440 protein-coding genes, 2 tRNA genes, 2 other RNA genes, 9 pseudogenes and 2 riboswitches (2 of these 455 cut by a window edge) are annotated in these 446329 nt (G+C 61.3%); of the genes and pseudogenes, 258 read left to right on the top strand and 195 right to left on the bottom strand.

The genetic code is table 11. The features are described from left to right. A protein-coding gene (locus AC2444_RS15375; protein ID WP_012758455.1) for a cytochrome c1 crosses the window boundary here: on the top strand, window positions 1-573 show its 3' portion. The gene continues 312 nt to the left of window position 1, outside the view; the window shows 573 of its 885 coding nt (coding positions 313-885); its start codon lies off the left edge, out of view; the stop codon is at window positions 571-573. A 115-nt stretch (window positions 574-688) separates the two neighbouring features. Further along, the gene (locus AC2444_RS15370) at window positions 689-1231 is read left to right on the top strand and encodes an adenine phosphoribosyltransferase (RefSeq protein WP_003561340.1); all 543 of its coding nucleotides are present in this window, start codon (window positions 689-691) and stop codon (window positions 1229-1231) included. Window positions 1232-1255: 24 nt separating this feature from the next. Here AC2444_RS15370 and AC2444_RS15365 read toward each other — a convergent pair whose 3' ends face one another. Next, a complete protein-coding gene (locus tag AC2444_RS15365) occupies window positions 1256-1723 on the bottom strand; it encodes a MaoC family dehydratase (protein WP_012758454.1) in 468 nt (155 codons plus the stop codon). Then, window positions 1720-2211: a MaoC family dehydratase gene (locus tag AC2444_RS15360; RefSeq protein ID WP_012758453.1), complete on the bottom strand. Its 492-nt coding sequence runs from the start codon at window positions 2209-2211 to the stop codon at window positions 1720-1722. Before AC2444_RS15360 ends, AC2444_RS15365 begins: the two co-directional genes overlap by 4 nt. An 81-nt stretch (window positions 2212-2292) precedes the next feature. Between AC2444_RS15360 and AC2444_RS15355 the strand changes: the two genes are divergently transcribed. Further along, complete coding sequence (locus AC2444_RS15355; protein ID WP_012758452.1) at window positions 2293-3405, top strand: hypothetical protein; 1113 nt, start codon at window positions 2293-2295, stop codon at window positions 3403-3405. 72 nt (window positions 3406-3477) lie between these two features. On the opposite strand, the gene ychF is transcribed toward AC2444_RS15355, so the two are convergent. Beyond that, complete coding sequence (gene ychF / locus AC2444_RS15350; RefSeq protein ID WP_012758451.1) at window positions 3478-4581, bottom strand: redox-regulated ATPase YchF; 1104 nt, start codon at window positions 4579-4581, stop codon at window positions 3478-3480. A 342-nt stretch (window positions 4582-4923) separates the two neighbouring features. Between ychF and clpS the strand changes: the two genes are divergently transcribed. After that, complete coding sequence (gene clpS / locus AC2444_RS15345) at window positions 4924-5235, top strand: ATP-dependent Clp protease adapter ClpS (protein WP_012758450.1); 312 nt, start codon at window positions 4924-4926, stop codon at window positions 5233-5235. Between the two features lie 11 nt (window positions 5236-5246). Here the strand turns inward: clpS and AC2444_RS15340 are convergent, their stop codons facing one another. The 5 genes from AC2444_RS15340 to AC2444_RS15320 form a co-directional block, all read right to left on the bottom strand. Beyond that, window positions 5247-5708: a GNAT family N-acetyltransferase gene (locus AC2444_RS15340; protein ID WP_012758449.1), complete on the bottom strand. Its 462-nt coding sequence runs from the start codon at window positions 5706-5708 to the stop codon at window positions 5247-5249. Next, on the bottom strand, window positions 5705-6436 hold the full coding sequence (pth, locus tag AC2444_RS15335; protein WP_012758448.1) for an aminoacyl-tRNA hydrolase: 732 nt from the start codon (window positions 6434-6436) through the stop codon (window positions 5705-5707). Before pth ends, AC2444_RS15340 begins: the two co-directional genes overlap by 4 nt. A 191-nt stretch (window positions 6437-6627) precedes the next feature. Further along, on the bottom strand, window positions 6628-7341 hold the full coding sequence (locus tag AC2444_RS15330) for a substrate-binding periplasmic protein (protein WP_012758447.1): 714 nt from the start codon (window positions 7339-7341) through the stop codon (window positions 6628-6630). A gap of 25 nt (window positions 7342-7366) precedes the next feature. Next, window positions 7367-9718: an EAL domain-containing protein gene (locus tag AC2444_RS15325; protein WP_012758446.1), complete on the bottom strand. Its 2352-nt coding sequence runs from the start codon at window positions 9716-9718 to the stop codon at window positions 7367-7369. Window positions 9719-9903: 185 nt separating this feature from the next. Beyond that, window positions 9904-10512, bottom strand: coding sequence for a 50S ribosomal protein L25/general stress protein Ctc (locus tag AC2444_RS15320; protein WP_012758445.1), 609 nt, complete (start codon window positions 10510-10512; stop codon window positions 9904-9906). A gap of 296 nt (window positions 10513-10808) precedes the next feature. On the opposite strand from AC2444_RS15320, the gene AC2444_RS15315 reads away from it, so the two are divergent. Together AC2444_RS15315 and AC2444_RS15310 are read left to right on the top strand one after the other, a co-directional pair. After that, the gene (locus AC2444_RS15315) at window positions 10809-12893 is read left to right on the top strand and encodes a putative bifunctional diguanylate cyclase/phosphodiesterase (protein ID WP_012758444.1); all 2085 of its coding nucleotides are present in this window, start codon (window positions 10809-10811) and stop codon (window positions 12891-12893) included. A gap of 102 nt (window positions 12894-12995) precedes the next feature. After that, complete coding sequence (locus AC2444_RS15310; protein WP_012758443.1) at window positions 12996-14546, top strand: hypothetical protein; 1551 nt, start codon at window positions 12996-12998, stop codon at window positions 14544-14546. A 222-nt stretch (window positions 14547-14768) separates the two neighbouring features. Here AC2444_RS15310 and AC2444_RS15305 read toward each other — a convergent pair whose 3' ends face one another. From AC2444_RS15305 to lgt, 6 genes are all read right to left on the bottom strand, one after another. Continuing rightward, window positions 14769-15701 (bottom strand): ribose-phosphate pyrophosphokinase, encoded by a 933-nt coding sequence (locus tag AC2444_RS15305; protein ID WP_011652946.1) that lies wholly within the window; start codon window positions 15699-15701, stop codon window positions 14769-14771. Between the two features lie 105 nt (window positions 15702-15806). Further along, the gene (locus AC2444_RS15300) at window positions 15807-16628 is read right to left on the bottom strand and encodes a hypothetical protein (RefSeq protein WP_012758442.1); all 822 of its coding nucleotides are present in this window, start codon (window positions 16626-16628) and stop codon (window positions 15807-15809) included. Window positions 16629-16719: 91 nt separating this feature from the next. Next, window positions 16720-17871, bottom strand: coding sequence for a M24 family metallopeptidase (locus tag AC2444_RS15295; RefSeq protein ID WP_128405960.1), 1152 nt, complete (start codon window positions 17869-17871; stop codon window positions 16720-16722). 5 nt (window positions 17872-17876) lie between these two features. Next, entirely contained in the window at window positions 17877-18671 is a 795-nt protein-coding gene (gene pgeF, locus AC2444_RS15290; protein WP_012758440.1) for a peptidoglycan editing factor PgeF, read from the bottom strand. 111 nt (window positions 18672-18782) lie between these two features. Then, the gene (locus AC2444_RS15285) at window positions 18783-19883 is read right to left on the bottom strand and encodes a class I SAM-dependent methyltransferase (protein ID WP_012758439.1); all 1101 of its coding nucleotides are present in this window, start codon (window positions 19881-19883) and stop codon (window positions 18783-18785) included. A gap of 16 nt (window positions 19884-19899) precedes the next feature. Beyond that, window positions 19900-20748, bottom strand: coding sequence for a prolipoprotein diacylglyceryl transferase (lgt, locus tag AC2444_RS15280; RefSeq protein ID WP_012758438.1), 849 nt, complete (start codon window positions 20746-20748; stop codon window positions 19900-19902). Between the two features lie 201 nt (window positions 20749-20949). On the opposite strand from lgt, the gene AC2444_RS15275 reads away from it, so the two are divergent. From AC2444_RS15275 to AC2444_RS15260, 4 genes are all read left to right on the top strand, one after another. Then, window positions 20950-21210, top strand: coding sequence for an accessory factor UbiK family protein (locus tag AC2444_RS15275; protein WP_012758437.1), 261 nt, complete (start codon window positions 20950-20952; stop codon window positions 21208-21210). A gap of 389 nt (window positions 21211-21599) precedes the next feature. Continuing rightward, on the top strand, window positions 21600-22100 hold the full coding sequence (locus AC2444_RS15270; protein WP_003541709.1) for a type III secretion system chaperone family protein: 501 nt from the start codon (window positions 21600-21602) through the stop codon (window positions 22098-22100). 1 nt (window position 22101) lies between these two features. After that, window positions 22102-22929, top strand: a complete 828-nt coding sequence (gene proC / locus AC2444_RS15265; RefSeq protein WP_012758436.1) for a pyrroline-5-carboxylate reductase — start codon at window positions 22102-22104, stop codon at window positions 22927-22929. Between the two features lie 10 nt (window positions 22930-22939). Next, a complete protein-coding gene (locus tag AC2444_RS15260) occupies window positions 22940-23281 on the top strand; it encodes a tRNA-binding protein (protein ID WP_012758435.1) in 342 nt (113 codons plus the stop codon). Window positions 23282-23294: 13 nt separating this feature from the next. On the opposite strand, the gene AC2444_RS15255 is transcribed toward AC2444_RS15260, so the two are convergent. After that, window positions 23295-23954 carry an MBL fold metallo-hydrolase gene (locus AC2444_RS15255; protein WP_012758434.1) on the bottom strand — a complete coding sequence of 220 codons (660 nt, stop codon included), beginning with the start codon at window positions 23952-23954 and terminating at the stop codon, window positions 23295-23297. A 286-nt stretch (window positions 23955-24240) separates the two neighbouring features. Between AC2444_RS15255 and AC2444_RS15250 the strand changes: the two genes are divergently transcribed. Continuing rightward, a complete protein-coding gene (locus AC2444_RS15250) occupies window positions 24241-24858 on the top strand; it encodes a DUF1236 domain-containing protein (protein ID WP_012758433.1) in 618 nt (205 codons plus the stop codon). A 183-nt stretch (window positions 24859-25041) separates the two neighbouring features. Next, window positions 25042-25316 (top strand): annotated as a pseudogene (locus AC2444_RS15245) (hypothetical protein). A 223-nt stretch (window positions 25317-25539) separates the two neighbouring features. Here AC2444_RS15245 and AC2444_RS15240 read toward each other — a convergent pair. Further along, window positions 25540-25755, bottom strand: a pseudogene (locus AC2444_RS15240) (branched-chain amino acid aminotransferase); the annotation flags it as partial. A 282-nt stretch (window positions 25756-26037) separates the two neighbouring features. On the opposite strand from AC2444_RS15240, the gene AC2444_RS15235 reads away from it, so the two are divergent. The 3 genes from AC2444_RS15235 to AC2444_RS15225 are packed head-to-tail and all read left to right on the top strand — an operon-like array spanning window position 26038 to window position 28632. Further along, on the top strand, window positions 26038-26529 hold the full coding sequence (locus AC2444_RS15235) for a MarR family winged helix-turn-helix transcriptional regulator (RefSeq protein WP_012758431.1): 492 nt from the start codon (window positions 26038-26040) through the stop codon (window positions 26527-26529). After that, window positions 26530-27231 (top strand): response regulator, encoded by a 702-nt coding sequence (locus AC2444_RS15230; RefSeq protein WP_003581129.1) that lies wholly within the window; start codon window positions 26530-26532, stop codon window positions 27229-27231. Between the two features lie 24 nt (window positions 27232-27255). Continuing rightward, window positions 27256-28632: an ATP-binding protein gene (locus AC2444_RS15225; protein ID WP_017994806.1), complete on the top strand. Its 1377-nt coding sequence runs from the start codon at window positions 27256-27258 to the stop codon at window positions 28630-28632. A gap of 28 nt (window positions 28633-28660) precedes the next feature. Here AC2444_RS15225 and AC2444_RS15220 read toward each other — a convergent pair whose 3' ends face one another. The 3 genes from AC2444_RS15220 to AC2444_RS15210 are packed head-to-tail and all read right to left on the bottom strand — an operon-like array spanning window position 28661 to window position 31233. Next, window positions 28661-29398: an ABC transporter ATP-binding protein gene (locus AC2444_RS15220; RefSeq protein ID WP_012758429.1), complete on the bottom strand. Its 738-nt coding sequence runs from the start codon at window positions 29396-29398 to the stop codon at window positions 28661-28663. A gap of 4 nt (window positions 29399-29402) precedes the next feature. After that, window positions 29403-30245: an ABC transporter permease gene (locus tag AC2444_RS15215; protein ID WP_012758428.1), complete on the bottom strand. Its 843-nt coding sequence runs from the start codon at window positions 30243-30245 to the stop codon at window positions 29403-29405. Window positions 30246-30264: 19 nt separating this feature from the next. Then, window positions 30265-31233, bottom strand: coding sequence for an aliphatic sulfonate ABC transporter substrate-binding protein (locus AC2444_RS15210; protein ID WP_012758427.1), 969 nt, complete (start codon window positions 31231-31233; stop codon window positions 30265-30267). Between the two features lie 293 nt (window positions 31234-31526). On the opposite strand from AC2444_RS15210, the gene AC2444_RS15205 reads away from it, so the two are divergent. The 3 genes from AC2444_RS15205 (at window position 31527) to AC2444_RS15195 (ending at window position 34983) form a co-directional block, all read left to right on the top strand. Further along, the gene (locus AC2444_RS15205) at window positions 31527-31817 is read left to right on the top strand and encodes a cupin domain-containing protein (RefSeq protein ID WP_050786633.1); all 291 of its coding nucleotides are present in this window, start codon (window positions 31527-31529) and stop codon (window positions 31815-31817) included. 15 nt (window positions 31818-31832) lie between these two features. Next, window positions 31833-32498, top strand: coding sequence for a helix-turn-helix transcriptional regulator (locus tag AC2444_RS15200; protein WP_050786629.1), 666 nt, complete (start codon window positions 31833-31835; stop codon window positions 32496-32498). A 514-nt stretch (window positions 32499-33012) separates the two neighbouring features. After that, the gene (locus tag AC2444_RS15195) at window positions 33013-34983 is read left to right on the top strand and encodes a HAMP domain-containing methyl-accepting chemotaxis protein (protein ID WP_245461225.1); all 1971 of its coding nucleotides are present in this window, start codon (window positions 33013-33015) and stop codon (window positions 34981-34983) included. A gap of 225 nt (window positions 34984-35208) precedes the next feature. On the opposite strand, the gene AC2444_RS15190 is transcribed toward AC2444_RS15195, so the two are convergent. The 3 genes and pseudogenes from AC2444_RS15190 to AC2444_RS15180 all read right to left on the bottom strand — a co-directional run bounded on the left by AC2444_RS15190 (window position 35209) and on the right by AC2444_RS15180 (window position 37395). Beyond that, complete coding sequence (locus AC2444_RS15190; RefSeq protein ID WP_017994798.1) at window positions 35209-35664, bottom strand: BA14K family protein; 456 nt, start codon at window positions 35662-35664, stop codon at window positions 35209-35211. Between the two features lie 140 nt (window positions 35665-35804). Beyond that, complete coding sequence (locus AC2444_RS15185) at window positions 35805-36020, bottom strand: cold-shock protein (protein ID WP_003561293.1); 216 nt, start codon at window positions 36018-36020, stop codon at window positions 35805-35807. 485 nt (window positions 36021-36505) lie between these two features. After that, a pseudogene (locus AC2444_RS15180) lies at window positions 36506-37395 on the bottom strand (DMT family transporter). 99 nt (window positions 37396-37494) lie between these two features. On the opposite strand from AC2444_RS15180, the gene AC2444_RS15175 reads away from it, so the two are divergent. After that, entirely contained in the window at window positions 37495-37965 is a 471-nt protein-coding gene (locus AC2444_RS15175) for a hypothetical protein (protein ID WP_012758423.1), read from the top strand. Between the two features lie 4 nt (window positions 37966-37969). On the opposite strand, the gene AC2444_RS15170 is transcribed toward AC2444_RS15175, so the two are convergent. The 3 genes from AC2444_RS15170 to AC2444_RS15160 are packed head-to-tail and all read right to left on the bottom strand — an operon-like array spanning window position 37970 to window position 42310. Then, window positions 37970-39112: a PQQ-dependent sugar dehydrogenase gene (locus AC2444_RS15170; RefSeq protein ID WP_012758422.1), complete on the bottom strand. Its 1143-nt coding sequence runs from the start codon at window positions 39110-39112 to the stop codon at window positions 37970-37972. Between the two features lie 59 nt (window positions 39113-39171). After that, window positions 39172-39945: a class GN sortase gene (locus AC2444_RS15165; protein WP_012758421.1), complete on the bottom strand. Its 774-nt coding sequence runs from the start codon at window positions 39943-39945 to the stop codon at window positions 39172-39174. After that, window positions 39935-42310, bottom strand: coding sequence for a marine proteobacterial sortase target protein (locus tag AC2444_RS15160; protein ID WP_012758420.1), 2376 nt, complete (start codon window positions 42308-42310; stop codon window positions 39935-39937). Before AC2444_RS15160 ends, AC2444_RS15165 begins: the two co-directional genes overlap by 11 nt. Before the next feature lie 384 nt (window positions 42311-42694). Between AC2444_RS15160 and AC2444_RS15155 the strand changes: the two genes are divergently transcribed. From AC2444_RS15155 to AC2444_RS15135, 5 genes are all read left to right on the top strand, one after another. Continuing rightward, window positions 42695-43897, top strand: coding sequence for a pyridoxal phosphate-dependent aminotransferase (locus AC2444_RS15155; RefSeq protein WP_012758419.1), 1203 nt, complete (start codon window positions 42695-42697; stop codon window positions 43895-43897). 100 nt (window positions 43898-43997) lie between these two features. Next, the gene (locus AC2444_RS15150) at window positions 43998-44258 is read left to right on the top strand and encodes a type II toxin-antitoxin system Phd/YefM family antitoxin (protein ID WP_011652922.1); all 261 of its coding nucleotides are present in this window, start codon (window positions 43998-44000) and stop codon (window positions 44256-44258) included. A 4-nt stretch (window positions 44259-44262) separates the two neighbouring features. Further along, on the top strand, window positions 44263-44649 hold the full coding sequence (locus AC2444_RS15145) for a type II toxin-antitoxin system VapC family toxin (protein WP_012758417.1): 387 nt from the start codon (window positions 44263-44265) through the stop codon (window positions 44647-44649). Window positions 44650-44830: 181 nt separating this feature from the next. After that, window positions 44831-45733: a glycosyltransferase family 8 protein gene (locus tag AC2444_RS15140; RefSeq protein WP_012758416.1), complete on the top strand. Its 903-nt coding sequence runs from the start codon at window positions 44831-44833 to the stop codon at window positions 45731-45733. A 46-nt stretch (window positions 45734-45779) separates the two neighbouring features. Further along, a complete protein-coding gene (locus tag AC2444_RS15135; RefSeq protein WP_012758415.1) occupies window positions 45780-46649 on the top strand; it encodes a hypothetical protein in 870 nt (289 codons plus the stop codon). A 104-nt stretch (window positions 46650-46753) separates the two neighbouring features. Here the strand turns inward: AC2444_RS15135 and AC2444_RS15130 are convergent, their stop codons facing one another. After that, complete coding sequence (locus AC2444_RS15130) at window positions 46754-47851, bottom strand: calcium:cation antiporter (RefSeq protein WP_012758414.1); 1098 nt, start codon at window positions 47849-47851, stop codon at window positions 46754-46756. A 231-nt stretch (window positions 47852-48082) separates the two neighbouring features. On the opposite strand from AC2444_RS15130, the gene AC2444_RS15125 reads away from it, so the two are divergent. Continuing rightward, window positions 48083-48370, top strand: a complete 288-nt coding sequence (locus tag AC2444_RS15125; RefSeq protein ID WP_012758413.1) for a DUF2188 domain-containing protein — start codon at window positions 48083-48085, stop codon at window positions 48368-48370. Here the strand turns inward: AC2444_RS15125 and AC2444_RS15120 are convergent. Then, window positions 48367-48882, bottom strand: a complete 516-nt coding sequence (locus AC2444_RS15120; protein ID WP_012758412.1) for a GrpB family protein — start codon at window positions 48880-48882, stop codon at window positions 48367-48369. The genes AC2444_RS15125 and AC2444_RS15120 overlap by 4 nt on opposite strands. 108 nt (window positions 48883-48990) lie before the next feature. Beyond that, the gene (locus AC2444_RS15115) at window positions 48991-49890 is read right to left on the bottom strand and encodes a LysR family transcriptional regulator (protein WP_012758411.1); all 900 of its coding nucleotides are present in this window, start codon (window positions 49888-49890) and stop codon (window positions 48991-48993) included. A gap of 94 nt (window positions 49891-49984) precedes the next feature. On the opposite strand from AC2444_RS15115, the gene AC2444_RS15110 reads away from it, so the two are divergent. Further along, window positions 49985-51007: an NAD(P)H-binding protein gene (locus AC2444_RS15110; RefSeq protein WP_012758410.1), complete on the top strand. Its 1023-nt coding sequence runs from the start codon at window positions 49985-49987 to the stop codon at window positions 51005-51007. Here the strand turns inward: AC2444_RS15110 and AC2444_RS15105 are convergent. The 6 genes and pseudogenes from AC2444_RS15105 to trxB form a co-directional block, all read right to left on the bottom strand. Next, a pseudogene (locus AC2444_RS15105) lies at window positions 51004-51804 on the bottom strand (aminoglycoside phosphotransferase family protein). The gene AC2444_RS15110 and the pseudogene AC2444_RS15105 sit on opposite strands and share 4 nt — an antisense overlap. A 71-nt stretch (window positions 51805-51875) precedes the next feature. Then, window positions 51876-53000, bottom strand: coding sequence for an alkene reductase (locus AC2444_RS15100; RefSeq protein WP_012758408.1), 1125 nt, complete (start codon window positions 52998-53000; stop codon window positions 51876-51878). A 25-nt stretch (window positions 53001-53025) separates the two neighbouring features. Next, window positions 53026-54192, bottom strand: a complete 1167-nt coding sequence (locus AC2444_RS15095; protein ID WP_128448850.1) for an MFS transporter — start codon at window positions 54190-54192, stop codon at window positions 53026-53028. Window position 54193: 1 nt separating this feature from the next. Further along, window positions 54194-54487 (bottom strand): ArsR/SmtB family transcription factor, encoded by a 294-nt coding sequence (locus AC2444_RS15090; protein WP_012758406.1) that lies wholly within the window; start codon window positions 54485-54487, stop codon window positions 54194-54196. Window positions 54488-55040: 553 nt separating this feature from the next. Then, the gene (locus AC2444_RS15085) at window positions 55041-55937 is read right to left on the bottom strand and encodes a LysR family transcriptional regulator VtlR (RefSeq protein WP_003561253.1); all 897 of its coding nucleotides are present in this window, start codon (window positions 55935-55937) and stop codon (window positions 55041-55043) included. Between the two features lie 22 nt (window positions 55938-55959). Then, entirely contained in the window at window positions 55960-56934 is a 975-nt protein-coding gene (gene trxB, locus AC2444_RS15080) for a thioredoxin-disulfide reductase (RefSeq protein WP_012758404.1), read from the bottom strand. 230 nt (window positions 56935-57164) lie between these two features. Here trxB and AC2444_RS15075 point away from each other — a divergent pair, with 230 nt between their 5' ends. Continuing rightward, entirely contained in the window at window positions 57165-57632 is a 468-nt protein-coding gene (locus AC2444_RS15075; protein ID WP_017994786.1) for an Lrp/AsnC family transcriptional regulator, read from the top strand. A gap of 32 nt (window positions 57633-57664) precedes the next feature. On the opposite strand, the gene AC2444_RS15070 is transcribed toward AC2444_RS15075, so the two are convergent. Together AC2444_RS15070 and AC2444_RS15065 are read right to left on the bottom strand one after the other, a co-directional pair. Further along, the gene (locus tag AC2444_RS15070; protein ID WP_012758402.1) at window positions 57665-59011 is read right to left on the bottom strand and encodes a sigma-54-dependent transcriptional regulator; all 1347 of its coding nucleotides are present in this window, start codon (window positions 59009-59011) and stop codon (window positions 57665-57667) included. 4 nt (window positions 59012-59015) lie between these two features. Continuing rightward, window positions 59016-60884 carry a sensor histidine kinase gene (locus AC2444_RS15065; protein WP_128448853.1) on the bottom strand — a complete coding sequence of 623 codons (1869 nt, stop codon included), beginning with the start codon at window positions 60882-60884 and terminating at the stop codon, window positions 59016-59018. A 224-nt stretch (window positions 60885-61108) separates the two neighbouring features. Between AC2444_RS15065 and AC2444_RS15060 the strand changes: the two genes are divergently transcribed. Further along, the gene (locus AC2444_RS15060) at window positions 61109-62443 is read left to right on the top strand and encodes a dicarboxylate/amino acid:cation symporter (RefSeq protein ID WP_012758400.1); all 1335 of its coding nucleotides are present in this window, start codon (window positions 61109-61111) and stop codon (window positions 62441-62443) included. A gap of 73 nt (window positions 62444-62516) precedes the next feature. Here AC2444_RS15060 and AC2444_RS15055 read toward each other — a convergent pair whose 3' ends face one another. Then, the gene (locus AC2444_RS15055) at window positions 62517-63575 is read right to left on the bottom strand and encodes a glycosyltransferase family 4 protein (RefSeq protein ID WP_012758399.1); all 1059 of its coding nucleotides are present in this window, start codon (window positions 63573-63575) and stop codon (window positions 62517-62519) included. Window positions 63576-63602: 27 nt separating this feature from the next. Further along, window positions 63603-64079, bottom strand: coding sequence for a transcription elongation factor GreA (greA, locus tag AC2444_RS15050; protein WP_012758398.1), 477 nt, complete (start codon window positions 64077-64079; stop codon window positions 63603-63605). 253 nt (window positions 64080-64332) lie between these two features. Here greA and AC2444_RS15045 point away from each other — a divergent pair, with 253 nt between their 5' ends. Further along, window positions 64333-65565, top strand: a complete 1233-nt coding sequence (locus AC2444_RS15045) for a putative DNA modification/repair radical SAM protein (protein ID WP_017994782.1) — start codon at window positions 64333-64335, stop codon at window positions 65563-65565. After that, the gene (locus AC2444_RS15040) at window positions 65565-67019 is read left to right on the top strand and encodes a UdgX family uracil-DNA binding protein (RefSeq protein ID WP_012758396.1); all 1455 of its coding nucleotides are present in this window, start codon (window positions 65565-65567) and stop codon (window positions 67017-67019) included. Before AC2444_RS15045 ends, AC2444_RS15040 begins: the two co-directional genes overlap by 1 nt. 76 nt (window positions 67020-67095) lie before the next feature. Here the strand turns inward: AC2444_RS15040 and carB are convergent, their stop codons facing one another. Continuing rightward, the gene (carB, locus tag AC2444_RS15035) at window positions 67096-70584 is read right to left on the bottom strand and encodes a carbamoyl-phosphate synthase large subunit (protein WP_012758395.1); all 3489 of its coding nucleotides are present in this window, start codon (window positions 70582-70584) and stop codon (window positions 67096-67098) included. Window positions 70585-70853: 269 nt separating this feature from the next. Then, window positions 70854-71630 (bottom strand): LytTR family DNA-binding domain-containing protein, encoded by a 777-nt coding sequence (locus AC2444_RS15030; RefSeq protein ID WP_012758394.1) that lies wholly within the window; start codon window positions 71628-71630, stop codon window positions 70854-70856. 47 nt (window positions 71631-71677) lie between these two features. On the opposite strand from AC2444_RS15030, the gene AC2444_RS15025 reads away from it, so the two are divergent. Further along, entirely contained in the window at window positions 71678-72208 is a 531-nt protein-coding gene (locus AC2444_RS15025) for a DUF2306 domain-containing protein (protein ID WP_041935560.1), read from the top strand. A gap of 76 nt (window positions 72209-72284) precedes the next feature. After that, a complete protein-coding gene (gene ypfJ / locus AC2444_RS15020; RefSeq protein ID WP_012758392.1) occupies window positions 72285-73205 on the top strand; it encodes a KPN_02809 family neutral zinc metallopeptidase in 921 nt (306 codons plus the stop codon). A 57-nt stretch (window positions 73206-73262) separates the two neighbouring features. Here the strand turns inward: ypfJ and AC2444_RS15015 are convergent, their stop codons facing one another. Further along, a complete protein-coding gene (locus AC2444_RS15015) occupies window positions 73263-74258 on the bottom strand; it encodes an aldo/keto reductase (RefSeq protein WP_012758391.1) in 996 nt (331 codons plus the stop codon). 399 nt (window positions 74259-74657) lie between these two features. On the opposite strand from AC2444_RS15015, the gene AC2444_RS15010 reads away from it, so the two are divergent. Both AC2444_RS15010 and AC2444_RS15005 read left to right on the top strand, forming a co-directional pair. Beyond that, entirely contained in the window at window positions 74658-75902 is a 1245-nt protein-coding gene (locus AC2444_RS15010; protein WP_128448856.1) for a TCR/Tet family MFS transporter, read from the top strand. Window positions 75903-76044: 142 nt separating this feature from the next. After that, window positions 76045-77448 carry an MATE family efflux transporter gene (locus AC2444_RS15005; RefSeq protein ID WP_012758389.1) on the top strand — a complete coding sequence of 468 codons (1404 nt, stop codon included), beginning with the start codon at window positions 76045-76047 and terminating at the stop codon, window positions 77446-77448. Window positions 77449-77465: 17 nt separating this feature from the next. On the opposite strand, the gene AC2444_RS15000 is transcribed toward AC2444_RS15005, so the two are convergent. Both AC2444_RS15000 and carA read right to left on the bottom strand, forming a co-directional pair. Then, entirely contained in the window at window positions 77466-77786 is a 321-nt protein-coding gene (locus tag AC2444_RS15000; protein WP_012758388.1) for an antibiotic biosynthesis monooxygenase family protein, read from the bottom strand. A gap of 273 nt (window positions 77787-78059) precedes the next feature. After that, on the bottom strand, window positions 78060-79265 hold the full coding sequence (carA, locus tag AC2444_RS14995; protein WP_128448884.1) for a glutamine-hydrolyzing carbamoyl-phosphate synthase small subunit: 1206 nt from the start codon (window positions 79263-79265) through the stop codon (window positions 78060-78062). 269 nt (window positions 79266-79534) lie between these two features. Between carA and AC2444_RS14990 the strand changes: the two genes are divergently transcribed. Then, a complete protein-coding gene (locus AC2444_RS14990; RefSeq protein WP_012758386.1) occupies window positions 79535-79990 on the top strand; it encodes a GatB/YqeY domain-containing protein in 456 nt (151 codons plus the stop codon). Between the two features lie 3 nt (window positions 79991-79993). Here AC2444_RS14990 and AC2444_RS14985 read toward each other — a convergent pair whose 3' ends face one another. Beyond that, window positions 79994-80884 carry a hypothetical protein gene (locus AC2444_RS14985; protein WP_012758385.1) on the bottom strand — a complete coding sequence of 297 codons (891 nt, stop codon included), beginning with the start codon at window positions 80882-80884 and terminating at the stop codon, window positions 79994-79996. A 670-nt stretch (window positions 80885-81554) separates the two neighbouring features. On the opposite strand from AC2444_RS14985, the gene dnaG reads away from it, so the two are divergent. The 17 genes from dnaG to AC2444_RS14900 all read left to right on the top strand — a co-directional run bounded on the left by dnaG (window position 81555) and on the right by AC2444_RS14900 (window position 98831). Further along, on the top strand, window positions 81555-83564 hold the full coding sequence (gene dnaG, locus AC2444_RS14980; RefSeq protein WP_012758384.1) for a DNA primase: 2010 nt from the start codon (window positions 81555-81557) through the stop codon (window positions 83562-83564). Continuing rightward, entirely contained in the window at window positions 83564-85432 is a 1869-nt protein-coding gene (recQ, locus tag AC2444_RS14975) for a DNA helicase RecQ (protein ID WP_012758383.1), read from the top strand. Before dnaG ends, recQ begins: the two co-directional genes overlap by 1 nt. A 71-nt stretch (window positions 85433-85503) precedes the next feature. Continuing rightward, a complete protein-coding gene (locus AC2444_RS14970) occupies window positions 85504-86232 on the top strand; it encodes a class I SAM-dependent methyltransferase (RefSeq protein WP_012758382.1) in 729 nt (242 codons plus the stop codon). Window positions 86233-86397: 165 nt separating this feature from the next. Continuing rightward, window positions 86398-87585: a glycine C-acetyltransferase gene (locus AC2444_RS14965; protein WP_012758381.1), complete on the top strand. Its 1188-nt coding sequence runs from the start codon at window positions 86398-86400 to the stop codon at window positions 87583-87585. Between the two features lie 110 nt (window positions 87586-87695). Further along, on the top strand, window positions 87696-88733 hold the full coding sequence (gene tdh / locus AC2444_RS14960; protein WP_012758380.1) for an L-threonine 3-dehydrogenase: 1038 nt from the start codon (window positions 87696-87698) through the stop codon (window positions 88731-88733). 9 nt (window positions 88734-88742) lie between these two features. Continuing rightward, window positions 88743-89090, top strand: coding sequence for a GFA family protein (locus AC2444_RS14955; protein ID WP_003561203.1), 348 nt, complete (start codon window positions 88743-88745; stop codon window positions 89088-89090). 467 nt (window positions 89091-89557) lie between these two features. Continuing rightward, window positions 89558-91615 (top strand): RNA polymerase sigma factor RpoD, encoded by a 2058-nt coding sequence (gene rpoD, locus AC2444_RS14950; RefSeq protein WP_003561200.1) that lies wholly within the window; start codon window positions 89558-89560, stop codon window positions 91613-91615. Window positions 91616-91937: 322 nt separating this feature from the next. Further along, window positions 91938-92231: a GYD domain-containing protein gene (locus tag AC2444_RS14945; protein ID WP_012758379.1), complete on the top strand. Its 294-nt coding sequence runs from the start codon at window positions 91938-91940 to the stop codon at window positions 92229-92231. A 175-nt stretch (window positions 92232-92406) separates the two neighbouring features. After that, the gene (locus tag AC2444_RS14940) at window positions 92407-93144 is read left to right on the top strand and encodes a DUF930 domain-containing protein (RefSeq protein WP_012758378.1); all 738 of its coding nucleotides are present in this window, start codon (window positions 92407-92409) and stop codon (window positions 93142-93144) included. A gap of 35 nt (window positions 93145-93179) precedes the next feature. Further along, a complete protein-coding gene (locus AC2444_RS14935; protein ID WP_041935559.1) occupies window positions 93180-94289 on the top strand; it encodes a DUF930 domain-containing protein in 1110 nt (369 codons plus the stop codon). A 106-nt stretch (window positions 94290-94395) separates the two neighbouring features. Continuing rightward, on the top strand, window positions 94396-94557 hold the full coding sequence (locus AC2444_RS14930; protein WP_012758376.1) for a hypothetical protein: 162 nt from the start codon (window positions 94396-94398) through the stop codon (window positions 94555-94557). Between the two features lie 102 nt (window positions 94558-94659). Beyond that, a complete protein-coding gene (locus AC2444_RS14925) occupies window positions 94660-95457 on the top strand; it encodes an APH(3')-II family aminoglycoside O-phosphotransferase (RefSeq protein ID WP_012758375.1) in 798 nt (265 codons plus the stop codon). Between the two features lie 79 nt (window positions 95458-95536). Further along, the gene (locus tag AC2444_RS14920) at window positions 95537-96343 is read left to right on the top strand and encodes an AraC family transcriptional regulator (protein WP_012758374.1); all 807 of its coding nucleotides are present in this window, start codon (window positions 95537-95539) and stop codon (window positions 96341-96343) included. A gap of 83 nt (window positions 96344-96426) precedes the next feature. After that, window positions 96427-97323 carry a DMT family transporter gene (locus AC2444_RS14915; RefSeq protein WP_012758373.1) on the top strand — a complete coding sequence of 299 codons (897 nt, stop codon included), beginning with the start codon at window positions 96427-96429 and terminating at the stop codon, window positions 97321-97323. 3 nt (window positions 97324-97326) lie between these two features. Further along, the gene (locus AC2444_RS14910) at window positions 97327-98019 is read left to right on the top strand and encodes a B3/B4 domain-containing protein (RefSeq protein WP_012758372.1); all 693 of its coding nucleotides are present in this window, start codon (window positions 97327-97329) and stop codon (window positions 98017-98019) included. Window positions 98020-98118: 99 nt separating this feature from the next. Then, complete coding sequence (locus AC2444_RS14905; protein ID WP_012758371.1) at window positions 98119-98517, top strand: DUF427 domain-containing protein; 399 nt, start codon at window positions 98119-98121, stop codon at window positions 98515-98517. An 80-nt stretch (window positions 98518-98597) separates the two neighbouring features. Then, complete coding sequence (locus AC2444_RS14900) at window positions 98598-98831, top strand: DUF6894 family protein (protein ID WP_012758370.1); 234 nt, start codon at window positions 98598-98600, stop codon at window positions 98829-98831. 169 nt (window positions 98832-99000) lie between these two features. On the opposite strand, the gene AC2444_RS14895 is transcribed toward AC2444_RS14900, so the two are convergent. Then, entirely contained in the window at window positions 99001-99246 is a 246-nt protein-coding gene (locus AC2444_RS14895) for a DUF6894 family protein (protein ID WP_012758369.1), read from the bottom strand. A 133-nt stretch (window positions 99247-99379) separates the two neighbouring features. Between AC2444_RS14895 and AC2444_RS14890 the strand changes: the two genes are divergently transcribed. From AC2444_RS14890 to AC2444_RS14860, 7 genes are all read left to right on the top strand, one after another. Further along, entirely contained in the window at window positions 99380-100099 is a 720-nt protein-coding gene (locus AC2444_RS14890; RefSeq protein ID WP_041935684.1) for a Crp/Fnr family transcriptional regulator, read from the top strand. Window positions 100100-100236: 137 nt separating this feature from the next. Further along, on the top strand, window positions 100237-101457 hold the full coding sequence (locus AC2444_RS14885) for an MFS transporter (RefSeq protein WP_012758367.1): 1221 nt from the start codon (window positions 100237-100239) through the stop codon (window positions 101455-101457). A gap of 3 nt (window positions 101458-101460) precedes the next feature. Then, window positions 101461-102132 (top strand): DUF922 domain-containing Zn-dependent protease, encoded by a 672-nt coding sequence (locus tag AC2444_RS14880; protein WP_012758366.1) that lies wholly within the window; start codon window positions 101461-101463, stop codon window positions 102130-102132. Window positions 102133-102248: 116 nt separating this feature from the next. After that, complete coding sequence (locus tag AC2444_RS14875) at window positions 102249-102602, top strand: DUF1428 domain-containing protein (RefSeq protein ID WP_012758365.1); 354 nt, start codon at window positions 102249-102251, stop codon at window positions 102600-102602. Window positions 102603-102736: 134 nt separating this feature from the next. Then, window positions 102737-103159: a secondary thiamine-phosphate synthase enzyme YjbQ gene (locus AC2444_RS14870; RefSeq protein WP_012758364.1), complete on the top strand. Its 423-nt coding sequence runs from the start codon at window positions 102737-102739 to the stop codon at window positions 103157-103159. Window positions 103160-103281: 122 nt separating this feature from the next. Continuing rightward, the gene (locus AC2444_RS14865; protein WP_012758363.1) at window positions 103282-103587 is read left to right on the top strand and encodes a hypothetical protein; all 306 of its coding nucleotides are present in this window, start codon (window positions 103282-103284) and stop codon (window positions 103585-103587) included. Window positions 103588-103764: 177 nt separating this feature from the next. Next, window positions 103765-104124 carry a hypothetical protein gene (locus AC2444_RS14860; RefSeq protein ID WP_026157429.1) on the top strand — a complete coding sequence of 120 codons (360 nt, stop codon included), beginning with the start codon at window positions 103765-103767 and terminating at the stop codon, window positions 104122-104124. Between the two features lie 502 nt (window positions 104125-104626). On the opposite strand, the gene AC2444_RS14855 is transcribed toward AC2444_RS14860, so the two are convergent. Further along, window positions 104627-105367 carry an SIMPL domain-containing protein gene (locus AC2444_RS14855; protein WP_012758361.1) on the bottom strand — a complete coding sequence of 247 codons (741 nt, stop codon included), beginning with the start codon at window positions 105365-105367 and terminating at the stop codon, window positions 104627-104629. Window positions 105368-105564: 197 nt separating this feature from the next. On the opposite strand from AC2444_RS14855, the pseudogene AC2444_RS14850 reads away from it, so the two are divergent. After that, window positions 105565-106012, top strand: a pseudogene (locus AC2444_RS14850) (GNAT family N-acetyltransferase). Window positions 106013-106112: 100 nt separating this feature from the next. On the opposite strand, the gene AC2444_RS14845 reads toward AC2444_RS14850, so the two are convergent. Continuing rightward, complete coding sequence (locus AC2444_RS14845) at window positions 106113-106259, bottom strand: hypothetical protein (protein ID WP_003561157.1); 147 nt, start codon at window positions 106257-106259, stop codon at window positions 106113-106115. A 254-nt stretch (window positions 106260-106513) separates the two neighbouring features. Here AC2444_RS14845 and AC2444_RS14840 point away from each other — a divergent pair, with 254 nt between their 5' ends. Continuing rightward, the gene (locus AC2444_RS14840; RefSeq protein ID WP_012758360.1) at window positions 106514-106705 is read left to right on the top strand and encodes a hypothetical protein; all 192 of its coding nucleotides are present in this window, start codon (window positions 106514-106516) and stop codon (window positions 106703-106705) included. 101 nt (window positions 106706-106806) lie between these two features. On the opposite strand, the gene AC2444_RS14835 is transcribed toward AC2444_RS14840, so the two are convergent. Next, a complete protein-coding gene (locus AC2444_RS14835; protein WP_012758359.1) occupies window positions 106807-107001 on the bottom strand; it encodes a hypothetical protein in 195 nt (64 codons plus the stop codon). A 677-nt stretch (window positions 107002-107678) separates the two neighbouring features. Here AC2444_RS14835 and AC2444_RS14830 point away from each other — a divergent pair. Then, on the top strand, window positions 107679-108416 hold the full coding sequence (locus AC2444_RS14830; RefSeq protein WP_012758358.1) for a hypothetical protein: 738 nt from the start codon (window positions 107679-107681) through the stop codon (window positions 108414-108416). Window positions 108417-108474: 58 nt separating this feature from the next. Here the strand turns inward: AC2444_RS14830 and AC2444_RS14825 are convergent. After that, a tRNA-Ile gene (locus tag AC2444_RS14825) sits at window positions 108475-108550 on the bottom strand. Window positions 108551-108751: 201 nt separating this feature from the next. On the opposite strand from AC2444_RS14825, the gene AC2444_RS14820 reads away from it, so the two are divergent. Then, window positions 108752-109120, top strand: coding sequence for a response regulator (locus tag AC2444_RS14820; RefSeq protein ID WP_012758357.1), 369 nt, complete (start codon window positions 108752-108754; stop codon window positions 109118-109120). 119 nt (window positions 109121-109239) lie between these two features. Here AC2444_RS14820 and AC2444_RS14815 read toward each other — a convergent pair whose 3' ends face one another. From AC2444_RS14815 to AC2444_RS14805, 3 genes are all read right to left on the bottom strand, one after another. Further along, a complete protein-coding gene (locus AC2444_RS14815) occupies window positions 109240-109443 on the bottom strand; it encodes a hypothetical protein (protein ID WP_012758356.1) in 204 nt (67 codons plus the stop codon). After that, window positions 109440-110105 carry an acyl-homoserine-lactone synthase gene (locus AC2444_RS14810; protein ID WP_003541559.1) on the bottom strand — a complete coding sequence of 222 codons (666 nt, stop codon included), beginning with the start codon at window positions 110103-110105 and terminating at the stop codon, window positions 109440-109442. Before AC2444_RS14810 ends, AC2444_RS14815 begins: the two co-directional genes overlap by 4 nt. Window positions 110106-110243: 138 nt before the next feature. Next, entirely contained in the window at window positions 110244-110969 is a 726-nt protein-coding gene (locus tag AC2444_RS14805; protein ID WP_012758355.1) for a LuxR family transcriptional regulator, read from the bottom strand. A gap of 123 nt (window positions 110970-111092) precedes the next feature. On the opposite strand from AC2444_RS14805, the gene AC2444_RS14800 reads away from it, so the two are divergent. Next, window positions 111093-111287, top strand: a complete 195-nt coding sequence (locus AC2444_RS14800) for a hypothetical protein (protein ID WP_012758354.1) — start codon at window positions 111093-111095, stop codon at window positions 111285-111287. A 329-nt stretch (window positions 111288-111616) separates the two neighbouring features. Continuing rightward, window positions 111617-113542: a DUF5054 domain-containing protein gene (locus AC2444_RS14795; protein ID WP_012758353.1), complete on the top strand. Its 1926-nt coding sequence runs from the start codon at window positions 111617-111619 to the stop codon at window positions 113540-113542. Window positions 113543-113661: 119 nt separating this feature from the next. Here the strand turns inward: AC2444_RS14795 and AC2444_RS14790 are convergent, their stop codons facing one another. Next, complete coding sequence (locus AC2444_RS14790; protein ID WP_012758352.1) at window positions 113662-113901, bottom strand: DUF2934 domain-containing protein; 240 nt, start codon at window positions 113899-113901, stop codon at window positions 113662-113664. 25 nt (window positions 113902-113926) lie between these two features. Next, a complete protein-coding gene (locus AC2444_RS14785) occupies window positions 113927-114133 on the bottom strand; it encodes a hypothetical protein (RefSeq protein ID WP_012758351.1) in 207 nt (68 codons plus the stop codon). A 362-nt stretch (window positions 114134-114495) separates the two neighbouring features. On the opposite strand from AC2444_RS14785, the gene AC2444_RS14780 reads away from it, so the two are divergent. Continuing rightward, a complete protein-coding gene (locus tag AC2444_RS14780) occupies window positions 114496-114879 on the top strand; it encodes a BRA0787 family protein (protein WP_012758350.1) in 384 nt (127 codons plus the stop codon). A gap of 121 nt (window positions 114880-115000) precedes the next feature. Continuing rightward, the gene (locus AC2444_RS14775; protein WP_017994755.1) at window positions 115001-115414 is read left to right on the top strand and encodes a DUF4174 domain-containing protein; all 414 of its coding nucleotides are present in this window, start codon (window positions 115001-115003) and stop codon (window positions 115412-115414) included. 62 nt (window positions 115415-115476) lie between these two features. Here the strand turns inward: AC2444_RS14775 and AC2444_RS14770 are convergent, their stop codons facing one another. Beyond that, window positions 115477-116187, bottom strand: coding sequence for a GntR family transcriptional regulator (locus AC2444_RS14770; RefSeq protein ID WP_012758348.1), 711 nt, complete (start codon window positions 116185-116187; stop codon window positions 115477-115479). Between the two features lie 266 nt (window positions 116188-116453). Here AC2444_RS14770 and AC2444_RS14765 point away from each other — a divergent pair, with 266 nt between their 5' ends. The 8 genes from AC2444_RS14765 to AC2444_RS14730 all read left to right on the top strand — a co-directional run bounded on the left by AC2444_RS14765 (window position 116454) and on the right by AC2444_RS14730 (window position 123744). Then, the gene (locus AC2444_RS14765) at window positions 116454-117542 is read left to right on the top strand and encodes an ABC transporter ATP-binding protein (protein ID WP_041935557.1); all 1089 of its coding nucleotides are present in this window, start codon (window positions 116454-116456) and stop codon (window positions 117540-117542) included. Window positions 117543-117594: 52 nt separating this feature from the next. Beyond that, complete coding sequence (locus AC2444_RS14760; RefSeq protein ID WP_012758346.1) at window positions 117595-118893, top strand: ABC transporter substrate-binding protein; 1299 nt, start codon at window positions 117595-117597, stop codon at window positions 118891-118893. A gap of 309 nt (window positions 118894-119202) precedes the next feature. Next, the gene (locus AC2444_RS14755; RefSeq protein ID WP_012758345.1) at window positions 119203-120117 is read left to right on the top strand and encodes an ABC transporter permease; all 915 of its coding nucleotides are present in this window, start codon (window positions 119203-119205) and stop codon (window positions 120115-120117) included. A 1-nt stretch (window position 120118) separates the two neighbouring features. Beyond that, on the top strand, window positions 120119-120940 hold the full coding sequence (locus AC2444_RS14750) for an ABC transporter permease (RefSeq protein WP_012758344.1): 822 nt from the start codon (window positions 120119-120121) through the stop codon (window positions 120938-120940). Between the two features lies 1 nt (window position 120941). Beyond that, complete coding sequence (locus AC2444_RS14745) at window positions 120942-121685, top strand: aspartate/glutamate racemase family protein (protein ID WP_012758343.1); 744 nt, start codon at window positions 120942-120944, stop codon at window positions 121683-121685. A 3-nt stretch (window positions 121686-121688) separates the two neighbouring features. After that, window positions 121689-122300, top strand: a complete 612-nt coding sequence (locus tag AC2444_RS14740) for a flavin reductase family protein (protein ID WP_012758342.1) — start codon at window positions 121689-121691, stop codon at window positions 122298-122300. 190 nt (window positions 122301-122490) lie between these two features. Then, entirely contained in the window at window positions 122491-122988 is a 498-nt protein-coding gene (locus AC2444_RS14735) for a heme-degrading domain-containing protein (RefSeq protein WP_012758341.1), read from the top strand. Between the two features lie 132 nt (window positions 122989-123120). Beyond that, window positions 123121-123744, top strand: a complete 624-nt coding sequence (locus tag AC2444_RS14730) for a DUF2799 domain-containing protein (protein WP_012758340.1) — start codon at window positions 123121-123123, stop codon at window positions 123742-123744. Between the two features lie 9 nt (window positions 123745-123753). On the opposite strand, the gene AC2444_RS14725 is transcribed toward AC2444_RS14730, so the two are convergent. Continuing rightward, window positions 123754-125013, bottom strand: coding sequence for an AGE family epimerase/isomerase (locus AC2444_RS14725; RefSeq protein ID WP_012758339.1), 1260 nt, complete (start codon window positions 125011-125013; stop codon window positions 123754-123756). Between the two features lie 272 nt (window positions 125014-125285). On the opposite strand from AC2444_RS14725, the gene metH reads away from it, so the two are divergent. From metH to AC2444_RS14710, 3 genes are all read left to right on the top strand, one after another. Next, the gene (gene metH / locus AC2444_RS14720; protein ID WP_017994753.1) at window positions 125286-129059 is read left to right on the top strand and encodes a methionine synthase; all 3774 of its coding nucleotides are present in this window, start codon (window positions 125286-125288) and stop codon (window positions 129057-129059) included. 195 nt (window positions 129060-129254) lie between these two features. After that, entirely contained in the window at window positions 129255-129488 is a 234-nt protein-coding gene (locus tag AC2444_RS14715) for a type II toxin-antitoxin system Phd/YefM family antitoxin (protein WP_003541516.1), read from the top strand. Beyond that, complete coding sequence (locus tag AC2444_RS14710) at window positions 129485-129886, top strand: type II toxin-antitoxin system VapC family toxin (protein ID WP_012758337.1); 402 nt, start codon at window positions 129485-129487, stop codon at window positions 129884-129886. The genes AC2444_RS14715 and AC2444_RS14710 overlap by 4 nt, the downstream gene beginning before the upstream one ends. A 3-nt stretch (window positions 129887-129889) precedes the next feature. On the opposite strand, the gene AC2444_RS14705 is transcribed toward AC2444_RS14710, so the two are convergent. Further along, window positions 129890-130654: a GntR family transcriptional regulator gene (locus tag AC2444_RS14705; RefSeq protein ID WP_012758336.1), complete on the bottom strand. Its 765-nt coding sequence runs from the start codon at window positions 130652-130654 to the stop codon at window positions 129890-129892. Further along, the gene (locus AC2444_RS14700; protein WP_012758335.1) at window positions 130651-131535 is read right to left on the bottom strand and encodes a glucosamine kinase nucleotide-binding domain-containing protein; all 885 of its coding nucleotides are present in this window, start codon (window positions 131533-131535) and stop codon (window positions 130651-130653) included. The genes AC2444_RS14705 and AC2444_RS14700 overlap by 4 nt, the downstream gene beginning before the upstream one ends. A 522-nt stretch (window positions 131536-132057) precedes the next feature. Here AC2444_RS14700 and AC2444_RS14695 point away from each other — a divergent pair. The 5 genes from AC2444_RS14695 to AC2444_RS14675 all read left to right on the top strand — a co-directional run bounded on the left by AC2444_RS14695 (window position 132058) and on the right by AC2444_RS14675 (window position 137397). Next, window positions 132058-133317 carry an ABC transporter substrate-binding protein gene (locus AC2444_RS14695; RefSeq protein ID WP_012758334.1) on the top strand — a complete coding sequence of 420 codons (1260 nt, stop codon included), beginning with the start codon at window positions 132058-132060 and terminating at the stop codon, window positions 133315-133317. 216 nt (window positions 133318-133533) lie between these two features. Further along, entirely contained in the window at window positions 133534-134481 is a 948-nt protein-coding gene (locus AC2444_RS14690; protein ID WP_012758333.1) for a carbohydrate ABC transporter permease, read from the top strand. Between the two features lie 9 nt (window positions 134482-134490). Next, complete coding sequence (locus AC2444_RS14685) at window positions 134491-135330, top strand: carbohydrate ABC transporter permease (protein WP_012758332.1); 840 nt, start codon at window positions 134491-134493, stop codon at window positions 135328-135330. A 41-nt stretch (window positions 135331-135371) separates the two neighbouring features. Next, complete coding sequence (locus tag AC2444_RS14680; RefSeq protein ID WP_050786645.1) at window positions 135372-136385, top strand: Gfo/Idh/MocA family protein; 1014 nt, start codon at window positions 135372-135374, stop codon at window positions 136383-136385. 10 nt (window positions 136386-136395) lie between these two features. After that, a complete protein-coding gene (locus AC2444_RS14675) occupies window positions 136396-137397 on the top strand; it encodes an ABC transporter ATP-binding protein (protein ID WP_012758330.1) in 1002 nt (333 codons plus the stop codon). Between the two features lie 73 nt (window positions 137398-137470). On the opposite strand, the gene AC2444_RS14670 is transcribed toward AC2444_RS14675, so the two are convergent. From AC2444_RS14670 to AC2444_RS14645, 6 genes are all read right to left on the bottom strand, one after another. Next, window positions 137471-137776: an NIPSNAP family protein gene (locus tag AC2444_RS14670; protein WP_012758329.1), complete on the bottom strand. Its 306-nt coding sequence runs from the start codon at window positions 137774-137776 to the stop codon at window positions 137471-137473. A gap of 195 nt (window positions 137777-137971) precedes the next feature. Further along, window positions 137972-139033 carry an ABC transporter ATP-binding protein gene (locus AC2444_RS14665; protein WP_012758328.1) on the bottom strand — a complete coding sequence of 354 codons (1062 nt, stop codon included), beginning with the start codon at window positions 139031-139033 and terminating at the stop codon, window positions 137972-137974. A gap of 12 nt (window positions 139034-139045) precedes the next feature. Then, entirely contained in the window at window positions 139046-139834 is a 789-nt protein-coding gene (locus tag AC2444_RS14660; protein WP_012758327.1) for an ABC transporter permease, read from the bottom strand. Then, complete coding sequence (locus tag AC2444_RS14655) at window positions 139831-140724, bottom strand: ABC transporter permease (protein ID WP_003561109.1); 894 nt, start codon at window positions 140722-140724, stop codon at window positions 139831-139833. The genes AC2444_RS14660 and AC2444_RS14655 overlap by 4 nt, the downstream gene beginning before the upstream one ends. Window positions 140725-140795: 71 nt before the next feature. Next, window positions 140796-141899, bottom strand: a complete 1104-nt coding sequence (locus AC2444_RS14650) for an ABC transporter substrate-binding protein (protein ID WP_012758326.1) — start codon at window positions 141897-141899, stop codon at window positions 140796-140798. Window positions 141900-142090: 191 nt separating this feature from the next. Beyond that, on the bottom strand, window positions 142091-142963 hold the full coding sequence (locus tag AC2444_RS14645) for a MurR/RpiR family transcriptional regulator (protein ID WP_012758325.1): 873 nt from the start codon (window positions 142961-142963) through the stop codon (window positions 142091-142093). Between the two features lie 179 nt (window positions 142964-143142). Between AC2444_RS14645 and AC2444_RS14640 the strand changes: the two genes are divergently transcribed. The 6 genes from AC2444_RS14640 to AC2444_RS14615 all read left to right on the top strand — a co-directional run bounded on the left by AC2444_RS14640 (window position 143143) and on the right by AC2444_RS14615 (window position 150825). Further along, the gene (locus AC2444_RS14640) at window positions 143143-143913 is read left to right on the top strand and encodes an N-formylglutamate amidohydrolase (RefSeq protein ID WP_012758324.1); all 771 of its coding nucleotides are present in this window, start codon (window positions 143143-143145) and stop codon (window positions 143911-143913) included. Window positions 143914-144033: 120 nt separating this feature from the next. Beyond that, the gene (locus AC2444_RS14635) at window positions 144034-145590 is read left to right on the top strand and encodes an amino acid permease (RefSeq protein ID WP_026157428.1); all 1557 of its coding nucleotides are present in this window, start codon (window positions 144034-144036) and stop codon (window positions 145588-145590) included. 147 nt (window positions 145591-145737) lie between these two features. Further along, window positions 145738-147105 (top strand): glutamine synthetase family protein, encoded by a 1368-nt coding sequence (locus AC2444_RS14630; RefSeq protein WP_012758322.1) that lies wholly within the window; start codon window positions 145738-145740, stop codon window positions 147103-147105. A gap of 243 nt (window positions 147106-147348) precedes the next feature. Further along, window positions 147349-148734, top strand: coding sequence for an aldehyde dehydrogenase family protein (locus AC2444_RS14625; protein ID WP_012758321.1), 1386 nt, complete (start codon window positions 147349-147351; stop codon window positions 148732-148734). Beyond that, entirely contained in the window at window positions 148731-149882 is a 1152-nt protein-coding gene (locus tag AC2444_RS14620) for an iron-containing alcohol dehydrogenase (protein ID WP_012758320.1), read from the top strand. The genes AC2444_RS14625 and AC2444_RS14620 overlap by 4 nt, the downstream gene beginning before the upstream one ends. Before the next feature lie 229 nt (window positions 149883-150111). Next, a complete protein-coding gene (locus AC2444_RS14615; RefSeq protein ID WP_012758319.1) occupies window positions 150112-150825 on the top strand; it encodes a ParA family protein in 714 nt (237 codons plus the stop codon). A 75-nt stretch (window positions 150826-150900) separates the two neighbouring features. Here the strand turns inward: AC2444_RS14615 and AC2444_RS14610 are convergent, their stop codons facing one another. Beyond that, window positions 150901-152301: a L,D-transpeptidase gene (locus tag AC2444_RS14610; RefSeq protein ID WP_012758318.1), complete on the bottom strand. Its 1401-nt coding sequence runs from the start codon at window positions 152299-152301 to the stop codon at window positions 150901-150903. Window positions 152302-152663: 362 nt separating this feature from the next. Here AC2444_RS14610 and AC2444_RS14605 point away from each other — a divergent pair, with 362 nt between their 5' ends. From AC2444_RS14605 to AC2444_RS14595, 3 genes are all read left to right on the top strand, one after another. Beyond that, window positions 152664-153503 (top strand): aldose 1-epimerase family protein, encoded by an 840-nt coding sequence (locus AC2444_RS14605; RefSeq protein WP_012758317.1) that lies wholly within the window; start codon window positions 152664-152666, stop codon window positions 153501-153503. 71 nt (window positions 153504-153574) lie between these two features. Further along, complete coding sequence (locus AC2444_RS14600; protein WP_003541467.1) at window positions 153575-153913, top strand: protein tyrosine phosphatase family protein; 339 nt, start codon at window positions 153575-153577, stop codon at window positions 153911-153913. Window positions 153914-153986: 73 nt separating this feature from the next. Beyond that, window positions 153987-154331 carry a RidA family protein gene (locus AC2444_RS14595; protein ID WP_003541466.1) on the top strand — a complete coding sequence of 115 codons (345 nt, stop codon included), beginning with the start codon at window positions 153987-153989 and terminating at the stop codon, window positions 154329-154331. Window positions 154332-154376: 45 nt separating this feature from the next. Here the strand turns inward: AC2444_RS14595 and AC2444_RS14590 are convergent. The 4 genes and pseudogenes from AC2444_RS14590 to AC2444_RS14575 all read right to left on the bottom strand — a co-directional run bounded on the left by AC2444_RS14590 (window position 154377) and on the right by AC2444_RS14575 (window position 159188). Beyond that, window positions 154377-156034 (bottom strand): annotated as a pseudogene (locus tag AC2444_RS14590) (thiamine pyrophosphate-binding protein). Between the two features lie 13 nt (window positions 156035-156047). Beyond that, window positions 156048-157250 carry a succinate--glutarate CoA-transferase gene (caiB, locus tag AC2444_RS14585; RefSeq protein WP_012758315.1) on the bottom strand — a complete coding sequence of 401 codons (1203 nt, stop codon included), beginning with the start codon at window positions 157248-157250 and terminating at the stop codon, window positions 156048-156050. Between the two features lie 18 nt (window positions 157251-157268). Then, entirely contained in the window at window positions 157269-158225 is a 957-nt protein-coding gene (locus tag AC2444_RS14580; protein ID WP_012758314.1) for a DMT family transporter, read from the bottom strand. A gap of 33 nt (window positions 158226-158258) precedes the next feature. Beyond that, entirely contained in the window at window positions 158259-159188 is a 930-nt protein-coding gene (locus tag AC2444_RS14575; protein ID WP_012758313.1) for an alpha/beta fold hydrolase, read from the bottom strand. A gap of 158 nt (window positions 159189-159346) precedes the next feature. On the opposite strand from AC2444_RS14575, the gene AC2444_RS14570 reads away from it, so the two are divergent. From AC2444_RS14570 to metF, 4 genes are all read left to right on the top strand, one after another. Beyond that, window positions 159347-160087 (top strand): ribonuclease T2 family protein, encoded by a 741-nt coding sequence (locus tag AC2444_RS14570; protein WP_012758312.1) that lies wholly within the window; start codon window positions 159347-159349, stop codon window positions 160085-160087. A gap of 98 nt (window positions 160088-160185) precedes the next feature. After that, a complete protein-coding gene (gene ettA / locus AC2444_RS14565; protein ID WP_012758311.1) occupies window positions 160186-161835 on the top strand; it encodes an energy-dependent translational throttle protein EttA in 1650 nt (549 codons plus the stop codon). A gap of 162 nt (window positions 161836-161997) precedes the next feature. Next, window positions 161998-163023 carry an ArsR/SmtB family transcription factor gene (locus AC2444_RS14560; protein WP_012758310.1) on the top strand — a complete coding sequence of 342 codons (1026 nt, stop codon included), beginning with the start codon at window positions 161998-162000 and terminating at the stop codon, window positions 163021-163023. Window position 163024: 1 nt separating this feature from the next. Continuing rightward, window positions 163025-163966 (top strand): methylenetetrahydrofolate reductase [NAD(P)H], encoded by a 942-nt coding sequence (metF, locus tag AC2444_RS14555; RefSeq protein ID WP_012758309.1) that lies wholly within the window; start codon window positions 163025-163027, stop codon window positions 163964-163966. A 446-nt stretch (window positions 163967-164412) separates the two neighbouring features. Here the strand turns inward: metF and AC2444_RS14550 are convergent, their stop codons facing one another. From AC2444_RS14550 to AC2444_RS14530, 5 genes are all read right to left on the bottom strand, one after another. Next, entirely contained in the window at window positions 164413-165318 is a 906-nt protein-coding gene (locus AC2444_RS14550; RefSeq protein WP_012758308.1) for a DMT family transporter, read from the bottom strand. Between the two features lie 104 nt (window positions 165319-165422). Next, entirely contained in the window at window positions 165423-166640 is a 1218-nt protein-coding gene (locus AC2444_RS14545; RefSeq protein ID WP_012758307.1) for a lytic murein transglycosylase, read from the bottom strand. A gap of 82 nt (window positions 166641-166722) precedes the next feature. After that, on the bottom strand, window positions 166723-167520 hold the full coding sequence (locus AC2444_RS14540; RefSeq protein ID WP_012758306.1) for a glycoside hydrolase family 25 protein: 798 nt from the start codon (window positions 167518-167520) through the stop codon (window positions 166723-166725). A 125-nt stretch (window positions 167521-167645) separates the two neighbouring features. Further along, complete coding sequence (locus AC2444_RS14535) at window positions 167646-168320, bottom strand: class I SAM-dependent methyltransferase (protein ID WP_012758305.1); 675 nt, start codon at window positions 168318-168320, stop codon at window positions 167646-167648. Next, window positions 168317-169561 (bottom strand): BtaA family protein, encoded by a 1245-nt coding sequence (locus AC2444_RS14530; protein WP_012758304.1) that lies wholly within the window; start codon window positions 169559-169561, stop codon window positions 168317-168319. The genes AC2444_RS14535 and AC2444_RS14530 overlap by 4 nt, the downstream gene beginning before the upstream one ends. Window positions 169562-169780: 219 nt before the next feature. Here AC2444_RS14530 and AC2444_RS14525 point away from each other — a divergent pair, with 219 nt between their 5' ends. Continuing rightward, window positions 169781-171208, top strand: a complete 1428-nt coding sequence (locus AC2444_RS14525; protein ID WP_012758303.1) for a serine hydrolase domain-containing protein — start codon at window positions 169781-169783, stop codon at window positions 171206-171208. 65 nt (window positions 171209-171273) lie between these two features. On the opposite strand, the gene AC2444_RS14520 is transcribed toward AC2444_RS14525, so the two are convergent. The 3 genes from AC2444_RS14520 to AC2444_RS14510 all read right to left on the bottom strand — a co-directional run bounded on the left by AC2444_RS14520 (window position 171274) and on the right by AC2444_RS14510 (window position 174211). Then, on the bottom strand, window positions 171274-172191 hold the full coding sequence (locus tag AC2444_RS14520) for a lytic transglycosylase domain-containing protein (protein ID WP_128448859.1): 918 nt from the start codon (window positions 172189-172191) through the stop codon (window positions 171274-171276). A gap of 115 nt (window positions 172192-172306) precedes the next feature. Next, entirely contained in the window at window positions 172307-172942 is a 636-nt protein-coding gene (locus AC2444_RS14515) for a LysE family translocator (protein ID WP_128438190.1), read from the bottom strand. A 57-nt stretch (window positions 172943-172999) separates the two neighbouring features. Continuing rightward, window positions 173000-174211, bottom strand: coding sequence for a pyrophosphate--fructose-6-phosphate 1-phosphotransferase (locus tag AC2444_RS14510; protein WP_012758300.1), 1212 nt, complete (start codon window positions 174209-174211; stop codon window positions 173000-173002). Between the two features lie 410 nt (window positions 174212-174621). Here AC2444_RS14510 and AC2444_RS14505 point away from each other — a divergent pair, with 410 nt between their 5' ends. From AC2444_RS14505 to murB, 18 genes are all read left to right on the top strand, one after another. Next, on the top strand, window positions 174622-175329 hold the full coding sequence (locus tag AC2444_RS14505) for a J domain-containing protein (RefSeq protein ID WP_003561040.1): 708 nt from the start codon (window positions 174622-174624) through the stop codon (window positions 175327-175329). Then, window positions 175326-176087 (top strand): N-acetylmuramoyl-L-alanine amidase, encoded by a 762-nt coding sequence (locus tag AC2444_RS14500; protein ID WP_012758299.1) that lies wholly within the window; start codon window positions 175326-175328, stop codon window positions 176085-176087. The genes AC2444_RS14505 and AC2444_RS14500 overlap by 4 nt, the downstream gene beginning before the upstream one ends. 262 nt (window positions 176088-176349) lie before the next feature. Continuing rightward, window positions 176350-176970 carry a lytic transglycosylase domain-containing protein gene (locus AC2444_RS14495; protein ID WP_012758298.1) on the top strand — a complete coding sequence of 207 codons (621 nt, stop codon included), beginning with the start codon at window positions 176350-176352 and terminating at the stop codon, window positions 176968-176970. Window positions 176971-177049: 79 nt separating this feature from the next. After that, window positions 177050-178243, top strand: coding sequence for an NAD(P)/FAD-dependent oxidoreductase (locus AC2444_RS14490; protein WP_012758297.1), 1194 nt, complete (start codon window positions 177050-177052; stop codon window positions 178241-178243). Window positions 178244-178346: 103 nt separating this feature from the next. Next, on the top strand, window positions 178347-179522 hold the full coding sequence (locus AC2444_RS14485) for an NAD(P)/FAD-dependent oxidoreductase (RefSeq protein ID WP_012758296.1): 1176 nt from the start codon (window positions 178347-178349) through the stop codon (window positions 179520-179522). Between the two features lie 157 nt (window positions 179523-179679). Then, an RNA gene (rnpB, locus tag AC2444_RS14480) (RNase P RNA component class A) lies at window positions 179680-180077 on the top strand. A gap of 426 nt (window positions 180078-180503) precedes the next feature. Beyond that, window positions 180504-180941, top strand: coding sequence for a division/cell wall cluster transcriptional repressor MraZ (mraZ, locus tag AC2444_RS14475; RefSeq protein ID WP_041935681.1), 438 nt, complete (start codon window positions 180504-180506; stop codon window positions 180939-180941). Window positions 180942-180958: 17 nt separating this feature from the next. Then, entirely contained in the window at window positions 180959-181984 is a 1026-nt protein-coding gene (rsmH, locus tag AC2444_RS14470; RefSeq protein ID WP_012758294.1) for a 16S rRNA (cytosine(1402)-N(4))-methyltransferase RsmH, read from the top strand. A gap of 1 nt (window position 181985) precedes the next feature. After that, the gene (gene ftsL / locus AC2444_RS14465; protein ID WP_012758293.1) at window positions 181986-182486 is read left to right on the top strand and encodes a cell division protein FtsL; all 501 of its coding nucleotides are present in this window, start codon (window positions 181986-181988) and stop codon (window positions 182484-182486) included. After that, the gene (locus tag AC2444_RS14460; protein WP_012758292.1) at window positions 182486-184246 is read left to right on the top strand and encodes a peptidoglycan D,D-transpeptidase FtsI family protein; all 1761 of its coding nucleotides are present in this window, start codon (window positions 182486-182488) and stop codon (window positions 184244-184246) included. The genes ftsL and AC2444_RS14460 overlap by 1 nt, the downstream gene beginning before the upstream one ends. 6 nt (window positions 184247-184252) lie before the next feature. Next, window positions 184253-185773, top strand: coding sequence for a UDP-N-acetylmuramoyl-L-alanyl-D-glutamate--2,6-diaminopimelate ligase (locus AC2444_RS14455; RefSeq protein WP_017994721.1), 1521 nt, complete (start codon window positions 184253-184255; stop codon window positions 185771-185773). Further along, entirely contained in the window at window positions 185770-187203 is a 1434-nt protein-coding gene (locus AC2444_RS14450) for a UDP-N-acetylmuramoylalanyl-D-glutamyl-2,6-diaminopimelate--D-alanyl-D-alanine ligase (protein ID WP_012758290.1), read from the top strand. Before AC2444_RS14455 ends, AC2444_RS14450 begins: the two co-directional genes overlap by 4 nt. A 22-nt stretch (window positions 187204-187225) precedes the next feature. After that, window positions 187226-188326 (top strand): phospho-N-acetylmuramoyl-pentapeptide-transferase, encoded by a 1101-nt coding sequence (gene mraY, locus AC2444_RS14445; protein WP_003541415.1) that lies wholly within the window; start codon window positions 187226-187228, stop codon window positions 188324-188326. Window positions 188327-188333: 7 nt separating this feature from the next. Further along, window positions 188334-189746 (top strand): UDP-N-acetylmuramoyl-L-alanine--D-glutamate ligase, encoded by a 1413-nt coding sequence (gene murD / locus AC2444_RS14440; RefSeq protein WP_012758289.1) that lies wholly within the window; start codon window positions 188334-188336, stop codon window positions 189744-189746. A 1-nt stretch (window position 189747) separates the two neighbouring features. After that, on the top strand, window positions 189748-190902 hold the full coding sequence (ftsW, locus tag AC2444_RS14435; RefSeq protein WP_012758288.1) for a putative lipid II flippase FtsW: 1155 nt from the start codon (window positions 189748-189750) through the stop codon (window positions 190900-190902). Window positions 190903-190908: 6 nt separating this feature from the next. Then, window positions 190909-192033: an undecaprenyldiphospho-muramoylpentapeptide beta-N-acetylglucosaminyltransferase gene (murG, locus tag AC2444_RS14430; RefSeq protein ID WP_012758287.1), complete on the top strand. Its 1125-nt coding sequence runs from the start codon at window positions 190909-190911 to the stop codon at window positions 192031-192033. Next, on the top strand, window positions 192030-193445 hold the full coding sequence (gene murC / locus AC2444_RS14425) for a UDP-N-acetylmuramate--L-alanine ligase (protein ID WP_012758286.1): 1416 nt from the start codon (window positions 192030-192032) through the stop codon (window positions 193443-193445). The genes murG and murC overlap by 4 nt, the downstream gene beginning before the upstream one ends. Next, a complete protein-coding gene (murB, locus tag AC2444_RS14420) occupies window positions 193442-194416 on the top strand; it encodes a UDP-N-acetylmuramate dehydrogenase (protein ID WP_012758285.1) in 975 nt (324 codons plus the stop codon). Before murC ends, murB begins: the two co-directional genes overlap by 4 nt. Window positions 194417-194419: 3 nt before the next feature. On the opposite strand, the gene AC2444_RS14415 is transcribed toward murB, so the two are convergent. Beyond that, window positions 194420-195349 (bottom strand): UDP-glucose 4-epimerase family protein, encoded by a 930-nt coding sequence (locus tag AC2444_RS14415; RefSeq protein ID WP_012758284.1) that lies wholly within the window; start codon window positions 195347-195349, stop codon window positions 194420-194422. 114 nt (window positions 195350-195463) lie between these two features. After that, on the bottom strand, window positions 195464-196777 hold the full coding sequence (locus tag AC2444_RS14410; RefSeq protein ID WP_128448862.1) for an MFS transporter: 1314 nt from the start codon (window positions 196775-196777) through the stop codon (window positions 195464-195466). A 269-nt stretch (window positions 196778-197046) separates the two neighbouring features. Here AC2444_RS14410 and aqpZ point away from each other — a divergent pair, with 269 nt between their 5' ends. From aqpZ to ligA, 10 genes are all read left to right on the top strand, one after another. Then, window positions 197047-197733, top strand: a complete 687-nt coding sequence (gene aqpZ / locus AC2444_RS14405) for an aquaporin Z (RefSeq protein WP_012758282.1) — start codon at window positions 197047-197049, stop codon at window positions 197731-197733. 273 nt (window positions 197734-198006) lie between these two features. Then, window positions 198007-198933, top strand: a complete 927-nt coding sequence (locus AC2444_RS14400; protein ID WP_012758281.1) for a D-alanine--D-alanine ligase — start codon at window positions 198007-198009, stop codon at window positions 198931-198933. After that, window positions 198921-199853, top strand: coding sequence for a cell division protein FtsQ/DivIB (locus AC2444_RS14395; protein ID WP_012758280.1), 933 nt, complete (start codon window positions 198921-198923; stop codon window positions 199851-199853). Before AC2444_RS14400 ends, AC2444_RS14395 begins: the two co-directional genes overlap by 13 nt. After that, on the top strand, window positions 199850-201181 hold the full coding sequence (gene ftsA, locus AC2444_RS14390) for a cell division protein FtsA (protein WP_012758279.1): 1332 nt from the start codon (window positions 199850-199852) through the stop codon (window positions 201179-201181). The genes AC2444_RS14395 and ftsA overlap by 4 nt, the downstream gene beginning before the upstream one ends. Window positions 201182-201236: 55 nt before the next feature. Next, a complete protein-coding gene (gene ftsZ / locus AC2444_RS14385; protein WP_012758278.1) occupies window positions 201237-202955 on the top strand; it encodes a cell division protein FtsZ in 1719 nt (572 codons plus the stop codon). A 263-nt stretch (window positions 202956-203218) separates the two neighbouring features. Next, on the top strand, window positions 203219-204175 hold the full coding sequence (gene lpxC / locus AC2444_RS14380; protein ID WP_128448865.1) for a UDP-3-O-acyl-N-acetylglucosamine deacetylase: 957 nt from the start codon (window positions 203219-203221) through the stop codon (window positions 204173-204175). 257 nt (window positions 204176-204432) lie between these two features. Next, window positions 204433-205302 carry an outer membrane protein assembly factor BamD gene (locus AC2444_RS14375; RefSeq protein ID WP_171815694.1) on the top strand — a complete coding sequence of 290 codons (870 nt, stop codon included), beginning with the start codon at window positions 204433-204435 and terminating at the stop codon, window positions 205300-205302. Between the two features lie 5 nt (window positions 205303-205307). Further along, complete coding sequence (recN, locus tag AC2444_RS14370) at window positions 205308-206981, top strand: DNA repair protein RecN (protein ID WP_012758275.1); 1674 nt, start codon at window positions 205308-205310, stop codon at window positions 206979-206981. A 99-nt stretch (window positions 206982-207080) separates the two neighbouring features. Continuing rightward, on the top strand, window positions 207081-207608 hold the full coding sequence (locus tag AC2444_RS14365; protein ID WP_012758274.1) for a DUF6886 family protein: 528 nt from the start codon (window positions 207081-207083) through the stop codon (window positions 207606-207608). Window positions 207609-207915: 307 nt separating this feature from the next. Further along, window positions 207916-210072, top strand: a complete 2157-nt coding sequence (gene ligA / locus AC2444_RS14360; RefSeq protein WP_012758273.1) for an NAD-dependent DNA ligase LigA — start codon at window positions 207916-207918, stop codon at window positions 210070-210072. A gap of 31 nt (window positions 210073-210103) precedes the next feature. On the opposite strand, the gene AC2444_RS14355 is transcribed toward ligA, so the two are convergent. Further along, window positions 210104-210640: a GNAT family N-acetyltransferase gene (locus AC2444_RS14355; RefSeq protein ID WP_012758272.1), complete on the bottom strand. Its 537-nt coding sequence runs from the start codon at window positions 210638-210640 to the stop codon at window positions 210104-210106. Window positions 210641-210924: 284 nt separating this feature from the next. Here AC2444_RS14355 and AC2444_RS14350 point away from each other — a divergent pair, with 284 nt between their 5' ends. Both AC2444_RS14350 and AC2444_RS14345 read left to right on the top strand, forming a co-directional pair. After that, window positions 210925-211515, top strand: a complete 591-nt coding sequence (locus AC2444_RS14350) for a 3'-5' exonuclease (RefSeq protein WP_041935680.1) — start codon at window positions 210925-210927, stop codon at window positions 211513-211515. 79 nt (window positions 211516-211594) lie between these two features. Next, window positions 211595-212089 (top strand): CreA family protein, encoded by a 495-nt coding sequence (locus AC2444_RS14345; protein ID WP_012758270.1) that lies wholly within the window; start codon window positions 211595-211597, stop codon window positions 212087-212089. Window positions 212090-212198: 109 nt separating this feature from the next. Here the strand turns inward: AC2444_RS14345 and AC2444_RS14340 are convergent, their stop codons facing one another. Continuing rightward, entirely contained in the window at window positions 212199-212669 is a 471-nt protein-coding gene (locus AC2444_RS14340; protein WP_003541378.1) for a chemotaxis protein CheW, read from the bottom strand. 319 nt (window positions 212670-212988) lie between these two features. Here AC2444_RS14340 and AC2444_RS14335 point away from each other — a divergent pair, with 319 nt between their 5' ends. Next, window positions 212989-213591, top strand: coding sequence for an SCO family protein (locus AC2444_RS14335; RefSeq protein WP_012758269.1), 603 nt, complete (start codon window positions 212989-212991; stop codon window positions 213589-213591). A 68-nt stretch (window positions 213592-213659) separates the two neighbouring features. Then, window positions 213660-214538, top strand: coding sequence for a 50S ribosomal protein L11 methyltransferase (locus AC2444_RS14330; protein ID WP_012758268.1), 879 nt, complete (start codon window positions 213660-213662; stop codon window positions 214536-214538). A 417-nt stretch (window positions 214539-214955) separates the two neighbouring features. Here the strand turns inward: AC2444_RS14330 and AC2444_RS14325 are convergent, their stop codons facing one another. Continuing rightward, window positions 214956-215129, bottom strand: coding sequence for a hypothetical protein (locus AC2444_RS14325; protein ID WP_012758267.1), 174 nt, complete (start codon window positions 215127-215129; stop codon window positions 214956-214958). A 279-nt stretch (window positions 215130-215408) separates the two neighbouring features. Between AC2444_RS14325 and AC2444_RS14320 the strand changes: the two genes are divergently transcribed. Further along, window positions 215409-217244, top strand: a complete 1836-nt coding sequence (locus AC2444_RS14320) for an aminopeptidase P family protein (RefSeq protein ID WP_032996676.1) — start codon at window positions 215409-215411, stop codon at window positions 217242-217244. A gap of 69 nt (window positions 217245-217313) precedes the next feature. On the opposite strand, the gene AC2444_RS14315 is transcribed toward AC2444_RS14320, so the two are convergent. Then, a complete protein-coding gene (locus tag AC2444_RS14315) occupies window positions 217314-217622 on the bottom strand; it encodes an AzlD family protein (RefSeq protein ID WP_012758265.1) in 309 nt (102 codons plus the stop codon). 3 nt (window positions 217623-217625) lie between these two features. After that, the gene (locus AC2444_RS14310) at window positions 217626-218357 is read right to left on the bottom strand and encodes an AzlC family ABC transporter permease (RefSeq protein ID WP_012758264.1); all 732 of its coding nucleotides are present in this window, start codon (window positions 218355-218357) and stop codon (window positions 217626-217628) included. Window positions 218358-218489: 132 nt separating this feature from the next. Between AC2444_RS14310 and AC2444_RS14305 the strand changes: the two genes are divergently transcribed. Further along, window positions 218490-218735, top strand: a complete 246-nt coding sequence (locus AC2444_RS14305) for a DUF2164 domain-containing protein (RefSeq protein ID WP_012758263.1) — start codon at window positions 218490-218492, stop codon at window positions 218733-218735. A 164-nt stretch (window positions 218736-218899) separates the two neighbouring features. Continuing rightward, window positions 218900-220492: a hypothetical protein gene (locus AC2444_RS14300; RefSeq protein ID WP_041935556.1), complete on the top strand. Its 1593-nt coding sequence runs from the start codon at window positions 218900-218902 to the stop codon at window positions 220490-220492. Between the two features lie 197 nt (window positions 220493-220689). On the opposite strand, the gene AC2444_RS14295 is transcribed toward AC2444_RS14300, so the two are convergent. The 3 genes from AC2444_RS14295 to AC2444_RS14285 all read right to left on the bottom strand — a co-directional run bounded on the left by AC2444_RS14295 (window position 220690) and on the right by AC2444_RS14285 (window position 222893). Then, window positions 220690-221355: a dihydrofolate reductase family protein gene (locus AC2444_RS14295; protein WP_012758261.1), complete on the bottom strand. Its 666-nt coding sequence runs from the start codon at window positions 221353-221355 to the stop codon at window positions 220690-220692. Between the two features lie 99 nt (window positions 221356-221454). Further along, window positions 221455-222081 (bottom strand): bifunctional nicotinamidase/pyrazinamidase, encoded by a 627-nt coding sequence (gene pncA / locus AC2444_RS14290; protein ID WP_012758260.1) that lies wholly within the window; start codon window positions 222079-222081, stop codon window positions 221455-221457. A 314-nt stretch (window positions 222082-222395) separates the two neighbouring features. Further along, window positions 222396-222893, bottom strand: coding sequence for an EF-hand domain-containing protein (locus AC2444_RS14285; RefSeq protein ID WP_012758259.1), 498 nt, complete (start codon window positions 222891-222893; stop codon window positions 222396-222398). 402 nt (window positions 222894-223295) lie between these two features. Between AC2444_RS14285 and AC2444_RS14280 the strand changes: the two genes are divergently transcribed. Continuing rightward, the gene (locus AC2444_RS14280) at window positions 223296-223643 is read left to right on the top strand and encodes a hypothetical protein (RefSeq protein ID WP_128448868.1); all 348 of its coding nucleotides are present in this window, start codon (window positions 223296-223298) and stop codon (window positions 223641-223643) included. A 24-nt stretch (window positions 223644-223667) separates the two neighbouring features. On the opposite strand, the gene AC2444_RS14275 is transcribed toward AC2444_RS14280, so the two are convergent. Then, entirely contained in the window at window positions 223668-226148 is a 2481-nt protein-coding gene (locus AC2444_RS14275) for an ATP-dependent helicase (RefSeq protein WP_012758257.1), read from the bottom strand. 247 nt (window positions 226149-226395) lie between these two features. On the opposite strand from AC2444_RS14275, the gene AC2444_RS14270 reads away from it, so the two are divergent. The 9 genes from AC2444_RS14270 (at window position 226396) to AC2444_RS14230 (ending at window position 239936) form a co-directional block, all read left to right on the top strand. Beyond that, the gene (locus AC2444_RS14270; RefSeq protein WP_012758256.1) at window positions 226396-226872 is read left to right on the top strand and encodes a VOC family protein; all 477 of its coding nucleotides are present in this window, start codon (window positions 226396-226398) and stop codon (window positions 226870-226872) included. A gap of 431 nt (window positions 226873-227303) precedes the next feature. Beyond that, window positions 227304-229247 carry a PrkA family serine protein kinase gene (locus AC2444_RS14265; RefSeq protein ID WP_012758255.1) on the top strand — a complete coding sequence of 648 codons (1944 nt, stop codon included), beginning with the start codon at window positions 227304-227306 and terminating at the stop codon, window positions 229245-229247. 12 nt (window positions 229248-229259) lie between these two features. Further along, entirely contained in the window at window positions 229260-230531 is a 1272-nt protein-coding gene (locus tag AC2444_RS14260; protein ID WP_012758254.1) for a YeaH/YhbH family protein, read from the top strand. Continuing rightward, window positions 230528-232078 carry a SpoVR family protein gene (locus AC2444_RS14255; protein WP_012758253.1) on the top strand — a complete coding sequence of 517 codons (1551 nt, stop codon included), beginning with the start codon at window positions 230528-230530 and terminating at the stop codon, window positions 232076-232078. The genes AC2444_RS14260 and AC2444_RS14255 overlap by 4 nt, the downstream gene beginning before the upstream one ends. A gap of 156 nt (window positions 232079-232234) precedes the next feature. Next, window positions 232235-233155, top strand: coding sequence for an adenylate/guanylate cyclase domain-containing protein (locus AC2444_RS14250; protein ID WP_012758252.1), 921 nt, complete (start codon window positions 232235-232237; stop codon window positions 233153-233155). A gap of 267 nt (window positions 233156-233422) precedes the next feature. After that, entirely contained in the window at window positions 233423-234634 is a 1212-nt protein-coding gene (locus AC2444_RS14245; protein WP_012758251.1) for an efflux RND transporter periplasmic adaptor subunit, read from the top strand. After that, window positions 234631-237786 carry an efflux RND transporter permease subunit gene (locus AC2444_RS14240; RefSeq protein WP_012758250.1) on the top strand — a complete coding sequence of 1052 codons (3156 nt, stop codon included), beginning with the start codon at window positions 234631-234633 and terminating at the stop codon, window positions 237784-237786. Before AC2444_RS14245 ends, AC2444_RS14240 begins: the two co-directional genes overlap by 4 nt. A 272-nt stretch (window positions 237787-238058) precedes the next feature. Continuing rightward, window positions 238059-239057: a flagellin N-terminal helical domain-containing protein gene (locus tag AC2444_RS14235; RefSeq protein ID WP_128448872.1), complete on the top strand. Its 999-nt coding sequence runs from the start codon at window positions 238059-238061 to the stop codon at window positions 239055-239057. 213 nt (window positions 239058-239270) lie between these two features. Then, a complete protein-coding gene (locus AC2444_RS14230; protein ID WP_012758248.1) occupies window positions 239271-239936 on the top strand; it encodes a YiaD family glycine zipper/OmpA-like lipoprotein in 666 nt (221 codons plus the stop codon). Window positions 239937-239985: 49 nt separating this feature from the next. Here the strand turns inward: AC2444_RS14230 and AC2444_RS14225 are convergent, their stop codons facing one another. Continuing rightward, window positions 239986-240393: a DUF2000 family protein gene (locus AC2444_RS14225; protein ID WP_012758247.1), complete on the bottom strand. Its 408-nt coding sequence runs from the start codon at window positions 240391-240393 to the stop codon at window positions 239986-239988. Window positions 240394-240438: 45 nt separating this feature from the next. Between AC2444_RS14225 and AC2444_RS14220 the strand changes: the two genes are divergently transcribed. Next, window positions 240439-241350: an AraC family transcriptional regulator gene (locus tag AC2444_RS14220; RefSeq protein ID WP_012758246.1), complete on the top strand. Its 912-nt coding sequence runs from the start codon at window positions 240439-240441 to the stop codon at window positions 241348-241350. On the opposite strand, the gene AC2444_RS14215 is transcribed toward AC2444_RS14220, so the two are convergent. Further along, window positions 241310-242404 carry an AbrB family transcriptional regulator gene (locus tag AC2444_RS14215; RefSeq protein ID WP_012758245.1) on the bottom strand — a complete coding sequence of 365 codons (1095 nt, stop codon included), beginning with the start codon at window positions 242402-242404 and terminating at the stop codon, window positions 241310-241312. The two genes, AC2444_RS14220 and AC2444_RS14215, sit on opposite strands and share 41 nt — an antisense overlap. 247 nt (window positions 242405-242651) lie before the next feature. Next, the gene (locus tag AC2444_RS14210) at window positions 242652-243554 is read right to left on the bottom strand and encodes a LysR family transcriptional regulator (protein ID WP_012758244.1); all 903 of its coding nucleotides are present in this window, start codon (window positions 243552-243554) and stop codon (window positions 242652-242654) included. A gap of 92 nt (window positions 243555-243646) precedes the next feature. On the opposite strand from AC2444_RS14210, the gene AC2444_RS14205 reads away from it, so the two are divergent. From AC2444_RS14205 to AC2444_RS14195, 3 genes are all read left to right on the top strand, one after another. Beyond that, a complete protein-coding gene (locus AC2444_RS14205; protein WP_012758243.1) occupies window positions 243647-244681 on the top strand; it encodes an aldo/keto reductase in 1035 nt (344 codons plus the stop codon). A gap of 162 nt (window positions 244682-244843) precedes the next feature. Next, window positions 244844-246256: an FAD-binding oxidoreductase gene (locus tag AC2444_RS14200; RefSeq protein WP_012758242.1), complete on the top strand. Its 1413-nt coding sequence runs from the start codon at window positions 244844-244846 to the stop codon at window positions 246254-246256. A gap of 201 nt (window positions 246257-246457) precedes the next feature. Next, window positions 246458-250174, top strand: coding sequence for an AsmA family protein (locus AC2444_RS14195; RefSeq protein ID WP_012758241.1), 3717 nt, complete (start codon window positions 246458-246460; stop codon window positions 250172-250174). Between the two features lie 92 nt (window positions 250175-250266). Here the strand turns inward: AC2444_RS14195 and AC2444_RS14190 are convergent, their stop codons facing one another. The 4 genes from AC2444_RS14190 to ssrA form a co-directional block, all read right to left on the bottom strand. Then, window positions 250267-250491, bottom strand: coding sequence for a ribbon-helix-helix domain-containing protein (locus tag AC2444_RS14190; protein WP_012758240.1), 225 nt, complete (start codon window positions 250489-250491; stop codon window positions 250267-250269). Between the two features lie 159 nt (window positions 250492-250650). Next, window positions 250651-250845: a DUF4169 family protein gene (locus AC2444_RS14185; protein WP_012758239.1), complete on the bottom strand. Its 195-nt coding sequence runs from the start codon at window positions 250843-250845 to the stop codon at window positions 250651-250653. Between the two features lie 50 nt (window positions 250846-250895). Beyond that, a complete protein-coding gene (locus tag AC2444_RS14180) occupies window positions 250896-251411 on the bottom strand; it encodes an SspB family protein (protein WP_012758238.1) in 516 nt (171 codons plus the stop codon). A gap of 127 nt (window positions 251412-251538) precedes the next feature. Next, window positions 251539-251901: a transfer-messenger RNA gene (gene ssrA / locus AC2444_RS14175) on the bottom strand. A gap of 111 nt (window positions 251902-252012) precedes the next feature. Here ssrA and AC2444_RS14170 point away from each other — a divergent pair. From AC2444_RS14170 to AC2444_RS14150, 5 genes are all read left to right on the top strand, one after another. Continuing rightward, window positions 252013-252807 (top strand): thymidylate synthase, encoded by a 795-nt coding sequence (locus tag AC2444_RS14170; protein ID WP_012758237.1) that lies wholly within the window; start codon window positions 252013-252015, stop codon window positions 252805-252807. Between the two features lie 13 nt (window positions 252808-252820). After that, window positions 252821-253339 (top strand): dihydrofolate reductase, encoded by a 519-nt coding sequence (locus AC2444_RS14165; RefSeq protein WP_012758236.1) that lies wholly within the window; start codon window positions 252821-252823, stop codon window positions 253337-253339. A 148-nt stretch (window positions 253340-253487) separates the two neighbouring features. After that, entirely contained in the window at window positions 253488-254570 is a 1083-nt protein-coding gene (gene hflK / locus AC2444_RS14160) for an FtsH protease activity modulator HflK (protein WP_012758235.1), read from the top strand. A 3-nt stretch (window positions 254571-254573) separates the two neighbouring features. Beyond that, on the top strand, window positions 254574-255539 hold the full coding sequence (gene hflC, locus AC2444_RS14155) for a protease modulator HflC (protein ID WP_012758234.1): 966 nt from the start codon (window positions 254574-254576) through the stop codon (window positions 255537-255539). Window positions 255540-255740: 201 nt separating this feature from the next. Further along, window positions 255741-257507: a Do family serine endopeptidase gene (locus tag AC2444_RS14150; protein WP_012758233.1), complete on the top strand. Its 1767-nt coding sequence runs from the start codon at window positions 255741-255743 to the stop codon at window positions 257505-257507. Window positions 257508-257841: 334 nt separating this feature from the next. On the opposite strand, the gene serB is transcribed toward AC2444_RS14150, so the two are convergent. Then, window positions 257842-258732 carry a phosphoserine phosphatase SerB gene (gene serB, locus AC2444_RS14145; RefSeq protein WP_012758232.1) on the bottom strand — a complete coding sequence of 297 codons (891 nt, stop codon included), beginning with the start codon at window positions 258730-258732 and terminating at the stop codon, window positions 257842-257844. Between serB and miaA the strand changes: the two genes are divergently transcribed. After that, window positions 258731-259627, top strand: coding sequence for a tRNA (adenosine(37)-N6)-dimethylallyltransferase MiaA (miaA, locus tag AC2444_RS14140; protein ID WP_080518556.1), 897 nt, complete (start codon window positions 258731-258733; stop codon window positions 259625-259627). The two genes, serB and miaA, sit on opposite strands and share 2 nt — an antisense overlap. Window positions 259628-259630: 3 nt before the next feature. Here the strand turns inward: miaA and pdxR (AC2444_RS14135) are convergent, their stop codons facing one another. Then, on the bottom strand, window positions 259631-261133 hold the full coding sequence (pdxR, locus tag AC2444_RS14135; protein ID WP_012758230.1) for a MocR-like pyridoxine biosynthesis transcription factor PdxR: 1503 nt from the start codon (window positions 261131-261133) through the stop codon (window positions 259631-259633). Window positions 261134-261284: 151 nt separating this feature from the next. Here pdxR (AC2444_RS14135) and AC2444_RS14130 point away from each other — a divergent pair, with 151 nt between their 5' ends. Further along, window positions 261285-261899: a LysE family translocator gene (locus tag AC2444_RS14130; RefSeq protein ID WP_012758229.1), complete on the top strand. Its 615-nt coding sequence runs from the start codon at window positions 261285-261287 to the stop codon at window positions 261897-261899. A 21-nt stretch (window positions 261900-261920) separates the two neighbouring features. Then, window positions 261921-262847 carry a dihydrodipicolinate synthase family protein gene (locus AC2444_RS14125; protein ID WP_012758228.1) on the top strand — a complete coding sequence of 309 codons (927 nt, stop codon included), beginning with the start codon at window positions 261921-261923 and terminating at the stop codon, window positions 262845-262847. Here the strand turns inward: AC2444_RS14125 and AC2444_RS14120 are convergent. Then, window positions 262832-264871, bottom strand: coding sequence for an ATP-binding protein (locus AC2444_RS14120; protein WP_012758227.1), 2040 nt, complete (start codon window positions 264869-264871; stop codon window positions 262832-262834). The genes AC2444_RS14125 and AC2444_RS14120 overlap by 16 nt on opposite strands. Window positions 264872-265194: 323 nt before the next feature. Here AC2444_RS14120 and AC2444_RS14115 point away from each other — a divergent pair, with 323 nt between their 5' ends. Both AC2444_RS14115 and ilvN read left to right on the top strand, forming a co-directional pair. Beyond that, the gene (locus AC2444_RS14115) at window positions 265195-266985 is read left to right on the top strand and encodes an acetolactate synthase 3 large subunit (RefSeq protein ID WP_012758226.1); all 1791 of its coding nucleotides are present in this window, start codon (window positions 265195-265197) and stop codon (window positions 266983-266985) included. Between the two features lie 83 nt (window positions 266986-267068). After that, window positions 267069-267641 (top strand): acetolactate synthase small subunit, encoded by a 573-nt coding sequence (gene ilvN, locus AC2444_RS14110; RefSeq protein WP_003560902.1) that lies wholly within the window; start codon window positions 267069-267071, stop codon window positions 267639-267641. A gap of 80 nt (window positions 267642-267721) precedes the next feature. On the opposite strand, the gene AC2444_RS14105 is transcribed toward ilvN, so the two are convergent. Then, window positions 267722-268570: an aldo/keto reductase gene (locus AC2444_RS14105; RefSeq protein ID WP_012758225.1), complete on the bottom strand. Its 849-nt coding sequence runs from the start codon at window positions 268568-268570 to the stop codon at window positions 267722-267724. 151 nt (window positions 268571-268721) lie between these two features. Between AC2444_RS14105 and AC2444_RS14100 the strand changes: the two genes are divergently transcribed. Next, the gene (locus AC2444_RS14100) at window positions 268722-269315 is read left to right on the top strand and encodes a LysE family translocator (protein ID WP_012758224.1); all 594 of its coding nucleotides are present in this window, start codon (window positions 268722-268724) and stop codon (window positions 269313-269315) included. On the opposite strand, the gene AC2444_RS14095 is transcribed toward AC2444_RS14100, so the two are convergent. Both AC2444_RS14095 and AC2444_RS14090 read right to left on the bottom strand, forming a co-directional pair. Beyond that, window positions 269307-269783 carry a DUF2269 family protein gene (locus AC2444_RS14095; protein WP_012758223.1) on the bottom strand — a complete coding sequence of 159 codons (477 nt, stop codon included), beginning with the start codon at window positions 269781-269783 and terminating at the stop codon, window positions 269307-269309. The genes AC2444_RS14100 and AC2444_RS14095 overlap by 9 nt on opposite strands. Continuing rightward, the gene (locus tag AC2444_RS14090; RefSeq protein ID WP_012758222.1) at window positions 269783-271057 is read right to left on the bottom strand and encodes an SDR family oxidoreductase; all 1275 of its coding nucleotides are present in this window, start codon (window positions 271055-271057) and stop codon (window positions 269783-269785) included. The genes AC2444_RS14095 and AC2444_RS14090 overlap by 1 nt, the downstream gene beginning before the upstream one ends. Window positions 271058-271154: 97 nt before the next feature. On the opposite strand from AC2444_RS14090, the gene nthA reads away from it, so the two are divergent. From nthA to AC2444_RS14075, 3 genes are read left to right on the top strand one after another with little or no spacing between them, the layout of a single operon-like run. Continuing rightward, on the top strand, window positions 271155-271808 hold the full coding sequence (gene nthA / locus AC2444_RS14085) for a nitrile hydratase subunit alpha (RefSeq protein ID WP_012758221.1): 654 nt from the start codon (window positions 271155-271157) through the stop codon (window positions 271806-271808). Continuing rightward, on the top strand, window positions 271805-272464 hold the full coding sequence (nthB, locus tag AC2444_RS14080) for a nitrile hydratase subunit beta (RefSeq protein ID WP_012758220.1): 660 nt from the start codon (window positions 271805-271807) through the stop codon (window positions 272462-272464). Before nthA ends, nthB begins: the two co-directional genes overlap by 4 nt. Beyond that, window positions 272451-272819, top strand: coding sequence for a nitrile hydratase accessory protein (locus tag AC2444_RS14075; RefSeq protein WP_041935555.1), 369 nt, complete (start codon window positions 272451-272453; stop codon window positions 272817-272819). Before nthB ends, AC2444_RS14075 begins: the two co-directional genes overlap by 14 nt. Window positions 272820-272950: 131 nt before the next feature. Here AC2444_RS14075 and AC2444_RS14070 read toward each other — a convergent pair whose 3' ends face one another. From AC2444_RS14070 to AC2444_RS14050, 5 genes are all read right to left on the bottom strand, one after another. Beyond that, window positions 272951-273733, bottom strand: coding sequence for an anti-sigma factor family protein (locus tag AC2444_RS14070; protein ID WP_012758218.1), 783 nt, complete (start codon window positions 273731-273733; stop codon window positions 272951-272953). Then, window positions 273730-274245: an RNA polymerase sigma factor gene (locus AC2444_RS14065; RefSeq protein ID WP_012758217.1), complete on the bottom strand. Its 516-nt coding sequence runs from the start codon at window positions 274243-274245 to the stop codon at window positions 273730-273732. The genes AC2444_RS14070 and AC2444_RS14065 overlap by 4 nt, the downstream gene beginning before the upstream one ends. A 34-nt stretch (window positions 274246-274279) precedes the next feature. Then, window positions 274280-274660 (bottom strand): COG4315 family predicted lipoprotein, encoded by a 381-nt coding sequence (locus AC2444_RS14060; RefSeq protein WP_012758216.1) that lies wholly within the window; start codon window positions 274658-274660, stop codon window positions 274280-274282. 156 nt (window positions 274661-274816) lie between these two features. Further along, the gene (locus AC2444_RS14055; RefSeq protein WP_012758215.1) at window positions 274817-275233 is read right to left on the bottom strand and encodes a VOC family protein; all 417 of its coding nucleotides are present in this window, start codon (window positions 275231-275233) and stop codon (window positions 274817-274819) included. 55 nt (window positions 275234-275288) lie between these two features. Then, entirely contained in the window at window positions 275289-275624 is a 336-nt protein-coding gene (locus AC2444_RS14050) for a cupin domain-containing protein (protein WP_012758214.1), read from the bottom strand. A gap of 145 nt (window positions 275625-275769) precedes the next feature. Between AC2444_RS14050 and AC2444_RS14045 the strand changes: the two genes are divergently transcribed. Both AC2444_RS14045 and AC2444_RS14040 read left to right on the top strand, forming a co-directional pair. Then, window positions 275770-276321, top strand: a complete 552-nt coding sequence (locus AC2444_RS14045) for a MarR family winged helix-turn-helix transcriptional regulator (RefSeq protein ID WP_012758213.1) — start codon at window positions 275770-275772, stop codon at window positions 276319-276321. Window positions 276322-276453: 132 nt separating this feature from the next. Next, entirely contained in the window at window positions 276454-276942 is a 489-nt protein-coding gene (locus tag AC2444_RS14040) for an RrF2 family transcriptional regulator (RefSeq protein WP_012758212.1), read from the top strand. Between the two features lie 15 nt (window positions 276943-276957). Here AC2444_RS14040 and AC2444_RS14035 read toward each other — a convergent pair whose 3' ends face one another. The 4 genes from AC2444_RS14035 to AC2444_RS14020 form a co-directional block, all read right to left on the bottom strand. Further along, window positions 276958-278439, bottom strand: a complete 1482-nt coding sequence (locus AC2444_RS14035; RefSeq protein ID WP_012758211.1) for a cyclic nucleotide-binding domain-containing protein — start codon at window positions 278437-278439, stop codon at window positions 276958-276960. Window positions 278440-278631: 192 nt separating this feature from the next. Further along, window positions 278632-279048, bottom strand: a complete 417-nt coding sequence (locus tag AC2444_RS14030) for a cupin domain-containing protein (RefSeq protein WP_012758210.1) — start codon at window positions 279046-279048, stop codon at window positions 278632-278634. Between the two features lie 68 nt (window positions 279049-279116). Continuing rightward, window positions 279117-279872 carry an SDR family oxidoreductase gene (locus tag AC2444_RS14025; protein WP_012758209.1) on the bottom strand — a complete coding sequence of 252 codons (756 nt, stop codon included), beginning with the start codon at window positions 279870-279872 and terminating at the stop codon, window positions 279117-279119. Between the two features lie 68 nt (window positions 279873-279940). Continuing rightward, window positions 279941-280420, bottom strand: coding sequence for a carboxymuconolactone decarboxylase family protein (locus tag AC2444_RS14020; protein ID WP_012758208.1), 480 nt, complete (start codon window positions 280418-280420; stop codon window positions 279941-279943). Between the two features lie 131 nt (window positions 280421-280551). Between AC2444_RS14020 and AC2444_RS14015 the strand changes: the two genes are divergently transcribed. Continuing rightward, complete coding sequence (locus AC2444_RS14015) at window positions 280552-281475, top strand: LysR family transcriptional regulator (protein ID WP_012758207.1); 924 nt, start codon at window positions 280552-280554, stop codon at window positions 281473-281475. A 73-nt stretch (window positions 281476-281548) separates the two neighbouring features. Beyond that, the gene (locus tag AC2444_RS14010; protein ID WP_003560862.1) at window positions 281549-282676 is read left to right on the top strand and encodes an ATP-dependent DNA helicase; all 1128 of its coding nucleotides are present in this window, start codon (window positions 281549-281551) and stop codon (window positions 282674-282676) included. Window positions 282677-282763: 87 nt separating this feature from the next. Here AC2444_RS14010 and AC2444_RS14005 read toward each other — a convergent pair whose 3' ends face one another. After that, complete coding sequence (locus AC2444_RS14005; RefSeq protein WP_012758206.1) at window positions 282764-283456, bottom strand: MerR family transcriptional regulator; 693 nt, start codon at window positions 283454-283456, stop codon at window positions 282764-282766. A 450-nt stretch (window positions 283457-283906) separates the two neighbouring features. Between AC2444_RS14005 and AC2444_RS14000 the strand changes: the two genes are divergently transcribed. Continuing rightward, window positions 283907-284659: a pyridoxine 5'-phosphate synthase gene (locus tag AC2444_RS14000; RefSeq protein WP_012758205.1), complete on the top strand. Its 753-nt coding sequence runs from the start codon at window positions 283907-283909 to the stop codon at window positions 284657-284659. Window positions 284660-285016: 357 nt separating this feature from the next. Here AC2444_RS14000 and AC2444_RS13995 read toward each other — a convergent pair whose 3' ends face one another. Beyond that, a complete protein-coding gene (locus AC2444_RS13995; RefSeq protein ID WP_012758204.1) occupies window positions 285017-285922 on the bottom strand; it encodes an SDR family oxidoreductase in 906 nt (301 codons plus the stop codon). Between the two features lie 123 nt (window positions 285923-286045). Here AC2444_RS13995 and AC2444_RS13990 point away from each other — a divergent pair, with 123 nt between their 5' ends. Continuing rightward, complete coding sequence (locus AC2444_RS13990) at window positions 286046-286462, top strand: winged helix-turn-helix transcriptional regulator (RefSeq protein ID WP_012758203.1); 417 nt, start codon at window positions 286046-286048, stop codon at window positions 286460-286462. 29 nt (window positions 286463-286491) lie between these two features. On the opposite strand, the gene AC2444_RS13985 is transcribed toward AC2444_RS13990, so the two are convergent. The 5 genes from AC2444_RS13985 to AC2444_RS13965 form a co-directional block, all read right to left on the bottom strand. After that, a complete protein-coding gene (locus AC2444_RS13985; protein ID WP_012758202.1) occupies window positions 286492-286722 on the bottom strand; it encodes a DUF6429 family protein in 231 nt (76 codons plus the stop codon). A 133-nt stretch (window positions 286723-286855) separates the two neighbouring features. Then, on the bottom strand, window positions 286856-288064 hold the full coding sequence (locus tag AC2444_RS13980; protein WP_012758201.1) for an MFS transporter: 1209 nt from the start codon (window positions 288062-288064) through the stop codon (window positions 286856-286858). 110 nt (window positions 288065-288174) lie between these two features. After that, window positions 288175-288798, bottom strand: a complete 624-nt coding sequence (locus tag AC2444_RS13975; protein ID WP_012758200.1) for a TetR/AcrR family transcriptional regulator — start codon at window positions 288796-288798, stop codon at window positions 288175-288177. Between the two features lie 61 nt (window positions 288799-288859). Beyond that, window positions 288860-289777: a bifunctional helix-turn-helix transcriptional regulator/GNAT family N-acetyltransferase gene (locus AC2444_RS13970; RefSeq protein WP_012758199.1), complete on the bottom strand. Its 918-nt coding sequence runs from the start codon at window positions 289775-289777 to the stop codon at window positions 288860-288862. A 232-nt stretch (window positions 289778-290009) separates the two neighbouring features. Next, entirely contained in the window at window positions 290010-290729 is a 720-nt protein-coding gene (locus tag AC2444_RS13965) for an aspartate/glutamate racemase family protein (RefSeq protein ID WP_012758198.1), read from the bottom strand. 157 nt (window positions 290730-290886) lie between these two features. On the opposite strand from AC2444_RS13965, the gene AC2444_RS13960 reads away from it, so the two are divergent. The 3 genes from AC2444_RS13960 (at window position 290887) to AC2444_RS13950 (ending at window position 294891) form a co-directional block, all read left to right on the top strand. Next, the gene (locus tag AC2444_RS13960) at window positions 290887-291351 is read left to right on the top strand and encodes an Lrp/AsnC family transcriptional regulator (RefSeq protein WP_128448878.1); all 465 of its coding nucleotides are present in this window, start codon (window positions 290887-290889) and stop codon (window positions 291349-291351) included. Between the two features lie 109 nt (window positions 291352-291460). Further along, complete coding sequence (locus AC2444_RS13955) at window positions 291461-292726, top strand: NAD(P)/FAD-dependent oxidoreductase (RefSeq protein WP_012758196.1); 1266 nt, start codon at window positions 291461-291463, stop codon at window positions 292724-292726. Between the two features lie 209 nt (window positions 292727-292935). Next, on the top strand, window positions 292936-294891 hold the full coding sequence (locus tag AC2444_RS13950; protein WP_012758195.1) for an elongation factor G: 1956 nt from the start codon (window positions 292936-292938) through the stop codon (window positions 294889-294891). 59 nt (window positions 294892-294950) lie between these two features. On the opposite strand, the gene AC2444_RS13945 is transcribed toward AC2444_RS13950, so the two are convergent. Next, window positions 294951-295997 carry an NAD(P)-dependent alcohol dehydrogenase gene (locus AC2444_RS13945; RefSeq protein WP_012758194.1) on the bottom strand — a complete coding sequence of 349 codons (1047 nt, stop codon included), beginning with the start codon at window positions 295995-295997 and terminating at the stop codon, window positions 294951-294953. A 204-nt stretch (window positions 295998-296201) separates the two neighbouring features. Between AC2444_RS13945 and AC2444_RS13940 the strand changes: the two genes are divergently transcribed. The 3 genes from AC2444_RS13940 to AC2444_RS13930 all read left to right on the top strand — a co-directional run bounded on the left by AC2444_RS13940 (window position 296202) and on the right by AC2444_RS13930 (window position 299942). Then, window positions 296202-297110, top strand: a complete 909-nt coding sequence (locus AC2444_RS13940) for an AraC family transcriptional regulator (RefSeq protein ID WP_003541220.1) — start codon at window positions 296202-296204, stop codon at window positions 297108-297110. Window positions 297111-297201: 91 nt separating this feature from the next. Then, the gene (locus tag AC2444_RS13935) at window positions 297202-298260 is read left to right on the top strand and encodes a glycosyltransferase family 2 protein (protein ID WP_012758193.1); all 1059 of its coding nucleotides are present in this window, start codon (window positions 297202-297204) and stop codon (window positions 298258-298260) included. Continuing rightward, window positions 298260-299942 (top strand): hypothetical protein, encoded by a 1683-nt coding sequence (locus AC2444_RS13930; protein ID WP_012758192.1) that lies wholly within the window; start codon window positions 298260-298262, stop codon window positions 299940-299942. Before AC2444_RS13935 ends, AC2444_RS13930 begins: the two co-directional genes overlap by 1 nt. 11 nt (window positions 299943-299953) lie before the next feature. On the opposite strand, the gene AC2444_RS13925 is transcribed toward AC2444_RS13930, so the two are convergent. Beyond that, complete coding sequence (locus tag AC2444_RS13925) at window positions 299954-300319, bottom strand: DUF4087 domain-containing protein (RefSeq protein WP_012758191.1); 366 nt, start codon at window positions 300317-300319, stop codon at window positions 299954-299956. Window positions 300320-300342: 23 nt separating this feature from the next. Beyond that, window positions 300343-300822 carry a hypothetical protein gene (locus tag AC2444_RS13920; protein ID WP_171815693.1) on the bottom strand — a complete coding sequence of 160 codons (480 nt, stop codon included), beginning with the start codon at window positions 300820-300822 and terminating at the stop codon, window positions 300343-300345. A 142-nt stretch (window positions 300823-300964) separates the two neighbouring features. Between AC2444_RS13920 and AC2444_RS13915 the strand changes: the two genes are divergently transcribed. The 3 genes from AC2444_RS13915 to AC2444_RS13905 all read left to right on the top strand — a co-directional run bounded on the left by AC2444_RS13915 (window position 300965) and on the right by AC2444_RS13905 (window position 303559). Further along, the gene (locus AC2444_RS13915; protein ID WP_017994655.1) at window positions 300965-301630 is read left to right on the top strand and encodes a TetR/AcrR family transcriptional regulator; all 666 of its coding nucleotides are present in this window, start codon (window positions 300965-300967) and stop codon (window positions 301628-301630) included. A gap of 49 nt (window positions 301631-301679) precedes the next feature. Then, entirely contained in the window at window positions 301680-302699 is a 1020-nt protein-coding gene (gene ilvC / locus AC2444_RS13910; RefSeq protein WP_012758188.1) for a ketol-acid reductoisomerase, read from the top strand. A gap of 98 nt (window positions 302700-302797) precedes the next feature. Beyond that, a complete protein-coding gene (locus AC2444_RS13905) occupies window positions 302798-303559 on the top strand; it encodes a hypothetical protein (protein ID WP_012758187.1) in 762 nt (253 codons plus the stop codon). 42 nt (window positions 303560-303601) lie between these two features. On the opposite strand, the gene AC2444_RS13900 is transcribed toward AC2444_RS13905, so the two are convergent. The 7 genes from AC2444_RS13900 to AC2444_RS13870 all read right to left on the bottom strand — a co-directional run bounded on the left by AC2444_RS13900 (window position 303602) and on the right by AC2444_RS13870 (window position 306894). After that, window positions 303602-304189: a class I SAM-dependent methyltransferase gene (locus AC2444_RS13900; protein ID WP_012758186.1), complete on the bottom strand. Its 588-nt coding sequence runs from the start codon at window positions 304187-304189 to the stop codon at window positions 303602-303604. Next, a complete protein-coding gene (locus AC2444_RS13895; RefSeq protein WP_012758185.1) occupies window positions 304179-304514 on the bottom strand; it encodes a type II toxin-antitoxin system RelE/ParE family toxin in 336 nt (111 codons plus the stop codon). The genes AC2444_RS13900 and AC2444_RS13895 overlap by 11 nt, the downstream gene beginning before the upstream one ends. Further along, on the bottom strand, window positions 304498-304749 hold the full coding sequence (locus AC2444_RS13890; RefSeq protein ID WP_012758184.1) for a ribbon-helix-helix domain-containing protein: 252 nt from the start codon (window positions 304747-304749) through the stop codon (window positions 304498-304500). Before AC2444_RS13890 ends, AC2444_RS13895 begins: the two co-directional genes overlap by 17 nt. A gap of 118 nt (window positions 304750-304867) precedes the next feature. Then, window positions 304868-305245, bottom strand: a complete 378-nt coding sequence (locus AC2444_RS13885) for a type II toxin-antitoxin system VapC family toxin (RefSeq protein ID WP_012758183.1) — start codon at window positions 305243-305245, stop codon at window positions 304868-304870. Further along, complete coding sequence (locus AC2444_RS13880; RefSeq protein WP_012758182.1) at window positions 305245-305454, bottom strand: AbrB/MazE/SpoVT family DNA-binding domain-containing protein; 210 nt, start codon at window positions 305452-305454, stop codon at window positions 305245-305247. Before AC2444_RS13880 ends, AC2444_RS13885 begins: the two co-directional genes overlap by 1 nt. A gap of 38 nt (window positions 305455-305492) precedes the next feature. Continuing rightward, window positions 305493-305828 carry a hypothetical protein gene (locus AC2444_RS13875; protein ID WP_041935554.1) on the bottom strand — a complete coding sequence of 112 codons (336 nt, stop codon included), beginning with the start codon at window positions 305826-305828 and terminating at the stop codon, window positions 305493-305495. Next, complete coding sequence (locus AC2444_RS13870) at window positions 305794-306894, bottom strand: branched-chain amino acid aminotransferase (RefSeq protein WP_012758181.1); 1101 nt, start codon at window positions 306892-306894, stop codon at window positions 305794-305796. The genes AC2444_RS13875 and AC2444_RS13870 overlap by 35 nt, the downstream gene beginning before the upstream one ends. Before the next feature lie 387 nt (window positions 306895-307281). On the opposite strand from AC2444_RS13870, the gene AC2444_RS13865 reads away from it, so the two are divergent. Next, window positions 307282-308499, top strand: a complete 1218-nt coding sequence (locus tag AC2444_RS13865; protein ID WP_012758180.1) for an aminotransferase-like domain-containing protein — start codon at window positions 307282-307284, stop codon at window positions 308497-308499. 38 nt (window positions 308500-308537) lie between these two features. Here the strand turns inward: AC2444_RS13865 and AC2444_RS13860 are convergent. The 3 genes and pseudogenes from AC2444_RS13860 to AC2444_RS13850 all read right to left on the bottom strand — a co-directional run bounded on the left by AC2444_RS13860 (window position 308538) and on the right by AC2444_RS13850 (window position 311531). Next, a pseudogene (locus AC2444_RS13860) lies at window positions 308538-309575 on the bottom strand (DUF2278 family protein). A 203-nt stretch (window positions 309576-309778) separates the two neighbouring features. Next, window positions 309779-310837 (bottom strand): aldo/keto reductase, encoded by a 1059-nt coding sequence (locus tag AC2444_RS13855; protein WP_012758179.1) that lies wholly within the window; start codon window positions 310835-310837, stop codon window positions 309779-309781. 223 nt (window positions 310838-311060) lie between these two features. Then, window positions 311061-311531 (bottom strand): MarR family winged helix-turn-helix transcriptional regulator, encoded by a 471-nt coding sequence (locus AC2444_RS13850; RefSeq protein ID WP_012758178.1) that lies wholly within the window; start codon window positions 311529-311531, stop codon window positions 311061-311063. Window positions 311532-311759: 228 nt separating this feature from the next. Between AC2444_RS13850 and AC2444_RS13845 the strand changes: the two genes are divergently transcribed. The 4 genes from AC2444_RS13845 (at window position 311760) to AC2444_RS13830 (ending at window position 316503) form a co-directional block, all read left to right on the top strand. Further along, a complete protein-coding gene (locus AC2444_RS13845) occupies window positions 311760-312527 on the top strand; it encodes an alpha/beta fold hydrolase (protein WP_011652698.1) in 768 nt (255 codons plus the stop codon). Window positions 312528-312816: 289 nt separating this feature from the next. Next, window positions 312817-313794: an ABC transporter substrate-binding protein gene (locus AC2444_RS13840; RefSeq protein ID WP_012758177.1), complete on the top strand. Its 978-nt coding sequence runs from the start codon at window positions 312817-312819 to the stop codon at window positions 313792-313794. A 7-nt stretch (window positions 313795-313801) separates the two neighbouring features. Next, the gene (locus AC2444_RS13835) at window positions 313802-315496 is read left to right on the top strand and encodes an ABC transporter permease (RefSeq protein ID WP_012758176.1); all 1695 of its coding nucleotides are present in this window, start codon (window positions 313802-313804) and stop codon (window positions 315494-315496) included. Next, a complete protein-coding gene (locus AC2444_RS13830) occupies window positions 315484-316503 on the top strand; it encodes an ABC transporter ATP-binding protein (protein WP_012758175.1) in 1020 nt (339 codons plus the stop codon). The genes AC2444_RS13835 and AC2444_RS13830 overlap by 13 nt, the downstream gene beginning before the upstream one ends. A gap of 707 nt (window positions 316504-317210) precedes the next feature. Here AC2444_RS13830 and AC2444_RS13825 read toward each other — a convergent pair. Then, complete coding sequence (locus AC2444_RS13825) at window positions 317211-317573, bottom strand: DUF4189 domain-containing protein (RefSeq protein ID WP_012758174.1); 363 nt, start codon at window positions 317571-317573, stop codon at window positions 317211-317213. Between the two features lie 198 nt (window positions 317574-317771). Here AC2444_RS13825 and AC2444_RS13820 point away from each other — a divergent pair, with 198 nt between their 5' ends. From AC2444_RS13820 to AC2444_RS13800, 5 genes are all read left to right on the top strand, one after another. Beyond that, window positions 317772-318881, top strand: coding sequence for an endonuclease/exonuclease/phosphatase family protein (locus AC2444_RS13820; protein WP_012758173.1), 1110 nt, complete (start codon window positions 317772-317774; stop codon window positions 318879-318881). After that, entirely contained in the window at window positions 318878-319651 is a 774-nt protein-coding gene (locus tag AC2444_RS13815; protein WP_012758172.1) for an NUDIX hydrolase, read from the top strand. The genes AC2444_RS13820 and AC2444_RS13815 overlap by 4 nt, the downstream gene beginning before the upstream one ends. Window positions 319652-319816: 165 nt before the next feature. Then, entirely contained in the window at window positions 319817-320728 is a 912-nt protein-coding gene (locus AC2444_RS13810; protein ID WP_012758171.1) for a PhzF family phenazine biosynthesis protein, read from the top strand. 204 nt (window positions 320729-320932) lie between these two features. Next, window positions 320933-321008 (top strand) — tRNA-Lys (locus tag AC2444_RS13805). Window positions 321009-321163: 155 nt separating this feature from the next. Next, window positions 321164-321460 carry a hypothetical protein gene (locus tag AC2444_RS13800; RefSeq protein ID WP_012758170.1) on the top strand — a complete coding sequence of 99 codons (297 nt, stop codon included), beginning with the start codon at window positions 321164-321166 and terminating at the stop codon, window positions 321458-321460. 76 nt (window positions 321461-321536) lie between these two features. Here the strand turns inward: AC2444_RS13800 and AC2444_RS13795 are convergent, their stop codons facing one another. Beyond that, window positions 321537-321818 carry a hypothetical protein gene (locus tag AC2444_RS13795; RefSeq protein WP_041935553.1) on the bottom strand — a complete coding sequence of 94 codons (282 nt, stop codon included), beginning with the start codon at window positions 321816-321818 and terminating at the stop codon, window positions 321537-321539. Between the two features lie 281 nt (window positions 321819-322099). Between AC2444_RS13795 and AC2444_RS13790 the strand changes: the two genes are divergently transcribed. Beyond that, window positions 322100-322402 (top strand): hypothetical protein, encoded by a 303-nt coding sequence (locus tag AC2444_RS13790; RefSeq protein ID WP_012758168.1) that lies wholly within the window; start codon window positions 322100-322102, stop codon window positions 322400-322402. Window positions 322403-322622: 220 nt separating this feature from the next. Here AC2444_RS13790 and AC2444_RS13785 read toward each other — a convergent pair whose 3' ends face one another. Then, the gene (locus AC2444_RS13785) at window positions 322623-322931 is read right to left on the bottom strand and encodes a hypothetical protein (protein ID WP_012758167.1); all 309 of its coding nucleotides are present in this window, start codon (window positions 322929-322931) and stop codon (window positions 322623-322625) included. Between the two features lie 378 nt (window positions 322932-323309). Here AC2444_RS13785 and AC2444_RS13780 point away from each other — a divergent pair, with 378 nt between their 5' ends. Together AC2444_RS13780 and chrA are read left to right on the top strand one after the other, a co-directional pair. Continuing rightward, the gene (locus AC2444_RS13780; protein ID WP_012758166.1) at window positions 323310-324125 is read left to right on the top strand and encodes a chromate resistance protein ChrB domain-containing protein; all 816 of its coding nucleotides are present in this window, start codon (window positions 323310-323312) and stop codon (window positions 324123-324125) included. A 1-nt stretch (window position 324126) separates the two neighbouring features. Further along, the gene (gene chrA, locus AC2444_RS13775) at window positions 324127-325548 is read left to right on the top strand and encodes a chromate efflux transporter (protein ID WP_012758165.1); all 1422 of its coding nucleotides are present in this window, start codon (window positions 324127-324129) and stop codon (window positions 325546-325548) included. A gap of 15 nt (window positions 325549-325563) precedes the next feature. On the opposite strand, the gene AC2444_RS13770 is transcribed toward chrA, so the two are convergent. Both AC2444_RS13770 and AC2444_RS13765 read right to left on the bottom strand, forming a co-directional pair. After that, entirely contained in the window at window positions 325564-326895 is a 1332-nt protein-coding gene (locus tag AC2444_RS13770) for a hemolysin family protein (protein ID WP_012758164.1), read from the bottom strand. A 178-nt stretch (window positions 326896-327073) separates the two neighbouring features. Beyond that, entirely contained in the window at window positions 327074-327457 is a 384-nt protein-coding gene (locus AC2444_RS13765; RefSeq protein WP_012758163.1) for a VOC family protein, read from the bottom strand. Between the two features lie 525 nt (window positions 327458-327982). Here AC2444_RS13765 and AC2444_RS13760 point away from each other — a divergent pair. Beyond that, a complete protein-coding gene (locus tag AC2444_RS13760) occupies window positions 327983-328291 on the top strand; it encodes an RcnB family protein (RefSeq protein ID WP_012758162.1) in 309 nt (102 codons plus the stop codon). Window positions 328292-328565: 274 nt separating this feature from the next. Here the strand turns inward: AC2444_RS13760 and AC2444_RS13755 are convergent, their stop codons facing one another. The 3 genes from AC2444_RS13755 to AC2444_RS13745 all read right to left on the bottom strand — a co-directional run bounded on the left by AC2444_RS13755 (window position 328566) and on the right by AC2444_RS13745 (window position 331125). Further along, on the bottom strand, window positions 328566-328742 hold the full coding sequence (locus tag AC2444_RS13755) for a hypothetical protein (RefSeq protein WP_012758161.1): 177 nt from the start codon (window positions 328740-328742) through the stop codon (window positions 328566-328568). Further along, complete coding sequence (zigA, locus tag AC2444_RS13750) at window positions 328739-329944, bottom strand: zinc metallochaperone GTPase ZigA (protein WP_012758160.1); 1206 nt, start codon at window positions 329942-329944, stop codon at window positions 328739-328741. The genes AC2444_RS13755 and zigA overlap by 4 nt, the downstream gene beginning before the upstream one ends. Window positions 329945-330090: 146 nt before the next feature. Then, window positions 330091-331125, bottom strand: coding sequence for a zinc ABC transporter substrate-binding protein (locus AC2444_RS13745; RefSeq protein WP_128438125.1), 1035 nt, complete (start codon window positions 331123-331125; stop codon window positions 330091-330093). 102 nt (window positions 331126-331227) lie between these two features. On the opposite strand from AC2444_RS13745, the gene AC2444_RS13740 reads away from it, so the two are divergent. Genes AC2444_RS13740 through AC2444_RS13730 form a run of 3 tightly spaced genes read left to right on the top strand, consistent with a single transcriptional unit; the run spans window position 331228 to window position 333345 of the window. Continuing rightward, window positions 331228-332142, top strand: a complete 915-nt coding sequence (locus AC2444_RS13740) for an ATP-binding cassette domain-containing protein (RefSeq protein ID WP_012758158.1) — start codon at window positions 331228-331230, stop codon at window positions 332140-332142. Continuing rightward, complete coding sequence (znuB, locus tag AC2444_RS13735) at window positions 332135-332950, top strand: zinc ABC transporter permease subunit ZnuB (RefSeq protein ID WP_012758157.1); 816 nt, start codon at window positions 332135-332137, stop codon at window positions 332948-332950. The genes AC2444_RS13740 and znuB overlap by 8 nt, the downstream gene beginning before the upstream one ends. After that, a complete protein-coding gene (locus AC2444_RS13730) occupies window positions 332947-333345 on the top strand; it encodes a Fur family transcriptional regulator (RefSeq protein WP_011652680.1) in 399 nt (132 codons plus the stop codon). The genes znuB and AC2444_RS13730 overlap by 4 nt, the downstream gene beginning before the upstream one ends. A 157-nt stretch (window positions 333346-333502) precedes the next feature. Here the strand turns inward: AC2444_RS13730 and AC2444_RS13725 are convergent, their stop codons facing one another. After that, window positions 333503-334270 (bottom strand): hypothetical protein, encoded by a 768-nt coding sequence (locus AC2444_RS13725; protein WP_164902750.1) that lies wholly within the window; start codon window positions 334268-334270, stop codon window positions 333503-333505. Between the two features lie 192 nt (window positions 334271-334462). Here AC2444_RS13725 and AC2444_RS13720 point away from each other — a divergent pair, with 192 nt between their 5' ends. The 3 genes from AC2444_RS13720 (at window position 334463) to AC2444_RS13710 (ending at window position 335831) form a co-directional block, all read left to right on the top strand. Beyond that, window positions 334463-335038, top strand: coding sequence for a transglutaminase-like cysteine peptidase (locus AC2444_RS13720; RefSeq protein WP_012758155.1), 576 nt, complete (start codon window positions 334463-334465; stop codon window positions 335036-335038). An 89-nt stretch (window positions 335039-335127) separates the two neighbouring features. After that, window positions 335128-335544 (top strand): ester cyclase, encoded by a 417-nt coding sequence (locus AC2444_RS13715; RefSeq protein WP_012758154.1) that lies wholly within the window; start codon window positions 335128-335130, stop codon window positions 335542-335544. Between the two features lie 5 nt (window positions 335545-335549). Beyond that, window positions 335550-335831, top strand: a complete 282-nt coding sequence (locus tag AC2444_RS13710; RefSeq protein WP_244432224.1) for a DUF5071 domain-containing protein — start codon at window positions 335550-335552, stop codon at window positions 335829-335831. 205 nt (window positions 335832-336036) lie between these two features. Here the strand turns inward: AC2444_RS13710 and AC2444_RS13705 are convergent, their stop codons facing one another. Next, on the bottom strand, window positions 336037-336408 hold the full coding sequence (locus tag AC2444_RS13705) for a hypothetical protein (RefSeq protein ID WP_012758153.1): 372 nt from the start codon (window positions 336406-336408) through the stop codon (window positions 336037-336039). 328 nt (window positions 336409-336736) lie between these two features. Here AC2444_RS13705 and AC2444_RS13700 point away from each other — a divergent pair, with 328 nt between their 5' ends. Both AC2444_RS13700 and AC2444_RS13695 read left to right on the top strand, forming a co-directional pair. Beyond that, the gene (locus AC2444_RS13700) at window positions 336737-337138 is read left to right on the top strand and encodes a hypothetical protein (protein ID WP_003560747.1); all 402 of its coding nucleotides are present in this window, start codon (window positions 336737-336739) and stop codon (window positions 337136-337138) included. Between the two features lie 89 nt (window positions 337139-337227). Further along, window positions 337228-337935, top strand: coding sequence for a methyltransferase family protein (locus AC2444_RS13695; protein WP_012758152.1), 708 nt, complete (start codon window positions 337228-337230; stop codon window positions 337933-337935). A gap of 74 nt (window positions 337936-338009) precedes the next feature. On the opposite strand, the gene AC2444_RS13690 is transcribed toward AC2444_RS13695, so the two are convergent. The 3 genes from AC2444_RS13690 to AC2444_RS13680 form a co-directional block, all read right to left on the bottom strand. Continuing rightward, window positions 338010-338957, bottom strand: a complete 948-nt coding sequence (locus AC2444_RS13690) for an IS110 family RNA-guided transposase (RefSeq protein ID WP_012755866.1) — start codon at window positions 338955-338957, stop codon at window positions 338010-338012. 332 nt (window positions 338958-339289) lie between these two features. After that, the gene (locus AC2444_RS13685) at window positions 339290-339820 is read right to left on the bottom strand and encodes a gamma carbonic anhydrase family protein (protein ID WP_012758151.1); all 531 of its coding nucleotides are present in this window, start codon (window positions 339818-339820) and stop codon (window positions 339290-339292) included. Between the two features lie 10 nt (window positions 339821-339830). Beyond that, window positions 339831-340526, bottom strand: coding sequence for a fumarylacetoacetate hydrolase family protein (locus AC2444_RS13680; RefSeq protein ID WP_012758150.1), 696 nt, complete (start codon window positions 340524-340526; stop codon window positions 339831-339833). Between the two features lie 283 nt (window positions 340527-340809). On the opposite strand from AC2444_RS13680, the gene AC2444_RS13675 reads away from it, so the two are divergent. Next, window positions 340810-341562 (top strand): nucleotidyltransferase domain-containing protein, encoded by a 753-nt coding sequence (locus tag AC2444_RS13675; protein WP_012758149.1) that lies wholly within the window; start codon window positions 340810-340812, stop codon window positions 341560-341562. Between the two features lie 49 nt (window positions 341563-341611). On the opposite strand, the gene AC2444_RS13670 is transcribed toward AC2444_RS13675, so the two are convergent. Further along, on the bottom strand, window positions 341612-342505 hold the full coding sequence (locus AC2444_RS13670) for a DMT family transporter (protein ID WP_012758148.1): 894 nt from the start codon (window positions 342503-342505) through the stop codon (window positions 341612-341614). Between the two features lie 172 nt (window positions 342506-342677). Between AC2444_RS13670 and AC2444_RS13665 the strand changes: the two genes are divergently transcribed. Continuing rightward, window positions 342678-343568 (top strand): LysR family transcriptional regulator, encoded by an 891-nt coding sequence (locus AC2444_RS13665; protein WP_012758147.1) that lies wholly within the window; start codon window positions 342678-342680, stop codon window positions 343566-343568. Between the two features lie 56 nt (window positions 343569-343624). Here AC2444_RS13665 and AC2444_RS13660 read toward each other — a convergent pair whose 3' ends face one another. Both AC2444_RS13660 and AC2444_RS13655 read right to left on the bottom strand, forming a co-directional pair. Next, window positions 343625-345595 (bottom strand): CHASE2 domain-containing protein, encoded by a 1971-nt coding sequence (locus tag AC2444_RS13660; RefSeq protein ID WP_012758146.1) that lies wholly within the window; start codon window positions 345593-345595, stop codon window positions 343625-343627. Next, window positions 345595-349308 (bottom strand): FecR domain-containing protein, encoded by a 3714-nt coding sequence (locus AC2444_RS13655; RefSeq protein WP_012758145.1) that lies wholly within the window; start codon window positions 349306-349308, stop codon window positions 345595-345597. The genes AC2444_RS13660 and AC2444_RS13655 overlap by 1 nt, the downstream gene beginning before the upstream one ends. Window positions 349309-349436: 128 nt before the next feature. Between AC2444_RS13655 and AC2444_RS13650 the strand changes: the two genes are divergently transcribed. Continuing rightward, window positions 349437-349976 carry a Pycsar system effector family protein gene (locus AC2444_RS13650; RefSeq protein ID WP_012758144.1) on the top strand — a complete coding sequence of 180 codons (540 nt, stop codon included), beginning with the start codon at window positions 349437-349439 and terminating at the stop codon, window positions 349974-349976. 217 nt (window positions 349977-350193) lie between these two features. On the opposite strand, the gene AC2444_RS13645 is transcribed toward AC2444_RS13650, so the two are convergent. After that, window positions 350194-350682: a RidA family protein gene (locus AC2444_RS13645; protein ID WP_012758143.1), complete on the bottom strand. Its 489-nt coding sequence runs from the start codon at window positions 350680-350682 to the stop codon at window positions 350194-350196. Next, window positions 350676-351401 (bottom strand): SDR family NAD(P)-dependent oxidoreductase, encoded by a 726-nt coding sequence (locus tag AC2444_RS13640; protein ID WP_012758142.1) that lies wholly within the window; start codon window positions 351399-351401, stop codon window positions 350676-350678. Before AC2444_RS13640 ends, AC2444_RS13645 begins: the two co-directional genes overlap by 7 nt. A gap of 193 nt (window positions 351402-351594) precedes the next feature. Between AC2444_RS13640 and AC2444_RS13635 the strand changes: the two genes are divergently transcribed. Together AC2444_RS13635 and AC2444_RS13630 are read left to right on the top strand one after the other, a co-directional pair. Beyond that, window positions 351595-352497, top strand: coding sequence for a LysR family transcriptional regulator (locus AC2444_RS13635; protein WP_012758141.1), 903 nt, complete (start codon window positions 351595-351597; stop codon window positions 352495-352497). Between the two features lie 113 nt (window positions 352498-352610). Next, window positions 352611-353387: a DUF1194 domain-containing protein gene (locus AC2444_RS13630; protein WP_012758140.1), complete on the top strand. Its 777-nt coding sequence runs from the start codon at window positions 352611-352613 to the stop codon at window positions 353385-353387. 123 nt (window positions 353388-353510) lie between these two features. On the opposite strand, the gene ampC is transcribed toward AC2444_RS13630, so the two are convergent. Then, complete coding sequence (gene ampC, locus AC2444_RS13625; protein WP_012758139.1) at window positions 353511-354668, bottom strand: class C beta-lactamase; 1158 nt, start codon at window positions 354666-354668, stop codon at window positions 353511-353513. 123 nt (window positions 354669-354791) lie between these two features. Between ampC and AC2444_RS13620 the strand changes: the two genes are divergently transcribed. After that, window positions 354792-355676 carry a LysR family transcriptional regulator gene (locus tag AC2444_RS13620; protein WP_012758138.1) on the top strand — a complete coding sequence of 295 codons (885 nt, stop codon included), beginning with the start codon at window positions 354792-354794 and terminating at the stop codon, window positions 355674-355676. Between the two features lie 268 nt (window positions 355677-355944). On the opposite strand, the gene AC2444_RS13615 is transcribed toward AC2444_RS13620, so the two are convergent. Both AC2444_RS13615 and AC2444_RS13610 read right to left on the bottom strand, forming a co-directional pair. Beyond that, entirely contained in the window at window positions 355945-356634 is a 690-nt protein-coding gene (locus AC2444_RS13615) for a VOC family protein (RefSeq protein WP_012758137.1), read from the bottom strand. A gap of 187 nt (window positions 356635-356821) precedes the next feature. Further along, entirely contained in the window at window positions 356822-357442 is a 621-nt protein-coding gene (locus AC2444_RS13610; RefSeq protein ID WP_012758136.1) for a CGNR zinc finger domain-containing protein, read from the bottom strand. Window positions 357443-357604: 162 nt separating this feature from the next. Here AC2444_RS13610 and AC2444_RS13605 point away from each other — a divergent pair, with 162 nt between their 5' ends. From AC2444_RS13605 to AC2444_RS13590, 4 genes are all read left to right on the top strand, one after another. After that, entirely contained in the window at window positions 357605-358315 is a 711-nt protein-coding gene (locus tag AC2444_RS13605; RefSeq protein WP_012758135.1) for an alpha/beta fold hydrolase, read from the top strand. 38 nt (window positions 358316-358353) lie between these two features. Then, entirely contained in the window at window positions 358354-358953 is a 600-nt protein-coding gene (locus AC2444_RS13600; protein WP_012758134.1) for a TMEM175 family protein, read from the top strand. A gap of 46 nt (window positions 358954-358999) precedes the next feature. Further along, window positions 359000-359845, top strand: a complete 846-nt coding sequence (locus AC2444_RS13595) for an alpha/beta fold hydrolase (RefSeq protein WP_012758133.1) — start codon at window positions 359000-359002, stop codon at window positions 359843-359845. 64 nt (window positions 359846-359909) lie between these two features. Then, window positions 359910-360680 (top strand): SDR family oxidoreductase, encoded by a 771-nt coding sequence (locus AC2444_RS13590; protein ID WP_012758132.1) that lies wholly within the window; start codon window positions 359910-359912, stop codon window positions 360678-360680. 67 nt (window positions 360681-360747) lie between these two features. Here the strand turns inward: AC2444_RS13590 and AC2444_RS13585 are convergent, their stop codons facing one another. Beyond that, complete coding sequence (locus tag AC2444_RS13585; protein WP_012758131.1) at window positions 360748-361182, bottom strand: 6,7-dimethyl-8-ribityllumazine synthase; 435 nt, start codon at window positions 361180-361182, stop codon at window positions 360748-360750. A 78-nt stretch (window positions 361183-361260) separates the two neighbouring features. After that, window positions 361261-361403: riboswitch (FMN riboswitch) on the bottom strand. 239 nt (window positions 361404-361642) lie between these two features. On the opposite strand from AC2444_RS13585, the gene AC2444_RS13580 reads away from it, so the two are divergent. Next, window positions 361643-362089, top strand: coding sequence for an SRPBCC family protein (locus AC2444_RS13580; protein WP_128450391.1), 447 nt, complete (start codon window positions 361643-361645; stop codon window positions 362087-362089). 185 nt (window positions 362090-362274) lie between these two features. Beyond that, window positions 362275-362583 (top strand): GCG_CRPN prefix-to-repeats domain-containing protein, encoded by a 309-nt coding sequence (locus AC2444_RS13575; protein WP_012758129.1) that lies wholly within the window; start codon window positions 362275-362277, stop codon window positions 362581-362583. A gap of 115 nt (window positions 362584-362698) precedes the next feature. Here the strand turns inward: AC2444_RS13575 and AC2444_RS13570 are convergent, their stop codons facing one another. Further along, a complete protein-coding gene (locus AC2444_RS13570; protein ID WP_012758128.1) occupies window positions 362699-362923 on the bottom strand; it encodes a hypothetical protein in 225 nt (74 codons plus the stop codon). Between the two features lie 283 nt (window positions 362924-363206). Between AC2444_RS13570 and AC2444_RS13565 the strand changes: the two genes are divergently transcribed. The 3 genes from AC2444_RS13565 to AC2444_RS13555 all read left to right on the top strand — a co-directional run bounded on the left by AC2444_RS13565 (window position 363207) and on the right by AC2444_RS13555 (window position 366269). Further along, on the top strand, window positions 363207-364310 hold the full coding sequence (locus AC2444_RS13565; protein ID WP_012758127.1) for an adenylate/guanylate cyclase domain-containing protein: 1104 nt from the start codon (window positions 363207-363209) through the stop codon (window positions 364308-364310). A gap of 73 nt (window positions 364311-364383) precedes the next feature. Further along, entirely contained in the window at window positions 364384-365028 is a 645-nt protein-coding gene (locus AC2444_RS13560) for a winged helix-turn-helix domain-containing protein (protein ID WP_012758126.1), read from the top strand. Further along, window positions 365025-366269, top strand: a complete 1245-nt coding sequence (locus tag AC2444_RS13555) for an MFS transporter (RefSeq protein WP_012758125.1) — start codon at window positions 365025-365027, stop codon at window positions 366267-366269. Before AC2444_RS13560 ends, AC2444_RS13555 begins: the two co-directional genes overlap by 4 nt. On the opposite strand, the gene AC2444_RS13550 is transcribed toward AC2444_RS13555, so the two are convergent. Both AC2444_RS13550 and AC2444_RS13545 read right to left on the bottom strand, forming a co-directional pair. Then, window positions 366256-367188, bottom strand: a complete 933-nt coding sequence (locus AC2444_RS13550; RefSeq protein WP_012758124.1) for a LysR family transcriptional regulator — start codon at window positions 367186-367188, stop codon at window positions 366256-366258. The genes AC2444_RS13555 and AC2444_RS13550 overlap by 14 nt on opposite strands. A gap of 224 nt (window positions 367189-367412) precedes the next feature. Further along, complete coding sequence (locus AC2444_RS13545; RefSeq protein ID WP_012758123.1) at window positions 367413-368336, bottom strand: phytanoyl-CoA dioxygenase family protein; 924 nt, start codon at window positions 368334-368336, stop codon at window positions 367413-367415. A 97-nt stretch (window positions 368337-368433) separates the two neighbouring features. On the opposite strand from AC2444_RS13545, the gene AC2444_RS13540 reads away from it, so the two are divergent. Then, window positions 368434-369258, top strand: a complete 825-nt coding sequence (locus AC2444_RS13540) for a helix-turn-helix transcriptional regulator (protein ID WP_012758122.1) — start codon at window positions 368434-368436, stop codon at window positions 369256-369258. Window positions 369259-369282: 24 nt separating this feature from the next. On the opposite strand, the gene AC2444_RS13535 is transcribed toward AC2444_RS13540, so the two are convergent. Next, entirely contained in the window at window positions 369283-370305 is a 1023-nt protein-coding gene (locus tag AC2444_RS13535) for an LLM class flavin-dependent oxidoreductase (RefSeq protein ID WP_012758121.1), read from the bottom strand. Between the two features lie 169 nt (window positions 370306-370474). Beyond that, complete coding sequence (locus AC2444_RS13530; protein WP_244432223.1) at window positions 370475-371137, bottom strand: RNA ligase family protein; 663 nt, start codon at window positions 371135-371137, stop codon at window positions 370475-370477. A 240-nt stretch (window positions 371138-371377) separates the two neighbouring features. Between AC2444_RS13530 and AC2444_RS13525 the strand changes: the two genes are divergently transcribed. After that, window positions 371378-372019 (top strand): metallophosphoesterase family protein, encoded by a 642-nt coding sequence (locus AC2444_RS13525; RefSeq protein WP_012758119.1) that lies wholly within the window; start codon window positions 371378-371380, stop codon window positions 372017-372019. A gap of 183 nt (window positions 372020-372202) precedes the next feature. Here AC2444_RS13525 and AC2444_RS13520 read toward each other — a convergent pair whose 3' ends face one another. Beyond that, window positions 372203-372562 (bottom strand): hypothetical protein, encoded by a 360-nt coding sequence (locus AC2444_RS13520; protein WP_012758118.1) that lies wholly within the window; start codon window positions 372560-372562, stop codon window positions 372203-372205. A 5-nt stretch (window positions 372563-372567) separates the two neighbouring features. Continuing rightward, window positions 372568-373365 (bottom strand): DUF899 domain-containing protein, encoded by a 798-nt coding sequence (locus AC2444_RS13515; protein WP_012758117.1) that lies wholly within the window; start codon window positions 373363-373365, stop codon window positions 372568-372570. 119 nt (window positions 373366-373484) lie between these two features. Here AC2444_RS13515 and AC2444_RS13510 point away from each other — a divergent pair, with 119 nt between their 5' ends. The 3 genes from AC2444_RS13510 to AC2444_RS13500 all read left to right on the top strand — a co-directional run bounded on the left by AC2444_RS13510 (window position 373485) and on the right by AC2444_RS13500 (window position 376543). Next, window positions 373485-374705, top strand: coding sequence for a hypothetical protein (locus AC2444_RS13510; protein WP_012758116.1), 1221 nt, complete (start codon window positions 373485-373487; stop codon window positions 374703-374705). A 49-nt stretch (window positions 374706-374754) separates the two neighbouring features. Next, window positions 374755-375411, top strand: coding sequence for a Vgb family protein (locus AC2444_RS13505; protein WP_012758115.1), 657 nt, complete (start codon window positions 374755-374757; stop codon window positions 375409-375411). Window positions 375412-375628: 217 nt separating this feature from the next. Then, window positions 375629-376543 (top strand): phosphotriesterase family protein, encoded by a 915-nt coding sequence (locus tag AC2444_RS13500; RefSeq protein WP_012758114.1) that lies wholly within the window; start codon window positions 375629-375631, stop codon window positions 376541-376543. Window positions 376544-376610: 67 nt separating this feature from the next. Here AC2444_RS13500 and AC2444_RS13495 read toward each other — a convergent pair whose 3' ends face one another. Next, window positions 376611-377483 (bottom strand): TraB/GumN family protein, encoded by an 873-nt coding sequence (locus AC2444_RS13495; RefSeq protein ID WP_012758113.1) that lies wholly within the window; start codon window positions 377481-377483, stop codon window positions 376611-376613. Window positions 377484-377637: 154 nt separating this feature from the next. Further along, window positions 377638-378174 carry a GNAT family N-acetyltransferase gene (locus AC2444_RS13490; RefSeq protein WP_012758112.1) on the bottom strand — a complete coding sequence of 179 codons (537 nt, stop codon included), beginning with the start codon at window positions 378172-378174 and terminating at the stop codon, window positions 377638-377640. A gap of 84 nt (window positions 378175-378258) precedes the next feature. On the opposite strand from AC2444_RS13490, the gene AC2444_RS13485 reads away from it, so the two are divergent. The 3 genes from AC2444_RS13485 (at window position 378259) to AC2444_RS13475 (ending at window position 381552) form a co-directional block, all read left to right on the top strand. Continuing rightward, window positions 378259-380004 (top strand): sensor histidine kinase, encoded by a 1746-nt coding sequence (locus tag AC2444_RS13485; RefSeq protein ID WP_113548103.1) that lies wholly within the window; start codon window positions 378259-378261, stop codon window positions 380002-380004. 10 nt (window positions 380005-380014) lie between these two features. Beyond that, on the top strand, window positions 380015-380416 hold the full coding sequence (locus AC2444_RS13480; protein ID WP_012758110.1) for a response regulator: 402 nt from the start codon (window positions 380015-380017) through the stop codon (window positions 380414-380416). A gap of 188 nt (window positions 380417-380604) precedes the next feature. After that, window positions 380605-381552 carry an IS110 family RNA-guided transposase gene (locus AC2444_RS13475; protein ID WP_012755866.1) on the top strand — a complete coding sequence of 316 codons (948 nt, stop codon included), beginning with the start codon at window positions 380605-380607 and terminating at the stop codon, window positions 381550-381552. A gap of 215 nt (window positions 381553-381767) precedes the next feature. Here the strand turns inward: AC2444_RS13475 and AC2444_RS13470 are convergent, their stop codons facing one another. After that, entirely contained in the window at window positions 381768-383177 is a 1410-nt protein-coding gene (locus AC2444_RS13470; protein ID WP_012758109.1) for an aminotransferase-like domain-containing protein, read from the bottom strand. A gap of 90 nt (window positions 383178-383267) precedes the next feature. Here AC2444_RS13470 and AC2444_RS13465 point away from each other — a divergent pair, with 90 nt between their 5' ends. Then, window positions 383268-384131, top strand: a complete 864-nt coding sequence (locus AC2444_RS13465) for a DMT family transporter (protein WP_012758108.1) — start codon at window positions 383268-383270, stop codon at window positions 384129-384131. 26 nt (window positions 384132-384157) lie between these two features. Here the strand turns inward: AC2444_RS13465 and AC2444_RS13460 are convergent, their stop codons facing one another. The 4 genes from AC2444_RS13460 to pdxR (AC2444_RS13445) form a co-directional block, all read right to left on the bottom strand. Next, window positions 384158-384772 (bottom strand): 3'-5' exonuclease, encoded by a 615-nt coding sequence (locus AC2444_RS13460; protein WP_012758107.1) that lies wholly within the window; start codon window positions 384770-384772, stop codon window positions 384158-384160. A gap of 760 nt (window positions 384773-385532) precedes the next feature. Beyond that, window positions 385533-385853: a DMT family transporter gene (locus tag AC2444_RS13455; RefSeq protein WP_017994584.1), complete on the bottom strand. Its 321-nt coding sequence runs from the start codon at window positions 385851-385853 to the stop codon at window positions 385533-385535. Between the two features lie 95 nt (window positions 385854-385948). Further along, a complete protein-coding gene (locus AC2444_RS13450) occupies window positions 385949-386404 on the bottom strand; it encodes a carboxymuconolactone decarboxylase family protein (protein ID WP_012758104.1) in 456 nt (151 codons plus the stop codon). Between the two features lie 100 nt (window positions 386405-386504). After that, window positions 386505-387929, bottom strand: coding sequence for a MocR-like pyridoxine biosynthesis transcription factor PdxR (gene pdxR, locus AC2444_RS13445; protein WP_128449178.1), 1425 nt, complete (start codon window positions 387927-387929; stop codon window positions 386505-386507). 207 nt (window positions 387930-388136) lie between these two features. Between pdxR (AC2444_RS13445) and AC2444_RS13440 the strand changes: the two genes are divergently transcribed. After that, window positions 388137-388757, top strand: a complete 621-nt coding sequence (locus AC2444_RS13440) for an FMN-dependent NADH-azoreductase (protein ID WP_012758103.1) — start codon at window positions 388137-388139, stop codon at window positions 388755-388757. Between the two features lie 52 nt (window positions 388758-388809). Further along, window positions 388810-389391 carry an LOG family protein gene (locus AC2444_RS13435; protein ID WP_012758102.1) on the top strand — a complete coding sequence of 194 codons (582 nt, stop codon included), beginning with the start codon at window positions 388810-388812 and terminating at the stop codon, window positions 389389-389391. Window positions 389392-389536: 145 nt separating this feature from the next. On the opposite strand, the gene AC2444_RS13430 is transcribed toward AC2444_RS13435, so the two are convergent. Next, window positions 389537-389923, bottom strand: coding sequence for a cupin domain-containing protein (locus tag AC2444_RS13430; RefSeq protein ID WP_012758101.1), 387 nt, complete (start codon window positions 389921-389923; stop codon window positions 389537-389539). Window positions 389924-390249: 326 nt separating this feature from the next. Then, window positions 390250-391467, bottom strand: a complete 1218-nt coding sequence (locus tag AC2444_RS13425) for an ROK family protein (RefSeq protein WP_012758100.1) — start codon at window positions 391465-391467, stop codon at window positions 390250-390252. Between the two features lie 195 nt (window positions 391468-391662). On the opposite strand from AC2444_RS13425, the gene AC2444_RS13420 reads away from it, so the two are divergent. From AC2444_RS13420 to AC2444_RS13400, 5 genes are all read left to right on the top strand, one after another. Beyond that, window positions 391663-392937, top strand: coding sequence for an ABC transporter substrate-binding protein (locus AC2444_RS13420; RefSeq protein ID WP_012758099.1), 1275 nt, complete (start codon window positions 391663-391665; stop codon window positions 392935-392937). Window positions 392938-393070: 133 nt separating this feature from the next. Next, window positions 393071-393955 (top strand): carbohydrate ABC transporter permease, encoded by an 885-nt coding sequence (locus tag AC2444_RS13415; RefSeq protein ID WP_012758098.1) that lies wholly within the window; start codon window positions 393071-393073, stop codon window positions 393953-393955. Next, complete coding sequence (locus AC2444_RS13410) at window positions 393955-394806, top strand: carbohydrate ABC transporter permease (protein ID WP_012758097.1); 852 nt, start codon at window positions 393955-393957, stop codon at window positions 394804-394806. Before AC2444_RS13415 ends, AC2444_RS13410 begins: the two co-directional genes overlap by 1 nt. Before the next feature lie 46 nt (window positions 394807-394852). Then, window positions 394853-395998 (top strand): ABC transporter ATP-binding protein, encoded by a 1146-nt coding sequence (locus tag AC2444_RS13405; protein ID WP_012758096.1) that lies wholly within the window; start codon window positions 394853-394855, stop codon window positions 395996-395998. A 17-nt stretch (window positions 395999-396015) separates the two neighbouring features. Continuing rightward, window positions 396016-398148: a beta-galactosidase gene (locus tag AC2444_RS13400; RefSeq protein ID WP_012758095.1), complete on the top strand. Its 2133-nt coding sequence runs from the start codon at window positions 396016-396018 to the stop codon at window positions 398146-398148. A gap of 383 nt (window positions 398149-398531) precedes the next feature. Here AC2444_RS13400 and AC2444_RS13395 read toward each other — a convergent pair whose 3' ends face one another. The 8 genes from AC2444_RS13395 to AC2444_RS13360 all read right to left on the bottom strand — a co-directional run bounded on the left by AC2444_RS13395 (window position 398532) and on the right by AC2444_RS13360 (window position 407524). Then, on the bottom strand, window positions 398532-399176 hold the full coding sequence (locus AC2444_RS13395) for a hypothetical protein (protein ID WP_012758094.1): 645 nt from the start codon (window positions 399174-399176) through the stop codon (window positions 398532-398534). Window positions 399177-399744: 568 nt separating this feature from the next. After that, entirely contained in the window at window positions 399745-400083 is a 339-nt protein-coding gene (locus AC2444_RS13390) for a slr1659 superfamily regulator (RefSeq protein WP_012758093.1), read from the bottom strand. A 7-nt stretch (window positions 400084-400090) separates the two neighbouring features. Then, the gene (locus AC2444_RS13385; protein WP_012758092.1) at window positions 400091-400651 is read right to left on the bottom strand and encodes a slr1658 superfamily regulator; all 561 of its coding nucleotides are present in this window, start codon (window positions 400649-400651) and stop codon (window positions 400091-400093) included. A 3-nt stretch (window positions 400652-400654) separates the two neighbouring features. Continuing rightward, complete coding sequence (locus tag AC2444_RS13380; RefSeq protein ID WP_041935549.1) at window positions 400655-403015, bottom strand: SpoIIE family protein phosphatase; 2361 nt, start codon at window positions 403013-403015, stop codon at window positions 400655-400657. Next, the gene (locus AC2444_RS13375) at window positions 403012-404184 is read right to left on the bottom strand and encodes a class I SAM-dependent methyltransferase (protein WP_012758090.1); all 1173 of its coding nucleotides are present in this window, start codon (window positions 404182-404184) and stop codon (window positions 403012-403014) included. Before AC2444_RS13375 ends, AC2444_RS13380 begins: the two co-directional genes overlap by 4 nt. Further along, a complete protein-coding gene (locus AC2444_RS13370) occupies window positions 404181-404693 on the bottom strand; it encodes a hypothetical protein (RefSeq protein ID WP_012758089.1) in 513 nt (170 codons plus the stop codon). Before AC2444_RS13370 ends, AC2444_RS13375 begins: the two co-directional genes overlap by 4 nt. 74 nt (window positions 404694-404767) lie before the next feature. Further along, a complete protein-coding gene (locus AC2444_RS13365; protein ID WP_012758088.1) occupies window positions 404768-406423 on the bottom strand; it encodes a putative bifunctional diguanylate cyclase/phosphodiesterase in 1656 nt (551 codons plus the stop codon). Window positions 406424-406645: 222 nt separating this feature from the next. Then, window positions 406646-407524 carry a LysR substrate-binding domain-containing protein gene (locus AC2444_RS13360; protein WP_012758087.1) on the bottom strand — a complete coding sequence of 293 codons (879 nt, stop codon included), beginning with the start codon at window positions 407522-407524 and terminating at the stop codon, window positions 406646-406648. A 130-nt stretch (window positions 407525-407654) separates the two neighbouring features. Here AC2444_RS13360 and AC2444_RS13355 point away from each other — a divergent pair, with 130 nt between their 5' ends. Further along, window positions 407655-408041: an ectoine synthase gene (locus AC2444_RS13355; protein ID WP_003541014.1), complete on the top strand. Its 387-nt coding sequence runs from the start codon at window positions 407655-407657 to the stop codon at window positions 408039-408041. A gap of 174 nt (window positions 408042-408215) precedes the next feature. Here the strand turns inward: AC2444_RS13355 and AC2444_RS13350 are convergent, their stop codons facing one another. Beyond that, a complete protein-coding gene (locus AC2444_RS13350) occupies window positions 408216-408713 on the bottom strand; it encodes a DUF4168 domain-containing protein (RefSeq protein WP_041935548.1) in 498 nt (165 codons plus the stop codon). A gap of 227 nt (window positions 408714-408940) precedes the next feature. After that, a complete protein-coding gene (locus AC2444_RS13345; protein ID WP_012758085.1) occupies window positions 408941-409609 on the bottom strand; it encodes a TetR/AcrR family transcriptional regulator in 669 nt (222 codons plus the stop codon). A gap of 123 nt (window positions 409610-409732) precedes the next feature. Between AC2444_RS13345 and AC2444_RS13340 the strand changes: the two genes are divergently transcribed. The 5 genes and pseudogenes from AC2444_RS13340 (at window position 409733) to AC2444_RS13320 (ending at window position 412603) form a co-directional block, all read left to right on the top strand. After that, on the top strand, window positions 409733-410272 hold the full coding sequence (locus AC2444_RS13340; protein ID WP_012758084.1) for a GFA family protein: 540 nt from the start codon (window positions 409733-409735) through the stop codon (window positions 410270-410272). Then, a pseudogene (locus AC2444_RS13335) lies at window positions 410154-410563 on the top strand (DUF6958 family protein). Before AC2444_RS13340 ends, AC2444_RS13335 begins: the two are co-directional and overlap by 119 nt. A 224-nt stretch (window positions 410564-410787) precedes the next feature. Beyond that, a complete protein-coding gene (locus AC2444_RS13330; RefSeq protein ID WP_012758083.1) occupies window positions 410788-411480 on the top strand; it encodes a type 1 glutamine amidotransferase domain-containing protein in 693 nt (230 codons plus the stop codon). 45 nt (window positions 411481-411525) lie between these two features. Next, window positions 411526-411939, top strand: coding sequence for a GFA family protein (locus AC2444_RS13325; RefSeq protein ID WP_012758082.1), 414 nt, complete (start codon window positions 411526-411528; stop codon window positions 411937-411939). 220 nt (window positions 411940-412159) lie between these two features. Beyond that, on the top strand, window positions 412160-412603 hold the full coding sequence (locus AC2444_RS13320; protein ID WP_012758081.1) for an SRPBCC family protein: 444 nt from the start codon (window positions 412160-412162) through the stop codon (window positions 412601-412603). Window positions 412604-412676: 73 nt separating this feature from the next. On the opposite strand, the pseudogene AC2444_RS13315 reads toward AC2444_RS13320, so the two are convergent. Beyond that, window positions 412677-413604 (bottom strand): annotated as a pseudogene (locus AC2444_RS13315) (hypothetical protein). A 174-nt stretch (window positions 413605-413778) separates the two neighbouring features. Then, window positions 413779-413952 carry a hypothetical protein gene (locus AC2444_RS13310; RefSeq protein ID WP_012758079.1) on the bottom strand — a complete coding sequence of 58 codons (174 nt, stop codon included), beginning with the start codon at window positions 413950-413952 and terminating at the stop codon, window positions 413779-413781. Window positions 413953-414055: 103 nt separating this feature from the next. Here AC2444_RS13310 and AC2444_RS13305 point away from each other — a divergent pair, with 103 nt between their 5' ends. From AC2444_RS13305 to AC2444_RS13295, 3 genes are all read left to right on the top strand, one after another. Further along, window positions 414056-414481, top strand: a complete 426-nt coding sequence (locus AC2444_RS13305; RefSeq protein ID WP_128449175.1) for a hypothetical protein — start codon at window positions 414056-414058, stop codon at window positions 414479-414481. An 81-nt stretch (window positions 414482-414562) separates the two neighbouring features. Next, entirely contained in the window at window positions 414563-414763 is a 201-nt protein-coding gene (locus tag AC2444_RS13300; protein WP_012758077.1) for a hypothetical protein, read from the top strand. Between the two features lies 1 nt (window position 414764). Continuing rightward, window positions 414765-414974: a hypothetical protein gene (locus AC2444_RS13295; RefSeq protein ID WP_003540987.1), complete on the top strand. Its 210-nt coding sequence runs from the start codon at window positions 414765-414767 to the stop codon at window positions 414972-414974. A 100-nt stretch (window positions 414975-415074) separates the two neighbouring features. Here the strand turns inward: AC2444_RS13295 and AC2444_RS13290 are convergent, their stop codons facing one another. Beyond that, a complete protein-coding gene (locus AC2444_RS13290; RefSeq protein ID WP_012758076.1) occupies window positions 415075-415965 on the bottom strand; it encodes an SDR family oxidoreductase in 891 nt (296 codons plus the stop codon). 90 nt (window positions 415966-416055) lie between these two features. On the opposite strand from AC2444_RS13290, the gene AC2444_RS13285 reads away from it, so the two are divergent. Together AC2444_RS13285 and AC2444_RS13280 are read left to right on the top strand one after the other, a co-directional pair. Then, window positions 416056-416880, top strand: a complete 825-nt coding sequence (locus AC2444_RS13285; RefSeq protein ID WP_012758075.1) for a helix-turn-helix transcriptional regulator — start codon at window positions 416056-416058, stop codon at window positions 416878-416880. A 120-nt stretch (window positions 416881-417000) separates the two neighbouring features. Next, complete coding sequence (locus AC2444_RS13280; protein ID WP_012758074.1) at window positions 417001-417459, top strand: hypothetical protein; 459 nt, start codon at window positions 417001-417003, stop codon at window positions 417457-417459. Window positions 417460-417531: 72 nt separating this feature from the next. Here AC2444_RS13280 and AC2444_RS13275 read toward each other — a convergent pair whose 3' ends face one another. Both AC2444_RS13275 and AC2444_RS13270 read right to left on the bottom strand, forming a co-directional pair. Continuing rightward, window positions 417532-417846 carry a hypothetical protein gene (locus AC2444_RS13275; RefSeq protein ID WP_080518553.1) on the bottom strand — a complete coding sequence of 105 codons (315 nt, stop codon included), beginning with the start codon at window positions 417844-417846 and terminating at the stop codon, window positions 417532-417534. A 353-nt stretch (window positions 417847-418199) separates the two neighbouring features. Continuing rightward, window positions 418200-418610 (bottom strand): hypothetical protein, encoded by a 411-nt coding sequence (locus AC2444_RS13270; protein ID WP_012758072.1) that lies wholly within the window; start codon window positions 418608-418610, stop codon window positions 418200-418202. Between the two features lie 478 nt (window positions 418611-419088). Between AC2444_RS13270 and AC2444_RS13265 the strand changes: the two genes are divergently transcribed. After that, window positions 419089-420630 carry an Ig-like domain-containing protein gene (locus tag AC2444_RS13265; protein WP_012758071.1) on the top strand — a complete coding sequence of 514 codons (1542 nt, stop codon included), beginning with the start codon at window positions 419089-419091 and terminating at the stop codon, window positions 420628-420630. 285 nt (window positions 420631-420915) lie between these two features. Further along, window positions 420916-421194: a hypothetical protein gene (locus AC2444_RS13260; protein WP_018074348.1), complete on the top strand. Its 279-nt coding sequence runs from the start codon at window positions 420916-420918 to the stop codon at window positions 421192-421194. A 124-nt stretch (window positions 421195-421318) separates the two neighbouring features. On the opposite strand, the gene ftsZ (AC2444_RS13255) is transcribed toward AC2444_RS13260, so the two are convergent. Continuing rightward, window positions 421319-422338, bottom strand: coding sequence for a cell division protein FtsZ (ftsZ, locus tag AC2444_RS13255; protein WP_012758070.1), 1020 nt, complete (start codon window positions 422336-422338; stop codon window positions 421319-421321). A 465-nt stretch (window positions 422339-422803) separates the two neighbouring features. Beyond that, complete coding sequence (locus AC2444_RS13250) at window positions 422804-423412, bottom strand: hypothetical protein (RefSeq protein ID WP_012758069.1); 609 nt, start codon at window positions 423410-423412, stop codon at window positions 422804-422806. A gap of 84 nt (window positions 423413-423496) precedes the next feature. Here AC2444_RS13250 and AC2444_RS13245 point away from each other — a divergent pair, with 84 nt between their 5' ends. Beyond that, entirely contained in the window at window positions 423497-423637 is a 141-nt protein-coding gene (locus AC2444_RS13245) for a hypothetical protein (protein ID WP_164902762.1), read from the top strand. 177 nt (window positions 423638-423814) lie between these two features. Here AC2444_RS13245 and AC2444_RS13240 read toward each other — a convergent pair whose 3' ends face one another. Continuing rightward, window positions 423815-425239 carry a sensor histidine kinase gene (locus tag AC2444_RS13240; protein WP_012758068.1) on the bottom strand — a complete coding sequence of 475 codons (1425 nt, stop codon included), beginning with the start codon at window positions 425237-425239 and terminating at the stop codon, window positions 423815-423817. Beyond that, window positions 425236-425925, bottom strand: coding sequence for a response regulator transcription factor (locus AC2444_RS13235; protein WP_012758067.1), 690 nt, complete (start codon window positions 425923-425925; stop codon window positions 425236-425238). The genes AC2444_RS13240 and AC2444_RS13235 overlap by 4 nt, the downstream gene beginning before the upstream one ends. Window positions 425926-426070: 145 nt before the next feature. Here AC2444_RS13235 and AC2444_RS13230 point away from each other — a divergent pair, with 145 nt between their 5' ends. Together AC2444_RS13230 and AC2444_RS13225 are read left to right on the top strand one after the other, a co-directional pair. Further along, window positions 426071-426559, top strand: a complete 489-nt coding sequence (locus AC2444_RS13230; RefSeq protein ID WP_012758066.1) for a hypothetical protein — start codon at window positions 426071-426073, stop codon at window positions 426557-426559. Between the two features lie 68 nt (window positions 426560-426627). Beyond that, window positions 426628-427041, top strand: coding sequence for a hypothetical protein (locus AC2444_RS13225; protein WP_041935546.1), 414 nt, complete (start codon window positions 426628-426630; stop codon window positions 427039-427041). A 359-nt stretch (window positions 427042-427400) separates the two neighbouring features. Here the strand turns inward: AC2444_RS13225 and AC2444_RS13220 are convergent, their stop codons facing one another. Together AC2444_RS13220 and AC2444_RS13215 are read right to left on the bottom strand one after the other, a co-directional pair. Then, the gene (locus tag AC2444_RS13220; protein ID WP_012758064.1) at window positions 427401-428387 is read right to left on the bottom strand and encodes an aldo/keto reductase; all 987 of its coding nucleotides are present in this window, start codon (window positions 428385-428387) and stop codon (window positions 427401-427403) included. A gap of 180 nt (window positions 428388-428567) precedes the next feature. Next, complete coding sequence (locus AC2444_RS13215) at window positions 428568-429104, bottom strand: ATP-binding protein (RefSeq protein WP_012758063.1); 537 nt, start codon at window positions 429102-429104, stop codon at window positions 428568-428570. Between the two features lie 361 nt (window positions 429105-429465). Here AC2444_RS13215 and AC2444_RS13210 point away from each other — a divergent pair, with 361 nt between their 5' ends. Next, window positions 429466-429846: a VOC family protein gene (locus AC2444_RS13210; RefSeq protein WP_012758062.1), complete on the top strand. Its 381-nt coding sequence runs from the start codon at window positions 429466-429468 to the stop codon at window positions 429844-429846. Between the two features lie 45 nt (window positions 429847-429891). Further along, entirely contained in the window at window positions 429892-430374 is a 483-nt protein-coding gene (locus AC2444_RS13205) for a cupin domain-containing protein (RefSeq protein WP_012758061.1), read from the top strand. 104 nt (window positions 430375-430478) lie between these two features. Here AC2444_RS13205 and AC2444_RS13200 read toward each other — a convergent pair whose 3' ends face one another. The 3 genes from AC2444_RS13200 to AC2444_RS13190 all read right to left on the bottom strand — a co-directional run bounded on the left by AC2444_RS13200 (window position 430479) and on the right by AC2444_RS13190 (window position 433415). Further along, window positions 430479-430823 (bottom strand): response regulator, encoded by a 345-nt coding sequence (locus tag AC2444_RS13200; protein WP_012758060.1) that lies wholly within the window; start codon window positions 430821-430823, stop codon window positions 430479-430481. Between the two features lies 1 nt (window position 430824). Continuing rightward, the gene (locus AC2444_RS13195; RefSeq protein WP_012758059.1) at window positions 430825-432294 is read right to left on the bottom strand and encodes a sensor histidine kinase; all 1470 of its coding nucleotides are present in this window, start codon (window positions 432292-432294) and stop codon (window positions 430825-430827) included. A 125-nt stretch (window positions 432295-432419) separates the two neighbouring features. Continuing rightward, window positions 432420-433415 carry an AraC family transcriptional regulator gene (locus AC2444_RS13190; RefSeq protein WP_012758058.1) on the bottom strand — a complete coding sequence of 332 codons (996 nt, stop codon included), beginning with the start codon at window positions 433413-433415 and terminating at the stop codon, window positions 432420-432422. Between the two features lie 69 nt (window positions 433416-433484). Here AC2444_RS13190 and AC2444_RS13185 point away from each other — a divergent pair, with 69 nt between their 5' ends. Both AC2444_RS13185 and blh read left to right on the top strand, forming a co-directional pair. Next, window positions 433485-433853, top strand: coding sequence for a DsrE family protein (locus AC2444_RS13185; RefSeq protein ID WP_012758057.1), 369 nt, complete (start codon window positions 433485-433487; stop codon window positions 433851-433853). A gap of 181 nt (window positions 433854-434034) precedes the next feature. Then, window positions 434035-435315, top strand: a complete 1281-nt coding sequence (blh, locus tag AC2444_RS13180) for a bifunctional sulfur transferase/dioxygenase Blh (RefSeq protein ID WP_128449172.1) — start codon at window positions 434035-434037, stop codon at window positions 435313-435315. A gap of 31 nt (window positions 435316-435346) precedes the next feature. Here the strand turns inward: blh and AC2444_RS13175 are convergent, their stop codons facing one another. Beyond that, window positions 435347-435730, bottom strand: a complete 384-nt coding sequence (locus AC2444_RS13175) for a type II toxin-antitoxin system VapC family toxin (protein WP_012758055.1) — start codon at window positions 435728-435730, stop codon at window positions 435347-435349. Further along, window positions 435727-435984, bottom strand: coding sequence for a type II toxin-antitoxin system Phd/YefM family antitoxin (locus AC2444_RS13170; protein WP_012758054.1), 258 nt, complete (start codon window positions 435982-435984; stop codon window positions 435727-435729). The genes AC2444_RS13175 and AC2444_RS13170 overlap by 4 nt, the downstream gene beginning before the upstream one ends. 267 nt (window positions 435985-436251) lie before the next feature. Then, window positions 436252-436507, top strand: a riboswitch (cobalamin riboswitch). A gap of 178 nt (window positions 436508-436685) precedes the next feature. Between AC2444_RS13170 and AC2444_RS13165 the strand changes: the two genes are divergently transcribed. Genes AC2444_RS13165 through AC2444_RS13155 form a run of 3 tightly spaced genes read left to right on the top strand, consistent with a single transcriptional unit; the run spans window position 436686 to window position 439500 of the window. Further along, entirely contained in the window at window positions 436686-437702 is a 1017-nt protein-coding gene (locus AC2444_RS13165) for an ABC transporter substrate-binding protein (RefSeq protein ID WP_012758053.1), read from the top strand. Next, on the top strand, window positions 437699-438739 hold the full coding sequence (locus AC2444_RS13160) for a FecCD family ABC transporter permease (RefSeq protein ID WP_012758052.1): 1041 nt from the start codon (window positions 437699-437701) through the stop codon (window positions 438737-438739). The genes AC2444_RS13165 and AC2444_RS13160 overlap by 4 nt, the downstream gene beginning before the upstream one ends. Continuing rightward, on the top strand, window positions 438736-439500 hold the full coding sequence (locus AC2444_RS13155) for an ABC transporter ATP-binding protein (protein ID WP_012758051.1): 765 nt from the start codon (window positions 438736-438738) through the stop codon (window positions 439498-439500). The genes AC2444_RS13160 and AC2444_RS13155 overlap by 4 nt, the downstream gene beginning before the upstream one ends. Window positions 439501-439695: 195 nt before the next feature. On the opposite strand, the gene AC2444_RS13150 is transcribed toward AC2444_RS13155, so the two are convergent. Beyond that, window positions 439696-440187 carry an HIT family protein gene (locus AC2444_RS13150; RefSeq protein ID WP_012758050.1) on the bottom strand — a complete coding sequence of 164 codons (492 nt, stop codon included), beginning with the start codon at window positions 440185-440187 and terminating at the stop codon, window positions 439696-439698. A 226-nt stretch (window positions 440188-440413) separates the two neighbouring features. Here AC2444_RS13150 and AC2444_RS13145 point away from each other — a divergent pair, with 226 nt between their 5' ends. The 7 genes from AC2444_RS13145 to AC2444_RS13115 form a co-directional block, all read left to right on the top strand. Next, window positions 440414-441337, top strand: coding sequence for an MYG1 family protein (locus tag AC2444_RS13145; protein WP_012758049.1), 924 nt, complete (start codon window positions 440414-440416; stop codon window positions 441335-441337). A 222-nt stretch (window positions 441338-441559) separates the two neighbouring features. Further along, entirely contained in the window at window positions 441560-441949 is a 390-nt protein-coding gene (locus tag AC2444_RS13140; RefSeq protein ID WP_012758048.1) for a c-type cytochrome, read from the top strand. Between the two features lie 147 nt (window positions 441950-442096). Beyond that, window positions 442097-442915, top strand: coding sequence for a cytochrome c oxidase subunit II (locus tag AC2444_RS13135; protein WP_012758047.1), 819 nt, complete (start codon window positions 442097-442099; stop codon window positions 442913-442915). Window positions 442916-442969: 54 nt separating this feature from the next. Continuing rightward, window positions 442970-444748: a cytochrome c oxidase subunit I gene (gene ctaD, locus AC2444_RS13130; protein WP_012758046.1), complete on the top strand. Its 1779-nt coding sequence runs from the start codon at window positions 442970-442972 to the stop codon at window positions 444746-444748. Beyond that, window positions 444745-445458, top strand: coding sequence for a cytochrome c oxidase subunit 3 (locus AC2444_RS13125; RefSeq protein WP_012758045.1), 714 nt, complete (start codon window positions 444745-444747; stop codon window positions 445456-445458). The genes ctaD and AC2444_RS13125 overlap by 4 nt, the downstream gene beginning before the upstream one ends. An 11-nt stretch (window positions 445459-445469) precedes the next feature. Beyond that, window positions 445470-446189 carry a heme-copper oxidase subunit III family protein gene (locus AC2444_RS13120; protein WP_487762895.1) on the top strand — a complete coding sequence of 240 codons (720 nt, stop codon included), beginning with the start codon at window positions 445470-445472 and terminating at the stop codon, window positions 446187-446189. A gap of 7 nt (window positions 446190-446196) precedes the next feature. Continuing rightward, window positions 446197-446329 carry the beginning of a cytochrome C oxidase subunit IV family protein gene (locus AC2444_RS13115; protein ID WP_012758043.1) on the top strand. Its footprint extends 233 nt past the window's final position, so 133 of the gene's 366 nt are visible here — the first part of the coding sequence; it begins with the start codon at window positions 446197-446199; its stop codon lies beyond the right edge, outside the window.

Here is a 446329-nt window from a genome sequence, read left to right as displayed (position 1 = left end):
AAGGCTTTCGCCGCGAACTACGAGGTCCAGGACGGCCCGAACGCCACCGGCGAGATGTTTACCCGCAAGGCGGTCCCCTCCGACCACTTCCCGGCGCCTTTCGCCAATGCGGAGGCCGCTGCTGCCTCCAACAACGGTGCGGCTCCGCCTGACTTTTCGCTGATTGCAAAGGCTCGCGAGGTCGAGCGCGGCTTCCCGCAATTCGTCTTCGACATCTTCACGCAGTATCAGGAAGGTGGCCCGGATTACATCCACGCGCTGCTGACCGGCTATGAAGAGCCGCCGGCCGGCTTCCAGGTGGCGCAGGGTTCACATTACAATCCTTATTTTCACGCTGCCGCCGTCCTTGCCATGCCGAAGCCGCTCTCCGACGGTCAGGTGACCTATGACGATGGCGCGCCGGCGACGGTCGACCAGTATTCGAGGGACGTCTCCGCCTTCCTGATGTGGGCCGCCGAGCCGCATCTCGAGGAGCGCAAGCGCACGGGCTTCATGGTCATGATCTTCCTGGCGATCTTCACGGTGCTGATCTACCTGACGAAGCGCTCGATCTACGCCAATAAGGAACACTGAGCGGTTCCCCGCCAGATTTCGAAAGGCGGCCTGCGGGCCGCCTTTTTTGTTGGTTCCGCCCCTGGCAATTGATAAAGTCCGGCCAGTTTCATGCCTTCGCAGATATGGATTTTCCATGAACAATACGACTTCGGAGCTTGCAGCCAGCATCCGCTCCATTCCCGACTACCCCAAACCCGGCATCATTTTCCGCGACATCACCACACTGCTCGGCAACCCACGCGCTTTCCGCCGGGCGGTCGATGAGCTCGTGCAGCCCTATGCAGGCACGAAGATCGACAAGATCGCCGGCATGGAGGCGCGCGGCTTCATCCTCGGCGGCGCGGTGGCGCACCAGCTCTCCTCAGGCTTCGTGCCGATCCGCAAGAAGGGCAAGCTGCCGCACGAGACCGTGCGCATCGCCTACAGCCTGGAATATGGCGTCGACGAGATGGAGATGCATCGCGATGCTGTCCAGCCCGGCGAGAAGGTGATCCTGGTCGACGACCTGATCGCCACCGGCGGCACGGCGGTCGGCGCGACGAAGCTGCTGCGCCAGATCGGCGCGGAAGTGGTCGGCGCTTGCTTCGTCATCGATCTGCCGGACCTCGGCGGACGCAAGAAGCTGGAAGAGCTCGGCGTCGTCGTGCACACGCTGGTCGAATTTTCCGGCCACTGAGCCCTCGTCCTCGTGCCTGCAGCGTCAGTCGAATTCGAGCACGCCGCTTTCGAAGCGGATAACGGTATCGCCGTTTTGATTGACGCCCTCGCAGAGGATGGTGTTGAGGTGCCATCCCGGCCGCGACGCGAGCGCCCGGCTGGAGAGGAAGGCGACGGAATAGGTCACGACGTCGCCTGCGAAAACCGGCCGCAGCCATTGCAGTTTCTGGAAACCGGGTGAGGGGCCGAGGTTCGGTGACGTCTGGCCCTTTTGCGCGAGTGCGGCGCTTTGCCTTTCCCAAAAGGCGAGGAAGGTCCGCATCCAGGCGGCGGCGGTGTGCCAGCCCGAGGCGCAGAGATCGCCGAAGAGGGTGTCTTTGGCGGCTTCTTTGTCGACGTGGAAACGCTGCGGATCGTAGCGCGTCGCGAAACGGATGATGTTTTCCTCGGTAAAAGTGTACTTGCCGATCTCGGCCTTCTCGCCAACCGCGTAAAGCTCGGACATCCTCATGCTGATGTCTCCGGGCTTATGCCGATATCCGCGGGCCGGGCACGCATGCCGAACATGACTGAATTCTCCGAGACGCAGACGAGTTCGCCGCGCTGGTTTTCTACCTCGTGGCGAAACTTGACGATGCCTATGCCAGGGCGCGAGCGCATCGGCCGGGCTTCAAGCACGGTCGAATGGCCAGATAGCGTGTCGCCGGCAAGCACCGGCTTTCGCCATTCCATCAGATCGACGCCCGGCGCACCTTCGCAGAGCGAATGCAGCACATAACTGTCGGCCATCATGCGCATGAACATAGAAGAGGTATGCCATCCGGAAGCGGCAAGGCCGCCGAGAATGCTGGCGCGGCCGGCAGCCTCATCGATATGCATCGGTTGCGGGTCGAATTCGCTTGCGAACTCAATGATTTCCTCGGTGGTCACCAGCTTCGGGCCAAGCGCGAAGCGGCGGTCGAGCTGGAAATCCTCGAAGGAAAGCTTTTCTGCCGACATTCGTTCCTCCCGCCATATGCAGCGCACAATGCTTACAATAGCATCCGCCCGGGCTCAATGATTCCGGGGAGATAAACCGGCATGACTGAACTAAGGTCGATACTTGACGAGGCCGTGCGCCAGGAGCTGATTTCGCCGGAGGCGGGCGGGCGGCTTTTGCCGTTCCTGATGGAGCGCGGGGTCGCCGTCGTCGGGGGCGGCGTCGCTGAGGCACAGCCGGCAATGGCGGCGGAGGGGCAGGCCTGGTCGGATACAGAGACGCCAAGCTTCGTGCGCGGCTTCCACGACGTGCTGATCACCATCGGCGTCGTGGTGGCGCTCGGCGGCCTCTGGGGGCTTGCCGCACTTTATGCCGTACTGCCTACGATCATCGTGCTTTCGGAAATCCTGGTGCGCCGCCAGCGGCTTGCCCTGCCGGCCGTCAGCCTGACGATCGCGCTGTTCTGCTGGACATTCCTGCTGATGTCCTTCTTCTTCAAACCGGGAACATCAGCCTTCAATAATATTGGGGCGGAGGCGACGCAGTTCGTCGCCGGCTTCCCGATCGTTCTCGGCCTCTATTATGCCCGGTACCGCGTGCCGCTGTCGCTGGCGCTCTGCATCACCTCGGCCCTTGCACTGGTGTTCACCTTGCTATTGCGCCTCATGCAATGGGCGAGTGGCGATCCGCAATTCTTCTCCAACCATCCCCTCCTGTTCGCGGTGGTCTTCCTCGTTTGCGCGCTCGGGCTGTTTGCAACGGCGCTCTATTTCGACCTCGGCGACCGGTTGCGCCGGACGATACGCTCCGATATCGCCTTCTGGCTTCATCTGGGTGCGGCACCGGCACTGCTCTTCAGCGTAAGGCTGCTGATGTCGTTCGACGGCAATTTGCTGGATGTTGCCCGGGCCGTGTCGATCAAGACGCCCATCATTGTCATCAGCGTGGCGGTGTTGATGCTGATCGGCCTTGTCATCGACCGGCGCGCCTTCGTCACGTCAGGCCTGCTGTCGCTCGGTTTTGCGATCTACGGCATTTTCCGCCAAGGGAGTGCGACTGTTGATACCTATATCTTCACGACGCTGATCGTCGTTGGAGCGATCGTGCTCATCATCGGAACAGGCTGGATGCCGCTGCGCCGTATCGTGCTGCGGGCGCTGCCGCTGGTAATCTCGCAGAGATTGCCGCCTGCCGTCGCGGGGGCGGTATCGTAGACCTTATGATTTCGCCCAAACCGCCGAGCGGTTTGGACGAGATGCATTGGTCGAGACAGCAGCGGTCTGCGATCAGGTGTTGAAGCGGAAATGGATGACGTCGCCGTCTTGGACGACGTATTCCTTGCCTTCGTCGCGCGCCTTGCCGGCATCCTTGGCGCCGACTTCGCCGTTGTATTTGATGTAGTCGTCATAGGCGATGGTGTTTGCGCGGATGAAGCCACGCTCGAAATCCGAATGGATGACGCCGGCGGCCTGTGGCGCCTTGGTGCCGCGCTCGATCGTCCAGGCGCGCGTTTCCTTCGGGCCGACAGTGAAATAGGTGATGAGGTGGAGCAGCTTGTAGCCGGCCCGGATCAGCCGGTCGAGGCCGGCCTCGTCAAGGTCGAGGGCGGAGAGGAATTCCTTGGCTTCTTCTTCGGGAAGCTGGGCAACCTCCGATTCGATCGCCGCCGAGATGACGACGGTTTCGGCACCCTGTTCCTTCGCCATGACGGCAACAGCCTCGGTGAATTCGTTGCCGGTCGAAGCATCGCCTTCGGCGACGTTGCAGACGTAGAGCACCGGATGCGAGGTCAGAAGATTGAGGCTCTTGAGGATGACGATTTCTTCCGCATCGAGCGTCGACAGCAGCGTGCGAACCGGCTTGCCTTCGTTGAGCAGCTTCAGCGAGGCATCCATGATCGGCAGCATCGCCACCGATTCCTTGTCCTTGCCGGTGGCGCGCTTGCGCGTCTGCTCGGTGCGGCGCTCCAGGCTTTCGAGGTCGGCAAGCATCAGCTCGGTCTCGATCGTCTCGGCATCGGCGACCGGGTTGATGCGCCCCTCGACATGCGTGATGTCGCTGTCTTCGAAGCAGCGTAGCACATGGACGATGGCGTCGACTTCGCGGATATTGGCGAGGAACTGGTTGCCGAGGCCTTCACCCTTCGAGGCGCCGCGCACCAGGCCGGCAATGTCGACGAAGGAGATGCGGGTCGGGATTAGTTCCTTGGACTTGGCGATGTCGGCAAGCTTGCGCATGCGCGGATCGGGAACGGCGACTTCGCCGGTGTTCGGCTCGATGGTGCAGAAGGGATAATTCGCCGCCTGTGCCGCCGCCGTCTTGGTGAGCGCGTTGAAGAGGGTCGATTTGCCGACATTCGGCAGCCCGACGATACCGCATTTGAAGCCCATCGCTAAAACCTGCTGTTCTTGAATTCCTTGCTGGTGCCTATGGGATAAAGGAGCATTATGGTCAAGTCTTAGAGAGCTTTTAACGTCGCTCACTTGCCGATGGATCGGTGCTGGCCTATTCTTGAAAGCGATGGAGATTTCGACATATTGCTGATTTCATCAGAATGCCGGTCGCTGTTCGCATGGACGCAGTTGCCCCTCTCAGTATCGAAGCCGGCGACCTGCCCCTGCCTGTTTGAGGCCGGGAGCCGCGCCGGTTGACCGTCGAAAATTCGTCATCGACAATGATTAGCTGGTTTTGAAGATTACCAACTCCATGTCATCAACGGGTGGATTTTTCCGATGAGTGACAATGACATTGCCCTGAAACCGAAGACCAAGGTGAAGCCGAAGCTGGATAAGCCGAAGCTCTACAAGGTCATCCTCGTCAATGACGATTATACGCCGCGCGAATTGGTGATCATGATCCTGAAGGCCGTCTTCCGCATGAGCGAGGAGACCGGCTACCGGGTGATGATGACGGCGCACAAGCTCGGTTCATGCGTGGTCGTGGTCTGCGCCAAGGACATCGCGGAGACCAAGGCCAAGGAGGGCATCGACCTTGCCAAGGGCATGGGCTATCCGCTGATGTTCACCGCGGAGCCGGAGGAATAGGCATTTCGGGTTCAGGGCCGGCGGATCTGATAGCCGGTCTTGTCCTGAACGAAGCCGCAATTCTCGTAGAAGCGCAGCGTCGCCGGGCTCTTCGAGCCGGTGAGCAGCATCACCTTGTAGCAGCCGGCCTTCCAAGCCTGCGTCACTGCATGGCCGATGACGGCGCCGGCATAACCGCGCTGGCGGTGATCGGCGTTGGTGACGACGTTTTCAATCAGCGCATAGGAGGCGCCGTTGCGCGTCATGTTCGGCACGACGATCAGGGTGGCGGTTGCAACGGCGAGATCGCCGGCGAAGCCGATGAAAACGGTCATGCCGGGCTGGGCGAGGATGGTGGAGAAGCGCTCTTCAGCCAGGGCCCTGTCGAGAACCGGATCGGTCTGGTTCAAGTGCTGGTAGAGGATGGTCAGCCCGGGAAGGTCGCCGGCGGCTGCGGCACGGATGGCGAAATCTTCGTGCGGCACCGGTCTCATTCCCCCTTGTTGCCGAACATCTTCTTCAACATGTCGGCCATCGGGCCGGAGGCCGGCAGCTTCGGCTGATTGTGGTTGCGGGCCTGATGGATATGCGACTGGCCGGCCGGCTTCTTCTCGGCGTCCTTCTTTTCCTTCGCCGGTTTCTCCTCCTCGGCCTTGCCGCCGAGCGCCAGCGCGATCTTGTTCATCAGCTGCGAATCCTCGTTTCGCACCAGCATGTCGGCATTGTCGGCGAGCGTGTCGAGAAGCGGCTCCAGCCAGGCCTTGTCGGCCTTGGCGAAATCGCCGAGCACATGGTTCTGCACCATTTCCTTGATGCCGGGATGGCCGATACCGAGGCGCAGCCGGCGGTATTCCCTGCCGCAATGCGCATCGAGCGACTTGATGCCATTGTGGCCGTTATGGCCGCCGCCGGTCTTCAGCCGCGCCTTGCCCTGGGGAAGGTCGAGTTCGTCGTAGATCGCTACAAGATCGGTGGGCTGGAGCTTATAGAAGCGCATCGCCTCGCCGACGGACTCACCGGAGAGGTTCATGAAGGTTTGCGGCTTGATCAGCAGCACCTTCTCGCCGGCGACCTCGCCCTCGGCGATCTCGGCCCGGAACTTCTTCGACCAGGGCGAGAAGCCGTGGCGCCGATGGATGGCGTCGACGGCCATGAAGCCGATATTGTGGCGGTTGCCGGCGTATTTGCCGCCGGGATTGCCGAGACCCGCGATGATCAGCATGGCCTGTCTTTCCTCGCTAAAGCATGTCGTGCAAAAGTGTGCAGCGGTTTTGCGACAACGACATGCGTAAAAACAAAGACCTAAGGCGCGATAAGCGAATCTGAAAGATCCCGACGCGCTTTAGAACTTACCGCCGTTCACCACCGCGAAATGAAAGCAAAGTCAAGCGGAAAGGGCAGTTGTCGCCAGGGTCATTCCGACAGGTTCATGCCGTATTTTAGGAAGATCTGCTTCTGGTCGCCATCGGCGATCAGCTTGTCGAGGGCAGCCTGCATCCTGGTGAGCAGATCGTCTGGAAAGTTCTTCTCGCAGGCGATGCCCATCGGCTGGGAGGAGAGCACGGTCACTATCTCCACCGGCTGGTCGACCCGCAACTTCTCGAAATAGAGTTCGGAGATCGGCATCATGTCGATGCGCCCGCCAAGCAGTTTGCGCAGCGTCGCGTTGAAGTCGCTGGCGACATCGAGCTTGGTGAAGCCTTTCTCTTTCAGGATCGTCTCGGTGTAATCCTCGCGCTGCGTGCCGACCGTATATTTCTTCGCCTTGTCCAGATTGTCGGCGGTGACGCCCGAGCCCTTGCGGGTGATCAGGATGTTGCGGTCGATGAGCAGCGGCTCGACCCATTTGAACAACGGGTCGCGTGCGCCATTGTGGGCGGTCGCGAAGACACAGGTCATCGGCGCCGTGCGGGCAAGGCTAAAAGCGCGCGCCCAGGGCATGATCTCGATCGTGTAATCGACGCCGATCGCGGCCATCACCTTTTCGACTTGCTCGACGGTCGCGCCTTTGATCTCCTTGCCTTCGCGATAGTTGAAAGGGGCATAGTCCTCGGTCGTGAACGTCACCGTTTGCGCATGGGCGGTGCAGGGCAGCGCCAGACATGCGAGAAGCAGGAGCTTTTTCATCTGTATCATCTCCTTGGTTCGTCGTTTACGAGGCGCGTGCGACGGCCGACTGCAAGGCCATCAGTTGCTCGATCAGCGTGGCTGCGTGCTGTGGACGATGGAAGAGATAGCCCTGACCATAGTCAAGCCCCATCTGGTGGAGCGTGCGGCATTCCTCTTCGGTCTCGATGCCCTCGGCAATGACGGTGCAGTTCATCTTGTGGGAAAGCGTGGTGATGCCTTCGATCAGCATGCGGCTCTTCTGGCGCACGTCGTCGTCGCCGTCGTTGATCGCGCGGGTGAAGGACTGGTCGATCTTGATGATGTCGACGGGGAAGCGGTTGAGGTAGCTCAGCGACGAATAGCCGGTGCCGAAATCGTCAAGCGCGATGCGGCAACCGAAGCGACGAAGCTCCGTGACGATCATGCGGATCTGCGGGTTGTCGTGCATCAGCACGGCTTCGGTGATCTCGACGACGATGCGCTCGGGGCGGATGCCGTGGCGACCGACGATGGCGGCAAGACGGGCCGGCAGCGCCGGCTCGAACTGCAACGGCGAGAAGTTGATGGCGAGATAGGTATCCTGCATGCCTGATATGCGGGAAATCTCCGCGAGGTTGGCGATCGCCTTTTCCATGATGACGTTGCCGACGCGGACGATCTTTGCCGTTTCCTCGGCGACGCTGATGATCTCGGCCGGCGGCATCAAGCCCTTCTGCGGATGGTTGAGGCGCATCAGCGCCTCGAAACCGGCAATGCCTCGGCCGTTCAGGGTAACGATCGGCTGCAGAAAGGCTTCGAACCAGTTGTCGACGAGGCCGGCTTCGATATTGGCCTCGATTTCGGCGCGGCTGCGGGCACGGTCGAGCATGGCATTGTCGAAGAGCTGCGCGCCGTTCTTGCCGTCGCGTTTCTTGGCATACATCGCCATGTCGGATTTCTGGAGCAGTTCGGCCGCGGTTGCGGCATGATGCGGATAGATGGCGATGCCGACGGAAGCGCTCAGATGCATGTCGGGGGCGAACGGCGTTTCGAAGATCGAGGCAATCTGCTCGCACATCACCTTGGCGCGTTTTTCGGCGTCCTTCGCCGGCAGCAGGATGGCAAATTCGTCGCCGCCGAGACGGGCGGCCTCGTCGGAGGGGGCAAGATGGGTCTTCAGGCGCTCGACGAGCTCGATCAGCGCCATGTCGCCGGCGGCGTGGCCCATATTGTCGTTGATCCACTTGAAGCGGTCGAGATCGACGAAGAGGCAGGCGAGTTCGTGGCCGGCAGCGTCGGCGGCGGCGATCTTGTTGTCGAGTACGGCTTCGAAGCCCTGGCGATTGAGAAGACCGGTCAGGTGATCGGTGATTGCCTGGCGGTGGTTGCGGTCCTCGGAGGCCTTGAGTTCGGTCACATCGGCCATGACCGATAGCGAGAGGCGGTCTTGAGCGCCAGCGCCCGCCTCCGATTCCATAATAAGGACGTCCATGGTGCGGCCATCCAGGCAGATGAACTTGACGGTGACGGTCATGCCGCTTTCGCCCTGGCGGCGCTTGACGAATTTGTCGCGGGTCGGGGGAGTGACGAGATCGGCGAAGTTGCGGCCGATGATGGCGGCGCGGTTGTAACCCGTGGCAAGCAGCCAATAATCGCTGACGGCGGTGATGCGGTCTTCCTCGTCGAGCGAGAAGAGCATGGCGGGCGTCAGATTGTAGATGTCGGTGGCGCGGCGGTGGGCAAGCTTCAGCTCCTTTTCCTCGCTTTCGAGCTTGGTCTGCATCTCGTTGAAGCTATGGGCAAGCCGCCCCATCTCGTCGTTCGACTGCCAGTCGACATGGTGGCGGGAGCCCAGCTGGCGGGTGGCCTCGATCGCCGCCGTCAGCCGCATCAACGGCTGGATGACGAAGAAGCGGTTGCCGATCAGCGCCGTGCCGAAAACGGTCAGCACCGCGAAGATGAAGATCGAGATGAAGACAACCTCTTCCTGCTTCAGGCCGGAAAACAGGCCGAGCGCAGGATAATAGACGCTGATGCTGCCGAGGTTCTTCGGACCGTCGACGGTGTTGTAGATGATGGCGCGCGACACCTGCACCAGCTTGCCGTCGAAGGAGCGCGGAATGGTGGACTGGCTGACGTCGAGCTGGCCTGACTGGTCACGCACTTCGACCTTGACGATGGCGCCCTGGGAAACGACCGTCGCGCTGATCTGAGTGACGCTCTCCTCATCGAGATCCCACAGCGGTTTGGCCAGCGCCTGGGCATTGGCGACAAGAAGAACGGAGATATGGTCGCGTATTTCCTTGTCGGCCCGTTCCGAGGAAAGAAATAGGAAGAGAACAAAGAGGGGAGCGACAAAGACGAGCAGCGCTCCGCAAACTATCGCAAAAAATCTGTTCTCAACGGAATTGTTCATGGTTCCGTCTACTCCCCCAGGCCGGCCATATTTGCTGTCGCGCGTTGAGGCGGGCTTCTTCGCAGCTGACGAAACATGCTTTCACGAATTTGTTAAATGTTGCTGAAACGGGGCGTTTCCGGACAATGAAAAGCCCGCTTTCCAGGGGAAAGCGGGCCATATGCTTTACAAATTGGTCGAAGCGATCAGGCTTCGGCTCCACCTTCCGCAGCACTCTCGTCAATGCCGCCAGCCGGGGCAATGATGGTCGCGATCGTGAAGTCGCGGTCGATCACAGGAGTGACACCCTTCGGCAGGGTGACTTCCGCGATATGGATGCTGTCACCGATCTTCTTGCCGCTGAGGTCGATGTTGAAGAACTCAGGGATTGCATCGGCCGGGCAATGAACTTCGACTTCATGGCGAACGATGTTCAGAACACCGCCGACCTTGAGGCCCGGGGACTTCTCTTCGTTGATGAAGTGCACGGGGATTTCGACGGTCACCTGGGTGTTGCCGGAGACGCGCAGGAAATCGACATGCATGGTGAAGTCACGGACCGGATCGAGCTGGTAGTCCTTCGGCAGAACCTTGTGCTTCTTGCCGTCGACGTCGATCGTCGCCACGGTGGTCATGAAACCACCGGCGTGAATGCGCTTCGTCACCTCATTGGTGTTGAGAGCGATGGCAATGGGGGCCTGCTTGTCACCATAGATGACAGCGGGAATCAAACCGTTGCGGCGAAGTTCACGGGCGGACCCCTTACCAACCCGTTCGCGCGCCTCGGCCTTGAGCTCGTAAGTTTCCTGGCTCATGGCTATTCCTTTCGAGGTTATTTGGAGAGTTCGGCGGCGGGCAAAAGCCTTGTTCCGACGAACCGGAGGCGGTATGACCCGACCTCATCCGCGTTGCCTCCAAGGGTGTCTACACGGACCGGTGGCCTATATTATAAGTCGATCGGAAACGCAAGTTGCGGATTTGGGTTGTTTTTCGCCCATATACACGCTTTCGCCAAGGTTTAACCATCGAAAACGAAATCGGCGGCGATTAATAGATCCTGCGTTTGCCGGCCAATATAAGCAGGGCCGTCTCAATTTGCCGGTTGCCTCTCATGTTGCGTGTCCTTTCCTGCATCACCGTCGAACACAGCCTTCCGCATCTGATCTTCGCCACCGTTATTTGTGTGCTCGGATCGATGCTGTCGATGCGCCTCTTCACCCGGGTGCGCCGATCGCAGGGGTTGCAGAAAACCAACTGGTTGTTTCTCTCTGGTTTTGTTGGCGGCTCGACCATCTGGACGACGCATTTCATCGCCATGCTCGGTTACCAGACGCCGGTGGCGAACGGCTATGAGCCGACGTTGACGCTGCTGTCGCTGTTTGCCGCCGTCGCGACGACGATGACCGGCTTTACCATCGCGTCAATCGCGCAGAAGAGCCCGCTTATCGAGGCAGGCGGCGTTATCGTCGGCCTCGGCATCGCGGTAATGCACTATGTCGGGATCGCCGGTTACGAGATCGAGGGTCGTCTCGAATGGCAGACCTCTTATGTCGTCGCCTCGCTGGTCTTCGCCGGCTTGTTCGGCGCAGTCGCCACCAATCGCGTCTGCCGGCCGATCACGCGTTTCTGCCGCCACGGGGCTGCCCTTTCGCTGATCCTTGCGATCGTGCTCACGCATTTCACCGGCATGGCGGGGCTGACGATCCTGCCGGATGCCACTGTTGCGGCACCCACCGAGATCATCTCGGACGGCATCATGACCGGTCTCGTCAGCGCCGTCATGATCATCATCCTGGTGCTGGGCGCCTCCACCTATATTATCGACATGCAGTCGACGCAGGCAGCCGTCGAGCGTTATCGCCATCTGTCGCTGCATGACCCGCTGACCAATCTTGCCAATCGCGCCGCCTTCAACGAGCATCTGTCGGCGCTGGTCAACAAGCCGAAGGACATGACGGCCAATATTGCCGTGCTCTCCTTCGACCTCGACCGTTTCAAGGAAATCAACGACGTTCACGGCCACGCCGCCGGCGATGCCGTGCTGCGCGCCGTCGCCGAACGGCTGTCCAAGATCATGCTGAACGGCCAGTTCGTGGCGCGGGTCGGCGGCGACGAGTTCGTCGCCGTCATGTGCGATTATTTCGTCCGTTCGGACGCCAAGGGACTGGCACAACGCATGCTCGACGAGATCGCCCGGCCGATCGAATGGAACGGCCATGCGCTGACCGTCGGCTCCAGTATCGGTATCTCCACCTATCCCGGACAGGCGGACACTTTGGACGACCTGCTGTCACAGGCCGATATCGCCATGTATCGGGCAAAATCGACAGCGACCAACAGCATATGCTTCTACGAGCCCTCGATGGATCAGGCAGCGCGCGAACGCAACGCGTTGGCGAGCGAGATGCGGGAGGGATTGGCGCGCGGCGAATTCGAGCTGTTCTACCAGCAGCAGAATGACACGGTGACGCGCGACATCGTTGGCCTGGAAGTGCTCCTGCGCTGGAGACATCCTGTGCGCGGCTACATCTCACCCGTCGAATTCATTCCGATCGCGGAGAAGACCGGCTTTATCATTGAGCTTGGTGAATGGGTGCTGCGGGCCGCTTGCGCGGAAGCGGCGACATGGAAGAACCCGTTACGCATCGCCGTCAACGTCGCGCCGCAGCAGCTCGGCGACAACCGCCTACCGCAGATCGTGCATCAGATCCTGCTTGAGACCGGCCTGCCGGCGGCGCGACTCGAGATCGAGATCACCGAATCCGGCATCATCGCCGATCATCAACATGCGCTTCAGGCCATCCGCCGGCTGAAGGCGCTCGGCGTCAAGGTGGCGATGGACGATTACGGCACCGGTTATTCGTCACTGTCGACACTGCAGAGCTTCCCGTTCGACAAGATCAAGATCGACCGCGCCTTCGTCGACGGCGTCGTCACCAACAAGCAGTCTGCGGCAATCGTGCGTTCGACGCTTATTCTTGCAGCAAGCCTCGACATACCGGTGCTTGCTGAAGGCGTCGAAAACGAAGACCATATCGACTTCCTGCGACGGGAAGGCTGCCTGCAGGTGCAGGGCTTCCTCTTCGGTAAGCCGGGACCGCGCTCGGGCATCGAGGCGATCGTCAACGGCGAGGTGCCGGCCGCACAGCAGGAAACGGTTCTTGCGCCGGCCGTGAAAAAATCCGCGGCCGCGTGAGCGGCAAATTGCCATTCTCTGCCGCAGCTGAGGTTGACATCGGCGCGCTTCGCATCTTTGGATGGCCCGCATTCAAAAAAGCGGCTGAGGAGAAATCGGACTATGCGTCTCAAACTTGTCACGGCAACGAGCTTGCTGGCACTTTGCCTTGTCACCACGGCCCAGGGTGTCGAGATCAATCAGGATGGCGCCAATGCGGTCAAGGACACGCTGACGAAGCTGCTTCCCGAGGATCTGGCCAAGAGCGGCCTGATCACCGTCAATCCGGCGGGGGCGCGATACGAGATCATTTACGATCTGGCGAAGCTGCTTGCCAAAGCCGATCCGGCGACATTCGCGATCAACGGGCTGACGCCGTTCTCGATGTTCGCCACGCCGCTCGATAGCGGGCTCTGGAACATCGAGGGTGACAACAACCTCAACGTTTCCGGCCATTTCAAAGGCCCCGACCAGAAGCCGACGGATTTTTCCTACTCCATCGCTTCGCTTGTCTATACCGGCGTCTTCGACCCGGCGATCAGCTATCTGCGCTCCGGCACCTTCACCGGCAAGGACATCAAGGTCACCAGCAAGTCCGACACCGAGGAAGTCCATGCCAGCATCGCCGCGATCGACCAAAAGCTGAGTTCGACGGACAGCGCAGGCGGCAACGGGCGTATCGATTTTGCGGGCAGCGGCTCGATGTCGACTTTCGTCGAGCAGGTTTCCGGCCTGCAAATGCCGCCTGTCGAAATCCGTGCCGATTCGATCGATTTCGATGCGAAGGTGAACGGCCTGCCGGCCAAACAAATCCGCGAGATCGTCCTTTTCGTTCTCGACCATCTCGAGGAGAAGGAACTAGGCCCGGAGAATAGCGGCAAGATTAAGGGAATGCTGAAGGAAGCCTTCCCGATTCTTGCCTCGTTCAGCGAGACGATCGGGGTCAATAATCTGACCATCAGCAGCCAGATGGGCAATGGCGGCGTCAAGGCGTTCGGTTACAACCTGGCCATCGATGGGCCGAGCGACGCCATGCGTTTCGGCTTCGGCATCAATGCGCAGGACATCAGCCTCGACAGCCCGCTGATTCCGCCAAGCTATTCGCCTTTCATGCCGACCAGCTTCGAGCTGCAACTCGCCATGCCGAATCTGGATTTCGCCACCTTCGGCGAAGCCCTCATGGCGATGGATTTCAATGACAAGGCGCCGGAGACGAGCGGCGAGGAGATGAGCAAGAAGCTCTTCCGCGACGGCCGGCTCGCCGTCGAGTTTCCGAAGGTCAGCGCCAAATCCGACGTCTACGACCTCGATATGACCGGCAAGATCGAGGGGCGGGTCGACACCGAAAAGGACTATTCCATGGAGGCGACGATCCTTGCCCGTGATCTCGACAAGACGATTGCCGCGGTTCAGGAGCTTGCCAAGACGGATCCCGATCTCAACCAGGTCTCCTTCGGCATCATGATGGTGAAGGGTTTCGCGAAGACCGATGCAGATGGTCGTTCGCGCTGGGACATCAGCGTCGGCCGCGACGGCGCGATCGCCGTCAACGGCCAGGTGGTCAAGGGGCCGGATGGTCCGGATCAAAATCAAGATCAGGGGCTGGAGCCAGACCAGGAGCAGGAACCGGATCAGGGTCAGGACACGGTACCTGCGCCGCCGCAGCAGCCTTGAGCCTTATCAATTGGGATCAGAAATGAAAGGAAGCCGGCCTTGTGCCGGCTTTTTTGTGCCCAACGATCGCAACGGCGGTTTATTCTGGGCTTTCGTTGTCACCGAACGCGGCTCGGCGACAATCAACGGGCCAGCAATTCATGCGGCTTGGAGAAATAACCCGGTAATAGCTTGGTCCATCTGATGCAGAAATTGAAAGAGCCGGTCGAATGCCGGCTCTTTTTAATCGAACAGGCTAGAGACGGACTCTTCCTGAGCCGTTCGGCTGATGGCTTCGCCGATCAGAGGGGCCGTGGTCACGATGCGGATATTGTGCGCCGAGAGAACCGCCGTGGTCGGCTGGATCGAATCCGTGATGACGAGTTCGCGAAGCTTCGAGGAAGTGACGCGGGTGACTGCGCCGCCCGAGAGAACGCCGTGGGTGATATAGGCGGTGACACTGGATGCGCCCTTGGCCAACATCGCGTCGGCCGCGTTGCAGAGCGTGCCGCCGGAATCGACAATGTCGTCGATCAGCAGACAATCTTTGCCGGTGATGTCACCGATGATGTTCATGACTTCGGATTCACCCGGCCGCTCGCGACGCTTGTCGACGATGGCCAGAAGACAGTCCAGCCGCTTGGCCAGCGCGCGGGCGCGAACCACACCACCGACGTCAGGCGAGACGACCACGACGTTGCTGAGGTCATAATGGCTCTTGATGTCGCGCGTCAGCACGGGCATGGCGAAGAGATTGTCGGTCGGGATATCGAAGAAGCCCTGGATCTGCCCGGCATGGAGATCGAGCGTCATGACACGGTCGGCGCCGGCTTCGGTAATGAGGTTTGCAACCAGCTTGGCGGAGATCGGTGTGCGGCCTGAAGCACGACGGTCCTGACGGGCATAGCCGAAATAGGGTAGGACGGCGGTGATGCGGCGGGCCGATGAACGACGCATCGCGTCGATCATGATCAGCAATTCCATCAGGTGGTCGTTGGCAGGAAAGGCGGTGGGCTGTACGAGGAAAACGTCCTCGCCGCGCACATTTTCCTGGATTTCCACGAAGATTTCCTGATCGGCAAACCTCCGGACACTGGCTTTCCCCAAGGGAACATTGAGATAGTTGCAGATCGCTTCGGCGAGTTGCCGGTTCGAATTGCCTGCGAAAACCTTCATTTTGGTCCGCCTGTTACGCGCTGATAGCCGCGCTTTTTAGTCAGCTTCCCCGTGAATGCAAGGGCAAAGGCGCCACAGGCTTCCATATTTGCAAAAAGTTTGTGACTAACCGCCCTTTGTCTGCCGCCAGGAGGAGAATTCCGCGATGGTTTTTGAGCCGATTTGCTGCATCACCGAGGCTGGAACACCCGCCCAGGGATCGGCCGCGGCCGTCGGCACGCTTTCCTGGCCCTGGATGCGGTGCAGGCGGGCGCCGCCGCTGTCGAGAACGTCCCAGACATAGACCACGGTAACCTTGCCGGCATCGCTGAAGGCGGAGAGATAGCCTTTGAGGATGTAATCGCTGCTCCCATCGGTCGAGCTCTTGATGGAAAGGCCATGCGAGCGCGCCTCGGCGCCGAGCTGGCGCGAGAGTGGTGTCACGGCCTGCACCGGCGCGCCGATGATCGGCAGGAAGCGTACGGTATTGCCGCGGGCGGTGGAGGAATTGGGGGGGAGAGCGGCGGTCTGCTGCGGCTGTTGCGCCTCGGCCGGCGGAGCCGGCTGTGCGGCAAGCTCACCACTGGCCGCCGACGGGGGCAGCGATTGTCCGTCGATCGGGGCAGAGGCGGCCGGTGAGGAGCCGCTTCTCGACAGGGCGTCTGCCTGTTCCTGCATCGTCGTCGGCGCCGCGCCGGTGCCGGGCCGATAGGCCCGCTGCGACTGATCATAGGCTGGATGGTAGCCGCCCTGCTGCGAGCTTCCCGAGAAACGCGGCTGGCGGGTGCCTGCCAAACTCTCGGCTTCGCTCTGCGTCACCGGGCTCGACGGGGCGTCCCCGGAGGAATTGCCGATATCGACCTGCGGCGTAAGCGCATCGGTCGTGTTGCAGGCTGTCAATAGAGCCATGACGAACAGGAGCGTGGGCACAATCGCAGCTCGCGTCATCCCTTGGTCCGTCCTTCCCGCAATCGCAATCAGCCCCACCCGAATTTATGCGGGTGGGGACGGTCGTCTGTCAATTCCGGATTCTCACCGGTCAGAGCCCGATGAAATCGAGCGGATGGCGGGATAGCGCGCGCGGCGCATCCGCTGTCGTCAGATAGGTCTGGCCGAGCGTCATCGCCGTGCCCGTATCTGAGTCGGCGATGATCATGTGCACGAAGAGCGACATGTTCGGCTCGATCGGCTGCGGATTGCCGACATGGAACATCTGATGCTCCATCCAGGAGGGCGAGAAGCGGGCGCCGAGCGAATAACCGCAGGCATTCAGCCGGTGGCGAGCCAGGCCGCGCTCGTCGATGATCCTGGCATGCATGTCGAAGACATCGCCAAAGGTCTGGCCGGGCTTCAGCACGGTTTCGATCGCCTCGATGGTTTCGCGGCAGGCGTTGTAAAGCTCGCGGTGGCGATGCGTCGGCTCGCCGATGACGATCGTGCGCATCATGGCGGCATGGTAATGCGCATAGGCGCCAGCCCATTCGAGCGTCAACTGGTCGTTGGCGTCGAGCTTGCGGCGGCCGGCCTTGTAGCGGCAGAGCAGCGCGTCGGCGCCGGAGCCGATGATAAACTCGTTGGCGGGATAGTCGCCGCCGCCGGAAAAGATCGCACCCTGCATGGCAGCGAGGATATCCGCCTCGTCGGCGCCGGGCTTTGTCAACCGGATCGCGGCATCGAGCGCATCGTCGGCGAGAGCGGCGGCGCGCTCGACATAGGCGACCTCCGTCGGGCTCTTGATCAGGCGCAGCCGGCTGACGAGGTAGGAGGCGTCGACGATCTGGCCGAAGGTGGTCAATTGCGCGTCGAGCAGCCGGGCGACGCGGCCGGTCATGCCGTGGGTATCATATTCGATGCCGATGCGGGCGCCGAGCAGGTCCAGCTCAACCAGCAGGTTCTTCAGGTCGAGCGTCGGGTCGGCATTGACCCGGTCGACCCAGATATGGATGTCCTCGAGGATCGAGGTATGCCTGGCCTGGCGAAGATCAGCCGAGCGGGTGATCAGCGCCATGGTGCCGTCGCTCTTGACGACCAGCGTCTGGAAGAAGCAATAGCCGAAGGTGTCGTAGCCGGTCAGCCAGTACATGCTTTCCTGGGCGAAGAGCAGCAAGGCGTCGAGCTTTTCTTCCTTCATCTTCTCGGTGAGGCGCGCAAGCCGGCTTGCGAATTCGGCCTTTTCGAAATGCAGTGCCATTCTGCTCAAGTCTCCCTGATTGATATCGCGGAAATCTGGCGGCCGTAATCCGGCTCCTTGCGATGTGTCGTCCTGCGGTAGGAAAAGAAGCGCTCGTTGTCCGGATAAGTGCAGAGGCCGAGGCTTTCGGCACGCACGCCGGCTTTCGTCAGCCGGTCGACGGTCAGTGCCGGCAGGTCGAACATGGCGCGGCCAGGCGTTGTGGAAGGCACGAAAAAGCGCTCGTCGTCCGGGTTTTCGGCGACGAAACGCTCGACGAATTCGGGACCGACCTCATAGCTTGTCTGGCTGATCGAGGGGCCAAGGCAGGCGACGATGCTGGCGCGGTCAGCACCCAGCGCCTCCATGGCAGCGACGGTATTTTCGAGCACGCCCGTCAACGCGCCCTTCCAGCCGGCGTGGGCGGCACCGATGACGCGATTGTCCGGGTCGGCAAACAGGATGGGTCCGCAATCGGCGGCGAGCACGCCAAGCGCAATGCCAGGGGTGCGCGTTACCATCGCATCCGCGTCGGGGCGGGCGCCGTCGTAATCGGCGCCAATAGTCACGACATCGGGGGAATGGACCTGATGCACGGTTGCCAGCCGCTCGACCGGCAAGCCGAACCAGGCGGCGACGCGACGGCGGTTTTCCAAGACCTTGTCGCGTTCGTCGCCGGAGCCGAGGCCGACGTTAAGGCCACGATACAGCCCTTCGGAAACGCCGCCGGTCCGAGTGAAATAACCGTGCCGGATCGTGGCGCCCGCCGCTTCGTTCAGCAGCGCGCTTTCGATCGGTGCGGGAGAGGCCGCGTCCTGCATCTGTGATTCCGGGGTTTTCGAGGGGTTTGTTGTTATCCCAAGCGCATCGCATATGCGGCGCGCTTCAAGTTCTTGTTTCGGGCGGATGTTGAACCAGCCGCGTGCGCCCTGTCAATCCACCGGACGAAAGGGCATGAGATCGATGGCGGGATAAGAGACCGCCATCACCTTGAAGAGTTCGCCCATCCGGCCTTCACCGGCGCCGGCAAGCCTTTCGACCGCCGCCTGGATGACCTGCTGGGTGTGCGGCTCGCGATCACGGCCGAGAGCGGTTGCGCGCTCGAGGATGCCGAGGCCGGTCAGAAAATCACCTTGGTGCAGGGCGCCGTTCAGATAGAGGCCAGCCGCAAGCGCTGTTTCGGCGAGTTGCTGGAAGTCGACATGGCTCGTCAGATCGGCTTCGCCTGGATGCGCGAGCGGCGGGTCGAATTCATGCATGCGCACGGCCTGCAGCGTATCGCCGAAGCCGGTGACGAGATGGCCGTAGTCGATCGCAAGCGCCGTGCCGCCGAAGGCGCGCAACCGCTCGCAGATCGCCATCATCACCGCCTGGCGGGCAGGCGAGATCTCGAAGAGTGTGCCGACCGGCACGTTCTGCACCGGTTCGGGAAGAAGCGTGGGATCGATGCCGGCGACGCCGGGGGCGAAGGTCAGCTCGCCGTCGGCGTCGATGCCGACCATGCGCTCGCGAAAACCCGTCGCCATGCGAACGAACTGGCGGATCGGGATGGCGTCGAAGAGTTCGTTGGCGGCAATCAGCGTGAAGCCGGGAGGTACTTCGTCGAAGCCATTATGCCAGGTGATCTTCTCGCCGTGGGGTTCGAGCGTCTGGCTCTGGACATCGCGCAGCCGCTCGCTGGTTTCGACAAGATGCACGGTCATGACGTCGAAAAGCGGTGGAGCGATGCGGGAGATGACGCGCAGCATGTCTGATATCATGGTGCCGCGGCCGGGGCCGATCTCGACGAGGCGGACGTCTGTCGGTGTGCCATGGCGCTGCCACGCATGGACGATGAAGACGCCGATCATCTCGCCGAAGATCTGGCTGACCTCGGGCGCGGTGACGAAATCACCGGAACGGCCGAAGGGCTCGCGGGTGCGGTAATAGCCGTGTTCGGGGTCCGCGAGGCAGAGCGAGAAATAATCGGTGACGCTGATCGGGCCGTTGGCCTGGATAATCGCCTTGATCTTTTCGCCTAGAGCGGTGGTCATGTCGCGTCCTGCCGTTTCAGAGCTGCAGCGCAGCCTGGCGGCGAGCCCGCAGCATCGCCCAGAGGCCAAGCAGGATCATCGGGGAGGAGAGCACCATGCCCATGGTCAGCCAGTTCGTGCCGAGGAGGTAACCGAGCTGGGCGTCAGGCTCGCGGAAGAATTCGACGAAGATGCGCGACAGCGCATAACCGCAAACGAAGACGCCTGTAATGAAGCCGGGGCTTTTCAGTGCGCGCATGCCAAAGATGAAAGCGGCCAGCCCCAGGAGCAGAACGATGCCTTCGAGGCCGGCTTCGTAGAGCTGGCTTGGGTGGCGGGCGAAGGGGCCGCCGGTCGGGAAGACCACGGCCCAGGGCACGTCGGTCAAACGGCCCCAGAGCTCGCCATTGATGAAATTGGCGATGCGGCCGAAGAAGAGGCCGAAGGGAACGACCGCGGCGACGATGTCGAACAGGCTCCAGATCGGGATGGCGTTGCGGCGGGCAAAGAGGATCATGGCGATCGTCGTGCCGGTCAGGCCGCCATGGAAGGACATGCCACCGTTCCAGATCTCGAGCGCACGGACGGGACTGCGCAGGACAGCGGGGAGATCATAAAAGAAAATATAGCCGAGACGACCGCCGAGGACGACACCAAGCGCTGCCCAGACGATGAAATCGTCGAGCTGCACCTTTGTTATCGGCGAGACGTTGCCGGGCCAGAGACTTTCATTGGCGGCGAGGCGGCGCGCATAGGCCCAGCCGAGCAGGATGCCGGCAACATAGGCGAGACCATACCAATGAATCGCCAGCGGACCGATCGAAAAGGCGATCGGATCGATATCCGGGAAAGGCATGATGGCAAGGAGATCGGCTGCTGTCGGCAAGGTTTTCCACCTGTTGAGTTGCGCGGAACATGCCGTTGCGATCCCGGACGGTCAAGTCCATTGTTCGTGATGGCCCATTCCCGGCCTGTTCCGGCAAGCTTATCCCGTGCAAAGCGCTTGCATCGTCGATGGCGAAGCCCTACCTCAATCCTCGAGGCCCCGAAGGGCTGAATTCACCTCATGCGAAGGGAGAAAAACGCCATGACGACCGGAACGAACCGCATCATGGACGAATTCGCCAAGCTGATGACCGATGCGGCCGGTGCCGCCCAGGGCGTCCGCAAGGAGATCGAGACCGCCTTCAACGCCCAGGCCGAGCGTTGGCTGAACAGCATGGACATCGTCAAGCGAGAGGAGTTCGAGGCCGTGCGCGAGATGGCGATCAAGGCACGCGACGAGAACGAGGCACTTGCCGCCCGCATCGCAGCACTCGAGGCAAAGCTTGCCGGCGAGGGCACTTAAGTCCCGATACGACACAGATGCGGCGTGGCCTTCATGCCACACGCCGCATCTTCCGTAAAAAAACCAGGTGAGTTTTCCACCTGTGGACACTGCCAAAAAAGCCAATTCGCAGAGTCGCTTATTCTCCCTTCTGAATTGAATTTCGAAGAGCCTTTCCACAGTGGCCGGTCCTATTTTCCGTTCAGGGGGCTGGCAGGGGACCAGGGGCGCTATACACTGATTTTAAATGATGATTCGAAGCGACGTGGTAAGCTCCGGGCAGGTTATCTGCGTTAAGTCTGGCAGCGGTTCAACGATCATCCGAGTGGTGGTTCCGGTATTTTGCGTGTGTCTTGCTTGTGTTCGTACACCAAGTTAGGTCGCATTCGTTCCGGTCAAGAAGGTGCTGCATGAACCTGATGGAATTGGAAGTCGAGCGTCAGTCGAACCCGGTCGATATGATCGAGTATGTTGCCTCCAACAACGACTGGTCGTTCGAACGGTCCGGCGAGGACGAGATCGCAATGACGGTCGAGGGCCGCTGGACGGACTACCACGTCTCCTTCTCCTGGATGGAGGAATTCGAGGCGCTGCATCTTGGCTGCGCCTTCGATATCAAAGTTCCCGACATCAGGGTCAACGAGGTGGTCAAGCTGCTCTCGGCGATCAACGGGCAGGTGCTGATGGGTCATTTCGACCTCTGGCGCCAGGAAGATGTCGTCATTTTCCGCCAATCGCTGCTGCTTGCCGGCGGCGCGGAGCCTACCAATCGCCAGGTTGAGGTGCTGCTTTCCAGCGCGCTCGACACCTGCGAGGCCTATTTCCAGGCATTCCAGTTCGTCGTCTGGTCCGGCATGGAAGCGACGAAGGCGATGGAAGCCGTGCTGTTCGAAACGGTCGGCGAGGCTTGAGATGCCGACGAAGGCTTTCTCCTCGACACATCCCGTCGTTCTGATCGGTGCCGGAAACATGGGCGGGGCGATGCTCTCCGGCTGGCTGAAAAGCGGCGTTCCAGGCTCGGCCGTCATCGTTGTCGATCCAGGCCCGTCGCCGGCGATGCTTTCGACGATCAGCGAGGCTGGCGCGACCCATCTGACCGCACTTCCCACGGATTTGAAGGCAAGCGTGCTGTTCCTCGCGGTCAAGCCGCAGGTGATGGAGACGGTGCTGCCGGCGGTGAAGAGTGCCGTCGGGCCGGAGACGGTCGTCGTCTCGGTCGCGGCCGGCAAGACGCTCGGTTTCCTTGAAAGACATCTCGGCAAGGCCGCCATGGTGCGGGCCATGCCGAACACGCCGGCCATGGTCGGGCGCGGCGTCACCGGCGCCTTTGCCAATGCTGGCGTGAACGACCAGCAGCGCGAGCGCGTGCATTCCCTTCTGCGCGTCTCGGGGCCGGTCGAATGGGTGCCGGCGGAAGCCGATATCGATGCCGTGACGGCGCTTTCGGGCAGCGGTCCGGCTTATGTATTCTATCTCGTCGAATGTATGGCGGAGGCAGGCCGTAAACTCGGCCTGCAGGCGGACCTCGCCATGCGTCTTGCGCGGGAAACAGTCGCGGGGGCTGGTGAACTCATGCACCAGTCCCCCGACGACGCTTCGCGGCTGCGGGAGAATGTGACCTCTCCCGGCGGCACGACGGCGGCGGCGCTCGCCGTGCTGATGGCCGAAGACGGCATGCAGCCCTTGTTCGACGCAGCCCTTGCGGCGGCGCGCAAGCGGGCCGAGGAACTGGCCGGCTGACGGAGACCATATGGCAGAAGAGATCACCTACCTCGATTTCGAGCGTGTCGATATTCGTGTTGGCACGATCATCGAGGCCGGTCCCTTTCCGGAGGCACGCAAGCCGGCGTTTAAACTCCTGATCGATTTCGGTCCTGAGATCGGCACGAAAAAATCCTCAGCGCAGATCACCGTGCATTATACGCCGGAAAGCCTGATCGGCCGGCAGGTGCTCGGCGTCGTCAACTTCCCGCCGCGCCAGATCGGGCCATTCCGCTCGGAAGTGCTGACGCTGGGTTTCGAGGACGAGAACGGCGCGATCGTGCTTGCTGCGGTCGAACAGCCGGTGCCGAACGGCCGAAAGATGATGTGAGCGTGAGCTCGCATCAGATACTCCGAGGTTTGATCTCCTGCAGGAATGGATTGCTTCGCCGCTCGTCGCCGATGCGGCTGCCGGGGCCGTGGCCGCAGATGAAGCCGACGTCGTCGCCGAGCGGCAATACCTTGTCGCGGATCGAATCGAGAAGCTGCTGATGATCGCCGCCGGGCAGGTCGGTGCGGCCGATCGAGCCGTTGAAAAGCACATCGCCGAGATGAGCGAAATTCTGCGCGCGGTTGAAATAGATGACGTGGCCGGGGGCATGGCCGGGCGTGTGATGGACCTCGAATTCATGGGCGCCGAAAGAAATCTTATCGCCGTCTTTCAGCCAGCGGTCGGGCACGACGTTACGCAATCCTGACATGCCGTATTTTTCAGCCTGGGTTTCGATCCGCTGCAGCAGCGGCAGGTCGTCCTGATGTGGGCCGATCACGTCGATGCCGAGAGCTTCCTTCAATTCACTGGCGCCGCCGGCATGGTCGAGATGGCCGTGTGTCAGCCAGATTTCCTTGATGGTCAGGCCGTTCTGGGCAATCGCCTGCAGGATGAGTGGCACGTCGCCGCCGGGATCGACGACGACGCCTTCCTTGGTGTCGGGATCGAAGAAGATCGTGCAGTTTTGCTGGAAGGGTGTCACCGGAATGATGCCGGCCTGGAGCATGCCCATAAGTGCCTCGCTTGGTGTCTCTGCTGCTTCGGTATAGTCCGAAACCGCGGCAAGGACAGCCGGAATCTTGTCACATTGGCGGTGTGCCTCACGGTAAAAAGACGGACCGCAACAAGAATTTATGCCCTCTTCGCCATCGTCGCAGGGCGAGAAAATCGAGCTTTTCTCAATTCTTCCAAACGTTTGCATGAAATCTCCCGCAAGTAGTGTTTCGCTGGGCGGCGCGCATGGGAACATCGTGGAAGCCCGCGCGTTGTCAGCCCATCGAAACCAAGGAGACGCTCACATGACCTTGAAGAGAAACATACTGTTGGCTGGAGCCGTGCTCCTGGCGAGCGGCGGTCTTGCGCAGGCGGAGATGATGGCGACGACGGTCAACGATCTCAACGTCCGTGCTGGCCCCGGCCCGCAATATCCCTCGGTCGGTCTTGCCACCCGCGGTTCCACCGCAATGCTCGACGGTTGCATCGAAGGCAGCCGCTGGTGCCGTGTCGACGTCAACGGCATGCGCGGCTGGGTCTATGCTGATTATCTGCAGGTCGATCACGGCGGCAGCTCTGTTATCGTCGAGCAGCACCGCGCCGAGATCGGCGTTCCCAGCGTGACTTACGAGTCGACCGCGAGTGTCGTTCCGGTCGATCCGCAGCCGGCGCCGGGCGACGAGTTGCTCGGCCCCGTCGGGTCGGTCGAGACTATCACCCCGCCGGAGACGGTGCGCACCTATATCGACACCAATCCGGGTGAGACGGTGCAGCTTGGCGGCGATGTCGTCGTCGGCGCAGAGGTGCCTGCGGACGTCACCTTCCAGACGATTCCCGACTACGAATACCGTTATACGAGGATCAACGATCGGCCGGTGCTGGTCGATCCCGGTACACGCCGGATCGTCTACGTCTATCAATGACGTGATCGATAGAAACTGAGGTCGAGGCGGACGTTGGGCCGCCTCGTTCCGTGGCGCTTCTCGCTGCCTTAATCCCGCATCGGTTGATTTTTCTTAACGCTTTCCTCCAAAATATGATAAAATACTAATATGCCGAAGGTCGGCATGGATCGGCGATCGGGGAGATCGCCAGAGGAGGAAATCATGGAAGCGCTACTTCCGCTCATCACACAATTGATTGCCGGTGCAATCGGCGGCAACGCCGCGAGCGCCGCTTTGAAGCAGAGCAGCAGGCGATCAATGTCGTCGCTCGGACGATCGCCGGTGCGATCGGCGGCGTCGCCGGCGGTATGCTGCTCAGCATGGTCGGTGGAGAAGCGGCTATGACCGGCCTGATCGCCGACGGCATCGGCGGCCTGATCGGCGGCGGCATCCTCTCGACGCTCGCCGGACTGGTCATGGCACGGGCGCATAGATAAACGGCCCCACGGGTCTGTATCTACAGCGTCGCGCGTCTTTTGAGACGCGCAAAGGACGCTGTAGCACTTTGAACTACTGCATAATTTTAGCCTTAAATAGATTCCGATTTAAGGAATTATGCAGTGGCCAGACCGATTGCGTGAGGACTTTTATTCGGCGGCGATTGCCGCCGGATAGACTTCCTTCATGTAGTCGTTCATCGAGCATCATCGCATCGGCTTAGCTCTCGGCTTCGGCGGCGTGCTTGGAAATGGTGCAGATCATGTAGAGACCGGCAGCCTTGGAGGCGCAGGGCGCCGTCTTCGGATCGGGACGGCGGCATTCGGCGATATCGAGGCGGATGCCCTTCAGCTTTTCGGTCGGGTTGAAATAGCTGCCCCATTGCCAGATGGCGATGGCGACATTGATGCGGTTGGCCTGCGCCCCCGTCCAACTGATCCAAAGGGATCGAAGCCATTCCCAAAATCCTCCGGCGCTTCAAGCGCCATGCCTGTTGATTGTTGTCCCCATTACGTTTTATCCACAGACGCAAGGGAAAACGCGTATTGCGTCGGAGTGCCGGACGGGTCTTGGTTTCCCGGGAAGTGCCAGGGAAATGAGAGCCGTGCGGGGCTCCCGCAGAGTTCGCGGAAGCTGATAGCGACGCAAATTTATATCAATAAAGCTGGCATATCTTCGCGAAAGTTTCCCGCCGCGCGCGGAAAAGAAAGGAAATGCCGAGTGTCACGACAGACCGGCCCGAAAGCAGGCAAGCCAGAGCCGCTGGCCACGCCGATGGAAGATACTGATATCATCGATTTCGAGATCATCGAGCTGTTCTTCTTCGCCTATCGCGACTTCGTTTCCGATCCTGACGCCATCCTCGAAAAGAGCGGCTTCGGCCGGGCGCATCACCGCGTCGTGCATTTTGTCAACCGCAATCCCGGCATGACGGTGGCCGATCTTCTCGATACGCTGAAGATCACCAAGCAGAGCCTTGCAAGGGTGCTGAAACAGCTGATCGATTCAGGCTATATTCGCCAGGTGGCAGGTCCCGAGGACCGGCGGCAACGCAAGCTTTATCCAACGAAATCGGGACGAGAGCTGGCGCTTGCCCTTGCTGAGCCGCAATCGCGCCGCATTGAGCGGGCATTCGAAGGGGCTTCTGCGGAGGTGCGGGAGGGCGTAAAAGCTTTCCTCAGCGGAATGCGGGACAGACAGAGGGCGGATTGAATGGCGGTCAAGACAGGTATTTCCGACGATGCGGCGCACTTGCTGGTGGTCGATGACGACTCCCGCATCCGCGCGCTGCTCAATCGTTATCTCGCCGAGAACGGCTTCCGCGTTACCGTCGCCGCCGACGGCGCCGAGGCGCAGCGCAAGCTTGCGGGTCTCGATTTCGACCTCATCATCATGGACGTGATGATGCCTGGCGAATCCGGCATCGACGTCACCCGCGGACTTCGCGCCATCAAGAACGTGCCGATCATCATGCTGACGGCGTTGGCAGAATCGGGCAACCGCATCGAGGGCCTCGAGGCAGGCGCCGACGACTATCTTTCCAAGCCCTTCGACCCGCGCGAACTGGTGCTGCGCATCAACAACATCCTGCGTCGCAACGCCGGCGGCGAGGGACCGAAGATCGAACAGGTGATGTTCGGCCCCTACACCTTCTCGCTGACCCGCAAGGAACTGAAGAAAGCCAGTGAGGTGATCCGGCTCACCGACCGCGAGCAGGAGATCATGCTGCTCTTTGCGCGCCGTGCCGGCGACACGATCCCGCGCCATGAACTGATCGGCAACGATACCGAAGTCGGCGAGCGGACGATCGACGTGCAGATCAATCGGCTGCGGCGTAAGATCGAGGATGATCCCGCCAATCCGGTCTGGCTGCAGACCGTGCGCGGTATCGGATACAGGCTGAGCATCGACTAAACTCAAGGTTCGGGACCGGCGCTGATGGTGACGATCGACAGCTTGCGGCGGGAAGACCGCACTTCTGCGCCGGGCTGGCGTTCGATCGTCCGCTGGCTGCGCCGGCGGCTGCCGACCGGACTTTACGCACGCTCGCTGCTGATCATCATCATTCCGATGGTGCTCTTGCAATCCGTCGTCGCCGCCGTCTTCATGGAGCGCCACTGGCAAATGGTGACGGAGCGGCTGTCGCTTGCGGTCACCCGTGACATCGCCGCGATCATCGAGATCATCGAGACCTATCCGCAGAATTCGGACTATAGCGAAATCATCCGCATCGCTCGCGACCAGCTCAGCCTGCAGATCTCGATCGAGCCGGATGGCGACCTGCCGCCGCCGCGCGTCAAGCCGTTCTTCTCGATCCTCGATGGCATCCTCAGTGACGAGATCACCGACGAGATCCATCGGCCTTTCTGGATCGACACGGTCGGCAACTCGAACCTCGTCGAGATTCGCATCAAACTCGACAACAAGATCCTGCGGGTGCTGACGAAGCGCAGCCAGACCTATGCCTCGAACACGCATATCTTTATCGTCTGGATGGTCGGCACCTCGCTGGTGCTGATCGGCATCTCTATCCTCTTCCTGCGCGGGCAGATTCGGCCGATCCTCACCTTGGCGCGCGCCGCCGAAAGCTTCGGCAAGGGGCAGAAGCCCGATAATTTCTATCCGCGCGGGGCTGACGAGGTCAGGCGCGCCGGTCTTGCCTTCATCCTAATGCGCGAGCGAATCGAACGGCAGATCGAGCAGCGTACCGCGATGCTCTCCGGCGTCAGCCATGATTTGCGCACCATCCTCACCCGCTTCAAGCTGCAGCTGGCACTGGCCGGCGACAATCCCGACCTGCATGGCCTCAACGATGACGTCAACGACATGCAGACCATGCTGGAGGCCTACATGGCCTTTGCACGCGGCGAGGTCGAAGAGGGTGTCGGCGAGCTGAAACTCAGCGAGATCTTCGCAAAGCTGGAATCCGATTTCGCCCTGTACGGTAAAAAATTCAGCTATTCGATCGAAGGCGATGACGATATTTCCGTCAGACCGAACGCCTTCATGCGTCTCGTCACTAACCTTGCCTCGAACGCGCGCCGGTATGCCGATAGTCTCGACATTGAGGCCAAGCACAATGCCAAATGGCTGACCGTCATCTTCGACGATGACGGGCCCGGCATTCCCGAAAAGAACCGTGAGGACGTGTTCAAGCCGTTCTTCCGGCTGGATACGGCGCGCAACCTCGATGCATCAGGGACCGGGCTCGGCCTTGCGATCGCCCGCGACATTGCCCGCAGCCACGGCGGCAACGTCACGCTCAGTGACAGCCCGCTCGGTGGGCTGAGGGCAACGATCCGCATCCCGGCTTAGGCAGGGGCTGCGCCAAATCGGCGGCATATCAGGTGGACCGCAGCGATACATTGAGCGACATGAGCAACTGTCTTTTCGCGGCCTCGAACGATGCCGATGCCCGATCACGCTTTCTCGGCAGGTCAATGCCGATCTCCTCGAGAATGCGACCGGGCCATGGTCGCATCACGATAATTCGGTCGGCGAGGACAAGCGCCTCGTCAATATCATGCGTCACCAGCACGAGCGTTGGGCGCGTTTCGGCCCATATGTCGAGCAGGTGATCCTGCAGATCGGCGCGCGTGAAGGCATCGAGGGCCGAAAAGGGCTCATCCAGCAGCAGCACTTCCGGTCGGGTAATCAGCGCGCGGGCGATTGCTACTCTCTGGGCCTGGCCACCTGACAACTCCTTCGGCCACCGTCCGCCCAATTTCCCGAGGCCCACCTTTTCCAATGCAGCCTCTATCTGCTGCCTGCGATTATCGCCTTCGAGTTCGGCGAGGCCGAAGCCAACATTGTTTGCGACACTTAGCCATGGAAACAGGCGCGGCTCCTGAAAGATTAGATTGATCAGCGGATGCGGCTTGGTAACCTTTTCGCCGTTCAGCTCGACTGTTCCTTGCGTGGGAATGTCGAGGCCGCTGATCAAGCGCAGCAACGTGCTCTTGCCGCAGCCGGATCCGCCGATGACGGCGACGATTTCTCCCGGAGCCAGCCCGAGCGAGAAACCCTCCAGAGCACGAACCCCATTTGCATAGGTTTTTTCCAAATTTCGCAGCGTCAGCATCAACTCATCCCTCACGCCTGTAACTGTCCTGCCAGGTCAGGAAAGGTGTCGTCGCCGCAAGCAGCAGACTGTCCGTCAACTTGCCGACGACCGCGAAGGCGATGATGGCAGCCATGATCTGGTCCGGCTTGCCCATTTGCTGGCCATCGACGAGAAGATAGCCGAGGCCCTCCGAAGCTCCCATGAATTCCGCTGCGACGACGAACATCCAACCGAGACCGAGGCCGGATCGCAAGGCAGTCACATAGGCCGGGAAGACCGCAGGCAGCATGACCCGCCGCACCAGCGTGAAGCCGGAAAGCCTGAAGATGCGCCCGACCTCGACAATCTTGCGATCAACCGAGAGGATTGCGCCCGAGATGCCGAGATAGACCGGAAAAAAGACTCCCACGGCGATCAAGGCCACTTTCGATGTCTCGAAGATCCCGAACCAGAGAATGAAGAGCGGTACCCAGGCGATTGACGGAATGGAGCGGAGCGCCTGAAGCGATGGATCGATCAGTCGACGGGCGAGCCCAAAATATCCAGTTATAGCGCCGGCGATCGTGGCCGTGACGGCGCCGATCGCAAATCCGAAAAACACCCGTACCGTGGTGATGCCGATATGATTGAGCAGTTCACCAGACTTCAAGAGCACCCATAGCGTCGCGGCGACCCTGGATGGCGGTGGCATGAGACGGCCTGAGAACCAGCCGGCCGCAATGGCAATCTCCCAGAACAAGAGCCCGAGCGCCGGTAGCAGAACAGCCACTGCCACCTTGTTGCTCACTCCATAAAAGATAGACGCCGCGACCAAGCGCAGCGTCCTCGTTTCCGTCTTGATACCGGTTTCGGTCAAGTCCGTCATCGCGATGATCTATGCTCTGTTATTGGGTTTTCCCGACCGCAAAACGATCGTCGATCAGCTCGTTCGTGACTTTGGGAATGTCGACGTCTGCTGGCAGGACACCGGCGCTTTGCAGGGCGATGCCCGCTTTCGAGATCGTATCGCGCTGCAGATCGCCGATCGTCGATTGCGATATGTCCGTCCGCTCCAGCTGCTTGGCGATCACGTCGTCCGGCAGCTTTGCCGCTTCCACCAGTGCCGCCTTGAGTGCCGCAGGATCGGCGAGCGCCTCCGCCCGTGCCTGCTCATAGACGGCGATGACGCGCTTGATGATATCGGGATGGTTCGCGGCAAAGGTCTCGGTCGTATTGAGCACGCCCCAGCTGTTGTTTTCCGGCTTGCGATAGAAGAGCTTTGCCTTGTCGTCCACTTCGGCGGCCGCCATCAGCGGATCGAGCCCGGCCCACGCATCGACATCGCCGCGCAGAAGCGCCAGCTTGCCATCGGCATGCTGCAGCAGGACCAGCTTCACGTCCGATTGTTTCAGGCCGGCATCGGCCAGGGCACGGACGAGAAAGACATGCGGATCGGTGCCGCGCGTCACCGCGATCGTCTTGCCCTTCAGATCCTGAACGGTGGAAATCGGACTGTCGGCGCGGGTGACCAGAGCCGTCCATTCGGGGCGCGAATACACATAGATGGATGTGATCGGATTGCCGTTGACCCGCGCGATCAGTGCCGCCGCACCCGCCGTCGAGCCGAAATCGATCGATCCGGCGTTCAGGAATTCCAGCGCCTTGTTCGAGCCGGCGGACTGCACCCAGCGAATGCTGATATTGTCCTTGGCGAATTCCTTTTCGAGCAGGCCTTCCTTTTTCAGAAGAACGCTGACGGGATTATACGTCGCCCAGTCGATCCTGATTTCCGAAAGATCGGCAGCCTCAGCCGATGACAGCCCCAGTCCCAAGGCAACCGCGGCGCCGATTATCGCCGAACGAAACACGCCCATAACTTATTCCTCTCCCTACGATTGCCATCGATACGTTCTACGGGCACTGGTGACGGGCGAGAAACTTATAACTTCTATTTCTATGGAATTTGTAGAAATATTTTTCCTCGGCCGCGGGGACGCGTGGTGCGGTGCGCAATGTCGAGAAAGCGGAGGGTCGGGAGAGGCCAATTGACGGTTCGACAGAAAGAAAGCGGCGGTCCGCAGGCCGTCCTTGGGCTCTTTGCGGTTCTTGTTCAAAGAGTGAAAGCGCGCTTACGTGATGTTACAAAATTGACGGAAGGCAGATCCCATTGAAGAAAAATAGTCCGACGCTTATCCGGGCGGCCGAAAGCGGCAACGACCCGGATAAGCTGGCGCACCTCCTTTCGACTTCGGCATCGTCGGTGACGGTCGAGCCCTTGGATAAAGGAAAGCTGTCTTTTCGTTGTGACATGGTCACCCTCGGACCGATGACTCTGATAAAAGCAGCCTATGAAGGACGCATGCGCAACACCAGACATGCGGAGGGGGACAAACTGCTTGTCGTTCTCCCGGACGAAGGCACTGCAAATATACGGGGTCTTTCCGAGGACTTCGCATAAGCTCCGGGAAAAGGAGTGATAGTTGACGCGGCGCATAATAGGGGCTTCGACATCGCCGAGCGGCGCGGGCACTTGACCGTAGCTGTCGATCGAACCGAAATGCAACGTCGGCTTTCAGTCATCCTGGAGACATCCGTTGGAGACAATTTCGCGTTTCATCCCGAGATCGACCTAAGCAATGGTGCCGGGTATCTGCTCGGCCAATTGGCCAATCTCATCTTCGAGGGTGGGTCAAATGTTACGTCGCTGCCACCAAGCGTGTTCGCGAGCCTGTCGGACGCATTCTTCAACCTCGCGCTCGGCTCGCTACAACATTCCTTCTCCGATCGATTGCATGCCGGGGGGCCGACCGCGTCACCTCGCCAAGTAAAAAGGGCAATCGAGTTTATGCGCGCTCATCTGCACGAGGTCCTTACTTTGGAACAAATCGTGCAGGCATCAGGGGGCAGCACGCGTGCACTACAACTAGGTTTCCAACAATTTAAGTTCACGAGTCCAATGCGTTATCTTAAGGATCTTCGACTGGAAGCCGTTCGCAAAGAACTCCTGACGGGTGACAATGTGAGAACGATTGCCCAGGTTGCCCAAACATGGCAGTTTTTCCAATTGGGTCGTTTCGCAGCAGACTATCATTCCCGATTTGGCGAATTGCCTTCTCAAACCCTTTCCAAGAGAGGCTAGGAAATTTCGGAGGCGTGGGGCGATCTCCCTTGAGTCTGGTTTTACGAGATCGCTTTCAAGGTGAACCGGCCCAGCATGTCGGCCTTATCAAGCATTACCCAACCGGCCTGCATTATCTCTGGCGTAAGCCGCCTTCGTCCGGTTTCAGATTGCGCTCTCTTCCCGGTCAATGACGAGTCCCGAAGCGCTGACTGCACAAATCTCTGCGCGTCAAGCTCTACGCAATGCGTTACCTGAGGGGTTAGATTATCGCGCTGTCCAGCTTTTCACTCGCGCATGACGAAACGAGCGCAACGCATGCCTGTTCGACAGACGCAGGCTCTATCCGCTAGGCGCATCTTTCGTTTCAACCATAGATTCTGTGCGCAATCGTTAACCGCGAGGAGCGAGTTAATCGGCTTTCGTTCGGGATCACCAGCAGCGGTTCCACCACCTTGAGAGAACCCGCAGCGGAAGCGAACTGCAAAAGCATAGAGAGGCTAGGATCGTGCAAAGACCGAGTATCAAAGTGGCCATGGTTGGCATCTTCTTCTTATTAGGATGTCTCGTCGCGGCATTCGGATACGCCGCCATCAGCGGCATGCGGATACTCAACGAGCAGACCGAGGAGTTTAGCGAGAGCTACCTTCCAAGCGTGCATCAGGCTCATCAAATTGCTCAGGCGAGATTCGAGCTAGGCATCTTGGCGGCCAACCATCTGTTGCAGGCAACGCAAGACCAGAAGAAATTTGCAGAAACGCTCGTCTCCTCCCAGAAGACGAAACTGAACGAAGAGATCAAGGCATACGAGCCCCTGATTACGACGCCGCACGAGAGAGAAATCTTTGAAAAAATGCAAGCAGTCGCGAAGGACTATGACAAACCTCTGCGGGAAATGATGGATTATTCTTATGAAGGCAACGGACAAGCCGCCACAGGCGTCTTTGCGACCGATGTTAAGAATATCGCTGATAAAATGACTGCGTTAGCCAATGATCTGGTGAAATCCGCCATGGAAAGAGGTCAGCAGGCTCACCAGACCAGCCTTCAGGTTTATGGCTCGACCCTGAATTTCACTTTCATCATTCTTTTGGTCAGCCTGATCTTGGTCGCAGCCGCCGCGGCTTTTGCCGTGTACGCCATCGCCGACCCGGCCACGAAGATAACGGCCGCGATGCGCAAGCTCGCATCCGGCGACACCAGCGTGAAGATTCCCTTCGCGGGGCGCGCCGACGAGATTGGCGCCATGGCCGCGGCGGTGGAAGTATTCCGCCAGGCCGCGATCACCAATGCTCGCTTGGAAGAAGAAGCTGAGACTGGCCGCAATCTCCAGGAAGCAAATCGCATCGCTGTTCAGCAGTCGGCCGAAGCGGCAGCCAATGAACGTCTCAGGGCGGCAACTTCGGGCATTGGCGGGGGCTTAAAGCGGTTGGCCGCGGGGGATCTCGCCTTCCAGTTGGAGGAAGCATTCGCTCCTGATTTCGAGCCGTTGCGTCACGATTTCAATCAATCGGTGCAGCAGCTCGGGACCGCTCTTTCAGCAATCGTAGACAGCATTTCAACGATGGATAGCGGGACGTCCGAAATTGCGTCAGGCGCTCATGATCTCGCAAAAAGAACCGAACAACAGGCCGCCTCCTTGGAAGAGACCGCAGCAGCCCTGGATGAGATCACGGTCAACGTCGGCTCATCTGCCAAGCTCACGGAGGAAGCACGTCGGGTCGCAACGCAAGCCAATCACAGCGCTGCGAAATCTGCCGAGGTCGTCTCCGACGCCGAGGATGCCATGCGTCGGATCGAGGAAAGCTCGCAACAGATCTCCAACATAATTGGGGTGATCGACGAAATTGCGTTCCAAACGAACCTACTGGCGCTCAACGCTGGCGTGGAAGCCGCGCGCGCGGGCGATGCGGGGAAGGGGTTTGCGGTGGTTGCACAAGAGGTGCGAGAACTCGCCCAGCGCGCTGCACGAGCCGCCAAGGAGATCAAAGGCCTGATTCAGAATTCGTCCACGGAAGTTCAAAGCGGCGTTAAACTCGTCCGCGATACGCGTCAGTCGCTTGACTCGATCGGCGGGCTCATCGGCCAGATCAATACTCATATGGACGCAATCACTGTCGCGGCAAAGGAGCAATCCGTCGGGCTGTCTGAGGTCAACACCGCGGTTAATACGATGGATCAGGTGACGCAGCAGAACGCCGCCATGGTGGAAGAGTCCACAGCAGCTGCCGCTACTCTTGCCCAGGAATCAGCGAAGCTGAAGCAACTGGTCGCGCCCTTCAAGGTCGCTGCGGTTATTCGGCAGGGGTCAACGGGTCCGCGCGTCTATGTTGCGGAGGCGCGGAGCCCGCAGGTTGATTCTCCCGCCAGAGTGTTGGGAAGCAGGGTCGCGAAGGCATTCGGAGAGCCTAGCGTCAAGCGTGGCATTGAACGACTGGCAAGAGTTCTGACGTTTGCCTCGTTTCGCGATGGTTGCGGTGCTTCCATCGCGAAAGTGTTTCTTTGAACCGCTCCATAAACACCACCAAATCAGGCCCGATGCCTTGCTGGTATCGATCGTTTGAGCATTGAGCATTGCGACGCGGACACGCTCTATTCCTTCGAATTGCGCATATTGCTTTCCGAAGTCGATTCGATTTTCGGTGTCATGGGCTGGAAAACATCAGCCGACGGGTAGACAAAAAGAACGCGCCGCTGAGAAGCGGCGCTTGGCATTGAGGATATCGGGAGATCAGCCGGCGGTGCAGAAGTGGCTGCGGCCGTCATTGCCGATATAGGTGCCGCTGCGCGGATCGAAGGAGCGGTAGCGGTAGGAGCAGTAACGCTGCCATTGCGGCGACCAGGGCTCTACCGCCGTGCGGACCGGCGCGTAATATTCCGGCTGATCGACATAGACGCGGCGCGGCGCGCGATAGACCGGAGCGGGCTCGTAGTAATCCGGCTCGTAGGCTGGGTCGATGTAACGGCGCTCTTCGTAAACCGGACCGTTATTGGCATTGGCGATGGCCGAACCGACGATCAGCCCGGTGGCAAGGCCGACGGCGCCGCCGACCCACGCATCGTTGTTGCCGTGATTGCCATGGCGCCAGTGGCGGTCGCGGGCCGACGCTTCACCGATGGCGGAAAGCGTGAGTGCGGCAGCGGTTGCCGTCAGCAGAAGGGTCTTGGCGAGCCTGTTCATCATCATAATCCTAATCCCGGGAACCGAACGCCGGTTCCTTTCTCGATGGTCACAGTCGTAGAGATTTGTAGCTGAACCAAGGCTGAACGACAAAACCCGGCATTGCTGCCGGGCTTCAACTCGAATTCGCCAGCCTTGTTAAGGGTTCAGCCCGCAATCTGCAGATTGACGGCCTTCGGGCCCTTGCCGCGGCGATCCGGCTCCGTGTCGAAGCTTACCTTCTGGTTTTCCGTCAGACCGGCCAGGCCGGAGGCCTGAACGGCAGAAATGTGAACGAAGATATCGGCGCCGCCCCGGTCCGGCTTGATGAAGCCGAAGCCTTTGTCGGTATTGAAGAATTTTACAGTGCCAGTCTCTGCCATGCCTCAGGTCCTTTTCTCTCTGCCCGCCATCCACACGGGCAGCATCATAGCATTGCCCTCCTTGCGGGAGGTGTTGGCAGGCAATTCTTGAAATTTGAGAAAAAGGTCCCCTCTACCTCGACCTGTTCCAGGCAGGACTTTCGCCCGCCATTTTCGGAACCGGCTGACCGGGATATTAGCGTTCCCGGCGCGCAAATACTTAAGGACTTCCCATGCTCGCAAAATGCCCGAACACGCTGAGAGTGCTGCGTTTAAAGGACTTTGGCAAGCAAAAGTTTTTTAACGGTCGTTCCTGGCACATCCCTGCCGATATCCAATTTGCGCAAAAACGCAAAATTTCCTTCGCCGATAGGGAATGATTAACGTTTTATATTGTCTGCAATATAAATTCCGAGCAGATTTTCCCAAAAATGCAACGTGAACGCGTCTCCCGCATCCGATAATTTTTTTTCCGATGTGTGACTCACCCATATTTGGACGCGTGTTCACGTGGCTGGCAGGCGTCGGCGGGTCAATCCGGCACGAGCTCGACCACAAGCATAGAGATAAACATTAGTGCGCAACCTGCATAACCTGTTACCGGCATCGTCTCGCCGAGCAGAAGTGCGGCAAGCGAGGCACCGAAGAGTGCTTCGGAAGAAAGAAAGATCGCGGCTTGCGAGGGCGTGGTGTAGCGCTGGCCGATCACCTGCAGCACGAAAGCCACGCCCGAGGAGAAGATGCCGACATAAAGGATCTCCGGCGCAGCGGCCCGTATCGCCGAAAGGCTGACAGGTTCGACGGCTGCGGCAACGGCCAGCGCACAGACTGCGGTGACGGCAAATTGCGTGGCGGAGAGCGCAAGCGGCCTTCCTGTCTCCGAAACGGTGGTGCCGGCAAGGGTGATCTGGATCGCCCAGAAGACGGCACAGACGACGGTCAGCAGATCGCCAGGTGTCAGCGCCGAGAGATGGCCGCCGGACAGGAGATAGATGCCGCTGACCGCCATCAGCGCCCCCGGCCAGATGATCCAATGCGGGGCACGGCGAAGGAAGAAGACGGCGATAACAGGTACGAAGACGACATAGAGGCCGGTGATGAAGCTGGAATTCGTCACCGTCGTCGTCTGCAGGCCGACCTGTTGCGTGGCTGCGCCGCCGAAAAGGGCAAGGCCGATCAGGATATAGAGCTTGGCATGGCGTGCGCTGGTCTTTTCCTTTGCCTTGCGCGCTTCAAAAAGGACGAAGGGCAGTACGGCCAGCGTGGCGACGGCAAACCGCAGGCCGATGAACCAGAAGGGGCCGATCGCCTTCATCGCCGTCGACTGCGCGACGAAGCCGCCGCCCCAGATGGCGGCTGCAAGCAATAGGAGGAGGTTCGCCTGAACGCGCGTCATGTCGTCCTCGAGGGGAAGGGAGATGTGCCCAAGCGGTTAGCAGTTGCGTTTCCTTTCGGCAAGGGTGAAGACTTCGTGGCGGTTGACGGAGGTGAAGACATGCGAGGCGAAGAACGGAAGCCGGCCGGCGGTGCGGTGGCGCCTGGGACGGTAGGCTATTCCGGCACGCCGCTCGCCAGGAAACTCGGTCTTGCAGAGGGGCAGGCAGCCGCACTTCTCGGTATTCCCGAAACGATCGGCGACATCAATGGTTTCGACGGTTTTGCTTCGGTCGTCCACACGCTTCCCGAGATGCCTCACCGTGCATTCGACTATGTGCATCTGTTTACGACAGAACGGGCGGCACTGGAGGCCATCGCGCCCGCGCTTTTTCTCGTCCTCAGACCGGACGGGATGGTCTGGATATCCTGGCCGAAGAAGAGTTCACGGGTTTCGACCGATATCACCGAGGACGTGCTGCGGGAGGTTCTGCTCCCAACTGGCCTGGTCGACGTCAAGGTCTGCGCCGTCGACGAGATCTGGTCTGGGTTGAAATTCGTCATCCGCAAGGAACTGCGCGGCTCGCTATGACGTCTCAGCCGTTGCGGGCTTGCGCTCGGGATATCCTGAGCAGCGCGCCGTTGTCCTCATCCGTCACCATCAGCAGGGCGCCGTCGGGGGCGACGACGACGTCGCGGATGCGGCCGTATTCGCCCTCGAACAGGCGCTCTTCGGTGACGAAGGCGCCGCCGTCGTCGCGCTGCATGCGCGAGAGCAGTTGGAACTTCAGCGCCGCGACGAGGAAATTGCCGTCCCATTCCGGGAACATGGCGCCACGATAGACGACGAGGGCGCCTGGTGCGATCGAAGGATCCCAGTAATGGAGCGGCTGTTCCAGCCCGTCCTTGGCGGTGCCTTCACCGATCTCGGCACCCGAATAGTCGCGGCCATAGGTGATGATCGGCCAGCCGTAATTCTTGCCGGCCTCGGGCTGGTTGATCTCGTCGCCGCCGCGCGCACCGTGTTCGACGGTATAGAGCTTGCCATCTTTGGCGTCGAAGGTGATGCCCTGCGGGTTGCGGTGACCTTTCGACCAGATTTCCGGCAGCGCCTTGCCGCCTTCCTTGAATGGATTGTCGGCAGGAATGCTGCCATCGGCGTTGATGTGGATGATCGAGCCGGCATCGTCCTGCCAGTCTTGCGAGCGGTCGCGGTTGCCGCGATCACCGACGCTGATGAACAGCGTACCGTCTGAGGCAATCGCGATGCGCGAGCCGTACTGGATATTGCCCGACGTGAAGCGCCGCATGCTGAAGATAGGCCTCACGGCGTCGAGTGTCTTCTCGTCAGTGGAAAGCGCGGCGCTGAAGGCTTCGGTGCCGGAGCCCTGGCTGTTGGCGATGGCGGCGGTGAAATAGAGCTTGCGAGATTTCGCAAAGTCCGGCGCGAGCGCCACGTCCATCAGGCCGCCCTGACCACGAGCGCTGACCTTGGGTACGCCGCCGATCGGCTCGGAAACCTTGCCGTCGCGGACGATGCGCATGCGGCCCGGCCGCTCGGTGACGAGATAGGCCCCGTCGGGCAACACTTCGACCGCCCAGGGATGTTGGAGGCCGTCGGCGAGCTTGTCGACACGGACCGCGAGATCCTGCGTGTTGACGATGTCGGCCGCATCCGCGGACATGGCGCCGAACAGGACCAGCGCTGAGGCGAAATGGAAGGCGGATATTCTCTTCATCTTGCTCCCCGTCGTTTCTCCATGTGGAACGTGGAGCGTGCAGGGAAGGGCTTCAACCCTCATTCGACCTGCAATAACGGCTTTGTGTTTACCGGTTGAACCGAGCCCGTCGCCTGGTCGTCGACCAATTCTGCCTCAAGGATGTAGCGTAGCGGCCCGCGTTCGGTGGCATTGAAGGGCCAGCAGGTGGTCAGCACCAGGCGGTGGCCATCGGAGGAGGGATCGATGCCGTTGGCATCCCACGGGGCGATGCGGCCCTCGCCGGCCTTGAAGGTCAATAGTTTTCCGTCGCGGCGGGTGACCTCGATCGTATCGCCGGGCTTTATGTATTGCAGCCAGCGGAAATGCGTGTCGCGATGGGCGGCAATGACGGAGGTGCCTTCCTCGCCGGGCTGCGGCGTGTTGACGAGCCAGGCCGGACCGAAGGCCAGAGCCTCGCCAGAGGCGCCGGAGAGCACGATCGCCTCCTTGCCGAGGCGCGGCGCGCGCACCTTGGCCTCCGTGGTGAAATCCGCCCAGGGCCAGGGTTTTGTCTCCTTCCCCTGCAACTCCGCGGCGAAGGCGCGTTTCAGCAGGATCTGGGAGAGCTCCGCTTTCGCCTTCAGCAGGAAACCGTCGCCGATCAGTGCCAAGCCATAGAAGGCAAGGCCGGCGATGGCAAAGGCGATCGTCTTTTCGATCGAGGAAAGACGCCAGAGGAAGAACCCCTTCCGCCGGCGAGGCTTCGGCCTGTCATAGGCCGTGGCGGCGGCCATGGCGAGTTCCAGATAGGTCGGAAGCGGCTCGAATTCTGCCGCCTCCTCGTTCTGGCTTGCAGAGAGCCTAGAGACCATCGCGCTCGGCTCCGACCGTGATAATGCGCTTGAGGCGCCGCCGCCAGACGGCCAGCCCGCTTGCCGCCGTCAGCGCCAGGAGCAGCATGGTAAGCCCGCGGATGATCTGCTCGTCGGCGCGCGTCGCCGTCTGCGGCAGGTTCACGGTCGAGCTCTTCTGCGCGATCATGGTGGCCGCCTTGGCAGTCGGGGCTGCGGCCATCATGTTTGCGATCTCAGGCGATGCGACAAGTGCCTGTGTTTCGGCCTGCTCCGGTCCGGCGTTTCCAGCCGGCGTAGCCGAGCCATGGCGTTCCGCGCCGCCAAGAGGGGCAGCGTTTTCGCCGGAGACTTTATCGAAGTCCCAACCATCCGGCAGGTTGAGCGGCAGCTTGGCCGAGCCGAGCGGCTGATCGGCCGGGCGCGACGGAGTGACATCGACGGCGACCAGGCTGGTGACGCGGGAGACGAGGTGATGGGCGAGCGCCACCGTCTCGATATCCTTGTCGAGCGCGGCCGGATCCTGACGCTCATAGGCGCGGGCCTCGAAATCGTCGATCTTGCGGCGCGCCCAGAGCTTGGAAATGCCGCTGCCGTCGGCGGCGTTGGCGATATCCATCTCGACGCGCCAGGGCTGGTCGCCTGTCTTGCCGATGATCTGCAGCTTGCCGGCATTGTTCTCGGGCAACTGCGCGGTCAGCACGACGGGCTCACCGCTATAGAGGTCCGGCATCGGGTTCGGCGTGATATCTTCGGCTTTGATGCCTTCGAAGGTGGCAGCGATATCGGTCATGGCTGGGTTCTGCAGCTTGGCGAAAAGCTCGCCCATGCGGCTTGCCACCTGATCGGTCGAGCCGATCGCCGTGAAGGTGCCGCGGCCCATCTCGGCGGCCTTGGTCATGAAATAGGTGTTCGGCGCCGAACCGATGCCGACGGTGAAGACCCGGGCATCGCCGCGATTTGCGGTGATTTCCTGGAAAAGCTGCTGTTCGTTGCCGATCGCGCCATCGGTCAGGAACACGACCTGGCGCAGCGCTCCGCTTGCGACCGGTCCCTGGTTGCGCAGCGCAGCCTGCAAGGCAGGCAGCATTTCCGTGCCGCCGTCGGCGGTCAGGCCTCTGACATAGCCGATCGCCTTTTCGCGATTGTCAGGGGTGGCAGTGACGAGACCCTTGAAATAGTCAGTCATCGTATCGTCGAAACGGATGACGTTGAAGCGGTCGTCGGGGTTCAGCTTGGAGATGGCAAGCGCCAGGCTCTGGCGGGCCTGCTCGATCGACGGGCCGGACATGGAGCCGGAATTGTCGATGACAAAGACCACCTCGCGTTTTGCCGGCGGCGCTGCCGTGTCCGGGGCCGCGGGCGGGGTGACGAAGGCAAGCAGATAGGTCTTACCATCAATCACTTCGCGGAAGAGGCCGGCACTCGGCATCTTGCCGGCGGCGGCCTTCCAGGTGAGCTCGAAATCCTTGTCGGCGGGAACGGTGTCCGCCTTCAGGCTGATCGTCCTCGCCTGGTCGCCATCCTGGTTGATATCGACCGCATGGAAGGACGATTTGACATCGCCGAGCGGGAAACCAGCCCGGAGGTCGACGGTCAGCGAAACCGGATTGATCCTGGCGTTCTCACGCGGATCAAGCACGGGGGCAGCGATCTTGTCGCGGTTTTCCACCGGGTCGCGCGGCGTGGCAAAACCGGCGCCGTTGTTGAACTCGACAGTCTGGACGATCGGCGCCGGATTGTACCGCGGGGCGACGACCATCGGGAAGCGCAGCGAGAACTCGCCACCCGACTGGTGGATGGTCTGCTGGTATTCGATCTGGACGACGATGGTTTCGCCGGGACCGATATTGGCGACCTGGTTGGTGAAGATGTTCGGCCGCTGCTGTTCGAGCAACGCCGTCTTTTTGCCTTCGGCCTTGGCTTGCTCGTAGATCTCGCGGGCTTCCTGGCGGGGCTTGATTTGGCCTTCGATGAAACGTTCGCCGATCTGCATTTTCAGCGCGTCAACGGCGGAATTGTCCGGCAGCGGAAAGACGTAGGTGCCTTCGACCCAACCCTGGCTCGGATTCTGGAAGCGCTGCGTCACCTTCACCCTGGCGATCGGGCCGGAGACATCGATGGCGACATCGGTCTTCAGCCGCGGCGCTTCGACATAGAAGCCAGGCTCCTTCGACGGAAAGAGCAGCGAGCCGCTATTGACGTCGTTCGGCCGGACAAGCGCTGCGAGCTGTGCGGATGCCTGCGGCTCGGCGGCGCGGGCGGCGGAGGCAAGCGCCAGCATCGCGGCGATGCAGGCTGCAAAGGCGGTGACGGCAACAAGGACTGAAACGGAAATTCGGCGCGCACGAATGCGCCCTATGATAAACTCATCTTCCAGAAACATTGGCATACCCTCAATAACCAATTTCGGATGCCGGATGATGCGGCTTCGATCTCGGCGCGCTCGCGACCGAATTGCGGCGTGGCGCGGCATTTGTTGCGGCTTATTCGTGGCAATGGCCGAATTCGACGATGCCACTGATTTCAGGGTATAAATCCGGATGGCTTCAGAGTTTGATTCAAGATCTTCGCATGGCGTTTCGACCGCGTGACGCAAGCCTCTCCGAAGCGGACGGCATGCCAGGCTGGTGGCGCGGCGAACCGATCAATAAGAATCATGCCATCATGACGCCTTTCCGCTTGAAATGCCGTCATACATTGGACATAGAGCTAACCGCAGAACTCCGGTCCCGGCTTTCTGCCCGTTTCAACCATTAGGACCGTTATCATGGCTTTCCTTGCCGATGCTCTTTCCCGTGTGAAGCCTTCAGCCACCATCGCCGTCTCCCAGAAAGCGCGCGAGCTGAAAGCAAAAGGACGTGACGTCATCGGCCTCGGCGCGGGTGAGCCGGATTTCGATACGCCGGATAATATCAAGACGGCCGCCATCGACGCGATCAACCGCGGCGAAACAAAGTATACCCCGGTTTCCGGCATTCCCGAGCTGCGCAAGGCGATCGCCGCCAAGTTCAAGCGCGAGAACGGCCTTGACTATTCCTGGGAGCAGACGATCGTCGGCACCGGCGGCAAGCAGATCCTTTTCAACGCCTTCATGGCAACGCTGAACCCCGGCGACGAAGTCGTCATCCCGGCGCCTTACTGGGTTTCCTATCCTGAGATGGTGGCGCTGTGCGGCGGCACGCCGGTTTTCGTTTCGGCCACCCAGGAGCATAACTTCAAGCTCCAGGCGGCCGATCTCGAAAAGGCGATCACGCCGAAGACCAAGTGGTTCATCTTCAACTCGCCGTCCAACCCGACGGGGGCGGCCTATACGCAGGCCGAGCTGAAAGCGCTGACGGACGTGCTGATGAAGCATCCGCAGGTCTGGGTGTTAACCGACGACATGTACGAGCACCTGACCTATGGCGACTTCAAGTTCGTCACGCCTGTGGAAGTCGAGCCGAAGCTCTACGACCGCACGCTGACGATGAATGGCGTCTCCAAGGCCTATGCGATGACCGGTTGGCGTATCGGCTATGCGGCCGGCCCGATCCAGCTCATCAAGGCCATGGACATGATCCAGGGGCAGCAGACCTCGGGTGCGACGTCGATCGCCCAGTGGGCGGCTGTCGAAGCGCTGAACGGCACGCAGGACTTCATACCTGCGAACAAGAAGATCTTCGAAGGCCGTCGCGATCTCGTCGTTTCGATGCTGAACCAGGCCAAGGGCATTGTCTGCCCGGTGCCGGAAGGCGCCTTCTATGTCTATCCGTCCTGCGCCGGCCTGATCGGCAAGACGGCTCCGTCGGGCAAGGTCATCGAGACGGACGAGGATTTCGTTTCCGAGCTTCTGGAAACGGAAGGCGTTGCCGTCGTTCACGGTTCGGCCTTCGGTCTCGGCCCGAATTTCCGCATCTCCTACGCGACTTCGGAAGAGCAGCTCGAGGAAGCCTGCCGCCGCATCCAGCGCTTCTGCGGCGCCTGCAAGTAAGCGGGTTTTCAAAAACACCAATCGAAGGCCTGCCGGCGACGGCGGGCCTTTTTTGTTGGCGGCGTTGACGATGTGGCTGCATGTAGCTACATTTTCCGTCATGAAGACCGTTTCGATCCGTGATGCGAAGAACCGCCTGACCGAACTCGCCCGTGAGGTCGAGGAAGGTGAAACCATTGTCGTGACACGCAACGGTCGGCCGGTGTTCGATCTCGTGCCGCATCAAAAACGCGGCGGTTTGAACCTGGAGGCCGGCGAAGCCTATCTTCGTTCCAAGGGTATCACGCGGACGGAGATGTATATCGCCGACGACTTCGACGATCCTTTGCCGGAAGATTTTCTTCTCAAACCGCTGCCGTGATCATATGCGTGTGCTACTCGACACGCATATGATCATCGCAATCGTCCAACGAAAGTTGACCGACCGTTTTCCTGATGTCCAACGCGTGCTTTTGCACGCTACGACCAAAGGTTTCGTCAGCGTCGCGAGCCTTTGGGAAATCGCGATCAAGACACGACTTGGCAAGTTGCAGCCGGGACTAACCCTGGACGTTATTCCAGCCTACCTGCAGGGCACGGGGCTGACGATCCTGCCCATCGATATCGCGCACGTCATCACCGCCGCCGACCCCGACCCGGAGACGCGCGATCCCTTCGATCGCTTGCTGCTTGCGCAATGCAAGGTCGAGGGACTGCAGCTTGCGACAGTCGACCGACTGCTCGTCGATCATCCATTGGCGCTGCGGCTCTAAGTTCACGTTCCGATTCAATATGCTCCTCATCTGAATCCGCTTTGCCTCGCAAGTCGTTGAATTCCGATTCAAAACGTGACGCAGAGTGACGGTCCGGCGGGTGATCTGCGGTTGCGGGTTGGCATCAAACCAACTAGATATCCGGCATTAAGTCTAGTTGCCGCTTCGGGAGGCCGGGATTTTGCAGCAGAGTGCCGTGATCGTCTGTTCGGATGTCAACATGCTGCCGGCCGCCTGCTGCACCCTGCTTTCCGTCAAGCGCAATCTCTCAGGTCCTGCGGTGGAATTTCTGCTTCTCGGCATCGACCTCAAGCCGAACGAGATCGCCGAGGTCGGAAATTTCGCGCGCCTGCACGGCATGACAATCAAGGTGCTGCCCTACAATACGCCGGATACGCTGCAGGCGCGGGGCCGCTGGTCGGGCGCGACGCTGGCGCGGCTCTACATGGATCTGTACATTCCCGATCATGTCGAGCGGCTGCTCTATCTCGATGCCGATGTGCTTGCGGTTGCGCCGGTCGACGACCTCTTCGCCATGGATTTGCAGGGCAAGGCGCTTGCCGCCATAGACGATTATGTCATGGCCTTTCCCGAGAAGGCCGGTGCACGGCAGCGGAAGATCGGCATGCGCGAGGGTGGTCGTTATTTCAATGCCGGCGTGCTGCTGTTCGACTGGTCAGCCTGCCGGGCGAGGGGGCTTTTTGCCAGGACACGGGAGATTTTCGAGGAGCGGTCGTATCTTTTCGAGAATAACGACCAGGATGCGCTGAACGTCACTTTCGATGGCGACTGGCTGGTGCTCGACCCGCGCTGGAACACGCAGACCGGCCTCCTGCCTTTCGTCGGCCAGCCGGCGATCATCCATTTCACCGGCCGGAAAAAACCGTGGCAGGCGACTGTGCCGTGGGTGCATCGCCGGATGGCCAAGCGTTATGTCGAGGATCTCGCCAATACGCCGTGGGCTTCCTTCTGCAGGCAGCCGTCGATGACGGGCCGGATCGCGGGGTTTCTTTCGCATTTGGGAAAGCGGATCGGCGGGCTGGCGCGGCTGGCACGAACACGCGCTTATTTCAGCAACAGCTAGTGGGACGGCAGAGCGCATCGTCCTTGGAAAGTGCATGTGAGCCGATATGGAAGCAATCCCCAGCGACACGCAGACCATGGCCGCCTCGGATAGCGGCTTCAATTTTCTGACGCCGGATGCGTGGAAGGCGCTGTTGTCGCACTATTCCCACATTGTGCTGGTGGCCAACAGCGAGGCCGTCGATTTCAAACGGCTGCGAAGCGAATTGCCGGAGACGGCGCTCTACGTCTTCTTCAACAATGTCTATAAGGTGCTCGACGAGCCCTTCGCCGGCCATGCGGTGCTGTTTGCCCGCAGCGGCGTGATGGGCGCCAATATCGTCCACCGGCGCGAGGCGGCGGAAGTCCTACGCTTTTTTGCCGGCGACGATTTTTTGGGCGTCGTCAACATTCGAGTCTCTCCGGAGGAAAACTTCAGCGAGGAGGGCCGCTTCGAAGGCGCTGAAACCCGTCACCTTGATCTGACGAAAATGCTCGTCGATCTCTATCCGGTGGGCAAGATCGCGACGAGTGGTTTTGCGGTAGCGCTGTGGCTCGCCGAGTTGCAACTGCCGGGCAAGGTCCTGCTTGCCGGTTTTTCGGCGAAGAGGAGCGAGAAGTGGAAGGTCTTCGACGTGCACGACTGGACGTTCGAGCAGATCTTCCTGCGTCTCTTTGCACGGATGGGCACGATCTCGATGATGGGCGGCGTGGATGCCAGCCCCTATGCGGCAATTGCCAGACGGTTTCCACAGGTGCCGCCAATCGAGATTGCGATGACGGCGGCCGAAGTCCTGTCGGAGCGGCTCCACAACGCAAATAGCCAGATCGACAGGCTCATGTCCGTCACCAAATCCATCCGCGCCATCGAGGGTTTCTTCCGGCGCTTCAAGCCGAAAACCCGCAAGCAGCGTTTCCTCGAAAAGTCGAAGGAATGACTGTCGAAAGCTCTCCTCAAAAGGTGGGCTGTCAGGCTGCTCTGTGAGTTGACGTTACGCGTGCGGATAACTGCTCTCCGTCCCCTGTCGGGAAGACGAAGCCTTCAAAGCCCCAGCGCGGTCAGCATGACGAAGGTGGCGAAGAGGATGAAATGCGTCATGCCCTCGATGGCGTTGGTCTCGCCGTCGTTGAGGTTGATCGCCGCGGCAATCAGCGTGATAGCCACCATCACCGTCTGTACCGGGGTCATCGCCATGATGAAGGGCTGGCCGGTATAGAGCGCGATCACCTCCATGACGGGCACCGTCAGGATGACCGTCGACAGCGAGGCGCCCATGGCGATATTGACCGTCGCCTGCATGCGGTTCCTGAGTGCCGCCCTCAACGCGGTCAGGATTTCGGGGGCGGCCGAAATCGCTGCGACGACCACGGCGGTGACGGGGATCGGCGCACCGCTGTCGCGCAGGCCTTCGGTCATGAAGGCGGCCATGAACTCTGCGAGCAGGCCGATGATGACGACGCCGACGAGAATGGTGGCGATCGAGATCGCGGCCGACTCGTCGGGGCCATGCTCGTCCGGACTTTCTTTCTTCCGTTCGGAGCGCGGATAGCTGTAACTGAAGAAATAGCTGTGCTGGCCGACCTGCATGCGCAGAAAGAGGCCATAAAGCGCGATCATTGCGACGATGGTGAAGGCGGAATAATAGTGCCATTTGTCGCTGGGCACGAATTCCGGCACGATCATCGAAATGCCCATGGCGGTGAGGATCATCACGCCATAGGTCTTGCCGGAATTGTCGTTATAGGGCTGTTCGCCGTGCTTGAGACCGCCGAGCAGGGCGGCCAGGCCGAGAATGCCGTTGATATCCAGCATCAAGGCCGAATAGATCGTGTCGCGCACCAGCGTCGGCGAGCTTTCGCCGCTCATCATGATGGCGAGGATGATGACTTCGACGGCGACGGCCGAGAGCGTCAGGATCATCGTGCCATAGGGATCGCCGACCTTGACGGCGATCAGCTCGGCATGATGGGCAACGCGGATCGAGGCGAGCACGATCGTGCCGACCAGGCCAGCGGCGGCAATCAGCGCGACGCCGCGCCCCATCCCGATCACCGCGTGTTCCAAGAGATAGGCGATCGCTGCAACGACAAGTGCGGCGACCAGAAACTTTTCCTCTTTAAAGCGTGACGCGATCCTCAAGCCTTAGCTCCTGTCCCGATTCATGCGTTCTATCTAAGTCACTGATTTCGCCTATCAAGCAAGTGCTGGTCGAGTGCCATTTGCAGTCTTCGGCGTTTAATGGAATACTGAACCTCATCGGGGCCGGAAAGCAGATCGCGGCGTCCTCGAATTCTCGTCAAGCGGCCGCGATGATCCGGATCTTTTCCGGAAGCGTGCGAATGCGCAACAAGAAGATGAGGAGACGGATGCATGATCAAGGTGGTCTACGAAGTCGTGCCGCATGACGGCGGCTGGGCCTACAGGCTGGGAGGTGTCTATTCCGAGGCATTCCCGACCCATGCCGACGCGCTTGAAGCTGCGCGCATCGTCGCGGCCGAACAGCAGGTCGGCGGCGATTCCGCCGAGATCAGTTGGCAGGACGAGAACGGCAAGTGGCATGAGGAATATGCCGAAGGCGGCGACAGGCCGGAAACCGAGGTGGTGGACGGCCAGTGGAAGGATCGCCCGGCCGAGGCCTCGCAAGGCATCGGCAGCTAACCATCTCCCGCCAATGCCCGTGCGACGATCGCATCGACGAATTCGCGCTTATGCGCAGTATAGCCGTCGCCGTCCATCCGGAATTCGGCCGCCAGCCTGCGTTTGAGAGCGGCATAATCGGCCGCCGCCAGTGGATGTGCGATGAGATAATCCCGGAAAGCCAGCCTGTTTCGATGCGTGCCGTTGCCGGAAGGGCAAAGGTAGACCCGTTCTGCCGGCACCGAACCTTTCGATAGAAACGCCCAGACCTCGTCGTCATAGCGATTGCCGCGTGGCTCGTAGCCTTCGGCCAGAAGCACGCCTGTGGCGTCCTCGATGTGCTCGAGGCCGGGAAGAACGATGTCGATATCGATGAGCGGCTTGGCGATCATGCCCGGTATGGATGTGCTGCCGATGTGATCGATGAAAAGCGCCTGCGGCAGCAAGGCCAGCAACCTGTTGCGGATTCGCCGGAAGGATTGCGGCCATTGCGGATCGTTGGGTACGAGTTCAACCGGATTGTGTATTCTCATTTCCCGTCCCGCTCGAGCGCCGCCCGTCCGATAGGATGCGCTCAGAACGCTCCGCTATTCTGTAGTTTGCGCATGATTCTTTCGGAAAATCGATTTCGATTTTCGCGGTCACGCACCGGTCGAATATCGATGATAGTCCTGCAGGCCCTTGACCAGCGCGTCGAAAGTGGCGCGGCAGCGCGGCGAAGTCTTCAAGCTCTCATGCATCGCCACCCACGTGCCGAGCGGAATGGCGAAGGCATCGGGCAGGACGTGCACCAGGTCAGGGTTCCCCCGGGCAAGTCCGATCTGGCAGAGACCGATGCCGACGCCGGCGCGGATCGCCGAGAGTTGGGCAAGATTGCTGTCGGTCCGGTAAGAGAATTTGATGTCAGGCACTGCATAGCGTTTCATCGCCATGCGGACATAGGCCGTCTGCCGGTCGAAGCCGATGAGCCGGTGGTTTGTGAGGTCAGCCAGGGTTTGCGGAATGCCGTGTCGTTCGAGATAGCGGCGATGAGCATGAAAGCCGAGGGGGATATCGCCGATGCGGCGCACGACGAGTGCAGCCTGCTGCGGTTCGGCCATGCGCACGGCAATATCGGCCTCGCGATTCATCAGGTCCTCGATCATATCGGATGCCGAGAGCTCGATCTGCAGTTCGGGATAGGTCTCCTGTAGCGGTCCGAGAATCGCCGGCAGCACTTCGACGGCGATGACCTCGCTGGCGCTGACCCTGACCGTTCCTGCCACGTGCTCGCGCTGGCCGGATGCGGTACGCAAAAGCGCGGCCGCGGTTGCAGCCAGCGTCTCGGCATAGGGCTTCAGCGCCAGTGCGGCGTCGGTCGGCAGCAGGCCGTTCGGTGAGCGGGTGAAGAGTTCGGCGCCGATCGCCAGTTCCAGTGCATCGACATGGCGGCCTATGGTCGGCTGCGTCAGCCCCAGTTCGCGGGCGGCGGCCGAAAGCGACCCCTGCTGAAGCACGGTCAGAAAACTGCGGTAGAAATCCCAGCTCGGTTCCACGCTCATATATTTTTGTATAGTAGATACATTTCTTTCGTCAATTTCGTTTATGCCATTCTGATGGCATGATCCTCTCATCCGATCGAAGGAGATGATTATCATGAGCAGCGAAATGAAGACGACCGCCCTCGTTCTCGGCGCGACCGGCGGTATCGGCAGCGCGGTTGCCCGCAAGCTGCTTGCGCGCGGCTGGAGCATCCGGGCGCTCAACCGTGACGTCGCCAAGGCGTCGAGGAGCGAGCCGGCGTTCGAATGGGTGCAGGGCGATGCGATGAATGCCGGTGACGTCCTGAGGGCGGCCGAAGGCGTCAGCCTGATCGTCCATGCCGTCAATCCGCCCGGCTACCGCGACTGGGAAACACTGGTGCTGCCGATGCTCGACAATACCATCGCGGCTGCTCGCGCTGTCGGCGTGCGCATCGTGCTGCCGGGCAACGTCTATAATTTCGGTCCCGACGCCCTGCCGGCGCCGACGGAAGAAAGCCCGCAGCATCCGGTAACGAAGAAGGGGGCGATCCGGGTCGAAATGGAGAAGCGGCTGAAGGCGGCGTCACAGTCCGGTGCCGGCGTCATCATTGTCAGGGCGGGGGATTTCTTCGGCCCAGGCACGACGGCCAATAGCTGGTTTTCGTCTGGCCTCGTGACCCCAGGCAAGCCGGTCGGCACGATCAGGAACCCAGGTCGGCGCGGTGTCGGTCATCAATGGACCTACCTGCCAGACATGGCGGAAACCATCGCCCAGCTCATCGAGCGGGCCGATCTGCTGCCGGACTTCGCCGTCTATCACATGGAGGGCTTCTGGGATGCGGATGGCATGCAGATGGCCGAAGCGATCAAGCGCATTGCCGGCGGCAAGGCGAAGATCGGTGGCTTTCCCTGGTGGATCGTGCCGTTTGCCGCTCCTTTCGTTCCTGTGATGCGGGAGATCAAGGAGATGCGCTATCTCTGGAAGGTGCCGCTGCGGATGCGGAACGCCAGGCTTACGGCTGAACTCGGCAGGGAACCGCAGACACCGATCGACGAGGCGGTTCGGGCCTCGCTCGTGGCGCTTGGCTGCCTGCCCGAACTGCATCGCGAGACGACCGCTGCCTTGATCAGGCAGTTGCCTGAGAGCGCGGGTTAGGTCTGAAGTTCGGCCAGGGCGATCCGGGCGACCGTCAACGCCGTCTCGGCCTGCTGAATGTTCGGATCGCCGAGGAACCAGGCAGCGGAAAGGCCAGAATAGGCGGCGATCCATTGCAAAAGCCGCTTCGGCTCCAGCTTCGCCTCCGCCGAGACGACGGCGAGCTGGCGGCGGAAACGGGCGGGATCGGTGATGGTCGGCAGTTCCTCGTTGGCGAAGATATTGGCGAAATCGAAGCCTCGCTCGCCGTGGAGCCGCTTGGGATCGATCGCCAGCCAGCCGCGCGCCTCGAAATCGAGGATATTGTCGTGGTGGATGTCGCCGTGGAGGATGGTGAGATCACGCTGATCGGCAAGGAGGACGTTGGCTATCGCCGAGCAATCGGCAAGCGTGCCGCCATGCTTGCCTGCTGCCGGCTCCAGATCACGGAACCAACGGGTAAGGGAGATGGGATCGGGAAGCGGTTTTTCTCGCGGCGCATGCAGCCGGGCCGCGGTGCGGCAGAGGATGCGGCTTGCCTCATCGTCCGCGCCGTTCATCGCCATGGCAAGCAGCGAGCGTTTTCCCGTCGCCCTTTCGAGCAGCACGGCATCGCCTTCATGGGCATAGACATAGGCTGCGCCGTCACCGTCCCACCACTGCATCAGAAGCGCGCCGTATCATTCGTCGATATCGGCCGCCACTTTCAGCATGGCAGGTCTGTCCTGCCAGAGGACCGGCAGCAGGCGGCTGGAATGGGTGATGATGGGCTCGCCGTCTGATATCAGCGACCAGCGATCAAGATAGGGAGCAAACATGGCGGCACCCTACAAAAACGCGTCGAAGATGGAAATCCCGCCTTTCGGCGGGATTTGCGTTCGCGTGAAGGTCAGGCGACCTTTTCGAGAATGGGATAGTCGATATAGCCCTTGCCGGTGCCGCCATAGAAGGTCGACTGGTCGGGCGTGTTGAGCGGCAGATTGTGTACCAGGCGCTCGACGAGATCGGGATTGGCGATGAAGGGCTTGCCGAAGGCGACGAGATCGGCGCGACCGCTTTCGACGGCGTCGATCGCCAGATTGCGATCGTAGCCGTTGTTGACCATCCAGTCGGCCTTACCGCCGGCCTTTTCATAGGTCTGGCGCAGCGCTTTGTAATCGAAGGCGGGATTGTCGCCCTGCTTGTAGTCGCGGTCGCCGCCGGTCTGGCCTTCGATGACATGGATATAGGCGAGATCGTATTTGGCCAGTCCTTCGACGACATTTGCGAAGGTCGCTTGCGGATTGGAATCGTAGCTTTCGCCTGATGGCGTCACCGGCGAGATGCGGATTGCAGTGCGGCCGGCGCCGATTTCCTTGACCACGGCATCGACGACTTCGAAGGTCAGACGGGTACGATTTTCGATCGAGCCGCCATATTGGTCTGTGCGGTCGTTGATACCGTCGCGGATGAACTGGTCGAGCAGATAGCCGTTGGCGCCGTGGATCTCGACACCGTCGAAGCCGGCGTCGATCGCCGCCCGGGCAGCCTTGCGGTAATCCTCGATGATGCCGGGGATTTCGGCGGTTTCGAGCGCGCGCGGCTCGGAGGTGTCGGCAAAGCTGCCGGTGCCGTCGGCATTGACCAGATAGGTCTTGGCCTTGGCGATGCGGTTGGTCGAGGAAACCGGCTTGCCGTCGTTCGGCTGCAGCGTCGTGTGCGAGATACGGCCGACATGCCACATCTGGACGACGATCTTGCCGCCGGCTGCGTGAACGGCGTCGGTCACGCGCTTCCAGCCGTCGAGAGCCTCTTTGCTGTAGAGACCAGGCACGTTAGCATAACCCTGGCCCTGATGGGTGATCGCGGTTGCTTCGGTGATGATCAGGCCTGATGTGGCGCGCTGGCGGTAATATTCGACGTTGAGGTCGTTGGGGATTGCGCCCGGCGAGCGGTTACGGGTGAGTGGCGCCATGACGATGCGGTTCTTAACGGATATGTCGCCGACTTTCGTGGGTTCGAAAAGCTTGGCCATGATGGTCCTTTCTTTTGCGGGAGGATCACTCGGCAGGGGCGAGGGCAGCCCGGCCCCTGGCGGAGAGATAGGTGAGCGCCGTCGCCCCGAGGCCGATCAGGGCCATCAAGGCCGCGGCGAGCGGAACGCGGGTCAGATCGAAGCCGGCGTCGATGACCAAGCCACCCACCCATGCGCCGAGCGCATTGCCGGTGTTGAAGGCGCCGATGTTGATCGTCGAGACGAGGTTCGGGGCGTCCTTGCCGAAGCCGACGACGCCGACTTGCAGCGCCGGTACGGCGGCAAAGCTTGCCATCGCCCAGAAGAAGAGGGTGATTTCAGCCGGGATGAAGAAGCGGCTCGTATAGCTGAAGGCGATCGAAGTGATGGCGATCGCGGCAAAGACCCCGGCTAGCGTCGCGCCGAGCCGCCAATCGGCAAGCTTGCCGCCGACGAGGTTGCCGATGGTCAGCCCGAGGCCGATCAGGAACAGCGTCCAGGTGACGCCTTCCGGCGAAACGCCGGTGACGTCGCGCAGCAGCGGCGCGATATAGGTGAAGAGGGTGAACATAGAGGCGGCGAAGAAGACGGTGGTGGAGAGTGCTAGCCACAGACCGCCATTCCTGAGTGCCGCAATCTCGCGCAGGATGCTGCCGTTTTCTTGCTGCTTGTCCCTGGGCAGGATGGCGATCAGGCCTGATATGGTGAAGATACCGATGACGGTGACGACGCCGAAGGTGGCGCGCCAGCCATAGGCCTGACCGATCGCGGTGCCGAGCGGCACGCCGAGAACGTTGGCGAGCGTCAGGCCAGTGAACATCAGCGCGACGGCTCGGGCCTTGCGGTCTTCGGCGACGAGGCCGGCGGCGACCACCGAGCCGATGCCGAAGAAGGCGCCGTGGCAGAGTGCTGTCACGACACGGGCGATCATCAGCACCCAGTAGTCGCTCGCCAGAGCGCACAGCAGGTTGCCGGCGATGAAGAAGGCCATCAGCGCAATCAGGGCGGTACGGCGCTTCAACTTCGCGGTCGAAATCGCCATCACAGGGGCGCCGATCGCGACCGCCAGGGCATAACCGGTCACCAGCCATCCGGCCTGCGGGATGCTGACCGAGAGATCGGCGGCGACCTCCGGCAACAGACCCATGATGACGAATTCAGTGGTGCCTATCGCAAATGAGCTCAAGGCAAGAACGAGGAGGGCGAGGGGCATTCTAAAGATCCTGCGTCAGTTGCTTGAGGAAGACGGCGATGGTTTCCTCGTTGCGCTTGTAAAAGATCCACTGGCCGACGCGTTTGGTGGTGACGAGGCCGGCGCGATGCAGCGTGCCGAGATGGGCCGAGACAGTCGACTGCGACAGGCCGCAGCGCTCGAACTGGCTGGCGCAGACGCCCATTTCGAAAGGATGCTCCTGCGAGGGGAAATGCTCCTCGGGATTTTTCAGCCAGTTGAGAATGTCCATCCGGGCGGGATGGGCGAGCGCCTTAATAATTTCGTCTTTGTCCATCGTCGTTTGCCGAATTATAAATCGTGTCTGACCGATATATCGATCGTCAGCCTTCGATATGCAAATCACGGAGGCGTGAGGCTGCGGTGTTTAGTGAGTGCGCAAATTTTAGGCAAAAAAAGAGGGCCACCGGAAAACCAGGGCCCTTGTAATTGTGAAGGTCAAAAACCTCCAGAGGGGAACAGCTAATGCGGTGGTACTGGGAGAGAAACCACAAGATGCATCAGCTGAGAGAGATATGGTGCTTCCTTGAGCAGGTTTCAATGCTTTTTTGTGCATGTCTGCTATGCGTCGCACAATTTTTTTGCGGTGCGGCATTTATCGAGGGAGCAAGGGCAAAAAAAGAGGGCCACTGGAAAACCAGGGCCCTTATAAGTGTGAAGGTCAAAAACCTCCAGAGGGGAACAGCTAATGCGGTGGAACTGGGAGGAAAAGCCACCATGTGCATCAGCTATGTGCGATATGGTGGTTTAATGGGCAAACGGCAACCCTCATTTGTGCATGCCAGTCATGCGTGTTCTGCATAGTCGGCAATTCATCAATAAAACCAAGCTTAAAAGTTCCAGTTTCTGGCCTTGCTGACGATGAAATCGCGGAAGGCTTTCAGCTTGGCGGCGTTCTTGATCTCGTCGGGATAGCAGAAATAGGTGTCGAAGGAGGGTACGTCGGCATTGATCGCCAGCTGAATCAGGCCGGGGTCGCGGCCGACGATGTAATCCGGCAGGCAGGCGACGCCGATGCCGAGCAGGGCGGCGCGCTTGATCGAGGTCTGGCTGTTGATCTGCAGATGCGGAATACGCTTGTTGTCGGACGAGCGGCCGGCGACCTCAAGCCAGTTGACATCGAGCAGGTAACTCGGCGCCGGCTCACCGAAAGTGATGATGCGGTGATTGTCGAGATCCTCGACCTTCTGCGGCTCGCCGTGGCGGTTGATGTAGGACGGGGCCGCATAGACATGCATGTGCACGGTGAAGAGCTTGCGCTGGATGAGGTCGGACTGTTGCGGCTGGCGCAGGCGGATCGCGCAGTCGGCATGACGCATGTTCACATCCACTTCCTCATTGTCGAGGATCAGCTGGATCTGCACATCGGGATAAAGCTGCAGGAATTCCTGGATCTTGTCGGTCAGCCAGCCCTGGCCGAGACCGACCGTCGTGGTGACGCGCAGTTTGCCAGACGGAGTTTCCGTCGTTTCGGTAAGCTGCATCTTCACGGTTTCGAGCTTCAGCAGCACGTCATGGGCGGTGCGGTAAAGCAACTCGCCCTGTTCCGTCAGAATCAGGCCGCGCGCATGGCGGTGAAACAGCTTGGTGCCGACATCGTGCTCCAGCGCGCTGACCTGGCGGCTGATGGCGGATTGGGACAGATGCAGTTTATCCGCCGCATGCGTGAACGAACCCGCCTCGGCAGCTGCGTGAAAAATACGCAGCTTGTCCCAATCCAATGGCATTCCCCCACCCCTCATGCCGATCTTACTCCGCGGCCACGGCGACGGGCATGTGGCCCGTCAGATATCGCTCGGCTTCAAGCGCTGCCATGCACCCCAGGCCGGCGGCAGTGATCGCCTGGCGGAACGTATCATCCGTCACGTCGCCCGCGGCATAGACACCGTCCAGGCTGGTTGCAGTCGAATCCGGCGCGGTCCAGAGATAACCATTGTCCTTCAGCTTCAGCTTGTCTTTGAAGAGCTCGGTTGCCGGCGCATGGCCGATGGCGACGAAGACGCCATCGATCACCACGTCGGTGATCGTGCCGGTTCTGACGTCGCGCAGGCGCGCGCCGGATACGGATTGCGGCATCGGCGGCTTGGCCGGCGTTCCTGTTATTTCGGCCACTTCGGTATTCCACAGAACCTTGACATTGTCCTTGGAGAACAGGCGCTCCTGCAGGATCTTCTCGGCTCGGAAGAAGTCGCGGCGGTGCACTAATGTGACCGACTTGGCGATGTTGGAGAGATAGAGCGCCTCTTCGACGGCGCTGTTGCCGCCGCCAACCACGATCACATCCTTGTTGCGATAGAAGAAGCCGTCGCAAGTGGCGCAGGCCGAAACGCCGAAGCCCTGGAAATGCTGCTCGCTCTCGATGCCGAGCCACTTGGCCTTGGCGCCGGTGGCGATGATCAGCGTATCGGTGGTCCAGACCTGGCCGCTGTCGGTGCGGGCGACGAAAGGACGCTGATTCATGTCGACTTCGGTCACGAGATCGTTGACGATCTCGGCGCCGACATGTTTTGCCTGCTGCAGCATCTGTTCCATCAACCAGGGACCCTGGATCGGATCGGCAAAGCCCGGATAGTTCTCGACATCGGTGGTGATCATCAACTGGCCGCCCTGTTCGAGACCGGCGATCAAAACCGGTTTCAGCATGGCGCGCGCGGCATAGACCGCGGCAGTATAGCCTGCAGGTCCGGAACCGATGATGAGCACCTTGGTGTGGCGGGCAGGCATGTCATTTCCTTTCGACTGGCAGAAGGGCGGCGGCTAAGTAGCGATTGCGGCCGTTTCGCGTCCCTGCGCCATTTATGAACGTCCAATGCTTTTATTCAAGGGCAGCCTTGCGTTACCAACAAGGCAAATCGCCCGGATATGCAAGAATCCGTCATCGGCGTGAAACTTTCTTGCGTATTCCGCGGCTTTATATAGAAGCTCCCCGCGGAGAATTAAAGAAAGGCAATGATGTGGGTCGCGCGGAACTCGACGTCATCGACATAAAGATCCTCCGGGAGCTGCAGGCCGACGGCCGCATGACCAATGTGGAGCTTGCCGATCGCGTCGGCATCTCGGCGCCGCCTTGCCTGCGCCGGGTGCGCAAGCTCGAGGAAGCCGGCATTATCGAGGGCTACCACGCGATGCTGAACAGCCCGAAGCTCGGCTTCGACCTCGTCGCTTTTTGTATGGTCGGCCTCAAGCACCAGTCGGAAGGCAATCTCAAGGCCTTCGCCGCCGCCACCACCGAATGGCCGCTGGTGCGGCAGGCCTGGATGGTCTCCGGCGACAGCGATTTCCTGTTGCATTGCGTGGCGGAGAACCTTACCCGCTTTCAGGATTTCGTCATCGAGGTGCTGACGGCGAACGAACATGTCGATACCGTGCGCACCATGCTGACGATCAGGCAGGTGAAGAAGCTGGGACTGGTAGAAGTCTAAGACCACTTCGACAGAGTAAACGTCATCGCCAACTACTTGCGCGAAATATAGCCGGCCCGATTGATGCCGTGGCGCTGGAGCTTGTCGTAAAACGTCTTTCTCGGAATGCCGAGCGCCTCGATGGTACGGCGCACGTCGCCGTCATTGGCCGACAGCGCGTCGCGAATGATTTCCGCCTCGTAGCGTTCCAGCCGTTCCGGAAGTGTCTCGCCTGTCGGATGCGGAGGGACCGCTGCCGCTCCGCCGCCTTCTACGCCAAGCACCACGCGCTCGGCATAATGTGAGAGCTCGCGGACATTGCCCGGCCATGTATGCGAGGCGAGATGCCGCCGCACTTCAGGTGAACGCGGCGGCACATCGCGACGGAAGCGCTCCGCGGCGCGAGCGGCGAAGTGGGAAAACAGCAGCGGAATATCGTCGCGGCGTTCTCTCAGCGGCGGAATGGAGATCGTCACGACATTCAGCCTGTAATAGAGATCCTCGCGAAAATCGCCGCGCACCGCGGGATCCCCGAGGTCGATCTTGGCAGCCGCGACGACGCGAAGATCGACAGGACGCACCTCGTTGGTGCCGAGCGGCGTGATTTCGCGCATCTCCAGCACTCTCAGCATCTTGACCTGCGTGGCGGCCGGCATGCTTTCGATCTCGTCGAGGAACAGCGTGCCGCCGCTTGCATGTTCGATGCGGCCCGTGCGGCGCTTCTGGGCACCGGTGAAGGCGCCGGCCTCGTGACCGAACAGTTCGCTTTCGATGACGGTTTCGGGCAGGGCGCCACAGTTCAGCGCCACGAAATTGCCCTTCCGGCGGTGGCTCCACTGATGCAGGAGCTGGGCAACCACTTCCTTGCCGCTGCCCGTTTCGCCGGCGACGAGCACGTCCACATCGGTATCGGCGATGTGGCGAAGAATGTTTCTGAGGTTTTCCATGACAGGCGTCTGGCCGATCAGCGGCAAATTCTCCTGCGCATCTTCGGCTGCCTTCCGCAGCATGCGGTTTTCCAGAACAAGCCGCCGCTTCTCGCTTGCGCGACGCACGCTCTGCACGAGCCGATCGGCTGCGAAGGGCTTGGCGATGAAATCATAGGCGCCGTCCTGGATCGCCTGAACGGCCATGGGAATATCGCCGTGGCCGGTCATCAGGATCACCGGCAAGTCGACATCCATACCTTGCAGCGTGGCGAAGAGTTGCAGTCCGTCGATCTCCGGCATGCGGATATCGGTGACGACGGGGCCGGCAAAGTCCGCCGGCAGGTCCGCCAGCGCGGCTTTCGCACCGTCATAGGCGGATACGGAAAATCCGGCGAGTTCGAGCGTCTGCGCGGTGGCACGGCGTAGATCCTTGTCGTCGTCGATCAGCGCAACGGGCATCAGTGTGTCCATGACCTCAAGCCTTCCTCAGCTGAACGATGAACCGGGTTCCACCGCTGTCGCTTGCAACCTCCATCCGGCCGCCATAGTCGCCGACGATATCCTTTGAGATGACGAGGCCAAGGCCGAGGCCGCTTTCCTTCGAGGTGTTGAATGGCGTGAACAAGCCTTTGCGGATCTCCGGCGGAATGCCGGGGCCGTTGTCGGCGACCGTCACCGTTACCATCCCCGCATCGGTTGATGTTCTGATCTCGACGCGACCCTCTCCGGCCTTCGGTGCCACCGCCTCCAGGGCATTCTGAAGCAGGTTGATGAGCACCTGCTCGAGGCGGATCCGGTTTCCCATCACCTGCAGTTCGTCGGGCGGCAGGTCGATGTCGAGCGTATCCATGCGGCCGGCAAACCGGCTGCGCAACAACATCACCGCCCCCTCGATGACGTCCTTCAATCCGGTTGGTTCGGCGCTGCCCCGGCCTTTGCGGGCAAAGGTCTTCAGCTCCTCGGTGATCGAACCTATGCGCTCCGTGAGCGCCGCGATGCTTTCGAGATTTTCGCCGGCAGGCGCCGTCTGGCCGCGATCGAGGAAGGTGCGGGCATTATCGGCATAGGCACGGATGGTCGCCACCGGCTGGTTGATCTCATGGGCAACGCCGGCGGCCACCTGACCCAGGATGGCCAACCGGTTGGCCTGCACCAGATCCTGTTGCACCGCCTGCAATTTCTGCTCCGTGCTCTTGTGGCCGATGATTTCAGCCTGCAGCCGATCCCGCGCCTGGCTGAGATCCAGTGTGCGCTCGCTCACACGCCGTTCCAGTTCCTCCCGCGCTTGCTGTTCTCGAGAGATCCGCAGGGTGATCGCATGGCGGCGGCGCAACAGGAAGGCTGCTCCGGCCAGCAGCGGCAGGAGTATGAGCAATGCCAGCATGCGGGATTCGCGAATTCCCGCATCGACGGATGGCCCGAGCGCCACGAGATGCTGCAACTGCCATCCAGTTGCGGGAACCGGCATCCCGACATCGAGAAACCTGGTTTTCCCTGCATCGCCGGGCATGACGATCTTAACGACATCAAGGCTGTCGCCGAGGTTCCTGATGGGGTCGAGCGGTAGAGGCTGAAGCGGCGCAGCGCCGAATTGAAGGCTTTCGCGGATCGCTGTCAGCCGGTCTTCGGCGATCCGGCCGATCGTCATGAACCGCCATGACGGAAGACTGGTTATGAGGACAATGCCGCGCTCGTCAACGACGTAGGACGGGGTCCCCGAGGCGTTCCAATCCGCCTCGACATCGTCGAATTCGACCTTGACTACAACGACACCCAGCAAGCCGTTGCTGCCCGAAATCCGCTGGGAGATATAGAGACCCGGTTTCTTGCTGACCGTGCCTAGCGCAAAGTGCTCGGCCTGTCCTCGTTCGACGGCCCCCTGAAAATACTCCCGGAAGCGGTAATCATTGCCGACGAAGCTCGTCGGTTCGCGCCAGTTGCTGGCCGAAACCGCCATGCCGTCCTTGTCGATGACATAGATGACGGCGGCCTTGGTGCCCGTTGCCAGCATTTCCAGCTTCTGACTGAGTCGGTCGAACGTGCCGACATCGCTACCTGCCAGTGCCGCGGCGATTGCGGTATCTTGCGACAGCACGAAGGGAAGCGCCCGGTATTTTTCAAGAACCGTGCGCAGCAACGCCGCATTCAGCCTCGCATCCATGCGGGCCTGTTCCTCGAGGGCGGCCTCCGCCCGGTGCCGGCCGATCTCGCCGCTGGTCCACAGGCTTGCGACGACAGCGACGAGGGCGAGCGCGGCATAGGCCCACCACATCCGGCGGATGCGGTGTTGCACGGGTAGGGAAGGCCACAATTTCTGCGACACGGACATGGCGGATCTGTGCATTTTTCTGCACGAAACGCAAATGGATTTGTGCGGATTTCCGCATTTTTTAATTAGTTATCAGCAGTCCTGTAAATTTTTCCTTAATAAATTCAACATGTTGGGTGGTGGCGTAAAACTGGCACGCCGATTGCGAAGGAGGTGGCAACAACGGCTGAGCTGTTGGACTTGAAGCGAACGGCTCGGGAGGCCGGAGTGTGTTCCGGACGAGCCATTAGGAGGACATCATGATCGCAGCACCACTCGATGCAGTCGCAGACAGCAAGGGCAAGAAGCCCTTTTATAGCCATCTTTACGTTCAGGTTCTCGCGGCTATCGCCGCGGGTATCCTTCTCGGCCATTTCTATCCTGAATTCGGCACCCAGCTGAAGCCGCTCGGCGATGCCTTTATCAAGCTCGTCAAGATGATCATCGCCCCCGTCATCTTCCTGACGGTTGCGACCGGCATTGCCGGCATGAGCGACCTGCAGAAGGTCGGCCGCGTCGCCGGTAAGGCGATGCTCTACTTCCTGACATTCTCGACATTGGCGCTCATCATTGGCCTGATCGTCGCCAATGTCGTCCAGCCCGGCGCCGGCATGAACATCGATCCTGCCTCGCTGGATCCGGCCGCCGTCGCCGGCTACGCTGCAAAGGCGCATGAGCAGAGCATCGTCGGTTTCCTGACCAACATCATCCCGACGACGATCGTCGGCGCCTTTGCCGATGGCGATATTCTGCAGGTGCTGTTCTTCTCGGTGCTCTTCGGCATCGCGCTCGCCATGGTCGGCGAAAAGAGCGAACCGGTCGTCAATTTCCTCAATGCCCTGACGGCGCCCGTGTTCAAGCTCGTCGCCATCCTGATGAAGGCTGCCCCGATCGGTGCCTTCGGCGCCATGGCATTCACCATCGGCAAGTACGGCGTCGGATCGATTGCCAATCTCGCCATGCTGATCGGCACCTTCTACCTCACCTCTCTGCTCTTCGTCCTCGTAGTCCTTGGTGCTGTTGCCCGTTACAACGGCTTCTCGATCGTGGCGCTGCTGCGCTACATCAAGGAAGAACTGCTGCTGGTCCTCGGCACCTCGTCTTCGGAGGCAGCACTTCCGGGGCTGATGAACAAGATGGAAAAGGCCGGCTGCAAGCGCTCGGTCGTCGGCCTCGTCATTCCGACAGGCTATTCCTTTAACCTCGACGGCACCAACATCTACATGACGCTGGCGGCCCTGTTCATTGCCCAGGCAACCGGCATCCATCTCTCCTGGGGTGATCAGATCCTGCTGCTCTTGGTGGCGATGCTGAGCTCCAAGGGTGCCGCAGGCATCACCGGCGCCGGCTTCATCACGCTTGCCGCGACGCTCTCCGTCGTTCCCTCCGTGCCGGTCGCCGGCATGGCGCTCATCCTCGGCATCGACCGATTCATGTCGGAATGCCGGGCGCTGACCAACCTCGTCGGCAATGCCGTGGCGACGATCGTCGTGGCACGTTGGGAAAATGAGCTGGATACGGCGCAGCTTGCTGCGGCGCTGGGCGGCCAGACTGGCGAGAGTGCTCCCGCTGCCGGGCTTCAGCCGGCTGAATAACTGACCGAACTGTCCGCAGTCCTAAAATTCTTGCAACGGCCCGTCATCCAACGGGCCGTTTCTCTTTTCTACCTCAGCTGCGATTGTCGCCGAGAAGGCTGTTGTAAATGGCGCCGATCGCGCTCGCTTCCTTCTCCAGCGCGAAATTCGCTCTGACATGCCGCAGCGCATTCTCGCCATGGGCGAGCGCCAGCGCGGGATCTGCGATATAGGGCGCGATTGCCCGCGTCAGCGCCTCGCCATCGCCGGCGGCGACGACCGAACCCGTCTCGCCCGTGACGAGGAGCTCGGCATAGGCACCCGCATCCGATGCCACCACCGCGGTGCGCGAGGCCATGGCTTCGAGCGGCGTCAGGCCGAAGCCTTCATTGCGGGAAGGGGCGACGTAAAGCGTCAGGCGGCGATACCAGACCTTGATGTCAGGCACTTCGCCGAGGAAGAGGATACGGTCGCTGAGCCCGGCGGCCGCGACATCCGCCTTAAGTTTGTCGCCAAATGCTGTGTGTTCGGCCGTCACCCGGCCGGAGACGATCGCCGTCCACTCAGTATGCTGCGGCAGCAGATCGACCATCGCCCTGACGAAAAGATCGGTGCCTTTCTGATGGCGCACACGGCCGAAGCAGCCGACGAGATGGCGGCCGGGCAGGCCGGTGGCGGCGATGCCGTCCTCTGCAGTTTCCGGCGGATGGAACAGGGCAAGGTCGACTCCGTGCTGGATCACCGTGTGCGGCACCTCGAGGAACGAGCCGGATCGATCGCTGGTCGCGATGACAGCGTCCATGCGACGGATCAGCCATTTCGTATAGGCGGTGTGCCGGCGTTGCGCGGCCGAGGTGAAGAGAAGCTTCAGCGGCATGCGCAACAGATGGCGCAGCAGGATGCCGACAGCCATCTCGTTGTTGCGGCGAGCGTGCCAGACACGCTGGCGCCGGCGCGCCGGTGGGCGCCAGAGGCCGAGGAGCTGCCGTCCCTTAAGTTTCGGCAGGCCGTCCGGCAGGCCGGGGCCGAGTGTCGCGATCTTGATACCGAGCCGGATCTGGCATGGGATGAGCTGAACGATAGTTGACGTGACGCCGGAGAGCCGGCGCTTGAAATTGGGCGCAATGATCTCGACGTCACGGATATCAGGCAAGGGAGGGGTCTCGCGGCTGGCGGGCGATCAGCCCCAGGAAACCTGGAGGATTTCGTAGGCCTTGGAGCCACCCGGCGCATTGACCTCGATGGAATCGCCGACTTCCTTTCCGATCAGCGCGCGGGCGATCGGCGAGGAGATGGAGATGCGGCCGGCCTTGACGTCGGCTTCCTGGTCGCCGACGATCTGATAGGTCTTTTCTTCGTCGGTGTCCTCGTCGATGAGCTTCACCTTGGCGCCGAACTTGATCTTGTCGCCCGACATCTTGGTGAGGTCGATGACCTCGGCGCGCGCCGTCAAGTCTTCCAGCTCACTGATGCGGCCTTCATTATGGCTCTGGGCTTCCTTGGCGGCGTGGTATTCGGCGTTTTCGGAAAGGTCGCCATGGGCACGGGCTTCGGCGATCGCCTCGATGATTCGGGGACGCTCCTCCTGCTGACGCCAGCGCAGCTCTTCCTGCAGCTTGACGAAACCGCCCGGTGTCATCGGTACCTTTTCAACCATTTTTCTGTCCTTCAATCCTTGTATCCGCATAATCAGCGGCGAACACAAAAGAAAACAGGTCCCGAAGGGGAGCTTCGGAACCGTGCCACAATCTTAGTCGGACGCTTATAGCAGATCGCCAAGCCCGATTTCCAGAAAATTCGCATGAAAGAAACGCGGCCTGCTCCAACAGCCGGTGATGCAGCTTGAAAATGGGCAGAAATCGGATCGCTCCGATTGACTTCAGGCGCAGGAACATATAGTGAACATACTAATGAAGAAGTCGCTAACAGAACGCTTGGCCATCCTTTCCGATGCCGCGAAATATGACGCTTCCTGCGCTTCCAGCGGCACGGTGAAACGTGATTCCCGCGCAAGTGGCGGGCTCGGTTCGACCGAGGGATCCGGCATCTGTCATGCCTATGCCCCGGACGGGCGGTGCATTTCGCTTTTGAAAATACTGCTGACCAATTTCTGCATCTACGACTGCGCCTATTGCGTCAATCGCTCGTCGAGCAATGTCGAACGGGCGCGCTTTACGCCCGAGGAGGTCATCTGGCTGACGCTGGAATTCTATCGCCGCAACTATATCGAGGGCCTGTTCCTTTCCTCCGGCATTATCCGTTCGTCCGATTACACAATGGAAGAGATGGTTCGCATCGTCCGCGAACTGCGTGTGACGCATAACTTCCGCGGCTATATCCATCTGAAGTCGATCCCTGAAGCATCGCCGCGTCTGATCGAGGAAGCGGGGCTTCATGCCGACAGGCTGTCGCTGAATATCGAGCTGCCGACCGATCACGGCATCACCCGTTTCGCGCCGGAAAAGAAGCCTGCCAATATCCGGCGATCGATGGGGGATCTGAGGCTGAAGATCGAGGCCGCCGGCGAACCGACGCTGCAGACGAAGAAGCGTCAGCGTTTCGTGCCGGCCGGCCAGAGCACACAGATGATCGTCGGCGCCGATGGTGCGAACGATGCGACGATCCTTGCGACCAGTGGCCGGCTTTACAGCAGCTACGGGCTGAGGCGCGTCTACTATTCCGCCTTCAGCCCGATCCCGGACTCGTCGAAAAACCTGCCGCTGATCAAGCCGCCGCTGATGCGGGAACACCGGCTCTACCAGGCTGACTGGCTCTATCGATTCTACGGTTTCGGCATCGACGAGATCACCGCGAACCAGGCGGATGGCATGCTTGATCTCACCCTCGACCCCAAACTTGCCTGGGCGCTCGCCAACCGGGCCGAGTTCCCCGTCGATATCAACAAGGCCGAGCGTGAACGGTTGCTGCGTGTGCCCGGCCTCGGCACCAAGACAGTCAAAGCGATCGTTTCGGCCCGTCGTTTTCGCCGCCTTCGGTTGGACGATCTTTCGCGGCTCGGCATTTCGATCAAGAAAGTCCAATCCTTCATCTCGGCGGACGGCTGGTCGCCGCGGCGATTGATCGAGCGCCCCGACCTTCGCGCCATGTTCGAACCGAAACCCGAACAATTGTCGTTGCTGTGATGCGCCGGGTCGTGCTTTCAGGACGCGGGGAGCTTGCCGAATGGCGTGACGCCGCGCGCGCTTTCGCGGCTGCCGGCATCCTGCCGGAAGAGATCGAGTGGCGCGAAAAACGCGCTGAGCCGGGTTTTGCGTTTCAACACGACGCCATGCCGCCTCCGTCTGCCGCAGCACGCAAGCCGATGACGGTGCCGCCCGCCTTCCTCGAGCTCGCGGAGACAGTTCTCTGCCATTCCGACCCGGCGCGCTTTTCCCTGCTTTACCGGCTGCTCTGGCGGCTGCAGCTGGACCGGCAACTGCTTGAAGTGGCCTCCGACGAGGATGTCGCCCGTGCCAGGCTGATGGCGAAAAACGTTCGACGCGACGCGCACAAGATGACGGCCTTCGTCCGCTTCAAGGAGGTTGGTGCGGTGTCGGCGGGCCGTCGAAAATTCCTCGCCTGGTTCGAGCCAGATCACCATATCGTCGGGCGCACAGCGCCCTTCTTCCAACGGCGCTTCACCGACATGGACTGGCTGATCGCGACGCCCAAGGGATCGGCCGCCTGGGACGGCGAGCGGCTGACGATGAGCGACGAACCGTGTGAAAAACCCAATCTCACAGATGCTACCGATGACCTCTGGCGCACTTACTACGCCAGCATTTTCAATCCGGCGCGGTTGAAGTTGAAGGCGATGCAGGCGGAGATGCCGAAAAAATACTGGAAGAACCTGCCGGAAGCCGATCTCATCCCTGGGCTGATTGCATCGGCGGAGAGCAAGGTGCGGGCCATGGCCGCCCGGGAGGCGACCCAATCGTTGCCCTTTCACGATCGCCTGCAGGAAGCCGCGCGCAGCATTCCAGCTGAACCCGAAGCGCCGGCGGGCACGCTGGAAGCACTGGGCGCGGAAGCTGCCGCCTGCACCCGCTGTCCGCTTCATGCGAAGGCGACGCAAACCGTATTCGGGGAGGGGCCGCGCGATGCCGAGGTGATGTTCGTCGGCGAACAGCCGGGCGACCAGGAGGATATATCAGGGCGCCCCTTCGTCGGTCCCGCCGGCAGGCTTCTCGATCAAGTGATCAGTGAAGCGGGCATCGACCGCTCAACGCTTTACGTCACTAATGCCGTCAAGCATTTCAAATATGAGCCGCGCGGCAAACGTCGCATCCATCAGAAGCCCAATATGGGTGAGGTGAAGCACTGCCGCTGGTGGCTCAATCTGGAGATGGCGCTGATCAAGCCGAAGCTGGTGGTTGCGATGGGGGCGACGGCGCTTTCGGCGCTGACCGACACGAAACAGCGGCTGCAGGACGTCAGGGGGAAAGCGATCGCGATCGACGAGAGGCGAACGCTCTTCGTAACGGTGCATCCATCCTATCTGCTGCGTATTCCCGACGAGCGGCTGAAAGCGGAGGAACTGGCACGATTTCGCGAAGATATGCTGACAGTTCAGCGCCTTATGCTGGCAGCTGCATAAACTGATTCAGAAGCCTCCGGCGATGCCCAATGGCAAGGCAGGTGCCATCGCTGATCGAGCGATGGCGTTCCGTATCTCAGGCGAAGTAGCTCTGCAACGGCCGCACTTCCAGATTGCCGGCTTTCAGCGCCTTGATCGCCTGGGCGGCGGCCTCGGCGCCTGCCATCGTCGTGTAGTAAGGCACCTTCTGCATCAGCGTCGCACGGCGCAACGACTTGGAGTCCGAGATCGCCTTGTTGCCATCGGTGGTGTTGATGACGAGCTGGACCTGGCGGTTGCGGATTGCGTCCTCGATGTGCGGACGGCCTTCGAGCACCTTGTTGATCTTCGTGGCGGTGATGCCGTTTTCGCCGAGGAAGCGGGCGGTGCCGCCGGTTGCCAGCACTTTGAAGCCCTGCTCGACGAGGATGTGGATCGCCGGCAGCACGCGCGGCTTGTCCGCGTCGCGGACGGAGACAAAGACCGTCCCGTCACGCGGCAGCTCGACGCCGGCGCCGAGCTGCGACTTGGCGAAGGCCAGCGCAAAATCGGTATCGAGGCCGATGACTTCACCGGTCGAGCGCATTTCCGGGCCGAGCAGCGTGTCGACGCCGGGGAAGCGGGCGAAGGGGAAGACGGCTTCCTTGACGGCGATGTGCTTCAGCTTGCGCGGATCGGGCTTCTCGCCGTAGGCGGCGAAGGTGGCATCGAGTTTCTCGCCGGCCATGACGCGGGCGGCGATCTTGGCGATCGGCGCGCCGATGGTCTTTGCGACGAAGGGCACGGTGCGCGAGGCGCGCGGATTGACTTCGAGCACGTAGACGACATCGTCCTTGATGGCGAACTGGACGTTCATCAGGCCGCCGACATTGAGGGCTTTGGCCATCGCCTTGGCCTGGCGCTCCAGCTCGTCTAGCATCTCGTTGGAGAGCGTGCGCGGCGGCAGCGAGCAGGCGCTGTCGCCGGAATGGATGCCGGCTTCCTCGATATGCTCCATGATGCCGGCGACATAGACGTCGGTGCCGTCCGAGAGGCAGTCGACATCGACTTCGATGGCGTGGCTGAGGTAGCTGTCGAAGAGCAGCGGGTTCTTGCCGAGCAGGGTGTTGATCTGGCCGGTCTTGTCGTTGGGGTAGCGCTGCTTGATATCCTCAGGTACCAGTTCAGGCACGGTATCGAGCAGGTAGCTCTGCAATTGTCCTTCCGAATGCAGGATCTGCATGGCGCGGCCGCCGAGCACGTAAGAGGGACGCACGACCAGCGGGAAGCCGATTTCGGTGGCGACCATGCGGGCCTGCTCAACCGAATAGGCGATGCCGTTGTTCGGCTGGTTGAGGTCGAGCTTCATCAACAGCTTCTGGAAGCGGTCGCGGTCCTCGGCAAGGTCGATCATGTCAGGCGCGGTACCGAGGATCGGGATGCCGTTCTTTTCCAGCGCCTCGGCAAGCTTCAGCGGCGTCTGGCCGCCGAACTGGACGATGACGCCGACGACTTCGCCCTTTTCCTGTTCTGCCCGCAGGATCTCGATCACGTCCTCGGCCGTCAGTGGCTCGAAATAGAGGCGGTCCGAGGTATCGTAGTCGGTCGAAACGGTTTCCGGGTTGCAGTTGATCATGATCGCTTCATAACCCGCATCCTTCAAGGCGAAGGCAGCGTGGCAGCAGCAATAATCGAACTCGATGCCCTGGCCGATGCGGTTCGGGCCACCGCCGAGGATGACAACCTTCTTGCGGTCGGAGACTTCAGCCTCGGAGCGGGCGGCGCCGACGAAAGGCGTCTCATAGGTCGAATACATGTAGGCGGTCGGCGAGGCGAATTCGGCCGCACAGGTGTCGATGCGCTTGAAGACGGGGCGGACATTCAGCTTGTTACGGAATTCGGCGACTTCCTTCGGGCGCTTGCCGGTCAGCGTCGCCAGGCGCGCGTCGGAGAAGCCCATGGCCTTCAGCATGCGCAGGTTTGTGGCATCCTGCGGCAGGCCGTGCTCGCGGATGCGGGCCTCCATCTCGACGATCGCCTTCAGTTCAGCGATGAACCAGGGATCGATCTTGCAGCCTTCGTGGACTTCAGCTTCGCTCATGCCCTGGCGTAGCGCCTGGGCGACCATGCGCAGGCGATCGGGCGTCGGTGTGCCGATTGCGGCGCGGATAGCGTTCTGGCTGGATTCGCCCTCTTCGAAGCCGGGGATCTCGATCTCGTCGAGGCCCGTCAGGCCGGTTTCCAAGCCACGCAGTGCCTTCTGCAGCGATTCGGCAAAGGTGCGGCCGATCGCCATGACTTCACCGACCGATTTCATCGCGGTCGTCAGCACCGGCGAGGCGCCGGGGAATTTCTCGAAGGCGAAACGCGGGATCTTGGTGACGACGTAGTCGATCGACGGTTCGAAGGAGGCAGGCGTTGCGCCGCCGGTGATGTCGTTATCCAGTTCGTCGAGCGTATAGCCGATCGCCAGCTTGGCGGCGATCTTGGCGATCGGGAAACCGGTGGCCTTGGAGGCGAGCGCCGACGAGCGCGAAACACGCGGGTTCATTTCGATGACGACGAGACGGCCGTCCTTCGGATTGACGGCGAACTGGACGTTCGAGCCGCCGGTCTCGACCCCAATCTCGCGCAGCACCGCGATCGAGGCGTTGCGCATGATCTGGTATTCCTTGTCCGTCAGCGTCAGCGCCGGCGCGACGGTGATCGAATCGCCAGTATGGACGCCCATCGGGTCGATGTTCTCGATCGAGCAGATGATGATGCAGTTGTCCGCCTTGTCGCGGACGACCTCCATTTCATATTCCTTCCAACCTAGCACCGATTCTTCGACCAGCACTTCGGTGGTCGGCGAGGCATCGAGGCCGCCGCCGACGATCTCGAAGAATTCCGAGCGGTTGTAGGCGATGCCGCCGCCAGTGCCGCCGAGCGTGAAGGAGGGACGGATGATGGCGGGCAGGCCGACATGGTCGATCGCCTGGGCGGCAATTGCCATGGCATGGCTCATGTAACGCTGCTTGCGGTCGCTCTCGCCGAGGTTCCACTGGTTTTCCAGCTCGTCCAGCGCCTTGTCGAGGTCGGATCCGGAGAGGCTTTCGCGCAGCTTGATGCGCTCGGCCTCGTGCGTCTTGCGGTCGAGGTCCTTGATGTCGGTGGCGTTCGCCAGCATCGAGCGCGGGGTTTCGAGGCCGATACGGGCCATCGCCTCGCGAAACAGCGCGCGGTCCTCGGCCATGTCGATGGCGGCGGGCTTGGCGCCGATCATCTCGACATTGTAGCGGTCGAGCACGCCCATGCGCTTCAGCGAAAGCGCCGTGTTCAGCGCCGTCTGGCCGCCCATGGTCGGCAGCAGCGCATCCGGGCGCTCCTTGGCTATGATCTTGGCGACGACTTCGGGGGTAATCGGCTCGACATAGGTGGCGTCGGCAAGACCCGGATCGGTCATGATCGTCGCCGGGTTGGAGTTGACGAGGATGACGCGGTAGCCTTCCTCCTTCAGCGCCTTGCAGGCTTGGGTGCCGGAATAGTCGAACTCGCAAGCCTGGCCGATGACGATCGGTCCCGCGCCGATGATAAGGATCGATTTGATGTCTTGGCGCTTCGGCATGGGTGCTTCCGTTTTCTGGCTGCGCAGAAAACCGGCCAGGGTGGGAGATCACCGGGTCGGGTCGCGCATGCTGGGTCTTTTCAGGCTAGAAGCGGCTTATAGGCAAATGTATTTGCAAACGGAACCCCATAAATCGCGGAATCGACAGGAATCCAACACGGCGCGAAGGGCTATTTCCCGTCAGACACGACCGCCACCCGGATTTCGCCGCCGCCCTGCTTCCGGAAGAGCGTAAACGGGAGTCCTGTCAAGCGCTTGGCGCGCCTTCTTTACGTGAAGCGGCGGCGCACTTCCCCGGCATAGCTACGGCTGACCGGGATTGCCTTGCCGTCGCGGGTGAGGATCAGCAGCCTGCCATTGTCGCGCTTCAAGCTTTCGACATGGGCGTCGGCCACCCAGTGCGAGCGATGGACGCGAAGGCCCGGCGTCGCGGCGGTTTCCCTAAGCGCATCGGCGAAACGTAAGAGCACCAGTTCGCGCCCGCGGCTGGTCACCACCTCGGTATAGTGGTCCTGAACGGAAAGGCGCAGCAGCGAGCCACGATTCTCAGGCTTCAGCCGGTCGAGGATCGAGGCGCCGGGGCTGGTTTCCTGAGGCGCTGCGGCTTCGGCGATTTTCTGGCTCATCGCCATGTAGGTCAAAAGGCAGAAGAGGGCGCAGAGCGGTACCGCAAAAAGCGCGCGCTGCAGGCCGCTTTCGAGCGTGGTCGCTTCGCCGGTGAAGACATAGTCGACGAGGCCGATGGCAAAACCGATCGGCAGGGCGGCTATGAGCGAACCCGCCATCATCCGGGCGAACATGGAAACGATCAATCCCCGCAGCAGTCTTTCGGCCGCAACCGCGCAGAGGATGGCGATCACCCAGGCAAGGGCATGCAGGCTCAGCCAATAGGCGAGGCGTTCGCCGAAGGCCATGTTTTCCATCGTGCCGTAGGGGCCGGTGACGGCAAAGAGCAGGACGATCGCGGCAAAGGTTCCCCAGAAACGCCGGGAGTGGAGAAAGACCTGCAATTCGCGAAGCGTGGATTGCAAGAAGAGGTGAATCACGAAGTTTTCCTGCCGTTCGCGCGGTTCGGATTGAGGCAGATGCAGTCTTGGCGGAAAGAGCGATCGAATTCAACCGGATGCCGCTGATGACCCTCGAACCGCTCCTCGATGCCCCGTTCGCCGTTCAGATCCATGTCGCCGCTGTTACACCGGCGGCACTTCTCGGCGCCTATATCCTGCTGCGCCCCAAGGGCACGCCGCTGCACCGGCTGCTCGGCAGGATCTGGATGGCGCTGATGGTCATGACGGCGATATCGAGCTTCTTCATTCATGAGCTCGATCTCTTCTACGGGTTCAGTACGATCCATCTTCTGTCGATCGCAACGCTGGTCGGCAGCTGGAACGCGATCGCGGCGGCCCGCCGCGGCGATATCCGTCTGCACAAGCGCATCGTCGCCGGCCTTTATTTCGGCGGCATCGTCCTTGCCGGCCTGTTCACTTTCGTGCCTGGCCGGATCATGCATGCGGTCATCTTCACCGGCGCGGAATGGCCGGCTGTCCTTGCTGCGGCGGTGATCGGCTCGATCCTGATCGCAATCGCGCTGCGTCGCCGACGCGGGCGCCTGATTGCCCGATGAAGTCGCTGGAATTCCGGCGGCCGACGGATATATAACTCCTTGAGCGCAAGCACAGGCATTGCCGGGGAGAGCGAAGATGGAATGGAAAGGCCGGCGTCAGTCCGACAATATCGAGGATCGCCGCAGCGATCCGACCGGCGGCGGTTTCGGCCGCGGCGGCGGCTTCAACTTTCCTTCCGGCGGCGGTGTTCGCCGCGCCGGTGGCGGCCTCAGCATCGGCACGATCGTCTTCCTCATCGTCATCTATTTAATCTTCAAGATGATGGGCATTGATCTGCTGCAGATGCTCGATACCGGCGGCACGACAAGCGGTCCTGGCTACGAGCAGAGCCAGTCAGGCGGAACACGCACGCCCGCCAACGACGAGATGACCGCATTCATGCGCACCGTCCTTGCCGAGACCGAGGATACCTGGAAGGGCATCTTCCAGGCGCAGGGCCAAAATTACGAAGAGCCGCGTCTCGTGCTGTTCTCGGGCTCGACGGCATCGGCCTGCGGCTCCGCATCATCTGCAACAGGCCCGTTCTACTGCCCGAGCGACCACAAGGTCTATCTCGATACCGAATTCTTCCAGGAGCTTTCCGACCGCTTCGGCGCGTCGGGTGATTTCGCCGAGGCCTATGTCGTAGCTCATGAGGTCGGCCATCACGTGCAGAACCTGCTCGGCATCCTGCCGAAGTTCAACCAGGCCCGCCAGCGCATGAGCGAGGCGGACGCCAACAAGATGTCGGTGCGCGTCGAGCTGCAGGCCGATTGCTTTGCCGGCATCTGGGGCAAATATACCCAGCAGAAGGGCCTACTTGAGTCAGGCGATCTGGAGGAAGCGCTGAACGCAGCCCAGCAGATTGGTGACGATTCGCTGCAGAAGCGGTCACAGGGTTACGTCGTCCCGGAAAGCTTCAACCACGGTACCTCGGAGCAGCGGGTCAGATGGTTCAAGCGCGGTTTCGACAGCGGCCAGCTGTCGGCCTGCGATACGTTCTCCGGCCCAATTTGAGGAGAGAGGAGGGGCGCGCACGGCACAAAGCCCATCGCTGCCCCTTCCATCCCTTGCTTACTTCTCGCTGTCCATATGCTGCAGCATATGCTCGGGATAACGCCCACCCACGGCCGCGTCTTTCGGCACGGCGTGTTCGATGATGGCGAAATCTTCTGGCGACAGGTCGATGGCGCGTGAGCCGAGCGCCTCGGTCAGCCGGTCGCGGCGGCGGGCGCCGATGATCGGGACGATGTCCTTGCCCTTGGCGGCGACCCAGGCGATGGCGATCTGGGCGACCGAGACGCTCTTTGCCTGGGCGATCTCGCGCAGCTTCTCCACCAGAGCGAGGTTCTGCTCGATATTGCCTTCCTGGAAGCGCGGGCTGTAGGCGCGAAAATCGCCGGCCGTCCCACCCTGGCCCTTTTGCCAGTGGCCGCTGATCAGGCCGCGCGAGAGCACGCCGTAGGCGGTGATCGAAATGCCGAGTTCGCGTGTCGTCGGCAGGATCTTCTTCTCAATGCCGCGCGAGATCAGCGAATATTCGATCTGCAGGTCGACGATCGGGGCGACAGTGGCGGCGCGGCGGATCGTGTCGGCGCCGACTTCCGACAGGCCGATATGCCTGACATAACCTGCCTTGACCATGTCGGCGATGGCGCCGACCGTGTCCTCGATCGGCACGTTCGGATCGAGGCGAGCGGGGCGGTAGATGTCGATATAGTCGACGCCGAGGCGCTGCAGCGTATAGCTGAGGAAGTTCTTCACCGCGACCGGGCGGGCGTCGATGCCGCTCCAGCCGCCGACGGGATCGCGCAGGCCGCCGAATTTGACGCTGATGACGGCGTTTTCGCGCCTGCGACCCTTCAATGCCTCGCCGATCAGCATTTCGTTATGGCCCATCCCGTAGAAATCGCCGGTGTCGAGCAGGTTGATGCCGGCATCGAGCGCGGCATGGATCGTCGCGATGCTTTCTGCGCGATCGGAGGGGCCGTACATGCCCGACATGCCCATGCAGCCGAGGCCGATGGCCGAGACATCGGGTCCGGTCTTTCCCAAACGATAGGTCTGCATTGTCTTCTCCTTCATTTGCGCCGCGCGGCCGGATCGGGCATCCGCGCCGAGTGGCGTTGCCGGACGCCGTTCTACCGCTTTCGCATTCGGGCGATAATTGGACAGCATCGAACAGGCTGTGCGGGGAAATGCACAATGACCGGTCTTGTCTTCTGATCTGGATGCCGTCGCGGCGATTGCAAGGGAACGCATCGCCCGGCGATCCGCTGGGCGGCTGGCGATTTTCGGAAGCTGGAACAACAGCGTGCGCCCACCGGTTGAGGCCTCCCATAAATTTCCCGTTGAACATTATCAAAAACTTTGAAATGTTCACGGATTGTTTCGGTTTCTTTTCTGAGCTATGTCACTTTCTCGGCGACGAGATCGTCTTTTCAGAACCAACCGCTGTAGAGATGCCTCATGCTTGACCCGAAATTCGTTCGCCGCGGCCTTTTCCTGGTCTTCATCATCCTTTTCCTCGACATTATCGGCATCGCCATCATCATGCCGGTGCTGCCCGCCTATCTGGAGCAGCTGACCGGTGGCAGCGTCAGCGATGCGGCGATCGACGGCGGCTGGCTGATGCTGGTCTATGCCGGCATGCAATTCCTGTTCGCGCCGCTGCTCGGAAACCTGTCCGACCGTTTCGGCCGCCGGCCGATCCTTTTGCTTTCGGTGCTAACCTTCGCGATCGATAATTTCATCTGCGGCATCGCCACCAGCTTCTGGATGCTGTTCGTCGGCCGTGTGCTTGCCGGCATCAGCGGCGGCAGTTTCGCCACCTCCTCAGCCTATATTGCCGATATCAGCACGGAGGAGAACCGGGCGAAGAATTTCGAGCTGATCGGTATCGCCTTCGGCGTCGGTTTCACCATCGGCCCTGTCGTCGGCGGTGTCCTCGGCGAATTCGGCCCGCGTGTGCCATTCCTCGGCGCGGCCGCGCTATCGCTTGTCAATTTCATCGCCGCCTGCTTCCTGCTGCCGGAGACGCTGGAGGCGAAGAACCGCCGCCGGTTCGAGTGGAAACGCGCCAACCCGCTCGGCGCTTTGCGCCAGATGCGCCATTATCCCGGCATCGGCTGGGTCAGCCTCGTTATGTTTCTGTTCTTCCTGGCGCATGCCGTCTATCCCTCGGTCTGGGCGTTCGTCTCGACCTATCGCTACGGCTGGAGCGAGGGGCAGATTGGCCTGTCGCTCGGCATTTATGGCATCGGCGCCGCGCTCGTCATGGGGCTGGTCCTGCCGCGGATCGTGCCGGTGCTCGGCGAGTGGAAAACCGCTCTTCTCGGTCTCTGCTTTTCAGCTGCAGGATTGACCGGCTATGCCTTCGCCTGGGAGGGCTGGGTGGTTTACGTCGTCATCGTCGCGACCGTCATCGAAAACGTCGCCGACCCGCCGCTGCGCAGCATCGCCGCCGGCATGGTGCCGCCTTCGGCGCAGGGTGAGCTGCAGGGCGCGCTTACCAGCCTCAGCAGCATCACCACCATTGTCGGGCCGCTGATCTTCACCCAGATGTTTTCCTATTTCACGCGGCCTGAGGCGCCTGTCACTTTTGCCGGCGCACCCTATCTTGCCGCCGCGCTGTTCATCCTGGTGGCCGCCGGTGTGTTCCTGCTGCGGGTCCGGGCCCGTGAGCCGGCCGAGGCGCTGGAAGCGGCCGGTTGATCGATCAGAAACGCTGATGCGATGATGAATTTTTCATCATCTGCCTCATTTGGGGTAGTTCTTTGCAGGGCTTTGATCTAAGCCCGGATGATATTTCGCCGCAAGCTGCGGCGACGCATATTTCAATCACAGGACTGGTGTCATGGACACGCCGATCGACGCGCGCAGGCTTGCGCCGACAAACGATAATCGTTGGGGCGCACATTTCCGTGCCACGCTGGCGCTCGGCATTCCGCTGATCGGCGCGCAGCTTGCCCAGCTCGGCATCAACACCACCGATGTGATGATCGTCGGCCGCCTCGGCGCCGAGCATCTGGCGGCAATGGTGCTTGCGGCGCAGTTCCTGTTCACGATCCTGATCTTCGGCTCGGGCTTTGCCATCGCCGTCATTCCGATGGTGGCGCAGGCCTATGGCCGCGGCGACCTCGTCTCGGTGCGACGGTCGCTGCGCATGGGCCTGTGGGTGGTGATCGCATACTGGGTCATCATGCAGCCGGCCTTCTTCAATTCGGAGCAGGTCCTCCTCTTCGCACAGCAGAAGCCCGAGGTGGCCAAGCTCGCCCACGGCTACATCATGATCGGCCAGTTCGGCGTGCTGCCGGCGCTGCTCTTCAACGTCATGCGCTCGCTCGTCAGCGCCATCGGCAAGGCTGGCATCATCCTCAACGTCACCATCGCCACGCTGGTGATGAACGCGATCTTCGCCTATATCCTCGTTCTCGGCCATTTCGGCTTTCCGGCGATGGGGCTCGAGGGCGCGGCGATCGTTTCGGTCGCCGTGCAGACGGCCGGCTTCCTCTTCATCCTGGCTTTCGTGCAGCGGCGCGAAGAGACGCGGCGCTACGAGATCTTCGTGCGGTTCTGGAAACCCGACTGGCACGCGCTGCTGGAGGTCATCCGGCTCGGTTTCCCGATCAGCGTCACCATCCTTGCCGAGGTCAGCCTGTTCACGGTGGCTTCGCTGCTGATGGGCTATATCGGCACCATCGAGCTTGCGGCTCATGGCATTGCCCTGCAATGGGCCTCGATCGCATTCATGATTCCGCTCGGCCTCAGCCAGGCGGCAACGGTGCGCGTCGGTGTCGCCCACGGGCAGGGCGATTATCAGGGGCTGGTGCGCGCTTCGATCACCGTGCTCATCCTCGCCTGCGCCATTTCGGCGGTGGGCAGCGTGCTCTTTGCCTCCATGCCGCAATTCCTCGGCAGCTGGTTCCTCGACGTCAACTCGCCCGAGGCGCCTGAGGTACTTGCCTATGCCGGGCCGTTGATCGTCGTTGCCGGGCTTTTCCAGCTTGTCGACGGGCTGCAGGTGATCGCCAATGGATTGCTGCGTGGCCTCAAGGACGCACGCGTGCCGATGATCATGGCGTTGATCGCCTATTGGCCGATCGGCTTCTTCCTCGCCTGGGCCTTTGCCTTCCCGCTGGGTTTCGGTGGCATCGGCATCTGGTTCGGCTTTCTCGTCGGGCTGGCGGCCGCCGCCGTCATGCTCTGCGCGCGCTTCTACCTTCTCCTTCGCCGGGAGGCGGAACTGGCCCACGCCTGAGCCGGCCGCCTCCGCCTTTAGGCCGCGACAGGCTTGTAGCCGGCGATATCGGCGTGAATGCCGAGACGCGCAAACATTTCCTGCGGATCGAAATTGGCGGCCCTGTGGGCCGCAGCGACGGCGGCCCGCGCGCGCTCGACGACTTCGGTATTTTCCCATTCGGCAATCGTGACGAAATTGAATTCGCCCGGACCGGCGACCTGCTCCAGCACCCTGTGATCAATGAAACCGTCCTGCGCCTCCAACACCTTGTGGGTCATCATCACTTTGACGAGAAATTCCTCGCGTGCCGCCGCCGGCACGATGAACTTGTCTACACGAAAGAAAGCTCCGCTCATCCAGTTTTCTCCTGCATCAGATGTCTGCAGGCAGATCTGTAATTCCTCAAGTTAAGCTGAGGTCAATAGGCGGATAAAGAAAAAGGCCCGCCTGGGCGAACCTTTGGGCTACTGACAAAGCGGCCAACTCCTCTTTCGTCATGCTCGGGCTTGTCCCGAGCATCTGCCTTCGGTCGATATGTGGCAGATCCTCGGCACAGGGCCGAGGATGACGAAGAGTGAGGTTTGTCAACAAGTCAAAGGCCAACCTTGGCGGTCGGAAATCGCTAGAAATCAGCGTTCGGCGAGCGCCGGTTCGCCCTTCTTCTCGCGCACCATGTTGATGAAGCGGCGGAAGAGGTAGTGGCTGTCCTGCGGACCGGGAGAGGCTTCCGGATGGTGCTGGACGGAGAAGACCTGCTTGCCGAGGACGCGCAGGCCGCAATTGGTGCCGTCGAAAAGCGAAATATGAGTCTCTTCAGCGCCATCCGGCAGCGACTTCGAGTCGACCGCGAAGCCGTGGTTCATCGAGACGATCTCGACCTTGCCGGTCGTATGGTCCTTGACGGGGTGGTTGGCGCCGTGATGGCCCTGATGCATCTTCTCGGTCTTCGCGCCGAGTGCCAGGCCCAGCATCTGGTGGCCGAGGCAGATGCCGAAGACCGGGATATCGGTCTTGATCAGTGTCTTGATCACAGGCACGGCATAGTCGCCGGTTGCCGCCGGATCGCCCGGGCCGTTCGACAGGAAGATGCCGTCCGGCTGCATGGCGAGCACGTCTTCGGCGCTCGTTGCGGCCGGCACGACAGTCACTTTGCAGTCGAGGCCGGCAAACAGGCGCAGGATGTTGCGCTTGACGCCGTAATCGAGGCAGACGACGTGGTATTTCGCGTCTGTCGCCTTGAGTTCACCGTAACCTTCATTCCACACCCACGGCGTTTCGGTCCATTGCGAGGACTGGCCCGACGAGGCGATCTTGGCGAGGTCGAGACCTTCAAGGCCGCTCCAGGCTTTAGCCTCGGCCTTCAGCGTCTCGATGTCGAAGACACCGTTCGGATCGTGGGCGATGACCGCGTTCGGAGCGCCGTTCTCACGGATCCAGGCGGTCAGCGCGCGCGTGTCGATGCCGCAGAGACCGATGACGCCGCGGGCCTTCAGCCATTGGTCGAGGTGCTTGGCGGCGCGGTAGTTCGAGGGCTCAGTGATGTCGGCCTTGAAGATGACGCCGACGGCGCCGTGGCGGGCGGCAGGCGTCAGGTCCTCGATGTCTTCATCATTGGTGCCGATATTGCCGATATGCGGGAAGGTGAAGGTGACGATCTGGCCGAGATAGGAGGGGTCCGTCAGGATCTCCTCATAGCCGGTAAGCGCCGTGTTGAAGACCACCTCGGCCGGCACCTTGCCGGTGGCGCCGATGCCCTTGCCTTCGATGACCGTGCCGTCGGCAAGAACGAGCAGGGCGGTCGGCTTTTCGATTGTCCAGGGTGCTGTCGCGGTCATCTTCATCCCGTTTCCGGCAGGTGGGCGCGTTGTCGCGCTCGTCGCCATTTGATTTCGCAGGCGTGTGGACACGGCAATGCCGCGCGCTTCAGGCCTGATCACGAATTTTGGTGCAGGTGGCGGTAAATAGCCACGCAATCGCTTAGCGTCAATCTTTGTAGCCGAGATCGCGGCCGTTTTCCTGCGCTTTATCGCGCTGACCGCGCAATTTATTTGATCCGCCGCATCAGCGTGGTTTATGAAGCGGCATCAAAACAGGAGTGAAGACCATGCTGCGCGATCAACTCGCCACCCAGCTGAAAGAGGCGATGAAGGCCAAGAATGCGGAGCGGCTTTCCACCGTCCGGCTGATTCAGGCCGCGGTCAAGGACCGCGATATCGCCAACCGCGGCACCGGTAAGGAGCAGGCGAGCGACGACGAGATCCTGCAGATTCTCGCCAAAATGGTGAAGCAGCGTGACGAATCGGCAAAGATCTACGAGGAGAATTCCCGGCCGGAGCTTGCCGCCAAGGAGCGCGCCGAAATCATCGTCATCCAGGATTTCATGCCGAAGCAGCTTTCGGACGGCGAAGTGCGCGCCAATGTCTCGGCGATCATCGCCGAGACCGGTGCCGCGGGCGCCAAGGACATGGGCAAGGTAATGGCGGCGCTGAAGGAGCGTTATGCCGGCCAGATGGATTTCGCCAAGGCATCGGCGACCGTCAAGGAACTGTTGAACGGATAAGCCTCAGATAACCCGTCTTGCCTGCGGTTCGTCACGGACCGCAGGCCCGAGCACCGCTTCGGCGGCGGCATCGATGATGGCGAATTTCGCCGCCTGATAATTCCAATATTCGCGGATGAAATGGGCCGACAGCCAGAAGTCGCCCTTGCGGGAGGGTTCGGTCCAGCCGATACTCTCCATGGTCGCTGCCTGCATCAGAAGCCGCTTCAGATGGGTGTTGGAGATCATGAACTGTTCGCGGATTTCCCTGAGCGACAGAGGGCCAAGCACGACGCGGTCCGCCGTCCTTGGAAATTCGGGAAGGCGCGAGATCAGGTAGTCCATCACCAGCCCGCCGGAATTTGCCCAGTTGAAGAGGTTGAAGGTGGCGCCCGGATTACGCACCGCTTCACTTCCTATGATCGCCCTCGCAATCGGTGGCTGGATCGCTGCCATCATCGCCGAGGGGTTGGCGGTGATCTTATCGGCGCGCTCACCGCCGTCGAGGCTGTCGAGGATCATCATATGGGCTACGAGCCATCGGGTGAAATGCTGCTCGGCGATTTCGGTGGGCTCGAGGTAGCGTGTGCGCTTATCGGGGCCGGGAACCGGTCGCAGGAAGCGATAGGCCAGCATTTCCTGCATGAAGGCCGCGGCCGTGTTGCGGCTGGCGATGTTGTTCCTGACCGCAAAATCGATGAAGCGGCCGGAATAGAGGCCGCCGCTCTTCCCGTCGTCGGAATAACCGTAGTGAAGCGCAAAGCCGGCATGGGCCATCAGCCAGCGCTGCTGCGCGGCGAAGATCGAAGCGATGCGCGGGCTCTCGCGATAGATGGCGAGCATCTGATCGGCGCAATGGAGGATGGCAGCGAGAAAGCGATCGTCTGCTGCAAGATTATCCGCGGTAAAAGCCATTTGGAGAGGTCCAGGGAGTTCGGCGCATACATCTTTCATGCAAGCGCCGCCTGTCAACGATTTTATCGATAAGCGGTTAATTTTAAAGGGAGAGTTGTCGCAGGAGAGCCAAAAATTTAAGAAGGCAGGAGCTGGGGGCGCTCCTGCCTTCTTGCTCTTTGCGTCCACCGGCACGCAGGGCCGAAGCCCAAGCCGGAGGGTATTTGCAAAGGCACCCTTGCGAAGCGGCGCCGGGGGTAGGGATGGTGCTTCGCTCGGGGATCGCTTTGTTGAGATCGAACCTATTGCGGCGCGGCGGCTTATTCAAATTACAAAAAAATAATAATTGCCGGAATCGGCGGTTTGGGAGGCGTCGAAGCGGACCCTCGGGAGGTGGCGCTAGGGATGATGAGAAGCAATCATCTGAGGGGATAATCTTTTGTTTCCAAAAGACTTTCTCTCAACTCTGTTAGAGGTCGCCGCTCCTGCTCAAGCTTTTCTGACGGCAGAATTCCGGCTCCGAAGGGACAATAATGTCGCACCCTGTCGCAGGGGGCGATAACGCGTTGTTGATTGGATAACCGGAGGCGGCAATGATGGCCGCATAGCCTGTGAATAGCGGGTTTTCATGACAAGTTTCATGGCGTGGAGCGGCAAAGCAGCTTATATGAAGGCTGATCAAGAGGTATAAATGCGCTTTTCCAACACCTTTCTCGATGATATTCGCGACCGCGTTCCGATTTCGAACGTGATTGCGCGTCGCGTCAGCTGGGACAAGCGCAAGACAAACGTGTCGCGCGGCGATTACTGGGCCTGCTGCCCGTTCCACGGCGAGAAATCGCCGAGCTTCCATTGCGAGGACCGAAAGGGCCGCTATCACTGCTTCGGCTGCGGCGTCACCGGCGACCATTTCCGCTTTCTCACCGAGCTGGAGGGCCTGAGTTTCCCCGAGGCGGTGCAGCAGATCGCCGATATGGCCGGCGTGCCGATGCCACTGGCCGATCCTGTGATGGAGAAGCGCGAGAAAGAGCGCGGCTCGCTGATCGACGTCATGGAAATGGCGACGCAATTTTTCCAGGATCAGCTGCAGACGTCGAATGGGGCGAGGGCGCGCGCCTATCTGCGCGACCGCGGATTGACGGGGCGCACCATCGAGACCTTCCGTCTCGGCTATGCACCCGACAGCCGCAATGCGCTCAAGGAATTCCTCGCCGGCAAGGGTGTCTCCAAGGATCAGATCGAGGCCTGCGGTCTGGTTGTCCATGAAAACGTGCCGGTTTCCTACGATCGTTTCCGCGACCGCATCATGTTCCCGATCCTGTCGTCGCGGGAAAAGGTGATCGCTTTCGGCGGCCGCGCCATGTCGGCTGACGCGCCGGCGAAATATCTGAACTCCAACGAGACGGAGCTCTTCCACAAGGGCAATGTCCTTTACAATTTCGCCCGTGCGCGGCGCGCGATCCAGGGACCGGGCCGCGGCGACCCTCAGGACGATAATGCGACCGGCACCATTATTGCCGTCGAAGGCTATATGGACGTGATCGCGCTGCATCAGGCGGGCATCGAGAATGCCGTCGCGCCGCTCGGCACGGCGCTCACCGAAAACCAGCTCGAGTTGCTGTGGAAGATGGTGCCGCAGCCGATGCTCTGCTTCGACGGCGACGGCGCCGGCATCCGCGCGGCCAATCGCGCCGCCGAACTGGCGCTGCCGCATCTGAAGCCCGGGCGTTCTGTTCGCTTCGCGCTTCTGCCCGACGGCAAGGATCCCGACGATCTCGTGCGCGATGACGGGCGCGCGCCTTTCGACAAGGTAATGAGCCAGGCAAAGCCGCTCTCCGAGATGCTGTGGAGCCGGGAGGTCAACACCGGCAAGTTCGACACGCCGGAGGCGCGCGCCGAGCTCGAGGCGCGGCTGAAGCAACTGGTCGCCGTCATCGCAGACGAGAATGTGCGTCGCCACTACCAGCAGGATATTCGCGATCGGCTGAACGCCTTCTTCCAGCCGCAGTTCCAGAACCGCAACAATGGCGATCGCCGCGGCGGCTTCAACGGCAATGGCAATTACCGGACGGGCCGCGACAATGCGGGCAAGGCAGGGCCGAAAAGCCCCAGCGTCATTTCAGAAAGGCTCGCCCGCTCAGGCCCCGTGCGCGGCCACCAGAACAATACGGCGCTGCGCGAATGCGTGCTGGCGCTGACCGTCGTCAATCACCCTTCGCTGATGATCGACGATTATGACGAAATAGCCGCGATTGAATATGACAGCCGCGAGCTGCAGCGGCTCTGGTCGGCGATGCTGGGAGCAGCCGCGGCCGTCGCCGGCCCGCATCTGACGCGCGAATATCTGACCGAAAGACTGGAATTCGAAGGCTTCGGCCCGCTCATCAAGAGCCTCGACCAACAGGTGCGCAATGCCCGGCTGTGGATCGCGACCGAGGAGGCGGCGATGGAAGATGCGCGTGAGGGATACCGCCAGGCGCTGGCCTCCCACAAGCGAGCGAAGGCGCTACGCCGGCAGAAGATCGAGCTCGAGCGCGAGATCGCGCTGGCAACCGAAGCCGGCGACGGCGAGGCGATCGTTCAACTGATGCGCGCGCAGCAGGAAGTGCATTTTGAAGGGGTGCGCCTTGAGAACCAGGAGGCCATCATCGATGGCTTCGGCGTGCTTTCCGGCCGCGTCAAAGGAGCGGCGAACCACTGATGTCGCTGACCGAACGAAACGAACCGGGCTTTTCGGCTTCCGGCGCGCTGTTTTCTTCCGGCCGCTCGCCGCTCGATATCCTCAAGCAAGTCTACGGCTATTCCTCCTTCCGCGGCAAGCAGCAGCAGGTGGTCGAGCATATGGTCTCCGGCGGCGATGCGGTCGTGCTCTTTCCCACGGGCGCCGGCAAATCCCTGTGTTTCCAGATCCCGGCACTCTGCCGCGACGGCGTCGGCATCGTCGTTTCGCCGCTGATTGCGCTGATGCGCGATCAGGTGGAGGCGATGAAGCAGCTCGGCATCCGCGCCGCAGCACTTAATTCCTCGCTGTCGCGCGAGGAGTTCGTCGAGGTTCGCCGCGCGCTTTCGGCAGGCCAGCTCGACCTTCTCTACGTGACGCCCGAGCGCATTTTGACCGATGGTTTCCGCGAGCTGATCGCCAACGAGAAGATCGCGCTGTTTGCCATCGACGAGGCCCATTGCGTCTCGCAATGGGGCCATGATTTCCGACCGGAATATCGCGAACTCGGCCGGCTCGGCGAGCAATATCCCGGTGTGCCCAGGGTGGCGCTGACGGCGACGGCCGATCCGCATACGCGTGACGACATGATCGAGCGGCTGGGTTTGGATACAGCCCGGATCTTCACCACCAGCTTTGACCGACCGAATATTGCCTACGAGATCGTCGAGCGTGACCAGCCGCGCCAACAGCTGTTGCGGTTCCTGTCCGGCCACAAGGGCGACAGTGGCATCGTCTATTGCCTGTCGCGCGCCAAGGTCGAGGATACCGCCGAATGGCTGAACGGGCAGGGCATCCGCGCGCGCGCCTATCATGCCGGCATGGACAGGGCGGTTCGTGACGCCAATCAGGATGCCTTCCTGAAAGAAGAGAACCTTTGCCTGGTCGCCACCGTCGCCTTCGGCATGGGCATCGACAAACCGAACGTGCGTTATGTCGCCCATCTCGACCTGCCGGGTTCGGTGGAAGCCTATTATCAGGAGACAGGCCGCGCCGGACGCGACGGCCTGCCGTCTGAGGTCTGGATGGCCTATGGCATGGCCGACGTCATCCAGCGCGGCCGGATGATCGACGAGGGCAGTGCCGCCGCCGAGATCAAGCGGGTCGAGCGCGCCAAGCTCAACGCATTGCTGGCGATCTGCGAGACCGCCTCCTGCCGCCGCCAGGCAATCCTTGCCCATTTCGGCGAGGCGCATGCCGGACAATGCGGCAATTGCGACACCTGCCTGAAGCCGGTCGAGACCTGGGAGGGCACGGAGGCGGCGATCAAGGCGCTGGCGGCGGTCTACCGCACCGGCGAGCGTTTCGGCGCTGGCCATGTCGTCGATGTCCTCCTCGGCAACGTCAACGAAAAGACCGAACGTTTCGGCCATGCCGAAATGCCGGTCTTTGGCGCCGGCAAGGATATTCCAGCGCGCGTCTGGCAGTCGGTCTTCCGCCAGTTGCTCGCCATGGGATTGATCCGCGTCGACCACGAGGCCTTCGGGGCGCTGAAGCTCGAGCCGGAGGCGCGCTCCGTCTTCAAGCACGAGCGGCAGGTGTTCTTCCGCAAGGACCGGCCGGCCTCGGAACGGCGCACGAAGAAGGCGGAGCGCAGCGAGCGCAAATCGGGATTATCGGGCGCCGACGGCAGTCTCTTCGAGGCGCTCAGGGCCGAGCGCATGGCGATTGCGAAATCGCTCGGCGTGCCGCCCTATGTCGTCTTTCCCGATACGACGCTGATCGCCTTTGCCACGGAGAAGCCACGCAGCCGCAAGGAATTGCTCGCCATATCAGGCGTCGGGCAGGCGAAGCTCGAACGCTACGGCGATGCCTTTTTGGAGATCATCCTGGCGCAGGACAACGGCTGAGCGGACTGGTCTGATCCTTGAGATCGGGCGAGGGGGCATGGTAGATGCTTGCCTCTAAAGGAGGAGCGCCGATGGCCCAGAATATCTACGACCGACCGGAATTCTTCGCCGGATATAGCGGCATGAGACGATCCGTTCACGGGCTCGACGGAGCATCCGAATGGCCGGCGGTGCGCGCCTTGCTGCCCGATCTTTCCGGCAAGCGTGTTGTCGATCTCGGCTGCGGCTTCGGCTGGTTTTCGCGTTTTGCCGTGAGCCAGGGTGCTGCAAGCGTGCTGGCGCTCGACATCTCGGAAAAGATGATCGCCAGAGCGAGGGCAGATATGACTGAAGCAGCGATCACCTACGAGATCGCCGATCTCGAGCATCTCAGGCTTGCTCAAGCCTCCTTCGATTTCGCCTATAGCTCGCTGGCGCTGCATTATATCGAGGGTTTCGCCGGTCTCGCCGCGACCGTCTATCGCGCGCTTTTGCCGGGATCGCAATTCGTCTTCACCATCGAACATCCGATCTTCATGGCGCCGACCAATCCCGCCTGGGCAACCGATGCCGAGGGGCGGCGTATCTGGCCGCTCGACCGCTATTCCGTCGAAGGTCCGCGCACCACCGACTGGCTCGCCAAGGGTGTCGTCAAACAGCATCGCAAGCTCGGCACGACGCTCAACACCTTGATCGCGGCCGGTTTTGCCATTCGCCATGTCGAGGAGTGGAGCCCGAACGAAGATGAGCTCCAAGACAATCCAGACTGGGCGGAGGAGATGGACCGGCCGATGTTCCTGCTGATCTCGGTCCAGCGCTGAGAAGACAAGCCGGCGGCAATATGCTAACCCGGCGGTAGCGCATCGGCCCGAAAATCGGAATCGATTTTTGGAAAGCACGATGCGCAGATTAAAAGTGTAACAGCGTCCTTTGCGCGTCTGATAAGACGCGCGGCGCTGTAGGGAAATCTCTGGGAAAGGCCGTCCATGACCTCGCAATTTCTCTCCCATCTCAGCAACGAGATTTCGGCGCTGAAGGATGCCGGTCTCTACAAATCCGAGCGCGTCATCAGCTCCAAGCAGGCGGGCGAGATCGCGATTTCCACCGGCGAGCGGGTGCTGAATTTCTGCGCCAACAACTATCTCGGCCTTGCCGACAACGAGGAACTGGCCGAGGCCGGCAAGCAGGCGCTCGACCGATACGGCTATGGCATGGCCTCGGTGCGTTTCATCTGCGGCACGCAGGAAGAGCATAAGCAGCTCGAGACGCGCATCTCCTCCTTCCTCGGCATGGAAGACACGATCCTCTATTCATCCTGCTTCGACGCCAATGGCGGCCTGTTCGAGACGCTGCTGTCGGAAGAGGACGCGATCATCTCCGACGCGCTGAACCACGCCTCGATCATCGACGGCGTCAGGCTTTCGAAGGCCAAGCGCTTCCGCTACGCCAACAACGATATGGCAGCGCTCGAAGAAGAGCTGAAGAAGGCCGAAGGCAGCCGCTTCAAGTTGGTCGCCACCGACGGTGTCTTCTCGATGGACGGGATCATCGCCAATCTCGGCGGCGTCTGCGATCTTGCCGAGAAATACGGCGCGATGGTCATGGTCGATGACAGCCATGCTGTCGGCTTCGTCGGCAAGAACGGCCGTGGGTCGCCGGAATATTGCGGCGTCGAGGGCCGGATCGACATCATCACCGGCACGCTCGGCAAAGCGCTCGGCGGCGCCTCGGGCGGTTATACTTCGGCGAAGGCCGAGGTTGTGGAGTGGCTGCGGCAGCGCTCGCGGCCCTATCTGTTCTCGAATACGCTGGCGCCCGTTATCGCCGCCGCCTCGCTCAAGGTGTTCGACCTCATCGAAGACGGCGATACCCTGCGCAAGCGGCTTTCGGACAATGCCGATCTCTTCCGCAGCGAAATGACCAAGCTCGGCTTCACGCTCGCCGGCGAAGGCCATCCGATCATCCCCGTCATGCTTGGCGATGCCAAACTCGCCCAGGATATGGCAAGCCTGATGCTGAAGAAGGGGATCTATGTGATCGGCTTTTCCTTCCCCGTCGTGCCGAAAGGCCAGGCCCGCATCCGCACGCAGATGTCGGCGGCGCATTCGCGAGTGGATGTGGAGCGGGCGATCGCGGCCTTTGCCGAGGCAGGGCGGGAACTGGGTGTGATCTGAGTTTGACGGCGTGCCGTGTCGCCCCCTCATCCGCCCTACGGGCACCTTCTCCCCGCTGGGGAGAAGAGGGGATAGCAAAGTCGGGCGCCAAGTAAGGGTGGATATTGTCGATGTCGAACATGATGAAGGCGCTGGTCAAAGCAAAACCCGAGGTCGGGCTTTGGATGGAGAATGTGCCGATGCCCGAGGTCGGGCCGAACGACGTGCTTATCCGGGTGAAGAAATCGGCGATCTGCGGCACTGACGTCCATATCTGGAACTGGGACCAGTGGGCGCAGAAGACCATTCCGGTGCCGATGGTGGTTGGCCATGAATTCTCCGGCGAGATCGCCGAGATCGGTTCGGCGGTCACCCGCTATCATATCGGCGAGCGGGTCTCCGGCGAGGGGCATATCGTCTGCGGCAAGTGCCGCAACTGCCGGGCGGGCAGGGGGCATCTCTGCCGCAACACGCTCGGTGTCGGCGTCAACCGCCCGGGTTCGTTCGGTGAGTTCGTCTGCATTCCGGAAAGCAATGTCGTGCCGATCCCGGATGATATTTCCGACGAGATCGCCGCGATCTTCGATCCGTTCGGCAATGCCGTGCACACCGCGCTTTCCTTCGATCTCGTCGGTGAGGACGTGCTCGTCACCGGCGCCGGGCCGATCGGCATCATGGGCGCGCTCGTCGCCAAACGATCCGGCGCCCGCAAGGTCGTCATCACCGATATCAATCCGCACCGGCTGGAGCTGGCGCGCAAGCTCGGCATCGACCACGTCGTCGACGCATCGAAGGAAAACCTCGCCGACGTGATGAAGGCGATCGGCATGACGGAGGGTTTCGACGTCGGGCTCGAAATGTCGGGGGCCGCACCTGCCTTCCGCGACATGATCGACAAGATGAACAATGGCGGCAAGATCGCCATCCTCGGCATCGCGCCGGCGGGCTTCGAAATCGACTGGAACAAGGTGATCTTCAAGATGCTCAATCTCAAGGGCATCTACGGCCGCGAGATGTTCGAGACCTGGTACAAGATGATCGCCTTCGTCCAAGGCGGCCTCGATCTCGCGCCCATCATCACCCACCGGATCGGCATCGACGATTTCCGCGACGGCTTCGAGGCGATGCGGTCGGGCAATTCCGGCAAGGTTGTGATGGACTGGATGTGAGGAGACGACATGCTCTATGAAGGAAGCTGCCATTGCGGCAACGTGGCTTTCGAGGTCGAAGGCGAATTCACCGAGGCGCTCGACTGCAATTGTTCGCTTTGCCGCAGGCGCGGCGGACTTCTCGCCTTCGTGCCGCGCGAGAAGCTGGTGCTGAAAACGCCGGAGGACAATGTCTCGACCTATACTTTCAACCGGCATGTCATCCGGCATCACTTCTGCGCCAATTGCGGCATCGCACCGTTCGGCGAGGCTGTGGGTCCGAACGGCGCGGCAATGGCTTCTATCAATCTGCGCTGCATTCCCGCGGTCGATATCGGCGCGCTGACGGTGAAGGCGTATGACGGCGCGGCGCGTTAGCCGATATCCGTCAGGCAATGGCGAACAGATCCTCGGCGCAACTGCGAAAGTGGTGGAAACGACTGGTGCGGCGGGCAAAATATTTGCTGCCCTTGTCTTTTGTTCGCCGCATCTTAAATAAGGGTTCGCAATCGCTGCCGCGGTTCAAAGCCTGTGGATAAGGCTTTTTCCGTATTTTTGTGGGCTTTTTTTCCGGAAAAGCTTGACGAGAACAAAAAATGTGGGAATCACCGTTCGACTTGTTGAATGGTGAACTGGGTCAAGGCGGATCGCGCAACCATGGCCGGAAATCCAAGAGCAAGAAAGCTTTGCTGTCCGGTGCCGGTAATCGTGGTTAATCAGGCTTTAAATGTCATCCCGTTAGGTGGGCAAAGGTGATTCGAGGGCGGCGCGTGCGGCGCGTCAGGCCCTGAGACAGCCCGTTCACCGTAGCGAGATTGGATAGCGTCAGGAAGGCGACGATATAAATGGCAACCAAGGTCAAAGAGAACGAAGACGCGGAAGTCGAACGCGACGGCGCAAGCGACGGCCCTCTTCTCGATCTTTCCGACGACGCGGTCAAGAAGATGATCAAAGCCGCCAAGAAGCGCGGCTATGTGACCATGGACGAGCTCAACGCAGTCCTGCCGTCCGAAGAAGTGACGTCCGAGCAGATCGAAGACACGATGTCGATGCTGTCCGACATGGGCATCAACGTCATCGAGGACGAGGAAGCCGAGGAAGCCGGTGCTTCCGGCAGCAGCGATGACGATGACGCCGGCAGCGACGAGGAGAGCGAAGGCGGCGAACTCGCGCCTTCGAGCGGCACGGCGCTGGCGGCCGCCAAGAAGAAAGAACCGACCGACCGTACCGACGATCCGGTTCGCATGTACCTGCGCGAGATGGGCTCGGTCGAGCTTCTGTCCCGCGAGGGCGAAATCGCGATTGCCAAGCGCATCGAGGCCGGCCGCGAGACGATGATCGCGGGCCTCTGTGAGAGCCCGCTGACCTTCCAGGCGCTGATCATCTGGCGCGACGAACTCAACGAAGGCACGACGCTGCTGCGCGAGATCATCGATCTCGAAACGACCTATTCCGGCCCTGAAGCCAAGGCTGCGCCGCAGTTCCAGAGCCCGGAGAAGATCGAAGCCGATCGCAAGTTAGCAGAAGAGAAGGAAAAGACCCGCCGCGCCCGCTCCGGCGACGACGACATCACCGATGTCGGCGGCGAAGGCCTGCCTGCCGAGGAGGAGGAAGAGGACGAGGACGAATCCAACCTTTCGCTGGCGGCAATGGAAGCCGAGCTTCGCCCGCAGGTGATGGAGACGCTGGATACGATCGCCGAGACCTACAAGAAGCTGCGCAAGCTGCAGGACCAGCAGGTCGAGCAGCGCCTGTCGGCTTCCGGCACGCTGTCCACCGCCCAGGAGCGCCGTTACAAGGAACTCAAAGATGAGCTGATCAAGGCCGTCAAATCTCTGTCCTTGAACCAGAACCGCATCGACGCCCTGGTCGAGCAGCTCTACGACATCAACAAGCGCCTCGTTTCCAACGAGGGCCGCCTGCTGCGTCTGGCCGAATCCTACGGCGTCAAGCGCGACTCTTTCCTGGAGCAGTATCAGGGCGCCGAACTTGATCCGAACTGGATGAAGTCGATCGGCAATCTGGCCGCCCGCGGCTGGAAGGAATTCGCCAGGGGCGAAAACACGACGATCCGCGACATCCGCCAGGAAATCCAGAATCTGGCGACCGAGACTGGTATCTCGATCTCGGAATTCCGCCGCATCGTGCATATGGTGCAGAAGGGCGAGCGCGAAGCGCGCATCGCCAAGAAGGAAATGGTCGAAGCGAACCTTCGCCTGGTCATCTCCATCGCCAAGAAGTATACGAACCGCGGCCTGCAGTTCCTCGACCTCATTCAGGAAGGCAATATCGGCCTGATGAAAGCGGTCGACAAGTTCGAATACCGCCGCGGCTACAAGTTCTCGACCTATGCGACATGGTGGATCCGTCAGGCGATCACCCGTTCGATCGCCGACCAGGCTCGCACGATCCGCATTCCGGTGCACATGATCGAGACGATCAACAAGATCGTCCGGACATCGCGCCAGATGCTGCACGAGATCGGCCGCGAGCCGACGCCGGAAGAACTGGCCGAAAAGCTGGCCATGCCGCTCGAAAAGGTCCGCAAGGTCCTGAAGATCGCCAAGGAGCCGATCTCGCTCGAAACCCCTGTTGGTGACGAAGAGGATTCGCATCTCGGCGACTTCATCGAGGACAAGAACGCGCTGCTGCCGATCGACGCCGCCATCCAGGCGAACCTGCGCGAAACGACGACCCGTGTTCTCGCCTCGCTGACGCCGCGCGAAGAGCGTGTGCTGCGCATGCGCTTCGGCATCGGCATGAACACGGATCACACACTCGAAGAAGTCGGCCAGCAGTTCTCGGTCACCCGCGAACGTATCCGCCAGATCGAGGCGAAGGCGCTGCGCAAGCTGAAGCATCCGAGCCGCTCCAGAAAGCTGAGAAGCTTCCTCGACAGCTAAGGCTTCGGCCACGTCGTTCTGATTGGAAAAGCCGGGCTTCGCGCCCGGCTTTTGCTTTTCGTGATTAATACCAATGATCCCCGGTGTCTTTCTTGTCCCTCTATGGTGACAAGCCTATAATCCGGCCACGGGGGAAGGCATCGATCGCAACGCGCGACCGAGGGTCGCCGTGTGACTGCGTGAACTAATCCTCCGCTAGATCCGGGTGATTTCAGGCCTGACGGGCCTAAAATCTGAATCCGGATCCACATCAAAGAAATAGAGCATGACGTCGTCCGAAAACCGCTGACACTTTTCGGCATCATGCTCTGGGAGGTGCGACATGACCACTTACATTCTTTTGATCAATTGGACGGATCAGGGCATCCGCAATGTGCGCGACTCGGCAAAACGGCTCGATGCGGCGAAGAAATTGCTCGCCAGCGTCGGCGGCTCCTTCAACCAGTTCTTTCTGACGATGGGCGGGCACGACATGGTCGCCGTCTGCGAGGCGCCAGATGACGCCGTCATGGCGCATTTTACCCTTTCGCTGGCGATGGGCGGCAATGTCCGCACGGAGACGCTGAAGGCATTCCCGGAGGCCGCCTACCGGGATCTCATCGGCTCGCTCGGGTAGCCGGAAACGGCGATTGTCGATCTTGAAGGTTGCGGAGCATTGGCTGCGCTGGCAGTGTCGCGGCGTGCTTCAATTTCCGCGGCAGGCTGCGGCCCGACTTTTCGGCAAGCTCATGATGAAAGCGCTCCTCAGTTTCATGATCGTCATCGATCGTCCGACCGCCGCTTGCTGACCGATGGAACTGGCGGCGGGCAAATGGGATGACGGGATCCAGCGGGGCGCTGCGGCGTCGTTCGCGCTGCATGCCATCGCGATCCTGCTCCTTCTGCTGCTGTTGCCGAAGGCCGAGCCGCCGTTGCCGTTGCCGGATGACGGTCTCTCGGTGGAGATCGTCCCGCAGGCCGCGGAATCGCTGAAAATGCCCGAGCCCGCCAAGACGCCTTCGCCGGAACAGGCAAAGCCTGAGGCGGCAAAACCCGAAGCCGAGCCGGCGGCGCCGGTTGCAAATAATCCGCCTGCTGCGGCAATGCCTTCAGTGGCACCGATCACTTTGCCGGTGCCAAAGCCGATGGAATTCGTCGAGGCAAGACAGCTGTTTTCCGACAAGGTCCTTGCCGATCCGCGCAGCCGCCGCGCCCGCGAGGCGCTGCGTGGTCTTGCCGGCAGTGAGCGCAATCTGCAGCTCTGTGACCTCGAGGCGCTGGAGCAGGTGCGCCGGGCGCAGCCGGCCATGGCGCCCGATACGCTTGCGCCCTATGCGATGGCGGCGGAGAAGGTCAGTGGCAATAGCGTCGAGGTGAAGGGCGGCGCCTTCCGCAGCAAACGCAAGTGGTACAACATCCAGTTCAAATGTGAGCTTGATGCCGGCTCCGGCAAGGTCGTGTCCTTCGCCTTTCTCGTCGGTGACGCCATTCCGCAAGATGAATGGCAGGAGCACAATCTGGTGGCCGACGATGGAGCGGCCGACCAATAACCCTCATCGCTGCTCGATCACGCGGTTTTTTTCTTTTGTGGCTTGATGCTGCCGGCTTTAGAGGCCACATCGCTGCTGTGACAGAAGAAGACGTAGAGCCGGCGGAAGCGCAGCACGAAACGGGAAAGCAGCGGCCTGAAATCCGCTGGGGCGTCGTCGCGTCCGTTGTTGCGCACATTCCTATCATTGCTCTTCTCATCTTTGGGCTGCCGAAGATCGAGCCGAAACCTGTCGAAGACGAGACTGTGAAGGTGGAGCTCGTCCCGCCGCCGGAGGAGAAGAAGCCGGAGCCCAAGGAAAAGCCACCGGAGCCGAAGCCGCCGGAAGAGGTGAAGAAGGAACCGCCTCCACCGCCACCTCCGCCGCCACCACCTCCGCCGCCTCCGCCTCCGCCGGCCAGTAAGACTCCCGAGCAAGCTAAGCCGAGGCCTATGCCGACTCTGAGCCCTGTCATCGAGTTTGGCGACAGGAATAGCGGCCCCGAAAAGTCGCTGGCGGGAAATTCTCCTCAGGGCGAAACCAAACCCGCAACAACTCCGCCGCAGCACGATGCCGAACCGGCGCAGATGCCGACAAAGACTGCTGCAGAAAAACCAAAAACTGAGGAGCCTCCGTCAAAACCGGTGCCGGACGACGTGATGCTTCCTGAGGTCGCGACGACTGACGTTTCCCCAGAGCGAAATGGGCCACCGACAGACGTCTCTGGCGAAGCCAATACAAGCATCGAGGAGGCCAAGCGGCCGGAGCAGCAGACGGCTGCGAAACCGAAAGTGATAGCTAAGGACGATCTGCCCAAGGCAAAAACTCTGTTTTCACGGACGGAAGATGGCAGTTTGTTTGCGCAAACTGCGGTCAGTGGTCTTCCGCGCAAAGAGCGAGTGGCCACGCTTTGCACCACCGAGCTTCAGGGCCAACTCGTTCACGGTTCGCCGCCTTATTTCCCGTCCGCATTGCCTAGTTTTGGATTGCGAACCGGTACCATCCTTGATGTAAGAGATGCCGCCTTTGGCACAGTAAAGGGCTGGTACCAGGTTCGTTTCCGCTGCGAGGTGGATGAGGAAGCGACGAAAGTCGTGTCGTTTGCCCACGAAGTTGGTGGATTGATCCCCCGCAGTCAGTATGCGAAATATGAAATTCGTGACTAGTCCTCGTGATCCTGGATTGCGTCTCACCGGCAACAGCCACGCGCAAGCAACCCTGCCTAGCTTCCTCCCATGGCCGTGATGATCCGGTGAAGAAGAGGACAATGATATGTCGAACGAAATCGAGCGTTTCTTTGAGCGTCAGGACGAAGCCGTCAGCGCGCTGTTCCTGGAAAACAAAGGCGACGAGCTGACCGATATTCTGGTGGCTGCTCTGGAAGAGGCTTTCGAAATTCTTCTCGAAGCCGCGCCCGCCGAAACCGTTCATTGAGGTCGGAGAAGGCGTCGAGCACCGATATGCGCTGACTGATCGTGCCGCTTGCGCTGTCCCACCCTGTCGGGATAATGCGGCTGCATCAATGGCCTAGATATCATGTCGATTTTCCAAGAGGATCAACCGCCGTCGGCGGGCGCGCTTGATGCCCGTCTGGCCGGCTACCGGTTCGAACGCGATGCGCTCGGCCGTTCCGCCGCGAGCGTCTTCCGGCTGGAAGCTCTCGGATTGCCGACGCTTTACTTGAAGGTCGAACAAGCCGGTCCTTTTGGCGAACTCGCTGACGAAGCAGCGAGGCTTCGCTGGCTCCAGACTTCCGGCCTGCCCTGTCCTGATGTCATTGCAGAGGACAGCGACGGTGTGCACAACCGGCTGCTGATCAGCGCGCTACCCGGGAGTGATCTCACCAGCGCATCGGCGCTGACGCCGCCTGCGCGGGTCGAACTGCTGGCTATAGCCCTTCTTGACCTGCATCGCTTGCCGATCGCATCCTGCCCGTTCGATCATCGGCTGGAGAGGCGTGTCGCGGCGGCAAAAGCGCGGATGCAGGCCGGCATCGTCGATGAGACCGATTTCGATGAGACGCGGGTTGGAAAGAGTGCCGAGGCTCTGTTTGCCGAACTCGAAAGCGGGAAGCCCAGTCGCGAGGATCTCGTCGTTATCCATGGTGATGCCTGCCTGCCGAATTTCGTCGCGTCGGAAGAGGGATTTTCGGGTTATATCGACTGCAGTCGTCTCGGCGTCGCCGACCGCTATCAGGATATCGCGCTCGCCTGCCGCAGCATCGCCCACAATTTCGGCGAGGCGCTGGTGCAGCCCTTCCTTGATCGCTACGGCATGCCGGCCACGGATCCGGCAAGGCTCGCTTACTACCAGCTGCTCGACGAGTTCTTCTAAGCAGCCGGTTTGGCCGCAATGATTGCGTCATCTCGCTGTGGCTGGCAGAGTGTCCGGCGATCGGACCTGCGGGCAGACAATGGCGAAAAATCAGTTCAGGATGCTGCGCTCGGCGCTGGCAGGCGTCGAAGCGGTAGAAGCGGAAACGCATCACAGCTTTGCGCGGCATACGCATGAGCAGTTCGGCATCGGTTTGATTTCCGCCGGGGCGCAGTCGTCGCTCAGCGGCCGCGGCATGGTGGAGGCAGAGGCCGGCGACATCATCACGGTCAATCCGAACGAAGTGCATGACGGCGCGCCGATCGGCGAGGGGCGGTCGTGGCGCATCCTCTATTTCGATCCCGCCATCGTCAGCGGTCTGTCACGAGAGATCACCGAAAGCGGGGTAGGGCGATCGGAAATCCCGCATCCCGTTATCCGCAATGCGGCGATCGCCGCCCGCTTCGAAATGCTGTTTGGCGCGGTGACCGGCGGCGGGACGGCGGAGGGGTTGCTCTGCGACGAACTGCTTCTGCAACTCGTCGCCGATGTTATGCGGGAGCGCTCTGGTACCGAAGAGCGGCCACTGGTGCCGGCGTCGATCCGCGCGGCTCGAAACCTGATCGACGACGATCCGCTTGCCGCCGTCTCGCTTGACGATCTCTCCAGGGAAAGCGGGCTCAGCCGTTTCCAGGTGCTGCGCGGTTTTGCCAAGGCGACCGGATTGACGCCGCATGCCTATCTCGTCCAGGCCCGCATCCATATCGCCCGACGAATGATCGCTCAGGGCATGCCGCTTGCGGAAGCGGCCTTTGCCAGCGGCTTTGCCGACCAGAGCCACATGACGCGGGTCTTCGTGCGCAAATACGGCCTGTCGCCGCGTCTCTATGCCGGCGCCTTTCTCTGAGCGGCTGCTTTGCACCTGCAATTTCGTTCAAGACCCCGACAGGCTCCTGCTGTTTTCTCGGCGCAGGCAACAGGAGACGCTGAATGTCGAGGCAGGTTCAAGGTTATGTCTATCTGGCGCTGGCGATGCTGACGGTCGGAAGCACTGTGATCGCAAGCAAGCTGATCGCTTCGGGCCTGCCGCCGTTCAGCGCCACCGCATTGCGCTTCGCTATCGCCTTTCCTGTCCTTCTCCTGCTAATGCGGGCGACCGGCGCGCGGCTGCCGAGGTTTTCCCGGCATGACCGCCTCATCCTCATCATTCAGGCCGGGGCCGGCAGTGTTGGTTACACGACGCTGCTGATCTCCGGCCTCAGCCTGACCTCGGCGGCCGATGCCGGCGTCATTATCGGCACGCTGCCGGTGGTGTCGGCAGCAATCTCCATCCTGCTGCTGCGCGAACGGCCGCAGCGTGCCCTGCTTCTCGCCGTGGCGCTTGCGACATCAGGCGTGCTGTCGATCGCCTTCACGCCGGATGCGGCCGGCGGATCATTGGCCGGCAATGCGCTGATCTTCTGCGCCGTCGTCTGCGAAGGGCTGTTCATCCTGCTGAATAAAAAGCTGAAGACGGAGGTTGCGCCGCTTACCCTGTCGACGCTGATGGCCGGCATCGGCTTCATCGTTGCCGCCATCCCGGCTATTTTCGAAGCGCCTTTCGCAGATGGCATTTCAGCAAGCGCTGTCGCCGCCGTCGTCTATTATGCGCTGGTGCCGACCGTCGGCGGATTTCTGCTGTGGTATGCGGGGGCAGAAAGAGTGAGCGGCACGGAGGCCGCGCTCTTCACGGCGCTGGCGCCGGTTTCCGCCGTCATGCTTGCCGTCATCATCCTTGGCGAGCCGGTCGGGCTCAGCCAGATCGCCGGCATCGCCTGCGTACTTGCGGCCGTGCTCGGGCTTGCCTTTGCCGGGAGCCGTTCATTGAAACCTGCCGGGGGAAGATAGACCATGCAGTTCAGCCATTCCCGTGCCATGTGGCAGGCCTTTCCGGAGCTTCGCGCCGGCGCGCTCCATTCCGAAGGCATCCATGCGGATGCCGATGTCGAGGCGGCGATCGCAAGCTTCAGCGCAATCGCCGAGGCCCGGCTGGCCAAAGCGCAGGAAGGCGAATTCCCCGAAATCCAGGCCTGGCGGCGCGGCTTTTCCCGCATGGGCCTGAAGCCGACGCAATATCGCTGCGCTTCCGAGGCGCTACTGCGCCGCTTCCGCCAGGAACATGCGCTGCCGCGCCTGCATCCGCTCATCGATCTCTGCAATTCGATTTCGCTCGCCTTCGCCATTCCGATCGCCGTCTTCGACACTGAAAAGATCGCTGGCGATCTCGAGGTCCGGCGAGCCAAGGGTGACGAGACCTATCTGACTTTCGCCGGCGAAAGCGAGCATCCGGAGACGAACGAAGTGATCTTTGCAGACGCGGAGGACAGGGCACATGCACGGCGCTGGACGAACCGGCAGAGCGGGCTTTCGGCGGTGCGGGAGACGACGCACTCGGTGCTGATCGTTGTCGAGGCCCTGCACGTCTCCGCCGGCGACGACATCGCCAGGCTGGTCGAAACAGTTGCGGATGCGCTTGCGCGACACTGGCCGGCGGCGCCGAAAACGGCGATGCTGAGCTTTGTATCGCCGCGTTTCGAGTTCTAAGGGCGCGCAGCATTTCAGGGAAAGCTGCGTTCGAGGCCTTGGGCTGGCGGCATGCCCGCCCTATCTCCATGCGATCGATATCTCCTGGAGACGAACCCCATGTCAGATAAGTCGTTCAAGATTCCGGGGCCGGATCATCCGATCACCGTCGAGCACAATCCCTCCCGCGTCGTCGTCACGCTCGGCGGCAAGACGATTGCCGATACGCACGATGCGCTGACGCTGTGCGAGGCCTCCTATCCGCCGGTGCAATATATTCCGCGCAAGGATGTGGACATGTCGCTGCTTCAACGCACCGACCATAGCAGCCATTGCCCCTATAAGGGCGACGCCTCCTATTACAGCATCATTCCGGGCGGGGAGCGCTCGAAGAATGCCGTCTGGACCTACGAGGCGCCGAATGCCGCGGTCAGCAACATCAAGGATCATCTCGCCTTCTATCCCGACCGCGTCGACGGTATCGAGGAAATGGCCTCTCCGGAAGCCGGCGCCTTTTGACGGTGCGCACGACCTGAAACCCGTTCCGGCGGAACATGTTGTCCGCCGGTCCGTTAGGGTTATCTAGCGGGGGATATGCCGTGCCGAAATTCTACTTTCAACTTTTCGATCGTGATGGCGCCGGGACGACCGAGACGGCCTATGATTTTGAATCCATCGAAGCCGCGAAAGCGGAGGCGCGGCGCGTGTTGGCGGAGATGGCCACCGAAGGCTTGCCGACTGCACCTTTGAATATGATGTCGGTGGAACTCTTCGATGAAAGCCGTAGGCCGCTCGCGGAAATCCGGCTCATTCTCGAAGAAATCGCCAAATAGCCGCGATAAGGATGCCGGCCCTGTGAATGGCCGTCGATCGCACGCAAAGCAATCAAAAGACTATGTCAAATTTAATTGCCGGCTATGAAGGCGGGTCTTAGCGTCGCGCCCATCGACCGAGTCGGATTGATGCGTAGGAGTGACCGCGGCAGCCCTTAAACGGCGGCCGCTATCGTAAGACGTCGAGCCATTCATTGTTGAAGACGAGGCTGGCAACCGTGACCGGATCGCCGCTCTCGTCGCGAACGGTGATGGCGATGGTCATGCGATCACCCGCGGGCAGTTCGTCGCGGGCCACATCCAGCAGGATGCGGGTCAGCTCTTTCGGAATGTCTTCGCGAGATTTGAGCTCGGTGCCGTGCTCGTCGCGAGTCGGACCTTCCCCATTGTGTAGATCGAAATAGTAGCGAGCCATGTTCTTTCCTGCGCATCCCAGGGAGAAATCACAGATGAAGACAATTGTTCCCGGGGCTAGGCATTGATTCTTATAGAAAATACAGGTCGCATCGAAATGATCAGGAACTCTTGTGATATCGGCGGGCAGGCTCGTGATTGAATCCCTGCTGTTGAATCTTGGAAGCCGAGATGTGCTGTCGGCTGAAGAGGAAAGTCATCTCAGAGCGATCATCGTCAAAGACAGGTATTTTGCTGCCGGGGAGGATCTCGTCTCCGAAGGGAGCCGACCGGCCTACAGCACGCTGCTGCTCGATGGTTTTGCGGCGCGCTATAAGGTGATGGCGGATGGCAGCCGCCAGATCACCGCGCTGCATGTCGCCGGCGATTTCGTCGATCTGCATGCTTTCCCGATCAAGAAGATGGATCACGGCATCGTCGCGCTGTCGTCCTGTCATGTTGCGTTTGCCGATCACGCCGATCTCAAGGCGATCACCGAGCGCATGCCGCACCTGACCCGGCTGCTCTGGCTCGATACGCTGGTCGATGGCGCCATCCACCGCGAGTGGATCGTCGCCATGGGCCGGCGCTCAAAGCGCGCCCATATCGCCCATCTCGTCTGCGAACTCTTCGTGCGGCTGCAGGTGGTGAAGCGGACGCGCGGCGCAAGCTTCCAGTTTCCGTTGACGCAGATCGAGATGGCCGACGTGCTCGGCGTTTCCGTCGTCCACCTGAACAAGACTTTGCAGGCGCTGAGGCGCGAGGGCGTGTTCACCTGGGAGAATCGGACGATCACCATCGTCGACTGGGAACGCCTGCAGGAAATCGCCGAATTCGATCCCGGCTATCTCAGCATCTTCAGGGAACCACGCTAAGACCGAGGTATCACACAATCCGGTGACACCAGCTCATTGCGATTGACAATTCGACCATTCGGGCAGAACACCGCCTCGACCTTCTTAAAACTCTTATAAAGGCTGGCGGACCCGCGCTGCCGGCCGGTGACATCGCAATGGACATATCCCAAGGACCGGGGAGCGTTCTTCGCCACCCCGGCTATCTGAACTTCGCTGCCTCCCGCGTTTTTTCCTCGCTCTCCTTCCAGTCCATTGGCATCGCCATGGGGTGGATGATCTACGATCAGACACACAGCGCCTTTGCGCTCGGCCTAGTCGGCTTGTGCCAATTCCTGCCGATGGCGGTGCTGACCTTCGTCGTCGGCCATGTCGCCGACCGGTTCGACCGGCGGCGCATCGGGCTCGTCTGCCAGTTGATCGAAGCGGTGACGGCGCTGGTGCTGGCGGTTGCCACCTGGCAGCAATGGCTGACGCCGGCCGGCATCCTTGCCGCCGTCACCGTGCTCGGCGCCGTCGTCGCCTTTGAACGGCCGACCATGGCGGCGCTGTTGCCGAACATCGTGCCGGCCTCGATGTTGCAGAAGGCGGTCGCAACCTCGACCTCGTTGATGCAGACGGCGATGATCATCGGCCCCTCGCTCGGAGGCCTGCTTTATGGCCTCCACCCCGTCGCGCCTTTTGCTATATCGGCGCTGCTCTTTGCCGTCGCAAGCTTCAACGTCATCTCGATCCGCATGCAATGGAGCCCTGCCAAGCGTGAGCCGGTGACGCTCGCCTCGGTCTTTGCCGGCGTCTCCTTCATCCGCAGCCGGCCGGTGATGCTCGGCACGATCTCGCTCGATCTCTTCGCGGTGCTGCTCGGCGGCGCGACTGCGCTGCTGCCGATGTTCGCCAGCGATATCCTGCATGCCGGTCCCTGGGGCCTCGGTTTTCTGCGCGCGGCCCCGGCGGTCGGCGCGCTTGCCATGTCGATCATGCTCGCTCGCCGGCCACTGAGCAGCAATGTCGGTCGCAAGATGCTCGCCGCCGTCGCCGTGTTCGGCGTCGCCACCATCGTCTTCTCGCTGTCGACCAATATCGCGCTTTCCGTCGTCGCGCTGCTCGTCATCGGCGCGTCCGATACGGTGAGCGTCGTCGTGCGCAGCTCGCTGGTGCAGCTTTTGACGCCGGACGAGATGCGTGGTCGTGTCAGTGCCGTCAACTCGCTGTTCATCGGCACCTCCAACCAGCTCGGCGAATTCGAATCCGGCATGATGGCGGCGGCGCTTGGGCCGGTCGCCACCGGCATCGTCGGCGGCTTCGGCACGATCGTCGTCGTGCTCCTGTGGATGCGGCTCTTCCCCGATCTTACCAAGGTCAAGACGCTGCAGGGTTAGCACATGCATGACGCGTTGAAAGCGGCGACCGCTCCCGTTAGGTTCGGCCCGAAACATCATTCGGCGGAGCCGCGCGTGACGACAAATTTTCTATCCTGTGTGCTTGCGGCGGTTTTCACGTCGGTGCCGGCCGTGGCGCTGGCCGAGTGGCAGGCGGTCGAAGAGGTGCGGCCCTATTCGATATCAGGCACCTCGGGCGCCGGGCTTTATGAATCGATCGGCGAGCGTGGCCCGAAGGCGGGCGGCTTCGGCCGGGCAATCGCGCATACGACGTTCAAGCTGACCTGGACCAGGAAATACGAACCGCAGGGAAATGCCTGCGTTATCGTCACCAACCTGCCGAAGCTCATCATCACCTATACGCTGCCGAAACCATCTGCTGCTCTGCCAGCTGCCGTGAAGAGCAGCTGGGAGGCCTTCATATCAGGTGTGCAGGCGCATGAGCGGGTGCATGGCGAGACCATCAAGGAGATGGTCAAGGAGATCGAGGCGACAAGCATCGGCCTCACCGTTGCCGATGATCCCGATTGCAAGAAGATCAGGATCGAGCTGACCCGCCGGCTCGGCGAGATCTCCCAAAGACAGCGCCAGCGCGGCCGCGACTTCGACAAGATCGAAATGGGTGACGGCGGCAATATCCAGCAGCTCATCCTCAAGCTGGTCAATGGTCCCTGATCACCAGGAGGACGATAAGCGCGCGCGGTAGCCGCTCGGCAGCAGACTGGACCCGTTTGGCAAGTCTCCTATCTCTTCCGTGATAACCGGGCGCAGACACGCAAAGGAGGAGCGAGATGTCCTATGTCGATGGTTTCATCGTGGCGGTTCCGAAGGGGAATATCGAGGCCTACAAGGAATTCTCGACCTTCGCCGGCTCGATCTGGAAGGAATATGGCGCGCTCGAATATGTCGAATGTATCGGCGACGACGTGCCCTATGGCGAGTTGACCTCCTTTCCCCGCGCCGTGCAGGCGAAGGAGGACGAGGTGGTGGTATTTTCCTGGATCGTCTACAGCTCGCGCCAGGAGCGCGACGATATCAATGCCAAGGTAATGGACGATCCCAGGCTCAAGGGTGACCAGTGGCAGATGCCATTCGACGGCAAGCGGATGATCTACGGCGGCTTCGAAGTGTTGCTCAGGCTCTGATCGCCCGGGCAAGCTTGACTTTGCCCGGGCAAGCTTGACTTTGCCCCGTCAAGCTTGACTTGCCCGCGCAAGCTTGACTTGCGCCGAGTAGCGCGCCAACTCGCGAGACATTCATCTCGAAGCAGGAGAGCGCCTTGCCCCAGACGATCCTCACCTTGTCCACACGCGGACAGGGCCTTTACGAGTTCACCCACCAGGCGGAGGCCTTCGTCAGCGCGTCGGGGCGGGAGGAGGGGCTTCTCACGGTCTTCGTGCGCCACACCTCCTGTTCGCTGCTGATCCAGGAAAATGCCGATCCCGATGTGCGCACCGATCTTCTCTCCTTCTTCCACCGCCTCGTGCCGCCGGCTTCCGATCCTGAGATGGACTGGGTCGTGCACAGGGCCGAGGGGCCGGACGACATGCCGGCGCATATCAAGGCGGCGCTGACGCAGGTCTCGATCGGCATTCCTGTTGCCAGGGGGCGGCTGATGCTCGGCACCTGGCAGGGGCTTTATCTTTTCGAACATCGCGACCGGCCGCACCGGCGGGAAATCGTGCTGCATTTCAGCGATTGAAATCGGTTAATGCTTGTGAATGCAAACTGAATGCCCGGTTCGAACACCATTCATTTTGCGGCGGTTACTGTCGAGACAATCCCTGAAGGGAGAGCTTGGAATTCAATCGACGGAGACACAACATGACGCATTTCCTGACCAAGGCTTCGCTTGCCGCTCTGCTCGCCCTCTGCACTATTCCGGCCACCGTTTCCACGGCGGCCGCCGCCGGACCGCAGACGAACTTCGTCGTCGAGGCGCAATACCATCGTCCGATCCGCGGCTGCTCGCCGATGCATGCGGTGCGCAAGGCGCGTGATTTCGGCCTACGGGACGCCCGCATCACCCGCATGTCGCCGCGGGTGGTTGTCGTCGCCGGACGCGAACGCCGCGGCTGGGACAGGATCACCTTCGCGAATGTCCGCGGCTGCCCGCTGATCCGGCGCTGAGGACTGCGGCCGGAGGCGCCGATGCGGTGCTTCCGGTCCGTTTTTGCCTTGACGCTGACACTTTCAGCCGTCTCTTCTCTGACCTGTATGAGTGATTCCCAAATGACGCTTCGGCGTGATGCGGACCAATGGGGAGGGCGGCTCGACCGCACCGACTTTCAAACGAAAGGTTTTTCGATGATGCAGTTTCTGGCAAAGGCGGGTCTTGCCGTCATGCTGACAGCCGGTACCCTTGCCGGCACGGTGGTCCCGGCTGCCGCCCAGTTGAATATCATTATTGGCGAGCCGGACCGTGGTCCGCCGCAGAACTATCGCCGTCCGCCTCCGGGTTATGACCGTCCGCCTCAGGGCTACGGCCGGCCGTCGCGCGGCTGCAATCCGCAGCTCGCCGAAAACCTTGCTCGCGATTACGGCTTCCGCCGCGCGAGGGTCGTTGACATCACGCCCCGCCGGGTGATCGTCCAGGGCTGGACGCGTCGCGGCCAAGATGAAATGAGCTTCGGCAATGTGCGCGGCTGCCCCGCTCTGCGCCGCTAATCGTTAGACGAAAACGCCGCCCCGTCTCCCCGATGCGGCGGCCAAGAACCGCCTTTGCCCGTCTCCCCGGATCGGCAAGGGCGGTTTTCTTTTGCGCTCAGTTTGACTGCGCTCTTTCCTCCGGCATCATCCGGTCTTGTGTATGAATCCAAGACCCCTCCCCAACCCCTCCCCACAAGGGGGAGGGGCTAAGCTGTGGCCCCGGCGGGACCAAAAAGCAGACGTGTCGCTGGCTGTTACCGCTCTACTGATTGCTACGATGGAGGTCACGTGAAGTGGGGGCGGCATGTTAGCCCCTCCCCCTTGTGGGGAGGGGTTGGGGAGGGGTCTTGCTTTGTGAGCGGCAGCCGCCGGCGCCAGACGGACAGGATCGGCCTGATCTGCAGCCTATCAACCGGAGGCAGATGCTTGGGGCACAAGCCGGATGATGACGAAGGTAATTGGCACACATTGTCAGCAATCCGAGCCCCGCGCGTCTCAAATGACGCGCGGGGCTTTCAATTTACTGCTCGATCGCGAAGGTCACGGTGACGCTGACATTGTAATTATTCTCGCCGCCCTGGACGGGAACGGCAGCGTCGGAGGCCTCCTTCATCATCGTGGCGCGATAGACCGGCTGCGGCATTGCGCGCGGCACATTCTCGTTGATCTCGAGAATGCGGCCGAGCTTGACGCCGGCGGCTTCGCTGAGCGTCTTCGCCCTCTTGACGGCATCGGCGACCGCGGCCTTGCGCGCCTCTTCGATCGCGGCGTCCGGTTTGTCGTTGGTGAACTGGATTTCGCCGCCCTGGTTGATGCCGAGGGTGACGGACTGGTCGATCACCGCGCCGAGCTTGGCGAGATCGCGCAGCCTGACGGTGACCGAATTGATGGTCTGGTAGCCGATCAGCTGCGGCTGCTGCTGTTGGCCGTCGACCGGCTGCGGATAATTGTATTGCGGCTGGATGGAAAAGCCGGAAGTCTGGAGGTCGCGCTCGGCGATGCCGCCGCTCTTCAGCGCGGCAAGCACGTCGTTCATCGCCTTGTTGTTCTCATCGAGCGCTTCGCGGGCGGTTTTCGCCTGTTTGACGACGGCGAGATTGACGATGGCCATATCGGGAGCGACGGAGGATTCGCCATCGCCGGTCACCGAAATCACCGGCTCGCGCGGCTTTGCCTCCTGTGCGAAGGCGGGCGCTGCGGCGGCGAGCGGCAGCGCCAGAAGGGCGGTCATCAGGACAGTTCTGGTATAGATCGGCGCCATGTTTTCATTCCTTGGTTGTCGTTTCCCGGAACAGCTTTCTGTCGGTTGATTGTGAAGCTATTGCGGCGGAAAAGACAGGCGCATGCGCAGCGAGAGAAAAATCTGCGGGTTGCATGCATTGGAGCTTGAACCCGGAGGACGTCCGCCGAGCCTTAAGAGCCGAAACGGCTGGACCGGAACCGACGGCTCGCTATCATATGGCGATCATCGACGACGAGGAAGCAATGTTCGAAACGCTCGATCCCGTCCCGTCTGAGATCGCCACCGCGATCTCCGACGGCCTGAACGCCTTCAATGAGAGCGCTGAGATCAGACGCGAGGCCTTCGACATCGTCTGGAGGGAGAGTGGAGGGCTTGCCGGCGGGATAACGGCGTCCGTTTCCTTCTCTGTTCTTTTTCATCGGCAATCTGTGGGTCAAAAAATCGCTGCGCCTGAGCGGGATCGGTCGGACGCTGATGGCGGCGGCGGAAGAAGAAGGCCGCCGCCGCGCCGCCGTCATGGCCTGCGTCGACACGCTCTCGACCCAGGCGCCGGACTTTTACCCGAAGCTCGGATATGTCGAATTCGGCAGGATCAGCGGGCATGCGGGAGGCCGGCCTGTCGACCGGATCTGGTTCCGCAAGGAATTTTCCGCCGCGGCCTGATCAGAAGCCGCTGGCGGCTTCCCATCAGATATCAACTGAAATGACATTGGAGGACGTAATCGCGGGGGCAGACGAGTCGGTTGACTCGCCAATTGTCCGACTAGGCGCCGAAATCGTCCATGAAGGATGGATGGATAGCGGGCTTGCGCTCTTCGCGTGCGTCGCGAATGCGCTGGGGAACCGCACCGAGACCAGCAACGAAGCGGGTCAGAAGATTGCGGTTGAAAAGTTTATGTATGGCACTCATGGCAGTTCACTCATTCTTTTTTTTGTTAGCCGGCAGCATATATTTTGCCCAGACTGCCGTAACAATGGGCAATTTAGCATGACAGTTATGCGACAGTGCATGGCTGGAGCGCGGTTGGCCCAAAACGTGATCACATTGCCGTTAGAAGCGGCTGTCGAGGGCGGTCGGCTGCTATAAATCCTCGTCGGTGTTGGCCGTGGGTGGTAGATTGCCCGCTTGGGGTAAAACCATGTCCCTCCGAAGGAGAAGCTCAGATGAACCGATTTTTCGCATTTATCGCGACCGGAACGCTGATCAGCCTTGCCGCGATCACTTCGGGCTGCACATTGTCCGGAAGCCTCGACCAGACGTCGTCGATCGGCGGCGGTTATTATGAGCGTCAGCCGCTTAATCCGGCGTGTGGGGGTGGGTTCAGGCCGAGTGATGGGCGCTCTTGCAGTTATTAGGATGTGCGCCGATCGGGCATGATGCCGCCGGACGAAGTCGCGTGATCGTGGCCATCGCCGGAGGCGAACTATCGCGCAATCAGACTTCTAATTTTCCAGCGCTAATAACTGCACGGACGATCGTTGCCGAATCCATCGCGGCAGGCAGGCCGAAGGGCAAAGTCAGCGCTCTGCGCGGTATAGCCAACCGAACCCGTCTGCACCGAGTCGCTTGAGCTCGTGGTGCACGACGATGCCGACATGGCAATGACGAAGACGGCTGCCATGGCTGCCGATAGTTTGCGAGTTTGAAGCATCTCCCCATCCCTCACTGTGCAGAGTGTCCGAATAATTCTGGCAAGTAGGGCCGATGAAGCCTCCCGATAACGGACGGTGTCGATCAAGATTTTGTCATTGGTTGAAAAACCCTTCGCCGGCACTCGCTGCCACGATCAAGGCTGTCTCGGCCACGCCTACAGATGTTGTTGGCGCCTCGAGGCGCGGATGCCATATCCAGCGCGCACCGGGTCAGGTCGCATTGAAACGCTTGGGTTCCACGGCAAAAGAACAGCAAGCGGCAACGAACAGGGCTTTGGAAAACAAGGTAGAAGTCCTGTCGCAAGTCCTTCCAACCAGTAGAGAACTTAAGTTTATGGGGAGAACAACCTGCGACAGGGAAATTCGGCTTCTGCGCCGGGGCCATCAATTAGAATAGCCGCCCGGAAACTGAGATATTGCGCCCAGACGATCGGAGCAGGGGAATGTGCGGATGACGGCAGCTAAGGATTCTCAAAGGAAAGTTTATTCTCTCGCTTAACCATCGCTCGGAGGTGCGCAAAGCCTTTTCAGCGTTCAAAATAAAAGAGGTGCAATGACTTATTCCGTCGCGGGCGGTGAATGTGTGCCGGCCAGGCAGCTGATTATAGGTGAGCAGTAAAGATTGTCGGAGCGTCATCGGAATAGTTGGCCCGCCGATAGCGGTGGAGAAAAAATTATGCGTGTTGGTGCACTGCTTGCATCTGTGATCCTTTTCGTTGTTTTCCTTTATCTCGTCCTCACTGGCGCAGAACAGGTTCGCTACATTTCTGTAGCGTTCGTTCTTGTTTTTGCCGTCCTAGCCACGCGCTTAGACGACATCCAAGACCTGACATTTGGTCCAACAGGCCTGGCAGCAAAACTGGCGAAACAATTGGAAGAGGCTCGGGCCACAGTGAAGCAGCTGCAAGACTTTGCTGAAGTGTTTGCCGCTCGTAGTGTCCAGCAGATCGCGGGTGATAACCGAATGAGCGGCCTATCACCGAAGCAAAAGCGTGAAGCGATCGCAGAAATCGTGGGCGGGTTGAAATCCCTACAGCTGCCGGATGACCGCATTAATCGGGTGCTGTCGTTATCCGACCCCTATGATGACTACGATTATTGGAGCTGGACAATGTCTCCGATCTACAGCGCCAATGATACAAAAGTGAAGGACCTAGCGAACCAGTTTTTCAACTTGGGCGCCAGCAAAGGTATCGGCCACAATCCGGATGCTGAGACCACCGAGAAGTTCCTCAAGGACCACGATCTTTATCAGGGGGAAATCGCAGAGTGCATGACTGACTGGCAATATTGGAAAGCCAACCACAAACATCGTCGTCTCGATGAATGGGAGGCGCGCCACGAAAGGCGGAATCAAGCGAGAAGTTTTGAAGATGTGCTCAATATCGAGTCGAAGCCAGGAACAAAGGGCTAACCAGATGGCTAACCTTCCTGGCTAACCACTCCCTAAGCCCCTTGAAACAAGGGAAGAGTGGTGGGCCCGGAGGGACTCGAACCCCCAACCAAGCGGTTATGAGCCGCCGGCTCTAACCATTGAGCTACAGGCCCTTGGCGCCGGGTCGCCGGCGCTTGGGTGCCGGGGCAATGGTTCCCGCAGCACGGGTTCCGCTCTAACGCAAATCCGGGGGAGCCACAAGCGGGGAGCGCAAGCATCTGTGGACGATGCATATTTCGTGGGCAGCCACTGGAACCTTCTCGTGCGGGCTACACTTATTCAAGTCACATTCCGCATGAAGAGGGCGATCGCAGATGGTGGCTTTGAACAGTGCCGTGGTGCTCATCGTGGAGGACGAGCCGCTGATCCGGTTCAATATCCTCGATGTGCTGGAGGAGGTCGGCCATGTGGCGCTGGAGGCGGCAAATGCCGACGAGGCTCTGGTGGTGCTGAAGGGCAGGCAGGATGTCGATATCCTCTTCACCGACGTCAACATGGCCGGGTCGATGGATGGTCTCCAGCTTGCCAAGCGGGTGAGGGCGATGCGGCCGAATATCGGCATCATCATCACCTCGGGCATGGTGCGGCTCGATCCGATGGCGCTGCCCGCCAATACCGCTTTCCTGCCGAAGCCCTATATGCACGACGCGCTGATTTCGACCATCAATTCCCTGATGACGTAACGGTAATGCCCTGATGAGATGACGGGGGCGCGCAGCCGCAAAACGGGGACTGTTTTTGCGGCTGCGCGCGAGGCGCCGGGAGACATGCTCGTCTTCAGGCGGCGGAGGGGAACCGGCCCTCAGCTGAAGCTGCTCCTCAGCGCCTCGTTCTCATGATGGGCCTTCTTCTCGTAGATCGTGAACAGCGCCATCGAGAGGAGATAGGAGAGGAAGGGATCCCCTATCTGCGTGGCGATGTCGCGGGATGCGAGAACATGGCGCTCCAGCGCGCCGATATCCTTCTGAATTGCGGTCTGCGTAGCGGTTTCAGCGAGGCGGTTCATGCTGCCATCTCCAGGAATTGGGTCACGACCGAGCGGGCCGGCACGTGCCTGACATAAAGGGGTAGGGTGAGGCCGAGGGCGGCGCGCATCTTGCGCAGCACGCGGTCCGATACTTCGAAGGCGCCGCAGCAGACGGGGTATTTGCCGTAACCGTCTGCGCGGCCGAGTTCTTCCACTTCGGCGCCGGCGCGCTTGTAGACGCGCTTGAGGTAGGGCTCGTAGTTGGAAATCATCGTATGGATGCCGTGATCGAGCGCGCATTCGCAAAGCGCAAGCAGCATCATGGAGAAAGCGCGGCCGGCGTCGACATTGGAGAAATCCTTGGCGATCGCCTCCTCGTCGATGCACATGCGTGTGCCTTCCCAGATGCCGGGGGCGATAAGATTGGCGGCGTCAGGAAACGTCTCGCGGAAGACGTCGTAGAGAAGGGTCGGGCCTGTCGTCGGCATCAGGCGCATGCCGCCATAAAGACGGGTGCGGCTGTCGTTGCACCAGACGAGATAGGCGGGGGCGAGCGAATCGTAGCTGTCGCGTTCGTAGGGGCCGATGACGGGAACGTCCCAGCCGAGCGTATCGGCGAAGACCTTCTTGCGCAGGCGAAACATCTGGTCGAGTACGGCAGCGTATTTCTGATACTCATGTGCCTGAATGATAACGAACATTTTGCCCTCCAGCGTTTTCAAGTTCGTGGAAAGCAGAATGGTTCATGCGGGCCGGATCGGAAATTCCCTCAGATGGGCCCCCCCAGATGAGGGGGGCAGAGCATGTCGCGCAAAGCCGCGGTTTTGCGGGCCGATGCGCTAGGGATTGATAATGCGCAATTGAACGGCCCGGGAGGCGGCCGCCGAAATGGTGGCGCAGCCGAGCTTGAAGCGGGCAGTCTTCAGATAATCGCGCGTGGTGTGCTCCGATATGCCGAGGATGACCGAAATATCCTTGTAATCCTTGCCCAGCGCCGTCCAGTGCAGGCACTCGATTTCGCGCGGCGACAATGACGGCACCGGATCGTTTTCGCCATGCAGCTCGTAGACGGCCTTGCGGTGGATCAGATGGGCGATCTCGATCCATTCGTTGCGGCAGCGGCGGACGAGTTCGGTCCATTCCTCGGCCGGGATGCGGGCATTCAGCGACAAGAGCGCACGGCGTTGCGCTTTGTCGGCGACGGGAATGGAGTAGCCGTTGCCGCCGATGCCGTGCTTTTGGGCGTCGACCAGCATGGCATAGGCCTCGGGCGTCGGCTCGACCTCGCTCCAATCGAAGGGCAGCTGGCGTTCGAAGCCCTGTTTGACGATCGGATCGACCTTCACATAGCTGTTCAAGAGGTAGCGGGAGACCCAGGCATCCGGATAGGTGGTGCGCACGAAGGGCGAATCGATCTTGGCCGCGATCGTCTGGGCGAGATGGTAGGTGACGAAATCGAGGCCATATTCCGTCTGGAGAATGCGGATGGCGGCATCCACATTGGCCGCGGCCTTGATCTGTTCGAAAGCGGACTCGAACTTTTCGCTGTAGGTATTCTCAATCATTTCCACTGCCCCAATCCCCTCAATCCTACCGCGAGCGCTGTCATAAATACAAGGCATCCCCACATATGCGGGGAATGACAATCCGGGTCCCACCTGCTAGCGCCTGTCATGAGGAGACCTCATATGGACAGCAAGAGACCATTCGAGATTGCCGAATGCCAACAGGCCGCCAAGGGCCTGAAATCCAGCTGGCAGGACATGGCAGGCTCCGAAGCGCTGATTCGCGCCCTCGTTGCCGAACGCAACGGTGACACGCCGCTGGCGCTGTTCTGGACCGAGGTCCACCGGGCGCTCTGCCAGGAAAGCAACGCTTTCTGACGATCGGCCTTCCCCGAACGACCAGCCTTTTCTCCGCAATCTGGGCGGGGCACCCGCGCCAGTCGGCAGGGAAATCCCACCGCCTTTCCTCCAAAATTGCCGATGAACACGTCTTCATTCATGTCGTGATTCGATTTGATGGCGAAAGGATCGGACGCTGCGTTCTGGATCTATGGTTAAGAAATCCGCATTATTTCATCGATCTGTTCCAAAACGGTTGACGGAGCGTTTGTGGCAGGAGCAATGGTGTTTGTGGAAACGGTTACATTCCGTCGCGCCTTTGTAGCGCTGGCAGAATTTCGGGTATCATCACCGATGTGTGGAATGGAATGACTGAAAAGCGTGTGCATCTGGTCTTCAAGACCCACCTCGATATCGGCTTTACCGACCATGCCGAGAAAGTCCGCCGGCAATATCACGAGCGCTTCATTCCGCAGGCGATCGAGACCGCCAAGCATTTTCATGCCGAAAATCCCGACGAGCCGAAATTCATCTGGACGACGGGCGCATGGCTGATCTGGGACCATCTGAATTCGCGCTCGGCGGGAGAGGTGGCAGCGCTGGAACAGGCGATTGAGCGCGGGCTGATCCGCTGGCACGGCCTGCCGTTCACCACGCATACGGAGCTGATGTCGCCCGACCTTTTCCGGGCCGGGCTTTCCTATTCGCAGGAGCTCGACCGGCGCTTCGGCAAGACGACGATCGCGGCGAAGATGACCGATGTGCCCGGCCATACGCTCGGCATGGTGCCGCTGCTTGCCGAGGCGGGCATCCGCTTCCTGCATCTCGGCGTCAATACGGCCTCACCGCCGCCCGATGTGCCCGACATCTTCCGCTGGCGGGCGCCCGGCGGCGAGGAGGTGGTCGTCATGTACCAGCGCTCCTATGGCGAGACCTGTTTCCCCGACGGTTTCGAGGACGGGCTGAGCTTTGCCCATACCAACGACAATATGGGGCCGCAGAGCGTGCCGCAGACGGCCGAAGCCTATCGCGAATTACGCGCCCGTGAGCCGGATGCGATCATCCGCGCTGCGACGCTCGAGGATTACGGCGCCATTCTTTGGGACGAGCGTGAGCGCTTCCCTGTGGTCGAGCTGGAACTCGGCGACAGCTGGATCCATGGCAGCGGCAGCGATCCTGTGAAGACGGCGCGGTTCCTGGCGCTGCAGCGGCTCTACGACCGTTTCGCGGCGGATGGGCTCGATGCGCGACGTCTCGCCTTCGGGCGCGGGTTGGCGATGGTGGCCGAGCATACCTGCGGCGTCGATATCAAATCCTATCTGCGCGACGATAAGGCGTGGTCGCGGGCCGATTTTGAGGCCGCGCGCCGATCCGATTATCGCTTCGCCTATACCGAAGCCTCGTGGGACGAGCAGCGGGCCTATCTCGACCAAGCGGTCTCGCAGCTTGACGAGACGGACCGGCAGGCGGCCCAGGCGGTGCTTGCCGAATTCGCCACGCCTGCCGTGATCGAGGGCGGCGGGCGGGAGCTCCGCCTGCAGGCCGGCGGCTGGTCGATCGCGCTCGACGGTGCGAGCGGCGATGTCGCCGAAATCACCTCGCCCTCCGGCCGGACGATCTCCGGCCGCAACGGCTCGCTGATCGCCTATCGATATGAGAGCTACGATGCCGGCGACGTTAACAGGCACATGGAGACCTACCTGACCCATCGCCAGGAATGGGCGGTGCTCGACCATGACAAGCCGGGGCTTGCGCGGTCCGGGGCAGCACTTTCGAAGGTTTCTCTGCCGGCGCTGGAAGCGACTGATGGGGCGGGCATCCTTCTGTCGATGCCGGCAGTGGCGGTGCAGAAATATGGCGCGCCGCCGCATGTGATGCTGCATTTCATCGCCGAGGGCGATCGCCTGAACCTCAGCCTGACATTGCACGACAAGCCGGCCAACCGCATGCCGGAGGCAAGCTTCCTCTCCTTCACGCCTGAGGGTGACGGGGACTGGAATTTCCGCAAGATGGGCCTCTGGCATCGATCCGGGAACATTGCGACGAGCGGCGGCGGGCAATTGCAGGCTGTGACCGCAGCACGCGGTGATCTTGTCGATGGCCTGCTGACAATCGAAACCTTCGATGCGCCGCTCGTTGCGCCGCAAGGCTCAGATTTCATGACGTTCTATAGGACGCGGCCGGACTTCGGCTCTGGCATTCGCTTCAATCTGCACAACAATAAATGGGGAACCAATTTCCCGATGTGGTGGCAGGGAGATTTTCAGGCGCGCTTCCGGTTAAGGTTCGACTGAGTTGCTCGATCTGGCATCGAGCGGCGCGATCCCGCAGGGGATTGAGCCACGGGATTCGCCGCGATTGGGCCGCTTCATCCTGTACGGATTAAGCGGCCCGGTCCGGTGTGAGAAAGGGTTCAGCCGACGTTTGCGGTTGGGCTGAACCAGCCGGCGCATGGCGCTTCGGGCCGTTGCGGCTTCGGGCGAAACTTCACCAGGACCTCGCGACCATCGGACGAGGCCTGCGTGCGCTCCAGCGCGTCTCGTTCGGCAACGGCCTGGCGCCAGTGCTCGTCGCCGCGGCCATCAGGCCGGCCCTGTTCCTCCCAGATCGCGTAAGCCCGTTTGCTGATCCATTCGTGGCGTCTATCGCTCATCTCTCTATTCCATTCGTCAAAAGTGCTATTCGGCAATTCCGTCCTGCAGAACCGGCGGCCGGCGCTTGGCTGCCATCAGCAGGTCGAGTTCGATCGAGGACGGCCCGAAACGGGTGAACAGGCTTTCTGCCTGCTCGTTTCGGAGGCCATATTTGGAGGCGAATTCATCAAGGCTATAGGGGCGGCCGCGCAGGATCCTGCTGCGGCGCTCCGGTTCACGGATTTGCGTCATTGGTGGTAACCCCAGTGTGTGTTGCGAATTGTGAGAACAAAACAAATTACAGCTACAAAAGTTCCGTGAGTTTTCAGGGTTTTTTCGCCCTCGCCGTGCCATTTCGGAGCGATCCTAGGCGGGTGGCATAGATTTTTAAGGCTGGTGTGCGCGGAGAAAATTTCGTCTAAAACACGCAAGAATATCAGGGTGTTATGGAAATCGCTTCCGCGGTGGCGGATAAATGGGCTTTACGCCGGCGCGTTACTCTATAGAATCAATAGTGTTATTCGGTTCGCAGGGGCAGCGAAATGTTCCGTTCCCCGCGTTGGCGCGACCGAGACCGGAGGACTTTGGCTTCAACCCATCAAGAGGAGACAGACATGATGAATGCACTGCCGCCACTTCATGACGGCCACGCGCCGTTTAACCTCCAGCAGCTGTTTCGCGAAGCGCTCTATGCCTTCGAGGAATGGGACAGCGAATTGACCGAACCGATCGTGACCTACGAAGGACGGGTCATGCCGATCAGCTTCGTTTTTGAAGCCATGCGCGAATGCACCGACATCGTGCCGATGAACATCGTCGGCGCCGTCACCGAACGGCTGACCAAGCCGTGGGAGGGCGAAGGCCCGCTCGACCAGATGACCTTCTCGACGGCGGCGCGTGTCATGCGCGTTTTGGTGCGCAAGCGCCTTCTCGTCACCGGGGCTGCGGATCTCGTCGCCGTGTCGGCCCACGCGTCCGAAGACCAGGGCCGCGACTGATAGAATAAGGATCGCGGCCATGGCTGCGATCCTTTTCCGCTTTTGGCGGAACCTCGCTTATTGCCAGCCGTTTAATCCGGCAGGCACGGCCACATCAAGCGATGGCCGAGGAATGAGCACCATGCTGAAATCTTTTGTTCATGAAATCATCGGTACTCCCAGGCGTGAGCCTGAGCTTCCGCAATCGCTGGAGCAGTTTCGCGACAGAAAACGAGTGCTGATCATCTTCGCCGATGCGCAAGATGACCGCGCGCTCATCCAGGATGAATGGCTGCGCAAGGCGCATATGCGCCTGATCGAGGAAGACGTCGAGGTGTTCAGTATTGCTGGCGGCGGCGCGTTTGCGCTGTTCGACGATGACTGGGACCTCGATGCCGACGATATTCGCAATCGGCTGCAGGGACCGCCGTCCGGCGAGTTCGGGCTGATCCTGCTCGGACGGGACGGAATCGTGAAGCTGCGCTCGAGCGAGCCAATGACCGCCGAGGATATCTTCGCGGCTTTTGAATTGCTGCCGAAGAAGACGCCCTGGTAGCGTTTCGAGAGTCCGTTTGAAGCGCGGCGCGGGAAGCATCCGCGCCCGCATCTTTTGCATGTTCAGAGTTCGAAGGCTTCCTTGAGACCCAGGCTCTTGCGTTCGCGCAGGTCGAGATCGGCCTCGATATGGGTGATGTGGTGCAGCATCAGCTGGCAGGCGCGGTCGAGTTCGTCGGCTTCGATTGCCGAGATTATGTCACCATGTTCGGAATGGCCGCAGCTCGATGCGGTCGATTGCCCGTAGAGCGCAATCACCAGCGAGGAGCGGGCGACGAGCTCTTCCATGAAGCGCTGCATGATCGAATTGCCCGATATGGCCGCCAGCATCAGATGAAAATCGCCCGATGCCTTGATTTCGGCGCGGCGCGCCGTCTGACCGCGCTCGCTCATCAGGCGGCCTTCTTCCAGCAGAAGCTGTCGCAAATGGCTAATATCGTCAGGCGTGATCCGCGCCGCCGCCTCGCGCAATATGCCTGGCTCGACCAGGCGGCGGGCGGAAAAAATCTGGCGAGCCTCTTCGGGCGAGGGATAGGCGACGAAGGCGCCGCGGTTCTTCTCGACGCTGACAAGGCCTTCATAGGAGAGCGCCTGCAGGGCGGCGCGCGCAAGCGTGCGGCTGACGTTGAAGAGATTGCCGACATCGCTTTCTGAAAGCTTGGTGCCGGGCGAGAGCCTGCGCTCGACGATCGCTTCGCGAATGGCATCGCGAATCTGTTGCGCGCCGGTTTCGGCGGAGTCTTCGGCCTGCTGAGCCTTGGCGGCGGATTTCATGAAATTTATTTCCTGATGGTCGGCAAACCATACCCGGCTTCGTGGTAAAGTTAAACAGAATTTGTCCCCGAAATTGCAATCGGATTGTATACGATGTTTTGCACAAATTGCGCACGATAGCCTAAATCATGTGCAGATCGCTTTGCGCCTATAATTTGCTCTCTCCATTGCGGTGTTGATAAAATCATTATTTCGCAATGGCTTGCTGCAAGCATCGGAGTCTGGCACGGCAGATGCATCGTCTTTTCCGAACAGGGGAAGGCATGATGTCGAAAGCGGCAGAGATCGATATAGTATCCGTTTCGAAGGTTTATGGCGCGACGACGGCGGTCCATGCGATCAGCCTGAAGATCCCCGCCGGCTCCTATTGCTGCTTTCTTGGCCCATCGGGCTGCGGCAAGACCTCGACACTGCGCATGATCGCCGGCCACGAGAGCATCTCGTCGGGCGATATTCGCCTCGGCAATGTGGTCGTCACCGATTTTCCGCCGGCCAGGCGTGGCACGGCGATGATGTTCCAATCCTACGCGCTTTTCCCGCATCTCGATTTGATCGACAACGTCGCCTTCAGCCTGAAGATGAAGGGTATCGATAGGCAAGAGCGGCAGGCCAAGGCGCTCGAAATGCTGAAGCTGATGCAGATGGAGGCCTATGCCAATAGGCGTCCGGCCCAGCTTTCCGGCGGCCAGCAGCAGCGCGTGGCGCTGGCGCGCGCGCTGATCACCGATCCGGAAGCGCTGCTGCTCGACGAGCCGCTGTCGGCGCTCGATCCGTTCCTGAAGATCCGCATGCGCGCCGAACTCAAGAAGCTGCAGAAGTCGCTCGGCATCACCTTCGTGCATGTCACCCACAGCCAGGAAGAGGCGATGGCGCTCGCCGACGTCATCGTCATCATGAATGACGGCCGGATCGAGCAGGCGGCCGCCCCGCGCGAGGTCTTCGAGCGGCCGGCGACGGCCTTCGTCGCGCGGTTCATGGGCGACCACAATGTGCTGTCCGGCCGGGTGACGTCGAACGAGAACGGCGTGCTCGTCATGACCGTGCCGGAAGGTCAGAGCTTTTCCGTGCGCGGGACGGGCAGGGAAGTCGGCGAGCCCATCGATATCGGTATCCGCACCGACCGCGTGCGCCTGCAGGTGGCGACCGAATGGACGCTCGGCTTCGACGGTATCGTCTCCAACATCGAATATCGCGGCTCTTCCGTGAAGATTACCGTCCTCGGCGCCGGCAGCGACGACTTCACCGTCATTGCCGACGACGGCGACTATTTCGCCCGGCCGGTTGCCGTCGGCGACACCGTCTCGCTCAGCTGGGCGCTCGACGATGCCGTGCTTCTCGGCCGCTCTTCCGCATGAGCCATCACCATCAAGAACACTGAACCTTCCATCCAAGAAAAGGGGAACTGACATGACGACTGAAACGACATCGACCAAGGCGGAAAAGGGGCTTTCCCGCCGCACGCTGCTGAAGACGGGTGCTGCTGCCGTCGGCGCCATCGCCGGCTCCGGCGCCATCACCGGCTTTCCCACCATCTGGGCGCAGACGAACATCACGCTTCGCCAGTTCGGCACCGGCGTTTCGAACATCAATGCCATCGCCGAGAAGTGCAAGGCCGATCTCGGCATCACGCTGGAGATGACGGCAACCGATTCCGACGCCGCCGCCCAGCGCGCCGTCACCCAGCCTGACAGCTACGACATTGCCGACGTCGAATACTGGATCGCCAAGAAGGTGTTCCCGACCGGCGTGATGCAGCCGATGGACGTCAAGAAGCTGAAATATTACGACAAGATCGTGCCGCTGTTCATCAACGGCAAACTGAAGGCAGACAGCGTCATCGCCCAGGGCACGGCGCCGCACACGGTCGGCTTCGTCGAAGCGCAGGATTCCAAGAAGTTTGCCAAGGAGCCGACGCAGTGGATGACGATGGTTCCGACCATCTACAATGCCGACACGCTCGGCATCCGTCCTGATCTCACCGGCCGTCCGATCACCAGCTGGGCCGATATTCTCGATCCCGCCTTCAAGGGCAAAACCGCGATCCTCAACATCCCGTCGATCGGCATCATGGATGCGGCGATGATCATGGAAGCTTCCGGCAAGATCAAATATGCCGACAAGGGCAACATGACGAAGGAAGAAATCGACAAGACGATCGAATTCCTCATCAAGGCCAAGGGCGACGGCCAGTTCCGCGCCTTCTGGAAGAGCTTCGACGAGTCGGTGAACCTGATGGCGTCGGGCGAAGTGGTCATCCAGTCGATGTGGTCGCCGGCTGTCGCCGCCGTCCGTTCGAAGGGTATCGCCTGCACCTTCCAGCCGCTCAAGGAAGGCTACCGCGCCTGGGGCGGCGGTCTCGGTCTCGCCTCGCACCTCAAGGGCGCGCAGCTCGACGCCGCCTATGAATACATCAACTGGTACACGTCCGGCTGGGTCGGCGGCTATCTCAACCGCCAAGGGTACTATTCCGCCTGCATGGACACCGCCAAGGGATTCATGTCGGCCGACGAATGGGGCTACTGGATCGAAGGCAAGCCGGCTGCCGGCGACATTCTGTCTCCCGAGGGCAAGGTCATGGAGAAGGCCGGTGCCGTTCGCGACGGCGGTTCCTTCGAAGCCCGCATGGGTGCTGTCGCCTGCTGGAACTCCGTCATGGACGAGGACCGCTACATGGTCCGTCGCTGGAACGAGTTCATCGCTGCCTGATCCACGTCGAGAGGGCGGAGAGCTACTGTCTTTCGCGATGCTCAAGACGTCGCTTCGCTCCGCCCCCTCATCCGACCCTTCGGGCCACCTTCTCCCCGCTGGGGAGAAGAGGGAGTCCGTGGCCACGTCGTGAGACAAAATCAAGTTCGCGGTAGTCTAGGCGCTGCCGCGAATCTCTTCTCCCCAGTGGGGGGCCGAAAGGACGGGTCGAGACCAGTGGCTCGACCCAGGCAAAGGTGCCGGCAGGCGGATGAGGGGGCGGCACGCACCTTCGTTCCACTTGACGTAATCAGAACGGAGAACCGGATCATGGCGACCATCGCAGCGGAAACGGAGGAGGATGGCCAGGGCGCGCGCGGCGGGCGCGGACTGAGGCTTTCCCCATCGGCGATCTCCTATCTCCAGGCGACGCCGCTGTTCGTCATTCTCGGCTTGTTCTTCCTGCTGCCAATCGCCATGATCGCGGTCGTCAGCTTCTGGGACTACGACTTTGCCGGTCTCTATCCCGATTTCCTGACGATGAACTACACCGACACGCTCGGTTCGTGGGTGACGTGGAAGATCTATCTCAACACGCTGAAATTCACTGCGATCGTCTGGGCGCTGACGCTCGTCATCGGTTTCTGGGTCGCCTATTTCCTGGCCTTCCACGTCCGCAAGACCTCGACGCAGATGATCCTCTTCCTCGTCTGCACCGTGCCGTTCATGACCTCGAACATCATCCGCATGATCTCGTGGATCCCGGTGCTCGGGCGCAACGGCCTCGTCAATTCGACGCTGATCAAGATGGGCATCATCCCGCAGCCGATCGAATGGCTGCTCTATTCCGATTTCGCCGTCGTGCTCGCCATGGTGCACCTCTATACGCTGTTTATGGTGACGCCGATCTTCAACACGCTCATGCGCATCGACCGATCGCTGTTCGAGGCGGCGCGCGATGCCGGCGCCTCCGGCTGGCAGGTGTTGTGGAACGTCGTCTTCCCGCTCGCCAAACCCGGCATGGCGATCGGCACGATCTTCGTCGTCACGCTCGTCATGGCTGACTTTTCGACGGTGCAGGTGATGTCCGGCGGCCAGAGCGCTTCGGTGGCGCTGATGATGAAGAACCAGATGTCGCTGCTGCAATATCCGGCCGCTGCCGCCAATGCAGTGGTGCTGCTCGCCGTCGTGCTGTTGATGGTCGCGGCCATCCTGCGCGTCGTCGACATCCGCAAGGAGCTTTGAGATGAGCCACGAAAAACGCGGCCTGGAATTCTATCTGCTGGCGCTCTTCTTCATCATCTTCGTGCTGTTTCTCTACGGCCCGCTTTCGGCGATCCTGATCCTCTCCTTCCAGGGGCCGGACGGCGGCCTGACCTTCCCGATGAACGGTATTTCCACGCACTGGTTCTTCAATCTGTTCGAGAAGCAGGCGGTCGGCGATTTCGGCGCCTCGTTCCGCCGCTCCTTCACCCTCGGGCTGATGGTGATGGCGGTGACCGTCGTCGTCTCACTGCTCGCCGGCCTTGCCTTCCGCCGCCGTTTCCGCGGTTCGACCGCGCTGTTCTATGCCACGGTCGCAAGCCTTGTCGTGCCGTCGATCATCATCTCGCTCGGCATCGGCGTCGTTTTCCAGGAGGGAGGGCTGAAGCCCGCCTGGTATTCGTCGGCCTTCGGCGCGCATCTCACCTGGACGCTGCCGTTCGGCGTGCTGATCATGTTTGCCGTCTTCAACCGCTTTTCGCCGGCCTATGAAGAGGCGGCGCGTGACCTCGGCGCCAGCTCCTGGCAGACGTTCCGCCATGTCGTGCTGCCGATGATCGCGCCGAGCCTCATCGGCGTCGGCCTGTTCGGCTTCACGCTCTCCTATGACGAATTCGCCCGCACGCTGATGACATCAGGCACCTACAACACGCTGCCGCTTGAAATCTACGGCATGACCACCAACGTCACGACGCCGGTGCTCTATGCGCTCGGCACCGTGACGACGCTGTTTTCCTTCACCATCATTCTCATCGCACTCGGCATCATGACGATGCTCAGCCGGCGGCAGGCAAAGATAAACTGACATGCGCATCCTCATCGTCAATCCGAACACCACGGCCTCCATGACCGAGAAAGCCGCCACCGCCGCGCGCGCGGTGGCGGCATCCGGCACGGAGATCATCGCGGCCACCTCGCGCATGGGGCCGGTTTCCATCGAAGGGCACTACGACGGGGCCTTAGCGATTCCCGGCCTGCTCGCCGAACTCAGGGAACGGCAGGGTGTAGGCTATGACGCGGCTGTTATCGCCTGCTTCGACGATACCGGGCTCGAAGCGGCGCGGACCTTTGCCGATGTGCCGATCCTCGGGCTTTGCGAGTCCGCCGTGGTGACGGCTGGTTTCCTGGCGCAGCGCTTCACCGTGGTGACGACGCTGGAGCGCTCGCGGGTGCTGATCGACAATCTGGTGCGCCGCTACGGCATGGGCGACCGCGCCAAGGTGCGCGCCTCAGACATCCCTGTGCTGGAACTGGAAGATCCGGCCTCGGGCGCGATCGGCAAGCTCAGGGCCGAGATCGAGCGGGCGCTTTTGGAAGACGGCGCCGAGGCGATCGTGCTCGGTTGCGCCGGCATGACCGATCTGGCGCGCGAACTGCAGCAGATCTACGGCGTGCCTGTCGTCGACGGTGTCGCCGCCGCCGTCAAGCAGGCCGAAGCGCTGGTGTCGCTCGGGCTTTCCACCAGCAAGCGCGGCTCCTACGCGTCGCCGCTGCCGAAACCCTTCACCGGGGCGATGAGCGGTTTCTCGCCGGTCCTGAAGGTCGGCTGAACGATGTCCGTTTCCTTCGATTTCCAACAGCTCACCGAGCGCCAACGCTACAAGCTGATGATCGGCACGATCATTCCGCGCCCGATCGCTCTGGTGACGACGGTCGACGAAAACGGCCGGATCAACGCCGCACCCTTCAGCTTCTTCAACTGCCTCTCGGCCGATCCGCCGATCCTTGCGATCGGGGTCGAGAACAATGTCGACATGTCGTTCAAGGATACCGGCCACAATATCCGCATGACCGAGGTGTTCACGGTCAATATCGTCTCCTTCGCGATCGCCGAGGCGATGCATGTCTGCGGCGCCAAATATCCGCGCGGCGTCGACGAGTTGAAGGAAGCGGGCTTGACGGCGATGCCGGGCGAGAAGGTGGCCTCGCCCTTTATCGCCGAGGCGCCGGCCGCCTTCGAATGCAAGCGGCACGTGACGCTGGAGCTCGGCCGGTCGCGGCAGATCGTCATGGGCGAGATCGTCTACGCGCATTATCGCGACGGCGTGGTCGATCCTGAACGGCTGCATGTCGATCCGGCCGCGGTGGATGCCATTGCGAGGCTTGGCGGCGATACCTGCGCCACTACCCGCGACCGCTTCGAGATGCTGACGCCGAAGCTCTGACATAGAGCATTTCCGTTTTCTTCGGAGTGATGAAAATGCTCTATCTCTTTGTCTTCGCGCAATTGCGGACGCAAAACCGCGGCGCAGTTTTGCTGGAGTTGCTCCAGGGATAGGTCCAAGTTTTTGCTTTACTTTTTTGCTCCCCGCGAGAATGGTCTGCACGGATCATCGCGCAAGAGGAACGCTCATCATGACAATCGAGGACGATCTCAGCCGGATCGCGGAGCAGGAGAAAGTCCTAAGCTTCGACGCTTTTGATCTGACGACGGCATGGCAGCTCGGCAAGCTCCTGCAGGAACTCGCCACCGAGCGTGGCCTCGGCATCGCGATCGACGTGACCCTGCATTCGATGCCGGTCTTCTATGCGGCACTCCCGGGTGTGACGCCCGACAACGTCAACTGGGTCCGCCGCAAGCGCAATATGGTGCTGCGTTATTTCCGCAGCAGCTATGCCTCCGGCCTAAAGCTGCAGAAGGATGGCAAGACGGTCGAGGATAACGGGCTTTCCGGCGCAGACTATGCGCCACATGGCGGCAGTTTCCCGATCAACGTCAAGGGCACCGGCTGCATCGGCGCCGTCACCGTCTCAGGACTGCCGCAGCGCGATGACCACAATCTGGCGGTCGAGGCGCTGGCGCTGATGCTTGCCAAGGATCTGGATACGCTGCGGCTGGCCCCGCTGCTCTGACGCAGTCTGCGCTGCCGTAATTTTGACAGAAAAAAGCCATGAAAACTGCAAATTCGCGTCGCTGCTCCGGTGACGCGGGCTTGTCCTGCGGCTAAGCTGCGGCATCGCACTCCTCATCTTACCCGGGACGCCATGATCCGCTCGTTTCTTGCGCTTGCCGCCACCATCGGCTTTGGCCTTTTCCTTGTCTCCTGCAACACGCTGTCCAAGGAGGAATGCGTCGCCGCCGACTGGCGGGTGATCGGCGAGAGCGACGGGGCAGCAGGCCACGAGCCGCAACAACGCTTCGCCGCACATGCGAAATCCTGCGAGCGGGTCAAGATCGTGCCCGATCAGACGATCTGGTTTCAGGGATATCAGACTGGCCTGGTGCGCTACTGCACGCCGCTCAGCGGGCTTGCGCGCGGCCAGGCGGGCAGCGGCTACGCCAATGTCTGCCCGCCCCAGACCGCACCCGGTTTCCTGCGCGGCTTCGGCCTCGGCAGCAAGCAGCATGGGCTGCAGGCGCGCCTCAGCTCGATGCAGAACGACTATAGCTCCAAGGAGACAAGCATCGATGAGCTTTCCGACAAGCTGAGGGATGCCAAGGACGGTGACCGGTCGGAACTGCGCCGGCGGATCGAGGATCTCGAAGACGACATGCACGACATCCGCCGCGATCAGCGCGATGTGCAGGACGAACTCGACCGCGTCAACGAGGATGTCGAGTGGTTCCAGCGAAACCCCAACGCCGCACTGCCGCCGCCGGGCTACTGATCTTCGGCCTCAGATCCTGCCGCCAGCCTCAGTGATGCCCTTCGTCAGGCTGCCCGTTGCCGGGAAGAGCGGGATGAGGCAGGCCTGCAGGGCGTGATAGATATCGCCCTTGCCGGGGAAGAGCGAGTGAGAGGGGACGAGATCTTCCGTCAGTTCCTCGTGCCAACCGCCGTTCTTATGGTCGATGAAGGCGCGCTCGATCACGTTCCAGATCTGGCGATAGCTCTCTTCATGGAAATCGCTCGGCAGATGCTCGTTGAGGAAATGTGCAGCGGCCGCAGCTTCGCAGGCTGGCCACCAGAGCTTGTTGCGCTTGGCGGGCTTGTCTTCCCAATCGAGCGTGTAGAAGAAGCCGCCCTTGTCGTTGTCCCAGCCGAGCGCCATGGATTGGGCGAAGAGGGCCTTGGCCGCATCCGGCATCCATTCGATCCGTTTGCCGCCGAGCGCCCAGAGCTGCAGGATGAGGCGGGCCCATTCCAGCCAGTGGCCGGGCGTCGTGCCGGCCGGGCGGAACATTTCGTTCGGATGGTAGTAAGTCTTGTCGAGGTTCCATTCGGCGTCGAAATGCTCGGCGACGCGCCAGTCGACGGAGCCGGCGACGCGGCGGATGACGAGATCGGCGATGCTTTCGGCCTTGGACAGATAGTCCCCGTCGCCGGTGGCTTCGAAGGCCGCCATCAGCGCTTCGGTCAGGTGCATGTTGGAGTTCTGGCCGCGATAGGCGCCGCCATCGAGGGGCTGCCAGTCGGCGGTGAATTCCTCGGCGATCGCGCCGTGCTTTTCTTCCCAGAACTTCGTGTTGAGGATCTTGGTGATATCATCAAGCATGCCGTCGGCAAGCGGATGGCCGATCGTCTTTGCGGCTGAGGCGGCGAGCAGCACGAAAGCATGGCCATAGCCCTGCTTGTTGGAATCGACGGGTCCGTCATTGTTGAGCGACCAGAAATAGCCGCCGTTTTTCCGGTCGCGATGATGGTTCCAGATATAGTCCATGCCGTGGTCGACGACATCTGCAGCGCCGGGGCGGCCGAGCAGCGCGCCGATCGAGAAGCAATGCACGGCGCGCGCCGCGATATGGATGCCGCGAACCTGGCCCTCGGCGTCGAGAGGCCTGCCGGCGTCGTCGAGATCGTAGAAACCGCCCTTGGGATTGACCGAATTGTGCTGGAAGAAATCGAAGAGACCGTTCGCCTGGGTCAGCAGCCAGCCGCGATGATAGGCGCGGGTCGTCCAGTTTCCAAGCACGGCGTTGCCGGTTGCGGGTGCCATGATGCTCCTCCGATTTCGTGCACAAGCGTCGCAAACGCCTATATAGAGGTCGGGCAAGCCTGTCATCTGGCTATCGCATCGGCTGGAAAATCGGGGTCGATTTTCAAAAAGCACGATGCGAAGATTCAAACTGCTGCAGCGTCCTTTGCGTGTCTTAATAGACGCGCGGCGCTGTAGACTTGCAAAGCACGAAATCGATCGGCATATATTGACATAAAGATATCTTTATGTGATTTGGACTGTCTGGTCTTACGACGTCAAGGAGCCCTCCCGTGTTTGACAATCTCTTTGGTCCGGAAACGGGCAAACGTGACGGCAGTGAAGTTTTCGCAGCTTTGAAACAAGCCGCGAGCGAGCGCATCCTTGTTCTCGACGGCGCCATGGGTACGCAGATCCAGGGGCTGGGCTATGACGAAGACCAGTTTCGCGGGACGCGCTTCATCGGCTGCGCCTGTCACCAGAAGGGCAATAACGACCTCCTGATCCTGACCCAACCGGACGCGATCGAAGAGATCCATTACAGATACGCCAAGGCCGGCGCCGATATTCTCGAGACCAACACCTTCTCCTCGACCCGCATCGCGCAGGCCGATTACGAGATGGAAGGTGCAGTCTACGACCTCAACAAGGAAGGCGCCGAAATCGTGCGGCGGGCAGCACAGCGCGCCGAGCGCGAGGACGGCCGCCGCCGTTTCGTCGCCGGCGCCATTGGGCCGACCAACCGTACCGCCTCGATCTCGCCTGACGTCAACAACCCGGGTTTTCGCGCCGTGACCTTCGACGATCTGCGTTCCGCCTACGGCGAGCAGATCGACGGGCTGATCGACGGTGGCGCCGACATCATCCTCATCGAGACGATCTTCGACACGCTGAACGCCAAGGCTGCGATCTTCGCCTGCGAGGAGCGCTTCGAGGCCAAGGGCGTGCGCCTGCCCGTGATGATCTCGGGCACGATCACCGACCTTTCCGGCCGCACGCTGTCCGGCCAGACGCCATCTGCCTTCTGGAACTCGGTGCGCCATGCCAATCCCTTCACGATCGGGCTCAACTGCGCGCTCGGCGCCAATGCGATGCGCCCGCATCTGCAGGAGCTTTCGGGCGTTGCCGACACCTTCATCTGCGCCTATCCGAATGCCGGCCTGCCGAACGAATTCGGCCAGTATGACGAAACCCCGGAGCTGATGGCGGCGCAGATCGACGGCTTCGCCCGCGAGGGCCTCGTCAACATCGTCGGCGGCTGCTGCGGCTCGACGCCCGAGCATATCAAGGCAATCGCCGAGACCGTTGCGAAATACAAGCCACGGCCGATTCCCGAGCATCGCCCGTTCATGTCGCTGTCGGGTCTCGAACCCTTCGAGCTGACGAAGGACATCCCTTTCGTCAATGTCGGCGAGCGCACCAACGTCACCGGCTCGGCCCGCTTCCGCAAGCTGATCACCAATGCCGATTTCACCGCAGCGCTCGATGTCGCCCGCGACCAGGTCGAGAACGGCGCCCAGGTGATCGACATCAACATGGACGAGGGGCTGATCGATTCCGAAAAGGCGATGGTCGAGTTCCTCAACCTGATCGCCGCCGAGCCTGACATTGCCCGCGTGCCTGTGATGATCGACTCGTCGAAATTCTCGATCATCGAATCCGGCCTGAAGCGGGTCCAGGGCAAGCCGATCGTCAACTCGATCTCGCTGAAGGAAGGCGAGGAGAATTTCCTCGCCCAGGCGCGGCTGCTGCACAATTATGGTGCCGCCGTCGTCGTCATGGCCTTCGACGAGACGGGGCAGGCGGACAGCTACGAGCGCAAGGTGGATATCTGCACACGCGCCTACAAGCTGCTGACCGAAAAGATCGGCTATCCGCCCGAGGACATCATCTTCGATCCGAATATTTTCGCGGTCGCGACCGGCATCGAAGAGCACAATAATTACGGCGTCGACTTCATCGAGGCAACGCGGACGATCCGCGAGCGCATGCCGCTGGTGCATATTTCGGGCGGCGTCTCCAACCTGTCCTTCTCGTTCCGCGGCAACGAGCCGGTGCGCGAGGCGATGCACGCCGTGTTCCTCTACCACGCCATCCAGGCGGGCATGGACATGGGCATCGTCAATGCCGGCCAGCTTGCCGTCTACGATAATATCGATCCCGAGCTGCGCGAGGCCTGCGAGGACGTGGTGCTGAACCGCCGGCCTGATGGTACCGAGCGGCTGCTCGAAGTGGCGGAGAAATTCCGTGGCGGCGCGGCACGCGAAGGCCGCGTCCAGGATCTTTCCTGGCGCGAATGGAGCGTCGAGAAGCGTCTCGAACATGCGCTGGTCAACGGCATCACCGAATATATCGAGGCCGATACCGAGGAGGCGCGCCAGCAGGCTGTCAGGCCGCTGCACGTCATCGAAGGGCCGCTGATGGCCGGCATGAACGTCGTCGGTGACCTGTTCGGCTCGGGCAAGATGTTCCTGCCGCAGGTGGTCAAGTCGGCGCGCGTGATGAAGCAGGCGGTGGCCGTGCTGCTGCCCTACATGGAAGAGGAAAAGCGCCTCAATGGCGGCGAGGAACGCCGGTCGGCCGGCAAGATCCTGATGGCGACGGTCAAGGGCGATGTGCACGATATCGGCAAGAACATCGTCGGCGTCGTGCTTGCCTGCAACAATTACGAGATCGTCGACCTCGGCGTCATGGTGCCGGCGACGAAGATCCTCGAAACGGCGATTGCCGAAAAGGTCGATGTCATTGGCCTTTCCGGCCTGATCACGCCGTCGCTCGACGAGATGGTGCATGTCGCGGCCGAAATGGAGCGGCAGGGCTTCGAGATCCCGCTGCTGATCGGCGGGGCAACGACCAGCCGCGTGCATACGGCCGTGAAGATCCATCCCGGCTACAACAAGGGGCAGACGATCTACGTGACCGATGCGAGCCGCGCCGTCGGCGTCGTCTCGGCCCTGCTGTCACCGGAGAACCGCCAGGCCTATGTCGACGACATTCGCGCCGAATATGCCAAGGTGGCGGCCGCCCATGCGCGCAGCGAGGCCGAGAAGGTGCGCTTGCCGTTGCCCCGGGCTCGCGAGAATGCGCATAAGGTCGATTGGTCTGCCTACCGGCCGGTGAAGCCGCAATTCTTCGGCACACGGGTGTTCGAGGATTATGATCTGGCCGAGCTTGCCAAATATATCGACTGGACGCCGTTCTTCCAGACCTGGGAGCTGCGCGGCCGGTACCCCGCCATTCTGGAAGACGAGAAGCAGGGCGAGGCGGCGCGTGCGCTCTGGGCCGATGCGCAGGCCATGCTGAAGAAGATCATCGATGAAAAGTGGTTCCGCCCACGCGCCGTCATCGGCTTCTGGCCGGCCGGCGCCGTCGGTGACGACATCCGACTGTTCACGGACGAGAGCCGGAAGCACGAGCTTGAGACCTTCTATACGCTGCGCCAGCAGCTTTCGAAGCGGGACGGGCGGGCGAACGTGGCGCTCTCCGACTTCGTGGCGCCTGTCACAAGCGGTGTTCAGGATTATGTCGGCGGCTTCGTGGTGACGGCGGGTATCGAGGAAATTGCCATCTCCGAGCGTTTCGAACGGGCGAACGACGATTATTCCTCGATCCTCGTCAAGGCGCTGGCCGACCGCTTCGCCGAAGCTTTTGCCGAGCGCATGCATGAGCAGGTGCGGCGCGAATACTGGGGCTACGCCAAGGACGAGACGCTCAGCAAGGAGGATCTCATTACCGAAGCCTATGCCGGCATCCGCCCGGCGCCCGGTTATCCCGCCCAGCCTGACCACACCGAAAAGGCGACACTCTTCAAGCTGCTCGATGCTGAAAAAGCGGCCGGCGTAAAGCTGACGGAGAGTTATGCGATGTGGCCGGGTTCCTCGGTCTCGGGCCTCTATATCGGCCATCCCGACTCCTATTATTTCGGCGTCGCCAAGGTGGAGCGCGATCAGGTGGAAGACTATGCGGCCCGCAAGCAGATGGCGGTGTCTGAAGTCGAGCGCTGGCTCGGGCCGGTGCTGAACTACGTGCCGCGCAAGACGGACGAGCAGATCGAAGACGCGGCCTGATTGCCGAGTCTTCACGGTCGCTTAGGGCGGCGTCCTCAGAGATTGATTCAATAAATGAAAACCGGAAGGGATTCACCTTCCGGCTTTATGATTTTGATGCGGCTCAATAATTACCCGCATTCAGGCTGGTTGAATTTGATAGCGGAATTGACGATGAGGCGGTATACTTAGTCAAGTTAGCTAATGAGGGCGACGATGCAGGTTACCATCCATGCCGCAAAGACCAATCTGTCGAAATTGATCGACGCCGCCCTTTCCGGTGAGGAAGTGGTGATCGCCAAGGGGCGCAAGCCTGTCGTGAAGATCATTCCGATTGTGCAGTCTTCCTTCAAGATCGGGCTGCTCAAGGGGCAAGTTGTTGGAAATGGACCCGACTTTTTTGAGCCCATAGATCAGGGCGAACTTGCGGCTTGGGAAGGGGGCGAGTGAACTCGCTTCTGCTCGACACCCATGCCTGGGCATGGTCGCTGACCGGCGACGAGCGGCTCTCGGCCAAGGCGATCGCTCTGATCGAAAAGGCGGAGACGATTTTCGTCAGCCCAATATCCCTATTTGAAATCGGGCAGAAGGTTCGTCTCGGCAAGTGGCCGGAGATGGAGCCTTTCATCGGCCGGTTGCCGGAACTGCTGCATGAACAGGGTGGCATTGCCGCGGCATTGACACCGGAAATCTGTCTGACCGCAGCCATGATGGATTGGACACATCGCGATCCGTTCGACCGGTTTCTTGCCGCGACCGCCATGCAGAATGGAATACCACTTATCTCCGCCGATGCGATCTTTGATAATCTTGTCGGAAATCAGCTTTGGATCGCCCGCTTCTGGTAGGGCTTACGTCACCGCGATCGTCAGTTCCGCGACAAAGTCATAGGCATCGCCGCGATAGAGCGAGCGGGTGAATTCGACGGCGCGGCCGGAGCCGAGATAGGAGATGCGCTCGATCGACAGGCCAGCCGCACCCGCGGAGACGCCGAGAAGCTGGGCGTCGGCTTCCTTCATATTGGTTGCCGAGATGCGCTGCACGGCGCGCACGGGTCGGACCTGGAGGCGTTCGAGCTCGGCATAGAGCGAATTGGTGACGGCCGAGGGATCGGGCAGGAACTCGCCGGAGACGCTGGCATTCTCGATCGCCAGCGGCTGGTCGTCGGCGATGCGCAGGCGCGAGAGGCGCGAAACCTTGACGTCGGCACCGAGGCCAAGGATCATCATCTCGTCGGGCGAGGGCGTGTGGATGCCCTTATGCAGCCATTCGGAGCGGGAGGACATGCCGCGGCGCGCCATGTCCTCGGTGAAGGAGGTGAGCTGCGACAGGCGCTGCTCGACCTTGGAGACCGGCTTGGCGACGAAGGTGCCGGAACCGTGACGGCGCACCAACAGGCCATCGGCGACGAGTTCGTCGATCGCCTTCCGCACGGTGACGCGGCTGACGGCGGCCAATTCGGCGATGTCGCGTTCCGGCGGCAGCGCATCGCCGTGACCAAGCGTGCCGGTGCGCACGGCTCCTTCGAGCGTGCGGCGCAGCTTGACGTAGAGCGGCCCTGTGCCGGCTGCCTGCAGGCGCTCCAGGGAAAGGAGGGTGGCGAGGTCGTCGGTCATGCCGCACCCCTCTGCCTGTCGTTCAAGAGCTTGACTGCAAGTTCAACCGCGCCCTGCAGGGCATCGCCTTTTGGCTTGGCAAGCAGGGACCTGTAGCGTTCGGATAGCCAGGGCTCGTAGGCTTCGGAAAGGCCGCCGAGCAGGCAGATCGACGGGCATTCGGGCCAGAGCAGTGCTTCGAGACTTTCGCCGATAGCCGTTGCCGCATCCGTGACGATGCCAACTGCAACGGCATCGTCCTTGGCCGCATGTTCGAAGACGATCGGTGCGTAACGGGCAAAATCCTTTGGTCTTGCCGAATGGGCGAATTCGACGATGCGCTCTGGATCGTTGCCATATTGGGTCATGACCGCTTCGGTGATCGGCGATACCGGGCGCACCCCGTCATGGGCGAGCAGCGATTGTTCCAGGAGGTCGCGGCCGAGGCGGGCACCGCTTGCCTGGTCGCCGACGACGAAACCCCAGCCACCGATGCCGTTCAGTCGGCCATCCCTGCGGGCATTATAGACCGAGCCAGTGCCGAAGGCGCCGACGATGCCGTCGGCATCGCCGAGCGCCCCCTGCAGGGCGATCAGCGCATCGGTGACGACGCGGCCTTCGGTGAAAGGCAGGGCCTTTTCGATTCGTCTACCATAATCGCCGACATTGGCGCCGGCGACGCCGACGACGGCTGCGACGGAGGAAATGGTTTCAGCGGCAAGCCCGGCATCGCCTAGCGCCTGCCGGGCGGATTCGACGATATTGAGAAGGGAGTTTTCCAGATCCGACAGGATGTTGGCAGGGCCGGCTTTGCCACGGCCGATGACATTGCCGTTCCTGTCCGCGACTGCGGCCCGGCAGCTCGTTCCGCCGCCGTCTATGCCGATTGCAAGCTCCGTCATCGGGCCTCCGAATATGCCGTTCCCTATGTTTTAATACAATACCAAAAAAATACCATTTACCAAGTGGGAATGACGTGGAAAATCAATCTTTTTATCATATTGATTTTGCTAGATTAAATTTTTTAATGAGTTTTATCAGGCCGAAAAGTTAATTTCGGCTGGACAATTGGTATTTTTTTGGCATTAATTCGGCAAAAGGGAACAGCACTTCGAAGCCCACGAAAACCGGCAGTTAAGTCAAGCCGGAACCGCTTCGAGGATGATCGAGAGAACGACCCCCGGCCCATCAAGCTGGGGGCGAATTCGGCCATCCATCGGCTTTCCCCGCCATTTCGCCACCCCGGTGCAGTCGCCGGGAAGGCGCGCAGTTCGGCCGCAGGCGTCCGCCTTCGTGTCCGTCGAGCTTTCGGGACCGGCATTGCTGGCGGTCCTCCAAGGGGCGTTGGGTGTTACCTCAAACACGCCAATTGCTTGTTTCAGATCGAAAACAGCGCCTCGCGGCGCTTAAAACAGGAGAGGGAAATGAAAAACACTGCTCTGAAAAGCCTGCTGCTTGCCTCCAGTCTGCTGAGTTCAGCGGGTCTCGTCCACGCCGCCGACGTCACGCTGACGGTCGAAAGCTGGCGTAACGACGACCTGCAGATCTGGCAGGAAAAGATCATCCCGGCTTTCGAAGCCAAGAACCCGGGCATCAAGATCGTCTTCTCGCCGACCGCGCCGACCGAATACAACGCCTCGCTGAACGCCAAGCTCGATGCCGGCTCCGCAGGCGATATCATCACCTGCCGTCCGTTCGATGCCTCGCTCGAACTCTTCAACAAGAAGCAGCTCACTGACATCACCAGCCTGCCTGGCATGGAGAACTTCTCGCCGGTCGCCAAGGCCGCCTGGAGCACCGACGACGGCAAGTCGACCTTCTGCGTGCCGATGGCTTCTGTCATCCACGGCTTCATCTACAACAAGGATGCCTTCGACAAGCTCGGCATCTCGGTGCCGAAGACCCAGGACGAGTTCTACGCAGCGCTCGACAAGATCAAGGCCGACGGCACCTACATTCCGCTCGCCATGGGCACGAAGGACCTCTGGGAAGCCGCTACCATGGGCTACCAGAATATCGGCCCGAACTACTGGAAGGGTGAGGATGGCCGCGCCGCCCTGATCGCCGGCAAGCAGAAGCTGACGGATGCCGACTGGGTCAAGCCCTATGAAGAGCTTGCCAAGTGGAAGCCCTATCTCGGCGACGGCTTCGAAGCCCAGACCTATTCGGACAGCCAGAACCTGTTCACGCTCGGTCGTGCCGCGATCTATCCGGCCGGCTCGTGGGAAATCTCGCTGTTCAACAGCCAGGCCCGGTTCAAGATGGGCGCCTTCCCGCCGCCGGTTCCGAAGGCCGGCGACACGGGCTACATCTCCGACCATCCGGATATCGGTGTCGCTCTGAACACCAAGAGCACGCATGCCGAGGAAGCCAAGAAGTTCCTCAGCTGGGTCGCTTCGCCTGAGTTCGCCGATATCTACGCCAACGCGCTGCCCGGCTTCTTCAGCCTGAACTCCAACCCGGTCAAGATGTCCGATCCGCTCGCTCAGGAGTTCGTTTCCTGGCGCGGCCCGTACAAGTCGACGGTGCGCTCGACTTACCAGATCCTGTCGCGCGGCACGCCGAACCTCGAAAACGAGACCTGGGTCGAATCGGCCAATGTGATCAACGGCACGGATACGCCTGCGGTTGCTGCCGAAAAGCTCCAGAAGGGCCTCGACAGCTGGTACAAGCCGGCCAAGTGATGTGATCAGGGGCGGCGTTTGCAGCCCCTCATCCGGCCTGCCGGCCACCTTCTCCCCGCTCGCGGGGAGAAGGAGACTCGCAGCGACCGCCCAGCCCGATATAGCATCTCAACAGGGCGTGTTCCCTCTCTTCCCAAGTGGCAGAGAGTTAGGGTGAGGCGCAACGTTTTCCACCTGTGCTGCCCTTGCGGCCAGTCGACAGAACAGGCAAAAGCCATGAGCGAAACCGACAACACGGCCGATATCGTCCCGATCAGGCGCGCGGTGCGCTGGCACATCTTCGTCTTCATGCTGCCGGCCCTGATCGTCTATTCGGCGGTCATGGTGCTGCCGCTCATAGAAACTCTTCGGCTGTCGCTCTACAATACGGTCGACGGGCAGCCGGCCTTCGTCGGATTGGCGAATTTCAAGGTGCTGTTCGGCGATGCGCGCTGGGCGCGCGATTTCTGGAATGCCCTTGTCAATAACCTGATCTTCTTTGCCGTCCACATGTGCGTGCAGAACCCGATCGGCGTGGCGCTTGCCGCCCTGCTTTCGGTGCCGAAGCTGCGCGGCGTCGCCTTTTACCGGACGGCGATGTTCCTGCCGACGCTCTTGTCCTTCGTCATCGTCGGCTTCATCTGGAAGCTCATCCTTTCGCCGATCTGGGGCGTGGCGCCCTGGATGCTCGATCTCATCGGTTTGAAATTCCTGTTCGCACCCTGGCTCGGCAAGTCCGGTTCGGCGCTGATTGCGGTGTCGCTGATCTCGAACTGGCAATATATCGGCATTCCGATGATGCTGATCTATGCCGCACTGCTCAGCATTCCCGAAGAGGTGATTGAGGCGGCCGAATGCGACGGCATCACCGGCTGGGCCCAATTCTGGAAAATCAAGCTGCCGCTCATCCTGCCGGCGATCGGCATCATCTCGATCCTGACCTTCGTCGGCAATTTCAATGCCTTCGACCTGATCTATACCGTGCAGGGGGCGCTTGCCGGACCTGACATGTCGACCGACATTCTCGGCACGCTGCTCTACCGCACCTTCTTCGGTTTCCAGCTTCAGCTCGGCGACCGCTCGATGGGCGCGACGATTGCCACGGTGATGTTCCTCATCATCCTCGCCGGCGTCTCGCTTTATCTATTCGTCATCCAGCGGCGCATGCGTCGCTACCAGTTCTGAGGAGCGGGCATGTCCAAGGCACGCACATCTCCCATCCGCACCGGCCTCGTGCATCTGGCGCTGAGCGCCTATACTCTGGTCGCGCTGTTTCCGGTCTTTCTCACCGTCATCAACTCGTTCAAGGATCGCGCCTCGATCTTCCGCGAGCCGCTGATGATCCCGACGCCGTCAACCTTCAGCCTCGTCGGCTATCAGACAGTGCTCGGGCAGGGCGATTTTGCCACCTATTTCCAGAACAGCTTCATCGTCACGATCGTCTCGATCCTGCTGGTGCTGCTCTTTGGCGCCATGGCGGCCTTTGCGCTTTCCGAATACCGTTTCCGCGGCAATATGCTGCTTGGGCTCTACATGGCGATCGGCATCATGATCCCGATCCGCCTCGGCACGGTGGCGATCCTCCAGGGCATGGTGGCGGCCGGTCTCGTCAACACGCTGACGGCGCTGATCCTCGTCTATACCGCGCAGGGCATACCGCTGGCGATCTTCATCCTGTCGGAATTCATGCGCACGGTGTCGGACGATCTGAAGAATGCCGGCCGCATCGACGGACTTTCCGAATATGCGATCTTCTTCCGCCTGGTGCTGCCGCTGGTGCGCCCGGCCATGGCGACGGTCGCCGTCTTCACGATGATCCCGATCTGGAACGATCTCTGGTTCCCGCTGATCCTCGCACCCTCCGAGGCCACCAAGACGGTGACGCTCGGCTCGCAGATCTTCATCGGCCAGTTCGTCACCAACTGGAACGCGGTGCTGGCGGCGCTGTCGCTGGCGATCCTGCCTATCCTCGTCCTCTACGTCATCTTCTCGCGGCAGCTGATCCGCGGCATCACGTCAGGAGCCGTCAAGTGACCAAAAAACCGATCCGCGTGCTCGTTGCCGGCCTCGGCAATATGGGCCGCAGCCATGCGCTCGCCTATCACAACAATCCAGGCTTTGAGATCGTCGGTCTCGTCAATCGCTCGAGGCCACAATTGGAGCCCGAGCTGCAGGGCTATACGATCTATCCCGACTTCACGACGGCGCTGGCCGAGCTGAAACCGGACCTCTGCTCGATCAACACCTATTCCGACAGTCATGCCGATTATGCGGTCGCCGCCTTCGAGGCCGGCTGCGATGTCTTCGTGGAAAAGCCGCTGGCGACAACGGTTGCAGACGCCGAGCGCGTCGTCGCGGCGGCCAGGAAGGCCGGGCGCAAGCTGGTGATCGGTTATATCCTTCGCCATCACCCCTCCTGGATGAAGCTGATCGAAGAGGCGCGAAAGCTCGGCCCGCCTTACGTCTTCCGCATGAACCTCAACCAGCAATCCAGCGGCCCGACCTGGGCGACGCACAAGTCGCTGATGCGCACGACCTCGCCAATCGTCGATTGCGGCGTGCATTATGTCGACGTCATGTGCCAGATCACTGACGCCAGGGCTGTCGAGGTGCGCGGCATGGGGCTGCGTATGTCGGAAGAGATCGCTGCCGACATGTATAATTACGGTCACCTGCAGGTGCTGTTCGAGGATGGTTCCGTCGGCTGGTACGAGGCTGGCTGGGGACCGATGATTTCGGAAACCGCTTTCTTCGTGAAGGATGTGATGTCGCCGAAGGGCGCGGTGTCGATCGTCATGGATCCGAACGCCAAGTCCGACGATATCGATACGCACACCAAGACCTCGGTGATCCGGCTGCATACGGCAGAGACCGGGCCTGACGGCAAGTTCATCCGACCCGACCAGGATATGACGATGGCGGGCGAGCCCGGTCATCAGGAACTCTGCGACCTGGAACAGGCCTTCATGCTGAGGGCGATCCGCGAGGATCTGGACCTCGACCGCCATATGGCGGATGCGGTGGCATCGCTGCGCATCTGCCTTGCCGCCGACGAGAGCGTGCGTACCGGCCAGCCGGTCACATTATAAGGAAAGACCCGTGGGATCGCTTCAACTCAAATCCATCCGCAAGACCTATGGCACGCATGAGGTGCTGAAAGGCATCGACCTCGAGGTCAAGGACGGCGAATTCGTCATCTTCGTCGGGCCGTCGGGCTGCGGGAAATCGACGCTGCTACGCAGCATTGCAGGCCTCGAAGACGTCACGTCGGGCGCCGTCGTCATCAATGGCCGCGATGAGACGTTGACGCCGCCGGCCAAGCGCGGCATCGCGATGGTGTTTCAGTCCTACGCGCTCTATCCGCATCTGACGGTCAAAGACAATATGGGGCTTGGTCTCAAGCAGGCCGGCACCGCCAAGGATGAGATTGAAAGGCGCGTCGGCAAGGCATCCGGCATGCTGTCGCTGGAACCCTATCTGGCGCGGCGGCCGGCCGAGCTCTCCGGCGGCCAGCGCCAGCGCGTCGCCATCGGCCGTGCTATCGTGCGCGAGCCGGAACTCTTCCTGTTCGATGAACCGCTGTCGAACCTCGATGCGGCGCTGCGCGTCCAGACCCGCCTCGAAATCGCCCGGCTGCACCGCAGCCTGAAGGCGACGATGATCTATGTCACCCACGACCAGGTCGAGGCGATGACGCTTGCCGACAAGATCGTCGTCTTGAATGCCGGCGCGATCGAGCAGATCGGTTCGCCGATGGAACTCTACAAACGACCGGCCAATGTCTTCGTTGCCGGCTTCATCGGCTCCCCGCAGATGAATTTCATCGCGGCCGAGAAGGTCGGCGATCACAGCGCCAAGACGATCGGCGTGCGTCCCGAACACCTGACGTTGTCGCGCGAACAGGGGACTTGGGCTGCTAAGGTCGTGCATGTCGAGCATCTCGGCGCCGACACGATCATCTATCTGGAATCCGAACAGTGCGGCCTGTTGACCGCGCGTCTTTTCGGCGAACACCAATATGAGCCGGACGAGATCGTCTATGCGACGCCTGACCAGGCGCATGTGCACCGCTTCGACGTCGACGACCAGGCGATCCGATAAGCGCATGACAGAATGAAAAGCCCCGCCAGCCAGCCTGGCGGGGCCTTTTCATTTCCCGTCGTGCGCGGTTCGATCAGCCGAGCACGGGCCGCATGAAGCTACGTTCATAGCTGACGATACTGCGGTTGCGTTTGTCGAGCTCGAAAGCGGCCTGACATTCCGGATCGCTTGCCATGCGGGTGCGGTAGTCCTCGTAAGCGGCAAGACTCGGGAAGGAAAACAATGCAACGGCAATATTATTGGCGCCTTCGGACGGCAGGAAATAACCGTGATGGGTGCCGCCCATCCTGTTGACGATCGGAATCCAGAGCCGGGCATATTCTTCGAATTCGGCAAGCTTATACGGATCAATCACATAACGCAGGTGGCAGGTAATCATTGACATATCCCATCGAGTAAAATGCCGGGCGGAGGGCTGCTCAGCAGATTTGGTTTGCTCAACTTCTGGCGCTGACCTCGGAGAGTTCAAGTGCTTTGTGGTGATGGCTGCATCACGATTGCTGACGGCTCGGACGAGCTGAAATGAAAAAGGCGCCGTTTCGCGGCGCCTTTTGTCTCAGCAGTATTGGCGAAATCAGTCGCGGATGATGAGCAGGTCGGCTGCCATGAAGCGCAGGGTTACCGTTTCGCCGGCCTGCGGCGGGGTGGTGCCCGGGCTGTTGAACATGTCGAAGGAGATGACGTTGCCGCCGACATTCATGCGGGTGCGGATGACCGACCCCAGGAAGTGGGCCGAAACGACCTGGCCGGTCAGCGCCGTGTCGCTCTTGACGCTGTCGGAGAGCGAGCCGGCTTCCGGGCGCAGCGCCAGCGAAATGGTTTCGCCGGCCTTGTGGGCGGCGACCGACTGTTTCAGCGTTATGCCTTGATCACCGATCTGGATGCGGTTGGTATCGGGATCGACGACCTTGGCCTCGATGAGGTTCAGCGTGCCGACGAAGGAGGCGACGAAGCGCGTCGCCGGCGTGTTGTAGATCTCGAAAGGCGAACCGATCTGGTCGGCCTTGCCTGCATTCATGACGACGATGCGGTCGGAGATCGAAAGGGCTTCTTCCTGATCATGGGTGACGAAGACCGTGGTGATGCCGAGCTGCTGCTGGATCTGGCGGATTTCCTCGCGCAGCGACACGCGGATCTTGGCGTCGAGTGCGGAGAGCGGCTCGTCGAGCAGCAACACTTGCGGCTTGACGGCGAGCGCACGGGCAAGGGCTACTCGCTGCTGCTGGCCGCCCGACAGTTGATAGGGGAAGCGGTCGGCCAGGTGATCGAGCTTGATCAGGCCGAGCATTTCCTTGACGCGCGCGTCGATCTCAGGCTTTTGGGCACCGGCGACCTTGAGACCGAAGGCGACATTGTCGTGTACCGTCATGTTGGGGAAGAGCGCGTAGGCCTGGAACACCATGCCGATATTGCGCTGGTTCGGCTTCAGCGCGCTTTGGTCCTTGCCGTTGATGGTCAGCGTGCCGCCGGTTGGCGTTTCGAAGCCGGCGATCATACGCAGAACGGTCGTCTTGCCGCAGCCCGACGGACCGAGGAAGGAGACGAACTCACCCTTCTCGATGTTCATGTTGAAGTTCTTGACGACCTGAACCGGGCCGAAGGATTTTTGAATGTTGTTCAGCGTGAGAAAAGACATGAGCCAGATACCTTAAGCCTTTGCCGGGCGGGCTTTGCCGACGCGGGAAACGATGTTGAGCAGGCCCATGCTGAGCCAGGTGATCGAGAAGGCGATGACGGCAAGCGCCGAAGGCTCATAGGCCTTGTTGGCGCCAACGAGCTGCAGGTAGGGACCGAAGGCCGGACGGTTCAGAAGTGCGGCAAAGGTGAATTCGCCCATGACGATCGCGAGCGTGATGAAAGCGCCAGAGAGCACGCCGCTCATGACGTTGGGAAAAATGCATTTGAACATGATGGTCGTCCATCGGGCGCCGAGGCTTTCGGCCGCTTCCGTCAGCGTGCGGACGTCGATGGCGCGCATGGCGGTATCGACGGCGCGGTACATATAAGGCAGGGACAGGGTGATATAGGAGAAGACCAGCAGGATGTTGGTGCCGGTCGTCGAACCCGTCAGCGGCAGGTAGGACGAAGAATTATACATCCTGAGGTATCCGAAGACGATGACGATCGCCGGAATGACAAGCGGCAGCAACGTGATGAATTCGACGACCGGACGCATCTGCGGCAGCCGCAGCCGCACCCAATAGGCCGTCGGCACGACGAGCAGCATGCCGAAGACGATGGTGAGCAACGCCATCAGCATCGAATAGCCGAAGGTCTCCCGGAACTGAATGTCGGAGAATACCGACTCATAAGCATCGAGGCTGTATTCGCCGCGGCGCATGCGCAATGAAAACTCGATTGTGCCGATCAACGGGATGACGAAATAGGATGCACCTAGAATGACGGCGATCCAGGCTCCGAGACGCTGAGCTTTCATTTCTGCCACCGTTCTGCGCGCATGCGCAGCATGAGGTAAAGGACGTTGGAGACGCCGGTGATGACGATCATGCCGAGCGCGATGGCGTAACCGAGGTTGGCATTGTGCAGAACGTCGCCGCGGATCTGCGCATAGAGCAGGATCGGCACGATGTTCAGCGAGCTGCCGGTCAGCGCGAAAGCGGTGGCAATGGCGCCGAAAGCGTTGGCGAAGAGCAGCAGCGTCGTGCCGAGCAGGCTCGGCCAAAGGATCGGCAGCGCGACCATCGTCCAGTACTGGCGGTTGGTGGCGCCAAGAATCTGCGAGGCTTCGCGCCATTCCTTCTTCATACCGTCGAGGGCCGGCGTCAGAATCAGCACCATCAGCGGGATCTGGAAATACATGTAGGTGATGGTGAGGCCGAAGAAGGACAGGAGATTAAAGCCGGTGCCGTAGAGATTGAAACCGAACCATTCACGCAGGAAAATCGTCACAAGCCCGGTGCGGCCGAGCGTTGCGAGAAAGGCGAAGGCGAGCGGCACGCCGGCAAAATTCGAGGCGACGCCGGAGAAGGTCAGCAGCGTCGAGCGCACGGAGGCGGGCAGGCCGCCGAGCACGACGGCCCAGGCGAGGAAGAAGCCGATCAGCGCACCGCCCAGAGCCGACGCCACCGACACACGGATACTGATCGAGTAGGCGCTCATGATGGATGGGGTAAAGAGATCACCGATATTCTTCAGCGTCAAATCGCCCTCGGGCGTCAGGAATGCGCCCGCCACGAGATAAAGCGTGGGGATGATCAGGAACAGCAGGGAGAATATGATGAATGGTGCAATGCCCAGCCAGTCGATCACGCGATCTCTGTTGATCAAGGGGGCACTGCGCACCATAGGCGTTGAAACGGTGCTCATGGAAAAGCTCATCCTGGGGCGTCGGAGTGAGAAAACCTCCCCGCCTTGCGGCGGGGAGGCCGGATCAGAGATTACTTGACGGCGGCGCCGACGACGGAATCCCAGTTCTTGGTGATGGCTTCCTTGCCAGCAGACTGTTCTTCGAGCGTCGGGAAGACAGCCTTTTCATAGGATGCAGCCGGCGGCAGCTTATCGAGCAGTTCCTTCGGGATCTTGTTGTTCTTGGCAAGATCGTTGAAGCGGATCGGGTGGCAATAGCCCTTCAGCCAGCCGAGCTGACCTTCGTCGGAATAGAGGTATTCCATCCAGAGCTTCGCAGCGTTCGGGTGCGGAGCGAAGGCGGAAATCGCCTGGACGTAGACGCCGGCAACGACGCCTGTCTTCGGAACGACGACCTCGAACGGAGGATTGCCCTTCAGGCTTTCGCCCCAGGAGAGGGCGTTGTAATCCCAGGCAACGATGATCGGCGTGGAGCCCTGGGCGAACGGAGCTGCCTTGCCGACGACCGGCACGAAATTACCGCTCTTGTTCAATTCGGCGAAGAACTTCAGGCCTTCTTCGCCTGCCTTGGCCGCGTCACCGCCGGATGCGGAAAGACCAGCGGCATAGACGCCCTGGACAGCCTGGTTGGCGGCGCGCGGATCGCCCGCGAGGGCGACGCTGTTTGCGTAGTCGCTCTTCTTCAGATCGGCCCAATCGGCCGGCGATTCCTTGACGAGATCCTTGTTCACGAGGAACGAGAGAACGCCGTAATAATCGCCGTACCAGTAGCCTTCGGCATCCTTGGCGGTATCCGGGATGGAGTCCCAGGTGGAGACCTTGTAAGGCTGGATCAGGCCGTCTTTCTTTGCGGACGGGCCGAAAGAGAGCCCGACGTCGATGACGTCAGGAGCCTGCGGGCCGGTGTTGCCCTTGTTGGCCTTGATGGCTTCGACTTCGTCGCCCGAACCCGCATCTGGGTTGAGCTCGTTGACCTCGAGGCCATACTTGGCCTTGAAGCCGGCAATGACCTCGCCGTAGCCGCACCAGTCGTGCGGAAGAGCGATCGTCGTCAGGGTGCCTTCCTTCTTGGCGGCGGCGATAAGTTCAGCGCTCGGCTCGGCAGCGGCAATCGCGGTCGAAGCCACGATCATCGCAGTAGAAAGCGACAGTAGTCGAGAAATGTTAGAGATCACTGTTGTTCTCCTTCGGGTTTTCAGTGTCTGGCGATGCTGTTAATGAGGTTACATGAAGCTTGTGTGACAGTTGGATGACGTTAATTCTGCTGTGAATAGCGGTGGTTGTGGCAAATGTTTTATTTGCGACAACGCCGTCTGTTTCCGCGAAAAATCCGTCATTGTTTTTCTTTTGTTTTAGTCTTGTCCTCCTAACCCGGTTTGCGGAAAAGCCTGGTCTGCTCGAACAGGCCTTCCAGTGTCTTCATGCGCTCCTTCGTCTCGTCCCAGGTCGAATTCTGAACGGCCTCGATCAGCGCTTCGACGATGTACAGGGTGACCACGGAGGAATCCCAGGCCGACGGCGCCTCGATCCGGACGCGGAAGGCATGCCTGGCGAGCTTGGCGGCCGGCGAGCCCCACTGGTCGGTGAAGACGATGATTTCGGCGCCGCGTTTGCGGGCGGCGGTTACAAGGCTCACCATCTCCTGCTCGTAGCGTCGGATGTCGAAGATGATCAGGATGTCGCCGGCATTCATGTTGAGGACATATTGCGGCCAGCTGCTGGAATTCGACGATAGCAGCGTCGTTGCCGGCCGGATCACCTGCATATGGGTGAAGAAATACTCGGCAAGCGCGCCGGTGATGCGGCCACCAACGAAATAAAGGCCGCGCTTGCGGTCGGAAAGCAGCGCGGCGACGCTGTCGAAAGTCGCGGTATCGAGATCGGTCAGCGTCTGGCGCAGATTGCCCATGATGGCATCGGCGAAACGGTTGAGAATGTGGGTGCCCGGCGCATTTTGCGCCCAGCGGTCGTGCTTGGCGATCGGGTTCGAGATCGTCGCCTCGACTTCCTGATGCAGATGCGCCTGAAAGTCCGGATAGCCCTTGAAGCCGAGCTTCTGCACCATGCGCACGACGGTCGGCGTCGAGACGCCGGCATTCTCGGCAATCGTGGTGATGCTGCCGAGGCCGGAAACCGGATAATTGTCGAGAAGGCTTTCGGCCAACTGCTTCTCGGCGCGCGTCAACACCCCCAAATGCGAGTGTATGACGTCCGAAACCGTCTTCGACGCAACTGTCACGTAACTATGCTCCCCGGGATGGTCTGGCGCCACTTTCCCACTCAAAGTTAACAACGCTGTCATAATCCATGTCAACCACTGTCATGAAAAGAAATTTTCAGTGGATGCTTGACACCGGCCGAAACCTGAAGAATTCTTTTCTTCATCAAGAATTTGTTAAGGGATAAGGAGTGGCGCCTTTGGTGCTGGCCCGGCCGAAAATCCTCAGTGAAGCGGACGGTGACTGCGTCGGGATCGAACGTATCCACGGCCGGAGCCCGGTGCTTCTCATCTGCGAGCACGCTTCGAATGCGCTTCCAGTCGTTTTCGGCGATCTCGGCCTGCCCAGCGAAGCGCTCTCCAGTCACATTGCCTGGGATCCAGGCGCGCTTGCGGTTGCCCGCAGCATATCGGAAGCGCTCGACGCGACGCTCGTTTACCAGAGGTTCTCGCGGCTTATCTACGACTGCAACCGACCGCCCAGTTCACCCGGCGCGATGCCGGAGACCAGCGAGATCTACGCCATTCCCGGCAACAAGGATTTGAGCCCCGAAGAACGACTTGCGCGCACCGACTCGCTCTACGTGCCTTTCCATGACGCCATTCGCGGGCTGATCCGCGATCGCCGGGCGAGGGCACAGGACAGCATCATCGTGACGATGCACAGCTTTACGCCGGTCTATCACGGCCGCGAACGCGCCGTCGAACTCGGCATATTGCACGATGAGGACAGCCGGCTTGCCGACCTTATGCTGGCGGCTGCGGCCGAGGCGCCGCTTTACAGGGTGGAACGCAACGAGCCTTACGGGCCCGAGGACGGCGTGACCCACACGCTGATCCTGCACGGGCTGTCGAACGGCTTGCGCAATGTGATGATCGAGGTCCGCAATGACCTCATCGCAGACGATATCGGCCAAGGGGTCATGGCCGACTATCTGAAAGGGCTGCTCCAGCAAAGTCTGGACGCCTGACATAAAAAGAAGACCCGAGGGAGCAGTTTAACTGCGGACGTCCGCATGGCGCAAATGCCGCGGACAATTGGCACTGAATCGGCCCGCAATTCCGCGGCCGATCGTGAACAGGGGGAAGTCATGTCGGATTATACCGAACTGGACAAGAAGCAGGATGTGCACATCCTGCATTCCATGGGTTATGCCCAAGAACTCGAACGACGCATGAGCTCGTTTTCGAACTTTGCCGTCTCATTTTCCATCATCTGCATTCTCTCCGGCGGCATAAATTCGCTGGCGCAGGCGACCTCGGGTGCCGGCGGCGCCGCCATCGGCATCGGCTGGCCAGTCGGCTGCTTCATCTCGCTCGTCTTCGCCATCGGCATGGCGCAGATCAGCTCGGCCTATCCTACGGCCGGCGGCCTCTATCACTGGAGCTCGATCCTCGGAAACCGCTTCACCGGCTGGGTGACCGCCTGGTTCAACTTGCTCGGTCTCGTCACCGTGTTGGGCGCCATCAATGTCGGCACCTATTATTTCTTCATGGGTTCGTTCGGCACCAGCTATCTCGGGCTGACCGACACGACGACGGTGCGCATCATCTTCCTCGTGGTCATCACCGGCGCGCAGGCGCTCGTGAACCACATGGGCATCGGACTGACCGCGAAGCTGACCGATTTCTCGGGTTATCTCATCTTCGCGACCGCTATCGCGCTGTCGGCCGTCTGCCTCATCGCAGCGCCCTCCTATGAGATCGGCCGTCTCTTCACTTTCGCCAACTATTCCGGCGAAGTCGGCGGCAACGTCTGGCCTTCCACCTCGGGCGCCTGGGTCTTCCTTCTCGGCCTGCTGCTGCCGATCTACACCATTACCGGCTATGATGCCTCGGCGCATACGTCGGAAGAGACGGTCAAAGCTGCCGAATCGGTGCCGCGTGGCATGGTTGCCTCGGTGCTCTGGTCGGCGCTTTTCGGCTATATCATGCTGTGCGCCTTCGTGCTCATGCTGCCGAATATGGATGATGCGGCAAAGCAGGGCTGGAACGTGTTCTTCTGGGCGATGGACAGCCAGGTCAACCCGATCGTCAAGGACATTCTCTATCTTGCCATCCTCGTCAGCCAGTGGCTGTGTGGCCTTGCGACCGTTACCTCGGTCTCGCGCATGATCTTCGCCTTCTCGCGTGACGGCGGTCTGCCGGCGTCGAAGGTCCTGTCGAAAGTCAGCCCAAAGTACCGCACGCCGGTGGCTGCGATCTGGACCGGCTCGATCCTCTCGGTTCTGTTCGTCTGGGGCTCCTCGCTCGCTACGATTGGTGACACGCCGGTCTATACGATCGTCGTCTCGTGCACAGTCATCTTCCTGTTCTTCTCCTTCGCGATCCCGATCACGCTCGGCTTGTTCGCCTGGGGCACGTCGAAGTGGGACAAGATGGGGCCGTGGAACCTCGGCGAAGGCGTCTTCAAGCTCTTTGCCGTGCTGACCGTCATCGCGATGATCCTGATCTTCATCCTCGGCATTCAGCCGCCGAACGAATGGGCGCTCTACATCACCGTCGGTTTCCTGGTGCTGACGGCGATCGTCTGGTTCGGCTTCGAAAGCCGCCGCTTCAAAGGGCCGCCGATCGGTGCGGAAGTGGCAAAGCGTCAGGCCGAGATCGCGGCCGCCGAAGCAGCCGTCGGCGAAAGCGGCGAAAACTAAGCATCGAGGCTTCCCTCTCAAATGGCGGGGCCGCATCCTGCGGCCCCATCACCGGTTCAACGAAAAGGCATCGGGCCGCAAAGTCCGGCCGAGCGCATGCGATTTCGTTGCCCCGATTTTCTCAATCCCAATTCAGGCGGAACAATCATGAGCAGCAGCTACACAATCGACGATCTCAGGAAGGATGTTGCCGAAGGGCGCATCGACACGGTTCTGGCCTGCCAGGTGGATATGCAGGGCCGGCTGATGGGCAAGCGTTTTCAGGCGGAATATTTCGTCGAGAGCGCCTGGAAGGAAACGCACAGCTGCAACTACCTGATCGCCACCGACATGGAGATGGAGACCGTCTCCGGCTACAAGGCGACGAGCTGGGAGAAGGGCTACGGCGACTATACGATGAAGCCGGATCTTGCGACGCTGCGTCGTATTCCCTGGCTCGAAGGCACTGCGCTGGTGCTCTGCGATATGCTCGATCATCATACGCACGAGGAGGTCGCCCACTCGCCGCGCGCGATCCTGAAGAAGCAGGTGAAGCGGCTCGAGGATATGGGCATGAAGGCCTACATGGCCTCCGAGCTCGAATTCTTCCTGTTCGACCAGACCTACGAGGCGGCGCAGGCTTCCGGCTACCGCAACCTCAAGCTCGTCAGCGCCTATAATGAGGACTACCACATCTTCCAGACCACCAAGGAAGAAGAGGTGATGCGGGCGATCCGCACCGGGCTGCAGGGCGCCGGCATCCCGGTCGAGAACTCCAAGGGCGAGGCTTCGGCCGGCCAGGAGGAGATCAACGTGCGCTACGCCGATGCGCTCGCCATGGCCGACCGGCACGCGATCATCAAGAACGGCTGCAAGGAGATTGCTTGGTCGAAGGGCAAGGCCATCACCTTCCTGGCCAAGTGGAATTACAATGCTGCCGGCAGTTCCTCGCATATCCACCAGTCGCTTTGGAGCCTGGAGGAAAAGCCGCTGTTCTTCGACCATACCGGCAAATACGGCATGTCGCCGCTGATGCATAATTACGTTGCCGGGCTTCTCGCCCATGCGAGCGAGATCACCTATTTCCTGGCGCCCTACATCAACTCCTACAAGCGCTTCATGGCCGGCACGTTTGCGCCGACCAAGGCGATCTGGAGCAAGGACAACCGCACCGCCGGCTATCGCCTGTGCGGCGAAGAGACCAAGGGTATCCGTATCGAGTGCCGCGTCGGCGGCTCCGATCTCAATCCCTATCTCGCCTTCGCCGCGCTGCTTGCCGCCGGCATTGACGGCATCGAGAACAAGCTCGAACTCGAAGCGCCCTTTGTCGGCGACGCCTATGGCGGCAAGGGCGTTCGCGAGATCCCGCGCACGCTGCGCGCGGCCACGGCGGCGATGACGGAATCGGCGATGCTGCGCAAGGCCTTCGGCGACGACGTGATCGACCACTATACGCGCGCCGGCGAATGGGAGCAGGAAGAATACGACCGCCGCATCACCGATTGGGAAGTGGCGCGCGGTTTCGAAAGAGCTTAATAGGCATTTGCGATTTGCTTGGCCCTGACCCTAACCTTGCCGGGGTCGAGCCACTGGTCTCGACCCGTCCTACGGACCCCCGTAAAAACGGGGAGAGGGGACGTGCCAAACGCAGCGTCGATGTTGGGGAAAGCCGGTGCGGCATATCCCCTTCGCCCCGTTTACGGGGAGAAGGTGTCGGCAGGCGGATGAGGGGCCACGGCCTCACTCAAATTTTGAAGAATACGAGGATAGGAACAGATCATGGCAATGATCCAATGCATTTCACCGGTTGACGGGTCGGTCTATGCCGAGCGCGCAGCCCTTTCGCTCGACGCCGCTAAGGACGTCGTGGCGCGTGCGCGCAAGGCGCAGAAGGGCTGGGCGAAGCGGCCGCTCGAAGAGCGTGTGCAACTGGTGTTGAAGGGTGCTGCGCGGCTGAACGAGATGTCCGATGTCGTCGTGCCGGAGCTTGCCTGGCAGATGGGCCGGCCGATCAAGTACGGCGGCGAATACAAGGGTTTCAACGAGCGTTCCAACTATGTCGCCTCGATCGCGGCGGATGCGATGGCGCCTGTTGTCGTCGAGGAGAGCGATCGTTTCGAGCGGCGCATCGAGCGCGAGGCGCATGGCGTCGTCTTCGTCGTAGCACCATGGAACTATCCCTATATGACGGCGATCAACACGATTGCGCCGGCGCTGATGGCCGGCAACACCGTCGTGCTGAAGCATGCCTCGCAGACGCTGCTGGTCGGCGAGAGGCTGGTGCAGGCTTTCATCGAGGCCGGCGTTCCCGAGGATGTGTTCCAGAACGTCTTTCTCGATCATGAAACGACGTCAGCGCTGATTGCCGCCGGCAGCTTCAATTTCGTCAACTTCACCGGATCGGTCGAAGGCGGGCGGTCGATGGAACGGGCGGCTGCCGGCACCTTCACCGGCCTCGGCCTCGAACTCGGCGGCAAGGATCCGGGATATGTCATGGAGGACGCCGATCTCGAGGCGGCCGTCGACACGCTGATGGATGGCGCGACCTACAATTCCGGCCAGTGCTGCTGCGGCATCGAGCGCATCTATGTGCATGAATCGCTCTACGACGCCTTCGTCGAGAAATCGGTTGCCTGGGTATCGAACTACAAGCTCGGCAATCCGCTCGATCCGGAAACCTCGCTCGGGCCGATGGCACATAAGCGCTTCGCCAAGGTGGTGCGCGAGCAGATCGCCGATGCGGTTTCCAAGGGCGCCAAAGCGCTTGTCGATCCCAAGCTTTTCCCCCAGGATGACGGCGGCGCTTATCTCGCACCGCAGATTCTCGTCGATGTCGACCACTCGATGGCCTTCATGCGCGAGGAGACTTTCGGTCCGGCAGTCGGCATCATGAAAGTGAAGAGCGACGAGGAGGCACTCGCTTTGATGAACGACAGCCAGTACGGGCTGACGGCCTCGCTCTGGACCAGGGATGCCGAGCGGGCAGGGCGGCTCGGCCGCGAGATCGAAACCGGCACCGTTTTCATGAACCGCGCAGACTATCTCGATCCGGCGCTTTGCTGGACCGGCGTCAAGGAGACCGGCCGCGGCGGCTCGCTGTCGATCATCGGCTTCCACAATCTGACGCGCCCGAAATCCTTCCATCTGAAGAAAGTCACAGCATGAGCAGCAACATCACCGCAAACTGGAGCTATCCGACATCGGTCAAGCTCGGCCGAGGCCGCATCGCGGAACTGGCTGACGCCTGCAAGAGCCTCGGCATCAAGAAGCCGCTGCTCGTCACCGACCGTGGCCTTGCCTCGATGGCGATCACCAAGACTGCGCTCGATATCCTCGAAGATGCCGGTCTCGGCCGGGCGATCTTTGCCGATGTCGATCCGAACCCGAACGAGAAGAACCTCGAAGCTGGCGTCAGGGCTTTCAAGGATGGCGGCCATGACGGCGTCGTCGCCTTCGGCGGCGGCTCTGGCCTCGATCTCGGCAAGTGCGTCGCCTTCATGGCCGGCCAGACGCGGCCGGTCTGGGACTTCGAAGATATCGGCGACTGGTGGACGCGTGCAAGCCTGGACGGCATCGCCCCGATCGTCGCTGTGCCGACAACGGCAGGCACCGGTTCGGAAGTCGGGCGCGCCAGCGTCATCACCAATTCCGAAACGCATGTGAAGAAGATCATCTTCCATCCGAAGTTCCTGCCTGGCGTCGTCATTTCAGATCCGGAACTGACGGTCGGCATGCCGAAGATCATCACGGCCGGCACCGGCATGGATGCCTTCGCCCATTGCCTGGAGGCCTATTCCTCGCCCTTCTATCACCCGATGTCAGCCGGCATCGCGCTCGAAGGCATGCGGCTCGTCAAGGAATTCCTGCCGCGCGCCTATAGGGAAGGCACGGATCTGGAGGCTCGCGCCAACATGATGGCCGCTGCCGCCATGGGCGCGGTCGCCTTCCAGAAGGGGCTCGGCGCCATTCACGCGCTGTCGCACCCGATCGGCGCCGTCTACAACACCCATCACGGCATGACCAACGCGGTGGTGATGCCGGCGGTGCTGCGCTTCAACCGCAAGCCGATCGAGGAGAAGATCGGCCGTGCCGCCGCCTATCTCGGCATTTCGGGCGGTTTCGACGGATTCTACGATTATGTGCTGAAGCTCCGCTCCGAACTCGGCGTGCCGGAGACGCTGTCGGCGATGGGAATCGCTGCCGACCGCATCGACGAATTGTCGGCCATGGCGATCGAAGATCCGAGCGCCGGCGGCAACCCGGTTGCGCTGACGCTTGAAAATACCAAGGCACTATTCAAAGATTGCTTCTGACGGCATAAGAGCGGACCAACAGACTGGCCTGGAAAACCGCGGTTTCCCAGGCCTTTTTCGTTCCGGCGGCATCCCTATTTTTAGGGATGTGAAAAATACCGGCTGCAATTTCGCCGCGCGTGTTTCGAATTTGTTAACCATGATTAGAAAGAATGAATTAACCGCACGATGCTCCGACGGTGCGTAAAAGAGCGATTCCGGCTCGCACCATTCCTTCCGAGGACCGAAAATGCCTGTCATCACATTCGCAAATACCAAGGGCGGCGCCGGCAAGACGACTGCTGTTCTGCTGCTCGCGACCGAGCTTGCCCGCAAAGGTTATCGCGTCACCATTCTCGACGCCGACCCGCAGCACTGGATTTCGCGCTGGCACGAAATATCAGGTCATGTACCCAATCTTTCGGTGATCGATTTCGTCACAACTGCGTCGCTGCCGCTGCATATCAGCGAGAACAAGCACAATACCGACTATTTCATCGTCGACCTGCCGGGTGCGCGCAATCCGCTGCTTGCCACCGCCGTCGGCCTTTCCGACCACGTGCTGATCCCGATTCAGGGCTGCGCGATGGATGCGCGCGGCGGTGCGCAGGTGCTCGAGCTGCTGCAATATCTGGATGAGAAGGCCGGTATCAAGATCTGTCATTCGGTGGTGCTCACCCGCGTCAATTCGATGGTGACGACGCGGGCGCTGCAAGTCGTTAAGTCGCTGCTCAGCGAGCGGCATGTGCCGGTGCTCGATACGGCGATCATCGAACGCTCCGCCTTCCGCGACATCTTCGACTGTGGCGGCACGCTGCACACGATCGATCCCACACGCGTCAGCAATCTCGACAAGGCGCGTGAGAACGCGACCTGTTTTGCCGAGGAAATGATGCGCAAGCTGCCGGTGAGGCTGACGGCATCCGCCCGCGTGACGAGCCCGATGGTCCGCTCGGCCGCTTGAATATAGCCCCCACCTGAAACGACAAGGCCGCCGGAGCGATCCGGCGGCCTTGTCGTTGTTGTCGTCAGAATGATTTCAGTCGACGAATTCGACCGTCACTCCCGGCTTCACCATCTTGGCAAGCTCGGTGGCATCCCAGTTGGTCAGGCGGATGCAGCCGTGGCTCTGGGTGCGGCCGATCTTCGAGGGCTCGGGCGTGCCATGAATGCCGTAGGTCGGCTTGGAGAGCGCCATCCAGACGGTGCCGACGGGGCCGTTCGGGCCGGGCGGAATGTTGAGGATCTTGTCGTTGGCGCCCTGCTGGAAATTGATCTTCGGATTGTAGGTGTAGCCGGGATTGAGGGCGACGCGCTCGACGGTGACCGTGCCTGACGGCGAGGGGGTGTCGGTGGAGCCGATCGATGCCGGATAGGCGGCAAGCAGATTGCCGGCGCCGTCATAAGCGAAGACCTGCTTACGGCCCTTGTCGGCGATGATGCGCGCAACCGCGCCGCTCTTCGGCTCGCCTGGATTGACGACCTTGATGACGGTGCCGGCAACGGTGAAATCGGCGCCGGGGTTCATCTCCTTGAGGAAAGCCTCATCCATGTGGAAACGCTCGGCGAGCATCTCGGTGGTCGAGGTGTAAGCCAGCGACGGCAGCAGCGCCTTATGCGAATAATCTTCCGGAATCTCGGCGACGAAGGGGCCGGCCGCATCGGCGGGCGTGATCGTGTAGCTGACCACAGGCAAGCCGCCGGTCATGCGCAGTTCTTCCAGAATGGCGTCGGTGTCGTTCGGATCGAGCTTGGAGCCTGTCATCTGGTCATATGCATAGATGCCCTTGGTGACGTTCGAGCCCATATGGCCGTCGATGACGCCCGGAGAGATGCCGGCGCGATCGAGGAAGACCTGTAATGCGACGATCTCGGGCTTCGACTTGTTCTTCAGCGTGATGACGGGCTCATCAGGTGCTGCCTTCGGCTGGTCGGCGGGCGGGATCTGCTGGCCGGGGTCGATCGAGGCATAGTCGTCGCCGGGTTGCGGATTGCCGATGCTGTTGTCATCGGGATAGGGCTGGTCGCCGAGCGGCCGGCGTTCGATCGCCGCATCGCGCGGTATGCCGCCGGTGACGGCGCCGCGCTCGGAATAACGCGTATCGCCATCGGGATTGTTGTCGGAATAATAGGGGTCGTTGCCATACTGGTCGTTATAGACCTCGCGAGGGCCCGGCCGCGGCGGATAGTAGCCCCGCGCACGCATCTCGGTGGCGACGACGTTGCCATAGTCGTCGATCAACACGCGATTGCCGCTGCGGTCGCGGGCGTAGATATAGCCAGCTGGAACATAGTCGAGGATTTCGCCGCTCGGCGTCACAAGCACGATATCGCTCTGGCGGCGATCGCGGAACTGCTGCGCGCCTGCCTCCGGCGCTGTAGCCGCAAGAGCAGCCAGGACGGCTGCGAGGCAAAATGCCGACTTCAAAAAGCGATTCACGTCTGATACCTCGAACAGTGACTGGCAGACACACACCTGCGAATTTTGACGCTAGTGTGGAATTTATGAAAGCGTGCTGAACAAAATATGAAAATCACTAAGATTTCCTTTTGCTCATAAACGTTTGCGCCCTTGTGTCAGTTCCGCAAAATCCACGGTTGCTGCAATAACGCAAGATGCAGGCGACGCCGATTGACGAATGGCGGCATGAAACCTAACGCTGGCGCATCATGTTTTGCGAAAATCGATTCCGTTTTTCGCAAAGCATGATGCGTTGATTCAAAGTGTTAGAGCGTCCTTTGTGCGTCCGAAAAGACGCTTAGCGCTCTAAAAGGGGCCGACAATTCCCCAAGGAGACCGTGATGATCGAATTTGCCGCCGCAAGCGGGCCGCGCCTGATGCTGGACGAAACATCTGTGCTGGATATCGGCGGATGCATCGTCGACGGCGTCGACATCGCGCCGAAGCGCGCCATTCCCGATGACGGCGATCCACGAATCGATCACTCGCTCGAGGGCTTCCTCTTCACCTGCGGGCCGGACCATATCCGCCACCGCCAGCCGATCCCCGGCCGGGACGACGGCAAGGTCTATCCGCTGCACGGATCGGCCTCCGGCCATGCGGCAAAGGTGCTGTGGACGAAGTTCGAGAATGGCAATGCCGAATGCCGCGCCGATATCGACATCACCACTGTCGAGGGACTGCCGCAGCGCATCGAGCGGCTGTGGCGGATCGATGGGGCGACCGGCGAGGTGCGGCTTGAGGATCGGGTCATCAATACCAGCGATCGGACGGTGCCGACCTTCCTGATGTACCACATGAATACTGGCGGCAAATGGCTGGACGAGGGCACGCGGCTCGAAGGCCGGATGCTGGAAAATGGCGGTTTTCCCTGGACATTCGGCGAGCAGCCGGGCGGCATCTTCTGCGTCGCGGCGCCGGCGATGGAGAAGGGGTTCGCGGAGGTCCGCCTCGGGCCGATCGCCGCAATCGGCGACAGGACGCTGCGGGTGCGTTTCCGCGCCGACACGCTGCCGCATCTGCAGGTCTGGCGGAACCAGAAGGCGCCGGCCCATATCATCGGCATCGAGCCAGTTTCACATCGGTGGATATCGCGCGACGAGCTAGAGGCCGCCGGTGAGTTCAACATGCTGGCGCCGGGCGAGAGCTGCAGCTATGCGCTGACCTTTGCCTTCCTGTGAGCGAAGTGTTGTTGACGCTGGCAGACCTCCGTCGTAGACCTTCAGCCCACGATTTTTGAGGAGACAAGACGATGGATATTCGCCAGATCGACGATGAATATTCGGTTTCGGGCCAGATCACGCTTGAGGAGCTCGACGAGATCAAGGCGCTGGGGTTCAAATCGATCGTCTGCCACCGCCCCGACCACGAAAGTCCCGACCAGACGTCGTTCTCTGTTATCGAGGCGCGCGCCAAGGAACTCGGCCTTAATATCGCCCACGTGCCTGTCGGGCCGATGGGCGTGACCGAGGAAGCCGTGCAGGGCATGGTCGACGCGCTCGACGAATTCCCGCGGCCGATGCTCGGCTATTGCCGTTCCGGCGCACGCTCGACGGCGATTTACCAGAAGACCCACCATATCCGTAATTGAGTCCCGTTCCGGGCGCCGATTTTCCGGCGTTGAACCTCAGCGCCGCCACCTTCCATTCACTCAGGAGACTATGATGAGCATCAAGCGTATCGACGTCGGCTCGCGCATGAGCGGCGCCGTCATTCACGGCAATACAGTCTATCTCGCAGGCCAGGTCGGCGAGGGCGAAAGCGTCACCGATCAGTGCAAGTCCTCGCTTGCCGAAGTCGACCGCCTGCTGGCTGCGTCGGGCAGCAGCAAGTCGAAGATCCTGCAGACGATCATTTACCTCGCGGACATCGCCGATTTCGCCGAGATGAATGCCGTCTGGGAAGGCTGGATCGATCCGGCCAATCCGCCGGCCCGCGCCACCAGCGAAGCCAAGCTCGCTGCGCCGAAATACAAGGTCGAGTTTATCATCACGGCCGCACTCGACTAAGTCGTACCATTCCGATTGCCTGAAGCCGGTGAGCACTGCGCGTGCTCACCGGCTTTTTGTTTGTGCGATTTCGGAGAGGTGCGTGTCGGTGTGATCGCTTCAGGATCGAGCTTGACCTCGATGATTGCCGGCTTGCCGCTGGCGCGCGCCCGCTCGAAGGCCGGGGCGAATTCCTCCGTCCTTTCCACCGTCTCGCCGTGGCCGCCATAGGCGCGGGCAAGGGCTGCGAAGTCGGGATTGGTCAGATCGGTGCTGCTGACGCGGCCGGGATACTCGCGCTCCTGATGCATACGGATCGTGCCGTAGATGCCGTTGTTGACGACGACTGCGATGATCGGCAGGCCGTAGCGGATGGCGGTGGCGAATTCCTGGCCGTGCATCAGGAAGCAGCCGTCGCCGGCAAAGCAGATGACTTCGCGCTCGGGAAACAGCCGCTTGGCGGCGACGGCGGCCGGCAGGCCGTAACCCATTGACCCGGAGGTGGGCGCGGCTTGGGTGTTGAAGCGGCGGAAACGATGGAAGCGGTGCACCCAGGTGGCGTAGTTGCCCGCACCATTGGTGAAGATCGTCTGCGGCCCGGTATTGGCCTCCAGCCATTCCATGATTGGCCCCATATGGACGGCGCCCGGTCCGCTCAAGGGCGGCTTCGACCAGGCGAGATAGGCCTGGTGCAGGCGCGCGGTGCGCTCGGCCCAGAGCGGTTCGGCCGGCGCTTCCAGATCGGCGAGTGCGGCGACGAAATCGGCAGGTGCGGCGCAGATGGCAAGATCCGGACGGTAGATGCGGCCGAGCTCGGAAGCGTCGGGATAGATATGCACCAACGATTGCTGGGGGTAGGGGATATTGATCAGCGTATAGGACGAGGACGGCATTTCTGACATGCGGCTGCCAAGCAAGATCAGCAGGTCGCTCTCCTTGATCTCCTTTGCCAGCGCTGGATTGATGCCGATGCCGACATCGCCGGCATAGCAGGGATGGAGATGATCGAACAGCATCTGCCGGCGAAAGGAGCAGCCGACGGGCAGCTGGAAACGCTCGGCGAAGCTCTGAAAATCGGCGACGGCATCGGCATCCCAGCGTGTGCCGCCAAGGATCACCATCGGCCGCTCGGCTTTCAGCAGGCGGAGATAAAAATCGTCGATCTGGCGGCGGCCGGGATGGGCCTCGACACTGGCATAGTGCTTGGCGCGCGGTGCCTCGACTTCATCGCGCAGCATGTCTTCCGGCAGCGTCAGGACGACCGGGCCGGGACGGCCGGAGGTTGCGACCGCAAAGGCGCGGGTGACGAACTCGGGAATGCGGGCGGCATCGTCGATCTCGCCCACCCATTTGGCGAATTCGGTGAAGGCGCGGCGGAACTCGACCTCCTGGAAGGCTTCGCGCTCACGCGCTTCCCGCTGTACCTGGCCGATGAACAGGATCATCGGGATCGAGTCCTGCTTGGCGATATGCAGGCCGGCGGAGGCGTTGGTGGCGCCGGGGCCACGGGTCACCATGCAGATGCCGGGTTCGCCGGTCAGCCTGCCCCAGCAATCCGCCATCATCGCCGCCCCGCCCTCCTGGCGACAGACGAGGACGTCGATATCGCTGTCGCGCAACGCGTCGAGCACGGCGAGGAAGCTCTCGCCGGGCACGCAGGAGAGACGTTTGACGCCATTCGCCTTCAGCGCCTCGACGATCAGTTCTCCGCCCGTCTTCTTCATGAGAATGCCTTTTTCATGACGATGCCTTCCTCTCACGCTCGGCGAGTTCCGCCAGAATTTCTGCCTGGTGTTCGCCGAGGCGCGGGCTCGGCGTGATATAACGCAGCGGCGTCTCCGACAGCACCACAGGCGTCCTGACACCGGGGATCACGGTGCCGGCTGAATCCGCAAGGTCGATACGCAGGCCGCGAGCCTGTACCTGCGGATGGGCGAACATTTCCTCGATCGTGTTGATTGCGCCTGATGGAACCGCATTCTCTTCACAGGCCTTCAGCAGATCCGCCTTCTGCCATTTCAGCGTTTCGGTGGAGACGAGGCGGCGCACTTCGCCGCGATTGCCGACGCGGGCCTTGTTGGTGGCGAAACGCTCGTCGCTGGCGATGGTCTCCAGGCCAAGGATGGTGCAGAGGCGGCGGAACTGGCCGTCGTTTCCAACCGCGAGAATGAGATACCCGTCCGCCGTCGGCACGACCTCATAGGGCGAGATATTGGGATGGGCATTGCCGAGGCGGGTCGGCGCCTCGCCGGAGACCAGATAATTCATGTTCTGATTGGCGAGCACGGCCGATTGCACATCGAGCAGGGCCATGTCGACCAACTGGCCTTCACCGGTCTTCAGGGTATGGATCAGAGCGGCTTCGATCGCCGAGACGGCGTAGATGCCGGTGAAGATATCGGCAATGGCGACGCCTGCCTTCATCGGCTGGCCGCCCGGCTCCCCGGTAATCGACATGAAGCCGGACATGCCCTGGACGATATAATCGTAGCCGGCGAGGCTGGCATAAGGGCCGTTCTGGCCGAAGCCGGTGATCGAGCAATAGACGAGCTTCGGGTTCTCCTTGCGCAGGCTGTCATAATCGAGCCCGTATTTGACGAGGCCGCCGACTTTGAAATTCTCGATGACCACATCGGCGGTGGAGACGAGGCGGCGGACGAGGTCCTGGCCTTCGGCGCTCTTCAAGTCGGCGGTGACAGAGCGCTTGCCGCGATTGGCGGCGTGGTAATAGGCGGCCGAGAGGTTCTCGCCATCGGCGCCCTCGACAAAGGGCGGGCCCCATTGGCGTGTATCGTCGCCGGCGTCGGGATTTTCGACCTTGATGACGTCGGCGCCGAGATCGGCGAGCATCTGTCCCGCCCAGGGGCCGGCGAGCACGCGGGCAAGCTCGATCACCCGGATGCCGGCAAGCGGCGGCTTTTTGGTCACGGTCTCTGTCATGTTCCCTCCCGGCAATATCTACGGCGCCAGCGTCACCTCAGATGTATCGGATACGGGCTTTGAAGCAAAGCGGCGCTCTCGCCAGAGGATGTAGAAGCCCGATGCCACGATGATGGCAATGCCGAGCCATTTGACGGCATCCGGAAAGTCGCCGAAGACCAGCCAGGCGAAGATCGTCGCCGAGACGATCTCGAAATATTGCAGCGGCGCCAGCGTCGAGGCCGGTGCTGCGCGGTAGGCGTAGACGCCGAGGATGCCAGTGATTGCCGCCATGGCACCGACGCCGGCGACGTAGAACCAGGCGCGACCTTCCGGCATGACGGGATCGAAGAGGTCGGAGCCGGTTCCCTGACCCAGGAGAAGCAGGATGGCACAGAAGAGCAAGCCCCAGATGCTCATTTGGAATTGCATCGACCAGGGGTCCTCCCTATGCGAGAGAGCCCGAGTCATCAGCACGAAGATCGCGATGCAGAGCGCGCTGACGACAGGCAGAAGCGCGATGTAGCCGACCTCTTCGAAACTCGGCTGGATGATCAGCATCGCCCCGAAGAAGCCGACGCAGCAGGCGGTGTAGCGCCGCCAGCCGATCGTCTCCTTGAGGAAGATGCCGCCGAGGATCGTCACCATGATCGGCTCGACGAAGAAGATCGCAATCGCGTCGGCGACCGCCATATATTTCAGCGTGGTGACGAAGGAGATCATCGAGACGGTGATGATCGCGCCGCGGATGGCATGGAACAGGCTCTGGCGCCAGGAGAATTCAGCGAAGCTGCGCCGCCATACGACGATCGGCAGCATGCAGAGCGCCTGTACGACGAAGCGACCGGCGGTGATCTCCCCGGATGGAACAGTCGTGATCGCAAGCTTGGCGAAGATATCGATGAGCGGCGAGACCATCACCGAAAGAACCATCAGCACAAGCCCCGTCGTCACGTCGGAGGCGGACGAAACGGGGCGGGCGGAAGTGCTGCTCATGATGAAAATCCCTGTACTCAGGATATTGGTCGCTCAGGACTTTGCGACGGCCCCGTCGCACCAATCGGCGAAGGCTGCGATCGCCGCATGCGCGCCGATCTCATTCAATGTTTCGTGCCGCATGTCCTGATATATCTCAGTGCTGATACGGGAGAAGCCTTTGCCTTTCAAATGGTTTGACAGCCAGAGCACGGCTTTTCCACGTTCCGTCGCCGGGTCTTCTCCGCCGCCGACCAAATGGATCGGCATATCCCGCGCCAGCCGGTCGAGATGGATTTTATGCGGCGCGCGGAAGGTCAGCTCGAAGAGATCGAGCCAGAGAGAGACCGAGGCGTCGAAGCCGCAGAGTGGATCGCTGACGTACTTGTCGACTTCATCGGGAAGACGCGACAGCCAATCGAACTCGGTGCGGCGGCCGGCAATGGATTTGCCCCAGGTGCCGAAGGTAAGCTTCGGCAGCAGGCCGCTCGGCACGTCGGAGCCCTTCAGCATGCGCTCGGCAAGCAGGATTGCCTGGGCGGCGCGGCCGGCAAGGCCGACGGCGAAATTCGAATTCCAGACGGCGACGGCGTCGAAGTCGGCCGGAGCTGTGACGGCAGCGTTGAGGGCGATGAGGCCGCCCATCGAATGGCCAAAGAGGATCACCGGCAGGCCGGGACGACGGGAGGCCGCATGGCTACGCATAGCGATGACGTCGCCGATCACCCTTTCAACGCCACCCCGCCTGGCAAAGCGGCCGATCGGCGCATCGGACGCCGTCGTCTCGCCGTGGCCTCGATGATCGTGGGCATAGACGTGATAGCCGCGCTCTGCCATCGCCTCGGCAAAGGAGCGGTATCGTTTCGAATGTTCGGCCAAGCCATGCGATATCAACAGGATGCCGCGGGCCGCAGCTTCGGCCTCGGCATGGTGGTAGGCCAGCGATGCCCCCGGCACGACGAGCCTTTGCGTTTCAGCAAACATGTGGATCCTCCCGGCGGCAACAGACCAGATCGCTGGGTAATTGCAACATGGGCGTTTGATTATCCGACAACAAATTGGGGCCTTGTTGCGATTCAGGGTTGCGGCCTTTCAATCTTCATGCTTATTTGTTCCTGTATTGTTCTTTTTTGGGGGTTGAAATGAGCAGCATGCAGTTGCGTACCTTGTCGTTCGCTGTGTCGATGGTTATTGCCGGCGCTGCCATGGCGCAGGAGGCTGGCGGGCGCACCCGCTTCATTCTGGCGGCAAGCTGGCAGCCGGCTTTTTGCCAGACAAACCAGAAGAAGCCTGAATGCGCTACACAGGCCACGGAGCGCCATGATGCGACGAACTTTTCGTTGCACGGGCTTTGGCCGATGCGGCAGGATTATTGTGGCGTGAGCGCCGATCAGAAGACCGCCGACAAGGACGGCGACTGGAACAAGCTGCCGGAGGTCACGCTTGCGGCGGAGACGCAGGCGGCGCTCGCAAAGGCGATGCCCGGCACGCAGTCCGGCCTGGAACGGCATGAGTGGGTGAAGCATGGCACCTGCACGAAGATGAGCGCCGACGACTATTTCGGCGTCGGCGTGCACCTCGTGGGCGCACTCAACGCGTCGGCCGTGCGCGATCTCTTCGCTGCCAATATCGGCAAACCGGTCAAGGCCGAAGCGATCAAGGCGGCTTTCGACAAGAGCTTCGGGCCGGGTGCCGGCGATCGTGTCAAGATGAGCTGCCGGCGGGCCGGCAATATCAGGATGATCAGCGAGCTGACGATCGGGCTTTCGGAAGCTGCCGGAGCGGCATCGGCGAAAAGTGCCGGGCTTGCCGATCTGATCCAGGGCGCTGGAAAAACGTCGTTCGGCTGCGACGAGGGCGTCGTCGACGCTGCGGGCTTTTGACCGGAATTCCTGAGTAAACCGGGTTTCGGCGTTGCCCGGAGGCGCTGTTTCGCCTACATAGCGGCACAATCAAAGTTTCCCGCCCGGAGCAGCGCAGCATGGCACGTCAGTTCATCTATCATATGTCCGGCCTCAACAAGGCCTATGGCAACAAGAAGATCCTGGAGAATATCCACCTTTCGTTCTACCCCGATGCCAAGATCGGTATCCTCGGTCCGAACGGCGCGGGTAAATCCACCGTACTGCGCATCATCGCGGGCCAGGACAAGGAGTATACCGGCGAAGCCTGGCTCGCCGAAGGTGCGACGGTCGGCTACCTCGAGCAGGAGCCGCACCTCGATGCAAACAAGACGGTGTTCGAGAACGTCATGGAAGGCGTTGCCTCGAAGACGGCTGTCCTCGATCGCTACAACGAATTGATGATGAACTATTCCGATGAGACGGCGGAAGAGGGCGCCAAGCTTCAGGACGTCATCGACAGCCAGAACCTCTGGGATCTGGAAAGCCAGGTCGAAATGGCGATGGAAGCGCTACGCTGCCCGCCGCGTGACGCCGATGTCACCAGCCTTTCGGGTGGTGAGCGACGCCGTGTCGCGCTCTGCCGCCTGCTGCTTTCGCAGCCGGATCTGCTGCTGCTCGACGAACCGACCAACCACCTGGACGCCGAAACCATCGCCTGGCTCGAAAAACATCTGCGCGACTATCCGGGCGCCGTGATGATGATTACCCACGATCGCTACTTCCTGGACAACGTCACCGGCTGGATCCTCGAACTCGACCGCGGCCGTGGCATTCCCTACGAAGGCAACTATTCGGCCTACCTGCAGGCGAAAGCCAAGCGGATGCTGCAGGAAAGCCGCGAAGATGCATCGCGCCAGAAGGCGATCAGCCGCGAACAGGAATGGATCGCGTCCAGCCCGAAAGCCCGTCAGGCCAAGTCCAAGGCGCGTATCAAGTCCTACGAGCAGTTGGTGGATGCCGCCGAGAAGCAGCGTCCCGGCGACGCACAGATCATCATCCCGGTCAGCGAGCGCCTCGGCCAGGTGGTCATCGAGATGGACGGCATCACCAAGGGCTTCGAGGGCCGCACGCTGATCAACGACCTGTCGATCAAGCTGCCGCCAGGCGGCATCGTCGGCATCATCGGCCCGAACGGCGCCGGTAAGACGACGCTATTCAGGATGATCACTGGCCAGGAAACGCCGGATGGCGGTTCGATCCGCATCGGCGAGACCGTGCATCTCGGTTATGTCGACCAGAGCCGTGACACCCTTGCGGCCGACAAGACGGTCTGGGAGGAAATCTCCGGCGGCGCCGAAATCATCAAGCTTGGTAAGTTCGACATGAACTCCCGTGCCTATTGCGGCGCCTTTAACTTCAAGGGCGGCGACCAGCAGCAGAAGGTCGGCAATCTCTCTGGTGGTCAGCGCAACCGTGTTCACCTTGCCAAGATGCTGAAGGCCGGCGGCAACGTTCTGCTGCTCGACGAACCGACCAACGACCTCGATACGGAAACGCTGGGTGCCTTGGAAAACGCGCTGGAGAACTTTGCCGGCTGCGCCATCATCATCAGCCACGATCGCATGTTTCTCGACCGTCTGGCGACGCATATCCTGGCTTTCGAAGGCGACGGCCATGTCGAATGGTTCGAAGGCAACTTCGAGGATTATGAACAGGACAAGGTTCGCCGTCTCGGCCCCGACGCCCTCAACCCGGGCAGCCAGGCTCACAAGCGCCTGACCCGCTGATTTCACTCATTTTTGCTTGCGGAAGCCCCGGTTCGGCCGGGGCTTTTTCATGTCGCGCCTTGTCGCAATCTGAGCAGCCAATTTCGCGGAGAGTGCGAATTGCCGCTTGCCACCGCTTTTCAAATCACATAAAGATATCTTTATATCTTGATTGGATCGAAGATGAGCGAACCCTTGAAGCTTGGACTGGATGCGCTGGTGGACGTCTTGAAGGCGGCCGGCGAGCCCACGCGCTTGCGTCTTCTGGCGCTTCTTGACGGCGGCGATCTGACGGTGACCGATCTTACCGAAATTCTCGGCCAATCCCAGCCCCGCATCTCCCGCCACCTGAAGCTGCTTGGCGAGGCCGAACTGATCGAACGCTACCAGGAGGGCGCCTGGGCGTATTTCCGCCTCAAGCAGGACGGTAAGGCAGCCATGCTGGTGCGGGCGTTGCTGAAGCATGTTTCCGAGAACGATCCGACCATCCTTCGCGACGGCGAGCGGCTTTCGCTGGTCAAGCGCCAGCGCGCCGAGCGGGCACAGGCCTATTTCAGCCGCAACGCGGCCGAATGGGACGAACTTCGCCGCCTGCATGCGGCCGATGAGGAGGTCGACGCTGCCGTCATCCGGCTGCTCGGCAGCCAGCCGATCGACTCGCTGCTCGATCTTGGCACCGGCACCGGCCGCATCCTCGAACTCCTGTCCGGGCTCTACCGCAGGGCGACCGGCGTCGATGCCAGCCGCGACATGCTGAGCGTGGCCCGCGCCAATCTCGACAAGTCCCGCATCACCAAGGCCACCGTGCGCCACGCCGATATCCTGAACCTGCCTTTCGAGGGACAGGACTTCGATCTGGTGACGATCCATCAGGTGCTGCATTTCTTCGATCAGCCGGAGATTGCGATCGCGGAAGCGGCGCGCATGCTCCGGCCGGGCGGCCGGCTCGTGGTCATCGACCTTGCGCCGCACACGCTCGAATATCTCCGCGGCGAGCATGCGCATGTCCGTCTCGGTTTTTCGCACCAGGCGATGTCCGACTGGTTACGCAAGGCCGGGCTCGACGTCGAGCAGGTCGTCGATCTTCATCCGGGTCAGCAAAGCGGGCAGGGGTTGACGGTCACCGTCTGGCTCGCGCGCGATCCGAGGCGCCTCATGGCTTCGCAGACGAGCGAAGGCGCCGAACCTACATTTGCCGGGAGGGTATAACATGGCTTTGAAAAACGATGCGCGCGGCCGCAACATCAGGGTCTCTTTCGAATTTTTCCCGCCGAAATCGGAGGAGATGGAAGGGCAGCTCTGGCATACCGTCAGCCAGTTGCAGGACTGGGACCCGGATTTCGTGTCGGTAACCTATGGCGCCGGCGGCACCACCAGAGCGCCGACGCTGACCACCGTCACGCGGTTCCTGTCGCAGACGCCGCTTGCCACCGCCTCGCATCTCACCTGCGTCGGCGCGACCAAGGAAGAGACGCATCAGGTGGTCGACACGTTCCGCAAAGCCGGTGTGACGCATTTCGTGGCGCTGCGCGGCGATGCGCCCGGTGGTGCCGGCGTGCCCTACCAGCCGCATCCCGGCGGATATGCCAATGCGGCGGAGCTGGTGGCCGGCCTGAAGGAAATCGGCGATTTCGAGATTTCGGTTTCCGCCTATCCGGAAAAACACCCGGAGAGCCGCGATACGGCGGCCGATATCGACATGCTGAAGCGCAAGGCCGACAATGGCGCCGACCGGGCACTGACGCAGTTCTTCTTCGACAACGACAATTTCGAGCGCTACCTGGAGCGGGTGCGCGGCGCCGGCATCTCGATCCCTGTCGTGCCCGGCATCATGCCGATCCAGAACCTGACGCAGCTGAAGCGCTTCGCCGGGGCCTGCGGCACTGTTATCCCCGCCTTTCTCGACGAGCGCTTTGCAGGCTTCGACGACAAGCCCGAGGAGCGGGCGAAGGTCGCCGCCGAAGTCGCTGCCGAACAGATCGAAGATCTCGTCCGGCGCGGCATCCACGACTTCCATCTCTATACGATGAACCGTGCGCCGCTGGTTTCCGCCGTGCTCGACAATCTCGGCCTCTCCCGCCCCGCCGCGAAACAAAAAGTGCTGGCGCTGCCGCCTGATCTTTGCGCGTCTGAAGGACACGCGGCGCTGTAAAAGTGAAAAGCGCATGTCGGGCGGGACATGCGCTTTTTCGTTGGCGGATTGATCAGCTATTCAGGAGTTTAGGCACTATCAGTCATTACACTTTCGTCGGCCAGCTCAGATGAAGAGCATGGACAAGACGAAAGCAAACGCTGCACTGACCAACAGAACATTCAAGGATTGCGTGAGTCCCATGTCTGTCTCCTCGCGTTAACCGGCCAATAATATGTCTGAAATATGTCGGTTGGGAAGCAGATCTTATGCTGCGCTGCAGAAGGGTTCGGTGGATAAGTCGAATAGTGCTCTCGCAAGCTTTTGAAATAAATCGATAATTCTCAACAAATTTTTGTTCACACAATTTAACATGCCGTTAAATCAGGCGATTGCGTATTTACCTATGCGCCCAAAACATGGCGGGATCGCAACCGGTTGAAAACATGTGGAATTCGCAACCGGCTTTAGGCGGCCTTGGCCAGCAGGCGATAGGCGCGGCCGTCGAGAATGACGAGGCCGAAACCGATCAGCGCCATGCCGGCAAACTCGCTCAGGGCCAGCCTTTCGCCGAGGAAGAGCACGCCGAGAAGGATGGCGCTCGGCGGCACCAGCAGGGTGACGAGCGAGGCATTGGTGGCGCCGGCCGTTGCCATGATCCGGAAATAGAGGATGTAGCCGAAGGCGGTCGACAGCAGCGCCAGTGCCAGGATGGCGAGGAGGGCATCGAGCGGCGGTGCGGCAAGCGCCCAGGGGCGATCGGCCAGCAGCGACAGCGGCAGCGCAATCAGCGAAGAGGCGGTCAACTGGCCGGCTGCGGTAACAGGGGCGGGAACATTCTTGAAGCGTTTTCCGTAAGTGGCGGCGAAACCATAGGAGATCGCAGCAAGCACGGGAAGAAGCAGCGCCCAGAGCGGGGCTTCGCCACCGGCCGACATGCCGGGGCCGATCAGCACGATCGTTCCGGCCAGGCCGACCAGGCAGCCGGCGATCTTTGCCGGCGACAGCTTCTCGTCTGAGGTGAAGTAGTTGGCGATCAGCACGGTCCAGATCGGTGTCGTCGCATTCAGGATCGCCGCAAGACCGGCGCCGATGCGGGTCTGGCCGAAGAAGATCAGCGCATGCGGCAGGGCATTGTTGATGAGCCCGAGGATCAGGAATTCGCGCCAGCGGGCTTTGAGGATCGCATAGAAGTCGAAACGGCCGGCGATATAGATATGCAGCGCCAGCGCTGCGAGCAGCAGCCTGAAGAAGACGAGGGTCAGCGGCGGCACGTGCTGGACGGCGATGCGGGCAAAGAAGAATGAGCCGCCCCAGATCAAGCCGAGCAGGACCAGCAGACCCCAGGTCCAGGCATTCATCCTGCTGTCCACGCCGATTCCTCCACCGCAAGCCGCTCGCTTGATGCTTTAGCGCAGGCGGCGAACGGCGCCACCCGTTTCTTGCGAAGCGAGCGGCGGCAGGGTGTCAGCTGGGATCAGAGGGCGTTGAGGAGGGCAGGCGTCGCCCAGCCGTCGGCCGGCATGCCGAGGCGCTGCTGTTCCTTCTGGATCGCGACACGTGTGCCGGAGCCGAGGATACCGTCGATCTCGCCGACATCATGGCCGAGCGACTGCAGTTTGGTCTGCAGCGCCTTCATCTGGTCGCTGGCAAGCCCCTGTTCCGGCACGCCCTTGAGATAGGGTTCGGCGCCCGAAAGGCGTGTCCCGAAATAGGCGGCCGAGGTCGTGTAGATGAACGACTTGTTCCATTCGAGATAGATCTTGAAATTGGGATAGGCGATAAAAGCCGGTCCCATGCGGCCTTGTGGCAGAACGAGATCGCCTTCCAAGTTGCCGAAGGCGGTATTGCCGTCGCGCGGCTTGACGCCGAGCGCGAACCATTCTCCCGCTTTCATCGTGCCGCCAAGACCGGACTTCTCAAAGGGCAGGTTATCGGGCACGGTCACTTCCTGCAGCCAGGGCTGGCCGCGCTCGAAGCCGAGGTGCTGGATGAATTTCGCCGCCGTCAGGATGGCGTCCGGGCCGCTCTGCTTCAGGCGGATATGACCGTCGCCGTCGCCATCCATGCCATAGGCAATGATGTCGCGCGGCAGCATTTGCACTTGGCCGATCTCGCCGGCCCAGGCGCCGGTATTGGTGGCGGGGTCGAGGTCGCCGTGCTGGACCATCTCAATAAGAGCGATCAGCTGCGGACGGAAGAGTTCCGGGCGACGGCAATCATGCGACAGCGTCACAAGAGCGTTGCGGGTGTTGAAATCGCCCTGGACGGCGCCGAAATCGGTTTCCATCGCCCAGAAGGCGGTGATGACGCCCGGGGGCACGCCGAAATCCTGCTCGGCGCGGGCAAAGACGTCGGCATATTGCTTCATCTTCTGGCGGCCGATGTCGAGGCGGGCCTGGCTGACGGTGCGCTGGGAGAATTCGAGGAAGGTCTGCTTGAAGACGCCCTGGGCGCGATCCCGGCTCAGGACCTTGGGGTCGATCTCGGCGCCGGCGAAGGCCTCGTCGGCGGCTGCCGCACTGGCGCCGGCTGCGACTGCGTCTTTCTTGACACCTTCGAGGAAGGCGGACAGATCGCCGCCGCAGGGTGCGGCCGGGGCTGCGTCAGGCGCCTGCTGGGCGGCCGCGACGCCGGCGAGGGCAAGCGCAAACAGGAGGGCGAGTGCAGAGCAGCTTGCGAGCGAGCGGTGCATGGATGCGGTCCTTATATCAAAAAGATTTCCCGTCGCTTTCACAGATGAATGTGACGGAAGCAAGAAACATCGCAGGACGTTACTAAGAATTTCTATCCTTGGAAACGGCTGCGACCCAATTGTTCCAGTTCTTTGCACTGCCGGCAAAGACATTGATATCGGTCGGACCGCTGATGCCGGGAATGACGCCGGTCGAGGTATATTGCCAGAAGGCCCAGCGGCGGTCGGAATAGGTCACCTCGGGGTGTTTTGCCACCGAACGAACCCAGAAATGATAATCCTGGAAGTAGCCGGCGAGATTTTCGCGGTGGAAATCGACCGAGGTATAGATGATCGGGCGCCTGCCGTAATAGGCTTCCAACCGGTCCATGAAACGCTGCATTTCGGCGCGCACCGTTTCAGCGTCGGGGCGGTAGCGGCAGGTTTTCGATTCGGCGTTCCATTCGACGTCGAGCACCGGCGGCAGGCGCATGGCCTCCTTCGGTACGTTACGGATGAACCAGTCGGCCTGCTGATCGGCCGAAGAGCAGAAATAATAGAAATGATAGGGAGCGTGGGGGATGCCGGCGGCGCGGGCCTCGCGCCAGTATTCGTCGAAGCGCGGATCGACCCTGTCCTTGCCTTCCGTTGCCTTGATGAAGGCGAAAGCGACACCAGAGTTCTTTACCGTGCGCCAATCGATATCGCCCTGCCATTTGGAGATATCGATGCCGTGGACCTGGTTCTGCTGGGGATGCTTCGGACCGAAATCCTGCGGATCGGTATCCTTGAAGCGCGTCTTCGGTTTGATCGACGCCGTTTCGAGATAGTCATAGCCGGAGGAACTGCAGCCGGCCAGCAGGATGGCTAGGGGCAAAACGCAAAACAAAAGCCGGCGCATGGGCGTCCCGTCGTAGCTCGAATGATCTTTTTGCCCCACAACCTGACCTTCGAAAAAGACGAGTCAGCAGAGGATAACCCTCTTTTCATCATATCAACGTAAAAAATCGGTTAGTTTCAAGCGAATTATGAGCGCTTGCTGATAATAGCTGCCCGCCAGGCATAACCGCCGCCGACGGCATCGAACACCAATGTCGCGTTGTTTTCATGGGCTTGCGCTTCCAGGACCTCGCGCAGATCGGGGCGCGGGGTGACGTGGAATTTCGCAAGCCAGGACTGCAGCATGCGCCGGAACCAGCCCGGCAAGCCTTCCTGCTGGCCGAAATCGACAATGTGCAGTTGGCCGCCGGGATTGAGTGCGGCGATCGAAGCATCGACGGCGCGCTCCCAGTCCGGGATCATCGACAAGGCATAGGAGATCAGGATGCGGTCGAAGCCGCTGACGCCGAATTCACGCGGTGTGAATGCCGTGGCGTCGGCGACGCGGAATTCCGGGATCGTCGCCTTGGTGGCGAAGGTCTTGCGTGCCGAAATCAGCATCTCCTGGGAAATGTCGAGGCCGAACAGCTTGGCGGTCGGGAAATGCCTGTGGGCGAAGGCCATGTTGCGCCCGGTGCCGCAGCCGACTTCCAGAAGGCTGCCGCCTTCGGCCACGTCGAGATTGCGGATCGTGCTGTCGCGGCCGAGAAGATAATATTTGCGGGTCAGGTCGTAGATGTGCCGCTGGTAGCGGTACATGCCATCCATGAGGCTGGCATGTTGGTCGCTCTGTCCTGCCGTCTCAGTACCGACCTTGCTCACGCCTTCTTCCCGTAGATGTGGAAGCCGCCGTAGATTGCCGAGCGATCGAGCGCAGTCAGTTCACGCGACTTTTCCTCGAAGTAATCCCATTGGCCGCGGATCGCCGGAGCCAGGCGGCCTTCGATGATGCTCTTTTCGGCGGCGGTGCGGAAGATCACGCGGGCGCCTTCGCGCGCCGTGCGGGTGATTTCCGTCCAGACGTCGTTCAGCTGCTCGTCCGTCATCCAGTCCTGCGCGTCGAGCAGAATGTAGCGGTCGCGCGAGGCGGCCGGCTCGCGGGCCAGAAGCTCGGTGAAGCTTGCGTGGTGAACGTTGACGCGGTCGACATTGGCGCGGATCACCTGATAGTGCTCCGACTTCAGATAGGTCGGCAGCGGGCCCTCCGCTTCGGTGCCGTAACGGCGGCCGAAGGCCTGCCAGGCGAAATAATTGTCGCTCATCGGGAAATGACAGGCGAGCTTTTCCAGGCGATGCTTCAGCACCGGTGCGATCGAATGATCGGCGGCAAGGCTTGCGAGTTCGTCATATTGCTGCGGCGGAATGCCGAGGCCGAAGAGCGAGCTCTTACGGCCGGTAATCCAGCGCACGACCGGCTTTTCGAAGAGCGGCGCGATCTGCTCGTCGAAGAACTGGCGCTGCTCGCGGATCGAGCGGGTCTTGGTCATCTCGCGCAGTTTGACGCCATGCAGGCGGGCAAGAAGGTGGGCCGCGCCGATGAAGCGGCCGAGCAGACCCGTTTCGTAAATGTTGCGATCGAAAACGGTGACGCGGCGGCGGCCGAACTTGCGGCCGTTCCAGTAGCTGCGGGTTGCCTCATCGAGGCGGGCGGCAAGATGCTGGTCGTAGGCACGGCTGTTCGACTTCTCGTTCGGCATTGCCAGGAAGCGGACGAGATCGGCGTGACCTGGAAGATGTTTGAAGGCGGCAAGCTTCAGGCGGTTCAGCGCGATGTGGTGCGGGTTGAGATCGACGACGTCGATCGAGGCCGGCGCCTTGGAGAGATAGGCGAGCATGTTGCAGCCGCCGGAGCCGATGGTAACGATGCGATGATTGGGCTTCAGCTCCATCGCCTGCATGTCGAGATCCGGATCCTCCCAGATCTGCGGATAGACGAGGCCGGAGAAAAGAAGGCCGAAGAGACGCTCGGAAAAGCCATCCTTCGAAAAGGCCTTATGGCGGAGAAGGGCATCCTTGAGTTTCCGGTTCTTGCGGAAGCCGGCATCCGGTGCAAATTCTGACATGAGTCTGTCACCTTTTTAGCGTTCAGGGCGTGTAGCGCGCCTCTGCTACAGTTTGATGACGCGGGCTGTGGGGGAGCCGTTCCTGGGAGGCTTCGGCCTCCTCCGGAGAGCGACCAGAATGGCACTCCTGGGAAAGTGATCGGGACGATGGTCCTTCTTCGCTTCGGCCCCTTTCCGGCGCGTGTGATTCCTGCTTCTCTCCCGGCATGGAGGAATGCCATGCGATTTGTCCTGCGTATCCTGAAGGCGCTTGCTCTCCTTCTCGTAGTCATCATCGTCGCCGCGGCCGGCTGGCTCTTCATCCGGCCACCGCAACTGCTGCGCGTCGGCGACGGTTATGCCGCCAAGATCGTCTGCTCCAACGTGTTCATCGCCGGCCGGGAGGCGGAGGATGTGCTCCATGACGACGTCCAGGCGCCTGGAAATCCGCTACTGCGGCTGGTGCGCGTCAGCGTCGACCCCGACAACGACCGCGTGACGGCGCGCTTCATGGGACTGTTTGCGCCGAGTTATGCGCTCTATCGCGGCGCTTTCGGCTGCACGAGCGTCCCGGACGGCAATTTCGAGGCGGCTGCGAAGGCAGCGCCCTTCGATCCGCCGGCCAAAATGCAGGCGAATGACGCCTTGTGGCCGGAGGGCGAGGGGACCGGCAATCCGGCGGACGGGAAGATCGCCGCGCTGCTTGCCGATGCCGGAATTGCCGGCCCGGCAATGCGGGCGATCGTGGTGGTGCGCAATGGTCGCATCGTCGCTGAGGCCTATGGCCCCGGCTTCTCGGCGAAGACGCCGCTAATCGGCTGGTCGATGACGAAGACCGTGAATGCGGCGGTCCTCGGCCGGCTGATGCTTGGCGGCAAGGTCTCCTTCGACGATGATAGCCTGTTGGCGCAGTGGAAGAACGATGCGCGCGCCAGAATCAAGGTTTCCGATCTGCTCGGCATGGAGAGCGGCCTTGCCTTTAACGAAGACTATGGCGACGTCGCCGATGTCACGCGCATGCTCTATCTCGATCCCGACATGGTATCGCTGCCGGCCAATGCACCGATGGAGGCAGCGCCCGGCCAACGCTTCCGCTATTCGAGCGGCACGGCCGTGCTGCTCTCGCGCATCTGGATGGACAGGGTCGGCAATGCTCAGGCGGCTTTTTCCTATCCGCACGACGCGTTGTTTGCCCCGCTCGGCATGACGAGCGCCGTATTCGAACTCGATGCGCGCGGCACGTTCGCCGGAAGCTCCTATCTTTATGCGACGGCGCATGACTGGGCGCGCTTTGGGCAGTTCCTGCTGCAAGACGGCGTGTGGAACGGACAGCGACTGTTGCCGGAGGGTTTTGTCGGCGCCATGCGCACCCCGACGGCGGCTTCGAACGGGCGGTATACGCAGGGCCAGGCCTGGCTCGCACCCGGTCGCGGCTCGAGCGCTGAGGCCGGGCTGCCTGAGGATACGTTCTGGTTGACGGGCCATGACGGGCAGAGCATGGCGATCGTGCCTTCCGCCAATCTGGTGGTCGTCAGGCTTGGCCTGACGCCGAGCAGGCTCGACTATCAGCCGCAGACGCTGCTGAAGGCGATCCTGGCGGCATTGCCACAACCGGGAGAGCAGCAACAACAGGCCGGATCGCAACAACAGACCCAGCCGCAGCCATAGGCTGGGGCTTATTCAGCCACTATCTCTCCTGCATATTCAAGGGATGGCTGTAGTTTCAGCCGGTCTCAATAGTTACCTTGGGCGATGTCTGTCATGCCCTTGCGCTTGGCGTCATAATAATAGCCGCGCGCATAGAGGCGGACGGCATCGTCTTCCCGACTGTCGGAAACGAGCCATGCGCCGCGCAGATATTTCGCGGCATATTTGATGTTGGTCTCGGCATCGAAGAGGCCGCCCGGGGCACCGTCGTAACCCATGGACTTGGCGGTGTTGTACTTGATCTGCATCAGGCCGAAATAGCCACGCTTGTTGTAGGCCTTCGCATTATAGCGGCTCTCGCGATGGACGACGCGATGGAGAAGAGTCTCGGGAATTTCGTAGATTTTCGAATATTTCTGGATGAGCTTGGTGACAAAGCTCTTCTCGACGGTCGGCGCATCGTCTTTGTCGTCATCGCTAAACATCGGCGGCGCCGTCGGCGGATCGATCGGCCCGGTTTCGTCGAAACCGTAGTCCATGCTGGCGCGCGGGGCGGTGTCGACGGCGGCAAGTGCTGCAAGCGCGCTGTTTTGCGGTGTCGCTGCAAAGGCAAGCTGCGTCGTCGGCTGGGTCGGCGTTCCAGGACGCGGCGTCGGCACGACGGACTGGATCGCCGTCATTTCGGGCGTCAGCGGGATCTGCGCATAGGCCGTCGGCTGCATGGTAAGATCGCCAGGCTGAGAAGCTGTCACGGCCGGCATCGCTGTTGCGGTCAGAGAGGAGGATGCCTGGGGAATGGTAGCGCCTGCCACCGCCTGACCGGCTGTCGGGATCGCGGCGAGTGTTGCATCTTCACCGGGTTTCGGCATCGGCACGACGGTCTGCGCGGCTGTCAGTTCGGCCTGGGACGTATATTCGACGCTCGTACATCCCGTCATCACGCCGCAGAGTATCGTCGAGACGACAAGACTGCGTTTCAGGCCGGATAATCCGATCGCTACCATTCCGCCACTTTCGTGAAATCGCGCCGCCCCGGCAGCGTATAAAAGTTACCAAAAGCCTAAGTCCCTGGTGACCCCATTAACCTATTCGTGGCATTCCGGCAACCACGGAATATTACTAGGCTGCAATACGGCGATACCCGGCCGTTACGGCCCCTGCAGCGATCAGCAGAGTGCCTCCGGTGCGGTTTACAGCGCGCTGGATGCTCGCCTTGCGAATCAGTCCGCGCGCGCTATGGGCGAGAAAGGCGTAGGTGGAAGCGTTGAGGATCGCCAGCACGAGGAAAGTCGCTTCCATGATCGCCATCTGCCCGACGAAGGGCAGGGCCGGATTGAGGAACTGCGGCACGAAGGCGACGAAGAAGATGATGCTCTTCGGATTGAGGGCGGTGACGACATAGGCGTGGAGGAAGATCTTGACGGACTTCTCCTCCGGCAGGTTGTCGTTGTCGGCAACCGGTTCGCCAATGATGGGAGCCCGCCAGAGCTTGATTCCCAGCCAGATCAGGTAGGCGCCGCCGATCCACTTCAAGACAGTGAAGAGGGTCGCGGAGGCGGCCAGAACGGCGCCGAGACCGAAGAGGGAAGCCGTCATCGCCGTGAAGTCACCAAGCGCCACGCCGCCCACCGTCGCGAACGCCGTCCTGCGTCCATGACCGAGCGCATAGGAAACGACGAGCAGTATCGTCGGCCCCGGTATGGCCAGCATGATGGCGGATGCGGCCGCAAAAGCGAGCCAAGCTTCAAGTGACATGGTGTCTCCTCCTATTCCTCAGGAACAAGCAAAGACATCATATTAACCATCCGTCAATCACGCTTCTTTGTATTTCTGGCCTATATTGTCCATGACTTCGGCAAACCATGCCGTCGAAAGGTCAAAAGCCTTGCCGCCCTTGATGCGCGGGAATTCTATAGTGCGCAATTTACCGTTCTGGCCTTCATCATGGCCGGTGACGCCGGAGACTTTATTGAGCGCGCTTTCGACGGCGAGATCGACCATGCTCTGGATCAGCCTGAGGTCATCGGCGTTAGCGGGCGCCGAGCGGGCAAAATAGCCCGATTTCTGCACGAGGGAACGCTCGGCGTCGAGGAGATTGGCGAACTGCTTTTGGAACCAGGCGCCGACATTGATCGTGTCGATCTTCACATGGCCGAAAGCATCGCGCTTGACGGTCTCGCCGGCGGCTTCGCGCTCGGCGACGATGGCGTCGAGGCAGGCACCTTCCGAGACGAAGACCGTGGCGTGGCCGTTGCGGTCCATGCTTTCCTTCAGGCGGGCGGCCTCGGCGTCGAGGTCGAAGGCCATCTCAGGCAGGTAGACGGCGTCGATGCTCTTCAGGTGCGCGTCCATCATCAGGCCGTCGACATACTGGTTGCGGCTGGTGCGCTGGAGATAGGCGCGGGCGGTGGCGGCCGTCAGCCAGCCGCAATGGCGGCCCATGACTTCATGGATGACGAGGGTGCGGGGGGCGGCCGTCTGTTCGTTGCCGACATTGTCGAAGAAATGCGCCCCGACTTCGGCGGCCGTCCAGGCGCCGAGCGACTGGCGGATCGGCACGACGTCGTTGTCGACAGTCTTCGGCAGGCCGACGACTGTGAGATCGTAGCCGTTGGCGGCGAGGTAGGCGGCAAGATCGGCGGCCGTGGTGTTGGTGTCGTCGCCGCCGATCGTGTGGAGAATGGTGATGCCGTCATTGGCGAGTCGTTCGGCGGCGATCCGCAGCGGGTTCTCGCCTTCCTTGACCAGGCCGCGCTTGACGCAGTCGGCGGCATTGGTGAGCTTGACGCGGCTATTGCCGATCGGCGAGCCGCCGTAGCGGTGCAGAAGCGGCGCCTTTTCGCGTATCGCTGGGGTGATCTCGATGCTGTCGCCGAGGAGCACACCCTGGTAGCCGGACTTGTAGGCGACGATTTCGAGCTCGGGCGCCACGTCGCTATAGCGTTCGATGAGGCCGCCGACGGCGGATGAAAGACAGGGCGCCAGGCCTCCGGCGGTCAGCATTGCGACTTTCTGTTTGGCCATGATCCCTCCTACGGTGTTTCGGTGCGGCAGCGTTAGCTAGCGCATGGATGCGGCAGGGAAAGGGCCCTGTAAAGTAAAGAATTTACGAAAAATGCGCCACTCTGCCGTGTCGGACCGCAAAGGCGACGGGAAGTGCTGATATAATCGTTTCAAGCCCGATCTACGCGACGGGAATTCCCGTGGAAATTTCCGTCGCGCGCTCTGGAACCAGGTACCAGGGCAATGCCGGCGACCGCCGGCCATGCCCTCATGCGAGATGAAAGTGGGCGTGATGAATCGTTTGCTGCGGTGCGACAATTACCAAATCGTGAAAACTGTGTTCGGCCCTACGACCAATAGTCGCCTTGCAAAGGCTACGATTCTTTGGTCAAGCTGTTTCTCTATAAGTTGACAAGTGTGTGAGATTTTCGATGTCCTTCTGGGAAAAACTGTTGAATGCCATTGGCAATACTGCAGGCAATGCGCTGTCTGCGGTGGTCGAGGCTATCCGCACGGTTTTTGAAGGCGATCCCGAGACCCGGCGTAAGGTGGCTTTCTCCGTGGCGATCATCGCTCTGTCGGCCAAGATGGCCAAGGCCGACGGCATCGTCAGCGAGAAGGAGGTCGAAGCCTTCCGCGAAATCTTCGAGTTTCCGCAGGATCAGGCGAAGAATGTCGCCAGGCTTTACAACCTCGCGCGGCAGGACGTCGCCGGCTACGAAGCCTATGCCGAACGGCTCTCCACGCTCTGCGTTACCTGTGCGGCCAATTGCCCAGTGTTGGAAGACGTGCTCGACGGCCTCTTCCACATCGCCAAGGCCGACGGGCTGATTCACGAAAAGGAACTGAATTTCCTGCGCCATATCGGCGAGATCTTTCAGATGAGCGAGACCCGCTTCGAGCAGATTGCCGCCCGCCACGTCTCGTCCGGCGGCGATCCCTACAAGGTGCTCGGCGTCTCGCCTTCGGATGATTTCCCGACCATCCGCCGCCGTTACCACGGCCTCGTCAGCGAACATCATCCCGATCGGTTGATCTCGCGTGGCGTGCCGAAGGAATTCCATGTGATCGCCAATGAGCGCATGGCGGCGCTGAACGCGGCCTATGAGGCGATCGAGAAGGAACGCCGCGCAGCATGACCTCTTTCGAGGCCGACTGCAGAAGCGCGCGCGTGCAGCCTTCGCCGAACCATGGCGAGCGGGCGGACGGGCGCCGTCCCGACATGATCCTGCTGCACTATACCGGCATGCCGACGGCAGATGGTGCGCTCGACTGGCTCTCTCGCGCCGAGAGCCAGGTTTCCAGCCATTATTTCGTGCATGAGAATGGCGAGGTGGTGCAGCTCGTGCCGGAAATGCGGCGTGCCTGGCATGCGGGAAAAAGCAACTGGCACGGCGAGACCGATATCAATTCGCTGTCGATCGGCATCGAGATCGCCAATGCCGGCCACCCCGGCGGGCTCCCTGATTATCCGAAAGAGCAGATCGCCGCGGTCATTGAATTGTGTCGCGACTGTGTCAAACGTTGGTCGATCGTGCCGGAACGGGTGCTCGGGCATTCCGATGTCGCCCCGATCCGCAAGGTCGATCCGGGCGAGAAATTTCCCTGGGCCGAGCTCCACCGGGCTGGCATCGGGCACTGGGTCGAGCCGGCAACGATCACCGGCGGGCGCTTCTTCCAGCGCGGCGATACAGGCCAGCCTGTCGAGGCGCTGCAGTCGATGCTGTCGCTCTATGGTTACGGCACTGAAATCACGGGCGAATTCTCCGAAAAAACGGCAGGCGACGTGGAAGCTTTCCAGCGGCATTTTCGGCCCGAACGGATAGATGGCATCGCCGATTTCTCGACGATCGACACGTTGCACCGGCTGCTGTCGGCTTTGCCGCGTTATTCCTGATTCCTCGACAATTGCTGAAACGCCGAATTTCGCACTGCAGCGCGAAATTCGGCCTGCCACATCATTTCCCTATTATCTCCTCATTGCGATGGTCTAAGAACGTCCGCCAAGGGGTGCTCGGGGTTGTTTTCGAGTTAAACCACGGGCGCTATGTGAAATGATAAGAATTACCGTGAATTCCGATCGGTCCTTGATCTGGTATTCATTATGACAGCGAGGCGCGCCGTCCGGAAATTCTTTGGGTCGGAGTGTTCAAGACTACATGAGAAAACTGATTGTTGTTGCTGCAACATGCGTTGGCATGGTGCTGGCGGGAAATAGCTTTGCCTTTGCGAATGATTGGGGTGTGCGAGCCGATGCGTCGGTGAAGAAAGTCGAGCGTCCTTCGAAGAAGACAGAGCGTCCGTTGAAGAAAGCGGAGCGTTCGGTCAAGTCGGCGAAGCGTCCGCTCAAGACGGCGGAACGCCCGCTGAAGACGGTCGAGCGCCAGAGCGGTTATGCCGTCGCCATTGTTTCCGGCAATTCCTATTCCGCACTGATCAGCAAATATGCGAACCAATATGATGTACCGGTTGCGCTTGCGACCGCGGTCATCCGCATCGAAAGCAATTTCAATCCGAATGCGCGCGGCAGCCACGGTGAAATCGGCCTGATGCAGATAAAGCCTGCAACTGCCCGCATGATGGGCTATTCCGGCAGCGCCAAGGGCCTGTTCGATCCGGAAACCAACATCAAGTACGGCATGAAATATCTGGCTGCCGCCCATGATCTCGGTGGTGGCGAGACCTGCAACACCATCCTCAAATACAATGCCGGCCATGGCGCCACGCGCATGAACCCGGTGTCCAAGTCCTATTGCGGCAAGGTTCTGGCAATGCTCTGAGCCTGAAGCGATTATCCCTGACAAGCTGGATGATTCAAAATGATTGCCATGGTATCGCTGGAATTTAGCGAGGTGGGATATGGCAGTCGATTTCAGGTTCATCATCATCGGACGCGGCATGATGGGTGCAGCCGCCGCACGGCATCTCTCCTCGATGGCCGACGGCGTTGCACTGATCGGCCCGCGTGAGCCGGAGGAGCGCAAGGCCCATCACGGCGTCTTCGCCAGCCATTACGACGAAGCGCGCATCACCCGCACCTTCGACGGCAATCTTGCCTGGGGAGCCTTCGCCGCCCGCGCGCTTGACCGCTACCGAGAGATCGAGGCAAAGAGCGGCATCTCCTTCTATTCGGAGGTCGGCTGCCTCTTTGCCGGTCCAGCGCCAGAGAGCGAGCAGGACTATATCGAAAGGGCGCTGACGGTTGGCCGGACGCTCGGCAGCGATATCGAGATCATCGCGCCGTCGGAACTCGGCCAACGTTTTCCCTATCTTGCCGTCGATCCCGATTTCACAGGATATTTCGAGCGCAAGCGCGCCGGCCACATCAACCCGCGGGCGCTGGTGCGCGCGCAGGCAAAGCTTGCCGAACAGGGCGGCGTCTCGCTGATCGAGGCGACCGCAACATCGGTGCGTGATGCGGGTTCTCATGTCGAGGTAACGGCCGGCGACAGAAGCTACAGCGCCGAGCGCGTGCTGGTCGCCGCTGGCGGTTTCAGTAATTTCCATGCCCTGCTGCCGCGTCCCGTCGATATCAGGGTCATGGCGCGAACGGTCGCCTTCTACGAGATCGGCGAACGCGAGATGGCGATCTTCGGCGATATGCCGTCGACGATCGTGCTCGGTGACCGGGAAGAGGATCACATCTATATCCTGCCGCCGGTGCGTTATCCCGACGGCAAGACCTATCTGAAACTCGGTGGCGACACCGAGGCGCTTTTCTTCGGCAGGCTGGAGGATGCCGGCGCGTGGTTCCGTTCCGACGGCAGTGCTGCCGAGCGTGAGCATCTCTCGGGTGTCGCCCTGCAACTGATGCCGGAGCTTGCCGGTTGCCCGGTCACCTCAGCGCCTTGCGTGGCGAATTTCACGCCGACCGGTTATCCCTATGCCGGATTTACGCAGTCGCCACGCATCGCGGTGCTGACCGGCGGCAATTTTGTCGCGGCAAAATCCTCCGACGAACTCGGGCGGTTGGGAGCGGTGCTTCTTGCGGAAGGACGGCTCGGTGATGAGGATTTTGGTGGCGAGTTGATGCCCGTCTTCGCTGCTGCATGATTCCCTAAATCGGATTTATTTCAGGAATTATTCAGCAATTCAAAGTGTTACAGCGTCTTTTGCGCGTCTGAAAAGATGCACTGTATTGTTTAGAGGAGGCTGCATGGCAGTCGATTTCAAATATATTGTCGTCGGCCGTGGGCTGATGGGGGCAGCGGCGGCGCGGCATCTGGCGGGGCAAGCGGATGGTGTCGCGGTGATCGGGCCGGACGAACCTACCGACCGCAAGGCGCATCAGGGCGTCTTCGCCAGCCATTACGACGAGGGGCGCATTACCCGTACCATCGATCCCGACCGCAACTGGGCGCTGCTCGCCAACCGTTCGATCAGCCGTTATGGCGAGATCGCCCGCGACAGCGGCATCGATTTCTATCGCGAGGTCGGCTGCGTCGTCGTGGCGCCGACGGGCGGCGATTATATCGAGAAGACCCGGCGGGCTGCCGTTTCGCTCGGCGTCGAGGCCAGCCTGCTCGACGAGCAGGGGCTGAAGGCTGCCTTTCCCTTCTTCGCCTTTCCCGATGGGGGCACGGGCGTCTTCGAGGCGAGGGGGGCCGGCCACATCAGTCCGCGCAAGCTTGTGAAAGCCCAATCGCTGCTGGCGGAAAAGGCAGGCGCCACTGTCATCCGCGATCATGTCGTTTCGATCCGCAGCGAAGGTGGATCGGCTGTCGTTGAGACGGCCGGTGGCCTGACCTATCGCGTTGAAAAGGTGCTGCTGGCGGCAGGCGGATTTTCCATTGCGGAGAATCTGTTGCCACAGCCCGTTGCCATGACGGTTTATGCCCGGACCGTGACGCTTTTCGAGGTAAGCGATGCCGATGCGGCGCGCCTAGCCACGATGCCGTCACTCATTCTCAGGGCGCCCGGCATCGAAATCTACCTGCTGCCGCCGATCCGCTATCCCGACGGCAAATTCTACCTGAAGATCGGCGGCGATCCTGACGATCTGGCGCTCAACGGCGACACGGACATGCGCGCATGGTTCAAGACCGAGGGGCGCGATACGGTGCGCGCGCATCTCAAACGCATCGTTGAAGGTCTCTTGCCCGATATCGTGCCGCTTTCGATTTCGACGGCCGCCTGCGTCGTGTCGTTTACGGAAAGCGGCTATCCGATGATCGGCTATAGCTCATCGCCCGAGATCGCGGTGTTGACGGGCTGCGCCGGCACGTCGGCCAAGAGCTCGGACGAAATCGGCCGGCTTGGGGCCGAGCTGCTTTTGTCAGGCGGAATCGGCGAACAGGGCTACTCGACGGATTTCACACCGCAATTTCGCTAGAGCATTTCCGTTTTTCTCCGAATCACGGAAGTGCTCCCTGTTTTTATTCTTACGCAATTCCGGCAGCAAAACCGCTGCGCAGTTTTGCTGGAATTGCTCTAGGTGATATCATTTATTTCGATAGCAATTGCGATCTCTCTCGTTTATGGGAGCCCTGCCAGTTGGCTGGGCAGCCGCGCTTTACCAATGCCGAAAGGCGGTAGGGTGAGGAAAGTCCGGGCTCCACGGAAACACGGTGCCGGATAACGTCCGGCGAGGGCGACCTCAGGGAAAGTGCCACAGAAAGCAAACCGCCTGTCATGACAGGTAAGGGTGAAAGGGTGGGGTAAGAGCCCACCGCATGTCCGGCAACGGAAATGGCACGGTAAACCCCACCGGGAGCAAGACCGAATAGGGATGACGTGGCGGGCCGAAAGGCCTTCCGGCCGGTTTCCAGGCCAGTTATCCGGGTGGGTTGCGTGAGGCAGCGTGCGAACGCTGTCCCAGAGGAATGGCTGCCACGTTCCGGTTCACGCCGGAGCCATACAGAACCCGGCTTACAGGCCAACTGGCGATTAACTCTTGTGGCGCGACAAAACCCCGAATCCAGAGATCGTTTCGAGATAAATCACTGGAATCGAACGCTTTCAAGCGGGCGCTGATGCACCCCTCCGGCGGAAATTCTTTTTGCGGAAACGTGGTTGCGCGCCTCTTGCGAGAGAGTGATCCTAACCCTTTGTTAAACTTAACGGGTTATAAATTTTTGATCATGCGTCCACTGCAAAATGGCCGCATCCCATTGACGCCCATATGGTCCCATGCTATCCCAAATGCGCACTGCACCAGGGCAATCACCTGCCCATTCATCGCAAAGCAAAGGCGTCTTCCTCTCCGGAAGCGTCGGAGGGGTTTTTGCTCATCCGGCTTGCGAAGCTGTGCCTGATATCGGGAGTTTCGGGCGTCTTTTGGTCCGGATCCCTGCGGGAACGGATGTTTCGTGTCATGAGCCGCTTCCTTTCGAACGCGACCAACAGGATCGATGCCAAGGGCAGGGTTTCCGTGCCTTCGGCGTTCCGTTCCGTGCTGGCGCAGCGCAATGTTCAGGAGCTCTATTGCTTCCAGGACTTTGTGTTTCCGGCGATCAGCGTCGGCGGTCCGGATCTTCTCGAAAGATTCGAACGGCAGATTGCTGCGGAGGATCCGTTTTCGCCGGATGCGAACGAGATGTCGCTTCTCATTCATGGAGGCGGGGTCTTCATGAGGCTCGACGCCGAGGGGCGGCTGATGGTCACGGATTTCATTCGCGGCTTCACCGGCATCTCGGACGAAGTGACCTTCGTCGGTCGGGCGGATCATTTTCAGCTCTGGCAGCCGCAGGCTTTTGTGGCCGCACAGGCGCAGGCACGAGGGGAGCGCAAGCTGGCGGGCAAGCGTTCCTGAAAGAACGAGGGAACGGAATGGTGGCGAATCCTGGCGGAGGTTCAACTGATGCCGGTGGCGGACCGGTTCGTCACATTCCTGTTCTTCTCGCTGAAGTCCTTGCGGCATTGGCGCCTGCGCCCGGCAAGCTCATCCTCGACGGTACATTCGGTGCGGGCGGTTACAGTTCGGCCATCCTTGCTGCCGGCGCCGAGGTGATTGCGCTCGACCGCGATCCGACGGCGATTGCGGCTGGCCAAGCGATGGTCGCCGCCCATGGCGGTCGTTTCAAGCTTGTTCATTCGCAATTCTCGCATCTTGCCGATCATGCGCCGCAAGGCGGGCTCGACGGCGTCGTGCTTGATATCGGCGTCTCCTCCATGCAGATCGACGAGGCTGAGCGTGGCTTCTCCTTCCAGAAGAATGGACCGCTTGACATGCGCATGTCGGCCGAGGGCGTTTCGGCCGCCGATGTCGTCAACCGCGCCAAGGTCGCCGATCTCATCCGCATCTTCCATTTTCTCGGCGAGGAAAGCCAGGCGCCGCGCATCGCCCATGCGATCGAGAAGCGCCGCGCCGAAAAGCCATTTGAAACGACCCGCGATCTCGCCGGTCTCATCGAGCTCGTTACACCGCGCAAGATGAAGGACAAGATCCATCCGGCAACGCGGGTCTTCCAGGCATTGCGCATCTTCGTCAACGACGAGCTCGGCGAACTGGCGCAGGCGCTGTTTGCGGCGGAAGCGGCGCTGAAACCCGGCGGGCGGCTCGTCGCCGTCACCTTTCATTCGCTCGAAGACCGCATCGTCAAGAAATTCTTCTCCGACCGCGCCGGCAAGGCGTCGGGCTCGCGGCATCTGCCGGTCGCGCATGAGCGGGCGGCAACCTTTGCGGCGATCGGCAAGCCGATGGTTTCGGCAAGCGAGGCGGAGGCCGAGATCAATCCGCGCGCCCGCTCCGCCAAGCTGCGCGCCGGCCTGAGGACGGAAGCCGCCGCCGAAGCCGCGGATATGTCACTCTTCGGGTTTCCCAATCTTGCCAGTCTCGGAAAGCTTGGAGGTTGATATGCTGAAGACGTTCGATCTCGTGCTCATCGGCGTCATGACGGCCACCGCCGCCGTGACCTACACGATCAAGCACCGCGCCGAATTGAAGCTCGAGGAGGTTCATCGCCTCGAAGCCGAGATCAAGCTCGAGAAGGACACGATCGACCTTCTCAAGGCCGACTGGGCGCTGCAATCGCAGCCGAACCGGCTGGAGCGGCTGGTCAAAGCCTACAATGAAGAATTGAAGCTGCAGCCGACGGAATCGACGGCGCTCGTGCATGCCAAGGAATTGCCGATGCTGAAATCCGAGGTTCCCGTGCCTGACGTGACGGAGGCTAAGGCCAGCGCCAAAGGCGCGACCGTGGCCAGCGCCAAAGGCGCGACCGTGGCCAGCGCCAAAGGCGCACCAGACACCAAGGGCGCGCAAGCCACCGCCAAGGCGCAGCCCATTCCGATGCCTGCGCCACGCGGCGAGGCAGAGGATGCAGACCAGATCGAAACCGGATCGGTGGAGGAATAATGTCGTTTCTTTCCCGCATCATGGTATTGAAGAGCCAGGCGCATTTCTCCGCCGGCGTCTATAACCGGTTCGGCGGTCCTTCCCCCGCCGGCCTGGCGATCGAGGGATCGCGAAAGAAGAAATCAGGGCAGGCAAAAAGCCGCGTCGGCCTGCTGATCCTTGGTTTCATGGGCGTCTACGCCGTCATCGGCGGTCGTCTCGTCGAATATGCGATGAAGGATCAGGAGGTCGTCTCCAGCATTCTGCCGCCCGACCGGCTGATGGCTTCGCGGCCCGACATTCTCGACCGCAACGGCGAGGTGCTGGCGACCGACATCCGCACCGTCTCGCTGTTTGCCGAGCCGAACAAGATCGTCGACGCCGACGAGGCGGTCGAGAAGCTTGCAACGGTGCTGCCCGAGCTCGACGTCAGGGACACTTACAAGAAGCTCTCGGTCAAGACCTCGCATTTCGCCTGGCTGCGCCGGCAACTGACGCCGAAGCAGCAGAGCCAGATCCTGGCGCTCGGCATTCCCGGTATCGGTTTCCGGCCGGAGAAACGCCGCTTCTATCCGGGCGGGGCGACCGCCGCGCACATCCTCGGTTACGTCAACATCGACAACCGCGGTGTCGCCGGCATGGAGAAATTTATCGACGACCAGGGGCTTGCCGATCTCGCCTCCGTCGGCATGACCAGCGACCAGCCGCTCGAGCCGGTGCGCCTTTCGATCGACCTGCGCGTGCAGAACATCGTCCGGGACGCGGTCGTCAATGCCGTCACCAACTTCCAGTCCAAGGGCGCTGGTGCCGCGGTCATCGACGTGCATACGGGGGAAGTGCTGGCGATGGCATCGGCGCCGGATTTCGATCCGAACGATCCGCAGGAAGGCGCCAAGGAGGGTTGGCTCAACCGGATGACCAACGGCACCTTCGAAATGGGCTCGACCTTCAAGACCTTTTCGCTGGCCATGGCGCTCGATAGCGGCAAGGTGAAGATGACCGACAGTTTCGATGCCAGCAAATCGATCTATATCGGCGGCTTCACCATTCACGATTTTCACGGGCAGCGCCGCTGGCTGACTGTTCCCGAGATTTTCCAGTATTCTTCGAATATCGGTACGGCGCGCGTCATCGACATCGTCGGCATCGACGCGCAGAAGGAATACCTGACCAAGTTCGGGCTCTTGACGAAGATGCAGACCGAACTGCCCGAAGTGAAGATGCCGAGCCAGCCGCGCGTCTGGAAGAAGATCAATTCGATCACGATTTCCTTCGGCCATGGCGTTTCGACGACGGCGCTGCAGACAGGGGTGGCGGCTGCTGCTCTCGTTAATGGCGGCAAGCTGATCGAGCCGACATTCCTGCCGCGCACCCGCGAACAGGCCGATGAGATCGCCACGCAGGTCATTAAGAAGACCACCAGCGACGAGATCCGCTATCTGCTCGACTTCAACGGCTACAAGGGTTCCGGGCGTGTCGCCCGCGTGCCGGGCTTTGGCGTCGGCAGCAAGACCGGCACGGCAGATAAGGTGGTGAACGGGCGGTATTCGGCAACCCTGAATTTCAATTCCTTCATCGCCGCATTCCCGATCAACGATCCCAGATATGCCGTGATCACCTTCTGCGACGAGCCGAAGACCGGCGAGAAAGCCTATGGCGGAACGATCTCCGCCGGCACCGCCGGTCCGATCGCCCGCGAGATCATCAGCCGTGCGGCTCCCATTCTCGGCATCGAGCCGAAATTCGGGGAGGGCGGATCGGCCTTGCTGGTGTCTTATTGAGTGTGAATGAATATCGACGCCGATTCGCGAGGGGTGAACCGGCTTCAAGAGAGAAAAGTGCATTCGATGAAATTGCGAGACTTGGCCGGAGATCAGTTTCCGGAACTTGAAGCACAGCTCGAAGGCCCGGCAGGGCTGCTTGATATTTCAGGCCTGTCTTCGGATAGCCGCAAGGTGGCGCCGGGCAATGTCTTCGTCGCGGTCGCCGGCACCAAGGCCGACGGCGCGGGCTTCATCGTGGATGCCGCCGGCCGTGGCGCTGCCGTCGCCATCGCCTCTCAAGCCATCGATGCTTCGATCCCCGTGTTTGCGGTCAAGGAGCCGCGCCGTTTCCTTTCCATCGCCGCCGCGCGTTTCCACGGCAAGCAGCCCGATACCATGGTCGCCGTCACCGGCACGGCCGGCAAAACCTCGGTCGCTTCTTTCACCCGGCAGATCTGGGCGTATGCGGGCCACACGGCCGCGATGATCGGCACGACGGGCGTCGTCTCGCCGACGCGCAACGAATATGGCTCGCTGACGACGCCCGATCCGGTGTCTCTGCACCAGCTGCTGGCCGAACTCGCCGGAGAAGGCGTGACACATGCCGCGATGGAAGCTTCCAGCCACGGTCTCGACCAGTGCCGGCTCGACGGCGTCAGGCTTGCCGCCGCCGCCTTCACCAATCTCGGCCGCGACCATATGGATTATCATCCGACCGTCGAGTCCTATATGGCCGCCAAGATGCGGCTTTTCGATACGCTGTTGCCGAAGGGATCGCCGGCGGTGATCTTTGCCGACGATCCGTGGTCCGCGCAGGCGATCAAGGCCGCGACCGATGCCGGTCATGACATTCGTACCGTCGGGCGAAAGGGCGATTACCTCTCGTTGAAGCGCGTCGAGCACTTCCGCCACAAGCAGATGGCCGAGATCCATATCGGCGGCGAGATCTTCGAGGTGGACATTCCGCTGGCCGGCGATTTTCAGGTGGCCAACGCGCTGGTCGCAGCAGGGCTTGCCATGTCGACCGGTGTTGAGGCGAAGGTTGCGATGGCCGCGCTCGAGAAGCTCGTCGGCGCGTCCGGCCGTCTCGAACTTGTCGGCCATACAAAAGATGGCGCGCTCGCCTATGTCGACTACGCCCACAAGCCGGATGCGCTGGAAAACGTGCTGGGCTCTGTCAGGCCCTTCACCACCGGCCGCGTCATCGTCGTTTTCGGCTGCGGCGGCGACCGTGACCGCGGCAAACGGCCGATCATGGGCGAAATCGCCTGCCGTCTTGCCGACGTCGTCATCGTCACCGACGATAATCCGCGTTCGGAGGAACCGGCCTCGATCCGGGCGGAGATCATGGCGGCGGCGGCCTGTGCCGCGGAAATCGCCGATCGCGCCTCGGCGATCCGCGAAGCGGTCAGCATGCTGAGATCCGGCGATACGCTGATTGTCGCCGGCAAGGGGCATGAGGAAGGGCAGACGATCGACGGCGTCACCCTGCCGTTCTCCGATCATGCGGAGGTGCGCAGGGCTTTGGAGGAGTTGAAATCTTGAGCTGGCTCTGGACGACGGAAGACATGATCGCAGCGATGGCGGGGCGCCCTTTCGGCACGCTGCCCGAAGGCATCACCGGCATTTCCATCGACAGCCGCTCGACTACTCCAGGCGCAGCCTTCTTCGCGATCAAGGGTGACCGCGTCGACGGTCACGACTACGCCTCGATGGCGATGGCGAACGGCGCTTCCCTTCTCGTCGTCAGCGAGGCGAGACTTCCCGCCATGGGTCGCCTGACGGTGCCGATGATCGTCGTGGAAGATGTGCTGGCGGCACTTGGCAGGCTCGGCCTTGCCTCGCGCGAGCGCTCTAAGGCCCGGATCATCGCAGTGACCGGATCGGTCGGCAAGACGACCACGAAGGAAATGCTGCGGCATGTGCTGGCTCCCTCCGGCAAGGTGCACGCCTCCGTCGCCTCCTTCAACAATCACTGGGGCGTGCCGCTGACGCTGGCGCGCATGCCTGAGGATACGGATTACGGCGTCTTCGAAGTCGGAATGAACCATCCCGGCGAGGTTCGGCCGCTGGTGGCGATGATCCGTCCCGATGTCGCCATCATCACGACGATCGCGCCAGCGCATCTCGGCAATTTCAAGAACATCAAGGAAATCGCCGCCGCCAAGGCCGAGATCTTCGAGGGGCTCGAACCCGGCGGCCATGTCGTGCTCAACCGCGACAACGACCAGTTCAATTTCCTCGACCGCACGGCGCAATCGCTCGGCATCGAGCATATCCATTCCTTCGGCCAGCATGCCAAGGCTGAATTCCGGCTCGCAGAATTCAATGGTTCCGACGAGAATTCGACGCTGTGGCTGACGATCGGCGGCGAGACGCTGGAAGTTGCGCTCGGCGCGCCGGGCCGCCATATCGCCGAGAATGCGCTCGCAGCGCTCGGCGTCGTCAGGATCGTCGGCGCCGATATGCAGAAGGCGATCGAAGCGCTTGCGACGCTGAAGCCGGAAAAGGGCAGGGGCAAGCGCCACCGGCTTTCGATCGGCGGCGGCAGCTTCACGCTGATCGACGAGAGCTACAATGCCAATCCGGCCTCGATGCGCGCGGCGATCGCGCTGCTGGCGGCCTCCGAGCCGACCGGCCGCGGACGCCGTATCGCCGTGCTCGGCGACATGCTGGAAATGGGCGACTATGCGCAGAAGGTCCATACCGACCTTGCCGTGCCGCTGCTTGCTGCCGGTATCGAACATGTCTGGTTGGCCGGAGCGGAGATGGCTGCGCTCAAGGAATCGTTGCCGGAAAGCGTCCATGTCGAATATCGCGAGAACACGAGCGAATTGACGGACTATGTATTGAACTCGGTCGCGCCAGGCGACGTGTTGATGGTGAAATCGTCTCTGGGCATCGGTTTCGGCAAGATCGTCGCCGCGCTCCTTGACAAGTTCCCGCCATTTGCCGACACGCAACGCGAATTTTGATCGGGTAAACAAGGGGCCCTGAATGCTGATCTGGCTTGTCGAACTGTCGGAATATTTCAAATTTCTGAATCTGTTCAGATATATTACCTTCCGCACGGGGGCCGCTCTCTTTACCTCAGCGCTGATCGTCTTCCTGTTCGGGCCGACGATCATCAATTCGCTGCGCATCCGGCAAGGCAAGGGCCAGCCGATCCGCGCCGACGGGCCGCAGACGCATTTCAAGAAGGCCGGCACGCCGACCATGGGCGGGCTGATGATCCTCGCCGGCATCGTCGGCGCATCGCTGCTCTGGGCCGATCTTTCCAACGTCTATGTCGTCGCGACGCTGCTGGTGACGCTGGGCTTCGGTGCGATTGGTTTCTACGACGATTATCTTAAGGTAACGAAGCAGAGCCATATGGGCTTTTCCGGCAAGGCGCGTCTCGGCATCGAATTCGTCATCGCCGGCATCGCCGTCTATTTCATGATGCGCACCGCCCTTGCCTCGGGGATTGCCGGCTCGACCTTCGGCTCCTCGATCGCCTTTCCCTTCTTCAAGGACTTCATGATCAATATCGGCATCATGTTCGTCGTCTTCGGCGGCTTCGTCATTGTCGGCGCCGGCAATGCCGTCAACCTGACCGACGGTCTCGACGGGCTTGCCATCGTGCCTGTGATGATCGCCGCCGCCTCCTTCGGCGTCATCGCCTATCTCGCCGGCAACGTGGTGTTTGCGAATTACCTGCAGATCAATTTCGTGCCCGGCACCGGCGAACTCGCCGTCGTGCTTGGCGCCGTCATCGGCGCTGGTCTCGGTTTTCTCTGGTTCAACGCGCCGCCGGCCGCCATCTTCATGGGCGACACGGGGTCGCTGGCACTCGGCGGCACGATCGGCACCGTCGCCGTCGCCACCAAGCACGAGATCGTCATGGCAATCATCGGCGGCCTCTTCGTCATCGAGACGCTGTCCGTCATCATCCAGGTCGGCTTCTTCAAGATGACCGGCCGGCGTGTCTTCCTGATGGCGCCGATCCATCATCACTTCGAGAAGAAGGGCTGGACCGAGAGCCAGGTGGTGATCCGCTTCTGGATCGTTGCCGTCGGCCTTGCGATGCTCGGCCTTTCGACGCTGAAGCTCCGGTGAGGCGGCGATGATCCCGGTCACGACGCTCAAGGACAGGAAGGTCGCGCTCTTCGGGCTCGGCGGCTCCGGCTTTGCCACCGCCCGGGCGCTGGTATCAGGTGGTGTCGAGGTGACCGCCTGGGACGACAATCCCGACAGTGTCGCCAAGGCCGCTGCCGAAGGCATCAGGACGGAGGACCTGCACAGCATCGACTGGAGCCAGCAGGCGCTGTTCGTGCTGTCGCCCGGCGTGCCGCTCACCCATCCGAAGCCGCACTGGACTGTCGATCTTGCCCGCGCGGCCGGCGTCGATATCGTCGGCGATGTCGAGCTCTTCGTACGCGAGCGCCGCGCCCATGCGCCGGATTGCCCTTTCATCGCCATAACCGGCACCAACGGCAAGTCGACCACGACGGCGCTGATCGCCCATATCTTGAAATCCGCCGGCTACGACACGCAGCTCGGCGGCAATATCGGTACGGCCGTGCTGACGCTCGATCCGCCGAAGGCCGAGCGTTATTACGTCGTCGAATGCTCCTCCTACCAGATCGATCTGGCGCCGACGCTGGACCCGTCGGCCGGCATCCTGCTCAACCTGACGCCCGATCATCTCGATCGTCACGGCACGATGCAGCATTATGCCGATGTCAAGGAACGGCTGGTCGCCGGTAGCGATGTTGCAATCGTCGGCATCGACGACAGCCATTCGGCGCTGATTGCCGACCGCGTCGAGCGGGCGGGCGTCAAGGTGGTCCGCATCTCGCGCCGCAACGTCGTGGCCGACGGGATTTATGCCGAGGGCACCAGGCTCATCAAAGCTGCCGGCGGCGCGATGCTGCCTTTCGTCGATCTCGACGGCATCCAGACGCTGCGCGGCAGCCACAATGCGCAGAACGCCGCCGCAGCCGTCGCTGCCTGCCTTGCCGTCGGCGTGTCGGCCGATGACATCCGCGCCGGCTTTGCCTCGTTCCCCGGCCTCAAGCACCGCATGCAGCCGGTCGGGCAGCGTGGCCGTGTCGTTTTCGTCAACGATTCCAAGGCGACCAATGCCGATGCCGCGGCGCCGGCCCTTTCGAGTTATGATCGCATCTACTGGATCGCCGGCGGCCTGCCGAAGGCTGGCGGCATCACGACGCTCGCTCCCTATTTTCCGCGCATCGCCAAGGCCTATCTGATCGGCGAGGCGGCGGCGGAATTCGCCGCGACGCTCGGCGAGGCTGTTCCTTACGAAATATCGGATACGCTGGAGCGCGCCGTCGCGCATGCGGCCGCCGATGCCGAACGCGACGAGAGCGCCGCTTCGGCCGTGATGTTATCCCCGGCTTGCGCAAGCTTCGACCAGTATAAGAATTTCGAAGTCAGGGGCGAAGCCTTCGTCGGCCACGTGGCAGCGCTTGACGGGATTGCGATGCTGATCGGTCCGGCAACAGGAGAGAAATGACATGGTAAGCCGCGCGGAACGTGGGCCTCTGGCCGATTGGTTCTGGACCATCGACCGCTTCTTCCTGGCGATGTTCATCTTTCTGATGGGCATCGGCTTTATGCTGTCATTTGCGGCATCTCCTGCGGTCGCCGAACGCATCGGGCTCGAGCCTTTCCACTTCGTCAAGCGCCATGCCGCCTTCATGATCCCCTCGATCGGCGTCATGCTCGGGCTGTCGTTCCTGACGCCGCGCCAGGTGCGGCGCACCGCGATCCTGATCCTGATCATCTCGGTCGCCATGATGGTGCTGGTGTTGTTCGTTGGCCAGGAGGTCAAGGGTGGCAGGCGTTGGATCTGGATCGCCGGCCTTTCCATCCAGCCATCGGAATTCATGAAGCCCGCCTTCGTCGTCGTCTGCGCCTGGCTGTTTGCCGAACATGCGCGCCAGCCGGAGATCCCCGGCAATCTCTTTGCCATCATCCTGTTCGGCATCGTCGCAGCCCTTCTCATCGCGCAGCCGGACCTCGGCCAGACCATCCTGACCACGGCTGTGTGGGGCGGGATGTTCTTCATGGCCGGCATGCCGTGGATCTGGATCATGCTGCTCGGCATCGGCGGCGCCGGCGGCCTGCTCAGCGCCTATTACGTCTTCCCGCACGTTGCGTTGCGTATAGACAAATTCATGACCGGCGAAGGTGATACTTTCCAGATCGACACCGCGCGCGAGGCGATCATCCGCGGCAGCTGGTTCGGCCAAGGGCCGGGCGAAGGCATCGTCAAGCGCATCATCCCGGATGCGCATACCGACTTCATCTTCTCGGTCGCGGCCGAGGAATTCGGCATCGTCTTCTGCATGGCGCTCGTCGCGTTGTTTACCGTGCTGGTGCTGCGCGGCCTCTCGCATGCCTATCGCGAACGCAATGACTTCAACCGCTTCGCCGTCGCCGGCCTGGTGCTGCAGATGGGCATCCAGTCGATCATCAATATCGGCGTCAATCTCGAACTGTTGCCGGCGAAGGGCATGACGCTGCCGCTGATTTCCTATGGTGGCTCGTCCATGGTGGCGATCTGCGTCACCGCCGGCTTCATCCTGGCGCTGACCCGCCATCGACCGGAAAAACGCGCGCAGGACCGGAGCCTCTTCCGCGTCCCGCACGGCATGCCGGCGGAGTAGAAGACCATGAGCAAAGGCATCGTGCTGCTTGCCGCCGGGGGAACCGGCGGCCATGTGTTCCCGGCGGAGGCGCTGGCCTTCAAGCTGAAGGAGCGCGGCTATTCGGTGCATCTCGTCACGGACAGCAGGGCCGAGCGTTATGCCGGCAAATTTCCGGCCGAGGAGATCCATGTCGTGCCGTCGGCGACGATCGGCTCGAAGAACCCGGTTGCTGTCGCCCGCTCGCTGTGGACGCTCTGGAGCGGCATGCGGGCGGCAAAGAAGCTGATTCAGCGGCTGCGGCCTATCATCGTCGTTGGTTTCGGTGGTTATCCCACCGTGCCGCCGCTGCTTGCCGCCACCCGGCTCGGCGTGCCCTCGATGATTCACGAGCAGAATGCCGTGATGGGGCGCGCCAACAAGGCCTTGGCAACCCGCGTGCAGGCCATCGCCGGCGGGTTCCTGCCGGAGGGGGGCGCGGCCTTTCCAGACAAGACGGTGACGACGGGCAATCCGGTCCGCCCGGCGATCATCGCTGCGGCCGAGGTGCCTTACATGCCGTCGCATCCGGGCGAGGCCTTCAACCTCGTCGTCTTCGGCGGCAGCCAGGGCGCGCAATATTTCTCCAAGGCGCTGCCGACGGCGATCAGCCTGCTCGACGAGGCGCTTCGCGTGCGCCTGCGCATCACCCAGCAGGTGCGTCCCGAGGATATGGAAATGGTCAGCGGCTGCGTCGCCAAGCTGGAAATGGGGGCCGATATCGCCCCCTTCTTTACCGACATGGCCGAGAGGCTGGCGAGGGCGCATCTCGTCATCTGCCGTTCGGGCGCATCCACGGTTTCGGAAATCTCCGTCATAGGCCGGCCGGCCGTGCTCGTCCCTTACCCGCATGCTCTCGATCACGACCAGGCGGCGAATGCGGCGGCACTCGCTGCGACCGGCGGAGCGAAGGTGATCGCCCAGTCGGAGCTTTCGCCGGAGAAGATCGCGGCGATCCTGACGGCTGGCATGAACGATCCGGAAAAGCTTTCGCACATGGCGGCGGCGGCGAAACGCGCCGGGAAAACCGATGCCGCGAACTTGCTTGCCGACATGGTTGAGGCTATTGCCGCCAGACGGACAATTGCGGAATTCAAGAGGACACGCGCATGAAACTGCCGAAGACGATCGGCCTCGTCCATTTCATCGGCATCGGCGGCATCGGCATGAGCGGTATTGCCGAGGTGCTGCATAATCTCGGACACAAGGTGCAGGGATCGGACCAGGCCGACAGCGCCAATGTCCAGCGCCTGCGCGACAAGGGCATCGAGGTGTTCGTCGGTCACCGGCCTGAAAACCTGGGTGAGGCCGAAGTCGTCGTCGTCTCGACGGCGATCAAGAAGAGCAATCCGGAGCTCATCGCCGCGCGCGAAAAGCTGCTGCCGGTGGTGCGCCGTGCCGAAATGCTGGCCGAGCTGATGCGCTTCCGCAATGCGATCGCCATCGGCGGCACGCATGGCAAGACGACGACCACCTCGCTGGTCGCCACACTACTCGAAGCCGGCGGGCTCGACCCGACCGTCATCAATGGCGGCATCATCAATGCCTACGGCACCAATGCCCGCATGGGCGAGGGCGAGTGGATGGTGGTCGAGGCCGACGAATCGGACGGCACCTTCCTGAAACTTCCGGCCGATGTCGCCGTCATCACCAATATCGACCCGGAACATCTCGATCATTACGGCAATTTCGACGCCGTGCGTGCAGCCTTCCGGCAGTTTGTCGAGAACGTGCCGTTTTACGGCTTCGGCGTCATGTGTCTCGACCATCCCGAGGTGCAGTCGCTGGTCGGCCGCATCGAGGACCGCAAGATCATTACCTATGGCGAGAACCCGCAGGCCGACGTGCGCTTCAAGAATGTGCGCATCGACGGCACGCGCTCAATATTCGACGTCGAAATCCGCCGCCGCCGCACAGGCCAGGTGATCGAGCTCAAGGGGCTGGTCATGCCGATGCCGGGGCGCCATAATATTTCCAACGCAACGGCGGCGATCGCCGTTGCCAACCGGCTCGGCATATCGAGCGCCGATATCGCCAAGGGGCTTGCCTCCTTCGGTGGCGTCAAGCGTCGTTTCACGCTGACCGGCGAGTGGAACGGCGTGCAGATATTCGACGATTACGGCCATCATCCCGTCGAGATCAAGGCGGTGCTGCGCGCCGCCCGAGAGTCCTGCAAGGGGCGTGTCATCGCCGTCCACCAGCCGCATCGCTTTAGCCGTCTTGCGAGCCTGTTCGAGGAATTCGCCGCCTGCTTCAACGATGCCGACAGCATCTTCCTGGCACCGGTCTATGCGGCGGGCGAGGATCCGATCGAAGGCATCGATTCCGTGTCGCTGGTCTCACGCATCAAATCCGGCGGCCATCGCGACGCCCGCTTTATAAACTCGGCGGAGCTTTTGCCGCAGATGGTCGCGGAGGTTGCAAAGCCTGGCGATTTCGTGGTTCTGTTGGGGGCTGGGAGCATCACATCCTGGGCGGCGGCGCTGCCCAAGCAACTGGAAGGCCTATCGGGAAAGTCCGTATGAAACAGGTGAATGGGGAAAAGCTTCTCGCGTCTCTCGGAGACGGTGTAAAGGATATCCGCGGCCGTATCACGCCGGATGCCCCGATGGACCGTGTCACCTGGTTCAGGGCCGGTGGCCTGGCCGAGCTGATGTTCCAGCCGCATGACATCGACGATCTCATCGCCTTCCTGAAGATATTGCCGGAAGAGGTGCCGCTGACGGTGGTCGGCGTCGGCTCCAACATCCTGGTACGCGACGGCGGCATTCCCGGCGTCGTGCTGCGCCTGTCGGCCAAGGGGTTCGGCTTCGTCGAGCTTGCCGGTGAAAACCGCATTCTCGCCGGCGCCATCTGCCCGGACAAACATGTGGCGGCGATGGCGATGGACAACGGCATCGGCGGCTTCCATTTCTTCTACGGCATTCCCGGCGGTATCGGCGGCGCGGCGCGCATGAATGCCGGCGCCAACGGCGTCGAGACGCGCGAGCGGCTGATCGAAGTCCATGCGGTCGACCGCAAGGGCGACAAGCATGTGCTTTCCAACGCCGAGATGGGTTATTCCTACCGGCATTCGACCGCATCGACAGATCTGATCTTCACCTCGGTGCTGTTCGAGGGCTATCCGGAAGAGCGCGCCCAGATCCGCACCGAGATGGACGCTGTGCGCAATCATCGCGAGACGGTACAGCCGGTGCGCGAAAAGACCGGCGGCTCTACCTTCAAGAACCCGGCCGGCCATTCGGCCTGGAAACTGGTCGACGAGGCAGGCTGCCGCGGCCTCGTCATCGGCGGAGCGCAGATGTCGTCGCTTCACTGCAACTTCATGATCAACATGGGGCAGGCAACCGGCTACGATCTCGAATATCTCGGCGAACAGGTGCGTCGCGAGGTCTTCGAAAAAGACGGCATCAAGCTCGAATGGGAAATAAAACGCCTCGGCGTCTTCATGCCCGGCCGAGAAGTGCGTCCGTTCCACGGCGTGACGAGCGAGTAGCGGTTACGTCACCGCAAGCTTCAGGCCTTCGCGCGGTGTGACGACGGGCGACCAGCCAAGCACGTCGCGGGCGTGGGATATATCGACCTGCAGGGAACCGCAAAGACGCTGGTAGACCGCGTCCTTTCCGGTGACGCGCGCACCCATCTGCAACAGTGCTGGGGGGAAGGGGAGCAGCATCGGCTTGACACCTAGCCCTGCGGCAATCCCTTCGATAAGCCCGGGAGTCGAAAGATCTTCTCCATCGCCTGCGAGAAAGGTCTGGCCGGCAGCACCCGGATGCTTGATCCCGGTGATGATCAGATCGACGAGATTTGGAAGGGCGACCAGGGTCCGGAGGTTCTTCAGCGACGCGAAGGGGAGCGGTATCTTCTTCCGGACAAGTCCGACGAGCAGGGCGAAGTTGCCCTTCGCACCGGGTCCATAGACGAGCGGCGGGCGAATGACGACGACTTCCATGCCTGTTCGAGCGGCGATTTCATGCAGCCCGATTTCAGTTTCCAGCTTCGAAATGCCATAGGGATCGATCGGCATTGGCGTATCGTCATGCCGGAAGGGCCGATCGTTCTCCTCGCCATTGACCTTGATGCTGCTGATGAAGACGAACCTTTTTACGCCCGCGCGGGCGGCCTGCTCGGCGAGGTTCAACGTGGCGGCGGTGTTGATCCGACGAAATTCCGCAAGCGGATCGGCTGCGCGGTCGTTCATGATGTGAACACGAGCGGCGAGATGGACGATGACATCAATGCCCTCGAGAACCGCTGTCCAATCGGTTTCGCTTGTTATCTCGATGGGGAAATGCCGCACTGATGTCGGGAAGCTGGCGGCTGCAGATCGCGTCGTCACCGCGAGCTCGGATATCCGCCCTCTATGCAGTCTTTCGACGAGAGGCCCACCGACAAAGCCGGCTGCGCCGGTAATGAGGCATCGCATGATCTTTTCCCGTTTTGCCGTGAGTGTTCCGGTTAACCGGAACTGCTCACGGCATCAATAAAAAAGCCGCGACGTTGGCAAGTCGCGGCTTGTTGTTTGCTTGCTGCTCGAGGCTCAGACTTCCTCGCGGCCCGACAGCCGGATGCAGACGAGCGAGATCACTGCCGAGGCGGCGAGATAGTAGCCGACATAGTCCAGGCTGTAATGGGTGGCGAGCCAGGTGGCGATATAAGGGGCGAGCGAAGCGCCGAAGATGCCGCCGAGGTTGAAGGTCATCGAGGCGCCGGTATAGCGCACCGTGGTCGGAAAGGGGGCGGCCAGGGCAGCGCCGATCGGGCCGTAGGTGAAGCCCATCAAGGCGAGGCCGATGATCGAGCACAGGAAAGCGCCGGTCAGACCGCTGGTCAACAGCGTCGCGTAGAAAAAGCCGAAGATGGCGATGGCAATCGTCGTCAGCGTCAGGATGGTGCGGCGCGAATAGAGGTCGGAGAGCCAGCCGGAGAGCGGGATCGTCAGGCCGAAGAACAGGACGCCGACAAGCTGGACGACCAGGAACTGCTCGCGGGAGTAACCGAGCCCACCCTTTTCCAGAGGTGTCGTACCCCAGGAGAGCGTGAAGACCGTCATCAGGTAGAACAGCACGAAGGTCGCCACAGCAATGAAGGTGCCGAGGATCAGGCTTCGCAGATGGTCGCGGAAGACGACCTCGATCGGTACGGCAACGCGCTCGTGCTTTTCGACGGCTTTGCGAAATTCCGGCGTCTCGGCGATCTTCAGACGGACATAGAGGCCGACGGCGACGAGGGCGAGGCTGGCGATGAAGGGAATGCGCCATCCGTAGTCGAGGAAATCCTCGTTGCTCATCGTTTCCGCCAGGATGAGAAAGAAGCCGGAGGAGAGGATGAAGCCGATCGGCGCGCCGAGCTGCGGGAACATGGCGTACCAGCTGCGCTTGCCGGGAGGAGCGTTTTCGGTGGCAAGCAGAACGGCGCCACCCCATTCGCCGCCGAGGCCGAGGCCCTGACCGAAACGGCAAAGGGCCAGCAACAGGGGTGCTGCGATGCCGATCGCATCATAGCCTGGCAGCATGCCGATCAGGACCGTCGAAAGCCCCATCATCATCAGTGCGGCGACGAGCGTCGCCTTGCGGCCGATACGGTCGCCGAAATGACCGAAAACCACGGCGCCGATGGGGCGGGCGAAAAAGGCGATCGAGAAGGTGACGAGCGACTGCAGCGTTGCGGCGTTCGAATCGCTTGCCGGGAAGAAGAGATGCGGGAAGACGAGGACGGCTGCTGTCGCGTAGACGTAGAAGTCGAAGAATTCGATGGTGGTGCCGACAAGGCTGGCGATAAGGACGCGGGCCGGAGAATTGACTTGCGTGCTGTTCGAGGCAGGAGTCGGCGATGCGGAGATCGCGTCAGGCATTTTCATTCCAATCAGTATTTTTGTGAATCGCCGTGGGAGGCCGGCGGGTTTTAACGCTATTTCAGGTCTGTGAAAACGTCAAAACATGGAGTGTTCACAGGGGACGCTGCCCGCATGCGTTACCGGCTCGCGGTCCCCGGCGTCATCTCGAATCCTTGGGTTTTCCTGCCTTGCGCGAGGCTTGCCACGGTGACGCTCACATGCTTGACCGGAATCAAATTGTAACGGATTCATTGCTAACCCTCTGGTTGAGGGCGGAGGAAATATCCATGCAAAAGAGTCTTGTCGCCGAATTTCTCGGCACGTTCTGGCTGGTCTTCGGCGGATGCGGCAGTGCCGTGCTGGCCGCGGCCTATCCCGAGCTTGGAATCGGTTTTGTCGGCGTGGCCTTTGCGTTCGGTCTGACCGTGCTCACGATGGCCTATGCCGTGGGCGGCATTTCGGGCGGTCATTTCAATCCCGCCGTCTCGCTTGGCCTTACAGTTGCCGGACGGTTTCCGGCGGCGCGCCTCGTTCCCTATATCGTCGTGCAGGTTGTCGGCGCCATCGCCGCGGCGGCGCTGCTTTATCTCATCGCCAGCGGCAAGGCGGGTTTCGAACTCGGCGGCTTTGCCGCCAACGGATATGGCGAGCACTCTCCGGGTGGTTATTCACTGCTTTCGGCGCTGCTGATCGAAGTGCTGCTGACCATGTTCTTCCTGATCATCATCCTGGGTTCGACCAGCAGCCGGGTGCCTTCGGGCTTCGCGCCGCTTGCGATCGGCCTCGGCCTGACGCTGATCCATCTCGTTGCCATCCCCGTGACGAATACCTCGGTCAATCCAGCGCGTTCCACCGGCCAGGCGCTTTTCGTCGGCGGCTGGGCGCTGCAGCAGCTCTGGCTGTTCTGGATTGCGCCGCTTGCGGGTGGAGCGCTCGGCGGGCTCGTATGGAAATTCCTCGACGACGCCGACTGACTGCAAGATAGCGAGCTATCCCATTGAGCCCGCGCGGTTTTTCCGTGCGGGTTTTTCTGTTTTCGCGGATCGGCGGCGTCTTCGATCTGGCAATCCCGAAGAAGAGAAGGTTAAAAAATCAAGGGCGCGGCAATACGAAGTTAACGAAAGTAAACACTTCATTAACCATAATGATGCTCTAATGCACCCAGGTCGGACAAAGGCCTGAAACGACGCAGACAGCTTCGCGCAAGCGTCGATTTCGAAACTGGAAGTTATTTTTTGGGGGTGTTGATGAGTCGCAAGCATGTCGCTGTCCTGATGGGCGGATTTTCCTCGGAAAGGCCTGTCAGCCTTTCCTCGGGAAAGGCTTGCGCAGAAGCCCTCGAGGCAGAGGGCTTCGACGTGACGCGTATCGACGTGGCGCGCGACGTTTCCGAGAAGCTTGCTGCGCTGAAGCCCGATGTCGTCTTCAATGCGCTTCACGGCCCGTTCGGCGAGGACGGCACCATTCAGGGCATCCTCGAATATCTTGAAATCCCCTATACGCATTCGGGCGTGCTTGCCTCGGCGCTGGCGATGGACAAGGACAAGGCGAAGCTCGTTGCCGGCGCCGCCGGCATTCCGGTGGCCGAATCGCAGGTGGTCAACCGTTTCGCCTTTCCCGCGACGCATCCGATGAAGCCGCCCTATGTGGTGAAACCCGTCCGCGAAGGGTCGAGCTTCGGCGTCGTCATCGTCACCGAAGATCAGGCGCATCCGCCACAGATCGTCAGCTCGCCCGAATGGCGCTACGGCGAAGAGGTGATCGTCGAGCGCTATGTTTACGGTCGCGAACTCACCTGCGGTGTCATGGGTGAAACTCCGCTCGGTGTCACGGAAGTGGTGCCGCAGGGACACAATTTTTATGATTACGACTCCAAGTACGCGGCAGGCGGTTCAAAACACGTCATCCCCGCGAAAATTTCACCGAATATTTACCAAAAAATACAAACATTGTCCCTAAGGGCGCATCAGGCAATCGGTTGTCGCGGCGTCAGTCGGTCCGACTTTCGTTACGACGATCGTTTCTCCGAAGACGGCGAAATCATCTGGCTGGAAGTCAATACCCAGCCAGGTATGACCCCAACCTCGCTCGTGCCCGAAATGGCCGGTCATGCCGGCTATTCGTTTGGTCAGTTTCTCCGGTGGATGGTGGAGGACGCGTCTTGTTTGCGTTGACAGTCAAAAGGATAGGGCGCCCCAGCCATCATGCCGTGCTTCCGATCATGGAAGCCGAAGAGCGGTTCGTGCTGCCGCGTCCGCTGCGCCGGGTCACGCGCTTTCTGATCAGTCTCTGCAGCGGCCGCATTTACATTCCTGTTCATACCGGCACGGTCTCGGCGCTCGCTTTCTTGGGCGCGACGGGGCTTTACGGCATGTCGCTCGGCGGTCACACGGAAGCCGTCGCGCAGGCGACAACGACGGCCGCGGGTTTTGCGATCGAGGACGTGAAGGTCTCCGGCAATTCGGAAACCTCCGAAATCGAGATCCTGCAGTTGATCGGCCTTGACGGCACGACCTCGCTGGTCGCCCTCGACGTCGATGCCGCCCGCCGAAAGATCGCGCATCTTCCCTGGGTCGAAAATGTCGAGGTCCGCAAGATCTATCCGAAGACGATCGAGGTGAAGCTTAAAGAGCGCCAGGCCTATGCGATCTGGCAGCACGGGCAGGAGCTTTCCCTGATCGAGAAGAACGGCAGCGTCATTGCGCCGCTGCGGGACAACAAGTTTTCGGCGCTGCCGCTCGTCGTCGGCCGCGATGCCGAAACGGCGGCGGCTTCGCTCGACGATGCCTTCTCGAAATGGCCCGACGTGAAGGCCCGCGTGAAGGCCTATGTCTGGATATCCGGGCGTCGCTGGGACCTGCATATGGACAACGGCGTCGTCGTCAAGCTCCCGGAAGACGGTATTGACCAGGCACTGGCGACGCTTTCGAAGTTCGACAAGGAGCACCAGCTGCTGGAGCGGGACATTGCCGCAGTCGATCTCAGGCTGGCCGACAGAACCGCGATCCAGCTGACGCCGGAGGCGGCGGTCCGCAGGCAGACGGCAGTGACGGAGCGTACGAAAGAATTGAAGAAGGCGGGGCAGAATATATGAGCTTGTTCGGTTCATCCCATTTCGGATTGCCGCGCCTGAAGCCGCTTTCGTCGAAGCGGTCACATGTCGTTTCGGTGCTCGACATCGGTTCGACCAAGGTCGTCTGCATGATCGGCCGGCTGACGCCGCGCGAGGAAAGCCAGATCCTGCCGGGCCGCACGCACAATATCGAGATCATCGGCATCGGTCACCAGCGTTCCCGTGGCATCAAGACCGGCGTCATCGCCGATCTCGACGCGCTGGAAGGCGTCATCCGTCTCGCCGTCGACGCGGCCGAGCGCATGGCGGGGCTGACCGTCGAAAGCCTGATCGTCAACCTGACGGCTGGCCGCCTCGGCAGCGACATCTATACCGCGACGATCGATCTCGGTGGCCAGGAAGTCGAACTCAACGATCTGAAGAAGGTGCTGTCGGCCGCTTGCCAGCAGTCGCTGCGCCAGGACCGCTCGGTGCTGCATTCGCTGGCGACCGGCTTCTCGCTCGACGGCGAGCGCGGCATCCGCGATCCGCTGGCGATGTACGGCGATGCGCTCGGCGTCGACATGCATGTGGTGACGGCGGAGCGCTCGGCGCTGAAGAACCTCGAACTCAGCGTCAATCGTGCGCATCTGTCAGTCGAGGGCATCGTCGCGACGCCCTATGCATCGGGTCTTGCGGCTCTCGTCGACGATGAGGTCGAGCTCGGCTGCGCGGCGATCGACTTGGGCGGCGGCACGACGACGATCTCGGTCTTTGCCGAGGGCAAGCTCGTTCATACGGATGCCGTCGGCCTCGGCGGCCATCACGTCACCACCGACCTGGCGCGCGGTCTTTCGACCCGCATCGAGGATGCGGAGCGGCTGAAGGTCGTGCATGCCTCGGCCCTTTCGAATTCCTCCGACGAGCGCGAGTTGATCTCGATCCCGCCGATCGGCGAGGACGATCGCGACCAGCCGTCGCAGGTGCCGCGGGCGCTGGTTTCACGCATCGTCTCGGCCCGTATCGAAGAGACGATGGAACTGATCCGCGACCGTATCCAGCGCTCCGGCTTCAGCCCGATCGTCGGCAAGCGCGTCGTGCTGACCGGCGGAGCGAGCCAACTGACCGGCCTTGCCGATGTGGCGCGGCGCATCCTTGCCCGCAACGTCCGCATCGGCCGTCCGATGGGCGTCTCGGGGTTGCCGACGGCGGCCAAGGGTCCGGCCTTTTCGACGGCCGTCGGCCTGATGATCTATCCGCAGGTCGCGGACATGGAGACACATGCGTCACAGAGCGGTCTGCTCATGTCGCTTGGAGGAAATAACAGCCGCATCGCCCGTATGGGCCAGTGGCTGAAGGAAAGCTTCTGAAATTGCGTAATTGGCCGGCGTGGCGATGCGGCCAGAGAGAGAAGGAACAGGTACCATGACCATCAAGCTGCAAAAGCCTGACATCACAGAGCTGAAGCCGCGCATCACCGTGTTCGGCGTTGGCGGCGGAGGCGGCAATGCCGTCAACAATATGATTACCGCCGGCCTCCAGGGCGTCGATTTCGTCGTCGCCAACACGGATGCGCAGGCGCTGACGATGACGAAGGCCGAGCGCATCATCCAGCTCGGCGTCAACGTCACTGAAGGCCTCGGTGCCGGCTCGCAGCCGGAAGTTGGCCGGGCGGCCGCCGAGGAGTGCATCGACGAGATCGTCGATCACCTGAACGGCACGCATATGTGCTTCGTCACCGCCGGCATGGGCGGCGGCACCGGCACAGGTGCTGCTCCGGTTGTCGCACAGGCGGCTCGCAACAAGGGCATCCTGACGGTCGGCGTCGTCACCAAGCCGTTCCATTTCGAAGGCGGGCGCCGCATGCGCCTGGCCGAGATGGGCATCCAGGAACTGCAGAAGTCTGTCGATACGCTGATCGTCATTCCGAACCAGAACCTTTTCCGCATTGCCAACGACAAGACGACCTTCGCCGATGCCTTCGCCATGGCTGACCAGGTTCTCTATTCGGGCGTTGCCTGCATCACCGACCTGATGGTCAAGGAAGGCCTCATCAACCTCGACTTCGCCGACGTCCGCTCGGTGATGCGCGAGATGGGCCGGGCGATGATGGGCACCGGCGAAGCTTCCGGCTCCGGCCGCGCGCTGCAGGCTGCAGAGGCTGCGATCGCCAACCCGCTGCTCGACGAAACCTCGATGAAGGGCGCCCAGGGCCTGCTGATCTCCATCACCGGCGGTCGCGACCTCACCCTCTTCGAAGTCGACGAAGCCGCGACCCGCATCCGCGAGGAAGTCGATCCTGACGCCAACATCATCCTCGGCGCCACCTTCGACGAATCGCTCGAAGGCATCATCCGCGTCTCGGTCGTCGCAACCGGCATCGACCGGGCGATGAACGAAGCCGCCGAACGCAACCTCCAGCCGGCAGCAAGGCCGGTTATCCGTCCCTCCGCGGCTGTTGCTCCGGCAGCGGCCGCAGTTCAGCCTGCCCCCGTGATGCAGGCACCGAAGGCCATGGATCCGATCGCGCAGACCATCCGCGAAGCCGAGATGGAGCGCGAGCTCGAAATTCCGGCCCCGCGTGCTGCCGCATCGCTGCAGCAGCCGGCTCCACAGCAGGAGGCCTTCCGTCCGCAGAGCAAGATCTTCGCGCCTGCACCGGAAGCTCCGGCAATGCGTCCGGCACCGGTACAGCAGCAGGCTCCGGCGCCCGCCATGAGCCAGCCGGTCATCAGCCAGCCGGTCCAGCAGCAGCCGATCCGGCAGGAGCCGGTCATCCGTCAGGCGCCCGAACCGATGCGCATGCCGAAGGTCGAGGATTTCCCGCCGGTCGTCCAGGCCGAACTCGACCACCGCACGCAGCCGGCGTCTGCCCATGCGGCGGAGGAGCGCGGTCCGATGGGCCTCCTCAAGCGAATCACCAATTCGCTTGGCCGTCGCGACGACGACGCCGTTGCCGCCGATATGACCGCAGCACCGCCGGCCGCTTCGCAGCAGCGCCGTCCGCTGTCGCCGGAGGCAAGCCTCTACGCACCGCGTCGCGGCAACCTCGACGACCAAGGTCGCGCGGTTCCGCAGGCCCGGATGATGCAGGAAGACGACCAGCTGGAAATCCCGGCATTCCTGCGTCGCCAGTCGAACTGATACCGTGCTTCGGCACCCGTTCATGCCCGGGATCAAGGTCCCGGGCATTGCTGTTTTTCAGCCTGCGATTCGCGAGCAATTTCAATCGCGTGACTTCGTAACAAAGCGAAAGAAACAGTGATTTGGATTGGAGCGTCGGCGCACGTAAGTATGGTCGCAAGAAAACTACCCTGGGAGTCTTTTCGACGGCTCCTTATGCAGAATGAACGATGACCGTGCCGATCGGACAGACCGCCGGTACGGAAGAATAAAAGGCAGAGTTTATGGCAATTGGCTTGCTGGGTTTTCAAACGACGGTATCGCGTCCCGTGACGCTTTCGGGCACCGGGGTCCATTCGGGCGCGGAAGTGTCGATCACCCTGAACCCGGCCGAATCGGACACCGGCGTCGTTTTCCAGCGCCTGCATGACAATGGCGACATCACCGAACTCAAGGCCGTCTCCTCGCAGGTAGGCAATACCGACCTCTGCACCGTGCTCGGCTTCTCGCCGGCCCATTCGGTTGCGACGATCGAGCATGTCATGGCCGCCGTCTATGCGCTCGGCCTCGACAATGTGGTGATCGAGGTGCAGGGCTCCGAAATGCCGATCATGGACGGAAGCTCGCTGCCCTTCGTCGAGGTAATCGAGCAGGTCGGTCTCGTCTCCCTCGGCGTCAAGCGCCGCTATATCCGTATCACCAAGCCGGTGCGAATTGAGCATGGCGGCTCCTGGAGCGAATTCCGTCCTTATGACGGTACACGCTTCGAAGTCGAAATCGATTTCGAGTGCCCGCTGATCGGCCGGCAGAAGTGGGCCGGCGATATGACGCCCGCCGTCTTCAAGGCCGAGCTTTCCCGCGCCCGCACCTTCGGCTTCATGCGCGATGTCGAACGTCTCTGGGCGTCGGGCCACGCGCTCGGGTCCTCACTCGAAAATTCCGTCGTCATCTCGGACGACAACACCGTCATCAACGTCGAAGGGCTGCGTTACGCCAAGGATGAATTCGTCCGCCACAAGACGCTCGATGCCGTCGGCGATCTGTCCCTTGCCGGCGTCCAGTTCATCGGTTGCTACCGTTCCTATCGCGGCGGTCACAAGATGAATGCCAATGCGCTGAAGGCGCTGCTCGCCGATTCCTCCGCCTACGAAGTGGTCGAGACGTCGACGCCGCGCCAGCGCGTCGCTGCCCGCGAACTGATCGCGGTCAGTGCTTCGGAATTCGCTCCCTGGTCGGCATGACCTCCAGCATATTCTCAAGACCAGGCCGCCTCTTTCCCGGAGGCGGTTTTTTTATGTCCGGCCGTGTCTGCGACAATAGACCGATGCCTAGCCGCCACAGCTCGGGAAGAAGTTGAAAAGCCGATCATTCTGCGGCTGCTGCCACAAAAATGCGTTAATGCCTTATCATTGCGTTGCTCTTGATGCACATTTGTGGCTAGAAACGCCAGCGAGGCGTGGCTGCCGTGGAGAGAGCGGCAGCAGTGGGGTTCTTTCGAATGGGTTATGCAGGATCTGAAGGTATGATGAAGACAGCGCGCGCTTTGTTCGCATCGCTTCTGGTGCTCAGCGCAGGCGCCTCGATCTCCGGTTGCCAGTCGGATCCCGACATCGACATCACCAAGCTCGGTCTCGAAACCGATCCGCCTGACGTGCTCTACACCCAGGGCCTGGCCAATATGAAGGCAGGCAACATGGCGGAAGCGGCGCGCAAGTTCGACGCGATCGATCGCGAGAACCCGTTTTCCGAATGGGCGCGCAAGGCGCTTGTGATGAGCACCTTCGTCAAATACCGCCAAGGCCGTTTGGACGATGCGCTTGCTTCCGGCAACCGCTACATGTCGCAATATCCGAAGTCCCAGGATGCTGCCTATGTGCAGTATCTCATCGGTCTCACCTATTCCAAGCAGATCGTCGACGTGACGCAGGACCAGCGCGCCTCGGCCAAGACGATCGAGGCGATGCAGGCCGTCATCGACAATTATCCAAACTCCGAATATGTCGACGACGCACAGGCCAAGATCCGCTTTTCGCGCGACCAGCTCGCCGGCAAGGAAATGCAGATCGGCCGCTACTACCTGGAGCGGAAGGAATATCTCGCCGCGATCTCGCGCTTCCGTATCGTCGTCGAGAAATATCCGAATACGAACCAGATCGAAGAGGCCTTAGCGCGTCTCGTCGAAGCTTATTACGCCATGGGCATCGTCGACGAGGCGCAGACAGCCGCTGCCGTTCTCGGTCACAATTATCCCGACAGCCAGTGGTATGCTGATTCCTACAAGCTGCTGCAGAGCGGCGGTGCCGAGCCGCGTGAAAACAAGGGCTCGTGGATCGCGGCAGCGGGCAAGAAACTTCTTCTCGGTTCCTGAGGCCAATGCTGATCCAGCTTTCGATCCGCGATATCGTCCTGATCGAGCGGCTGGATCTTGCCTTCGAGACCGGCCTCTCCGTCCTGACGGGCGAGACCGGGGCGGGTAAATCCATCCTGCTCGACAGCCTGTCGCTGGCGCTGGGTGGACGCGGCGACGGCGACCTGGTGCGTCATGGCGAGGACAAGGGCCAGGTGACGGCGGTGTTCGACGTCGGCATGGAACACGGCGCCCGCACACTCCTGCGTGAAAACGGCATCGACGACGAGGGCGATCTGATCTTCCGCCGTCAGCAATCGGCGGACGGACGCACCAAGGCCTATGTCAACGACCAGCCGGTCAGCGTGCAGCTGATGCGCCAGGCCGGTCAGATGCTGGTCGAAATTCACGGCCAGCACGACGATCGCGCCCTTGTCGACACCAATGCCCACCGCACCCTGCTCGATGCCTTTGCCGGCCTCACCGACGAGGTTTCGGAAGTCTCCCGGCTCTATCGCCTGTGGCGCGACAGCGAGCGGACGCTGAAGAACCACCGGGAGAAGGTGGAAAGCGCGGCGCGCGAAGCCGACTACCTGCGCTCGTCGGTCGAAGAGCTCGAGAAGCTCTCGCCGCAGGATGGCGAGGAGGAAGAACTCGCCGATCGCCGGCAGAAGATGATGAAGGCCGAGCGAATCGCCGGCGATATCGCCGAGGCGTCCGAATTCTTGAACGGCAATGCCTCGCCCGTGCCCCATATCGCCTCGCTGGTGCGCCGGCTGGAGCGCAAGAGCCATGAGGCGCCGGGGCTGCTCGAAGACACCGTGACGCTGCTCGATGCCGCGCTGGACCAGCTTTCCAACGCGCAGATGGAAGTCGAGGCGGCACTGCGCAAGACCGAATACGATCCAAGAGAGCTGGAGCGGGTGGAGGAGCGGCTTTTCGCGCTCAGGGCCGCCTCGCGCAAATATTCCGTGCCCGTCACCGAGCTGCCGGCGCTTGCCGTGCGCATGATCGCCGATCTTGCCGATCTCGACGCGGGCGAGGAGCGGCTTGCTCGGCTCGACGCCGAGGTCGGCCTGGCGCGGGAAAATTACGATGCGGCGGCGCGCTCGCTGTCCGACAAGCGCCATCATGCCGGCACCGCACTGGCTGGGGCCGTCATGGCTGAGCTGCCGGCGCTGAAACTCGAACGCGCCCGTTTCATGGTCGAGATCACCACGGATGCGGGCGAGGCGCTGGCCGAAGGCATCGACGTCGTCGAATTCCATGTTCAGACCAATCCGGGCACGCGACCGGGCTCGATCATGAAGGTCGCCTCGGGCGGCGAACTGTCGCGTTTCCTGCTGGCGCTGAAAGTGGCGCTCGCCGATCGCGGATCGGCCCCGACGCTCGTCTTCGACGAAATCGATACCGGCGTCGGCGGCGCGGTGGCCGATGCGATCGGTCAGCGGCTGAAGCGGCTGTCGGAGCGGGTGCAGGTGTTGTCGGTCACGCATGCGCCGCAGGTCGCGGCGCGGGCGGCGACGCATCTCTTGATTTCCAAGGGACCGTCGGCCGACGGTTCGGAAAAGATTGCCACCCGCGTCGCGACGATGGCGCAGAAGGATCGCACCGAGGAGATCGCCCGTATGCTGGCCGGGGCTTCGGTTACCGAAGAGGCGCGGGCGGCGGCGAAGCGGCTGCTGGCCGGCAACGGCTGATTTTTCTTCCGACGCTCTTTCCGCTTAGGCCGGCGGGATGACAATCATCCCGTGGCGCGATATGCGCTGAAGCTTCTCGATCGGCGGCGAGCTCAAGCCATGCGACTTTTCCATTTCAGCGACGATTCCGGGATCGCGGCGTTCGAGCCACGCCCGGTTCGCGTCCCCTCTGCTCGTGCGCCCGGCCGAGAATGGCTGAACGGTCCGCTCGTCTGGGCAATCGATGCCCATCATGATTTCCTGTATCTCTTTCCGCGCGATTGTCCCCGCATCCTGCTCTGGGCGGTGGCCGATACGCCGGAGGCCGAACGCCGGCACTGGCTCGGCGACTGGCGCGCCGTCGCCTACGTCGAGCGCCGTTGGATGGAAAGGCTCGAAGCGGAGACGATCCATCGTTACGAGATGCCAGCCGAGGGCTTCGAGGATCTGGGTGATGCTGGCATGTGGGTGGCCCGAAAGAGAGTGGTGCCGATAGAGCATGCCGCCATGTCACAGCTCGACCGGGAGTTTGCCCCGCGCAAGGTGGATCTCAGGGTGGTGGACACGCTGACGCCGCTGAAAGGGCTCTGGGGCACGAGCCTGCATGTCAGTGGTATCCGGCTGCGCAATGCGAACGATTGGGAATAGCCGGATAGGGCGGTGACAAGGATTCCACGGCATGAAAGTCGGCGCGAAAGCTCACCTCAATCTCCCTCATCCCTGTGCTCGTCACAGGGATCCAGCGCCCAAGTCCTTGGGCGCGGGAGATTCTTCTTCCCTGAAAGAGAGTGTCATTCACGGCGCAGAGGCGCCGTGGCTGGATTCCTGTGACAGGCACATGAATGAGGGAGGAGAGCTGAGCAGGCCGATCATCCCGATGGCGGATACGCGGCCTCTCTTTTCATCCGGAAATTTTGCTCTAAAAAACAATGCAGATTCTCTGGAGTGATGTTCCATGTCCACCGAAAGTTCCGCCGTCGATACGTTGACGATCGAAGAGGCTGCCGCCGAGCTCGAACGGCTGGCAAAGGAGATCGCACATCACGATGCGCTCTATCACGGCAAGGACCGGCCGGAGATTTCGGATGCCGATTACGACGCGCTGAAGCGCCGCAACGATGCGCTGGAAGTGCGCTTTCCCGAGTTGATCCGCGAAGACAGCCCATCGCGGCATGTCGGTGCGGCGCCCTCCGTCACTTTTTCGCCTGTCGTCCACGCGCGGCCGATGTTGTCGCTCGACAACACCTTCTCGCAGGAGGACGTGCAGGATTTTGTCGCCGGCGTCTATCGTTTCCTCGGCCGGCTGCCGGACCAGTCGATCGCCTTTACCGCCGAGCCGAAGATCGACGGTCTCTCGATGTCGATCCGTTATGAAAACGGCAGGCTGGTGACCGCTGCAACGCGTGGCGACGGCACGACGGGGGAGAACGTCACTGCCAACATCCGGACCATCGCCGAGATCCCCAACGAGCTGCCGAAAGGCGTGCCCGCTGTCGTCGAGATCCGCGGTGAGGTCTACATGGCCAAGAGCGACTTCCTGGCGCTGAACCGGCAGATGGAGGCGGAGGGTAAGCAGACCTATGTCAATCCGCGCAATACGGCTGCCGGATCGCTGCGCCAGCTCGACGCCAAGGTGACGGCGAGCCGCAAGCTGAAATTCTTCGCCTACGCCTGGGGCGAGATGTCGGAAATGCCGGCCGATACGCAATTTGGGATGGTGCAGACCTTCAAGGACTGGGGTTTTCCGGTCAATCCGCTGGTGAAACGATTGAACTCGGTCGCCGACATCCTGACGCATTATGACGAGATCGGCCTTGAGCGCCCGGATCTCGACTACGACATCGACGGCGTCGTCTATAAGGTCGACAGTCTCGAGTTGCAGGCCCGTCTCGGTTTCCGCTCGCGTTCACCACGCTGGGCGACGGCGCACAAGTTCCCTGCCGAACAGGCTTTCACTATCGTCGAGAATATCGACATTCAAGTCGGCCGCACCGGCGCCTTGACCCCTGTCGCGCGATTGACGCCGATCACCGTCGGTGGCGTGGTCGTCACCAATGCGACGCTACACAATGCGGATTACATCAGGGGCATCGGCAATAGCGGCGAGCGCATCCGCGCCGACGAGCACGATATCCGCATTGGCGATACCGTCATTGTGCAGCGCGCCGGCGATGTGATTCCGCAGGTGCTTGACGTCGTCATGGAGAAGCGCTCGGCCGAGGCCAGGCCCTATGAATTTCCGAAGACCTGCCCGGTCTGCGGGTCGCATGCCGTGCGTGAAAGACATGAGAAGACCGGCAAGCTCGATTCGGTCACCCGCTGCACCGGCGGCTTCATCTGCAGGGCGCAGGCGACGGAGCATTTGAAGCACTTCGTTTCGCGCAACGCTTTCGATATTGAAGGGCTCGGCTCGAAGCAGATCGACTTCTTTTTCGAAAACGAGGACGCGTCGCTGCAGATCCGCACTGCGCCCGATATCTTCACGCTGGAGAAGCGTCAGCAGCAATCGCTGACCAAGCTAGAGAATATCGACGGCTTCGGCAAGGTCAGCGTCGGCAAGCTCTATGCGGCGATCACCGAACGGCGCAGCATTGCGCTCCACCGCTTCATCTACGCGCTCGGCATCCGTCATGTCGGCGAGACCACAGCGAAGCTCTTGGCGCGCTCCTACGGCACCTATGCGGCCTTTGAAACCGCAATGCGCGAGGCCGAGGCGCTTTCCGGTGACGCCTGGAATGATCTCAACGCCATCGAGGGTATCGGCGAGGTCGTGGCGCGGGCCATCGTCGAATTCTACAAGGAGCCGCGCAATGTCGAGGTGATCACCCGGCTTATTGAGGAAGTGACGCCCGAGGAGGCCGAACAACCGAAGACGGCAGGCAGCCCGGTCGCCGGCAAGACCGTGGTTTTCACCGGCTCGCTTGAAAAGTTCACCCGCGACGAGGCGAAGGCGAGGGCGGAAAGTCTCGGCGCCAAGGTGGCGGGATCAGTCTCCAAGAAGACCGACATCGTCGTCGCCGGCCCCGGCGCCGGCTCCAAGCTCGACAAGGCGCGTGAGTTCGGCGTGCAGACGATGGACGAGGACGAGTGGCTGGCGCTGATCAGCGGGTGAGGGGCTGACGGCAAGCCGCCAGCCCGTTTGCTCAAAGCCTGAGCCGCGCCATCGTATAGGCATCGACATATTGACCGGCGCGATATCCGAAGGCCTTCAGCAGGCCTTCCTGCTCGAAGCCGAATTTCTGGTAGAGGCCGATGGCGACATCGTTATCGGTGTAGACGGTCAGTTCCAGCCGTTTGATATCGAGCCAGTCGTCGGCAGCATCGACCATTGCTCCGAGCAAGATCCGTCCGAAGCCGCGGCCGGTGAAGTCGTCATGCACACCCATGCCTATGCTGGCGACGTGCTGCCTGCGGCCGGAAAGACGGTTGAGGCCGCTATTGCCGACGATTTTGCCGTCCTGGGTGACGACGAGGTTGAGCGCGCCGGGCGACGGATTTTCCATGTGTTTGCGAACTTCCTCGACCCGCTGGTAGGGCGGCCGCAAGGTGCCGGCCCGGTAGCCCGGCAGATTTATGAGATCGGTGATCTCCTCCGCATCGGACAGGCGGACGGCGCGCACAAGGACGCCATCCGGCAGGCGCGCTCGGCCACGAGGTTCATTCTCTTCGTTTTCGGACATTCATGCTCTCCATCGGTGTCGGGAGGAGAGCCGGTTTCCGAAAACCCTGCTCGCCTCGGCAGGGTTTCGGGATGATGATCGGATCGCTGCTAACGCGCCATCGCTCCCGCGTACCCTTCAAGGGTCGTGGCGTGATGGATAAGCGCTGCCATGGTTAGGGAACCGATCATGGCAACAAGTTTCGATATGCGGGTTAAAAAGTCAATCGGGCGTCGTGTCGAATTTGCGCGGCCGGAAGCGGGGCGGTATTCCTGTTCCCGAAGAAACGATTCGGGTTGCTGATTTTGAAGACCATCGCGATTGACTTCGAGACGGCGAACGAGCAGCGCGGCAGCGCCTGTTCCGTCGGCCTTGCCTGGATCGAGGACGGCAGGGTGACGCGCGTCGAGGAGCGGCTGATCCGGCCGCGAGAGATGCGCTTTTCCGGGATGAACATCGCAATCCACGGCATCCGGCCGGAGCATGTCGAGGATGCGCCCGAGTTTCCCGAGGTGATGGACGAGTTTCACGAGGATATCAGCGGCGCGACGATGATCGCGCACAATGCCGCCTTCGATTTCAGCGTCTGGCGGGCGAGCCTCGATCTCTACCGGCAATCCTATCCGGAGCTTACCTATCTCTGCAGCCTGAAGATGGCGCAGCGGATCTGGCCGCATTTCCTCTCGCACCGGCTGAACCTGATCGCCGAGCATCTCGGCCTGCGTTTCGTGCACCACAACGCCGCTGAAGATGCCGCCGTCTGCGCAGCGGCCGCCATCGAGATGGCAAGGGCGGTCAAGGCCCATACCGTCCACGCCATACCGTCGTTGATCGGCATGAAGCCAGGTCGGCTGACGGCGCAGGCCTATGAGCCCTGCACCTGCCGAAAAGGCTGACCCCTTTTCCGCAAACGCCGTTTTCTTGCAAAGCATGGGTGCGTGCTTATCTAGAATGCGGGTTATTCAGGGAGCCGCCATGTCCAGACTGCGCAATCTTCTCCTCGCCGCCTTCTCTTTCGCCGCCCTTTCCACAGGTGCTGCCTCGGCCGAAGTCGTCGGCAAGGTTGGGGTCGACTGGATCGGCAACGACATCATCGTCGAGGCGGTCTCCGACCCTGAGGTCAAGGGCGTTACCTGCCACGTCACCTATTTCGACCGCAGCCTGATCGACCGGCTCAAGAACGGCAACTGGTTCGAGGACCCGTCCAACAACTCCATTGCCTGCCGGCAGACCGGGCCGATCGAGATCGGCAATATCGACCTGTCCAAGGATGGCAGCGAGGTGTTTCGCCAGGGCATGTCGCTGATCTGGAAGACTCTGGTCGTCAACCGCATCTACGACAAGACGAACGACACGCTGATCTATCTCGCTCATTCGCGCGAACTGACCGACGGCTCGGCGAAGATGTCGATCTCGACCATTCCGCTCTATGGGCAAAGCGTGACCTGGAAGAACGGGAAGCCGCAATAGGGTTTCTGCGGTGAGATTTTGGAAAGAGCGGCGCCTCCCTTTTTCGCTCATTGCAAAATCAAAAAGGCCCGGACGAGCCGGGCCTTCGAATTCCAGAAATGGATAGCCCTCAGGCGGCCTGCGTCAACTCGTCGGCAATGACCGTGTCGAGGTTCAGGAAGCAGACCATGGTCTTTTCGAGCGCGACGATGCCGCGGCAGAAAGCGCGCTGGGCTTCCGGGATGATTTCCGGCGGCGGCTGAAGGTCTTCGCTCTTGATGGTCATCATGTCGGAAACCTGCTCGACCAGCAGGCCGACCAGCTTGCCGGCGATGTCGGTGACGATGATCGCCGAGCGCTCGGAGGGCTCGGTCATCTTCATGCCGAGGCGGCAGGCCATGTCGATAACGGGGATCACGGCGCCGCGCAGGTTGATGAGACCCAAGACGTAGGGCGGGGTGTGCGGCATCGGCGTCACCGGCGCCCAGCCGCGGATTTCGCGGATGGCCATGATGTCGATGCAGAATTCCTGATCGCCCAGGTGGAACGAAACGATTTCGAGATAAGCGCCCGACTGCTTGATGGCGTTATTGTTGTTCATGGTCAGAATTCTTCCCAGTTGTCCCCAGCGGGAGAGGCGATGTAGAACCGTCGTTAAATATAGATGTGACGGCTTAAGTCTTTCCTAACGATATGTATTTTCGGATTGGCCGTCTCTCCAGAGGTAAGCTATTCAAACACATGCATTTTTGATCCGTGCAGATTCCTGAGGGCGGATTTCGTTGCCGTGGCAGTTTCTACCGGTGAGACAATTCAACACGGGTTCGAAAACATATTCTTGAATTGCGCGCCTTCGGTCGAGGCTATAATCACGCCAGCAGGGGCGGGCGGCACATCCGCCTGGATTGAGGATCATGCCAATGAAGACATTCCGCATCGCCGTTTGGGTCGGTGTCCTGATACTTGCCGGGTTTCTCGGAGCGTTTACGCTCGACCTGACGAAGTCGAAGGATGTGGTGGCCGAACCGCCCTTCGGCGTACCCTTCACCCTGGTCTCCCAGAACGGACAGCCGATCACCGAGCAGGCGCTGCGCGGCAAGCCGACGGCGCTGTTTTTCGGCTTCACCCATTGCCCGGAAGTCTGCCCGACGACGCTTTTCGAGCTGAACGGCTGGATGGAGAAGGTCGATCCGAAGGGCGACAAGCTGCAGGCCTATTTCGTGACCGTCGATCCGGAGCGCGACACGCCTGAGATCATGAACGAATACGTCTCCAACGTTTCCAAGCGCATCACCGGCATTTCCGGCGCGCCTGACAAGATCGCCGAGGTTATCAAGGGGTTCCGCGTCTACGCCAAGAAGGTGCCGGTCGACGAGAAGGATCCGAATGGCGACTATACGATGGATCACACCGCCTCGGTCTTCCTGCTTGATTCGGCCGGGCGGTTTTCCGGAACAATCGCCTATGGCGAAAACCCGGACACGGCGGTAAAGAAGCTAGAGAATCTCGTCAACAAGGGGTGATGGTTTCAGCGTGATGGGGCGTTGGCTCGACCGATGGCGGGCAACGGAAACGGGAAAGACCGCCTATCGTGAGTGAAATCCGCCTTTACGTGACGACGACCGAAAGCAAGGCCGAAGAGATCCTCGACCTTCTGAGCACGGTCTTCGGTGAAGAAGACTTTGCCATCGGCACCACCGAGATCGATGAGAAGAAGGATATCTGGGAAGCCTCGATCTATATGATGGCCGAGGACGAGACTGAGGTGCAATCCCGGGTCGAGGACGCATTGAAGGCCTCTTTCCCCGCGGCCCGGCTGGAACGGGAAGTCATCCCCGAAATCGACTGGGTGGTGAAATCGCTGGAGGGACTGAAGCCCGTCAGGGCAGGGCGTTTCCTGGTGCATGGCTCGCATGACCGCAATAAGATCCGCCCCGGCGACATTGCCATCGAGATCGATGCCGGCCAGGCCTTCGGCACTGGCCATCACGGAACGACGGCCGGCTGCCTCGAGGTGATCGATGCCGTGGTGCGCTCGCGCCTGGTCCGCAACGCGCTCGATCTCGGCACCGGCAGCGGCGTACTGGCGATTGCGGTGCGCAAGCTCAGGAACATACCGGTGCTTGCGACCGACATCGATCCGATCGCGACGAAGGTGGCGGCCGAGAACGTGCGCCGCAACGGCATCGCCTCGGGCATCGTCACCAGGACCGCACCGGGCTTTCATTCGACCGCCTTTTCAGAGCAGGGTCCCTTCGATCTCATCATCGCCAATATTCTCGCGCGGCCGCTGATCCGCATGGCGCCGAAGCTTGCGACGCATCTTGCGCCTGGCGGATCAGTTATTCTCTCCGGCATCCTTGCCGGGCAACGCTGGAAGGTGATTGCCGCCTATAGTGGCGCGAGGCTTCGCCATGTCAGAACCATCTGGCGCAATGGCTGGGTGACTATTCATCTCGATCGGCCTTGATTTTTCAAGGCTGTGAGCAGGTGATTGCTCCTGCAAACGCATGCCATGCTTAAGGCAACGCGCCTCGTCCCCACCCTCATCCCTGTGCCCGTCACAGGGATCCAGCCACCGCGCGTCTGCGCGGTGAATAACTCCATACGAGCTTGAAGAGAGTTTCCCGCGCCCAAGGACTTGGGCGCACTAGATCCCTGTGACAAGCACAGGGATGAGGGCGGTGGCGGGTGCCGCACCGCCTTATCGAAACGGAGCCGCTCCGTCACCTTGTTGAAGACAACAAAAAAGGCGGTGCCGATGGCACCGCCTTGGACCGGTCTATCCGGTCAATGCCCGCGAGCTCAAGGGGAGGAGCGCTCAAGCGGGCTCTACTGCATTCCAATAGGCCGGTCCGGGAGGGAGGAGACGGACTGGCTTTCAGGCTTAGAACGCGTAGCTGAGGGCGCCCTTGTGGCGCGTGGCCCGCTGGCCGGCGCCGAGCAGCTTGAGGCTGTCCTCGTTCTGCGGGCGGCGGGCGCCGATTACGTGACGCACGGTCTGGCGTTCGCCAGCCTGCACCGGGCTGCTATATGCGAAGCGCGAGAGAGAGGCGGTCATTTCAAGAATTCCTTTGTTTACAGGTTCATCGCGAACCGTTCGATGACGCCTATATAGCTATTCTGAAATGCGGAGGCAGAGGGTTTTGCTCATGGGAGCCATGCGGCCAATGCATAAAGCGTGCCAAATTAACTTTTGGCGTCACAGTTCCGTCAAAATGTTGAGCGGCCCCAGGGGTTTCGACTCGTTTGGTCGCTTTTTCTCCCCATCGGTTGAAATTTCGCTAACATGGCCGGCATTCCATTAACCGGATTCGTCTCAATCATTCGGGTTTCCAGCATGTTCCAGTCTTTCGAGGTTACCTCCACGCCGCAATTCGGCAGGGATCGTGTATCGGCGCTGCGCGCCGGTTTCGATTCGCTCGGCATCGACGCCTTCCTCGTGCCGCGCGCCGATGAATTCAACGGCGAATATGTTCCCGCATGTTCAGAGCGCTTGGCATGGCTGACGGGCTTTACCGGCTCGGCCGGCATTGCGCTGATCCTGCGCACGCAGGCGATCGTCTTCGTCGACGGACGCTATGTGACGCAGCTTGCCGAACAGGTCGACGGTTCGGTCTTTTCGGGCGGCGATCTCGTCAACGAGCCGCCACATCTCTGGCTTGCCGGAAACGGAGCCAAGGGGCTGCGGCTCGGCATTGACCCCTGGCTGCACGCAGGGGCTGAGGTGCGCCGTCTGGAAAAAGCGCTGTCGCAGATCGGCGGAACGCTGATATTCCTGCCGCACAATCCGCTCGACAGGCTTTGGGCTGACCGACCGGCCGAGCCGCTCGGCGCGGTCAACATCCAGAACGTGGCGCAGGCCGGCGTGCTGGCGAGAGAGAAGATCGCGACGATCGCCGCTGATCTTTCGAAGAAGAACCTTGCGGCGGTGCTGATCGCCGATCCCTCTTCGGTCGCCTGGACCTTCAATATCCGCGGCGCCGACGTGCCGCATACGCCGCATCCGCTGGCGCGTGCCATCATCCATGCCGACGGGCGGGCCGAGATCTTCCTCGACAAGCGCAAGACCGGCATCGAGCCGGAGGCCTATCTCGCGCAGATTTGCACCCAGTTGCCACCATCGGTGCTGGAAGAAAAGCTCGCTGCCGTTTCCAGGGATGGCGGCCGCGTGCTGATCGACCCTGACATCGCCGCCTATGCGCTGGCCGAGATCATCCGCAAGGCGGGCGGCGAAGTGGTGGAGGGCGCCGATCCCGCCAAGCTGCCGCGTGCGGTGAAGAACGACGTCGAGATCAACGGCTCGGCCGCCGCGCATCTGCAGGACGGTGCGGCGATGGTGGAATTCCTCTATTGGCTGTCGCAGACCAAGCCCGGCACGGTGAGCGAGATCACGGCCGCCGAGCATCTCGAAGCGGCGCGCGCCCGCGTCGGCCAGAGCGTGCAGAACCCGCTGAAGGACATTTCCTTCGACACGATTTCGGGCGCCGGCGAACATGCGGCGATCATGCATTACCGCGTGACGACCGAGACCAACCGGATGATCGAGGCCGGCGAACTCTTTTTGATCGATTCCGGCGCGCAATATATCAACGGTACGACCGACATCACCCGCACCGTCGGCATCGGCAGAGTTTCGGAAGAGCATCGGCGCTTCTTCACGCTGGTGCTGAAGGGGATGATAGAGATCAGCACCGCGCGTTTCCCGAAGGGCACGCGCGGCTGCGATCTCGATCCGCTGGCGCGCATCGCACTGTGGCGGGCCGGCGCCGATTTCGCTCACGGCACAGGCCACGGCGTCGGCTCCTATCTCTCGGTGCATGAGGGGCCGCAGCGCATCTCCAGGCTGTCGACACAGGAACTGCTGCCCGGCATGATCCTTTCGAACGAGCCGGGCTATTACCGGCCCGGCAGCTTCGGCATCCGCATCGAGAACCTGATCTATGTGCGCGGGGCCGAGGAGATCGAGGGCGGCGATGCGCCGATGCTCGGATTCGAGACGCTGACTTTCTGCCCGATCGACCGCAGTCTCGTCATTCCCGAGCTTCTGACCCACGACGAGCTGCACTGGTTCAACGACTATCATCGCCGCACATGCGAGGCGCTGATGCCGCTCATCCACGATCACGATGTCAGGGCGTGGCTCGAAAACGCGACGCTGCCGCTGGAATATTGAGAAAGCGGTATTACGGCGTCGGCGACGCTGCAATGCCTTGAATTTCTGCGCCGGCTTTCGGGCCGGTGCTCAGACGCCGATCGTGTGGCGCCAGGTCATCACGACGATCCAGGCGGCGACCAGCATCCATGTATGGCTGAAGCGCAGGCCGATGAAGAGGGCGACGATCAGCGCCAGCTTCGATTCCCAGCCGCCGATGAAGAAAGCGGGGGCAACCAGCGTCGTCAGCACGGCGGCCGGCACGGCATTCAGCGCCGCCTCCATGCGCGGGGGGATGCTCTTCATTCGGGTGATGAGGATATAGCCGCCGATGCGGGTGGCGAAGGTGGCGGCGGCTGCGGCGAGGATAACGAGCGCCATGTGTAGATCGAATTCCATGGCTCAGACCTCGTGCACTTCGGATTGAAGGGCGTCGGCTTCGAGGTCTGGCTGTTGCGGCGGCAAAGGCAGCACGGCGGCGAGCACGATGCCGGCGGCAGCACCGAGGCTGACATGCCAGGGCGAGCCGACGTAACGGTAGGCGAACACGGAAGCCACTGCGCTGACGAGCGCCACAGGCAGGAAATTGTCTCGCTTGCGGAAGCCGAGGACGATGCCGAGGAAATAGGCCGGCAGCAGGATGTCGAGGCCGATGGCCTTGGGATCGCCGATGAAGCCGCCGAGCATGCCGCCGGCGACGCTGATCAGCACCCAGGGAATGTAGATGATGATGGCAAAGCCGAAATACCAGGCGAAGGTGAGTTGCCGGCCGCTCTCGGCGCGCTTTACTGCTTCGGCGAATTGCGGATCGACGAGCAGGAAGAAGGTGAAGAATTTCTGCACCGGCGTGAAGTGGCCGATGTAGCGCGCCAGCGCCGCCGAATAGAGCACGTGGCGGAAATTGACGGCGAGGATCGACAGCACAATCAGCCAGGCGTGGACATTGTGACCGAAGAGTTCGATGCCAACCATCTGGCTGGCGCCGGCATAGACGGTGGCGCTCATGAAGGCGGCTTCGGAGAGCGACATGCCATTTTCGACCGCAAGCGCTCCGAAGAGCGCGCCAAAGGGCGCCGATGCCAGCGCAACGGCGGAGCCGCCTCGCAAACCTTCAACAAAGTCGGCGCGATTCATGCGATCTTTCCTGTTGGAATTCAGGTTTCCCCTTATGGTCTACGGCTTGCAACGGCAATTGAATTTCATTGATTGACCAATCGATTTCGCTGAACCATCAAAGTCCTGATCGCATTCGGTAAAGAGGCAAACATGAAGAAGATCGAGTTTTCGAAGGAAGAAAAGGCTGAGATCGTTTCGCGCATCCGCGCTTATTTCGACCGGGAACTCGATCCCATCGGTGCATTGCCGGCTGAATTCCTGCTTGACTTCTTCGCCGAGGAGATAGGGCCGTACTTCTACAATCGAGGGCTAAGAGATGCCCAGGCCGCCTTGTTGCAGAGAATGGAAGACCTAGCCGAAGACATCCATCTTCTTGAGAGGGAGGAAAAATTCTAAAGCGCGCCACGATCTTTCAGATTCGCTTGTCGCGTTTAAACCGCTGCCCAGTTTGCGCGACATGCTTCAGCGCCCCTGAAATCAAAAGATGGCCTTCACTTAACGCCAAATTATTTCTGCGCCGATATGGTCGTGACGCTTTCGTTCACCGGGTTGCGTGTTATTTGGCCGTGATTGTCTCTGCTATCGATGAACCTCGATCCGCCAAGCTTGGCAAGGCGTTGATCTTTATGGTCTGGCTTGCGTTGGCGTCTGCGCTTTGCTGGTTCGAAACGGTCTGGCGTGACGAAGTTCGTGCTTTGTCACTCGCCCTCCAGGGGGATAATTTCATCGATATGCTTCGCCAGATGCATGGCGAGGGTCATCCTGCTCTCTGGTATATCCTGCTGCGCGCCGCCTATGTTCTGGTCGGCTCACCTGTCGTCCTAAAGATCGTCGCACTGACGATTGCAGCGACCGCGGCCTATCTTCTTGTTTTCAGGCTGAAACTGCCGCTTTCCATCATGCTGCTGTCGCTGTTCAGCAGCTTTTCGGTTTACGATTATGCCGCGATGTCGCGAAATTACGGCATCAGCATGCTGGTGATTTTCCTTATCGTCCTGAGTTGGGAGAAAGGAACACGCAACGGGCTATTGCTCGGCCTATTGTTTGCCTTGCAGGCAAATACCAACGTCCATTCGGTCGTCCTCGTCGGCGGCTTCCTCGCCTATTGGTTTTTCGACTTAATTCTGGCGCGGCCAAGGCCTGCTGTGACAGAATATCGGGCCTTTGCGACAGCCGCTGCCATTGCCGCGGTTGGAATTGTTCTATGTTTCGTAACAGTCTATCCGACCTTCAACGATACGGGGCAGAACGATCTCAGTGGCAAGAATTTCGCTTTGCTTGCCCTTGGTGCACTCGCCGCGCCCAGTTCCCATTTTATGGAATTCTATCCCAACAGCGTCCTTGAACTGGTCGTGGCATATCCGCTGGCCTCCCGGATTTTCGCAGCGTTGATGTCCGTGCTCATCTATGGCAGCCTGCTGGCGCTGGCGCACCGGCGGCCGGCGATGATCGCAGCCGGACTGATTCTCGTAGGGCTTTCGCTGCTTTTTACGCTTGTCTATCCCGGTGGATACAGACATCAGGCGCTCTGGCTGGTTTTCATGATCGCGATCACCGCCTTGACCACACATACTCAGCGCGAGCGGACGCGCGCTGCCGGCATCGAGGCTGCCGGCGGCTTCGTAAAGTTCGGACGTCTCTGCTTCCTGATATTGCTGGCGCTACAGGTCGTGTCCGGTATCGAAAAGATCAATCAGGCCTTCATCGCCGAAATACCCCTGAGCCGAAGCAAGGATCTCGGTGCGTTCATTCAATCGCGCCCCGATCTCAAGGATGCGGTCATTATGGCGGATCCCGACTACCTGGTGGAAGCCTTGCCCTATTACGTCCCCAACCGCACCTATCTTCTGCGGGAGGAGCGGTTCGGCGCCATCGTGCGATATACCCGCAACGCCCGGCTTTCGCTCAGCCTTGCCGATATTCTGCAAACGGCACATCGATTGCAGCAGAGTGAACATGTGCCGGTCGTCATTCTTCTTTCGCAGCGGCTTGATCAGATTACTGCGCCCGTCTCCCTGCGTGAAAGCTACGTTTGGCGATTGTCTCTGACGCCGGAAGACATTTCTGCATTCCAGAGCGCGACAAACCTCATCAAGCGCTTCGGCACGGTTGCCGGAAGCGATGAGACGTTCGACGTCTACGTGCTGAAATAAGATGCCAGCCAGCAGCTTATTCGCACAACACGCCCACGCATTTGATCATTGTGATGCCATGCGCCGGCATCTCGCCGATCGCGGCGGCAATACCTTCGGGAGTGGTGCCGCGACTGGAGCGCGACCAGAAGAAGAAGGGCAGGAGCCTATAAGCGGGACGGGACGGCGCTCGCGGCCCCGCAACCGTGGAGGCGCGTTCAGCCTTCGCGCTTCATTCGCTCCCGGCGTTCGATCTCAGCCTCCGAGGGCTGCGCCAGCTCGAATGTGCCTGTCTTGATTGCGCCGGCACGCTCGTAGACGCTCATGATCACGCCCGTCGTCGATATCGTGTTGGCGGTGAGCTTCAGCGCCTCCGGCTTGGCGCCTTGACCGAACAGGCGTTTGCCCGGGCCAAGCACGAGCGGGAAAGTCAGAAGCCGGAGCTCGTCGATCAGGTCATGCGCCAATAGGGTCTGCAACAGGCCGCTGCTGCCCTGTGTCAGGAGGGCGGGGCCATCCTGCTGCTTCAACCGGGCGATTTCGGCAGCTGCATCGCCGCGCAGAGCGACGGAATTTGCCCAGGTGAGCGGCTGCGTGGAAGTGGTCGCGACATATTTGGTCACGGCGTTGAAGACCTTGCCAATCGGATCGTCTTTCCCTACGAAGGGCCAGTGCGCGGCGAAGATTTCGTAGGTCTTGCGGCCGAGCACCAGTTCGAAGGGATCGGTAAAGATCCCGCCCATGAACTGGCCCATCGGCTCGTCCCAATAGTTAACGGTCCAGCCGCCCTGCGTGAAGCCGCCGGTCGGATCCTCCCGCGGCCCGCCCGGCGCCTGCATGACACCGTCCAAACTGACGAAGGCTGCAGCAACAAGCTTTCTCATCTCTCGACTCCCATTGTTGGTGTGTTCAGAGCCAAGGACGGATTGGCTTGCCCCGATCCGACATCCGACGCGGTTTTTTCGGGCGGTATCCGAGCTGAACTAGCCGGCCAGGATCTTGGTGCTGTCGACGATCGCGATGCCATGCGCCCGCATCTCCTCGATGGCGGCGGCGACGCCTTCGGGCGTGATGCCGCGGCTTGCATCCTCGATGAAGCGGACGCGGACACCCGGCATCATCTCCAGCGCGTCGAGCGCGGAGAACTTGACGCAATAGTCGGTCGCCAGCCCGCAGACGTCGAGGTCGGTGACGCCCTGATCCTCAAGGAAATCGGAAAGGCCGGTCGAGGCATCGCGGTCATTGTCGCGGAAGGCCGAATAGCTGTCGATATCAGGATCCTCGCCCTTCTGCTGAATCAGGTCGATCTCTTCGGATTTGAGCTCGGGGTGCAGTTCGGCATCGAGCGTACCCTGCATGCAGTGGTCGGGCCACATCATCTGCGGCTTGCCCGACAGTTCTCCCATCTCGAAGGGGGCGGCACCGGGATGGGCGGAGGCGAAGCTGCCGTGGCCCGGCGGATGCCAGTCCTGCGAGGCGACGATCAGATCGTATTTGCCGCTGTCGATCAGTCTGTTTGCGACGGGAACCACCTTGTCGCCCTCCGGCACCGGCAGATTGCCGCCCGGACAGAAGCCGTTCTGAATATCGACGAGCAGCAGCGCTTTCATCAAGGCCAATCCCTTCGCTTTATTGCAGTGTAAGACGCCAAGCACACTGAATGGATCAACTAGTGGATTTCCAGACGCGGACGCGCAAGTGTTAAATCTGGCACTAGCGGTAGTAAGTCGTCGAAACAGAATGCTCTAATGCAATCATTACGATAGCTGGCGGCGGTTCTCGTGTTGAAATCGAACGGAGGGGAAGGCGCGTGCATGATTTCCGCATCGCGGACACAGCCCGCGACGGCGGCAATTGCCGCGTAGGACGCTTTTGTGCGGCATCGATGGATCGAGGCTCCCCCGGCAGAGCCCGGATCTCCCGGCTAGGCCGCCGCCACGTTGTCGGCTGCAGAATCACCTGCTGCGGCGGAAGCGCCGTAGGTATTGCGGTAGGCCTGAAGGGCCGTCTGCATGTCGCTCAGCACTTTGGTCAGGAGCGGATCGCTGTCGCCTGAAGTCTTGATGCTGTTCGGATCGGCGGCAAGAAATTCAGACTCGGTCAACTTGCCGTCGCCATTCGTATCCATTGCGGCGAAGACACCCTTGGAAGCGCCCTCGCTCTGATCGCCGCCGTCGCCCTGATCGTCACTGCCGTCGGTCTTCTGCATGGACAGCATCAGCGACAGGATGTCGGCGGTAATCTTCTTGACGATATCGGTGCTGCTGTCGTCGCTGTCGGTCGACGCCGTGGCCGAAGTCGAGGACTGCGAGGCGGCGGCCAACTCGTCCGCCGAAATGACGCCGTCGCCATTCTTGTCCAGACTGGAAAGCGGAGACTGATATTGAGTTAAGGTGCTGCCGAGAGATGAAACACTGGTCACTGGAACCTCCTTTGAAAAGTTCGTCGTGAAGCCCGCCTTTCATGGGCGGGCAGCCTCTGGGCTAAGCTGATTTGCGAAAGGCGTCAAAGCGACGTTTTGACAGGGCGGAAGTGCGATTGACGATGTGAGGCAACGCACGTTAACCTTTTCGGTTACCAAAGTTTTTCATTGGATTTATTGGCTTTTTTTGGCGGTCGGTTTGTCTGGGCGCGATTAAATCCATGCCGGTGTTGGCCCGAAATTGCCGTAATGGAGCACGTGGAGGAGCTATGGGCGGAGTGTTCGGGTTTGCGCGGCTGCGGCATTTCGTCTGCTTTCCGCGAGGGGCGACTTCAGGTCGACCTTGCTCCGGGTGATGATTTCTGCCTTTCTTACCCTTAGAAGCAAGACGGAAGCGAAGCCATGCCAGAGCCGGATCTCGACGAAAAGATCGACGCGACGTTTCGCAACGGGTCGCTGACGGCGGCCGGGATCATCCTTGGTTTCTCGCTCAATTTCATCAGTGTCTGGGTTTCCAATCCTAATGACTGGACCAGCATCGATATTCTGCCGATGCTGTTCCTGACCGTGGGCATCGCCGTCCAGGTGAAAGTCTTTGCCGATCTGCTGGCGCGGGACTCCCTGTTTGCCGCCAAATATGACCGGTCTCGCCGGCTCTTTCTGATCGGATTGGGAATCGTCGCGGCGGGAATGGGCATTGCCCTGATCAACGATGTTCTCGGGCTCGGAAGGATGCGGATGCTCGGGTAAACTTCGCGTCATACTGACGCGAGGTCAGACGCGCTCGACGAACCCGTCCAAGACCCGCTTCTGTCCGGCCCGGTCGAACTCAATCGTCAGCTTGTTGCCCTCGATGCCGGTGATGTTGCCGTTGCCGAATTTCAGGTGGAACACGCGATCGCCGGGGGTGAATCTCGACGGTTCCGACGATGTCGATTTCGCCACCAGCTCACCTTCGATCGTGCGCCCCTTCGGGCCGCTTTCGCCGTAACCTATGCGTTCGACGGCGTGGCCGGAGCGGGTGCCCCAATTGTCGCGTGTGGCGTCGGTCTTGTTGGCCTGGGCGCGTTTCCAGCCGGGCGTGGAATAGGAATTGGTGAAGGGTTCGGCCTTGTCGAAGCGGGACTGGCCGTAGCCGCCGCGGCCGTACCCGCCGTAGCTTTGCTCCATTTCGGCGACCTCGACATGGGTTTCCGGCAGTTCATCGAGGAAACGCGAGGGCAGGGTCGATTGCCAGAGGCCGTGGATGCGGCGGTTGGAGACGAACCAGATGTGGCAGCGGTGCTTGGCGCGGGTGATGCCGACATAGGCGAGGCGGCGTTCCTCCTCCAGGCCGGCGCGGCCGCTCTCATCCAGCGAGCGCTGGTGCGGGAAGAGTCCTTCCTCCCAGCCGGGAAGGAAGACGGTGTCGAATTCGAGACCCTTGGCCGAGTGCAGCGTCATGATCGAGACGGCATCGAGGTTCTCGTTGGTTTCGGCATCCATCACCAGGGAGACGTGTTCGAGGAAGCCGCGCATCGACTCGAAGCTTTCCATCGAGCGGATCAGTTCCTTGAGGTTTTCGAGGCGGCCGGGTGCTTCGGCGCTCTTGTCGTTCTTCCACATGTCGGTATAGCCGGACTCTTCGAGAATCTGCTCGGCAAGTTCGGTATGCGGCGTGTTTTCAAGCAGTTCCTGCCATCGGCGGAAAGATTGAATTACGTCGAAGAGCGCCTTTCGCGCCTTCGGCTTCAGCTCGTCTGTCTCGATGATGTCGGCGGCTGCCGCAAGCATCGGGATATCGCGGGCACGGGCATAGTCGTGCAGCGCGCGCACCGTCGTATCGCCGAGGCCGCGCTTCGGTGTGTTGACGATGCGCTCGAAAGCGAGGTCGTCGGCCGACTGCGCAACGAGGCGGAAATAGGCCATGGCATCGCGGATCTCGAGGCGCTCGTAGAAGCGCGGGCCGCCGATAACGCGATAGTTGAGGCCGAGGGTGACGAAGCGGTCTTCGAATTCGCGCATCTGGAAGGAGGCGCGCACGAGGATCGCCATGTCGTTCAAGAGATGCTTGCCCCGCTGGAGTTGCTCGATCTCCTCGCCGATGGCGCGGGCTTCCTCCTCCGAGTCCCAGGAGGCGTGGACCTGCACCTTGGCGTCGTCCGGATCGGAGCGGTCGGTGAACAGCGTCTTGCCGAGGCGACCTTCATTATGGGCGATCAGATGGGCGGCGGCCCCGAGGATATGTTCGGTCGAACGATAGTTGCGCTCGAGCTTGATGACCTTGGCGCCGGGGAAATCCTTCTCGAAACGCAGGATATTGTCGACCTCGGCGCCGCGCCAGCCATAGATCGACTGATCGTCGTCGCCAACGCAGCAGACGTTCTGCAGCTCGCCCTTAGGGCGCTGAGCGAGAAGCCTGAGCCACATGTACTGGGCCGTGTTGGTATCCTGGTACTCGTCGACGAGGATATAGCGGAAGCGGCCGTGATATTCCTTCAGGAGATCCGGGTTTTTGCGGAAGATCGCGATCGGATGCATCAGCAGGTCGCCGAAGTCGCAGGCGTTCAGCGTCGTCAGGCGCGCCTGATAGGCAAAATAGAGATCGCGGCCACGGCCGTTGGCAAAGGCGCGGGCATCACCCTCGGGGATGTCGGCGGGGCCGAGGCCCTTGTTCTTCCAGGTATCGACCATGCCGGCGAACTGCTTGGCTGGCCAGCGCTTGTCGTCGAGACCTTCGGCCTGAATGAGCTGCTTGATGAGGCGGACGACGTCGTCGGTGTCGAGAATGGTGAAATCGGAGCGCAGGCCGACAAGCTCGCCGTGGCGGCGCAGAAGTTTGACGCCGATCGAATGGAAGGTGCCGAGCCACGGCATGCCTTCGACGGCGCCGCCGACGAGCAGCGCGATGCGCTCCTTCATCTCGCGGGCGGCCTTATTGGTGAAGGTGACGGCGAGGATCTGCGAGGGGAAGGCGCGGCCGGTGTTGAGGATATGGGCGATGCGGGTCGTCAGTACGCGCGTCTTGCCGGTGCCGGCGCCGGCGAGCACGAGGACGGAGCCTTCAAGCGTTTCGACGGCTTCGGTCTGCTCGGGGTTCAACCCGGCGAGATAATCCGGTCGCTTGCCGCCGTCGCGAGCCGCCATGGCGCGGGCGGCGATGCCGCCACCGGCGGCGGGCGCCCGTTCGGCGGGTGCGGCAGGCGGCTGCGGCTTGCGCGCCATCTCGCCCGGCTCTTCGTCGAAGAAGGGCATATCGTCGAAACTATTGCTCATGGCGCGTAATGTAGTGATTCGGGAAGGAAAGACCAGAAAAGATGTTCTGCTTTCATTCCCGAGCCGGCGCTATTCCAGGCGGTATGTTGCGGGCGGTAATGCCGCCGCCGAGCCCGGCTGTAGCCGCGATGCGGGCGGGCGGGGCTGAAAATACCAATCGCGGCCTGTCGGATCAGGCGCCGGTGAGGCGTCCTTGGGTCATCGGACAGCAGTCCGGATCAACACCCGTCAACAAGGAGGCCGTTTCATGCCGAAGATCGTTTCAAATCTCTGGTTCGCCGAGGAAGCCCGCGAAGCCGTCGAATTCTACGTGTCTGTCATCCCGGACTCCAGGATGGGCCGCACCACCATATTGCCGGCGGAAACGCCGAGCGGGCCTCCCGGCAGCGTCGAGCTGATCGAGTTCACGCTCGCTGACCAGGCCTTCCTGGCCATGAAGGCCGGCCCGCTCGATAGTTTCAACCATTCCTTCTCGATCGCGATTCTCGTGGAAAGCCAGGCCGAGATCGATCGGATATGGGATGCTTTCTTAGGCAATGGCGGCACGCCGGAGGCCTGCGGCTGGCTGAAGGACCGCTGGGGCCTTTCCTGGCAGATCGTGCCGCGTGTGCTCTCGGAGATGATCGCCGACAGCGACCGTGAGCGGGCCAGGCGCGTGACCGAAGTGATGCTCGGCATGGTCAAGATCGATGTCGCCGCGCTCGAGGATGCGTTCAACGGCTGAGAGGCCTGCGGAGAGATGATCGCAATATCCAGCGCATGATCGTCATGCGCCCATTTCTCTAAGAATATCCCAAGTTTTCGAACGTCATATGGCCCGTCGCACATCGATATTCACCGATCGAAGCTGGCTCTCCGCCTGCCGACCGCTGATTTTCGAGACCTCGAATCACGGGCGACATTGCACACCTTTTTCATCTTTCTGTCACGTCGTGAAATGTGCTGATACCGCGATGGCGTCTTTCTCCACTATACTGACCAACAGTTTCGTAGAGTAATTAAAGAACCGGTGGATGCACAATTTCGTGCATTGCTAGAAACGGCCGGTGAGCGTGGAATAACCGACGAAACTATTGATTCTCAGGAACGTCATGGCCATCTCGATGGTTATAAGGACACCTGAAGCCTGTGGCATTAACCTTGAATGGAGGGCCCATGCTGAGCGAATCCGTATTTGATGCGTTCACCCGCAGTTATGATGCGCGTCGCGAGACCGATATGTCGATCTCGGATTATCTCGACCTTTGTAAAAAAGAACCGCTTGCCTATGCCAATGCGACCGAGCGCCTGCTCGCCGCGATAGGCGAACCGCAGATGGTCGACACCGCCAGGGACACGCGCCTCGGTCGGATATTCATGAACCGGACCATCCGGATTTATCCGGCCTTTGTCGGCTTCCACGGCATGGAAGAGACAATCGAACGAATCGTTTCATTCTTCCGGCACGCGGCGCAGGGGCTCGAGGAGCGCAAACAGATCCTCTATCTGCTCGGCCCGGTCGGCGGCGGCAAGTCATCTCTGGCTGAGCGGCTGAAGCTGCTGATGGAGCTTCATCCGATCTACGTGCTGAAGGCGGGTGACGAGATCAGCCCCGTTTTCGAAAGTCCGCTCAACCTCTTCGACCCGGACACGATGGGATCGCTCCTGCAGGAGCAATACGGCATTCCCCTGCGACGCCTAAGCGGACTGATGAGCCCTTGGTGCCTGAAGCGGCTCGATGATTTTGGGGGCGATATTTCCCGCTTCCGTGTCGTCAGAGTACAGCCTTCGCGGTTGCGCCAAATTGCGATCGCCAAGACCGAGCCTGGAGACGAGAACAATCAGGATATCTCGTCGCTGGTCGGCAAGGTCGATATCCGCAAGCTGGAGACTTATTCCCAAAACGATCCCGATGCCTACAGCTATTCTGGCGGCCTCAATCGCGCCAATCAGGGCGTGCTCGAGTTCGTCGAGATGTTCAAGGCGCCGATCAAGATGCTGCATCCGCTGCTGACGGCGACGCAGGAGGGGAACTATATCGGCTCCGAGAACATCGGCGCCATACCCTTCACCGGCATCGTCCTTGCGCATTCGAACGAAGCGGAATGGCAAACCTTCAAGGCCAACAAGAACAACGAAGCCTTCATTGACCGTATTTGCGTGATCAAGGTGCCCTATTGCCTGCGCGTGACGGAAGAGCAGAAGATCTACGAGAAGCTGATCGAGGGATCGGAACTCGCGGATACACCATGCGCTCCGGCGACGCTCGAAATGCTGGCCCGCTTCTCCGTGCTGTCGCGTCTGCGCAAGCATGAGAATTCGACATACTTCTCGAAGATGCGCACCTATGACGGCGAAAGCCTGAAGGAGACGGATCCGCGCGCCCGCAGTGTCCAGGAATATCGGGATGCCGCCGGCATCGACGAGGGCATGGACGGCATATCGACCCGCTTCGCCTTCAAGGTGCTCGCCTCCACTTTCAATCACGACACCACGGATATTGGCGCCGATCCAGTTCATCTGATGTATGTGCTGGAGCAGTCGATCCGCCGCGAGCAGTTTTCCGACGATGTCGAGAAGCGATATCTGGAATTCATCAAGGCCGATCTTGCGCCGCGTTACGCAGAGTTCATTGGAAATGAAATCCAGAAGGCCTATCTTGAGTCCTATGCGGATTACGGACAGAATCTGTTCGACCGCTACGTCGACTATGCCGATGCCTGGATCGAAGACGTGGACTTCAAGGATCCCGATACCGGCCAGCTACTCGATCGCGAGCTCCTCAACCAGGAACTGACGAAAATCGAAAAGCCGGCGGGAATTGCCAATCCGAAGGATTTCCGCAACGAAATCGTCAAGTTCTGCTTGAGATCGCGGGCAGCCAACGGCGGAAAGAATCCGTCATGGACGAGCTACGAGAAAATCCGGGAAGTCATCGAAAAGCGAATGTTCTCGCAGGTCGAAGATCTTTTGCCGGTCATTTCCTTCGGATCGAAGAAGGATTCCGAAACGGAAAAGAAGCACAGCGAATTCGTCTCGCGCATGGCCGCGCGGGGTTACACGGAGAGGCAGGTTCGGCGCCTCGTCGAATGGTACATGCGCGTCAAACAGGCAAGTTAATGTGGAGCCAATATGCACATTGTCGACCGTCGGCTAAATCCGCGCGGTAAAAGTCTGGAAAATCGGCAACGGTTTCTTCGGCGCATGAAAGGCGCTGTGCAGCAGGCGGTAAAGCGTTCTCTGCAAAACCGGAACATTCGCGATGTGCTCGACGGCGGGGAAATCAGCCTGCCGATCGATGGAATGGCCGAGCCGAACTTGAGAAGGGGCGACGGCGGCATCCGCGATCATATCCTGCCTGGAAACAGGGCCTTCGTCGAAGGCGACATTCTTCCGCGCCCGCCGGGGAGCAGGGGCGGAAAACCCAAGGATGCGGGTGAGGGCGATGGTGAGGATGGCTTCCGCTTCGTGCTGACGCGCGAAGAATTCCTCGATGTGTTTCTGGACGACCTGGAACTGCCCGACCTTGCCAAACGGCGTCTGGCCGAAACCGAGGAGGAAACTCCATCGCGGGCCGGCTATTCCGTGTCGGGATCGCCGTCCAACATCGCCGTCGGTCGCACGACGAGGCTCGCGATGATGCGCCGCGTCGCGCTTCACCGTCCGCGCCGCGAAGAGATCGAAGCCCTGCAGCGGCAGATCGAGGAATGCGAGGACGACGAGAGCCGCCTGGCGCTTGAGGCAAAACTCAAGTCCCTGACGGAAAAAAGTCGGCGCATCCCCTATATCGATCCGCTCGACGTGCGATATCGCCGCTTCGAAAACGAGCCGAAGCCTGTGGCGAAGGCGGTGATGTTCTGCCTGATGGACGTCTCGGGCTCCATGTCGGAACACATGAAGGATCTGGCGAAGCGGTTCTACCTGCTGCTCTATCTTTTCCTGTCGAAGCGCTACAAGAAAGTGGAGATCGTCTTCATCCGTCACACAGACAAGGCGGAGGAGGTCGATGAGGAAACCTTCTTCTATGGTCCGGCGACGGGCGGCACGCTGGTATCCAGTGCGCTAGCGGCAATGCGCGGGATCATCGCGGCGCGTTTCGATCCGGCAGAGTGGAATATCTACGGCGCCCAGGCTTCGGACGGCGACAACGCCCATTCGGACGGAAACCTGACCGGACAGCTGCTGCACGAGATTTTGCCGCTCTGCCAGTATTTCGCCTATATCGAGGTCGGCGAAGAAGGCGGCGACTCCTCGGTATCCCGTTCACCGCTTTGGATGCTTTATGACGGGATCCGTTCCGAGTTGCCGCTTTCGATGCGCAAGGTCTGCCGGCGAAGCGAAATATTCCCTGTTTTCCACGATCTCTTCCAAAAACGTGACGCACAGTCGAGGGTGACGCCATGACCACGACGATGAGGCCAAGAGAGCGGCTGTTGTTCGAGGGGGCTGACTGGGATTTCGCAACGCTCCAGCGCATCCATGACGCCTGCGAGGAGATCGCGCTTAACGAACTCGGCCTCGACGTCTATCCGAACCAGATCGAAGTCATCACCTCGGAGCAGATGCTTGATGCCTATTCCTCGACCGGCATGCCGCTCTTTTACCGCCACTGGTCTTTCGGCAAGCACTTCGCGCATCACGAAGCTTTCTACCGCCGCGGGATGCGCGACCTTGCCTATGAGATCGTCATCAACAGCTCTCCCTGCATCTCCTACCTGATGGAGGAGAACACGGCGACGATGCAGACGCTCGTCACCGCGCATGCGGCCTTCGGCCACAACCATTTCTTCAAGAACAACTATCTCTTCAAGCTCTGGACCGATGCGGAGGGGATCCTCGATTACCTCGATTTCGCCAAGGGTTATATCACCCGCTGTGAGGAACGTTACGGCGAGACGGCCGTCGAGCGGACACTCGATGCGGCGCATGCACTGATGTCGCATGGGGTGCATCGATACGCGGGCAAGACCACCATCGACCTTCGCCAGGAGGAGAAGCGGCAACAGGAGCGCCGCGCCCATGAAGAGCAGATGTTCAACGATCTGTGGCGCACGGTTCCCGTCGGCAAGGCCCGAAAGGCCGGCGACGTCGGCCTGGAAAAGCGCCGCGCCGCCCTCGGTCTCCCTCAGGACAACATCCTATACTTTCTGGAAAAGTCGGCGCCGCGGCTGCAGCCGTGGCAGCGCGAGATCCTTCGCATCGTCCGCCATGTCGCACAATATTTCCATCCTCAGCGGCAGACCAAAGTGATGAACGAGGGAACTGCCACCTTCGTCCACTACCAGATCATGAACCGGCTTCACGAGCGAGGGCAGATCAGCGACGGAAACTTCCTCGAATTCCTGAAGTCGCACGCCAACGTCGTGTTCCAGCCGAGCTACGACGATCGGCGGTTCTCGGGCTTCAACCCCTATGCGCTTGGTTTTGCGATGATGCAGGATATCGAGCGGATCGTCACGAAGCCGACGGATGAGGACCGCGCATGGTTTCCCGATATTGCTGGGCGAGGCGATGCGATGGCCGTCCTGCGCGACATCTGGGCCAATTACCGGGACGAGAGTTTTATCAGCCAGTTCCTGAGCCCGAACCTGATCCGGCAGTTGCGGCTGTTCCATCTCTACGACGATCCTGATCAAACCGAGGGGGTGCTGGTTTCGGCGATCCACAATGAGCGCGGATATTTGCGCATCCGCCGCCAGCTCTCCCGCGAATATGATATCGGCTGGACCGATCCTGCCATCGATATCGTCGATGTCGATCTCGCCGGCGACCGCCGGCTGCTGCTACAACACATCATGATGAATGGTTGCTATCTTCAGGAAAATGACACGAAGCTCGTCCTGCAGCATCTCGCCGATCTCTGGGGCTATGACGTTTTGCTTCAGGAAATCGACAGTTCCAGCGCGGTGGCGAAAGAACACACGGCGAGCCCGCGCAAGATCGTTCAGTGATCACAGATTATGCTGACGGGCGATAATGGACAATTATCGGTGGCAACAAACACAAAGCCTTAGTAGTTTACCGCCGTTGCAATCGCCCACTTGATCTCGACCAGTTTCACCCTTTGCAGCGATCTTCCGGGGCGGATAGCGCGGAGACGAGAGACCATGAGTGAAACGCGGCGCAAGCTGACGACGATCTTCTGTGCTGACGTGCAGGATTATACGCGGCTGATGGGGACTGATGAGGAAGGGACGCTTGCGAGCCTCAAACGCTGCCGGGAAGCGATGGGACGCCTGATCGAAAGCCATGGCGGCCGCGTCATCAACACCTGGGGCGATGGGCTGATCGCCGACTTCCCAAGCGTGGTCGAGGCGGTGCGTGCGGCCGTCGACACCCAGAACGAACTCGCGGGTTTCAACGCCCGCCGACCGGCCGACGGTCGCATGCTCTTCCGTATCGGCATCAATCTCGGCGACGTAATCGTCGAGGGCGAGGACATCTATGGCGACGGCGTCAATATTGCCGCGCGGCTGCAGGCGTCGGCCGCGGCCGGCGGCATCGTCATATCAAGTACCGTTTACGATCAGGTCCGCAACAAGGTGGCGGTTGGTTTCGAGTTTCTCGGGCCGCTGATGGTGAAGAATGTCGATGAAGGCGTGCCAAGCTACGCGGTAAAGATCGGCGATGCCAGGGAGGAGACGCCGCATGCCGAACGATCCGGCGCCGCGCGGCCGCAGCCGGCGGCGGTTATGGCGGCAGCCAAGGTTGAGACAACCCCAGCACCGGGAGGACGCAGGCTGTATGGCGTGCTCGGCGTCATCGCCGCCGTCCTGATCGGTATCAATCTCTTGTCGTGGCAGGGCGTCTTCTGGGCGCGGTTTCCGGTGCTTGCGCTTGCCGTCGTCGCGGCGCTCGCCTGGAACCGCGATCAGATCCTGTTCAACCGAAAGATCACCTCGCTGGCGATCCTGGCACTTGGCCTTGCCGGCCTCAACCTCTTCACCTGGACGGGGCAGTTCTGGGCGGTGTGGCCGATACTGGGGATTGCGGCCGTCATGGGCGTGCGATGGTCGATGCGCAGATAGACATTCAACCCGCATCGTCGGACATTTGTGCGATATCTCGCCCGATAATCGGCGGTGTCAAAGGCATGGGCGAGTGTTCGTTCAAACAAAAGTGAGCGGCCGGGTTATTTCCATTCTTTGCTGATATTACAAATCGGTAATGCCGGCTGCTTATGCTTGCCGGTAAGCTGTAAACGCGCGATATTGTCGCATCAGACGGGAATCTCGATCCCGCAGCGCCTCTTTCGACCGACCCTGGTCCAACCTCGAGTCCCTCTGGAGACGTGAATGGCCTTTTGGAAGCAGTTTATACTGTCGCTCATCGTCATTATTGCCGGCTTTGCCGCGTGGGTTTTCTTTGTGCCCGGCGCCGGCGATACGATGCGCGATGCAGGGATTCCAGACAGCATCGTTTCCAAGATCGCGCCGAAGGCTGAGGAGACGGTGGATGCCGACGCTCCAGCCCGGGCGCAGGGGCAGCAACGCGGCGACGGACAAGGGCAGGGACAGAACCGCCGTAATGGCGGCGGGCGCAACAGCGCCATTCTCGTCGCGACGCAGGCAGTCGTCCAAGGTATCGTCAACGACCGGCTGAATGCCATCGGCACGGGTGACGCGATCCGTTCGGTCGCGGTCACGCCGCAGGCATCGGGCACAATCCGCGAAATCCTCATCAAGTCGGGCGACAGGGTGAAGGCCGGCCAGGTGCTCGCCAAGCTCGACAGCGAGGAGCAGGTGATCGCCCGCGGCCAGGCTGACGTGGCGGTTAAGGCCGCCGTCGAGAAGTCCAACCTTTATCACAACATCAAGTCCAGCGTGTCGCGCATGGACGTGTTCGATTCCGAGATCGCCGAGCAGGGCGCGCGGCTGCAGCTGCAGGCCGCCGAGCTCAATCTCGCCCGGCGCAACATCACCGCGCCGATCGACGGCATCGTCGGCATCGTGCCGGTCAATATCGGCGACAATGTTACGACGAGCATCCCGATCGTCACGCTCGACGACCGTTCGGAAATCCTCGTCGACTACTGGGTGCCGGAGCGCTTCGCCAATACTGTGTCGGTCGGCCAGCCGGTCGAGGCGATGTCGGTGGCAAGGCCAGGAAAGGTGTTTTCCGGCGTGGTCGAAGCCGTCGACAACCGCATCGACGCGGCAAGTCGCACGCTGCGCCTGCGCGCCAAGATCGACAACAGTTCGGACGAGCTGCGCGCCGGCATGTCCTTCAGCGTCAGCATGAAATTTGCCGGCGATAAATATCCGGCCGTCGACCCGGTCTCGGTGCAGTGGGATTCACAAGGGTCTTTCGTCTGGCAGGTCAACGACTACAAGTCGCACAAGGTGCGGGTCAGTATCGTGCAGCGCAACCCGGATTTCGTGCTGGTCAAAGCCGACATCAAGGACGGCGACGTGATCGTGACACAGGGACTGCAGCGCGTGCGCGAGGGCGGGGCAGTGCGTGTGAGCGCCGATGTCGCCGCGGCTGCGGAGGTCGCCACCCAATGAGCGTGACCGAGATTCATCAGGACAGGGCCTCGGGCAAGCAGAGCTTCACCGCGCTTTTCGTTCGCCGGCCGATTCTGGCGCTGGTGTTCAATACGCTGATGGTCGTCGCCGGCCTTGCGGCCTATGTCGGCGTTGAGGTGCGCGAACTGCCGGATGTCGACCGTCCCGTCGTTACCGTGCGCACCACCTTCGATGGCGCATCGCCGCAGACGATCGACCAGGAACTGACCAAGGTGATCGAGGGGGCGGTCGCGCGCGTCAGCGGCCTGAAATCGATTTCGTCGACCTCATCCTTCGGTCAGAGCCGGGTGACGCTGGAATTTTCGGATGCGATCGATCTCTCGGTCGCCGCCAACGACGTGCGCGACGCGATCGGCCGCATTACCCAGAACCTGCCCGACGAAGCGGATGCGCCGCAGATAGTCAAGGCGGATTCGGATTCCTCGGCGATCATGCGCCTTGCCGTCACCTCCACCAATCTCAACATGGACGACCTGACCCAGCTCGTCGAAAACGAGGTGATTGATCGCCTCGCCTCCGTCGACGGGGTTGCCGACGTCGAGGAATATGGCGACCAGGAGAAGGTCTTCCGCGTCGATGTCGACCAGGGCGCGCTTGCCAGCCGCGGGCTGACCATCGGCGACCTGACGAAGGCGCTCGACAATGCTGCACTCGACGTGCCGGCGGGCTCGCTGAAGAGCAATACGCAGGATATCGTGGTGCGCGCCACTGCCAACCTGCAGACGCCGGCGGATTTTTCTAACGTCATCCTGCAGGACCGCGTTCGGCTCGGCGACGTCGCGACAGTGATGCTCGGGCCACGCGACGGCGAAACGGCGCTACGCTCCAACGGCAAGCCGGGCATCGGTCTCGGCATCATCCGCCAGGCGCAGTCGAATACGCTGAACATCTCGACTGGCATCAAGGCGGCCGTCGACCAGCTGTCGAAGACACTGCCCGAGGGCACGACGATTGCCATCACCAGCGACGACGCCGTCTTCATCCAGGGCGCGATCCACGAGGTGGTACTGGCGCTGATACTCGCCGCCGTCATCGTCACCGCCGTCATCTACCTCTTCCTGCGCGATTGGCGGGCGACGTTGATCCCGGCCGTCAGCATGCCGGTGGCGCTGATCGGCACGCTGGCGGCGATCTACATGGTCGGCTTCTCGATCAACATTCTGACGCTGCTCGCGATTGTGCTGGCGACCGGCCTCGTCGTCGACGATGCGATCGTGGTGCTCGAAAATATCGTACGCCGGCGCTCCGAAGGCATGGGACCGCGCGCTGCTGCCGTGCTCGGAACGCGCGAGGTGTTCTTCGCCGTCATCGCCACGACGGCGACGCTGGCGGCGGTGTTCATTCCGCTCTCCTTCCTGCCGGGACAGGTCGGTGGCCTCTTCCGCGAATTCGGCTTCGTGCTCGCCTTCTCGGTCGGGCTGTCGTCGATCGTGGCGCTGACGCTGTGTCCGATGCTTGCCTCGCGCATGCTGACCAAGCCGATGCTCGAGGATCACGGCGTGCTCGGCCGCTTCGGCGGGGCGCTGGCCGATCTCTACAAATGGGCACTGCACGGCTGTCTCAACGCGCCCTTCGTGGTCATCCTGTTCTCGGTGATCTTTGCCGGCGCGGCGCTCATCGCCTTCTCGACGGTCAAGAGCGAGCTGACGCCCGAAGAGGACCGGTCGATGGTGATGATGCGGCTGACGACGCCGCAGGGATCGAGCCTCGAATATACCCGCGACAAGATGCAGCTCGTCGAGGAATATCTGCAGCCGCTGGTCGACCGCGGCGACATCCGCAACGTCTTCTCGATCTCCGGCCAGGGTGGTTCGCTGAACAGCGGCTTCATGGTGCTGACGCTCGCCCCCTGGGGAGAGCGTGACAGGACGCAGACGGAGATCGTCGGCGATATCAACCAGGCGGCCTCCAGGGTGCCGGCTTTGCGCGGCAATGCTATCTCATCGAACAGCCTTCGCATCCGCGGTGCCGGCAGTGGTCTGCAGATGGCGCTGATCGGCAATGATCACGAGGCGCTGACGGCGGCGGCCGCCAAGCTGGTTCAGGCGCTCGAGGCCACTGGCCAATATGATACGCCGCGCCTGACCAACGAGCCCAGCCAGGCGCAGGTGTCGGTGGCGATCGACCGCGAGCGCGCCTCGGATCTCGGCATCGATATAACCGGGCTTTCGACAGCAATCCAATCGCTGCTCGAAGGGCGCTCGGTGGTCGATGTCTTCGTCGACGGCGAATCCTATCCCGTGCTTCTGACCTCGACGACGCGGCCGATCGACGATCCGACCGATCTTGAGAACGTGTTCCTGAAAACCGGCGACGGCAAGATCGTGCCGATGTCGGTCATCGCCACGATGAAGGAAGGTTCGGTCGCGCCGCAGCTCAACCGCGAGCAGCAGCTCGCCTCCGTGGCGATCACCGCCGGACTCAGAAACGGCAAGTCGCTCGGCGATGCCGTCAAGCAGGTGACTGATCTCGCCGAGCCGCTGCTGCCGCCAGGCTCCCGCCTGCTGCCGCTTGCCGAGGCGGCGACGCTCGAAGAGAATTCGAGCGGCATGGCGCTGACCTTCGGCTTCGCCATCGTCATCATCTTCCTGGTGCTGGCCGCGCAGTTCGAAAGCGTGCTGTCTTCGCTGATCATCATGTCGACGGTGCCGCTTGGTCTTGCCTGCGCCGTCTTCGCACTTGTGATCACCGGCTCCAGCCTCAACATCTACAGCCAGATCGGCCTGGTGCTGCTGGTCGGCGTCATGGCGAAGAACGGTATCCTGATCGTCGAATTCGCCAATCAGCTGCGCGACCGGGGCGAGGATGTGCGGTCCTCGCTCGAGAAGGCCTGCGCGCTGCGCCTTCGTCCCGTGATGATGACGATGATCGCCACCATCCTCGGCGGCGTGCCGCTGGTTTTTGCCCACGGCGCCGGCGCCGAAGCGCGCGTAGCACTCGGCTGGGTGATCGTTGGAGGCCTCGGTTTCGCAACGCTGGTGACGCTGTTCATTACGCCGGTCGCCTATCTGCTGCTTGCCCGCTTCGCCAAGCCGCACGCCCACGAGGAGGCGCGCCTGCACGAAGAGATGTCGGTCGCCACACGGCCACGCGCCGCACCCGATGACGAGCAGCTGCAGGCCGCCGAATAAGCTTTTCATCCGATTTCGCAACGCCGCCGTACCTCGTCCGGCGGCGTTTCTTATGGTGTATGAAACCTTGAAAAATAAGATGGATTACTTCTGACGTTTAGTCGTTTGTTAAGCATAAACGGCAATGATTGTTGCCAGTAACCGACTGGTCTTCTTCGTTTCTTGAAGGCCGCAACGCGCTGGAACGCCAGCGACCCCGGACATGACAGTCCGTGCGGACGGTTCATTTCTTGTGCAGTTTGCGTCCTGTTGTGTTTTTGGAGTTTAGTTCTGTGAGTATTTACCAGCGCGTCTCGGTGGATGCGGCGCTTCATGTGCTGCGCGATATCAACCGTAATATGGCGGTCACGCAAAACCACATCACGACCGGTATGCGTGTGGCAAAAGCCAGCGACAATGCCGTCTATTGGTCGGTCGCCACCACTGCGCGAACCGACAACAAGGCGGTTTCGGCGATCCAGGATGCGCTTGGTATGGCGGCGGCGACGATGGGAACGGCCTATACCGGCGTCCAGAACGTCATCGATGTCGTCTCTGAGATCAAGGCCAAGCTGGTTGCCGCGACCGAAGACGGGGTCGACAAGGACAAGGTCAATGAACAGATCAAGCAGTTGCAGGAGCAGTTGCGCAGCGTCTCCGAGGCGGCGACTTTCAATAGCGACAACTGGGTGGTTCTCAACAACGATGCGACACCGACGCAGCCGCGCCAGATTCCGGCCTCCTTCATCCGCAATGCCGACGGGACCATCTCGGTCGGCATGCTGAGCTATCATATCGACACGACGCCGAGCGGGAGCACGACCTCTAAGGACGCACGCTACCTGATCGATGATCGCGCCACCGGTTCGGGCGAATACGGCGTGCTGACATCGGCCTATTTCGCCACCGAGCTCGGCGCGTCGCAGGACTACGTGCTGATGCAGAGCAAAAACGGCACCACCACAGGGCAGGTAGTGATTTCGCTCTCGGCTAGCACGACGAAAGGACAGGTCGGCGAAATGATCAGCGTCGTCGATGCCGCGCTGTCGCAGCTGACGACGGTCGGTTCGGCCTTCGGCGCGTTGGAGAAACGCATCAACCTGCAGAACGACTTCGCCACGAAACTGCACGACAACAATGCCACCGGCATCGGCCGGCTTGTCGATGCCGACATGGAGGAGGAGTCGAGCAGGCTCAGGGCGCTGCAGACGCAGCAGCAACTCGGCCTGCAATCGCTGAACATCGCCAACGCAACCTACGATACGGTGCGGCAGTTGTTCCAAAATTTCTAAGTGTGCGATCCCACTCTCTGTCATTCCTGTGACGAGCACAGGAATGAGGGAGGAGAAGTGGACGGTCATCCGCTAAAACTGGTGATATCAGCGCAATCCCGCAACATGGCTGTGTTTCGGCGCCCGAATTTGCCCTATCAGGAGAACATCTTCATTTTCTTGCCGCAATCCTTGCCATTTGCTCGGATCAGTCGAACGGAGACCGTCCTGTCCATGATCAAAAAATTCGTACTTCTCGCTATTGCCGCAAGCTATCTCAGTGCCTGCACGACGACCGATCCCTATACCGGTGAACAGAAGGTTTCCAATACGGCGGGTGGTGCTGCGCTTGGCGCCCTCGGCGGCGCTCTCGTCGGCGTGGCCGTCGGTGGTGGCGGCCACGGCAAGCGCAATGCGGCGTTGATCGGCGCAGGCGTCGGGGCTCTCGCCGGCGGTGCGATCGGCAATTACATGGACCAGCAGGAATCCGAGCTTCGCGCCCAGCTCGAAGGCACCGGCATTTCGGTGACCCGCAACGGCGACAACATCATTCTTAACATGCCGTCGAACATCACCTTCGACGTCGATCAGGACGCGGTGAAGCCGGGCTTCTATCCGACGCTGAATTCGGTGGCGATCGTGTTGCGCAAGTTCAACCGCACGCTGATCGACGTCAACGGCCATACGGATTCGACCGGCAGCCTGCAGCACAATCAGGACCTGTCGCAGCGCCGCGCGCTTTCGGTTGCCGATTATCTCGGCGGTCAGGGCATCGACCAGCGCCGCGTCTCCGCCGTCGGTTTCGGCCCGTCCCAGCCCGTCGCCTCCAATGCGAGCGAGGCCGGCCGCGCGCAGAACCGCCGCGTCGAGATCCAGATCGCGCCGATCACGCAGGGCTGAACCGAATTTTCTGCCTTTGAAACGGCCGGGCTTAGCCCGGCCGTTTCTGTTAGTGCTGCATCGTGGCGCCCTTGGTGATCTTGTCGACGATCTTCTTTTCGGCGCGCAGCGCGATGCCGACCACCTTGGCGTCTTCAGGCGCAAATTCTGCGAAGACGGCGCGGTTGGCAGCGTCGTGGCCGGTCGCAAACATCTCCTCGATGAACAGCGAGCTGGTAATATCGCGCTCCAGCGCGCGGCGGTGAACTGCTGATATCGTCGCCTCGTCGGCGGAGAGCACGATGATCGGCTGGATCGATAGCGGATTGTAGAGATTGCCGGCGCGGTCCTTGTAGGCTTCGCCGATGATCTCGGGATGCCCGCCGGCGATGCCTGTCATCAGGAAGGCGGTGACGTTCAGCTTCTGCCAGCCGGCAAGATTGTTTCGCAGGACGACGGCAATTTTGGTATCAAACATCGTACGGTCTTTCACCTATCTACGGGTTATGGAGTATCGGGCGCGTTGAACCAGGACTTACATCCGCAGGTCTTCGAAGGTCTTGAACGTTTGTGCGCGGGACCATCCGGCAACGCCATCCTGGCTGCGCCGGCCTTTCCCGGCATCGAGCGCATCGAGGCGCAGTTCTCAGGCAATGCTTTCGAGCCGCATCGGCACGACACCTATGCACTCGGCGTGACTCTGAAGGGGGTACAGACCTTCCGCTATCGCGGCGTGCGGCGCTTCAGCCTGCCGGGGCAGGTGATCGTGCTGCATCCCGACGAAGAGCATGACGGCGGGGCGGGGACCGAGGATGGGCTGCACTACCGCATGCTCTATCTGGAGCCGTCGCTGCTTCTCGAATGCCTGGAGGCGGATGGCGTCGGCCTGCCTTTTGTCGATGAACCCGTTATCGGCGATCCTGCGCTGGCGGGCGTGCTGCTGGCAGCACTCGGCGAACTTGACCGCGAACTGGACGAGCTTTTCGTCGACGATTTCGTATCGCGGGTGACGGGCGGGCTGTCACGGCATGCGCGCATGCCGCGCCGGCCGCTGGGCCTCGTCGCGTGGCGGCAGGCGCGGGCAGCGCGGGATTATCTTGAGGCACATGCGACCCGGGCAGTGTGCTCGGGGGAGCTGGAAGCGGTGACGGGGCTCGACCGCTTTGCGCTGTCGCGGCATTTCCGGGCGGCCTTCGCCACCAGCCCGCATCGCTACCTATTGATGCGGCGGCTGCAGCGGGCGCGGGCGATGATCGGTGCGGGCGAGGGGATTTCCGATGTGGCGGCGGCGACCGGCTTTGCCGACCAGAGCCATCTCAACCGCCATTTCAAGAAGGCCTACGGCATGACGCCCGGCCAATGGGTAGCACTCACGCATAACCCCAAACAGGGCATTAGACGGGATTTTCCGCAAGGCCGGAACGGCGTGCGATGAAGCGGGCGAGCATCGGGCCGATCATCAGGATCACCAGGAAACGGCCGGTCTGCATCGCCATCACGAAGGGCACGTCGACATCGCTGGAGGCGGCGATGATGGCGACGGAATCGGCGCCGCCGGGGCTGGTGGCGAGATAGGCGGTCAGCGGATCTATGCCGGCGAAGACGTGAAGCGCCACGGCCATGCAGCCGCAGAGCGCCATCAGCAGCACGATGCAGGCCGATACCCTCGGCAGGGCGCGCGCCACGTGCTTGAGGATCGAGCGAGTGAACCGCAGGCCGATGCTCCAGCCGACCAGTGCATAGGCGATGGCGAGCAGCCACATCGGTAACTCAATTTTCACGAGGCCCATGCCCTGCAGCAAGGCGCCGAGAAAGAGCGGCACGATGATCGTGCCACCCTGGAGGCGCAGGCGCCAGACGCCATAGGCACAAAAGGCGGCAAAAGCCATCGTCGCCGCAAAGGCCGGCCAGTCGATCTCGGGAAAGAGGACAAGCGGCGGCGGCTCGGCGCCATCGGCTGCCACCCACAGGCGCGAGATCACCGAGGCGCCGACGGCGACGAAGACGACGCGCAGATACTGCATGAATGCGACGAGACGGGCATCGGCGCCATAGGCTTCCGACATGATGACCATGGCGGAGGCGCCGCCCGGCGAGGAGCCCCAGACCGCGGTCGTACCCGGCAGCACCTGCCAGCGCGTCAAAAGCCAGCCGAGGCCGGTGGCGATGGCGATAACCGAGAAGATGAACAGCAGAAAGAGCGGTGCGTCTTTCGCCATGGTGCCGAGAATGTCAGGGGTGATGGTGCGCGCCATCATCAGGCCGACCAGGACCTGGCCGAACTGCAGCGGCCAGAAGGGCACGCGAAGCTTTCCCTTGCCGACGGTCAACGCCAGTGCGATTGCCGCGACCATCGGTCCGATCAGCAGCGAGGCCGGCAGAGCAAAGAGTTCGAGGAAGACGACGAGAGCAGTCGAAAGTGCCAGCAGCAGCGCCCATTTCGCCAGGCCGGAATCCCGCAGCAGGCGGCTTACGTCGCAGAATGACATGATCCCCGTGTCTTTCCTGGCCGGCGCCAAGCCCTGAGGCTGAGGGCTCCGGCATGACGAAGAAATGCCGGCTACAAGAGCCGGCTGGCGCGGGTCCGGTATAGGCGGGGGCGAGGCGGGCGGTCAATTGCGAAATCTGGCTTCTCGGTGCCCTATAATGCGAAACTGATTCATGCGACCGCTTCAAGTCGTTGTTTTTATGCATGTCACCTTTACAAAGCCGCTGCACGGTTTTGGGCGGGGTGCCTCAGAAACGTACATGGCTGGCGAGAAAATCGAGCAGTGCGCGTACACGCGCCGGTAGCGGGCCGCCCTGGCCCATATAGACGGCGTAGAACTCCTCGAGATCGTCAGGATTGGCCTCTTCGAGCACCGGCACCAGGCGGCCGGCATCGATATCGGCGCGCACGGTGAAGGCGGCGAGCCGGGCAAGGCCGGCGCCTGACAAAGCGAGGTGACGCATGGCTTCGCCGTCTCCCACCTGCAGGCCCGGGGTGATCGGGATCATCACCGTTTCGCCACCTTCGCGCAGCGACCAGCCCTCGATGGCGCGGGCGTAAGAAAAGCCGATGCGGCAATGGCGGCGGAGATCGGCGATCGTGAGTGGTTTGCCATGACGCGAGAGATAATCCGGTGCTGCGACGATGATCTTGCCGGTGGCGCCAAGTTTGCGAGCGATCAGGCTGGAATTCTTCAAGGGGCCGGCGCGGATTGCGACGTCGGCACGCTCCTCCATCAAGTCGACTATCCTGTCGGTATGGGAAATATCCAGCGTCACGGCCGGATGAAGCGCCATGAAGGCCGGCACGAGCGGCGCCAGCACATGATTGCCGAAAGAGCCGCTGGTGTTGATGCGGATTCGGCCTGAAGCCTGTTCACCTGTCGAGGCCTGACGTTCAGCCTCGGCGATATCGGCAAGGATGGTGATGCTGCGCTCGTAGAAGGCACAGCCTTCCGGCGTCAGCTGCAGCTTTCGGGTAGAGCGGTTGACGAGGCGGACGCCGAGGCGGGTCTCCAGCCGGGCGACGAGCTTGCTGACAGCCGACGGCGTCATGCGCCGGGCCGTGGCGGCGGCGGAAAAACCGCAGCGCTCGACGACACTGACGAAGACTTCCATTTCGCCGGAGCGGTTGATGTCCTGACGGCTCATGATGAATTCAAGTCACAGATGATTTGCTTGGGGGCAATCTATATCATCGGGCGACCAAGGTCTATCTCATAGGAAATACAGGAGACAGATCCATGGACTACAGAAATCTCGGCGCCTCCGGCCTCAGAGTGCCGGTCTTGAGCTTCGGCGCCGGCACATTCGGCGGCAGCGGGCCGCTGTTCGGCGCCTGGGGCAATACCGATGCCGAGGAAGCGCGGCGGCTTGTCGATATCTGCCTCGAAGCCGGCGTCAATCTCTTCGACACGGCCGACGTCTATTCCGCCGGCGCTTCCGAGGAGGTGCTCGGCCAGGCGATCCGCGGCCGGCGAGACGCTGTGCTGATCTCGACGAAGACGGCGCTGCCAATGGGCGAGGGGCCGCAGGACTGGGGAACGTCGCGAGCACGGCTGATCCGCGCCACCGAGGATGCGCTGCGCCGGCTCGGGACCGACTATATCGACCTCCTGCAGCTTCATGCTTTCGATGCCTCGACGCCGGTCGAGGAGGTGCTGTCGACGCTCGACGGGCTCGTCGCCGCAGGCAAGATCCGCTATACCGGCGTTTCCAATTTTGCCGGCTGGGAACTGATGAAGTCGCTCGCCGCCGCTGAGCGCCACGGCTATCCGCGTTATGTCGCCCATCAGGTCTATTATTCGCTGGCGGGGCGCGATTACGAATGGGAGCTGATGCCGCTCGGCGCCGACCAAGGTGTGGGAGCCCTCGTCTGGAGCCCGCTTGCCTGGGGCCGGCTGACCGGCAAGATCCGCCGTGGCCAGGCGCTGCCCAAGGCAAGCCGGCTGCACGAGACGGCGCAATACGGCCCGCCCGTCGACGACGAGAAGCTGTTCGACATCGTCGAGGTGCTGGACGCCATCGCGGGTGAGACCGGCCGGACGATGCCGCAGATCGCCATCAACTGGCTGCTTAACCGGCCGACGGTATCGAGCGTCATCATCGGCGCCCGCAACGAGGAACAGCTTCGGCAGAATCTTGGTGCGGTCGGTTGGAGCCTGTCGAAGGAGCAGGTCGAAAGGCTCGACGCCGTCAGCACTGTCACGGCGCCCTATCCCTATTTTCCCTATCGCAGGCAGGAGGGTTTTGCGCGGCTCAATCCGCCGATTGTCTGAGGTGCGAGGGCGGCGGACTTGGCTATAGCAGCCTGCCTATAACAAAGTGGGAATGAAATCTTCTGCCAATCTTAACTGGACAGCCGCTTTGACTTGCCGCATACCCAGCCTGACCTGCGGAACACGATATGGTTTCTGCGGAATGGCAGGGAGATCAACGGGATGGCGCTGAAGGACGCGAAGGCGGGCACACGCAACGAGGCGGGAATTGCCGCGGTGCTCGGCATTCTCAAGCAGAGCTTCGGCGAGCGTTTCCAGACCGGCCAGTCCTTCCGCGAACAGCATGCCCATACGACCACTTATATCCCGCCGCAACTGCCAGACGGGGTGCTTTTCGCTGAGAGCGCCGAAGATGTGAAGGCGGCGGTCAGAGCCTGTGCGACCCACAAGGTGCCGGTGATCGGTTTCGGCGTCGGCACCTCGCTGGAGGGGCAGGTCAATGCCGCCAATGGCGGCATTTCGATTGACTTCAGCCGCATGGACCGGGTGCTTGAGGTCAACCCCGAAGATCTCGACTGCACCGTCGAACCGGGTGTGACACGCGAGGCGCTGAATATCCACCTGCGCGATACCGGCCTGTTCTTCCCGATCGATCCCGGCGCCAACGCCTCGATCGGCGGCATGGCCTCGACGCGGGCCTCCGGCACCAATGCCGTGCGCTACGGAACGATGAAGGACAATGTGCTTGCCGTCACCGCCGTCACCGCCAATGGCGAGGAGATCCGCACGGCCCGGCGCGCCCGTAAATCCTCGGCGGGCTACGATCTGACGCGGCTCTTCGTCGGCGCCGAGGGCACGCTCGGCATTCTGACCTCGGTGACGCTGCGCCTCCAGGCGATCCCCCAGAAGATTGCCGGAGGGGCCTGTGCCTTTCCGAGCATCAAGGCCGCCTGCGATGCCGTCATCATGACGATCCAGATGGGCATTCCGGTGGCGCGTATCGAGCTGCTCGACACGGTACAGATGCGGGCCTGCAACGCCTATTCAAAGCTCTCCTATGCCGAAAGCCCGACATTGTTCCTCGAATTCCACGGCACCGACGAGACGGTGCCGCTGCAATCGGCAGCCTTTGCCGAGATCGCCGCCGAATGCGGCGGCGGCGAGTTCCTGTGGACAGCCAATGCCGAGGAACGGACGAAGCTCTGGAAGGCACGCCACGACGCCTATTGGGCCGCAAGGGCGCTGGCGCCCGGGCTTGCCGCACTTTCGACCGATGTTTGTGTTCCGATATCGAGGCTCGCCGATTGTGTTTCCGAAACGCAGGCGGATATCGAGGAACACGGGCTGTTGGGGCCGATCGTCGGCCATGCCGGCGACGGGAACTTCCATGTGCTGCTGTTGTTCGACGACAAGAGCGCCGAAGACATCGCCATGGCCGAGAGCTTCGTACAACGGCTCAACCGGCGGGCGCTCGACCTGGACGGGACATGCACCGGTGAACACGGGATCGGGCAAGGCAAGATGGCGTTTCTGGAACAGGAGCTCGGCGGCGCGGTGGATCTGATGCGACAGGTGAAACAGGCGCTCGATCCGGACGATATCTTCAATCCCGGCAAGATTTTCCACCATGGCTGAAACGGAACATTCTCATGAAGTTGGGTCTTGCCCCCGGCATGATTAGCGCTAGAACAAGATGATGTTAGGCAGGCTCGCCCTGAAATCTGAATCCTGTTCTCAAATAAAGAGTTAGAGCATGATGTCGTCCGAAAACCGCTCACACTTTTCGGCATCATGCTCTAGTGTCTGCAACAGAATCCCGAATGGAGACGCTTTGCATTGGTAGGCCGGTTCCTCGTCTTTCTGGGGGGAGTGATCGTCGTAGTGCTGTTTGTGGCGCTGCTTGCGCCGCTGTTCATCGACTGGACGGACTTCCGCAAGAATTTTGAGGATCAGGCAAGCCGCATTATCGGCAAGAAAGTCACCGTCTACGGCACCGTGGATGCGCGCCTCTTGCCGTTTCCATCGGTGACGCTGCATGACGTGCGCGTCGGCCAGGAAGCAGACGGCACGCCGATCGTCAAGGTCGAGCAGTTCTCCATGGATGCGGAGCTCGCACCTTTCCTGTCGGGCGAAGCGCTGATCTTCGACATGCGTATCGTCAATCCGAAGGTGCGCTTGAGATTGCTCAAGGACGGCACGCTCGACTGGATGCGCGGCAGCCGCGCGGAAATACCGGCAAGGACCGTCGTCCTCGAAAACGTGCATGTCAGCGGCGGCGAGGTCGAATTCATCGACGATCAGTCGGGTCGCTCGCGTCGCATCACCGGCCTCAACGCGGAAATGTCGGCAAAGTCGCTGGCTGGTCCCTGGCGCATCGAGGGCGACGCTGCGCTCGACGGCGAGCACGGCGGCTTCTCGATCTCGAGCAGTCAGCCGGACGAGAAGGGCGTGCTGCGCATGCGCACGAGGCTTTCGCCGGACAAGCACCCTGTCAGCGTCGATCTCGACGGCGAGCTGAAGCTCGTCGACAGCAAGCCGAACTATCAGGGCCAGCTTTCGGCCGCGATCGAAATCCGCAACAGCGCCAAGCCCGCCAACAAGAAAGAGCAGCCGCCGCGCGTCAAGGGCCGCTTCGAGCTCACCAATGAACGTATCCGCATCCCCGAATACCGGATGGAGATCGGCCCGACAGACGATCCCTACGTCATAACCGGCGAGGCGACGCTCGATACCGGCAATGCGCCGGAATTCCTGTTGACCGCCGACGGCCAGCAGATCGATGTCAACCGCATCGGCAATCAGGGCTCGGCCGGCAAGACGACACGGGATCCCGCTGTTTCGGCGCGCCAGCGGTTGAATTCGCTGATCGATATCGTCGCGCAGGTGCCGATCCCGCAGGTGCCGGGCAAGGCGAGCGTCAAGCTGCCGGCAATCGTCGCCGGCGATACGACGCTGCGCGACGTACAGCTGGAGCTCGAACCGGCCGGCACCGGCTGGCTGATCGACAGCGTCACCGGCACGCTGCCGGGACGCACGCAGGTAGAGGGCAAGGGCAAGCTCCTGCTTCAGGGCGAGCCTTCGTTCAACGGCCAGATCCTGGTGGCCTCCAGCCAGCCGACGGGGCTAGCCTCCTGGCTAGCCGGCTCGGTCGATCCGGCTATCCGGCAATTACGGCAGGCGGGCTTTTCCGCCAATGTCAGCCTGACGCATGAATTGCAGCGTTTCGAAAATCTCGAGATCGCCATCGGACCGGCGACGCTGAAGGGCCGGCTGGAGCGCCAGGCGATCTCCGGCCAGACGCCGACGCTATCGGTGGCGCTGAACGGCGATACGCTCGATCTTGACGCGCTACAGGCGCTGAGCGGGCTCATGACCGGCCAGGATGCCGGCGACAACGTGCTCGACCACAAGATCGCCGCCCAGCTCAAGGCCGACAAGTTCACCGCCTTCGGCGTCGACGCCGAGAATGTCGAGACCACCTTTACGATTGCCGATGGCGCGCTTGCCGTCGACCGGCTGTCGATCAAGAATATTGCAGGCGCAGAGCTGACGGCGACGGGCAGGGCGGAAGGTTCGCTGCTCGACTACAAGGGCGCGGGCGAGATCACCTTCAAATCGGCCGATCCCGGCGGCTTCTTCACCATGCTGCGCGAGCACCTGCCGCATCACCCGGTGCTTGACCGGCTGGTGCGCAATGCCGGCTGGTACGGCAATACGGCGCTTCGCGGCGCGCTGACGCTTGGCGGCGACGAGGGCAATGCGCTGACGGTGACGCTTGCCGGCGTGGCGAACGGCAGCCGCGTCAATCTCGACTACCGCATGTCCGACCTCCTGGCGCTGACCGGCAATGGCACGACGAGCCTCGAGGCGACGCTCGAAAACGCCGTGCCATCAGTCCTGTTCGGCCAGGCCGGGCTCGATCCGCTGCCGGTCGATGTCGGGGCCAATGGCCGCCTGACGCTGAAGGTGAAGGCATCGGGCAACGATCCCGCCGATGCGGCGCTGACCTTTGCGACCGACCGGACCTCGTTCATGGCCAACGGCAAGATCGATGTCCGGCCGGAGACCTTCATGAACGGCGAGATCGCCCTTTCGCTCGACAGCGCCGATATCGACCCCTATCTCATCATGAACGGCATCGCCCTGCCGCAGACCGGAACCGGGCTGCCGTTCGGCCTGCAGGTCAATGCCGCCGTCAATAGCGACAAGATCGTCTTTTCGGATCTCAAGGGGCATGCGGCCGACAACGAATTTTCCGGTGCGCTGACCTTCGACCGGAAGGCTGCGAAGACGACCGCGAGTGGCGGGCTGACGCTCTCCAAGGCCGATGCCGGCTGGCTCGGCGAGGCGGTGTTCGGCCAGATCGTCGATCCCGCCAACGGTCAGCTGACGACGGCGCCGCTGGGGCTGCCCGTCTTCAAGGATCTCGACGTCAACGTGAAGCTGACGGCCAAGCAGTTCTGGCCGGGCCTTCCGGAAACGGCGGTGTCGGACTTCACCAGCAACGTTGCCTACAAGGGCGACGAGCTGCAGCTCAACGACATGGCCGGCAATTGGGACGACGGAAAGCTCTCCGGCAACCTGCTTTTCACCAATGCCAACGGTACCGGTTTCCTGCAGACGAAGCTTGCGCTTGCCGATTCCGATCTTTCCGGCGTCGTCTGGCTGCGCGACGGAGCGCCGATCGCCAACGGCAAGTTCGGATTGTCGCTGTCGATGGAGGCTTCGGGCAAGACGATCGGCGAGATCGCCAGCTCGCTCAATGGTTCGGGCGAACTGAGGCTCGGCGATACCAGCATACGCGGGCTTAACCTTGCCGTCCTTCCGCCGCTGCTTGCCGCAACCGATACGATGCAGGAGCAGATCAATGCCGGCAAGGTGCATCCAATCATCGAGACGCTGCTCAGCAACGGCGAGGCGAAGCTGCCGCCGCTCGGCATCCCCTTCAACATCGCCGACGGGACGCTGAGGGTGCAGAATGTCACCGTCGCCAACGATCTGGCCCGCATCACCGCCGATGCGCAAATCGCACTGCCGGAAGAGCGGATCAGCGCGACTCTGGGCGTCGGGTTCAATCCTGGCACGGAAGCGCTTTCCGGCGCCGAGCCGGCGCTCCGGCTGAATTTTTCCGGCATGCTGCCGTCGCCCGGCAAGACGATGGATGTAACCGATATCACCAGCTTTCTGTCGCTGCGCGCCTTCGAGCGCGAGCGCCGGCGTGTCGAGCGGCTGCAGGCGGTCGTGCTCGAAAAACAGCGGCTGCGCCGCGAGGTGGCGCTCTACCGGTTCAACGACGCTGAGCGCATCAAGGCAGCCGAGATCGAGCAGCAACGGCAGGCGGAGGAAGAGCGGCTGCGCGCGCTGGCGCAGAAAGCAGCCGCTGAGAAGGCTGCTGCCGAGGCGGAGGCCGCACGCGCGGCGGAAGCCAAAGCGAAGGCGGATGCGGATGCGCAGGCGAGGGCCGCCGCAGAGGCGGAAGCAGCACGGCGCAGCGGGCAAGCGCAGCCCGGTCCGCTCAATTTCGACCAGTTGCCGGGCGTTCAGGCGCAGTGAAAGTGCATAGAATTTGATTCATGCAAGACGCTTCAGGCCTTTGTTTTCATTGATGTCGTCCCAAATCGCTACGCGATTTTAAGCAACATGCATCAGGGCTGGTGGCTGGCGCCGGCCTTCAGCCAGGAAAGCACATGCAAGCGCAGCGCTGAGGACAGGTTGCTGTCCGGCGGGCGGTGGTCGTCGATTTCGGAGATCAGGGCGGCGAGCAGTATCGAACGGGCTGCGGCAATCGTCTTCAGCTCGGTCCAGAACTCATCCTCCAGCGAGAAACTGGTGCGATGGCCGTGCAATGTCGCCGAATGCTTGCGGATCATGGAGCGCCTTCACATTCCGATTAGAGCGCCGCGCGTCCGCGAGGACGCGCTAAGGACGTTCTATCAAAGCATGCGTGGGTCGGCAGATCGATTCAAGGAAACCGCGCAAGTGGCTGATCGCAGGTTCCATTCCGGCTCTTCAAGCTTTGCCTGAAACCGTCACGCGCCGTCGTCATCGGTCTCGATCCGGCCGTCCCGATGGGCTTTGTCGGCCTTGTCGTTCAGGCTGCGGGTCAGTTGCTTTTCGCCCTTGGTGCGGCCGAAGGAGATGCGGTTCTGTTCGGCCTGCTTCTCCTGTTCGGAGCGAGCCTGCTTCTTGCGGAACTGGCGCAGATTGATGATTTCGGCGCTCATGCGTTTGCCTGGATTCCCTATGAAAAAGGGAGGCTTGGGCCCCCTTCAAATCACTGCTTCTTGCGGAAGGAGTCGAGCGAGACGACGGAGCCCGGTTTCTTCTCCTCGCCGTCGGCGGTTTTTGCGCCCGCGGCGTCATCGGGCTTACTGGCCGCATCCACCGGATAGGCGGTGATTTCGCCGGACGGCAATTCCTCGCCATCGGCGAGTGGCACGTCGAACTCGAGCTCGAAGTTGACGGAGGGATCGTAGAAGCCGCGGATCGCATTGAATGGGATGACCAGCTTTTCCGGAACGTCCGAGAAGGAAAGACCGATCTCGAAATGCGTCTCGGTGATCTTCATGTCCCAGAACTGGTGCTGTATGACGATAGTCATCTGCTCGGGGTATTTCGACTTCAGGTGCTGGGAGATGCGCACACCGGTCGCGCCAGTGAGGAAGGTGATGAAGAAGTGATGATCACCGGGCAGGCGGCCCGTGGCTGCGACTTCCGCCAATACCTTGCGGATGACGCCGCGAAGTGCATCCTGTGCCAGAATGTCGTAGCGGATATGATCCTGCCCCATGCTTTTCCTGTCTTTCGTCGGTTCGGAGTCTTTTCACAAGGTTGTATGCCACGTCCGGGCGCCTTGGGAAAGACCGGAGCCGAGTCACGTTTTTAAGCAGCATACATGATTTCGGCGGCAGGGAGAAGGTGAAGGCTTCTGTTGCCAGGTGCCTTCGGACCCCGCCTAGAGGTGCGAACCACTAGGACTTTATTTGAAGTGTCACACCGCGATTAAGCAGCGAGACGAGCTTCCGCATAGTTGTCGTTTGCAACTACAATTTTAGCCCGATAACGGCGGTACAATGCCGAGCAAAAAGACGATCTTTACACCCTTGTCGATCCTGTTTCGCCCCCATCAAAAGCCGGCCTTTAAGACCGCCGGTTTTTGGTGGAGGCGCCGGGTACCGCCCCCGGGTCCAATAGGTTTATTACACCGCTCATTTATCGCCATAGCCGGCCCGAAAGCCGGCAGGGTTGATATAGGGGTTTCCTCTGCACAAGGAAAGGGCAAACGTCATAAAAGCGTTATGCGCCCCATCAGAAACATTGGGAAAATACCCGGCGGTGATTGGTTTCCCGGTTCCGAAGGCTTAAATTGGCCGAAACGGAATCAGCGCGACATGAAGCAATATCTCGATCTCTTGAATCATGTGATGGAAAAGGGCTCCGACCGGGGCGACCGCACCGGCACCGGCACGCGCTCGGTCTTCGGCTACCAGATGCGCTTCGACCTCGAAGAGGGCTTCCCCGTCCTCACCACGAAGAAGCTGCATCTGCGCTCGATCATTCACGAGCTTCTCTGGTTTCTGAAGGGCGAGACGAATATCCGATATCTCAAGGAAAACGGCGTTTCGATCTGGGACGAATGGGCCGACGAAAACGGCGATCTCGGGCCGGTCTACGGCGCCCAGTGGCGCTCCTGGCCAGCGCCGGATGGCGGCCATATCGACCAGATCGCCAATCTCGTCAAAGGCATCGTCAACAATCCGAATTCGCGTCGCCACATCGTTTCGGCCTGGAATCCGGCCGAAGTGGACGAAATGGCGCTGCCGCCCTGCCATTGCCTGTTCCAGTTCTATGTGGCTGACGGCAAGCTTTCCTGCCAGCTCTACCAGCGGTCGGCCGATATCTTCCTCGGCGTGCCGTTCAACATCGCCTCCTATGCGCTGCTGACGATGATGGTGGCTCAGGTGACCGGGCTGAAGCCCGGCGATTTCGTTCACACGCTCGGCGACGCTCATCTCTATCACAACCATTTCGACCAGGCGAAGCTGCAACTGGCGCGCCGGCCGAAGCCGCTGCCGTTCATGCGCATCAAGCCTGATGTGAAGGACATTTTCGGCTTCACCTTCGACGATTTCGAGCTGATCGGCTACGAGGCCGATGCCAGCATCAAGGCGCCGATCGCCGTCTGATCCGGGACATTCCATGGCCGACATCCGCAGGACCATTATCGCCGCCGTTGCCCGCAACGGCATTATCGGCCGTGACGGCGACATGCCGTGGCGGCTTTCGAGCGATCTCAAGCGCTTCAAGGCGCTGACATTGGGAAAGCCTGTGGTGATGGGCCGCAAGACCTACGAGTCGATCGGCAAGCCACTGCCGGGACGGCCGAACGTCGTCATTTCGCGGCAGGCAGCGATAGAACATCCTGATGTCTCCATGACGCATTCGCTGTCCGAGGCGATAACGGCGGCCGAAAGGCTGGCGCTCGAAACCGGCGTCGACGAGATCTGCATTCTGGGCGGCGGGCAGGTCTATGCCCAGGCGATCGGTCTTGCCGACCGGATGTGCATCACGCATGTCGAGGCCGATCTCGACGGAGACGCGTCGTTTCCCGTGATTGATCCCGATATCTGGCAGGCAGGGGAGGCGATCGCGGTTCCGGCCGGCGAGAAGGACAGCTATCCCACGCGCTTCGTCGTCTACGAACGCCGACGCGCCTGAAAATGAACTATTTTCCAATTAAATTGACCAAGTTTCTCACGTTGCGTTGAAAGCCGGTGCGGCGATACTTATAACGGTCACCAACGCATCGGCCGGTCAGCCCCCACGGTTTCGCATGCGTGGAGACTTAACGAACAACGAGGTTTTGATGCCCTGGAGCAATCAGAATGGCGGCGGCGGCCCTTGGGGCGGCGGCGGCGGTAATAATCAGGGACCATGGGGACAGGGGCCGAACCGGCCGCGCGGTGGCGGCGGCAAGGGCGGACCGCCTGATCTGGAAGATATCATCCGGCGCGGTCAGGACCAGCTGCGCAACATCATTCCCGGCGGATTCAACGGCGGCGTGGCGGTGATCGTCGTGGCGATCGTCGCCGTCTTCTGGCTGATCCAATGCATCTACGTCGTGCAGCCGGACGAACGCGGCGTCGAACTGCGGTTCGGCAAGCCGAAGGAAGAGATTTCCATGCCGGGCCTGCATTTCCATCTGTGGCCGATGGAAACGGTGGAGACGGTCAAGGTGACCGTGCAGCAGCTGAACATCGGGGCGACTTCGGCATCGTCTTCGAACGGCCTGATGCTGTCCAGCGACAAGAGCGTCATCAACGTGCAGTTCGCGGTCTTCTACACCGTCAGCGATCCCAAGGCCTATCTCTTCAACGTCGAAAATCCGGCAGAGACGCTGCAGCAGGTTTCCGACAGTGCCATGCGTGAAATCGTCGGCCGGCGTCCGGCGCAGGACGCCTTCCGCAGCAATCGCCAGCCGATCGAAGTGGATGTGCTCAATATCCTGCAGGATACGATGAACCGCTATGGCGCAGGCGTGACCGTGACCGGCGTGACGATCCAGAACGTGGCACCGCCGCGGGAAGTCGCCGATGCCTTCGAAGAAGTGCAGCGTGCCGGCCGTGACCGCGACAGCACGATTGAAGAGGCCAATCGCTACACGAACCAGAAGCTTGGTCAGGCGCGAGGCGATGCGGCCAGAATCCGTGAAGATGCAGCCGCCTACACGGACCGTGTGGTGAAGGAGGCCGAAGGTGAAGCGCAGCGCTTCACGGCGATCAACGACGAATATTCGAAGGCGCCCGACGTGACCCGCAAGCGGTTGTACCTCGAAACGATGGAGCAAGTGCTGAAGAACTCCCGGAAGGTCATCATCGACGAGAAGCAGGGCGTCCTGCCCTACCTGCCGCTCAATGAGCTCGGCAAGCCGGCGCAGCAGGGAGGTTGAGTCATGACATCGAACAGACTTCCCATCATTCTTCTCATCGTCGCCATCGTTTTGGTCGGGCTCTATTCGTCCATCTTCGTGGTGAATGCACGTGAGCAGGCCATCGTCGTCCGTTTCGGCCAGATCCAGTCGGTCAAAACCGAGCCGGGCATTTATTTCAAGCTGCCCTTCGGCTTCATGGATGCCGACCGCGTTCAGCTGGTCGAAAAGCAGGCGCTGAGGCTCGATCTCGACAATATTCGCGTTCAGGTCCAGGACGGTCAGACCTTCGACGTCGATGCCTTCGTGATCTACAACATCTCGGATGTCCGCCGCTTCCGCGAAACGGTATCGGGCGATCGCGAAGCCGCGGAAGCGCGGTTGAGAGCCCAGCTCGATTCATCGCTTCGTCGCGTCTACGGTCTGCGTGACTACAATGCTGCGCTCTCGGAAGAGCGTGTCGCGATGATGCTGGAGATTCGCGACGACCTGCGCACAGATGCCGAAAATCTCGGCCTGCATATAGACGATGTTCGTATCCGCCGCACCGACCTTTCGCCGGAGGTTGCGCCCAACACCTATAATGCCATGCGGTCGGAACGTCTCGCCGAGGCGGAGCGTATCCGTGCGGAGGGTAATGAGGAAGGCCAGCGGCGCCGGGCCGTCGCCGACCGTCAGGTCGTCGAGTTCACCGCAGGCGCCCAGCGCGATGCGGAAATCCTTCGAGGCCGGGGCGATGCGGAACGCAACCGCGTCTTCGCCGAAGTCTTCAGCAAGGATCCAGCCTTCTTCGAGTTCTATCGCTCGATGGCGGCCTATTCCTCCGCTCTCTCGTCGCAGGACACGACGCTGGTGCTGTCGCCGAATTCGGAATTCTTCCGCTATTTCGACAATGCCGCCGGCACCCTGCAGTCGGCAAATCCGGCTGCACCGGTTCCGGCAGTTCCCGGCGCCGCTGTTCCCGCTGCACCGGCCCAGCCGACGAACTGACAGCAGGGGAAACGACCCCGACAATCCTGGAAGGGCCGGCCCGAGCGCCGGCCCTTTTTTCGTGGAATGATTGAGACGATCCGGCTTTTGCGAGGCCACGTCACATTGCACGGGGATTTCGCGAAAAGGTGATTTCGCCCTCCATCATTCCGCCTTATGCTGGTGCTCAATGTCCGCATGTACCCCTTATGAGGAAGCTTAATGGCCCCCACGATTCGCTCGCCCTTCAGACGAACGCTCGCGCTTATGGCCAGCGCTGCAATTCTTGCGCATGCCGGCATGAACGGGGTCGCGTACGCCCAAACCTCAGCTGAGGCGACACCGCCCGGGGTTGCCGCGCCCGCTCCCGCTACTCCAGAAACGGCTGCCCCTGCACCCACACCGCCGGCTCCGGCTGCCCCGGAAACGGCTGCTCCTACGCCTACCGCACCCGCCGCACCGCAGCAGACCGCTCCAATCCAGGCCGCCGTGCCCAACAACGGCCCGGCTTCCGTCGCCGATCTCGCCGAGGGGCTGCTCGACGCCGTGGTCAACATCTCGACCTCGCAGAATGTGAAGGACGATGAGGGCGCGGGTCCGGCGCCGCGCGCGCCCGACGGCTCGCCTTTCCAGGAATTCTTCAACGATTTCTTCAACAAGCAGCAGGGCAACAAAGGCGGCAACCACAATGTCAGCTCGCTCGGCTCCGGCTTCGTCATCGATCCGGCCGGCTATATCGTCACCAACAACCACGTGATCGAGGGCGCCGACGATATCGAGATCAATTTCGCCAATGGTTCGAAGCTCAAGGCGAAGCTGATCGGCACCGATACGAAGACCGATCTTTCGGTGCTGAAGGTCGAGCCGAAGACGCCGCTGAAATCGGTGAAATTCGGCGATTCCAGCACGATGCGCATCGGCGACTGGGTGATGGCGATCGGCAATCCGTTCGGCTTCGGCGGTTCGGTGACGGTGGGTATCATTTCCGGGCGTGGCCGCAACATCAATGCCGGTCCCTACGACAACTTCATCCAGACGGATGCGGCGATCAACAAGGGCAATTCCGGCGGCCCGCTCTTCAATATGAAGGGTGAAGTGATCGGCATCAACACGGCGATCATTTCGCCGAGCGGCGGCTCGATCGGTATCGGCTTCTCTGTGCCGTCGGAGCTTGCTTCCGGCGTCGTCGACCAGCTGCGCGAATATGGCGAGACGCGGCGCGGCTGGCTCGGCGTGCGCATCCAGCCGGTGACCGACGATATCGCCGACAGCCTCGGGCTCGACACTGCAAAGGGCGCGCTGGTCGCCGGTGTCATCAAGGGCGGCCCCGTCGATGACGGCTCGATCAAGGCGGGCGACGTCATTTTGAAATTCGACGGCAAGACCGTCAGCGAAATGCGCGACCTGCCGCGCGTCGTGGCGGAGAGCACCGTCGGCAAGGAAGTTGACGTCGTGGTGCTGCGCGACGGCAAGGAGCAGACCGTCAAGGTGAAGCTTGGCCGGCTCGAGGACAGCGATCAGGCGGCAGCATCCGACGCGCCCGACGGTTCGCAGAACGACGGCGGCGTGATCACCCCGGACCCCGGCGAGAACAACGACATGGACCAGCCGGATTCCGGCGATCAGGCTAAGCCTGCACCTGATACACCCGACCAGCATAAGGGGCAGGTGTCGCCGGATGCGGCCACGCCGAAGAACGTGCTCGGGCTGTCGCTGTCGCTGTTGAGCGCCGAGACGCGCAAGGCCTTTGGCATCGCCGAGAGCGTTGACGGCGTCGTCGTCACAGAGGTGACGCCCGGCTCCGCCTCGGCCGAAAAGGGGCTGAAGCCCGGCGACGTGATCGTCGAGGTTGCGCAGGAGTTTATGAAGTCGCCGGATGCTGTCGCCGCCAAGGTGCAGGCGCTGAAACAGGAGGGCCGCCGCAACGCTCAGCTGATGGTCGCATCGGCGAATGGCGATCTGCGGTTCGTGGCGGTGCCGATGGAATAGGGGAGCTAGGCGGTAGTGAATTTGCCGCCGTGGTCTCCAACTCTCCCTCATTCCCGTGCTTGTCACAGGAATCCAGTGCGCCCAAAGTCCTTGGGCTAAGAAGACTCTACTCTCTTGGCGTAAATCATTCACCGCGCAGACGCGCGGTGGCTGGATTCCTGTGACGAGCACAGGAATGAGGGCGGAGAGGGTGTGCCGGGCGGCCTTTCGAAACGGGGCCGTTGGCCTAACGGTCCGGAGGTGACAGGCTATTTGGCGGGTTTATGGAGGTTGCCCTTCCGTACGTGGCACCGGGCGATCAGCCCCGATTTCGGGAATATCGCTGGTATCGCCTTCAAGCCGTCACGAAATCCGTCTTCCGGTAACCCTGGATATAAAGCAGGGCGGTCAGGTCGCCGTGGTTGATGCGCATCTGTGCTTCGGCAGCGACTGCCGGCTTGGCGTGGAGGGCGACGCCGGCGCCGGCGAGGTGTAGCATGCCGAGGTCGTTGGCGCCGTCGCCGACGGCCATCGCTTCTTCCGGCGAAATGCCGAGGCGAGCCGATATTTCGTTCAGCGCATCGACTTTCGCCTGCTTGCCGAGGATCGGTTCGGCGACGAAGCCGGAGAGAATGCCGCCGTCTTCGAGCAGCGTGTTGGCACGGTTCTCGTCGAAGCCGAGGGTGGCGGCGATGCGGCTGGTGAAGACGGTGAATCCGCCGGAGACTAGCGCGGTGTAATGACCTTTCGACTTCATGGTGGCGATGAGTTCCGGGCCGCCCGGCGTGAGCGTGATGCGCTTGGCGATCACCTCGTCGACGACCGATATCGGTAGGCCCTTCAGCAGGGCGACACGCTCACGTAAGGCCGGCTCGAAAGCGATCTCGCCGTTCATGGCGCGGGCGGTGATGGTCGCAACCTTCTCCTTCAGGCCGACTTCGGCGGCGAGTTCATCGATGCACTCCTGGCCGATCATCGTCGAATCCATATCGGCGATCAGCAACTTCTTGCGGCGGGTCTCCTGCTCCTGGATAACGAGGTCGATGGGCGCGCTAGATACGACGGCAAGGATATTGGCTTCTGCCTCTTGCGCGTCCGTGCCGTCGCGCAGCGCGATGTCGCAGGCGATGCCGTCTGCCAGCCAGTAGAGACCGGAAGCGTTCACGGCCTCGGCCGCCCGTTCGGCGATTTCGGGTGTCAGCACGGGATTTGACGGATTGGCAACAAGCGTGGCAACGAGGGCCATGATGGAAAACCTTCTGAGCACAGTGAACGCGATCCTGATAACCGGGCCGACCGCCAGCGGCAAGTCCGCGCTCGCCGTCGAATTGGCCAAGCGTCATGACGGCGCGGTCGTCAACGCCGATAGCATGCAGGTCTACGACACGTTGCGGGTGCTGACCGCGCGCCCGTCGGAGGCGGAGATGCAGGGCGTGCCGCATCATCTTTACGGCCACGTGCCGGCAGGTGCGGCTTATTCCACAGGCGCCTGGCTGCGGGATGTCGCAGCACTACTACCGGCGCTGCGGGACGCAGGACGGCTGCCGGTCTTTGTCGGCGGCACGGGACTTTATTTCAAGGCGCTGACCGGCGGGCTCTCCGATATGCCGGAGATACCTGAGGTGCTGCGGGAAAAACTCAGGACCCGGCTGCTGGAGGAGGGGCCGGACGGGCTCTACTCCGAACTCGCCGAGGCCGATCCCGCCATGGCGGCAAGCCTCAACCGGCAGGACGGACAGCGGATCGTCCGGGCGCTTGAAGTGGTGAAGGCGACGGGGCGGTCGATCGCCGATTTCCAAGGCCGGTCGGGACCGGTGGTTATCGACGCCGATGAGGCCCGCAAGATCGTCGTTCTGCCGGACCGGGCTGTGCTGCATCAACGCATCAACGGGCGTTTCGAAAAGATGTTGCAGCAAGGTGCGGAATACGAGGTAAGGGCGCTGCTTGCGCTCGATCTGCCGGCCGAGGCGCCTGTGATGAAGGCAATTGGCGTGTCGCAGATTACGGCAATGCTAAGGGGCGAGATGACGCGCGACGAGGTGCTGGAGAAGGGGGCTGCGGCGACGCGGCAATATGCCAAGCGGCAAATGACATGGTTTCGCAACCAGATGGACGGTAGCTGGGAACGGCTGACGGTTTAGCCATCAGTTTGTTGCGGGCCGCCTGCTTTGAGACATCTGCTGGCTCAGCTGCTTGACGAGTTCGCCAACCGCCGCCTGCAACTGGTCCGGCAGAAATCCGCCGAAGCCCAGCATCAGGCCGGGGCGCGCCGGCCGCGCGGCATACATCGGGGAGATCGCACGCACGGCGAGGCCGGCCGAGAGGGCACGGGCTGCAAGTTGCGCGTCGTCGACCTCCTCGGGCAGCCACAGAAGAATATGCATGCCCTGGTCGCTCTGCTGCACGCGGCAGCCCTCAGGCAAGGCCCGATCGAGCGCCGAAAGCAGAACAGCGCGGCGTTCGGCATAGAGGCCGCGGATGCGTCGGATGTGCGCTTCGAAATAGCCTTCCCGCATGTAGGCCGCCAGAACGTGCTGTTCGGCGATCGGCGAATGCCGGTCGAGAATGGCGCGGGCGCCGGCAAAGGCTTCCGCCAGCGGAGGAGGGGCGATGACGTAGCCGAGGCGCAGAGAAGGAAAGAGCACTTTGCTGAAGGTGCCGAGATAGATGACGCGTGACGGACGCAATCCCTGCATCGAGGGAAATGGGTGTCCGGCATAACGCAGCTCGCTGTCGTAGTCGTCCTCGACAATCCAGGCGCGATTTTGGTCGGCCCAGGCGATCAAGGAATTACGCCGGGCCATGCTGAGCGGCATTCCGATCGGATATTGGTGCGACGGCGTGACGAATGCGGCGCGCGCCCGCGGACATAGCTCGAGGCCGCGTTCCACGTTCATTCCCTGTGCGTCGACCGGCAGGCGGTGCATTCGTACGCCGAGATCGTCGAGCACTGCCGTTAGGCCGGGATAGGCCGGGTCCTCGGCCCATACCGCATCGTCACGCGAGAGAAGCACCCGGCCTGCCATATAGAGGCCTTGCTGGGTGCCTGACGTGATGATGACCTGTTCCGGCTCACAATGAACGGCCCGCGCGCGGCGGACGTGGTCGGCAATGGCAAGCCTGAGTTCGAGCAAACCCATAGGATCGTGGTAACCAGAGGGTGCGGCCTGTCGCGACGCGCGCACGCGGTTGCCGAGACGGCGCCAGTTGTCGTCGGGCGCAATGCCACAAGCCGGGACGGCGATGGCGAAGGGAACGGGCGGGTGCGGGGTGAGCGCACGGGCGATGGCAATCAGCCGGGCAGCCTGGGAAGGCAGATCGACGGCATCCGCGGTAGATGGCACAGCCGGTGCAAGCGGGGGCGCCGGCGTGGTGTCCATCAGATCGGTGGCAACACGGGTTCCGGCTCCGACCCGCGCTTCGAGATAGCCTTCAGCGGTCAACTGATCGAACACCTCGACAACGGTGCCGCGCGCGATCTCCAGCGAAGCCGCAAGGCTCCGCGTCGAAGGAAGGCGTTCTCCCGACCTCAGCTCACCGCGGGCGATCGCGTTCCGCAGGGCCTGTGCAAGCTGGCGACTGACATTGGCCGTTCGCTCGATCGCTTTGAGCGATGGTATTTCGATGGTGCTACGCCGTTTGGACATCGCAAAATGGTCCATAGAAATTATTCAAAATGGAGCTTCATGGTGGACCAATTTTCAAAGAAAAGGAAGCGGATTGGCGACTTCCCGAGGGCGTGCTTTTCGTCGTCGGGGTGGTACCGTGCGCGAGCGCAAACTTCTGGAAAAGACGCAAATGCAGGATCTTCTCGTCGTCTACATCGCCTACGCAATTGCTGCAGGCAGTCCCGGACCAAGCAACATGGCCATTATGAATGTGGCAATGCGGCAAGGGCGTCGACCGGCGCTCGCCCTTGCCGCCGGGGTTATAACGATGTCGACATCCTGGGGGCTGGTTGCGGTCACCGGCATCTCGACACTGCTGGTACGCTATGCCCATGCCCTGCTGTTTCTCAAGATTGCAGGCGGATTGTACCTTCTCTGGCTCGCCTGGAGGGCGGCCCGCTCGGCAGCAGCCCCGGATATGCCGGCAAGCGAGGTCGTCCGGCCTGCCGCGCAAGTTGGCGTGCTCTATCGTCGCGGCGTTCTGATGCATCTCGGTAACCCGAAGGCGGTTCTGGCCTGGGTGGCGATCATGTCGCTCGGCCTCAAGCCGGGCGCTTCGCCGGAGATGGCCGTCACGGCATTCGGCGGCTGCGTGCTCTTGGGCATCTCGATATTTGCCGGCTATGCCGTGCTCTTCTCGACGGCACCGATGGTGCGCGGCTACGCCCGTGCGCGGCGGTGGATCGAGGGCAGTCTCGCCGTCTTCTTCGCCGGTGCCGGATCGCGCCTGCTGTTCTCACATTGACCGGGTTTTCAGGATCGCATCATGTCTGTCACTTCTCCGTTTCATGGTCTTTCGGCCTTTCCGCCCACGCCCGCCAATAGGGAGGGCCGGGTAGACACCGAAGCCCTCGGCCGCCTGCTGGAACGCCTGTGTGATGCAGGCGTCGCTTCGATAGGCCTTCTCGGCAGCACCGGGATCTACGCCTTTCTCACGCGCGAGGAACGACGGCGAGCCGTCGAGGCTGCGGTCGAGTGCGTTCGTGGTCGTATTCCCCTCGTCGTCGGCGTCGGCGCTCTGAGGACAGACCATGCCCGGAGCCTGGCGAGGGATGCCGAGGCCGCCGGTGCAGATGCTCTTCTGCTTGCGCCGGTGTCCTACACGCCGCTGACCCAGGACGAAGCCTACGAGCATTTCCTGGCGGTCACCGAGGCGGCGAATCTGCCGCTTTGTATCTACAACAATCCCGGCACGACCCACTTCACCTTCGGCCGGGATCTTCTGCAGCGCCTGTCCGATATCGAGACTATCAGGGCCGTGAAGATGCCTCTGCCTGCTGACGGCGATTTCGCAGGCGAGTTGGCGGCATTGCGAGAGAAGACCAGGCTTGCGATCGGCTACAGCGGCGACTGGGGCGCGGCCGAAGCGCTGCTTTCAGGTGCCGACGCCTGGTACAGCGTCATCGGTGGCTTGCTTCCGCGCGTCGCCCTTGCCCTGACCAAGGCTGCGATTGCGGGCAAGGGCGGGGAGGCGCACCGGCTCGATGGTCTCCTCGAACCGCTCTGGAAAACGTTCAAGGCGTTCGGAAGCCTTCGCGTGGTCTATACGCTGGTCGACCTTCTCTCACTCGCCGGGGCAGAGCTCCCACGCCCTCTCTTGCCGCTCGGGCCGATGGACCGGCAGCGTGTGCTCGACGCCGTCGAGCCTCTGATCGCCCTGGAGAGCGAGCTGAAGCGTCAATCCTTGTTGTAAAGGCTGCTCAGCGGTTTTTTCAGGATGCTTTCGCGCAGCGACGTGCCGGGCTCCCGGCGGGAGACCGTGGGCTGGTCCGCCGGTGGTGCCGGTCGGGGAAAAACCGGCTCGTCGCGGCGCATCTCGCGGCGAAGCGCGTCCAGCCGGGGATCGATTGCGGGTGACGTGGCCGGGTCCAGCCGCGGCGTCTGCGGTAGCAATTCCCGCCGGTAGGTTTCGAGCGGCGCGGAGGCGGGCGGCGCGGCGAAAGAGGCGAGCGGCGTGTATGGCTTCGCGTCGAGATCCTCGTCGGCTGCGTCGGTCTCGTCGAAACCTGCCACGGACGCGGCATAGTTCTGCTGGAAATTTGAAATGTCGGGTCCGACGGTCACCGCCCGCATGCGGGTGACGATCTTGCGCAGATCGACCGTATCCGGATCTTCCTCGCTTTGCTTGCTGTTGGCGCTGCTCGCCTTCGGCAGCAGGTTCTCCTCGACGCGGGAAAAGCGCATGCGCATCGGCACGCTGATCGCCTCACCGAAGGCGATCGCTTCGCCATTGCCGATCGAGGAGATGAAGCTTGTCGTCGAGATCGACGAATTCGGGATGGCCGAGCGGATTATTTCCTGGTCGCGGTCGTTGGCGAGGCGCATGGCAAAGAGCGTCGAACACTGCGACAGGATCGTCTGGTCGAGCTCGCCCGGGCGCTGGGTGATGATGCCGAGCGAGACGCCGTATTTGCGGCCTTCCTTGGCGATGCGGGCGATCGCCTGGCGCGTCGGCACGAAGCCGAGGCTCGGATCGGAGGGGATATAGCGGTGAGCTTCCTCGCAGACGACGAGCATGTGGATGGCGCCCTCGCTCCACAGCGCTACCTCAAAGGCCATGCGGCAAAGCACCGAAGCGACCGAATTGACGACCTCGGAAGGAATGCCGGCAAGCTGGAAGGCACAGATCGGCCGGTTCTCGCCGGGGATGCGGAAGATCTGCGCGATGGTGTCGGTGATCGTGTCGGTGATCGTGTTGTTGGAGAACATGAAATGATAACGCGGATCATTGATTGCGGCGATGATGCGCATCTTCAACGAACGCAGGAAGGGTTTTTCCGAACGGCCTTCCAGGCGACCGATGCGCTCGTCGATCAGCGCCAGCAGATCGGCCATGCGGTAGGGAACCGGCGTGTCGGCGGTGATCGAACTCTTTTCGGTCGTGCGGCGCACCAGTGAATTGTCGCTACCACGGAAGGCGCGCTTGGCTTCCGGCAGGATATCGCGCAGCATGTCGAGCTCTTCGGGCACCGGCGGGCGGCCGCGAAAGACGACTTCGGCGAACTCTTCAAGCCGCATGAGCCAGAAGGGCAGATCAAGCGTATCGGTATCGATGGTGACGGCGTGCTGAGGAAAGGCGGCGGCGAATTCGTTATGCGGATCGAGGATCAGTACACGCAGCTTCGGGTCCGCCGCGATCGCCTTGTGCAGGAGCAGCGACACGGCCGTCGACTTGCCGACGCCGGTCGAGCCGACGACGGCGAAATGCTTGGAGAGCATCGAGGGGATATGGATCGCCGCATCGATGCTATCGTCCTGCGTCAGCTTGCCGATGACGGCGGTCGTACCCTCGCCGGCATCGTAGATGCGCATCAGGTCGGCGGATCGGATGCGGTGGGCGATGGCGCCGAGATAGGGATAACGCGAGATGCCGGTCGAGAATTCCTCGCGCCCGTCCTCGTCGACACGGACTTCGCCGAGCAGTTCGGTCTCGATCTTGAAAATATTGTCCTCGCCTTCGCCCCAGGCGTGGCTGCCGGTGTTCATCTGATAGACGAGCGCGACGACGCGATTGCGGCCGACGCTGATCGAAATCAGCCGGCCCACGGACCAGAGTTCGGTAAGATCGGTGCCGCCCTGTTCGGCGACGGCGGCAATCGTCGCCCGCGAACCGCTGCATGCAACGACGCGGCCGAGAAAGCGATTTCCCGGCGCATGGCCATCGCGGCGATCATGCTCGCCTGCCTTGCCAGACGTGCGCAAGTCGTTGTTGAGCAAAGGGCTACTCCATGCAGTAGCGTAGAAGAATAAAGTCGATCCTTTAACAAATCCTTCATCCTATCGATTTTCGGGGATGCAGGCGTGGGGCAGTTTTTTATTGTGGCATGCGTTGACGCTGCGAAATTTTCTGTCTATCACTTCCGACCATGAAAATCGCAACGGCTCTTATCGTGGTGGGAAAGCGCATGGGCAGGATGGTGTAACCATCCGGCGATAGCCACCCATGCGCTAGATGACAGGCTCCTCAGGGGCCTTTTTTTATGCCCGAAATTCGGGCTTCCGGCCACAAACGCAATCCCAGCATCAAACGGAACAGACAGATGAGCACGGACAATCAGGCGGCAGGCAATCGGATGACGGGAGCGGAGATCGTTCTCAAGGCGCTGAAGGACAATGGCGTCGAACATATTTTCGGCTATCCCGGCGGCGCGGTCCTGCCGATCTATGACGAGATCTTCCAGCAGGAAGATGTCAAGCACATCCTCGTCCGCCACGAGCAGGGGGCAGGCCATGCGGCCGAAGGTTACGCCCGCTCCACCGGCAAGGTCGGCGTCATGCTGGTCACCTCGGGTCCGGGCGCTACCAATGCCGTCACGCCGCTGCAGGACGCGCTGATGGATTCGATCCCGCTCGTCTGCCTGACCGGCCAGGTTCCGACCCCACTGATCGGCTCCGACGCCTTCCAGGAATGCGATACGGTCGGCATCACCCGGCCCTGCACCAAGCACAACTGGCTGGTCAAGGATGTCAACCAGCTTGCCGCCGTCATTCACGAGGCCTTCCGCATCGCCCAGTCCGGCCGTCCAGGCCCCGTCGTCGTCGATATTCCGAAAGACGTGCAGTTTGCGACCGGCACCTATACGCCGCCCGCCGATTACGCGATTCAGAAGAGCTACCAGCCGAAGATCCAGGGCGACCTCAACCAGATCCATGCCGCGATCGAACTGATGGCGAATGCGCGCCGTCCGATCATCTATTCCGGCGGCGGCGTCATCAATTCCGGCCCCGAGGCTTCCAAGCTGCTGCGCGAGCTGGTCGAGCTCACCGATTTCCCGATCACCTCGACGCTGATGGGCCTCGGCGCCTATCCTGCTTCGGGCAAGAACTGGCTGAAGATGCTCGGCATGCACGGCTCCTACGAAGCCAACATGGCGATGCACGACTGCGACGTCATGGTCTGCATCGGCGCCCGTTTCGACGACCGCATCACCGGCCGTCTCAATGCCTTTTCGCCGAACTCGAAGAAGATCCATATCGATATCGATCCATCCTCGATCAACAAGAACGTCCGAGTCGATATCGGCATCCGCGGCGATGTCGGCCATGTCCTCGAAGACATGGTCCGCCTGTGGCGGGCGCTGCCGAAGAAGCCGGAGAAGGGTCGCCTCGACGACTGGTGGACCGATATCGCCCGCTGGCGGGCACGCAACTCCTTCGCCTATACGAAGAGCAATGACGTCATCATGCCCCAATATGCGCTGGAGCGGCTCTTTGCCCACACCAAGGACCGGGATACCTACATCACCACCGAGGTCGGCCAGCACCAGATGTGGGCGGCGCAGTTCTTCGGTTTCGAGCAGCCGAACCGCTGGATGACCTCGGGCGGCCTCGGTACGATGGGCTACGGCCTGCCGGCCGCGCTCGGCGTGCAGATCGCCCATCCCGACAGCCTCGTCATCGACATTGCCGGCGACGCCTCGATCCAGATGTGTATCCAGGAAATGTCGGCGGCGATCCAGCACGACGCGCCGATCAAGATCTTCATCATGAACAACCAATATATGGGCATGGTGCGTCAGTGGCAGCAGCTGTTGCACGGCAATCGCCTGTCGAATTCCTATACGGAGGCGATGCCCGATTTCGTCAAGCTGGCGGAGGCCTATGGTGCCGTCGGCCTGCGCTGCGAAAAGCCGGATGCGCTTGATGACACCATTCTGGAGATGATCGAGGTCAGAAAGCCTGTCATCTTCGATTGCCGTGTCGCCAATCTCGCCAATTGCTTCCCGATGATCCCCTCGGGCAAGGCCCATAACGAAATGCTGTTGCCGGACGAAGCCACCGACGAAGCGGTCGCCAATGCGATCGACGCCAAGGGCCGCGCGCTCGTCTGACATTTTTAATTTGCGCATGACCCTTTCCGAAAATCGCTTTCGATTTTCAGGGTTATGCGGCAGGGAAGAGGAAACTCAAGACCATGAACGCACACCTACAGCCCACGGGCTCCGCTTACTTCATCTCGCCGGAAACGGCGGCGGTCGAAAGCCACACGCTTTCGGTTCTCGTCGACAACGAACCGGGCGTTCTTGCCCGGGTCATCGGCCTGTTTTCCGGCCGCGGCTACAATATCGAGAGCCTGACGGTCTCCGAGACCGAGCATCAGGCGCATCTTTCCCGCATCACCGTCGTCACACGCGGGACGCCGCAGGTGCTGGAACAGATCAAGGCGCAGCTCGAGCGCATCGTGCCGGTACATCGCGTCGTCGACCTGACGGTGCGGGCCCGCGAACTCGGCCAGGATCGGCCGATCGAGCGCGAAGTGGCGCTGGTTAAGGTGATCGGCGAGGGCGAGATGCGTGCCGAGACCCTGCGCCTTGCCGATGCCTTTCATGCCAAGGTGGTGGATGCGACCGTCGGCCACTTCATTTTGGAGATCACCGGCAAATCGTCAAAGATCGATCAGTTCGTGGCGATCATGAAGCCGCTTGGCCTCATCGAGGTCTGCCGTACCGGCATTGCGGCGATGAACCGCGGCGTGCAGGGGATGTAAATAATACAGCCCGGACATGTAAGTATCACAGCCCGGGCATCTAAGCCCGATGCTGCAATGATTGCGAAAGCCGCTGGAGATCAAAGCATCTCCAGCGGTTTTTTCTTTGTGGGCGGCGGAAAGGCGGCGTCGATGGCATCCCAGTCGTCGTCGGTGATTTCGAGCGAGACGCAGTCGCGGTTTTCCGCCGCGCGTTCGGCATTCGAGGTCTTCGGCATGACGATGACGCCGTCGCGTTCCAGCAGGAAGGCGAGTGCCAGCTGAGCGGGTGTCGCCTGATAGGCCTTGGCGATGCGGATCAACTCGGGATGGTGCAGGATATTTCCCTGTTCGATCGGCGAATAGGCCATGATGGGAATGCCTCGGTTCTGGCACCAGGGCAGCAGATCGAATTCGATGCCGCGGCGGGAAAGGTTATAGAGCACCTGGTTGGCGGCGACATTGGCGCCGTCGGGCACTCCGAGCAGTTCCTCCATGTCGTCGGTGTCGAAGTTGGAGACGCCCCAGGCGCCGATCTTGCCGGATGCCTTCAGCATTTCGAAGGCGGCGACGGTCTCTGTGAGCGGATGGTCTCCGCGCCAGTGCAGCAGATAGAGATCGATGCGATCGGTACCCAGCCGTTCGAGACTGCGCTCGCAGGCCTCAATCGTGCCTTTCAGGCTGGCATTCCAGGGATAGACCTTGCTGACGATGAAGACCTCATCGCGCCGGCCCCTGATCGCCTGGCCGACGATCTCTTCGGCGCCACCGTCGCCGTACATTTCGGCGGTGTCGATCAGCGTCATGCCGAGATCGATGCCGGCCCTGAGGCTTTCGATCTCGGCCCTGGCATGACCGGCATCCTCACCCATCGCCCAGGTGCCCTGGCCGAGCGCCGGCACCTCAGTGCCATCAGGGAATGTGATCGATGGAATCGGGTCGTCCTGCATGGTTTCTGTCCCTTCGACAGGAGATTGGGCCGGGTCGCCATCTTTCAAGTAATCCTGTCACCATGACAATGATGTAATGGCACCGGCGGTTTAGGACAGTTATGCTGACCTAAATAAACAGGCCGCAGAAAATCTGGCTTCGGGAGGTCGCATGCCGCTGGATACATTTCTCGCCCTCGTTCTCTTCGCCTTCACGACCTCGATCACGCCGGGACCGAACAATATGATGCTCTTCGCATCGGGCGTGAATTTTGGCTTCCGCAGGACGATCCCGCATATGTTCGGCATCGGTGTCGGTTTCTTCTCGCTGCTCATCGGCGTCGGCCTTGGGCTCGGCGCGCTGCTGCACACGGTGCCTATTGTCTATACGGTACTGAAATTTGCGGGCGGCGCCTATCTCATCTGGATTGCTTGGAAGATTGCCTCGTCGCGCTCGCTGAGCGAAGGCAGAAGCGGCGTCGAGCCGATGTCCTTCTCGGCGGCGGCGGCCTTCCAGTGGGTCAATCCGAAAGCCTGGGTGATGGCGGTCACCGCGATGGCGACCTACACCAATCCGCAACTCTACCTAGTGAGCGTGCTGATCGTTGGTCTCGCTTTTGCGGCAGTCAATGTGCCCAGCGTTTCGACCTGGGCCGGCTTCGGCTCGGCGCTGAGGGAATGGCTTTCCGATCCGGTGCGGCTGAAATGGTTCAATATCAGCATGGCGGTGCTGTTGGTGCTAAGCCTCTGGCCAATGCTAAAATAGAGTGATTGCGGGCTTCATGAGCATCAGCCAGAGAATGCCGATGACAGCGAAGAAGGCCGGAAAACCGCAGGCGAACCAGATGCGGTAGAGGCTGAAATAGCCTGGCGGCAGGGCTTTTCCCGCCGCTGCTGCGGCGCGGGCGAGGTCGCGCAGCCGGATCTGGATCCAGACGACCGGCAGCCAGAACAGGCCGATCACGACATAAAGCAGCAGCGACAGCGCAATCCATCCCTCCGACAGTTCCCAACCGATCGACCGGGCCAGCAGATAGCCGGTCACCGGCTGGAGAATGGCTGCGGTGGCGGTGAAGAGGGTGTCGGCGATGACAACCGTGCTGGCGACATGGGCGATCAGACGGGGATCGCGGGTTCGGTGCGCCATCACCATGAAGAAGGCGATGCCGGCGCCGGTGCCGAAGAGCACGGTCGCGCCGATGACATGGGCAAGCAGCAGCCATTCCTCAATCATCAGCGTTCATCCAGCGTGGCAAGTGCGGTGAGCGTCAGCAGGATCGATGGCAGCACCTTGACGAGGGGACCGAGAGGATCGAGCCAGAGCGCGGGTTCGAGCAGGCTGGCACCGGCAAGATAGGCGAACGACACGGCCAGCATGCCGAGAAGGGCACGTTTTGCCAGCGGGCGAAGGAGGACGGCGGCGCCGAGAGCTATGTCGGTCAGGCAGGTTGCAAGCGTCAGCGCCGTTGCTGCGGCCTCAGGCATGAACGGCAGGAAGTGAGCGGACGTCTGCTCCAGCGCCAGCAGCGGGATCAAACCTGAGAGCAGCCAGAAAACGGATAGGCCCGATATGGCTAGCGGCTTCAGGAGATAGACCCTGGCAAACCAGAGATCCTGTACGCCGGACGGATTGGCCGAGAGCGCTGCGGCCGCGGATGTCGCAGCAAGGCCGCTCCCTGTTTTTGAGCTCCGCACGCCTTCGGACATGACAGTCATCGCCGTCGAGCGCAGCGGCGAACGCCAGCCGAGCAGTCCTGATAGATCGGCCAGCCACGTCACCGGGCCGGCAAGCCAGCGGGGGAGAGCGAACATGCGGGCGGGCGGCAGGCCGAGCCACTGCCGATGCAGGCGGACGAGATCGGCGAGCGTCAGAACTTCGTCGGCGGCCAGATCTATATCGCCGGAGATGCCGTCGGAGACCGCCCGCGACACGGCTTCCGCCACATCGTCCACCGAGAGTGTTTCGACCGGACTTTCGGCATGGACCAAGGGCAGCACACAGGGGAAGGCGGCAAGCGCCCGCAGCAGCGCCGAACCGCCATGGGCATTGCGGCCGAGAACGAGGGCAGGGCGCAGGATGAGGTAACGCAGGCCGCTTGCCGCCAGCGCCTCGTCGGCCCGCCGCTTGGTGGCGAAGAAGGGAAGAGCACCCGCCGCTCCCGCTGTCCTTGCCGATATCTGTACGATCAGCGGGCGCGACGAGCGTTTTGCGGCGGAATAGAGTGCCAGCATCGCCTCTGCCTGGGTGGCCAACAGATCATCAGACAGGCCGTCCTGCAGGGCGCCGGCGCAATTGACGACGACATGCTGATCCTTAAGGATCTCGTCCCAATCCGCCGGTTTCGTCATGCGCGAGAGATCTGCACACCGCCAGTCGATCGCCGGCTGTTTCAGGCGCGCACGCGCGGGATTGCGACCGATGCCGGTGACGGCGTGGCCGTCGGCAACGAGCCGGGCCGCGACGACGGAGCCTATGAAGCCGGTTGCGCCGAGAATCAGAATGTTCATGGCAGGAGATTAGCGGAAAAGCGCATGAGACATAGAAGGGCTTGGCGGGCCTGTGGCGTATGATAGAAATAGCGGGCAGTTTCGGGAGGGCTTCGCCTTGCACGACCATGACGACAAACATGCTCACGGAGATGAGCACGCCCACGGGCATGATCACGACAACCATTATTCCGATATGCAGGCGCGCGTGAAGGCGCTGGAAACGCTGCTGACGGAGAAGGGGCTGATCGATCCGGCGGCGATCGATACGATCGTCGAGACCTACGAGACGAAGGTGGGGCCGAGGAACGGCGCGCATGTCGTCGCCAAGGCCTGGAGCGATGCCGATTTCGCCGACTGGCTGAGGCGCGATGCGACGGCGGCCATCGCCAGCCTCGGCTATACCGGCCGGCAGGGCGAGCATATGCGCGCCGTCTTCAATACGGCCGAGACCCATAATCTCGTCGTCTGCACGCTCTGCTCCTGTTATCCCTGGTCGGTGCTCGGTCTGCCGCCGGTCTGGTACAAGGCGCCGGCCTATCGTTCGCGCGCCGTCATCGATCCGCGCGGCGTGCTGGCCGAATTCGGTCTGACGCTGCCTGAGGACAAGAAGGTCCGCGTCTGGGATTCGACGGCGGAGCTGCGTTATCTCGTCATTCCCGAGCGGCCCGGAGGGACCGACGGAATGGATGAGCAAACGCTCGCCGGCCTCGTCAGCCGCGATGCGATGATCGGTACGGCCGTTGCCCGCAAGCCGGAGAGCGCCGCATGAACGGACCGCACGATCTCGGCGGGCAGATGGGCTTCGGTCCTGTCGCACCCGAAAAGGACGAGCCTTATTTCCATGCAGAATGGGAAAAGCGGGCGCTCGGCATTACGCTTTCCTGCGGCGCGTTCGGCGCATGGACGATCGATGAAAGCCGGCATGCGCGCGAGAATATTCCGCCGGCCGATTACCTCGCCGCCAGCTATTACGAGATCTGGATCCGCGGCATCGACAAGCTGCTCGAACGGCATGGTTTTGCGACGCGCGCGGAATTGCTGTCCGGTCATGCGCAGCAGCCAGGAGCCGTTCCGAAGCGGGTGCTGAAGGCGGACATGGTGCCCGGCGTTTTGGCGAAGGGCGGCCCTTGCGATCGTCCTGTTAAGACCGCGCCGCTCTTTGCTGTCGGCGAGACGGTGAAGACGAAGAAATTCAATCCGCCGACGCATACGCGCCTGCCGCGTTATGCCCGAGCCAAAACTGGCGTGGTCGAGGTAGTGCAGGGCTCTTTCGTTTTCCCTGACGACAATGCACATGGCAAGGGCGAAAACCCGCAATGGCTCTATACGGTCGTTTTCGACGGCACGGAGATCTGGGGCGGAGATGCCGATCCGACGCTGACCGTGTCGATCGATGCCTGGGAGAGCTATCTTGAGCCGGCGTGAGATGTCGCCGCTGGCGCAATCGTCCGGGCTGCCGAGGTCGCCGGAGGGCGAGCCGGTTTTTCCCGAGCCATGGGCGGCCGAAGCCTTTGCCATGACCGTGCACCTGCACGCAAAAGGCCTGTTCAGCTGGAGCGAATGGGCTGAAACGCTTTCCGCGCAATTGCACAAGCCTGGCCGGGCCGAAGATGGCAGCGACTATTTCGACTGCTGGGTGGCGGCACTCTCCGACCTTATCGTCGACAACGGAATCGCCGATGCGGAAACGATCCTGGCACTGCAGCAGAGCTGGCAGCGGGCGGCGGAAGCGACGCCGCATGGACGGCCGATCGAGCTTGGTAACGATCCCTCGCGCTGATCCTTAGATCGGTTCAGCTGCTCACGGAACCGCAGAACCGCTCTAACCTTTTGTTTCTTGGCGCAATTCCTGGCGAAAATCGCTTCGCGCTTTGCCCGGGAAAACCGCTTTGCACTTTTCCTGGAATTGCTCTAGGTCGGGAACTGCTTGTAGCACTCCTCGGCTACCTCCCGCAGCGTCTCGCGGGAGATTTCACCGGTCACGGCATAACCGAGTTCACCGTCGATCCAGTAAAAGGTTTCGAGATTGCCCGATGAGGCGAAGCGGAAGCTCGTCGTGCGGTTCTCCGCGTTGCGGCCGACCATCACGGTCAGGCGCTCGCCGGCCTGGTTTTCATACATGAACATGGCGCCCGGCCTGCCGTCGACCGGCAGCAGCCGGCCGCCGACCAGCTTGAAGCCGAGCGGCTGCAGGTTCGGGATCTTGAGGTTCTGGATTGCCAGGCGCTTGCCGAGCCAGGTGGCGAGGTGGACCTCCTCGTTTGCGAAGACCTCGACGGGATGGCGAACCTCGGCGGCATAGACCGTGAACGCGGTCTGGGCCTGTTTCGGCAGGGTTTCGGAGCCGGCAAGCTGCAGCTCCGGCTTTTCCAGAAGTGCGGGGCCATAATGGCCGCTGACGGCGCCGAGCGTGAAGACGAGGAGGGCTGATGCGGCGATTGCCCAGCGTTTCGGTCCCGATGAAACGACACGCGGGGGGACGACGAGCAGAGGATCGGTGTCTTTCGCCTTCTCATAACCGGCAAACAGCGATCGGATGCCTGAATTCTGCGCCTGCCATTCGGCGACCATTGCCGCCTCGTCGGGATTGTCGGCTAGGAAAGCCTCGATGCGGGGGCGCGCCGTTTCCGGCAGCTGGCCGTCGGCATAAGCGTGAAGGTCGGCTTCGGCGACGCTCGGATTGGTCTCGTTCATTTCGGTCTCCGAAGCGTAATGATGTTGTCGGCCTTCAATCGTTCGGCGACGCGCCGGCGGGCGCGCGACAGGCGCGACATGACGGTGCCGATCGGGATATCGAGCGCGGCGGCGACCTCGCCATAGGTGTATCCCTCGATGACCACGAGCATCAGCACGGCGCGGTGTTCCTCCGAAAGGCTGTTCAGCGCATCGTCCAGCCGGGCACGTTCCAGCGGATCGGCCGGCGGTTCGGGCGCGGCCAGATTGTCTGCGGCATCGAGCTCGACAAGGCCGTCGCGCGTCTTGCCGCGCCGGCCGTTGCGGTAGAGATTGGTCATGATGGTCAGGACCCAGCCGCGCAGGTTGAGGCCGCGCCATTGGCCGCGGCGCGTGAGAACCTTCTCGACACAATCCTGGAGCAGATCCTCGCCATCGGCATCCGAGCGCGTCAGGCTGCGCGAATAGCGTCTGAGTGAGGGCAGGAGGGCCAGGATCTGGCCCTCGAAGGTTTCGGGTGCGGGTGTTTTCACGCCGACAACTCGCTTGTGATCGGGATCTTGGCGATCAAGGCTTGGCGAGATCCCAGTTGCCGCCGACGCCATCGCCGGTGATGTCGCCGGCCTTCTTGTCCTTGACCCAGTAATAGAGCGGCATGCCGTCCTTGGCCCATTGCTTCGTGCCATCTTTGCGATCGACGATCGAATATGCACCATCAGCCTTGGCATCACCAGCGGCCATCAGCGGCGGCCAGTTTTTGGCGCAATCGTCGTTGCAGTTGGAAACGCCTTTGACGTCCTTCTTGAAGGTGTAGAGCGTCATGCCGTTTTCGCCGGCAAGCACCTTGCCCTTTTCGGATTCGACGGTCTTGACAGGAGGGGCGGCGAAAGCAGCGGTCGCGGCAAAGGCGGCGGCGGCCACGACGGACAGGAATTTCACGGGTTTCATGATGTCTCTCCTCAGATTGGGCACGCAATCTTGCGATACCTGAGATGAGACACGAGGCGCGGTGGTTTTATTCCAGACGCAGCAAAAGTTTTCACGGCGGGCGAGGTGGGCCGAAGCCCGTTTGGCCCGGGCATGTCGCGTCGAGCGCTTTGCCGGCTATTCTCCGGTAGCGGTCGCCGCCGCCATGTCGACCCAGACCGCTTCGAATATATGGCCATCGGGATCTTCGAAGGCACGGTTGTAGAGCCAACCCACGTCCGTCGGCGCGCGCGGATCGGCTTTGCCACCGGCGGCTGCAGCTGCCTCGACGATAGCGTCCACCTCTTCACGGCTGTCCATCGTCAGCGCGATCAGCATTTCGCTCGTCTTCTGCGCTTCGGCAACGGGTTTCGGCGTGAAACTCGCGAAGAAATCGCGCGTCAGCAAATGGAAGATAATGACCTCGGACCAGACCATGTTCGACGCCTGGTGATCGCTGAACTGTTCGTTCTTGCTGCAGTCGATCGCTTCATAGAAGCGGGTCGCAGCGGCAAGGTCTTTCACCGGCAGGTTCACGAAGATCATCTTGGGCATTGCAGTTCTCTCCTCTTCATTGTCTTCCGCGCTTTGCCTTCCAGGCGGCTTTGCCTCACACAAACTCCTGCAAGATCGTGTCGCTGGCATGAATGCAGACGATTTCGAGCCGTCCGGTGCCGACATTCTCGAAACGGTGCGGAATGTTGGCGGCCACGATGACGATGTCGCCAGGAAAGGCGCGGGTCTTGGCGTCGCCCACGGTAAATTCGGCTTCGCCTTTCCTGACGGCCCACGTTTCGGAATAGGGGTGTATATGCAGGTCAGGCCCTTGGCCGGGCTCATTGTCGACCAGGAAAAGCGATATCTCGCCGCAATGGTCGCGGCCTTCAAAGCGGACCGTGCGGCTTTGATCGGCTCGCGGTTCCTGGTGGCGAAGAATCCTGAACATCCCGTGCCTCCTGCTGGTGCCATTTCCGATCGCAAAACTATCTTCACGAGAAGATATATTCCCAAAACTATCTTCCTGTCAAGATATCTTCCTTGATGCAGATGGAAGGTGTATGTCTCGGCTGTGGTGGCATATGAGGCAGAAAATGACGAATGGGGTTAAAGAAGGCGACTCTTACGAGGATCATGTCGACCGGCTGCGCCGGCAATGGGCGCTGGAACTGCCCGACCTCGACACCGAGCCGATGGCGATCCTGGGCCGAGCCTTCCGGCTGTCGAACCTGGTGCGTCCGAGCATTGAGGCGACATTTGCCGATTTTGGCCTCGACCGCGGCGAATTCGACGTGATCGCAACGCTTCGCCGTTCCGGACCGCCTTACCTGATGACCCCGACGGAGATGTATTCGGCGCTGATGATCTCTTCGGGAGGCCTGACCCACAGGCTTGACCGGCTGGAGAAAGCGGGACTGATCCGCCGGGAGAAATCACCACGCGATGGGCGCAGTGTGCTGGTGGCTTTGAGCGAGGCGGGTGCGGCACTCGCCGAAAAGGCCTTCCGCACGGACATGGCGAGCGAAGCTTCGTTTCTGCAGGCTCTTGATGGAAAGGAGCGCGAGGCGCTTGCGGCGCTGCTGCGCAAGCTGATCGCCGGAATTGAAAATGAGCAGGCGCGGGGAGAGGACGAGCAGGCGGGCTGAGGGAGATCGGAGCCCGCATCGCCGTTCAGGCAACAACACGCTGCTTTTGCAGCTCATTTACATCGTGTCGGTTTTCGGATATGATATATCCTTAATTCCATTGGCAGAGCCAGCCATCACACGAGTTGCTGAATGATCCTGAAAAGCCAGGTCGAGTGGGCGCTTCACTGCTGCGCCATTCTCGCGGGCCTGCCAGAGGGCAGGTATCTTTCCACCAAGGCGCTCGCTGAGCTTCATGGTCTGCCGAAGGAATATCTCTCCAAAGCACTGCAGAGCCTTTCGCAGGCATCGCTGGTCGAGACCACGCTCGGTCCGAGTGGCGGCTACAGGCTTGCCAAGACCCCCTCGGATATCAACTTTCTCGAGATCGTCGAGGCGGTCGAGGGGAAGGCCCGCAGCTTCACCTGTACGAACATTCGGGCGAACAATCCCTGCCGGCCGGAAGGATATTGCGACAGCAAGCCATGCGCGGTTGCGCGCATCATGTGGGAGGCCGACGAGGCTTGGCGGGATACGCTGAGGCGCGTCCGGCTTTCCGATCTGGTCGGCACCTTGTCCGAGGAGGTGCCGGCCGACATTTGGCGGAGCACGTTCGAATGGGTGCTCAAGCGCGCCGGCTGAGCAGGATGCCGGTCTCTATGCCTTGAAAATAGTCCTGATCGTCTTCAGGATCGCATGGGCGCTGCGGGCATGTTCCGGGGGCAAGGAGGCGCCATTGTGGAAACGCTCGGCGCGGCTGGCGAGGTGGTCGGCGATTTCTTCGGCCAGCGCCGGGCGTTCGCTTAGCAGCGGCGCGAAGGCCTCCTGGTCGATCTCATAGGCGGTCACGGGGGTCAGAGCCTCCAGAGTGCAGACTTCCTGCATACCGGCGAGCAGTCCGGTCTCTCCAAAAAAGTCGCCCGGCGCGAGCCGTCCGCATTCCTCGCCTGCGTTCCGCGCCGCGATGATGCCGGCGCGCACCATCATCAGTGAGGGGAGCATTTCGTCCTCCTGCACGATCACATCGCCCTTGCGGAACTCCCGGACAGTCGTGGTTTCGGCGAGCCTGCGCTTTTCATCTGATGTCAGCGTCGTAAAGACCGGAATGGCCTCGATCAGGGCGAGCGGCGTTACGCTCGGCGGCTTTGCGCTTTCTTCCGTCGGCAGATCGGCGGTCAGCACCGTCGCCGAGGGCGGAATGGCCAGCAGCAGGCCGGCGGATTTGCAATGGCGATAGACGAGATCGAGCACCTCGTTCCGCGCCGGCACCCGCTGGCTCGGGCTTGTCACCCGAAACTGCAGCTCGACCTCAAGCGCCGTGGCATCCAGCCCCTTCAGTGCCACGACCGGCGGCGGCTCGCGCACGATCGAATTGCAGCTCGCAAGAGCCGTTGCCATGACGTGGCGGACCGATGCCGGCATGCGCGTCGGGGCGATGCGGATGGTGAGGATCAGGAGATGGCTCTCGTCCGGCCGGCTGACATTCGTCAGACCGAGCTTTGCCAGAAAACTGTTCGGCAGAACGACGACATTGTTGCCGCTGGTCAGGATGTGTGTCGCACGCCAGTTGCTTTCGACGACGCGTCCCTCGGTGCCGTCGCTGAGAAGGATCCAGTCGCCGATGATGTATGGCCGGCCGAGTGTCAGAGCGATGCCGGAGAAGACATCAGCGAGCGTGTTCTGCAGCGCCAGGCCGAGAATGATGGCGACCACGCCCGAGGTCGCGACGAGGGTTCCGATCGGCACGCCGAAGACGAAGGCCAGAACCGACAGGGCCATGCCGATATAGACGACGCCGATGACCAGATCCTGGAGCAGGCGGGCCTCTCGCGGACTGCCCTCCAGCACCAGATAGAGCCTGATAAAACCGATGACGGCCCATGCTAGATGGATCCACCAGAGGGTTTTTGCGACGATGACGAGCAGGGCCCGCGGGTCCTCGGACTCATATCCTTGAAACCGGTGGGGTTCGATGCCGCTGCCGACGAGGATCAGCGTCATCACTGCAAAGAAGAGGATCTGCACCACCAGCCGCGTCGTCGGCCGGTGGCGGGAGAGCAGATGCCAGACGACGATTCCGGCGAATCCGACTGTTATCAAGGATATCAGAGGTTTGCCGAAGAGGGCGTCGTCAATCATCTCTCTGTCTCCGGGGTGCGGGCCGTACATGATTCAGCATCTCGGCCGCCCGCGCAAGCATCAGGCCTGCGCGGGCGGTATCGCATCGGCCCGAAAATCGGAACCGATTTTCGGAAAGCACGATGCGTAGATTCAAAGTGTTACAGCGTCCTTTGCGCGTCTGAAAGACGCGCGGCGCTGTAATGCGGATCGTCACTTCTTGAGCGGATAGGTCAGCTCTTTCTGGTTGGTCTCGACGACGAAGACGGCGAGCAGGCGGGCGGGCTTGGTCTCGCTGCCGTTGGCGCTGACGCCATGACGGTCGCCCGGCATTTCGGAGAAGCTCTCTCCGGCATGATAGACCTTGACCGGGCCGTCATTGACCTGGCTGCGGATCGCTCCTTCGAGCACGGTGGCATAGATGAAGGCGGTGTCGGGATGGGTGTGGCCTTCGGAGAAGCCGCCCGGGCCGTATTCGACCAGCACGCCTTTGATGCTCTTACCCGGCACGTTCGGAAGCTCGTGCTCATAGACGAGTGTCACCTTCGCAGACTCGCTGCTGTCACGGGCGCTGACGCCGGTGGCAGCCGGAAAGGCGAGGGCGGCGGCGAGGAAAAATGTTCTGATCATCGGAATCTCCATGGTTGCTGGGTCGGGGGAAGACGCGCCCGAGCGGTCGCGTCTCGAGGGCACGTCAGTCATGTCGGCTGGATGGACTTTGCGAACCACTGCTCGAAGGTAATCGAGCCGAGCCGCGGGTTGTTGTCGGAAACGAGCGACTGATCATTCAGTCTTGCGCCGAAATATCTCGCCTCGACATCAGCCTCGGTGGTGCGCGGGTCTTTCATGGCCTTCAGATAGCGGGCGACGAGCTCGCTGAGGCGCGCCCGTTCCGGACCCGCGATCTCGAGCGTCGCGTTGGCGGGAGCAGAGAGGGCCACGTCCGCCATGGCGTCCGCCACGTCGTCGGAAGCAATCGGCTGCACATAGGCCGGCGACAGGTGGACCGTCTGGCCGACCGTTCCCGATCGGGCGATGCCACCGAGGAATTCCATGAACTGCGTCGAATGGACGATGGTGTAGGGAATGCCCGATGCCTTGATCAGTTTTTCCTGGGCAAGCTTGCCGCGGAAATAGCCGCTTTCCTGCAGACGCTCGGTGCCGACGACGGAGAGGGCGATATGGTGCTTGACGCCGGCGAGTTTTTCGGCGGCGAGAAGATTGCGGCCCGAGGTCTCGAAAAATTCGAGCACGGCCTTATCCTCGAAGGACGGCGAATTGGCGAGGTCGAGCACGACTTCGGTGCCCGAGAGCGCCTCCGCCAGTCCTTCTCCCGTGATCGTGTTGACGCCGGAGTTCGGCGAGGCGGCAATCACGTCATGGCCGCGTTTGCGCAGGCGTTCGACAGTCTTCGAACCGATAAGGCCGGTTCCGCCGATGACAACGATTTTCATAATGGATCTCCGTTCGCTGCCGTGGTACGGCAGCGTCAAAGGTGAATCTTCTCAATGAATTGCGCGGTTTAGTTCAGGCCAGCCTTATCGAGGCCGTAGGCCTTGTCGGCCGTGCCGGGCACGGTCTTGAAGCCGACATTGACGCGGTTCCAGGCGTTGATCGCCATGACGACGAAAGTCAGATCCGAGATCTCCTTCTCGGAAAGCTGGCCGCGCACCCGTTCGTAAATCTCGTCGGGAATGCCGCCCTCGGGAAGCTTCGTCAGTGCTTCGGTCCAGGCAAGGGCTGCACGCTCGCGGGGGATGAACAGGTTCGATTCCCGCCAGATGGCGACGTGGTAGAGCCGCAGTTCCGTCTCGCCGAGGATCTTGGCCTGCTTCACATGCATATCCAGGCAAAAGCCGCATCCATTGATCTGCGAAGCGCGGACCTCGACGAGGGCCTGCAGCTTCTCGTCGATCACGCTGCTCTTCAGCGCCATGCTGAATTCCATGAATTTCTTGAAAAGCTCGGGGGACTGTTGGGCGTAGTTCAGTCGCTGGGTCATGTGTCTCTCCTTTAATTAAGGACATTAAATATCCTTATGGATAGAAGATATCCTTAATTGCTGGACTGTAAAGCCATTCTCGCTTAGTCTGGCTGCATAAAGCCTATGCGCAAAAGTATGAGGGACAGGGGATGGATATCGTTTCGGCATTGCGGACCTTTCAGCGCGTCGTGGAGACGGGTTCGTTTTCGGCGGCGGCGCACGATCTCGACGTGACGCAGCCGGCGGTCTCGCGACAGGTTGCAGCCCTCGAGGGCCATTTCAACACCCGCCTCCTGCATCGCACGACGAGCGGCCTGTCGCTGACGGCAGAGGGGGAGCGGATGCTGCCGATGGCGCTGCGGATTCTCGAAGCGGTTGAGGAGCTCGGCGATGCGGCCGGATCTGACGGAACCACGGCCTCGGGAAAGGTCAGGCTCAGCGTTCCAGCACCACTCGGCCTCTATCTCAGCGAGCGGCTCGGCGATCTTCTCGCCGCCCATCCGAAGCTCTCGGTCGAACTCATCTTCAGGGAGCAGGGCTCGGATATGATCGAGGAGCGCCTGGATCTCGAAGTGCGCTTGGGCCAGGTCGCCGACAGCAGCCTCGTCTGCCGGCGGATCGGCTGGACGACCGCCTTCCTCGTTGCATCTCCCGCCTATCTCGCACGCAGGGCGGCTCCCCGCGCACCGAAGGAGATCAAGGACCATGAATGCCTGTGCTACAACAGGGCAGGCGAGGCCAATACCTGGTCCTTCTCGAACGGTTCGGAAGACATATCGGTCCGGATCTCGCCGCGGCTGACCGCCTGCAATGCCGTCGCCATTCACCGGGCAGCCCTTGCCGGCGCGGGTCTTGCGGTGCTTTCGCACATCATCGCGATGCCCGATATCGCCGCCGGCCGGCTGGTCCCCGTGATGAAGGATTTCCAGCCGAGCCGGCTGCCGGTTACCGTCGTCTATCCCTCGCGGCGCAACATGCCGCTGCGCGTCAAGACGGTTCTGGATTTTCTCACCGGAGCTATGGGGCAGGACCCGTCGATGTGCGCCAGCGGCGCGGACCGGCAGTGGAACTGATGATCGTCCGGCCGGGCGATTTGCCGTTTTCCGCCTTGCCTAAATCCCGCGAATCCTGCCAAGTCCTACGATCATGCAATTTGCGCCGCAACAAGATGAAGCCCTGAAGGCTGTTTCGAAATGGCTGAAGGAAGGGCGCTCGCCGCTCTTTCGCCTGTTCGGCTACGCCGGAACGGGAAAGACGACGCTTGCCAAGCATTTTGCCGAAAATGTCGACGGCGACGTGCTGTTTGCCGCATTCACCGGCAAGGCGGCGCAGGTGCTGCGCTCGCGCGGCGCCTCCAACGCCCGGACGATCCATTCGCTGATCTATCGGCCGCGCGGCGAGGAGGCCGTGGAAGACGAGGAAACAGGCAAGACCTCGATCGCGCCGATGTTTTCGATCAACCGGCAAAGCCCGGTCGCCAAGGCGGCGCTGATCATCGTCGACGAATGCTCGATGGTGGACGAGGCGCTCGGCAAGGATCTGATGAGCTTCGGCACGCCGATCCTGGTGCTCGGCGATCCCGGCCAGCTGCCGCCGGTCACAGGCGGCGGCTACTTCACCAATCAGGATCCGGACTACCTGCTCACCGATATCCACCGGCAGGCGCGCGACAATCCGATCATCAAGCTCGCCATGCAGGTGCGCGAAGGCAATGAGGTGATGTACGGCGATTACGGCACGGCCAAGGTGATCTCGAAGAACGAGGTGACGCAGCAGCTGGTGCTCGATGCCGATCAGGTGCTCGTCGGCACCAATCGCACGCGGCGGCGCTACAATCAGCGCCTGCGTGAGTTGAAAGGCTTCAATGCCGATTATCCGCAGACCGGCGACAAGCTCGTCTGCCTGCGGAACGATCCGGCCAAGGGCCTGCTCAACGGTTCGCTCTGGCAGGTGATGACCTCGTCCAAGGAAACGACGAAGCCCGGCATCAATCTGCTCGTCCGCCCTGAGGATGACGACATGGACCGGGGAGCGGCCAAGATCAAACTGCTGAAGCAGGCCTTTGAGGATGTCGAGGGCGAGATTCCCTGGAACACCCGCAAACGCTACGACGAGTTCGACTTCGGCTACGCGCTGACCGTTCACAAGGCGCAGGGTTCGCAATGGAACGATGTCGTGCTCTTCGACGAGAGCTGGGCGTTTCGCGATACCCGGGAACGCTGGCTCTATACAGCAATCACGCGCGCGGCAGAGACGCTGACGATCGTCCGCTGATTCCCGGTCGCACCTGCGACCAGGTCTCATTCGCCATCTGGAGTGGTGAGGAAGAAACGGTGGCGGCCGTATCTTGGGCGGATGGTACTAAGCCTGCACGATGCCGAGCAGAACTGCCTTGGCGATGGCCTGGAAGCGGTTGTTGGCGCGGAATTTCAGGATGATTCCGGCCTCCAGGTCACGGGTTTCGTCATGCTTCAGGTCGAGCGCCCGGGCGATGCGCTGGGTGGAATAACCCTCGGCCATCAGTTCCAGGCAACGCCGCTCCTGTGCGGTCAGGCTTGCACTGTCCTGATTGTCGTTTAACGGCGGCTCCTCGATGCTGCCGTCGTAGTCCAGGAGGTCGCCGACCTGCTGGAGCTGGCGGTGCAGCGTCGACATCTCTGCCGTCAGTTCGCGCTTGCGCACCTGCAGGGCCTCGCGGAACATTGCCTCGGCCGTCTCCTGCGAATCAGCGTTGCGGAGTTCGCCCATCAGTTCCTGGATGACGGCGATCGGCATACCGGTATCGCGGCAGACCGTGATCACGGCCATGCGCATCACATCGTCCTGGCCGTAGACCCTCATCAGGCCGATGCGGTTGGCTGAAATCAACCCTTTCTCTTCATAGAAATGCAGTGTCCTGTGTGTGACGCCGAATGCGTTTGCCATGTCGGCAATAGGCACCGGACCATCAGGTAGATCCGGCGGCAGCGCGGCTGAAGGCAGGAACCGATATCTCGATCGGGCCTCCGAAGCGATACCGGCGGTGGCAAACAGGCGTTTGGAACCGTCTGGCATGAACCCTCCTGGGGCATGTTGTTGCACCTCATGCGGCTTTGCCAGTTGCTTCCCATGCGCGGCGAGTGGGGTTTCCTCTAGGCGTTTTTCTCATTGGGAAAGAAGCAGTACGCGGCGTACTCTACGCAATACGATCTCCACGTTATGCGTGAATGATCTTTTTTATAAGTGCTAAAAATAATCTCTTTTAAATGGGATAGCAACTTTACCGGCATATTTTGCCGGGTCCTTGGGTGTGTTGCACAAAAACCTGTGCTGCACTGCGGGATCTCGCGGTTCTCTTCAAAGGTGACGGGATTTACTATCTGCGGTACGCGTGCGGCAAATGCTCAGCGTAATTTCGGTGCCCATCAGCGATTGGCATCGCATCCATTTGTGAATCTCGTTGGCCATCGCGGAGCACTTGGCTTAAAAGCAGGCCTCCCATTTCCGTGACCGATGGATCTCGCCATGCCCGCCAAGCTCTCCGTGAACCTCAACGCCGTCGCGATGCTGCGCAACCGGCGCGACCTGCCCTGGCCGAGCGTCGAAGCGCTCGGGCGTATCGCGCTGAAATCCGGTGCGAGCGGGCTGACGGTGCATCCGCGCCCCGACCAGCGGCACATCCGCTTTTCCGACCTGCCTGTGATCCGCAACCTGATCGACGACGAATTCCCCAAGACCGAGTTCAATATCGAGGGTTATCCCACAGAGGAATTCTTCGAACTCTGCGCCGGCGCGGCACCCGAGCAGGTGACGCTGGTGCCTGACGATCCCGCCCAGGCGACCTCCGATCACGGCTGGGATTTCCGCAAGCACCAGGCGTTCCTGACCGATGCCGTCGCGCGGCTGAAGACGATGGGATGCCGGGTGTCGCTGTTTGCCGATGGTGACGGGGACGCACAGGCGGTTGAGATCGCCAAGGCGGTCGGCGCCGATCGGATCGAACTCTATACCGGCCCCTATGGCGGTTGCTTCGACGCACCGGAGCGGGCAGGCCCGATCCTTGAAGCGCTTGGACGGACGGCGGATGCGGCCCTTGAAATCGGCCTCGCCGTCAATGCCGGCCACGATCTGACGGTCGAAAACCTGCCGGCGCTGGTCAGGCGCATTCCCCAGCTTGCCGAGGTCTCGATCGGTCATGGGTTGACCGCCGATGCGCTGGAATACGGCATGGCGGAAACGGTGCGGCGCTTCTGCCGGGCTTGCGGGCAGGTGGTTTGAGGAAGGTCGTTTTCTTCAACGCTTTGACTGGAAGCGGGTTATTACGTTTTGGGCCCTGAGTCAGACAGTGCGTCTTGAAGGAAGAGTCTCCCGCGCCCAAGGACTTGGGCGCGCTGGATTCCTATGACAGGCACAGGAATGAGGATGGGAGAGGTAGCGCTTCCCATCAACCGTTGTCTCAATGTCGACGGGAAATTTTGGCGAAGGCGTTTAATTCACCCTCCCTCATTCCTGTGCCTGTCACAGGAATCCAGCCACGGCGCGGCTGCGCCGTGAGCGACTCATCTGACCTGATGAGGGATCCAGAATCGGAGTTCGCTCATCCCTGCGACTAGCGCAGGGACACAGCGAAAGGCTTCAATGCGCAGCATTGCCTGAAGTCGTCAGCGCCGCCTTGTGCTCCACGAAGAAATCCTTCAGCGGCTGCGGCTGTTTGCCGGTCAGCTTGGTGAAGTCTTCGGTGACGATGTCGAACTTGCCGGCGCGGGTGTTGGCGTCGGCAGAGACCAGCATGTCGGCGACAAAACCGGGGAGGCCGGCGCCGAGCATACCCTGACCGAGCTGCTCATCATTGACGTCGACGACCGCGAGCGGCTTGCCGGCGACGTCGGAGACGATGGCGGCGATCTGCCGGTTGTTCAGCGATTGCGCGCCGGTCAGCGTATAGGTGGCGCTCTCGGATGTGCCGGAGGCAAGGGCTGCGGCGATCGCCAACGCGCAGTCGTCACGCGAGATGGTGGAGATCTTGCCGTCGCCGGTGGCGCTGTACCATTTGCCGCCCTGCAGATTGTGCGGCATCCCGTGCAGATAGTTGTCGTGGTACCAGGCATCGCGGATGATCGTATGGGCGATGCCGCTTGACTTGATGGCGTTTTCGCTGCCGAGATGATCGGGCGCGAAGGTGACGAGCGAATTGTCCGGCGCCGGCATCGAGGTGTAGGCGATGTGCTTGACGCCTGCTTTGACTGCCGCCGCGACGGCACCCTGGTGCTGGGCAAGGCGCTTGCCGGGGGTGTCGAGCGCATCGGTGCTGATGATCAGCAACCGGTCGACGCCGGCGAAAGCCTCCTCCAGACCGGCCGCGTCATCGAAATCGGCCTTGCGGGTGACCACACCCTTCTTTTCGAGTTCGGAGAGCTTTTCGGGGCTGCGCGTTGCCGCGACAATGCTGCCGGGGGCGATCTTGTAGGTCTCGATGAGGTGATGGATGACACGCTGTCCGAGCTGCCCAGCAGCGCCGGTGACCAGGATGGTTTCGCTCATACGTCGTTTCCTTCTGTGTTGTGCTGGTGGTCTCAAAAAGAGAGTAACACTAGAATAGGAATTGACTTGACGGTGTAAAGGAGGCAGTTTTTCGGCTGTACGTTACCAAAAGGGAACCAGCAGATGAGCGGTGCAGTCCTCAGTTTGAAGAACAGGATGCCGGGGACGCGGCGCGAGATCGATCTTGCCGGCCTCGATTTCGGCAACTGCCCGGTCAGGGACATGATGCAGCAGATCGGCGGCAAATGGTCGACGCTGCTCCTCGATGTGCTGGCGGATCGGCCCTATCGGTTCGGCGAGCTGCGGCGGATGATCCCTGATATTTCGCAGCGCATGCTGACGCAGACGCTGCGCGACCTGCAGAGGGACGGTTACATCCACCGCGAGGTGTTCCCGACCAAGCCGCCGAGTGTGGAATATTCGATGACCGAACTCGGCCGCTCGCTTTACCAGACGCTGGCGCAACTGTTGAACTGGGCGGAAGCAAACCATGATGCCGTTCGCGCCGCCCGTTCTCAGTTCGATTCTCACAACAGCTAGGGCCGCTGATAAATCAGGAAGAGCGATCATCACGTCGATCGCATAAACAGAGCGCGGAATAATTCCTCCGATCGTCGCAAACCTTCGTCGCTCAGAACCACAGACTTGGCCTTGCCCGCGGGATTTGCAATCAGACCTTTCTGATGCAAACGGTCCATCACGCCCCAGTCAAAACCTTTCCAGGCACGGTCTCCGTCATGCAGCGTCAGCCATAACAATGCAAGCACAGCATCGTCGATTTTCTCTTCGTCTATCTCCATGCCGGAATCCCATGCAAAAAGGCGAAAATTCTGCAGCTCTCAAACGGATGAATACGCTGCCTCCTGGAGGTGGGCATCCAAAAGTTGGCTCTGTCAAGGTTTTAGACGTTCAATCCTGAATTCTGATGTTGCCTTACTTGCCGCGTCCTTCCGTCAGGAACAGCAGGAAGGCCAGCGCAGGGAAGCAGAAGCCGATCCACGCCGTCATCGTCCAGCCGCCGGTCGCATAGGCCCAGCCGCCGAGTGCTGAGCCCAGTGCGCCGCCGGCAAAGAAGGTCGCCATGAACAGGCCGTTGAGCCGGCTGCGATGTTCCGGGTTCAGCGCATAGATGGCGCGCTGGCCGCAGACGAGATTGGTCGTCACGCCGAAATCGAGAAGGATCGCTGCCGCCGTCAAGAGCAGCAAAGCGCCAAGCGAGCCGTCGCCGGCGAAATGGCCGATCAGGAAGGCAGCCATGCCGAGCAGCATGGCAAGCGTCGAGGCGATCTTCGTCATACCGCGATCGGCAAGCCGGCCGGCAATCGGCGAGGCGATGGCGCCGGCAGCACCTGCGAGGGCGAAGAGGGCGATGCCGTTCTGTGTCAGGCCGAAGGCGGGACTTGCGAGCAGCAGCGGCGTCGTCGTCCAGAACAGGCTGAAGGCGCCGAACATGCCGGCCTGATAGAGCGCCCGGCGCTGCAGCACCCGCGAGGTCAGTGCCAGGTGGCCCATGGAGGCGAGCAGTTCGCCGTAGCGTAGCCTGGTCGTCGGCCGGCGGACCGGCAGGTTAGCGCGGAGCACGACGGCGAGCACGAGCATGACGCCAGCAGTGACGTAGTAGACCACATGCCAGGAAGAGGCCTCGGCGACGAAGCTTGCGAAGGGGCGGGCGAGCATGATGCCGCAGAGCAGGCCGCTCATGACGTTGCCGACGACCTGGCCACGGGTGGCATCAGGCGCCATGTTGGCGGCAAAGGGAACCAGGACCTGAACTGCGACCGATGAAAGACCGATAGAGAGCGAGGCGACGAGGAAGGTTGTGGGCGTCGAAGACAGCGCCGCGCCGATGAGCGCGACGGCGGAGACGGCGATCAGCATCAACACCAGACGGCGGTTTTCGGTGAGGTCGCCGAGCGGCACGATCAGCAGCAGGCCGAGGCCGTAGCCGATCTGCGTCAGTGTGACGATCAGGCCGGTGGCGGCAGGCGTGAAGCCGAGATCGGCGCTGATCGGGCCGGCGAGCGGCTGGCCGTAATAGAGATTGGCGGCCACCAGCCCGCAGGCGGCGGCGAAAAGGAAGGTGAGCCAGGGAGATAGCGCCCTGGGAATGGCCTCGTCCGGCGTGGTGGCTGAAATGCTCATCAGAAGCTCCGGTATTCAAAGATTGAAAGAATTGAATGCAAAAAAGCTGGCTGCGGCCACCCGATCCTTGACCGAATGCCGGTATTTCTCTCGTCCACGGTGCGGACTTTTCAGGTCACGAGCTTCATCGCGGCCTCGGCCGCGGACAGCATCTCTTCCCTGCTGCGTCCTGTTTTGCCGATGACGCGTAGGCCCTTGGTAAAGCAGAGGAAGGCGAGGGCGGCGGTATCCGGGTCTACCGTCTTCGGAATGGTGCCGTCTGCCTGGCCGATGCGGATAAGATCAGCCATCAGCTTTTCGTCCGCGGCAAAGGCAGTCACGACGTGGGCAGCGGCTTCCTCGTCGAGCAGGGCGAAGTCGTTGGCGCCGCCAACGACGAGACAGCCTTTGCGGCCGGCTTCGCCATAGGAGAGCTCGGTATAATACATCACCATCTGGAAGACCTTCTCGCGACCGGTCTTCGCAGACGCGATCATCGCTTCCAGCCGCCGTCGGCCGAGTTTTCGATAATGGGCGAAAGCAGCGAGGAAGATCCCGCGCTTGTCCTTGAATGCCTTGTAGATGCTCCCCGAAGCAAGGCCCATTGCTTCGGTCAATTCGCTGATGGCGGCGGCGTGGTAGCCGCGTTCGGAAAAGACGCGCAGCGCCGCATCGAGTGCTGCGTCCATATCGAACTCGCGCGGACGGCCGCGGCTGCGGGTCTTTGCTTCGGATGTGAGGGTGGCGTCGGTCATGGCGCCCTAATTAGGGAATGACCGTTTCCAAATCAAGTGAAATTTCTGCGACGCAACAAATTCAGAGATCGAGCACCCAGTTCTGGCCGTTCGCCTCGGGGCCGAACATGCGATGTCTCTCCTCGGAGACAAGGCGAAATCCTGTCTTGACGTAGATGGCGCGGGCGGTCTCCAGCATGTCGTTGGTCCAGAGCGAGAGTTCGCGGTAGCCTTTATCCCTGGAGAAGTGGATGCATCCGTCGACCAGCAGTTTGCCGAGCCCGAGGCCGCGGGCTGATTTGTCGACATAGAGCAGGCGGAGCTTGGCGATGTCGTCGCCGCCATTGGTGACGAGGACGGAGCCGACATTGACGCCGCCGCGTTCGGCGATCCAGCAATATTCCTTGGCCGGATCGAAATTGGCGAGGAATTTTCCGGCGACCTCGGCGACCAGCGCCTCGAAGCGCAGGTCCCAGCCATATTCCTCGGCATAGAAGCGGCCCTGGCTCTGAACGATCCAGCCGATATCGCCGGCGCGGTGGGCGCGGATGATGGCCGGTGCGGGCTTTGCCGCCGGGTCGAGCAGGGCGCGGATCGTGTGCATGGCGGAGACCGCTGCCTCCGGTTCGCCAGTCGCCAAGCGATCGAAACGGGCGGCGATCTGCGCATTGGAGCGTCGGCCGAGTTCCTCGAACGTCTCTCGTCCCCGATCGGTGACAATGATGACCTGGCTGCGAAGATCTGCCGGATCGGGGCTGGTTTCGATCAGCCCTTCGGCGCGGAAACGCTTGAGGATGCGGCTGAGATAGGCCGGGTCGAGCTGCAGGTCGCGGGCAAGCGCTACAGCGCTGATGCCCTCATGCGAGCCGACCTCGAAGAGGATGCGGGCATCGGTCAGCGTGAAGGGCGTGTCGAGATAGGCCTTGTTCAGCAGGCCGAGGAAGTTCGTATAGAAGCGGTTGAAATCGCGGGCGGTTTCGATGAGGGCGATATCGGGCATGGCAAAGATCTCCAGATGGAGATCTTTGCCAGTTTGTTGACAAACCTCGCTCTTTACTCGGCGTCATCCTCGGCCTTTGTGCCGAGGATCTGCTGCACCGGTTGCAGATGTTCGGGACAAGCCCGAGCATGACGAAAGAGGAGTTGGCCGACGTTGTCAGCAGTCCGGCAAAGATCTCCAGATGGAAATCTTGTCCTGCATTTAGTGGACTGAGTCAACTAACGTGGCAATATCAGGCGGCTTCCTCTTCTGCTGCCTCGTCCATTCCCAGCGCGAAATCGACCGCCGCCCGCGCATGGATCGCTGTGGTGTCGAAGCCTGGCAGCGGCAGGTGGTTGGGGTCGAGGATCAGGCAGATCTCGGTGCAGCCGAGGATGATGCTATCGGCGCCGTTGTCGATGGCGCGTGATATTACCGCCATCAGCTTGTCGCGCGAGCTGTCCAGCACCTTGCCGGCGCAGAGTTCGTCGAAGATGATGTCGTGCACGGTGGTGCGGTCGCCGGCATCGGGAACCATGATGTCGAGGCCGAGGCTCTTCATGCGGTCGCTATAGAAGCCGTGCTCCATCGTGTAGCGGGTAGCAAGCAGCAGCGGGCGCTTCCGGCCGGCCGCATGCAGCGATTTCGCCGTCTCGTCGATGATGTGGATCAGCGGCACGGAGATCTTCTCCGCGACCTTGTCGGCGATCAGATGCATGGTGTTGGTGCAGATCAGGATGCAGCCGGCGCCGGCGATCTGCAGGCGCAGAGCCACGTCGGCGAGGCGACGGGCGGCCATATCCCAGTCGCCGGCCTTCTGAAGCGCGACGATCTCCTCGAAATTGACAGAATGCAGGATGAGTTCGGCCGAGGCGAGGCCACCCTTGCGATCACGCACCATCTCGTTGACGACACGGTAATAGACCGCCGAACTTTCGAAACTCATGCCGCCGATAAGGCCGATCGTTTCCATTTCTTCATGCTCTCCATGCTTCTGAACTTTCGAAAATGATGCCGCAATCCCGACGCGACGTGTTTGCTTTGTTTGTCTCTTGCGTCAGATCTGTGATAGAACTTTGCATCATTTTATGAAATCATGCAAAAAATAGGCGAGAGGTTTATGTCGACGCATGCTTGATGATCGCGACAGACGCATTCTGGACATGCTGCAGAAGGATGCGGGCATATCCGTGACCGATCTTGCCGAGCGCGTGGCACTTTCGATATCGGCCTGCTCGCGGCGTATCCAGCGGCTTGAGGAGAGCGGCCATATCGCCCGGCGCATCGTCGTGCTCGACCGGGGAAAGATGGGCGTGCCGACGACGGTCTTCGCGCTGGTCAAGACGGCGCACCATTCCGACGAATGGACGGAGACCTTCCGCCGGATCATCAGCGACATTCAGGAGATCGTCGAAGCGCACCGGCTGACCGGCAACCACGATTATATCCTGAAGATCGTGCTGCCGCGCGTCGAGCATTACGATGTGATCTACAAGCAGATCGTGCGCAAGATCGAACTCTTCGACGTCTCGGCCTCGATCTCGATGGAGCTTCTGAAAGGCGGCACGGCAATTCCCGTTGGGTATGCCGATTGAGCCAGCTCCACCGACCGGGATGCAGGGGAGCTATGCCGAAACGGCAGTTGCAACCATCGCGGCGAAGGCCACATTGGCTTTGAGCGAAATGGCGCAAAAGGGGTAGGTCATGAGCGATCATCATGTCGTCGTTGTCGGCGGCGGTTTCGGCGGGCTGCAGCTCGTCAACGGCTTGAGATGTGCCGGCGTCAAGATCACGCTGGTCGACCGGCGCAATCACCATCTCTTCCAGCCGCTGCTCTATCAGGTGGCGACCACCATTCTCTCCACCTCCGAGATCGCCTGGCCGATCCGGCGCCTCTATGCCGACCGGCCTGACGTAACGGTGCTGCTCGGCGAGGTCACGGGCGTCGATAGTGGCGCCAAGACGGTTTCCCTACGCAACGGCATGACTCTCAGTTATGACACGCTGGTGCTGGCGACCGGGGCGACGCATGCTTATTTCGGCCATGACGAATGGGAGCCGGTGGCGCCGGGCCTGAAGACGCTGGAGGACGCGACGACGATCCGCCGGCGCCTGCTGCTCGCCTTCGAGAAGGCGGAAATGGAGAGCGATCCTGCCGTGCGCGACGCGCTGCTGACCTTCACTATCGTCGGGGCCGGGCCGACCGGCGTCGAGTTGGCCGGCATCATTGCCGAGCTCGCGCATTTCACGCTGCCCAAGGAGTTCCGCAACATCGACACGCGCAAGACCCGCGTCGTGCTGGTCGAGGCCGGCCCGCGGGTGTTGCCGACCTTCGCCGAGGAGCTTTCGGCCTATGCGCAGAAGGCGCTGGAGAAGCTCGGGGTCGAGATCCATCTCGGCAAGCCGGTGACCGAATGCAACGCCGACGGCGTGAAGATCGGCGAGACCTTCGTTGCCAGCCGGACGATCGTCTGGGCAGCCGGCGTCACCGCCTCGCCGGCGGCAAGGTGGCTCGGCGTTGCGGCGGACCGAGCGGGCCGCGTCGTGGTCGAGAAGGATCTGAGCGCGCCGGGGCTGCCCGAGGTCTTCGTCGTCGGCGATACCGCATCGGTCATGCGCGAGGACGGCAAGCCGGTGCCAGGCATTGCGCCCGCCGCCAAGCAGCAGGGCGGATACGTCGCCAAGGTGATCCGCGCCCGCATATCCGGCAAACCGACGCCGGCGCCCTTCCGCTACTGGCATCAGGGCAGCTTGGCGACGATCGGCAAGAGCGCTGCGATCATCGATTTCGGCCGGATCAAGCTGAAGGGCTGGATCGCCTGGTGGATCTGGGGTCTTGCCCATATCTACTTCCTGATAGGCACCCGCTCGCGCTTCTCCGTCGCCTGGAGCTGGCTGTGGATCTATCTGAGCGGCCAGCACAGCGCCCGGCTGATCACCCAGCGCGAGACGATGCGGGAGGAGGGGTAGGCTCTTCTCGGTCCACCAGAGCCTAAGCCTCGAAGCAGCGATATAGGCAAACTTGACATATCTTCGGATCCGCCCTTAGGATTTGCCCGGCGGCTTCCGGATACCACCGGGGTTACGCATCCAGCCGTAGCTACAGCGAGTAGAGGTTCCAATGCGCCGATTCACTTCTCACGAAAATCACATTCGAAATTCTGAGAAGTTGGTGGTTCATGCGCACTTTGAATCTGGGCATCCTCGCCCACGTGGATGCAGGCAAGACTAGCCTTACTGAAAGACTGCTTTTTGACGCCGGCGTCATCGACAAGCTTGGCAGCGTCGATACCGGCAATACACAGACGGACACTCTCGAGCTCGAACGGCAACGCGGCATCACGATCAGAGCCGCGGTGGTGTCGTTCACCATCGGCGACAGGATCGTCAATCTCATCGACACGCCCGGTCATCCGGATTTCATCGCCGAGGTCGAGCGGGTGCTCGGATTGCTGGATGCCGCGGTCGTCGTCGTTTCGGCGGTCGAAGGTGTGCAGGCCCAGACACGGGTGCTGGTGCGGGCGCTGCGGCGGCTTGGCGTTCCCTTCATCTTGTTCGTCAACAAGGTCGATCGTCTCGGTGCGCAACTTGAGGACGTGCTGAAGGCTATTGCCAGCCAATTGCTCGTTCGCCCCATCGCCATGTCTTCCGTCATCGATGCCGGCAGCAGGCTTGCCAGGGTGGAGGCTTTGGCTCCCGGATGCGAACCGCTTTTCACGCCGCTCTGCGAAGCTCTCGCGGAGAACGACGAGGCGCTGCTGGACGATTACGTCTTGGCGCCCGATCGCCTGACGGCGGATAGGCTTGGACGCTGCCTGAGCGATCAGGTCGCGAGCGGCCTGGTGCATCCAGTCTTTGCAGGTGCGGCAACGACCGGCGTCGGCGTGTCGGCCCTGACATCGGCCATTGCGACGATATTGCCCGGCCGGCGCCTCGATGCGGACGGGCCGATTGCCGGAACAATCTTCAAGATCGAACGCGGCTGGGGCGGTGAAAAGCTCGCCTATATGTATCTGACGTCAGGCACAGTCCGGCTGCGGCAACATCTGGATTTGCCCAAAGGCCCGGAAAGAGTGACGGCGATCGAGGTTTTCGGGGCCGGCCGGGTTCATGGCGCCGCAATCTTTTGCGCCGGGCAGATCGCGCGCGTAAGCGGCCTTGCCGGCGCTCGCATCGGGGATGTGGTGGGCACCGACCTGCTCGCGGGCGGGCAGGCGCAGTTTGCCCCGCCCAGCCTCGAAACCCGCGTCCTTGCCCGGCGGCCCTCCGACAAGGCGGCCCTCTGGCTGGCGCTGAACCAGATGGGCGAGCAGGATCCGTTGATCAATCTGCGCCGGAACGATGATGCCGACGAAATCTTCGTATCGCTCTATGGCGAGGTGCAGAAGGAAGTCGTTCAATCGACCCTGCTGACGGATTTCGGTCTCGAGGCTGGGTTCGAGGAAAGCACGGTCATTTTGGTGGAAAGGCTTATGGGAACCGGGGAAGGCCTGCAGATCCTCTTCAAGGAGCCCAATCCATTTCTCGCCACCGTCGGTCTACGCGTCGAACCGCGTCCAGAAGGGGCAGGCAACAGCTTTGCACTTGATGTGGAGGTGGGCCAGATGCCCGCCAGCTTTTACAGGGCAGTCGAAGAAACCGTGTTCGAAACGCTGAAGCAAGGCATTTTTGGCTGGCAGGTCATCGATTGCCACGTGGCGATGACGGCAGCCCGGCACAGCTCGCCTACAAGCACCGCCGCCGATTTCCGGCAGCTGACACCTTGGGTGCTGGCAGATGCACTGTCGGCCGCGCAAACCGTCCTATGCGAACCGATCGACCGCTTTCATCTCGAAGCGCCCGCGGAGAGCTTGAGCGGCTTGCTGACCCTGCTTGCGAAATCTGCCGCGACGATGACGGGTTCCGTGATTGCCGACGGCATGGCCTGGGTGGAAGGCACCATGGCGTCCGCGATGATCCAGAGCGTCCAGCAGCAATTGCCGGGCCTGACGAGCGGGGCGGGGACCATGGAAACCTCTTTCGACCATCATGCCCCGATGGCCGGCCCGCCACGTTCGCGCCAGCGTTCAGGCCCCGATCCGTTCAAACCAGTCGAATATCTGCTGCGGCTGCAGTCCACGAGAGCCTCAGCATGAGGACGGATGGAGGATGCCGTTATCAAAAAGGCGGCTCTCGCGAGCCGCCTCTCATTTTCTCAAGCTGCCAGCGAGGCGATGTCGATGACGAAGCGGTAGCGGACGTCGCTTTTCAGGACGCGTTCATAGGCTTCGTTGACCTGCTGGATGTTGATCTTCTCGATCTCGGAGACGATGTTGTGCTCGCCGCAGAAGTCGAGCATTTCCTGGGTTTCCTTGATCGAGCCGATCATCGAGCCGGAAATGCTCTTACGGCCGGGGATGACCGAGAATGCATGCACGGGGATCGGGTTTTCCGGCGCGCCGACCACCACGAAGGAACCGTCCACCTTCAGGAGGCCGAGATAGGCGTTCCAGTCGATCTCGGCGCTGACGGTGCAGATGATCAGGTCGAAAGTGCCGGCGAGTTTCGTGAAGGTTTCCGGGTCGTTGGTGGCGTAATATTCCTTGGCGCCGAGCTTCAGCCCATCTTCCTTCTTGGAAAGGCTCTGGGAGAGAACGGTGATATCGGCGCCCATGGCGGCGCCGAGCTTGACGCCCATATGGCCGAGACCGCCCATGCCGACGATCGCGACCTTCTTGCCGGGGCCGGCATTCCAGTGGCGCAGCGGCGAGTAAAGTGTGATGCCGGCGCAGAGCAGCGGCGCGGAGGCGTCGAGCGGCAGATTGTCCGGAATGGACATGACATAGCCTTCCCTAACGACGATCGAGTCGGAATAGCCGCCCTGGGTCCGTGTCTTGCGGTCGGCTTCGAAGTCGTTGTAGGTGCCGGCGAGCCCCGGCATATACTGTTCGCGATCGAGGTCGCGCTCGGCGCAGCCGATGCAGGAATCGACGAAGCAGCCGACGCCGACGCGATCCCCGACCTTGAATTTGGTCACATCGGAACCGACAGCCGAGACGATGCCGGCGATCTCATGGCCCGGCACGATCGGATAGACGGCGTTCTTCCATTCGTTGCGGACAGTGTGGATGTCCGAATGGCAGATGCCGGCAAACTTGATGTCGATAACGACGTCATCGGGGTTCGGGTTGCGGCGTTCGAAGGTGAAAGGGGTCAACGGCTTGGAAGCGTCGGTCGCGGCGTAGCCTCTTGCAATAGGCATGGGAACCATCCTTTTCGATTGTGGTGGGGGTTGAAAGAGATGGTGGACTATTGCCCGGAACTGCGTCAGAGGGTTAGAGCGATCCTCTCAGCTTTTTGCACGATCCTGCAAAAGTGAGGCGTCGGCCTGTTTGCGAAATGGCCAGGGCACTCTAGATAAGAGCGGTATCGCTGGCGTCAGACAGTTGACAGAAAGAGTTACCGCATGACTTTGCCCTTCAGCCCCTATCAGGAGATTGTCGATATCGCGATGCGCTTCGCGGCTGGTGACGGCGAGTTCGCGACTGATATCGGCAATCTTCACATCAGCCGTCGGTCCAAGCCCAGCGATCCGCTGCACAGCAGCTACCGGCCTTGTTTTGCCTTTGTACTGCAGGGAGCCAAGAGCCTGCGCCTCGGTACGGAACTTATCAGCTACGGGACTGGGGACTATCTGCTGACCTCGCTCGACCTGCCTGTCGCCTGGCGCGTCACGGAGGCGAGCCCTGAGGTTCCGCATCTCTGCCTGGGACTGGCAATCGACTCGGAAAAGCTGCTGGAGTTGCTCAGCCGCATCGATATTCCGAGCCCGGCCGCCCATACTGACGGGCAGCGCGGGATGGCGGTGAACGTCGCTCCGCCGGAGCTCCTGGATGCTGCCGTCCGCCTGCTGCGCTTGCTCGATCGTCCAGGCGACATTCCTGCCATGGCGCCGCTGATCGAACAGGAAATCCTCTACCGGGTGCTGACCGGGCCGGATGGCGCGCGGCTGATCAACATCGCCACTGCAGACAGCCACAGCAACAGGGTCGCGCGCGCCGTCGCATGGCTGAAGGAGAATTTCGCGCGGCCATTGCGCATCGAAGACCTTGCCGACCGCGTCAGCATGAGCGTGTCGTCCTTCCATCATCACTTCAAGTCGGTCACGGCGATGACGCCGGTGCAGTATCAGAAGCAGCTTCGCCTGCACGAGGCGCGCCGTCTGATGCTCGTGGAGCGGCTCGATGCGGGCACGGCCGGTCACCGCGTCGGTTATCAAAGCCCGTCGCAATTCAGCCGCGAATACAGCCGCCTCTATGGCGCCTCGCCGGCCCGCGATATCGACGGCGCCCGCGAGGTCATGGCGGCGGAATAATCGGCCTTGCGACCGGCAGCCAATCGTTAAAGGATGTTTGACGTTTCATCGCTAGTCTGGCGCCAAACATCAAGCAGGCACCGACGTCAGCATGGCGCAAATCCCATTTCTTTCCATCGTCGCGCCTTGTCACAACGAGGAAGAAGGGCTGCGCGAGTTCTGCCGCCGCGCTGCCGCCGCTGCTCACAGCGTTGCCGGCGATGCCTTCGAGCTCATTCTCGTTGACGACGGCTCGTCCGATCGTACCTGGGAGATCATTTCGGATCTGGCGGCAGATGTGCCGCAGGTGCTCGGTGTTCGTCTTCTGCGCAATCACGGTCACCAGCTGGCATCGACGGCGGGTCTTTCCGCCTCGCGGGGCGAGCGCGTGCTTTTGATCGATGCCGATCTTCAGGATCCGCCCGAGCTGCTTTTGATGATGATGCCGATCATGGAGCGCGGCGCCGACGTCGTTTACGGTCAGCGCACGCGCCGCCAGGGCGAAACCTGGTTCAAACTCGCCTCCGCTTCGCTTTTCTATCAGGCTCTCTCCAAGCTCGCTTCCGTGACCATCCCGCGCGATACCGGTGATTTCCGGCTGATGCGGCGCCGCGTCGTCGACATCCTGCTGGCGATGCCGGAGCGCGATCGCTTTATCCGTGGCATGGTCAGTTGGATCGGCGGCAGGCAGGTAGCGCTCCCCTACGAGCGGGACCCTCGTTTTGCTGGCACGACGAAATATCCGCTGCGCAAGATGATCAATTTTGCCCTGGATGCGATCACCAGCTTTTCGACGACGCCGTTGCGGATCAGTACATGGCTTGGCATGATGAGCGCCGGCGTCGCGATCGCCTTGCTTGTCTACACCTTCGTTCGCTGGCTCGAAGGCGAAACGGTCACCGGCTGGTCGTCGATCATGGCCGCCGTCAGCGCCTTCAGCGCCATCCAGCTGATCTGCATCGGCATCATCGGCGAGTATCTCGGCCGTCTGGTACAAGAGAGCAAGAAGCGGCCGATGTTCATGGTCGAGACGATCGTCCGCGGCAGTGAACAGTCAGAATTGTCGATCGCTTTCTCGGAGATGAGCGCCAGCGACAAGCGCGCCGCGCTGGATGCGGCCTTTGCATCCGAAGAGCCGCCGCGCTCGCAAAAGAACGGCCGGATCGGATAATGGAGCGGATTGCCGCGCCTGCTGTGGCCGCAGCCGGGCCTGAGGAATCGATCGCCAGGCAGGATTCCACCGTTGCGATCGTCGCATTCGTCGGGCTTGCCGCGGCTTTGGTCCTCCTGTTTCCCTTTCCACCGGTTCTCGATTACGCCAATCACTACGCCCGTATCTGGCTCCTTTCGGGCGGGATAGGCGAGCAACCGTTTCCTGAGATCTATGCGGTCGACTGGAACCGCACCTTCACCAATGTCGGGATCGACGTTCTGGCCACCTGGCTGGGGCCGCTTGTCGGCGCCGACAGGCTTGCGCGGGCTTTGCTTTTCCTGGCGATCGTGCTGCCGCCACTCGGGGCAATCGGCCTGCACCGCGCGCTTTTCGGTGGTCGGCATCACTGGCAGACCGCCATGCTGTCGCTTAGCTGGTGCGCCACCATGATCGGCGGCTTCATCAACTTCCAGATCGGCCTCGGCATGGCCTTGTTCTTCGCCTGCCTCGATCTGCGGCTGCAGCGCAGAAATCCCGCCCTGGTTTTTGTCTGGCGGCTCGCCGCCGCGCTGCTGCTCACAGTGATGCACATCTTCGCGCTTGGCTTCTATATGGCGATCGTCTGCGGCCTCGAATTTTCCTGGCGCATCGATATCGTGCGATCGAAGGTGGGCCTGATGAGGCTCGCCGGCCGGTTGGTGCTGGCGTTTGGCGCCTGCGTCTTGCCGCCGCTCGCGCTTTACCTTCACACGGCAGCTTTGCCCAACGCCGGTGGCGACGGCCTTGGCCTTGTCTGGAACGACGGCGTCGTCCTGATCGTCATGAATCTGCTCTCCGCCATCACGACCTATGTCCCGGTAGTGGATGTCGTGCTGGTTCTGCCGCTGATCCTCATCTGCACGCGTGCCGTCCGCGCGGGCGACATCCGCATCCATGCGGGGCTTGCCGTCACCGCCTGCGGCCTGCTGCTTCTGTCCTGTGTTTCGCCCCGCCACATGCTCGGCACCGGATGGATCAGTTGGCGCTTTCCGATCATGACGGCGCTCGTCGCCATGGCGATGATGTGCCCCTTTGCCAATCTCACGCGCCGGCATGCGCTGCTGCTAGCGCTCGTCATCAATTTCGCGGTCTTCGGCCGCACCGGCTGGGTCGGCTGGAACTGGTGGCTGGCACAGAAGGATGTTGCTGCCGTCGAGGCTGTGCTTAAAAAGGCGCCGGCCGGTGCCGCCGTTCTGCCTCTGGGACATGAACCCGAGACAGTGAGCGGTCTTGCCCACTCCAACCGGCATTTTGCCTGGGGGCTGGATACTTTCCGGCACCTGCCGACGCTTGCCGTGCCCTTCTCGCATGCTTTCGTGCCGACGCTCTTCACGGCAAAAGGCAAGCAGCCGTTATCCGTTCTGACGCCCTGGTCTGAGATTGCGGTTCCCGAGGGCAATCTGCTTTCGATCGGCGTGCTTTCATGCCCGGCAATGATGCAGCAATATCGAGACTTCACACCCTATCTGTCAGATTGGCGCAGTCGTTTCGATTTCGTCCTCGTCGCCAATGCCGATATTCCCGACCGCTATGTTGGCACCTTTATGCCGGTCGGCCTGACGCTCGTCGAGGATGCCGGATTCGCCAAGCTTTACAGGATCAACAAGGCGGTGCCGGCAGAGCCTTTCGCCATCCCGGCAGGTTGCGCCACGGCGTTATAAGCCGCGGCTCATCAGCCGGGGAATTTCAGCGCCTTGTCGGCACGGCATTTGGCGAGCTTTAGCTGGCGGAAGGAGAGGATTTTCGTGATGCGCTGCTTGCCGTCCGTCTCCACACTCATGCAGGCGCAGGCGTAGCCGTAATTGCCGTTGGTTCTCACATACTCATGTTCGGATATGTCGGAGATCAGCTCCATGCCTTCCACCTCGCCGGCATCGTCGCCCTGGGTCATGATCGTCCAGGTGTTCTCCGCATCCTCCAGCCACCAGTTGGCGGGCGTCGGATTTTCAATCCAGCCGCAGCGCGTTTCGGCCGCCTGTGCGTTTGCGGCGATGGTGAGAGCTGCGGTGATGACTGCGGCTGTTATATGGTATTTCATCTGCTTTTCCTCATCGCCAGATTTCAGTTATTGATCGCGATGATCGCCCAATGGCTCGCCTCGCAGGCGTTGTCCTCACAGATCGCGCCCATCCAGACGGCGCCGCCGGCGAGCATGACGCCGTCGCTGTTGACAAAGAGATCTTCGTATTGCTGGCGCCCGACGGCGCTGCGCGTTTCCGGCGTCACGAGATCATCGAAATTGTCGATGAAATCCTCTGCACTCTCGACGTCGTAGCTCTCGCCATTGGCCTTGACCGTCAGCGGGTATTCGGCAAGGCCGGCGATGGTCTCGGCGTCGCCCGAGCGCATCGCTCGAACGAGTTGGCGCAGCGGCCTGTCGAAGCCCGCGGCATCGCCGTGCAGTTCCTCAATGCGGTTATAGACGTCGCTGTCGGACTGCGCGAGAGCGCTTGAGCCGCCAAGGAGGATTGCTCCGAGCAGGAGAAGAGCTGCTGACAGGCGTGACATCGGAGTCTCCGGGCAAATGGTGTAGCGCGACATTATGCGATGGCCGAGGATTCGCGCCTATCCAATTCTGGTGTTTCATCGCGGTTTCCCGTATTAAAAAAAAACTATCCAGGCTTCTTGACGACCTGATCGGATTATCGCATAAACCTCACGAACCGTACCGTACGGTACGTATATGGGAGCCATGACCGTGTCCGTCGATACCGCAGAGCCGAGCGAATTTTCGCCGCGCCAGAACGCCGTTCTGGAGCAGGCGCTGCAGTTGCTCGTCGATGGCGGCGAGAAGGCGCTAACGACCTCGGGCGTGGCGCGAGCCGCCAATTGCTCGAAGGAAAGCCTCTACAAGTGGTTCGGCGATCGCGACGGGCTGCTATCGGCGATGATCGCCTATCAGGCCAGCAAGGTGCGCACCTTCGAGCGCAACGGCGAGCGACTGACGGCGGCCAGCCTGCACGACCATGTGGTCATTTTTGCGCGTGACTTGCTGGAGGTGCTCGCCGGCGACGTCTCGCTGGCGCTGAACCGGCTGGCGATCGGCCAGTCGAACCGCGACGGCTCGAAACTCGGCAAACTGCTGCTGGAGCGCGGCCGCCGCCAGATCGACCGGCGGGCCATGGCGCTGATCGATGCCGGCAAAAGGGCAGGGCTCCTGCGTTTTTCCGATGCCGACGAGGCTTATCATACGCTTTACGGCCTTGTTGTTTCCGACCTGCATGTGCGCATGCTGCTCGGCGAGCCAGGCCTCAAGGATACCGCGCGCCAGGCGGAGAGGGCGGTCACCGCCTTCCTCAGGCTCTATGGCACGGACAAGGTTCTGGCGGAGATGCCGGTTCTCGGCTGATTCCGCTTTAATGACAGTCAACAAGACAAGCAAAGGGAAGGAACTTCAAATGCGCGTCTATTACGATCGTGATGCCGATCTCAACCTCATCAAGGCCAAGAAGGTCGCCGTCATCGGCTATGGTTCGCAGGGCCGTGCCCATGCACTGAACCTCAAGGACAGCGGCGCCCAGAACGTCGTCATCGCACTCAAGGCCGGTTCGCCGACCGTCAAGAAGGCCGAAGCCGATGGCTTCAAGGTGATGACGGTTGCCGAAGCTGCCGCCTGGGCGGACCTGATGATGATGGCGACCCCGGACGAACTGCAGGCCGACATCTACAAGGCCGACATCGCGCCTAATATCCGCGATGGCGCCGCGATCGCTTTCGCCCACGGCCTCAACATCCACTTCGGCCTCATCGAGGCGAAGGCTTCGGTCGACGTCGTGATGATCGCGCCGAAGGGCCCGGGCCATACGGTTCGCGGCGAATACCAGAAGGGCGGCGGCGTTCCCTGCCTCGTGGCCGTTCACCAGAATCCGTCGGGCAACGCCCTTGAACTCGCTCTCTCCTACGCCTGCGGCGTCGGCGGCGGCCGTTCGGGCATCATCGAAACCAACTTCCGCGAAGAATGCGAAACCGACCTCTTCGGCGAACAGGTTGTTCTCTGCGGCGGTCTCGTCGAGCTCATCCGCGCCGGTTTCGAAACGCTCACCGAAGCCGGATACGCGCCTGAAATGGCCTATTTCGAGTGCCTGCACGAAGTGAAGCTGATCGTCGACCTGATTTATGAAGGCGGCATCGCCAACATGAACTACTCGATCTCCAACACGGCCGAGTGGGGCGAATATGTCTCCGGTCCGCGCATCATCACTGCCGAGACCAAGGCCGAGATGAAGCGCGTCCTCAAGGACATCCAGACCGGCAAGTTCACGTCCGATTGGATGCAGGAATACCGCGCCGGCGGCTCGCGCTTCAAGGGCATCCGCCGCCTGAACGACAGCCACCCGATCGAAGAAGTCGGCGCCAAGCTGCGCGGCATGATGCCCTGGATCGGCAAGAACAAGCTGGTCGACAAGTCGGTCAACTAAGCGGTTCCGGTGAAATAAAACAGGGAGGCCGGAGTGAAAACTCCGGCCTCTTTTGCTATTGGTGCGTCTGTTGTCGAAGCTGCTATATCGGATTTGATGTGTTTGAAGCGATCATGCGGTCGGCAAAACAAGACCTGGAAGATAGCCTTGGGGCGCTCTACCCAGCATTTCTGGAATATCCGTTCCCATCTTCGCTGGACGCTTCGCCCTTACGCGACGCCGAGAAAATTCTCGCTGCACTCAAATCGGCGCCTTTGCGGGAGATAGATGCGACAGAGCTGGGTCGGTATGCGGCAAGCGCGATAACGACAGTTGGTTCGGCTGATGACTTCAAGCACTTCCTGCCGCGTATCCTCCACTGTGCCGTCCTCAGCCCTTCCGCGTATGGTTTCGAGCCGCCGATCATTGCTTCCAAGCTTTTATTGTGCGACTGGCAGCATTGGCCGATACCTGAGCAGACAGCAGTCGCGAATTTTGTCTATTCGGCCTGGGCTTTCAAAAGGCTGCAGGATCCCGATTTCGATGCGTCGGCTTGGGATTGGATAATGGCGATGGCAAAGCTCGATCTTCAGTTCGAGGCATGCCTCAGTCTTTGGGTGAAGCAGCCGACACCCAATGCTTTCATTCAGCTCGCCACCGCCGATCTTAAAAGCCTCTACAGGGGCAGCTGCTTCTGGCAGGACGTCGCGCCGGAGAAGCGCCATCTCGTCCTTGAGTGGCTCAAGGGTGATGTCATTGAGAATGGGTTTATCGAACTGATTGATGCGATACCGCCTCAGCGGCACTGGATTGTCGATCGCTTGCTCGATGAAATGAGAGAATTGCGGCGTTTGCCTTCTCGCGTTGAGGCGCCGGAGTGAGAAAATAGGCGTGCTGCACCGCCGGGGCGAAAGCTCCGGCCTTTACCGTTCTGCGCCGACGATCAGCCAGCGGGTCGGCTTGCCGTCATAGCCGCCGCCGTCGCTTTCGCTAATGGCGATATTCCGCCAGCCGCCTTTCGTCAAAAGCTCCGAAAGCCATTCGGCGGAGGGATAGTTGTAATAACGCCCGAAGCCGTCATGGCCTTCCACATCGCCTGCCTTGAAGGTCGCATGAATGATGCCGCCTGTCCTCAGGGCGCGCCGGATGCGGGCGAAGACATCGGGCAGCTCTGGCCTCGGGACGTGGAGAAGGCTTGCCTGCGCCCAGACGCCGTCGAAGGCGCTGTCGGCGTCGAGTTCTTGAAACAACATGACCCTGACCGGCCGGCCGATCAGCACTTCCGCCTGTCTCGCAAGCTCGGTCGAGCCATCCGTCGGCGTCACGTCGAAACCCTGCGCCAGCATGTAGGTGCTGTCCTGTCCGCCGCCGCAGCCGAGTTCGAGGATTGCCGCACCCGGCACAAGCCCGGCGAGGAAGGCATCGACCTGCTGCTTCGGCAGGCTGCGCGCCCGCTTGGCGTATGTCTCGGCATTTTCCTCATAGAAGGCGGAGGTGCAATCAAGAGGCATGCTGTTCGGCCGATCGTGGGCGTCGGTTGGATTGAAGATGTCTTTCGGGGAGCCGGTCGGCGTCGATGATGTCAATGACGACAATCCCTTCCGATGCCACCCGGTAGAAGGCGACGTGGCGCATGTGGAGGAGGCGGCGAAGGCCGGCGCCGAGTTCGTCGCACTCTTCTCCCATCGAGGGAGCGTGCGAAAGAAGCACGAAAATCCTGTCCCAGTCGAGAAGATAGGCGTCCGCCTGCGCCTCGCCGAAATTGAGGCAAGCATATTCGTCGATGCCTGATAGCACGGAGTCTGCGGCTCGGGTTAGCCTATAGGTTGTTGTCACGCAGCTTTGCCTTCGTTTCCGACAGGATGTCGGGAATGCGTCGACCGCTCGGGCCGCTTTCCTCAGCCTGCCTCAGGATGTTGCGCAGTTCTTCGTCGTCAAGCTTGTGATGGAGCTGATCCTTCAGAATAAGCTCCGCCAGGAATGCGCCGGCACTGCTGTATCTGCCGCTTGCGACACGGTTTTCGACGTATTCCGCCAGATTATCCGGAAGCGAGATCGTCATTTTCGCCATTGGATTCGGTGCCGCCTGCACATGCCGGTTTTCAGCCATTCCAGATGCCAGATTATCATTTCCCAGTTTGTGATAGAAGCGTTGTGCCGCGCCGTCGAGGGCTTGGGTCACATGCGGATCAGTCTTTTTTATCGATATAGATGACGCGTTCGAGATCCTTAAAATGGGCATCGCAGGTCAGGATGTCGGCGTCGTGGCGCTCCGCGGTCGCATAAATGATCGCATCGGCGGTGGCGAGTTTATGGGCTGCCGATATTTCGGCAGCACGGCGAGCAAGCGTCGTGTCGAGAGAAACAACCATGCATGTCGCGGTATAAGCGATGAAGCTGTCGACGGCTTCCTCGTCCTTTTCGCGTGCCAGCCATTTGGAAAGCTCAAGCTGCACGATCGTCGGAACGATGCATTGATCGCGTTCCGGGATTTCGGCCTGCAGCCTGGTTCCGGCAGCACTTTTCGTCAGCCATTCTATCCATGCGGAGCTGTCGATCACGCGCATTAGAAACGGTCGTTCCGGTCGCGGTAGTTTTTGTTGTCTGCGCCTTCGGCGAGGCCGCGAAGATCGGCAAGCGTCGGGACCGGCATCAGCAATACGCCTTTGCCTTTGGGTATGAACACGAATTCCTGTCCCGCCGACCAGTGCTGTTGTTCGCGCACTTCCTTGGGAATGGAGATCTGGAATTTTGTAGAGAGGGTTGCGGTTGCCATTCTTACCTTTCCTCTATCGATTAGGAGATAGTAAGAATTCACTTCGCGTCGGTCAATGGCGAACCGTTTTTGGCGTTGGTGCTATTCCGGTCGCCAAATGGGACGTTGACGATGGTCTTTCCGGCTGACTCGGCCACAAAAAAACCGGGCGACGCCCGGTTTCGAAAGAGATCCGCGGATTGCTTAATGGCTGTCGGCTCGAAGAACATCGTATCGTGCAGATTGAAACGAACTCCAGGGCCGAATAGATCGCCAGCCCGACGGCTTTTCCGGGCGAGGCGGAAAGCGGCGTCCACCAAGTCGGTGTTGACGCCGCCATTCGCTTGGAAGGTCCGGAGTTCAGGCCGGGATAAGGCGCGTCCAGCCGCGCTCATCGTTCGTTACGCCTTTCTGCAGACTGACGAGCTGCTGGCGCAGTTCGCTGGTCAACTTGCCGGTCTGTCCGTCTCCGACCAGAAACTCGCCGCCGGCATGTCGAACCAGGCCGATGCCCGCCAGGACCGCGGCAGTGCCGCAAGCGAAGGCTTCGACGAGCTTGCCGCTGGTTGCGTCCTGCTGCCATTCCGCGAAGGAGTAGGGACGCTGCTCGACGCGGAGGCCCTTTTCTCCAGCGAGTACGATCACCGAGGCCCGGGTGATACCCGGCAGGATCGTGCCGCCAAGAGGCGGGGTCACCACCGATCCGTCATTCATGACGAAGAAGACGTTCATGCCGCCGAGTTCCTCGACCCAGCGATGCTCTGCTGCGTCTAGGAAGACGACCTGATCGCAATCCTTCTTTGCCGCCTCGGCTTGCGCCACGAGGCTGGCTGCGTAGTTTCCGCCGCATTTTGCAGCACCAGTGCCGCCGGCGGCAGCACGGGTATATTCGGTCTCGACCCATAGGGAGACCGCCTTCGCTCCGCCTTTGAAGTAGGCGCCGACCGGAGAGGCGATGATGCAGAAGACATATTCCTGAGCCGGACGAACGCCCAGGAACGCCTCGTTGGCGAACATGAAGGGGCGAAGGTAGAGACTGGCGTCGCCGGATGGAATCCAGGCCTTGTCAACGCGGACCAGTTCTTCGACCGCCTTCAGGAAGAGTTCTTCGGGCACAGGAGGCATAGCCATGCGGGTCGCCGATTGCGCGAAGCGGCGGGCGTTCTCTTCGGGCCGAAAGAGCAGAATCCGTCCATCGTCTGCCTTGTAGGCTTTCATGCCCTCGAAGATTTCCTGAGCGTAGTGCAGCACGGCGCTGGCAGGATCGAGCTCCAGAGGACGCCTCGGCGTGACCTTCGCATCGTGCCAGCCCTTGTCGGCAGTCCATCGTGCCAGGACCATATGATCCGTGAAGACCTTACCGAAGCCGGGCGTCTCCAGTGCCTGGATGCGGTCGGCGTCGGAGACGGGAGACTTGTGCAATTCGATTTTGATTTCAGGAGAGGTCGTCGTCGCGGTCATTGCTGGCACCTTGATAGTACATTGAATAGTGGCGGCGACACTACTGCCGCCGGGCTGGTTTTGGAAAGGCCTGAATCAGCCGGTTTCGGCATCGATCAGAGGAATAATCGCTTGATGTAGCTGACGTCGAGCAGCAAAATCGGATTGAGCGCCTTCGATATTGGATGGCATCCGCCTCCAGTGAAATCCCGATATCAGCGGCACTCAAACGGATTCGATTGGTTCGGGAAATTTCATTCCTATCGAAGACGTTCGCTAATCTCCCACCAAGGCTTTGGAATATAAGATCTCCGAACTTGTCACAGGGACAAGAAAGTAGGTCAGCATTGTTGACATAAATTCTCCGGCATGGTCTGCTGGGGGAATAGAAAAATACGAGGAAACCCCATGCTGAACTGGGACACCATGTTTGCGTCGCGCTCGTCGCGCATGCGCGCATCCGAGATCCGCGAGCTTTTGAAGCTTCTCGACCGGCCCGACATCATCTCCTTTGCCGGTGGAATTCCGGATCCGGCACTGTTTCCGGATCAGGAATTCAAGCAGGCCTATGCCGATATCTTCGCCGCCGCCGTCAATTCGGCGCTGCAATATTCGGTCAGCGAGGGCTACAAGCCGTTGCGCGAATGGCTGGTCGGGCAGATGGCGGCTCTCGGCATCCCCTGCGAACTCGACAATGTCTTCATCGTGTCCGGTTCGCAGCAGGGCCTCGATTATCTCGGCAAGCTCTTCCTGTCGCCTGATGACACCGCGCTCGTGACGTGGCCGACCTATCTCGGCGCACTGCAGGCCTTCAATGCCTATGAACCGGCCTACGACCAGCTGACGCCGAACGGCAACCGGACGCCCGACTCCTACCGCTCGGCCGCTTCCACTGCCGGCGGCAAGGTGAAGTTCGCCTATCTCTCCGCCGATTTCTCCAATCCGACCGGCGAGACCGTCGACCTTGACGGCCGCAAGAAGGTCCTGGCGCTAGCGGAAGATCTCGACATCGCCGTCATCGAGGATGCGGCCTACCAGTCGCTGCGTTACGACGGCGATCCGATCCCGCCGATCCTGGCGCTCGAAATCGCCGAGAAGGGCCATATCAACGATACGCGCACGATCTATTGCGGCAGCTTCTCGAAGACGCTGGCGCCCGGCCTGCGCGTCGGCTTCATCGTCGCCAATGCGCCCGTCATCCGCAAGCTCGTGCTGATGAAGCAGGCGGCCGACCTGCATTCTTCGACGATCAACCAGATGGCGATATCAGATGTCGCCGAGCGCGGCTTCGACGCGCAGGTCGCCAAGATCAAGGCCGCCTACAGCCAACGCCGCGACTGTATGCTGACAGCTCTCGATAAATACATGCCTGAAGGCACCAGCTGGACGAAGCCGGAGGGCGGCATGTTCATATGGATCACGCTGCCGGAGGGCATGGACGGCGCCAAGCTGCTGGCGAAATCGCTCGAAACCGCCAAGGTCGCCTTCGTACCCGGCAAGGCTTTCTTCGCCGACGGTTCCGGCGCCAACACCATCCGCCTCAGCTTCTCCTGCGCCAACGAGCAGATGATCGAAGATGGCATCGGCCGCCTGAGCGCACTGATCTCGGCCGAGATCGGCAGCTGATCCAGTCGCCCGGCCGGCTGGGAAGGGCAGGGCGCCGATCAGAAGATCGTCGTCCAGCCTTCGTTCGCCGTCTCGCTCTTGCCGTAGCCGACCCGATCGGCGACGGCGCCGTCGGCATTGCGCAGGATGATGTCACCGCCCCGGTTGGCAAGCTGCGGGCCGCTGGCTGCGGCATCTATGGTGCGCAGCTCGCCTGCGCTAAGCGATCCCGACAGCGTCTGGGTCCTGCCGTTTTCGTCCTCCAGCTTCCAGCCTTCGAGCGATGCCTCCATGTCGGAGCGGTTGATGATCGTCACCGTTTCGGCCTCGGTGCCGCCTTCGCCGTTGACCGGGTTGATCAGCGCGGCGACGATGCGCAGCGACGAGGCGACGATCGGCTGCGGCCGGCGTGTGCCTTCGCCGCGGCCCTGGCCGCCACGGCTGTCGGAAACCGGATGGCCGGTCGTCGCATCGGTGTTCCAGTTCTGCGACTGAAAGCAGAGGAAGATCGCCGCCCATTCATCGGTATCGTTGAAATGGACGAGCAGCGCGCCGTCCTGGTTCGGCCCGTTGGTGGCCTTGAAGCTGCCGCCGTCGCCCTGGTTCATGTGGATGTCGTGGATACCGTTGCCCGGTTCGAAGTCGAAATATTGGTCCGGCTTGTTGTTCTCTGGCCCCCAGGCCTCGCCGAAGGCGTAGAAATGCACGTCGGAATCGGCAATGCCCTCCTGGACGATCGGCTCGATGAAATCGCGCAGGTCGTTCTTCGGGCCGGATAGCTGGAAGGGCGCGACATTCATGTCCTCGCGTTCGATCAGTCAGCCGCGGACATAGTCGATCGCAAGCTCCGGCCGTTCCTTGCGGATATCGGTCAGGCCCATCGGCAGGGCTTCGAGCGCCTCCGTCAACGCCGGGTGCTTGAAATCGACGATATTGGCGTAGAGCAGGTCGTGCGGCGATTCCTTGGAGCGGACGTTGAGCGCGATGCGGTAGCTGACGCCGTTCGCCTCGATGCGGATCTCGATATGGGGATCGTTGTCGTCGTCGAGGGCGAGTGCGCTCGCCGTACCCTTCAGGACCTTGTAATTCTTCAGCATGGAGAACCTCGCGGGGGTGGCGGGATCTTACGGTAACACGGCGAAAGTGCATCTTTTGTGACGGCTAAAGTATGACGCGATCCTTCAGATTCGCCTGCCACACTTTAGGTCTTTGATTTGAGCATGTCGTGGTCGCAAAACCGCTGCACACTTTTGCGCGACATGCTTTGTCTTCCGCCGTGCAATGCTTGATCCGCTATCGCCTATTGCTGGAGATGCGGACCGAAAAGCTCGAGATCGGCTTCACCAAGCCTGTCGCTAACCGTGTTCAGCTGGTGCCAATAAGGATAGATCACCGGCGGCAGGCTGACCGCGTCGAGGCGCTTGCGTTCCGCGTCCGTGAGTTTCAGCTCGGCGGCGGCGATGTTGTCGCGGAACTGGGCTTCGGTGCGGCCGCCGATGATGACCGAGGTCACCGCCTTGCGGCCGATCAGCCAGGCGAGCGCCACCTGTGCCGCCGAAACGCCGCGCTCGTCGCCGATTGCGACCAATGTCTCGACGATGTTCCAAAGGCGGTTCTCATCGCGGATCGGCGGTTCGGTCCAGCCGGCGAACTGGCGTGTGCCTTCGGGGGCCGCCTGGTTGCGGCGATGCTTGCCGGAGAGCAGGCCGCCGGCGAGTGGGCTCCAGACCAGCACGCCGAGGCCCTGATCGATCGAGATCGGCAGCAACTCGTATTCGGCGTCGCGGGCTTCCAGCGTATAGTGGATCTGCTGGCTGACGAAGCGCTGGTACCTGTGCTCGTTGGCGAGCCCAAGCGCCTTCATGATGTGCCAGCCGGAATAATTCGAGCAGCCGACGTAACGCACCTTGCCCTGCCTGATCAGTGTGTCGAGGGCTTCCATCGTCTCTTCCAGCGGCGTCTGGCCGTCCCATTCATGCACCTGGTAGAGGTCGATGACATCGGTCTTCAGACGCTTGAGGCTCGCCTCGCATTCGCGGATCAGGTGGTAGCGCGACAGGCCCTGGTCGTTCGGGCCGTCGCCCATGCTGAAGCGGGCCTTGGTGGCGAGCAGCACGCCCTGCGGCCGCTTGCCGGAGAGCACGTCACCGATGATGTTTTCGCATTCGCCTGATGAATAGGCGTTGGCGGTGTCGATCAGGTTGATGCCGGCATCGATGCACATATCGATCATCTTTTTCGCCTCGGAGACGCCGAGATCGCCGACCATCTTCGCCCAACCGACGCCGCCGAAGGTCATCGTGCCCATGGTCAAAGTCGAAATCTTCAGGCCGGAACGGCCGAGCAAACGATATTCCATTGAAGCTCCTCCCTTTAAACAAGACTGACGTACCTCAACGCTCCGAGATGGCAATGGGTGCGCGTTCACGGCTGCGTGAGGCTTAGGCAAGATTCTGAGCGCCGGCATCTTCCGGCCATGCGGCGGCTATGGCCGACCCGAGCCGAGCGGCAGATCGTACAATATGTCATCGGCTTGTCGACGGAAATTGTCTTGGCGCAGCGTCGACGTGGTGGAGGCCACGTCAGCTCTCGTGTTTGTCCTTCTTGTGAATATTGTCGCGAAGCGAAGCGATTGTGTCCCGAATCTTGCTGACAGCCTGGGCGTCGAGACCGACAGCCTTGCCGATGCAGTCGAACACATGGGAGGCACGGCTCTTGAGGGCCAGTCCCTTCTCCGTCAGGCGCAAGAGCACCTGGCGCTCATCGGCAGGATTTCGGTTGCGGGTGACGAGACCGACATTTTCCAGCCGCTTTAGCAGCGGAGTGAGGGTGCTGGAGTCGAGAAAAAGCGTCTCGCCGAGATCCTTCACCGTGCGGTCGTCGCGCGCCCACAAGGCGGTCATGACAAGGAATTGCGGATAGGTAAGTTCCAGTTCGTCGAGCAGGGGACGGTAAAGCTGGTTAAAGGCGTGGCTTGCCGAATAGATCGAAAAGCAAAGCATTTCATCGATCTTGGGCACGTCAATGAGATCATTTGATGTGGTGTCTTTCATCACGCTCTCCTTGATCTCAATATAATTTGTGCGCGATCTGTTTGCAAGCTATTGACTCGGCAGACGAGACCACCTATTTAGATCGTGCACAAAGAAATCGCTGACAAAATATAAACCCAACACGGAAAGCTGCAGAGGCTTGCTGCGTCAATAGATGCGCAAGCAGGGGAATTCCCTTGTGGCTCCCAATTGCTCCTTTGAAACTCGACCGATGAAAGGAAATGACCAATGTTCAAGTTTGCTGCTGCCGTCGCCCTGGCGGGGGCTCTTCTTTCCGGTGCTGCCGTTGCCCAACCGGCCAAGCCGACCGTTGTCCTCGTCCATGGCGCCTTTGCCGATTCATCCAGCTGGAACGGCGTCGTCGAAATCCTGCGCAAGGACGGTTTTTCTGTCGTGGCAGCCGCCAATCCGCTGCGCAGCGTTTCTAACGACGCTGCCTATGTCTCCGACGTGGTTGGCAGCATCGCCGGCCCTGTGGTCCTTGTCGGTCACTCCTATGGCGGCCAGGTCATTTCGACCGCGGCCAACGGCCACGACAACGTCAGGTCGCTGGTCTATGTCGCGGCCTTCGCGCCGGATGCCGGAGAATCGGTCGCAGATCTCGCCGGCAAGTTTCCGGGCGGTACGCTGAGCGGAGCGCTTGCGGCCCCGGTGAAGCTCAGCGCCGGCGGTGTCGATCTCTATATCGATCAGGCCAAGTTCCATGATCAGTTCGCCAGCGACGTGCCGGCCGAACAGGCGGCCTTGATGGCGGCTGCCCAACGTCCGGTCACCGAGGCTGCCCTGACCGAAAAATCCGGCGAGCCCGCCTGGAAGAAGCTGCCGTCGTGGTTTGTCTACGGCACCGGCGACAAGAACATCCCGGCCGCAGCCCTTGGCTTTATGGCCGAGCGGGCAGGCTCCAAGCGGACCGTGGTGGTCGATGGCGCCTCCCACGTCGTGATGGTGTCGCATCCCGAGAAGGTGGCTGAACTGATCGAAGAAGCTGCAAAGTAGTACTCGATCCGAGGGGCCCAGGCGCGTGAGCGCCGTGGCCGGCCGCCGCGGAGGTTTTGTCCGCGGGCCATGACCGGCTCTGCCTGCGCGACGTATCGGCGGGGCAGGCCCCGCTGGTCAACCATCTGCTGCAGTTGATCCTCAGTGAACTGATCGAGGCGAGCGTGGCGAGGTCACGACTGGTCGATGGGAAAGCTGTGGCGCAGGGCGTGGACCAACCGCCGTGCCCTGTCACATCTCTGTCAACGACCCCTAATAAGGGAGGGGTATCGAAATCGAGGATCCTCCCATGAAAACGATCGTTTCTGCCGCAGCACTTGTCGCAGCGAGCCTCTTTGCCATTCCGGCTTCGGCCGCAAACCTCGTTCTCTACACCAGCCAGCCGAACGAGGATGCGCAGGCGACGGTCGACGGCTTCATGGCCGCCAATCCCGATATCAAGGTCGACTGGGTGCGCGACGGCACGCCGAAGATCATGGCGAAACTCCAGGCCGAGATCCAGGCCGGCAACCCGGTTGCCGACATTCTCCTCATCGCCGACGTCGTGACGCTGGAGCGCCTCAAGGAAGACGGCAAGCTCTTGGCCTACAAGTCGCCGGAAGCTGCGCAATACGACACCGCCCTTTATGACGCCGACGGCTACTACTACTCCACCAAGCTGATCACCACCGGCATCATGTATAACACTTCGGCCGCGATGAAGCCTGCGAGCTGGAAGGACCTGACCAAGCCGGAAGCCAAGGGCCTCGTCACCATGCCGAGCCCACTTACCTCGGGTGCGGCCCTCATCCACGCCCAGACGCTTGCCGTCGTTCCGGGACTCGGCTGGGACTTTTACAAGTCGCTTGCGGAAAATGGCGCGATTGCTGCCGGCGGCAACGGCGCGGTGCTGAAGTCCGTCGCCTCGGGCGAAAAGGCTTATGGCGTGGTTGTCGACTACCTGCCGATCCGTGAGAAGGCCAAGGGCGCTCCCGTCGAATTCGTCTTCCCGAGTGAAGGCGTTTCGGCCGTCACCGAGCCGGTCGGCATCCTCGCCAGCAGCAAAAATGCCGATGCCGCCAAGAAGTTCGTCGATTACGTGCTCTCCGAAAAGGGCCAGGAAGGCTTCCTGAAGCTCGGCTACATCCCGGCCCGCAACGGCATGAAGCTGCCAGAAGGCTTTCCGGCGCGCGACACCATCAAGGTCCTGCCGATCAAGGCGGCCGAAGCATTGAAGAATACCGATCAGGATCTCAAGACCTTCTCGGGCATCTACGGCTCGAACTGATCCTTTCATGCACGGATACATCAAAACCGGAAACAGCCAGCCCGCCTGGCTGTTTCCTTTTGTCGTCATTGTCGTCCTGATCCTCAGCGTGCTGCCGCTCGCCCGCCTTGCCATGGTCGGAATAGCGGCCTTCGCCGATGGCGGCGTGATGACGGTTCTCGGCGAAGCGTCGCTCTGGTCGGCGACCTATTACACCGTCGTCACCGCCATTCTGGGCACGATCATCTCGCTCGTCATCGGCTGCCTCTTTGCCTTCCTGCTGACGCTGACCAATATCCGCGCCAAGGGGCCGCTCAGCTTCTTCTTCGTGCTGCCGATGATGATCCCGCCGCAGGTGACGGCGCTTGCCTGGGTGCAGATGTCAGGCCCCTCCAGCCCGCTGTTGAAGGCGCTGCACATCGCCCCGCCACTCGGCTCGCCGCAGCCACTCTATTCGGTAGGCGGCATCGCGCTGCTCTATGGCGTGCAGCATGCGCCACTGGTCTACCTGGCGCTCCGAGCCGGGCTGATGACGCTGCCGCGCGACGGCGTCGAGGCCGCGCGGCTTTCCGGCGCCTCCAGCTTGTGGGTATTCCGCGATATCATCCTGCCGCTGTCGCTGCCCGGCATCATCGCGGGTGCGGCGATCTCCTTCGTCTCCTGCACCGGCAATTTCGGCATTCCCGCCATTCTCGGCATTCCGGCCTCGATCTTCACGCTGCCGACGTTGATCTTCACCAAGTTCTCCGCTTTCACCAGCCGCACCTTCGGTGATGTCGCCGTGCTCTCGGTGATCATCGCCATCATCTCGGTCGTCGGGCTGATGATCCAGGACCGGGCGCTGCGCGGCCGCGACTACCGCGTCATCGGGCTATCCGGGGCGAGTGCGGCCTTCGAACTCGGCGCCTGGCGCCTTGTTTTCACACCGCTGCTCTGGGTGATCCTGTTCTTCATGCTGGCAGCACCCTTCTTCGCGCTTGTCGCCGGCGCGCTGGTGCCGGCCTATGGCGTGCCGCTGACTTTCAAGACGATGTCGCTGCATGCCTTTGAGGAGATCCTGTTCCGGCAGGCGGTGACGCGTACCGCCTTCATCAATTCATTGTCGCTCGCCGGCGCGACCGCGCTTTGTCTCCTTGTGGCGACAGTGCTCGCAGCCTACACGCTGACGCGGCGCAAGGATGCGGCTTCCCGCATCGTCTCCAGTCTGATCGAGATACCCTATTCGCTGCCCGGCATCGTCATGGCGGTCTGCTTCATCCTGGTGTTCGCAGCACCGATCCCGATCCTCCACGTCTCGCTCTACGGCACGATCTGGATCATCCTGATCGCCTATTTCTCCTCGTTCTTCGCCGTCAGCCTGAAACCCGTGGTCAGCGCCTTCCACCAGCTCGATCCGGCTCTCGAAGAGGCGGCGCGGCTTTCCGGCGCCGGCTTCTTCCGCCGGCTTGCCGATATCATCGTGCCGCTGATTGCGCCGGCCGCCGGCGCCTCCGTTATTCTTGTCTTTCTGATTGCCTGCAACGAGCTGACGATCTCGGCGCTGCTCTGGTCGGCCGGCACCCAGACGCTCGGCGTCGCCATCTACAATCTCGATGATAGCGGCAGCTCGGACCTTGCTTCGGCACTCTCGGTGCTCGTCGTGCTCATGGTCGTCGTGCTGATGCTGCTGCTCGAACTTCTGGCGAAACGACTGCCGAAAGGAGTGATCCCATGGCGAGGCTGATCCTCAACCAGCTCGGCAAGGACTTCGGCACCGGGCGCGCCGCAGTCAGCGGTTTTTCGCTCGATGTGCGCGAGGGCGGCTTCCTGGCGTTGCTCGGGCCTTCCGGTTGCGGCAAGACGACAGTGCTGCGGATGATCGCCGGTTTCGAGACGCCGAGCGACGGCTCGATCCATCTCGGCGAGAGATTGCTTGCCGATGCCGCGCAGTCGCTGCCGCCGGAAAGGCGCAACATGGCGATGGTCTTTCAGTCCTACGCGCTGTGGCCGCATATGAGTGTTGCCGACAATGTCGGCTATCCTCTCAAAGTGCGCGGCATCTCGGGTGAAGCCTACCGGGCGAAGGTGCGCGACGCGCTCGGCACCGTCAGGCTCGCCGACTACGCCGAACGACGTCCGGCCGATCTTTCCGGTGGCCAGCGCCAGCGCGTGGCGCTCGCCCGCTGCCTGGTGACATCGCCCGACGTCGTGCTGCTCGACGAGCCGCTTGCCAATCTCGACCGGCACCTGAAACAGGAGATGGAGGAGACTTTTCGCGAGTTCCACCAGCGCTCGGGCGCGACGATGATCTATGTTACCCACGACCAGAGCGAGGCGATGGCGCTCGCGACCGACGTCGCCGTCATGTCGGAAGGGCGGCTGCTGCAGGTGGCGCCGCCGGCGGAAATCTATGCACGGCCGGAAGGGCGCATCGTCGGTGGGCTCATCGGGCGAGGGGCCATTCTCACGCTGCCGCTCATGGGCCGTGAACGCCATCTGGAGTGGGACGAGCTTCAGGATGCGCTTCATGCTGCCAATAGCGATGACGCCGATGTTCTGGTGCGGCCGGAAGATGTGGTCATCGGCGGCGAGGGGGCTCCAGCAACTGTCGAATCCGTACTCTTCGAGGGCGAGCGTTATGCTGTGAAACTGACGCTCGGCAACAGCCAGACACTGCGCGCCTTCAGCCGCGTGGCTGTCGTGCCTGGCGAGACGGTGCGCGTCGTCATCCGCGCCGGCTGGCGGCTTTGAGGAAGGCGGGGCTAGACTTCTACGGTGACACCAATCGAAGCCCGACGATATGAGGTTGAAGTCGCCGGTGCCTTCTTTCGAATCGCCAAAAAGTTGAATATCTTCGGTCTAGTAATCCATGATGGAAGCAAACGGCTAAATCACTACGCGCGCGATGGGTCAAGTAAAGCCCGCGCGACAATCATTTATTGAGGGACCATACTCGCATGCCAATTCAAGTAAGGCGTATCCGATCCGTTTTCGTGCTTTCAGCTGTTCTTTTAAGTGCCGCGAGCGTTCTTCAGGGATGCCCATCTTTAGAGCGGCAGAAACGGGGCGACGGATGAAAAACCCGAACTTTTAGGCCAAGTGAATTACATGGCGGTTCGAGCAACGGGAGTTCGTCGAGCAGTTCTGATGGTGGGCATAGCCAACCTCACGATGGCGCCACCTCAAGCCCGCCCGGCGGGATCTGAAGCCAACGCCGTTAAGTAATGCGTCTAGGCAGTCGGTTCGCTTGATCGTCTCGCCTCCGGGCTTGCCCGGGTAAACGGCGGGTCTTCGTCAAGCCTTTTGCCTCATTCGGCCTGTCGGTCGGTCGCTCCGGTTTTCCGGCGTCGAGAAAACAGCCTTGTCCGAGATGAAGAAGCCGCCCGCTTAAAAAGCGCTTAAAACTGGAATTTCGATTGCCAGTTCGCCGGCATGCATCGCCTTGTGGTTTAGCCGTATCATTCGCTGCCGGAACATTGCCAGCGGATGACGTGGCAGCTGCCGGTTTGCTTTCTGCAGCTGCGGATCGCCTGGCGCTGGGCCTCGCGGCCATCATAACCCCAGCCGGAGCCCCAGCCGCTGCGATGGCCGACGGCCACCGCGCCACAGCCGTTTCGGAACCAGATAGCGATGCGACAATCGTTGGCGCTGCTGTCGCAGTTGCGCCGGGCAACGGTTTCGGCGTCGCCGCGGTTGGCATGAGCATAGGACCAGCCGATGGCGCTGGTCGACGGCGAGTAGGCGATGGCGCCATAGGTGTCGGCAAGGGCCGCGCCGGCGAGGGACGTCAGAACCGCAAACGATGCAAGAACCCGCTTCATGAAATGCCCCCGCGCCGGAACGGCGATTATCCTCTGAGCAGAACTATCCGAGGCTTGCGGCGGAATGTCTGCCGCCCAAGTCACAAGCAATCGCCTCTGGGGATCCAGGAGGAGTGATTATTCGCATATTTCTTCACCCTGCCATCTTTTCCCGCGGCTATTGCCGGATAAGGTACTGCCCGCAACCGGATCCTTCCCATGTCGCTTCGCCTCGCCACCTTCAATGTCGAAAATCTTCTCACCCGTTTCGATTTCACCGGCTTCCGCAACCAGCTGCGCCAGGACCGGGTCATCAAGCTTTTCCAGGTGTCGAGCGAGGGTGTCTATCAGCAGCTTGAGCAGGCGCGGGTGATTGCCGCGACCGACGACACGCGGCAGATGTCGGCCCTTGCGATCGCCGACGCTGACGCCGATATCCTCTGCCTGCAGGAAATCGACAACATGGCTGCCCTTCAGGCCTTCGAATACGGCTATCTCTTCCGCATGGTCGGAAACGGCTACCGCCAGAAATACCTGGTCGAGGGCAATGACAGCCGCGGCATTGATGTTGCCGTGCTGATGCGCGAGGAAACGCGCGATGGCCAGAAGATCGAGCTCAGGGATATCAGAAGCCACGCGATGACGACCTATCGCGATCTCGATCTCTTCGACGAGGAACTGGCGCTCACCAACCGCATCGACGACAAGATCTTCAAGCGCGATTGCCTGGAGCTCGACCTTCTGATCGGCGGACGGCCGTTTTCGCTCTACGTCGTGCATTTCAAGTCGATGGGCAATCCGCGCGACGGGTTGGACGGGCGGCAATCGACCATGCCGATCCGCCGCGCCGAGGCGCGCGCCGTGCGCGGCATCATCGAGGATCGCTTCGGGGCGGAGCAAGCCGGCACGAAGAGCTTCGCTATCTGCGGAGACATGAACGATTATCAGGAGCGTGTCGATGTCATCGGCCGCCGGGGCACCGGCTATCGCTTCGAACATCAGAACGAGACCGCAAGCGCGCTCGACGTTTTCAGCAGCGACGGCTTTGCCGAAAATGTCGTGCGCCGCCGCGAACCCCTCGACCGCTGGACGCTCTATCACGCGCGGGGCCCACAGGAGCAGTGGCTTTGCCAACTCGACTATCTCTGGCTTTCGCCAGCACTCGCCGCCCATAATGCCGGGTGCCTGCCCGAAATCATCCGCAGCGGCCAGCCCTACCGCACCGTCTTCCCGCCCGGGCAGGAGGTGGAGCGTTATCCGCGCACTGGCTGGGACAGGCCGAAGGCGTCCGATCACTGCCCCGTCGTCATGACACTGGATCTCCCATGAATGCAAATTTGAACGCGAATTTCACCAACATCAATTTTTCCGATGATTTCGCCGGCTGGCCGCCGGAGGCGACGGTCTTCCCGATTGCCGGCGTGGATCTGCGCATTCTGCCCGGTCCCCATCCCCTCGTCGCCGCCGAAGAAGCGGCGATCCGGGAGAACTGGGTCAGGGAGACTGCTGCCAATCCGGCGCTATTCGACGGGCGCATGGTGTTCCAGCGGTTGGTATCGCTCGGTGAAGACGGGATTGCCGGCGAGGGCCACGTCATTCCCTTTTCGGCCTTCATGTGGTGGCGCCGGCAGCCGCGGCGTCAGGGCGGCATTCACATCTTCGCCTATCCGGTGCTCGAGACCTCCGATGGCGCACTGGTGGCGATCCGCATGGGCGCCCATACCGCCAATCCCGGCCAGGTCTATTTCGCCGCCGGCTCGCTGGAGCCGGAGGATATCGTCGACGGGCGCTGCGACATCGAGGCGAACATGCGCCGCGAGGTCCATGAGGAGACCGGGCTCGATCTTGCCGAATCCGTCGCGGGCGAGGGGCTGTTCGCCACTCATAACAAGCGCACGGTGACGCTGCTGCGGCTATTCCGCTTCGACATGACGGCGGACGAGATGATCGAGCGGATCGAGCGGCATATGCTCGTCGCCGAGGACCAGGAGATCGCGGGCGCGGTGGCGATCCGCTCGGCTGATCCCTCCGCCCATGCCTATAACATCGCCATGTTGCCTGTGATCGAGTGGTATTTCGGTAAGGCCGAGCGGAGTTGATCTATGCCGCCCAAAGCCATGTAGCGTTTCGGGATAACGACACGCATCACGTAACGATCGAAAGCGCGTCGTGTGAATCCGGTTGACGTGACGCGTTTTAGCGCCTTGCACTCGCTCGCGTGGTCGGGCAGGTTGGCGGCGCGATGACGATTCAAGGAGGCCGATGTGGCGCGAAGCTACAGCGTCTATGACGTGTTCACCGATCGAAAGCTTGCGGGCAATCCGCTGGCGGTGATCTTCGACGGAGACGATCTCAGCGACGAGGCGATGCAGGCGATCACCCGGGAGATCAATCTCTCCGAGACGGTTTTCGTGCAGCCTTCGACCAATCCCGCCTACGCGGCGCGGCTCCGGATATTCACGCCGGGGCGCGAACTGCCCTTTGCCGGCCATCCGACGGTCGGCACGGCGGTGGCGCTGGCCGAACGGGCGCATGGTGCTGCGACGCGCGATCTCGTCTCGGTGCTCGAGGAAAATGTCGGGCCGGTGCGCTGCGCCGTGCGGCTGAGAGAGGGGGAGGCGAGCTTTGCCGAATTCGACCTGCCGCGCAAATCGCAGCCGGCCATCATGCCGCTCGACAAGCTCGGCATCGCCGACGCGCTATCGCTGAAGGTGACCGAGATCGGCTTCGAAAATCACGTCCCGTCGGTCTGGAGCGCCGGCGTTCCCTTCCTGCTCATTCCGGTGCACGATGTCGGAGCCACGCAGCGGGTGGAATTCGATCCGCAGCTCTGGGAAAAGATCGTGCCCTTCGTCGATGGCGCGCTTGCCTCGGCCTATGTCTATTGCCGCGGTGGAATCAACCACGTGGCAAAGTTCCATGCACGCATGTTCGCAAGCGGCATGGGCATCGTCGAAGATCCGGCCACCGGCTCGGCGGCAGCCGCGCTCTCCGGCGCGATCCACCATTTCGACCGGCTGACGGACGGGCATCACCCGATCATGATCGAGCAGGGCGTCGAGATGGGCCGGCCGTCCTTCATCCACCTGCATATCGATGTCGACGGCGGGGCGATCTCCAACGCGCGGATCGGCGGCCAGGCTGTGCGGCTGGCCAGCGGCACGCTCGACCTTTGATTTGATCAGCGCTAAGAACGATCTATCACTTTGAATCCGCGCATAATCCTTTCCGAAAATCGATTCCGACTTTCGGGATCGTGCGCTGCATTTCAGCCATGCCGAAAAATCTTCGCGATTAACCAAAGAAATTTTGCCTATGTGCTGGACAAGCCTGCCGATCCTGTTTATACGCGCCGTCACACCGCGCAGCCAAGCGCGGACGGGTGATTAGCTCAGTTGGTAGAGCAGCTGACTCTTAATCAGCGGGTCGTAGGTTCGAGCCCTACATCACCCACCAAATCTCTTGAAAAGATTGATGTATTTGAACTCAGGCCGGATTTTCCGGCCTGCCGGAAACCGTTCTCGAAGCGAGCGGCACGGTTCGCGTTGTCCGCAGGGCTGGCCGCGCCGGTCCGTGCGCCCTATCTCCCTCTCGCGTATCGGGAGGGATCTATGAGAAGCGTTATTTTTGTCGTCGCATTGTCTCTGCCGTTTCCTGCCTTTGCCGCAGCCGTCATGAACGTCAAAGCGAGCGAGCATAGCTGCAGCGAGCTTACGCAGATGATCCGCCAGAACAAAAAGGTCTTTGTCCGCGTCGGTTTCGGCGGCCGCAGTTTCCGTTATCCGCCCGCCCAATGCAGCATGGGCGATAAGCGCACTACGACCAGTTTGCGCGATGCAGGTGGAAAGCAGTGCATCCTTGATTATGCCTGCGTTTTCGACCCCGCGTCGCCCTATAACTTTCCCTAGACGCTTCCGGTGAGAGAGGGAGGGAGCGGGAAGTGCGGGTGGCGGTCAACTTCAGACGGCGCCAACCGAGGTTGCCTCAATCGCCGCCGCTCAGTTTCATGCCTGCGAGCCAGAGAGCTGCGACGATGAAAAACGACAGTGCCGCCATCACTGCGATCGGCGCTGCGTATTCCTGGAAGGAATGCGAGGCGTTTAGCCTAAGGACGTAAATAGTCGCAACCGAAAGTTTGGTAGCAATCAACAGGACCAAGGTCGCGTTTTTGGTGTAACGCCTGATTTTCGGCCAATCGAAACTTCCGGCGGGCGACGCATCGACCTTCCGTGCTGGAACGGCCCTGGTCCGCTCCGGCTCTGCCAATGCAAGGTGTCTGCGTCCAAACGTCGGTTTCATGGCCGGCAGCGTAGACCAAACATCTTAATGGATCGGGATGTAGCGATGCCCTCGCCGGGGCAGTAGCGAAGGAGTGCCCGTCCACCTGGGTCTTGCTGCCTTCAAAGAGCTCGTGCCTTAGCTGACTTCTCAAGCGTGCCGGGAAGTAAAAGGCACGGCTGTGCTCAGGCGTACAATTCGTAGGGTTTCCGGACTGGCGGCACGCGGTGGGATGCCCTACCTTGGCTCTCTCCAATTCAGGAGTTTCCATGAAAAGCGTTGTTCTGGCCGTCGCACTGTTGTTTCCGTCCGCAGCTCTTGCCATCGAGGCGGTGGAGGTCAATGCAAGGGATCACAGTTGCGAGGAGCTTGCGCAGATCATTCGCAAGGACAAGGCGGTTTTTGTGCGTATGGGTTTTGGCGGCCGCAGCTTCCGTTATCCGCCGGCCAGGTGCAATCTCGGCGACAAATACGACAGCGCAAGGGTAAGGGATGCCAACGGCAAACTCTGCCTTCTCGAATACGAATGCGTGTACGATCCGCAGTCCTTCTATAACAGGATCCCGAAATAATATCCCGATCGAGGCGTTGCCAATAGGGTCAAGAAAAAAGGCCGGGCGAAACTCGCACCGACCTTCCTCGATCAGTCTCGATAACGGCTGCCAGTACCTCCGTGGTCAGCCGTCAGAGACAGATTTAGTATCCCTTAAATAGGGTTTGCTTAAAAATCTTCAAGAACTCGCGGCAGAAAGGAAGCCGGCACTGGGCCGGCTTCTTCTGAACGAGCAGCGATTACTGCTGTGCAGGGGCAGCCGGCGGAGTGGCCGGTGCTGGTGCCGGTGCAGGCGCTGCGCTGTTGTCGGTCGGAGCGATCGGCTTGGCCGGCGCCGGCTCTGATTGGGTCGTGGAGGCTGTCGTGTCCGGGGATGTGCCGGGGGTGCTCCACTGCGAATAGGCGAATGCAGCGACAGCGATCACGGCCAATGCAGCGACCCAGACAACCCACGTATTACTGCTGCGCGCGCTCGGCGTGGTGCGCAGATCCAGATTTGGGTTCAGCGGGCGGTTCGGGTCGTTGGCATTATTGGGGTCGTACGTCATGGTACTTTCTCCTCTTTCGGTGACAGAAGAATGCAGAAGTGGGCATTTTGTTCCGTTCTGGGCCGAAGCGCTTGTGCTGACTGGGTTTTCGTACTCACTTTTCGCGCTTTACTGGCGTTCCGCGCATTCGCGGCTTTGCCGCTCACCCATCATATGCTTGCGGGCGACCGGCAGAAGACCCGGTGGTAGAGCTGCCGGCTGAGCGGATGCGGTGATGGATGGCGGCCCGCCGGTGCGGACGGCAAGCCGCCTGGGCGCAATGCGCTTGACACCACGGAGTCTGTTTGCGAATGATTTCTGCATGGGGTCGCGATCACCCCACGAGGCGTCATGCTGAAGAATCGCGTCCAGTAAAACCGATCAACGGAGGGACGCGTCATGCCGTCATTTCTCGAAATTTCTCCCGACAAGCTCAACCGCCTCATTGGAACCCCCGGTGCGCCTTGCATTATCGACGTTCGCACCGAGGAGGACTTCGCGCTCGATCCGCGCCTGGTGCCCAGCTCGATCCGGCGAAGCCATGCCGAGGTCGGGTCCTGGGCGGGCAGCGTCGATGCCGATTCCGTCGTCGTGGTCTGCCAGAAGGGCAGCAAGCTCAGCCATGGCGTCGCCGCCTACCTGCGCCATGCCGGGATCGACGCCGAGAGCCTCGAAGGCGGCTTCGAAGCCTGGATCACAGGTGGACTGGCGGTGCCCGAGGAAAAGCTGCCGCGCCGCGACGCTGAGGGACGTACCGTCTGGGTGACGCGGGCGCGGCCGAAGATCGACCGCATTGCCTGTCCCTGGCTGATCCGGCGCTTCGTCGATCCGAGCGCCGTATTCCTGTTCGTGCCGGCGCCTGAGGTTTTAGCCGTCAGCGAGCGCTTCGCGGCTACGCCCTTCGATATCGATGATGTGTTCTGGAGCCATCGCGGCGAACTCTGCACCTTTGATGTCATGGTCGAGGAGTTCGGGCTGGCATCGGAGCCGCTCCTGCGCCTGGCGCGGATCGTCAGGGCGGCGGATACCGCAAGACTCGATCTCGCGCCCGAGGCGGCGGGCCTGCTGGCCGCCTCGCTCGGCCTCTCCAGGATGTATTCCGACGATCGGGAACAGCTCGAGGCCGGGATGCTTCTCTACGACGCCTTCTTCCGCTGGTGCCGCGATGCGACCGAGGAAACCCACAACTGGCCGGCGCTGAAGAAGAGAGCATGAGATGGTCGAGATGACGGATAATGCGCCCAGTGGCAAAATGGCGGAGGAAGACACCGGAGAGGGGCATCATCACGGCGTCTCGTTTGGCGATGCCTTCAGGGTGTGGCTGCGCGTCGCCGCCCTGAGTTTCGGCGGCCCTGCCGGCCAGATCGCCGTCATGCACCGGATCATTGTCGACGAGAAGCGATGGATCGGTGAGCACCGTTTTCTGCATGCGCTGAACTATTGCATGCTGCTCCCCGGACCCGAGGCGCAGCAGCTCGCCATCTATATCGGCTGGCTGATGCATCGGACAGCAGGCGGTCTCGTCGCCGGCCTGCTGTTCGTAATGCCTGGGTTCCTGTCGATCCTCTGTCTCAGCTATATCTACGCGGCTTACGGCAATGTCGGCATCGTCGCCGGCCTGTTCTTCGGGCTGAAGGCGGCGGTGCTTGCCGTCGTCGTGCAGGCCGTCATCCGCATCGGCGGTCGTGCGCTCAAGAATCGCGTCATGGTCGGTATCGCGGCCGCGGCCTTCATCGCCATCTTCTTTCTCCATGTGCCGTTCCCGCTGATCGTGCTCGCGGCCGGCATTGCCGGCTTCCTCGGCGGCAGGTTCGGGCTTGCCGCCTTTCAGACGGGCGGCGGCCATAAGGCCGGAAGCGGCCCGGTGCTGTCGGATGCGGAGTCGGCGCTCGGCGAAGGCATACCGGCGCATGCGCGCCCGAATCTCGCCTGGTCGCTGCGCATCTCGGCCGTGCTGCTTGCCCTCTGGCTCGCGCCGCTCGCGGCGCTCTACGCAACCTTCGGTGCTGACAACGTCTTTACCGAAATCGGCCTTTTCTTCAGCAAAATGGCGGTCGTCACCTTCGGCGGGGCCTATGCGGTGCTTGCCTATGTCGCACAGGAGGCCGTGCAGCATTTCGGCTGGCTGAAACCCGGCGAGATGTTGGATGGTCTCGGCATGGCCGAGACGACGCCGGGGCCGCTGATCATGGTCGTCCAGTTCGTCGGCTTCATGGGCGCCTACCGGGATTCGGGAGCGCTGAACCCGATGCTTGCTGCGACCCTTGCGGCGATACTGACGAGCTGGGTCACCTTCGTGCCCTGTTTCCTGTGGATCTTCCTCGGTGCGCCGTTCATCGAAAAACTGCGCGGCAACATAGCGCTCGCCGGCGCGATGTCGGCCATAACAGCGGCGGTGGTCGGGGTTATCCTCAACCTCGCTATCTGGTTTGCCCTGCACACGCTGTTTGCAGAGGTTGCGACCGTCCAGCTTGGCGGCTTGCGGCTCGATATTCCCGTGCTGCAATCGGCCGTGCCGGCGGCAATGGCGCTGTCTGCCGCCGCGGCGATAGCGATCTTCCGCTTCAAGGCTTCCGTCATCGCGACGCTGCTAGCCTGCGCAGCCGCGGGAATGCTCTGGACGCTGGCGGTGAACTAGAGCCTTTCTTTGGCCCTAGGCCTCCGCCCCATCCGCGGGAATGCGCGTCGCGAGCATCTTGTCGATACGCATGCCGTCCATGTCGAGCACTTCGAAGCGCCAGTTGTCGAAGACGAAGGTTTCGCCGGCTTCGGGGATGTGCTGGAGCTGATGCAGCGCAAAGCCCGCCAGCGTATGGAAATCGGCATCCGGACGATCGCGCAGGCCCAGCCGTTCGAAGGCGTCGAAGGCCGGCATCATCGCATCGATCAAGAGCGACCCGTCTTCCCTGACGACGATGTCGGGCTCTTCGTTGGATCCCGGCAGGTCGCCGGCGATGGCTTCGAGCAGGTCGGTCTGGGTGACGATGCCTTCGAGGCTGCCATATTCGTCGATGACGATGGCGAGGCGAACGGGTGAGGCCTTGAAACTGTCGAGCACGCGGACGACCGAGGTGCCCTCATGCAGCACCAACGGCTGCTTGATCACCTCCATCGGCCGGACCTTGCCGCCGTCGAGAACCTGATCGAGAAGGTCCTTCTTCAACACCATGCCGATCGGCTCGTCGATCGAGCCGCGGGCGACCAGTAATTGCTCGTGGCTGCATTCGCGGATGGTCTTCAGGATCTCGGCCTCGCTGTCGTCGGCGTCGAACCATTCGATGTCGAGACGCGGGGTCATGATGTCGGAGATCGGTCTGTCGCCGATGTTGAACACCCGCTCGACGAGCTGCTGCTGCACCTGGTTGAGAAGGCCGGCCTCCTGGCTCTCAGCGACCAGCAGCTTGAGCTCCTGCGGCGAATGGAACGACGATTCCCCGGTTCCGGCGCGAAGACCGACGCCCCGCAGCACCATGTTGCCCATGCCGTTCAGGACAAAGATCGCCGGCTTAAACAGCACCAGGAACAGACCGAGCGGGCGCACCACGGCAAGCGAAGTGGCCTCGCTGCGTTGAAGCGCTAGGCTCTTCGGCGCGAGCTCGCCGAGCACGATATGCAGGGCCGTGATGATGACGAAGGCGATGACGACGGCAACAGTATGCGCGCCCGCCGTCGCCCATTGCCCGGGCAGCCAGGACAGCAGCGGCTCGATCAGATGGGCAAGCGCCGGTTCGCCAACCCAGCCGAGGGCGAGCGACGAGATGGTGATGCCAAGCTGGGTGGCTGCAAGGTTGGAGTCGAGATTGTCGACGGCGCGCTGAAGTGCCGAGGCGTTCATGCGGCCTGCCGCAGCGAGTTCGGCGACGCGGCTACGCCTGACTGACACCAGGGCGAATTCGGCGGCAACGAAGAAGCCATTGGCGGCGACGAGAAGAAACACGGCTAGTATCCCGATATAGTCGGAGAGCCCGCCGGCGGAATCGGACATGTTTTCCCTGCCTTCGAATTGATAGGAATCCGAAACTACACGCTCGCACACTGGTGGCAAGGCGTTCCGGCCAGCCTCGCGGCGAGAGATGCCAACGCCGGCAGCCGTGATCGAAATACTGCGTCGGTTTGCTGATGACTGCAAATGCGTGGCAACCGCATGACCGGCGTCGCGCCATTCACCGCTTGGGTGCTTCGAAGAGCTCGATCGGGTTTCCGGCCGGATCATCGAGCAGGATCTGCTTGCCGCCGATGCCCTGCACGATCTCGTTGCGGAAGCGCGCACCGGCTTGGCGCAGCGCGGTGACTTTCGCCTCCAGGTCTCCGACCTCGATCTGGATACGATTCCATCCGCCAGGCTCCGGCTTTCGCCCGTCGGGCATTGCTTGAGATGCTCCGCCCGGTCCCGTCATGCCGCTGACGAACAGACGAAAACCGTCCCTGGTCAGGATGGCGAAACTCGGCGCGGGGCGAAGCGCGACGGAGAAGCCGAGATGTCTTGTGTAGAATTCCACCGCGGCGTCGACGTCGTCGACGATATAGCGCATGCTGATACCGGGCATGTTTTCCTCCATTGTGGTCTTCGTTGTCTTGATCTGATCGTCCCCTCACGGGACATGCAGAATTCTCCTGTTCCTAATGCGTCGCTTCGAACTCGATTATGCGCCCGTTTCAAGTTTATGCATCTCGCTATGCCAATCGCGAGCACCTTTAGGCGATAGGCAAGATATCGAATCGAGGGCATGCCCGTCGGCCGCCATCCGCAGCGACCCTCCACGGCGGCGTCTTCCAGGCGATGGGCACAGGAAGGGCGCGCCGCCCTAGGCTCATCCTCGGATGCCCCGCAACTGTCTTTTCTTCAATCCCGCCCCGATGTGCTGCCAAGGGCTTCCAAGGACGAACTGGCCGGCCGCGCCGATGCCCCGTCTGCGGCGATAGAATATTTGTTACCATGTATAAGATTAATCTAAAATATAAACTTCGACCCGTAGCTATTGGATTTGATTACAAAAGTTTAATTTTTATTTCAGTTTCGGTTCATCTTTTCGGCCCTAGTTTGGTCACGTGCCCAACATGAGGAATCCCACATGAAAAAGATTTTTGCAGCTCTTCTTTCCGCCTCCTTCCTTCTTTCCCCGATGGTTGTTTCCCAGGCCAGCGCCGACGATCACCGCCGTCCCCACGTCGAGCAGAAGAAGGTGGTCGTCCGGTCGCATTGGAAGAGGGGATACCGCGTCAACGCCAGCGAACGTCGCCGGTTCTCCGATGTCAACGACTACCGCCGCTACCGGCTGGCGCCTCCGCCCCGCGGTTATCGCTGGGTGCGGGCCGACAATGACTACCTGCTGATTGGCGTCACCAGCGGTATCATCTCCAGCATTATTGCCGGTCGCTGATCGGTCGATAGATCAGGAAGGGCGGCTTCGGCTTTGACTCTGCGGCGGCAAGCGCTTCCGTCTCGGATAAGATCGTCGTTCTCTCTATCCTTCCTCATTCCTGTGCTCGTCACAGGAATCCAGCCACGGCGCGTCTGCGCCGTGAATGACTCTCATTCGGAAGGAAGTCTCGCGTGCTCAAAGACTTGGGCACACTAGATTCCTGTGACAAGTACAGGAATGAAGGAGGGTGAGGCGGCGTTCGCGCCAGACTCGCTGCGTCGGTTGTGATCGCTTAGTCCTGCCGACGCAAAGCTACCCGGCCGGCGATGATGCCGAGAAGTCCCTTCGGTTTGCGGGCTTCAGTCTCTGTGTCCGGTTTATACGTCAGCGGATGCAGCCCTTCGATCGGTGGCAAAGGATCGCATTCCTGGCAGACGCAGAGATAGCGTTTGATTGCCTTCGCTGTCATGCCGCCTGCCTGTTCCAGCTGGCGAAGGGGTCGGACAGGTTGCGCCAGCGTTCCGGTGTAAACACAGTGGCGTCGACCAGACAGGCGTCGAGTTCCTTCCTGATCCAGGCTTCGTCCATCGGATCGGCGCCGATGAAGACGATTTCCTGGCGGCGGTCGCCCCAGACGGGGTCGAGATAGGGGCCGATGGCGCGCATGAAGGCCGGTTCCTCAGGCCATTGTTCGCGTGGCACCGCCGCCCACCAGAGACCCATCTTGCCGGTGCGCACGATCGCGCCCGCCTGGCTGATCTCGCCGACATGGTGCGGGCGCGTCGCCAGCCAGAAGAAGCCTTTGGCGCGCACCACGCCTGGCCATGTCCTGTCGAGGAAGTCCTGCAGCTTAGCCGGATGAAAGGGGCGTTTTTCGCGGTAGACGAAGGAGCGGATGCCGTATTCTTCGGTCTCCGGCAGGTGGTCGCGGAAGCCGTGCAGTTCCTTATACCAGAGTGGATGGGTCTCGGCCTTGTCGATATCGAAGCGGCCGGTGCCGAGCACGTCTTTCAGGGCGACCTTGCCGAAATCCACCTCGATCAGCCGTGCATCCGGGTTGAGGCCGGTGACGATCTTGCGGGCGGCGTCGCGCTCTTCCTCGGCTGCCGTGCCGATCTTGTTCAGCACCACGACATCGGCGAATTCGATCTGCTCGACCAGCAGGTCGACGATGGTTCTGTTGTCGCCGTCGCCGGCCGTTTCTCCCCGGTCGGCGAGGAAATCGGCCGAGGCATAATCGGCAAGCAGATGTGCGGCGTCGACGACGGTCACCATCGTATCCAGCCTTGCCACATCCGAGAGGCTTTGGCCGTTCTCGTCTCGGAATTCGAAGGTGGTGGCGACGGGCAGGGGCTCGGCGATGCCGGTCGATTCGATCAGGAGGTAATCGAAGCGGCCCTGATCGGCGAGCTGGCGCACTTCCTTCAAGAGGTCGTCGCGCAGCGTGCAGCAGATGCAGCCATTGGTCATCTCGACGAGCTGTTCCTCGGTGCGGGAGAGATTGGCGCCGCCATCGCGCACCAGGGCGGCATCGATATTCACCTCGCTCATGTCGTTGACGATAACCGCGACGCGTAAACCTTCGCGATTGGTCAGTACGTGGTTGAGCAGCGTCGTCTTGCCTGCGCCGAGGAAGCCTGAAAGCACCGTGACAGGAAGTCTGTTGTCCATGGGAACCTCATCAGAGTCTTATTTATGTTATATCATTACATTTGATGGTCCGAAAAAAGGCGGAACGGGGTTGTCCGCCTTTTTCCGCCTCAGCTCTCCCTGGAGCGTCGCGTGTCCGGCAGGACGCGCGGAGCGGCGCATGAGAGTCATGCGCTGGAGAGGCAGTCCTTCATGCTGTTGGCGATGCCGCGCATGAGGTTGAAGTAGAGATCGGGACCGGCCTTCAGTGTTGCCGCTTCGGGATCGAGCACGCCTGACTTGGCGCGCGTGCCTTCGATGACGACATTGACGAGGCGCGGCTCGAACTGCGGTTCGGCAAAGACGCAGGTGGCGCCGAGTTCGCCGACCTTGCGGTGGATTTCCGAAACACGCTCGGCGCCGGGAATGGTTTCCGGGCTGACGGTGATCGAGCCGGCGACGCGGATGCCGTAGCGGTGCTCGAAATACTGGTAGGCATCATGGAAGACGATGAAGGGCTTGCCCTTGACGGGAGCGACCATGCCCTTGATCTCGGTATCGAGTGCATCCAGCCTGTCGTCCAGCGCCTTGGCATTGCCCTGATAGGTCAGTGCATTGGCGGGATCGGCGGCAACCAGTGTCGTGGTGATCATGGTCGCCATGGCCTTGGCATTCATCGGGTCGAGCCAGAGATGTGTGTCGAAGGCACCGTGGTCGTGGTCGTGGTCGGCTTCGGCGCCGTGCGTGGCTTCGGCCTTATCGTGCTCATGACCGGAAGCGCTGTCGTGCTCGTCGCCGTCGTCATGCGGCTCGAAGGCGCCGCCTTCGCGGAAAGGCAGCTTGACGAGGCCGGGGGCATTGTCGAGTTCGGCGATGCTGGCATTCCGACCCAGCGCCTGCAGCGGCTTTTCGAGAAAGGCCTCGAGGCCGGGGCCGACCCAGAAGATCACCTTGGCCTCCTGCAGGGCGCGGGCATTCGATGGCTTCAGATTGTAGGTATGCGGGGAGGCCGCGCCATCGACGATCAATTCGGGTTCGCCGACACCCTGCATGATCGCCGAAACCAGCGAATGGATCGGTTTGATCGAGGTGACGACGACAGGCGCATCGGCTGCCCGCATGGTGCCGGCAAAGAGTAGGGCGGGGATCGCCAGGGCCGGGATTGTGAAGGCCGGCATTCGGAGGGCCAAGATTTTAAGGGCAGGCCCCAAGGCGCGTTTCATCAATATGCTTCCCTTGAATTGCAATTGTTATGTTATTACATCAATTGCGTTATGCTATAACGTGTGCAATAGCAGGACGCAACAGCACTTTCGGAAAATTTGATGCTCTCTCCCGCAAAGACCCCCGCTGGTATCAGGGCCGAACCGCTGGTTTCGCTTGAAAATGTCGGCGTTCTGCGCAATGGCCGCTGGCTGGTGCGCGGCGTTGACTTTTCCGTTTCGCGCGGCGAAATCGTCACGCTGATCGGGCCGAACGGCTCGGGCAAGTCGACCAGCGCCAAGGCGGCGATCGGTGTGTTGAAGCCTGATCAGGGCAGGGTGGAGCGCAAGGCCGGCCTCAAGGTCGGCTATGTTCCGCAAAAGCTCACGATCGACTGGACGCTGCCGCTTTCGGTGCGCCGGCTGATGACGCTGACCGGACCGCTGCCCGAGCGCGATATGCTCTCGGCGCTCGAATCCGCCGGTATCGCCCATATGCTCGATGCCGAGGTCCAGCATCTCTCCGGCGGCGAGTTCCAGCGGGCGCTGATGGCCCGGGCGATAGCGCGCAAGCCCGATCTGCTGGTGCTCGACGAGCCGGTGCAGGGGGTCGATTTCTCCGGTGAGATCGCCCTCTACGATCTGATCAAATCGATCCGCAATGCGACGGGCTGCGGCATCCTGCTGATTTCGCACGATCTCCACGTCGTCATGGCCGAGACCGACACGGTCATCTGCCTCAACGGCCATGTCTGCTGCCGCGGTACGCCCGAGTCGGTCAGCCGCAGCCCGGAATATGTGCAGTTGTTCGGCAGCCGGGCGGCGCAGACGCTTGCCGTCTATAGCCATCACCATGATCATACGCATCTGCCTGATGGACGCGTGCAACATGCCGACGGCACGGTGACCGACCATTGCCATCCCGATGACGGGCATCACGCGCATGACCACAGTCATGAGCACGACGATGGTCATGATGGGCACCGCCACGAACATGACCATCCGCATACCCATGCCACGGAGGACCGCCATGCTTGACGACTTCTTCGTGCGCGCCATTCTTGCCGGCGTTGGTCTGGCGCTGACGACAGGGCCGCTCGGCTGCTTCATCATCTGGCGGCGCATGGCCTATTTTGGCGATACGATCGCCCATTCGGCGCTGCTCGGCGTCGCACTGTCGCTGCTCTTCGAACTCAACCTGACGCTGGCTGTCTTTGCCGTTGCCGCGCTCGTGTCGGTGCTGCTGCTCTTCCTGCAGAAGCGCCAAGCGCTGTCAGCCGATGCGCTGCTTGGCATCCTCTCACATGCCACACTGGCGATCGGCCTCGTCATGGTCGCCTTCATGAGCTGGGTGAGGATCGATCTCATCGCCTTCCTGTTCGGCGATATCCTTGCCGTTTCCACGACCGACATCGCGCTAATCTGGGGTGGCGGGCTGTTCGTGCTCGTGGCAATGGCCTGGCTCTGGCGGCCGCTCCTGGCTGCGACCGTCAATGCCGAGCTCGCCGAGGCCGAGGGGCTGAGGCCGGAGCGGGCGCGGCTGTTCTTCATGCTGCTGATGGCCGTCGTCATTGCCATTGCCATGAAGATCGTCGGCATCATGCTGATCACCTCGCTGCTGATCATTCCGGCGGCTGCGGCGCGGCGCTTCTCGCCGACACCGGAAATCATGGCAGTGCTCGCTTCGCTGATTGGAGCGGTCGCCGTCGTCGGCGGGCTGTTCGGCTCGCTCACCTACGACACGCCCTCGGGCCCCTCGATCGTGGTCGCGGCGCTGATCCTCTTCATTCTCAGCCTGCTTCCGGTCAGGCGCCACCGCGCGGTCATGCAAGGACAAGGCTCATGACGACACCGCAATTGACCAAGAACCAGTCGCTGGTCTTCGACGTGCTCGAAAAGGCCGAAGGGCCGCTCAGCGCCTACACCATCCTCGATAAGCTGCGCGACCACGGTTTTCGCGCGCCGCTGCAGGTCTACCGGGCGCTGGAGAAGCTGCTCGAATATGGCGTGGTGCACCGGCTCGAAAGCATCAACTCGTTCGTCGCCTGCGCCCATCCGGGCGACGATTGCCACAGCCACGGCATCGTCGCCTTCGCCATTTGCGAAAGCTGTGGCCAGGTGACGGAGTTCCACGACCACGAGGTCGATCACCGACTTATGGAATGGGTGCGCGGGCAGAAGTTCAAGCCCGAAAAGACGACGATCGAGATCCGTGGGTTGTGCGAGGCCTGTGCGGCATAAGCTTCCTCGCCTTCGCTAGACGATCGCCTCGCGGGCTATTGCGATGGCAGAACCCGTAAGATCCCGACGTTATTAGACGCCGATCACAAAGCGGCGATCAAAAAGGGCGAGGCCGGTAACCCGGCCTCGCCTCTCACTTTCTTTTGCCCCGATCGGGTTAGTCCGGCTTAGATTCAGAGCCGCCCTTGCCGGGGCCGTCATTGCCGCCCTTGCCGGGACCGTCGTTGCCGCCCTTGCCGGGGCCGTCATTGCCGCCCTTGCCGGGACCGTCGTTGCCGCCCTTGCCGGGACCGTCATTGCCGCCCTTGCCGGGGCCGTCATTGCCGCCCTTGCCGTGACCGTCGTTACCACCCTTGCCTGGGCCGTCATTGCCGTCATTGCCGCCTTTGCCTGGGCCGTCTTTGCCACCTTTGCCGTGATCGTGATCTTCTCCGCCCTTGTCGTGGTCGTGATGATCGCGGTCCTTGCCGCCGTGATGGTCTTTTCCACCGTGGCCCGGACCGTCCTTGCCGTGCCCGTGATCTTTCCCGTCCTTGCCGCCGTGATGACTATGGCCCTTGCCGCCGTGATCGTCCTTTCCGCCATTGTCGCCGCTGCCGCTGCCGTCGCCATTGCCGTCGCCATTGCCGTCGCCGCTGCCGTCGCCGTCGCCATTACCATCATCGCCATTATTCCCATTGCTGGCGACGGAGCCGGTGCTGGATGTCTTCTTGCCGCCGCCAATGTTCTGGCTGCCGCGATCGTTATCGTTCGGATTGAACCTGCTATCGGACTGAATTGCTCTGGTCGGCATGCACAGCCTGTATTCGAGTGTTCCGCGAACTGCGGCCTTGCAATTAACGACTGCCGGCGCTGCCGTTGCCAAGCTGCTGCTTGCCAGAAGGGAAGCAACGGCGATGCTGAATTTCGCTGCTCTGCTGATCATTTCAATCCATCTCCCAAGGTTAACCGAATGTTAATGGGGAGAACTCTTACACTAACAATAAATTAACACGAAGAATAGATGATGGTTAATCTGTCTAATTCATCTAATACAGTTAAATTCGCAAGTATAAAATTTTACTAAATTTTTATTGTGCCTATGTTATTGTTTCGCAACAAATAAAAGGAATCGGCTATGAAGCGCCTCTTTTCGCTCGCTGCCTTTTTATTCATTCTTCTGCATTTTCAAGCGGTTGCGGGATCCTCGCTTCCTGTGACGCGAAGCATCGGCGCACCCGTGGGATTCGCCGCAGCCTGCGCCAAGTACAAGTGGCTGTGCGGCAGGATGGCGGCGCAACAGCTGAATGATCAGGCAGGAACAGCGCTACTTCAAAAGGTCAATCGTGCCGTAAATGGACGTATCATTCCCGCGGAAGATCGCCCGTCTTCCCGAAATAAGGATGTTTGGTCTCTGCCGGTTGCCGGCCGTGGGGACTGTGAGGACTACGCTCTCCAGAAGATGAAGGACCTGATCGAAGCTGGTTTTCCATCGAACAGGTTGGCGCTTTCCGTGGTGATTGGACCGCACGATCAAAACCATGTCGTTCTCATTGCCCGGACGGACGGCGGCGATTATGTGCTCGACAATCTGACCAGCGCCGTCAGGCTCTGGCGCACCACGGGCTATACGTTTCTGGCCACTCAGGATTTCCAATCGCGAACGGGCTGGCGCGTGACGCTTGCTGGTCCCCGTGCAGGCGAGTTCTCTTGAACTGAAAGTCTCGAGGCGGCGCGCTCGCCGCTGGCAAGTGCAGATGCCGGCGCTATCTTTGCCTGAGAATCCAAGCCAGAGACGATCGCGTGACGAAAACCGAACTCGCGAAGATATACCGCGGCTACATCGCCTGCCTGAACAGGCAGGACTGGCCCAATCTCGGGCAGTTCGTCGGCGACGATGCAGTTCATAACGGTCGGCGCCTCGGGCTGTCGGGTTACGTCGCCATGCTCGAGCGGGACTTCGATGAGATTCCCGATCTCTATTTCAAGGTGCTGATGCTTCTTTGCGATCCGCCATACATCGCCTGCCGGCTCGGCTTCGATTGCAGGCCGAAGGCAAAATTCCTCGGCCTCGATGTGAACGGCAGGCGCCTTTCCTTCACCGAGAACGTCATCTACGAATTTCGCGGCGGCAAGATCGTCGAGGTCTGGTCGGCCATCGACAAAGTGGCAATCGAAGCCCAGCTTCGGGGTGGGGAGAGGCCCAACAAGATGGAGTGATTGGCGTGTTCGATGCAAGGAGCCTCGTCCCTCGTGACAAGCACGACGTTGCCGCTCTTTCTGGTATCGAGAGCGCTGGTTATCCTGCGATCGCTCCGATCCTGGATGACTTGCTGGCGTGGACCGCGGACGGCAACTGGCCTATTGCTCCACCTCTGGCTCGTTTTCTCGTCTCACTCGGAATGCCAATTGTTGACCCGGTGTCGCGCGTTCTCCGAGGAGATGACTCCCCTCAAAAATATTTCTGCTTTCAACTGATCGTCGAAGCTGTCGATGGAGGTTGTTGAAGCGCTTGAGGGCGACCTCCGGAAGCTGGCGGATCAACCGAGCAAGGCGGACCAGTTGGAAGGGGTCGACGAGTTGGCACGTGAAGCGCTTCAGCGCTTGCATTCATAGCTTCCGGCAGCGCTGTTGCTGATCGTCTGCTCGGGGCCAAGTTGAAGATGAATGCCATCAATGTGATGTGGAGGCGCGATTTTGGTGCGCTTTTGATCAGATGATAGCGACGCGCTCGCCGAAGGGCGTGTCGTCGTCGAAATTGCGGGTGCCGATCCGATCGCTTTCGCCTGACAAGGCCGGCTGTTCCGCCTGTTCGCCGGCCTCTTCCCCTTCTTCCGATGCCGCATGCCGGTGCCGCTTTTGCGGATGCTCCTCGTCGTCGACGATCAGATCCGCGTGCGGAATGAGATCGGCTGCGGCTTCCTTCTCCACGGCCCTCTTTGCTGCCAACTGATCGGCGGTGATCTGCGACTGGCGGGCGGCGACCCAGGCGTTGTCTGGTTCGGAGTCGATCGAGGTGCTGGTGCCGACCTTGGCGGGTTCGGGCGCGGCGGTGGCGGAGATGGGGTTGATCGCGTCGACCATGAAACTCTCCTGCGGTGACCAACTAGCGAAGCAGTCGGCCGCTTCTTGGGATGAAAAACGGTGCGTTCTTCGGACCAATCAGGGAGACATATCGAGCCCGCGCCGAAAAACACAAGGGGACATCAACGTGACTGCCACCTCGGAATGACGAAATCGGTAGCAGGTAGCGGGAAATTCGACGAAGAATTGTGTGCACAAGGGGTGATCGGCGCGTGGTTAATGTAAGAATCGGAAACACTTTGTGACTAAGTGTCTCCAAAAGCAGCGTTTTTTGACTTGCTGCGCGCGAAGACATGACGGATATTGTTTAAACGTTGAGGAAGCCGTCATGATTAGAATGATTGAAAACCCTGCCGAACTGGCTGGCGAAGATATCACCGGCAAATATATACTCCGGAGGCTGAACTATCACTGGTTCGCTTACGGCAAGGCGGCTATCGTGACCGCCTGCAAGGGAACGATTCTGCAGCTTGAGCGGGAAGAGACGGTTTATTCCGAGCGTTGGGGACGTCGCGCCTATACGGGCACCGGCAGACGCTATCCCGGCGGTATCTGTCCCATTTCTGCGGTCGCCTGCGTTTGCGATACGCCCGACGACGTCAATGCCGTCATTCAATTGGACGTCGAAGCGCAGGACGAATTCTATCAACTGATCGCCAAGGCGGAAGCCAGGGTTCAGGCACTTGCCTCATCTTCACGAAACAGCCTGTTTCTCGAAGCCGCCGAGTAACGTGATTTTTTCAACGAAATCCGCCATGTTCAGCGTCCTTCTGCGCGTCCAAAAGGACGCGCGGCGCTGTCATGGTATGGAGAGCGATCATGACGCAGCGGGACACTCGGCCCGGTCACTCATTCGCCGCGGCGCCATCTTTCGGATCGCTCGCCATCACCATTGCCGTCATGTTTGCCGCGCTGTTCTGGCCGGCGGGCACGCTCGACTGGCCGCGCGGGTGGATTTTTCTCGGCCTGTACCTTGTGCTGACACGTGTCGCGCTCATCTGGATCCGGCGGACGAATCCGGAGCTGTTTGCGGCGCGCAGCCGATACCAGAAGGGTACCAAACCCTGGGACGCCGTGGTGGCGACGCTGACGATCATTCTCTTTGCCGCCATTTTTCCGGTCGGTGCATTCGACGACGGACGGTTCCACTGGGCGCCGCAGCCCGATTGGGTCGTCCTCATCGGCTATCTCCTGATGACATCAGGTTATCTCGGCCTGACCTGGGCGCAATCGGTCAACCGGCATTTCGAGCCGACTGTGCGCATTCAGACCGACCGTGACCACAAGGTGATCGACACCGGACCCTACGCCGCCATCCGCCATCCCGGATACGCAACCGCCCTCGTGCTCAGCGTCGGCATGGCGCTGTCGCTTGGATCGCTCTACGCGCTGGTTCCCGCCGGCCTGCTCATCATCGTCCTCTTCGGCCGGACGCTGGGGGAGGAGGCAGAATTGCGCAAGGGGCTCGAGGGGTACGAGGAGTATATGGCGCGCATGCGGTGGCGTTGGATTCCGGGCGTGTGGTGAGCGCTTTGGCGGGCGGAGAGGGGCCTAATCACCCGCCCCGGTCCTTCGAGGCTCCGGCCCTTGGCCTGCGCACCTCAGCAACCGTGTTGTTGGGGCTGGTTCCATGGGGTTCGTCTTTTAAGAATAGTGTTGATCATGATGATGAGCTTTCGCATGGCGGCGACGATGGCGACCTTGGGCGGTTTGCCCGCGTCGCGCAGCCTTTTGTGGAAGGTCTTGATGGCCGGGTTGCAACGGATGGCCGAGAGCGTAGCCATATAGAGGGCGCATCGGACGGTGGCGCGGCCGCCGGCGATATGGCGTTGTCCACGCCATGTGCCGCTGTCGTGAGCGATGGGGGCGACGCCGACGAGGGCTGCGAGCTTCTTGTCGTCGATGGCGCCGAGTTCGGGCAGTTCGGCGATGAGCACGGCGGCACTGACCTCGCCAATGCCCGGCACGGTCAGCAGCAGATTGCGGCGTGCGGCCATGTCGGGCTCGGCCTCGATGGCGAGCGCGATGGCGGCATCGACGCGGGCGAGCTGAGCCCTGAGGGCGGCGAGGGTCTCGCCAATCAGCGCTGCGACGGCCTCAGGCGCATGCTCGAGGCGGTTCTTCTCGGCGACCGCCATGTCGATGAGTTGGCGACGGCGGGTGACAAGCGCAGCAAGCGCGATGCGGCCGTCGTCGATATGGGGGATCTGTGCCGGCCGCATCGCTCTGGCGAAGTGGAGCGTGACGCGGGCGTCGACCTGATCGGTCTTGGCCAAACGACCGCTGGCCCTGGCGAAGTCGCGCACCTGGCGGGGATTGACGACGGCGACGGCAATACCGGCGGCCATAAGCGTTCTGACGATTGCCATCTCGTAACCGCCGGTCGCCTCGACGACGACAAGCTCTGCGCCGGCCACTGCCGCAGTGAGTGCGGCACAGCCTGGCGCATTGTTGTCGAAGCGGACAACGGCGCGTTTGCCCTCAACGGCAACGTCGAGATGGGCCTTCGAGACATCGATACCGACCATGAAAGATTGCTGGATATGCATGACTGCTCCTCCTTGCAACGCGGGCTCGAAGCCCAACCAACCGTTCGAGCGAAGACATGGCGACGGAGATGCTTGCTGAGGTACGAGTTCAAGACCCAAGGATGACACGCATCCCCGCCGCACAGCCCCTTTATACAGCAACGGCAACGTACAAGGATGAGGGCTGATCGGTGTGCCGTGTCGTTGGAAGGCTATGGATGTGTCTGCAGGCTGATGAATTCGCGACCGTCATCTGTTGCTCTTCTCTCACCCGTGCCCTCTCTCCAGCCTCATCCTGAGGTGCCCCGCAGGGGCCTCGAAGGACGGGGCTGGCCACCGGTCGCGTTGCCCGATCAACTGATTTGCCGGAGATCCCGCGCAAACCGCTGCCAATTCGCCACGTAGTTTTCCGCCGAGCGGCGGATGCTCTCGACAGCCTTCTCGTCCAGCACACGCACGAGCCGGGCGGGTGCTCCGACGATCAGGGAGTTGTCGGGGAATTGCTTGCCCTCGGTGACCAGCGCATTGGCGCCGACGAGGCAGTTGTCACCGATCTTCGCACCGTTCAGGATAATCGCACCCATGCCGATCAGCGTGTTGTCGCCGATGGTGCAGCCGTGGAGGATGGCGTGATGGCCGATGGTGCAGTCTTTGCCTATCGTCAGCGGGAAGCCCATGTCGGTATGGGCCATCACGCCTTCCTGGATGTTGGTGCCTTCGCCGACGGTGATCTTCTCGTTGTCGCCGCGCAGCACGGCGCCGAACCAGATGCCGACATTCTCGCCGAGCTCGATCTGGCCGATGATATTGGCGTCCGGTGCGATCCAATAGAGGCCGGCGGCGGGCAGTTTCGGCGTCGATCCGCCAAGTGCGTAGACGGGCATCGCTTTCTCCTCAGACGACCTCGACCGATAGGGTGGCGACGCCGTCGATGCCGCAATTGATGCGATCACCCCTGGCCACCGCGCCGACGCCGGCGGGCGTGCCGGTCATGATGATATCGCCGGCTGCAAGAGTGAAGAGCTTCGACAGTTCGGCGATGATCTCCGGCACCTTCCAGATCATCTGGTTGAGATCGCCGTCCTGCACGCGCTTGCCGTTCTGTTCCAGCCAGATCCTGCCTTCCGCGGGTTGGCCGAGGCGGCTGGCCGGAACGATTGACGAGATAGGAGCGGAATGTTCGAAGGCCTTGCCGACCTCCCAGGGACGACCAAGTTTCTTTGCCTCGCCCTGGAGGTCGCGGCGGGTGAAATCGATGCCGACGGCATAGCCGTAGACGCAGTCGAGCGCGTCCGCGGCCTCGATGTTTGCGCCGCCTGATTTCAGCGCCAGCACGCACTCGACCTCGTAGTGCACGTCGTTCGACAGAGACGGATAGGGAAAGGCCTTGCCCGCCGGCAGCAGGTTGTCGGCATTCTTCTGGAAGAAGAAGGGCGGCTCGCGGCTGGGATCATGGCCCATCTCGATTGCGTGATCGGCATAATTACGCCCGACGCAATAGACACGGCGCACCGGAAAGCGCTCGTCACTGCCTTCGACCGGCAGCAAAACCGGTGCGGGACGCGGAATGACGGTGGCGGGATGGGGCATGGCGGGTTCTTCCTTTTTGCGAGTCTTGCCCCATCTTAGACGCAAAACATCGCGCCGGGAAAGCCGTCCTTGGCGTCCGGCTTCGGCGCATTGACGCTGTCACCGTCGCGGGTTAACATTAGCCATGAACAGGACTTTTGCAGTTTCGATGACGTCTACGACCACCGCGCCGCGGTGGGTGGTAGACGCGTGAACTGAAATCCGTTCATCGCTGCTAAGACCAACCCGCCGGAGACGAGCGGGTTTTTTGTTCCCGCCCGTGCCCGCATTCGAGGACGAGATCGTGGACGATATCCAGAAGCATATTCTTGCGGAGCGGGCGCTGACCGCTGCCAACCGCTGTGTCGTTGGCCGCTATGTTGGGGCTGCTTTCGCCTACGCGGCGGGTTCCATCATGCGCGGCGAAGGGACCGCCTTTTCGGATATCGATCTGGTCGTCGTGTTCCCGTCCCTCGAAAGAGCATGGCGCGAATCGTTCACTGAAGGCGGTTTCCCGGTCGAGGCCTTCGTCCATGATCCGCAGACGCTGGCGCATTATCTCCATCAGGATGCCGACAGCGGTTATCCCATCATGGCCAACATGGTTGCGACAGGCAGAATCCTGGGATCGGATATCGACCGCGCCCGCGCAATCCAGACAAAGGCGACGGAGATGCTGGCGGCAGGACCCAAGCCTCTCGGCGGTCCAAGCTATGACATGCTGCGCTACCAGGTCACCGATCTGGCCGATGACCTGCGCGGCGCCCGCCCACCCGAAGAGATCGCCGCCATCGCCGCGCTGCTCTACCAGAAGCTCGCCGACCTGATCCTGCTCGGGCGTGGCGCATGGGCCGGCCGCGGGAAGTGGGCGCCGCGCCTGATGCGAAAGCTCGATGCAGAATTGGCAGCGGAATTCGACGCGGCGTTCAGACCGGCGGCAGCGGGCGACGGCACCCGATTTCTGGCTTTGGCCGATCGGGAGCTTGCCCTGCATGGCGGCCGTTATTTCGAGGGGTTCAGACAGGACGCGCCGCTGGAAGCGCGCCGCCTGGAATAACCGCGGTCAAGAAAGGGAAGCTGCGGCTTCTTTCTTGCTCCGGCGGCGTTCACGCTCGCGAGGTCATCCAGACGCCCACCAGTGTCACCGCCAGCCCGATGAACATCGTTGCCGTCAGCGGCTCGGAAAATAGAGCCCAGGCCCATAACATGGTGACAGGCGGGCTGAGGTAGATCGCGGCGCTGACCTGCGCCACGGGGAACAGTCGAAGGCTGGTGTAGTAGACCGAATAGGCAGCGAAGGTCGCAATCAGCACGAGCCATGCCATGCCGATGGCGAAATCGACGCTCATCGGCGGGATCATGTTGCCCTGCATGAAGGCGCAGAACGAAAACAAGGCCGAGCCGGTCAGGGTCTGGATGCAAAGGCTCTGATGGACAGGCATATGCGCCTCGCGCCGCCGTCTGTAGAGAACGGAGGCGAGGGCAAAGACCAGCATCGAGCCGGCCGTCAGCCCGTAGGCCCAGAGCGGGGCCTCGCCGAAGCTCAGGCTTTCGAGCGAAACGAGCAGAACGCCCGCCACGGCGATTGCCGTCCCCAGCCATTGTCGCTGCGTCAGCCGTTCGCCCAGGAGGGGTTGCGACAGGCACGCAATCGCCAGCGGCAAGAGGTCAGAAATCAGTGCGACTAGCCCCGTCGGCACGCGCTGCTCGATGGCGAGAGCGAATCCGCCGAGATAGAGGAAGACTGACATCACGCCGAACAGCATCTGGCCCAGCACAATGCGCAGATGCATCCTCGGCCCAATGGTCAGCGCGAAGGGCAGCAGTGTCAGTCCCGACAGAAAGGTGCGCCAGAACAAGACCAGGATGACGCTCGCCTCCTCGCTGGCGTAACGGATGCCGACGAAACCGGAACTCCAGCTGATCACCAGAAGCGTCGCCAGAACGGGCCATAAGAAGCGGTGATTTGGCGCACGCCGAGCGAGAACTTCATCCGTCATGGGATACTCATTTTGATTTCGTTCTGCTCAGCCATAGGCCAAAGGGATCGACCTCGCACATGACAAATTTCGATGACGACATGACAGGATGATTGATTTATCGATGGTGGCTTGCCAACGTCACCACCTCCATGCATAGGCTTTGCAGCATAGTCAGCGGAGAGTGCCTGCCTTGACCGAACTCAACAGCCGACGATTGGAAATAGACGCGCTACGGGTCCTTTGGTCCGTTCGCCGTCATGGCGGCATCACTCGCGCTGCCGAGGCGCTGGGTCTGTCGCAATCGGCCGTCAGCCACAAGATCAAGCGGCTTGAAGTCAGCCTCGATTGTGATCTTCTCAGCCGCAAGCCGGGAGCGCCTGTGTTCACAGCCGCCGGCGAGGATTTGCTGGTTTACGCCGAACGCATTCTCGGTCTTCATGACGAAGCGCTTCTCAGCCTGACGAAAACGCCGCTCGCAGGACGCATCGCCCTCGGGCTGACCGAGGACACCACGTGTACCGATCTCGCCCGCATATTAGGCCGGTTTCGCCGCCTCCATCCTGATGTCGCCGTGCGCACCAAGGTCAGGATGAGTTTGGTTCTACGGGCGATGCTGGAGCAAGGAGAGATCGACGCTGCGATCGTGCAGATCTTTGCCCATGAGGTTCGCCCGACCGATATCGTGCTTTTCCGGGAGCAGCTCTACTGGGTGAAACATTCCGACCTGGCTCTGCCACCGAGTGGTCCGATTCCATTCCTGTCTTTCGACGACGAATGCTTCTATCGCCAATGGGCACTCGATATCGGCCAAGATGACGACACCCTTTTCGAGACGGTGTTTGAGTGCACCAGCGCCGCCGGAATCGTCTCGGCAGTCACCTCAGGCCTGGGTGTGGCGCTTCTGAACGGGCGCCACCTGCGTCCCGCGATGGATATCATTACCAACCGGCTGCCCACGCCTCCCGCCCTGGCCTATGTGGTGCGTCGGGCCCGTAAGGCGCGAAATCCTGCGCTCGATACTCTGGTCGCAGAAATCGAAAATGAAGTCAGTCGTTACGGCGGCCTGACCTTGGCGAGCTGATTTGCCGCCCTTAGGACGCAGAGCTGCCGGTGGCATTCGCCCCCCGAAAGTGATGGTCATTCCTCACCGGATCCGGCCAACGCATCCCGCATGATCGCGTAGTAGCCGGAAAGCCCTGGGATATCGGCGGCCAGCCTGTCGAAAGCGGGGTCGGATGGCGCAAGCGTGCCGGTGTATTTCGCCTCGAGAAAAGCCCGATGGGCGGCGAGGGCTTCGGCTTCGGCCTTGTGCACGACGGTATAGACAGGCGAGGGCGCGGTGCGGCCCTTGACGATGATGCGGTCGAGCTCGACGACGGTGTAGATGCTGGCGACCAGCCTTGCGGTCTCCTCGCCGAGTAGCAGGGCCACGCCATAATTCTTCGAGGCGCCTTCGAGGCGGGAGGCGAGGTTGACGCTGTCGCCGAGGCAGGAATAGTCGAAGCGGCGGGTCGAGCCCATATTGCCGACGATGCATTCGCCGGTGTTGATGCCGACGCCCATCTTCAACACATGCGGCCTGCCGCCCCGCATCGCCGCCTCTTGCTCGAGCTCGCGGTTAAGGCTCGATATCGCCGCCTGCATGGCAAGCGAGGCTTTGACGGCGTGCAGGGCATGATCGGGATCGTCGAGCGGCGCGTTCCAGAAGGCCATGATGCAATCGCCCATATATTTGTCGATCGTCCCGCCATGGTCCATCACCACGTCGGAAAGCGGCGTCAGCAGCCGGTTGATCAGGCCGGTCAGCTGCTCGGGGTCGTCCTTCAGCGTCTCGGCGATGGTGGTGAAGCCGCGTACGTCTGAGAAAAGCACCGAGAGGGTGCGCCGCTCGCCGCCGAGCTTCAGCTGCGAGGGATCGCTCGACAGGCGCCTGACTAGATCGGGCGAGATATATTGGGCAAAGGCGCGGGTGATTTGGCGCTTGTTGCGGCGCTCCTCGGCAAAATCGAAGGCGGCCTGGCCGAAGACGACAGAGATATAGGCGACCGTCGGCCCAAGCGGCGAGACGAAGATATGGGTTAGCCGCATACCGGCGGCACTGACGGCGGCGAAGGCGAGCAGCGCCGCCGCGCTCGTTACGATCGTCAGCCATCCCGTCGAGCGCCAGACGGTGGTGGCGGCCAGCAGCACCGATATCAGGATGCAGGCAGCGACCGTCGGCAGCCGGGCTTCCGCGATCGACAGGCCGCTGCGGATATTGTCGTAGATCGTCGCCTGGATCTCGACGCCGGAGACGAGCTTGCCGGTATGAACCGTGTAGGGCGTCGCAAAGGCATCGACGCCACCTTTGTCGATCGCCGGCGCATTCTGCAGGCTGAGGCCGACCAGCACGACACGGTCCTTGAAATAATCCGGCGGCAGCAGCTTCTTCGGGTCGAGCGCCTGGTAGTAGGAGACGGTGGGATAGCTGCGGGCGGGGCCGAAGGACTGGATGAGCCGGCCGGCGGGCAGAGTCTCGGGGGCCACGCCGGCGACCTTGGCCAGCATGGCGGCAAAGCCGTCCTCATAGCCCGGAATACGCCGGAAGGTGCCGTCGCCACTGAGTTCGACGGAGGCGATGCCAGTCACGGCACCTGCCTCGGTCAACTGCGGCAGCGGTGTCGCACGGATCAGTTGCGAGGCCTGCGGCGTCTCGATCAACGTCTCGTCGCCGGCAAGGACGACATCCGGGCCGACGGCGTTAGTGATCGCGTTGTCGTTCTCCGGCGTCGAGGGTTCGGCCAGGATGATGTCGAAGCCGATGACGCGGGCGCCGGCGGCGCGCAACTGGGTGACGAGCTGGGCATGAAGACTGCGCGGCCAGGGCCATTGCGCGTTGATATCGGCAAGCGAGGGTTCGTCGATCGCGACGATGACGGGTCCGCCGGGTGGCGGACGGGGATCGTCGACGGTCGAGAGATAGTCGAAGCTTCTGAGCTCGAGCAGTGACCAGGCGGGCAGGCGCGACAGCAGCGAGATGGCGATCAGCGTCGTCAGCGACAGCACGAGCAGCCTGAGATGGCGGCCCCTGGTGTGACTGGCCTGCCGAGGTTTGTCCCGCAGCCGCATCAGAAGCGGACTTTGAGCGTGCCCTTGAAGGCGCGGCCCCAGCCGGGCACACCGGGGGTGATCTCGAAGTCCTCGTCGAGCAGGTTATAGGCGGCCGCCTCCAGCTCGATGCGCTTGTCGAACGGTTCCCAGATCAGGTGGGCGTCGAGGCTCCAGTAATCGTCGAGCTTGGTGCCGAACCGATCGCCGTCGCGCTCGCCGATATAGTTGGCGGCGACCGTCGCCTTGACCTTGGCTTCGTTGACCCAGGTCAGCGCAATCTGCCCTGAATTCTGCGGTATGAAGGGAAGAGGGCCGCCATAGATCGGCTCAAGTGGATCCCGGTTTTCCGAATCCATGTAGGCATAGGTAGCCGAAAGGCCGAAACCATGGCCGAGCACGACGTTTGCTGTGACGGCAGCCCGATCGATGCTGCCGCGCGAGATCGGCAGGCTGCTATCCGAGGGAAGCGAGATCAGCGGAAAATCGATCGAGAAATCATGCAGCTCCTGGTGCTGGTACTCGACCGAGGTGAAGAAGCGGTCGGTCCATTCGGCATCCCACTGCAGGGCGACCGTATCCGTGTAACCTCGCGGATTGGTGGAAAACTGGTTGGCTTGCAGCCCGAGAACGCCGATGGGGGCAAGGGTCGGAATCCCAATATCAAAGCTCTGACGCATGAAGGCAGCACGCAGCCAGTGGTTTGGAACCGGCGCCCAGGCGAGGCCGAAGCGCGGCTCCAGCCGGGTGATATCGATGCCGTCGCCCTCCAGGCGCGTGGCAAACAAGGCGTATTCGCCCTTAAGATCCGGCGTGATCTCATGTAGCACATCGACATAGCCGCGGCCGATATCGATGGTGTTCTCATTGTGATCGAGGGGCGCCGTCAAGCCCAGAAGCGTCGTATCGACGGTGCTGCTGGCATCCATCCAGCCGCCTTCGATGCCGTAGCGAAATGTCAAAGGCCCGGCACCTATGGAATGGCTCAAAGCGCCGATATAGGTTTGGGATTCGCTTTCCTGAGTGACGCTGGCAAAGGGAATGATGAAGGGAACCCCTCTGCCGATAAACACTGGGTCCAGGTCGACATCAAGCACGCTGCTGGTATTCGATTTGCTTCCTGAATAAAGCAGCGCTCCATTCAACACGTTTTCATACGCAAAAGTGTGGCTCCAGCCGATGCCGGCATATGTGCTTTCTCGTACAGTCTCCTCTGTCGTGTAGAGAGGCAGAGGGATAGGGACACGGAACACGAGTTCCATGAACCCGGTGTTTGACGACAAGGCGCTCAGCGCTCCATCATTCTTGCCGTGGTTGACGAAGGCTACCACGCGATCATCAGGTGTGACCGTTGCCGTCAGATAACCGTTGGCGCTTAGCAGCTTGTTATCCGTCTGGACACCGCCGAAATCCTGGTAGTCGCGGTCGAGCGCCAGCTCTTCCCAGGTCAGGTTGCCATAGAAGCTGATTGGGATCGTCGCGTTCGAATAACCTTGGATATCGGCCTCGCCGATGCGTCTCGTGTGGCCGTCGACGCTGTTGATGCCGCCGCCGAGCGAGCCTTCGATGAAGGGGACATCGAACAGCGTTGCCGAGCGCGAGCGGCCGGAAAGCATGTGCGGCGAAAGCAACAGGCCCTGGATGAAGGATGAGTAGCTCGACGCGTTGCCGCGGTTTTGGATGATATTGTCGTCGCTGAAGCTGGTCGCGTTGACGAAAGGAAAGATGCTACCCTTGATCGTTTGATCGATATAACCGGTGCCGCTGAAGGGATCGAAGACGGCATCGCCGTAATAGCGGCCCCAGGCATCTAGGCCCTGCAGGCGGAAGGCGTTGTTGAGCGTAGAACCAGCACTCGCATTGGCGCCGAGCGAGCTGTAATCGCCGCCGCGGGCGCGCGAGCGGCGCAGGAATTCCTGCGCGTTGCGGATCGCGCCGTCGGCGTCGTAATCGTCGATATCGACGGCGGTGCGGAAGGCCGAGATAACCGGGTCGTTCTTGTCGAGCCGGTCGGCATTGTCGAGCGCCTGCTGGGAAGGAATGCGGTCGCCTTTTTCGTAATGGGCGGCGGCGAGCATCAGCTGTGATTGCGAATGCGCCGGGTTGGCGGTGCTGGCGGCGAGCAAATCTTGCAGCGCCTTATCGCGCTCGCCAGTTTGCAGGTAGTATCGGCCGCGGGCGAGCAGGGCGATATCGAAGGATGGATCGAGCGCAATTGCCGTGTCGATCTCGTGCTTGGCTTCCTTCATGCGCCCCTGATCGAGATAGAGGATTGCGAGATTCGCGCGCAGCAAGGGGTCCTGCGGATCGAGCTCGATCGCCTCCTTGAAGGCTTTTTCCGCTTCGCCATTAGCATCGCGCGAACTCTGCAGCAGGCCGAGCGAATTCAGCGTGCCTGAACCGCCGGGGGCAAGTTCGATGGCGCGGTTCAGATCGGCAAGCGCGCCGTTGACGTCGCTCTGATAGACCGCCTTGTAACTCGCGCGGGCGGAGAGCGCCATCGGATGGTCAGGGTCGAGCGACAGCGAGCGTTCTATCGCTTCCTTCATCTGCTCACGGTCGTCGGTGAGCTCCGCCAACTGGGCGCGGACCGCCGGCAGGGTCGGATCATCGGGATAGCGTTGCTCCGCTTTCTTTATGATCTCGAGCGCTGCGTGTGGGTTTTTTAGGAAGCCTGTCGTATAGGCCTGCATGATCGCGCCATAGGGGCCGGTGGTATTCGCGGGCGGCTGTTCGGCATGGGCAGGCTCGGCCAGCGAGCGGGCGAAATAGCCGCCATATTGCGCCATGTTGCGGCGTATCGGGTCGAGATGCGGCAGGGCCTTCTGGAAGAGCTTGGCGGCATCGCCATAACGCTTTTCCGAGCCGGCGATGGTGGCGTCGATCAGGTCGACGCGCGCCTGCTGGGCTGCCGTCAGTTTGCGGTCGCGGATATTCGTCAGCGTTGCCGCTGCAGCCCGGCGTCCGTCGAAGGCGCTCTGAACTTCGGCAAGTGCCAGCCAGTCTTCGGTCGTGCGGCGTTCCGGCGGCAGCGCCAACAGGCGGCGGCGTTCGGTCGCCATGCGGTCGGCCCGTAGCGGCGAAGTCGGCATCAGGTCGAAGCCGTCGCGCAGGTCAAGATAGAAGAGCATCTGTTCTCGGTCGTCAGGATTGACGCTGATGATCTTGCTCGGCGCCTGGCCGATGGTCGCCACAGCCCCTTCGCCCTCGTTCACCTCGACGCTGCCCTGCGGGTTGCTGAGCGCGACGCGGCCCTCGAGCACAATCATCGAAGTCTTGTTGCCCTCGACCGTCATCGTCCAGTCGGTGCCGCGGATTGCGGCCGCGGCGGCCGGCGTTTCCACCGTCAGGCCCTGGCCGCCGCGCTCGGCGCGCGCCCAGATCGTTCCCGATTGCAGCTCCAGCGTCGTGTCGCCGCTCGCGGCCATCTTCTTGACCTGCAACGAGGAATTGCGGCCGAGGCGAACCTGGGTGTGATCGGAAAAGACGATGGCGAGCTGGCCGTTGGCGTTGGTGCGCAGCACGTCGCCGGTCAGCAGATCCTGATTGATGTCGACGACACGCCAGTTCGACACGTCGATGAAGCGGACTTCTTCGCCGGTCTTGCGGGCGATGACGGAACCGGCCACCGGTGTTGCACGCTGCACCGGGTCAGCCGCGGCCGGCGAAAAGCCCGGCACGGCAAGCGCAAGCGCCACCCCGGCGCGACAGATGTTTTTCCAGCGACCCAGCATGACCCAACCCCAACTCCCGCTTCCCCTTTGTCCATGTAGAAAAGAAAAGTCAAGCACATTGCACACGTGTTCTTGAATTCTCTGTGAAGTGTAATATCAGGGAAACACTTGTTGGGTGGAGTATTCATGTGAGCGAATTCGAGAGTGCAACTGAACTTATGCCAAGCGAACCGTCGACAGGTGACATTGGTGTCGGGTATTTTGACCATATCAAGAAAATCAACGACATATTCTACGATCAGATCAAGATCTCAGACCAGAAAGCCGCCTATATCTTTACTTTTATGCTGGCCTTCCTGGTGAGTTCCAGCGAGGTGAGGGCGGTCTTCAGCCTGGCGCGTTACGCGACCGGGACACCAGGGAGCATGCTCTTCTCGGGCCTGCTTGCCGCCGCCTCGGTCTTTTCCATCCTATCGGCGATCCTCGTCGTGCTGCCGCGCCGTTTGGACACATCTACCTCGCTGTTCTGGGGCGCCTGGCAGAACCATCGCGACCTGTTCTTCGAGGCGGCACTGCGGCGCGACGAGCGCTACCTCTTCGACCAATATCTCGAAAACGCCAACATCCTCTCTGCTATCGCCCGCAGCAAATACCGCTGCGTCACCTTCGCGTTCCGCGGGCTGATGGTGAGCGTGATCGCCTATGTGCTGCTGTTGGTGGCGGTGTGAGGGTGTGATGCTTTGAGCTTATCGGTCGGCCGCGGCCGCGCTCACGAGAGCCTCATCCTGAGGCGCCCCGCAGGGGCCTCGAAGGACGAGGCGGGTGCGCCGGCGGTCGGTAGATGCAAGGAGCAGTGCCGGAGCGTGTCCTTCGAGGCTTCGCCCTGCGGGCTACGCGCCTCAGGATAAGGGACCTCGGACGATGCCGCGCCGGTACCGCCCCCATTCAGCCCTCGACCTCAAGGACAAGTTCAAGTTCGATCGGCACACCTAAAGGCAGGCTAGCGACGCCGAGCACGACGCGGCCGGAGAGCTTCTCCTCGCCGAAGACCGCAAGCAGCATTTCGGATGCGCCGTCCGCGACCTTCGGATGGTCGCGGAAATCGCCTTCGGTCGCGATATAGATGCCGAGCTTGACGACCCTGACGACCCTGTCCAGCGAGCCGAGATAGTCCCTGGCGGCTGCGAGCGCGCTCAGCGTTGCCGTTTCAGCCGCCTGCCGGCCGTCTTCGGCCGTCAGCGCGCCGCCGACGCGGCCTATATACCGCGGCTCGTGGCCGACGACCGGCAGCATCCCGCTGAAGAAGACCAGGTTGCCGGTCCTTATCGCTTCGACATAGGCCCCAAAGGGCGTCGGCGGCGGGGGAAGTGTGATGCCGAGTTCCTGCAGCCGTCGTTCCGCGCCGGCTGCCTGCGCTTTCGCATGGTCTACCATCTGCCCAGATGTGCGCCGCCGTCGACGTGCAGCACCTCCCCGGTTACGCGCGGCGCTTCGGTGAGGAAGACGACTGCGTCGACGATCTCCTCGACGTTTGATATGCCTGCCATCGGCGACAGCGTCTTCAGAAAATCCTTCGGATTGTCCTTGTGCAGCGGCGTGTCCACCACGCCAGGAGCGACAATGTTGAAGCGAATTCCCTCGTTCGCATATTCCATCGCCAGGTTCTTGGAGATGGCGTTGATGCCGCCCTTTGTCATCATCGAGACTGAAGCAGAGAAGCCGGCGATCGGATGATCGGTCAATGGCGTAGTGATGCTGACGACGCTACCGCCCGTTTTCTGCGCGAGCATCTGTCCGACGACCAGTTGGGTCAGATGGATGAAGCCCTCGAGATTGGTCGAGGACAATTTCTGGAAGTCGGCCATGGTGAACTCGACGAACGGCTTGGCTAGAAAAATGCCGGCATTGTTGACGAGTGCGTCGATCGAGCCGAACCGGTCGATTGCTGTCCTTGCCACCCGCGCTGCGGTTTCGGCATCGCCGATGTCGCCATCGACAAGCGCCAGTCTGTCCGAGGCTTGGAAAGCCTCCGAGGCGCTGACCTGGCGCGAGGTAGCAACGACATTGTAGCCGCGCTGGATGAAAGCGTTGACGAGGCCCGCTCCGATACCCTGGGAGGCGCCCGTCACGATGACTGTTTTTCTCGTAGTCATGCTGATCTCCATAATCTGGTTCGGGCAACGCGGGCCTTGCGGTTGCAAAGGCGGGGTCGCTCGAGATGGGGCTGCTGCGAACGCGCCTCCATCGGGTTGTCTTGTTTTCGCAAGGTGAATATGGCGAAAACTCCATTACTCGATTAGATGGAAATATCTGGATTCTCTTTTGCATCCATGCAAAAATCAGAACATGGCTGATCTGAACGACATCGCGGTTTTCGTGAAAGTGGCGCAGTACGGTAGCTTCAGCCGTGCTGCCCATTCCCTCGGCATGCCGGTATCGACCGTCAGCCGGAAGGTGACGTCGCTGGAGGAGCAGCTCGGCGTGACGCTTATACAGCGCACGACCCGCAAACTGAGCCTGACCGCGCAAGGCCGGGCCTATTACGACAGGTGCAGCGAACCGCTCGCCCATCTTCTCGACGCCGAGCACGCGCTCACCGAGACACAGAGAAAACCGGAAGGTCTGCTGAAGATCTCCGTGCCAGTCATCTTCGGACAGGAGGTCTTCTACGAATTCGTCTCGGCTTTCCAGAAGACCTATCCGAAGATCCAGGTTGACCTCTTCGTCACCAACCTGTTCCTCGATCTGATCGCGGAGAACATCGATCTCGCCATCCGCTTCGGCGACCTCAAGGATTCAACCATCGTCGCGCAGCGGCTCGGCAAGAGCGTGCGTTATCTGGTCGCCGCACCGGACTATCTGAAGGGCAGGGTGCTTCCCTTGAAGCCCGAAGAGCTGAAGGACCATCAGTGCGTGCTCTTGAATGGCCGCAACGGCGAGGCGGAATGGCATCTGGTGAGCGGTCGCAAATCGGTTCGCCTGCATGTGTCGGGGCCGATATCGAGCCGGGATTTCGACGCGGTAAGCGCCTTCACCTATCGCGGGCACGGCATCGGCCTGCTGCCTTCGACCTATTGCGAGGAGCAGATCAGAAAAGGCGAACTCATCCGCCTGTTGCCGGACTGGTCGTCCGAGGAAATTTTCGTGCACGCCGTCTATCCCACACGCCGCTTCCTGCCCTCCCGATTGCAGGTCTTTCTCGAGGCGCTGAAGGCATGGAAGACCCCCTTGTGGCTTCCCTTGCATTGAGGGCTTTCGATTCCATCACTGAAAATTGAAGCTGCACGCGCGGGCGAGCGTCCAGCGTCCGCCAAGCTGTGTTAGAGTTCTCCCGCTTGGATGGCGCAGGGATTGGATTGCCAATGCTGACGACACTTGCGGTGCTTATGGGTCTTTCCGGCCTCGTGCCCATCGCGCAGGCGGGGGGAAGCGAGGTCGATGTGACCCTCGTGCTTGCCGTTGACACCTCGCGGTCGATGGACTTCGAGGAGATCGGCATCCAGCGCGAGGGTTATGTCGAAGCGCTCAAGCACAAGGAATTCATCGACGCGGTGAAGGACGGGCTGACCGGCCGCATCGCCATCAGCTATTTCGAATGGGCTGGCTATGTCGTTCAGGATTCCGTCATCGACTGGCAGGTGATCGAGACGGAGGAGGATGCGATCGCTTTTGCCGATAAACTCGAAGCCCGGCCGATTGCCACGCAGCGGCGCACATCGATCTCCACCGCGATCGCCCAGGGCGCCAGCATGATCGTTTCCAGTCCCTTTCAGTCCAGGCGCCAGGTGATCGATGTCTCCGGCGATGGGCCGAACAATTCCGGCAATCCCGTCACCCCCGCCCGCGACAAGGCGGTAGAAGCCGGCATGATCATCAATGGTCTCGCCATCATGCTGCGGCCCTCCGATGCACCCAACGGGCTCGACAAATATTATGCGGATTGTGTGATCGGTGGTCCCGGCGCCTTCGTGCTGCCGGTCCGCAAAATCGAGGATTTCGCCGTTGCCGTGCGCCGCAAGCTGGTGCTGGAGATCAGTGGCCTATCCCCGCCGGCGACGGTGCAGAAAACAGCCGGCGCCGAGACGGGCGCCGACTGCCTGATCGGTGAGAAGCAATGGCGGGACATCTTCGACCGTTGATGCCAGAACAGGATGATTTTAGGCCGGGGCGGCCTAAAATCTCAATCCTGTTCTGAATTAGATAGTTAGAGCATGATGTTGTCCGAAAACCGCGTACACTTTTCGGCATCATGCTCTACCGGGTCAGCGCGCCGACGTTATATCAGTCAGTATCCGGTAAGCGGCAGAGACGCGATCCTCGTTGGGATAGTTTTTGTTGGCCAGAATGACGATGCCGAGCCGCTCCTTCGGGATGAACGCGACATATGCGCCGAAACCATTCGTTGAGCCGGTTTTATTGATCCAGACATCCTCGCGCGGTTCCATTGCGGGCGTCAGTTGCTTGACGGGAATGGTCTTCAGCATCGCGCTGGAATTGTTGTCCAACAACGTCGTCAGCGTCGCCGGATAGGAATACTGCTCCCAAATAAGGTCTTGGGTCATCGCGCCGACATCGAAGTATCCCCTATGCGTGTTATTGATCGCCTGCTGGAGCTTATCGCCCAGTTCGACCAGTCCCATGTTCGCGTCGATGAACCGGATCATGTCGCTTGCTGTGGATTTCACGCCATAGGCCTCGGACGAAAGAATGGCAGGTGTCATCCGCGCCGGCTCGCCGTTCCGCTTGTAGCCTTGGGCATAATCCGCCATCCGCGATTTCGGCACATCAATAAACGTGCTTTTCAATCCAAGGGAGGGAAACAATTTGCCTTCCATCAAAGCGACGAAACCGTCATTCATGCTTTTCGCCGTTATATATCCAAGCATCCCGATGCTTGGATTGGCGTATGTCCGGTGCGTTCCGGCGGCATATGAGGGTTTCCAGGTTGCGAGATACTCCATCAGTTGCTTCTCGGTTTTGACTTCATCGGGAACTTGAAGCGGAAATCCACCAGCCGTATGGGTGCCCAAATCCGTCAGGACGACATCGCCGAACGGCCTTCCCTTCATCGCCGGCAGATATTTGCTTGCCTTGTCCGACAGCGAAAGTCGGCCGGTCACGTCTGCGTAGGAGGTGAGGGTGACTGTAAAGGTTTTGCTGATCGATCCCAGTTCGAACATGGTCGCCGGGCTGACGGGCCTGTTCGTGTCCTTCGACTCGACGCCGTAGTTGAAGATGTGGTTCTGCCCGTCAACGGCGATGGCAACAGCCATGCCCGGAATGCCGTATTTATCCATGATTGGTCTTATCGCGGCGTCCGAGATGGCTTTCAGTTTCAGCGCGTCAGCCGCAAGGCCACTTGTGGAAATGCATGTCGAGACCAATGCGGCCGATAGAATTTTTATCCAATTACGATTCATTTTCATCCTCCGCAGGCAGCTTTTCATCAGCGCAAAGGCGCATGAGGACGGCATTTAATGGCACTGTTTTGCGGCAGCAAACGATGATATCTCGGAGGAGATCCAAGAAAATCTAGGGCTAAGATGGTTCGGCAATTCCTCCCCTTAAATGGCTTGAGGGCCTTCGAAGCATCGGCGAGACATCTCAGCTTCACCCGCGCCGCGATCGAGCTTTGTGTTACCCAGGCCGCTGTCAGCCAGCAGGTCAAAAGCCTGGAGAAGCGATTGGGGGCTGCCCTTTTTCAGCGTCTCCCGAGGGGCTTGAAAATCACCGCAGAAGGCGAAGCTCTTTTGCCGACCTTGACCATTTCCTTCGATCAGATGGCGATCATGCTGGACCGGATTGAAGCCGGGCAGGTTCGGGAATTGCTGTTCCTGGGCGTGGTCGGGACGTTTGCCGTCGGCTGGCTGTTGCCAAGGCTTTCGGATTTTCAACAGCAGCATCCGTTCATTGATGTGCGCGTTTCGACTAACAATAATCGCGTCGATATGGCGGCCGAGGGACTGGACTTTGCCATTCGCTTCGGCAGCGGCTCCTGGCACGGCACAGAGGCGCTGCGTCTGTTCGACGCTCCGCTCTCTCCTCTGTGCACACCCAAATTGGCCGAGCGTTTAAAGTCGCCTGCAGATCTGGTCGAGGCGACGCTTTTGCGGAGCTATAGGGCGGACGAGTGGAGCACGTGGTTTACCGCAGCGGACGTCCCTCCGGCGGCACAGATAAACGCCGGTATCGTTTTCGACTCTTCCCTCGCCATGATGGAAGCGGCCCTGCAAGGACTGGGGATCGCTCTGGCACCGCCGTCGATGTTTTCCAGACATCTATCCTCGGGGGCTGTTAGACAACCTTTTCCGACGACCATATCATTGGGGAGCTATTGGCTTACCCGGCTGCAATCGAGGCCGCCAACAGCAGCCATGCTTGCATTTTCCGATTGGATAACGTCGCAGAAGTCTCCCGCATCTCAATGAAGGCTTCCGGCGCACCCCAATATCCGACTTCGGTCTGCGCCCCGCGGATGGGGCCGGCGCGAAGCCGCAATGCGCGAGGCGGACTCATATCCGACGTCCGGGCCGATATAGCCGACGGGATAATCGGTTGACTGCAACAGCGAGAGGGTGGGGGACATCCTGACGTCGGCAAGGAGACCGGTGAGATTGGTGGCGAAGACACGATAAAGCGTTTCGGTATGGCGCGCGCCATACCGAAGTTCCCTTACTTCTCAGAGGATGTCACCGCCTATAGAGGTAGCTGCTTGCCGGCCTGTTCGCTGACCATGTATTCGGCGTACCAGTCCGGCCAGTTGTCGTCGTGTTTGCCGCCGTTTCGCTTCTCGTGTTCGCCGTGCGCGGTCGCCGCACGGCGCATGGCTGACGCGAGATCGGTCGAGGTCGTGAATGTCGTCCCGTCGGCGTCGATGCGTCCCGGCAGGCGCGTGGTGACTTCCTGGAACAGCCAGCCGTTGCCATCGGGATCCTTGAAGGAGGCAAAGGAGCGATAGCTGCGGTGATCGGGATCGCGGCCGGCAATGCGGAGCCGCCCGAACAGGTATGGTTCGTCCTTGCCGGCATAGACGCCGGCCGCGTCATGGAACACTTCGCTCACCTCGACGCCGCGGGCGATCAGATCACGGCGGGCGGCCTCGACGTCGGAGACGATAAGGTAAAGGCCTTGGGCCGAGCCGGGTGGCGCGGCGGTGACGTTCTTGCCGAAGATGATCGCGCAGCCGGAGCCGGGCGGGGTAAACTGGATCACACGGAAATCGGCATCATTGGCGAAGTCGGCGTCGAGCCGCCAACCCAGGCCGTCGTAAAAACGCTTGGCGCGGTCGACATCGGAAACAGGGATGACGACGACCTCGAGCTTGGTGTCGACGGGCTGTGTTCTCGGGGTCTCAATGGGGGTTTCACTGCGCATGGCATTGCTCATCTTCAGCTCCTTGGCGTTTTGGATGCGTTAAGAATGGCGATACATGTCACCGGCCAGTGGACCACAGCGCTGTGAGGCCGTCGAATCAATTATTCTGTCTGATTTGGCTGGCATTGGCGGATTCCACGCCCATTCCTGTTGAAGGCAGATCCCGGCCTGGCCATGCGAAGATCCCGCAGACGGCGCGTCACTCATGATCCGCCTTCAGCCGATGCCGGTGAGCTGCCTGTTTTGCGCGGTTGCCGCACATCGCCATACTGCACCAGCGCCGCCGGTGGCCTCGGGTGTGGTCGGCGAAGAGCAGCGTGCAGGCCGGCCCTTCGCAGGCCTTCACCGTGGAGAAATCCTCGGTGCAGACGAATTGCGCCAGCGCCTCGCCGACCGGCAGCAGCAGCGCATCGGGTGCGCGCCATTTGCGCATTGGTTGAAGTGCGAGTGTGGCATCGGCATGTCCTGCGATGATGCGGCTGAAGCCCTCGTTACGTTCGAGTAGGCGGTTCAGCGGCTCCAACTCCTCCAGGGCATTTGCCGGAAGAGGGTGGCCCTTGTGGCTGCGGACGAAATCCCGGAACCATTCGCGCAGGCTCCTTGCCTGGTCTGCGACCTTGTCGAGTTCGCCCGGCAGCGCCTGCGCTCGCATTGCCTCCAGCGTCGCATGGGGGACGAGCCCCGCCTGCTCCAGCCAGCGCAGCAGGCCTTTGCCATCATCGATCCAGTCGACTGGCGTATCGACCGGAGTGGCGATCGAATTCAAAAAATCCAGTCCCAGCGCATCGCCGACGAAAAGGGCAGGTGAGCGGTTGTCCATCATAACTCCTGTTCCGGTCGCCACGATGTGCACCGCTGGCGGTCTCTCGAAGACATGAGTGATATGTAACCTCTTAAAAGGCGCTTGACAAGTTATGCGCTCTTGGAGTAACCGTCATAAATACATTAGATAGGTTACTTTAGCAGAGCAAGGAGAACGCTGATGTCCCCCGAGAATGTGAATCTCGCGAACAGTGTGAATGTCGTATTTGTCCACGGCGCATGGGCGGATGGTTCGAGCTGGACAAAAATCATTCTGCCGCTCACCGCCGAAGGCTTGAGCGTGTTCGCGGTGCCGCTGCCGCTGACCTCCTTCAGCGACGATGTCGCAGCCCTTGAGCACACGCTGGAGCGGGTGACCGGGCCGGTGGTTCTCGTCGGCCATGCCTATGCCGGCGCGGTGATCGCTGCGACCCGGGACGAGAAGGTCAAGGCGCTGGTCTATATCGCCGCCCTGGCACCTGATGAAGGCGAGACGGTCGCCGATATCTTCTATCGCGGCGAGCCGCACCCCAAGGCGCCGAAGCTCGCGCCCGACAGTCATGGCCTGATCTATCTGCCGCAAGAGGCTTTTAGCACCGCATTCGCGCAGAATGCCGAGGCGGGTGAGCAGGCGGTGCTTGCCGCCGTACAGCGGCCGATCTCGCCGGCCTGCATCACTGTTCCCGTGCCGCGCCCGCTCTGGAAGGACCGTCCGGCCTGGTTCCTGATCGCGGAACAGGACCGGATGATCGTTGCCGACAATCAGCGCTTCATGGCCGAGCGCATGCAGGCGCGGGTGCGCTCACACGCCGCCGATCACACGCCAATCGTTACGGCGCCTGCCGCCGTGCTCGACATCGTCAGGGAGGCGGCCGCCGCGGTGGCAGCCTGAATTCAACTGTCAAAACAAGGGATGAGGAGGAAATCGAGATGCACGGAGAGAAGATGACGACCGAGCGGGTGAGCGCCTTTTCAGACGCCATGATCGCGGTGATCATCACCATCATGGTGCTGGAGCTCAAGGCGCCCGAGGTTCCCGACATATCAGCCGTGCTTTCGCTCTGGCCGATCCTGGTCAGCTATGCGCTGAGCTACCTGTTCATCGCGATCATCTGGATCAACCATCATCACCTGCTGCGGCTGGTGCGCTTTGCCTCTACCCGGCTGATCTGGATCAACTTCGTGCACCTCTTCCTGGTGTCGCTGCTGCCGTTCACGACGGCCTGGATGGCGAGGACCGGCCTCGCGCCGATGCCGGTTGCCGTCTATGCCGCGGTCTTCGTGCTGGTCAATGCTGCCTATCTGATGTTCGAGCGCGAGATATTCGCGCAAGCCGAGGCGGGCGCCATGCCGGAACCCGCCCGCCGCCTGGCGCGCCGGCGGACGCTCATCGGCCTGGCGATCTTTGCCGTGGCGGGGCTCGTTGCTCCCTTCGTACCGCTCCTCGGCTTCTTCCTGATCTGCTGCGCCCTCGTTCTCTATCTCCAGCCGGAGATCTTCAACAGCCGCCAGCAAGGGCAGGCGGAATAACCAGACCGGAAATACCAATCAAGTTATCACAGCAAAGGAGACTGTCATGTCCACCATCAGATACCGCACCGCCGACGTCGACGGCTTCAACATCTTCTATCGCGAGGCCGGTTCGCCGGATGCTCCGAAGCTGCTCCTGCTGCACGGCTTTCCGAGCGCCGGCCACATGTTCCGCGACCTGATGCCGCTGCTCTCCGATCGCTTCCACATCGTCGCGCCCGATCTTCCGGGCTTCGGACGATCCGACCTGCCGGCACGCGGCGCCACTTTCGACGGGATCGCCACGACCATCGATCGTTTCACCGAAGTCGTCGGCTTCGATCGTTACGCCGTCTATGTGTTCGACTACGGCGCGCCGACCGGCTTCCGGCTGGCCGTGAAACATCCTGACCGGATCATGGCGATCATCTCGCAGAACGGCAACGCCTATGTCGAGGGCCTGAGCGAGGGCTGGAACCCGATCCGGGCCTATTGGGAGGATGCGTCCGAGGAGAACCGCAATGCGCTGAAGGCGATGCTGCAGCCGGAAACGACGGTCTGGCAATATACGCATGGGGTTGCCGATCCGACGACGGTTTCGCCCGACGGCTATTCGCTCGACAATTTCTATCTGGCGCGGCCCGGCGTCGAGGACATACAGCTCGACCTCTTCGGCGACTACAAGAGCAATGTCGCGCTCTATCCTGCCTTTCAGGATTATTTCCGCACCCACAAGCCGCCGTTCCTGGCCGTGTGGGGCAAGAACGATCCGTTCTTCCTGCCGCCCGGCGCCGAGGCGTTCAAGCGCGATAATCCCAATGCGGTCGTCCGCTTCCTCGACACCGGCCACTTCGCGCTGGAAACGCATGCCGCAGAGATCGCGGCTGCGATCCGCGATTTTCTGGCCCGCTGAGAGCAGAACCAGGCGCTGCCCGCCGGAAGGGCGGGCGGTCGCCCAAGCCAACAGGAGAGACGACATGTCTGATACAGTTGCCATCATCACCGGCGCCAGCCAGGGTATCGGCCAGGCGACGGCGCAGCGCCTCGCGCGCGATTTTTCCGCGCTGGTGCTGGTCGCCCGCAACCGCGCCAATCTTGAGGAGACCGCGCAGGCGGTGAGGGCGGGCGGCGCGCAAGCCCTCGTCATCGGCGCCGACCTCGCCGAGCCGGAAGCGGCGCAGGCCGTGGTCGATCAGGCGCTTGGCGCCTTTGGCCGCATCGATGCGCTGCTCAACATCGCCGGCGGTGTGCCGCAGATCGATCTTTTCGAGATGACCGATGCGCAGTGGGAAGACGGGCTGGCGCTAAAGCTGCACGGCGCGAGGCGCCTGACGGTTGCGGCATGGCCGGCGCTGAGAGAGGCGAAGGGCTCCGTCGTCTTGATGTCGGGCAATTCGGCGGTGTTTCCGAAGGCGCCGTATGCGGCGGTCGGTACCATCAATGCTGCCATCGTCGCACTCGCCAAGGCCTTTTCCGATCGCGGCATCACCGATGGCGTGCAGGTCAACAGCGTGCTGCCCGGTCCCGTCATGACCGGCCGGCGCCGCTCCTATCTTGAGCACTGGGCGCCGCTGCACGGTGTGAGCGTGGAGGAGGCGACCGCGCATTTCCCCGAGCAGGCGGGCATCGCCCGCTACGGCGAGCCGGAGGAAATCGCCGAACTGATGGCCTTCCTGGTGTCGCCGGGTGCCCGCTGGATGACCGGCTCGGCGCTACGCATGGATGGCGGCGAGGTGAAGTCGATCTGATGCGGTCGACGGCGGGAGTGCACCGCCGTCTTCATCTCCTGCGTTCCTCTATTCGTCGAACCGCTGACTACGCGGCAAGAGCGGCGCGCGTTTTGCCGATCGTCAGAGCCGCTTTTGCTGCTTCGCGGCCTTTCTCGACGAAGTGCGCGCGGTAGATCTGCTTGTGGTGCTCGGTTTCTTGATACTGATGCGGCGTCAGTGAGACCGACAGTACCGGCACGCCCGTATCCATGCCGGCGCGCATCAGCCCATCGACGACGGCCTGGGCGACGAATTCGTGGCGGTAGATTCCGCCGTCGACGACGAAGGCGGCGGCAATGACCGCGCAGTAACGTCCGGTTGCCGCAAGATCGCGGGAAAGCAGCGGCATCTCGAATGCGCCGGGGACGTCGAACACGTCGACCTGCTCGGGCGGAATAAGCTGATGGAAGCCATGAAGGGCGCGGTCGACGATGTCGGCGTGCCAACTGGCTTTGACGAAGGCGTAGCGGGTGGGTGTCACGGTAATCTCCTTTGGCGAACAGACACATCACCCAAGGCGATCACGAACGTTCCCGACAGCCGCAAGGGCGGCAGGAACGCACGTTCTCTTTCATCCGGACTATGACCGTCGGCTCAGGCATCTCACCTGATCTGCTGACCCTTCCTAAGAAGGCGCTCGCGGGCTCGCAATCGAAATTGCATACCGCCGGTAGGGACTTGCACCCCGCCCTGAGAACGGCGCGGACAATAGGGGGAAGGCGGCGGGCTGGCAATAGGTCGATATGCTTTCGCGGCCGGAGCTGGATCAGGCTCCCCAAGCGGCGATTTCGCTCGTTCGCCGATGGCGGCGGGCAATCCCTCTTGCGAAGGAGGAGCTTGCGCCTACATGCTCTCTGTGAGGACATCCACGTCAGAAGCACGACAAGACAGGACGCGCTGTCTCCGCCTGGGCGAGGCCGTGACAACCATGGGAGAGAGTGATGCCAGAATCTTTCGTCGTTCACCGCGAGGCGCATATTGCGGCGCCGCCGGCCGCGGTGTTTGCGCTGATGACCGATCCGGAGAAGATCCTGCGCTGGATGGGAACGGAAGCGCAGGTCGAGCCGCAGCCCGGCGGGCTCTATCTCGTCAACGTCACCGGCGCCCGCTTTGCGCGCGGCTCGTTTCGTGAGGTGGTGCCGGTTCATCGCCTTGCCTACAGCTTCGGCTGGGACGGCAGCGAAGCGGTGCCGCCGGGGTCGAGCCTGGTCGAGATCGACCTGATCGAACAGGAGGGCGGAACGCTGTTGCGGCTCACTCATAGCGGCCTGCCCAGCGCCGATCAATTCGCCGGCCATGCGGAAGGCTGGGCGCATTACCTGGGGCGCCTGACCGAAGTCGCCGCCGGGCGGGATCCGGGTCCCGACGCTTTTTACGGCCGGACATGAACAAATTTGCCGGCAGCGGGGCGTCTCTGATGCGCTTGCGGTTGTGACAACAACGGTCGGCGAGCGCCCAAGCGGGTCGTGCGGAAGCGCTTCTTTTGCTACCGCAAACATGAACGCGCAGTTCATCTCCAGTTCAATTTAGCGGTCCTAATCTGCGGACGGCTGGATTGAAAATGGAGTTCACGATGAAGGCACTTTCTATCGCGGCTGCCTTGCTTGCCGGCAGCCTCTCGATCGGTACCGCGGAGGCAATGCCGATGGGGACAATCAATGTCCAGAGCAGTGTCACAAAGGTCGACTACGCCTGCGGTCGCGGCTGGCATCTGACGCGCTGGGGCGAATGCCGGCGAAGCTGGAGACGCCCGCCGCCGGTAGCTTTCTACGGTGGTCCGCCCCGCTGGGGCTGGGAGCGGCGTCACCGCGATTGGGATGGCTCGCGCTGGCGCCATGAGCGGCGCTGGGATCGCGACCGGCGTTGGCGGGATAATGACTAAAAGTCTCGCTTAGATGTAAATGGACGAAGGCCGGAGCGATTTTCGCCCGGCCTTTTCTCATGAAAAAGCGTCGCCGACGCTGACAGCCAGCGTTCTCCCGATTTACCCGAGAGGGTCAGATCCTGCTGACGAGCCAGTGCTTGTCGTCGATCAATTCCTCGAGCTCGACGGGATCCTTGACGCCGAATTCGAACCATTCGACGAGTTCCTTTGCCTTGCGGCTGCTCTCTTCCGCCGTCAGCTCGACCTGATACCTTTCGCACCATCGCCGAAGGATCGACGTCAGCACCGTCATGTCATTCCCATCCAGCGGATCTTTCGGCCAGAATACCGTGCCCATCGTACCCCTCAATCACACGATGACGAACGGCCCTATAATGGAATCAAAGTCGCGCGAGTTTAAAGTGTTTATTTTTTGTTTTCCACCGCGTCGAAGGGTTTTCGACAGGGGAGTGGACGTCCTTTGGGGCGACAGCTTGAGTCTATGGGAATCTCTTCACGGACACCCGCGGGGTGTCCTGATGGACGTGCGAACGTCGGCTTGTCGCACCCAGGGATGACCGCCAGCGGTCACCCCGAGGGATATCCTTGCGGACGTCCCGGCGAGCGTGCGATGTTAAGCCATGGATCTGCCATCTCCCCTTGCCTGGCTGGTTGACGAGGCCGGGGCCTCGCCTGGTCCCGAACGGTTTCTGGCCGAGCTCGGGCGCCGGTTGCTGGCCGATGGCCTGCCGATTTCCGGCGGCGCGCTGACACTTTCGGTGCCGCATCCGATCATCGCGCGGCGCACCTGGCTGTGGCGAGCCGAGACCGATGCTGTCATCGAGGCTTTGGCCTTTGCCGCGGCGCCGCAGAGCGAGGCTGGGCGCGAGTGGCTGGCTGGGCTCGGACCGGTATGGGAGGAGAGAATCGGGCCTTCGCAGGATAGTCCGATACTCGGCTGGGCGGGTATCGCCAACGGGGCAGGGGGCAGCGCATTCGGCCCGACCGAGGCTGGCCTGCTGCGCGAAGTCGCGCGTTTTTCCGTAGCCCCGCTCGCCGCTTTGGCGGCGCGGGAGGCGCGGGCCGCGCTGCTTGAAGCCTATCTCGGCCGGCGCAGCGCCGCCCGGGTGCAGGCCGGCGCGCTTGCCCGCGGCACTGGCGAGACCATCCGCGCAGCCCTTCTCTGCGCCGATCTGCGCGACTTCACCGCGCTCTCCGAGGTGACCGAGCCTCACGTGATGATCGCCGCATTGGACGCCTGGTTCGACCGTGTCGCAGGCGCCGTGCATGCCTTCGGGGGCGAGGTGCTGAAGTTCATCGGCGACGGCGTGCTGGCGATCTTTCCGGTCACGGCTACGTCGAGCGAGGGCGACACAGGCCGAGGGGATCGCGAGGCTTGCGAGGCAGCGTTGCGCGCGGTCACCGCCAGCCGCGCCGGCATGGCCCATCTCGATCAAGTTCGCCAGGCGCAGGGGCTAGCGCCGCTGCCCTTCGGCGCAGCACTGCACTTCGGCGAGATCCTGTGGGGGAATATTGGTGCTGCCGACCGGCTGGACTTCACCGCTATCGGCTCCGCCGTCAATCTGGTCAGCCGGCTGGAAGGGCTGTGCAAGCCGCTCAGCCGAAGCGTGTTGATCTCGGGCGCGGTGGCGGCGAATACGGCGACGGCGCTGATGCCGCTCGGCGAGCACACCTTGCGCGGCATCGCCGACCCTTGCGCGGTCTTCACCCTGCTTGAGGATTGAGCTGCGGACAGGGCACTTGCACTTACGCAAAGAAAGCTTTGCAAAGATGTCTTTGTAATAGTAGGCTTCCGGCATGAAAGACCCGCGCCCGCAGCCTGCTCAATCCGTCACCGCACCCCGCACCCTCAGCCGCGTCGTGCCCGATCCCACCGCGCTGAAGGCGCTGACGCATCCTGTCCGGCTGCGCATGCTCGGCATGCTCAGGGTCGATGGACCCGCCACGGCGACGCAACTGGCAGTGCGGCTCGGGCTGAATAGCGGCGCGACCAGCTATCACCTACGCCAGCTCGCCCAATACGGCTTCATCGAGGAAGCGCCGCATGCTTCGCGGCGCGACCGCTGGTGGCGCGCCAGCCACGAGCTCACCTCGGTGCCGGCAAGCGAGGCCGAGGGTGAAGCGCTTGATCTCGACCTCGCCTTCAACCAGGCGATACTCTCTCTGCAGGTCGGTCAGATGCAGCAGGCGCTGGAGGAATATGCCGAGCTGCCGGCGGAATGGCGCAAGGCGAGCACGGCCAGCGACATCATCATCCCGATGACGGCGGAACAGGCCGAAGCCCTGACCAAGCGGCTGACCGATACCATTCTCGAAGCGATACGGGTGGCTCCGCCTTTGGGGGAGCTGGCACCCCCGGATATGGTTCCCTTCTCGATCATGCTGCACGCCTTTCCCTATCCGGGCCGGCTCCCGCATCGCGAGGAAGATGATGGGTCATGAGGAAGGGTGGGCCATTCCTGGCGCTTGCCGCGGCCGAGACGCTTTCGCTTTCCGGCACGCGGCTGTCGACCATCGCTATTCCCTGGTTGGTGCTGAGCGCGACCGGCAGCCCCGTTTTAACCGGGCTGACAGCGATGATGGAGATGCTCCCCTATGTCGCCGCCAAGGCGCTCAGTGGGCCGCTGATCGACCGCGTCGGCCCGAAACGCATCGCTGTCGTCTGCGACACCGCCTCGGTGGCCGTGGTGATGCTGGTGCCGCTGCTCGATTGGCTCGGCCTGCTTGATATGTCGCTGCTGCTGCCTGTCGTCTTTGCCATGGGTGTGCTGCGCGGTCCATCCGATGCTGCCAAACAGGCGATGGTGCCTGATATTGCCGAATTGGCGGCGGTGCCGCTCGAGCGGGTGACAGGCCTCGTTGGTGCCATCGAGCGGCTGGCCTCGACGGCGGGTGCGGCCGGCGCCGGCGCGCTGATCGGCCTGATCGGCCCGGGCCAAGCGCTGGTGGTCAATGCCGTCACCTTCGCCGCCGCTGCGCTGATTGTGGGAGTAGGCATCCCCGGATTGCGGCGCGTCCCCGAGCTGCGCTGCATGCCCGAGGCCCGGCCGGGCGGGATGTCCTCCTATCTCGGCGATCTCAGGGAAGGCTGGCGCTTTCTGCGCGGCGACGCGGTGCTCGTCAGCATTGTCATCATGGTGGCGACCACTAACCTGCTGGACCAGGCTTATCACGCGGTGCTGCTGCCCGTCTGGACGCGGAGCTCAGGCCATGGCCCGGAATTGCTGGGGGCGATGTTTTCGGCCTTCACCGGCGCCTCGATCGCGGGTGCTGCGATTGCCGCTGCGATCGGCGAGCGGATGCCGCGCCTGATGGTTTATACCGTGGCCTTCCTGCTGACCGGATTTCCGCGCTTTCTCGTTATTGCGCTGGATGCGCCACTCCCCATCATCTTCCTCACCCTGGCAATCGCAGGATTTGCCTCGGGCTTCCTCAATCCGATCCTGTCGGCGGTGATCTTCGAGCGCATCCCCAAGCCGCTGACCGGCCGCGTCACCGCGATGAACGCCGCCCTCTGCTTCGCGCTCATCCCCTTCGGCGGCCTCGTCGGCGGCGCCCTGATCAGCACGATCGGCCTCGCCGCGGCGCTCTCGCTCACCGGGCTCGCCTATCTCGCCGCAACCCTCTTTCCCCTGGCGCTGAAGAGCTTCCGCGGCTTCGACAAGCCTATCACCCAGACCTAGCGTCGCGGTTGCGTGCCTCGCTCTGGTCTCCAAGCTCCTCGACCATCAGATCGATGAAGCGTCGGACACGCGGTTCCAGCAGGCGCTTGTCGGGATAGAGCGTGACGATCTTTACGTCGTCGGTTTCGAGGTCGGGCAGGATCTGCCGGAGGCGGCCGGTGACGAGATCGTCGGCGACGAGAAAATCGGGAAGCAGCGCGATGCCCAGTCCCGCCAGGGCGGCGTCGCGGATCGCCTCTGCGCTGTCGAGCCTCAAGCGGCTGCGGTCCTGCGCCTTGATCCAGGAACCGCCTTCCCCGCGAAAGCGCCAGCCCTGCCTTTGATTGCGGCCGGCGAAGATCAGGCAGTCATGGACCGCGAGATCGTCGATATCGCGGGGCTCGCCGCGCTCGGCAAGGTAGGCCGACGAGGCGCAGAGCCGTGCCTTATAGGTGGCGATCACGCGTGAGACCAGGCGGGTGTCCGTCGCCGTCGCGCCGATCCGGATCGCCAGATCGAAGCCTTCCTCGACGATGTCGGCCAGGCGATCGGTGAAGCTCACTTCGACCTGGATGTCGGGCCAGGCCTGAAGATATTTTTCAAGCAAAGGCAGCACGACAAGCCGCCCGAAGGCATCGGGAACGGTCAGCCGGAGAACGCCTCGCGGCGTGCTGTTCTGCCCCGCAACGCTCGCCTCCGCCTCGTCGACCAATGCAAGGATCTGCAGCCCGCGCTCGTAAAACATCCGGCCTTCGTCGGTTAGGTTCAACGTTCTCGTCGTGCGGTTGAGCAGACGCGCGCCGAGCCGGTCTTCCAGGCGGATGACAGCCTTGCCTGCCGCTGAACGCGACAGGCCCATGGTTTGGCCGCCGGCGATAAAGCTTCCGGCATCGACGACGGCCATGAAGATCAGGATATCGTTCAGGTTCGTACGCGGCATCAGGCAACTCGAGCGGTTCGGCTACGGCATAACTCGGTCAGTCATGCGACCGATTCAAGGTTCGGAGCATCAACGTCCAACACGGCAGTAAGGTCCGAGCACGTCGCTTCTGTATCGGCGGTCGGCGTTTCGCGCCTCGCTTTCCGCGTCAGCTGCGCGGTCGCCTATACCGGATGACATGCAGCCAGAGCCGGGGTTGTGCCGAATGAGGCAGTCGAACCAAGCTACAGCATATCGCCGAGGCTCCAATGGTTATTCCATCGGACGTCGATCTCGTCGTCGACATTCTGATACCTGATGTCGGTTGAGAGGCGCAGCCGCCGGCTGTGGTCCTGGTTGGTGGTCGAGGCGTGGATCATGTAGGGCGAGTGAAGCACCACGTCGCCGGCCTCATAATCGGCGGCGAGCCAGCGGGTGTCGAAGCGCTCCGCCATATCGGGCAGATCCTTCGAGATCCAGCCGCCTTCCGCCATGTGGCGGTTGTAGGCACTGATCCGCTCTTCCGCAGAAAGATCGCCGCTTGCTACCTGGAACTCGGTCTCCATCTTGACGCCCAGCGCGTGCGAGCCTTCGAGATACACCAGGCCGCCCATCTCGGCGGGGATGTCGCCGATCGGAATCCAGGCCGTCACCAGGCGGCTGGTGCCGCCGCGGAGATAGACGAGATCGTAGTGGGCGGGTGTGGCCGTCGGCGTTCCCGGCTGGACGAAACGCATGAGCTTGCGCTTGTGCAGATAGGAGATGCCCTGCAGGAAATCGTCCATGAAGCGGGCGAGCGGCGGTTGCGCACAGAAACCTTCATAGGCGGCTGAGCGGACGAGGGACATCAGGCGCCTGTCCCCAAGGCTCCTGTCGAAGCCGCCGGCAGACGCCATGCCCAGAGAAAAATCGCTGCCGGGATCGACCAGCCCGGTTTCGGCGAGATGTTCGAAAACCCAGCGGCGGAAGTCGATCACATCGGCCCGCGGCAGAAGGCCTTTCAGCCAGACATAGCCATCGTCCTGGTAGCGGCGGCGGATGGCGTCGATGCCGATGCCGGGATCGGTCGGCGCGAGCCAACCGATCCGCTCAACGGGCAAGGTTCTGCCGTTTGCGGCAAGAGGCAAATCCATCTTGCGAGCTTGTATGACCTCCGCAGCAATTGACATTTCACTCCTCCGTCGCTTGAGTTGACTTGCCATCAATTACCTGATCCGGCATACCAACCGACATAGAGGAAATTGATAGCTGGACTTTTCGCTCACCATGAGAGACGCCGAAGCCATCTATAGAACGCCGCTCGGCGCAGCCGGCGGACTGGCAGTCACCGGCAGCGGCAGGCAGCATGCCCGGCGTGCGGTGACGGACCGGAAACTGCCGAGTTTCGCCGTCGTGCTGGTGGAGCGAGGGCAGGGCTGGCTGGAAACGGCCGCCACCGGCCGCATGAGCCTGACCGGACCTGCATTGTTCTGGCTGTTTCCGAACCGCGTGCATTCCTATGGCCCCGACGAAGGCGGCTGGGACGAGCGCTGGGCGCTTTTCGAAGGGTCGTTCACGCGAGACTTCGTGAGGCTGAGGATCATGACCGAGCGACATCCGGTCGTCGCCCTGCATCATCTCGACGAGGTGATGCGGCTTTTCGGCAAACTTCATGCCGATCTGCTTGACGACACCAACCTCGGGCAGGCCTCGGCGGCATTGATGCTGCATCGCATCGTCATATCCGCCGCCAGACAGGCAAGCGGCGCGGCCGATCGACGCCAGGAAAGGCTAGATATGGCCGACATCGTGGAAACGCTACGGCGGCGGGCGATGCAACCGTTGGACCTTGCAGCCTTTGCCGCCGAGCATGGCATGTCTCCGGCCACGCTGCGCAGGCGGTTCACGCTCGAAACTGGACTGCCTCCCAAAGCATTTCAGCTTCGGGCGCGCATGGATCATGCCAAACAGCTATTGGCAACCACCGACGAAAAGATCGAAACGGTGGCCGCGATGATCGGCTTGGATGACCCGTTTTATTTTTCGCGGGCCTTTCACGAACGTGAGGGCTGCAGTCCTCGCGAGTTCCGTGCGAGGTATCCGCGGGTTTGAGAGCCCGGCAGCAATGACAGCGCGTCAGCGCCAACCCATCGCCGGCGCGACGTGGGTCAGGATCGCTTCGATGACGTGGGCGTTATATTCGACGCCGAGCTGGTTGGGCACGGTGAGCAGCAGCGTGTCAGCCTCGGCGATCGCCTCGTCTTCGGCGAGCTGCTTGATCAGGGCATCGGGTTCGGCCGCATAGCTCCGACCGAAGATCGCCCGGGTCTTCTCATCGATGAAGCCGATCTTGTCGCCCTCGTCGTTGCCGTAGCCGAAATAGGCGCGGTCGCGATCGTCGACCAGCGCGAAGATGCTGCGGCTGACCGAGACGCGCGGCTGGCGCGTGTGGCCGGCTTCTTTCCACGCCTCGCGATACGCCCGGATCTGGTCGGCCTGCTGGACGTGGAAGGGCTCTCCCGTCTCATCGTCCTTCAGCGTCGAACTCTGCAGGTTCATGCCGAGCTTGGCTGCCCAGACGGCGGTGGCATTCGAGCTCGCGCCCCACCAGATCCGCTCGCGCAGGCCTTCCGAATGCGGCTCGAGGCGCAAGAGGCCGGGCGGATTGGGAAACATCGGCCGCGGGTTCGGTTTGGCAAAACCTTCGCCGCGCAGCATTTCGAGGAAGACTTCGGCATGGTGGCGAGCCATGTCGGCCTCGCTCTGGCCTTCGGGCGGGGCATAGCCGAAATGGCGCCAGCCATCGATCACCTGTTCGGGCGAACCGCGGCTGATGCCGAGCTGCAGACGGCCGCCGGCGATGAGGTCGGCTGCACTGGCATCCTCGGCCATGTAGAGCGGGTTTTCGTAGCGCATGTCGATGACGGCAGTGCCGATCTCGATCCGATTGGTTCTAGCGCCAACGGCTGATAGCAGCGGGAAGGGCGCGGCCAGTTGGCGGGCAAAATGATGCACGCGAAAATACGCCCCGTCGGCGCCGAGCTCCTCGGCCGCCACCGCAAGGTCGATCGACTGCAGCAGCGCATCGCCGGCCGAGCGCGTCTGCGATTGGGGCGAGGGCGTCCAGTGCCCGAACGAGAGAAAACCGATCTTCTTCATGCTGATGCCGCACCTTGATCTGTTGTGTCTGGGGTCGATGGGTCATCGCACAGTTTTGGGCCGGAAGACAATCGGAACCGGAAGGGCACGGCGGATCTGCATGGGATCGGATCAGACGGAATGGCAGACCGAGTTGGCTTTGAATGTTCGGCCTCACAGCTCTCCTCCGTTAGGAATTTGCCAAGCGATTGGGGATGAGTTCCGACTGCATCCAATGCGTTTCACTCTGAATGTGGTTGTCGCGCACATACTTGCCCATCCGAACTGGCATTTCGGCTTCCAGGAACGCATCAGCGATCCGAACGACAAACCCCTCCTGCTTGGTCCTATCCAGCGATGCCGCAATATCCTCGAACAGGCCGGTTTTGTATGGCCCCCGATACAGAGTCGACACCGGAACGATGCTCAGTTCTTCGAAGCGAGCCAGAGTCAGATCCCAGGATTGAACTTTGCCGTCGATAATCCAAGCAAAGCCGAGGAAGTATGACGGAAGATCATCATAGCCGATCGAGTGCCGGGCATAGAGGTTCTCACCCACGATGCGTTCGCCATCTGCCAGTTGCGGACTGATGCCGGCAGCAAAAGCCTTAAGCCAATCGCGCGATGAATGGTAACGGCTATCGGGACTGCGGGCATGAGACCCGCCCCGATGAATGGTCGTGTTCTCACCATCCATTTTCTCGGTGATGACAAGATCGCCAATCACCAGCCCGTCAAGCTTCGCCATGACCTTATCGTCGCTTGTCGCTCCGGGCGAAATCGGCAGGTGGTAGGTTCGTCCGTATTTCTTCATGGTGATGAAGGCATAGCCGGTGGCGACCGTACTATGCAAGATCGCACCCGTCTACGGATCGGCATCTTCGGTGGTAGGTGCGATGATCATATTCGAACTCAAGCCAAATGAGAGCCAATGATCATAAACGCCGGAGAAAGAGTCGGTTTTCGCGATGGCGACTGGCTTTCGTTCGTTATGATGGGGCGGGCGGCGGGCGGTGCGAGCCTCGGCACAATGTCCTGGCGCGTCTTCTCATCCTTGGCCGCGGGCCGTCGCAGCAGCCGAGAGGGTTGAAACATGCGCTACACGTTCGCCATAGGTGATATCCACGGCTGTATCGATCCGCTGAACAGGATGATCGATCGGATCGAGGCTTATGCGTCTGAAGGGACCGTCGTCTTCGTTGGCGACTATGTCGATCGCGGGCCTGACAGCAAAAGTGTTCTCGACCGGATCATTGCCGGTCCATCGGACCCGTGGAGATGGATCTGCCTGAAAGGCAATCATGAGGACATGATGGTCGCTGCCTATGCCGACAGCGACAGCAGAGACGTATGGATCAGCAACGGCGGACTTGAAACCGAAATGTCCTATGACGGCAGGGTTCTGCCTCAGCATTTGCAATGGGCCGCCGATCGTCCGCTCATGCATGTTGATCGATATCGCATCTTTGTCCATGCCGGCGTTGTTCCGGAATTTCCGCTGGAACGGCAGACCAAGCGCGATCTTCTCTGGCTACGGTTCCCTCCCGGTGAGTCCAGCATCTATTGGGGCAAGCACCTGGTCCACGGCCATACGCCGTCGCTGTCCAACCCGGTGACAACTGGAAACCGCACCAACATCGACAGCGGCTGCGTCTTCGGCGGCAAGCTTTCCTGCGCGGTGTTCGATGACGAAATTGCCGGTGGGCCGATCGACTTTATCGAGGTGAGGGCGTGAACTTGGGTGTGTCGGCAGGGAGATAATACCGGAGGCTGAGCGGAGTGCTGCTTAGCGGGGAAGCTATCGCCCCGCCATGACTCGTCAGCAGAAAGTTTGGCGAGAATGCCATCCCAATCTCCGTCATTCCTGTGACGGGCACAGGAATGACGGAGGAGAGATGTGGCGGCATTTAGCACGTCACTAACGACTCAGGCCTCGCCAGCCGGCGGCGAGCCGCAGCCAGGGCGCCAGGTGGAAGCCGCTCATCAGCAGGTACATGGGCAGCATTCCGCCGATCGGGAAAGCATCCGGCGTCGTCATGCAGATCATGTCGGCGCTGCCGGTCGTGGCTGTCAGCACCGCCATGATCGCGAATGTCGGAGCGGCTGCGAGCGACAGCCAATCGGCTACGCGGCCGGCGATTTGGTCGCCTGGGCTAGCCATGCGACGGCTCGGCTTAGCAACTGATCCGTCTGCTGCGGCGGCCAGCGAGAGCCATTCGGCGGCGTTGAGAGCGGCGTTGCCGTCGGCTCTCTTTGGAGTGTGGGCGGAAAGCAGCATCGGCGTCACTCCTTGCCGTACCGGTCGTGGTGGCGCCACCAGATGCCGGTTTCGTTGCGACCCTTGGGGGTGCGGTCGAGCCATTGGTACATGCCCCATAACCCGTCCAGCCCGCGCGCATAGCTGGAATAGCTGTGGTAGACGGCGCCATCGATGAGCTCGAAGGCGCTGACACCCGGCCGGTCGCGGGTATAGGTTGGGACATCGGTGCCGGTCATGGCGGCGATCTGAGTGATCGGCGCCTCGCTGTCGCCCGGCTGCCATTCCTGGACAGTCCTGCCTGTGAGCGGTTCGGGGGCGGGCGGTTCACGGCGGTAATTATAGTCTACCTCGCCCTGGTGCTGCTGCTCGGCAGAGAACCAGACGCTGAAATCGCCGTTGAAATCGCTGCTGAAGGAGGAGGCCCAGGGAAAGCTCCAGTCCATCCGTCGCTTGAATGCTTCGAGCTTTGCGAGCGGCGCGCGCGAGACCGCCCAAAAGGCGACGTCGTGGTTTTCCAGGTGAACGAAGAAGCCGTTGAAGCCATCGGCGATCGAGGAGCAGGACGGGCATCCCGCGGTATAATCCGGCCCGAACATGAAGTGATAAACGAGCAGCTGCGAGCGCCCGCCGAAGAGGTCTTTCAGCGAGATGTTGCCGCCGTCGGTGTCGAAGCGATATTGTTTGTCGATCCTCACACGCGGCAATTGCTGGCGCTTGATCGCCAGCACGTCGCTCTGCCGGGTCAGTTCCTTTTCCTCTTCGAGCAGATCGAGGCGAGCCGCCAGCCATTGCTGCCGTGTTGCGTTCAGCTCTGTCGTCATGGGTCTTCTCCTTTGCCTGTCTCTCGTCGTAGCATCCGGCGCAGGCTTGCTTGCCGGTCGACGACAAATCTAAGGCCGGGTGGGGAAATGGTGGGAGTGACAAGTGTGACGGGATTTGAATGGACTCGCTGATCACGGCAGCGGCGCGGGCGCTGGCAGTGGGAGACGCGCTTGGCGCGCTGAAGCGGGTGGCGCTGCGCGACGATGCGCCGGCGCTGGCGCTGCGCGGCATTGCGATGGCGCAGCTCGGCGATCTCGTCCGCGCCAAGGCGCTGCTGAAGAGTGCGGCGCGTGCTTTCGGCCCGCGGGAGGCGGTGGCGCGAGCCCGCTGCGTGGTCGCCGAGGCCGAGATCGCACTGGTCTCGCGTGATCTCACCTGGCCGCCCAAAGCGCTGGAGGCGGCGCGCAAGGTGCTCGAAGCGCATGGCGACAGGGTCAATGCCGCCCATGCCAGGAATGTCGAGCTTCGCCGGCTGGTGCTGATCGGCCGGCTCGACGAGGCCGAGCGGGCGCTCGAAACACTCGACCCGACGCCACTGCCGCCGGCGGCAAGGGCCGCTCATGAGCTGGTGGTCACGGGCATCGCGATCCGGCGCCTGCAGACGAAAGCGGCGCGTGCGGCGCTTGACCGGGCGAGGCAGGCGGCGCGCGAGGCCGGTATGCCGATATTGACGGCGGAGGTGGAAAATGCCGCCCAGGTGCTCAGCGCGCCGGTGGCGCGGTTGATCTCGCGCTGGCGGGAAAGCCCGCTGCTGCTCGAGGAGGTGGAAGAGCTGCTGGGTTCGGGCACGCTCGTTGTCGATGCCTGCCGCCATGTCGTGCGCGACGATCAGCTTTCGGTGTCGCTGGCAACGCGGCCGGTGCTCTTCACGCTCGCCCGGACGCTTGCCGAAGCTTGGCCGGCGGATGTGGCACGCGGCACGCTCATCGCGCGCGCCTTCCGCGGCAAACATGCCGATGAATCGCATCGTGCCCGGCTGCGCGTCGAGATCGGCCGGCTGCGTGCCGAACTGCGGGGACTGGCGGAGGTCTCGGCGACGAAACGCGGCTTTGCGCTTTCGCCGCGGCGCGCCGGCGAGACTGCCGTGCTGGCGCCGCTCGTCGAAGGCCAGTATGGGGCGGTGCTTGCCTTTCTCGCCGATGGCGAGGCCTGGTCGAGCTCGGCGCTGGCGATCGCGCTCGGCGCCAGCCCGCGCACCGTGCAGCGGGCGCTGGATTCGCTTGCCGGGGAGGGCAAGGTGCAATCCTTCGGGCGCGGGCGGGCGCGGCGTTGGATGAGCCCGCCGCTGCCCGGTTTCCCGACGGTCTTGTTACTCCCGGGACCTTTGCCAAGCGATTAGTATGGCCTGACTGATGAAGATGGCCCGACGGGCAAACAGGATGGAAGAGATGAAAAAATCGGCAGCGAAGATCATCCGTGAATATGGACCCTTTCCCGGCGCCGAGCGCGTCAACGGCGTCACCTTCGATGGTGAGCACGTCTGGTTCGCCTCGGGCGACAGGCTGAACGCGCTCGATCCCGCAAGCGGCGAGGTGGTGCGCTCGATCGAGGTTGCGTCCCATGCCGGAACGGCTTTCGACGGCGAGTTCCTCTATCAGATCGCCGAGGATGTCATTCACAAGATCGATCCGAAGACCGGCCGCATCCTTTCCACCATCCCGGCGCCCGGCAATGGCGGCGATTCCGGCCTTGCTTGGGCCGAAGGCTCGCTCTGGGTCGGCCAGCACCGCGGCCGCAGGATACACCAGATCGACCCGGAAACCGGCAAGATCCTCCGCACCATCGAATCCAACCGCGTCGTGACAGGCGTCACCTGGGTCGACGGCCAGCTCTGGCACGGCACCTGGGAGGGCGATGACAGCGACGTCAGGCGCATCGATCCTGAAACCGGGGAGGTGCTGGAGCGGCTTGATATGCCCGAGGGTACCGGCGTCTCCGGCCTCGAATCCGACGGCGGCGACTGCTTCTTCTGCGGTGGCGGCGGCAGCGGCAAGATCCGCGCGATCAGCCGGCCGGCGCAGGGCAAGGAGGGGAAAGGGAAGTAGCCGATGCGACGCCGAAGAGGCCGATACGACATATCTCTCCCGGGCGACAGTCAGCTCGCCAGCAATTCGGGCGTCAAGTTGGAAGTCGATATCAAGGGGTCAAGTTGTTGGAATTTTAACCGAGTGGGAGATTGATTTCGGTACGTGACGAGCTACTTTCGCGGCAGTGTCGGTCGAGGTCTTTACGCAAAGCCGGTATGATCGCGGGGGAGAGATTTTGAAATATCTGCGCACCACGCTCGGGCCTAAGAGCAAATCCGAACTTGGGATGATCCTCCCGCACGAGCACGTTTTCGTCGACCTCAGGACGCCGGACCAGCCCGGTTATGCCGAGGCAGACATCGACGACGTCGTCCGTCTGATGGCCCCCGAAATCGAGCGGATCAAGAAGCTCGGGGTGACGGCACTGGTCGAATGCTCGACGGGCGGCGTTGGACGCCGTGCGGATATCGATCTTGCCGTGTCGCTCGCGACGGATTTTCCGATCGTCGTGCCCACCGGCAATTACCGTGAACCCTGGATTCCCGAATGGGTCCGCCAGGCTTCCGAGAAAGAGCTGGAGGCGTGGATGCTTCGCGAGCTGACGGAGCAGATCGACGAAACCGGGTTCCAGGCGGGCTGGATCAAGCTCAGCGCCGGCGATGACGGCATGACGGCGCTTGAGACGAAAATCCTGCGGGCAGCAGCACGCGCCGCGGCCCAGACGGACGCCGTCATCGGCAGTCATACGATCAGGGGACGGGTCGTCATGGACCAACTCGATGTCATCGAGGCGGAAGGCTACAAGGCCGACAGGTTCATCTCCATCCACACGCAGGAAGAAGCGGACTTCGCCCTTAATGTCGCCGTCGCTGAGCGAGGCGCCTGGATCGAATATGACCATGTCGGCCGGAGCGGGGACAACGAGGTGGCGGAGCTGGTGATCAAGGCGCTGGAGGCGGGCTGCGGCGATCGCTTGTTGTTGAGCCATGACCGCGGCTGGTTCGATCCGGCGCAGCCGATGGGCGGGATACCCAAACCGTATACGCATCTTTCCACGGTTTTGCTGCCCGAGTTGAAACGGCGGGGCATAGACGACGACACCCTGGTGCGCCTGACACACGACAATCCGTTCGAGGCTTTCGCCCGATAGGAGAGTGGCCGGGCGAAAGGAGCCTGGGCATTCATGTCGCGATCCCCGGAATTGCTCAAGACCGGGTTCAGCCGATTGCTGACACCTCTGCTCCGCGGGAGCGGAGTTCGCTGAGAATGCTGTAAGGACCGTTCAAAAGGCCTATCGGCAGGATGACGAAAGCGTTGGTGCCTGCCGGCAGATTTGTGATCCGCTCGATCAGAAGCGCGCGCAACTTGTCCGCATCGATGAGGTCGGTGGGCGTCACGATGCCTCTGGCGGTGATTTCCTCTCCGAGGCTTGCAATCTCACCACTTTTTCGAGCCTTGTACAGCTCGTCGAAATAGGCGCCGATCGGTCCGATCCGGCGGCGCAGCTCGAGAAGGTAGATGATCGAGGCGGGGCCGACCGAATTGACCGTTTCGAGCGTCAATGGCTTCTGCATGGCCTGCATTTCCCCGTCGGCGGCAAGCGTCTCCACATCGCGCCCGATCGATGCGCCATACTTCGCAAGCGCCAGGCCGATGCTCGGCGCGTCTGGGGCGAAGGCATGCTGTCCTTCGCCGATGAGGAGCAGGCTCGCCTCGAAACCGGAAAGCTTTGCGATCGCTCCCTTTGCCGGGGATGTCGAAAGGATTGTCTTGAACTCGTCCTGACCGGATGGCGTCAAACCTGACAAGACCGGCGTGATATCGCTGTTCTTGAACTTGGTAGTAGACAGGATAAGGCTGGGATTGACGTCGATCAGCACCTTCTTCGATTGATCGATCAGGCGTTTTCCCTCGGTAACGATGTCAGGAAAAGCGTCGGCGCGGATGCGCACGTAGCCAAAAAGTACATGGTCATTCGCGGGGGATTTGGCGCGCCAGAAGAGGGCGTTCTCCTCGTCTGCTGCGCGTGGCATCCCTGGTAGGAAAACTACGGCTGCAAGCGCTGCAAATTGCCGGCGGGTGAAGTGCATGGCTGCCTCCTCGCTGAGCCCGATGCATGGCGGCGCATTCGCATGGGACTAATCGCGTGAAAGAGCATTTGTTCCAACTCCCGGTGGAAATGATGAACATCCGGGGCACGGGAGTCAGCTGGACTCATTCAAAAATTCTCGGCGATACCTGGATCTATGCCGCGCCGCGCTCGTCGAACAAAAGCGCCATGCTGATCGCATCGATGAACCGACCGTCGATGCGTGCCGCATGTCGGACGATGCCTTCGCGGGCAAATTCCATCTTTTCGTAGAGAGCGATAGCACGGGCGTTGTCTTCATAAACATCGAGTTCAACCCTGGCAAACCCGCTTTTCTGCGCCGCTCTCAATGTGGTCTCGATCAACATGCGTCCGAGACCTTTGCCCCGATAAGCTGGAAGGATTCCCATTCCGAGGTTTCCGCGATGGGCGTGCGACGGGAAGAAATGCCGGCTGATATCGCACCAACCGACGACCTTGTCTTGAGCGGTGGCAACGAATTGCGGATTGCGTTTCGCAATCATGCCCATCACGAATTCACGCGTCTGCGGCAGCGGAGTCGCTTCCAGCATGGACAGGTATTTTTTCTCCCGCGCGACAACGTCGAGCGCATGATGAAAGCTGTCGATATGGGCGGTAGCGATCGGCTCGATCCTGATGCCTGAGGTGTCCGACGATGCTGCTGCATCCACGTGCTTCTCCTTCAACGATTGCGATGCCTATGGGGACCTGCCACAGACCTTCACGGGAGCGCATAATTCATGGTCCGTCAACCTTTGCGTGTCAATTTCTCGGCAGCAGGCGCCATCAAAAGGTTGCAGATATTGAAGGTCGGGCTCACATCCCACATCACATTCGTCTTGGTGACGCTCACCTGCGCGGCGGCTGCGTTGCTGTGCGGATTTGCGTGGCTCGCCGCGGTGAAGGTCGATGATCTCTCGTTGCGCCGGCAGGCCGACTTCGTCCGCCAAGGATTGGAAGAGCAGATCGCGGCACTTCCCCGGGAACAGGAAAGCGTCACCAAATGGGATGACGCCTTCCTCTATGCCAAGCAGCGGAACCATGAATGGCTGCTCGACAATGTCGGTCGGTGGACGAGCCAGTATTTCGGGCACGACAGAACCTATATCTTCGACGATACCAATCGCCTGATGTTTGCGTTCCGCGACGGCGCGGATGCCATGCCGCCGCGGCTCGGTGACGACGACGGCCATGAAATGACCGCTCTTGCCGGAGAGATGCGCGCCGCTCTCGTCGAGCGGGCTGCAAAACCCGGCGCCGAAGCGCTTGGTCAACTGGCCACGGTTCGGACGATCATGATCGGCAACAGGCCGGCGATAACAAGCGCGCGTCCCATTCTGCCGAGCTCGGCCAGGATGCAGATCGAGGCGGGCCAGGAATTCATCGCCGTCTCGGTCAAGTTCATCGATGGAAAGACCGCCGAAAGTATCGCGCATCATGCGCTGCTCGAAGGCTTGAATTTCGCGCCTTCGAAAGGTGAGGACGAGCGGGCGCAAGTGCCTGTGTCGTCCCATGACGGCGGCACGATCGGCTATTTCGTGTGGCCGCCTATCCGGCCCGGCTTCATGCTGCTGCAGCAGATCGCGCCGGCGGGGCTCGGCTGCCTGGGGCTGCTGATCACCGTCGTGTTCTGGCTCGGACGAGGTCTGCATCGCACCTCGCTGACCCTGCTGGACAGCCAGGCGCAGCTCACCCACCACCGCCACCATCTGGAAGAGATGGTGGCCGATCGAACGGCCGAGATCGAAAGGCAGAGAGAGGAACTGGACCGCCTGCTGGTGCACGAACGGCAGGTGAATGCGCTTCAGCGGCAGTTCGTCGCCATGGCCTCGCACGAGTTTCGCACGCCGCTCGCCATCATCGACGCCGCTGCCCAGCGGCTCTGCCGCTCGACGACCAACGTCAGCGGTGATTACGTTCACGAAAAAGCCGGCGTGATCCGCAGTGCGGTCGTGCGCATGGTGGATCTGATGGAGAGTATTCTCGCCAGCGGCCGGCTCGAAACCGGACAGATCACACTAAAGCGCAGCGAAGGCGATCTGAAAGCCCTGCTCGTCAGCTGCTGCGACAGGCAGCGCCACCTCAGCCGCTCGCATGTGTTCCATCTCGATCTCGAGCCCATACCTGACATATTGACGTTCGACCGCAGCGCCATGGAACAGGTCTTCACCAACCTGATTTCGAACGCCGTCAAATATTCGCCCAACGCGCCTGACATTCATGTTCGCGCCCGGGCCGACGAGAAAACGGTGGAGATCGCCATCTCCGACAGTGGTATCGGCATGGATGCGGAGGATCTGCCGAAGCTTTTCCAGCCCTATTATCGCGCCCGCAGCGCGACGGGCATTGCCGGAACCGGCATCGGCCTCAACGTCGTCAAGCAGGTCGTCGAACTGCATGGCGGCACCGTCGAGGTGACGAGCGAGCTCGGCAAAGGCACAACATTCACCATTCTTCTGCCAATAGAGTTTCTATTGTCGGATCAACAAGTCGCAGCTTAAGGAAGAGCTCATGGTTACAGTCCTGTGCATAGAAGACGAAGTCGAGATCCGGAACCTCCTCGTCGAAGAATTGAGCGAAGCCGGCTACAAGACGCTCGAGGCATCGAACGGCGCCGAGGGACTGGAAATGATCCTGTCGAAGTGGCCCGATATCGTCATCAGCGACATTTCGATGCCTGTGATGGATGGGCACCAGCTTCTGGCGGAAATTCAGATCAACCACCCCGAGCTTTCCAACATCCCCTTCATCCTGCTGACGGCACTGACCGACCGGGAAAACACGCTAGCCGGCCTGCGCGGCGGAGCGGCGGACTATCTGACGAAGCCGCTCGACTTCGATCTGCTGCTCGCCAAACTCGAAGGCTGCGTGACGCGCCTTGCCAACGACAAGGCGGTCCATCGGTTGTTTTGATGGTTGTTGGGCGGCGCCCAAGAGAGCCTCATCCTTGTACGTTGCCGTTGCTGTATAAAGGGGCTGTGCGGCGGGGATGCGTGTCATCCTTGGGTCTTGAACTCGTACCTCAGCAAGCATCTCCGTCGCCATGTCTTCGCTCGAACGGTTGGTTGGGCTTCGAGCCCGCGTTGCAAGGAGGAGCAGTCATGCATATCCAGCAATCTTTCATGGTCGGTATCGATGTCTCGAAGGCCCATCTCGACGTTGCCGTTGAGGGCAAACGCGCCGTTGTCCGCTTCGACAACAATGCGCCAGGCTGTGCCGCACTCACTGCGGCAGTGGCCGGCGCAGAGCTTGTCGTCGTCGAGGCGACCGGCGGTTACGAGATGGCAATCGTCAGAACGCTTATGGCCGCCGGTATTGCCGTCGCCGTCGTCAATCCCCGCCAGGTGCGCGACTTCGCCAGGGCCAGCGGTCGTTTGGCCAAGACCGATCAGGTCGACGCCCGCGTCACGCTCCACTTCGCCAGAGCGATGCGGCCGGCACAGATCCCCCATATCGACGACGGCCGCATCGCGCTTGCTGCGCTTGTCACCCGCCGTCGCCAACTCATCGACATGGCGGTCGCCGAGAAGAACCGCCTCGAGCATGCGCCTGAGGCCGTCGCAGCGCTGATTGGCGAGACCCTCGCCGCCCTCAGGGCTCAGCTCGCCCGCGTCGATGCCGCCATCGCGCTCGCCATCGAGGCCGAGCCCGACATGGCCGCACGCCGCAATCTGCTGCTGACCGTGCCGGGCATTGGCGAGGTCAGTGCCGCCGTGCTCATCGCCGAACTGCCCGAACTCGGCGCCATCGACGACAAGAAGCTCGCAGCCCTCGTCGGCGTCGCCCCCATCGCTCACGACAGCGGCACATGGCGTGGACAACGCCATATCGCCGGCGGCCGCGCCACCGTCCGATGCGCCCTCTATATGGCTACGCTCTCGGCCATCCGTTGCAACCCGGCCATCAAGACCTTCCACAAAAGGCTGCGCGACGCGGGCAAACCGCCCAAGGTCGCCATCGTCGCCGCCATGCGAAAGCTCATCATCATGATCAACACTATTCTTAAAAGACGAACCCCATGGAACCAGCCCCAACAACACGGTTGCTGAGGTGCGCAGGCCAAGGGCCGGAGCCTCGAAGGACCGGGGCGGGCGCGCCGGCGTGGACGCATGCAAGGAGCTGCGTTGCGGCGTCTCCTTCGAGGCTTCGCCCTCCGGGCTACGAGCCTCAGGATGAGGGACGTTGGTGAATACCGTTCCTAAACAATCAGCGTTGGTGGACGCCGCGAGAAGAGGGTGCTTGATCCGTTACCGCCCACTTTCCATTATCCTCTTCTTGCCAGCGCATCACCCAGCACCTCGAACACCCTTGGATCGAGCGCCTGAGACACGTTGAAGCGCATGAAATTGGTTGCCGATTGCGACAGGCTGAATGCGTTTCCGGGAGCCAAAACGATCCTCTCTTCCAATGCGGCGCGCGCCACATCAGCCGCATCGATGCCGTCGGGCAGCCGGCACCAGAGGAACATTCCGGCCTGGGGCTCCAGCCAGGGCGTTATGCCGAGGTGCTTCAGCTTGGCCGAGACCTCACTCATCGCTCGGGAGAGCCGGTGTCTCAGCGTCTCCATGTGTTTGCGATAGCTGCCGTCGCTCAAGACGTTTAGCACCAGTTCCGCTGTCAGCCGGCCGCCGCCGAAGGAGGTGGCGATCTTCAGGTCTGTCAGGCCGTCGATCCATTCCGGTTTCGCCACGACGAAACCGCAGCGGGCCGAGGCCGACAGGGTTTTCGAGAAGCTGCCGATGTGGATGACGCGCTCGAGCCCGTCGAAGGCAGCGAGGCGGGGTGCTGGCGTGTGCTCGAAATCGGCAAAGATATCGTCCTCGATGATGGTCAGGTCGAACTGGTCGGCGAGTTTTAGAACCCGGTGAGCCGTAACAGGAGACAAGGTTGCGCCGGTCGGATTGTGGATGGCGGAGTTGGTGATGTAGAGCCGCGGACGCTCATCGGCGACGACTTGCGCAAACAGCTCGATGTCGGGACCGGACGCGGTGTAGGGCACGCTGACGATCTTTGCCCGATGGGCGCGCAGCAATGCATGGAAATTGAAATAGCAGGGATCGTCGACCAGCACCGTGTCGCCGGGTTCCAACAGAAAACGGCAGAGCAGATCGATTGCCTGCGTGCCGGAATCGGCCAGCATGATTTGATCCGGGGAGGCTTCGATCCCCCGTTCGCCCATGCGGCGGGAAATCAGCTGGCGCAGTTGCGGCAGGCCGAGCGGCGAGCCGTAGTCGGCAAGCGCCGGCCCGTCAGCGCGCGAAAGTGTTCTGAGCCCGCGGCGCATGCCCTCCCCCGGCAGCCAGGAGGGCGGCAGCCAGCCGCAGCCGGGCTTCAGGTCGGCTTCGCCGGCCTCCAGCGATTGCCGCGATATCCAGAACGGGTCGACCGCGCGGTCGAGCTTCGGCCCGGCCTCGGCAAGCGCAAAGGGCGCTACCTGGTTGGCGACGTAGAATCCCGAGCCTGGTCTCGCCAGGATCGCGCCTTCGGCGATCAAGCGTTCGTAAGCGTCGACGACGGTCGAAGTTGAGAGCTTCAACGTCGCAGCCAGCCCTCGGACGGAAGGTAGCCTTGCGCCCGGCGTCAGGCTGCGCCCGGCGATGCGCTGCCTGATCGTCGCGACGACCATCTCTACGCGTGTGCGTCCTTCGCTCATCTGTATTGCTTTCTGAACCATTACAGTTTCGCAAAATCGTATCAGACTGTCACTGTCATGGCCATCCGTGTTGGCTGATAAGAGTGAGAGAATGAAGGAGTGCAGCGCATCATGGACCGCATGGCATCGGGATGGATCAATGGTTTTATCGGGGTGGTGATCTTCAGCGGATCGCTGCCGGCGACACGCGTGGCGGTGATGCAGTTCGATCCCGTCTTCCTCACCGTGGCGCGCGCGGCGATCGCCGGCTTCCTCGCCCTCGGCCTGCTGATCGCTTTCAGAGAGAAGCGGCCGAGCCGAGGTGATATTCTCTCCCTGGCCGTCGTCGCGCTCGGCGTCGTGGTCGGTTTCCCCCTGCTGACGGCGTTGGCGCTGCAGCATGTCACCTCAGCCCATTCGATCGTCTTCATCGGCCTGCTGCCGCTCGCAACCGCGATCTTCGGCGTGATCCGTGGCGGAGAACGGCCGAAGCCGGCATTCTGGGCCTTTTCCGTTCTCGGCAGCGCGCTGGTGGCGGGATTCGCATTGACACAGGGCCTGACGGCCTCGCCGGTCGGCGATCTGCTGATGCTGGCGGCGGTCATCGTTTGCGGCCTCGGCTATGCCGAAGGCGGCAGGCTTTCGCGCACGCTCGGCGGGTGGCAGGTGATTTCCTGGGCGCTCGTGTTGTCGCTGCCGGTGACGGTCGCAGTCGCGCTTTTTCATCGGCCGGAGACCTTCTCGGGCATTGAAGCGCCGGCGCTGCTCGGCCTTGCCTATGTCTCGCTGTTTTCCATGCTGATCGGCTTCATCTTCTGGTATCGCGGCCTGTCGCAGGGCGGCATCGCCGCCGTCGGACAACTGCAGCTGCTCCAGCCGTTCTTCGGCCTGGCGCTCGCCGCAACCCTGCTGCACGAGCCCGTGACCTGGGCAATGCTCGCAGTGACCGTTGCCGTCATCCTCTGCGTCGCCGGCGCTCGCAAGTTTGCGCGGTAGGGAGGATCATGACGCTCTCTCTGTCCTCAGATTTGATCGAGAACCTCGGGCTGCAATTTTCCAATCTTCATCAGATGCTGCAGCGCGTATGATATCGACAGAGCGTCGTCGAGCCCGTCATGTCCCCGCAATGGAGGATGTTCGACCTGGTAATAGTCGGCCAGCTTGTTGCTGGGCGTCTTTGCCAAATCCTCGATCGGCATGCCCGCAGCGACGAGAAGCTTGACGGCGTTGTCGAAGCGGCGAGCCGGGATGGAGGGCTGAATGCCTGCGACATAGCAGCTAATGGCCAACATGTTCAGCTCGTCCTTGCCCCACGACCAAAATCGGGCGCCGCCCGAGAAGCTGTCGACGCCGGAAAGGGCATCCTCCAAGACCACGCCATGGGTGTCGATATCCTCTTCGGTGATGCCGGTCAGATTGGTGAAATAGGGACCGAGCGGATACCGCTTGCCGAAACGATCGATGGGCCGAACATAGGATTTATACGTATCGAGGATCGGAAACTCGCCCTCGAGGCCAAGCTTGACGGCTCCGATCTGCGCAATGATAGGATCGGGATCGTGGGCCGCGCACCAAAATCTGCGTTGCGAGCCTTCCAGGCAAAGAAATTCACAGTCGAATATGATGGCTGTCTTCATCGTCGACGTTACCCTCACGAATTTGGCCGATAAGCTTAAGGAGGAATCCAACACATGGAGCACTCCAAATAAAGGCTATGAGCCACGCAATCGCCGTCGCTCCCACACACTCCTGTTCATCAATCCGACAGCTAGGCTCGACGGCGAAGGTGTGTAGGCAGGTCGCCCCAACCAATATTGCTAAGCTCGCGATTGCGATGGATATCCAAAGTCTGATCCCTCGCTTCATGATCAAGGCGGCGATAAAGACTCCTGCGAAGGGCAACACGATCAGCCAAATTACGAACTGTCCCTCCTGGATAGTGGTCCCGAGCGTGGAGTTTATCCAACCAGCCTGACTATGCAAATGACGGGACTTTGGCCGAGGCGGCAAGTGCAGTGCTGTCGTAGGTGGCACCCTGCGACAGGAACTGCCCGGTGCCGGCGGCGAATTGACATTGACCAGCGCAAGCCGCAAGAACAAGGCAAGGGCCGCTACCGACGCCTGGCGGGTCGGGACGGTGGAAGAGTGAGCGAAAGTGTCAGGCGGGATGGAGCGACGGGTTCTCGAGGCGCTTGGAATTGCGGCAGGACTGGTCTTTGTCGCCGGTCTCGGCCTCATCGTGTGGTCGGGGTTCATCGCAAACGACCAAATCGACCACTGCTCGGACCAAACGTCCGGAAGCTACATCTTCGATGATGCAGCAAGAGCTAAAGCTTGCGACGGCGGTCCCTAAACGATATCGCGCCCGCTCGGATCGGTTTCGACCCGGCACGACGATCAGCTGCCCGAAACCAGCCTGAGGCCGATCACGCCAGCCAGGATGAGAGCGATGCAGAAGAGCCGCATCGGTGAAGCGGCGTCGCCCAGCGCGACCATGCCGAGGATCGCAGTGCCGGCCGCGCCGATGCCGGTCCAAACCGCGTAGCCGGTGCCGACAGGCAGCGTGCGGAGCGACATCGACAGGAGAAAGACGCTCGACAGGCCGGTTACGACGGTCAGCAAAGTGGGGATCAGCCGGGTAAAGCCTAGCGATGACTTCATGAAGAAGGCGAATCCGATTTCGAGGATGCCGGCGATGCCGAGGAGCGCCCAAGCCATAGTTGTGAATCCCTTGATGGGCCGAACCTTGCGGCCGGCGAGCTTTATTCTGAGGGGAGCAGGCGCCCGCATATGTGAGCGCCCGCCTGACAGCTTCAGGCCTTGGCGACAGCCGCCGGTGTCGAGCGGAAGGCGATGCCGAAGCGGTTGAAGGCGTTCATCAGGCCGATCGCATAGGTGAGATCGGCAAGTTCCTTGTCGTCGAATTCGGCGGCAGCGGCGGCATAATCCGCATCGGGAATACCGGTTTCGGAGACGCGCGTGACCGTTTCCGCCCAGGCAAGGGCTGCGCGTTCGCGGGGGCTGAACAGGTTGCCGGCATCGCGCCAGACCGCGACCAATACCAGCTTCTCCACCGTCAGGCCTGATTTCAGCAGATCGCGGGAGTGCATGTCGATGCAGAAGGCGCAGCCGTTGATCTCAGACACCCGGAGATAGGCGAGATCGACCAGTTCCTTCGGCAGGCCGCTTTTCTGGATGGCGACGTAGACGCCGCCGAAAGCCCGGTATCCCTCGGGAGAAGCCTTTGCGTAGTCGATGCGGTTGCTCATGACGATTGTTCCTTTCTGATTGAAGGACTTCATCGTCGTGCATCTTGGCCTATATCAGAAGGTCCATGAATGGCATTCTGCATTAGGCCATGACATCGGGTCACAGCAGTTTTAAAATCCGCCTTGCCAGTGTTTCGGCGGTGCGCTGAGAGTCGATATTGGTGAAGTTGAGAAGCAGGGCCGGGGCGGCTTCGCCCTCGATCATCCAGTCGGTCAGTGCTTCCGCATAGAGGCCTTCTCTGCGCATAAGGGCCACGAGCTCGCGGTCCGAACGCTCGCCTAACAGCCGCAGGATCAGGTGCATGCCGCCGGGCTGTGAATCGATGCTGACATGGCCGGCGAGCACGCTTTCCAGGCCTGCCGCCGTCATCTCGCGGCGCTCGGCATAGAGCCTGCGCATGCGCTGGATATGCCTGGCGAAGTGGCCCTCGGTGATGAAGGCGGTGACGACTGCCTGCGTCAGCTCGGGACTGCCGGCGGCCATCGCCTCGGTCATCTCTTCGAACCGCGCCACCTCAGCTTCCGGCGCGATCAGATAGGCAAGCCGGAGGCTTGGAAACAGCACCTTGCTGAAGGTGCCGGCATAGAGCACGCGGCCCTCTCGATCCAGGCTCTGCAAGGCCGGCAGGGGACGGCTGACATAGCGGTATTCGCCGTCGTAATCGTCCTCGATGATCCAGGCGTCGTTGCCGGCAGCCCAGTCCAGCAGCGCCTGGCGCCGCGGCAGGGAGAGCGAGACGCAGAGCGGGCTCTGGTGCGCCGGCGTCACCACCGCCGCACAGGCCCCAGGCGCCTGCCTGATGCCGTCGGAGACGACCAAACCGTCGCGATCGACCGGCACGGGCACGGTCGCGATCTGCATATGCCGGAACAGCTCCCGGGTCGGCGGATATCCCGGGTTTTCAAGCCAGACCCGATCGCCAGCCTTCAGCAAGGTATGCACGATCAGCGCGATGGTGTGGCGATAACCTGAGGTGACGAACACCTGAGACGGCGAACAACAGATGCCGCGCGAGACCTGCAGGTATGCGGCGATCTCGGCGCGAAGGGCCGGCAGGCCGGAAACGGCAGGGTGAACCATGTCAGCCGGCTGCATGGCGCGGACGCAACGCGCGCCGAGCCGCGCCCAGATCTTGCGGGGAAAGGTATCGAGTGCGGGCAGGCCCATCTGGAAGGGCAGGCTCGAGTCGGGACGGAAACTCGTCGGCACGATGCCGCTGCTCTCGGCCGACAGGATGGGTTTCGACACCGGCATTTGCGGTTTGAGATCCGGCGTGACGATGGTTCCGGCCTGGCCGCGGGCCTGGATATAACCCTCGGCGGCAAGCAGGGAATAGGCGGCCTCGATGGTGCCCCGGGCGAGACCCAACTCCTTGGTCAGCGCTCGTGCCGATGGTATCCGGTCGCCCGGCTTCAGCACACCGCTGGCGATGGCGCCGCGGAAGCGATCGTAGATCTGCCGGTAAAACGGCGTGGCCGCCGCTGGATCGAGCGGCGGGATATTGCCAGGCCTTGCGCCGGTCATGGCTCGTCAACCTTTTTTATATGGATGGGCAGGTGATGATGGCATGACGGTTCGGCCAGGGCAATCATGGCCCAGTTGTAAACTTCCTTCATGGATCTTTGGGATGGACCATAAGATTCGTAAAACCATTGCCACTTCCACGCTTCAAATCGGATCGCGCTCTTTCAACGCGGCGAAAGGATTTGGACAGAACTTCGGAGTAGGTCAATGAAGACAATCCTACATGTGTGCTGCAGTCCGCGCGGGCAGGCGGCCGAGAGCTACAGGCTCTCCCAAGCGATTATCGGCTTCCTCCTGCGGAGGGAGCCGGGGGCGACCGTCGTCGAGAGGGTGATCGGCAATGGCACGATCGCCCATGTCGACGCGGCCTATGCGATCTCCCAGGCATCGGCGGCGGATGTCTCGCGCGAGGGCTCGATGGCCCTGTCCGAAGAGCTGATCCGCGAGCTGGAGGCTGCGGACTTCGTGGTCATCGGAACGCCGATGCACAATCTGACCGTCCCCTCGGCGCTGAAGGCCTGGATCGATCATGTCGTGCGGGCGCGGCGAACCTTCACGATCGGCCCGGCCGGAAAGGTAGGCACGCTACGCGACCGCCCCGTCTTTATCGCGATCGCCTCGGGCGGGCGGTTTTCCGGGGAGCGCGCCCGCCAGCCGGATTTCCTGACGCCTTATTTGAAAGCCATCCTCGCCACGATCGGGCTGCAGGACCTGATCTTCTTCTCGGTGCAGGGGACAGGCGCCGGCTCCCATGCCGCTGCGGAAACCAGGATCGGCACACATCGCGCGCTGGAGGAGCATTTTTCTTCGCTTTACGCTCACTCGTAGCTCGGAATCGACTAGGTGTATGCAAATGCTTGTGAGGAGATAGAAGGCTCAGATGACGATACGTTCAATCAAGTCCGTCGCAGTGTTCTGCGGCTCCAATTTCGGCGCTTCGGAGGCCTTTGCCGACGGTGCCCGCGCCCTCGGCGGGGCGCTGGGGGAGGCGGGGATAACCATCATCTATGGCGGAACGGTCAAGGGCCTGATGGGCGTCGTCGCCGACGCCGCCCTGGAAGCCGGCGGCAGCGTGCATGGCGTCATTACCGAAAGCCTGCATCAGCGCGGCCAATCGCATGCCGGCCTGACCAGGCATGAGATCGTCGAGACGCTGCGCAGCCGCAAGGAACGCATGGTCGAGCTTTCCGATGCCTTCATCGCGCTGCCGGGCGGCATCGGCACGATCGAGGAATTGATGGAGGTCTGGACCATGAACCAGCTCTCGGAGATCGACAAACCCGTGGGGCTGCTCAACTCCGCCGGTTTCTTCGACGCCTTCCTCGGCTTCATCGACCATATGGTCGAGACGAGGTTCCTGCCGGCCGCGCACAGGCACTCGATCTCTGTCGACACGGATGCGAGCGCCCTGATCGACAAGCTGCGCAGCTATACGCGCGTCGAGGTGCCGAAATGGCTATAGCTTCCATCCGACAATGCCGCCGGCCGGTTATTGGTGTTGTTGGGCAAGTGCGACAGGTACGCCGCAGCGAGCCGCGATGAAGGTTCGGGAGCAGCGCTTCTTGCAGCGGGCTGCTCCCGATCCGGCGAGGGGTTCTACGAAGTGTTCACTTGGCAGGCACGACGAGCGGCGCCCCTTTGCGGACGATGTAGGTTGCCAGCTCCGACGCCTTGCCGCTGCCGATGTTCTTCGCCGAGTGAACGACGCCCGACGGAATGAACAGTGATTGGCCGGCCTTAAGGGTAACCGGCTGGCTGCCTTCGAGCTGGTATTCCAGCGTTCCCTCGATGACGAAGGCGATCTCCTCGCCGGGATGCGAATGATTGGGTGCGAGAACGCCCGGCGCGAAATCGACGCGAACCTGGACGGCCTCGTGGCCGGGCACATCGATATCGTTCTTGATGAGATCGGTGCGCTGCAGCGGCTGTTCTGCGTGTGCTGCGGCTGCGCCGCCGAGAACAAGGGCGAGCGCGATAGCCTGGATCATTTTCATGTCGTCATCCTTCCTGAATTGACCATTTCCGACCGGTTGGCCGTATCGGGATTTAAGTCGATCATTGAACCAGAGATGTGTCGGCAAACTCGCATTTTTGTAAGCCAGTGTATCTGCGGCACGCCTATTTGGAGGGCGGCGCGGGGTTGGCGAGACCGCCAACCCAATCTCCCTCATCTCTGTGCTCGTCACAGAGATCCAGTATGCTCAGGTCCCTGGGCGTGGGAAGTTTTTCTTGCAGCGTCAATCACGGCGCGGACGCGCCGTGGCTGGGTTCCTGTGACAAGCACAGGAATGAGGAAACGTGAGTGACGCCATTGACTGAATTAGGCCGCCGATGATGAGCCCGCGGTTCTGACGCCGACGAGACTGGCGATGTCCGTAATGCCGCCGGAGGATTCGAAGTCGAATATTTTCTGAGTGACAAGGGCGGCGGCGCCCCGGGCCCAGGAATTGTCCTCCCAATCGGGCAGGAGGGGAGGCGCAGTCCGGAAGGTCCGGGCGGAAAGCGCTTCGCGCAGCGGTGTCAGGAAAGGGTCGCCGAGGGAGACGGCTTCGCCACCGGCGACGATGACTTCGGGATCGGTAATGTTGACGAGATTGGCAAGGGCGGTGCCGATGCCGCGGCCGGAATCGGCGACGAGGGCGAGGGCGGTGGTATCGCCTGATGCGAGCGCAGCCGACAATTCCGGCAGTCCCAGTTCCTCGCGGCCGGTCGCTTCCCGCCAGCGCCGGAGCATTGAGATTTCGGAGTGATAGGCCATCAGACAGCCGCGCTTGCCGCATTCGCAGAGCCGGCCATTCTCCTCGTAGAGCGTGTGGCCGAACTTGCCGGCCGCGCCGTTTGCGCCGCGGTAGAGCTTGCCGTCGATGACGAGTGCGCAGCTGATGCCGACGCCGACGGCGAGAACCGCCATGTTGCGATGCTGGCGGCCGAGCCCGAAGAGCTGCTGCGCGATGGCATAAGCGTTGGTGTCGTCCTCCAGCCAGACCGGGACATGGACGCGGCTGGCGACCAGCGAGGCGAGGGGGACATTGTCCCACTTGAAGCGGTAGCTGCGCACGCAGGCCGTCTGTTCGTGGTTGATGACGCCGGGCATGGAGATGCCGATGCCGGCGAGTTTCGCGTTCGGCCGGCCGGCGAGCTTCACCAGTTCGGGCACGGTGCTCGCCAGCAGGTCGGCAACCTTGTCAGGATCGTGGCCGCCGAGGCTTACCCGCATGGCGGCGACGGGGTTGGTGGCGAGGTCGGTTGCCACGCACTCCACCGAATCGACCATCAGCTTGAAGCCGACGGCGAGCGCGTGCTCGTAGTTGATGTCCACCGGGATCGGGCGGCGGCCGGTGAGGCCGGGCACGGTCTTCCCTTCGATGACGATGCCTTCCTCCAGAAGGTCGGCGACGACGAAGGTGACGGCGGCAGGACTTAAACCGATCACCGTCGCGATGTCGGCACGGCTCCTTGGCCCCTCGCGCCGGAGAAGATTGAGGATGAGGCGTCGGTTCATGGCTCTCGCCGTGGTCTGGTCGCCTTTTAACTTCACGATGCATTCCTTAATTTTGTAAATTAATTATTGCGAGCTGCAAAGATCTATGCATAAGTTCGGCCGCGGATCAACTCAGCCAAGCGGATTATCGCTGGAATCGCCGAGCGGATCGTAGCGTTGAATGCCTGGTCGGTCGTTTCATGGAGGAGGCGACGGTCGGGAGATGTTGATCGATCAACTGGGAGGAATTCAATGACATTTTTGAAGCAATTTCCGTCGACCACCCGCAGACGCTTCCTGAAAGGCGCGGGGCTGGTTTCCGCCGCAGCGGTCACCGGCAGCTTTCCGATCCCGGCGATCGCGCAGGCCCAGGAGGTCACGATGATCTCCGCCGAAAACAATGGTGCCGCACTCGATGCGCTGAAGGCGATTGCCGCGGGCTTCAGCAAGGAAGCCGGCGTCAACGTCGTCATCAACAATATGGACCACGAGGCCCACAAGACGGCCATTCGCAACTATCTCGTCGCCGGCGCGCCCGACGTCTGCTCCTGGTTTTCGGGCAACCGCATGCGCGCCTTCGTCAAGCGCGGCCTCTTCGACGATATCTCCGACCTTTTCGAGAAAGAGAAATATAAGGACGTGCTCGGCGCGACGGCAGGGGCCGTCACCGAAGACGGCAAGCAGTACGGCCTCCCCACCGGCGGCACGCTCTGGGGCATGTTCTATCGCAAGGATGTGTTCGAGCAGCATGGCCTGACCGTGCCGAAGACGGCCGAAGAGTTCATGGCCTATGGCGACAAGTGCAAGGCCGCGGGCATCACGCCGGTCGCGATCGGCACCAAGGAATTATGGCCGGCGGCCGGCTGGTTCGACCAGATGAATCTTCGCATCAACGGCCTCGACAAGCATATGGCGCTGATGAACGGCGAGATGAGCTATCTCGATCCCTCGCTGAAAGCGGTTTTCGACCAGTGGGAGGCGATGATTTCGAAGGGGTTCTTCACGGAGAACCATACGTCCTTCGGCTGGCAGGAGGCTGCAGCGCTGCTGGCGCAGAAGAAAGCCGGCATGATGAACCTCGGCGCTTTCCTGCGCTCGGCTTTCACCGCCGAAGATCTGCCACAGCTCTCTTACGCGACCTTCCCGGTGCTAGACGCCAAGGTCGGCCACTACGAGGAATTCTCGGTCAACTCGATCCACATTCCCGCCAAGGCCAAGAACAAGCAGGGCGCGCGCGAATTCCTCGCCTATTTCTACAAGCCGGAGAATCTGGCGGCCTATCTGGAGCCGGGCGGCAATGTGCCGCCGCGCCACGACCTGCCGCCAAGCAAGGACCCGCTGGTCAACGTCGCTGTCGAGACGATGAAGACGGTGCAGGGCACGTCGCAATATTACGACCGCGACAGCGATCCCGATATGGCGCAGGCCGGCCTCGTCGGCTTCCAGGAGTTCATGGCCAAACCCGACCGGCGCAAGGCCATCCTGACGCGCCTCGAGGGCACGCGCAAGCGCATCTACAAGATCTAGCAGCTCTCCCAGGGGCGGCGGCGAACCGCTGCTTCCAAGGGGTGGAGGCTGTATGCCTCCACCCCTTGGGGGAGGTGCGCCTCTGCTCCCGGAGCACGCATGAGTCTGCTCCTGTATTAATGAGGTTCTTGAGATGTTGATGTTATGGCGCCGCCAGCGTTGGTGGCTCACCCCGACTTTGCTCATCGCGCCCGCGATCGTGCTGTTCTTCACGGTCATCCTGCTGTCGGCGGTCAGGAGCCTCTGGATCAGCCTGCACGACTGGGATGGCTTCGGCCCGATGGTGTGGATCGGCTTCGGCAATTACGTCGAACTTTATAACGATCCGCAATTCTACGTGTCGCTGAAAAACAACTTGATCTGGCTGGTGATGTTCATGGCGGCACCACCTCTCGGGCTCGCCATCGCGCTGCTGGTCAACCAGAAAATCCGCGGCATGCGCTTCCTGAAGTCGCTGTTCTTCATTCCGCTGGTGCTTGCCTCGGTGACGGTCGGCGTCGTCTTCACATGGGTCTATACGCCGGAGTTCGGGTTGCTCGCACTGATCTTCAGGGCGTTCGGGGCGACGGCGCCGGCGGTTCTCTCCGACGAGCATTTCGTCACTTTCGCCATCGTGATTGCAGCACTCTGGCCGCAGATCACCTTCTGCATGGTGCTTTATCTCGCCGGTCTCAACAATTTGAGCGAAGAGCTGATCGGTGCCGGGCGCGTCGACGGGGCACGGGGCTGGAACATGTTGTGGCACATCGTGCTGCCGCAACTGACCCAGGTCACCTTCATCGCCATTGCCGTCACCGTCGTCGGGGCGCTTCGCTCCTTCGACATGGTGTCGGTGATGACAAACGGCGGCCCGTTCGGTTCGTCCTCGGTTCTCGCCTACCAGATGTTCGAACAGTCAATCTTCTCCTACCGCTTCGGCTACGGCGCGGCAATCGCCTCGGTGCTGTTCGTGATCATGGCCGCCTTCATCGTCTGGTACCTCAGCCGCATCATCCATACCGAAGAAAGGGGAGGCTGATGTATCCTCGTCCCATTCCCGATGTCGCCATCTGGCAGCGCCGTCTCTACGTGCTCGCCGTCGTCATCGTCCTCCTGCTCTGGCTCTGCCCGCTGTTTGCGATCATCCTCACTTCGTTCCGCTCGACCGAGGATGTGATGGGCGGCAATCTATGGGGATGGCCGACCGGGATCGGCGTCATCGACAACTATGCTGATGTCTTCACGCAGACGCCGATGGCCCGCTACTTCCTTAGCAGCCTGACGATCACCATTCCCTCGGTGATCGGCGTGCTGGTGCTCTCCACGCTCGCCGGCTATGTGCTGTCGCGCTACCGCTTTCCCGGCAACATGCTGATCTTCGCGCTGTTCGTCGGCGGCAATTTCCTGCCGCACCAAATCATGATGATCCCGGTGCGCGACCTGATGGTCCGGCTCGATTTGATCGATACGACGGCGGCGCTGATCATCTTCCATGTGGCCTTCCAGACCGGCTTTGCGACGCTGTTCATGCGCAATTTCATCGCCGCACTGCCCGATGAACTGTTCCAGGCGGCGCGAGCCGAGGGGGCGTCTCCCTTCCAGACCCTATGGCATGTGGCGATCCCGCTGGTGCGACCGGCGCTTGCCGCACTCGCCATCCTGATCTTCACCTTCATCTGGAACGATTACTTCTGGGCCGTGGTGCTGACCGTCAGCGACTCCGTCAAGCCTGTGACCGCCGGCCTTGCCAATCTTCGCGGCGAGTGGGTCTCGGCCTGGAACCTGATTTCAGCCGGCACGATCGTTGTCGCCGTGCCGCCCGTCGTCATGTTCTTCCTGATGCAGCGGCACTTCATCGCCGGCCTGACGATGGGCGCGGTGAAGGGATGAGCGATCTCCTCAACCTCCAAGTTTCAACAGCAGAGAGCCAGGACGCATGACCAGTCTCGAACTCCGACAGATCAACAAGAATTACGGCGCTTATCACGCGCTGCGCGGCATCGATCTTTCCGTAGCGCAAGGCGAGTTCATCGTCATGGTCGGCCCCTCCGGCTGCGGCAAGTCCACGCTTTTGAAAACGATCGCCGGCCTGGAGGAGATCTCCTCCGGCCAGATCCTGATCAACGGCCGCGACGTCAGCAAACAGGAGCCGGGGGACCGCGGCATCGCCATGGTCTTCCAGTCCTACGCGCTCTATCCGCATATGACGGTGGCGGAGAACATGGGCTTCGGTTTGCGCATGGCCAAGCGCCCGAAGGCCGAGATCGAGGCGGCGGTAGCGCGCGCCGCCAAGATCCTGAGGATCACCGACCAGTTGGAGAAGCGGCCGAAGCAGCTCTCCGGCGGGCAGCGGCAGCGCGTGGCGATCGGCCGGGCCATCACCCGTTCGCCCGACGTCTTCCTGTTCGACGAGCCGCTGTCGAACCTCGATGCGGCACTTCGAACCCAGATGCGTGTCGAGCTCAGCAGCCTGCATGCCGAGCTCGGCGCCACCATGGTCTACGTCACCCACGACCAGGTCGAGGCCATGACCATGGCGAGCCGGATCGTCGTCTTGAACCAGGGGATAATCGAGCAGGTCGGCTCACCGCTCGAACTCTACCGCAACCCTGACAATCTCTTCGTCGCGGGCTTTCTCGGCGCCCCGCGGATGAACTTCCTCGGCGTTACCGTCGACGAAGTGTCCGACCGCAATGTCACGGTTTCGGCGCCGGGCCTCGTGCCGGTGACGGTAGAACTGGCGGAGACGACGGTGCTGGCGAAGGGCGCCAGCCTGACGCTCGGTGTCAGACCGGAAAACATATCGATGGTCGCCGACGGAGCGCAGGGCGGAGCGATCAGCGGTCAGGTCCGACTGGTCGAACATCTCGGGCGCGAAACCATTCTCTATGTCGATGCCGGCAATCTCAGGACCATCGCCTCGGAAAGCGGTACCGGCAACATAACGGTGCAGCTGAGCTACGTCGCGCCTTTTGCCGCCGACCAGAACGTGGCGCTGAAGCTCGATGCCAGCGAACTCTATCTCTTTTCTTCCGACGGCGGACGCACGATCAGCACCCGCAAGACCACCCTCGACAGATAAACACAGGAAAGACCACAGTGTCCGACAAGACCCTCTCCGTATGGAACCCCGTCAAGACCGACCGCTTTCTCGTCGGCGCGCCGCACTATCCCGAACATGTCGATGAAAGCTACTGGCAGCGCGATGCCGAGCGCATGGCGAAGGCCGGCTTCAACGTGGTCAGAATGGCCGAATTCGCCTGGCATATCCTCGAGCCGAAGCTCGGCACCTTCGATTTCGATCTGTTCGACCGCGCCATCGCCATGCTCGGGCGCTACGGCATCGACACGATCATGTGCACGCCGACGGCAACGCCGCCGCGCTGGCTGACCGTGGCGCATCCGGAGATCTTAAGGGTCGACGGCAAGGGCCGACCAATGAGCCATGGCTCGCGCCAGCATTGCGACACGGCAAGCCCGGTCTTTCGCGAGCACAGCCGGCGTATCACCAAAGCGATGGCCGAGCACTATCGCGACAATCCGTTTGTCGTCGGCTGGCAGACCGACAACGAGCTGAACACCAGCATGCCGGAGAGCTTTTCCAAGGCGACGCTCACCGAATTCCAGGCCTTCCTTGCCGGCAGATATGACGAGATCAGCAAGCTCAACACGGCGTGGGGTGGCGATTTCTGGGCGACGGCCTATGACAGCTTCGACCAGGTGGTGCTGCCGATCGAGTTTGGCCCGACCTTCCCCAGCCCCGGCCATCTGCAGGATTATCACCGTTTCCTTGCCTTCTCGACGGCGCGCTTTCAGCACGACCAAGTGGAGATCCTGCGCGCCGTCAAATCCTCCTGGTTCGTCTTCCACAATCTCGGCGGTCTCAGGGATATCGACTTTCGCGGCCAGTTCACCACCGATCTCGATTTCGTCGGCTACGACATCTACCCGATGCTCTACGACGAGTTCCAGCGGCTCGGAAACCACGCCAAGGTCCAGGCGCTGCATCTCGATATCTGCCGCGGTTTTTCCGGCAACTATATCGTTCCCGAGCAGCAATCGGGCTTCGGCAGCCAGCCGGGTTTCTGCACGCTGACGCCGGAGCCGGGCGAACTGCGCCGCATGGCACTTTCCTCGGTCGCCCATGGCGCTGACGGGTTGATGTTCTTCCGCTGGCGCCCGGCCCATTTCGGCGCGGAGATTTACTGGATGGGCATCATCGACCACGACGACGTCACCCGCCATCGGTATGACGAGGCGAAACGCTTCGCCTCCGAGATGACCGCGTTGGCGCCCAAGATCCTCGGCACTTATGTGCGCATGGATGTCGGCATTGCCGGCTCCGACTTCGATAATCAGGAAGCCCACAAGACCTATCCAATCGGCCTGCCGAGCCCGCAGGACGATGCGATCCTGCTGCACCAATATTGCTACGACCGCGGCATTGCCTGCGGTTTCATTCATCCCGAGGACGATCTTTCCAAGCTGAAGCTGCTCTATGTGCCCCATTGGGTGATGTGGAAGGACGAATGGACCGAAAGGCTGAAATCTTTCGCCGAGCAGGGCGGCACCGTAGTCATCGGCGCGCGCACCGGTACCCGCAACGAAGACAACCACGTCATCCGCGAGACCGCTCCCGGCACATCGCTGTCGCAGCTCACGGGCGTACGTGTCGAGGATTTCGGCCGTCTCGCCGCTCCCGGCGCCAACGGGCTCTTCGATGTGATGGAGCGTTCGGGCGGGCTTGTCATTCCGCCGAACAAGCCGGCGGAATCACATCGGCGCGAACGCCGCTTCAAGATCGGCAACCGCGAACTGGTCGGCGGCTATTTCTATGAAAACCTGGCGATCGCAAGTGATGTCGACGTGGTCGCGGCCTGGTCCAATCGCTATGCCGAGGGTCAGCCGATGGCGACGTCGCGCAAGCTCGGCAAGGGGCAGGTGGTCTATGTCGGTACCTATCTCACCCCGGATCTGACGGCAGCATTTGCCGAGCGGCTATTTGCACCCGTCGGCATCGAGCCGCTGATCGGCGAGCTTCCCGAGGGCGTCGAGGTGACCATGCGGATGAATGACGACCGCCGGCTGCTGTTCATCCAGAACTACACCGACCAGCCGGCCGCCATCGGCGGCGTTCCCACTGGCCGTGATCTCCTCGATGACGAAAAGCCCGTTGCCGGTAGGCTCGATCTCGAAGGCTACGGCTGCGCGATCATCGAGCTCGCTGAGTGAGGCGGCTTTCACGTACAAGGCAGGGGCCGCAGGCCGGCCTCTGTCCGATCAAGGCGGGTTCGCGAACGACAGATGGTTCTCAATACAGCGACACCATCGCCCGAAAACGGGATCGGTCGACGGCGATGACGTTGTCGAGACACGAAAAACGTGACCGCAGACCTGAAACGAATTATCCGAACGCTCGAAGGCTCATCACGACACAGGGACTTTGAGGTGGTGGGTGATCGACCGCCATCTTGGAGCAATTCGAGCAAAGGGTTCTGCGTCTGAAATTGATAAAAAAAGAGCATCTCCGTACTCAAACAAAACGGAAATGCTCTTCGTAGTTTAGTGTGGAGCCATACGTGTCGGCTCCACACCGCTCGCAACTGATTTATCGGCTATTCGTCTGATGTCGCCGGCGCAGCGTTCTCCAGAGAGGTGCGGATTTGATCGATCTTCCCGTTTGCGTCGCCAACCCCCAAGATGGTTTTGGCCTGGCTCAGAACCGCCGGACTGACTTCACCGGTTTTCGTGGCAGAAGCCAATGCGTCCTCCAGCGCCTGATCTCCCAACAGAGGGTCATCGGCTGCGGGCTCGATTCCATTGTCGAGTTCATACTGGGCATAAGCCACGGCATAGGCCGCGATGGCCGTCATGCGTGGGTCCGACGTATGCATCAACGCCTTGTAGTTTCGCTTCAAGGAGTTCAGGCCCGCAAGTTGCGCCGACAGGTTCTTTTGTTTGGTGCTGACTTTGGTCTCGTCTGCCTTGACGGACTTGGACTTGCTTGCCGCCTCGGTGGATTTGCCTTTCACGCCTTGAGATTTGGAGTTGCCATGGGTTGAACCGCTACCCTGGCTGCTGCTGCCATGGTTGCCGCTGTTTCCACTGCCGCCGTGACCGCCGCCATTGCCCCCACCGTTGCCGCCACCGTTTCCACCGCTCTTTGCCTGTGCGGTCATGTCGATTCCGGCAATCGTTGCCGGGCTTGCTGCAAGAGCCAGCGAAAGCGCGGCCAAGGACGCTAAGGTTGCTATCCGCATTGTTTTCCTCCAAGTCGGATCAAGCGCCGTGCAGATGCACGGCTTGAACAGATACGAGAGGTTAGACGGCGATCGCGCGTTGCACATCGGACCGAGGTCCGATGCCGCTCCCGGCAATGGTCCTACACGGCTTCATATACTTAACGATTCCTGGTCGGAACGGCCGACGGAACGGGAAGGCGGGAGACCGAGGAACCGGGGCGAAATTCTCCCTAGGTGTTTAGTCCGGTCGGACCCGAGGCTCTCTGGCGCAATTTCGATATTCTGGATGTTAATTTGCCCCCGGGACCGGGCAGTCCAGGTCCCCCTCATTGCACTTCAGGTAAACCTTGAGCGCTTCCGTGCGGCTTTGAGTCGGGCCGTCGTGGCACGAACTGTTGACGAACGGATAGGCGGTATCTCGGCCACACCTTGGCATAACTGGAAGCAGCTCGCCGATCCGGTTCTCAATCAATTCCCATTTAAGGATTTGTGCAGGAGCCGCAGGTCCGTTATCGAAAACATGTCGGCTTGATGCAGGACGCCTCGCTGAGTTTCACGAGAGCGTCGAACGGCATTGGATAGAGAATCACGCCAAGCGCAAATCGAGAAGCGGGTGTAACTTCTTGAGATTCGGCAGCGATTTCGCTTGCCAAGGATATTGGCTGGTGCCTTTGACGACGAGCAGGAGGTCGCCCATCTTTCTGGCTTCAATCGTCAGCTTGGCCAGGAGATTTATGCCGGAGGAATTGAGGAACTCGAGACCCGTCAGGTTGAACGTCACCTGCTTGTGCCCCTCATGGAGCAGGCCTGATATCAACGAGTAAATGGGGGCATAGGCGTCCGGTCCTGCCAGCCGGAATACGCCATCGAAATAGACCTCGTTTTTCTCAGCCCATACGCGGAAGTTTTCGTCGCTGATTTCCATTCTTCGCTCACAGATTGGAGGAGGGCGGCATCGCCACGGCTGCAGTCGTCGTCAGTATGATACGCTGGTTATCTTTCCCTTCGAATGCCCATGCCATTTTTGCATCGTAATCGCTCAGAAGGGTCAACAACCCCAAGCCCGAACCGCTTTCTGCCGATATGGCATTGGTTTCGATTTGCTCAATAAGAAGTTCCCCGGGGTCCCTCGATTGAAGGCGATGCAGCAGTTGCTGAAAGCGAGAGGATGTCACGCCATCGATCGTGTTTTTCACCCTTATTAAAAAAGTACCGTCGAATATGCCGGCTTCAATGAGGATCTCCCCAGGCTGTCGAAACTTGACGGCATTTTCGATCAACTCATTGCTGAGATATCCGATGTCATGATGCGCCTGCACGTAGTCTTTCCTTGAACGTGAATACCGCAGAGCCATGACTTCCGCTATAAAGTCCGAAGTCATTCCGGAGTGCTTCCAACCAAGCTGAAGCGGTCCGTCGCTTAACTTGAGGCGAGTGCTTGAATCCAGGCTTATGCCCGCCAGAGATTCGATACCATATACCGTTGGCGTCATGTCTCACCTATGTCGCACTGCGAGAAGCGTGATGTCGTCGTAAATCTTCTGCGATCCAATGAAGAGCATTAATGTCGCTATAATTCCGGCAACGACTTTCTCAGCGCTCTGGTCCTTCAAGCGCAGTGCTTCGCGGCACAGACGTTCTATGCCAAAGAGTTCTCCAGCGTCGTTTTCGGCTTCTGTTACGCCGTCCGTATGCAGGAGTATGAGGTCGCCCGTCTCGAAGGTTATTTCGCGGGTTTTAATAAAGGCAGAAATATCGGCTTCCAGCCCGATCGGTATACCCAGATCCATGGTGTCTATGCGCTCGACCTCGCCGTTCGCCCGCACGACGACAACTTCCTCGTGTTGTCCCGACAGGATCATCTCTTTGCCGTCATAGTCAAGAAACGCCAGAGTGAGATGCTTGTCGATTTTGGTTCTCACTATGTTTTTGAACAGGGCGCTGTTCAGGTCTGTGAGAAATTTGACGGCATCGGTGTTTCCTGCTTCCTGCAGGGCGCGGGCGACGGACTGAACCATCAACATCAGCACGCCGCTTTCGAGCCCGTGTCCGGTGACGTCGCCGATGCCAATCTTCAACCGATTTCCGCTCTTCAATACGTCGTAATAATCGCCGCCGACTTCTTCTGCAGGTCTCATATAGGCTGCGATCTCAAGGGCCTGAAACTCCTCAAGCTCCTGGTGCAGCGGAAGAACCATGAGCTGGATCCTCTCGGCGACGGCCAGCTCTGTTCCGAGACGTCTATTTTCTCGCTGGAGCTGTGCGTTCAGCGTCGAAATCTCTTCCTTTGCATCTTCGATTTGAGCTGTTCGCTCTTCGACAAGCTGCTCGAGATTTTCCGTGTGATAGCTGATCTGTTCGGCCATCCGGTTGAATGCTTCACCAGCCTCGCCGACCTCATCTTTGCTTGTTATGGCCACCCTGACCGAATAATCCTTCGCCTGAATCCGTTTGGCGGCATCTGCAAGTGCACTAATTCCGCTCGTTATTCGTTTCGAAGCCGCAATTACTGCTATAGCCACAACAAGCAGTGACATTAGGATCGCCAGGATTTGGTAGATCACGATCCGGTTGGTAGCTTCCGAAATTTTGGCTTGGGCCGCATAAAGGGAGGCCTGGATTTCTCGTTCAGGCACAACCACTCCAAGAGACATCGCCTCTTGCCGAACCGGGCCGCTGGACCAAAGATTGGTCGCGGGGAGTTTCTTGACGATAACGATATAGGGGACCTCGTTACCCTCCTGCCGCAACAACAAATGTTGGATGCCCAGTTCGCGATCAAGGGCCAGTTTTGCAATCGCAGGCTGGGAGCTTCCCTTCAGGGAGCGCTCCAGTCCGGTCACTCCGCTTCCGCTCGCATCGCTCGCAGAACGCAGACCGAGCGTTTTTTCGCCTGTGCTGTTGATCGCCACAACGTTTCCGTCGGACATTGCGAGAAATCCAAAGCCGGACTGAGCCACTTTCACATTTTCAACAGTCTGCGCGAGCTGGTCGAGTGTGATGTCCGCGCCAGCCGTCCCGGCGACATTCTTCCTGTCGGCTGTCCATAGTGGTTGAAAGAAAGAAACGATCAGTTTCCCGGTAATGGCGTCCGTATAGGGCGCTGTCTGGGTTATATCGTCCGCGACCGGTCGCGTTTTCATATCCTTGGCCCAGCCCTGCCAGGACTCATAAAGTCCGGGAAAAAAGAAGTCCCAGAAATTGGCCTCGTTATGACCAGGATAAAGGCGGTCGAAGGTCTGAGCCTGGTCGGTATAAGGCGCCGTTCTGAAGATTGGTCGTTCTTTCGATCCGATGTAATACATCTGCAGCTTTGAGGCCCCGTGCTGCAGCAAGCTCGGTGCGACAAGGTCCAGAACCGCGCTGGTCTGGATATCGGTCTGAACGTCGGGTCTCGGGTTGTGGTCTTCTCCGAGCAAGTAACTCCAGACGCTGACAACTGAGACTGAGCCCGGAGCGTTCTGAGACCAGTTCGCCTTTTGATCGTAGGACAGGCTGACGCTGCCGGGAGACGTGCGGGCGATCGCCGCGCCGACATCGGAATTACGCTCGGGATCGTCGATCTGCGCCTGGAGTACACCCGCCAAGGTGCTGACGTCGTTGTGAACCTGCCGCAGGAGCAAACTCACCTGTGCTGCGGTGGAATCGGCGTATGTGCGGATGTATTCCTGGCTTGCTGCTTCAAGACCCTGTCCGACTTCGAGCGTGGCGTCGCGCGACAGCCTCTGAACATTCCAAAGCGCCAGTCCACCGCTGACCAGCAGATCAAAGAGGACAGCTCCACCGACGACCAAGATGAACTTTGCCCGAAATGAGCCTAATCTTGCCGGTCTCTTCGACGAACTCTGGTCCATCACAGCGGCTTTCGGCCGGAAGCTGCCCAGATCGGCCAGCCTGCATAACCCTTGGGATGAAGAGCAGCAAAGACATGATCTTTGAATCCTTGCCGGAACCTGCGAATGAAATCTGATGAGTCGCCCCGTCGAACGGCCATCTCACCCGCGTAGACATTTTCCCATGCTTCGATGATGTCTGCGAAGTCTTGGGGATCCCCATCAAGATTCGTGACCATAAAGGAATCGACCTTGATGTTATCGAAGCCCGCGTCGGCGAGGAGGTGGCGGCTTTTCGGCCCCATCTCGACATCCATGTCGAAGTGCTTGAACAGTTTGGCGACTTCTTCGTAAGTCCATTTTATGGATTCAGCATGTGGCTCGCCCAGACAATGCGAGTTTTTTTCGTTGGTGATGTAGACACGGCCGCCAGGCTTGCAGATGCGGTAAAGCTCCCTGAGCAGCATCTCGGGCCGGTCGAAAATCTGCAGCGAATGTCGGCAGGTCACAAAGTCAAATTGATTGTCTCGCAGTAGCATTTGGGAAGCGTCGCCATAGGTGTACTCGATTCCCTGCAGATCGAAGTCGGCCGCGACCCTGCGAGCATATTCGAGGCTGCGCACGGAGTGATCCAGCGCGACAAGGCGTGCCGGTCTAAATTCCCGTTGAACCAGGGCGGCGAAATCACCAATTCCGCAACAGATATCCGCGATGACAAGGCCGCTGCGCAGGCCGTGGCGAGGCAACAGTTCGCGTTCGTGCCTCCATGTCATTTTCGTCTGGGTGCGCAGAATGGGAATGAAAGTCTCATCCTCGACAAAGCTCTGGCCCGGATAAAACGCCGAATCGTAGACTTCGACCGATAGGCTTGGTTGTGATGCCGACAGCGTTTGGAATAACGAGGTCGACCATGCCACCACGCTCGACGTAATGATGACGATCTTCCGTTCCGGTCTGATCCGGCAACTTGCCGCGAGTGTATCGGCCAGGGCCGCGAAGGCAGTCATGTTGATGTGTGTCAGACGTTTGACATTGACGTAAACGACCCCGCTGTATTTTTCTAAACTTTGCTGCACCAGCCTGAGGGCGTCGGTGATTTCAGCGGCGCTTTCGGGGCGCATCTTGCCAGACAGCAACAGCTCTTGATTTGTCGGATCAAAATGAACAGTGAAGGGTAGGGGAAGCAGGGTCATTGGAAGTCCTCGGTCGAGGGGAAATCCGCAATGATTTGAATCCCTTGTCTGCCGTCTTTCTCAATTCGGATCGTGGCGCGGAATATTGCTGCCAAATCACTAAGCAAAACCGTCCCGTCGGATTTCATCACCACGTATGCAGAGCCGGCGCGGGGGACAGGCTGGTGTTCGCTTGCTCTTGCACTCGTGTGCTCTGGGCTAGATGCTTCCTCGCACGGAAACGTAATTCTCAGCCGATTGAATGTGGAATTCCGGTAGAGACTGAAACTGATCCTTCCCAACTCGCTCGTCGAACGGAAAGCAAGTTCGATGAGCTCGTTCGTCGCGACGGAAAGAAAATTGGAATATCGAGCGGGATCGCTGTGACCTTGGCCGAGAATGTCTGAGAGATATTCCGTAATCTTGTCGCAAAACTGCCATCGGGATTTGAACATCGCAACGTTCAGTTCCAGCGATACCATCGGCGCAAATGCATGGTCATCGAAGCTAGCTGCTGCTTCCTGTTCCAATACACCCTCCCTTCTGTTGCCTGGGGCGTCAGGTTGATGCATGCGTAGCTAAAGGCACGGCGAAAATCGGTTGTTCACTGTGGTAGCGCCGGGCTTACGGCTGTTTCCGCCCGGGTGATGAATTCGCCAATCGCCTGGACCGGAAGCGGCCTGCTGATCAAATAGCCTTGAAGTCTGTCGCAGCCTACACTGCGCAACCATTCCGCCTGACCTGGCGTTTCAACTCCTTCGGCTGTCACCCGCATGTCGAGGTCATGTGCGAGGTTAATGATGCAGCGGACGATTGCCTGGCTTTTCAGATCGCTTTCGAGGTCGGTGATAAAGTATTTGTCGATTTTGATCGTGTCGAAAGGGAATGTCTTCAGATAGCTGAGCGAAGAATATTCGGTCCCGAAATCATCAAGCGAGATTCGTATCCCTAGCACGTTGAGCGTATTCAGTGTGTCGATATTGTTGACGGTCCGCTCAAGCAGCACGCTTTCGGTTATCTCAAGCTCCAGACGGTCGGGCGGCAACCCGATCAAGTCCAGCGTCTGGGATACCCGATCAGTGAGGCCGCTCGTCAAGAATTCCGCCGCGGACAGATTGACAGCGACGATGTAGTTTTGCGGCCACTTCATCGCCTCGCGACATGCCTGCTCCAAAACCCATGCGCCTATTTCCGGCATCATTCCATCGGCCTCGGCCATCGGAATAAATGCCGCTGGTGGGATTTTTCCAAGGAGAGGGTGGTGCCATCTGAGCAATGCTTCGAAGCCGACTATGCAGCCACCCTCGGCGATGGGTTGGTACTCGACAGAGAATTGCTGTTGGACCAACGCCATGCGAAGGCTGCGGCGCAGCAGTTCGCGTTGTTCCAGCAATTCAAGCATCGAGGGATCAAACGGTTTCGCGCGGCCGCGTCCTTCCTTCTTCGCGGCATAGAGTGCGACGTCCGACGCCTTCATTAGCTGCTCCGGGCTTGTACCGTCCGGAGGAGAAGCAGATATGCCGATGCTGGCACCGACAAACAGTGCGATGCCATCTATCGTGAAGGGCTTTTTGAAAGCATCAACCAAGACTTCTGCTAGCTGATGCCCTTTGGCGGGATGTCCCGGGCCCATGGAAATGACCGTGAATTCGTCGCCGGCCAGTCGATAGGCTCTATCATCGCTGGAAAGGCACGCTTGAATGCGGCTTGCAGCGAGCTGAAGAAGCTTGTCGCCAGCCGGATGCCCAAGCGTGTCGTTCACAGGCTTGAAATCATCAAGGTCGAGTTGCATCAGAGATAGAGCTTCATCCGAGCCCTCCGTCTCCTGTAAGGACACAGCGAGATCCTCACTGAACTGGCGTCGGTTCGGCAGTCCAGTGAGCGGATCGTGGGTGGCCAGATGCAAAAGGGTTGCGCGCTCATCGTCGATAGTCTCCTCGGACCGAACCACGGCAAACAGATCTCCGATCCGATAGATCGTCAGTCCGTGCGACGCTGGCGTGCCAAGATCACCCGATATTCGCAAAGGCTGGGCACTGTCGCCCAATGAACGGAGGGCGAGCGTGATCGCCGATTTGTCCAATTCCGGAAAATGCTCCCAAAACGACGCTGCTGGTTTGACAGAGGCAGGCAGCTCATTGCCCAACAAATTCTCGACGGGATTGAAGTCGCGGTCAAAGAACAAAAGCCGGTCGATCGAGCTCGAAGCTTTTGCCTCCGTTTGTCCGAGGGCCGAGCGGGCCGCACGAATTTTCCGCATGTCCGAGGCTCTCCCTAGTCGCATGTCATAACCAGATATCGTAGCAAATCAGCTCCAACACAACTTGTGCACGCCAAGATTTACATTAGGCATTTCTGATTAACAATCCCCAACTTCTGCCCAATTCGCGCACAGACGGGCTTATGCCACGCCTTTATTACCGCGACCCATTTGCACCCATTGTCTCGGCGTCGACCCTTCGATGGGCTGCGGACGCGGGATCTACGCGCCCGATCTGCACTCCGTCATGAACCAGTCGATAAAGCGGCGCACCGGCTTTTTCGCCCAGCTGTTCGATATGACATAATAGCCGTGGTTTTCTGCCGTCGCGACGCCGGAAAGCACCAGCAGATCGCCGCGTTCGATCTCGCGGCGGAACACCTCGACGGGGCAGAGCGCCACACCGTGGCCGGCGATTACGGCCGTCGCCAACATGTTGAAATCCTGGAATATCGGGCCTCGAAGCGGCCCTGGCGCTTTCTGGCCGGCCTTGCGGAACCACTCCTTCCAGCCATCGACGGATTCGTCGTGCAGCAGATCGGCGCCGGCGAGCGAGACGTCATCGATCGTCCAGTTGCGTTTGGCAAGGTAATGGCCGCTGGCGACGGGCTGGTTGCGGCGCGAGAAGAGCAGGCGGCTTTCCCTGCCGCCGCTCAGATCCTCGCCCATGGTGATCAGTACGTCGAGGCTCTCGTCGTCGAGGCGTTCTTCGGCGCGGGCATAGACGATCCTGACGTCGAGATCGGGGTCGCTTTCCTGGAAGGAGGGCAGGGCGGGGACGAGCCAGCGCGATGCGATTGAGGGAATGCAGCCGACGGTGATGGCGCGCATGTCGTGATCGCGCCGCATATTGCCGGTCGCATGCGCGATCGCCGCCAGCGATCCGGAGACGGCCCGGTAATATTCGCCGCCGGCTGCGGTCAGCGTAATACCGCGGCCCGCTTTCTGCAGCAGCTTGCGGCCGAGCCAGGTTTCCAGATGCTTTATCTGATGGCTGATCGCCGCGTGGGTAACGTGCAGCTCGTCGCCGGCTTTCGAAAGGCTCATCAACCGAGCCGTGGCTTCGAAAGCACGCAATGCGTTTAACGGCGGCAATTGCATTTGTAAAATTTCCTCACAGATGATGCAGAAATCATCATTTGAAAATGCCAGCCATTTCAATAGCTAAATGTTGCCGGCGATGAAAATGAATCATCGCCATATCTTCAATTATTTATCACGGGAACCGGCGATGTTCGTTAGAAATCTGAAAGAGGTGGAGCTCACCGAGCGTTTCGTCGACTGGGGCAACGGCACGAGCCACCGGCTGCTGACCAAAGACGACGGCATGGGCTTTACCGTGTGCCATACCGTCGTTCGCGCCAATAGTGAGGCCTTGCTTCAATACCGCAATCACCTGGAGGCCTGCTATTGCATCAAGGGCGAGGGCGAGGTGGAGGATATGGACGGCAACGTCTTTCCGATCCGCGCCGGCGATATCTACGTGCTCGACAAGCACGACCGGCATTATCTGCGCGGCGGCAAGGATCAGGATCTCGTTCTCGTCAGCATTTTCAACCCGCCGCTGACAGGCACCGAACGGCACGACCTGAACAATAAGAGCGGGTCGCAATACTGAACCAGAGCACGATGCCGAAAAGTGTAAGCGGTTTTCGGACGACGTCCTATTCTAGCCGATCTCTTCGTCGACTGCCGAGATGGAAAGCAGAGCCCGGCAATTGGCGGGCTCTGCTGCCGGCGCGAACGGCAAGACATCCGCAGCCTGTTCATGGCGACTTAAGCGCTACACTGCCTATTGCTGCGGCTGCTGCTGCCCCTGCTGCGGCTGCTCCTGGCCCGGCGGCGGCGTGCCTATCTTTTCCAGAACCTTCTTGGCCAGAGCCGGGTCGCTCTGCGCGGCCGTCAGGATCGACGAATATTCCTCGACAGAGATGTCGGGAGAGGCTTGGACGGTATCGACCATCTGCTTCTTGGCCTCTTCCTGCAGCTGTTGCTTGGTAGTCTCGTCCTTCGTCGCGCCGATCTTGGCCGAATATTCCTGTCTGACCTTGTCGACCTGCAGATAGGCAACGGCGAAGGCTTCGATTTTCTGATCGCTGACGGCTGCCGTCGGACCGTTGCCGCCGGGCTGTCCCTGCATCGGCGGCTGCGCCTGTGCCGGGGGCTGCGCTTGTGCCGGCTGCTGTTGCGCCTGGGCCATGTCGACAGCGGATGCCGGGCTGAAAGCAAGCAGACTGAAGACTGTCGCGCTCAATGCTGCGACAGATGTGTAACGAGTGATCATATTCATTCCTCTTCAAGTGCATGATTTGATTGGCAGCAAGACCGCCTCGGTCGATCGCTCAGCCACTTAAAGGCCGGGCGAGGTCGCGACGATGGAACCTTTAAGAGGGCACGGTGCGGCGGTAACGGGGCGATTTGCTGACGATTGAGCGGCGGCTTTGTGACCGCCGGCCTGTTGGCACGTGCGGAAAATTCAAGTCATTGCCGCTGTGATACCCGGACTTTCGGTGGCGTTCACCGCTTCTCTGGATGCAGAAATGCCGCCAGGAACGTGGTGACGGCCCCCTCGGCGTGGCGGTGAATCTGCTGCTTCGTCGGGATGGCCGCATCGCCCAGCATCATGACCCGGTTGACGGGGTCGGCCATTACCAGCCAGTTGAACTGTGACGCGGCCACCGTTGCATCGGAGAACTGCAGCAGCTTCTTGCCGGCCAATTGTTCGAAAGCGCTGCCCATGACCTCGAGCGCCCGTGCAGGCCCGCGCGCGTAAAGCAGCTTGGCGAGTTCCGGGAAGCGTTGCGCCTCCGCAATCACGAGCCGGCGCAATTGCATCAGCCCGGGCGTCAGGACGATGGTGAGCTGGCGGACGGCGTAGTCAAGGAGGTAGGCTTCCAGCTGAGCGCGATTCTCCACCTGGGGGAGGCCGGTGTGAACGGCGGTATCTGCCTCGCCCATCATCTGGGTGAGCACCGCGACGAACAGTGCCTCCTTGCTGGAGAAGTGTTTGTAGACCGTCTGCTTGGACACGCCGGACCGACTGGCGATCTCGTCCATACTGGCTCCGGCATAACCGGTGCTCAGAAAGACTTCGGCCGCGGCACCGACGATCGCCGCCTGTTTGCGCTCCGAACGAGTGCCAGCCCGCCCATGGGCCAGGTCGGCTTCCATACCCGGTATCAACATTCTCGATCTCCGCTCCAACCCTACTTGACACGATCAAACTGAACCGTCTAGTTCTTATAACGGAACCAAACGGTCTAGTTTGATTTTGCGGCTATCCAGCGATCCTCAACAGCGAGCGATGTCATGAACAACAAGACAACCCATCTGACCTGTGCCTGCGGAACCTTTCACCTCGAAGTGCGCGGCGCCCCGATCATCAGCGCGGAATGCCACTGCAAGAGCTGCAGTGACGCGGCTGGCAGGCTGGAGTCGCTTCCCTTGCCGAAGGCGATCCGGACGATCCATGGCGGTACGCGTTACGTGCTTTATCGCAAGGATCGGATCAGCCTTTTGGCCGGAACCGAAAACCTGCAGGAGTTCCGCCTCGGACCCAATGCTTCAACGCGACGTGTCCTGGCGTCCTGCTGCAACACGCCCATTTTTCTGGAGTTCAAGGGCGGCCACTGGCTTAGCTTCTACGGCAATCTCTGGAAGCAGGACGAGCTTCCACCCCTCCAATTGCGCACGATGACCCAGAATGTGCCCGATCGCGCGAGTGTGCCCGATGACGTGCCTTCCGGCGCACTGGCGACGGCCGGCTTCTATGGCAGACTTCTCACCGCGTGGATTGCGATGGGCTTCAAAGTCCCCGACATCACTGTCAAAGGAGCTATCGATGCCTGACGACGAAAAAATCCTCATTGAAAGCATAACCTCGCCGCACCATACGGAGCGGGTCAACAAGGCCAAATACATGGCAATGCGCCACGCTTTGCTGGCCGCACTCCCCGCGCAGGCACCCGGATTGACTGTGGCAGAGGCAAATATCGCCATCCTGCCGCACCTCTCCGAAGTCGAATTTCCCAGCGGTTCCAAGGCCGGATGGTGGTGAAGGCCGTTCAGTTGGATCTGGAAGCCAAGGGCATCATCCGGCGTGGGCCGGGAAAGCCGGTCAGGCTTTTCAAATGCCTTTGATACACCTGTCGGCTCAGCCCAGCGAACGGATGTCGCGGGCGACCTCCGTTGTCTGGTTAGGCTTCGGCTAAAGCAATTCTAGCAAACGCCGCGCGGGAGAGCTTGTTTCGCAGCGCAGCCGCTCTATGTCCTCTCCCGTTTCAGCATGAGATTGCAGGCAGTATTTCACCGTAAATCCGGGTGCCGACGGCGTTGTCCGCCGGCCGGCTTGAAGGAGCTGAGCAATGAAAATTCTCATGGTTCTCACATCGCATGATCAGTTGGGAAACACCGGCAGGAAGACGGGATTCTGGCTCGAGGAGCTTGCTGCTCCTTATTTGGTTTTCCGCGACGCCGGGGTCGATATCACACTCGCTTCGCCGAAGGGCGGCCAGCCTCCGCTCGATCCGAAGAGCAATGAGCCGGCCTTCCAGACGGAAGACACGAGACGGTTCGAACGAGACGCGGCCGCAATGGGGGCGCTCGCCAACACGCTGAAGCTGTCCGACATCAACCAGGCGGACTATGAAAGCGTGTTCTTCCCCGGCGGGCACGGTCCGCTTTGGGACTTGACGAACGACCGCAATGCGCTGTCGCTCATCGAGGACATGCTTTCGGCGGGAAAACCTGTGGCGCTCGTTTGCCATGCACCCGGTATCCTGACGAATGTGAAAGCGCCGGATGGAAAGCCCATCGCCAAGGGCCGGGCCGTCACGGGATTCACCGATTCGGAAGAAGAGGCTATGCATCTGGTCGAAGTCGTTCCCTATCTGCTCGAGGACGTGCTGAAAGAGCAGGGCGCAAAGTTTTCGAAGACGGCGGATTGGGGCGTGCATGTCGTCCAGGACGGCCTGCTGATCACCGGCCAAAACCCGGCCTCGTCAAGGCAGGGCGCCCGGACGCTGCTTGATGCCTTGAAAAAGCAGGCCGCGGCTTAAGCACAATCGCAAACGTTCGAATACGGGATGGGAGGGGCACGTGACATGACCAGGAAATATTCGGGGCAATGCGCCTGCGGCGCAGTGAGATTTGCCTTCGACACGGACCCGAACTTTGTCGCCAATTGCCATTGCCTGGACTGCAAGAGGGCAACGGGCGGCGAGGCCGCCACGTTCTTCGCCGTGCCGCAGGAGGATTTCACCGTGATCAGCGGCAGCCCGAAGGCGTTTCATTACATCGCCGATTCAGGCAAAGGGCTCGACCGCAACTTTTGCCCCGATTGCGGCGCCCGATTGTTCAGCAGCAACCTGGAGAGCTTCCCCGGCCTCGTCTTCGCGACGCTGGGCAGCCTCGACCGGCCCGAACTGATCAAGCCGGGGGTCGAAATGTTCACCCGGCGGCGGCTCGCCTGGGCAAGGCCGCTCGATCTTCCGCAGTTCGATGGTATGCCTGGCTGACCGGCGATACCCCTAAAGCGCGTCGCAATCTTTCAGATTCGCTGCTTGCGCTTTAGGTCTTTGTTTCCGCGCATATCGTTATCGCAAAACCACTGGGCACTTTTGCGCGACATGCTCTGGAGCAATTTTTCTTGAAGAAAAATTCGATCCGGTGTCGGATTGGCCAAGCCGCGCCCGTCCTAGGTTCGTCCATTCCGTAAATCCAAAAAGGATCACGACCATGCCGAGTACCATACGCCTGCACCGCGTTCTGGCGACCAGCCCGGAGAAAGTCTATCGCGCGTTCCTGGAGGCGGACGCGCTTGCCAAGTGGCTTCCGCCGAACGGCTTCCTCTGCACCGTGCACCATTCGGAGCCGGTTGTAGGCGGCACGTTCAGAATGTCATTCCGCAACTTCACGACGGGCAATAGCCACGCCTTCGGCGGCGAATATCTCGAGCTCGTCCCGGGCGAACGCCTGCGCTACACCGACAGGTTTGACGACCCCAATCTGCCTGGTGAGATGGAAGTCACCGTGACGCTAAAGAAGGTTTCGGTCGGCACCGAGGTGGATATCGTGCAGGCCGGCGTGCCTGATGTCATTCCGCCCGAGGCTTGTTATCTCGGCTGGCAGGAGTCGCTGCGAAACCTCGCCAAGGTCGTCGAACCAGACATCCAGGAATAGCACAAGATTGCGCCGGCCGGGCGACAAGCGCTGGGCATTTGGCGCGCGGCATTGGTGCCCGACATTGGCGACATCAATCAATCCTCATGCCGCGTTTGGCCAGGGCGTTGCGGGCGGCCGCAGCGCCCCAGTCGTCGGAAAGGTCCTGCCCGTCGATTTCGGTTTCGGCGATCGGCGTTGCACGGATCAGCGGTACGGGGCCGAAAGGCAGGCCGTCGATGCGCCCGGGGTCGCGGCTGAGCATGATGCGGGTCATGGGGCGGTAATCCTCGGTCAGCCGGCAGAACAGAATGCAGCCGTGCTTCTCGACGTCACGGGCGACGCGATAACCGTCTGCCACGAGGTCGCCGATGTTGATCAACAGGTTCGCCCAGTTTTCGATCCCGGCCGCCTCCAACGTCGCGGCGTCGAATTCCATGAAAAGCTCGCATTCGACGCCGTTCTCCGGCTCGGATATGCCGGCCCAGGGGGTCGACAGCCCGTCGGTAGCAAGTGTCAGCCTTCCCGGCGCATGGATGGCGAGGATGCGGCGATGCGGGCCGAACCATTTTGTCTGGGCGTGAATGTTGGCCGTTCCGCGCTCAGCGGCAAAGTCCTCCTGCACTGTACCGCGGCTCTGCCAGAAGGCGCGCCGGACAGCGGCGGTGGTTGATCGGGTCGTCAGGCCCTCGCGGCACGATCGTCCGGTCATAGCTCGTTTCGAGCGTGATCTCTCCCCGCATGAAGGGAAACTTCGGCTTCTTCCACTGGATTACTACCTTGTTAAAGCGGGGCACCCCTGATTCCCCCAGCTTTTCGATGACATCCGAGATGATATCGAGCGGATGCCTGGAGGCCTCCGGGACATAATTTCCCTCGGCATCGCGGTAGCCGCCCGTCCGGGAGGAATGCCCCGCCTGCAGCGTGGTGGCTGTCCATTCGCCGCTGACCGCGCCCGCCGGCGCTTTGCCGAGAGCGGGCGCAAGTTCCCGGATCGCATCGTCAATCGAATAGGATGCCACGTCGCCCCTCCACCTTCGCCCAAAGATTGTATTCCCCGCGCCCGGTCGGCCGCGAGCAGAAGCTAGCGCTGAGGCGTCGCCGATCAATAGCGAGGTGGATTGGCGCGAGCAGACGAGGCGCCCAGATCCCTGGGCGCAGGAGAATTCTTTGCTTAGGTGAGGAGGCCTGCGACCCTATTTGCTTCCGTCGTTCGGCCGCGCCTTGGCGCTGTCGTTGTTGGTCGACGAGGCGGTTTTTCCGTCCGGTTGCTGTCCGAAATATGTGCCGCCGAGATGTCCGCCGGCGCTGGTATTCTTCACCTGCTGTTCGGCGCGTTTCTGAAGTTGACGAGCGTTGGTCTTGCTCATTTTCGGCTCCATGTTTGAGGTGGACCAATGGTCAACCGTTGGCGGACGACACTGTTCCATATTTTCTGCAGGAACCCATCGCCTCGCGGCCGGTTTATCCGCCATGAGACTCCTTGCCGTCATCATAACGGGCCTGGCGCTCGCAGCACCTGCAGCGCACGCTTTCGCGCTCTTGAACAAGATCGGGATGGCGAAGGCGGATTATTTCGTCGCGCAGCAGGCCTATGCCGGATGGTGGATCGTCCGTCTCCTCTTGCCGCTGGCGCTTCTGGCGAATATCGGCAATGCCGTGGCGCTCAGGGCTGACGGTACAGCCATGATGCTGTCGATCGCGGCAGCAGCGCTGATCGCGCTCAACCTCATCATCTTTATGGTCTTCACCCAGCCGGCGAACGCGGCGACGGAGAACTGGACAGTGCAGCCGGAGAATTGGGAAAGCCTTCGCGCTCAATGGGAATATTCCCACGCGATCAACGCCGCGGTCACCTTGCTTGCCTTCTGCTGCGCCACGCTCGCCTCGATACGGTAAGCCGCTTTACGCGAAAGTGTTGCCGCGGGAACAGTTGCTGATCTTTTCGGTTTTCCCTGTACCAACCAAGGAGGAATCACAATGGGCATGACGACACCGAAAGACGGCGCCCCCGGCACCACCGACCAGTCTCCCCGCTGGGAAGGGCCGAAGGGAAATAAACCTCGCGGCTACATGAAGGCCAAGGATGATCCGGATCGCGACCGCGACGCACATGGCGAAAACAATCGCGACCCCGAGACGAAGAATATCAGTGACGCGCTGAAGCAGAAAGGCGATTGACATGGCCAACCCCGAGAAAGACGCGGCTGGCCAGTTCGCCAAGTCGCGGGCCGACCGAAAAAGCAGTGGCGTTGCCAGCGCCAAGCCGACTGTCATCACCGGCTCGGAAGATGCGACGGTGAACAAGAACCCGCCCGGCAAGAAAAAGCCCGAGAAGGATTGGGACATCAACTACGATCCCGCCGACAGGAACGAGAGCCGGTCGCACTAGCTCGGGCTGTCGCTGGTTCTCCTCACGAGCCAAGCCGGGAGGCATTTCCGTTTTCTCCAGTCACGGAAATGCTCCATTTTTATATAGCGGCACGGTTCCGCTACCCACCGAAATAGGCCGGATGGTCAATATCGGCGAGGAGGCCGGGCTGCTGCGGCTGCCAGCCGAGCAGCGCGCGGGTATGCTCGCTTGAGGTCGGGATGTCGAAGCCGGCAAACATTCCGAACCAGCCGAAATGCTCTGCCGCCTCTTCCCGCGACAGCGAGACGGCGGGCACATCGAGCCGCCGGCCGATGACCTCGGCGATGTGCCTGAAGGCAACTCCCTCTTCCGCGACCGCCAGGAACGGGCCGCCGACGGCGCCACGCTCGATCGCCAGGCGATAAACCCGGGCGGCATCGAGCCGGTGCACAGCCGGCCAGCGGTTCTGCCCTTCGCCGATGTAGGCCGAGACGCCTTTGCGTCTGGCCAAATCGATCAGGATCGGCACGAAGCCGTGATCGCCATGGCCATGCACCGAGGGTGGGAGCCGGACGGTGGAGGCGCGCACGCCACGCGCGACAAGCGATACCGCGGTGATTTCGGAGGCGCGAGGGTAAGTCTCCGACGTCGGCATGGGCGGATCCTTCTCAGTGCCGACGCGGCCGGGGGCAAAGCCGAGGCCGGCCGTGACCAGCAGCGGACGATCGGAACCTTGGAGGGCCTCGCCGAGCGCCTCGATGGCGCGTCGGTCGCCGGCGCAGTTCTCGGCGAATTTCGAGAAATCGTGGTTGAAGGCCGTATGGATCACGGCGTCTGCATCAGCCGCACCGCTCTTCAGGCTTTCGAGATCATCGAGCGTGCCGTGATGGACTGCGGCACCAGCAGCCGCCAGTTGATCCGCTCCTTTGTCAGAGCGGGTGAGGCCCAACACCTTGTGCCCGGCAGCGATCAGTTCATCGACGACGGCCGAGCCGACCCAACCGGTGGCTCCAGTGACGAATACGCGCATGTGATATCTCCAGTTTTGCTGGAGACACATATCTGCCTTGCCTGTATCATGGTAAAGTAGTGACATTATCATAGTATAAAGGCTAACAGGATGGGTGAATTCGTCACCTCGGACAATCGGCTCGGCACCTATCTGAAGGACCGCCGCGTGAGGCTCGATCCCGCCGCCCTCGGCTTTGCGGGGGAGCGGCGGCGAACGCCTGGTCTGCGGCGCGAGGAGGTGGCGGGCCGGGCCAACATCAGCCCGACCTGGTACACCTGGCTGGAGCAGGGGCGTGGCGGGGCGCCGTCTGCCGACGTGCTCGACCGGATCTCTCGCGCGCTGATGCTGACTGATGTCGAGCGCGAACATCTCTTCCTCATTGGTCTCGGCCGGCCGCCCGAGGTGCGCTACCACAGGCAAGAGGGTGTGACGCCGAGGTTGCAGGGCGTGCTCGATGCGCTCGACCCGAGCCCGGCGCTGATCCGCAACGCCATCTGGGACGTGATTGCCTGGAACAGGGCGGCGACTGTACTTCTAACCGATTACGGCGCGCTGCCGCCGGAAGAGCGCAACGTGCTGCGCTTTATCTTCCTCGATCCGCGCGTACGCGCCGCCCAGTACGACTGGGAAAGTGTTGCCCGCTTCGTCGTCGCCGCCTTCCGCGTGGATGCGGCCCGCGCGGGTGCTGCGGCCGAGGTCGAGCCCCTTGTCGACGAACTCTGCCGCAAGAGCCCCGAATTCCTGGCGATGTGGCGCGACAACGACGTGCGCACCCATGGCGAGGGCGCCAAGCACATCAAACACCCCATCCTCGGCCCACTCGCTTTCGAATATTCCGCCTTCCAGGTGGATGGGCGGCCGGATCTCAGCATGGTGGTCTACAACCCGGCGACGGCGGAGGATGCGGCGAAGATCAAGGGGGTGGTGGGCTGAGGCGAGGGCGGTTGGTCGATCGATGATATAGCGCTCGTCATCGCCTCAATCCGGACAAATCTGCCGTCATGCTGTGCATCGACGCGCGCAAGATTGATGCTGCGCGGATGGGGGATTTCAATGAATTCATGTCGTGCCGCGGTCTTGGTCGCCGCGTCGGTCTTGATGGTGCTGTCGGCGTCAGCAGCATCCGCCTGCAGTTGCGGACGGTCGTCCGCGAAGGACAAGTTTGCAGAAGCTGATTTGGTCGTGAAAGGCCGTATGAAGCTGGTGACTTTCGGCGTCGAGATTCCAGATCCTCGATCCGAAGGCGAGGTGCCACGGCTGACGCGCGGCGACTTTGAGGTCGACAAGGTGCTGAAGGGGACGTTCAAGGGGAAGACTCTATCGGTCTATACAGGCGCCGGCATGGGGGACTGCGGGCGTCTGGGGGATTTCCTCAACGCTGCGTTTTACTACCACAGCGACAAATTCGGCATTTACGAATTCGGATTGTCGAAGACCGAATTTGCGGGGAAGACACTCTATTCTACGTCGATCTGTGACTATGCGAAGGGGCCGAAGGACGGTCAAGAGTAGGCGCCGAACCTCTCATGAAAATCGCGGTGTCCGGCGGCGCGATGTTCGACCGCCGGCACCGGCCAGGTTATCCTACTTGACGACCCTCACGTTCGCCACGCCCTCTTCGATGCGGCCAGATTCTTCGGGAGTCCTGAGAATGAACCTGTCACTGCCGACGTAGCCTGGCTGCGATATGTAATAGACAGCAACGCCATCCGCTTTGACTTTGTCGCATTTCATCTTCTTGCCGCCTGAATCAGCGGTAACCGGCTGGTGGACAATCTCGATGCGCCCATGCTTGGGCTGCTCCACGATGTCTACACGAGGATAGTCAATAAACTTGCAGTCGCCATTGAGGTGAGCGTTCTGCAGCACCGACGTCCTTTCGCCGCTGCGTGCCGTCATCCGGTGAGAATCGTGTCTGACATTTGACGTCGTCGTGCAGTTCGAAAGAGAAATTGTTGCGACTGCCAATATCGAATATGTAAAAATGCTTTTCACTGTAAACCCTCAACTTTTGCTTGAACAAACATTGAATTTTTCGGGAAGTCAAGAAGAGTACAGGCTCTGGATTGAACCCCTGTTTCGCTTCCAGGAATTATTGAGGTGCAGTCTGTGAAAAGACCTAACGCGGCTGCGCTGCAAGCGGTCGACGATCGCAATTTAGGGGCCGCAGGACGGCCAAGAATGGGTGCTGAAGCTCGTGTGAAAAGCGGCGTGCCCGGCGGCTGAATGTTGGACCGCCGGGCCGGGGCCCGCTACTTGACGACATTCACATTCATGATGGTCTCGTCGAGCCTCCCATTTCCGGAGGGAGATCTGACAACGATCTTGTCGCTGCCGATGTAGCCTTGTTCCGAAATATAGTAGCCAACCTCGCCTTGCACCTTGACGGTTCGGCATTTCGCAAGCTCTCCCTTTTCGTAGGGAAAGACCGGCTCGCGGACGAGCTGGAAACGCCCGTGCTTGGGTTGTTCGATGACGTGAGTAGGCAGATAACCGACAAAGCTGCAGTCTTTGTTGACATGCCAGGTCTGGCCCAACTTCGTCTTCTCACCGCTGAGCACCGTTTTGGATACGGACTTCTGCCGAAAGCTGTCGGAGGTTGTGGCGCAGCCACAAAGTGCAATCATCGCCGCTGCAATCAAATAAGAAAAAATACTTTTCACTGTAAACCCTCAATTTTTGCTTGAACAAACATTTAATTTTTCGGGGAGTCAAGCAGAGTACAGCCTTCGGATTGAGCCTCGTTCCTTTTCCAGCAATTGTTGAGGTGCAGACTGCCTATCGCGACGATCGCGGCTGCTTTGCAAACGGTCGGCGGTCGCAATTTCAGTCGATTACATAGCGTTCGTCATCGCCTCAATCCCGACAAATCTCCAGTGAAGCTGTGCATCGACGCGCGCAAGATTTGAGCCGTGCGGATGGGGATTTCAATGAATTCATATCGTGCAGCGGTCTTGATCGCGGCGTCGGTCTTGATGGTGTTGTCTGCGTCGGCGGCATCCGCCTGGGGCGAACCCCCCAAGGCATGGCAAAGCTGTTAAAAGCTAAAATACTACTCTTGATAGAAAATTTATTGACCAATCCGATCTCAGCTGCTTTCCTCCGATAGACTAAGGCGAATGGATCTTGAAGGAGATATCCATGACAGAGCTTGCAAAACCTGTGGCGGTCGGCGATGTCAGCAGCGCATCCGAGAATGACGTGATCTCGGGCAATCTGCTGGACAATGATCTGGCCGGGGGCTCCGGCAACATGTTCCTCAACTTCTTCGATGGCGAGCGCGTTCTTGCCAAGACGGCCGGGCAGGTCACCGATATCGAGGGTGAATACGGCACGTTTCACGTCAGGGCCGACGGCTCCTACACCTATACGCTGAACGAGCCTGCCAAGGCGGGCTTCGTTGACGGGATGACGCTGACGGAGACGATCGGTTACAAGATCTCCGACGGCGCCGGCAATACCGATGTCGGCCATTTCACGCTCGACATTCACGGGGTCACGAGCCCGCCGGTCGCGGTCGACGACGCCTTCTCCTTCCGCGAAGGAAGCGAGATGGCCCGCAACGTGCTCGCCAATGATCACCCGGGAGAGGCGGGCACGCTCTTCCTGCGCTCGGTCGAGGGCACCAGCATTCCTGCCGGTCAGGGGCAAGGGCAGACGACCGACGTGGCGGGTGAATTCGGCACCTTCCATTTCGCAGGCGATGGAAGCTTCACTTACGATCTCGATCCGGCCGTGAAGGCGGGCCTCGACGATGGCGAGCATGTCACGGAGAAACTCCAATATTACAAGGTCTCCGACGGCGCCGGTCACGCGGATGCCGGCGTGATCACCCTGACCGTCGACGGCGTGACGGACGGGAAGTCGTTGAATACCAATCATGTCGAGGCCCAGGCGGATGTGGTGCGCCCCTTCCTGGACCATTACGAACTCCAGGGGGTCGCGGTCGATCCGCTGACGGGCAAATTTTACGTCAGCTCCGGCCATGGTTTCCCAGATGATTCCATGGTGAGCATTTACGACAACGCCGCGGCATTTGAAGCCGACAACGCCAGCGGCGCCATCTCTCTCGGCGACTATGACAAGGGCGAATATGACATCGGCGGAACCTATTTTTCGGTCCGCGGCGGCGAGATCATCGGAAGAACCAACGAGGCGAGAGGCGAGGAGGACCCTTTCCCCGATCAGACCTATCTCGCAAAGTGGGATGCCGCCGACGGATCGTCCGATCAGCGGGGCGACCCGATCCCGGGCCTTATCGGCGAGAATTGGGCGGGTACGTTCGACTGGGGTGGATTCACGGCCGTCAATACGATGCAGGATTCGACCGGCATCTACGTCGTCGGCCGCATCGATGACTCCACCTGGCAGGTCTCCAAAATCGATCCCGAAACGCTGAGCCCGATCGAATCCAAGACCTTTTCGGCGGGCGGGCTCGGCTACGGCTTTGCCGTCGACGGCACGTTCTTCTTCGGCGATTCCTCCAGCAGCGAGCATATCGGCACGGCCTTCGACTTCGAAACCGGGGTCAAGACAACGGTTGACGTCAACATCGCCATACCGGGAGACGACTTGATCACCAACGTGGTCTATGACTCAGCGGCGGATAATCTCTACCTCACCAACACCGGGACCGACGAAATCGCAGTGGTGCACAATATCTCGGACGTGCTGTTCTCCTAGCGCATCGGCCCGAAAATCGGAATCGATTTTCGGGCCGATGCTAGGATTGAAAGTGTTAGAGCGTCCTTTGTGGACGTATGCAGTCTTGCCGTTCCGGACAAGGCCGCTCTCCAGCCAGTACGAGGCGTCTCCGGCTGTCCCGGCAGCAAGAGCGGCGGGCCGTGCGGAACATGGATGGCGGCCGACGCCTTCAGCCGGCCGCGTGGACCGGTTTTGGCCGATGATTTGGAACCATGATCCCGCCGTACTGTTTACCCGGAAGGCGCAGAAGCGCCGATAACGGGGATGCCGATTGCCGGCCAACCCGGTAATGACGATCGGCCTTTCGGTTCGCCTATGGAGGAACACGACATGCAAACGACCCGATCGAAAGAACTGGCGGACGAATACCTGCGGCTTGGCGGCAAACGGCTGGCCAAGATCGATGACAATATCGTCAAGATTCGCCACTGGGATGATGATACGCCGGAGGCCGAGGCCTTTTGGCAGAAGCACATTGAGCCGTTGGATGACAAGCGCCGCGTAGAGGTCGAAACGCACCTTCCCACGATCAACGACAGGTGATCGCGAATCAACGACCGGTGATCGCGCCGATTTCCCCGGAGCGCATGACATTGAAGCACGACGGCGCCGCGCGTCTGAAAAGACGCGGCAGGCTGTCGTGCTCGGATATGTCGCGCCGCTGCGCTTACTGTAGCGTGCGCGTCTGGATCTGCTCGGCGGCGTGAGGCGCGGATGCGGGCAGGGGGCTGCCTTCGAGGCCGGTCGCGACGACCGAGACGCGGAACTTGCCGTCGAGGCTGCGGTCGAAGATCGCGCCGACGACGATATCGGCGTCTTCCTGGACTTCGTCACGAATGCGGCTTGCCGCTTCGTCCACTTCGAACAGCGTCATATCCGAACCACCGGAAATCGAGATCAGCACGCCCCTGGCGCCCCGCATCGAGATATCGTCGAGAAGCGGGTTGGCAATCGCCGCTTCCGCCGCCTTCATCGCGCGGCTTTCACCGGAGGCTTCGCCAGTGCCCATCATCGCACGGCCCATGCCTGACATGACCGATTTCACGTCGGCGAAATCGAGGTTGATCAGGCCTTCCTTGACGATCAGATCGGTAATGCAGCCGACGCCCGCATAAAGCACGCGGTCGGCCGTCATGAAGGCATCGGCGAACGTCGTTTTTGCATCAGCGATGCGGAAGAGGTTCTGGTTGGGAATGACGATAACCGTATCGGCCGCCTGGCGAAGCGCCTCGATGCCGATTTCCGCCATCCGCATGCGGCGGTTGCCTTCGAAGGTAAAGGGCTTGGTGACGACGCCGACCGTCAGGATGCCGGCGGCACGCGCAGCGCGGGCGATGACAGGTGCGGCACCCGTACCCGTTCCGCCGCCCATGCCGGCGGTGACGAAGCACATGTGCGAGCCGGCTAGGTGATCCATGATCTCATCGAGCGACTCTTCGGCAGCCGCATGGCCGACCTCAGGCAACGAACCGGCTCCGAGACCCTCCGTCACATTGGCGCCAAGCTGGATGCGGCGCGTCGCCTTGGAGGTGGCCAGCACCTGCGCATCCGTGTTTGCGGCGACGAATTCGACGCCCGCCAGCTTTTCCGCGATCATATTGTTGATCGCATTGCCGCCACCGCCACCGACGCCAATGACTGTAATATGCGGCCGTAGTCCAGAAATGCCGCTCTTGGCGTCCGTCATCGCGCTCTCCTTTGATGCTTCGTTCATGCCCACCCTCGTATGCGGACGGCGAATCGGGCGTCAGGATACGCGAGCAACAAGGCAGAGGCGAGGCGAAAGACGTCTCGGCGGGAGCGGTTATCGGGAAGGGGGCTGGGTTGTGGCTTTGAGGAAGGGAGCATTATGCCGGGAGCTGAGAATTACGCTTCAGGGATAGGTCACGAAAGCAGCCTTGCGCCAAAAGCGGGCATCCCATCGAGATAAAACGCTATCGTGCGTTTCCTGCCCCATCGGCGAGGTGGCGGCCGTGACAGGACTCCCTTACGCGAACCGGACCGCTTTTCTCGCGCGCGCCTTTGCGACGACTTCCTCGCGATCGCGAGCCGACCCGCGGTGGAAAGCGCAAAACTGGAAGACGCAGAAGCACCGATGACAGGACGCGGATCGCAGGACAGCCGGCCTTGTCCCGGCAATGACGATCGGTCGCTAGGGAAACGCGTCAATGAAGTTTTGATACACAATATAGAAGTGTTCGCCAACCTTGCTGACGCTGAAAGGCCAGTCCGAGCCAGGATAGAGATTGACGCATTCTTTCTTTTCCGAGCACAATTTTTGGGTTCGCTGTTGCCAGGCGGCGGATTGCTCGCCGCTGGGCAGGGCAATTTCATCACTCTCATCGTACACAAGCGTCGTGGATGTTGTCGCCTTGAACATACTGTCCAATGCAAATGTCCTGAATCGCGGCTCACCGCTCGTCACATCGGTTCGTTCGATCTCTGCCAGATACGCTTGCTTGTTCAAAGCAAATCGAACGCTGTCGGGCGTTATGCCGGTAACAGCAACGATGTAAAAAATGACTAGCCACGGAAGGGGTGTGATCAAGAGCGACACGACACGCCACCAGCGCCGCCGCGCCAAGTTGATGCAGATGGAACCGGCGATGGCGATCACGGTCAGCGCGAGAGTGATAAGGCCGATGATCCACCAGTCCCATTTGGGGGCCAGCCACCATAGCCAAATTTGCGACAGGTACGGCAAAAACCAGATTGCATATGTCCAAGTAAACTTGTCATCACGTTTTTCCGACTCTGCCACGTTTAGCTACCGGTCATTTTTTGATTCCCTGATCAACAATAACACGCAGGATAGATGGCGATTTGAAGAAGAGGGGTGGCACTGATGACCTATCTGAAACACGACCAGCTGATCGCGGCCGTGATGCTGGCGGCAACGATGACATCCCTGCGTCAGGCCGATGCCGCGAGTGCGGCAGGAAACCTTCGAAGAGGCGGGATATGTCGGCTGTACTGCGGACGCTGACAAAGTCGACCCCTTTGCGAAACGTTGGCCACATGAAAGTTCTGGATGTCGCGGATCGGGTTATCGGCTTACAGCCTTCTTACGTGCCCCACGAACTTCCAGCATTACTGGCGGATATAGCTGAAGCGGCCCCGGCCCTCCGAAGCACGATCGCTTGGCGCCGCCTCCACAGCCTTGTCACGGGTTGAGCTCATCTGAACGAATGATGCCATTGGTTAGCTTGTCGTCATCACGCAGGACCAGCCCCACCGCCGCCGGCAAACACAACACACACCGCAACCCCATCGCCCCGTTCGCCTCCAGCACCAGCGACCCGCCATACAACCCCGCCAGCTCGCTGACGATACTCAGCCCAAACCCATTGCCCGGCACATGCTCGTCCTCGCGCACACCCGGCAGCAGCACAGCAGCGAGGCGGTCCGGGGGGATGCCGGGGCCGTCGTCCTCGATGGTGATGCGGGCGGTCGGGCCGTTGCGGCGGGCACTGACTTTCACGTGGGAGGCGGCCCATTTGAAGGCGTTGTCGATCAGGTTGCCGAGCATTTCCTCGACATCGCTTTCGTCGCAGGCGACGCGCAGGCCCGGCGCGATATCGGTGTCGAAGGCGATGTTGCGCTCGGCGTGGATCTGGCCGATCGCCCGGTGCAGATCGGCGACCGAAGTCGCCACGTCGGTGCTGACGACATTGTCCGACGAGGCCATCACGCGGCGGGCGGCGGCGAGGTGGTGTTTGATCCGGTTGTCGATGCGGGCTGCGAGGTTGCGCATTGCGCCTTGCGGATCGTTTTTCTCGTCGAGCGCCAGCAGCAGGCTCGCCACCGGCGTCTTGAGGCCGTGGGCGAGATTGGCGAATTGCATGCGGGTTGCCGCGAGCCGCTCTTCGTTGGCCACCAGCAGCGCGTTGGTCTTCGCCGAGAGCGGCGCAAGCTCCTTGGTCGCCTCGTCGGGCAGGCGGGCGCGTTCGCCTCGGTTGATGGCATCGATATTGGCCGCCATGGATTTCAGCGGGCTGAGGCCGAAGCGGATCTGCCAGAGCGTGCCGGCCATCAGCACGAGGCCGAGCAGCAGCATGCAGGGAACCAGCCAGAAGAGCGCGCGCAGCGCCGGGCCGACGAGGGCGATCATCGGCGCTGTCGCGGTGATCGTCAGCGTCATGCCTTCGATGCTGCGGATGGCCTGGCGAAGATAAAGCGGTCCACTGCCGCGATCACCGCCCCTGCCTGATGTCGGCATGCCCATCAGCACATGGCGCAGATCCTGCCGGGGCGGCGGCGCGTCTATCGTGCCGTTCATCAGGGAGCGGGAGGTCAGGCGCTGTTGCCCGTCGTCGATCTGCCAGTACCAGCCGGATGAGGGGCGATCGAAGGGCGGCGCATCGAGCGGCGCGGAAAGGACAATCTTCCCTTGAGCGTCGCGCGTCACAGCAGCGGCCAAGGCGCCGATCTGGGTGTCCAAACGCTGATCGACCTGCTCGCGCACCACCGTCTTCAGCGCCAGCCACAGCACGATGGCAGCAACGACCAGCGCTAGCGTCACGAAGATGCCGGAGAACATCAGCAGCCGACCGGCAATCGATTTCGGTTTGAGGGAGGCGGCCTTCATGGTGCCGCTGCTGCCGTCAGCATATAGCCGCGGCCGCGCACCGTCTCGATACGGCCACGCATCGTCTCGATGCGTTCACCCCCGAGCTTCTTGCGCAGGCGGGCGATGATGACTTCGATGGAATTGGAGTCGACTTCGGCATCGCCGTCATAGACGCGCTCGGTGAGTTCGCGCCGGTCGACGATCATCTCCTTGCGCAGCATCAGGCAGGAGAGAACCCGCCATTCCAGCGCTGTCAGCTTCAGCGGCAGGCCGTCGAGCTCGAAGGTGCCGAGCTGGGCATCAAAGACCAACGCGCCGCAGACGAGCCGCGAGGCGGCGTGACCGGACGCCCGGCGCACGAGCGCGCGCAGGCGCAGCACCAGTTCCTCCACCTTGAACGGTTTGGCAAGGAAATCGTCGGCGCCGGCCTTGAAGCTCGAGACCTTGTCCGGCCAGCCGTCGCGCGCCGTCAGCACCAGAACCGGCAGGTTGCGGTCGCCCTCGCGCCAGCCCTTCAGCACGCTGACGCCATCGATCTTGGGCAGGCCGAGGTCGAGGATCGCAACATCGAAGAGTTCGGTGAGGCCCGCATGGAGAGCGTCCTCGCCGTTGCGCGCGATATCGACGACGAAGTTTTCCGATCGCAGCACGGCGGCGATCCGGCCGCTCAGGTCTTCGTCATCTTCGACGAGCAGTACGCGCATGGGGCAGGGCTTTCATCGCAGGGCGTCTCAGGGAACGGGCCAAAACTATCGGGCCGAGCTTAACTCAATCTGAACGGAGAGGTTCAGGCAGGCGAGGGGGTGGGGCGGCTAGATTGCAGCCATTACTGAAGCAAGGAGCAGATATATGCCGAACGAAGACCAGGACAACGGGCATCCCGAAGGTGCCGCCACGCCCGTGCCGCCAGAACACCGCCGGCGCCGGCTGGCGATCCCGGTGATCGCTGCCGCCGTGGCGCTTGTTATCGGCGCTGCCGGGGGCGCGAGCGCCGTGAAGATGATGCGTCCCATGCCCGAAATGGCGCCGCTGACGCCGGTGGCGATTTCGGCCATGCCGGCCACCAGCCTCGTTACCATCAAGGGCAAGGTTGCCGAGATCTACGGCAACAAGTTCGTGTTGCAGGACGAGAGCGGCAAGGCGCTTGTTGAAACCGGCCGGGCCGGCGAGGACGGGGATCTTGTCACGAAGGATGAAGCCGTCACCGTCCAGGGACGCTTCGACGACGGCTTCGTGCATGCGAGCTACCTCGTTCGCCAGGATGGACGAACCGAAGCGCTGCGTCCGCCGAAAGGTCCGCCGCACAGACGATTTGCGGATTTCGATCACAGGCCCTGACGGGCGTGAACCAAAGCCGCGCTGCGGTGTTTACAGACACGCCTCACAACTCCGAAAGGAACGCTTCCATGCAACGACTTCTTCTATCAGGCCTTGCCCTTGCCGCACTCGCCGGCACCGCTTTTGCCCAACAGCCGCCCGCTCCGCCAACCGCCGGAACCCCACCGGCAGCGGCCGAACCCGGCTCGCCTCCTCCTCCGCCGTCTCCGTCCACTCCTGATGACGATGAGCAGATGACGGACCGGCCGGATGCGCGGCCGGGAGATCGCCCCGATTACCGCTGGCATGGTCGGAGAGGCGACATGGGCTTCCGTGGTTTCCGCGGTCATCGCCCGCCACCGCCACCGCCGTCCAAGGCAGCGCATTTCCGGATCGAGGACGGGAATACCCGGATCGATCTCAAATGCGCCGAGGACGAACCGATGAAGGTCTGCGCCGATCTGCTGCTGCAAGTGATGGACCGCCTGCAGGGGCAGGACTGATAATCCGCGCTTGAGGCGCGTGCCACACGATGCAACCGCCCGCGTTTTCTCGCGGGCGGTTTCAGTTTGACGCGAACGCCGCCTCGCTCTTCCGTCATGTCAGCCTTTTGCCGAGGCTCTGCTGCACCGATTGCAGATGCTCGGGACAAGCCCGAGCATGACGGAAGAGGGGTTGCCGCGTCCACTCACGCCTGTTGTTGGGAATGCGGCAGCCTCCAACGGCCCTCATCCTGAGGCGCGCAGCCCATAGGGCGGAGCCTCGAAGGACACGCCGCAACGCTGCTCCTTGCATCCATCCAACGCCGGCGCACCAGACAAGAACGTTCGTGCTGTCGCATCGAACGATCAGTGTCGTCGGCTCACCGCGTGACGCGGGCTGCCGATGTTGCGGAGTAGCGGTCGCCGTGGATCTCGATGCCTGAGAAGACCGCGTCGATCTCGGCCAGTTCCTCCGATGTGAAGGTGATGTCGGCGGCAGCGATATTCTCTTCCAGCCGGTGCAGCTTGGTGGTGCCGGGAATGGGGACGATCCAAGGCTTGCGGGCCATCAGCCAAGCAATGGCGATCTGGGCCGCGGTCGCGTTTCTGCGAGCGGCGATGACCTCGATCGCATCGACCACCGGCTGGTTTGCCTTGCGGTTTTCGGCCGAGAGGCGCGGATTGGTCTTGCGGTGGTCGTTGCCGCCTTCGAAACTGGTGTTCTCGTCCATCTTGCCGGTGAGGAAGCCGCGGCCGAGCGGGCTATAGGGCACGAAGCCAATGCCGAGCTCTTCGACGACGGGCAGGATTTCCTGTTCCGGGTTGCGCCACCACAGCGAATATTCGCTTTGCAACACGGTGATCGGCTGGACGGCATGGGCGCGGCGGATTGCTTCGACGCCCGCTTCTGACAGGCCGAAATGCAGCACTTTGCCGGCGCCGATCAGATCCTTCACCGTGCCTGCCACCTCTTCGATCGGTACGGCCGGGTCGACCCGATGCTGGTAGAAGATATCGATGCGATCGGTGCGCAGCCGCTTGAGGGCTTCTTCGACGACCACACGGATGCGTTCCGGCCGGCTATCCAGACCAACTTCCGGCCGGCCATCCCTAAAGCCGAATTTCGTCGCGATCACCACCTCATCACGGATCGGCGCCAGCGCCTCGCCGACGAGTTCCTCGTTGGTGAACGGCCCGTAGGCTTCGGCAGTGTCAAAGAAGGTGACACCCCGGTCGTGGGCCGCCCGCAGGAGCGCGACGGCATCACCGCGCTCCATCGCCGTCCCGCGATGATAGTTCAGCCCCATGCAGCCGAAGCCGATCGCCGATACGTCAGGGCCTCTTTGGCCGAGCTTGCGCTTGATCATTTCAAGTCCTCCTTCCCAGGTTTGATCCCAAGATAGGGCAAAGCCCGGCGGCGATTAGCCGGAGATATCGGCATGAACTCATGAGGTCCGCTCATGAATTTCCCGACTCGCTCGAACCGGGATCGGGTAAGAGAATCCCGGCAATGTCTGCAGCTTGCGCCGAAAGCTGAGGGGCTTGCGTTATGACGCCAGGCGAAACATGCCGCTGCGCATAGCCTCGATCACCTTGCGCAACGTGTCTTCCCTGTCGTGCCCCTCCGTCGAGACGACATGTTGCTCGAACGGGCCAAGTGATGAGAATTGCTGATGGAGCGCCGCAATAGGGGCGGGATCGGTCAGCGCGTCGCCGCCACGCTCCCGGCAGCGCCGGATGGCGACATCGAGCGGCGGACGCAGAATCACGTAGTGGAGGGGTGCCGCGATTTTCCGGAACGGTTCCAGGAACCACGGCCCGACGATGCCGTCGACGACGACGAAGTAGCCGCCGCTGGCATAGCCTGCCGCCGCCTTCGTCAACACGTCGACGACAACGATATTCTGTTCATGCGCCTCCGGCAGATAGGGCGGGATCACGCCGTTCTTGATGAAATGCCAGAAATCGTCGGAATGAAGATGGACCTTCGGCGAGCCGGGCTCGCGGGCGAGCGCCTCGGCCGTCGTGGTTTTTCCCGAGCCCGGCGGCCCGGTGAGAATGAGAACTTCGCCCGTGTGATCCATAGCGTGGCATTTTCGCACGAAGCAGCATCGTTTCGCAATTAGCCGAAAGGGGGCGGTAATAGCCCGGCATGCCCCCTTCGTTCCGAAGAAGCCGCTGAAGCGGCAGCTACTCCGGCAGTGGCAGCGGAGCGTCGCAAGACGGAGGCATTGGCAGACCTGACGCCCGACCAGCTGAGGGACATCGGTTATCCCCTCCCGTCCATCCCCGCCCGGGACCTTAGGCTGATATTGATGCCGATGTCGAGCGGCCGGAAAGAGTTCATGGCGGGCGGCGTTGGCAGGGTATCGGGTGGGCTTTGTCGGCTTTTCCGCTGCCGGGATTCAACTATGATGGGACGCGGAACGATAGGGAGGGCACGGCATGATCGATCATATCACCATCGCAGTGAGTGACCTGCAGAAGAGCAAATTGTTCTATGAACGCGCTTTCGAACCTCTGGGTTATCGCCTCTCCTTCGGAAAGGAGGGTGTATTCTGGGCCTTCGACGTCGGCGGCAGCCTGTTCGAGATCCAGCACACCGACGACAAGCCGCCTCTGACGCGTTTGCACGTTGCCTTCCGGGTCCAAAGCAGAGCGGAAGTGGAGGCGTTTTATCGGGCCGCGCTCGAAGCCGGCGCTGGGGACAATGGGGCGCCCGGTCCGCGGCCGCAATATAGCGAGAAATACTTTGCCTGCTTCGTTCTCGATCCCGACGGATACAATATCGAAGCCATGATCGACGTGCCTGCGCCGCAAGGGTGACGACGTGAGCGTGGCCCAAAGCCCGTAATCAAGGGGGAGGTGGATATGTCGAGTTTCAGGAATGCCGTTGTCTCTTTGCCCGGCAAGGAGCGCGTGGCGAAGACGCCCTTCGGCGCGAGGATCGTCATCCATGCCACAGCCGCCGAGACCGGCGGCGCGTTCGGGATGTGGGAAACCTTCACGCCGCCCGGTCATGGTCCGGCCCCGCACACGCATACGCGGGAGATCGAAGTCTTTCGGGTCATTCGCGGTCTCTATCGATTCCAATGCGGCGACGAGGCGTTCGACGCGCCCGTGGGAACCGTCGTCGTTCTGCCGCCACATGTACCGCACAGCTGGCGAAACATAGGCGAGGAACCCGGCCAGATGTTCGGCACGGTCACGCCAGGCGGCTGCGAGCAAATGTTCATCGATATCGAGGCTTTTGGTGCCGATACACCTGAGAAAATCGCGGTGATCGAAGCGCGACTGGGGATCATCAACGACATCACGCTGGCCCTCGGATTGACAGGCCCGCAACCGCGCTGATCGTCCATCAGGGTGTCGATCGGATCCTCAGCCCTGCGCCATCGCCCGCCACAACACGTCTCATTGGGGCGGCTCTTGGACTTGGGCGTCGGCCCTCTTGGGTCTCAGCCGACACTTTCGATGACAGCGGCAAGGTCGGCAGTTGTGAACGGCTTGGTCAACACTGGCCGGCCGGCAAAGGCGGGATCGATACCCGCTGGCCCATATCCGGTTGCGAAGGCAAACGGGATACCGCGCTGCTGAAGGACTGCCGCCACCGGGAATGACTGATGCCCGGCCAGGTTCACATCGAGAATGACGAAATCAAGATTTCCATCGGCCGCAACCTCCAGCGCCGAGGGCAAACGCGCGGCTGTCGCGACGACCTCGTGACCGAGGTCCACGAGCATATCCTCGATCATCATGGCGATGGTCATTTCATCTTCGACGACAAGAACACGCTTGGCCATGTCATTCGTTCCGAAGACGGTCTGCCGGAGCGTCGAGGCTGAAGGAAAAACCCCTTTCGGCAAACGAAATCTCCACATTGCCTCCCGTCTCCGCGGCAAGGCCACGCTGTATGAGGACCGTGCCGAAGCCCTTCCGCTTAGGTTGTTCGACAGGCGGTCCGCCATGTTCGTTCCAGTCTATGCGGTAGCGTTGCATTCCGTCGATGATTTGGAGGGAACATTTGACGCTGACGGCGCCGCCATCATTCGACCATGCGCCATGGCGGACGGCATTCGTGCCGAGTTCGTGAAAGGCCATGGTCAGCGCCAGCGCCGTCTTTGCGGAGACCCGGATTTCGTCTCCGGTCAACTCCCACCGCCCGCCGTCCGGCCGATGCGGAACGGTCGCTTGGTCGAGCGTCTGTTTCAAGGAGGCACTGCTCCACAATTCGCCTGTCAACAGATCATTGGCACGGCCGAGCGACACCAGCCGCGCCGTGAAACTGTCCAGGGCACGAGGGATGTCTTCGGCATCCCGGAAGGTGCGGAATGCGAAAGCCTGCACCATCGCCAGATTGTTCTTAACGCGATGGTTGAGTTCATGAACGACAAGTTCCAGCTGTTGCTGCTTGCGTCGCCGCTCGGTGATATCGGTCGCGGCCCCAAACCATTCGACAATGGCGCCTGGGTCGTTCAAGAGTGGAACAGCCCGTGACAGCACCCACCCGGTGCTGCCGTCGGCGCGGCGGACGCGATGCTCGCATTCGAAAACACCCTTGCTTGATATGGCCTCGTCGATCACCGCCTGGATCGCTGGAATGTCCTCGGGAAACAAATAGGCCTCCTGCCACGCGACAGTCGGATTGGCCGTGTCGGCGAGAACGTTACGACCGTCGAGCTGCTGCATCTCCTTCCAGTCGGCGCTCATACGATAGACGATATCGGTCGTCGCGGTCGTGAACGCCCTGAACCTCTCTTCGCTCTCGCGCAGCCGGCGCTGGGCAAGGACGCTTTTCGTCGTTTCGACGACGATCGCGATGACGCCGGCGGGTTTGCCGCTTTCGTCGAGGACGGGCGAATAGTCGAGGTTCATCCAGACGGGAGCCGGGCTGCCGTGGCGCAAGAGCGTCAGCTCCTGGTTCTCGTAGGCGAGCGTTTTCCCCGCCAGTCCGACTTTCATCACATTGTCGTTGAAATCGGCAATTTCGCTCCAGCCCTCACGGACCTTGGAACCGAGAAGATCCGGATGGCGGCTGCCCGCGAAGACGGAATAGGCGTCGTTGTAGATCATCACGCCATCTTCGCCCCAGAGAAGAACGATCGGCACGGGTGAAAGCAGGAGCATGTTGGTGGCCGTCTTCAGGCTTTGCGGCCAGAGTTCGAGAGGACCGAGCGGCGTCTTGCTCCAGTCGCGGGTCTGGATCAGTCGGCCAATTTCCCCGCCACCGACAGGAAAGCGAGCTGTGAGTGGCTGAGGGGATTCGGAATCCAAGGCGCGCTCCAGATTTTGATGGTGGATCTAATTAGCGCATCCTTTGATTCTTTCCACCCATGAGTGTCGCGGCTTCTTCCTGCCAACCTCTCTTGAGCATTGGCGCTTATTGAGCCGATCACCCTCTACGCCTGCGCCGTCGCCCGCCAGGCGGCTGGTGGGGTGGCGAAGGCGCGGGAGAAAGCGCGGTTGAAGGCGGCTTCGGTGGCATAGCCGGCTTCATAGGCGATCGCCGCGATCGGCTGGCCTGAGGTGGCGAGCGCCACGCTTGCGAGGTAGAGCCGCCAGTCCCTTATATAGCGGATCGGTGATGTCGAGAGCATCGCCTGGAAGCGTTCGGCCAGCGCGCTGCGCGACATTCCCGATGCCGCCGCCAGTTGCTCCAGCGACCAATCACGCCTGGGATCGTCGTGAATGAGGGAAAGGCAGCGCGAGAGCGAGGGGTCGGCGAGGGCTGCCAGCCAGCCGACCGAGCTTGGCTCTGCCATCATGATCTGGTGGCGCAGAATTTCGATGAAGATGATTTCCGTCAGCCGCGGTAGCATCGAGACGCCACCGGCACGCGGCCTGTCGACCTCCTCGACCATCTGGCGGATGGTGGCGCGCAGCCAGTCACCGTCATTGGCGGCCCGCGTCCTGACATGGATCAGTCTGGGCAGGGCCTGCCGAAGCGGTGCGAAGCTCAGCCCGTCCCACTGCAGATAGCCGCAGAGCAGGCGCACCCCTTGTGTCTCGTCGCCGTAACGCAGCACGGGAATCTCACGCCATGGCTTCTGCGGCAGATCGCGGGTCGGCAGCACCAGCATGCCGTCTCTTCCCGCGCCGAGCTGATGTCCAGTGCCGAAGGGAAAGACCAGCACGTCGCCGGCTTCCAAATCGGTTTCTTCGTCTTCCGTCTTCAGCCAGCAACTGCCGGCGACGACGATGTGAAACGGCATCGTGCCCGAGGCCTTGGCCGAAAGGCCTGCCAGCGACGGCGTGGCATCGGTCTGCCAGTCGCCCGTCGGCATGAAGCAGAACTGCAGCGACCCCGAAAGGCGGATCGTCGACAGCAGCGCCGACAGCACGTCTTCGCGCGCAACACCCGCAGCGTCTGGATTTTCGGACAAGGCTTCACGCATTCCGGCCAAATACGCGCGCCGCGCGTCCTCCTATCATCAGTGCGTTCAAACCCGCTGAAGGAGAATACTATGCAAACTCAATGCGACAAACTGGTCGTGCTCGTCACCAAAGGCATCGAATCCGAACTGTCCTCCGTCGCCTTCACCATTGCCAATGGCGGCATCACCGCCGGGCTGAAGGTCTCGGTATTCCTCACCAGCACCGGGATCGACCTGGTGCGCAAGGGCGGCCAGCGCATGACGCATGTGCCACCGCTCGATCCGCTGTCGAGCCTGATCGAGAATTTCCAGCAGCGCGGCGGCACGATCTGGGCTTGCCCACCCTGTGTGACCTCGCGCGGTTATACGCAGGAAGACTTACTCGACGGGATCGTCATCGTCGGCGCCAGCGCCATGCATGCCGAGATCAAGGAAGGTGCGGCAACGCTGTCGTTTTGACATGCAAAGCCGGGCCGGGCGGGCGTTTGGGCGGCGTCTCCCGCCGGCGTTGTCAGGCTCTTCAGGCCGGCGACATGCACGGAGGAATACCAAGCGCCTATTCTTGCGTTCGGCAATATACTTGTGAGATTGTATCGATATACATGCGATAATGCCCGATGAGGGCAGCGCGGGGACTTCGATGACATCCGTGAAGGTCAATGAGCTGATATCGGTGGCGGGCCAGCCCGACGCCGCAGGTTTTGCCGCCTTCGCGGCTGATGGCTTTGCTGCCGTCATCAATGCCCGGCCGGATGGCGAGGAGCCGGGACAGCCGGGCAATACGGCGGAAAAGGCTTCCGCCGCTGCCGCCGGGCTCGCCTACAGCTTCGTGCCGGTGAAGGGGACCGAAATCACCGAGGCCGATATCCGCGCCTTCCAGACGGCGATGGCCGAGGCCAAGGGACCGGTCGTCGCCCATTGCAAGAGCGGCACGCGGGCGTTGACGCTTTATGCGCTGGGCGAGGTGCTCGACGGGCGGATGAAGCCCGGAGATGTCGAGGCCTTCGGTCAAAACCTCGGTTTTGATCTTGCCGGCGCGCGACGCTGGCTGGAAAAGCGGTCAGGGCAGGTGGCTGATGTGAAGGCCTTCTTCGAGCCCCGCACCTGCAGTGTGCAATATGTCGTTTCCGACCCGGCAACGAAACGCTGCGCCATCATCGACCCGGTGCTCGATTTCGACGAGATGTCGGGGGCGACGGGAACGGCCAATGCAGATGCCATCCTCGCTCATATCGAAAGCGAAGGGCTGACGGTCGAGTGGATCCTCGACACGCATCCGCATGCCGATCATTTCTCCGCCGCGCATTATCTGCATGAGAAGACCGGCGCGCCGACGGCGATCGGCGCCCATGTCACCGACGTGCAGACGCTCTGGAAGGAGATCTACAACTGGCCGGGGCTCGCGACCGACGGCTCGCAATGGGACCGGCTGTTTGCCGATGGCGACACGTTCGAGATCGGTGCGCTTAAAGCCCGCGTGATTTTTTCGCCCGGGCACACACTCGCCTCGATCACCTATGTGATCGGTGACGCCGCCTTTGTGCACGACACGGTGTTCACGCCGGATTCCGGCACGGCGCGCACGGATTTCCCGGGCGGCAGCGCTGCCGCCCTCTGGCACTCGATCCAGGCCATCCTGTCGCTGCCCGAGGAGACCCGTCTCTTTTCCGGCCACGATTACCAGCCCGGCGGCCGGCACCCGCGCTGGGAAAGCACGGTGGAGGCACAGAAGCGCGCCAATCCGCATATTGCAGGCATCGACGAGGCCGGCTTCGTGGCGCTGCGCCAGGCGCGCGATCGCACGCTGCCCAAGCCCAAGCTGATGCTGCACGCGCTGCAGGTGAATATCCGCGGCGGGCGGCTGCCCGAGCCGGAGGGGAATGGCAGGCGGTATCTGAAGATACCGCTGGATGCATTGTAGGGCCGGCCGGCGCTGGCAATCGCCGCATCGTTCACAGCGCGTTTTCTATATCGGTCCTAACGAAATCATCCCCCACAAATAGCAGCCGGCACCCATGTTCCCTAGCCACCTCGTAGGCGAAGCAGTCGCCGAAGTTCAGACTTGCAGGATGGGCGCCTTTGCCCCAGGTGCGGTAGGCTTCGGCGATGCGGCGGGCGGAGGCGGGGGTGACGGCCACGATTTCGAAGCCGAGGCCGTCGATCAGTTGTTCCATTTCATCGCCGACGTTGCGACGGGCCGAGACGATCAAGGCTTCGGCGACCGTGCCGGCGGAGATCAGGAGATCGTCTTCGGCTTCGAGGACGGCAATCAGGGCATCGGCTTGTGGTTCGCCAAGCACGATCGCCATCAGGGCGGATGTGTCGACGGCGATCATTCGGGCAGGCCGTCGTCGGCGTAGAGGAAATCCTGGCTGCGTGCGGCCGGCGGCCCGTCGGCGGCTTTGGCTATGGCGGAGGCCCGCACCGCTTCCATCAGCGTCCGGCGGGATTTCCGATCGGGCGCTGCCCTCACCGGAACCAGTTTCACGGCAGCATGACCGTGCCGGGTGAGGATGACCTCGTCACCCGCCTCGGCACGCCGGACCAACTCGGTCAATTGCCCCTTGGCATCCGTCACAGACACTCGCATCGTTCGCACTCCCCAGGACCAGTGCAGCCTGGTTTCCTCCAGAAAATTAGACCATTCACTGGACCGTATCAATGGGTAATTTTCGAAGGTCAAGAATGGCGCGGGGACTGTACCTGTCGCAAGGAGGCGCTTTCCGGGGTCATATCCGAGACTGACCGCGACCGGCAGTTCGTGCACCGAACGGCGGCGTGAAGCTATGTGCGCGATATATTTATCCGCTGGCGGCATGGCGCCTTCGGAATATGCATTGACGGCGCGCGTGCAGGCGACGTAACTGGGTGCGACGGTTCCCTGAAGATGACTCCAAGGGGATTAATAGGGAACACGGTGAGGACGACCCAGCAGGGACCGAGACCGTGGCTGCCCCCGCAACTGTAAGCGGATTGTCGATCATCTCAGGAGTGGCCAGCGACTGGCCATCTCTGAAGGGCTCATAGCCCTGCCACTGCGAGATATCGCGGGAAGGAGGATGAAACGACGGATATCCGCAAGCCAGGAGACCTGCCGTCAATCACGATCCAATCAACCGGGCGGGGATGCCCGGACAAGGAACAGATATGATTGACCTGCTGAACCTTCGCCGAATTCCGGCATGCATCCGTCTCGATTGGGCCTCCTGCGGCTAGTGCGCGCCTAAGCGTGCTTTCGGTCCGCGCATATGCGCGGAACGGCCGTGATTTTTCCCTTCATCGAGGTTTTCCATGCGCCAGATTCTCGCCACCATGACATTCGCCTTCGGGCTCGCCGGCCTTGCGGCACCAAGCCTTGCCGCGACCCGATATCCCTTGACCATCACCAATTGCGGCCAGCAGGTGACCTTCGAAAAGGCGCCATCCAAAGCGGTTTCGATCGGTCAGGGCATGACCGAAGTGCTCTTCTCGCTCGGCCTTGCCGACAAGATCGCCGGAACGGCCGTCTGGGTCGGTCCCGTCCTGCCGCAATATGCCGAGGCCAACAGCAAGATAACGCGGCTCGCCGACAATGATCCGAGCTTCGAATCTGTCGTCGGGCAGGAGCCCGACCTGGTGACGGCCGAGTTCGAATGGCATGTCGGCGCACAGGGCTCGGTCGGCAAGCGGGAGCAGTTCAAGGATCTCGGGATCAATACCTATCTCGCGCCGGCCGATTGCGTCGCCAAGGTCAACACCGATGGCGGCGACGGCGTGCGCAAGGAGCTGTTTACGATGGACCTGATCTACCGGGAAATTACCGAGCTCTCGGAGATTTTCGATGTGAAGGAGCGCGGCGATGCGCTGATTTCGGAGCTGAAGAAGCGCGAGGCGGATGCCGTCGCTTCGATATCAGGCGCTTCGGGCAAGAACCTGCCCGTCGCCTTCTGGTTCTCCAGCAAGGAGGTCAATGGCGACGCCTTCATCGCCGGCAAGAACAGCGCGCCCGCCTATATTCTGAAGACGATTGGCGCGAAGAACGTCGTCACGACGGAAGAGGAATGGCCGCTGGTCGGCTGGGAAACCATCGCCCAGGCGAACCCTGCCGTGATCGTTCTGGCGACCATGGACCGCCGCCGTTACGCCGCTGACGATCCCAAGGTCAAGGTCGATTTCCTCGAGAACGATCCTGTGACCAAGGAGCTGGACGCGGTCAAAAACAAGCACTTCGTGATGATGGACGCGCAGTCGATGAACCCGACGATCCGCACGATCGACGGTATCGAGACATTGGCGAACGGCATCAAGTCCTTCGGTCTGGCGCAGTGAAGGCAGTGTCGGTCAGGCAACAGGGATGGTGGGCGCTTGCTGCGCTCACCATTGCGGCATTTCTCCTGCTCGGGATGATGATCAGCCTTGCCGTTTCGATCGGCGAGATCGCCATCCCGCTTGCGACGACGGCGGAGGCGGTTTCGAACCGTCTGTTCGGAACGGATTTCGAGCTCAGCCGCATCCACCAGGGCATCGTCTGGGATTATCGTCTGAGCCGCGCGCTCGTCGCGGCCAGCGCCGGCGCATCGCTCTCGCTTTCTGGCGCGATCCTGCAGGCGCTGCTGCGCAATCCGCTGGCCGAACCCTACGTGCTCGGCATCTCCGCCGGTGCCTCGACGGGGGCCGTCTGCGTGATGATCCTCGGTTTCGGCTACGGTGTTCTCGGCCTGTCGAGCGGCGCCTTCATCGGTGCGGTCATTGCCTTTTTGCTGGTCGGCATCCTGGCGACGGGTGCGGCGGGAACCGGTGAGCGCATCATCCTATGCGGCGTCGCCGGTTCGCAGCTCTTCAATGCACTGACCTCCTACATCGTGACGACATCGGCGAATGCCGAGCAGGCGCGCGGCATCCTGTTCTGGCTGCTGGGTTCGCTCAGCGGCGTGCGCTGGCCCGATGTCTATCTGTCGGTGCCGATCGCGCTTGCCGGCTTCGTCATCTGCATGGCCCATGTGCGGGCGCTCGACGCCTTCGCCTTCGGCACGGATGCCGCCGCCTCGCTCGGCATTGCCGTACGCCGCGTCCAGATCGTGCTGTTCGCCATGACGGCGGCGATGACGGCAAGCGTCGTCAGCATGGTGGGTTCGATCGGCTTCGTCGGCCTCGTCATCCCCCATGCCGCCCGCTTCCTCGTCGGGCCGGCTCATAGGCGGCTGCTGCCGGCAACGGCGCTCGGCGGCGCGATCTACATGGTCGGCGCCGACATCATTTCGCGCATCATCATCCCGCAGCAGATCCTGCCGATCGGGGTCGTCACCGCGCTCTTCGGCGCACCGGCCTTTGCCGTCATCCTCTATCGCGTGCGGGGGAAGGCATGAGCATCAGCATCGACGCGGTGAGCTTTGCCGCCGGTGACACTGTCATCGTCAACGGCGTCAGCCTTACGGTGGAAAAGGGCAAGGTGCTCGGCCTGCTCGGGCCGAACGGTTCCGGCAAATCGAGCCTTCTCAGATTGATCTGCCGGCTGCGCAAGGTTCGCAGCGGCATCATCAGGTTGGGTGACGACGACATTTCATCGCTGCCGCGCGCAGCCCTTGCGCGTCGCGTCGCCTTCGTCGAGCAGCAGTCGACGACCGATACGCAATTGACCGTGCACGACGTGGTGCGGCTCGGCCGCACGCCGCATCGCGGGCTGTTGTCGTCCTGGGGCGCCGGAGACGATGCCGCCGTCGACGAGGCCCTGTCGCGGACGGGCATGCAGGAGAGAGCGGGCCAGCTCTGGCAGACGCTGTCGGGCGGCGAGCGCCAGCGCGTCCATATTGCCAGATCGCTGGCGCAGGCACCGAGCGAACTGCTGCTCGACGAGCCGACCAACCATCTCGATATCCAGCATCAGCTCGACATTCTCTCGCTGATCTCGAAGCTCGGCATCACCTGCATCGTCGCGCTGCACGATCTCAACCTGGCGGCGATGTTCTGCGACAGGCTGGCGGTGCTTCAGAAAGGCGAGGTCGTCGCCTCCGGCGCGCCGGAGGAAGTGCTGACGGAGGATATGATCGGCCGGGTCTTCGGCGTTCGCGCCCATGTCCAGAAATCGGCCGTGCACGGCCGGCATCATATCCAATACGTCATGGATTGACGGACGGCCGGGAATTTCGATCTCAAGGAGGCAATCCGCGATTATTGGTCGAGACGGTCGGAGACCTTCGACCTCGCTTTCGGCCATAGGATCGCCAGGCTCACGAGGCAGGCGTTGTCTTGGGCCCTTCTCTTGGCGCATGCCGTCTTGCCAAAACCACCGGGCATTTTCGGCGACATGCATGAGCTCAAAGATCTAGAGCGGCGGAAACCGCATTGCCTCCCGCAGCAACTCAATAGCCTCTGAGACCGAAGGCCCTCTGATCGGCGGTGGCTCTGCGCGTTCGCAGAACTCGCGCCAGACAAACAGCGTCAGTTCCGCGCCATCCGTTGCTGTTTCCCCCGGTCCTTCTGCGAAATTCTCGAGCAGACGATAGCGAGCGTCCTTCCAAAACAACTCCTCCACCCACTCATATATCGGGATCACATGGAAATGGATCGGATAACCGGGCGTGTGTCCATACCGGCCGATATAGACGCGCTGAGCATTCAATTGCCGTTTCAGCGTACTCTGAGCCCTTGCGAGCAATGGGCCGAATTCGGCCAAAGCGTCTTCGGGCAGATCCGACAGATCGTTGGTGTCGGTCTTGGAACTGATCATGAGGTAACCGGGAAGGGTGGAGTTCATGCGGTGGTTCACAAGCCATCCGGCCGTCTCGACAACGTGAAAGTGCTGAGGGATCTCCACGGACTGCCTCTTACTCCTGATGCACCCCTCAGGGGTTTCGATGAATCCAGCTAGAGGCCGGTATCTTGGCGACGTGCGAAAGGACGCTGTAACACATTGAATTGCTGGATCATTTTATTCTTAAATCGATTCCGATTAAGGTATGGGTTGAGATAGCAGCCGGCAACGGTTATTTGGTGCCGACCTGCAAGCGGACTCTCCGCGAACGACAAGGCGCATAACTCCCATGATCCCCGATTTCCTCGTCACCCATTCCGGTGGCTTTCATGCCGACGAATTGCTGTCGAGCGTCATCGTGACCCGGCTTTTCCCGCAGGCGCGTATCGTCCGCAGCCGGGCGCCGGAGTGGATCACGCCGGGCGAAGACCGGATCATTTATGATGTCGGCGGAGCCTATAATCCTACTATCGGGATATTCGATCACCATCAACGCGGCGCGCCGTTGCGCGATGATGGCCAGCCCTACAGCTCGTTCGGCCTGATCTGGAAGCATTACGGCCGTGATTATCTCATAGCCTTCGGGCTTCCCGAAGCGCATATCGAGACGCTGCATGGCTCTTTCGACGCCAGCTTCGTGCTGCCGGTCGATCTGACTGATAATGGCGCGCTCAGCCCCTCGGGGCCGTTGGCCGGGCTGACGCTGCCGGCGCTGCTGGAAACCCTGAAACCAGTTTTCGACGAAGCGGACCCCGAGGCCGATAACCGCGCCTTCCACGCGGCCCTCGCCATTGCCCGCAGTTTCGTCGAGGCCAGGATCGCCCAGAGTGCCGCGAAATTGCGGGCCGAGGCGATCGTGCATCGGGCAATCGAGGCTGCGGGGCAGGGGCGTGTTCTGGAATTGCCGAGGGGCATGCCCTTCCGTCCCGCCATCCTCAAGGCGGGCGCCGATCACCTGCTGTTCGTCGTTCACCCGCGCGAAAAGGATTGGTGCGTGACCGGCATTCGCCGCGCCGAGGAGGGGTTCGAACTCAGGGCAGACCTGCCGGGGGCCTGGGCCGGGCTCACCAATGGCGCACTGGAGGCGGTTTGCGGCATAGAGGGCGCGAGCTTCTGCCACAACGGCCGCTTCATCGCCGCAGCCGGGACCCGCGAGGCGGCGCTTGCCATGGCCGAGCTGGCGGTAAAAGAGGCGCTTTCGATCCGGGGGTAGGTCAAATGGCGGCAGCCGAGGATAGCTGGCCGGATTTTCGATATCAAGGCGGTTATCCCCAGGCCACCGGACATCAGATGGCGTTCAACTGGCCCCAATTTTGGAGCCGATTGACTTGCTGCCGCGAAGGACTAAGCTTTATCCCATAACAACCACTACTCCCACGCGAGAGATTGCGGAGGGTGCAAGTGGCTGGCAACCTTGAGGAGGATGAGGTTTGCCATGGATTACCGTATTGTTCTGCTGATCGCCACATCCGTCATTGCTCTTTCCTCTGGTAACGCCGGAGCGCAGGAGGGCGATGCGACGGCGGGTGCCACTGTTTTCAAAAAATGCGCGACCTGTCATGTCGCCGATTCCGATACGAACAAGGTCGGCCCGTCGCTGAACGGGCTGTTCGGCCGGAAGGCCGGAACGCATCCTAATTTCGCCTACTCGGCCGGGATGAAGGCGGCCGGCGAGGGTGGTCTCGTCTGGGACGAGACGGTGCTGCGCGATTATCTGCACAATCCGAAGGCGAAGGTGAAGGGCACGAAGATGGCCTTCGTCGGCGTGAAGGACGACCAGGAGATCACCGATCTCATCGCCTATCTCAAGCAATACTCGAAATGACGGGCAATACTCCAAATGACGGGCTGCGGCCGGTGGTGCATGCCTAAATTGCCGTAATTGCCGATATTTTCTATCTGTGCGATAATAAACACGGACTTTTTTGCGGAATGCGGTTTCACGGGTCGACCTGCTCGAGGAGGAGCGGACATGGCTGTCGTGCTGATCCTCGTCCTGATTGTCGTCGGCTCCGTGCTGTTCCATGTGCTGAGCCCGTGGTGGTGGACGCCGATCGCGTCCAACTGGACCTATATCGACAGCACCCTCGTCATCACCTTCTGGATCACCGGCGTCGTCTTCGTGGCGGTGGTTTTGTTCATGGCCTACTGCGTGTTCCGCTTCCGGCACAAGCCGGGCAACAAGGCGCATTACGAGCCTGAGAACCGCAGGCTGGAATTGCTGCTGGGAGGGGGAACGGCGGTCGGCGTTGCGGCGATGCTGGCGCCCGGCCTGATCGTCTGGAACCAGTTCATCACGGTGCCTGCCGATGCCGCGTCGGTCGAGGTCGTCAGCCAGCAATGGCTGTGGAGCTTCCGGTTGCCCGGAGCCGACGGAAAGCTCGGCCGCGCTGAGACGCGCGACGTCACCCCCGAAAACCCGCTCGGCCTTGATAAAAACGACGCAAGCGGCCTCGACGACGTCATCATCGAGGGCGGCGAGCTGCATCTGCCGATCGGCAAGCCGGTCCACATATTGCTGCGCTCGGTCGATGTGCTCCACGATTTCTACGTGCCGGAATTCCGCGCCAAGATGGACATGATCCCCGGCATGATCACCTATTTCTGGTTCACGCCGACGCGGACAGGGACCTTCGAGATTCTCTGCGCCGAACTCTGCGGCGTCGGCCATCCGCAAATGCGCGGCACCGTCGTCGTTGACGAGGATGCGGACTACCAGACCTGGCTCGGGCAGCAGCAGACATTCACCCAGTTGACGGCGTCATCGGGAGAGCTACCGCCGGCAAACTGAACCGGCCGGAGGCCGCGTGCCGGTTCAAGGACCGGCGGGAAGGGAAGAGAGATCATGGTCGAGATTCCATCCGACAGCGCAGGCGCCATCCCCTCTGCCGAAGTCGAGGATGTCGAGCTTTATCATCCACACAGCTGGTGGACCAAATATGTGTTCAGCCAGGATGCCAAGATCATCGCCGTGCAATATTCGCTGACGGCGATCGCAATCGGCCTGGTGGCGCTGGTGCTCTCCTGGCTGATGCGGATTCAGCTCGCCTTTCCCGGCTATTTCGCCTTCATCGATGCCGATCACTATTACCAGTTCATCACCATGCACGGCATGATCATGGTGATCTATCTACTGACCGCGCTCTTCCTCGGCGGCTTCGGCAATTACCTCATTCCGCTGATGGTCGGCGCGCGCGATATGGTGTTTCCCTACGCCAACATGCTGAGCTACTGGATCTATCTGCTCGCGGTGCTGATCCTCGCTGCGGGCTTCTTCGCCCCCGGCGGCCCGACGGGGGCGGGCTGGACGCTTTATCCGCCGCAATCGGTTCTGTCAGGCACACCAGGCGGCAAGGACTGGGGCATCCTGCTGATGCTTTCGTCGCTGATCGTCTTCATCATCGGCTTCACCATGGGCGGGCTGAACTATGTGGTGACGGTGCTGCAGGGACGCGCGCGCGGCATGACGCTAATGCGGATGCCGCTTACCGTCTGGGGCATCTTCACCGCGACCGTGATGGCGCTGCTCGCCTTTCCCGCGCTCTTCGTCGCCTGCGTCATGATGATGTTCGACCGCGTGCTCGGCACCAGCTTCTTCATGCCCGCCATCGTCGAAATGGGCACGCAACTCCAGCACGGCGGCGGTAGCCCGATCCTGTTCCAGCACCTGTTCTGGTTTTTCGGGCATCCCGAGGTCTATATCGTAGCACTGCCTGCCTTCGGCATCGTTTCGGATCTGATCAGCACGCATGCGCGCAAGAACATCTTCGGCTACCGGATGATGGTCTGGGCGATCGTCATCATCGGCGCGCTCAGCTTCGTCGTCTGGGCGCACCACATGTATGTCAGCGGCATGAACCCGGCCTTTGGCTTCTTCTTCGCCACCACGACGCTGATCATCGCTGTGCCCACGGCGATCAAGGTCTATAACTGGGTGCTGACGCTGTGGCGCGGCGATATCCACCTGACGCTGCCGATGCTCTTTGCGCTCGCCTTTATCGTCACCTTCGTCAATGGCGGTCTGACCGGCCTCTTCCTCGGCAACGTCGTCGTCGACGTGCCGCTGTCGGATACGATGTTCGTCGTCGCGCATTTCCACATGGTCATGGGTGTGGCGCCGATCCTTGTCATCTTCGGGGCGATCTATCACTGGTATCCGAAGGTGACGGGACGCATGCTCGACGACATGCTCGGCCATATCCACTTCTGGATCACTTTCCTCGGCACCTATGCGATCTTCTTTCCGATGCATTATCTCGGTCTGCTCGGGGTGCCGCGCCGTTACTTCGAGATGGGAGAGACGGCTTTCGTTCCGCCTTCGGCCCACACGCTGAACATTTTCATCACCGTCATGGCGCTTGTTGTCGGAGCCGGGCAGATGGTCTTCCTGTTCAATCTCGTCTGGAGCCTTTTCCGGGGCAGGGAGGCCGGCGGCAATCCGTGGCGGGCAACGACGCTCGAATGGCAGACGCCGCAGACGCCGCCGGCCCACGGTAACTGGGGCAAGGATCTGCCGGTCGTCTACCGCTGGGCCTATGACTACAGCGTGCCGGGGGCGGCTGAGGATTTCATCCCGCAGAATGTGCCGTCAAGCGACGGCGTCACCCGGGAGGTCCACGCATGAACGTCATCCTGGTCTTCCTTGCTGCAATCGGCGCCATCATCATCTGGTGGCTTTCCGGGCAGCGGCTGACCTCGAAGCCCTGGCTGGAAACTGGATCGGTGCAACTGCCGGATCATCACAGCACTGAGCGGCGGCCGATGCCGGCGGTGAAGATCGGCCTCTTCGTGTTTCTCGGCGTCGTTGGCGCGCTCTTCAGCCTTGCCGTCAGCGCCTATTTCATGCGTGCGGCGTCCGCCGACTGGTGGGCGATGCCGGTTCCCCGGCTGCTCTGGGTGAACACCGCGGCACTTGCCTTGAGCAGTGCCTCGCTGCAATGGGCGAAACGAGAAGCGGGGCAGGGCCGCATGGAAAACCTGCGGCCGGCGCTTGCCGCCGCGTTTGTCCTTGCCGTCGCTTTTCTCGTCGGACAGGTCCAGGCATGGCGGGAGCTGGTGGCGGCCGGCTACGTGCTAGTCGACAATCCCGCCAACAGCTTCTTCTACATGCTGACCGGCCTGCACGGGCTGCATATCCTCGGCGGGCTTGCCGTGCTCGCGCACACGACGGTCAGAGCATTTTCAACCGACGTCGCGCCGGAGAGGCTGCGCCTCAGCGTCGATCTTTCCGCCATCTATTCGCATTTCATGCTCGCCGTCTGGCTCTTGCTCTTTGCGCTCTTTGCCGGCTGGGCGAATGATTTCGTCGATCTCTGCCGCACACTACTGAACTAAGGGGTTTGCAGATGGCACAGACTATCGAGACACATGGCGGGGCAGACCTCAGGCCGGCCGGTCTGCGCGGTGTCGCGTCCGATTTCAGCTCCGATCAGCGGGCCTTCAAGACCGCCTCCTGGGGCAAGGCGATGATGTGGATCTTCCTGCTCAGCGACACCTTCGTCTTCGGCTGTTTCCTGATCGCCTATATGACCGCCCGCATGTCGACGCCCGTTCCATGGCCCAATCCGAGCGAGGTCTTCGCGCTCCATATCGGCGGCCAGGACGTGCCGCTGATCCTGATCGCGATTATGACTTTCGTGCTGATCTCGAGCAGCGGCACCATGGCGATGGCGGTCAATTTCGGCTATCGCCGCGACCGCCGCACGACTGCGATCCTGATGCTGCTGACGGCGGTTCTCGGGGCATGTTTCGTCGGCATGCAGGCCTTCGAATGGACGAAGCTGATCACCGAAGGTGTGCGCCCCTGGGAGAACCCGTGGGGGGCGGCACAGTTCGGATCGACCTTCTTCATGATCACAGGCTTTCACGGCACTCACGTGACGATCGGCGTCATCTTCCTCCTCATCGTCGCCCGCAAGGTCTGGCGGGGCGATTTCGATGAGGAACGGCGCGGCTTCTTCACCAGCCGGAAAGGCCGCTACGAAGCCGTCGAGATCATGGGCCTCTACTGGCACTTCGTCAACCTGGTCTGGGTCTTCATCTTCGCGTTTTTTTATCTGTGGTGAGGTCGTCATGAGCGAGACAGCAGCGCACGCACAAACCCAAACGGTGCATGTACAAGCACACACCGGACAGCAGCATCCGCTCCGGCTCTATTTCCTCGTCTGGGGCCTGCTCTTCGTGCTCAGCGCGGCGTCCTACATGG

The sequence above is a fragment of the Rhizobium sp. WSM1328 genome (genome assembly GCF_057653715.1).
This window is presented reverse-complemented; position numbering and strand designations above follow the sequence as displayed.

What these genes read in the sequence shown, in the direction of transcription:
- AC2444_RS15370 (WP_003561340.1), top strand. Translation starts at nt 689, where the DNA reads ATGAACAATACGACTTCGGAGCTTGCAGCCAGCATCCGCTCCATTCCC.
- AC2444_RS13765 (WP_012758163.1), bottom strand. Translation starts at nt 327,457, where the DNA reads ATGCCCGGTATCAGCATGCGCTATATCGTCGACGACGTCGACGCCGCG.
- AC2444_RS15365 (WP_012758454.1), bottom strand. Translation starts at nt 1,723, where the DNA reads ATGAGGATGTCCGAGCTTTACGCGGTTGGCGAGAAGGCCGAGATCGGC.
- lpxC (WP_128448865.1), top strand. Translation starts at nt 203,219, where the DNA reads ATGGCAATTGGCTTGCTGGGTTTTCAAACGACGGTATCGCGTCCCGTG.
- AC2444_RS13935 (WP_012758193.1), top strand. Translation starts at nt 297,202, where the DNA reads ATGGCGCAAATCCCATTTCTTTCCATCGTCGCGCCTTGTCACAACGAG.
- AC2444_RS14415 (WP_012758284.1), bottom strand. Translation starts at nt 195,349, where the DNA reads ATGCGATGCCTCATTACCGGCGCAGCCGGCTTTGTCGGTGGGCCTCTC.
- AC2444_RS14700 (WP_012758335.1), bottom strand. Translation starts at nt 131,535, where the DNA reads ATGACGGAGCTTGCAATCGGCATAGACGGCGGCGGAACGAGCTGCCGG.
- AC2444_RS13820 (WP_012758173.1), top strand. Translation starts at nt 317,772, where the DNA reads ATGTCGCTTCGCCTCGCCACCTTCAATGTCGAAAATCTTCTCACCCGT.
- AC2444_RS15110 (WP_012758410.1), top strand. Translation starts at nt 49,985, where the DNA reads ATGAGCAGCGAAATGAAGACGACCGCCCTCGTTCTCGGCGCGACCGGC.
- AC2444_RS14500 (WP_012758299.1), top strand. Translation starts at nt 175,326, where the DNA reads ATGACCTCTTTCGAGGCCGACTGCAGAAGCGCGCGCGTGCAGCCTTCG.
- AC2444_RS15005 (WP_012758389.1), top strand. Translation starts at nt 76,045, where the DNA reads ATGGACACGCCGATCGACGCGCGCAGGCTTGCGCCGACAAACGATAAT.
- AC2444_RS13135 (WP_012758047.1), top strand. Translation starts at nt 442,097, where the DNA reads ATGGCTGTCGTGCTGATCCTCGTCCTGATTGTCGTCGGCTCCGTGCTG.
- AC2444_RS14335 (WP_012758269.1), top strand. Translation starts at nt 212,989, where the DNA reads ATGAAGACATTCCGCATCGCCGTTTGGGTCGGTGTCCTGATACTTGCC.
- AC2444_RS14270 (WP_012758256.1), top strand. Translation starts at nt 226,396, where the DNA reads ATGCCGAAGATCGTTTCAAATCTCTGGTTCGCCGAGGAAGCCCGCGAA.
- AC2444_RS14130 (WP_012758229.1), top strand. Translation starts at nt 261,285, where the DNA reads ATGCAGGATCTTCTCGTCGTCTACATCGCCTACGCAATTGCTGCAGGC.
- AC2444_RS14840 (WP_012758360.1), top strand. Translation starts at nt 106,514, where the DNA reads ATGAACCGATTTTTCGCATTTATCGCGACCGGAACGCTGATCAGCCTT.
- AC2444_RS13740 (WP_012758158.1), top strand. Translation starts at nt 331,228, where the DNA reads ATGCTCTCTCCCGCAAAGACCCCCGCTGGTATCAGGGCCGAACCGCTG.
- pth (WP_012758448.1), bottom strand. Translation starts at nt 6,436, where the DNA reads ATGCTGATCATCGCGGGTCTCGGCAATCCCGGCGGCAAATACGCCGGC.
- AC2444_RS13120 (WP_487762895.1), top strand. Translation starts at nt 445,470, where the DNA reads ATGGCACAGACTATCGAGACACATGGCGGGGCAGACCTCAGGCCGGCC.
- AC2444_RS15210 (WP_012758427.1), bottom strand. Translation starts at nt 31,233, where the DNA reads ATGGGCGTGTTTCGTTCGGCGATAATCGGCGCCGCGGTTGCCTTGGGA.
- AC2444_RS13875 (WP_041935554.1), bottom strand. Translation starts at nt 305,828, where the DNA reads ATGAGCGCGGCTGGACGCGCCTTATCCCGGCCTGAACTCCGGACCTTC.
- AC2444_RS14715 (WP_003541516.1), top strand. Translation starts at nt 129,255, where the DNA reads ATGCAGGTTACCATCCATGCCGCAAAGACCAATCTGTCGAAATTGATC.
- AC2444_RS13815 (WP_012758172.1), top strand. Translation starts at nt 318,878, where the DNA reads ATGAATGCAAATTTGAACGCGAATTTCACCAACATCAATTTTTCCGAT.
- AC2444_RS14725 (WP_012758339.1), bottom strand. Translation starts at nt 125,013, where the DNA reads ATGGCACCCGCAACCGGCAACGCCGTGCTTGGAAACTGGACGACCCGC.
- AC2444_RS15040 (WP_012758396.1), top strand. Translation starts at nt 65,565, where the DNA reads ATGCGCCGGGTCGTGCTTTCAGGACGCGGGGAGCTTGCCGAATGGCGT.
- AC2444_RS13470 (WP_012758109.1), bottom strand. Translation starts at nt 383,177, where the DNA reads ATGGTTCAGAAAGCAATACAGATGAGCGAAGGACGCACACGCGTAGAG.
- AC2444_RS14540 (WP_012758306.1), bottom strand. Translation starts at nt 167,520, where the DNA reads ATGCGCCGGCTTTTGTTTTGCGTTTTGCCCCTAGCCATCCTGCTGGCC.
- AC2444_RS13355 (WP_003541014.1), top strand. Translation starts at nt 407,655, where the DNA reads ATGTTCGTTAGAAATCTGAAAGAGGTGGAGCTCACCGAGCGTTTCGTC.
- AC2444_RS13390 (WP_012758093.1), bottom strand. Translation starts at nt 400,083, where the DNA reads ATGGAAATCAGCGACGAAAACTTCCGCGTATGGGCTGAGAAAAACGAG.
- AC2444_RS13460 (WP_012758107.1), bottom strand. Translation starts at nt 384,772, where the DNA reads ATGAAGACAGCCATCATATTCGACTGTGAATTTCTTTGCCTGGAAGGC.
- AC2444_RS13785 (WP_012758167.1), bottom strand. Translation starts at nt 322,931, where the DNA reads ATGACGTACGACCCCAATAATGCCAACGACCCGAACCGCCCGCTGAAC.
- AC2444_RS14765 (WP_041935557.1), top strand. Translation starts at nt 116,454, where the DNA reads ATGTCGAAAGCGGCAGAGATCGATATAGTATCCGTTTCGAAGGTTTAT.
- AC2444_RS13670 (WP_012758148.1), bottom strand. Translation starts at nt 342,505, where the DNA reads ATGACGGATGAAGTTCTCGCTCGGCGTGCGCCAAATCACCGCTTCTTA.
- AC2444_RS15310 (WP_012758443.1), top strand. Translation starts at nt 12,996, where the DNA reads ATGCGTCTCAAACTTGTCACGGCAACGAGCTTGCTGGCACTTTGCCTT.
- AC2444_RS14105 (WP_012758225.1), bottom strand. Translation starts at nt 268,570, where the DNA reads ATGCAGGACGACCCGATTCCATCGATCACATTCCCTGATGGCACTGAG.
- AC2444_RS14165 (WP_012758236.1), top strand. Translation starts at nt 252,821, where the DNA reads ATGGCCGACATCCGCAGGACCATTATCGCCGCCGTTGCCCGCAACGGC.
- AC2444_RS14630 (WP_012758322.1), top strand. Translation starts at nt 145,738, where the DNA reads ATGAGCAGCAGCTACACAATCGACGATCTCAGGAAGGATGTTGCCGAA.
- AC2444_RS15220 (WP_012758429.1), bottom strand. Translation starts at nt 29,398, where the DNA reads ATGCTGACGCTGCGAAATTTGGAAAAAACCTATGCAAATGGGGTTCGT.
- ftsA (WP_012758279.1), top strand. Translation starts at nt 199,850, where the DNA reads ATGAGCTTGTTCGGTTCATCCCATTTCGGATTGCCGCGCCTGAAGCCG.
- AC2444_RS13655 (WP_012758145.1), bottom strand. Translation starts at nt 349,308, where the DNA reads ATGCTGGGTCGCTGGAAAAACATCTGTCGCGCCGGGGTGGCGCTTGCG.
- AC2444_RS13170 (WP_012758054.1), bottom strand. Translation starts at nt 435,984, where the DNA reads ATGCGAGTGTCTGTGACGGATGCCAAGGGGCAATTGACCGAGTTGGTC.
- AC2444_RS15095 (WP_128448850.1), bottom strand. Translation starts at nt 54,192, where the DNA reads ATGCCCCTCGCCCTCCTCGTTCTTGCCTTGAGCTCATTTGCGATAGGC.
- AC2444_RS15250 (WP_012758433.1), top strand. Translation starts at nt 24,241, where the DNA reads ATGACCTTGAAGAGAAACATACTGTTGGCTGGAGCCGTGCTCCTGGCG.
- AC2444_RS14225 (WP_012758247.1), bottom strand. Translation starts at nt 240,393, where the DNA reads ATGTTTGATACCAAAATTGCCGTCGTCCTGCGAAACAATCTTGCCGGC.
- AC2444_RS14375 (WP_171815694.1), top strand. Translation starts at nt 204,433, where the DNA reads ATGGGTTATGCAGGATCTGAAGGTATGATGAAGACAGCGCGCGCTTTG.
- AC2444_RS13565 (WP_012758127.1), top strand. Translation starts at nt 363,207, where the DNA reads ATGGATCTGCCATCTCCCCTTGCCTGGCTGGTTGACGAGGCCGGGGCC.
- AC2444_RS13660 (WP_012758146.1), bottom strand. Translation starts at nt 345,595, where the DNA reads ATGCGGCTGCGGGACAAACCTCGGCAGGCCAGTCACACCAGGGGCCGC.
- AC2444_RS14915 (WP_012758373.1), top strand. Translation starts at nt 96,427, where the DNA reads ATGTCGAGGCAGGTTCAAGGTTATGTCTATCTGGCGCTGGCGATGCTG.
- AC2444_RS14210 (WP_012758244.1), bottom strand. Translation starts at nt 243,554, where the DNA reads ATGAGCCGTCAGGACATCAACCGCTCCGGCGAAATGGAAGTCTTCGTC.
- proC (WP_012758436.1), top strand. Translation starts at nt 22,102, where the DNA reads ATGCCGACGAAGGCTTTCTCCTCGACACATCCCGTCGTTCTGATCGGT.
- AC2444_RS14780 (WP_012758350.1), top strand. Translation starts at nt 114,496, where the DNA reads ATGATGAATGCACTGCCGCCACTTCATGACGGCCACGCGCCGTTTAAC.
- AC2444_RS14785 (WP_012758351.1), bottom strand. Translation starts at nt 114,133, where the DNA reads ATGACGCAAATCCGTGAACCGGAGCGCCGCAGCAGGATCCTGCGCGGC.
- AC2444_RS15125 (WP_012758413.1), top strand. Translation starts at nt 48,083, where the DNA reads ATGATCAAGGTGGTCTACGAAGTCGTGCCGCATGACGGCGGCTGGGCC.
- AC2444_RS15300 (WP_012758442.1), bottom strand. Translation starts at nt 16,628, where the DNA reads ATGACGCGAGCTGCGATTGTGCCCACGCTCCTGTTCGTCATGGCTCTA.
- AC2444_RS13385 (WP_012758092.1), bottom strand. Translation starts at nt 400,651, where the DNA reads ATGACGCCAACGGTATATGGTATCGAATCTCTGGCGGGCATAAGCCTG.
- zigA (WP_012758160.1), bottom strand. Translation starts at nt 329,944, where the DNA reads ATGGACAACAGACTTCCTGTCACGGTGCTTTCAGGCTTCCTCGGCGCA.
- trxB (WP_012758404.1), bottom strand. Translation starts at nt 56,934, where the DNA reads ATGCCTGCCCGCCACACCAAGGTGCTCATCATCGGTTCCGGACCTGCA.
- AC2444_RS13410 (WP_012758097.1), top strand. Translation starts at nt 393,955, where the DNA reads ATGTATCCTCGTCCCATTCCCGATGTCGCCATCTGGCAGCGCCGTCTC.
- AC2444_RS15165 (WP_012758421.1), bottom strand. Translation starts at nt 39,945, where the DNA reads ATGGTCTCTAGGCTCTCTGCAAGCCAGAACGAGGAGGCGGCAGAATTC.
- AC2444_RS15315 (WP_012758444.1), top strand. Translation starts at nt 10,809, where the DNA reads ATGTTGCGTGTCCTTTCCTGCATCACCGTCGAACACAGCCTTCCGCAT.
- AC2444_RS14260 (WP_012758254.1), top strand. Translation starts at nt 229,260, where the DNA reads ATGCACATTGTCGACCGTCGGCTAAATCCGCGCGGTAAAAGTCTGGAA.
- AC2444_RS13865 (WP_012758180.1), top strand. Translation starts at nt 307,282, where the DNA reads ATGCTGAACTGGGACACCATGTTTGCGTCGCGCTCGTCGCGCATGCGC.
- AC2444_RS14570 (WP_012758312.1), top strand. Translation starts at nt 159,347, where the DNA reads ATGAGCAGCATGCAGTTGCGTACCTTGTCGTTCGCTGTGTCGATGGTT.
- AC2444_RS13155 (WP_012758051.1), top strand. Translation starts at nt 438,736, where the DNA reads ATGAGCATCAGCATCGACGCGGTGAGCTTTGCCGCCGGTGACACTGTC.
- recQ (WP_012758383.1), top strand. Translation starts at nt 83,564, where the DNA reads ATGTCGCTGACCGAACGAAACGAACCGGGCTTTTCGGCTTCCGGCGCG.
- AC2444_RS13330 (WP_012758083.1), top strand. Translation starts at nt 410,788, where the DNA reads ATGAAAATTCTCATGGTTCTCACATCGCATGATCAGTTGGGAAACACC.
- AC2444_RS14820 (WP_012758357.1), top strand. Translation starts at nt 108,752, where the DNA reads ATGGTGGCTTTGAACAGTGCCGTGGTGCTCATCGTGGAGGACGAGCCG.
- AC2444_RS13870 (WP_012758181.1), bottom strand. Translation starts at nt 306,894, where the DNA reads ATGACCGCGACGACGACCTCTCCTGAAATCAAAATCGAATTGCACAAG.
- AC2444_RS15195 (WP_245461225.1), top strand. Translation starts at nt 33,013, where the DNA reads ATGGTTGGCATCTTCTTCTTATTAGGATGTCTCGTCGCGGCATTCGGA.
- AC2444_RS13145 (WP_012758049.1), top strand. Translation starts at nt 440,414, where the DNA reads ATGATCCCCGATTTCCTCGTCACCCATTCCGGTGGCTTTCATGCCGAC.
- AC2444_RS14255 (WP_012758253.1), top strand. Translation starts at nt 230,528, where the DNA reads ATGACCACGACGATGAGGCCAAGAGAGCGGCTGTTGTTCGAGGGGGCT.
- AC2444_RS13965 (WP_012758198.1), bottom strand. Translation starts at nt 290,729, where the DNA reads ATGGAAACGATCGGCCTTATCGGCGGCATGAGTTTCGAAAGTTCGGCG.
- aqpZ (WP_012758282.1), top strand. Translation starts at nt 197,047, where the DNA reads ATGCAAAAGAGTCTTGTCGCCGAATTTCTCGGCACGTTCTGGCTGGTC.
- AC2444_RS14600 (WP_003541467.1), top strand. Translation starts at nt 153,575, where the DNA reads ATGGATATTCGCCAGATCGACGATGAATATTCGGTTTCGGGCCAGATC.
- AC2444_RS14920 (WP_012758374.1), top strand. Translation starts at nt 95,537, where the DNA reads ATGGCGAAAAATCAGTTCAGGATGCTGCGCTCGGCGCTGGCAGGCGTC.
- AC2444_RS15330 (WP_012758447.1), bottom strand. Translation starts at nt 7,341, where the DNA reads ATGAAAAAGCTCCTGCTTCTCGCATGTCTGGCGCTGCCCTGCACCGCC.
- AC2444_RS13995 (WP_012758204.1), bottom strand. Translation starts at nt 285,922, where the DNA reads ATGAGCGAAACCATCCTGGTCACCGGCGCTGCTGGGCAGCTCGGACAG.
- AC2444_RS13940 (WP_003541220.1), top strand. Translation starts at nt 296,202, where the DNA reads ATGACTTTGCCCTTCAGCCCCTATCAGGAGATTGTCGATATCGCGATG.
- AC2444_RS15215 (WP_012758428.1), bottom strand. Translation starts at nt 30,245, where the DNA reads ATGACGGACTTGACCGAAACCGGTATCAAGACGGAAACGAGGACGCTG.
- AC2444_RS14295 (WP_012758261.1), bottom strand. Translation starts at nt 221,355, where the DNA reads ATGAGAAAGCTTGTTGCTGCAGCCTTCGTCAGTTTGGACGGTGTCATG.
- AC2444_RS13505 (WP_012758115.1), top strand. Translation starts at nt 374,755, where the DNA reads ATGAAAAAATCGGCAGCGAAGATCATCCGTGAATATGGACCCTTTCCC.
- AC2444_RS14010 (WP_003560862.1), top strand. Translation starts at nt 281,549, where the DNA reads ATGCAATTTGCGCCGCAACAAGATGAAGCCCTGAAGGCTGTTTCGAAA.
- AC2444_RS13305 (WP_128449175.1), top strand. Translation starts at nt 414,056, where the DNA reads ATGAGACTCCTTGCCGTCATCATAACGGGCCTGGCGCTCGCAGCACCT.
- AC2444_RS13245 (WP_164902762.1), top strand. Translation starts at nt 423,497, where the DNA reads ATGACCTATCTGAAACACGACCAGCTGATCGCGGCCGTGATGCTGGCG.
- AC2444_RS13925 (WP_012758191.1), bottom strand. Translation starts at nt 300,319, where the DNA reads ATGAAATACCATATAACAGCCGCAGTCATCACCGCAGCTCTCACCATC.
- ampC (WP_012758139.1), bottom strand. Translation starts at nt 354,668, where the DNA reads ATGAATCGTAATTGGATAAAAATTCTATCGGCCGCATTGGTCTCGACA.
- AC2444_RS13210 (WP_012758062.1), top strand. Translation starts at nt 429,466, where the DNA reads ATGATCGATCATATCACCATCGCAGTGAGTGACCTGCAGAAGAGCAAA.
- AC2444_RS13555 (WP_012758125.1), top strand. Translation starts at nt 365,025, where the DNA reads ATGAGGAAGGGTGGGCCATTCCTGGCGCTTGCCGCGGCCGAGACGCTT.
- AC2444_RS14315 (WP_012758265.1), bottom strand. Translation starts at nt 217,622, where the DNA reads ATGGAATTCGATCTACACATGGCGCTCGTTATCCTCGCCGCAGCCGCC.
- AC2444_RS13365 (WP_012758088.1), bottom strand. Translation starts at nt 406,423, where the DNA reads ATGCGGAAAATTCGTGCGGCCCGCTCGGCCCTCGGACAAACGGAGGCA.
- AC2444_RS13590 (WP_012758132.1), top strand. Translation starts at nt 359,910, where the DNA reads ATGTCTGATACAGTTGCCATCATCACCGGCGCCAGCCAGGGTATCGGC.
- AC2444_RS14560 (WP_012758310.1), top strand. Translation starts at nt 161,998, where the DNA reads ATGAGCGAACCCTTGAAGCTTGGACTGGATGCGCTGGTGGACGTCTTG.
- AC2444_RS14895 (WP_012758369.1), bottom strand. Translation starts at nt 99,246, where the DNA reads ATGGCTCGCTACTATTTCGATCTACACAATGGGGAAGGTCCGACTCGC.
- AC2444_RS13800 (WP_012758170.1), top strand. Translation starts at nt 321,164, where the DNA reads ATGAGAAGCGTTATTTTTGTCGTCGCATTGTCTCTGCCGTTTCCTGCC.
- AC2444_RS14595 (WP_003541466.1), top strand. Translation starts at nt 153,987, where the DNA reads ATGAGCATCAAGCGTATCGACGTCGGCTCGCGCATGAGCGGCGCCGTC.
- AC2444_RS15060 (WP_012758400.1), top strand. Translation starts at nt 61,109, where the DNA reads ATGATCGCAGCACCACTCGATGCAGTCGCAGACAGCAAGGGCAAGAAG.
- pgeF (WP_012758440.1), bottom strand. Translation starts at nt 18,671, where the DNA reads ATGCAGGACGCGGCCTCTCCCGCACCGATCGAAAGCGCGCTGCTGAAC.
- AC2444_RS15120 (WP_012758412.1), bottom strand. Translation starts at nt 48,882, where the DNA reads ATGAGAATACACAATCCGGTTGAACTCGTACCCAACGATCCGCAATGG.
- AC2444_RS13340 (WP_012758084.1), top strand. Translation starts at nt 409,733, where the DNA reads ATGAACAACAAGACAACCCATCTGACCTGTGCCTGCGGAACCTTTCAC.
- AC2444_RS13290 (WP_012758076.1), bottom strand. Translation starts at nt 415,965, where the DNA reads ATGCGCGTATTCGTCACTGGAGCCACCGGTTGGGTCGGCTCGGCCGTC.
- AC2444_RS14730 (WP_012758340.1), top strand. Translation starts at nt 123,121, where the DNA reads ATGATCCGCTCGTTTCTTGCGCTTGCCGCCACCATCGGCTTTGGCCTT.
- AC2444_RS13695 (WP_012758152.1), top strand. Translation starts at nt 337,228, where the DNA reads ATGACGCAGCGGGACACTCGGCCCGGTCACTCATTCGCCGCGGCGCCA.
- AC2444_RS13885 (WP_012758183.1), bottom strand. Translation starts at nt 305,245, where the DNA reads ATGCGCGTGATCGACAGCTCCGCATGGATAGAATGGCTGACGAAAAGT.
- AC2444_RS13880 (WP_012758182.1), bottom strand. Translation starts at nt 305,454, where the DNA reads ATGGCAACCGCAACCCTCTCTACAAAATTCCAGATCTCCATTCCCAAG.
- AC2444_RS13855 (WP_012758179.1), bottom strand. Translation starts at nt 310,837, where the DNA reads ATGGAATATCGTTTGCTCGGCCGTTCCGGCCTGAAGATTTCGACTTTG.
- AC2444_RS14250 (WP_012758252.1), top strand. Translation starts at nt 232,235, where the DNA reads ATGAGTGAAACGCGGCGCAAGCTGACGACGATCTTCTGTGCTGACGTG.
- pdxR (WP_128449178.1), bottom strand. Translation starts at nt 387,929, where the DNA reads ATGACCGGCGCAAGGCCTGGCAATATCCCGCCGCTCGATCCAGCGGCG.
- AC2444_RS14945 (WP_012758379.1), top strand. Translation starts at nt 91,938, where the DNA reads ATGACCACTTACATTCTTTTGATCAATTGGACGGATCAGGGCATCCGC.
- AC2444_RS13230 (WP_012758066.1), top strand. Translation starts at nt 426,071, where the DNA reads ATGCCGAACGAAGACCAGGACAACGGGCATCCCGAAGGTGCCGCCACG.
- AC2444_RS13535 (WP_012758121.1), bottom strand. Translation starts at nt 370,305, where the DNA reads ATGAAGAAGATCGGTTTTCTCTCGTTCGGGCACTGGACGCCCTCGCCC.
- AC2444_RS15145 (WP_012758417.1), top strand. Translation starts at nt 44,263, where the DNA reads ATGCGTGTGCTACTCGACACGCATATGATCATCGCAATCGTCCAACGA.
- AC2444_RS13790 (WP_012758168.1), top strand. Translation starts at nt 322,100, where the DNA reads ATGAAAAGCGTTGTTCTGGCCGTCGCACTGTTGTTTCCGTCCGCAGCT.
- AC2444_RS13200 (WP_012758060.1), bottom strand. Translation starts at nt 430,823, where the DNA reads ATGGCCAAGCGTGTTCTTGTCGTCGAAGATGAAATGACCATCGCCATG.
- AC2444_RS13465 (WP_012758108.1), top strand. Translation starts at nt 383,268, where the DNA reads ATGGACCGCATGGCATCGGGATGGATCAATGGTTTTATCGGGGTGGTG.
- AC2444_RS14705 (WP_012758336.1), bottom strand. Translation starts at nt 130,654, where the DNA reads ATGACCGACGACCTCGCCACCCTCCTTTCCCTGGAGCGCCTGCAGGCA.
- AC2444_RS13395 (WP_012758094.1), bottom strand. Translation starts at nt 399,176, where the DNA reads ATGCGGATAGCAACCTTAGCGTCCTTGGCCGCGCTTTCGCTGGCTCTT.
- AC2444_RS15285 (WP_012758439.1), bottom strand. Translation starts at nt 19,883, where the DNA reads ATGACCACCGCTCTAGGCGAAAAGATCAAGGCGATTATCCAGGCCAAC.
- AC2444_RS13560 (WP_012758126.1), top strand. Translation starts at nt 364,384, where the DNA reads ATGAAAGACCCGCGCCCGCAGCCTGCTCAATCCGTCACCGCACCCCGC.
- AC2444_RS13300 (WP_012758077.1), top strand. Translation starts at nt 414,563, where the DNA reads ATGGGCATGACGACACCGAAAGACGGCGCCCCCGGCACCACCGACCAG.
- serB (WP_012758232.1), bottom strand. Translation starts at nt 258,732, where the DNA reads ATGGCCCTCGTTGCCACGCTTGTTGCCAATCCGTCAAATCCCGTGCTG.
- AC2444_RS15135 (WP_012758415.1), top strand. Translation starts at nt 45,780, where the DNA reads ATGGAAGCAATCCCCAGCGACACGCAGACCATGGCCGCCTCGGATAGC.
- AC2444_RS14045 (WP_012758213.1), top strand. Translation starts at nt 275,770, where the DNA reads ATGACGAATGGGGTTAAAGAAGGCGACTCTTACGAGGATCATGTCGAC.
- AC2444_RS14835 (WP_012758359.1), bottom strand. Translation starts at nt 107,001, where the DNA reads ATGCTTCAAACTCGCAAACTATCGGCAGCCATGGCAGCCGTCTTCGTC.
- AC2444_RS14930 (WP_012758376.1), top strand. Translation starts at nt 94,396, where the DNA reads ATGTCGAACGAAATCGAGCGTTTCTTTGAGCGTCAGGACGAAGCCGTC.
- AC2444_RS15175 (WP_012758423.1), top strand. Translation starts at nt 37,495, where the DNA reads ATGCGAGGCGAAGAACGGAAGCCGGCCGGCGGTGCGGTGGCGCCTGGG.
- AC2444_RS15150 (WP_011652922.1), top strand. Translation starts at nt 43,998, where the DNA reads ATGAAGACCGTTTCGATCCGTGATGCGAAGAACCGCCTGACCGAACTC.
- AC2444_RS13595 (WP_012758133.1), top strand. Translation starts at nt 359,000, where the DNA reads ATGTCCACCATCAGATACCGCACCGCCGACGTCGACGGCTTCAACATC.
- AC2444_RS14905 (WP_012758371.1), top strand. Translation starts at nt 98,119, where the DNA reads ATGTCAGATAAGTCGTTCAAGATTCCGGGGCCGGATCATCCGATCACC.
- AC2444_RS13745 (WP_128438125.1), bottom strand. Translation starts at nt 331,125, where the DNA reads ATGAAACGCGCCTTGGGGCCTGCCCTTAAAATCTTGGCCCTCCGAATG.
- rsmH (WP_012758294.1), top strand. Translation starts at nt 180,959, where the DNA reads ATGGTGGCGAATCCTGGCGGAGGTTCAACTGATGCCGGTGGCGGACCG.
- AC2444_RS14030 (WP_012758210.1), bottom strand. Translation starts at nt 279,048, where the DNA reads ATGATCAGAACATTTTTCCTCGCCGCCGCCCTCGCCTTTCCGGCTGCC.
- pncA (WP_012758260.1), bottom strand. Translation starts at nt 222,081, where the DNA reads ATGAAAGCGCTGCTGCTCGTCGATATTCAGAACGGCTTCTGTCCGGGC.
- AC2444_RS14740 (WP_012758342.1), top strand. Translation starts at nt 121,689, where the DNA reads ATGTCCGTTTCCTTCGATTTCCAACAGCTCACCGAGCGCCAACGCTAC.
- AC2444_RS13480 (WP_012758110.1), top strand. Translation starts at nt 380,015, where the DNA reads ATGGTTACAGTCCTGTGCATAGAAGACGAAGTCGAGATCCGGAACCTC.
- AC2444_RS13450 (WP_012758104.1), bottom strand. Translation starts at nt 386,404, where the DNA reads ATGAGCAACCGCATCGACTACGCAAAGGCTTCTCCCGAGGGATACCGG.
- carB (WP_012758395.1), bottom strand. Translation starts at nt 70,584, where the DNA reads ATGCCGAAGCGCCAAGACATCAAATCGATCCTTATCATCGGCGCGGGA.
- AC2444_RS13420 (WP_012758099.1), top strand. Translation starts at nt 391,663, where the DNA reads ATGACATTTTTGAAGCAATTTCCGTCGACCACCCGCAGACGCTTCCTG.
- AC2444_RS14875 (WP_012758365.1), top strand. Translation starts at nt 102,249, where the DNA reads ATGTCCTATGTCGATGGTTTCATCGTGGCGGTTCCGAAGGGGAATATC.
- AC2444_RS14345 (WP_012758270.1), top strand. Translation starts at nt 211,595, where the DNA reads ATGTCCAGACTGCGCAATCTTCTCCTCGCCGCCTTCTCTTTCGCCGCC.
- AC2444_RS14790 (WP_012758352.1), bottom strand. Translation starts at nt 113,901, where the DNA reads ATGAGCGATAGACGCCACGAATGGATCAGCAAACGGGCTTACGCGATC.
- AC2444_RS14670 (WP_012758329.1), bottom strand. Translation starts at nt 137,776, where the DNA reads ATGATTACCTGCCACCTGCGTTATGTGATTGATCCGTATAAGCTTGCC.
- AC2444_RS14355 (WP_012758272.1), bottom strand. Translation starts at nt 210,640, where the DNA reads ATGTCCGAAAACGAAGAGAATGAACCTCGTGGCCGAGCGCGCCTGCCG.
- AC2444_RS14240 (WP_012758250.1), top strand. Translation starts at nt 234,631, where the DNA reads ATGAGCGTGACCGAGATTCATCAGGACAGGGCCTCGGGCAAGCAGAGC.
- AC2444_RS13280 (WP_012758074.1), top strand. Translation starts at nt 417,001, where the DNA reads ATGAATTCATGTCGTGCCGCGGTCTTGGTCGCCGCGTCGGTCTTGATG.
- AC2444_RS14635 (WP_026157428.1), top strand. Translation starts at nt 144,034, where the DNA reads ATGTCGGATTATACCGAACTGGACAAGAAGCAGGATGTGCACATCCTG.
- AC2444_RS13540 (WP_012758122.1), top strand. Translation starts at nt 368,434, where the DNA reads ATGAGAGACGCCGAAGCCATCTATAGAACGCCGCTCGGCGCAGCCGGC.
- AC2444_RS14035 (WP_012758211.1), bottom strand. Translation starts at nt 278,439, where the DNA reads ATGATTGACGACGCCCTCTTCGGCAAACCTCTGATATCCTTGATAACA.
- AC2444_RS14695 (WP_012758334.1), top strand. Translation starts at nt 132,058, where the DNA reads ATGAAAAACACTGCTCTGAAAAGCCTGCTGCTTGCCTCCAGTCTGCTG.
- AC2444_RS15320 (WP_012758445.1), bottom strand. Translation starts at nt 10,512, where the DNA reads ATGAGCCAGGAAACTTACGAGCTCAAGGCCGAGGCGCGCGAACGGGTT.
- AC2444_RS14305 (WP_012758263.1), top strand. Translation starts at nt 218,490, where the DNA reads ATGAAGAAGATCGAGTTTTCGAAGGAAGAAAAGGCTGAGATCGTTTCG.
- AC2444_RS15190 (WP_017994798.1), bottom strand. Translation starts at nt 35,664, where the DNA reads ATGATGATGAACAGGCTCGCCAAGACCCTTCTGCTGACGGCAACCGCT.
- AC2444_RS14340 (WP_003541378.1), bottom strand. Translation starts at nt 212,669, where the DNA reads ATGAACAACAATAACGCCATCAAGCAGTCGGGCGCTTATCTCGAAATC.
- AC2444_RS14170 (WP_012758237.1), top strand. Translation starts at nt 252,013, where the DNA reads ATGAAGCAATATCTCGATCTCTTGAATCATGTGATGGAAAAGGGCTCC.
- AC2444_RS15100 (WP_012758408.1), bottom strand. Translation starts at nt 53,000, where the DNA reads ATGGCCAAGCTTTTCGAACCCACGAAAGTCGGCGACATATCCGTTAAG.
- ligA (WP_012758273.1), top strand. Translation starts at nt 207,916, where the DNA reads ATGTCCACCGAAAGTTCCGCCGTCGATACGTTGACGATCGAAGAGGCT.
- AC2444_RS13175 (WP_012758055.1), bottom strand. Translation starts at nt 435,730, where the DNA reads ATGATCGCCGTCGACACATCCGCCCTGATGGCGATCGTGCTTGGCGAA.
- AC2444_RS14830 (WP_012758358.1), top strand. Translation starts at nt 107,679, where the DNA reads ATGCGTGTTGGTGCACTGCTTGCATCTGTGATCCTTTTCGTTGTTTTC.
- AC2444_RS14910 (WP_012758372.1), top strand. Translation starts at nt 97,327, where the DNA reads ATGCAGTTCAGCCATTCCCGTGCCATGTGGCAGGCCTTTCCGGAGCTT.
- AC2444_RS13430 (WP_012758101.1), bottom strand. Translation starts at nt 389,923, where the DNA reads ATGAAAATGATCCAGGCTATCGCGCTCGCCCTTGTTCTCGGCGGCGCA.
- murB (WP_012758285.1), top strand. Translation starts at nt 193,442, where the DNA reads ATGAAACAGGTGAATGGGGAAAAGCTTCTCGCGTCTCTCGGAGACGGT.
- AC2444_RS14970 (WP_012758382.1), top strand. Translation starts at nt 85,504, where the DNA reads ATGGCCCAGAATATCTACGACCGACCGGAATTCTTCGCCGGATATAGC.
- AC2444_RS13970 (WP_012758199.1), bottom strand. Translation starts at nt 289,777, where the DNA reads ATGCCCGATATCGCCCTCATCGAAACCGCCCGCGATTTCAACCGCTTC.
- AC2444_RS15230 (WP_003581129.1), top strand. Translation starts at nt 26,530, where the DNA reads ATGGCGGTCAAGACAGGTATTTCCGACGATGCGGCGCACTTGCTGGTG.
- AC2444_RS13720 (WP_012758155.1), top strand. Translation starts at nt 334,463, where the DNA reads ATGAAGCGCCTCTTTTCGCTCGCTGCCTTTTTATTCATTCTTCTGCAT.
- AC2444_RS13900 (WP_012758186.1), bottom strand. Translation starts at nt 304,189, where the DNA reads ATGCCTCTTGATTGCACCTCCGCCTTCTATGAGGAAAATGCCGAGACA.
- AC2444_RS14985 (WP_012758385.1), bottom strand. Translation starts at nt 80,884, where the DNA reads ATGGCTTTTACCGCGGATAATCTTGCAGCAGACGATCGCTTTCTCGCT.
- AC2444_RS14515 (WP_128438190.1), bottom strand. Translation starts at nt 172,942, where the DNA reads ATGTCACTTGAAGCTTGGCTCGCTTTTGCGGCCGCATCCGCCATCATG.
- AC2444_RS14485 (WP_012758296.1), top strand. Translation starts at nt 178,347, where the DNA reads ATGGCAGTCGATTTCAAATATATTGTCGTCGGCCGTGGGCTGATGGGG.
- AC2444_RS14855 (WP_012758361.1), bottom strand. Translation starts at nt 105,367, where the DNA reads ATGGCGCCGATCTATACCAGAACTGTCCTGATGACCGCCCTTCTGGCG.
- AC2444_RS13165 (WP_012758053.1), top strand. Translation starts at nt 436,686, where the DNA reads ATGCGCCAGATTCTCGCCACCATGACATTCGCCTTCGGGCTCGCCGGC.
- AC2444_RS14060 (WP_012758216.1), bottom strand. Translation starts at nt 274,660, where the DNA reads ATGAAACCCGTGAAATTCCTGTCCGTCGTGGCCGCCGCCGCCTTTGCC.
- AC2444_RS14205 (WP_012758243.1), top strand. Translation starts at nt 243,647, where the DNA reads ATGGACTACAGAAATCTCGGCGCCTCCGGCCTCAGAGTGCCGGTCTTG.
- AC2444_RS13375 (WP_012758090.1), bottom strand. Translation starts at nt 404,184, where the DNA reads ATGACCCTGCTTCCCCTACCCTTCACTGTTCATTTTGATCCGACAAAT.
- AC2444_RS14490 (WP_012758297.1), top strand. Translation starts at nt 177,050, where the DNA reads ATGGCAGTCGATTTCAGGTTCATCATCATCGGACGCGGCATGATGGGT.
- AC2444_RS14545 (WP_012758307.1), bottom strand. Translation starts at nt 166,640, where the DNA reads ATGCACCGCTCGCTCGCAAGCTGCTCTGCACTCGCCCTCCTGTTTGCG.
- AC2444_RS13125 (WP_012758045.1), top strand. Translation starts at nt 444,745, where the DNA reads ATGAACGTCATCCTGGTCTTCCTTGCTGCAATCGGCGCCATCATCATC.
- AC2444_RS14310 (WP_012758264.1), bottom strand. Translation starts at nt 218,357, where the DNA reads ATGAATCGCGCCGACTTTGTTGAAGGTTTGCGAGGCGGCTCCGCCGTT.
- AC2444_RS15340 (WP_012758449.1), bottom strand. Translation starts at nt 5,708, where the DNA reads ATGAGACCGGTGCCGCACGAAGATTTCGCCATCCGTGCCGCAGCCGCC.
- AC2444_RS13525 (WP_012758119.1), top strand. Translation starts at nt 371,378, where the DNA reads ATGCGCTACACGTTCGCCATAGGTGATATCCACGGCTGTATCGATCCG.
- AC2444_RS15305 (WP_011652946.1), bottom strand. Translation starts at nt 15,701, where the DNA reads ATGAAGGTTTTCGCAGGCAATTCGAACCGGCAACTCGCCGAAGCGATC.
- pdxR (WP_012758230.1), bottom strand. Translation starts at nt 261,133, where the DNA reads ATGTCCAAACGGCGTAGCACCATCGAAATACCATCGCTCAAAGCGATC.
- AC2444_RS14865 (WP_012758363.1), top strand. Translation starts at nt 103,282, where the DNA reads ATGACGCATTTCCTGACCAAGGCTTCGCTTGCCGCTCTGCTCGCCCTC.
- AC2444_RS13615 (WP_012758137.1), bottom strand. Translation starts at nt 356,634, where the DNA reads ATGAGCAATGCCATGCGCAGTGAAACCCCCATTGAGACCCCGAGAACA.
- AC2444_RS13725 (WP_164902750.1), bottom strand. Translation starts at nt 334,270, where the DNA reads ATGATCAGCAGAGCAGCGAAATTCAGCATCGCCGTTGCTTCCCTTCTG.
- AC2444_RS14070 (WP_012758218.1), bottom strand. Translation starts at nt 273,733, where the DNA reads ATGAACGAGACCAATCCGAGCGTCGCCGAAGCCGACCTTCACGCTTAT.
- ftsZ (WP_012758070.1), bottom strand. Translation starts at nt 422,338, where the DNA reads ATGACGGACGCCAAGAGCGGCATTTCTGGACTACGGCCGCATATTACA.
- murD (WP_012758289.1), top strand. Translation starts at nt 188,334, where the DNA reads ATGATCCCGGTCACGACGCTCAAGGACAGGAAGGTCGCGCTCTTCGGG.
- AC2444_RS15115 (WP_012758411.1), bottom strand. Translation starts at nt 49,890, where the DNA reads ATGAGCGTGGAACCGAGCTGGGATTTCTACCGCAGTTTTCTGACCGTG.
- AC2444_RS14460 (WP_012758292.1), top strand. Translation starts at nt 182,486, where the DNA reads ATGTCGTTTCTTTCCCGCATCATGGTATTGAAGAGCCAGGCGCATTTC.
- AC2444_RS13235 (WP_012758067.1), bottom strand. Translation starts at nt 425,925, where the DNA reads ATGCGCGTACTGCTCGTCGAAGATGACGAAGACCTGAGCGGCCGGATC.
- AC2444_RS15255 (WP_012758434.1), bottom strand. Translation starts at nt 23,954, where the DNA reads ATGGGCATGCTCCAGGCCGGCATCATTCCGGTGACACCCTTCCAGCAA.
- AC2444_RS14320 (WP_032996676.1), top strand. Translation starts at nt 215,409, where the DNA reads ATGTTCCAGTCTTTCGAGGTTACCTCCACGCCGCAATTCGGCAGGGAT.
- AC2444_RS14505 (WP_003561040.1), top strand. Translation starts at nt 174,622, where the DNA reads ATGTCCTTCTGGGAAAAACTGTTGAATGCCATTGGCAATACTGCAGGC.
- AC2444_RS14760 (WP_012758346.1), top strand. Translation starts at nt 117,595, where the DNA reads ATGACGACTGAAACGACATCGACCAAGGCGGAAAAGGGGCTTTCCCGC.
- AC2444_RS13700 (WP_003560747.1), top strand. Translation starts at nt 336,737, where the DNA reads ATGATTAGAATGATTGAAAACCCTGCCGAACTGGCTGGCGAAGATATC.
- AC2444_RS13405 (WP_012758096.1), top strand. Translation starts at nt 394,853, where the DNA reads ATGACCAGTCTCGAACTCCGACAGATCAACAAGAATTACGGCGCTTAT.
- AC2444_RS14230 (WP_012758248.1), top strand. Translation starts at nt 239,271, where the DNA reads ATGATCAAAAAATTCGTACTTCTCGCTATTGCCGCAAGCTATCTCAGT.
- ychF (WP_012758451.1), bottom strand. Translation starts at nt 4,581, where the DNA reads ATGGGCTTCAAATGCGGTATCGTCGGGCTGCCGAATGTCGGCAAATCG.
- AC2444_RS13415 (WP_012758098.1), top strand. Translation starts at nt 393,071, where the DNA reads ATGTTGATGTTATGGCGCCGCCAGCGTTGGTGGCTCACCCCGACTTTG.
- AC2444_RS14520 (WP_128448859.1), bottom strand. Translation starts at nt 172,191, where the DNA reads ATGGTAGCGATCGGATTATCCGGCCTGAAACGCAGTCTTGTCGTCTCG.
- AC2444_RS14845 (WP_003561157.1), bottom strand. Translation starts at nt 106,259, where the DNA reads ATGAGTGCCATACATAAACTTTTCAACCGCAATCTTCTGACCCGCTTC.
- AC2444_RS14365 (WP_012758274.1), top strand. Translation starts at nt 207,081, where the DNA reads ATGCGACTTTTCCATTTCAGCGACGATTCCGGGATCGCGGCGTTCGAG.
- AC2444_RS13830 (WP_012758175.1), top strand. Translation starts at nt 315,484, where the DNA reads ATGGCGAGGCTGATCCTCAACCAGCTCGGCAAGGACTTCGGCACCGGG.
- ftsW (WP_012758288.1), top strand. Translation starts at nt 189,748, where the DNA reads ATGGTAAGCCGCGCGGAACGTGGGCCTCTGGCCGATTGGTTCTGGACC.
- AC2444_RS15170 (WP_012758422.1), bottom strand. Translation starts at nt 39,112, where the DNA reads ATGAAGAGAATATCCGCCTTCCATTTCGCCTCAGCGCTGGTCCTGTTC.
- AC2444_RS15260 (WP_012758435.1), top strand. Translation starts at nt 22,940, where the DNA reads ATGGCAGAAGAGATCACCTACCTCGATTTCGAGCGTGTCGATATTCGT.
- AC2444_RS14095 (WP_012758223.1), bottom strand. Translation starts at nt 269,783, where the DNA reads ATGATTGAGGAATGGCTGCTGCTTGCCCATGTCATCGGCGCGACCGTG.
- AC2444_RS14680 (WP_050786645.1), top strand. Translation starts at nt 135,372, where the DNA reads ATGGGCCGCAGCCATGCGCTCGCCTATCACAACAATCCAGGCTTTGAG.
- AC2444_RS13320 (WP_012758081.1), top strand. Translation starts at nt 412,160, where the DNA reads ATGCCGAGTACCATACGCCTGCACCGCGTTCTGGCGACCAGCCCGGAG.
- AC2444_RS13960 (WP_128448878.1), top strand. Translation starts at nt 290,887, where the DNA reads ATGCTTGATGATCGCGACAGACGCATTCTGGACATGCTGCAGAAGGAT.
- AC2444_RS14735 (WP_012758341.1), top strand. Translation starts at nt 122,491, where the DNA reads ATGACAATCGAGGACGATCTCAGCCGGATCGCGGAGCAGGAGAAAGTC.
- AC2444_RS14150 (WP_012758233.1), top strand. Translation starts at nt 255,741, where the DNA reads ATGGCCCCCACGATTCGCTCGCCCTTCAGACGAACGCTCGCGCTTATG.
- AC2444_RS14750 (WP_012758344.1), top strand. Translation starts at nt 120,119, where the DNA reads ATGAGCCACGAAAAACGCGGCCTGGAATTCTATCTGCTGGCGCTCTTC.
- AC2444_RS14115 (WP_012758226.1), top strand. Translation starts at nt 265,195, where the DNA reads ATGAGCACGGACAATCAGGCGGCAGGCAATCGGATGACGGGAGCGGAG.
- AC2444_RS13920 (WP_171815693.1), bottom strand. Translation starts at nt 300,822, where the DNA reads ATGTCGCGCTACACCATTTGCCCGGAGACTCCGATGTCACGCCTGTCA.
- AC2444_RS14005 (WP_012758206.1), bottom strand. Translation starts at nt 283,456, where the DNA reads ATGCCAGACGGTTCCAAACGCCTGTTTGCCACCGCCGGTATCGCTTCG.
- znuB (WP_012758157.1), top strand. Translation starts at nt 332,135, where the DNA reads ATGCTTGACGACTTCTTCGTGCGCGCCATTCTTGCCGGCGTTGGTCTG.
- recN (WP_012758275.1), top strand. Translation starts at nt 205,308, where the DNA reads ATGCTGATCCAGCTTTCGATCCGCGATATCGTCCTGATCGAGCGGCTG.
- AC2444_RS13495 (WP_012758113.1), bottom strand. Translation starts at nt 377,483, where the DNA reads ATGCACTTCACCCGCCGGCAATTTGCAGCGCTTGCAGCCGTAGTTTTC.
- clpS (WP_012758450.1), top strand. Translation starts at nt 4,924, where the DNA reads ATGAGTGACAATGACATTGCCCTGAAACCGAAGACCAAGGTGAAGCCG.
- AC2444_RS13840 (WP_012758177.1), top strand. Translation starts at nt 312,817, where the DNA reads ATGAAAACGATCGTTTCTGCCGCAGCACTTGTCGCAGCGAGCCTCTTT.
- AC2444_RS13680 (WP_012758150.1), bottom strand. Translation starts at nt 340,526, where the DNA reads ATGCCCCATCCCGCCACCGTCATTCCGCGTCCCGCACCGGTTTTGCTG.
- AC2444_RS14525 (WP_012758303.1), top strand. Translation starts at nt 169,781, where the DNA reads ATGCGATTTGTCCTGCGTATCCTGAAGGCGCTTGCTCTCCTTCTCGTA.
- chrA (WP_012758165.1), top strand. Translation starts at nt 324,127, where the DNA reads ATGGTCGAGATGACGGATAATGCGCCCAGTGGCAAAATGGCGGAGGAA.
- AC2444_RS14795 (WP_012758353.1), top strand. Translation starts at nt 111,617, where the DNA reads ATGACTGAAAAGCGTGTGCATCTGGTCTTCAAGACCCACCTCGATATC.
- AC2444_RS15015 (WP_012758391.1), bottom strand. Translation starts at nt 74,258, where the DNA reads ATGCAGACCTATCGTTTGGGAAAGACCGGACCCGATGTCTCGGCCATC.
- AC2444_RS13285 (WP_012758075.1), top strand. Translation starts at nt 416,056, where the DNA reads ATGGGTGAATTCGTCACCTCGGACAATCGGCTCGGCACCTATCTGAAG.
- AC2444_RS14620 (WP_012758320.1), top strand. Translation starts at nt 148,731, where the DNA reads ATGAGCAGCAACATCACCGCAAACTGGAGCTATCCGACATCGGTCAAG.
- AC2444_RS13780 (WP_012758166.1), top strand. Translation starts at nt 323,310, where the DNA reads ATGCCGTCATTTCTCGAAATTTCTCCCGACAAGCTCAACCGCCTCATT.
- AC2444_RS14000 (WP_012758205.1), top strand. Translation starts at nt 283,907, where the DNA reads ATGCCCGCCAAGCTCTCCGTGAACCTCAACGCCGTCGCGATGCTGCGC.
- rpoD (WP_003561200.1), top strand. Translation starts at nt 89,558, where the DNA reads ATGGCAACCAAGGTCAAAGAGAACGAAGACGCGGAAGTCGAACGCGAC.
- AC2444_RS13510 (WP_012758116.1), top strand. Translation starts at nt 373,485, where the DNA reads ATGGACTCGCTGATCACGGCAGCGGCGCGGGCGCTGGCAGTGGGAGAC.
- AC2444_RS13475 (WP_012755866.1), top strand. Translation starts at nt 380,605, where the DNA reads ATGCATATCCAGCAATCTTTCATGGTCGGTATCGATGTCTCGAAGGCC.
- AC2444_RS13515 (WP_012758117.1), bottom strand. Translation starts at nt 373,365, where the DNA reads ATGACGACAGAGCTGAACGCAACACGGCAGCAATGGCTGGCGGCTCGC.
- AC2444_RS15000 (WP_012758388.1), bottom strand. Translation starts at nt 77,786, where the DNA reads ATGAGCGGAGCTTTCTTTCGTGTAGACAAGTTCATCGTGCCGGCGGCG.
- AC2444_RS13520 (WP_012758118.1), bottom strand. Translation starts at nt 372,562, where the DNA reads ATGCTGCTTTCCGCCCACACTCCAAAGAGAGCCGACGGCAACGCCGCT.
- AC2444_RS15270 (WP_003541709.1), top strand. Translation starts at nt 21,600, where the DNA reads ATGAACCTGATGGAATTGGAAGTCGAGCGTCAGTCGAACCCGGTCGAT.
- mraZ (WP_041935681.1), top strand. Translation starts at nt 180,504, where the DNA reads ATGAGCCGCTTCCTTTCGAACGCGACCAACAGGATCGATGCCAAGGGC.
- AC2444_RS14660 (WP_012758327.1), bottom strand. Translation starts at nt 139,834, where the DNA reads ATGAAAGCTCAGCGTCTCGGAGCCTGGATCGCCGTCATTCTAGGTGCA.
- AC2444_RS13770 (WP_012758164.1), bottom strand. Translation starts at nt 326,895, where the DNA reads ATGTCCGATTCCGCCGGCGGGCTCTCCGACTATATCGGGATACTAGCC.
- tdh (WP_012758380.1), top strand. Translation starts at nt 87,696, where the DNA reads ATGTCGAACATGATGAAGGCGCTGGTCAAAGCAAAACCCGAGGTCGGG.
- AC2444_RS13185 (WP_012758057.1), top strand. Translation starts at nt 433,485, where the DNA reads ATGCAAACTCAATGCGACAAACTGGTCGTGCTCGTCACCAAAGGCATC.
- AC2444_RS13435 (WP_012758102.1), top strand. Translation starts at nt 388,810, where the DNA reads ATGACGATACGTTCAATCAAGTCCGTCGCAGTGTTCTGCGGCTCCAAT.
- ettA (WP_012758311.1), top strand. Translation starts at nt 160,186, where the DNA reads ATGGCACGTCAGTTCATCTATCATATGTCCGGCCTCAACAAGGCCTAT.
- AC2444_RS14020 (WP_012758208.1), bottom strand. Translation starts at nt 280,420, where the DNA reads ATGACCCAGCGACTGAACTACGCCCAACAGTCCCCCGAGCTTTTCAAG.
- AC2444_RS13570 (WP_012758128.1), bottom strand. Translation starts at nt 362,923, where the DNA reads ATGGGCACGGTATTCTGGCCGAAAGATCCGCTGGATGGGAATGACATG.
- AC2444_RS13275 (WP_080518553.1), bottom strand. Translation starts at nt 417,846, where the DNA reads ATGACGGCACGCAGCGGCGAAAGGACGTCGGTGCTGCAGAACGCTCAC.
- AC2444_RS14510 (WP_012758300.1), bottom strand. Translation starts at nt 174,211, where the DNA reads ATGGCCAAACAGAAAGTCGCAATGCTGACCGCCGGAGGCCTGGCGCCC.
- AC2444_RS13205 (WP_012758061.1), top strand. Translation starts at nt 429,892, where the DNA reads ATGTCGAGTTTCAGGAATGCCGTTGTCTCTTTGCCCGGCAAGGAGCGC.
- AC2444_RS13240 (WP_012758068.1), bottom strand. Translation starts at nt 425,239, where the DNA reads ATGAAGGCCGCCTCCCTCAAACCGAAATCGATTGCCGGTCGGCTGCTG.
- AC2444_RS14090 (WP_012758222.1), bottom strand. Translation starts at nt 271,057, where the DNA reads ATGAACATTCTGATTCTCGGCGCAACCGGCTTCATAGGCTCCGTCGTC.
- AC2444_RS13265 (WP_012758071.1), top strand. Translation starts at nt 419,089, where the DNA reads ATGACAGAGCTTGCAAAACCTGTGGCGGTCGGCGATGTCAGCAGCGCA.
- AC2444_RS14885 (WP_012758367.1), top strand. Translation starts at nt 100,237, where the DNA reads ATGGACATATCCCAAGGACCGGGGAGCGTTCTTCGCCACCCCGGCTAT.
- AC2444_RS15045 (WP_017994782.1), top strand. Translation starts at nt 64,333, where the DNA reads ATGAAGAAGTCGCTAACAGAACGCTTGGCCATCCTTTCCGATGCCGCG.
- AC2444_RS13550 (WP_012758124.1), bottom strand. Translation starts at nt 367,188, where the DNA reads ATGCCGCGTACGAACCTGAACGATATCCTGATCTTCATGGCCGTCGTC.
- AC2444_RS13325 (WP_012758082.1), top strand. Translation starts at nt 411,526, where the DNA reads ATGACCAGGAAATATTCGGGGCAATGCGCCTGCGGCGCAGTGAGATTT.
- AC2444_RS15065 (WP_128448853.1), bottom strand. Translation starts at nt 60,884, where the DNA reads ATGCACAGATCCGCCATGTCCGTGTCGCAGAAATTGTGGCCTTCCCTA.
- AC2444_RS13215 (WP_012758063.1), bottom strand. Translation starts at nt 429,104, where the DNA reads ATGGATCACACGGGCGAAGTTCTCATTCTCACCGGGCCGCCGGGCTCG.
- ypfJ (WP_012758392.1), top strand. Translation starts at nt 72,285, where the DNA reads ATGGAATGGAAAGGCCGGCGTCAGTCCGACAATATCGAGGATCGCCGC.
- metF (WP_012758309.1), top strand. Translation starts at nt 163,025, where the DNA reads ATGGCTTTGAAAAACGATGCGCGCGGCCGCAACATCAGGGTCTCTTTC.
- AC2444_RS13225 (WP_041935546.1), top strand. Translation starts at nt 426,628, where the DNA reads ATGCAACGACTTCTTCTATCAGGCCTTGCCCTTGCCGCACTCGCCGGC.
- AC2444_RS14200 (WP_012758242.1), top strand. Translation starts at nt 244,844, where the DNA reads ATGGCGCTGAAGGACGCGAAGGCGGGCACACGCAACGAGGCGGGAATT.
- AC2444_RS14860 (WP_026157429.1), top strand. Translation starts at nt 103,765, where the DNA reads ATGATGCAGTTTCTGGCAAAGGCGGGTCTTGCCGTCATGCTGACAGCC.
- AC2444_RS14800 (WP_012758354.1), top strand. Translation starts at nt 111,093, where the DNA reads ATGGACAGCAAGAGACCATTCGAGATTGCCGAATGCCAACAGGCCGCC.
- AC2444_RS13705 (WP_012758153.1), bottom strand. Translation starts at nt 336,408, where the DNA reads ATGGTCGACGCGATCAACCCCATCTCCGCCACCGCCGCGCCCGAACCC.
- ftsL (WP_012758293.1), top strand. Translation starts at nt 181,986, where the DNA reads ATGCTGAAGACGTTCGATCTCGTGCTCATCGGCGTCATGACGGCCACC.
- AC2444_RS13220 (WP_012758064.1), bottom strand. Translation starts at nt 428,387, where the DNA reads ATGATCAAGCGCAAGCTCGGCCAAAGAGGCCCTGACGTATCGGCGATC.
- AC2444_RS14575 (WP_012758313.1), bottom strand. Translation starts at nt 159,188, where the DNA reads ATGTTTGCTGAAACGCAAAGGCTCGTCGTGCCGGGGGCATCGCTGGCC.
- AC2444_RS13915 (WP_017994655.1), top strand. Translation starts at nt 300,965, where the DNA reads ATGGGAGCCATGACCGTGTCCGTCGATACCGCAGAGCCGAGCGAATTT.
- AC2444_RS14125 (WP_012758228.1), top strand. Translation starts at nt 261,921, where the DNA reads ATGTCTGTCACTTCTCCGTTTCATGGTCTTTCGGCCTTTCCGCCCACG.
- AC2444_RS13950 (WP_012758195.1), top strand. Translation starts at nt 292,936, where the DNA reads ATGCGCACTTTGAATCTGGGCATCCTCGCCCACGTGGATGCAGGCAAG.
- AC2444_RS13345 (WP_012758085.1), bottom strand. Translation starts at nt 409,609, where the DNA reads ATGTTGATACCGGGTATGGAAGCCGACCTGGCCCATGGGCGGGCTGGC.
- AC2444_RS15090 (WP_012758406.1), bottom strand. Translation starts at nt 54,487, where the DNA reads ATGGACAAAGACGAAATTATTAAGGCGCTCGCCCATCCCGCCCGGATG.
- ilvN (WP_003560902.1), top strand. Translation starts at nt 267,069, where the DNA reads ATGAACGCACACCTACAGCCCACGGGCTCCGCTTACTTCATCTCGCCG.
- AC2444_RS14530 (WP_012758304.1), bottom strand. Translation starts at nt 169,561, where the DNA reads ATGTCAGAATTTGCACCGGATGCCGGCTTCCGCAAGAACCGGAAACTC.
- AC2444_RS14665 (WP_012758328.1), bottom strand. Translation starts at nt 139,033, where the DNA reads ATGTCTTTTCTCACGCTGAACAACATTCAAAAATCCTTCGGCCCGGTT.
- AC2444_RS15275 (WP_012758437.1), top strand. Translation starts at nt 20,950, where the DNA reads ATGACGACCGGAACGAACCGCATCATGGACGAATTCGCCAAGCTGATG.
- AC2444_RS13835 (WP_012758176.1), top strand. Translation starts at nt 313,802, where the DNA reads ATGCACGGATACATCAAAACCGGAAACAGCCAGCCCGCCTGGCTGTTT.
- ctaD (WP_012758046.1), top strand. Translation starts at nt 442,970, where the DNA reads ATGGTCGAGATTCCATCCGACAGCGCAGGCGCCATCCCCTCTGCCGAA.
- AC2444_RS13930 (WP_012758192.1), top strand. Translation starts at nt 298,260, where the DNA reads ATGGAGCGGATTGCCGCGCCTGCTGTGGCCGCAGCCGGGCCTGAGGAA.
- AC2444_RS14745 (WP_012758343.1), top strand. Translation starts at nt 120,942, where the DNA reads ATGCGCATCCTCATCGTCAATCCGAACACCACGGCCTCCATGACCGAG.
- AC2444_RS14400 (WP_012758281.1), top strand. Translation starts at nt 198,007, where the DNA reads ATGAGTCGCAAGCATGTCGCTGTCCTGATGGGCGGATTTTCCTCGGAA.
- AC2444_RS15070 (WP_012758402.1), bottom strand. Translation starts at nt 59,011, where the DNA reads ATGGACACACTGATGCCCGTTGCGCTGATCGACGACGACAAGGATCTA.
- mraY (WP_003541415.1), top strand. Translation starts at nt 187,226, where the DNA reads ATGCTGATCTGGCTTGTCGAACTGTCGGAATATTTCAAATTTCTGAAT.
- AC2444_RS13440 (WP_012758103.1), top strand. Translation starts at nt 388,137, where the DNA reads ATGAAGACAATCCTACATGTGTGCTGCAGTCCGCGCGGGCAGGCGGCC.
- AC2444_RS13755 (WP_012758161.1), bottom strand. Translation starts at nt 328,742, where the DNA reads ATGACAGCGAAGGCAATCAAACGCTATCTCTGCGTCTGCCAGGAATGC.
- AC2444_RS14100 (WP_012758224.1), top strand. Translation starts at nt 268,722, where the DNA reads ATGCCGCTGGATACATTTCTCGCCCTCGTTCTCTTCGCCTTCACGACC.
- AC2444_RS13690 (WP_012755866.1), bottom strand. Translation starts at nt 338,957, where the DNA reads ATGCATATCCAGCAATCTTTCATGGTCGGTATCGATGTCTCGAAGGCC.
- AC2444_RS13990 (WP_012758203.1), top strand. Translation starts at nt 286,046, where the DNA reads ATGAGCGGTGCAGTCCTCAGTTTGAAGAACAGGATGCCGGGGACGCGG.
- hflK (WP_012758235.1), top strand. Translation starts at nt 253,488, where the DNA reads ATGCCCTGGAGCAATCAGAATGGCGGCGGCGGCCCTTGGGGCGGCGGC.
- AC2444_RS15355 (WP_012758452.1), top strand. Translation starts at nt 2,293, where the DNA reads ATGACTGAACTAAGGTCGATACTTGACGAGGCCGTGCGCCAGGAGCTG.
- hflC (WP_012758234.1), top strand. Translation starts at nt 254,574, where the DNA reads ATGACATCGAACAGACTTCCCATCATTCTTCTCATCGTCGCCATCGTT.
- AC2444_RS14245 (WP_012758251.1), top strand. Translation starts at nt 233,423, where the DNA reads ATGGCCTTTTGGAAGCAGTTTATACTGTCGCTCATCGTCATTATTGCC.
- AC2444_RS13975 (WP_012758200.1), bottom strand. Translation starts at nt 288,798, where the DNA reads ATGACCGACGCCACCCTCACATCCGAAGCAAAGACCCGCAGCCGCGGC.
- AC2444_RS15160 (WP_012758420.1), bottom strand. Translation starts at nt 42,310, where the DNA reads ATGTTTCTGGAAGATGAGTTTATCATAGGGCGCATTCGTGCGCGCCGA.
- AC2444_RS14605 (WP_012758317.1), top strand. Translation starts at nt 152,664, where the DNA reads ATGATCGAATTTGCCGCCGCAAGCGGGCCGCGCCTGATGCTGGACGAA.
- AC2444_RS15360 (WP_012758453.1), bottom strand. Translation starts at nt 2,211, where the DNA reads ATGTCGGCAGAAAAGCTTTCCTTCGAGGATTTCCAGCTCGACCGCCGC.
- AC2444_RS14050 (WP_012758214.1), bottom strand. Translation starts at nt 275,624, where the DNA reads ATGTTCAGGATTCTTCGCCACCAGGAACCGCGAGCCGATCAAAGCCGC.
- AC2444_RS14965 (WP_012758381.1), top strand. Translation starts at nt 86,398, where the DNA reads ATGACCTCGCAATTTCTCTCCCATCTCAGCAACGAGATTTCGGCGCTG.
- AC2444_RS15225 (WP_017994806.1), top strand. Translation starts at nt 27,256, where the DNA reads ATGGTGACGATCGACAGCTTGCGGCGGGAAGACCGCACTTCTGCGCCG.
- AC2444_RS13730 (WP_011652680.1), top strand. Translation starts at nt 332,947, where the DNA reads ATGACGACACCGCAATTGACCAAGAACCAGTCGCTGGTCTTCGACGTG.
- AC2444_RS13350 (WP_041935548.1), bottom strand. Translation starts at nt 408,713, where the DNA reads ATGAATATGATCACTCGTTACACATCTGTCGCAGCATTGAGCGCGACA.
- miaA (WP_080518556.1), top strand. Translation starts at nt 258,731, where the DNA reads ATGATGGAAAACCTTCTGAGCACAGTGAACGCGATCCTGATAACCGGG.
- AC2444_RS14215 (WP_012758245.1), bottom strand. Translation starts at nt 242,404, where the DNA reads ATGTCATTCTGCGACGTAAGCCGCCTGCTGCGGGATTCCGGCCTGGCG.
- AC2444_RS14990 (WP_012758386.1), top strand. Translation starts at nt 79,535, where the DNA reads ATGCTGCGCGATCAACTCGCCACCCAGCTGAAAGAGGCGATGAAGGCC.
- AC2444_RS14410 (WP_128448862.1), bottom strand. Translation starts at nt 196,777, where the DNA reads ATGCCTGACGCGATCTCCGCATCGCCGACTCCTGCCTCGAACAGCACG.
- AC2444_RS14940 (WP_012758378.1), top strand. Translation starts at nt 92,407, where the DNA reads ATGGAACTGGCGGCGGGCAAATGGGATGACGGGATCCAGCGGGGCGCT.
- AC2444_RS14495 (WP_012758298.1), top strand. Translation starts at nt 176,350, where the DNA reads ATGAGAAAACTGATTGTTGTTGCTGCAACATGCGTTGGCATGGTGCTG.
- AC2444_RS15155 (WP_012758419.1), top strand. Translation starts at nt 42,695, where the DNA reads ATGGCTTTCCTTGCCGATGCTCTTTCCCGTGTGAAGCCTTCAGCCACC.
- AC2444_RS14580 (WP_012758314.1), bottom strand. Translation starts at nt 158,225, where the DNA reads ATGAGCAGCACTTCCGCCCGCCCCGTTTCGTCCGCCTCCGACGTGACG.
- AC2444_RS13635 (WP_012758141.1), top strand. Translation starts at nt 351,595, where the DNA reads ATGGCTGATCTGAACGACATCGCGGTTTTCGTGAAAGTGGCGCAGTAC.
- AC2444_RS13850 (WP_012758178.1), bottom strand. Translation starts at nt 311,531, where the DNA reads ATGAAAGACACCACATCAAATGATCTCATTGACGTGCCCAAGATCGAT.
- AC2444_RS13845 (WP_011652698.1), top strand. Translation starts at nt 311,760, where the DNA reads ATGTTCAAGTTTGCTGCTGCCGTCGCCCTGGCGGGGGCTCTTCTTTCC.
- AC2444_RS14325 (WP_012758267.1), bottom strand. Translation starts at nt 215,129, where the DNA reads ATGACCGCCTCTCTCTCGCGCTTCGCATATAGCAGCCCGGTGCAGGCT.
- AC2444_RS13980 (WP_012758201.1), bottom strand. Translation starts at nt 288,064, where the DNA reads ATGAGCATTTCAGCCACCACGCCGGACGAGGCCATTCCCAGGGCGCTA.
- AC2444_RS13545 (WP_012758123.1), bottom strand. Translation starts at nt 368,336, where the DNA reads ATGTCAATTGCTGCGGAGGTCATACAAGCTCGCAAGATGGATTTGCCT.
- AC2444_RS15085 (WP_003561253.1), bottom strand. Translation starts at nt 55,937, where the DNA reads ATGCCATTGGATTGGGACAAGCTGCGTATTTTTCACGCAGCTGCCGAG.
- AC2444_RS14280 (WP_128448868.1), top strand. Translation starts at nt 223,296, where the DNA reads ATGCCAGAGCCGGATCTCGACGAAAAGATCGACGCGACGTTTCGCAAC.
- AC2444_RS14625 (WP_012758321.1), top strand. Translation starts at nt 147,349, where the DNA reads ATGGCAATGATCCAATGCATTTCACCGGTTGACGGGTCGGTCTATGCC.
- AC2444_RS14025 (WP_012758209.1), bottom strand. Translation starts at nt 279,872, where the DNA reads ATGAAAATCGTTGTCATCGGCGGAACCGGCCTTATCGGTTCGAAGACT.
- AC2444_RS14815 (WP_012758356.1), bottom strand. Translation starts at nt 109,443, where the DNA reads ATGAACCGCCTCGCTGAAACCGCTACGCAGACCGCAATTCAGAAGGAT.
- AC2444_RS14805 (WP_012758355.1), bottom strand. Translation starts at nt 110,969, where the DNA reads ATGATTGAGAATACCTACAGCGAAAAGTTCGAGTCCGCTTTCGAACAG.
- AC2444_RS13580 (WP_128450391.1), top strand. Translation starts at nt 361,643, where the DNA reads ATGCCAGAATCTTTCGTCGTTCACCGCGAGGCGCATATTGCGGCGCCG.
- AC2444_RS13610 (WP_012758136.1), bottom strand. Translation starts at nt 357,442, where the DNA reads ATGGACAACCGCTCACCTGCCCTTTTCGTCGGCGATGCGCTGGGACTG.
- AC2444_RS14755 (WP_012758345.1), top strand. Translation starts at nt 119,203, where the DNA reads ATGGCGACCATCGCAGCGGAAACGGAGGAGGATGGCCAGGGCGCGCGC.
- AC2444_RS13955 (WP_012758196.1), top strand. Translation starts at nt 291,461, where the DNA reads ATGAGCGATCATCATGTCGTCGTTGTCGGCGGCGGTTTCGGCGGGCTG.
- nthB (WP_012758220.1), top strand. Translation starts at nt 271,805, where the DNA reads ATGAACGGACCGCACGATCTCGGCGGGCAGATGGGCTTCGGTCCTGTC.
- AC2444_RS13360 (WP_012758087.1), bottom strand. Translation starts at nt 407,524, where the DNA reads ATGCAATTGCCGCCGTTAAACGCATTGCGTGCTTTCGAAGCCACGGCT.
- AC2444_RS14655 (WP_003561109.1), bottom strand. Translation starts at nt 140,724, where the DNA reads ATGAGCACCGTTTCAACGCCTATGGTGCGCAGTGCCCCCTTGATCAAC.
- murG (WP_012758287.1), top strand. Translation starts at nt 190,909, where the DNA reads ATGAGCAAAGGCATCGTGCTGCTTGCCGCCGGGGGAACCGGCGGCCAT.
- AC2444_RS13605 (WP_012758135.1), top strand. Translation starts at nt 357,605, where the DNA reads ATGTCCCCCGAGAATGTGAATCTCGCGAACAGTGTGAATGTCGTATTT.
- AC2444_RS14615 (WP_012758319.1), top strand. Translation starts at nt 150,112, where the DNA reads ATGCCTGTCATCACATTCGCAAATACCAAGGGCGGCGCCGGCAAGACG.
- AC2444_RS13890 (WP_012758184.1), bottom strand. Translation starts at nt 304,749, where the DNA reads ATGGCGAAAATGACGATCTCGCTTCCGGATAATCTGGCGGAATACGTC.
- AC2444_RS13685 (WP_012758151.1), bottom strand. Translation starts at nt 339,820, where the DNA reads ATGCCCGTCTACGCACTTGGCGGATCGACGCCGAAACTGCCCGCCGCC.
- AC2444_RS13640 (WP_012758142.1), bottom strand. Translation starts at nt 351,401, where the DNA reads ATGACTACGAGAAAAACAGTCATCGTGACGGGCGCCTCCCAGGGTATC.
- murC (WP_012758286.1), top strand. Translation starts at nt 192,030, where the DNA reads ATGAAACTGCCGAAGACGATCGGCCTCGTCCATTTCATCGGCATCGGC.
- ilvC (WP_012758188.1), top strand. Translation starts at nt 301,680, where the DNA reads ATGCGCGTCTATTACGATCGTGATGCCGATCTCAACCTCATCAAGGCC.
- AC2444_RS13760 (WP_012758162.1), top strand. Translation starts at nt 327,983, where the DNA reads ATGAAAAAGATTTTTGCAGCTCTTCTTTCCGCCTCCTTCCTTCTTTCC.
- AC2444_RS15325 (WP_012758446.1), bottom strand. Translation starts at nt 9,718, where the DNA reads ATGAACAATTCCGTTGAGAACAGATTTTTTGCGATAGTTTGCGGAGCG.
- AC2444_RS14180 (WP_012758238.1), bottom strand. Translation starts at nt 251,411, where the DNA reads ATGGGGCAGGATCATATCCGCTACGACATTCTGGCACAGGATGCACTT.
- ftsZ (WP_012758278.1), top strand. Translation starts at nt 201,237, where the DNA reads ATGACCATCAAGCTGCAAAAGCCTGACATCACAGAGCTGAAGCCGCGC.
- AC2444_RS14775 (WP_017994755.1), top strand. Translation starts at nt 115,001, where the DNA reads ATGCTGAAATCTTTTGTTCATGAAATCATCGGTACTCCCAGGCGTGAG.
- blh (WP_128449172.1), top strand. Translation starts at nt 434,035, where the DNA reads ATGACATCCGTGAAGGTCAATGAGCTGATATCGGTGGCGGGCCAGCCC.
- caiB (WP_012758315.1), bottom strand. Translation starts at nt 157,250, where the DNA reads ATGACAGAGACCGTGACCAAAAAGCCGCCGCTTGCCGGCATCCGGGTG.
- AC2444_RS14015 (WP_012758207.1), top strand. Translation starts at nt 280,552, where the DNA reads ATGGATATCGTTTCGGCATTGCGGACCTTTCAGCGCGTCGTGGAGACG.
- AC2444_RS13645 (WP_012758143.1), bottom strand. Translation starts at nt 350,682, where the DNA reads ATGGTAGACCATGCGAAAGCGCAGGCAGCCGGCGCGGAACGACGGCTG.
- AC2444_RS14770 (WP_012758348.1), bottom strand. Translation starts at nt 116,187, where the DNA reads ATGAAATCCGCCGCCAAGGCTCAGCAGGCCGAAGACTCCGCCGAAACC.
- AC2444_RS13945 (WP_012758194.1), bottom strand. Translation starts at nt 295,997, where the DNA reads ATGCCTATTGCAAGAGGCTACGCCGCGACCGACGCTTCCAAGCCGTTG.
- AC2444_RS13620 (WP_012758138.1), top strand. Translation starts at nt 354,792, where the DNA reads ATGGTTCGGCAATTCCTCCCCTTAAATGGCTTGAGGGCCTTCGAAGCA.
- AC2444_RS14275 (WP_012758257.1), bottom strand. Translation starts at nt 226,148, where the DNA reads ATGAGCAATAGTTTCGACGATATGCCCTTCTTCGACGAAGAGCCGGGC.
- AC2444_RS14265 (WP_012758255.1), top strand. Translation starts at nt 227,304, where the DNA reads ATGCTGAGCGAATCCGTATTTGATGCGTTCACCCGCAGTTATGATGCG.
- AC2444_RS13985 (WP_012758202.1), bottom strand. Translation starts at nt 286,722, where the DNA reads ATGGAGATAGACGAAGAGAAAATCGACGATGCTGTGCTTGCATTGTTA.
- AC2444_RS13600 (WP_012758134.1), top strand. Translation starts at nt 358,354, where the DNA reads ATGCACGGAGAGAAGATGACGACCGAGCGGGTGAGCGCCTTTTCAGAC.
- AC2444_RS14190 (WP_012758240.1), bottom strand. Translation starts at nt 250,491, where the DNA reads ATGATCCGCAAGCATTCGGCGACATTGCACGGCCATCGCACCAGTTTC.
- AC2444_RS14455 (WP_017994721.1), top strand. Translation starts at nt 184,253, where the DNA reads ATGAATATCGACGCCGATTCGCGAGGGGTGAACCGGCTTCAAGAGAGA.
- AC2444_RS13455 (WP_017994584.1), bottom strand. Translation starts at nt 385,853, where the DNA reads ATGGCTTGGGCGCTCCTCGGCATCGCCGGCATCCTCGAAATCGGATTC.
- AC2444_RS14955 (WP_003561203.1), top strand. Translation starts at nt 88,743, where the DNA reads ATGCTCTATGAAGGAAGCTGCCATTGCGGCAACGTGGCTTTCGAGGTC.
- AC2444_RS13190 (WP_012758058.1), bottom strand. Translation starts at nt 433,415, where the DNA reads ATGCGTGAAGCCTTGTCCGAAAATCCAGACGCTGCGGGTGTTGCGCGC.
- AC2444_RS15185 (WP_003561293.1), bottom strand. Translation starts at nt 36,020, where the DNA reads ATGGCAGAGACTGGCACTGTAAAATTCTTCAATACCGACAAAGGCTTC.
- AC2444_RS13260 (WP_018074348.1), top strand. Translation starts at nt 420,916, where the DNA reads ATGCCGATTGCCGGCCAACCCGGTAATGACGATCGGCCTTTCGGTTCG.
- AC2444_RS13140 (WP_012758048.1), top strand. Translation starts at nt 441,560, where the DNA reads ATGGATTACCGTATTGTTCTGCTGATCGCCACATCCGTCATTGCTCTT.
- AC2444_RS14810 (WP_003541559.1), bottom strand. Translation starts at nt 110,105, where the DNA reads ATGTTCGTTATCATTCAGGCACATGAGTATCAGAAATACGCTGCCGTA.
- AC2444_RS15010 (WP_128448856.1), top strand. Translation starts at nt 74,658, where the DNA reads ATGCTTGACCCGAAATTCGTTCGCCGCGGCCTTTTCCTGGTCTTCATC.
- AC2444_RS13825 (WP_012758174.1), bottom strand. Translation starts at nt 317,573, where the DNA reads ATGAAGCGGGTTCTTGCATCGTTTGCGGTTCTGACGTCCCTCGCCGGC.
- AC2444_RS14925 (WP_012758375.1), top strand. Translation starts at nt 94,660, where the DNA reads ATGTCGATTTTCCAAGAGGATCAACCGCCGTCGGCGGGCGCGCTTGAT.
- AC2444_RS13630 (WP_012758140.1), top strand. Translation starts at nt 352,611, where the DNA reads ATGCTGACGACACTTGCGGTGCTTATGGGTCTTTCCGGCCTCGTGCCC.
- AC2444_RS14880 (WP_012758366.1), top strand. Translation starts at nt 101,461, where the DNA reads ATGCATGACGCGTTGAAAGCGGCGACCGCTCCCGTTAGGTTCGGCCCG.
- AC2444_RS14185 (WP_012758239.1), bottom strand. Translation starts at nt 250,845, where the DNA reads ATGAGCGCCGAAATCATCAATCTGCGCCAGTTCCGCAAGAAGCAGGCT.
- AC2444_RS15295 (WP_128405960.1), bottom strand. Translation starts at nt 17,871, where the DNA reads ATGGCACTGCATTTCGAAAAGGCCGAATTCGCAAGCCGGCTTGCGCGC.
- AC2444_RS13295 (WP_003540987.1), top strand. Translation starts at nt 414,765, where the DNA reads ATGGCCAACCCCGAGAAAGACGCGGCTGGCCAGTTCGCCAAGTCGCGG.
- AC2444_RS14690 (WP_012758333.1), top strand. Translation starts at nt 133,534, where the DNA reads ATGAGCGAAACCGACAACACGGCCGATATCGTCCCGATCAGGCGCGCG.
- AC2444_RS14040 (WP_012758212.1), top strand. Translation starts at nt 276,454, where the DNA reads ATGATCCTGAAAAGCCAGGTCGAGTGGGCGCTTCACTGCTGCGCCATT.
- AC2444_RS13310 (WP_012758079.1), bottom strand. Translation starts at nt 413,952, where the DNA reads ATGAGCAAGACCAACGCTCGTCAACTTCAGAAACGCGCCGAACAGCAG.
- AC2444_RS13575 (WP_012758129.1), top strand. Translation starts at nt 362,275, where the DNA reads ATGAAGGCACTTTCTATCGCGGCTGCCTTGCTTGCCGGCAGCCTCTCG.
- carA (WP_128448884.1), bottom strand. Translation starts at nt 79,265, where the DNA reads ATGACCGCGACAGCACCCTGGACAATCGAAAAGCCGACCGCCCTGCTC.
- AC2444_RS14055 (WP_012758215.1), bottom strand. Translation starts at nt 275,233, where the DNA reads ATGCCCAAGATGATCTTCGTGAACCTGCCGGTGAAAGACCTTGCCGCT.
- dnaG (WP_012758384.1), top strand. Translation starts at nt 81,555, where the DNA reads ATGCGCTTTTCCAACACCTTTCTCGATGATATTCGCGACCGCGTTCCG.
- greA (WP_012758398.1), bottom strand. Translation starts at nt 64,079, where the DNA reads ATGGTTGAAAAGGTACCGATGACACCGGGCGGTTTCGTCAAGCTGCAG.
- AC2444_RS14685 (WP_012758332.1), top strand. Translation starts at nt 134,491, where the DNA reads ATGTCCAAGGCACGCACATCTCCCATCCGCACCGGCCTCGTGCATCTG.